This is a genomic window from Leptospira meyeri (genome assembly GCF_004368965.1).
Taxonomy (GTDB): domain Bacteria; phylum Spirochaetota; class Leptospiria; order Leptospirales; family Leptospiraceae; genus Leptospira_A; species Leptospira_A meyeri.
Genome location: NZ_SORO01000001.1, coordinates 346,029 through 807,401, shown reverse-complemented (window position 1 = coordinate 807,401; position 461,373 = coordinate 346,029). Strand labels below are relative to the sequence as shown.

The following is a 461,373-nucleotide window of genomic DNA, read 5'->3' as shown; positions in this document are numbered from 1 at the left end:
ACTGGGTGTTCTACCGGCTCCGGAGGGAACGGTAAGTGTAGTTCTCGTCAAAGGAAAGGAATACTCTCCTGCAAAAAATGGTGTTTTGATATATTTCAATCCTGGAGAGAATTTGCAGCCCGCTTTGGATAAGGTTGAAAAAAATGGTGGAAAAATCCTTCTGAATAAAACGTTGATTAGTCCTGAAATGGGTTATTATGCTTTCTTTTTGGATAGTGAAGGAAATAAGTTGGGATTACATTCTCAGAAGTAAATTTGTTTTTGTTAGGTGAATGGTTTGAGAGTTCGTTAATGTTTATTTTAGGAATTGTAGGATGAAAAATAGCCTACTGATTGTCTGTATTTTCTTTACGATCCTTCATTGCCAATCTGGGAAAGAGGAATGTTTAGATGAAAATCCAATTTCATTACAATGTCGCAATCCAATTCTCTATATGAGAGCTGTAGATGAAAGTTGTGGAAATACAAACCTATGCTTCGATTCCTTACAAAGGCAGAATTTATTTTTAATTTCATGTATGGCCTTGGATGCACAGAGAAAAAAATGTAAGGAAAGAATTAATATTTCATTCGAGTGAAGTTTTTCTCTGCCAGCGATTAATCCACAGCGACCATAGGAGCGAGGATACAAGCAAACCGAAGGTTTGACTTGGTGGACGAGTGTAACGAATCCAACTTAATTTAAGCGTTAATTAATTAAGAGATTAATTTCTGGGAAAAGTTTAAAAGGGATACAACCGTGTAAGGAAATCCTTTTGCATTAGCAAAAGATTGGAAGCGTAAAGCGCGATCGCTTGTCTGGTTTAATCAGGATATGCCAAAGGATGGCGAGGCGGCCATAATCAGCTTTTTTAATCTATTTGTTAGGTGAATGTAGTTCAGTATTTTAAGATTCTCTAAATTGTTAAAAAAAATATCTATTCCAAAGAGGAAACCATCTAAATTATTGACGGAAAGTTGTGGTTGTTGCTATTGAGGTAATACCTGATATGCGGAAACTAACAAAAAGTATATGGATTCATCTAACATTGATTTTGGCTGCCTGGGTTCTTGCCGCTTCCTGCGCCCCCCAGAGCGGACAGTCTAACTTAGCTTCTATACTTCTATTTCTTGGATTTGGTAACGCGAGCGGGACAACAAGAGAGTTTACCCCGGGAAAACCTGTCGATCTGGATGGAAATGGTGTCCCGGACGGCATCGTAATGGATGTAGATGGAAACGAAATTTCCGACGGAATTGATACAGATGGAAATGGTGCACCTGATATTCTCCTCTTAGATACAAACGGTGATGGAAAACCCGATGCCATAGATACAAATGGAGATGGGACTCCCGACTACTTTATAAATCCTACTGGAAATCCAGGCTTAACTACGGGACCGGATGGGGGTGGTTCTCCTGTAAATCTAGTGGATGTAAATAACGACGGATACCCGGATGGTTTTGATACCGATGGGGATGGAGTGATTAATGACAATCGTTTGTCAATCATTCATAATGATGTGACTCTTCCCACTATTTCTGTTAATATCCCTGGAGGAAATTTTGGTGGCAGTCAATCCGTTATAATTTCGTGTTCCGATTTGGTCGGAGTATCCCAGATTATTTATACTGTGAATAACACTCTTCCTTCTTTTTCTCCCCTCAATGGGACTGTGGCTCCTCCTCCAAACGTGACAGTCAATGTGGGTGGTGGGGGAGATGGAACCTACGTTTTGCGGTATCTCTGTCGAGATCTTGCCGGAAATTCCAGTGCGGCAGCAACATCGACATATGTCATCGATACAAACATTCCTAACATCACGATCGGATCGCAATCCTCTCAATATGTATCTACAGTGAGTGGAGCGATTGGTAGTGCCAATATCCAATGGCAAAGCAATCGTAATGGCAATTATACGGTCTTAGATGGGGGAACAGATTGTAATAATGGAAGTGCAGCCACAGGAACCAATGTTTCTGGGACAACAACGGCAGGGGGTAATATCACAACCACTTTGACTGCAGCGAATGCCTTTTCTGGACAATCAACAAAAACCTTTCGTATTTGTGTAACAGATAGCATCAGTACACTGAAAGGAAATGTTACCTTCCCTTTGACAAGAGACGATACGGCTCCCACTGTGAGTGCCTCGCCAGGTGCAGGATCTTATGGATCGGCAACATCTGTCACTTTATCTTGTTCCGATACAGGAGGTGGCTCTTGCGATAAAATTGTATATGCAACAAATATTGGTTCGGCACCAACGAACCCAGCAATCACTGGTTCCACGGGAGCGATTACATCAGGAACTTTGTATTCATCACCTTTGAGTATGACGGATGGAGCAGTCACTTATAATAAATGGATCGCCAGGGACTCGGCAGGAAATGTGAGTGGAGTTGTTGCGGCAAACTATACGGTAGATACCACAGTTGCTACCATCACCATCAATTCTTATACTCCCACAAGCCAATTTGTCAACGGCTCTGCCACCCAAACCATCGCTTGGCAATCTACTATCACTGGAAACTATCAAATCCGAATTGGTGGGACAGATTGCACCAATGGAACAACAGCCACAGGAACTAATGTAAATGGAACGGCCACTGCAGCATCAGCGATTAGTAGCACCATTGCCAATGCTAGTTTTGCATCTGGTGCCAATACGGTTCGTATCTGTGTAGGTCCTAATTTGATCGGCAATTATGGATCGACGACGACCACAATCACGAAAGATGGCTCGCCTCCAACGGTTTCCTCTTCCACACCTTCTGATACCGCTACAGGATACGCACCAAGACCAGGTAGAGTTACAGTCGTTTTTTCGGAGGCGATGGACACGAGCCTAACGCCAACGTTGACGACTGAAAATTGGGACGGAACTAGTTATGTGAACATTCCAAATACAGGCACTACGTTTAGTTGGGTCAATACCACAACCTTACAAATCAATTTAAGTTGGATTTACTTTCCCGAAAACTCGCAGATCCGCTGGACTCTTGGGTCAACTAACTTAAAAGATGTGGCAGGCAATACAATGGCTGCCAATGTGCAGAGATCCTTTACGACAGGGGTGCATACCCATGCAATCATACCTCTTCGCAAAACAGGCCTGATTCTTTGTTATAATGATACTAGTAATCAAGCTTGTAATAACTCGGGTTGGCCTTCGCAAGATGGAGAAATTCAATCGGGAGTTACTCGAAGTTTTACAGGACCAACTGCCTCAGGCAGTGATTACACAACAACGGATAATGTTGCTGGGCTTGTCTGGAAAACATGTACAGAAGGACAATCTGGTAATGGTTGCACTGGTTCTCCCTCTAATTTCACATTTTATAATGCAGTGAATGCTTGTGCTTATTTGAATTTACTAAATAGCGGGAGTGGTTATGCGGGGAGAACCAATTGGAGACTGCCGACTAGGCAGGAGATGGCAACTTTGATAGAATATGGTGAAGCGTATCTGTCTATTGAAAAAATAAACTCCAATGCCTTTCCTAACTCGGCAAATGTCTATCGGACTTCTTGTACCATAGGATCAAATCTTGCTAGTTCATATACTCTAGATTTTGCTTCTGGTTACATAATCGATGGCACTAAAAATAGCAGTAGTAACGTTCGTTGTGTCTCAAATTAACGAAAGAGGATAAATTAATCATTATGAAACCATATAAAATTGAAAACATTGTTGTATTTTTTTTGTTCGTCACATCACAAATCCTTGCCGCACCATTTTCAGACAACGGGAATGGCACAGTAACTGACCTTGCCACAGGGCTACTATGGCAAAAATGCAGTTGGGGCCAAACGAATTTGGATTGTTCAGGATCTTCTGCAGTTTACGAGTCCTGGCCTGTAGCACTGACACGTTGCCATGGTCTTACTTTAGCTTCTAGGACCTGGCGACTCCCCAATATCATCGAACTACAAAGTATTCTAGATGTAACAAAGTCTTCCGGGCCTTTGATCGATACAACGATTTTCCCGGCTACGGGAATTCTGTATTGGAGTTCAACTAATTCCAATTCCTTCGGACCCACTGCTGCATGGTTGGTAATTTTCAGTAATGGTTCCGTATTGGATGATCTTAAATTACAAGGAGGTAGTAATATACGCTGTGTTTCTGGACCTTAAGAGTAGAATCGAATTCCTTTGTAAAAATTGTAGATACAAATTGCAAAGGGTCTATAGCTTATATTGATTGGATTTTTTTATCAAACTATGAATAGGTGACAGTATGTATCCAATCAATCTGTCTTCTATTAGATAAAACCAAAATACTCTTTTGTTTTCACGACCATAGCCCACAAATAATTCTCTGCTTTCGTTTTCCACAACGCAATTGTATTTCCCAAAGAAGTTCCTGCAGGTGGCGTGAGTGTTTGGCTTGTCACTCCACCTCCATTTAAGTTTTGGTTTTTTGGAACACCACCTCGAATACTATGAAAGGTGTACAGTTGATTGGTGGTCAATGGTTCTGAGATGATGATATCTTGTAGGCCATCTGCATTGGTGTCTTGGAACTGTAGTCCTTGAGAGAAATTACGATTTGTAAGAGACCCAGAAAAAAGACTGTCAGCTGATCCTCCTGCACTTAAATCCATATTGCGAAATCCTGAAATTGGATCGTTTAACACTAAGTAAACGTCACCAATCCCGGCACTAGCACCGGTTGCTCCGATCAATAAGTCAGGCAATCCATCTCCATTTGTATCGCCAGAAGCTAAAGTTCCCCCAAAGAAACAATTGTTTGCATTACAACTTGTAGTGGGTGGTCCTACCAATGTGGCCACTGGTGGATTCGGATAAGGATTGATTGGATCACAATTGGAATGATACACAAAGACAATTCCTTGTCTTGTGTTGAACTGGGGTCCTCCTACTGCAAGATCAATGCAACGGTCTGAGTTGAAATAATCCATTACAAAACTGGTTCCAAATTGGCAGCCAAGACCAGTCGCACACCCAGGTGCTGACTCTAATGGGGCAACGAGGATTTGCTGAGGAGTTGTAGGTAAGGAACCTTGATTGGAAATAAAAATATACATTCGGCCGATTATCGTAGAATACGTAGCTGCACTGACAACGAGGTCTAAAAATCCATCTCCATTAACATCACCTGCATAGGCATAAGTTCCGAAATTATCGTCTGGATTCGGAGGAGAAGGATTTTTAAATACAAAATTAGCTTTATTCGTACTCTGAGAAGATATTGCATTTGGGCCCTGACTATGGAAAATAAATAATTCATTTTCCCATGGAGAAGCAAAGATAGCATCATCATAACCATCTGCATTTACATCAGCACCGATGATATTCGTACCAAATCTTCCTGAATCTGTTACTCCATCAAGAATTGCATCAGCAGTTCCACCCGTATTTAGGTTTTGGGATGGAATCCCTGATTGGCCTCTACTTAAAAATTCATAAGCCCTTCCAATTGCAGCATTATATGCTTGTGCTCCTATTAAAATATCTGCATACCCATCTCCATTAAAATCACCAGATCCAATGCGACTTCCAAAATAATAGGAAGTGAGTCCATTCGTAAGCACCGTGTTAGGTGTTGTATCGAGTTGTTTCGTATTTGGATTTGATTTGTAAACATATCCATAACCTTGGGTACTATTGTTTGGCGTTGCCGATACAATCAAATCCGGATAACCATCTCCATCCGTATCATGATTGGTTCCCATCCGGACTTGGATGGTATTGGATCTTTCGTAAGGCAAATGCGCATAGATAGTGTGAAGGGTACCATATGTCCAGAAGGTTCCAGTAATGGCTTTTGCTGGTAGACCATACCTCCAAGTTCCATTGATCACCGGTACTTGGGTAGGAGGAGCATCATCAATTCCCACATTTACAAAAGTTGGTCCTTGCGGGACGGTTCCTACAACAAACCCAGTTTCCACAATGGAGTGGTTGGTTAGGTTGGAGATGGTGACAGAAGACTCTGGGAGGAGGAGTAAATACTGTGCGGGGGCAAAACGTCGAAAAGGATCTTTGTCTGGGCAAAGAAAGTTGGATTGTTTCATCAAACATTCAATTGGCGGGTGAGTCAAAGGGTTGGCCCAACAATTGACAAGGAATAAAGAGATTCCTAGTGCCATTAACCGTAAGTTTAGAAATTGGGATATTTTAAATTTCATGACACGATACAGCTAACATTGGATTGATGTTTCGATTTGGGGAGTGGGAATGCAATAAATTATTGGAATCCCAAAAGAAAAATACAAAGATCTCAGAAACTTTAGTTTGTGGTTTTTAAAAATATCTTTCTTTTTTATATTTCTCAGAACAAAATCTAGCTTATGAGTTTTTTCGAAAGTTTGAAAGCCGTCGCAGCTCAGGCAGTGGAGCTAGTCCAAAACAATCCCCAAGTTGTATCCGGTATCCAGAAGATTATAGAAGATAATGGTGGGGTATCCGGAATTGTCCAAAAGTTCAAAGAGAAAGGGTTTGCAGAAGCTGCTACTTCTTGGGTTGGAACTGGAGAAAACGTAAACATTGGTGCTTCTGATGTAATGAAGGTTCTCGGAAGCGATTCTGTGCAGGAGCTTGCAAAAAAGGTAGGATTGGATTCGGAAGCTACGGCAGGCCTCATTGGAAACTTATTGCCAATGTTCATCGATAAACTTTCTCCTGATGGAAAGGAACCAAGCGGGGATATCACTTCTCAGTTATCTTCGTTGGCATCTTTATTTACCAAATAAAACCCAATTCGCATTTTCCACCTAGTTAAAATTAGGTGGAAATACTCTCTTTTTTTAACCATATTTTTTCTTGCCAAAATTTCTCTCAAAAACCAATCTCTCCTTCATGAAGAAATTGTTCCTTGTTTTCTTAACTTCTTTGGTTGTGTTCCAGTGTAAAAAAACACCGGCATTCGAGGTCGGCCAAACTGCATATATTTCTGCGACGGTTCTCAATGCACGAAAAACTCCCACATTGGATGGGGAGAAGGTGGGAAAATTAAAACTAGGCGATCAGGTGAAGGTTCTCGAGCGGTCCGATAAGGACACGGAAATAGACGGAATCACTTCTTATTGGTATCGTGTTCAATCAAATTTTGCATCCGGATGGGTGTTCGGTGGTTATCTTTCCATAGATAAAGTGGAATCCCGGGATGCTATGATTGCAGCCGTACAAGGGAATTTTGTTTTTTGTAAAATTCCAAATCGAGATGATTGTTCGAATACAATTGAATTCGACGGAATCAGATTTGTGTATCGAGAATTTAGTAAATATTCAGGTATTAGTGAAAAGTTAGAAGGTACATTCGATGTGTATTCGGACCATCTTGTTTTGGACACAAAGTCGAGGCTCATTCGTCCCTCTATTTTCATCCAATACCCACAAACAGAAGAAGAAAGAACTGCATATTATAATGCTTATTATGAGTATACAGAGTCGGATGAATATTTAGTTTCGTTAAGCACTTACCCGGTAGCGGGTAAAGAAGATTTGTATTTTTATATTTGTAACGACAAACTTTTGTTACTCAGAGAGAAAAAAGAAAAAGACTCTGCTTGTAAAAGCGAGTATGCTTTTACAAAATCTTCTTACTCTTCTCCTTAAAGGATTCATTTCGTAACATCGTATTTGTTCGATGTGTGTTTGGATTTTTCCAATCCAAAATTCTTTTTTTCGTATCGGCAGGAAGCTCTGTTAAAAATTCCTGCCATCGATTTTCTTCGATAACAGAATAGAAGCCGGGTAAATATTGTATCTTAACATCTTTTTTGAGATACTTTTCATATTCAGCTGCAGATACCCCGTAAACAATCCGATAGATTGGTCTATTTTTATGTTTCTCTTCCGGTAAAAAATGGAACGCATCCCCTGCCTTGTTGTAACAAATAAAATAATCAAAACCTTGGTGAACAATGATGAGAGTATTTTGGGGGAATTGTAACAAGGGTAGTAAAATCGAATAAAGTTTATAGTCTTGGTTGTTAAAATCTTTTTCTCGGTTCATTGTGAACCATTGGTAAAAAAATAATAACAAACATAAGATTCCAATGGTCAACTTCGATTTTATTTTTGAAAAAGCAGGGAGTAACAAAAGGATTGCTGGAATAAAAATCAAAAGGAATAATCGAAATGGAAAACTAAAAGCAGTGTAACTAAAGATGGGTAGTGAAAGAAGGAAAAATAATATAACCAGCCTGTCATAAAAAGCTTTTGATTCATTTGTTAGCTTTGGTCTTGTGATCCAATAAATTATTGGTGAGAAAAAGAAAAGAATCTGTTCGAAAAGAAATTCAGGAAAGATCTGTGAGTATTTATAAAACGGAGAAAGGAACTGAAATTCTAAATCTTCCAATAAAACTGTTTTTAGGTCTTTCCAGTGTAAAATATTGGGAAATATAAACCCAAGTCCAATCAAACAAAGAGGTAAACTCAAAAGGATTAGGATACGATGGATTTTAGAAAGCGGAACCTGTTTCCAAACAAAAGGTAACAAAAGGAAAAAAGAAATACCTGCAGTGATTTTATGGCTGAGAAAAACCAAAACAAAAAATAGAACCAATCGAAAATAAATGATTCGTCTCTCTTTGTGATTTTGATTCTCTAGAATCCAAAGTTCTGTTAAAAATAAGATAAAAAAAACAACTCCGCCTAGGTTTTTGATAAAGTTAAAACTAAAATGAGGGATAAAGGAAGAAGAGACTAGGATTAAGCCAAAAATGACGGATAGGAAAAAATCCTTAGTTAACGATATGGCCAACCGATAACCTGCTAAAAACAAAAATCCAACAAGGAAAGAAACAAAAACTTTGTTTGTGATGACGATATTTGTTCCCAGTTTTGAAAATAAAACCAGTCCATATAAAATGGGTGAGGAATCTGGACTAAAGAACCTTCCTTTGGTTATATAGGAATTGACTTGGGCTGCATAATAATATCCATCGGCTCCAAAGGCAAAAGGAGAACTCAACTGCACTGTTAGTTGTAAAGATATGGTCAAAAGAAAAATAAATAAAACAAAACTAGCTTTTTTATAATTTGTAATCATCGGAGGAATAAAGAATTGGTTTGCCATCTGTTTCTGAATCTACAAAAACTTGGACATTCGAAAATCCATTTTTTTGAGTTTGTTTAAAATATATTTTTTTACGTTTGATTGGTTTTTTTGATCGGATGTGGAAACATAGTTCCGACTCTTTTAGTTCCCAAGAAAAAAGCAGAGGTAAAGACAGAGAGTTCTTGATTCGTAAATCTTTTGTTGGGTAAACAATGGATGCATCTGTTCCGAGAGGTGTAAACCTTGTTTCATCGGTATATAAATCACGAGAGTGGGGGAACCGTTCTAAAATTTCTAAACCAAGCTCTAAAGATAAATAATAAATGATCCCTGACAATTGGCAAAGACCACCTGCAATTTCGGAACTTACTTGTCCTCCTCGGATCACCCGACCTTCTTTGTATCCTTTTTTGGTTGTGGGTTCTCCAATTTCATACCAAAAAGAAAAAATTTTTCCCGGATACAGAACTTTGTTGTTCATTTGTTCGATGGCAATCTGGAGGTTATGGAGTTTTCCTTCTTTGAACGGAGATGGGAATATGGGAAGTGTGAGATTAGATTCTTCGGTCCAGTTTGTACTGTTACCATTGGATGTTTTTAATCCAAATCGAAAAGATCCTCCCCTCAGGAGAATCCCAAACCATCTGAGCATCGCTTTGATTTTAATTTTTATGAATGGATTCAATGTTAGGTGCTATTCTTCCGAATTAAGGAATACTTCTGTGAAACTTCTATCTGGATTCATGATATAGGAGCCTTTGTAAGAATGTGGAGGTTGGTTTCCCCAATCTTTGGGAGAAAGGAGAGAAAAATAAGATCCATTTTCTTTTTCATATAAATGAATGGTTTGTCCTGGTTTTTTTTCGAATTGGCAACGTGCCTTGTGAAGCTCAATATCTTTTTCTGCACGTTTTAGGATGAGCTCCGCTTCTTCCTTTAGGCGACGGATTTGGCCTGCAATGATTTCCAGTTTTCCATGCAAATGAAGTTGGACAGATTCTTCTGCAAGTTCAATTTCTTTAGCACGGTCTACTAGACTGATTTTGGGTGCAAGCCTACTTGTCCCATAGGTAAGGCTATGATGGGGAGTTCCCTCTGTTTCCATTCTAAGGATTAGACAATTCCGAACTTATGAATTTGCAATTCATTTCTGATCCGAGGTTTGGGGTAGGGTAGAAAAAGGCTCTCCTAAAATCTTTAGGAAAGCCGAAGGCCAAGGTTTTTGACGATCTTTATTTTTATGATAACGGTTGGTAACTGACGACCATTGCCTTGGATTTAATTTCTTTTGGCATGGACGTTTTTGAGAGAATTTTGGAAAGAGATCCTTTGTCTTTGGATTTCCCCATTTGTACCACAAAGAAACCATTTTTTACAACGATAAAAGACTTAGTTGGCAACTTACCATGGTTATCTGCTTTTAGTTGTGATAAAAAAGTTTCTGCAGATTGTCTGCTGGTAAAAGCAGCTAGTTGGATTGTGAATTGTTTTCCTTCTGCTTTGTTTGTTACAGTTACTTGAGAAGGAAGTTTCTGTGATTTAGATGGCTTAGAAGTTGAGGCCAAATTTTTGAATCGTTCTTCTTGTTTTGTGCTAACTTGTTTTTCTTTGCGTTTTGTCAAATCAACAATTTGTTGTTTTTTCTCTTCTTCTTCATCTTTCGCTGTAGAAGTTTCTACGAAGTAGGGATGGTTTCCTACATCAGCCATAGGAATTTCTTGAGAAGCGATTGTTTGTTCTTTGGTTTTTGTTCCTTGGACTAAGGATGATGCCGCATTTGTTCCAAGATTTGTATCGACTCCGTTTGTTGTCACTGGTGCAGGGATTGTACTCTCTGTGAGTTCCTGTTTTGCCTGTGCTTCTTCGGTCTTTTTTTGAAGAGACTGGACTTCTTCTTGTTTCCCTCGTCCAACAGAAACCCCAAGGAAAAAAATAGAAAAGAAAAGTGCAAAAAGAAAAAGAGATAAAACTCCAATTCTTTGTTTGTCCAGGTTGATTACGTAAAATACTCTTTCTTTCATTTCTTTATCCTTTTTTTGATCTCTGAATTGATGATGGCAATTTGTTCTTTTAAGTTTTCCCTTTGATTATCGTTCGTTACGACAAAATCAGAGAGAGACTTTTTTTTCTCTAAATCCATTTGAGAGAGATTTCTTTTTTGGAAATCTTCATAGTCCATACCGCCGCGGTTTTGGACTCTTTCCCAGGCCACTTCGGGGCTCACTGCCACAGTCACTGTAAAATCGCAAATGGTATGAGCGTCGGTTTCGAATAGTAGCGGAACTTCCCAAGCAACAATACTTCCGTCTTTTCTTGAATTTAAAAATTCCAGAAAGGTTTTCCGAACCAAAGGGTGGAGGAGGTCGTTGAGGGCTTGAAGTTTTGTTTTGTCTGAGAAGGCAAGTTCTGCAATTTTGGCGCGGATTGGCGCTCCGTTTGTATCTAGGATAGAATTTCCAAAGATTTGTACGAGTTCCCCAATGACGGGACTTGTTGGTTCTGTGAAAGTCCGTGCGATGGCATCAGAACTAATGGTTTCTGCCCCTAACTCACCAAACATAGCAAGGACAGTGGACTTCCCTGACCCAATGGATCCGGTAATTCCTATTAATGTTCTGTTGTTATGTTTTGGAGTCACGGGTTTATAACATAAAAAACCCGTGAAAGTACAAGTATTTTTTTATCTTAATTTAGAAAAAAATACTAAAGTATTTTGTAAGTTATTTTGAGGACCGATTTAGGTTTAGTATCCAGTCTTGTACCAGTTTGGCGGACAATTTTGGGTCTTCAATCATAGGAGCATGTCCCATATTTTCCAAAAGAACCGTTTCCAATTTGGATTTCATTTTTTGTTTTAAAACATCCATCACGGTATAATGAATGACTTTGTCTTCCTTCCCCCATATGGCTAGAGTGGGTGCTTGGATCTGTGAAAGTTTTTTTTCTAAAAAATACCCTTCCTTTCTGATTTGATTTAGAATGAAAGCATTCCATTCTCTGTTCGCAAAAGATTTGTTAGCAAAATATGTTTTTAGAAAACCAGGAAGATAGGGTGGTTTGACAAAAGTAAAGGCAAGAAGCCTATCAAAGTCTTCGGGACTTGTGACAAGGAGAGGACTTGGTTTTCCAGACAACTCGATGGTTTGCATTTCGCTCGGGGTTGGACTTTTGATTCCGGCATTGTCGAAAAGAATAAGTGATTTAACTTTTTTCGGGTATTTGGCCGCAAAAATTCCAGCAATTCCACCACCCATTGAATTACCGATGATATGAAATTCATTCAATCCGAGTGTTTCTGTGAATTGGTAGAGTCTGTCTGCCTGCGCTTCTTGGGTGTAGTTAAGGCCTTCCGGTTTGTCTGATTCTCCAAAACCGGGAAGGTCGGGTGCAATGACATGGAATTCTTCAGTGAGGTGTCTTGAAAATCTTGTCCAATGGTCCTTATCTCCGCCAAATCCATGTACAGCGAGAATCGTTTCTTTTATGCCAGTTTTTTCTGTATACTTCCATTGTAATCCTTCCACCAAAACGGATTTGGTATCCAAATCGGATCTGTAGCGTTCTAAACTAATTCCTGTTTTGTGGAGGGTGGAGGCACAATGAATTTGTAAGAATAAAAAAAGGATTAAGGTGGTATTTGGTTTCCAATGGGTTTTCATAGTGTCCTCACAAAAAATATAAAGGTTCGTTGACAGAGGGATCAAAAAAAATACTTTGGTCGTAACCGAAGGCCCTGTAGCTCAGTCGGTAGAGCAGAGGACTGAAAATCCTCGTGTCGGCAGTTCGATTCTGTCCGGGGCCACGGTTGCCTAATTTCCAACCTTTCTCTCTTCTCCCATCGTCCAAAGTCCCAAAAATTCGTTTTCTTCTACTTTTTTACATAGTTCTGGCTTATAGAGTTTTTTTACCGGTGGTTTGGGATAAATATGGATCTCATCATTGTCTGGGATAAAGGTGAGCATTCTTAAAATTGTATCTTGGCCTTCAATTTCATACATCGTGTAAGACATCCCTTTGGAAGGAATGATCTGAGAAGTTTCCAAATACTTGCGTGTGTTTTCTGACATAGTATAGACCTTGTTTTCGATTCCTCTTCTGGCAACCAAAAACTTGAGAGTTAGTGCCTTCGTTTTTTTAAGAATAACTTGGAGAATAAAATGAGTTTTTCTCGAATTTTCGGTGAAACACCAACTGATACATTGATCCGAAAGTGTTTGTCCCAATGTTTAGAAAGCCCAAAAAGAGAACCTGGTGCAATGGCCATTCCAATTTTTTTGGCCTCATTTAATAGTTTGTCACCATCTAACGGTGATTTAATCCATAATACAAATCCTCCATCAGGTTTTTGGATCTCAAGAGTTTCGGCACTATGGAAGGATAAAAGTTTGGTATACTCATCTGTGAGTTTCTTATATTCCGAACGCAAAAATTTAAGATGTCTTTCATAAGTTTGTAGTTTTAAAAATTGTAAGACCGCCATCTGGGTGGGATTGTTTTCTGAGATTTTATAAGCTCTTGTTTGTTTGCTCAATTCACGAATTCCCGTTTTGGATGCCACCCAACCCATCCGAATTCCAGGAGCAATTGTTTTGGAAAACGACGAACATAGATATGACTTAGGACCTTGGGGTTCTTGAGGAAAATAACTCACTAAAGGTTTTGGCCTAGTTCCTGAAAAATATAAATCTCCATAAATATCATCTTCTACCAAATGAATTCCATACAAATAAGATATTTTTGCCAGGTTTTGTTTTGCTAAATCACTCAAAAGAATTCCATTCGGATTATTAAAGTTAGCTGAAAATAAAAAAACTTTTGGTTTGTGTCGTTTGATTAGTTTTTCATATTCATCAGTGGAGATCCCTTCCTCTTTTCTATAGGGAATTTCTACAACTTTGAGTCTCAATACTTCTAAAATTTGAAATAATCCAACATAAATCGGAGAAGGAACAATCACTGTATCCCCTGGTTCTGTTGTACTCAGTAGGGAAAAGGTAATGGCTTCCGTGCATCCACTTGTGATTTGGATTTGTTCCGTGTTGACTCTATATCCTTGGAGGGAACTGCGTTTGCTAATCCATTCTCTAAGCCCGGAGTTTCCTTGTAAGTCACCATAAGAAAAAATTTCTTTGTACCTAAGTGCTTTTTTAAAAGAAGCGGTAAGGGCTCCGAGTGGGAGATAAAAATCAGAAGGAATGGCCGCACCAAAAGAGATTAGTTTTGGATCCATCACCGTATTCATAATTTGTTGGATCCGGTCATCAGCTTCCACTGCTGGATAAAATTCATTTTGTGGTCCGGAGATGACTGTGCGAATGTTGGGATGCACGAAGTATCCTGACTGAGGGACAACAAAGATATAACCTTCTTCTTCTAAAATTCGATAGGCCTCTTTAGCAGTGGTGAGGCTACATGACTTTAAACTTTGGATTTCTCTAAGGGAAGGAATCCTTTCTCCTTCGGAATAATACCCTGACTTAATTTCAGTTTTAAGATGGGTGGCTAATTGTTTGTATTTTGTCATGAAACTGTATACTAATAGATTGAAATAACTGTATATGGACAGTTGTATCTATTTTTGATATTCTAATCTTATGAAAACGGAAATGCCAAGTATTTTTTCAGCCAAACGAACTTCTTTTGTTCGCACTTCGGTCATTCGTGAAATTCTAAAACTGACTGTTGAAAATTCGGATATTCTTTCTTTTGCAGGAGGACTTCCTAATCCTAACTTACTTCCTAAAGACGTTCTCAATACTGTGATGGAATCAGTGGTAAAAGAAAATATTGCAACTGCATTTCAGTATGGCGACTCCGCCGGGTATCTCGCACTTCGAACAGAAATTTCAAATAAATTAACTGATGTTCCTTTGTCTTCTCCCGAATCCATAATGATCACTCACGGCTCCCAACAGGGACTTGATATTTTAGGAAAAATGTTTATGGATTCTTGTTCCAATGTTCTATTGGAAGACCCGGTGTATTTAGGAGCTTTGCAGGCATTTTCTCCATACAATCCTATTTTTTTTAGTATACCCATTGAACCAGATGGACCAAACCTTTATAGGTTTGAAGAAATTGTATCACAAAACAAAATCCATGTTTTTTATGCAAATCCATCCTACCAAAATCCCTCCACATACACTTGGTCTTTGGAAAAAAGAAAACAAATCGCAAAGATCCTAGATGAAAAAGAAATCATTCTCATCGAAGATGAAGCGTATCGTTATTTGGATTTTAAGGGGACTATTTATCCTTCCGTCAGTTCCTTTCGAAAACGGAGTGACCTAACATTCGTTCTTGGGAGTTTTTCAAAAATTTTATCTCCTGGGTTTCGGTTGGGTTGGACGGTTGTGCCAGAAGTGTACCGACCTCTTTTTACTGCGATTAAACAAGGAAACGATTTGAATTCCAATCAATTTTCACAAGTTGTTGTTTCTAAACTTTTGAATGTTTTGGATTGGAAAGGTCACCTTCATTCGATTCAAAAATTTTATTCTCAAAAAAAAGAAATCCTGGTTTCTCTTTTGAATGAATACCTTCCTGAAGCTCGGTTTTCTATCCCCGAAGGTGGAATGTTCCTTTGGGTGGATTACCCGAAAGTGTCTTCCAAAGAATTTATGGATCGATGTTTAACTTCTGGTGTGGCAATGGTCCCAGGGTCTGAGTTTTCTCCTGCGGGTCGTTCTTCTTCTTATTTTCGAATGAACTTTAGTTTTTTGGATAAGGATGATTTGGAGCTTGGTGTAAAACGAATCACCAAAGTTTATCGAGACATAAATACGTGACGTATGTTTAGTGTTTTTTTCTTGACACTACTATTCGTTTGTTTACTTATTGGGTATGAAGCCTGCTATCACAAAAGCTTTGTATCCTAAATTTTCTGTTTTGAGTTTGGAAGAAAAACTAGAGGTCCTTAAAGAAGATCCTACGTTTCGTCTTCTCGTGGACCAAATCTATCAAAACTATAAGGAAAACAGGTCCACAGTCATTCTTTGATTTGCCTAGACTAAGGATTCCCGCTTCTATGGAAACAAAGTAGGTAATCATGAATTTAGAACTAAATCCCCAAGAAACAAAACACCTTTTGAATGCTCTTGCCGTATTCGAATGGGTGAGCAATTCTCCACATGAAGAAACAGACCCATCTGTGGACGAATTCATCCAATCCATTTTAAAAAAACTTTCTGCTACAAAGGAAAGCCCCATCGTTTCTGAAAACGGACTTTATACCATCTCAGAAGAATACTTTCAGGAAGTATTTGAGTCCTATATTGAACCATATAACGATGATATTTTTTGGACAGATCTTTCTACGGAACTTGCTCAAAGAGATTTGGAATTAAAAGTATCTGCAAAGGATTTGGAAGCACTGAGTCCCGAAGATTATGAAACGAAGGTCGCAAAAGAAGCAGAAAAATATGATACGGAATTTGAAAAGAATGGAGTAGACAATTTATTTTTAAAAAAATAAAGAAAGTATGGGAAACGTTTTTATGAAGTTTTTTCCCATTCAATAAGAACCATCGTTTGGTCATCCTCTTGTTCTTCTTTCCCTTGGAAGAGGAAAAGTTGGATGACAAGTTCGGCAAGCACTCTTTCCGATTCTTTCCCAGAATAATCAACAAGTATCTTTTGGATTCGTTCCATTCCAAACTCTTCTCTTGTTTCATTTTTTTGTTCCAACATCCCATCGGTAAAAAGTAAAATTCTATCTCCCATAGCCATTTGGAATTGTTTTTGTGTATAGGGTTGGTCTTTTTTGAGGCCGATGATATTTCCGGTTCGATCTAAAATGATTTGTTCTCCCAAAGATTGAAAGATTTGGTTGGGATGACCCGCTGACGAGTAATAGATGGTTTTTGTTTTTGTATCAATATCTAATAAAAATCCAGAAAATACAATTTTAAGTCCAGAGAATTTGTTTTGAATCTTTTGGTTGAGATGGTTCATTAAATCATCTGTTTTGGTAATAAAACGTTTGATGGCTTCGTATTCGGATTTAATGGCCATCGTATATAAGGCCGCTTGGATTCCGTGTCCTGTGGCATCGGCCACAAAAAAACGAACGGTCCCATTATCCAATTCAAAGATATCATAAAAATCTCCACCCACTTCCCCTTGCGGTTGGAAATAAAGATGGATTTTCAAATGTTCAAATTTGATTCCATCTTCCGGAAGGATCTTTTGTTGGATTTTTTTGGCAAGGAGGAGGTCTTTTTTGATGCGATTCAAAGAAGAATTTAATTGAAATGTTCTCTCTGAAACAATTTGTTCTAAATTTTCAGTCACAGCAAGAAGTGATTCATTGCTAATCTTTAAACTTTCCGCAAGCTCTTCTGCTCGGATAAAAGCATTGGCAATCCGACTAGAGAGAATCAGCGATTGGATAAAAATAAAACAGAGTAGAGCATAAGGTGTCAGACCAATCCCTCGGTTGTTCACACTGTGGCGCAAAATATCAAAGGCTACGGAAAACGCCAAAACAAGAAGCCCTAAAAAAAATAATTTGGAATTAGGTCTTTTGTTAAACACTGCCTTTAAGTTGATATGAATGACATAGCCAATGGTAAAAAATGCCAATACTTGGAATCCATACAATAAAATCGTAAATACAGATATCGGTAAAAATAGTGTAAAGGAAAAAGCGATACTGGCAATGAGTACAGAACGTACATATTTTGGGTTGGATTCTTTGGGAAAAAGGGAATAGATAAAAAGTAAAAAGGTAGGAACCGCAAAATAAAAAGAGGCAAACTCAATCCTAAATGCAGTGGGCCAATGAAGATATGGGAAAAGTTCTAAGATATACCGTTCGCCCGTAAAGGCAAGTCTGATCCCCAGTAAAAAACAAAAGACAGCAAAGTAAAAAATAGAAGTTTCTTTTCTTTTGTAAAAGTACAATCCAAAATGATAAAGACCAATGAGAACAAGTGCCCCGAGTAAAAAAAGTTCACGTGCATTGGCAAGCATCTTCTCCCGATCCAAAGCATTCTTATTTCCAATACTGGGAATGGCCCAAAACCCTCCAAAATTATTATCATAGTTGGCGATATGAAACACAAGTTCAATGACTTCATTGTCAGGAATTAGGGTATAATATTTGGATTTGATTCTTGGAGTATCATCGAATTGATTGATCCCAGGTTTCCCTTGTCCTCCAATCAAAATTCCATTGGCAAAAAATCGATAGGAGGAGGCAACATCAGGGATATAAATTCGTAATTCTTGTCCTACGGTTTGTTTGCTAACATAAATGAACGCCCGTAAGGTGACATGTCCTGTTCTTGGTAACTCTTCCCCACCGAATTCCTCATCTTGCCAGGAACTAGGGATGGCCAAATACCCTGTGAGTGGTTTTTCTCCGTGAAAAGGTGGGTAATGGAAATCACCGTAATACAATTCCCATTCCCCTTGTAAGTCTACAATAGTCTCTTCTTTGAAAGTAAGTTCCCTAATGTCTAGAACCCCTTGGCGGAACCGGTGTGGTTCTTCCTGTTCTGGGTTCAGACAGGCTAACTGGAAAATCAGGAGAGAAAAAACTCCCGTTAGTAGAATTTGTTTTCGCATAAACGGATTTTAGTTTTTTCTTTGTACAGGATAGAACTAATTTCGTCCAGAATATCCTATCACATCCATAAAAGCAGAAACAGAAAATACCGCCTTTCCTGGACCGGGTTCCCCGTATCCTGGAGGAGTGGGAAGACCATAGTGTTCAAAGGTTTCTTTCCAAGCCCTTAACAATTCACAAAAATACACAAGGGGTGGGCCTGCTTGTTGGCCAAGAGTGGTATAAGGTTCAGGACACCAAGCGGTGAACCTCGGAACAATTCCTTTCGACATAAAGAAATCTAAACCTTGTTTTGTGGAAGTGATGGCTTCGGCTACCGTTTTAAATCCCCAAGGTTCGGAAAGTTCGACTCCACCCACAAAGTTAGGAATTACATTTTCAGGACCAAATACTTCTGCAGAATCCACAACCCTTCTGATCCAATTTTCATAACCAATCCAACTAGACTTTCCAGGACAGATTTTTTCAAAGAGAGCTTTGTCCCAAACTTCGTAGTTCGGATGATAAATTTGAATTCCAGAATCCTTAAATTTTTGACAATCTTCCTTTTCAAATGCTTGGGCTACCAGTTTTCCCATCCAACGTTTGGGAAACCTTGCTTCAATGGCTTCAGGGTATTGGAGGTAAAAATCCACTTCTGATTTTTTCTTGAGGTTGGTAAGAACCGAACCACCAGTGATGGTGTAAACCTTTGCAATTTGGTCTTCTGCATCCACCCAAGAAAGCACTTCTAAAATATCATCTACATCCTTCACTCCCGTATAAGGACGTCCCGCCCCTTTTTGTTGGCGGTAGTTGTGGTTGATATCGCAATAGGCACACTCTTCCTCTTTTCCAAAGTATTGGCAGTTACGAAATACGGTTAAATATAAGAGGTAACCCCATTCAATGACAGGTGCCACTTCACCAGGTAATTTTCCCGATTTAGTTTTGTGTCTGTACCAAGAAGGGATAGGGGGATACTCTGCACTGCCAATCTCTGTTTCTTCTAAAAACAAAGTCGGGATTCCGTCCTTTGATTTCATTTTATAAGGAGAGTTCGGGTTGTTTCTTGTGGAGATCACTGTTTTTAAAAGACCAAAATGTCCTCCTGAGATTTTGATCTCTTCGGGAGCTTTGGTGTCTGCCCCGTCTTTTAGGTCAGCTAAGGGGATATGGTCGAAAGAAAAGATAAAATAGTCTTTGGATTTATAAGGATCTTTTACTTGAAAGGATTCGGGTAAAAAGTGTATGCCTTGTCTTAAGATGTCTTGTTTGACAATGGCTTCCATCGGTAGGTCTTTGTACAACCTTTCCATTTCTTCTAGGAGTTTGATGGAGGAGGCGGGTCTTTGGTTTAGTGTAGAGATTTCAGCCATAATGGGAGTTTTTTTCTTCCTACATCTTAGACAAAGCGATTTTCAGAGGAAAACCCCTGCTTTTCCCTTGAAAATGCTTAGATTCAGGGAAAAATACTGAATATTCGTTTACAAATCCGGTCACTAAATTATTTTTTTTCCGAACTAATGAAATTTTTTTCATTCTAGAAAAAAATACAAAAAAGCTGGGAATTTATAAACCCTCAGTTTGTTGATTAGAGTAACGAAAGTTGAATTTCACTAAGGGACAGGACGATATGAAAGCATCGAAACTAACCATAATGGGCCTTGCGCTTCTTTTCACTGGTCTTACTGTTTGTAAGAAACCAGACGCAGAAGTGTCTGAAGCACCAAAAAAACCAGCAGATTTATCTGCGGTAGTCGTATTTGCGGTCGGAGATTCAAAAATCCAACACGCAGACCAAACAGAAGAAAAAGCACAGCTTGGTGCCCTTCTGAAATCAGGGGATAACGTAGTCACAGGCGACAATGGAAAAGTAGACATCCAATTTGCGGATGGATCGAGCATTCGTATCTCTCCTAAGTCCGCGATTGACTTTGCGAAACTCTCCCAAGACAATTCTGGAACAACAGACACTCAAATTGCTCTCGTTTCAGGAAAGGTATTTGCGAAAGTCAACAAAGCTAAGAAAGAAGACAACTTTACTGTCGTAACACCGACTGCGATTGCGGGTGTGCGAGGAACGTCTTTTATCGTAGAAGCTGCAGAGGGAAAACCTGCGAAAGTAAAAGTAGTTGAAGGTGCGGTAGCATTTGCTCCACGTGTTCCTGCTTTAGAAAAACTTTCTACAGAAGAAATCTCTGGAAATGCTGACTTGAAAAAACTCCAAGAGTCTCTTGCAAAAGCAGAAGTCATCCTAGAGAAAGACCAAGCATCCACTCAATCTGCGAAATCTGCTGATCTTGCAAAGGCTGCTGACATCCAAACTTTGGATTTGAACAAAGCATTCAAAACTTCTGAAAAAGAAAAACTCGTTGTTGAAAGTGCAAAACTTACTAAGAACGAAGAGCAAGAAATCAAAACCATCGTAACAGTGGATAAAAAAACTGCAGAGGAAATTGCAAAGCTTAGTGAAACAGCTCAAACTGAAAAGTTAGATGAGTTGAAAAAACAAGAAATTGATGCTAAGAGACATGCAATTGAAGGTGAAGTTGCAAAACGCCAAGAAGAAGAGAAGAAAAAATTCGAAGATTCTTTGGCTAACCAACCAAAAGAGTTTAAATCTAAAAAAGACATCGTAAACTACTACGAAAGAATTGAAAAAATCGTTCTAGTAGACGGAAAAACAGTAATTGGAGCGATCATCAACCAAGAAAACGGACAGTTGATTGTTCATACTGAAAATGGTGTTAAGAGAATTGACATGGACAATGTAGAAGAAGTCATTTACGACCTTCAACAAAAATCCAAATTCTAAATAAACCAACCCTTACGTAGAAAAGAAGCCTGGAGAAAAAATCTTCAGGCTTTTTTTATGTAATTTTAGTTTTTCTAATTTTCTTTGGATTTGTATTCATTCCAGAGAATTCGAATGGCACTGATCAAAGGACTTGCTTCAATTAATAATAAGTTGGATTCATATTTTACAAGTAAGGTGCTATTCCCAAACCTGTCCATTTCTCCCCATTCTACTTGTAAATCAGGCAAATGAGATAATGCTTTTTGGATGAGGACTTTCACTTCAAAGTCAGTTACGGGTTCTCCAATTTCGCTTAGGTCTTTTAAAATTGAGAAAAAGAAAGTTTTGGTTAGTTCTTCCCTGAATGCCTCCAATTGTTTTTGGTCCATACTTTATGTTTCGGACCAATCAATTTGCTTTTTCGGAAAAATATTCCTCTGCATGATAGGAAGAACGAACGAGCGGACCTGAAGCAACCGTTTTGAATCCAATACGATAGGCAAATTCCTTCCAAAAATCAAAAGTTTCTGGTTTTACGAATTCCTGCACAGGGTAGTGGGTGGGTCCAGGTTGTAGATATTGTCCAATGGTGAGCATCCGAACACCATGAGTAAAAAGATCTTCCAAACATTGTTTTACATCTTCATCTGTTTCACCAAGTCCTAAAATGAGGCCACTTTTTGTGAGGAATCCATGTTTTGCGATATGGGAAAGAACCTCAAGTGAACGTTTGTAGTTTTTTTGTGGCGTGATAGTGGGAAAAAGTCGCTCCACAGTTTCAATGTTATGATTGATGATATTCGGTTTTGCTGCGTAGAGAATTTGTAAGGAATCCTCTTTGGCTTTAAAATCAGGGATAAGAACTTCGATCGAACAAGTAGGGCGATAGGTTTTGATTTTGGTTATGGTTTCTGCAAAATGGCCTGCTCCCCCATCTTTTAGATCGTCACGGTTGACAGCAGTAAGCACCACATGGCGTAATTCTAGTTCTGCCACTGACCGCGCCACGCGCTCAGGTTCTTCCAAATCAAGGGGATTTGGTTTTCCAAAGGCTACATCGCAGTATTGGCATCGCCTTGTACAAATGTCCCCAGACAACATATATGTGGCGGTCCTACGGTTCCAACAGTGGTTGAGGTTTGGGCAACTTGCGGATTCACAAACTGTATGCAGTTTTTTGGATTCGACCTCTTCTCGCACTTTGGATAGGGCATCCCCTTCCGTGGGAAAACTCACTCTCACTTTCATCCAGGAAGGAAGATCCACCCGAGGGCTAATATTTTTGGAGCGAGGTTTCTTTTTTAGCGGATTCATACCTTCTTTAGACTTTTTGAAATGAGGCCACTTTGTAAAATGGAAAATCATGAGGATCAACGCATTTCTAGCCAAATTAGGTCTCGGTTCCCGTAGGAAAGTAGAAGAGTTGGTTCTCTCAGGAAGAATCAAAGTCAATGGGAGTACCATCACTGACCTTTCGTTTCAGGTTTCGGAAGAGGATTCTGTAAGTTTTGATGGCAAAGCCGTACAAATGGAAGCGGAGTCTTTGAAACGACCCAAAATCATTGCTTTCAATAAACCTGCTGGTTACTTAACTTCTCACGAAGACAAATTCCACGAAAATACTATTTTTTCCCTTCTTCCTGAAGGTTTCCAAAAATACAATTATGCCGGTCGTTTGGATTTAGATTCCAGAGGACTTTTACTTTTATCCTTTGATGGTGATTTCATCCAAAAAGTAACTCATCCTAGAAACAAAATAGACAAAGAGTATATTATCAGTTTAAAACAGCCGGTGGCTTGGAAAGCCATTGCCGAAGAGTTTATGTTAGGTGTAAGAGAAGGTGGAGATACCCTTCGAGCTCTTTCTGTAAAGCCAGCAAATGTTGTTCCAGAAAAAACGGCCCCTGGTTTCACAAGTTACCTAAGCATCATCCTAAAAGAAGGGAAAAAGAGACAAATTCGCAGAATGTGCAAGGCGAAAGAAATGGTGGTTCTTGATCTCTATCGGATTCGGATCGGAAAATTGGATTTACGAGATTTCGTTCTGGACGAAGGGAAATATAAGGTGGTGACCGAAGAACAGGTTCTTGGAAAACCAACTGCTTAATTTAGTTGAAGAATCCAATCCGCTCTTAAAATTGTGAGGTTAGGGGATTTGTTTTTTTGAAATCAAAACCGTTTTTATTTTATCCAGTTGTTCTTTTTTTATTTATCTTTCTTATAGATAAAATTTTTCTTTTGCCTGTCTTTCATCATGATTTTCTTCAGGCGGGGAATTCTGTTTTTTATTACCAAAGAAAGGTTTTGGCAAATCGGCTTCTTGCAGATAAGGAAGCTTCTGAGAAAAATCTCGCACTCGTATTTGGTGACTCTCGGTCCTATCCTTTTTCTGAATTAGGAATTCCAGATTCCCATAAAAAAAATTGGACTCTCTATAACTTCAGTAGTCCCCAAGGAATTCCCATGAATTCCTATATCCAATTGAAAGATTTGTTAGCGAAGGGTGTCACTCCTGAGTTTGTCATTCTTTCTCTTAGCCCGGAGGCTTTTGATGATAACAAAGGATTCATCCTTTCTCCTTTCCTTCGAATGGGTTGTAACAGCGAATGTTTGGATATCGTATGGAAGGACATCCCTCTCAAAGAAAAATGGACGTATTTTTTGGATAAACTCTTTGTGATCCGCAGTATGGAGTTGAATTTATCTTTATTTAGTTCCCGTCTCAAACAAGGAAAATTAAAAGAATACAATCCACGATACAACCAAGAGTTCCAACTCATCAACTTCAGTAAAGGTGAGTATCTAATGTATGGGGTTCAGTCTAATCCAATTGAAAAAATCAAAAAAGATACACTCCGGATCGGAAGTTTGTATATGAGTTCTTATCATTTGGGGGAATCACAAAAACCTTATGTAGAAGCCTTTTTGGAACTCACTCGCAAAAATAAAATTAAAACCTTGGTTCTGTGGCCAAAGGTTTATAGTGATTACTATAAATATTATGAAAAGTTTCATATAAAAGAAGTTTGGTGGGAGCCAATTGAATTGCTTGCAAAATCTTACGGCGCCTACACTCTTAATTGGAATAAAGAAGGTACTTGTGATTTATTTAATGATGCCTCACACCAATCAGCTTTTTGTTTTATTGACCAAATGAAAGATATTTGGGTAAGCTACGCTGAAAAGTAGATTCAAGAACATTCCTTACAAAATTAAAGCCCCGCTTCGAATGGATCGTCCTAAACGATCGCTTCGATTTGCGGTTTGGAGTTTGATTAGTAGTACAGTATCCATCTGGTCCATTCTTGCAGTAACCAATTTATCAGGACATTCCCTGCTCATTGGTTCCTTTGGAGCTACGGCAGTCCTACTTTTTGCTGTTCCTGATGCGCCACTTTCCCAGCCAAGAAATTTAATCGGGGGTCATTTAATCTCAGCTTGCATTGCTGTAATCCTTGTGGCCACTCTCGGAACCAATTTTTTTACCATTGGATTTTCAGTCGGACTTTCTATTTTTGTGATGTATTTGACTCACACCTTACATCCGCCAGGTGGTGCGACGGCTATGATTGGAGTTCTTGGAGGAGTGGGCGTGGATTTTATTTTATTTCCCGTTTTCATCGGGGTGATGATCCTACTTGTGAATGCACTTGTAGTCAATAATTTGGTCCACCACCGAAAGTATCCGGTGGTGTGGTTTTAGTTTTTTACCAGTTAAGTTTTTTCGAATCTTCAACAAACTTTGCAAGTCCACTATCAGTGAGTGGGTGTTTGAAAAGCATTTCAAATACAGAATATGGTAGGGTGACACAATCTGCCCCACGAAGAGCTACTTCTTTGAAGTGGATGGGGTGACGCACCGATGCTGCAAGGATTTGTGTTTCGATTCCATAGTTGTCATAAATGTCTCGGATCTCAGAAATGAGTTCCAATCCATCGTAACCAACATCATCCAAACGACCCACAAAAGGGGAAATGAAACTTGCACCAGCTTTCGCAGCAAGTAAAGCCTGGTTGGCAGTAAAACATAAGGTTACATTTGTTTGGATTCCTTTTTCAGCGAATGCATTCACTGCTTTGATCCCTTCTGGAATCAACGGAACTTTTACGACTACGTTTTCTGCAATTTTAGAAAGTTCTAAACCTTCTTTGATCATTGTAGGGGCGTCAGTAGCAAGAACTTCTGCACTTACTGGTCCTTTTACAAAACTGCAAATTTCTTTGATGACTTCCGTGAACTTACGGCCGGATTTTGCGATGATGGATGGGTTTGTGGTGATACCATCTAGGAGACCAAGTTCATGGACCTTTTTGATTTCGTCTATGTTGGCTGTGTCTAAAAATAAATTCATTTTGCCTCGTATGGATGGCTTGGATTGCCAAGCCTCACGAGACAGGGTAACTACGGGATTAAATCCCGCAAGGTTTTTGTTTCTTGAACACTGAAGAAATCGACATAATCCTTAGCAATCACCTCTTTTAAGTTGGCGGAGAAGTAATCAATTCTGCGTGTGTAAGGAGCTTTTTTGTAACCTTCTCTCCATACTACGGCAAATCCACCTCGAGGAGGATTTTCTCTTCTTTCGACAAGTTCCCAGATAGCGGCACCAGAGACCTTATCGTCTCCAATGGATTCTTTTCTGGGTTTCCCGTATTTCTTTTCCATCTTCTCTTTGATTTTTTCGGAAGGGACCAAATTGAAAGTCACACCAACCGAGAAGAGAATTCCGTTTTCGCGAAATTCTGTTTGTCCATCGATGGAAGGGTCAGATTCTCTGCCACCTTCTCGTTTTGGACGGACTTCTTTGAGTAGTTCTGGTGTTTTATAAAAGCGATAAAGGTAGAAGATTCCATTTCGTTTGATGAGAAGGCTTTCCTCTTTTTTTTCATTTAAGAGTTCAATCTTTTCCTTTGATTCCGGATTCGTTGCCATAGACAAAAATTTTTCTCGGATGGATTCAAAGGTCATCCCCCAAGAAGCTTCTGCAAATCCGTCCAAACTATTGGGCATTTCTGTTTGGGCAGGGAGAAGTCCAGGGAGTAGAAAAAGAAGGAAAATCAGATATTTCTTCATAAGATTTCTATCGGTCAAAGTTCCAAAAAAGAGAACCTGTTTCTTACTTAAAATCATCGCGGAAAGGGTCGTCCCCCAATCCAAAATCGTCCGCCTCATTCGTAAAAGGTCCATCCTCCTCTTCTTCCCAAGTATTTTTTTCTCTGGGATTGGTGTCAGCAGAAGGCGCTCCCCAGTCATCTTCCGATTCATAGGAATCGAAAGAAGGGCTTTCTTCAAAACTCATACCAAAGATCGGTTCCCTGTTCCAGAGGAAAACCAGGACTGGGATTTGTAAAAAAACAAGGAGTAAGTAAAACAAAAAGAAAAGATCACGGTCGAGTCCGTAGTGAACTGCTCCTGCAGATAAATTTCCTAATGCCAAGCCGGAAAGGGCGGGTTTGGCAAGTGCCAAATACCGCTCACCCCGGTACGCCTCTTTTAAGAAGGGAAAGGAAAAGAAAACTGCCAAAAAGAAAATTGGCATATGAAAGATATGTTCAAAAGGCCCTGGCCCCTTTTCTCCAAGGACTGATCCAAGCAGAGACCAAAGCCAAACAAAAAGGGCACTTCCGAAAAATGCTCCAGAACCATAAATTAAATTTCCTCCTGATTCCAAAACATCCAAACAAATGCGGAATACATCCCCGCGAATCTCTGTTAGTTCTTCCCTACGGTAATTTGTTTTTTTTGAAAAGAATAAGATCTTTACGTAATAAACGATTACAGCAGTCACCAAACAAAAGAAGGTGAGAAATAGGAGGAAAAGAAAAAATTCCATTAGTGACGGAAATGCCTCATTCCAGTGAACACCATAATGAGACCATGTTCGTCTGCCGCTTGGATGACTTCCTCATCACGGATGGATCCACCAGGTTGGATGATGGCCTTCGCACCCACTTTTGCAATAGCATCTATTCCATCTCGGAAAGGAAAAAATGCGTCACTACCGACATAGGATCCCACAACAGAAAGTCCCACTTTTTGTGCTTTCATGGCACCAAGTTCCACCGAGTCCACACGAGACATTTGGCCAGCGCCAATTCCAAGAGTTGAGTTTTGGTCCGTGTAAACAATTGCATTGGATTTGATAAACTTCACACAGTTCCAAGCAAACATCAACCCTTCTAAATCATCAGCTGTTGGTTGTTTTTTCGAGACCACTTTTAGTTTGTCTTTGGTAATCAAATCATAGTCACGATTTTGAATGAGAAGTCCATGGTGGAGAGAACGTAAATCAAGTTCATCCAAGGCCTCGTCAAAATTTGTTATCGGGATCAAACGAATATTAGGTTTTTTGGAGAAGATCTCCAAGGCTTCCTCAGAAAAACTTTCTGCAATCACACCTTCAACAAAATTCTTTGTGATTTCTTCCGCTGCATCTTTTTCCACACGGCCATGAATTCCAATGATTCCCCCAAAAGCAGAAATAGGATCTGTTTTTCTTGCAAGTTCAAAGGATTCTAGAACGTTTTCGCCAAAGGCAATCCCACATGGGTTTAAGTGTTTTACGATGGAAACTGCATTTTTAGGAAGTAAACTTGCCACGTGAAATGCTGCATCAAAATCCAACATATTATTAAAAGAGAGTTCTTTTCCCTGTAAAGCTTCGAACTGAGATTTGATGAATAGTGGTTCGTAGAACGCAGCATCTTGGTGTGGGTTTTCACCATAACGCAGTTTTTGTTTTTTGTTAAAAGCAAAAGTGATTTTATCAGGATATTTGATATCTAACTTTTTATTAAAGAAGGTAGATATGGCTGAATCATAAGATGCAGTTTCCGAAAAAACTTTAGCTGCATATTGAAAGGCAGTTTCCCTTGATACTTTGCCTCTGTTTGCCGTGAACTCAGATTGGAAAGATTCGTAATCTTTTGGATCTGTCAAAACCACAACATTTTTGTGATTTTTTGCCGCCGAACGGAGCATAGACGGTCCACCAATATCGATATTTTCAATCGCATCTTCTAGTGTTACATCTGGTTTCATCACCGTTTTCACAAATGGGTAAAGATTCACAATCACAAGAGTGATGGGAACAATTCCATTACTTTCCATTTGTTTCACATGGTCGGGGTTTGTTGTGTCACCAAGAAGGCCACCATGAATTTTCGGATGCAGGGTTTTGACGCGGCCATGTAGGATTTCTGGAAAACCAGTAAACTCATCTACTTTTTTGACAGGGATTCCTGCTTTGGAGAGGGCATCATAGGTTCCACCTGTGGAAAGAATTTCCACTCCGTTTTTCGCAAGGAAGGAACATATCTCCGTGATTCCGGCTTTGTCGGAAACGGATACGAGTGCTCTTTTGATTTCGATCATTTTAGGATTTCTACCTTTCGTTCTTTGATTTTTAGTTTATCTTCACAAAACAGTTGTATAGCGAGCGGGAGAATTTTGTGTTCTTCCGCAAGGATTGCAAGGGATAGTTCTTTTTCAGTCCATTCGGGGGCAATGGCAATCGCTTTTTGCAATATGATAGGACCTGTATCCACACCTTCTTCCACAAAATGAACCGTACACCCTGCAACTTTTACCCCATAGTCCAATGCTTGTTTTTGGGAATCGAGTCCAGGGAAGGCGGGGAGTAGACTTGGATGGACATTGATGATCCTGTTTCGGAACCTACGAACAAATTCTGGTTTTAGGATTCTCATGTACCCACAAGCCACAATCAGGTCTGGGTCGAAAGTCTCTACTTCCTCCAGTAGATCTTTGTGGTAGTCAGCCTTTTGGGGATAGGACGTGTAGGGGACGACCTTGGTTGCGATTCCAAAGGATTTTGCAATACCGAGGGCCTTAGCTTCCGGGTTGTCTGTCACAAGGGCCACCAGGTCGAGCTTTAGCTTTTTTTTACGAATGTACTCGACGGAAGCGGTAAAATTGGACCCTCTGCCCGAGGCCAAAAAAACGACACGTTTTATTTTTCCCATGTGATATTCTAAGAATATTCACTTGGGTCATTAAGCAAGTATCCTTTTTGGTCGATGGGAATACTCAGGAGAAAAAAATGTCGCTTGCGAGAAAAACCGGTGCCTCTGCTTACAATGAATACAAAGCCAATGAGATATCTACCGTTAGCCAAATCAAACTGATCGTGATGCTTTTTGATGGAGCCATTCGATTCCTTGGTGTGGCCAAAGACAATATGACTCCCCGAAAATACGATGTTGTGAACAACAATATCATCAAAACCCAAGACATTATTACTGAACTTTTACTTTCGCTCAATATGGAAGAGGGGAAAGAGGTTGCTAACAACCTATTGTCCTTATACGTTTATTTGAAGAAAAGATTGTTAGAAGCCAATATGCGTAAGGATAAGGCCATCATTGAAGAGTGTATCAAAATCCTGATTGAGTTAAAAATCTCCTGGGAAGAGTTAGAAAAAAAAGACACTCCAAATCCAAACACAACTCCTGGAGCACGCCCTACTGGAATTTCCATCACTGGTTAATCTAAAAATATGATTTCTTCCAAACACTTGAGCAAACAACTTCTCGAAAAAAAGATCCAATACTTGGATTCACTCATCACCAATCTCAAACGAGAAGAAGAACTACTTTCTTATCGTGACGCAGATTCTGCTGTAAAGTTGGAATTCAAAAATGAAATTATTGTTCGTAAATTGGAAGCCATCGATCGGGAAATTTGGGAAGCAGGGGATAAGGAAATCCATACGGCAGAAGAAATTGCGATTTCTGAATCTGTATTCCAAAAGTTGGATGAAGCAAGAAATCTCCAACAAAAGGTGCAAGAATTGCTTGTTTTCGAAATGAATGAGAGTAAAAAAGAATATTGGGAATTCAGTATCAAAAGGCGATTAAAATCGCATTTGATTCAGTCCTCCGGTCTCTCATGGACAAAAAATTACTGTTAAATGATTCCCTTCATTTTTTAGGCCTTGGGCCAGGGTTTACAGAATCTGAACTCAAAGAATCATATCATAAACTAGCTAAAAAATACCATCCAGATTCCGGTGAATTTACCAGTGATGTGATGTTTTTAGAGCTAAACAAACATTACGAATCTTTAAAAGACCATCTCCTGATCCATCCAGAAGAGGAGTCTTCTTTTTCTAAAAGCGGTGACTTGTTTGTTTCCTCAGAAGTTCCTTCGAGTAGCAAACCGTCCAAAGATCCTGTATTCCAAGAATACAAATTGGCCAAGGAAAAAGAAACAGAAGCAATTTTAAATTATTATGAAAAACGAAACCTCCATCCCATTGAACTTTCGGAAAGTTTGAATAAGGAATTGGTTCAGTTACGTAAAGACTTAGAACCAGTTCTTTCCGTCTATGCAGAGATTTTAAAAAAACATCCGACAAGTCTTTGGGCAAAAGATGCCAAAGATTCGTTAGAACGACTTCGCGTTTGGTGGAGTTAAAACAAAAAAGCCGGAGTAGATCTCCGGCTTTTTTTTCTCTAAATTGATTCTTTTTAATCTTGAAATATCTATGTTTTAAATGTTCGAGCAAAAAGAATCTTTCAGATACTTTTGAAATTACGGTGTGGGTGCTGCTGCTTCTCCACCGACTAGACCAAGTGAAATCTCAGGAATCCAACTGATGAGGATAAGGCCAATGAGAAATAGTCCCACAATAGGAGCTACGGATTGGATCACCTTACCTAACGGCTGTTTGAAGATTCCTGAAGCCACAAATAAGTTTACACCAACTGGCGGGGTTAAGTAACCAATTTCCAAGTTCACAATCATGATGATTCCGAAGTGAACAGGATTGATCCCATAGTTGACAGCCATTGGTGCGAGTAGTGGAGCAAGAACCAAAATCGCGCTCATAATATCCATGAACATTCCCACGATGAGTAACAAAACGTTTACTCCAATGAGGAAAGTCACAGGACTTGAAATGAGTTCAGACATTGTCGCCACGAGATTTTGTGGAATCTCATTTTCGATCATGAACTTGTTCAAACTGACCGCAAGGATTAGGATGAGGAATAAAATCCCTAACATCTCTGCACTTTCAGCCATGATTTTTGGAATCTTAGGAAAACTTAGTTCTTTGTGGATGAATACTTCCACTAGGATGGCATAAAACACTGCAATTGCTGCAGATTCCGTTGCAGTGAAGAATCCTGAATAAATTCCTCCAAGAATCACCACTGGCATAAGAAGGGCAAGAACACCTTCCTTCCATGCAGTTCGGATTTCCGCCCAGTCCCATTTCCCGCGACCTACATTTCCCGCACGTAACACGGAGTAGATCATGAGGAGTGACATGAGCAAAATTCCAGGACCAATCCCTGCAATGAAAAGATCGGTTACAGAAACCCCCACCATAATCGCATATACGATCATTGGAATACTTGGTGGAATGATGATCCCCAGTGTTCCTCCCGAGGCAAGTAGACCCATCGAAAACTGAGTGGGGTAACCTGCTTTGGTAAGAGAAGGATACATGAGACCACCAATGGCAATGAGAGTCACTGGTGACGATCCGGAGATGGCGGCAAAGATCCCACAGGAAAATACACCGGCAATGGCAAGTCCTGCAGGGATGGGAGCGGTCATCGCTTGCGCGATCCGTATGAGCCTTCTTGCAATACTTCCATGAGTCATCAAATTCCCTGCAATGATGAAAAGAGGAATCGCAAGTAGGATTTCTTTATCACCAGCAAAGAACAAATCCCCGATGATGCTATTGAGTTCTTGTAAAGATTCAAGAGGAGGATCTGGTAAAAAGTAATAACAATAGACTGTGATGGCACCCATCAGTATAATGAGTGGTTGTCTGAGTAAAATTAAAGCGAGTAAGAGTAGGAGTATTCCCCAAGAACCCATTAGTGATTCCCCCGTGAATTAGATTCGGAAAGTTCTTTTTCCGCAAGTTCCAAAGCCTCAGTGGCTTCATTGATATCGGAAGGAATGAGTGCCGGAAAAATTCCATAACAAAGATGTCTAAAACCCATTGAGAGAAATATGTAAGGGAATATCATTTGGACTTTCCATAGATGAATTTCTGTGACAGGATTTACTTCATCTAAGCTGATACTTTCTAGAACATAAATGACTGATAAGTAAGCTAGAAATAAAAAGAATAATGCAATCACCCACTGTTCGATGATTTTTACGTAATGTAGAATCGCCTTTGGTAATACTTTATCCGCAATTTCTGGACGTAGGTGCGATCCTTTTGCACTTGCGAGTGCAGACCCGAAAAGCCCACCCCATAACATAAAATAGAGCGATAGTTTTTGTGCCCAAATAATTCCACCAAGGCCTAACCACTCTAAAAATCCTGAAGTCCCGCCATGGATGGATTCTGCAATGTAAACACTCCAATCGCCGACAAAACCGGCAACACTGGTATTGGGATAGGCTTCAGTGATATCCATTACCCAATTGAAAACTTTATCGATGACCTCTCTTTTGGAAACGTCAGCAATCATGAGAAGAGTGAGCAGAAGGAAACAAATTCCTCCCGCCCATTTCTCGCCGAAACTCAAAGTATTTAGAATTCGTTCGACGAATTTCATGTATCTATATCCTTCCTTAACTTATCCGCCACAAGCTGCTTTTGCTTTTTGGATTTTGTCGAAGATCATTTTTGACTGACCTCCAATTTTACCAACTACTTGGCCCGAAACGGCACTAGCGGCAGCTTTAAATCCCGCTAAATCAGCGTTAGAAGGTTCATAAACTTGTACATCCGCTTTTTTCAAAGTGGCGATCATATTCTTCTCAATGGAACGAACCGCTTGTCTTGCCCCTGGAGCAAGTTTGTTACCTTCGCCCATAAGAGTTTTCTTTTGTTCGTCGTTCAGAGTATCCCAAAACTTTTTGGAATAAAGGATGGCTGCTGGTTGGTAAATATGGCGAGTCAAAGTGAAATACTTAATCGCTGTTTGCCATTCTGCTGCCAAAGTGAAAAGAGGAGTGTTATCAAATCCTTCTACTACACCGGTTTGAAGGGAAGGGAGAACTTCTGGGATGGCAATGGGAATCCCACTCACACCCAATTGTTTCCAATAAGCAATATGAACTGGAGATTCTTGGATTCTGATTTTAATACCTTTTAGGTCATCAGGAGTTTTGACAGGTGCAGATTTGGTTCCAATCGAACGGTATCCATTTTCAGCCCAAGTAACAAAGATAAGGCCTTTTGCTTCAAATAGTTTTCGGAAGTCTTCTTGCAGGTGATCGTCAAGAACACAATCTGCTTGTGCATATGAGTTAAATAGGTAAGGAATCTCGAGTACGTTGAGTTCTTTGACCGTATTAGCAAGAGCACCAGCAGTAAGACCAGCACCTTGCAGTTTCCCGCGAATCACTTGTTGGAGGATTTCGTTTTCTCCACCCATTTGTCCACCAGGATAAATTTTAAACTTAATTTGGCCTTGTGATTCTGATTCAATTTTCTTTTTGATTTTCGCAAGTTCGTTTGCCCATGGAGATCCTTCCGGTGCAACGGTTGCTAATTTAACGGTTGTTTGAGCAAATAAACCCCCACTGATCGTGAGGGCAATACTTACACAAACTAAATACTTTAATTGTCTTAAAAACATCTAGTTCTCCTAGTAAACTTGATTATAGTTCGTCGAGTAATTTCTTAGCTTTACGTTGTTCTACAATTTGATCCGCTTCAATTTCTGGAAGAGAAGCTGCTTTGCCTTTGATTACAAATTCTAATTGTTTTTTGAATTTGTCTTCATTTCCTTTAAGGCGACTCTCTGCATACAATACTCGTACTGCAAAGTAGTTCGGGTGTTTTGCAATTGCTTCTTCGAACAATTTGTCCGCTAATTTTTTATCACCGGTTGGTGAAAGAGCGTTACTTGCTGCATCATATCGGAGTGTCGCTGAGTAAAAGTATTCTTTTCCCATTGCTTTTTCGATTTCTTTTGCACGGTTGATCATTGCTGAGAATTTAGAGCGGTTAGAAAGAAGAGTAGTAAATCCTACCATTCGTGACCACTTGGCAAGGGATGCATATCTCCAATAAAGAGCATCGATATCTTGAGGTCCAAGAACATCCAAAGCTTTTTCGATCTCAAGTTTTTCTTTGACTACCTTGTCTCTAAATTTTGGATTCAATGCAAGAGCCGCTTCACACCAAGTCACAGCAGCATCATAATACTGGATGGATTCTTCTTTTACTTTTTCATCTGTTTCAGAATCACCTGTAAGTTTTAGCCAAAGATGTCCGTCACTTAGTAGGTAGTTTCCTCGGCAGAGCAACACTTTTACGTCAGAGTATTGAGGGTTCTCGGCCGCAAATTTTTCTAAACCAACAAGGGCTTGTCTTAGGTCTTGTTCATTTTGACGGTTTTTCCAAAGTTTTTCCAGGTCAGCAGGAAGTTTTGCTGGGCTTGTGGCTCGCTCTACGTTCGAGTCAGAGATTTTGACAGACCTTGATTTTCCGCAGGCAACGACTGAAACGAGAACAAGAGTTGCAATTGCGATTTTTGACCAATGTTTTGTTTGGTACATTTTGTATCATCCTCCAAAGATATTTGGGATTAAACATCCCTTTCTATTTGTATCCTCATGTTAGGCCTTTGTTGGTAATATTTTAGAAAAATTCTAAAATTAGTACAAAGAATTCCCATGATTCCGGAAAAAAATACACGCATTTGACTTAAATGCAAGAAAGTTTTATTTTAAGGGACAATAAGAGCATTGGACGACATAGAAACCTTATACGAACTGGTGCTATTCTGCAAGTTGACGGAAAGGCCTAAGGTCCTCATTGCAATGTAAGTACCGGGTGTGAGGGTGGCAAAAATCCGACAAGATACCCCTGCGGTATTGGGGTTTGTGGAAGGATCGATTTCAAAGGTATAGTCGAGGGGTTGTACAATGGCAGCCTGAGCTAAAATGCAAGAGTCTCCCATATTGAGGTCTGTTGGGTTTTGGGCCAAATTTTCCGTGGCACCGGAGTAAATACGGTAACCTTGGAATATGAATTCCGGATTTTGGGCTCTTACCTTGATGGTAAAATTAGAATTTCCATTGTTTGTGATGGAAATCAGTGTGGGTGGGGCTTGCACTGAGGCCGTTGTGGAGTAATTTGTGCAACCAAACACGAATAGACCAGTGAGAACAAGGGCAAAAAAACGGAATAAAAAGAGAACTGCGTTCATCTACTTTTCTCCTCTCGATTCGCGGTGTTTCCTCCGCCACCAATAGAAGACCAGTGCGGCAATGCTGACACCGACGAGAACCAAAATGATGGTTTGTCCATTACGAACCCAGCCCATCAATTCATCAAAATTATGGGCCCCGTAATATCCCAAATAGACCCAAATGGGAACGGAGATAAGGGCTGCAAATCCATCAGTTAGGAAAAAACGAATGAAACTAATTTGTTTGGAAGTACCTGCAGTAAAGAAAATAGGCATTCGAAGTCCAGGCATAAAACGCCCGAAAAAGACCACCCAACGGCCATATTTTTTAAATTGCTCTCTGACTTTGTCAAATCGTTCGGGGTGCAGGACGGTTCTCAAGATGGGAAGAGTAAGAGCTTTTTCTCCGTAATAACTCCCCAACCAAAAAACAAATGCATCACCGAGGAGAACACCAGCCATCCCCACAAAGAACATGATATGTACATTGGCATAACCCAAACCGGAAATGACACCGCCAGCAGTCAGGGAAATGTCTTCTGGAACCGGAAGTCCAAACCCACAAAGGATCAGAATTCCAAAAACGGCAAAATAACCGTATTGCATAAAAATGGAAACTAGAGTTTGTAGAAAGTCCATGAGGGATTTATACTGATTTTATGGTTTCGTTGAAAAAGGAAAGAGATTTATGAAGAAAGGGAGAAACTGGCTCCTAGAAGAAGAAGAAAAAATCCTTGCCCCATACGCTGTTCGGAGTAAAAATCCGGGAGAAAGAGAGCACTTCGAACCGGAACATCCATACAGACTTCCCTTCCAAAGAGATAGAGATCGCATCATTCATTCTCATGCTTTCAAACGATTGGAATACAAAACTCAAGTTTTTGTATACTCGGAAGGGGATCATTTTCGCAATCGACTCACTCATACATTAGAGGTGGCAGGGATTTCAAAAACCATATCCAAAGTTCTTGGACTGAATGAAGACTTAAGTGAAACTATTGCCCTGGCTCATGATTTAGGCCATTCACCTTTTGGTCATGCTGGCCAAGAGGCACTTTCTGAACTCATGCGAGGGAAGGGTGGTTTTGAACACAATAAACAATCGTTACGTGTGGTTCAAAAATTAGAACGTCGGTATCCTGAATTTCCTGGTCTCAATCTTTGCGGTGAAACTTTGCTTGGGATTATGAAACACGGAGGAGATTACCAAACTTCTGAACTACTCGATGTTCGGCGAGATTTAGGCCCTTCTTTGGAAGCGATGGTTGTAGATAGTTCCGATGAAATTACATACAGTGCACACGATTTAGAAGATGGATTGGAGAGTGGACTATTAGAACTTGCCGATGTAAAGGAACTGCAGATTTGGAAACGAATGGAAGAAGCACTTCCTAAAATCAGTTCTTTTGATATTGATTCTTTTTCCCGATCAGCAGGAAGAGTTTTACTCAACTTAATGGTTTCTGATCTGATTGATAACATTGAAGAACGATTGCAGAAGTTTTCAATCTCTTCCAGAGAGGATGTTTCCATCGCCTTTCAAACACAAAAAAAATTGGTTCAATTTTCACCGGAGTTCCAAAACGAATTTAAAGAACTCAAGTCCTTTTTGTTTAGCAAACTTTATCGCCACCCAGAAGTTTCCCGAATGAGTGAAAGGGGAAAGGAAACTATTTTTTTGTTGTTTAAACATTTCGAAGCCCATCCTGAGTCCATCCCCGAATCCTATCGGAATCGAGAAGAAGAAGAGGGGCGAATGCGAGTCATCTGCGATTACATTGCAGGGATGACAGACCGATATGCGATCGAGAAGTTGAAACGAGAAGGGATTCTCTGGTTTCCTTATTAATAGATTAGAATCAACGATAAAATTCTCAATTTTACTTTTTGGAGAGATTTGAATGTATCAATTATATGCACACCCTCGTTCGACTTATAGTATGCGCATACATATCTATTTGCGATATAGAAACCTTCCTTATGAAACCATTCCAATTGCTTTGGATAAATTAGAAAATAGGAAGAGGCCATTTTTACAAATTAATCCCTATGGGAAAGTTCCTGTCTTAAAGGATGGCGATTTTTTACTGGCAGAATCATCGGCTATCATTCGTTATTTGGAAGAGAAACATTCGTTTGCTAATCCATTTTTCTCGGAAGACTTGAAGTCCAGAGCACTTCTGAACCAAGCCATCAATCGCTGTGAGTCTGAGTTTTGTTTTCCTGGAAGTGTTATTTATTTTTCTAAAAAATTTGTTCCACCTGAAAAATGGGACACAAATCGGATGAAAGATTCTTCCAAACGGATAGGTAGGCATTTGGGTATTTTAGAAGAAATTTTGGAAACAAACGAATATCTTCATGAAAACCAATTTGGATTTTTAGAGATACTTTATGCACCTTTTATTAAAAATATAGATATGATGGAAACAAAACTTCCACTTTCAGTGGAAAATTGGATCAAACGAGTGTTAGTAAATGAAAACGTCAGGGAAGTTCTGGAAAATTGAAAGGAGGTTTTTTGTAAATGATCAGATGGATTGAGATACGGGTAAACTTTTGTTTAAGTAGTTTCCTTATCCACTTTTAGAAACTTATTTTGTAAGGAGTGGGAGAGGGTTTTCCAGTTTTTGGCCCATTCACTTGATCCATTTGGCCCTACAAGATTGGTCACAACTAAATAGGCTGTGATCGTTACTGAAAATTTTTTTGCAACTTTAGTGATTCCAAATAATTCCAAATTTTCAATTTCTAGAATTTTCCAGGATTCCTCTGGAGGCTGTTTTAAATCGATTAAAGTAATTGTAGTGGGCGCATTGCATGTTGCGTTTTGTAAGGATTTATCTTGAATAGTTTCGTAATACTCGGGAGATTCTGGAATTTGTTTGGATATCTTCAGGGCATGGGAAATCTCTTTCGAATACACTCTGTTTGGTGATATGAAAGATCCTATAGAAATTCCGCTCCATTCGTAAGCCCCGCAGGATCCGAAAAAAATAATATGGCGGATGTTTCTGTTTTTAGAAAGATACTCTGAAAGTTGGACTGCTACTTCTAAATTCCCAATACCCATCGCTTCCAAATGAGGGAACTGTCCAGAAGCCTTTAGGAGATCAATTTCTCCGGTAAAAGCACCTGTCACAAGTGTATGGTTGAGGTTATAAGGTAACAAGTCCCTCTGTTTCAGGAAAACCGTACATCAAGTTTAGATTTTGTAAGGCTTGTCCTGCTGCTCCTTTGACTAAGTTGTCGAGTGCGGAGACGATGACGAGAGTGTTTCCTTTGATACGGAATCCTAAATCTAAAAAGTTTGTATTTTGAACCTTTCTTGTTTCAACTTCTTCTGGAGTTTGATACAACCTGACGAATGGTTCTTTCTCTGCTGCTTTTTGGAATTTTTCTCTGACTTGTTCTGCGTTGATTCCTTTTGGAAATGAAATGTAAATGGTAGAAAGAATTCCTCTGTAAATCGGAAGTAAGTGCGGTGTAAAATGAATTTCTTTTTCATCTGCGCCGACAAAACCATATTCTTCCATTTCTGGTTCATGTTGGTGGTTTAAGATTTTATACGCTCTGAAATTTTCATACACATTTGTATAAGCAAATTTGATTTCTTCTGTTCGACCACCGGCACCGCTGACTCCTGATTTTGCATCGACAATCACGGGTCCTTGGATTTCTTTTCGTAAGTTGCCAAGAAGGGCAATCGGTAAAATGGCAGAAGTCGCATAACAACCAGGATTCGAAACAAAGTTTGCATTTTTTAGTTTTTCTCTGAAAAGTTCTGGTAATCCGAAGACCACTTGGTCCATCAAAGCGAATTTTGTATGAGGGAATTGGTAAGCTTTTTCAAATTTACTTTGGTTGTGGAGTCGGAATGTTCCTGAAAGGTCAATTACCTTTCTTCCTTCCTCCAAAAACTCAGGAGCTTTTTCTAAAGAAACTTCATTGGGAGTGGCAAGGACTATACCCGCATCTTTAGGAACAGGTGCCTCATGTTTATGAAATTCCAAATCAGGCAAATGACTTAAGTCAGGAAAAACTTCGCGGATGTGTTTACCATTTACTTGGTTGGACGTGACATGCACTAACTCAAAACCCGGGTGGTGGGCTAACAGTTTAGTGAGTTCTTTTCCGGTAAGACCGCCGGCACCAATGATTGCAATTTTTGTTTGTTTCATAGAAGGAACCAAGGTCAAGATTTGAGGATTGGTACGTGCTGTCAAATGGCTCTTTTTAGAATTGGCTTGATTTTATAAAAACGTCGGATCTATTGATTTGTCCCTAGTTATGCTAACATCTGCAGCTCTTCTTTTGCAATTTTCGAACCAGATGAAGTCCAAGGGGCTTCTGATTCTGATTTCAATTCGGATGGTGATTGGCTGGATTGGAGTGATTGCTGCTTTTTTGAACTGGGGAAAACCTCCGTTTTGGGTTGCTTGTTTTGTAGGGTTTTACTTTTTATCTTCTTCTTTTTTTGCTAAGTATAAAATACGCAACAAACTTGTTTCTGAATTAGGAAACCTGTCAGTGATTACTTTTTTGATATTTGATTTTTTGATCATCCTCTCTGGGTTTTATTTAACTATTTTAAGTCATCCTCGAGATCTGGTTGCCACTCCCATACAAAATGCAATTTTTTTCTCTATTTTCTTTTTATACCAACTCTATATTAGCTTTTTCCTACATCGAAAATTCTCTGCTATGATGGGAATGTTTGTGACTTTTGGTTATGTTGGTGGACTCATTCTGGCAACTTTGAATGGTGCAGAATTTTTTACAGGATATCGGCTTGTTCCTCAAACACCCAATCGAATTGTTTTGCCCCTTGAGATATTGAAAGTAATTTTACTATTAAGTATTACAATTTGTATCATTCGTCTAGTTACTTTTTTATTAGACATATTAGAAAATAATAATAAATCGTTGGTTGAGGAATTAAATAAAAGAGAAACATTGTTATTAAAAAATGATCGTTTGGTAACACTTGGTACTCTGGCTTCCAATGTGGCGCATGAAATTAACAACCCGCTTGCCGGAATTAAATCAATGAGCGAATTTTTGTTTGAAGAGGAATTGTCTTTTCTGACAAGGAAGGAACCTCTTTGGCGTGAAAAAGAAAAACAAATATTTTGGAAACACCGAACAAGAACTGAAAAAAGAGAAGATTATGATTTGATAATGAATTTATTCTACTTCTTACCCAAAGAATATCTCATTTTTTTGGCAGATCGGTGCATAGACATCGGAGTGGACTATCGAAGTTTTGAAGGATTAACAGAAGATGATACAAAAGAATGGGACTTTGTTTTTTTATGGCTTAAATTTAAAACCATGGAAAAATCGAATTTGTTGGTTTCTAATGCCATCAGTAGAACAGAAAAAGTAATTTCTACCTTTCGCCAATTTTCCTTGCCACTTTTAGAACAAGATAAATCAAAAGTTTCAGTTGGAGAAGGAATTCGGGATATCCTATTCCTTTATCATCAATATTGGGAAAGGAGTCGTCGTTTGGTCACAGAGATCGATGACCAGATTAAGGTATTTGTTAGTGAACCCGCTATGAAACTTGTATGGTCCCATTTGTTATTCAATGCCATCCAAGCGACAAGTCCGCATTCGGGAGAAGTCAAAATACGAGCGAGTTTGAAACAAGATTCAGAAGTAGAAGTTGCCATTACCGACAATGGTCCAGGAATTCCGGATTCTCTCCAAAACCAAATTTTTCAGCCATTTTTTACAACGAAAGACCAAGGAGAGGGGATTGGACTTGGACTTTATATTTCGAAAGAAATCATTAAAAATCAAAATGGAAGGATCCAATTTGAATCTCTGCCAGGAAAAACAACTTTCACTGTGATTTTACCAGTTGCAGAATGAAATGCATAGATTAAAGTTCAGGTTGATATGATTACAATAAAATCCTTAAAGCTTCGGATCACCTCTTTAGCGGGAACTATCGTTTTTGGTATTAGTTGTCAAACTAGGACATTCGATTACGAAAACATTGCAATTGCCATTACAAGTGAAGCCAAAACCAATTTGGTACAAAAACTCACGACTGCGATTGCAGAAGGAGGCACAAAACAAGCCATCCCGTTTTGCAAATTGAATGCAGTCGGGTTTACAAACCAATTAGGTAAAAAACATGGAGTTGAGTTACGAAGGATTACAGACAAACCTAGAAATTTTTCTAATTCACTTTCTGCAGAAGAAAAAGGTATTTTTTTAGAAATAGAAAAATTAAAAACAAGTGAGGGTGTATTTCCAAAGAAAACCGTCACGTCGGATGTTTCTGTGACAGTTTACATACCCATTCCAGTCGGAGGTCTTTGCCTACAATGCCATGGGGAGCCAAACCAAGAGATTCAAAAAGATACCTTGGCTGTATTGGAAAAGGAATACCCTGGTGATCTCGCGAAGGGTTATCGTGTAGGGGATTTAAGAGGACTTTTTTCCGTGAAATTTCCTAAGTAAACGAATTCAATAAAAAATAGAATGAACCCAATTACCTTTATTGCCAGCAAGCAAGAGTTATGTGAACTTGTGTTGAAAAATGGTTTGCATGGATTTTTGGTTTGGGACAACTCAACAGGAATTGTATATCCAAGCCCAGTGGCTTCAAAGTCAATGGGTATGGAGGAAGGACAACCGTTTCCTGCCGAATGCATCCTGACTCATTCCGGATTCCGCTTGGACACAATTCTTGGGAAAAAGGAATCGGTCATTGGTCGTATTTGTTTTGATCCTAATAATAGTGCTGGTTTTCCTTTCCGAATTTATCCCAAGGAATTTACTGAATCAGGGAAAAAATACATCCTTCTTGTACTAGATACAACCTTGGAAGGAGCAAATAATCCGAATCCTTACATTTTACAGTCTGCTGAATTATCACGAGATTTATTTTCTTCTTCCTTTCGAAACTCAAGTATTGGAATGAAAATTGAAAATCCGCATGGTGAGCTGATTGAGGTGAATCCAATTTTTTGCCAGTGGCTTGGTTATCCTGCAGACGAACTAAAAACAAAGTCAATATCGGAGATTACACACCCAGAAGATTTAGAATTGGAACTTTCTTATTTAGAGAAACTCAATCGCGGATCTATTCAAAGTTTTCAAATTAAAAAACGTTATATTACCAAAGATAAACGTTTGATTTGGGCCGTTTTAAATAAATCGATCATTCGAGATCATTTAGGAAATCCAGTTTATTACCTTTCACAAATCTTAGATATATCCGAGTCATTACAGGCAGAAACAGATTTACAGAATGTATCAAGGTTACTCGACCAAGTGGCAGGACTTGCAAAAATTGGTGGTTGGGACTTGGATTTAAAAACCAATAAAGCGAGTTGGACTAACGTTACTAAAAAAATTCATGAAGTACCTGATGATTACAATCCTAGTGTAGAAGGTGGAATTCAATTTTTCCAATCGGAAGAAAGTAATCGAAAAATTTCGGAAGCTGTATCTTCTCTTTTGGCAGAAGGAAAAGAATATGATTTAGAACTTGAGATGGTGACCGCAAAAGGAAACCAAACTTGGATTCGAACCATTGGCCGCGCTGAATATGAAAATGGGAAAATCATAAAAATTTACGGAATCATCCAAGACATTAATGAACGAAAAAAATGGGAAATGGCTCTTGCTGCACAAACGGCAATTTTATGGTCTTTTGTGGAACATGCTCCGGCCGCTGTTGCCATGTTAGACCAGGAAATGCGTTATGTGGCTCTTAGCCAAAGGTGGATAGAAGATTATAAAATCCCACTGACAAAGGAAGAAATCATTGGAAAAAGCCATTATGAAATTTTTCCAAATATTAGCAAGGACTGGAAAGACATTCATTCACGCGGATTACGTGGAGAAATCTTAAAACGTGATGAGGATGTTTGGAGACCTCCAGGTTGGGGAAAAGACCAGGTGATCCAATGGGAGATTCGACCTTGGAAACAATTGGGAGGTGGCATAGGAGGGATCTTGATGTTCACTCGAGATATCACCGAAGCTTATGAAACCAAACTTGAGTTAAAGGCAGCTAAAGAATTTGCTGAAAAAGCCTATAGTGCCAAATCAGAATTTTTAGCAAATATGAGCCACGAAATTAGAACCCCACTCAACGGGATCATTGGTTATTCCGATTTACTTGCGGAAACATTAGAAAATTCATCCTATAATGAATACGCTCAAATTGTAAAACAGTCAGCAAATGCTTTACTAAATATTGTAAATGATATTTTGGATTTTTCAAAGGCAGAAGCTGGAAAGTTACAACTGGCGGAAGAACCGAATAATTTAAAGAAAATGGTCTTGGAAGCAATTAAAATTGTCAATATCCAAGCGATGATGAAAGCCTTAGACATTCAGTTCCATATAGATGAAAAAATTCCTCCTGTTTTGATGTTTGATTCCAATCGTTTGCGACAAGTAATTTTAAACTTACTTGGCAATGCGATCAAATTTACTGAAAGCGGATTTGTGGAATGTAACGTCAGAAGATTGGAAGAACCCAATTCCGATTTCGTGAAACTAAGAATTTCAGTGAAGGATACAGGGATTGGAATTGCTGAAGATAGCCAAGAAAAAATATTTGATTCTTTTACTCAGGAAGATTTTTCTACAACGCGAAAGTTTGGTGGGACAGGACTTGGCCTTGCTATCTGCAAACAATTGTTAGCTTTGATGCAGTCTGATTTAAAATTAAAAAGTAAACTGAACCAGGGAAGTGAATTTTATTTTGATATCACACTAAGAATACCTCAATTTGATCCACAACTTAGTACACTCCAAACGGAAGAGAAAGAATTGAACGAAGACGACATCGTTTCTTCTGGGACTGCTCGGATTTTGGTTGTAGAAGACAATCCTGTCAACCTGGGTTTGATGAAAAACTTTATCAAACGAATCCTTCCCGAGGTAATCATTTTGGAAGCGCAAAATGGGGAAGAAGCAATCCGAGTATTTCAGGAAGAAATGCCTTCTCTCATTCTGATGGACATTCAGATGCCAGTGATGAATGGATACGATGCAACAAAAGAAATAAGAAAACATTCCAAAGGAAAAACCTTACCTATCATTGCAGTGACAGCAGGGATCATTGCTGGTGAAAAAGATAAATGCCTTGAGGTTGGAATGAATGACTATATCAGCAAACCAGTCCAAAAGGAAAATTTAAAACAGACTTTGATGAGGTGGTTAGACCTTTAATCCAATCCTTTTCTAAAAAAAAACTGTCTATTTTTTTATTAAATTCCCAGATTTCGTATTTTTTCTCTGACCCAAATGGCAAGGGTTATACGGAACTTATTTTCCTAAGTTAAAAACGGAAGTGTCGAAATTTCATTTCCCCAATCAAAATCTGTTGTTTTTCCCGTGCCAGAAAAAAAACTGACCAGTTAGTCAACTTTTTTGTTTGTATTTTAAATTTTGGGAAATAACGAATGCAAAACATTGCTAAATTCATTACCGATAAAACACTTATCATTCAATTTATATTAGTCCTTTTCGTTTTGATTGGACTTTCACGTTTACTCTCTATGCACAGGGAAGCATTTCCGAACGTGGCACTAGACAAAATCGTTGTGGAGGCACCTCTTCCTGGTGCCACCCCAGAAGAAATTGAACGTTTAGTAGCAATTCCTATTGAAAAAAAATTACGCGCTGTAGCCAAGATAGATAAAATTAGAAGTTATAACTTGGAAAACGTAAGTGTGATAATGATCTTCATTGTAGAGGGAACAAAAAATACTAAAAAAGTTTTAGATGATGTTAAGGATGCTGTTGATTCAGTTCGATTGCCAGATAACGCACAAAAGCCAAAGGTGCGAGAAATTACTACAGAAAAACAAGAAGTTATCAGTTTAGCTCTTTCATTAAAAGATGAATCCAAAGATTCTACTTCCGATTATCGCAAGTTACGTGACACTGCTAAAGCTTTCGAGGATCGTTTTTTTCAAATTAAGGAAATTGCAGAGATAGAAAAGATTGGATACAGGAATCGCGAATTTCTTGTTGAAGTGAATCCCAAAGCTCTCAACGCAAAAGAGGTTGGATTAAATACCGTTTTAAATGCTTTGGGTTCACGAAACATCAATATCCCTTCTGGCAGATTGAAAGTAAATGGAACCGAATACCTTCTTCGAACTCGTGGTGATTTTGAAGAAGCAAAAGATATGCTTTCTGTGCCCATGTTAGGAAATGAATTTGGGTTTGCTACCGTTCTAAAAGATGTAGCAAAAGTTTTTGATGGATTTGAAGAAGAAAAAACCTATGAAAAGTTAAATGGTAAAAATAGTATTATTCTTCGTGTATGGAAAACTGACCAAGCAGATATCATTACAACTGCCGATACTGTAAAAACATTAGTATCATCTATGGAAGGAAACTTTCCTGAAATTGAAACAAAAATCTATGATGACAAAAGTAGGGACGTTCGTCGACAACTCGGAGATTTGATTTTAAATTTTGAGACAGGCTTAGTCCTAGTATTGTTATCGCTAATCTTTATTTTAGGTATGCGCTTAAGTATAATGATTAGCGTTGCAATTATATTTATTTTTCTCATTGCCTTTATCTTTTTGAAACAATTTGGTTTTACAATCAATACAATTACTATTTTCGGAATGGTTATGGTACTTGGTATGATGGTGGATAACTCAATAGTTGTCGCAGAAAATACATATCGATTGATGCAAGAAGGATTGGAAAGAAGGGATGCCATTTTACAAACCTTTAAAGATGTGTTAGTTCCACTTCTGGTTTCCTTTCTTGTGATTTCTGCTGCATTTTTCCCATTACTCTTTATGAGCGGTGTGATAGGGAAATTTATTTTAGGAATTCCTGCTGTTGTGCTTGTTACACTCGCAAGTTCACTTCTTTTTGCTCTTGTATTTTTACCAAACTGGTTGAATCAATTTTTGCCAAAAAACTTTAAAGGCCAAATTAAAAAGAATGAATCCATTGAAGAAAAGGAAGGTATCTTTGGTTATGTGATTTCCGGATATAAACGAACGATGACCTTCGCATTAAAACATAGGGTTTTTGTTTTATCCATATTTACATTTATCTTTTTCTTCACATTGTTTCTTGCGGGAAGGTTTTTACCTTTTGTTATGTTTCCTTCTGGAAGTGAAGAGGACATCGAAATTAAAATTTGGATGCCAATTGGTACAACTCTTCAAAAAAATCTAGAAACTATCGAAAAGATTGAACCTGTTGTTACAAAAATGGCCGGAAAAGATTTTGTTCATTTGCGGAGTCGAATTGGAATTCATGAAAATCCAATTACAGATCCGAAACCTGGTCAAGAAGTGCACCGATCTCACCTAACAATGAAACTTGTGACTGCTGCTGATAGAAAGGAATGGGAAGATGCAAGAGTCCTTGTTAAAAAAATTCGTGAATACATTCAGGAAAATAAGGTATCTGGATATTTTCCAAAGGATATGATTTACGATGTAAATGCAAAGATCAAAGGGCCTCCTGTTGGTAAACCAGTAAGTTTGGAAATCCGGGGAGCTGACTTTGCTGTCATTCAAGAGATTGCAGATTTATATATTAAAGAACTGAAACAAATGGATGGTGTTTCTGACATTCGAATCGATTTAGAATTAGGAAAGGAAGAGTATCGGTTTTTTGTAAAGGATGAAATTGCAGGCAGAACTGATGTAAGTGCAAGAGATATTGCAAGATCTGTTCGTACTGCGTTTAACGGTGAAGTTGCCTCTACGATTAGTAAAGGTGAAGATAAAATTAACATCCTTGTTCGTTTTCCAGAAGCAGAAAGACAATCGGTTGCGAGTTTGAATTTGGTGAAGGTTGAAAATAGGAACCGAAGACTAATTCCTTTGAATCAGGTTGCCTATTTTGAAAAAGACCGTGATTACTCCATGATCAATAGGCAAGACCTTCAACGCGTAGTGCGACTCGAAGCTTCGGTTGATACAGATAAAACAACCTCCTTGTTTGTCAACAGGCAACTTAAGAATTTAGTGAATGTTGATAAATATTCAAAAGATAGTTATTCCGTCATCTTTGGCGGTGAACAGGAAGATGCAGGTAAGTCTTTCCGAGATTTGGGTATTTCGATGTTACTTGCCGTTGCAGTCATTTTTGGAATCTTCATTGTCTATTTTAATTCCATAGGTACAACAACCGTCATCATTGGATCCATACCTTTTGGAATCGTTGGTGTTCTTTTTGCACTTATGACACATGGTATGCCCTTAAGTTTTATGAGTACTTTAGCAATAGTAGCTCTCAGTGGGTCAATTGTCGCCAATACTCTGATCCTTATTACCTTTATCGAAGAACTCCGTTTGCAAGGTATGTCGATTGAGGACGCTATTATCAACGGTGGTGCTATTCGTTTGCGACCTATCTTTTTAACAACGATTAGTACTGTGATTGGGCTTGTGCCAAGTGCTTACGGGATTCCTACTTTGGACCCCTTTGTGCAGCCCCTTTCACTTGCCTTCGGTTGGGGATTATTTTTTGCAACAGGGGTGACATTGGTTTTTGTTCCTGTTTTATACCGTATCAAAGAGGATTTTAAACATATCTTTTCCAAGGTATCTTTTTCCCGGTTTTTGGGAAAACGTTAGTTTGTTAAGAAGCAAAGGCTTTTAGTCTGATAAAGACTCATTTGCCTTTGCGTAATGTTCTGGTTTTAGTTGGGATTTAATTAAGAGAAGAGTGCTTGCGACCACCCCCGCATCATCAGTGTATCCTAAGGCTAGAATCACATCAGGGATCGCATCGATCGGAGAAATAAAATATAACAAAGCGAATGCGATGGAGGCTTTTGCTGTTAGCGATGTATTTTCATCCAATAAACAATAATACATGGCGATGACGTCTTTCACGAAAGGTATTTTTTTTCCTGTCTCTTTTATTTTTTTCCAGAAGTTCGTTTTGATAAATTCTATTTTTTCGTTTTCTTTCATATTGGTATTATTCGGCTGTTTTCCCATTTTTTAATAGGTATAGAACAAAGTAGTCAATCCTTCTTAATTCTTTGACTCTATATTCGCACCTGCTCGAACTAAAAGTTCAAGAAAAATAGTATTATCTTTTTTGCTCTAATTCTAAAGTTATTTAGGATTTGATACTAACGCAGTTACCTAGTCGCCGATGGGAGATTTATTGTAGAAGTGATTTTGATTATTGCGGTGGAGTTAGTGAAGAAGCAATTCGTGAATTTTTGCAGAAATTTCAGATCCTTAACTCGCAATTTACCACCTTACTCATTTTTGCGGAATAAATTACGCAATCTAAAATGATCGTATACCAAATGATTTTTTCAAAATTGGAGATTCTTAATTAACAGAAATCACCTAAACCATCTAGAAAAATAATTTTCACTGAATGGTCTTTAGAAGAATATGGAAAGGTAAAAATATTTTTCATAAATTGGAACAATCGAGGTAAATCATGTCCCGTCCCTTCAAAGTATTAGGAATCCAACAAGTCGCTATTGGCGGTGAGTCAAAAGAAAAATTATCCAAGTTTTGGGTTGATGTGATGGGACTTACAAAAGTGTCTGATTATAAAAGTGAAAAAGAAAATGTTGATGAAGATATTTTGTCCATGGGAAATGGACCTTTCAAAGTTGAGATCGACTTGATGCAACCTATTGATCCAAACAAAAGCCCGAAAGTTCACGATCCAAAACTCAATCATATAGGGCTTTGGATTGATAAATTGGAAGAATGTGTCGATTATTTGACGAAACAAGGAGTTCGATTCACTCCTGGTGGGATTCGGAAAGGGGCTGCTGGTTATAATGTTTGTTTCATTCATCCAAAGGGGAATGAAGAATTTCCTCTTTGTAGCGAAGGCGTACTTGTGGAACTTGTTCAAGCTCCAGAAGATGTGATCAAGGCATTAGGCTAATGAAAACGGCTCTGGAAATTGGTCGGTGAAAACATCGATGGTTGCCAGAGCAGAAAATGAATCCAATTAGTTTTGGATTTTTTTGTGAGTCCATCTCCAATACAAATATGCAACAAGAGCTAGACTTGTTGTGATGATAAATTGTGTTAGGTGAACAACTGTAGCATACACAAGTCCTTCTCCCGGATCTCTTCCTAAAATAATAAATCCCGATATAATAGCTGCATGAAATACTCCGATTCCTGACGGAGCCGAAGGAATGGCTACACCCATTCCTCCTAAAAACATAAAGAGTAAGGCTTCCGGGAAACTGAGAGGCATACCAATCAGTAAACCAGCAAGTAAATAGGAGACGGCATAACCCAATACCCAAGTGGGAATTGAGTAGAGCACCGGTTTTAATAATTTATCTCCTTGTAAAAAGGAGGAAAATTCAACTAAATGATGATCAAGTTTTTCTTCATATAGCCCGTGTTTACCTACAAATCCAAATATTTTTTTGATAAAAACACGAAGTGGATCTAAAAAATAACGAACAACTGTTAGTCCAACAATCATTCCAAAAATAACAAGTGCAGAAATCAAAAGAAGACTTAGGTTTTTGGATTGGCCAAGTCCCATATAAAATAGGGCAGCTGCACCTATCACAACGACCGAACCAAGATCCATCACTTTTTCTAAAAAGATACGACTGAAAAGATGGGTAAGTGGAAGTTCTGTATCACGTTTGTTCATAATGAGACGAACAAGATCTCCACCTCTTGCAGGAAGGACCATATTAAGACCCACACCGATGATGGCTGTTGTAAATGCTTTGGCAAAACTTATCTTTTTTTCTAAAAGATAATACCATCGAATTGAAAAGGGAACAAAGGCCCAAAGATTGGATAAAAAAAGCAAAGGAAAAATCCACCAGTTGATTTTCCCTTCTAAACGCTCAAATTCAGCAAGGTCAAAGTTCTTGGATAGAAAATAGACTGCAATGCCTGAAACTAAAATTCCAAATAATAATTTTCTCATATTGTCCTAATTAACCCGGTGGCCATTGCATATGACGACCACCTAACATATGGAAGTGGATATGGTGAACGGTCTGTCCGCCAAAATCACCACAGTTGTTTACTAAACGATATCCCTTTTCTGAAATTCCATTTTGTTTGGCTAGTTTGGGGATAGTTAGAAATATTTCTCTTGTGATTAGTGGATCCAAATCTTCAATTTGGTTCATACTGGAAATATGAACTTTGGGGATGATTAGGACATGGAAGGGGGCTTGCGGAGTGATATCGTGAAAAACTAAAATGTTTTCCGATTCATATTCTTTTTTGGCTGGGATTTCTCCACTAACAATTTTACAAAAAAGACAATTTTCCATACTATACTTTCTCCTTAGAAAACACTAACGAAGCTGCACCTAATGCACCGGATAAACTTCCACCGGAACCAATTTTGAGTCGATCGTTTAGCACGGGAAAGATATTGGATCTGATTTCGGATTCCAAAATTTTACCAAATAAATCATAGGATTTTGTGATTCCACCCACAAAGACCACTGCTTCAGGATTCAACAAATGAATGGCCCCACGAACTGCATGGGCCAGTGCCAATGTTCCAAAATGTAAAATCTCCTCGGCAATTGGATTTTTTTCTCGGACCAGCCTAAAAAATGTTTCTGCATTTTCCAATTGGCTTTTGGTTTTTTCCGTGTAACGATTTAAGAACCCGCGAGTAGAAAAATAACTTTCTACACATCCAGATACTCCGCAACCACAAAGAGCACCACCAATGACAGATGTCGTATGGCCTATTTCAATTCCATTTCCAAGATAACCGGAATAAAGAATTCCTTTGTCCACAAAACCACCGCCAACTCCGGTTCCGAGAGTAATGATGAGTTGTGATTCTGTATCTTTGTAAATACCAAAGTAAGCCTCGCCAAGTGCTGCACAGTTCGCATCATTTTCATACCAAACCGGCAGGGAAAATTCTTTTTTGAGTTCCTCTTTTATTGGTAAGTTTTTTAAACCTTGCATATTGGCACTGGATATCATAATCCCTTGTTCATTATTTAAGGGACCCGGAGAACCAACACCAATCCCAATCGCATTTGAGACAAGTGGACGAATGGTTTCTTTTAAAATTTCTAAAAAACTATGATTATCCAAGTGTTCCGGTGTGGGGGAAACACGGGTCTTAAGTTCCTTTCCCGTTTCATCGAAGAGGCTAACTTTGATGCTCCCTCCACCGATATCCACTCCGACGGCATTTCGCAAACTCATTCTCCCTTTATAACTTGGTCGAATTTTCCCTGTTTCATTTCGTAAACAGTTTGGGCATCGAAGGCAAGTTTCATATCATGTGTGACAAGGATAATGGAATGATTTCGTTTGTTGTATTCATTTAAAAGGAGTTGGACTAAGTAACTATTTTCTGGATCCAAATCTCCCGAAGGTTCGTCGGCAAAAAGGATGGCTGGATCGTTGATGAGCGACCGAGCAATGGCTGCTTTCTGGATTTGTCCTCCCGATAAAGTACGTGGAAGGGAATTTTGAATATCACCTAACTTTAAATGTTCGATCAAATAATCGCATTTACGAATATAATCATCATTTGAAAACTTACGGGTAAATAAAGCTGGCAAAAGTATGTTTTCCCTGATCGTAAGGTTTCCCACAAGTTCGGAAAATTGAAATACGAGTCCTAGGTCACGAGCACGGATTTCCGCCAGTTCTTGTTTGGAAATTTGTGAAAGTTTGATTTGGTCATAAAGGATATCACCTTCTGTAGGAGAAAGCATCCCGGTGAGCATTGAGAGCAAAGTGGTTTTTCCCGAACCGGATGGTCCAATGATGGCAACATAGTCACCTTGGTTCACATCGAAACTTACGGAACTGACTGCTTCTTCTTTGCCAAATCGTTTGGTCAAATTGTGAACACGGAGTAACATTATTTTTGTCTCCGAATGGATTTGTAAGGATCGATATAAGAGCTGATCCCAATTGTGGGAACAGAAACAAGAAGTCCTAGTGTTATAAAGAGAACCAAACAAGAAAAAACGGATTTGATTTCTTGAATGATTCCGAAGTCTGTTGGTGGATTTAAGTAAGCAAGATTTATCAGGATTGCCATTAAGAAACTTGGTAAAAATAGGAAAAATAAGGACAAAGAGTGGAGCCAAATACAACCCAATCGGTTCCCTCCAATGGCCATCATCACCCCAATGTCACCAAGACCATGAAGGTTATGAAAGAAAAAGAGGGCCATCAGAGCAAAACTCGTGGCATAAAAAAGAATCTGCGGAGATTGGTCAAAGGAAACGATACTAGTAAGGGACACTCCCGAATACAAATGGAAGTGAATCCGGATAGCGAGTAAAAAGAATGTAAAAACTAGGGCACCGACGAGGCCATAGGCCGCCGAGTAGAGTCGATCCCGGAAGAGAAGTCGAAGAGCGAACGAAATGTAGGTGAGTTGTATCACTTCCAGGACAGAATTGACGTAAGACTCTTTTTTACCAACTAAAATAGGAAAATAGGAAGTAAGCGAATTTGGCATTTTTTATCTTTGTGGGAGCAGCCGTGATTATGCTCGGGTTTCTTTTGACCTTCATTGTAGGGCAAAGAAGGGATAGTTATGCCAAGGCCCTTAGCCTTGCCACTCTCGGGAATTTTCTAGATGCTCGGGCTCTGGTTCGGGAAAAACTCGAAGAAGACCACCAAAACCCCTATGGCCACTATGTCATGGCAAAGATTTATGCCATGGAGAATGACCCCTTAAACGAAGCCAAACATCTTGAAATCATTAAAAAAAACAATCGGTATACAAAAGAAATTGATGCCGTAACGGTTTCGAACCGAATCGCAGACATTTACTATAACAAAGATTTTTTTGAAGAGGCCTTTTTTCATTATTTAGATACTCTCCAGTCCGACAGGTCAAATCCAATTGCTTGCCTTCGGTTGGGGTTTATGGCCCTCGGACAAAAGGAATTTAAAATTGCAGATCATTTTTTCTCACGAATTCCAGAAGAAAAAATCAATCTTTCCTCTTACTTCATTGCCCGCGGTGTGATCTCTGGTGTGACAGGTGGGGGAAAGGAAAGGGAATACTTTGAAAAAGCATACAAACTAGAGAAGTCTCCAGTATCGGGATTTTTATATGCCTTATCTCTATCTCGGGAGAATAAACACAAAGATGCGGTAAAAACGGCTGTAGCCATCAGCGAGCAGATCGAAGACGAGTTTGTTCGTTTTACTCTTTTTCAGTTTTTAATGACAGAAGCCATTCTCATGCAAAACTTTCCAGAGGCATTAAAGTATGGACGTTTGTGTTTGGAGATGGCAAGACTCAATGCCTGGCCAAGTGAAATAATAGAGACTAGCATCCATTTTGCGATGATCACTGTGTATATGGGAAGGCTCGACGATGCTTCCGAATATTTGATTGAAGCGGAAGCGGAACGGTTAGATGATCCCGATGTGGTAGCTCTTGCGAATTTAAAATATAGATTGGAGCGGGGTACCGGGACTGTTGAATCATTAACGCATGAATATGACCTTTCTCGAGAACTAAATTTATTATCTGTAAACTTATTTCCCAACTCAAGATACTTTGAATTGAGTGGAATGCGCTCTTCTAAACCCTTTAATATCAAAGGGATGGTGGATGATGCAGGAAAAAAACTAACATCCAAACTGGATATGTTGGGTTTGGATAAGTTTGAAAAGTTCATTAGCCTTCCTGGTACCAATTTTAAGAACCAAGCCACTCGTATGGTGATGAGTATGGGATATCGAGTCACAAAAGAAATGTCAAACCCAGAAGCAGATGGAGTGAATTTACTCGCCTCCTCCAAAGAAGATGTCAACAAAAGAGCTTTATTCCGAGTCCGTAAATGGAAAGATGCAAAAGTTTCCGATGTTTTTTTACGAGAGATGACAAACCAAATGGAAGAGTTAGGTGCAAGCAAAGGATATGTGATCGGTAATTTTGATGTCACGGAAGGTGGAAAAAAAATCATCGCAGCGAGTAATGGTGCCCTTGAGATGTATTCTGGGGATTTGTTTGAGGACCTTCTCAACAAAACAATGTAATGGGATTTCAAAAAATAAGAATTTGTTTTTTTGTTTTTTTCTTAGTGGTTTTACACCATTGCCAAATCGAAAGAAGTGATTCTGAATTGAGTGATGGCAAACTCCTATCTACAAACGAAACTAGAGATCTAAATTCTTCTACAAATCCAGAAAAGAAAGCACTACTTTGCCCCATTCCTATGGTGTTAGGAAAGGTTTATGGATCTTCGTTTTCCAAATTTGACCAAACTTTCATTCTTTCTGAATTAAAAATTTTACTTTCAGATCTCTGCGAACGGAAATTTCAAAACCTCACCTCACTCATTCATCCCGCCAAAGGTTTGTATGTCGATGCCAAAGGTTATTGGACGATCGAGGAAGTGAAAAATGATTTAATCGATCCTGATGGATACTTCCAGGTATATTATTTTGACTCAGAGAAGTTGGATAAAAAAAAGGGAAGTTTCGGAAATTTAACTGTTCGGGATGTATTTTCTTTAGCCAAACAAGTGACAGTTGATATTTATGTAGGTTCTAGTGAAGAGGTGGAGGTTAAATTTCGCTTTGAAGAAAATCCAAAACTTGAGCGGTATTTAATTAATCCAAGTTTCATCAAAATAGCGGGACGTTGGTATCTCCTTCGTATGTTTTGATTTACCTGGTCCCTGTAATCACTTGTTTGACTATCTCCGATGCAGTAGCCAATGGGTTTAGTTTTTTAGCATCAGACACTTGTTTTGTGGCCGTTTTTTCATCAAAACCGAGTTGGATGAGTGCCAGGGTTGCCAAATCTGTTTCTCTGTCTTCCGTATCTGTTTTTGCGGATTCATCACTTAAAAAGATTTCTAGTTTTTTTAAGTTTTGTTTGATTTCGAAAAGAATTTTTTCTGAGGTTTTTCCTTTCACTTTGGGAATTTTTTCCAAAGTTTTCCTATCGTCTTCTTTCGCTATTTTGTACAAATCGTCCGCTTGAAAAAAAGATAAAATTTTTAAGGCAGTTAGTTCTCCAATTCCATGGAGAGATTTGATGAGTTGGAAAAGTTCTCTGTCCTTTCTTGTAGAAAATCCAAAAAGACGTTCCCCTCTGTCAGTGATGGAATGAAAGATATGTAAAAAAATCTCCTCCTTCATTTTGTCCTTACATTCTAAATGTAAAGGAAAGGGAATATGGATTTCATATCCGACACCAGCAACATCAAGGACCAGGTGATCCATTTCTAATTGAATTAATTTCCCACGTAAACTTGCAATCATCGTATCGGTTCCGCTTCCAAATTCTAGGAATCCATCTCTCTGGCGACAACTCTTTTGTTTTCTTTCCCTGAACAAGGGACTAGCGAGGGATAGAGGTTCTCACTCGCCTGGTTTTACAAAGAAAAGGAGGTTGAATTTTTGTATCCATCTAGTAAAACCAATGAGGTGAAACGAATTCGGTTATCAAAAAATCCAACTCTGGCACAGTATCTCACTTTGGCAGACCTATTTAAAAATTTACCGCATACAGTTCTTCGAGAAATGAAGGATCATACCATTCGGGAATTTTTAGTAGGGGGGGAGATCTTATTCGAAGAAAACTCAGTAGGTAATGATTTATACATTTTGGCAGCTGGCAAACTTCGTTTTGAAAAACGAGGTGCTGACGGGTCCATTCGAGATGTAGGTGAATTCAAACGACTTGACATCATTGGAGAGCTGAGTCTGTTCACTGGAGAAAAAAGGTCTGCAACAGTGAAGGCAATTCGAGACTCCGAACTCCTTCGAGTTCCAAGAGATATCGCTTTGTCTATCTTACTCAAATATCCAGAGAGCCTTTTGCAAATTACTAAAATCATAGCCGAACGTTTGGCGAATGCCAAAAAAGAGAATCAGGAATTTGTTCCGCTATCTCGAACCTTTTCTATTTTAACGGCTCTTCCTAAAAATTCGGTTGATGAAATCATTCATAAAATTGGCCTCGTATTCCTTCGGTATGGCTCTTTTTGTGTCGTGGATGAAGCGGTTTTTTTAGATCGAACAAGCGAATTGCAGTCATTAGATGAAAAAGATAGAGAACCATGGATCATTCGTTTTTTTGCTCAAATGGAATCAGAATATGATTTTGTTTTTTATCTTTTGGAAGATAAAAAAGAATTCACTACTTGGTCAGAAAGAGCACTCCGCCAATCTGATTCCATTTTATTCATCAAAGAGGCTACGGCAGATCCCAACTGCATTCTGTTAGAATCTCTACTCGATAAAAAACAAATAAAGGAAAGGAACCAAATACTAGTTCTTCTACAGCCTAACGCTGTGGATGTGGTTCCGGGTACCATCAAACATTTACAAAAAAGAAAGTTCCATCGTCACTATCATGTACATTTTGATCGTCTGGATACTTGGGAAAGATTGGGAAGGGGATTACTTGGAAAATCGATTGGCTTAGCATTGGGTGGTGGTGGTGCCAAAGGGTTTGCCCATTTAGGTGTTTTGCGAGCCTTAGAAGAAAACAAAACTCCTATCGATATGGTTTCAGGGACCAGTGCTGGAGCTATTTTTTCTGCTCTCATTGCAATGGGTGAAACAAGTAAAGGGAGTGAAGAAAAAGCAAAGGCATTTTGGATCTCCAAAGACTTGTTAAATGAATATACTGTTCCTATTTTATCACTTACCACAGGTAAAAAATATACGGAAGCAATTCGGCAATTTTTTGGATCTATCAAAATCGAAGATTTATGGATTCCGTATTTTGCCATCGCAACGGATTTATCGCATTCAGAAATTCACGTTTTTGACAAAGGAGATTTATGGAAGGCAATTCGCGCGAGTACTTCTATACCTGGTGTGGTCCCACCGTTTATCGATGAGGGTGTTGTTTATGTAGATGGGGGAGTTCTTGATAACGTCCCGGGAATTGCACTAAAGGAACGAGGTGTCGGAAAGATTATTTCTGTTGATGTTTTTGGTGATATTTACCCTGACCAAGACCGGGAGTTATCTTCTTATTTTGATAAAACGAATCCTGGAGTGATGACAAATCCTCTGATCCAAATGACTAATTTAATCAACTTTAATGAAATTCTAAGACCAAAGTTTCCTCCGATTGGAGACATTATCATTCGATCGATTCTTGCTTCGAGTCGAGATCGGATTCGACAAACAGAAAAGATATCGGATTTGTTTTTGCAAATTCCGACAAATAACTTTGGGCTTTTGGATTGGTTTGCCTATGAACGACTCATTGAACTGGGATATGTTTCTTCTATTGATAAAATCATTCGTAATCGGGAGAAATTTATAAATCCTACTTTACAACCAAACCTTTAGGTTATCATACAAAGTATGTCTTTGTATCGTTTCGTTCTTTTGATTTTTTTACTTTGTTTTTTCACTTTTGGACAGCAAACTTCCCTTTGGGCCCAAAACTTAGATTCCCTGGTGGAATCTGTTTACAATAAACAAGAAGCTCTTTTGATTCGCAGTGAAATTCGCAAACGTTTGGGGGACCGTGCCAATGAACCTTCCATTAAAGAAATTGTAAAATCCTTACGTGTTTGGGCAGCATTTGAGTCTATGCCTGCTTCGGAATTTGCAGAAGAAGTCGAAAGGTTTGTTATTCTAAAGGATTATGGATTAACTTGGGAAGAAACAGAAGAGTTGATTCCTTATTTTATCACAGCCAAACCAAACAAAAAAGACATTCCTTACTTGGGAAAATTTTTTAAGGAGATGGTTCTTTCCAAAGTTTCGGATGATACAATTTTGGAAATCTTAAGGCTTGCGAAAGTCAAACAATGGAGTGGTGCCTCCGTTCTTGTGGTTGGACGTTTAGTTGTCTTATCACAAAAAAAAGAATCAAATTCTTTTCTCACTCTAAAAACTTTGGAAACAATTCTACCTAAACAATTTGAAAATTTAAGTGATGAGAAAAAAACAAAGTTTTTCAAAGACTGGTATTCTGCTTCTTCAGGTAAGATTGATGAAAAACACTGGGAGACCATCAAAACAGATACCATTCAATTAAGTACTAAACAGACGCCTAAAGAAAACTTCCAAACCTCAGAAAGACGAACAGAGATAATCTGGAATGAACAAGGAGAATGGGTAACAAAAGAACGTCCAAAACTTGATCCAAATCTTATTTTTTTAGAAGAACAAACAGCTTCTCCTCCTTCGGTTAGTAGCGGGGATAGGGATAAACGTAAGTTAGTGGATCCAGTGGGTCGGCAGTGGATTGGAACTCCTTATCTTTACGGTGGATATTCGAGGAGAGGAGTGGACTGTTCTGGATTGACAAAATCGATTCTTACCGATCCAAAAATTGGAATGAACGAGAAGATGATCCCACGATCCGCAAGAGACCAAGCGCAGATTGGAAAATCTGTCACAAGAGAGAGACAACAAATTGGGAATTTAGTCTTTTTCTCCGCATCACCTAATACAAGTAAAATTACTCATGTGGGAATGGTGTTGGAAAATGATAATTTTATTCATGCCTCGACTAGTCGGGGTGTGGTGGTTCAATCCTTAAATGAAAAATGGTGGAAGGAAAGATACGTGACAGGTCGAGATATTTTTACGGTAGGAAAATAGGATGGGAAAAAAAAGAGCACTCGTATTGTCTGGGGGAGGGGCCAGAGGTGCGTATCAAGCAGGTGTATTGCGATATTTAGAAGAAATTCACTGGAAACCAGATATCATTTGTGGCACTTCTGTGGGAGCTATCAACGCCTGTGCCATTGGTTCTGGAATGAATTCCAGCCGATTGTCCGAATTATGGCTTAGGCTCAATCAAAAAAATATCATGCGTTATTCGATTTGGAATATGTTAAAAGGTCTTTTCCGAAAAAAATATTATCCACTTGTGGAAACCTATCCTCTGAAAAAATTCATTCATGAAAATTTAGATTTTGCAAAACTGAATGAATCCAAAACAAAAGTAATTATTTCTGCGGTAAATATTCTTAGTTCAGAGTTGAAGTTTTTTGAAAATCCCAATTTGCAAATCGAACACATACTTGCTTCCTCTGCCATTCCAATGATTTTTCCATGGCAGATCATTGATGGAGAACCTTATTGGGATGGGGGAGTAATGGCAAATACTCCCATTCTTCCTGCTCTCACACATGAAGCTTCAGAAATCGTAGTGGTTTTACTCTCCCCAGTTGGTGGCATGCGAGTGATGGATGCGCCAAAAACAAAAGACGAAGCAATAGAAAGATTATTTGAATTGTATCTTCTTGGCTCTTACCGAAGTGTCGAACAAGGTTTAGAATATAGAAAGGCAGTGATGAAGGGACTTACACCTATCGAAAATTTTTTACTGGGTTTGCGAACAGAATTTAAAAATGCAAAAATTTCGGTAATAGCACCAAAACAAATGTTAGGTTTGGTGAGTATTTTGAATTTCAAAAAAGACCAGGCGGAACTTTTATTAAAACAAGGATACGATGATGCAAAAGATTTTTTTACGAAAAAATCTTAATTTAAATTTGTGTTTTTGGAAAATTGAGATAGAAAGTTGAACCATTTCCAAGTTCACTTTCTAATTCAATGGATCCATTCATAGCTTCAATTTGATGTTTGGAGAGGAAGAGGCCCATTCCTTTTCCTTCTATGTCTTGGCGCAATCGAAAGTTCATTTTGAATATTTTTTGACCATGTCTTATCATATCAATTCCAGGACCATTGTCATTAATTCCAATTCTTAAAAATTCTTTTGTCTCTTTTAAAGAAATTCTTATTTTACAAACTTTTTTTGGGTCTGCGTATTTGATTGCGTTGGTGAGAATGTTATTCACGATACTATCAAAATATGCTTGGAATCCAAGAAGTTGGATTTCTTCTGGAACTTGGTTTGTAATTTCGATTTCTCTGTTGGCTCCATTTTTTAAGAGAAAAACTTGTGCATCGATACTTTCTTTGATTAAAATTTTTGATTTAGGAAGTTCTTTTGTATCCCTTTCAATATTCAAAAGTTCATTGAGATTTCTTATGATTTGATCCAATTGGTATGATGAGGATTCGATAAATCCAAGTAATTCTGGGTTGGCAGGATTTTCCTTCAACATTTCTGTTAAACTGATAAGATTAGCGATCGGAGCACGTAAGTTATGTGATGTAATATAAGTATATTCTTTTAATCTTTCGTTTTGTTTTTTTGTAATTTGGACTAGGGATTCAAGTTCTCGGTTTTTAGTTAGAAGAAGGTTCTCCTTTTCAAAAAGTGAGTTTTGGATCAATTTTTGATCCTGGATGTTTTGGATGGCTCCATAAAATCCAATACAATTGTCCTCGATAAATTTTGGAGTAGCAATGATACGAATCCAAAATTCATTTCCCGATCCTGCTTCAACTAAACATTCTAAATCGAAGGTTTCCTTTGTTTTGATACAATGAATTTCTTTTTGTTTTAAAATTTTTTTAAATTCTTTTGTTCCAAAAAAACTTAAATCTACTTGATGCAAATGATTCGAAGTTTGGACTAAAATCTCGGTGGCAACTTTTGAGAGTTGTATCTGTTTATTGGTTAAATCATAATCAAAACTTCCTACTTTGGCAAGGCGATTGGTCCGAAGTAGTAATTCTTCCATCCTTTTCCGATCAGAGATATCTCTCGTTTGTATCACAATACCGTCATTCGTTGGAATCACCTGGTGAAAATAATATCCTGGTGCAGCATAGTTTCCTGGAATCTGGAATTCTTGTTCCATTGGTATTTTTGTTTTGACTACTTTTATATAATCTTCAAAGAATCCATTCTCTCGGTTTACTGGAAATAGTTGGCAAATTCCCTTGCCAATCAGTTCTTCTTTTTTCATTCCCACTTGTTCTTCCGCTTTTTGATTCACATCGGAAATGATAAAATCAATAATCTCACCTTCTTTGTTTTTTAAAGTTTCTAAAAAGTAAATGGCTTCCAATGCAGATTCCATTGCGGCTTGGTATCTTTGGCTACTGACTAAGTATTTTAATTCTGTTTCTTTTTCTGAAGTGATGTCCTTTGCTGCTCCAATGATTGAAGTGACTTTTCCCGACTCATCTCTGATGGGGCGAGTGTAATCGCGCAACCATTTGATTTTTCCGGATTTTGTGCGAATGCGGTATTCTACCACACCAGTTTCTCCCTTCAAAATTTTTGTCATCCGCTCTGCAATATTGGTTAAGTCTTCTTTGATGATGATATTGAACCAACCACCTAATTTGGAAATTTCTTCAATGGAATAACCAGAGGTTGTCCTTAGTTCTTTAGAACTCCACTCGGCCACAACTTCGCCATTTTCGATTTTTGCAGAATAAATATAGTCCGATGTAAGTTCCGTAACTAACTGTAAGCGATCTTCTAAAACTTGGGTTTCTGTAATGTCTCTTGATACACCGACAATTTCGTTGATGTTCCCTTTTGCATCAAGGATGGGGTTTTTAACGGTTTCCAGAATTCTTATGATACCGTTTTGCCCAACATTTGGTTCTCTTCTTACATAACTAGTGGTACCTGTTTCAAAAACTTTTTTGTCTTCTAGATGATATGCCTTTGTGTATTCTTTTTCGTTGTAGGCTACATCATTAATCCCGATTAAGTTTTGTTTTGTGACGCCGTAAAAATCGGCACAGGCTTGGTTTACATAAGTGACCGTAAAATTTTTATCCTTACAAAAAACTAAGTCAGAGATAGAATCTAAAATTTGTGAAAAATAAATTTCCCTCTCTTTTGCGTAACGTTCTAATTCCTTGGTTTTGGTTTGGTCCGAAAAACTAGCGAGTAAATGTGTTATATTTCCCTGTTTGTCTTTGGAACTATAGGCAGAGACAGAAATTTCAAAAGTAGATCCATCTTTTCTTTTGGCGCGTAATTCTCCTTTCCATTGGGATTGAGTAAGGATTTCGGATAAAATGAGTTCTGTTTTTTCTTTGTCGTCAGTGAACGTGAGGGCAGTTTTTCCGATGATTTCGTCTACATGGTCATAACCCCAGAGAGAAAGAAAGGCCTGGTTTACAAATTGAAGGTTTCCTTCCAAGTCGGAAATTACAATTGCATTGACCGACTGTTCTAAAATGGTATTGATTAGTCTTTGGTCTGTCAGTTCCAATCCCATCTACAGAAAGATAGGATATGGACAGATAAGGACAAGTAAAATATAAATTAATTTCTTGAACTAACCATAATGTAAACGGAATGAGCACTGTATTCAAATGATTGTGAAAGGGAATTCGGATCAATGCGGGAATTTCCATATCCAACTTCTCTGATGTAGGTGACAGATACTGATGATTTTGAAGTTACCCAAGAAAAACCCAAACTCAAACCTTTGTTTCTGGAATATTCGTTTCTTGGATTTGTTCCTGACCTAGCTACTTTATAAATAACACTTGCATCTCCAGAATTCATTTGCACTTGGTTCCCGAAAGTATTTTGAAGATAAAGATCAACTGCTGACTCTGTCCAAGAAATTGGTTTGGTATTTGGTTCGTTTGTATAAATACCAGCTAACACAGAAAATGTGTCGGCTATGTAGTATTCCATTCCCGCAGCGAAGTTAGTTGTGGATGCTCTTGTTAATTCACGAATTTCTGTATCGTTGATCGTATAGGTAACCCTTCTTCCAAAGGCGCTTATTTCATCTTGGTTTCTTCTGGATTTGTATCCGGTTGTGTAAATCATATCAAAGGAAGCCAAAAACCTAGAAGTTGGGAAGAAGGCGACTCCAAATCGTAACTCTGATGTTTGGGGGATTGATGTTGTGAGTTTAGGTTTTTGAGTGAGCACCCCTGCTTCTATGGAAGAGGCACCATCTCCTGTTCCTTCGATGAAATCAATTGCGGAAGATCCTGGCCTTCTTGTGGAGTCCGCATACACTTCGTTGTAGAGTCGATTCCCTCCCATAACAAAGATTCTTCGGTAACTTAGTCCCAAAGATACCTTTTGGATGGGTTGGTATTGGATTCCAAGGACCGGCATAATTCCAGAAGTCCTTCGATTGTCTACGTAAGAACGCATTACATAACTTAAATCGGAAAATTGTTGGAATTGGGTCCTCGAAATTTCTTTTGTATCATTCATGTAGTAGAGAGTGGCACCAATCGAGAGTTTGTCGGACAGTAGATAGGCGGCACTTGGTCCCACTAGGAGTTGGTTGTATTTTTCTTTTGTATAATTTCTGGTTGAGTTGATAGAAGGGGAAACAAGAGGATAATTCACTTGGTCCACTCGGTTATAAGAGTAGTTATAAGTATTCACAATAGAAAATGCAAATTTCCATCGATCAAAGTTTTTTAATAATCCAATAAAGTTGGGGTCAAATCCTTGGTGGGTCTGATTGTAAACTTGTCCCGGAGTATCAATGTTGATATAACTTCTTTTAACATCTTTAAAATTACTGGCTGAGATGGAAATTCCGTCATTGTAAGTAAATCCAAGTCCCGCTGGATTATAATAAGCACCAGAAGGATCATCCGCAATAGCAGTAAAGGCCCCTCCAAGTCCTGCAGCACGTTCTCCATAAAATCCTTGGATATTATGAAATGGCTCTGACCCAAAGACAAAACTTGGGAAAAGAATAAAAAGGAAAAGTGAGAGAAATGAGTTTCTATATAGTTTGATTTTTATCATGTTAGATTTTGATTTGTTTTTAAATTTGTACAACAGTATTTGCGACTAAGGTGTATTGTTCATTGCCACTAGCATCAATATAGTAACGCCAAACGTCCGCAGTAGGAATTTGGTCTGCCGTTCCATAAAAATCTACATAATACACTGGGCCACCGCTATTGACATTGTTGAAGAACTCTCCCCATCCAATGTATTCATCGGGATAAGTGTAAGGATTTACTCCGGCAGGCATAATTACATAAGCATCATACTCTGTAAAACCTGCATCCACTCCAATATTGCCACCAGGCAATGTTATGAAAAAATCGACATAGGCATCCCATTCAAACTGATAGGCATTGGCCCCTGTCTCATAAAATTGTCCATAGAGATCATAATCAAAGTAACCTAATTCTTCGTAATCATTATTGGCAGGGGTTACAATATCGTAATAATCGACTGCAAAGTAGGCAGTATCTCCATTAGCATCGTAGGTTTCTTCTAAGTAATATTCTTCTTGGTTTGCATTGTCGATGTATTCGGTGGTTACATAACCCCCGAAATCATTTGATTTTCCTTTGACTGTCGTTGTGATTTTATCACCGGAACTTGTATCATATACATTACTATAACTTAAGGTGACGCAATTGTTTGCATTGGCATTTGTATCTGAATCACATTCTTCAAAGGTGAATCTTGTGGTGGATTTATCTGTGTTACCAGAGCCGCTTGTCACTTGTTTGATATTGAGGATGGCTTTGTCTTTTTTCCCATCCAATGTGATATACGTAATGGATGCTTCCACACTAAGTGATATTCCAAAAACCTTCAAAGATCGAGTGATTGAACTAAAGATTTTTGATTTATTTGATTTAAATTTAATACTTTTTTGAAATCGATTGTTGGCCGGACAAGGTTGAGGAGTTCCAATGGAATCGGCAAATGAATATTCAACTTCCATATCATATTCGTTATTCGACAAGTTCCGGTAAACCATAGCAGGGCTAGGAACCGCTTGTCCAATAAAGGGAAGGATTCCTTCGTTTTGTAAGCTAACAAGTTCTCCCCGTGCTTCGTCAGCACTTAGTCCCAATCGTTCGATTCCAGATAAAAAATCCTCTTCCATTGATTGTGTGATTCTGATTGTAGATGCACCACCAGGAACACAAACACCCGGATTTGCTTTTGCTATCGAGTATGCACCGCTGATAAGAACTAAGTCCCTTTTGGAATCTCTTAAAATTTCAGAGACTATCGATGTACCTTCCGTAAGAAAGGCTTGGCCTGTAAATCCATAGTCAAAGGTATCTTGTGCGATACCTTTTGATAATGAAATAGAACGAATTGATTTTGGAACTTTTCGAAGGGAAGCCCCTAGGCCAGATGAAGGTTTGCGAATGGATCTTGGAACTGCTACACTTAAATTCGAAGGTAACTCCGAATTGATATTGGAACTTAGTAAGTTTCTAACAAGAAAACGAGACACCAAAGCTTCCAAAGAATTACTTTCATCTTTTTCTTTTTTACAACCAATCAAAGTAAAAAAAAGAAGAAAGAATATTAGAAATAGATGATTCATTACGCGTTCATTTCATGAGTGGGAAAGGAAATGTCAATTCTAAAGTCTTAAAATAAAAAAAGAGTTTTCAAAGGACTGAACCAAAATGATAATTTCTTGAATGAGAGCACTATCTCAAACCTTTTTGTTTCTTTTTCTAGCACAATCACTTGTCGCCAAGGGCAATGTATACGTACAAAGCACAAAGGCGAAACTTCTTTCCCAGCCAAAATTGAGTGCAGATGGTTCTGCATTGGCAATGGGAGAAGTACTATCTCCCATCAGTGAACAAGGACTATTTGTTCAAGTGCGGGCAAGGGACCAATTGGGTTGGGTTTCGAAATTATTTGTTTCACCACTCCCTCCAGGAAACCAAATCAAATTGGGAATTACTTCCAATTCTTCAGAGGCCGTGGTCGCAAGACAAAGAGCGTCTGACTTTACGAAGACGGCGGCTGCCAGAGGACTTTCTGAGACTCAGAAGATGAGAGTGCGTGGAGAAGGAGATCTCTACGACTTTGAATCGTTACGTTGGCTTGAATCGGTTCCTTTTGAATCTCCTACAACACAGCCTCCTCCGATCGAACCAAAAGTAGAAACAATTAGTGGGCCACTTCATCTATTCTTTGCTTCTGAATTAGAAGTGCCGAAAGAAACAAAGGCTGAGGTAAAACTAGGGCGTTCTCTTGCAGCAAGATTACTGAAAAAATATCCCTTAGTTCGGGATTCGGAATTAACGGGATACCTGAATGGGGTGGTCCAAAGATTGGCAACGGTTTCTTCTCGTAAGGATTTGAGTTTTCGCGTTGGGGTGATTGAATCCTCACAAATCAACGCCTATGCTTGTCCCGGGGGTTTTATTTTTATCACCACTGCTAGTTTAAAAAAAATCCAATCTGAATCGGAACTTGCGGGAATTATTGCTCATGAAATGGGACACATTGTACTCTTTCACAATGGAGAATTCAAACAATCTAACGTATTTTTGGATATTCTTTCTGGGCTTTTGTCTCCACCTGGTGGTGAGGTTGTGAATGCCGCAACTAGCCAGGTTTTGGATGAATTAGAAAAACAATTTTTTGAAACCGGACGAGATATGAAATTGGAATTAGAGGCGGATGAGGCCGCTGTGGGTCTAACGAGCCAATCTGGTTACTCAGCACTTGGACTATCCAATTATCTGAACACTTTGTCCAAGTCGGAAGGGACCGAATCATTTAAAAAAACACACCCTGATACCACGATTCGTATTGCAAAACTAGTTTTTTATGAATCCAGTATTGGGATTGAAAATGGACCGATTCCTAAAGACCGTTGGGGTGAATTTAAGTCCAAACTAAAACCATGAAACAAAAAAAATTCCTTTTACCTTTTTTTTTGATGGTGATTGTCCCTGCAATCATCATCGCCTTGCTATCGTTATTTGGCATTTCGCAAATTTTAGATAGAAAGTTATCTGATTCATTTTTTCATTTACTTCCTTCACACCATCGTTTTTCCAAAGACATTGTCATCATTGATATTGATGAACAGAGTATTGCCAAATATGCAGACCACCCAGAGTTAGGACAGTGGCCATGGAAGCGAAATATTTATCCAACACTCATTGGTTATACAAAACTGATCACACCACCAAAAGTTACAATTATCGATATCCTCTTTACCGAGAGGTCTGACTATGATGAATCTTTGGTTTCCGCAAACCTAAACTTAGGTGAAATTTCGCATGCTGCCAATTTTCGCGATGGAGGAATTGTAATTCCGAGGTTAGGTGAAGAAACGTTGGTTCAAAAATTCAATGTTCCTTTGCCAAATGATTCACCTTTTCCTCGTTACGAAAATGCATCTTTTCCTATAGGCCAAGTCGGTGAAACTTCACCAATGATTCATGTGGTGAATGTAATTCCAGATAGCGATGGAATCCTTCGTCGGTTTACGCCGTTCATTCGCTGGAAAAATTACCATTTCCCAACGCTCGCCTTGCAAGCATTTGCTTCATCTGAACCTTATCAAACTGAATGGAAAAATGGCAGGTTCTTTATCCAAAAAAAGGATACAATCCGAGAAGTTCCTTTAGGAAAAGATGGTTTGGTAAGAGCTTTTTTTTATACGGAAGAGGAACTCCGAAATATCCCTCGTTATTCCGCAGCTGGAATCATTGAATCATTAAACCAACTCAATGCAAGTGACGTAGAAGATCCGAACCAACTTCTTGTCCCTCCCACCGTTTTCGAAGATAAAATTGTTTTAATCGGAACGTCTGCGGCATCTACTCATGATGATGTTGTCACCCCTTATGGACTTTTTCCCGGTGTGATCGGGCAGGCAGTTTTTGCATCCAATCTAATCGAAGGTCATATGTTAGGTGAACTATCAGAGGTTTTCGGAATTGGATTCACATTGTTAGTGCTTTTGATTGGAGTTCTCGTACTTTTTATCAACCAATGGCATTTGTTGAAAAATATTTATCCAATTCTTGCTATTTCAATTTTCCTTACTTTGTTTTACTTTTTGTATAGAATGGATTTGGTTTTACCAATTTCCTCTTTTGTGATTGCATTTCCCATATCGTATTTGTTAGGTTTTGCCTACCTCACATACACAGAAGGAAAAGAAAAAAGAAAGTTTAACAGTATCCTTCGGAATTTAGTCGATCCAGGTGTTGTGAGCGAAGCATTGGAAAACATGGATTCTTTGAAAAAAGGGGGAGAGTGGGAGATCACTGCATTTTTTTCTGATGTCGCAGGGTTTTCTTCGATCAGTGAAGAGTTAAGTGCGAGTGATCTTGCAAGATTGCTCAATGAATATCTTTCTGCTATGACAAAAATCCTTAAATCCAACTCGGGTACTTTGGATAAATACATTGGTGATGCAATCGTTGGAATCTTCGGAGCACCCATTCAAAACAAGGAACACCCAAGACTTTCTTGTAAAACGGCTCTTGAGATGGTTTCTGAACTAGAGATTCTCCGAACAACTTGGAAACAAAAAATGGATTACACCGAAACAGCTCGAAATATGAATTTTCGAATCGGTCTGAACTGCGGTCCGGCTAAGGTTGGTTTTATGGGAACGGATAGCCTTGCCTCTTATACGATGATGGGTGATACCGTAAACCTTAGTGCTCGTTTAGAGGCAGCCGCAAAAGATTACGGAGTGTCCATTTTGGTTTCGGAAAACATCGAATCTATTTGTAATCAAGAATTCCACTTTCGATTTTTGGACTGGATTCGCGTAAAAGGAAAAGAAACACCGGTAAAAATTTATAGTTTAGTTTGTTTTCTCTCGGATCTTTCGTCCCAAATCATTGAAGCCGAGAGAAAATATGAAGAAGGTTTTCAGTTTTACCTAAATCGGAATTGGGAAAAGGCGATTCTCTCTTTTGAAGCAGCGTCTGAAATGTACGGAAAAAAAGATGTTGCAAGTGAGCTTCTCATTGCTCGGTGTCATTCTTTGTTTAAAAACCCGCCACCTGTCGACTGGGACGGTGTGTTTACTAGAACTTCGAAATAAATATTTTTTTACTTAAATACATAAATAAAAAACAAAGATTAGAACTAGATTTGAAAAGGAAAAAACAAAATGGGGAAAAAGGAAATCACTTCGATTTGTTGGAAATTGACATTGGGTTTGGAATTGTTAACCTCAATTTTGGCTGTTCCCATTGCAGTTTTGTTTATTGTTTCTGGAGGAGAGTATAACTTTGAAAAGGCGGTATATGTTGTGCTTGGTGCAACAATTTCGCTTACGATTTCCTATATTGTTCCCACCATTCGTTTTTTTCGTTTGAGAAATCTCATTACCCAAACCATCCCTGAAAATTTTTCGAAAAAGACAGTCGAAGAAAAACAAGAGATCAAAATTCGACTCTTAAAATTTCCGAAAAATAATTCGGGTTATTTTCTTATCCAGTGGTCTCTTGGAATTCCATTCGCAGCTCTCATCACGTTTCTTTTTTTTACACCAACTCTCGTTGAAATCATTCCTTATGCAGTTTTGCCTATCATCATTTATCCGGTATTAGGTGTTTCTCATTTTTTTCTTACTGAGTTAAGGTTGGCACCCGTTTTGTCGCAATCTGTTTTAAAAGAATTAAGTTTGCCATTGAAAGAGATCCCGAAAATCGGAATTTTCCCGAGAGTGTTTTTTACAATGTTTGCTGTTTTTAGCATGAGTGTGACAACTCTTGGATACTTACTTGGTACACAAGTAACGGGAATTATCCAATTACAAAATACGGGGATCACGATTGGTCTACTGGCATTGTTTATATGTATTGCTATTTATATTTTAACTTCTTTGTTTGTTCGGTCATTAAAGTTTAACACAGACCAAATGGTAAGACGTTATGAAGGCCTTGCCAATGGAGACCTTCGCAATACAGTTGCTATGATTTCCACCGATGAACTTGGGTTAGGAAGTTTATCCCTAAATTCTTTTATTGAGAGCATTCGAAAAATCACAGCAGGAGTCGTTAGCGAGGCGGAGCGTGTAAGTAAGGATTCAAAAGTGATAGCTTCTCAAACCCAAGGACTTGCACAGGCTATGATGGAACAAGCTTCCTCTACAGAACAGATGTCAGCGGGAGTTGAAGAAATGTCTGCAAGTATTCGCTCTACTGCAATAAGTGCAAAAACTCAAAATGAAATTACTCAGTCTTCGCTCCAGTCTTTGATCGAAATGGAATCAGTGTTAGTTGACGTTCATTCTTCTATGGAACGAACAGAAGCGGAAACTAAAAAAATGCAAGAGGAAATTCTTTCTGGCCAAAATGCATTACACTCCACACTTTCTGCGATGGAAGAAATTGAAACGAGTGTAGAACATACGGCTGATGTCATCCAAGTCATTAGCGATATTTCCGATAAAATTGGACTTTTATCTCTCAATGCATCTATAGAAGCCGCTCGCGCTGGAGAAGCGGGACGTGGTTTTGCTGTAGTTGCCAGCGAAATTTCAAAACTAGGTGAACAAACTCTTCAAAATACAAAAAGAATTTTAGAAGCTGTAGACAAAGCATATGAAGCTTCCAAGTCAGGTAGGTCTGCTGTATCCAATACAGAAAAAACATTTTCTCAAATTGGGACCGCAGTTACAACAACTGTCCAACTCATAAAAGTATCTTCTGAAATGACCAAAAAACAGATGTTTATTGCAAAAGATGTAAAGGAAGGTTTTGGAAATTTAACTCGTTCTGCTTTGGAAATAGAACAAAATACAGAAGAACAAGCACGTACGTCATTCGAATTGTCGCATAGCATTGCAACCATTTCGGAAGGAACTGAGTATCTGAATCAGTTTGTTGGTGAGATTGATAAACTTTGTTCGGCCCTTTCTGATCAAGCGAACAATCTGAAACGAGATGTTGCTTTTTTCCAAATTTAATTTTTGGGTGGGGCGCATCGCCTAACGGCGACCGCGCTTTACGCTCCAATCTTTTGCTTTGCAAAAGGATTTCCGCTGCAATCGCTTGCGCATTCCATTCTTAAATTGGAATTTTGATTTTACCTTGAAGATACAAAACGGCAGATCCACCTATGGACACTCGTTTCTTTTGAAGTTCGATAAAAAATTCAGCTCCTCTACTTGATTTCTGGTGCGATTTAAATTGGTTTTTACCTAACCTCTCTGCAACAAAGGGAGCCAAACTACAATGTGCTGAACCCGTGGCTGGATCTTCTGGAATCCCGAGTCCTGGTCCAAAAAATCGGAATTCATAGTCTGTATTTTCGGAGCCGAAACGATTGATCCATAGTGCAATATAACCTCTATTTGTACTTACTTTTGTTAGCTTTGTAAAATCTGGAACTAAAGCTTCTATATCTGTTTTTGATTGATAGACAAAAATGGTATCTTTTCCTTCCCAAATTTCATCTGGTTCCCTCCCCAATATGGAAACCATTTCTTTTGGATCGATAGTTTTGCTTTTACTGAATTCAGGATAGATCGGAAAATTGAGATAAATCAAATTTTCTTTGATCATTATGGGTAAAGGTCCTGATTTAGAAAAAAATTGAAACTCATTTCGACTTTCTTCATAATAATTTTTTAAAACATAAGCTGCTGCTAAAGTTGCATGACCACAAAGATCAACTTCTACACCAGGTGTGAACCAACGAATTCGATAATCATCTCCTTCTTTTACTAGAAAGGATGTTTCTGAAAGATTATTTTCTTTCGCGATATTCTGCATCCACTGGTCTTCGGGCCACTCCGAAAGCAATAACACTGCTGCTGGGTTTCCTGAAAATAAAGAATTCGTAAAAGCATCGACAATGAATAGGCTTTGGTTCATGATTCGATTCTATCCGAAAGAAGGATTTAGTAAAGTATACAGTTGTATAATTAAAAAGTATACAGTTAAGGATTGGCTTTTGGAAAACTTTGATACTTTTTATTGCGAGAGACTGATGGCAGTTTTTTTTACTATGCCACAAATTAAAGTATCTAGATCGGTAGCTGACTTTCGTAAGTGTGTATAAATTTCTTTTTTAGTTTCTTCTGGCATTCCCGATTCCAAAAGATTGACAAGGCCAAGGATATTCGAAAGTGGACTTCTAATCTCATGTGATTGGATTCTTGCGATTTCTTTTAATTCTTGGATTTGGTTTTTGATTTTTTGATCCGCCAATACTTTTTCTGTGATGTCCACGATGATTGCTGATACGTAACTTGTTTGGTTGACAACAAAACCATTCAAACTCACTTCCACAAAAATTTCGCTTCCATCTTTTTTTACCGCTGTCGTCACTTGGTCTTTTCCGATTCTCATAGGTCTCGGCGATTGGAAATAGCCTTCGATCATACGATCATGACCATTTCTGTGATGGAAGGGTACGAGGAGTTCTACTGATTGGTTGATGATTTCTTCTCTTGAAAATCCAAAGGTATTTTCTGTTTCTAAATTGCAGTGAATGATTTTTCCTCTAGAGTCTACGATCAGTATGGCGTTTGGTGCTGATTCTATTAGGTTACGAAATTTCTGTTCACTTTCGGAAAGAGCAATTTCCATTTTCTTTTTTGCATCGATATTCTTTGCACGTAAGCAGACTCCTAAAAGGTTTTTGTCCTTATCATAAGTGGGAGCCATTTTGTATTCATACCAAACGGAAATTTGGTTGAGACTGGCTAACCGTTCGATTGTAACACTTTCCCCACGAACTGCAGTTTGGAAGAGTTCAAAAAACACGTCTTTGTCGGCGGCAATGACAAAATCTCGATAGTCATCTCCTGTTTTTAGAATCTTTCCAGAGTATTCTTGGATGGTGGTATCTAAATTTTGATTGAAGGCTAGGACAGAATAATTGGTTCCCATCAGTACAATGGCGTCAGTGGAATTATCTAATACCATTTGCGCATAATTGACTGGATGATCAGGAATCATTTTTATTACAGACTTTCGGTTCTGTCGAGAACGTAAATCAGAAAATCAGTAGTGGACTTTGCTAATTTGTTATATAAAATACGGTTACAAATTTTTTAACTTGTGATTTATAAAAAAAAATCATGAGGAGAATGAGGTCCATGTCGGTGGATTCAAAGCATGTCTGGCTTGGTCTGCCTTTGACAGACGGTAGCGAAGTGGACCCCAAAGTGACCTGGTCCCGAAATTCAAAACGAGAAGCTACCGCCAAACGGAAGATAGGTTTCATTCTATATCCCATTTTCGGGACTCGCCCTAAAAACACATAGACACTGCACGAGTGTCAGGAATGTATTTCTTCCATCCAGACCATTTGGGTAGCATTACCATGATTACCGATGGAAATGGGAATGTGCTTGCGGGAGGGGAAAGAGGTGGTAAAAGTCATATCACATACAAACCATATGGGGAAATTCTAAGAACTGATTCCTATGGACCTGATATTACAAAATTCAAATATACGGGACAAGAAGAAGACCAGGAAAGTGGGTTGTATTATTACAAAGCTAGATATTATGATGCTAGTTTAGGAAGATTTGCGAGTAACGATGGTATGGTGTTTCCAGATAAAGAGCAAGGGATGAACCGGATGATGTATGTGGAAGGGAATCCGATTGCGTTTGTAGACAGTTCTGGAAATTTCCCTAGTTTATCAGGTATCATTCATATGTTCAATCGGATTGTTGGGCATGCCATGGGAAGAAATTTTGGTAGTAATGTGAATGGTAGATTTTCTATGCAGAGTATTTCTAAAAAAATTAATGCAATTGGCATTCGGCAAATTGTTGATCGCTTAGAAAATAAGGAATTAGGAAAACATGTTGGTTCCGAACAAACGAGAGAATACTTGTCTAAAAATCTATCATCTAGAAATATTATTCTAGGTATTAAAGATATGATTGCAAATTCTGGTGTTTGCCATTTTTCAAATCCAATTTGTAAAAGTGTGCAAACAAAACGAAATTGTAATACAAACAGAAAGGATGCAAAAGATTTCAGAAAAGAAGTTGGTTTTGGAGGTAGCACTGTAGTTGGAAGTGGTGGCGGATTAATGAGTATTGGGTTAAAAGATGGGACGTTACTAAAAGAAGTATTGGGTCCAGTTGGCATACTTTTGGCAGTTGCTGATATTTATACTAGTTTATCAGAAAGACAAAGTTGCCCTGGGGATGATGATTTGGTGCAGTTTTAATGGAAATTAAATTCATAAGTCTATTGCTATTTATTGAAATATTGTTAGTAACAGGATGCTTTAAGAAGGAAATTAATGAACGAAACCATAATTTACCCGAAGATCAAATTGGTAATTTAGAAATCACCTTTCATGAGTTTACGGATCACAATTTTCAAATATACTTAAACATGGAAAGAAAGGTTGCCGGTGTTGAGGAATGTAAAATTTCAGCATATAATGAAAAAAAAATTAATATTAATGAGGCTTCATATTTCTTATCTTTGGTTAAGGGTATTTATTGTGGTGAAATTACTATTCGAGAATATCATATACGTCCATTTCGAACTAGTGAGTATTCGGAAGTAACAATGCATTTTGGCTCAAATCAAAAGAATTTAGAATATAATATACTAAATTGCGAATTAAAGTCAGATTTAAATAAAGAATATTATGAATGTCCTGAATTAAATTTAAATGAATTTGATTTGTTTTTAAAAATAAAAAAAACTGAAAAACAAATTCGAAATGGGAGGATTGTGGCTTTAGTCTATTTATCTAGCTTGTCCGGAATATTGTCCACTAACCCTATTATCGGTTTATTGCCATTCGCTTCAGTAGGATTCGATGCAAAAAGAAATGTATTAAAAGCAGATTTTCAGATTAAATCTCGTAACGGAAATAAATAAATACGTTAGAGTCGATAAGCAAATAAGGAATTTAAATAAAATTGCATTAAAGTTAATGAAAACCTTTTTTTTACTGAACTAATTCGAAATAATTAACTCTATGGATCTTACACAAGCCTATTACACAATTTAGATTATTAAACTTCTTCCCTTTCTTATCCTCGGAACCTATCTCGGAAAACTGGATATGGAGTTCTGCCATTCAGTTTCCTTCCTAGTGAGAATTTTTTGTTGTTATAAAACTTGAGATAATCCTGATAATCTTTTTCCATTTCATCAATCGAATCATAAAAATAATGTCTCCCCCGCGAGAAGGATACGTCGGGCTTGGTCTGCCTTTGGCAGACGGGAGCGAAGCGGACCCCAAAGTAGCCTGGTCCCGAAATTCAAAACGAGAAGCGACCGCCAAACGGAAGATAGGTTTCATTCTATATCCCATTTTCGGGAATCGCCCTCTCTGCTGGTTCGCCGTCATGGCTCACCTGCGCTCCGAGGCACGGTTTAGTTCGTCGCCTCCCGTCCGGGTCGGCTTAACCAAATCATTGCTCCCTATGGGTCGCAACAATTTGGCTCACAAAACTGTTCGATTCCCAGCTTTGTTCTGTTAGATGGAATTGGTTGTTATTGATAAACTGGTGCCCCAGGAGGGAATCGCCCTCTCTGCTGGTTCGCCGTCATGGCTCACCTGCGCTCCGAGGCACGGTTTTGTTCGTCGCCTCCCGTCCGGGTCGGCTTAACCAAATCATTGCTCTCTATGGGTCGCAACAATTTGGCTCACAAAACTGTTCGATTCCCAGCTTTGTTCTGTTAGTTGGAATTGGTTGTTATTGATAAACTGGTGCCCCAGGAGGGAATCGAACCCCCACTGTCGGTTCCGAAGACCGATGTTCTATCCGTTGAACTACCAGGGCATGGTGACGGGATGTATTGTCAGGATAAGGGGGCCCTGTGTTCGGGCAAATGATTTTTTGGATGCGAAAGGCTCATCCGAATGATGTAACTTGCGAGGAGGAGGGTCCAACCAATTAGGAACAACCTTAGGAATAAAAATACATAGTAAATGGGTTTTGGTTCGCCGGGAACGATAAAGATGGTCAGGTCATTGGCAGTAATGATTTGTGAACCAGGGAATTTTTTTCGAATGGAATCGAAGGCCTTTCGAAAATCGCCAAGCCTTTCTGACGGATCTAAATGGAAATCATTGGTGTAACGTAAGGAACCTTCATCACCAAAAGCATAGAAGTGTGATTCCCAACCTAAAAATCCAAATTCGGCGGGAAGGGAGCCGGGAGGGTTTTTGACAAAAAAATAAACAGAGCCACGGTCGTAAACAAAGGAAGGGATCTGGCCTTCCAGTCGGAGTTTGTCTTTTGAGAATCCATCTTCATAAAAATCCGACCAATCTCCCCATTGGTATACAGTCCCTGTTTCGTCTTTCCAAAGAAAACCTCCTAAGCTGGAAAGACCTTCTAAGGAAGTCACAAAAGATTCTAAGTTTTTGTTTTTTTCTTTTGCATCGGTTTTCGTGAGAGATCCAGAACGAAGTAGGTTTTTTAATTGGATGCGAAGCTCTCTCACCTCAGAAGCATTGGCTTCCGAAATTCGTTTTCGAATTTCTGTTTCCTCTTTTCGAAATGGGTTTGAGAAAACAACTTCAGAAAGAGAATAAATCAAATCTGTCAAAGGTTCTTGTGAATCTCCCTTCGTTTGAGCAAAAGTGGGTCCAACACACATGGTTATGAAGACAAGGAAGATAAAAAAATGGATTCTCATCTCTTAACCTATCGGCCAATTTGGGAAGAATGATGAACTGTCCCATCTGCGAAGCACATAAAAATGAAAGCCAAATTCTTTTTCAAAATGAAGATTGGATCCTCAGAAAAGCTGACCAAAACCTAGAAGGGTATTTGTACATGGAACATCGCAAACATCTAGAATCGTGGTTTGGATTGTCTTTGGCGGAGTTTGAAAATTATGGAAGGGCTCTTTACAAAGCCACAGAGATATTAAAAAAACAAGAACCAGAAAAAATGTACATTGTAGCCATTGCGGAAAAAGTTCCTCACTTGCACGTTCATTTGATCCCTCGGTATGAAAACCAAGAGAAGGGAATCGAACATATTGCAAGAGCCACTGGCCCTGGTTTTCCTCGGCCCATGTAAGAGACATTCCAAAAAAAGGATAGGTTTTTTCCAAATCTTACTTACAATCCTTGGTTGTGGTTTTAGAAAGACATCCAACCAACCAAGTTCCCAAATATTCGATTAGCGACCTGACCGATTTACAAGAACGATTTTTTCTTTTACAAAGAGAGAGTTCTAAACAAAAAATTGCTCATATCTTTTTAATCGAAGGTTTTGCTTCCACAGGCAAAGGTTCGATTTTGCAATCTTTGACCATACGTCTGGATCCAAGAAAGTTTAAGGTATACTCTCCTTATGTAGACCAGTCCGAGGACAGGGGATATCCTTTTCTTTGGAATTTTTGGCGAGTGGTGCCTCGGTATGGTGAGTTTTTATTTTATCTCAATACATACTACAGTCGATTGGCATACCTTCGCTCTGAAAAAAAAATAAACCTAGCTGAATACGATCATCGACTGTTATCCATTTTGAATACGGAAAGAATCCTTTCGAAAGATAAAATCATTGTTCACAAATTCTTTTTGCATATTTCCAAAAAGGATCAAAAGAAACGATTAGAGGATTCCAAAAAGAAAAAAAAAGAATGGGAATTGTCTCGTTTTGACAAAGACCAAGGAGAACATTACAATCGTTACTTTGAAATTTTTGATTCTATTTTGAGTTCTTCCAGAACCATTGATTCTCCTTGGCAAATCATTTCCTGTGATAAAAAAGACGATACAAAACTTCTTGTTTTTGAGGCCATCTTGGAACGTTTGGAAAGAATCTTACAATTTGATTCTAGAAGTGCCTTACAGTCAATCAATCATGGTATGGAGCTTATTCCATGAAATCAAATTCAATCCAAAATCGTATCCTCCATTTACAACAATTAGATATGAAACAAGTTCTATCACCTGACGAATACCAAGTGAAGATGAAAATTTTGAAAACAAAAATTCGGGAACTCACTTTTCTTTCTAAAGCAAAAGACAGACCCATTCTATTTGTTTTTGAGGGTTGGGATGCAGCAGGAAAGGGTGGCTCCATTCGAAGGCTCACACAAGAAATAGATCCACGTTTATTTGAAGTTCATAATATTTCAGCACCTAACGCAGAAGAGATCCAACACCATTATCTTTGGAGGTTTTGGAACCGAATTCCCAAAAAAGGCCATGTTGGAATTTTTGATCGCTCTTATTATGGTCGAGTCCTTGTCGAACGAGTGGAAGGATTTGCTACGGAATCTGAGTGGTCTCGTGCTTATGAAGAAATTTTACTCTTTGAAGAACAACTGGTGAGTTTTGGAACCATTGTCATTAAATTTTGGTTACACATTGATCCAGAAGAACAATTACTTCGATTTGAAACCAGAAAAAATGATCCACTCAAACGTTGGAAACTTACAGACGAAGATTGGCGTAACCGTGACAAATGGCCCCTCTATGAAGAAGCCGCTAATCAAATGTTTCAAAAAACGGATGCTCCTAAATCACCTTGGTTTTTAATCCCAGCCAATGATAAATACTTTGCCAGAACCACAATTTTAGAAACCACTGTGGCTAGATTGCAAGAAGAATTGAAATGAATGGCAAAAGATGCACTGGTCTATCTTTGAATCACCACCAATTTATTTTTTATATATGTAATCACATAAAGTAATATGTTCTGCAGTGGTTAACTGTCTTAATGAAGAGGGATCTGGGATGGACGGATTTTGTTCCGATACGATAGCCGTAAATAAACATAATCGTAAATCTTTCTCCGGCTTACCTTGGTCTGTCTTGGAACCACAAAACAAACATCATAACTGTTTGGCGAGCGATTTGTATCAATTTTCGGGACCGGGCTACTCTGGGGTGCGCGTTCGCTCCCGTCTGACATGCGTCAGACCAAGCCCGTCGTATCCCTCTCGCATGGAGATGGTTTATAAATTTTGAAAATATTCCCTTCCTTCTCGATTCGCCTTCTGAATTTATTATAAAAATTTTCTAGACCGTAATCATTTTGCAAATTAATTTCCTTGACAATGGTTTCCTAGGAAACTATTGTCAACCTGTGCGTAAAAAACAAAATTTAGAACCAAGCCACTTGAAATCCCATCTGAAATCCCATCTGGGATACCATTTGCGGGTTGTTTCCAATGCTGTTTCTCATTCTTTTGCGGGAAAACTTGCGACTTTGGATGTGACAGTAGCCGAATGGGTGATCCTTCGGGAAATGTATTCTTATGACACTAACACTTCGCCTAGTGTTGTGGCAGAAATCACAGGACTCAGTCGCGGAGCTGTATCCAAACTCATAGACAGGCTACTAAACAAAGGCCTAGTGAGTCGCCAAGAAGCAAGTGAAGACCGGCGTTACCAAGAAATCAAACTCACAAAAGAGGGGCTCCGACTTGTTCCGAAACTTTCATTGATTGCAGATGAAAACGATTTCGCATTTTTTTCTTTGCTTTCCAAATCGGAGAAAGACGAACTTCGGAAGATTCTCGTGAAACTAGCAGAAACACATAAACTAAACTTAAACCCAATTGAATGAGGAGAACACAATGACCAACCTAACAACAAAACTAACCGAAGCGCAAAAATTTGCGATGTCCATTCGCCCGAAAGTAGGAGGATTCCCTGTACTTGCGGAGGTCCTACGAAATGCAGGAGTGGTGACGAACCGTTGGTCTCTGCCTTCCTGCCAATCAGTATACTATATGAAAGATGGCTCAGTTTTACAGCAAGGAACTCCCCTTGTAAACGGGGTTCATGAGATTCCTCCCTTCAATAGGGACGCACTCATCACCGCACTTCGCACCGATCAGGAAGGCCGAAGCAGTTTCCCTGAATTTCTGAACGCAGCTTGGGAAGCAGGAGTGATTGGATACGATGTTGATTTCCTAGGTCGTAAGGTTGTTTACTACGGTGTGAACGGAGAAAGTTATATGGAAGAATACCCTGCGGTAGTGGTGAACCAATAACAATGGTTAAAAATAGATATGGAACTTAGAACAATACTGATCGGCGGGGTTTTTCCCGCTTTGCTTCTCGGAATGGAAACTGTCATCATGAAATTAAGTCTACGTGCGGGAATTAGTTTGCCAATCTACTTGGTCTTTGTTGGGTTTTCCATTTTCTGTTATGGAGTTGTTTTTGCTTTCCAAAGTGGAATGAAAGATGTAACTCTCAATGGTGGACTCTTTGCTTTTCTTATGGGACTTTCCTGGTCTACTGCGATATATTGTATGAGTTATGGTATTTCGGTTTTAAAATTACCGGTATCAGTTATAGCCCCTCTCACAAATTCCAATGCCATCGTTGCTGTCATCCTGGGAGCTATTGTTTTTTCAGAGTGGAGAGATTTGAACTTTGTTAAAGTTTTGATCGGCACGGTTTTGATCGTGGTCGGGGGAGTCGTTGTATCGAGCTCCTTGCAGCCCAATGGTCGGTAACCTTCGCTAGTAGAAATCGAAATGAAAGTTGGGCAAATCTTTGCCCAACGCATCTTACTTGTATGGCCTTTGTTTGATTTGAAACGTATACGTTCTGTCTTCTGAATGGACAAGCACTTGAGAATAAAATCCTAAATCCAAAGAACGAAACTTGGAGCGAAAGACAGAAGCTTCTTCATCAAAAATTTCTTTTCGGCAATCTGCGACCAAGGACTTCCATTTTTCTTTGGAAACAGAATGGTATAAAAATCCATTTGCATTCGGGGGAATGACTCTGGTTTCCCAAAGGATATCCTCCTGGAAACACAAAACTCCTTGTCTTGTTTTGATTCGAAACTCGGACTTCCACTTCGGGTTTGGGACTTGAATTTGGTTTTTTGTATTATTTTCTATAAATAAAAAATAACCTTGGAACTTTTCATCTTCCTCTCTGGATAAACTTAAATAAGTAGGGTATCCGTCTACGATCTGTTTGTCGGACTGGGTTCTGTTTTGGAAACTCCCAGGATTCAAAGCTCGAAACCCAATGTAAAAAATGAGAACAACCAAAACCAAATCGATGAGGAGAACAATTTGTCTCCATCTTGTTTTTTTGTTTTTATCACCGATTTGTTTTAGGTAATCGCGAAATTCTTCTGGTGAACGTGAGTGGTATCCTTTTCCCATCACACTAACTCCACAAGAGACTTTAGGATTTGGTGGGCAGAAGGATAGGGTTCTTCCAATTGTTTGGAGTGGTCGAGTAATGATAAAGCCAACTGTACAGATTCAGGGATTGTTAAATCCAAACTTAAGTAACGTGCCAAAATTCCTGATAATAAATCTCCCGTTCCCATAGTCGCTAGTTTGGGATTGGGTGATTCCCAAACATAAGAAGAACCATCTGGACAAACGAGTAAACTCACAAAGGATTTGAGTAGCACATAAACATTGTTTTGTGAGCAGTATTCGATTAATGTATCGTAGGCGGACTGCACAGAGTTATGAGTTTTTCCCGTCATTCGATTCAGTTCTCCGACATGGGGAGTGAGTAGGATTTGGTTTCCCTTTGGAAGGGGACTTCCTTTTGTTGGAATGGCACCTGCATCTAAAATCAAACGTAAATTTTCCGGAACAGTCCATCCACCTAGATCATTTGGGTATTGGGTAAGGCCTGGACCCACAACGACGGTCTTTGTTTTTTTTAAAAACGGATCTTCGAAAGTTTCTGTGAGAGAACTTGTTTTGGTCATTTTGGAAAGATCTTCTTTTAAAACAAAGGAACTGATTTTTAAAGATGGGGAGAAAATTTTACTAATCCCTCCACCAAGTCTAGAGAAGGCCTGTTCCGAAAGGAGGATGGCTCCTTCCATTCCATCAGAACCTCCATAAAATAAAGCAGAACCTGCACTGTATTTATGGTCTTTATTTTTTCTTTTAAGGGTTTGGATGGCAGACTCGGGATCTGCTTCAAAATAATATCGTTTTGAAAATGTAATATCACTTAGGTGGGTGTGGATGGGAAACCCGATCGATTCATAGTATCTTGGAATGATGGAATCTTTTTCATAGATAAACCCTACGTTTTCCCATTTCCTTGTTCCGAGTTCTTCAATGGAATCAGCAAAAACAAAACTATTGGCCTTGGAGTCTGGATCGCCGAGTAGATACGGATTCCAACCACTGGGACTGTCCAGTGACAACCGGTAAAAAAAGACATCGGATTCATTGATGGTTTCTATCAGCTCTGTGAGTTCTTCCGAAAGTTCGTTTTGGAATCCGGTTCCCAGAAGGGCATCTACAAGTAAAACCGAGTCTTCTTTTGCTTCTTCCCATTCCTCATAAAAATCATCAATCGTTCCAATCGCACCCAGAGTTTTAGAAACCAAGGATTCATAAAACTTTCCCGCCTCTGACTTGTTTGGTGCTGTCGAAAACGAACGAACCTTATATCCTTCTTGGTGAAGAATATGAGCAAGGGCATAACCATCCCCTCCGTTTCCTCCCGTTCCAGAAAGGATCCAAATGGATTCTGCGGTTTTCCATAAATCTTCATTGGCATGAAATACAGAAAGGGCGGCCATTCCCATTAGGGTTTCTTCCCGAAACCCAAGTTCTTTTATCGTGAGAGCATCTAGTGCTTTGGATTCTTTATTGGTAAAAAGAGGATTTTGTTTCATTTAAATCCAACGATAGACTTCCAAGGCCCCTGCGCGAATGCGAACCGAATAAATATTATCAAAAGCATCTGTATAGGTTTCTCGCCATTGGCCACGGGGACTGGAAAAAGGAATCCTTTTGTTATTGATATGGTTTCCCTCTTTGTCATGGACTTGGAGCCTTGCTGCATTCCCACCGTCTTCTGTTTCCCAAATATAAAATTCCCCGTTGTTACGAATGGAAAATAAAATTTCAGAAGGGTCCTGGATTTCTTTTAACATTTGCGAACTTTTGGAATCAAAAACAAAACGAAAGATCCTTCGGAACTTAAACCGTTTGTCTTTTTTCGAATAATAACTAAACGATCCGAGAACATACTCACCTTCTGGATGTGGGAGGAGTTTGTCTAGGGTGATGTCATATTCTTTGGCATCATTACTGGCAAATACATCAAGGCCTGATTCTTTTAGGTTCCCTTTGAGTTCTCCTTCTTCAAAATAAGAAAGTCGCATTTCTTCTGCAATGCGATGGTAGACAAATAACTTTTCGCCTTCCCCGGGGAGAATGAATTCAATGTAACGAAATGGTTCGGAGTTTTTTCCAGAAGCCCCTAACATAAATTTCACGACACCTTTTTGTGAAATTTGTACAAGAAAGGAAGGAAGAACCGTAGTTCCTTGGGTAGAAAAGGAACCACTGTACGTTTTGTATAGGTTTTCTTGGCCTTGGGGTAGTTCCATTCCCTTGGAAGAAATTCTATTTTGTACAATCAGGTCTCCATCTTCGTTCATGGCCACGATTCCAATCCCACCAAATCGAAATGGGTAATGCGGAATTCCGGAAACTGATTTGAAATCAGGGTTCCCGAGTGTGGCATCAAGCCTTCCATTTCTGTCAAAAAGTTTGATTACGGCTTGTTTATTATCCGCCATTGCGCTAATATTGGAGGAGTTGGGGATGGTCAATGGAACGTTGGTGAGTACTTGGTTCACCACAACACCCTCAAAACTCTCATTTGTTTGTCCCAGTGGGATCCGGAAAAGGATTTCTTCTTTTAAGTTTTCCACTCGAAAACGAAGGCAGGATACGGAAAAGATGAGGGTGAGGAAAAGGTAAAGGGTTCGCATGGTGCAACATCCATTCCCTAATTTTTTATTTACAGGACAACTCGCTTTTCCTAGCTTGACAGTAGACATGTTAAATTTTAGCATGAGCTGGGTCTCTTATACGGATTCCTTTTGGAATCTTTTGGAAATGGTTTGGTATATACCGAGGAAAACATCAGAGAACTTATTTTACGTGTTCTCGCTCCACCTCTAGCGCTTTTTTCGCTCCAAGTACAGAATCGGAAAAACCACGCCCTCATTGAGATAGAACTGGATCATCTCACAGACAAAACTGGCTCCGCTAGTTTGGAAGACTGTGAGACTGTGTCTAGGAGACTCAAAGAGGAGCTGGATTTATGGGGAGAGGAATTTGATTTCACTCTCCAAGTCTCCTCCGCAGGAGCAGAACGTGTTTTGCGTCTGCCGGAGGATTTAAGTCGTTTCCAAGGACTTTTAGTCAAACTAGAAGTGCCGCTGGAAGCAGGGAAATGGGACAAACGATTGTATCGTTTGGGACCGGTTTCGGGGGATTCAGTTGAGCTTACGCTTTACGATCGTAAAACTCGACACAAAAAGAACCAAAAATCGGTATCTATGCCCATCGCAGAAATACGAAAGGGAAATTTGTATTTAGAAATTTAAGACTATGGCGACAAAACAAGCAACGAAAGAAACTGGGCTATTCGAAGCCATCCAACAATTCTGTCAGGATAAATCTCTTGATAGAGAACTCGTACTCGGTGTCATCCGTGACTCACTTCTCGCCGCCTATCGCAAAAAGGTTGGTTTGGAAGCAGAAACAGATGATCGTTGCCAAGTAGACTTCGGTTCCGACAACAAAAACGAAATCATCATCTCTGTCCTTCGTGACGTGGTAGAAGATAAAACAACAAACCCTCTAGAGATTTCTCTGGAAGAGGCAACCAAATTGGATCCTTCTGCACAAGTGGGAACCCAAATACGTGTGTTTGAAAAACCCCAAGACCTATCTCGGGTTCTTTCTAGCCAAGCCAAACAAATGGTTTTCCAACGTCTCCGCGATATGGAAAAAGAATTACTCTACCAAGAGTATAAATCAAAAGAAGGCGAACTCACTCACGGTTATTTCCAACGTTGGAAAAAAGACATCATGTCCATCGACCTCGGTAAGGTAGAAGGGATCATGCTGAAAAAGGACCAAAACCCTGGTGAAAAATACCGCCAAGGGGATCGTCTCAAAGCCATCATTTCTCGTGTGGAACTCAGGCCTCGCGAACCAATGCCTGTCATCACGCTCTCTCGTGCGTCTGGTGATTTTGTTAAAAAACTCTTCGAGATGGAAATTCCCGAAGTGTATGATGGCATTGTGGAAATCAGAGACGTAGCCCGCATTCCATCTTACAGAACAAAGGTGGTAGTCACCACTAGTAAGTCTGATGTAGATCCTGTGGGTGCCTGTGTGGGAATGAAAGGGGTTCGAATCCAAGCGATCGTTCGCGAACTTGGAAACGAAAGAATCGACATCGTCCTTCACTCAGATGAACCAAGTGTATTCATTGCCAATGCAATTTCACCGGCAAAACCAGTAGAAGTGCATGTGGATAGAAAAAGAGGAGATGCTCTTGTCATCGTTCCAGATGAATCTCTCTCTCTTGCCATCGGAATCAACGGATCCAACGTAAAATTGGTATCTCAACTTTCCGGTTTCAAAATCGATATCAAAACTGTATCCCAATACAACCAAGAACTGGCTTCGCCGGAAGCTCGTGAAAAACTGGATCGACTCTTTAATGCCCAACAAGAGGCAATGGAAGAATCGGAAGACCAATATAATGAAAGTGCAGAAGAGGAAGAAGAGGATTCCGGATACACTCCGTTATCCGAGGTACCTGGACTCACTCCAAGGATCGTTGGTCTTCTCGAAGCCGGCGGGATCAAAAACGTGGAAACCCTTCTCGAGTTCAGCCAAGAGGAACTTTCGAAAATTTCCGGAATCGGGAAAACAACAGCAGAACAAATTTTGCGTTTGCTTCGTGAATCTATCGAATGGGTAGAAGAGGGTTAAGTTTTAAGGCATACTATGGAAGAGCAAAAATCGATAAAAGAAACCCTCCAGCAGGGAGCCAGTGGTGACAAAACAAAGAAAAAACTTGTCATCAAGAAAAAAGCGGCACCTGCAGATGAGAAAAAAGAATCCAGTGCGAGTCCTCAAAGCGCAGCGCCTGAAGTAAAACCTTCTGCATCCGCTTCGGATAAAAAAAAGGATTTGAATGAACTCATTCGTGAGGAAGCCAAAAGACAGGGACTAGGTTCCGGTCCGCAAGCTCCTTCCCAAGCGTCACCCATTGTGTCCCGGCCAGAAAGAAAACCGGAACCACAACCAGAACGAGAAAGACCCCCGATGGACAGAAAACCCGAGTCTATTCTTTCTGGTGACACTTCTTCTCCTAACTACCGTTCCGGTGGTGGCCAAGGCCAAGGAGGAGGAAACCAAGGTTATTTTAGAAAAGAAGATAGAAACCCAATTGTGTCTCGACCAACCACTCCACGGCCACAAAGGCAAGATGGACAAGGCGGTGGCGGTTACCAAGGGAACCGTGGACCTGGACAAGGCGGTGGCGGTTACCAAGGGAATCGCGGACCTGGACAAGGCGGTGGCGGTTACCAAGGGAATCGTGGACCTGGACAAGGCGGCGGCGGTTACCAAGGGAATCGTGGACCTGGACAAGGCGGCGGCGGTTACCAAGGGAATCGTGGACCTGGACAAGGCGGCCCTGGTGGTTACCAAGGGAATCGCGGACCTGGACAAGGTGGCCCTGGTGGTTACCAAGGAAACCGTGGGGCAAGACCCATTGGACAAGGTGGTCCTGGTAGTGGAAGACCTCCAGGAGATGCTCCGTTCGGTGCACCCGGTGGCATTCCGGGAGCCGGTGCCGGTGGAGCAAGTGGCGCCAAAAAGAAAGTATTTGATAAAGAAAAGGGCGGAAGGGAAGAAAACGAAAACACAAAGTTCTTCAAACAATCCTTCCGCAAACAAAAAGCGCAGGCCGCAGCTCTTGCTGCTGTACCTAAAGAAATCTCCATTTTGGAAAATATCCAGGTGGGAGAGATCGCTAAAAAACTGAATTTAAAACCTGGTGAAGTCATCAGCAAACTCATGAAAATGGGGATGATGGTCACCATCAATAATGTGATCGATGCAGAAACTGCATCCATTCTCGCAGATGATTACGGTTGTAAGGTGAAGATTGTTTCCCTCTACGATGAAACTGTGATCGAAGAAGAAAAGGATGCACCGGAAGACTATATCACTCGTCCTCCTGTCGTAACCATCATGGGTCACGTTGACCATGGTAAAACAAAACTTTTGGATACCATTCGTTCTTCAAGGGTTGCAGAAGGGGAATCGGGTGGAATTACGCAGCACATTGGTGCCTACCAAGTAGAAACCAACCGTGGTAAAATTGCCTTCCTCGATACTCCTGGTCACGAAGCCTTTACTTCTATGAGAGCACGTGGTGCTTCCGTAACTGACATTGTTGTGTTAGTGGTTGCTGCAGACGATGGGGTGATGCCTCAAACGATTGAAGCCATTAACCACGCAAAAGAAGCAGAAGTTCCCATCATTGTTGCGGTAAACAAAATTGATTTACCAGCAGCGAATCCAGAAAAGGTGAGACAAGAACTTTCTAACTATGGATTACAACCAGAAGAGTGGGGCGGAACAACCATCTATTGTGATATTTCTGCAAAAAATAACATTGGAATTGATAAACTTCTCGAGATGCTTCTCATTCAAGCAGAACTTCTCGATCACAAAGCCAATCCAAAACGTAAAGCAAAAGGAACCATTGTGGAAGCAAAACTCGATCCAGGTCGTGGTGCTGTGGCAACGGTTCTCATCCAAAACGGAACACTTCGTGTAGGAGATGCTTTTGTTGCGGGAGTTCATGCCGGTCGTGTGCGAGCCATGTATGATGACCTTGGTCATTCCATCCGTGAAGCTGGTCCATCTTTCCCTGCCCTTGTGACAGGACTTGATGGAGTTCCTGATGCAGGAGCACCATTTGATGTGGTGATTGATGACAAAGAAGCAAGAACTATCTCTCATAGCCGTCAAGATTATGAAAGACTTGGCCAATCGAAAAATGCGGCCACACGTGTCACACTCGATAACATGAGTGAGATCATTAAACAAGGTGCTCTCAAAGAACTCAAAGTCATCATCAAAGCAGACGTTCGTGGATCTACAGAGGCCGTTAAAGAAGCGTTGGAAAAACTTTCTACTGCTGATGTTCGTCTCAACGTAATCCATGCGGGAACAGGAGCCATAGTAGATTCCGATATCATTTTGGCATCGGCATCCAATGCAATTGTGATTGGTTTCCACACACGTGCGAATCCAAAAACGGTATCTCTTGCTGAGAAAGAAAAAGTAGAAATCAAATACTATAGTATCATCTACGATGTGGTCAACGAAGTGAAAGCATCCATGGAAGGAATGCTCGAACCTGAAAAAGTAGAAAACGTAATCGGTAAGGTAGAAATCCGAGACGTATTCAAAATTTCTAAAGTTGGTAACATTGCAGGTTGTATGGTGAAATCTGGTAAGGTCACGAAACAAGCTTACGTTCGAGTCATCTCGAGCGAGTCTGGTGAAATCACTTGGGAAGGTAAGATCAAAAACCTCAAACGTATGAAAGACGATGTGGCAGATGTTCTCACTGGATTTGAGTGCGGTATCTTACTTGATGGGTTCAACGACTTTTCTGTAGGTGATGAAATCGAAGCATACGAGATCCGCGAGATTGCTCGTAAACTGTAAGGCGGCTTAAATGAATCCCATTCGAATGAAAAAACTCGAATCGGAGATCATTCGCCTTATCTCCACAGCGATTTTGGAAGGTAAGGTAAAGGACCCCAGAGTCTTTTTACCTAGTTTCCATCGGATTGAGATCAGTGAAGACCTTCAATATGCGAAGGTCTATTTCACGGCTCTTTGTAATAACAATGAAAGAAAAAAACTCACACAAGGACTTGTTTCTTGTGCTGGTTTTCTTTCCTCTCTTGTGGGAAAAAATCTTCACCTCCATACCAATCCAAAATTTACTTTTGTCTGGGATAACAATTACATCAAAAGTTTGGAAGTGAATCGTCTCATTGATGAATCTGCTCCCAAAACTTTATTTGAAGAACTTCACCCAGAAGAATCCGAAACCGAAGAAGCAGGTGATGACTCCGATACGGATTCTCCATCCCAAACGAAAGCAGTTAGTAATACTGAGGACGAAGAGTAAAATATTGAAAACGAAGGAATTTATTCCTTCGAGTGGTAATATGTTCATCACAACTCACTTTGATTAGGTGATTCTATCCTATGTCTAAACCCTATCATTCTGGTTTTTTATTTGTCTACAAAACACCGGGAATCACAAGTTCCGATTTGGTTCTAAAAACCAAACGGATCTTAGGTCAGAAATCGGTGGGCCATACTGGTACCTTGGACAGGTTTGCCGAAGGCCTTCTCATTTTGCCTTGTGGGGATTATACTGCCTTTTCCCAAGTGTTTTTAGGAAAAGATAAGTCTTACTTTGCGGAAGTTGTGGTCGGCCTAAAAACCGATTCTGGGGATCCCGACGGGGTAGTGGAAGTTGACGATCGGGAAATCTTCTTTCCTCGTTTTGTCTCCGAATTTCCAAGAGAACGATTGCTCGCAGAACTAACACAACTCACAACACTTACTTCCCAAAAAGCACCCAAAATTTCGGCTCTAAAAGTGGGTGGGAAACGCCAGTCGGATCTGGTTCGAGAGGGACTCGTAGTAGAGGAAAAAGAAAGACCCATTTCAATCTACAAAGTGGAAGATGTTTTGCAGACAGAACTTGGATTTTCGTTTCGGATTCATGTGAGTTCTGGGACGTACATTCGAAAAATCATTTTAGATCTTTCTGAAAAATGGGGAATCCCTCTTTCCCTTGGCAGGCTTGTGCGGGAATCCATTGGCGAATTCCATTTGAACGGAGTGAAAACCCTAGACCAAATTTCCCCGAAAGACCTAAAAAATTGGAAAGAGGTGTTCCCACTTCCTGTAAGGATCGTGGATGCGGAGGAAAAAAAGGCTGTCATCCACGGGGGATATATTTGGAATAAACTCCCGATTCCTGTAGAAAACGGGTTTTATATCGTGGACGCTGACGAAACTACCATTCTTGCCTGGTGTGATTATGAAGGGAAACCGGAGCACATTCCCTACCGGTACAGAAAAGTATTTTTTGACCCTGCCGCAAAAATTATGTTTTCTAAATGAGTCCTTCTTAAAATCTGGACACTAATATGATCACAAAAGAACAAAAACAGCAGATCATTGCTACATTCGGTAGCAAACCAAACGACACAGGTTCTGCAGAAGTACAAATTGCTCTTCTCGACTCTCGCATCAAAGACCTTACTGAGCATTTCAAAGCGAACAAGAAGGACTTTCACTCTCGCCGCGGTCTAATCGCATTGGTGAACCAGAGAAAGAGTTTGTTGGAATATTTGAAAAGATCCAACGTAGAAAGTTATAAAAAGCTGATTGAAAAACTCGGCCTTAGGAAGTAATTCCTATGGCTACAGAGTTTACTGGTTCTTGGGGTAGAGACTCTATCACCATTGAGACCGGCAAGTGGGCGAAACAAGCTCACGGGTCGGTTGTATACAAAACCGGAAATTTGGTTCTCCTTGCCACTGTTTGTGCTGCTGACGAACCAAAAGAAGGACAAGATTTTTTCCCACTTACTTGTGAATACACGGAGAAAGCCTATTCCGTAGGACGTTTTCCTGGTGGTTACTTCAAACGTGAAGCAAAACCAGCAGAACACGAAGTATTACTTTCCCGAATTCTGGATCGTCCCATTCGCCCTATGTTCCCAGAAGGATACTTCTCGGAAGTACAACTCCTCGTTCAAGTTCTATCAGCAGACAAACAAGTATCTGTCCAAGGCCATGCGATTAACGCAGCTTCGGCGGCTCTTTCTGTTTCTTCCATTCCTTTCGCTGGCCCGATTGCAGGTGCTCGTATCGGTCGTATTGGTGGAGAATTTGTTCTTAACCCTACGAACGAAGAAATTACAAAATCAGATTTGGATTTGGTAGTAGCGGGAACGAAAGATGCAATCGTTATGATCGAAGGGGAAGCAAATGAAATCTCCAAAGAAGATATGATGGCGGCTCTGCGTTTTGCACAAGAACAACTGAAAATCGCTGTAGCGATGCAAGAAGAATTAGCTAAGAAAAACGGAACCGTAAAAAAGGAAGTAGTCTTAAAAGCTCCTGACAAAGAACTTCATGCAAAAATTCGTGAGTTCGCTTTTGACCGTTTAACTGCTGCTAACAAAAATGCAGACAAAGCAAAACGTAACGATGACATAAAAGCGATTAATAAAGAAACAGTAGAACATTTTAAAACTCTACTCGCTCCAGAAGACAAATCGAAAGATATCAAACATTTCCTACATGAATTAGAATATGAAGTGGTTCGCGAACTAGTGCTTGGCGAAGGAATTCGTTTTGATGGTCGTAAAACAAACGAAATTCGTCAAATTTCTTGCGAAATTGATGTACTTCCTGGACCACATGGATCGGCAGTTTTCACTAGAGGGCAAACTCAGTCCCTTGGGGTGATGACTCTTGGAACCACTTCCGACAACCAAAGATATGAAACTTTGGAAGGTTCGAAAGAGAAGAACTTTATGTTGCACTATAATTTCCCAGCTTTTTCTGTTGGGGAAGTTCGTCGTAACTCAGGTCCTGGAAGACGTGAAATTGGTCACGGAAATCTCGCAGAACGTGCGATTAAAAAAGTCCTTCCATCGCAAACTGACTTTCCTTATGTGATTAGGCTTGTTTCTGAAATTTTAGAATCCAATGGATCTTCTTCGATGGCCTCTGTTTGTTCGGGAACCTTGGCCCTTATGGCTGGGGGAGTTCCGATTTCTGGTCCAGTTTCCGGAATTGCGATGGGACTATTTAGTGATGAAAAAGGCCGTTTTGCGGTACTTTCTGACATCGCAGGAATCGAAGATCATTTTGGGGATATGGATTTCAAACTCGCAGGAACCAAAAAAGGGATCACTGCTTTCCAAATGGATTTAAAGGTCAATGGACTTGGTTTGGAAGTTTTACAAAAAGCGATCGAACAAGCAGAAGTGGGTCGTGACCACATCCTTGGCGAAATGAACAAAGCCATTTCTTCTGTGAAAGGTAATTTGAGCCTAAATGCACCTCGCATCACTCAGAAACAAATTCCAAAAGATCGTATTGGCGAACTCATTGGCCCTGGTGGGAAAATGATCCGTGCGATCATCGAACAGTCCGGTTCTGAAATTTCTGTCGATGACACAGGTAAAGTAACCATTGCTTCTCCAAGTGAAGAGTCTAAGGCAAAAGCCATCGCAATGATCGATGGGATCTTTGAAGAAATCGAAGTAGGAAAAATCTACGATGGTGTCATCAAACGAATTGCTGACTTTGGTGCTTTTGTAGAAATCCTTCCTGGTAAAGAGGGACTCTGCCATATCTCTAAACTAGATGTGAAACGAGTACAATCGGTTCGTGATATTGTTTCTGAAGGGGACAAAATCCAAGTTAAGGTGATTTCCGTTGATAAAATGGGAAAAATCGACCTTTCCCGTAAGGATGTTCTTTTAGACAACTAAACAGTCCCCAAACGGCTGTTTGGGGGGAGTAAAACCAATGGCATCCGTCATCGAATGCAAACGAACTGTTTTACCCAATGGGTTAACGGTTCTCTTTCAACCTATGAAACACGCATCCTCTATGGGGGTGGGTGTTTTTTTGAAACAGGGCAGTCTTGCCGAAACTAATGCTGAACACGGATACTTTCACTTTTTAGAGCATATGCTCTTTAAGGATACAGAGCGTAGAACGAGTAAAGAAATTGCTGAATCGATTGAACGAGTCGGAGGAATCTTAAATGGTTCTACTGGTCGTGAGTACACTCAGTATTATGTAGTTGCAATCAAAGACCAAGCGGAACTTGCGTTCGATATTCTTTCCGACATGTTATTTCGTCCTCTTTTTCGAAAAGAAGACATCCAAACGGAAAAAGGTGTCATTATGGAAGAGATGCGTTCTTATGAGGACGCACCCGATGATTTTGTTTATGATTATTACTTTCGTAATATCTTTGGGAAGTCACCTTACGGTCGTGATATTATTGGAACTAAAAAATCAGTCACAGGGGTCAGTGAAAAATCCATCCGAACATTTTTTGAAAAACATTATTTCCCCAAAAATATGGTGATTTCCGTTTCCGGAAATTTCACCTGGGAAAAAATTTTAGACCTAACCAATAAATATTTTTATTTTGAAAATCCTAAAGGCAAAAATCCCACTGAGCTTATCATTCCAGCACCTAAAAAAAGTTATTCGAAGCATTTAGAACGCCGTAAAATCGAGCAGTTTCATATTATGCTTGGTGTGAATGGAAACAAAAGAGATTACCGAACAGTGACTGTCACCCAACTTATCTCCACAATTCTTGGGGGAGGTATGGCTTCGCGGCTTTTTCAAAACATCAGAGAAAAAGAAGGGTTATGTTATAGCATTTATAGTTTTCCTTCTTATTACAAAACAACAGGACTTTTTTCTATCTCCTCTGCGACTTCCAAAGAAAAAGCAGCACGCTGTGTGGAACTCATTCTAAAAGAATTGGAAAGTATTTCTAAAAATGGTTTTTCTAAATCGGAACTGGCTGATGCAAAATCCAACCAAATGGGTTCCATTGCCATCGGGTACGAACTTCCCGAAAACCGAATGAATAATATTGGCCTTCAAGAAATTTATTATGGTAAGTATTTTTCATTGGAAGACCGAATGAAATCGATCAAATCAGTTACCTTGGATGAAATTAATGAAACTGCAAAACAATTGTTTGATTTAAAGAAAGTTCACTTATCTTGCGTGGGAGATATGTCAGAGAGTCAATTTGCCAAAATCCCGGTCCAGTTTGGTTTTTGAAGAGATTAATTGCCGCATAGAATTTGTTTTTAAGGATAAAAATGAACCAACCGAATTTGCACATTCAAATTTTAAGAGAGGGAGCGGTTCTCCCTGAATACAAAACCTCTGGTTCGGCGGGGATGGATTTGTCTGCTTGCCTCACCGAAAACCTAATCCTGCCAAATGGAAAAGTGGTATTTGTTCCCACAGGTCTTGCGATGAGTATTCCCGAAGGGTATGAAGGCCAAATTCGACCAAGAAGCGGATTTTCTACAAAGAATTCCATCATTATGCCAAATACCCCTGGCACCATCGACTCGGATTACAGAGGAGAAATTCTTATCCCACTTCTAAACATAAGTGGTGTGGATTTTGTTTTGGAGCCCGGGACAAGGGTTGCCCAAATGGTCCTTCACTCGGTTTCGCAGCTGCCGATACAGGTTGTTTCGGAACTTATCCCCACGGAACGAGGAGCGGGAGGATTTGGGAGCACTGGAAAATAAGACATAATTAGAAAAAAAGACACTTAGCTTTTTTCGGGCTTTACCGATAGAAAGCTGTAGAGGTGCCTTTTTATGATGCGATCCCTTTGGACCGGTGCTACCGGGATGATTGCCCAACAATTCCATATTGATACGGTTGCCAATAACCTTGCGAACGTAAACACCACTGGTTTTAAAAAGAACCGTGTGGACTTTGAAGATTTAGTTTACCAACACCAAGTGCTTGCGGGAACTCCAGCCACCTCTGTTTCCGAAATTCCTACTGGCGTGAATGTGGGTCATGGCGTAAAAGTTGCCGCCACACAAAAGTTATTCGAAATTGGGTCTTTCCAAGCTACTGGAAACAAACTAGACCTTGCCCTTACCGGTGAGATGGCATTTTTCAAAATCCAAATGCCCGACGGAACCTTCTCTTATTCACGAGACGGATCCTATAAAATTGATTCCAACCAACAAGTGGTTACTTCTAACGGTTATTTACTCGAACCGCCTATCATCTTACCAGAGAATGCCATCCTCAATACTTTAATGGTTTCTGAAGAGGGAGAAGTAACAGTAAAAATCGGAAACGATATCCGTCCAACCACCATTGGACAATTGGAACTTTACCGATTTGTGAACCCAGCGGGTCTCCAAGCCGTTGGTAAAAACTTATTTCGAGAAACGGTCGCATCTGGTCCTGAAATTCCAGGGATGCCTTCGCAAGAAGGATACGGAAGTGTCTTACAAGGGTTTTTAGAAATGAGTAACGTTAAAATCGTAGAAGAGATGGTGAATATGATTGTGGCACAAAGAGCTTACGAATCCAATTCCAAAACCATCCAAACATCGGATAACATGCTTTCAACGGCAATTGGTTTGAAACGTTAATGAGAGTTTGGTTCCTTATCTTTTTTAGTTTGGTTCTATCTTTGCCTGTTTTGGCAAAGGAAAAAGATTTTCGGCTTTACCTAAAACCCAAAACCATTGTGGGTGGAGGGGAAGTTCGTTTGTCAGATTTTACCAACTGGAAAGGAAATTGGAACCCGGTACTATTTCATAATTTACAATCACCCAAAGTTTTGACACCGGAACAATTGGTGGATGTTTTAAATTCTCGTTATGCGAAAGAAATAACAGAGACGGGAGAATCTGTTTCTTTTGAAGTAATGGGAAAAGAGGGGATTTTGCTTCCTAAAACCACTCTCATTTCAAAGAAAGATTTAGAACGTTCTCTTTGGCAAAACTTAAAAGAATCTGTGGAACAAACAATCGGTGAAGACGGAGATTTGTTTCGGTTGAGTTCTGAAAAAGATTCTTTACTCACTATCTTAGGAACCAAACTTGTTTGGCGTAACACTGGTCGTACCCTCCATGCGGGGAAACGCCTTTTTCCCTTGGATTATTATTTTGATGGAAAGTTGGTTCATTCGGAATCTGTTCCTTTCTTAATTGAAGAAAAGAAAAACGCTTATTTTACTACGAGAGAAATCCCGGCAAAAACAGTGTTAACTGAGAAAGATGTAGAAATCCGTTCTTTTTTTACAGCAGACCATAACCGCGAGTATGTGGAAGAAAGTCCTGTTGGGAAAACTGCTCTGAATGCTTTTCTTAGTGACATGACCATTGAAAAAAAACAAGTCCGTACCCTTCACACCATTGAAAGGGGACAAGAGGTTCAGCTTGTGTATACGACAGGAAATCTTTTATTAAAAATTAAAACAAGAGCACTTGCCTCAGGAAATCGTGGCGATGAAATCCCTGTCCTCAATCTGATTTCTCAAAAAATCATAAGAGCTAGAGTCCAAAATGAAGGGATCTGCCTTTTTGCAGAAATTTAGGGTCGATACACGATGATGAAGAATCAAAATTCCATACAAAATAATCATTCCAGTTTGATTCGACAAGAGTGTTTGCATTTGGATTTGGAATCCATTGGTGCGTCGGAAGATACAGTAAAAAATATTCTGTCGATTTCCCTCTCTTATCTCTTGGTATTTGTCGTATCTATTTTCTTTTCCGATTTTTCTCTTTTGGCTGCGGATTCTCTTTGGAAAGACAAAGATCCTTATTCTTATCCCAAAACCATACAACCAGGAACTGTGGTAAAGGTGGTTTTAAAAAACGGACTTCGTGTGGAATATGAGTCTGAATACAAAGCTACTTTTGATAATGATATCAAAACCGTTCCCGATAAAAAGTTAGTTCCTGACCTTCCTGCTTATAACTCGAATTCCACATATATGAGATCGAAAGTAGGAAAATCGAAATCCCAAGGAAAAGTTGTGGGAGTCATGGCAGTTCTTGTTACTGGCATCGATCCTGGAACAGGAAACTTGGAACTGGAAGGAAGTAAGGTTTTTAATTTATCAGAAGAAAGAATTAACCTTCGTTTGTCCGGTACAATTTCTCCAGAAGATTTGGACAAAAATCGTTTTATTTCGAGTGATTTGATTGCAAACCTAAGAGTGGAATACCAAGGAACTCTAAATCCAAAAGAACTAACGAATCCCAATGTCCAAATGAAAAGAATCACAAATCCCGATGGAACTGTAACTGAAAAAGCAGAACTATCTGAACAAGAAAAACAAGAAATCATTTTAAAGAATATCAAACGACTCTTAGGTGAAAGTGAGTAAGTGGCAATGACTGTTTTGAATCGAAATATATCAAACCTAGAGTTCAAAGAAGAAGATTTTCGATTTTTAGGAAATCTCTTTTTCGCACTTATAATTTTCCTTTTTGCCACTCTCCCCAGTTTTGCAGTAGAAACGAGACTAAAAGATTTGGTGCGCATTGATGCGGTTCGTGAAAACCAACTCACTGGATTTGGTCTGGTGGTGGGTCTGAATGGCACAGGGGATACAAAAAACCCACTCACCGAAGAGGCTTTACAAAATTATTTAGCTGGTCTTGGTGTAAATACCAAAAAGAACCTAAGAGATGCCAAAAATACAGCTTCCGTTCTCATCACTGCCAATGTTCCTGTCAACCTAAAGGAGGGGGATAAAATTGATGTTTTGGTTTCTTCCCTCGGTGATGCACGTTCTCTTGAAGGAGGAGTGCTTTTACAATCTCCTTTAAAAGCAGGGAATGGAGAAACGATTGCCGTTGCTTCCGGCGTACTTGCGTTTGGTGGAAAAGAGAAAAAACGAGGTGGGGCTGATAAAAAATCAGGATCCAATACAGCGCTTGTTCCTATGGGTGCCATTTTAGAAAAATCGGTTCCCAATGCCCCTGTGACTAAATCGGTGAAACTCACACTTCTAGAAAAAGATTATACCACGATGGGTGCGATAGTGGATGCCATTACTGCGGAACTTGCTGTGGTTCCAGAAGTGGTTTCTCCGACCGAAGTCCTTGTTCCCTTGCCACTAAAAAATTCCGGCCAAAATCCTAGTGGGGAAATGGCAGCAGGAGAACCCAAACTCGATTTGGCCTTTCTTGCTAAGTTAGAAAACCTAACAGTAAATTCTTCACCGGTGGCTCGCGTGGTGATCAACGAAAGAACGGGAACCATTGTGATGGGGGCCAATATCGCTATCGATGAAGTGGCCATATCCCAACAAGGACTCTCCATTCAAATTGCTAGTAGAGACAAGGCTCGGTATTTTTTTCCCATCCAAGAGGAAGGCAAAGGAGAATCTGTTTTTGTTTTAAAAGAAACTACACAAGTTTCGGATGTGGTGGGTGCTCTGAACAAGGTGGGAGCTTCCACCCGGGACATTATCTCCATTTTGGAGGCCTTAAAGAAACAAGGGGCCTTAAAAGCGGAACTTGTGATTCAGTAATTTGGTAATCTGCCGATAGATTTAGTAGACATAATATGGACATTCATAAAATCCAAGACTATTCGAATCGCCTGAGCCGTTCCCTGGACGAATCTATCCTAAGCCGGGTGAAATCCTATTCGGATGAAATGAAACCACCTAAAAAAGACGGTGTGTCGGATTTTCAAAACTTACTCGAAACTCATGAAGAAATTATGGGAAAGGTGAGTTCCTCATCCCTCCGAGTTCCGCAAAACATTCGTGAGGAGATCAAAGAAGATCCTTATCGCAAAAAACTTTATGACGCATCCGTGGAATTTGAATCTGTTTTTGTGAAGATGATGCTCAAAGAAATGAAAAACACAATTCACAAAGAGAAAATGATCGATGGTGGTTATGCAGAAGAGATTTTTGAAGATATGCTTTATGATGAGTATGCTAAAAATATTTCTCAAAACGAATCGATGGGACTTGCGGAAGAGATTTACAAACAAATGTCTGCCTCTCTTCCACCGGTGAAAAAAAATCCCTATTTCTAAATTAAATCGCTCTGCGAATATCACTAAATCAAACAAAACCAACCAATTGTTTTGTTTGATTTAGTTTCGTTTAAACCAAATCTTTAAACGAAATCTTTTTAAGCTCTTCTTTTAGTTTCTCTTCTAACAGACTGAGGTTTTCATTTAGTTTTGGAGAAATTTTATTTAGTTCTTTCGGTGCCCCAATTTTAAAACTAGAAGTTTGTTCGTATAAAGCTACTAAATCAATCTGCTCTTTTAATTTTACAGGAGCAACTCGTTTGTCTTCCGTCATTTCTATCAGCTTGGCATCGTTTAACTTTTCTAAAATTGTAGTTAAATCTTTTTCTGGCATCAGAAGTGTTTTTCGTAAGCTTGAAAGTTTGATGAGTTCTCCTTGTTTCATTTGGTGGACATAGGTGAGGGCCAACACCTGGATGGTTTTGTAAAACTCATATGACAGATTACTATCAATATCTTCGAACGGATGTTTGGGAAGGATGTATCTGTCGGGGAATTGTAAAGTGGCGGTGACTTCCGCTCCGTATAAAATGATGAGTGAGATGGAGTAAATGGCAAGTAAAGCAATGGGGATTGCTGCAAGAGCCTTATACACAATCATCGTTTTTTCCGTGAATGAGGTTAGATAGATATTGATAAACCCCCAAAAGAAAATGATGAGAATGATCCCGGTCACTGCGGCTCCAATTGAAGATGCTTTGATCGGCACTTTTGTATTGGGGATGATGTTAAAAATTAACAAAAAGAAAAGCCAAAGAGCGAGTAGTGGTAAGAGAATTTGGAATATGGAATAAAGAGAAAAGAATCTTTTCCCCCCTTGGTATTTTTTCCAAATGGTTTGGCCTTTTGAATCTTCTTCGACTCGAATGATTTTATTGAATTCCCCAACACCCACTAAACCTAACATACTTTCGCTTTGGGAATTCGCTTCTGCTTCTTCTTCTGTTTCAATTTCCACAGTTTCTTCTACCAGAGGTTCCGATCCATCTGTTAGGACTTCCGCAGTTTCTTTTGATTTTTTGGAAAGGAGGACCATATCTAAGATCATCCCGGCTTTTCCTTTATACGCTGTGGACCAATTTTCCCCCTCATCTTCAGACAAAAGAATGTCACCAAGTGATGTGAGGATATAAACATCATAATCTTGTTTTTTGGGAGATGCAAAAACCCAAACACGTTCGTAGGAATACTTTCTATGACTTAAGTCTGTCCAAGTATAACCTCCATCGACGGTCTTGAACACAGCACCACTGTCACCTACTAAAAACCCAACATTACGATTGAGAAACGCAATGTCATTTAATGGTTTAGGAGAGATTTCCTGTGGGAAAAAAGTGATCCCTCCATCGCTAGTTTTCCACAACCTTCCTTCACGATCTAAAATGAATCCATCTTTGTCTGAAAAAAAACGAATCCGAATGGGAGTGATGGCAGGATCGGTGAATCTTTTGATTTCTTTTAGGGTTTTTCCAATTTCGTAACGAAGAGTTCGTGTATCCTTTGTTAGGATAAACAAAGTGTCATAATCAATCGCACCAAAATCTGAAACAGCAATTCCTTTGAGTGAATGAAGTTTCCAAGATTTTCCTAAATCATTGGAATAAAGAAAACTTCCTTCTTCTGAGATGGAAAAAAGAGTATTTCCAACGCTACGAATTCGGAAAAAATTTTCTTTTGAGATCTCTGGTTTTTTGCAGGTCCCTGTTTCTACTGTATCAAAGTCAACACAAAGCATGTTTTCAAAATCAATACTAGAATTAGGGATAAAAGATACAGATTGATTAAGTTCTTTGATACTACCAATATTTCCTTTTTCACCTGCTACCCATAGTTCTCCATGTTTGGTGGAAACAATCGACTTCAAATGTGGAGGTCGAACCGAATCTGATATTTTATCAGTGATATTTTTACCGACAACAAAGAGAAGAGGGCCAAATGAGATGAGAAAGAAATAAAATACAAACTTATTGATAAAGTTTCTGTGAAGGTCAATTTTCCATATGATATGGAAAGCTTTTTCTAAAGATCTTAATACAGCTGTTGCGGAAAAAATAAAAACAACAAATCCAACCGCTCCAATTTGAGAAGCAGTCGAAATGATATCTGTCAAAGTTTCCAAATATGGTGTGATATCAAATTGGATATTATTACGAAGTAGGTAAGCATTGATTTCATCCACCATTTCCCCCTGCCTGGTTTGGATTCCCGAAGCCACCGTGATGAGGGCGAGGGCCACTGTGAGAGTGGGGATGAGGGTAACAATGGTTGTATATGCCAAACTTGATCCAATGATGAGGCAATCATCTTTCATAAACCGGTGAATCGAGACAAGGAGAACTCGGATCCCTAAAATGAGTTTTCGTTTCCAACCTTTTTCTTCTGGAATCGTTGTGAGTCGTACAAGCAAAGGTGGTTGGGTGAAGTCATTCATTGGGGTTACCTATTTTTTAAAAGCGTACAAAACGTAACTTGAAGTAATCGGAAATCCATTTCGTTTCCATTTGGATTTAAAATGGTAATACGAAATACGAAACCATTGGAGGTAATCCCTCCAGTTTTGAAAGGAACCTCTTGATTTTTGTAGTTTCGCATATAATGGAAAATCCACTCCGAAGTACGATACAAAACGATTAAAACCAAGGTTCGTCAATATTTTTTTTAGGATGGTATCGGAGTAATAAAATACATGGCCAGGCATATAGTAGTGGTAGTTCGGACCTTCTGTTTTGGCTTGCCATCCGTCAAAATTGGCGGTTTGTAAAAGAAGTAAGCCACCAGGTTTTAGAATACGAGTGAGCTCTTTAAAAAATAAATTTGGATTTTCGATATGTTCAATCACTTCCACCATCGTGATCACATTGAAATGTCCATTTGGAAATCTTGCTTCGATCAAATTACCATTAAAAGTAGGAATTCCGTTTTCATTCGCATAACTGGAAGCATACTCTGAAATCTCAACACCTTGAACAGAAAATCCTTCTTCTTTTGCTGATTCTAAAAAACCCCCGAACGAGGATCCTATGTCCAAAAAGTTCCCAGTTTTAATGAACTTTTTGATATTACGAATTCTTGCTTTCCAAACATACTGAAAAAATTTTTTATGTTCTCTTTCGTCTATGTAAGTGTAATCCGCCTTGCCTTGGTAGTAATCTTTGGTATAAAGTTCTTTTTGGTTTGAGCGAGGAAAGAGAGTTTGGAGTTTGCAATGTTTGCATTCAACAATGGACAAACCTGAATATTTTCCAGTCGTAGTATAAAGCGGTTCCCAGTCGCAGGTTTGGTCTAGTGGGCATTCTTCAGACAAAGAAAATTTTTCATTCATTATTTTTCAGCAAGGAAAAACCAGTGGCAAATCCGCTCTTCTAGTTTTCCCAGTGGAGTTCTTTCGGAATATCCAATCGATGTTTTTGAAAAAATTGATAAAAAAGATTTTAAATCCTCGAGAGAATAGGTTTCCGCATAACCACCGCTTAAGTCCTTTAGGTTCATTTTTCCTTGCGTTAAGCCAAGATGAGTATCTCCATCGGCTCGGATCGAACCCAAAAGATAACCCCCGTCTTCAAGTGATTCATATAAGGAGAGAAGGAGTTTTTTTGCCTCTTCTCGTTTGTTGTAATGAAACACTCCCCAACTCACAATCAGTCCAAATTCTTTTGGAAAAAAAGGTAGGTTGGAATCTGGAGTGTGTAAAAAACGAATGGAAGAAGGTTCCCCGTTTAACAGATCAATGGTGGTTTTGGCTGTATCACAACCAGTGACCACATAACCTTCATTTTGAAGTAAATAAGAATGCCTTCCCGATCCACATCCAAAGTCGAGAGCATTCCGGTTCTTTGGTTGGATCCTAGATAAAAGACGAACTAAATTTTCATCAGGAAAGGCCAATTTTGATTTTGGTCTTTCATAGTGTTCATCCCAGACATTTTTCATGAATTGATTCTTTCAAAAATGGAGTTTAACCAATCTTTGGTGGAAATGGGGAGTTTAGTAGAGATTCCAAACACTTGGGTTCTTTTGTGATTGCCTTCTAATTTATCTAAAGTCGCACCACTTGCGACTAATTGTTTTTGGAAAAAAATCGTTTCTCCAGTATTTGCCACCAAGGAAACGGGTTCCCCCATTTTTTTTTGTCGTTCCGGGGGTAGGGTGAAGACTAAAGCTGATTTGGTGATCCCATCTTTCGCTTTTTTTAGAAAACCTGGCCTAGTTTTTTCACCAATGGTGACAGAAAGTAAATCATTAAAGTAATTGTATCCGTAATGCTCTGGGATGAGAACATCTGCTAAAAATTCTCCACCCACTTCTGGAGCTGATTCGATGAGGAGGCATTCTTTATTTTTAGTAATTTTGAATTCGGCAACAAAAGGTCCCGTTTTTAGTTTAGTTGCAGTGACAACGGCCTGGCAAATCATTTTGATTTCCCCTGCCATATCGATATGTTGGGATGGAGTCAGATGTGCCACCTCAATAAAGTTAGGTTTTTCGGTAGTGATCTTGTCTGTTAAGGAGATCAAATAAAATCGTCTGGCGATCACAAAACCAAGGACCGTAACCTCATCCCCTGAAACCAATGGCTCTAAAAGATAACCTTCACTTGTTTTCAAACGTGTGAATTTTTTGAATTCTGACTCGGACTCCAAAACAGTGATTCCTTTTTTTCCAGAACCTTCTTTTGGTTTAGCGATAAGTGGATACGTGAGTTCTACTTTTTTTTCTTTGGCTTTGGGTTGTAAATTCGTTTGTAAGGAAGGAGGGAGGGGAATTCCATATTTCCCAACGGAGTTTTTGAACCTTTCTTTGTCCAAAAACAAATTCACAGTCTCCCTGGGATTCCCCCGGAGTTTTAATTTTTCTGCTAAATAAGAAACTGTATAAACTGCTTTTCCGAATGACCTGGATCCTACTCCCATCAGTTTGAAGGGAAGGGGTACCCGACTCATGGCATGGAGGATTTTTCGATATTCATGAGTGGATTCTAATATACGAATATCTGATTCCACAAGTCCTGGTGCTTCCGGGTTTGTGTCTACGGAGATGACTTTGAGTCCCCTAGCTTTTGCAGCCCGAATGAGAGGGATTTGGTTCTCTCCAGCTCCAATGGAGAGGTAACTGCCGGTCAGTTGTCTCATTTACGAACCGCGAGACCCGCCTCTCCTCTGGACTCCTGTATTCCCACCACCAGAAGTTTGGTTTCTGCCAAAAGTAGGTTTGGAAACAGCAGGACTTCCTTTCTTTTTTGCAGCTTCGTTTTGCGACTTGGTAAGTTCTTCCTGATTGACTAGGACAATTGCCTTTCCTTCGATTTCTTTTCCGTTGAGAGCAGAAATTGCTTTGGCTGCATCAGCATCCGCCATATCCGCCGTTCCATATCCCAAGGATACCTTGGTGATTTTGTCCCGTTTGATTTGGAGGTGTTCCACTTTTCCATGAGCAGAAAGAAGTTTTTCGAGGGCTTCTTCGGTAAGCGACTGGGGGAGGTTTCCAATGGATAACTTCATGTCCTTCATTTCTCTCGAATTTTCTCGAAAACTTCAACTCTTTTTTGACTATGTCGCATTTTCTCTTGTGGAATCGACAGATCTTGTCGAAAGAAATGATAGGTAGGAAAGTTATGTTACGAGGACTCTATACTGGTGCCAATGGGATGATTTCCCAACAAGTGAGAATGGACGTGGTCGCCAACAATTTGGCCAATGTGGATAAAACTGCATTTAAAAAAGATACCACGGTCTTCAAAACCTTTCCCGAAATGTTACTCCATCGTTATTCAGAAGATGGGATTGGAAAAACTCCTATGGGTTCTTTTGATACTTCCCCAGTTGTCGGTAAACTGGGGTTTGGTGCCGAAGTGAACGAGGTTTACACTCGCTTTGAACAAGGCGCTGTGAAAAAAACGGATAATATTTTTGATTTGATGGTCCAAGACCAACCCGGTATGGAAAAACCTGCCTTTTTTTCTGTCCTCACCAATCGCGGGGAACGCCTCACTCGGAGTGGGAGTTTTGTTTTGGATAAAAATGGATTTGTTGTGACCCCGCAAGGTTTTCCTCTTCTCGGAGAAAAAGGCCCCATCCAAGTGAACCAAGGAAATTTCCTTGTGAAAGAAAATGGAGAAATCTATATCAACGCCAAACTCGGTACTGCTCCAAAAGATGGAACCAACTTTAGCGAAAACAGGTTCGAAGATCCGGTTCTACTCGACAAATTAAAGATTCGCACTGTAGAAAACCCACGCCACCTAGACAAAGAAGGGGACTCATTTTATTCCGACACCCCAGAATCCGGTGAACCCACAGCTTTCCCTGATCTTCTCGCCCCACAAGTGTTACAAGGTTATCTGGAAGCTTCCAATGTTTCTGTGGTGACAGAGATGGTGGATATGATTGAAGTGAACCGCGCCTATGAAGCCAATTCCAAAACCATGCAAACTCAAGACAGTTTACTTGGTCGTTTATTCGAAATAATGCGGTAGGAAAAAAATTACGGCAAAAACCAGATAATTTGGAAAAGATCGTTCATTCTAATACTAAATTATTTTGATTTGGTCTTGCCATTTTCTTGTTTATGAATATAAACCACCATTCCGATGAAACGAATTTGTCGTTTTCGAAAGAAAGAGAAAACCCTATACCAAAAAAAGGGTAAGTGCTTAAATTATTTTTACAACAACTTTCCCTTTCGCGCGGCCACTTTCTACGTATGCCAAAGCCTCGTTCAATTGATAAAAAGGGAATACTTTGTCCACTACCGGACGAATGGATCCTTCATTGATGAGAGAAGTGATTTCATTTAATTGAATTCCATTTGCTCTCATAAATAGGAAAGTATAACTTATCTTTAGCCTTTTGGCTTCCTTTCTCACTTTATGACTAAGCATATGAATCACAAATTTTAAAAACCAAGATAAGTTTGTTTCTTCTGCAAATTTCGGATCCGGTGGCCCTGAAATGGAAATGAGTTTTCCGCCGGGTTTTAAGATCCGCAACGATTTATGGAGTGTGAGTCCATCCTGGCTGTTTAATACCACATCATAATCTTTGAGTATGGTTTCAAAGTTGTTTTTTTTATAATCGATTAAGATATCCGCTCCAAGACTTTTTACTAGTTCAAAATTTGATTCACTGGTTGTGGAGGCAATAGTGGCACCCAAATATTTTGCCAATTGAATCGCAAATGTGCCAACACCACCAGAACCCGCTTGAATCAATACTTTCTGTCCTTTTTTGAGATTGGCTTTTTCGATTAATGCCTGCCAAACAGTCAGTCCCACCAAAGGAAGGGAAGCCGCTTCTTCCATCGTCAAGTGAGTTGGCTTGATTGCAACGTCACTTTCATCAATGGCTATCCGTTCTGCGAAAGTGCCGATTCTAAAATCCTTAGGCCTTGCATATATTTCGTCTCCTACTTTGAATTTCTGAACCTTCGAACCAACTTGAATAATTCTACCTGCTACATCATGACCCAAAATTAGGGGCAATTTGTACGGCAATATCAGTTTGAATTCCCCCGATTTGATTTTAGAATCCAATAAGTTGATTCCTGCTGAATGAACCTGAACCAATACATCATTTTCTTTTAAGATTGGTTCAGGTACATCCGTTAGATTCAATTTGCCTTTTTTACTATAGCGATTGATCGTATATGCTTTCATATAAACTACCTATTTGTGAACGAATATCATTTAGCATTACGCAATTTTTTTAAGATAGAACCTTCGAATAATTTATATGCATAATGTTGCATGGTAAGTATAAAGGACGCACTTGGACCCACAGGATAATTAAACTTTGGATCCTTCTCATCAATGATACTAACAACAGTTTTCACAACAGGTTCAGGTGTTGGCGAATTACTGAAGGCATTTTTAGAAAAAGCCGCCGTTTGTTTACGGAGTACATCGTAATCTTCAATTTGCAAATCAGAACGAACTGCATTATTCCCAATATTGGTTTGGAAACTCATTGGTTCTACCATACTTACATTAATGTTAAAGTCTCTTAATTCGAAACGTAGAACCTTAAAGTAACCTTCCAATGCATGTTTGGAAGCGGCATAGTAGGCGACTGTTGGTAGTCCAATGAGTCCTAAAAAAGATCCAACAGTAATGATTTTTCCAGATCTTTGTTTTCTAAAATAAGGTAACAGCTGATTGGAGATTTTCACAGTCCCCCAAAAATTGGTTTCAAATTGTTGTTTCCCTAATTCAATCGAAGTTTCTTCTGCAAGACCGGAAACTAAAAATCCAGCGTTATTGATTAAAACATCTAGTTTTGGAATTTCGTTAAATAATCGTTTTCCAAAGGATTCGATGGAACTATCCGAGGTAATGTCTAATTCGATCATTTTAAAAGGGAGCTTTGAGGAATGGTTTTTGGGATTCCGGCTTGTACCTATCACGGTGTGGCCATCCTTATGGAGTTTGTTAGCAATCTGAAGTCCGATTCCGGAAGAAGCACCTGTAACGAGAATTGTCTGTTTCATATTTTATCCTTGCCTTTTATCCTAAAAATTGCGAACTATGTATTATTCACTTGCAATTTACAAGTATAGCGAACGAAAACTGCTTTTATTTTGCAAGTGAATTTTTTGAAAAATATGCCAACAAATCAAAAAAGATCCGATTGTCCCATTAGTTGTTCCCTTGATATCTGGGGGGATAAGTGGTCACTTCTCATTATCCGAGACCTCATGAATCATAAAAAATCCACCTATGGTGATTTTTTGAAATCAGGAGAAGGTATTGCGACAAATATTCTGGCGTCCAGGCTTCAGTCGCTTGAGGAAAATGGTCTGATCGAAAAATTAGATCATCCTGAAAGTAAAGCAAAAGTTTTATATCGACTAACACATAAAGGTATCGATTTGTTACCTATCTTAGTGGAAATTCATCTATGGGCTGAAAAGTATTTTGATATTCCAAAAGAGCTAAAAGATAGAATGAGAGCGGTCAAAAAAGATAAAGAAACGACTATTCGCACGCTGATGAAAGACTTAAAAAAAGAACTGACCCCTTCTACATAGACGAAATCAAAAGATACTATCTGATTGAATCATGAATCCGATTTCCTGATTGCGAAAGACGGGCCTTTCTTGTGTGAAACCCCGAAAGACATTGTAGTCAATTAATATAATATTCTTTTTAATAAGACATTAATTCTACCCACTTTCGGGGCCCGGGCTGGTCCGGGGTGCGCTCACGCTCCCGTCTGACATTCGTCAGACCAAGCCCTTCCCATCCCTTTCACGGGGGTGGTTAAATTCATAAAACCCTTAACTCCTTGTTCCTCCATCCACACGGTATACTGATCCTGTAATGAAACTTGATTCTTCTGATGCTAGAAATCCAATAAGGTTTGCCACCTCCGATGGTTTGCCAAGCCTAGCCATAGGAATATTTTTTTCCATAGCCTCTTTTCCCCGTTCTCCTGCTACATCGAGGATTGCTGTTTCTGTCCAACCAGGGCAAACTGCATTGATCCGAACACCAAATCGTGCCACTTCCAAGGCTCCTGTGGTTGTCAGTTCAATCACGCCTGCTTTGGCTACACAATAAGGCCCAAGAGAAGGGGACGCACCAAGTCCTGCGATTGAGGCAACATTGATAATGGACCCACCGATACGGTCACCAAGCATAAGTTTTGTGGCATATTTTTGACACCAGAAGACACTTGTTAAATCCATTAAAATCAAACGGTTCCATACATCTGTTGTCACCTTATGCATAAATGTAGGTTTGTTGGCAATACCTGCATTGTTTACCATAATGTCCAATCGTTGGTTTCTAAATTTGAATGTTTCGACAAGTGTTATGATTTCCTCTTCAACGGTGACATCACATTTGATAAATTCAGCTGAGCCACCTAAATGTTCTATATCAGCGACAACCTTCTTTCCTTCTGTAAGATTGATATCAGATACAATGACATGAGCCCCTTTCTTGGCGAGTAATAGGGATGTTTCTCTTCCGATTCCAAGAGCACCGCCGGTAACAATAGCGTTTTTATTTTTTAGAATTTGATCCATGGCCAAAACATATTCAGGTTAGCGGCATAAGCAATAAAAATATAAATCATTGTTAGATGAATTTGATTAAAGGTGGACTGATTGGTATATTTATCGTTTTTGAAAAATATTGATGACCTGGATCTTTTGAATGGTTTTAGGACCAACTGAAAAGTAAAAGTCAAATAGAATCGTAATATTTGCTCTAATTTGTTCTATAAAAAAATGAATAAATGTATCTCTTTATATTGGTTATTTAGTAAATTCGTATATTCGAATCAATTTCTATCCATTTCTTTGATGTTATGGCATAGCAATCTATAGTTTTGAACAATAGTAAAAACCACGACAACTTTCACCATTGTTTAAGGTTATTTCCCTTTCCTTTAGTGATAGTACTGAAAAAAAACCTTTGTTTTAGAATCTATCTAATTTACCTGGTATCCAAAGAATCCTTAAATAAATGATAGGATTTAGGCGGAGTAGGGAGACGGGGATGGGGATCGAATTTCTAAAACATTTTTTTATCTTAAATGCAGACCAATTCTTCTTTGTCGAAGGTACGTATAATTATTGGTTGGTTTCTCTTTCTATTTTTATTTCTATTTTTGCTTCTTGGATTTCTCTTTATATGCTCAGTCGTTTTTCAAACGTTGAGAATCGACTTTCTCGTTTAGCCATTTTATTCACTTCTAGTTTATCAATGGGTGGAGCGGTTTGGTCCATGCACTTTATTGGGATGATGTCTTTTGATTTATGTACAAAAGTCACTTACCATAAATCAGTAACTATACTTTCGATTCTTCCTAGTTTTTTTGCTTCTTACTTCGCATTGCAAACATTAAACAAAAAGAAGATCACACGTAAAGAATTAATATCTGTGGGGATTATTGTTGGGGCAGGGATTGGATTTATGCATTATATGGGAATGGCAGCAATGGAAATGCGGCCAAGACTCATGTATGATCCTTATTTATTTTTGATATCTCTCGTTGTTGCGATCTCACTTGCGATTCTTTCTATTTTGATTCAATTCCGTTTAAAAGATTCAAAATTAAAAATAAAAACAAAATATTTAACTTTGATTAGTGGAATTGTAATGGGTAGCGCAATTTCAGGAATGCATTATACAGGAATGGCCGCAGCACGATTTGTTTTAGAACCTGGTCAGGTTTTGGATAAAACAAGTTCAGATCAGCTGTTTTTGGCTGCCCTTGTCGGATTTGGTAGTATTTTTGTCATTGGTTCAGCAGTCGTGACAATTGCTTTCATTAGTTATAAAGATCTATTTCAAAACCTATTAAAAAGCGAATCCAGATTGCGTGCCATTATTGAAACTGCAGCTGATGCCATCGTAATGATCAATACCAAAGGAATTATCCAAGAATTTAATATGACTGCGGAACGAATGTTTGGTTGGAAAGCAAAAGAGATTATTGGTAAAAATGTAAAGATACTCATGCCGGATCCTTTTCAAAGAGAACACGATCATTATCTTTCCAATTATTTAAAAACCGGGGAAGCCAAAATCATTGGTGTCGGAAGGGAAACCATTGCCGTTCGAAAAAATGGAACAACGTTTCCGATCCGGTTGGCAATTGGACATACCAAACTTCCTCAAGATGATGTCTTTGTCGGTTTGATTAGTGACATTTCTGAACGTATCATTATTGAAAACGCTCTAAAAGAAAATGAAGAACAATTAAAGTCTTTCATTCAAAATATTCCAGGGGTTGTTTATCGGTGTTTAGTCGATGAACATTGGACTTCAGTTTTTATGAGCGATGCTATACTTACACTATCTGGATATCCAGCAGAGGATTTTTTGGAACCGAATCGAAAACTTAGTTTTTCAGAAATCATTCATCCTGAAGATAGAAATCATGTTTCCAATCTGATTCAAAACGCAATCGATACCTCTGATACATTTGTTTTAAACTATCGTATCATTCAGAAGTCTGGTGATATTCGTTGGGTTTTGGAATATGGTGGTCCCGTATTCGATGAAGAAAAAAAAGTCAAATTTTTGGATGGTGTAATTTTAGACAACACTGATCGAAGGATGATCGAAGAAGCTCTGATCGAATCCAAAGAAAAAGCTGAAATGGCTGCAATTACCAAAACTACTTTTTTGGCGAATATGAGTCATGAAATCCGAACTCCTATGAATGCCATCATCGGTTTTACTGAAATTTTACTTGCTGGTGATTTGTTAGGAAATCAAAAAAATCATTTAGAGACTGTCAAAAATTCTGCAAAATCCTTATTACGTCTGTTAAATGATGTTTTGAATTCAGCAAAATTGGATCGAGGAGCAGTCGAACTAGAAACTATTGATTTTTCTCTATATTCGCTTGTTGATCAAGTTTGTTCGGCTATGGGTATGGAAGCTAAAAAGAAAGGTTTGGAATTCCAAACTCACCTGGATTCCAACCTAGAAGATTATTATAAAGGCGATAGTTTACGAATACGTCAAATTTTAACAAACTTACTTGGCAATGCGATTAAGTTTACTAAAGAAGGTTTGATTAAACTAGAAATTATTAAAAAAGACTCGGGAGTATTGTTCCACATCCAGGATACAGGTATTGGTATCGCAGAGGATCGAATGGAAAAAATTTTTGATCCTTTCACGCAGGCCGATGTTTCCATGAGTCGAAAATTTGGCGGGACGGGGCTTGGAACAACAATCTCCAAACAATTAGTTGAATTGATGAAAGGTAAAATTTGGGTCGAAAGTAAACTTGGAGTTGGGACTGATTTTTATTTTTCACTTCCTTTGGAAAAGGGAGTTCCAGTTCTAGAGTTAAATGAAAAGATCCAATTGGATTTACCAAGTTCAAAAATTCTCATTGTTGATGATGTAAAACAAAATGTAGAACTAATTCAACTTCTAATGACATCGAACGGTCATGAGGTGGAGATTGCTAGAAACGGAAAAGAAGCTTTAGATCTATTTTTATCCAAACCTTTTGATTTAATATTAATGGACATCCAAATGCCAGAAATGGATGGATTGGAAGCGACAAGACAAATTCGCAAGTATGAGGAAAAAGGTTCTTCACGTATTCCTATCATTGCACTATCGGCAAGTGTATTCGAAGAAGATAAGATTTCGGCTAAAAATGCGGGGATGGATGGGTTTGTTTCGAAGCCTATTGATCTTCAAGATTTGTTTTCTGAAATAGAGAAAGTTTTTGGGAACAAAAATACCTTCAAAACTAATACGATCTCAGATCTAAAAGAATTAGATTTCTTTCAAACAAAGAGGGGAAGTCTCCTTTTTGGTTCTTTGGAAAAATATATTTTGATGTTAGATGGATTCTTTTCTGATTTTCGAAGCGAGTTTGCTGAAAAAAATGAATTCCCTGGTGCACTAGGCGACAAAAGAGCATTTCTTCATCGAATCAAAGGTGTTTCATCGAATTTAGGGATCAATTCCATAGCTGAATTGGCACTTGGATTGGAAATAAAGTTACATAGCGAAACATTGACAAAAAAAGATTTTGAATACTTAAAACAAATTTTTGAAGAATCTTACCAAAAGTTTTTAACAGAGTTTGAGGTGGAATTGAAGAAAAAGAGAGATTCACCGCTACTCACCAAAAAGATACCATTGGATTCAAAAGATGGTTTGGATTCTGCAATAGAAAATTTAATCGAATCTTTTTCGAAAGGTTCAGTCGACCAAACAGAATGGAAGTATTTATACAATTTGTTAATTGATACAAAATTTTCTGACTCTATTTCAGAAATTGAATCATTTATTCAACAATTTGATTTTGAAAATACAATCCAAAAACTAAAAAACTTAAAACTTCGAATCACGGGAGAAGCGTAAAGTGGAAAAAAAACATAAACCGAAGGTTTTGATCATTGATGATGAAGCGACAAATTTACAAATACTCAATGAAATTTTACAGAATGACTACCACCTTTTGTTTGCAAAAGATGGAAACAAAGGAATAGAACTGACCATATCTGAAGAACCGGAACTCATTTTGCTTGATGTGATGATGCCTCTGATGACTGGACATGATGTCTGTAGAATTCTAAAATCGAATGAAAAAACTAAATATATTCCCGTGATTTTTGTGACAGCTCTCAATGACATTGAAGATGAAGAAAAAGGATTTCAGTTAGGTGCTGTTGACTATATCACAAAGCCGGTAAGTCCTCCGATCGTAAAAGTTCGGATCAAAAACCATCTTTCACTCGTCAATGTAAACGAAGTAAAAACAACCAGACTGCAGATTGTGCAACGTTTAGGTATGGCATCTGAATATAAAGATAATGAAACAGGAATGCACGTGATTCGTATGAGCCATTATTCTCAAACTTTAGCTCTTGCTTTTGGTTACAGTTCTGAGCAAGCTGAAGAAATTCTCAATGCAGCCCCGATGCACGATGTCGGAAAAATTGGAATTCCGGATCACATCATTCAAAAGCCTGGAAAACTAAGTCCAGAAGAATGGGAAATTATGAAACGCCATCCAGAGATCGGTGCAGAAATCATCGGGGATCATCATTCAAGTCTTTTAAAATTAGCTAGGTCCATTGCCATTACTCATCATGAAAAATTTGACGGGACGGGATATCCATACCAATTGAAAGGAGAAAAAATTCCATTGGAAGGAAGGATCATTGCGATTGCCGATGTATTTGATGCTTTAACGACGGTAAGGCCTTATAAAAAAGCTTGGGAAGTTGATGCTGCCATTGATTTTCTAAAACAAGAATCAGGAAAACATTTTGATCCTGTTTTAGTCCAAAAATTCATTACGGTTTTACCGAAAATTCTTGAGATCAAAAACCAATGGCCTGAAGAAATAGAAATCCAGAAAAAAGAGGATTTGAAATGATGTAAAATCAAATGGATTATTATGACCATATCAAACAAGCGATTGAATTTATCGAAAAAAATCTAAGAGAAGATATTAGTGCTGAAGATGTATCCAAAAATGCCTTTCAGTCCAGATGGCATTTCCAAAGGATCTTTCGGTATGTTACTGGTTATTCTGTTTATACCTATATAAAAAAAAGACGTCTTACTGAAGCAGGGAATGATTTAATTTTAGGAAAAGATAAGATCATTGATATTGCATTAAAATACCATTACACAACTCCAGAATCTTTTCTTCGTGCCTTTCGATCCGAATATGGATACAATCCTTCTGAATATAGAAACCAGTTAGAACATAAAAATTTTTCTAAGTTGGAGGTAGATTTGTTACGTGATGGGATTCGGATTGATGGTTCTAAAATCAAAACTCATATTGTGACAAAAAATGAAATCACATTTATTGGAAAAACTTACAGAACCACCATGCAAAAATGCCAAAATGAAATCGATATTCCTAAATTCTGGGGGGAATTTATCGGTGGCGGATTTATGGAACCTATCAAGAACCGACTCAATCAATCGTTAATCGGTATTTATACTAACTGGGACTATGCGGAAAATTTTGATGTTTTGATTGGGGCACAAGTAACAAAGGAGACAAAGATTCCTTCCGGATTCGTAACACATAAGTTGAAACCAGCAAAGTATATGGTTTTTACTGTTCCTGGAAATACGAACGTGGACATCCTCAGTGGCTGGAAGTACATTTATGGAACCTGGATGCCAAATACTGGATACGAAAGAGAATTTAGTGATGATTTTGATTTATTCGATGACAGGTTCCAATCGAATACGAATCCAGAATCGGAAATTTACATTCCAATTAAGTAAATTCTTTTTTCCCAGTCTCTTTAGCAAAAAGCACAAATAGTCAAGAACCCAAATCCAGTTTGGGTTAGGATCTATTTATGGAACAAACTTCAACACAGAAAATTCATTTAGAATCAATGGTCCTTGTTGGGATAACAGCACGAACTTCCAATGCCAAAGAAATGACTGGAAATGGAAAAATTGCCACACTTTGGCAAAGGTTTTGGGAAGAAGGGATTCTTTCCCAGATTCCAGACCCCTTGGTACCTTCCGAAATTGTTGTGGCTTATACAGAATTTGAAACGGACCAAAACGGAGAATACACCATCTTAATTGGAGCGAAGGTTGGCTCTGCCAAATCCCTCCCATCTCACTTAACAGCCATAAGTGTTTCTGAATCTGATTATATACAAGTTCCCACAGAGTGGGGCCCAATTTCAAAAATAGGAATCAATACCTGGAAAAAAATTTGGTCGGAAGAAAAATACCGCAAAAATCGATCTTACAAAACTGATTTGGAAATTTACGGTGCCAACGCAAAAGACCCCAACCATTGCCAGTTTGATATTTACTTAGGAATTCGTTCGTAAATATTATACACTAAACTAGTGTTAGTAAGCTTTAAAGCCCGTTGGCCTTTCACCGCGGGCATAAGCCGCGCTTGCTTTTTTTTCATCTTTGATCAGTCTACTTTTGGCGATGAAACGTACCCACCAAGGTATGTTTCGGATCGGACTTCCTGTGGAATGTGCTAAAAGATAGGCTTTCGAACATTTTTCAATCAACTCACAGTTGTATATGGCTTTCTCCCGTGTGACACTGGTGATGACCACTGCGTCTTCATCCAAAAATGCATTGGCACCGCTGAGGACAATGGAACTTGTTTCTACGGTTCCATCAATTCGTTTGGGAATAGGAAAAACTGGTGCACCAAGTTGGCGACACTGTTCATCGAATACCAATGGGAGAGGATGGTTTAATGTCTTTAGTAAAGAACTCCACTCTGGCTGAAAGGAAACTATGGCTCCTAGATCAGACCTTAAAGAATACAAACTTGCATGGAAACGAATTTGGTTGAGAGTGGTTTCGTCTTTTGATTGGATTTTTAAGGAAGAGGTTGGATTTTGAATCGGGAATTCTCCTATTTCTACTTTTGATTTTTTTCCTTCTCCTCTATGGATGAGAAGAAAACTTCCTTTGCCCGGAAGACGAAAGGAAAGATCGGCTTTATGAGTTTGTAATAAACCTTTTGATTCTAAGCGGTGCCATAATTGATTTATTTCTTCTGCATCAGTTTGTGTTTCTGATTTTGGATTTTGTTTTTTAGTAGTAGTCGATTTCATTTTTTTCCTTAGGTTGAATTCGCAAATTTATTTTAGAGAGCTTCGATTAACTGGGCTTTCATTTCTTGTGGCATATGGGATAAATTTGGATTTTTCTCAATTCTTGTTTTTAGAAAATGAGCAGCTTCTTTTTCTAATAACTTTACACTTGCGATTGCTTGTTCCAAAGTCAAAGCTCCGCAAACCAAACCATGGTTACGCAAAAGATATGCATTGGTTTCTTTGATAATTCTTTTTCGAAATGCTTTGACAAGAAAGGAAGTGCCAGAAGGAGCATAGGATACAATTCGTACAAAATTTCCTATGTGTTTTTTTCCTTCCCTAGATTCAATGTCTAAGTCCAAACCCAGTAAAGAAACCGCACTGGCAAGTGGTTGGTGCGTGTGTAAGCTCACTTGGATTTCTGGTCTCAGACTAAAAAAAGAAGCATGAATTCCACTTTCGGTTGTTGGTTGTTTCGTTCCATCCACCATTTTTAAGTCTTTGATTTGTAAAATACAAAGGTCCTCTGGTTTCATTGTATAATAATCTGTTGCCGAAGGAGTGACTGCCATCAGTTCCGAATCGATCCTAACAGCTAAATTTCCACCGACCCCTGCTAAAAAACCAAGATCAGCTAACTTGATACAGGCGGAAAGCATTGCCTTTCTTACGGTTTCTATTTTTGAATCTTTCATCGCTTTCGTCTCCTGTCTCGGGCGAAATCATTACCCGACATCTGTCGATTAGAATTTTCTGCGATTTGGGCATTTGTCGACTATTTTTTGGTTTTTTATTCTTTTTTTGCTTGAATTTGGTTAAAAACTCGGCACTTGTCGGTAAGAATGCAAAAACAATTCAAAACTCACCGGGAAAAAGCAGATGACCTGGGACGCCCTGCGGTCCTTGTCCAAGCTTTGCGAGAGCTCTTGCGAACGGAATCACCGGAATCCATTACCTATGCCAAGGTTTGTGAAAGAGCTCGCATTCCACGCGCATCTGCGTATCATTTTTTTCCCAATATGGGAGCATTGTATCTTGGTCTTCGTTTGGTGCATTCTGAACTTGTCTCCGAGAGATTGGCCAAGGTAGACACTTCGGTCTTTGAGACTTGGCAGGACTATGTACATTTTCTGGCAAAAGAAGCGGCTGCTGTAGTTCGAGAAGACCCGGCCTTGGTTCGTGTTGTTTATGGAGTTCGAAACGAAGAAACCATGTACATTGGAAAGGCTTTGGATGAAAGAATCGCTGGACTTGCTTTGTCACAAGTGTCAGAACGATTTGTACTTCCTGATTGGCCGGAGGCAGCACGTAAGGTTGGGATTGCTGTCTCGATCATCGATTCCGTCTTTCGGTTTTCCTTTCGCGAAGGGGGGGAGATTACAGAAGAAATGGTGAGCGAAGCCGGAAGGGCAGCAGTCGCCTATTTACGATCCTACTTACCTGAATATCTAAAAGACAGGAAATAAATTTTTTTCATCAAACTCTGATTTTTACAAATCAAATATAGTGGTGGGATTGTCAGTGCCAATGTGATGTTACTTGCTCCGATCCTTGTATTGAATATGCTCATCCTTGGAAAGAAGTTTGATTGGATGGCAATTGTATTTTTTGTCGGATCTCTCTTTGGAGTGAATTACATCCAAGCTGTTCATCCTGAATGGTTTTTTGATTATTCTTCGGAGAAAGCTCGCAGCGAAGATTTTCTGATCACCGGTGTCTCCATTTTATTTTTACTTGGACTGATGTTACGAACTCTCAATCGTTCTTACGAAGATGCCATCGGAGAAGTGAGTCGTTTGAAATACCAACAAGATGGCGATTATTATCTCACCTCTTTACTCACTCGTCCGCTTTCTGGGATTCGCATTCGTTCGAAAACAGTTCAGATCCAAACATATATCAAACAAAAGAAATCATTCCAATTCAAAAATAGAGAATATGAACTCGGCGGAGATATCTGCGTTGCAGATCAAATTGTTCTTCGTGGCCGCAGTTACCTTGTTTTTGCGAATGGGGATGCGATGGGTAAGTCTATGCAAGGTGCAGGCGGAGTCCTTGTGTTTGAGACTGCCTTTCGGGCTTTAGTCGAACGAACCCACAGAGAAGGAATTCTTTCCGGATATTATCCCGAACGGTGGTTACATACAGCTCTCAACGATTTGAATGATGTTTTTGAGGGATTCGAAGGTTCGATGTCCATGTCGCTCCTACTTGGTTTAGTGGATGAAGAAAATGGGTTTTTGTATTATCTCAATGCGGAACATCCCTTTCCGATACGATTGAGAGACGGAAAGGCTAGTTTTTTATCTGAAGAAGCTACCAATTTTAAATTGGGAATGCTAAAAGACAGAGCAAGAATAGAAACCTGTTGGATTCGTCCGGGGGATACCATCATCATTGGATCGGATGGGCGAGATGATCTAAGTATGGGAAATACAACAGATACCAACCGTGTGATCAATATGGACCATACATCGATTTTGTTACATGCCGAAGTTAGTCTTGGGAATATTGAAACTTTGGGAGAACGTCTCCAAAAAATCGGAGAATTAACAGATGATCTTTCTTTACTGAGCATAAGGTTCCATCCTCAAACTCCAGTAGATTCCAGGGAGAGAAATGATCATTTAGAAGAGCCGATCCGACTTCATAAGAAAAACCAAGATAAGGAGGCTCTCCCATTGCTCACTCAGTATGCTGACCGCCATCCCTCTGACCCAGCAGTATGGAAATTACTGCACCGAGTGTATCGTAAATTGGAGAAACCGGCTGAAGCTGGCCGTGCCGCTGAGAATTTTTCAAATCTCCACCCATCCGGGCTACAAACGATCTTTGATGGTGCCATACAATATGCAAAAGCTAGTTTGATTGATGATGCCATTGACATGGCGGAAAGGATCTACAGCAGGAAACCGGAGGTAATTCCCGTGATTAAGATTCTCAGTCGACTGTATCAAAAGTCGAAACGGCTAGATAAAGCAGAAGAATACAAAAAAGAAATCCTACGTTTGCAAAATCACAGAACCACTTGAGTCAAAGTTTGGAGCCAATTCGTATCTTAGGGGTTAGGTGAATTTGACTCGGTAACTTTATGGGTATGTAGTTGAATTTTTACAAACATTCTCACTAAAATAGAATCATTTTTAAATAAATTAGTTTTGTGTGATTCTTCATCACAAAAATGAATTTACTTTTAATAATCCAAGCTTTGTTATCGTTTCCAGAAGGAAGATTTGATACTATCTTCATAAGGTTACATGTATGGAAGAAAACGAAACAATAGAAATACCACAAATCCAAGAAGAACCTGCTCCGGAAGTAGCAGTTGTGGTTAAAAAAGCAGCTCCTAAGAAGAAAAAAGCCGCAAAAAAGAAAGCAGCGAAGAAAAAAGCTAAGAAACCGGCAAAAAAGAAAAAGGCAGCTAAGAAAAAGCCTGCAAAGAAGAAAAAAGCAGCGAAGAAAAAAGTAAAAAAATCAGTTTCTAAAAAGAGACCGGCTAAGAAGAAAAGAGCTGCTAAGAAAAAAGTAGCAAGAAAGAAAAAAAGACGTTAATTACATAAGATTGGGATAATAGAGCCACCGAATTGTTTGATTTGGTTTTGGAACTATTATCCCATTCATTTACTTACTTTCGACAACCTTATTTAACGTACCATTCACCAACATTTCATGACAAATGACTATTTCTAAGTATTTTTGCTATCTGGAATAGGCAAATCATCAGTTGATTATTTGATTGATCCCTTTTGACTTTAACCACCTTTGTTTCTGAATTTCCCCGTACCATTTGAGAACAGGAGATGATTTCCCCATAAGCCAAGGGAAAATAGCTACGAGTCTTGAAACGATCCCATCAGAATATGGTACGTAGATTTCCACAGTTCCCTTTTTTATCCCTTGGAGAACTGCTTTTGCAACGGCATCAGGAGGTTGCACTGCATTGATCCAATTGAGAACGGTTCCACCGTTCAATGCTTCATGTAAAAGCATAGGTGTGTCTACAGCAGCAGGATAAACTCCAGAAACTTTTATATTGGAATTTTTTAGTTCTTCATACAGTGCCGTTAAAAAACCTCTTAGGCCAAATTTGCCCGCAGAATAGATAGATGAATCGGCTAAAGCGACGATACCACCGATTGACACCACCGATACTATTGACCCTCTGCCTTGTTTTAGCATGAGTGGCAAAATTCCATGAATGATTTGAATCGGGCTTAGTAAATTAATCCAAATTTGCCTATTTACATCCTTCAATGATTGGTTTGTAAATGGCCCTTCTTTTGTATACCCAGCATTGTTAATCAATACATCAAGTTGTGGACAGTCTCTTTGGATATTTTGAACTAAATTTTGGATATCATCAGGATTCGTTTGGTCACAGACATAAAACTTTGGATTTCCTTTCAAAAGCCCTTTGATTCTTGTCATTTTCTCTAAATTAATATCAGAAAGAAGCAGTTGGTATCCTTCATTTTCTAATCTAAGGGCAATTGCTTCCGCGATGGCACCGCCCCCTCCCGTGATCAAAGCGTATTTATGATTCGGCTTCACTTTGATTCGCCTCTTGTGGTAATTGAATCTGGTTTGATACCCAATGGATTTGTTATTTTTAAGGAATTAAATTGACCGAGTTTGAGTTCTTTCCATCCCATTTTTTTTTGAATTTTTGCTCTGTAATTTTTATATGCGACTTGGTTCACATAAACGGAATGTCTGCCAGTATTTAGATAGTGAATGTTTCCGTTTAACTTAGGCGCATCAGATTTTATATATTTGGAAAATCGAACGGCTGATGGATTCGATTTCCGCTTTGAATCAATGTAAGATGCAATTAAGTTTGCCATTTCATCAAACATTTTGTAGGCACCACCATCTGTTTCCATATATCCTAGAGCATACAAATTTTCGTAATTTCTGTTAAACAAAGTTAGGTATAGATCTGGCCTTCCATTTTTCCATTCAAAGTATTTTAAATCCATGTACGGGATCGACCAGTTGTAACCCGTGGCAAGGATGATCAAATCGATTTTTTCTTTTGAGGCATCTTTAAATAGAACATAATCACCATCCAATTTTTGAATATCGGGTTTTGCAATTACGTCACCGTGTCTCAGATTGTGCAGGAGTTGGTCATTGATGATGGGATGGGTTTCGAAAATTTTATGATCAGGGGCAGGTAAACCAAGTTTTGTTAAATCACCGACGATCAGCTTCAACAATTTACCAAATATCAATTGGGATATCCAATTTGGTATCCAATGAGCACCATCTCCAAACACATCTGCAGGTTGTCCGAATATATGTTTCGGAATGAAATGGTAACCTCTTCTAACACTAATATATGCTTGGTTGGCATTTGCACCGGCGTCACAAGCGATATCGCAACCAGAGTTTCCAGCACCAACGATTAAAACATTTTTCCCTTTAAATAAATTTGGAGATTTATAGTTTACACTATGTAGAATTTCTCCCGAAAAACTATCAGCTCCCTCTAAGGTTGGCTTATTAGGTGACCAAGTGATACCACTTGCACAAATAATGGCACCGAATAAATACGTTTCATTCGAGCTCGTTTCTACAAGCCATAACTCCTTATGTTTTTCAATGTTTTTGATAGTGGTATTGAATTGGATATTAGGATAGAGGTTAAAGGTTTTGGCAAAGTCTCGATGGTAGTTCAAAATTTGTCTATTGGACGGATAGTCCGGATATTCTTTGGGCATTGGAAAGTCAAAATAACTGGATAAATACTTTGAAGAGATAAAGTGTGCACTTTCATACATTGGTGAACCTGGATTTTGTATATCCCAAATACCGCCAACATCGTTATGTTTTTCAAATACTAGGAATGGAATTCCTTTATATAACAACGATCTCGCCATTGCAAGCCCAGCTGGACCTGCACCTACAATACATATTGTATCTGACTTATCGATCCAATTTGAAGAATCGGATTTACCATGATTTTTACTTTCCATACATACCCTCTGAAAAGTGAGCAATGCTCATGATTTAGAATTGGTCAAGTTCAAATTGGGTGATAATGGAAAAAAAGAAGTGCAAATTAAGGGATGAAGAATTCTTCTTTTCGTATGGGTCTAGAGTTGAAAATCCCAGTCCAAAGCAGAAGTCGAGATAGAGTAGAACTCATTCTGAAAACGGCAAAAAATTTGATTGGTGAACATGGAATTGATGCGATAAGTATGAGGGAAATTGCAAATACTGCAGGAATACAAATTGGATCCTTGTACCAATATTTCCCAGGGAAAAGCGCATTGTTATTAACAATCATGAATCAATATTATGATTCCTTGTATGACGAAACTAAAAGAATTTTAGAACCTGTTCGAACCATCGAAGAATTAGAAGTCGCTGCTGAAAAAGCATTCAAACAATTCATTTCTATTTTTCAAAAGGATCCGGCGCTTGCCAATCTTTGGGCTGGGGCCAGGGCAATCCCAGAATTAGTAACCGAAGACAATCGTGATACCTTTAGAAGTGCCGATCTCATTGTCAAAACTACGGTTCGTTGTTTGCCAAATCTTAAAGAAACTGAAGTTCGACCATTTGCTCTCTACTTTAGTCATACGATCGGAATGATACTTAGGTTTGTGCAAGAAATTGATGCAGAAAATGGTAAATCTGTCTTAAAAGAAGCTTTGGAAATTTTAAAATTAAAACTGAAAGAATTTGAAAAAATATCAAAGTTAAAATCGAAAAAGAAAAGTTCTTAATCGGATTTGCGATTTGAATTGTATACAATTGGTTCGATTTTTTTTGTTAGGTTTTTAAAATTTAATTCTTGTTTAATTGTTTTTTGTTATATGATAAAACAATGAAAAAACTCCTACCGTTAATTCTTTTTGGGGCACTTGTCTCTTGTTCCAGTTTGCCCTACACCATTGAAGATCGTAAATTCGACAAAGCCAAACAAATGATCGAAGATGGCGCTGATGTAAACCAAGGTTCCGACTGTTTTCACCCGCTTACTATTGCTGCAATGGAAGGTGATGAAGGTCTTGTGAAACTTCTTCTGGATAAAGGTGCCAAAGTTGACAATCGATCCAAAGAATGTGATTACACAGACCGAATTGGACCATTCCGAATGAAATTTCGTTGGGGTGCACGGACTGCTCTTGATCGAGTGGCCAATGCTAAAATTGCAAAATTACTTTTAGCAAAAGGAGCCAATCCCAATATAGCAGGATATCGAGAATATACTTTTGCACCAGACTTTGACGTGGCTTTATGGAATGCAGTTCGTATCGCTGATTTTGAATTGGTAAAGGTACTTGTTGAAGCAGGGGCCAATGTAAACGTTTATAATAATTCTGGAAAAAATGCCATTTGGGAAATGGCCGAGGCTAGAAAATCCCAAAAAAAACCTGAATTTCTTTCTTACCTACAATCCAAAGGTATGAAAAAACTTGAAATTACTGATGCAAAAGCCAAAACAACGGATGGAAAAATACTCACTAAATACAAACACATTGCCACAGGAGCCATAACAGAAATGCCGGCTGATATTGCAAAGGGTGTATATGAGAATCCAAAAAATTATTCAGCGCTAACAATAAACGCAGCTGATGGTGCTTACTACCATTATGCGGAATTTGTTTGGGCAGAAACTGGTCAAAATTTGTATGAGTGGTATTTACTTCGCAGAAAGAGAACTGGAACTTTGAAATAAATAGACTAATAACAAACTATTAACAATTTTGATTTCTACTTTTGGTTTTTTGTTTTTAACTTTTAATGTTTTAACAATTGAAATCTTAAGTAGAAATCAAATTAGATTTTTTGGTATTTTTTTGCCTGTTTTTTATTTTCTGGATCTAACTCAATGGCCTCTGGATGAAAAACAATATTCCAATACCGAAGGATATAAGCGACAACACCTGCGCTGAGTACAAAGAGTAAAACATAAGCCGAGATCACAGGATGGAGTAAAAAAGAATAAGGAGCACCAAATTTTAAAAAGTAAGGTAACGACATATACCAAATCACAGAAACGGCCACAATACCTACACCAAATTTTCCCCACCAGTTAGGCCGGCCTTGCAAACCTCGTTTTAAATACAAATACCCACCAAGCCATACTCCGAGGATCTCTCTGATAAAATATACAATGAGAATCCAACTGGGAAAATCAAAATGAATGGTCACCACAAACAGTCCACCGAGGGTTACAAGTTTATCACAAACTGGATCTAAGTATCTACCTAGAGTCGTTTCTTGATGGAGGAGACGAGCAAAGAGTCCATCGAGGTAATCACTGATAACTGCGGCAAGTGCATAAAAGATTGATGCAGAAAATGCACTTAAGTTAGCCGGATCATGTGCATAGGCATATGTACTTTGGAAAAAAAAAGGGAGTAACAACACCCGAAACACAGATAAAAAATTGGAAAGGGTAAAGATACGATCCTGGAAAAGGTCTTTGGCTTTTTTTTCTTCGATTTGCATAGAACCAATGCCAGATTCTAAAAATTCTAACGAAAGGCAAGAAAACAAATGAAAACTGTGTTGACTCTCGGAGTCGATTCTATAGTTTGGTTTTTATTCCGATGGAGTTGTAGCTCAGTTGGTTAGAGTGCCTGCCTGTCACGCAGGATGTCGCGGGTTCGAGCCCCGTCAACTCCGCCATCGGTTTTTCCCTTCACTCAATATATTCTTCTTTTTCTTTCTTAAATAGAATCTGATTTTCTTCTTCTAATACTCTTGCCACTTGTACAATCTTACTTCTCGCTTCGTTTATTTCTCGTAAGGTGACTCGCGGTTTCATATCCAAAGCATCTAAAATATCTTCTGACCTATTTTGGCTCATATTGTTTAGGAATTTTTTCCTGATTTCATCTCCTGCACCACGGATGGCAAGTGAGATCGCCGTATCATCAGCCAAACGATTGATGAGAATTCGCATTTCTTTGTTATCGAGAGAAAGGATGTCTTCAAAGGTATAGAGTTTTTCACGGACTTGGTCGGCAACATCTGGAGAAGATTCTTCTAGTTCCGAAAGAATGGTTTCTTCAGCACCTTTTTCCATAAAGTTCAAAATGTTCGCAAGAACATGGGCACCGCCAGCTTCTGAATATTCTTGTTTGTCTCTTTCTTCGTATCGTTTCTTTAAAATTCGTGCAATGTTTTGGATCACATCAGGATGGGTTTTGGATGTGGTGGCAAGTCTTACGGCAATTTTTGCCTGTTCTGGTTTGGGAAAAAGTTTCAAAACATCAGCGGCCTTTTTGGGATCCAGATGGGAGAGGGTGACCGCAATGATTTGAGGAGATTCGGTTCCGAGCATCCCTTGCAAAACACCTGGTTCCACTTGGTTTAGAAATTCAAAATCGTTTTTGGTTTCTTCTTTGTGGATCTTCTTTAGGATCACATTGGCTTTTTCTGCACCCACGGTATGTTCCAAAAGCGATTTGGCAGTGGAGAGGCCACCAGATGTGGTTTCGTTCAAATCTTCAATGGTATTATGAAATTCTTTTAAGATGACTTCTCTTTCTTCTTTGGAAATGGATCTTATTTTTGACATTTCCAAAATCACAGCTTCGAGCATGGAGTCGTCTAGGTGTTTCAGAACATCGGCAGCTCTTTCTTTGCCAAGGGATAAAAGGAGGAGGGCGGCTTTCCGTACGCCAGGTGTGGCGGATGTACTGTTCTCAGGCTTCATGTGACATAATTCTCCCGGTTTCCTGATACTGTCAAAAAAAACTTACGTAATGAGACAAAATTTTCTAAAGGTCTCATAAATTCGTACGATACCCTTTGTAAGTTACAAAGATAAGGGAAACAAAACCAGATGGACAAAGCTCACAAATTTAAAAGTACACTCGAAAGATACATCCACTACCGAGGAATCGATATCGTTCTTCACCTCAAAGACGGACAAAGCATTGAACTCGATAAAAACCGCCAAATGATGGACGATGTAGTGATCGGGAATTTAGCGAGTGGTGTTGTGCGCATTCCCGTCGCTGACATCCAAAGTGCCGATTTTTTCGCTGCTTAAAACTCACCTCACCTACTAAAGAATCAAATCACAGCCGCCAAAAGGTTTGGCTGTTCTAAAAGACTTTTTAGGGTTCTTAGGAATTCGGCCCCGACGGCACCATCGATCACTCGGTGGTCGCAAGAAAGGGTCAGAGACAAAACCCGGCCTGCTACCACGGCCCCGTTTTCCACAACCGGTTTGTCTTCCACAGATCCAACTGCTAGGATTCCACTTTCTGGTTCATTGATGATGGCTGTGAACCGACTGATCCCATACATTCCCAAATTGGAAATGGTAAAGGTCCCATTGGAAAATTCTTCGGGTTTCAGTTTTCGTTCGCGAGCTCGTTTGGCTAGTTCCTTTACCTCACGAGAAATTTCTAAAATGGATTTCCCATCTGCATTACGGATAACAGGTGTTAATAATCCTCCATCCAAAGAAACGGCAATCCCTACATCCACTCGACCAAATTGTAAAATAGAGTCCCCTTGGAAACTGGCGTTTACTTTAGGATGAAGCTTTAGGGCAGTGGCAGTGGCTTTCACTATGATATCGTTTAGGCTGACCTTCACTTGTAATTCTTGGTCCAAATGTTTTTGGAATTCCGAGAGTTCTAAACGAAAGGATTCCATTGCTTTTGCATTCACATCCACATTCAAATAGAAGTGGGGGAGATTTTGTTTGGATTCGGTCAAACGTTTGGCAATGGTTTTACGCATTCCGTTTAAGGTGACCACTTCATCGGCACGAGAAGGTCCGACCGAGGATGACCGGGAACTCTTACCTTTGTTTAATGTATCCAGTACATCATTTTTGGTGATCCGACCTTCGGGTCCTGTTCCAATGACAGTGTGTAAATCGATTCCGTTTTCAATGGCAATGGACTTAGCCAAAGGAGAAGCAAGGACACGGAGTCCTCCTCGGTTTGGAGAAACTCCCACACTAGTTCCATTTTCTTTAGGAGTTTGTGTTTGGGGTAGCACGCTTGTGGAAGGGCTCTCTTTTGTTGGAGATCCTACGGCAACCGGTTCTACCTTGGCAGCGGTAGGCGTTAGATTTAGATTTTCCTTCGAAGCCACTGCTTGTGTGGATGGGCTTGGTGCCGATGCACTTTTTTGTGGAATTCCTGCGAGGAGAGTTGATACATCTTCGCCGGGTTTTCCTATCACAGCCAAGGCTTCACCTACTTTGAGTTTGGCGCCTTCGGTATGTAGGATTTTCAAAATCACTCCTGTTTCAAAGGCTTCCATTTCCATCACCGCTTTGTCTGTTTCTACTTCAGCAATGATGTCACCGGGAGAAACAGAATCTCCTTCTTTTTTCAACCATTTCACAATGGTACCTTCTTCCATCGTAGGAGAAAGTTGGGTCATTTCTTGAATTTTTGCCATTGTTTGTTCTCCTACTGTAACATCTCTCGGATGGTATCGGCAACTCTTGTTGCATTGGGCAAACTCATTCGTTCTAAGTTGGCAGCGTAAGGCATGGGTACATCCATTTGTGTGACTCGTTCTACTGGATGGTCAAGGTAAGCAAATGCATTTTTTTGGATGAGGTAAGCAATCTGGGCTCCAAATCCGGCGACTGGCCATCCTTCTTCCACAACCACAGCGCGGTTTGTTTTTTTGACCGATTCGTAGATGAGATTTTCATCTAACGGGCGTAAACTGCGTAGGTCCACAATCTCCACAGAGATTCCTTCTTTTTCTAAGATGGCTGCGGCTTCTTCTGCAAAACCAAGGGCTCTTGACCAAGTCACAAGTGTGATGTCTGTTCCTTTTCTTTTGATTTCACCAAGACCTAAAGGAATTGTGTATTCTTGTTCCGGGACTTCTCCTTTGGAACCGTATAACACTTCCGATTCGATAAAAATTGTGGGGTTATTGTCTCTGATGGATGACTTGAGCAGGCCATAGGCATCCTTCGGTGTGGCAGGACAAACGACTTTAAGTCCAGGACAATGTGCATACCACGATTCAAATGCTTGCGAGTGTTGGGCACCGAGCCTTCCTCCCGCACCACCGGCACCACGAAAAACAATCGGCATGGGAAATTGTCCCCCACTCATATAATTCATCTTAGCTGCTGAATTGATGATTTGGTCAATGGCTACAAGAGAAAAGTTCCAAGTCATAAACTCAATGATGGGACGTAGGCCGACCATTGCCGAACCCACTCCAATCCCGGCAAATCCATTTTCGGAAATAGGGGTGTCGATCACACGTTCCTCTCCGAACTTATCAAGCATTCCTTGGGAAACTTTATAAGCTCCTTGGTAATGTCCAACTTCTTCTCCCATCAGGTAAATCAATGGATCTTTTTCCATCTCTTCCACCATGGCTCGGTTGAGTGCTTCTCTATATGTTAGGATGGCCATTTATTTATCCTCGGCATACACATACTTGTGTAATTGGGAAAGGGGAGGTTCTGGTGAAGTCTCTGCATACTGATAAGCTTCATCAATTTGTGTTTGGATGTCTAAATCCATTTTATCTAATTCTTCTGTTTTGATCCCACCTAATTCTAGTTCATGTCTTGCACGCATGAGAGGGTCTTTCTTTTTATAAGCATCCAATTCTTCTTTGGTTCTGTATTTGGCAGGGTCGGACATCGAATGCCCTCGAAAACGATATGTAGAAACTTCGATAAGAGTTGGTCCTTCACCGCGCCTTGCTCGTTCTACAGCCACTTGGACATGGTCTCTTACCTTTCTCACTTCATCCCCTTCGATATGATCCCGAGCCATGTCATAAGCATAAGCTCTCACGGAAACATCTTTGACTGCAAGAGCACGGTATTCGGGGGTTCCCATCGCATAATGGTTGTTTTCGCAAATAAACACAACCGGGAGTTTCCAAATGGCAGCAAGGTTTAAACCTTCATGAAAGGAACCAATATTGGCAGCACCTTCTCCGAAAAAACAAATGGTAACCGAATCTTCTTTTTTAAATTTGGAAGCAAAAGCAATCCCAGCGGCAAGAGAGATATGGCCACCCACAATTCCATGCCCACCCATAAAATGAGCGTTACGATCGAAAAAGTGCATCGAACCGCCGTTACCTTTTGATATACCCGTTCCTTTTCCAAATAACTCTGCCATCAGAGGTTTGGGACTTAGTCCCCTTGCCAATGCATGGCCGTGGTCTCTATATGTGGAAACAATATAGTCATTCGGTGTAAGGGCCGCAATGGAACCAACACCCACAGCCTCTTGGCCGATGTACAAATGTAAAAAACCGCCAATCTTTCCTACACTATAGGCTTTGGCAGCGGCTTCCTCAAACTTTCGTATAAGTACCATTTGTCTGTAGAACTCTTTCAACTCGCTCACTGATTGTGAGTCTTTTGGGATAGAAGAAACCAACGAGAACCTCCAAAACGACTAAAAAACTACACTATTTAGACGCAGAAGGAAAGCAAAAATCTTGCTCTCAGAAGGATCGTAGAAGACAGTTTCCTTAGGACATTTATGAAAATTACGAATGCGGGAATTGAATTCTTAGAATTCAATGAATTTAAAAATTTTGCTGTTGATTATGATTTGTTAGGTTCTGTATCTCTTAGTGAACCAGTCGTCGACAAAAACGGTAGTATTCTGATCAAAGAAAAAGTGGCGATCAAGGAAAACGTTTTAAAGAAACTAGAAGGTATGGAGGGAAACTACATTCCTTCCTTTAAGTTAGCAATGTCCAAAGACTTGATGCGGATGCTTCGAATGGTCCTTTCGAAAGCAATCTTAAGTCGAATTGAAGACAGGTCCAACGAGTTTATTTTTCACCTTTATGAGCAGAATGCAGAACGAATGGCAAGTCTCAAGGGGATCATACAAAATTCATTTTATTCCAAGTCACTGGCTTTATCTTTTTTTCGTGTCCTCCTCAATCACAAAGAGTTTTTTAATCATCTTGCTGACTTTGGTCTTTTGAGTTTAGGTTCGGTCATCCAAAAACAATATGGATTTAAGATGGTCAACCGGTTCAGCTTCTTAGCTGGCCTTTGCGCTGACATTGCAGTATCGAAGGAAGGTTTGTATAAACAAAGTTTTTTTGGTTCTTCTTTAACTTCTGCGGTAAATCTTTCACTGGAAATTGCTAGAAAACTTAACCTACCAGAAGAAGTGATCAGTGCGATCAACAACCATGGTTCCAATGGATTTGAAATTCCAGGAGTGGTTCCTGCCACAGTAAACATAGATGACCTTCGCAAACACCAATTGAATCAAGATTTATTGGCTGGTAGTGGGATGGAAGATGATGCCAGCGACGATGAAGAGGAGGCCGGTGAGTATGCTGATGACACTGCCGAAGTCACGCTGGATGCATTGAAAATTGCTCGTTATATCATGGAGAATTTAAAGGTTACTTCTGATAAGGAACATGTGTCGGAAAAACTTCTCGTGATGTTTACCTACAATGCAGAGAAGGGACTTTTCCGAAAGGATCTTGCGGATCCAATGATCGATCGATTCAAAGAATTTGACCAAGCAATCAAACGCATTCGTACCATTGCAGAAATCGAAAACAAATGTAAGTTCCAAACTTCGGCCTGGGCCTATCCCAAACCAAAGGCAGCACAAATTTTATGCCGAGACAAAAATTACCAATGCCCTTGGATTGTGAATGGTTGGGACTTAAGAATCATTTCACCACAGGACCCTTTTGGTCATATTGGGACTTCGCTCGACGTAGGAACTTATCCGAAATGTGCTTTAGAGGAAGAACTGCATGCTAAGATTAAGTATACGGATAGTTAGAAAATAAAAAACCAACCGAAACTTCGGTTGGTTTTCTTTTACAGAAAAAGATGATTAGAAACCTGCTGGTTTTTTAATGTCTTTTGTTGCGTCTTTGATCGCGCCTGCTGCTGCTTTTTTAGCTTCTGCTTCTGCAGTTTTTACTGCTGCATCTACTTTTTTCTCTACTTCAGTAGTTACTTTTTTCGCTGCATCTTCAACAGATTCCATTTTTTCTTCAACAACTGGCTCTTCTTTTTTGCAGAATGCAAGTCCAGAAGCCATAGTCACACCAAGAATTAAAACGAGTAGTTTTTTATTCATTGAAAGTTCTCTCCTAAAATCTTTTAATTCAGCCAAAACTAATAGAATATCATTTCCATTGAAAGAAATTTCTGTATTGGTTTTGAAAATTATGGCTTAGGAACAAATGTAAGGAATTCTTCTACTTCCTTTTTGCTACCAATAATGAGCGTTGTTCTTTCATGGAGATCTTTCGGAGTCAGATCAAGGATTCTCTCTCCCTTCACCGTTACCGCCATACCGCCTGCCTGTTCTGCGATATAGGCCATGGGGGCTGCTTCGTACAACAAACGGAGTTTTCCATTGGGATACTTGGAAGACTTTGTATCATTTGGATAAAGGAAAATTCCTCCTTTTAGAAGGTTTCTATGGAAATCCGCCACGAGAGAACCGATATAACGGGCTGTTTTTGGTTTTTTTCCTCCTTCGATGGATTTGATCTTTTGGAGGTAGGCTTGTACTTCCGGAGACCAATAGGAGGCATTTCCTTCATTGGCAGAATAAATGTCCCCAGATTCGGGCATTTGCATATTGGGATGTGAGAGTAAAAATTCGCCTACGCTTGGATCTAAGGTAAATCCGGAAACACCCTTTCCTGTGGAAAGGACAAGCATTGTGGAAGAACCATAAATAATATAACCGGCACAGCGTTGTAAGTGGCCCTGTTGTAATAAATCTTTTTCGTTTCCAGGTTCTTTGGAATTAGGTTCTAACCTTTGGTGGATAGAGAAAATGGTCCCAATCGATACATTTGTGTCGATGTTAGAGGATCCGTCCAAAGGATCGATTGCCATCGTGTATTTTCCAATATTGTATCCACCAGGAATGGGGATGATGTGTTCGTGTTCTTCGCTGGCAAGGACACAAAGATGACCACAAATTTTTAGGGACTGGTTAAAGGCATTGTCTGCATATTGGTCCAGTTTCATTTGGGTTTCTCCCTGAACGTTCGTATCGTCCGTGGCTCCGAGAATATCATCTAAAAGCCCCGCTTTTCTGACTTCTCGACCAACAATTTTGGCGGCGTAGACGAGGTGGCTAAGAAGGGCAGTAAATTCTCCCGAAGCATGAGGGATTTTGAGTTGCTCTTCTAGAATGAATTGCGATAGAGAGATAAGTTTTTTTTGTTTCGGTGTTGCGTTCACAGGTTCCCCGAGTTGTTTTTACTCCATTTTGGGGGCATAACGCCAGGGGCAATCCTTTCTCCTTTTGATTGGCAAGGCCTGCGCCGATACTAAAACTAGATTCCGATGATAGATCCAACTCATGTAAGTCCATCTCCCTCCATGCAAATGACAGAATACCATTCCCGTAGGCTTGGCATTAGTTTTGCCAGTGTCGGTGCGCATTTGGGTTGGGTATATCTCTCCACTGAAATTGTTTATGAATTTGGCAGGACAGAAAAAGAGGAATGGCTAAGAAACCTTGTTTCCGGTCAAATGAGCGCTCTCGTTCGGGATCTGGATTTTATGGAACCTAAAGTACTTGGTAGTTTTTCGGAAGGGGGAAGGGATTTAAAAATCAATATCATGCGTCTTCCAGAAGGAGAAGTTCCAGTTTTTGTTCTTGTCGTTCAGGAAATTGAACCAGAACTTTCAAAACGAAATTGGGAAGACCTATCAAACCAAGTTTTGACTTTTTGTGCCACAGGGATCTCTCTTCGAGAAAAGAACCTTCTTGATTTTCCAACCATCATAGAGCCAATCCGGAAAAAAATTGACCGTTCTCTCAATCCGGATGTACCAGCGGGAGTGATTGCTTTTTTTCACCTCCAGGATCTCTCTCCATTTTTTAAACCTTTGGGAGTCGTCAAGAGCCAAGAGATCTTAAGGGAAGTGACGGCAACCCTGCATAAAGAAACAAAAGAAAATGAATTCAATTTCCAGTTGAACCCAAGGTCTTATTTCCTATTTTGCCCGGGAGAAACTCTCGATGGGGCAAACCACAGGTTCGGATCCCTTTACTTTCCTTCCAAACATTTGATTTTGGATTACAAATTGAAGATTTTTCCCATAGACCGGGAAATTTTAGCGGATGATTCGCAGTTTTCTTCCATTTTCATCGAAAATTTCTGATTTGTTTTTCGGCTGAATTGACAAATCAGGGCGGTTTCCGATACCGTCAAAACTAGACCATTTTTACAAAAGGACAGTTGTTTGTCTATGACCCCACAAGTAGGGATTTATTTAAAAGAAGGGGAATCCATCGAGGCTGCGCTTCGTAGGTTCAAAAGAGATTGTGCGAATGCAGGTATCATGAGCGAAATCAAACGTCGTGAATACTTCGAAAAGCCGAGTGTTGTCAAAAAAAAGGCAGTCGAGGCAGCGAAACGCAAACGAGACAAAAAGAAAAGACTATTTGCTAAAAAAGATAAACTGTAATCTTTAAGCCGGTTATCCAATGACCCTGCAAGAGACGATCAATACCGATCTAAAAACGGCATTAAAGGCCAAGGATGAAACAGTCCTCGGCACTTTGCGTCTCATCAAAGCAGAAATTCAATACGAATTAACCAAAACCGGTGCTTCCGAACTGACGGATACTGCTGTGATGCAGATCCTTAAATCCAATTTCAAACGAAGAAAGGACACGGCAGTCGAATACGACAAAGCCAATCGTCCCGATTTGTCAGTGAAAGAAATTCAGGAAGCAGAAGTCATCTTACGTTATATTCCGAAAGAAGTCTCCGAAGAAGAAATCTCAAAGGCTGTGAACGAGGCCATTGTGGAGTTGAATGCAAACGGGGCCCAGGATATGGGAAAGGTGATGGGTAAAGTAATGGCAAAATTTAAAGGACAAAATATAGACGGCTCCAAGGTATCCTCCCTCGCAAAACAAGCACTTAGCGCCAGTTAATACTGTTATACTGTGAATCCTTACCAAAGTTTTAAAGAAAGAGTTCGCAGAGAAGTCTCCATTGATTCTTATATCAACCGGTTTGTTCCTTTGCGTCGTATGGGTAGAAATCTTGTCGGAATTTGCCCGTTCCATAATGAAAAAACTCCATCTTTCAATGTAAACGCAGAAGGTGGATTCTACCATTGTTTTGGATGCAAAGCATCCGGTGATTTGTTTCGATTTGTAATGGACTACCAAAAGGTAGATTTTCTCAAATCTTTAGAAATCCTTTCTGACTATTCTGGAATTCCTCTTGTGGAAAGAACAAAGGAAGAAGAGGAATCGGAGCGAAAAAAAGAAGCCCTTTACCAAGTTTCCCAAAAAGCATTGGAATACTTTCAACGAAATTTAAATACCAGTGCTGGCGAAGTGGCTCTCAAATATTTAGAATCGCGTGGGATGTATACTGAAGATCTAAAGGTTTTTAAAATTGGATTTGGACTTCCTGGATTTGGAAATTTACGGCAAGATTTGTTTAAAACAGAAGCTGAAGTGAAATTAGGGGAACAGTTGGGACTCCTCAAAAGACAAGACCAAAATAGAGATCCTTATGACTTTTTTAGAAATCGCATTATGTTTCCGGTCATTGATACTCGTGGGCGAGTGATTGCCTTTTCGGGACGGATTCTTGGTGAATCAGAAGAAGCAAAATACATAAATAGTCCGAACTCCCTCATTTACGACAAAAGTCGTACGTTTTATAATTTGAATTTAGCCCAAGACAGCATTCGTAAAACTAGAGAGGCTGTCATCGTTGAAGGGGTGTTCGATGCCATTGGACTTTTTCGTAAAGGAATAGAGTTTGTGGTAGCACCGCTCGGAACTGGATTTACGGAAGGCCATGTGCGAATTCTCAAGAATATGGCGGACAAAGTGTACTTAATGATGGATTCTGATAAAGCAGGAACCAAAGGTGCTTTTCGTGCTGTAAATCTCCTTTCGAAGGAAGGTGTTGCGGTAAAAGTCTGTCATATCCCGGAAGGAAAAGATCCTTTTGATTATTCCCTTCATCATAACAAACAGGAAATTCGGGATCTACTCGAAGCAGCAGCTCCAGCTTCCCAATTTATGATTCGTGAAATCCTTGGTGGTGCTGGTCCTTCTTCTTTGGCAGAGGAAAAACAGGCCGGTGTCAAAAAACTTTTTGAATTCCTGAAACCCATGGAAAAGGAAACAGACAAACAAGTCTATTTAGAAGAGGGTGCACGCCAACTCGGGCTTTCATTTTCTTCGCTTTTTCAGGATTTTCGTGGTAAGCCAGGTGTAACTTCGACCCCCTCTGCGGTCGATACTAAAAAAGAACGGACACCTGCCAAACCTGGGAAAGTTTCTCCAGTTTTGGTTTGTGAACGTAAGATGATCGCAATGCTCATTCAGAATTTGGAACTGTTTAGTTTCGCTGATGATTTGTTGTCACTGGAGTTTCGAGATGAAGTATCTGCTTTTCTTTGGGACTATTTATATACGAAATACTTGCAGAATGAGAACTTAACAGCTGCAGAAATTCTTTCGAGGGAAGAGATTCCTTCGGAATACCTGGGAATGATTGCCGAACATTTTACGGCCGATGATTCGACAAGCCCAGGAACGTTTAAAGGGATGTTTCTTTACCATGCGGATTTGTTGGATGACGCAAGGATGGAAGAACTTGTCAAAGAGATGGCCAAACCTGATTTAACGATTGAAGAAAAGAACAATCTTTTGTCAGAACTTTCACTTTTAAAAAGTGAAAAAAATAAGAGATCCGTGTATCTCCGAACGATCCAAACGTTAGAAGTATAAAGAGGATAGAGGTAGAATGGAAAATCTAGCAAGCCTACCAGAAGTACAAAAGATCATCTCGATCGGAAAAGCAAATCGAGAGGTATCTTATGATGAAATTAATGAAATACTTCCGGATAAAATCTTAAATTCCGAAAAAATTGATGATGTCTTTACTTTGTTACACGAGATGGGGATTGAAATTGTAGAAGAGTATTCCAAAAAGTCTTTGGAAGAATCTAGTTCCCTCACGACAACAAAAGAAGAAACTACTAAGGAAACAAAAGAGAAACCTGCCCGTAAAAAAAGAGAGTCTAGTGTTTCTTCTAGTTCCGAAGATCCGATTCGCCTTTATTTAAAAGAAATTGGTAAAGTATCCCTTATCTCTGGGGAGACCGAAGTGTTCCTTGCAAAACGGATTGAGAAAGGTGAAAAGATCATCGAAGAAACAATCCTTAGTTCTTCCATATTACGCCAAAACTTTGCAAAACTAATCCCAAAAATAAAGTCCAAAAAAATCAAAGTTTATGACTTGGTAAAAGTGGACAAAATGTACGCTCTCAACCAAGAGCAAGCGGACAAATTAGAGAAAGTATTTTTTGAAAACATGGAACTCATCCAACAGGATGAAAAAGTTCTAAACGAATCTCAAAATCGTATTCGTAAATATTCTGAAAATTCAAAGAAGTTCAAAGAACTCAAAGAAAAAATTGATTTATCAACTGGTAAAATTGACGAAGCCATTCGCAAAATTGGTGTTTCTCAGAAAGAAATCCAAAAGATCTCTCAAAAGATCAAATCGATGGTATTCCGAGTTAAGGAAATTGAAAAACATTTCCTTAAAATCAAAGCCAAATACGGACATGATGTTCGTGAAATCAAAGCCCTCAACCGCTTCATCGAAAAAAATGAAAACCTAGATGAAATCGAAAAGATGATGGGATGTGACATTGATGAAGTTAGAGAAGTCATCAAAGACATTCGCAACAATGAAAGAAAACTCCGCCGTATGGAACAAGAAGCGGGTTCTCCTGTTGGCGAAATCAAAGACTGGGGCGAAAAAATCATCAAAGGGGAAAGAGAAATTGCACAAGCAAAACGAGAACTTGTGCGAGCAAACCTTCGTTTGGTGGTTTCCATTGCAAAACGATACGCCAATCGCGGAATGCATTTTTTTGATTTGATCCAAGAAGGAAACATTGGTCTCATTCGTGCTGTTGATAAGTTCGAATACAAAAAAGGTTATAAGTTTTCTACTTACGCCACTTGGTGGATCAGACAAGCCATCACACGTGCGATCTCTGACCAGGCACGAACCATCCGTGTTCCAGTTCACATGATCGAACAAGTGAATAAAGTGATCCGCGAAACACGTCTTTTCGTACAAGAATTTGGTCGTGATCCTTCCAATGATGAAATCGCTGAACGACTTGGTTGGCCTGTGCAAAAAGTAAAAGCAGTGAAGAACGTAGCAAGAGAGCCAATCTCTCTCGAGATTCCTGTGGGATCAGAAGAAGATTCTGAACTAGGTGATTTTATTGAAGACAAGGAAGTAATCTCTCCCCTGAACTCAGCGGCCTCTTCCATTCTTTCGGAACAAATCCGCCAGGTTTTGCAAACACTTCCAGCTCGGGAACAGAAGGTCATTCGGATGCGGTTTGGATTGGATGATGGGTATGCACAAACTCTCGAAGAAGTTGGATACCAATTTAAGGTAACTCGAGAGCGGATTCGTCAAATTGAAGCAAAAGCTCTTCGTCGTCTTCGTCACCCAAGTCGTTCGAAAAAACTCAAAGACTATATCGATTAAACAAATTTGTTTTTCGCTTGATTGGTCTTTCGAAGAGATTCATGGTTTTTAAATTCCATGGATCTCTTTTTTTTTCGTAAGACTCGAGTGTCACATCATGTTTTTTTTTCTGGTATGAATTTGATTCAGCTTGGATTTCTTTTATTCCTGTTTTCTCTTTTTTTTAGTTGCCATACCTCCGAAAAACAATTGGATTTTGGCCATACCCAAAGTGTTGGACAAATGAATCCTGAAGAACCATGGCGATTCAGTCCCGAGTTTGCTTTGGATGATAAAATTTCCACCGCATTTTGTGCGAACGCTAAAGAGTTCGGTTCTGGATTTACTCTCTATCTAAATTCCTATTCTCAATTTTCCGCCTTACGGATACTAAATGGATATCATAAATCGGCTAATGAATTAAAAACAAATGATTCCATTAAAAAACTTCGCCTCTCATCCTTTACGATGGAAACCAATGACCAAAAATCAAAGATGAAAATTGGTTCTACAATGGATTTAGAAATCGGAAAACCCAAGTTTGGAAAATCTGGATTTCAAGTTTTGGATTTGGATTCCAAATTCCAAGGGAATGTGATTCGTTTGGAAATTTTGGAAACCTATGGTTTGGGATCCACAGGACGTGTTTGTATTTCCGAGGTTCAGTTTGGAGAAATCCAAAATGACAAATTTTTATTCTATCCGTGGGTCTCCTTTGACAAAATCAAAAGAACCATTGAACAATTTGGTAAGGCTGAAAGGCATTTTGCTGGATTCAAACAATTGGTTTTGGCCAATGAAAAAGGAACCATTTCTTTTTATGACCAAGGTACCATCCTCCCTGTTTTTTTTAAGGCCGACCAAACCTTTAGTTTTTCAGAGATGTATGGGGAAGGTGACCCTTTAGGATTTTTACCTTCCATTGTGGGAACTTATACCATCCTTCAGTCTTCGGAAGAGGGACTAGAATTAAATCTAAGTTACTTCGATGGGGGTGGTATCGAACGAAACATATCTTGGATTTTCAAACGTGCTGAGGTGGGGGATGAAGATTATGAAAATTTCAAAACCAAACTAGGAACTCGATTCTCTGAAGTGTTTAATCCCAAAACGCATTTTCTGTTAGTGCTAAAAGAAAAGGAATCAGGAAGAACTTTTTATCACTACGAATTACCTAAACCAAAGTAGATTGGATGAATCATTCATCCAATCATGTTTTTTTTGTTAGGCGATTGTTTTCTTTAAGTCTTTGATATGACCGAGAAGTTCATTCAAAGAAGATTTTTTTTCTGTATCCTTCCAACCAAGTTCTTTTGCAAGAGCGTTCGCCACTGGAACGGCCAATGATTCTGCAAGTTTTAAATTCAAAAATACAACTCGCCACCTTCTGGAAAGGACATCGGTAACAGATAGTGCAAATTCCTTTTTTACAAAATGTTTGATTTCTTCGACAAAGTATCCGGTTCCTTTTTTGATCTCTTTTGGATTTTTACCTAAAATCAAAGGCACTTCGCCTCCAAAGGCATCCACCAAACGAACGGCAGTTTCGTACGAAAGATCATACATGGTTTGGATTTTTGCCACCAAATGTTTGGAATATCCATCTGCACCGGGAAAAGCGAAACTAGCGGTAACACAATTCATCTTAGCCGGAAGGTTTCCGACAGAGATAAGTTTATCAGTGAGGTCCTCCGCCATTTTCCGAAAGGTAGACCATTTTCCACCTGACATAGTGACAAGGCCAGAATCAGAAACGAGAATGGCTTCTTCACGCGAGATTGACTTTGTATCTTTTTTATCTCCTGTGGAAATGAGAGGACGGAGACCTGAAAATACGGATTCAATATCTGCTTTCGTTAGTTTGGTATCTAAATAATCATTTCCGGTCTTTAATAAAAATTCCACTTCGGATTGAAGAGGGAGAGGTTCTTCATCAATTTTTTGAATTGGGGTGTCTGTCGTTCCGAGAAGGACTTTTCCTTCCCAAGGAATTACAAAAACCACTCTACCATCGGCAGTTTTTGGAATGATCATTGCTGTGCGGCAAGGCAACTTTCCTTTATCGAAGACGAGATGGATTCCTTGGCTGGGAGCTAATACATTTTCTACTTTTGGATCATCCAGTTTGCGAAGAGAATCAATCCAAACTCCAGTGGTATTGGCAACAACCTTTGCTTTGATATTAATTTTCTTTTTGGTGATTAAGTCTTTGGCTGTGACACCTATGATTTTTCCATTATTATCTTTTAAGAAGGAAATGACTTCAATTCGTGAAAGGACGTCAGCACCATTTTCTTTGGCCGCTCTTACCGTTGTGACATTGAGTCTAGAATCATTGAACTGGGCATCGTAGTAAGAAATTCCACCTTTCAGTTTTTCTTTTTTGATGGAGGCAAAATAATCAATCGCAGTTGCTTTTGAAATCCTTTCATGTCCGGGAACTATGGATCTTCCTGCAAGGAGATCATACATCGTGAGTCCGATGGAATAAAATGGTTTTTCCCACCAAACATAGGTAGGCAAAACAAACTGAAGTGGTTTCACCAGATGAGGTGCATTGAAAAGAAGCCTTTTTCTTTCTGACAATGCTTCGTAGATGAGTTTAAAATGGAATTGGGCTAAGTAACGTACTCCCCCGTGTATGAGTTTTGTTGAACGAGAACTGGTTCCTGCTGAAAAATCTTGTTTTTCTAAAAGGGCTACCTTGTAGCCGCGTAAGGTAGCGTCGAGTGCTGTCCCGGATCCAGTGGCTCCTCCACCCAATACTAAGACATCGTAGTCCGTTGCTTCTAATTGTTTTAGTGTTTGTTTTCTTTCATCTAAATGATTCATAAGGGTTTTTACGTACTTTGGTGGTTGCCTATAGAGATTCTACGGTTAGTATTGTCAAAAGTCACCATTTCGACCATCGAAAATTTTTGAATTTGTTATGAAAACTGAAAGAGAATTGAACCAAGAATTAGATACCATACGCCGCGGAACTGTTGAGATTATCAGTGAGGCAGAGCTTTTAGAAAAGATCAAATCCAAACCTTCCCTTACCATCAAAGCGGGGTTTGATCCCACAGCTCCCGATTTACATTTGGGACATTTTGTTTTATTACGGAAATTGAAGCATTTTCAAGATCTAGGACATGAAGTTTGTTTTATGCTCGGTGATTTTACCGCTATGATTGGTGACCCAACTGGAAAATCAGAAACAAGAAAACGTCTTTCGAAAGAAGAGGTATTGGAAAATTCGAAGACCTACCAAAACCAAGTTTTTAAAGTTTTAGATCCCAAAAAAACGAAAATCGTTTATAATTCTCATTGGTGTTCGGAAATGAAGTTTGAAGATGTTTTGGTTTTAACATCGAAATATACTGTTTCTAGAATGTTAGAAAGAGACGATTTCACCAAACGTCACAAAGCAGGAACTCCTATCTCTATGATTGAATTTTTATACCCGCTTGTCCAAGGGTATGACTCGGTTGCGATGAGAGCAGATGTGGAACTTGGTGGAACGGATCAAAAGTTTAATATGTTAGTCGGTCGCGACTTACAAAGAGAATACGGACAAAAACCACAATCTGTCATTACCCTACCTCTACTTGTAGGACTTGATGGAGTAAAAAAAATGTCCAAGTCTCTCGGAAACTATGTTGGTGTCACAGAGAAACCCATTGACATGTATGGGAAAATCATGTCGATCTCCGATGACCTCATGTGGAATTATTTTGAGTTACTGACTGACCTTCCTGTTACGGAAATGGAAAAAAGAAAGGAAGGAATTCGTTCGAAAACCCTCCATCCGAAAGAAGTCAAAACGGAACTGGCTCTCCTTGTGATGGACCAACTCCATCCAGAAGAGGAAAACCGAAAAGCAGTGGAAGAGTGGACCGCCATTCACAATACAAAAAATAGAGCCTTACCTGATGAGATTCCCACAGAAACTTTGGATGCCAGTTATTTTTCTGAAAAACCACCACTTCTTGTTTATGTACTTTCGCAATTGAAATTCATTCCCAGTGTTTCGGAAGGGCGGAGACTCGTTCAGGCCGGCGGGTTGTATTTGGATGAAGAAAAAATCACTGATCCATCCCTTGTTTTAGAAAAGGGAAAAGAATATTTGATCCGCCAGGGAAAGAAAGGAAAATTTTTGAAGATAAAGACTTAAGGAATTCCTGTCTGTTTTAGAACGACAGGTCAAAATCCGATATTAGAGAATAAGGAAAACTAAGCACCCTCATGTCCCTCGATCCGACAAACGAAGAAAAGGAAATTCAAGATATTGTTCATGAACTTTCCCAGGACATCGAGAAAGACAGGCTGTTTGCAAAAAAACTCCGAAAGTTTGCCCTTATCTCTGCTCTGGCTTTTGTCGGAGTCACTGTCCTTGTTCTTTGTGGGTATTTACTGTATTTAAGCCTCAGTGTTACCAAACTTGAAACGGAAGTAAAAGAAAAAGAAAAGAATCTAAGGGAACTGGAACAATCTCTATTTTCTCTTATGTACCAAGAGCAGCTTCGTGAAGAATATGCGCTGGCGGGGGACACGGAACCGGATACGGAACTTGCAAAACAAGTCGAGGAGAACATTCAGTTTTTAAAAGAAGTAAGCCAAAATTCGAAAGGCCGAAATATCCTACGGGGGAATGAATCTCAAAAAGAAATTGCTCTTACCTTTGATTTAGCAACTGGAGAGGAACTTCCCGTTTTATACAATTATATCAAAGATCATAAAATCAAAGTGACTCTCTTTCTTTCGAATGAAAGACCATCTGACATCAATGGTTCTTTTTTTATTCGGAATAATCTGGATTATATTAAAAAAATGGCAAAAACAGGATCGGTGGAATTTGGAAACCACACTTGGTCCCATTTTAATTACCAAAGATCTGTAACAGAAACCTCATTAAAAAAGAGATTGGTTCTTGAGTATTTATCCAAATCAGTTTTGGATCTCCCTCGTATGGCAGAAGAGTTAAAACGCGTGGAAGATACTTTCTATTCACTCACCAAACAGGATTTAAAGAAATACTATCGTCTTCCTTATGGAGCCCTTAGCCAATTGATTTTGGATGCTCATGCAAGTCTTGGTTATACCGACCATATTATGTGGTCCAATAATTCAAAAGGTTCTTTGGATTTACCAGATTATATCAGCAAACAATTTCTATATAAAAAAACAACCAAAGGGAAAAAGGAAGTGGTTCGTAATCCTCATTACAAAACAGGTGAGGAAACCTTAACTTTTTTAGACAACTGGGAAAAAGCAGATCCGAATGGTATGAACGGTGCCATCATCCTTATGCATTTAGGTGGGCCAAGAAAATTTGATAAATTGATTTATATCCTTCCTACCTTCATTGAACGAATGAAGGAAAAAGGATATAAGTTTGTGACTCTTTCTGAAGTTTTAAATGATAAGAAGGATTAAATTCTAAGAAAGTATTTTCCTAAAGCACAGTTAGTTTCTAAATTTTGCAGTTTTCAAATTAGTTTTTCATAAACTAGATTCTTCGGTTTACTGCTGAGAATTCAATCAAATTGCAGTAAACCATTGAATAGTCTTTCTCTTAAGCCAATCCTTTCTTTCTCGATTGTCTTGATTGGAATTTTGCCACGGCCCAATCCTTAAACGTATAAAGGTTGAGATAAAATACCGGCACCATAATGAGTGTGATAAAGGTAGCAAAAGCAAGTCCCCATCCAAATGCCAAAGCCATAGGAACAAGGAATGGGTCTTTTCCTCCGATTCCATAAGCTGTAGGGAGAAGACCGAGAACTGTTGTAACTGTTGTTAGCATAACTGCCCTTAGTCGAATGCTGCCTGCTTCCACTAATAACTCAAAAGTGGATTTGTTTGGGTTTTCCAATCGTAATTGGTTTGCGCAATCCACAAGGACAATGGAGTCATTGACGACCACCCCCGCAAGTCCAATGATTCCAAGAAAGGCGAGGAAGGAAAATGGTTGCCCATGGAGTAAAAAAGCAAAAATCACCCCAATGACGGCAAAAGGAATGGCACTCATAACGATGAGTGGTTGGGCCAAGGACCGGAAAAGTGAGGCAAGGATCATATAGATGATGAGAAGACCCACAAGGAAAGCTCTCCCGAGAGATGCCATTGATTCTTCTGTATCCTTGTTTTCTCCTGAAAATCGAACTGAATATCCGGGGTATTTTGTTATGATTCCTTCAGTCAGTTTTTTTGCCTCTAAATTGACCTGTCTTGATGTAGAAATAGTCTCATCAATATTGGATGTTACGGTTAACAGTCGTTTGCCGTCTAAATGGTTGATGGAAGCACGTCCCGGATTTCTGTCATAACTTGTCAGCCTTGAGACTGGAATTAAGTTGCCTGTTAGGTTATTGACATAGACTTTGTTTAGGTGTGTAAGGGAAGAACGGTATTCTTCCGGAAAACGAACTCGAACATCTACTTCTTCATCAGCACGTTTGATTTTTGTGGAAACTGTCCCTTGTAAGGCAGTATTAATAGCAAGTGAAACCGATTGAACACTCACACCAGCAAAGGAAGCTAGTGTTTCATCTACCGATACTCGGATTTCATCTTTCCCTTCGTTAAAATCATCCCCAATATCTGTGACTCCATTGATTTTTGCAAGGGCTGCTTTGTATTCAGCACCAATTTTGAGTAAAGTAGCAAAGTCATCTCCTTTGATTTCAATGGCAACAGGTTTTCCCACAGGAGGTCCACCAGCTAGTTTTTCAAATTCTAGGTTAACAAGTTTTCCTTTTAATGGAAGAAATTCTTTTGGGGTTTCTGAAATTTGAATTGGTTCTTCATCTTTTTTGCCTAGATTTTCTTTTGCTAGTTTTTCTTCTAATAGCTGTAGGGCCTTCTCATTTAACATGAATTTGGTGTTTTGGCGAACGACTTCGATGATCTTTTCAGTTGATCTTTCTCTTTTGTCATCTGGGGTTAAATACACCATCACTTGCGCATAATTTTTTCCCCGTTTGGTGAAAGGATCATTGGGATCTTTTTGGATGATACCCACTCTTGAAATATAATTTTCTACTTCTCCTTCCGGTAGTTTCCCTACTGCATCTTCAATGACACGAATGAATCTGTCTGTTTCTTCTAGTTTTAATCCAGTTTCTGCAGTGACTCTGACTTGGAAGGTTTCAATTGCTCCAGGAAACAATTTGAATTTTCCGAATTTTACTTGGATCGCAATCGAAAAAACAAATAACCCCATAAGGAGTCCTACCATCTTCCAACGGTTTTTTAGTGCAAAACTTAAGAGAGGTAAATAGGTTCTTTCTTTGAACTTCACAAACCAGTGGGATTCTTCTTTGACTTCTCCTTTCATATCACTTGCTTTACTAACATCGTATAAGTGAGAAGGCAACATAAAGAAGGCTTCAAAAAGGGAACTACATAGAGATAAAATCACAACTAGGGGAATGGAGTGGATAAACTTTCCAAAAATCCCCGTCATGAATAACATTGGTCCGAATGCTGCAATCGTTGTTGTGACTGTGGCAGTAACGGGTGCGAGTACTTCGCTTGTTCCGCGCATCGCTGCTTCAAATGGTTCTTCTCCCATTTCCAAATGGCGGTAAACGTTCTCACAAATGATGATGGCATCATCCACCAAAATCCCCACAACAATGATAAGACCCATCATCGAGATTAAATTTAAAGTTAATCCCATATAATTCATAGCAACAAAGGTCATTGCGATGGAGATAGGAATTCCGAGCGCAGTCATCAGAGCCATTCTCCAACCGAGAAAGACAAATAAAGATGCTGTCACGAGAAATAGTCCAGATACGGCGTTAGAAGTTAAAACCCCAAGGCGTCTTCGAATGTATTTAGATAAATCATTTACAAAGGCATGTTTGACGGTTCCGCCTGTGGACTTTATGAATTCTTCTACAACTTGTTTTGAGTCGTCAACAACTGTGATGGCATCTGCTTTTTCTCTTTTGATAACGGTAAGAGCAATGGCAATATCACCATTGGATTTGTCCAAATATTCCGAGTCTTCAAAACCTTCAGTGACACGAGCGACATCACGAATTCGTACAGAACGTCCGGCATCGTTTGAGCGAACAAATACATTTTCAATTTCTTCGGCTGTATCAAATTCTCCTACAGTGCGAACGATGATTTCTCTTGTTCTTTCGTTGATATTACCGCCGGGGAAGTTGATGTTTCGTAGTCGGAGGGCATTGATTACATGAGTGGATGAAAGAGACAGAGCTCTCAGTTTGTCTGGATCTAGGTCCACTTTCATTTCCCGTTCTCGCCAACCTCGTTTGGTTATCCTTGCAACAGAAGGGAGGTCTTTTAATTTTTCTTCTAAAATTTTTGCCTGGTCTCTAAGTTCCTTTGCATTTAACAGAGGTTTACCGTTTTTTGATGTAGAAGATAAATGGATTTCGATTACAGGTTGTCTTGCTGTTGTAATTTCTGTGACGATGGGATCATCCACATCTTCCGGTAGATCTTGGATTCGATCAATGGCAGACTTTAAATCATCGACTACCTTTTGTGTGTTTTTTGTATTTGGGTCAATGGTAATGATGATTCCAGATCTGTTTTCTAAAGAAGCTGAGCGGAATTCTTTGATTCCATCTACTTCTTTGATCGCATCTTCTAATGGTTTTGTGACTAATTTTTCTACATCGGCTGGTGCTGCACCAGGATAAACCGTTGTAACACTAACAATATCAAAGTTGATATTGGGAAATGCTTCGCGATTCATTGTGGCAGCTGTAAATCCACCGACAAGAATAATCAAAAAGGTAAGTAGGTTTACGAATAAACTCTTTGAAAGAAAATACTGAACGATGGATGTGCCCATAAAACTCCTTTAGGAGAAACAAACTAATTAATCTAACAATTTACCTGCAGTATCAATGTCTTCGTTATAACCGAATAACTTCGTACTTTTGAGGCGATCTACATAAAGAACTCCGAACAAGTGATCGCACTCATGTTGTAATACGATGGCTCGATAACCAGTAATGATTTCTTCGTGTTCTACAAAATTTTCATCACGCCATTTCATTCGAATTTTATCTGGTCTTTCTACAAACCCACGCATTCCAGGAACAGATAAACAACCTTCCCAAAAACCTTCCCCTGGTGGAGAGAGTGGAGTGATCTCTGGATTTAAAATGATTTGGTTAGGAACTTCTGGAGTACCAGGATACCTTCCATTGTCATCATCCTGGCCTACAACAACCAACTTTTTCATGACACCAATTTGGGGGGCAGCAAGGCCTACACCTTCTGCATGACGCATCGTTTCAAACATATCTCGAATCAGTTTTTTAAAATCCTTGGTTTGGATTTCTGATTCAGTTACGTCTTCGCTCGTTTGACGGAGTAAGGGATTGCCAATCTTGAGGATTTTTCTAACAGCCATAATCTAATATGGAATAGATTGAAAAAGGTCACTGATTGATCAAGTGATCTCCTATCCAAATGAAAAAGAATTTGACAGGGGAGGCTTTGAACAGTGAAATTCCGGGAGGGATTTTGGAGACGAGGGGAATCGAACCCCCGACCTTTTGAATGCCATTCAAACGCTCTCCCAACTGAGCTACGTCCCCTTGTGCTAATCCAAGGTGGGTGACTGCGTTTGTCTGTCAACAGAATCCTAAAATGGCTAAGGAACCAGAGATGCTATGGGACAAGATACGGTAGAAGAACTGACTAAAAAATTGAAAATCCAATCGGATATCATCAAAGGCTACGAAAAAGTTCTCAGATTAAACGAACAAGAATTAGCCAATGCCGATGAAATCATTCGTATGTACGAACAAATCATCGATTATTCTCGGATGGAGCTTAGAGAGGCAAAGGAAACGGTGCAGGCCAGTTCGATGGTTTCCAATCTCAGTCGGGACGAACTAATGTCTGCCTTTGACAAAATTAAGTCTTTGGAAGATGCCAATCGAAAATTAAGAGAAGAATCATTAAAATTTAACAAAGATTAAACAATTGAAACCAAGCTCTCTTCCGCCGATCATCCGAAAAAATGAAGAAGGCGGATTCTATCTCTCCTCCTCTACCGAACTGGATGACCTGTATCATTTTATTCTGGGTCAAGCGAAACGACTCGTCTCGGCGAAATCAGCAGCATTTTATTTTAAAAACCAAAGGGGAAACCTCAGTCGGTTTGGAGTGGTTAGTGATAAATCTAGTGCGGGTTCCATTGCAAAACATGTTTTTAAAACCAAAAAAAGTATTCTGGTTAAAAAAGGATCTCACTTAAAAGATTCGGACGGCCCCGTTGCGGATTCATATATTGCCTGTTATGTGGGGGATGAGATAGGGGACTTAGCACTAGGAGTTTTGGTGCTAGAGGGAATCAAACATTTCCAAAATTTTTCCGAACAAGATTTGGACTTAATCAACTATTTTAGCGCCAATTTAAATGCGCTTTTAAAAGATACAGTCCTTTCGGAAGCAGAACCAGAGTTTTTTAATTCTCTTACTACTTCCATTCTTCTTTTGATCGATAACGCCAATATTCATAACAATAACAATCGCCTTCAATATTTTTTAGAAGAGATCATTCGTGTTTCTGTTCTTATTAATACCAGCGTGGATTTGGAACAAGTTCTTGTGATGGTGATGGAATCCGCAAAATTAGTATTTCGAACGGAAGCCAGCTCCTTGTTATTATTAGATGATAAAAAGGAATATCTTGTTTTTCATACAGTAACTGGTGAAAAAAGAGAAGAGGTATCGAAAATCAAGGTACCGGTGGGTCAAGGGATAGCGGGAACGGTTGCTGTTACCAAACAACCCATGATCATTAATGATGCACAAAATGACAACCGTGTCTTTCGGGATGTAGACAAAGCCTCTAATTTTATTACCAGAAATATTTTAGCAAGTCCACTCATTGTGGGAGACGAAGTGATCGGAGTCATTGAAGCGATCAATACTATTGACAGAAATAATTTTAGTCAGGATGATATTGATACATTTTTGTCTTTTTCCAGTGCTTGTGCCGTTGCCATCCAAAAAACAAGACTTCTCGATAACCTGAATGTCACAAACCTCGAACTCAAACAAAAATTAAGCACACTTGAATCCATTTTCGATTTGGGACAAGCCGTACTAGAATCGCATGATGAACTTGGACTTATGTCCAAAACTCTGAGTATTCTCACCAAAGAATTGTCATGCGAAGATGCGGGTATGGTCATCATTGAGGAAAAAAATAAAAACCGAATCCAAGTGTATGCTAGACAACTTGGCATTGTCCGGGAGTCTTTTTTCCCGATGCAGGAAAGCCGCCTTTTCCTTAGCCTTATGGAATCAGGAAATCCTCGAATGGCTGTGGTATCTCCACAATTAGAGGAATCATTTTTAGAATTAGAATTTTATACCTTAAAGAAAAACTTTTTGATTTTGCCAATTGCCCCACGAGGGGGAAACTTACGTGCGGCACTTTATGTCAGTGGAAAACAATCGGCTCATTCCTTTAACGAAACAGACCTTCGGATGTTAAAAACACTGTCTTCTCCTTTGGCAAAGGCCTATGAAAACCTTCGTTTGAATCAGGAAATCATTACCAAAAAATCGATCGAAAAAGAAATCGAAATTACAAGAAAAATTCAAAATAACATTCTTCCCAATTCACTCATTCAATCCCCACTTTTTGATTTGGGAGTGATGTCTGTTGCCGCCAAAGAAGTGTCAGGTGATTTTTATGATTTCCATTCTTTTGGAGATGACCAGTTTTCATTTTTAGTTGCTGACGTTTCAGGAAAAAGTTTACCTGCCGCTATTTTTATGGCTATGTCTAGTTCCATCATTCGAACACTTTCCCGGACCACGGATCTTTCTCCTTCTGAACTTTTGTTTCGCGCAAACCAATTAATTTATGAGGATTCCCAGTCGGGCATGTTTGTGACTTTATTTTTAGTCAATTACCAAAGACGCACTCGAACATTGAAATTTGCCTCAGCCGGACACAATGATCAAATTTGGATTCGTAGTGATGGAAGTTTTGAACTTCTAAAAGGAAAGGGTGCACCTCTCGGTGTGGTCCCTCAAACCAATTACCAGGGAGGCGAGATCCAAATTGAACCGGGTGATATTTTGGTTTTTTATACCGATGGTGCCATTGAGGAGAAAAACCCCGATGAAGAAGAATATGGTTTGGATCGATTTGTAGAATTTATCATCCAACGAAGGCACGATTCGTCTCAAGATATCGTTGAGGCTGTTTACGGTGACATTCGAAAGTTTTCGCGGTCGGAAGAACAATACGATGACTTTACTGTGATGATCTTAAAATTTGCAGAAGTGTCTAGCTTCGAAATTTCGAAAGTTTTTCCTGCCCATCCAGATGAAATCCCTCACTTACGAGATTTTATTTCTGAACATTTAGAGGGTAAAATCACAAAACCTTTTGCTTTCGACGATATTCTGATATCTTTGGATGAAGCAGCGACCAATATAGTCATGCATAGTTACAAGAATACGGAACTAACTCATCCTAGTTTCGAATGTAAGTTGGAACTCCTTGGCGACAATCTAAAAGTTGTACTCATTGACGAAGGAAAACCCTTCGATAGAAAAAAAGTTCCTAAACCATCCGTGGAAGCCAATTTAAAAGGCGAACGGAAGGGTGGATTTGGCGTTTATCTGATGGAGACTCTGATGGACAAAGTGTCCTATGACTTTAACGGGAAACAAAACATAACCTATTTGGAGAAAACGATCGTATGAACGAAGATAAAATTGGAATCCATTCGGAAGAAGTGGGAGACAAGGTAGTTGTTCACGTCCAAGGCAATTTGGATGTACACAACACACATAAAATTGAAAAGGATTTGATGGCTCTCGTGAGTGCCGCAAGAAAACCAGTTGTTTTCAATTTGAGTGACGTTCCCTTTATCTCTTCTGCGGGACTTCGGTTGCTCGTCACAACACTTCGCCTTTGCCAAGAACAAAAAATCAGTATTTCTATCTGTGGTCTTCAACCCGCAGTTGAAAAAGTATTCGATATCATCGGAATGCAGCAGCTATTTACAATTTATCCTGATTTAGACTCTGCTCTGAAGTAAAAATCACTTTTCTAAGTGATCCTAAACAAAACATTGGAAAAAAACTTATGGAAACCAAGCAGTATTCCCTAAACAACCCGTTCAAAGAAGCCAAGGCTCCGGAAACCCAAACCGGAATTTATGATGATGCTCTCAAACTAGGAAAGGAACTCATTGAGAAACCCATCCTTGGGGGCGGAGAAGATCGAATCCGCGTCCAACACTCCAAAAACCGTATGACGGTTTGGGAGAGAATCAAAGTCCTTACTGACGAAGAACCAAATATCACCTACCAAAACTGGGGCCCCAACTTAGATGGAGCTTCAATTGTTACCGGAATTTTAAATATCAAAGGTCGGGATGTGGCGGTCTACGGACACGATTTCACCCTTCGTGCTGGTTCTATGGATGCCACGAACGGGAGCAAACTCGCTCGTCTCATCCAAATGGCGGGAACCCATGGGATCCCCCTCATCGGGATGAACGATTCTGCAGGTGCATACGTGCCTGCAGGAGTGGGTGGACTAGATGGTTATTCGGAAGCCTTTACCGCCCTCCGGAAGATCAGCGGTGTAGTTCCTTCCGTTATGTTAATGTTTGGTTTCAATGCCGGTGGTGGAGCATACCTCCCACGCCAAGGATCTTTTATGATCCAATGTGATGGAACCTTCTTTGGTCTAACAGGACCTGGTGTGGTTAAGTCCGTGTTGGGTGAAGATATTTCCGCTGAGGATTTGGGTGGACCAAAAGTTCATGGCCAATCAGGAGTAGTTGATCTTGTTACAGGTGATGAATTAGGTTCGCTACGAACTGCCATTCGTCTTCTTTCCTATTTACCAGACAATAACCATAGTTTTGCGCCGTTTTATCCAACTTCGGATCCTGTAGACAGGTTCATTTACGAAGAAGACATTCTATTCAGAAAAACTTTTAATTCCCCAACAGGGATGAACACTCCGTTTGATATCACACTTTATTTACAACAAATCTGTGATCATGGTGAGTTCTTTGAATTACAACCACAAAGAGCAAGAAACATTGTAACAGCTTTCGGTCGTATCGGCGGTCATGTGGTTGGTTTTCTTGCCAATAACTCAGCTGTATCATCGGGACAGATTGATATTGGAGCCTCTCGCAAAGGAACTCGTTTCGTAAGATTCTGTAACTTATACAACATCCCCATGGTGTTTGTGGAAGATACAACAGGTTTTTTACCAGGACGCGACCAAGAACACAATGGGATTGTTTTAGAAGGTAGAAAACTACTCGATTCTATCATCGATCTTAGAACTCCAAGACTTACCCTCATCATTCGTAATGCTTTTGGTGGAGCGTATGCAACATTTAACTCTTATTTTACGGGAGCTTCGATGGTGTTTGCACTTCCGACTGCAAGGATTGCGGTTATGGGTCCTGCAGGAAAAGAGTATGTTTACAAAGATGAAATCACAGGAATTCAAAAAGAATTTTTGGCGAATGTGAAAAAGGGAATGAGTGAAAAAGAAGCCGCCGCGGCTCGCGATGCTAAACTTTTCGAAATCGGACAACGATACGAAAAAGAACTCATGAACCCCAAAGAAGCTCTTTCTCTGGGTTCGGTTTCCTCCATCATCTTACCAGGTTATACAAGAAACGTATTATCGAAAAACTTGAATTTCCTAATGTCAAAATACAAACCGGCGGAAATGTCCGGTCCTCAAAGGGAGTTTGAATAATTTCCATGTTAGATAAGAATTTAAAACGCATTCAGTTCCAAGAATCCGAATCTGCATGGATTCGTTCCTTTACTGTAGAATCGATCAAATGCCTCATCGTTTGCCGTGGACCCGTTCGAAAAGAAACTATGGATGTTTTTGATGCAATCGGTGTGAAAGAATACGGGATTTTACTTTCTGAAAAGGATTCCATCGTTTATCCAAAGGCACTGGCACCTGAGCTTCGTAACTTTCGATTCCCAGAAAACATTCACCGCGTTCCTGATTATATGGGAGCGGGTAAAGAAGAGAAAGAACAACGCATTCGCCAAATCATTGGAATCACAAAAGACAATGGATACACTCATATCTTTGCTGGTTACGGATTTATGGCAGAGGATGCCGAATTCATTGAGGCCATTGAAAAAGCAGGGATCACGTTTATGGGACCAAGCTCCCATGTGGCAAAAGGTGCCGGTGCGAAAGACGAAGCAAAGAAACTTGCAAGAAGTTTGAATGTTTCTGTCACTCCAGGTGTTGATAACATAACTGCCCTCGCTTTACTTCGTAAAACTGGAAATTCCAAAGATGGACTTTTGAAAGTCGCAAAGGAAAATAACTTAAACTTTTCTTATAATGACTCCAAAGCATTGGAAGACAATGCGGAAGACTTACTCCAACTTTCTTATGAAAAAACCATAGACATCACTTCCATCCCAGACTTACAAAAAGAGTCTTCCATCCTTTGTGAAGACATTTGGAAAAAGTATCCTGGCAAACGAATCCGATTCAAATACATCGGCGGTGGTGGTGGAAAGGGACAACGTGTCATCAGCGAAAAATCTGAAATTGATGCGGCTGTGATGGAAATTCTTGCGGAATCTAAAGTTACGGCCGTTGGTTCCAACAGAAACTTTCTAATTGAACTTAATATTGAAAACACTCGCCACAACGAAATCCAACTCATAGGAAACGGGGAATGGTCTTTGTCCCTTGGAGGTCGTGATTGTTCTTTGCAGATGCATGAACAAAAACTTTTGGAAATTTCTCAAACAGTTGAGTTATTACAAAAAGAAGCAGATTTAGTTCGTTCCTCCAATGCTAAAAAAGCTGCCATTCTTGACAAAGATGTACAAACTTTAAAAGATATGGAACACCAGGCAGAAGTGTTTGGAAAAGCCATTCGTTTGAATTCTGTTTCCACTTTTGAGTGTATCGTGGAAGGAAATAGTTTCTTCTTTATGGAAGTAAACACAAGGATTCAGGTGGAACACCGTGTCACAGAGATGGTGTATAAAATGAAGTTCACCAATCCAAACGATCCAAATGATTTTTTCTACATTGACTCTCTTGTGGAAGCAATGGCGGTTCTTTCGATCCATGGTCCAAGGGTTCCGAAACCGGAACGAATCGTTAGGAACGTATCTGGTGCAGAAGTTCGGATCAATGCGACAAACCGTGCTCTCCAACCTCACGCAGGTGGGATCATCCAAAATTGGTCAAATGCGCTTCCAGAAGAAATTCGTGATGATCAAGGAATTTGTACTCGTAACCCGGACACTGGTGCGTTTGTTCATTACAACCTAGCAGGAGCATATGATTCGAACGTGGCTCTACTTGTTTCTTATGGTAACTCAAGAACAGAAAACCTTGAAATTTTAGGAAACATTCTTCGTAAAACAGAGCTTAGAGGACAGAATCTCGAAACCAACTTACTTGTTCATTATGGACTCATCCAATGGATTTTGGGTAAGGATGCAATGTTCAAACCATCCACTGCGTTTATGATTTCTTATTTGGCCGGAATTGGTGCTTTGCAATCGGTCATTAACGATTTGGATTTGGAATATCTTTGGTCAGAAAAAACTAAAGCTGCTGATGCTGATCTAAAGAAAATTCTAAACAAAAAGATGACTCTTGTCATTCGCCCTCTAGAACGACTTCTTGCAAATCCACACCTTCTCGGAGGATTTCTTGGATACTTTGATGGAAAACTTTGGACTCGCAGCGGTAACAATGTAACCTTCAATGAAAACCCAATTCAATTTTTGGATTCATTGTATTACTATTTGAATTTAGATACATCTGAACAAAAACCAAGTTCTGAAAAGATTTGGGATCATGATGCAAGTTTACTCAATGAAGCAAAAGCTTTCTATTCCGAACTATCGAATCGAACGGGGCTTAGTTCTTGGAAAGAGTTATCTGAAGCACTTGCAAAAGGTAAAAATCCATCTAAGTCTTTATCGGAAGATCTTTGGAATGCTTCAGTGGCAAGCCATAACGGATTTCAAGCTGGTCTAGAAACACTTCTTCTCCTTCCAAAAATCGGAATCAAATCCAATTTCTTTGGTTTGGATGTGAATGCGGATTTGGATGGGGTAGTGCCAGATGAATTCAAAAACAAAGATACAAGGGATGCGTTTATCAAAACACTAAACCCTCCGCCAAAAATGTCTGGGGATGAAATTGTGGCTCCAATGGGTGGAATGTTCTACTCAAAAGAAGCTCCTAATCTTCCTATGCTGATTAATGAAGGGGATCATTTCCAAGCCGGACAACCTCTCTTTATCATTGAAGTGATGAAGATGTTTAACAAGATTTTGGCACCTGTAAGTGGAACCATTGTGAAAAACTTAATGGTGGATTCAGACGGAAAGATTGTGACAAAAGCACAACCCATCTTTAAAATCAAACCGGATGAAATTCTAAAGGAAGAATCTCCTGAAGAAATTCGGTCTAGAAAAGTAAAAGTAACAAAGGAATTAGGCCTCGGTTAACTAGCCGTAACCCAAAATTGTTTTGTAAATTTCAGTGAGGGGGAGGATGTGATTCACTCCTCCTCTCTTGATTGCCTCTTTTGGCATACCAAATACAACAGATGTTTCTTCATTTTGAGCTATCGTATCGGCGCCAGCTTCTTTCATCTCAAGAAGTCCCGAGGCTCCATCATCACCCATTCCTGTCATGATGATACCTTTGGAATTTTGTCCCGCTTGTCTTGCGACAGAACGAAATAATACATCCACCGATGGTTTGTGTCGATTCACTAGAGGTCCATCTGCCACTTCTACAAAGTATTGAGCTCCAGATCGCCGAACTGTCATATGGCGGTTCCCTGGTGCTATGAGTGCAAGTCCTCTCACAACTCGATCTCCATCTTTTGCTTCTCGAACACTAATATCACAAATAGAATCCAATCGTTTGGCAAAAGTTTCTGTGAACTTTTCCGGCATATGTTGGACAACCACAATACCCGGTGTTTTGTCTCTTGCGAGTTTGGTGAGAACTTCTTCCAGCGCTATCGTACCTCCAGTGGAAGTTCCTATGGCGACGATTTTTTCCGTGGCTTGCAATTGAGAGATATCTTGTTTTTTTTCCGTTTTGATAGAAAATTCCTTTCTATCGGCTGGATTGGGTAGAGCTTTTAACGATACGGAAGCGGCTGCAATTACTGCATCGGTTAGTTCGATTGTTGATTCATGTAAAAAATCTTTTAATCCAATTTTGGGTTTTGTGATGATTTCGCAGGCACCGAGGGTCATGGCAATCATAGCTGTATCGGAACCTTCTGTCGTTAAAGTGGAACAAATGACAACGGGAGTGGGCCTTTCTGTCATAATTTTTTTTAGAAATGACAGACCATCCATTCTTGGCATTTCGATGTCTAACACGATTACATCGGGCCAGTGATTGTTCATTTTGTCTAATGCGAAAATAGGATCGGACGCACTTCCCAGAAATTCGAAGGTTGGATCCGATTTAAAAATTTCGGTTAATACTTGTCTTACGACCGCTGAATCATCGACTACAAACACCTTGATTTTTTTCATAAACTTATTTTTTCTCTACCCAAACCTCCCCATCCCAGACTGTAAAATATATTTTTCTGGATAAGGTTCCACCGGTGTCTTCGGAAATGATTTTAATTTCATTTTCCTTTAAAACCTTTTTTGCGAATTCCGCATTTCGTGCTCCTACATTTGAAGCTGAATTGTCTTTCAGTATTTCCTTTTCTTCATGTAAAAACATATTGGATCCTCCGAAGATTTTCGCAAAGAATTCATTCGGTTTTGATTGGTGTTTTTTTATTTCTGTCAAAAAAAATAAAATAGCATCCGTTCCATATTTATGAGTTCTCTCTAAGTGATGGTCTGTTGGGCTTGGAAGCAGGTAATGACACATTCCTCCGATGTGTTTGTCGGGATGCCATAAGACGATAGAAACACAAGAGCCAAGTAAGGTTCTCACTCGAAAGTCTGGTCCACCGAAGAAAATTTCTCCAGGGTTTAAGAACCGATCAGTTACTGCATTCGGAGAATCCATCACGCAACATTTGACGATGATTCTTGGATGGATTGTAACTCAGAAAGCTCCAGAATTTGGTTTACTTTTAGAATAATGACAAATTTATTTTCTAATTTTCCTAGGCCTTGGATAAAATCCAAACGGATTTTTGAACCGAAACTAGGTGGCTCTTCAATGGATTCTGGGGTGATATCAACCACTTCGTTGACAGCATCCACGAGTAAACCAACATCAATGATTTCATTTTCCAATTTGATTTCCGTAATGATAATGCAAGTTTTACGGTTGGTTTCTGTTTTTCTTCTGTAAAACCTCATATTGAGATCTATCACGGGAACCACGTTGCCCCTCAGGTTAATCACACCAGGTATATATTCTGGCATCATCGGTACATGGGTCACTGATTCGAATTCAATGATCTCTTTGATATATAAAATTCCCAGTCCAAAGAGTTCTTCCGAAATTAAAAAAGTTAGGTATTGAAGTTCCTGCATATCGATATCCTACTTTAATCTTTTAGTATTTTTGGAACTTGTCATGGTCACCAGACGAGTCCACCTTTCTTGTGTTTGGTGTTTGTAATCGAGTGGCAGTTTTTGAAACTGGTTTGGAGTGTTTTGAATCTAAAGCAGATTGGAGGGTCGATTGTTTTCCCAATTTGAAAAAACTAATTGAAGAAAGCAGTTTCTCTGCTTGGGCTTGCAATTCTTCCGCAATGGCTGCTAATTCTTCCGAAGCACTTGCCGATTGTTGGGAAACTTGGTCTAGTTGGCCCATTGCCTTGTTGACTTCATTGACCCCTGATGATTGTTCCTGGCTTGCTGCGGTAATTTCTTGAACTAAGTCTGCTGTTTTATTGATGGCTGGAACAATCTCTTCGATTAGTTTTCCGGCTGATTCAGCAATTTGTACAGAACTTCCGGCTAAACTTCCAATTTCATTTGCTGATTTTTGGGAGCGCTCAGCAAGTTTTCTTACTTCTGATGCTACAACAGCAAAGCCTTTTCCATGTTCTCCTGCTCTTGCGGCTTCGATTGCGGCATTTAATGCGAGTAAGTTGGTTTGATATGCAATATCTTCAATGATAGAAATTTTGTCTGCAATCTCTTTCATTGCCGAAACAGTATTTCTTACAGCTTCTCCACCTTGTTTTGCGTCTCTAGCGGATTTTGTCGCAATGGTATCCGTCTGTTTTGCATTTTCAGCATTTTGATCAATGGAGGCACCCATCTCTTCTAATGAGGCAGATGTTTCTTCTACAGAGGCTGCCTGTTCACTTGCACCTTGGGAGAGTGTACTTGCGGTAGAAGCCACTTCGTCTGCAGCGTTGACAAGAGCATCTGTGTTTGTTCTTACATCGTTGATGATATCAACTAACTTTTTAGAGGTATTATTGAATGAATCTCTAAGTTTCGCAAATCCTCCTTCATATTCGCTAGTGATCAGTTGAGTGAGATCACCTTTTTCTAATGCTGAGAGTCCAACGACAAGATCATCTACAATGCGTGCGGTTTCGATCGCAAGATTTTTCTGGTCCGTGATATCTGTCGCAAACTTGATAACCTTATATGGTTTTCCGTTTAAATCGAGAATTGGATTATAGGTAGCTTGCAACCAAACACTTTTTCCTTCTTTTCCAATCCTTCTGTATTCTGCCGTTTGGTATTCACCTCGATTGAGGGTTGCCCAAAACTGTCTATATTCTTCTGAGTTGGCAAGGGATGGTTCCACAAACATTCGGTGGTGTTTGCCAACAATTTCCTGTAATCCATATCCCATTGTTTTTAAAAAGATATCATTGGCAGTAATGATTGTGCCATCCATATTAAATTCAATAGTCGCCTGAGCTTTGTTAATTGCTTCAATCTGACCAATAAACTCTCTGACTTGTTTTTTATTTTCTGTAATATCAGTGGCAAATTTTATGACTTTATATGGTTTGCCGTTGGCATCAAGAATGGGTGTGTATGTGGCTTGCAACCAGACTTCTTTTCCATTTTTTCCAATCCGCTTGTATTCTGCGGTTTGAAATTCACCACGATTGAGGGCTGCCCAAAATTGGCGATAGGACTCAGAGTTTGCCTCTTGAGATTCAAGAAAAATTCTATGATGTTGTCCTTTGATTTCACTCAAACTGTAATTCATTAAGTTTAGGAAATTATCATTTGCCGCAACGATGTTTCCATCCATATTGAATTCAATAGTTGCTTGTGACCTTTCGATGGCTTTTGCATTCGCATTAGCCTCTGTGACATCCGCCCATTCCACCACACTTCCCAATCGTTCTCCTGAATCTGTAATGATGGGATTGGCAATTAAATTAAACTCTCTGTTTCCTATTTTGATGCTTGTTTTGTGTTCTGATGTAAACGCACCGAGTAGTCGACGCTGGTGGCTTGGATCCTTATGGTAACTGTCAATATTACTTCCCATCAGACCTTTGAGTGAAAAATTACGAATTTGTGATTTAATGTCAGATTCCGATTTATCAAACATATTGTGAATTGATTTGTTCATGTAGACCACATTCAAATCTAAATCCGCGATCATTACATTTGTGGATACTCGATCTAGTGCAGTTTTGATTTGAATTGCATCCTTTAGTGGTTTTCCTACCTGTTTGAGTAATAGGAAAAGTAGGCTAGCGGTGATGAGAATAAAGATAACGCCTGAGATATAAATCGGGAATAGTTTTTCCTTTGGCGTCAGCATTCCTTTTGAAATGTCAGAAATACTTTCCTTTGTGAGTTGGGAATTCCATTTGGATATGGAACTAGAGTAAGGCTTCCAATACTCCGAAAGATTTGATTTTAAATTTTCCTTTTTTGTAAGATCGTCTGGTTCATTTACGTATGACTTGATTATGTTTAAATAATCATCCTTTTGGGCAATTGTAGTTTTTATGATGTTTGATTCTTCTGAGGAGGCAGGAAGAGAAACAATTTGCTCCCATGCTGAGTTTAGTTTTTCTAAGTCGTATTTAATTTTAGCAACATAGGTTTTATCCACTTCTTGCGACTGGAGGACTGAGAAGAGATCGGATTGAATCGATTGACTTAGGTTCCAAATGGATGTTAGGTTTTCTGTTTTTTGCAGATGAATCCGGGTTGTTTCTTCCGAATGGCTTACATCTGTCAGCAATCCCCAAGAATAAACTGAAGTCCAAATTACAAAAATTAGACCTGTAAGAAAAAAGCCGATTAGCTTAGTGCTTATTTTTATGTTTTTCATATCATCCTCTTCATTTATATAATCTTTCGTTTTCGACGGCAATAGTTCTTTCAAATAGTGAAGGAATGTCAATGATCAAAGCCACATTTCCATCCCCGAGAATACTTGACCCACTAACACCTTTTACATGGCGGAATACTGAACCCATTGGTTTGATTACCGTTTGGTATTCTCCCAGAAGTCGTTCTACAACGATTCCTGCTTTTTTTTCACCATTTCTAACAATGACGATGTTTTCTCTTGAGTTTTCCCCACTCGATTCACATGGGTAATAATCTTTAAGACGAAGAAATGGAATTAGATTTCCTCGTAGTGCAAAGAATTGATTGGAATCAATTTTGTTGTCATCGGTAAAATGTAGGCATTCTAAAACCATATCCATCGGAATGATGAATTGGTTTTTACCAACCTCAACTAAAAATCCATCGATGATGGCAAGTGTGAGTGGGAGCCGAATGATAAAACGACTTCCTTGGCTGGGAGTGGATTTGACGGTTATGGAACCACGTAGTGATTCAATATTTTGTAAAACAACATCAAGCCCGACACCTCTGCCTGAGACATTGGTGATCTGAGCGGCAGTCGAGAGGCCTGGATGGAAAAGAAGTTTGAAAATTTCTTCTTCCGATTCGGGTAGTGGTCCGGACACAAGGCCTTTATCAATTCCTTTTTGCCAAACCTTTTCTTTTTGAATTCCATTTCCATCATCTGTGATTTCGATTACTACACTTCCTGCTTCATGGAAGGCATTTAGTTTAATCGTACCTTGTTTCGGTTTTCCCTTCTTTTCCCTTTCTTCGGAAGTTTCTAACCCATGGTCACAGGCGTTTCTGACTAAGTGTGTGAGCGGGTCACCTAACTTCTCAACGATATTGCGGTCGAGTTCCGTTTCGTTTCCTTCGGTGATGAGTTTAATATCCTTTCCTAGTTCTTTTCCCAAGTCACGAACCGTTCTTGCATATTTTTGGAAAGTATCCCCAATTGGAACCATTCTTAGTTTTAAAGAAATTTCTCTTACTTCATTTAAAAGACGCATGGCAAGCATAGATGACTCTTGTAAGTTGGAATCTTCCATAGAACTAATGAGTTGGTTCATGTTGGCACAAGAGACAACTAGTTCACCAACACGATTGATCAATTTATCTATGCGTTTCGAATCTACTTTAATGGTTGCTGATTTGTTTTGGTCTTGTTTTTGATTTGAGATGGTTTTATCTTCATGTAATTCTTCAGTAGGGGGGGGGAAGGGGAGGAAGACGGATTTTTCAGGGAATTGGTATTGATCCCCGTTTTTCTTTTTTTTAGTTCTTCGAAATAATTGATTAGACTAATATCTGTTAGTATCTGGACTTCTCTCCAAACATTTCCAAGTAAGATTTCTTCTTCCGGGAGTTGGAAGGAAAGATCAACTAAATCTTCAATGTTTGCACCTGGTGGGAGAATGTGTAAAAATGAATCAGCTTCGATAAAGTTAAAAACTTTTTTTACCGCATCTAAACCAGCATCAGAATCCAAATGAATTTCAAAACCTAAATAACAAGATTCTGGATCAAAATCAAATGCATTCGGAATTGTATCTGCAATGGTTTTTACCGATTGTATTTTCCCTATTTTCTTTAAATAACCAATGAAGGAGATTGGGTCTAATCCCTGTGAAAAAACATTCCGATTGGGACGAAAAGAAATTAGATAACCAGGAATTGAATCCATAACATTTTGGTTTGTTAGTGTTTGGTTTTCAAAAGAAGCCGAATCGTTCCTTTTTTTTTCTAGAACAGTTTCATTTTCGCTCTGGTTTTGTTTTTTTTCAGATGAGTCAATGTCAGAACCTTGGTAGGGTTTCATTAAATCTAAAATTGAATTACCGTGATTGATTTTTGACTCAGGGATTTTTCCTTTTGTTTCTTCTGCGACTAAATATGCTAGGTGGTCCTTTGCTTTGAGTAAAATTTCTGTTAATTCAGTTTGGAATTTGATTTCATGAGAACGTAACCGATCTAATAGATTTTCCACAACATGGGTAAACTTGACAGTGGATTCAAATCCAAACATCCCTGCTGTTCCTTTGATGGTATGAACGGCACGAAAGATTGCATTCAAATCTTCTTCACTAGGGGTAGAGGTTTCTGTACGTAATAGGATTGCCTCCATTTCCCGAAGGAATTCGTCGGATTCAACTAAATAGGCATCGATAACCTCTGTTAAATCCATTAGTTGGTTTTCCTCGTTCCATATCTAAATTCTACTTCGTTCGAGTGCTCTTTTTTTACCTTCACCCGATCACCGAAAAAACTAACTAGTCCCAGTAGGTCTAAAACTTTTAAAACTGGGAGTGAGTGATTTTGTAGTTTTAAGGAAAAATGATTTTTGTAACTCAAAGTTTTAAGATACATTAAAAACTGAATTCCAGCAGAGTCCACTCGTTGGATTCCATTTAAATCCAAAATAAAAACTTGCCCTTTCGAACTTGTCCAAACCTCTGATAGTGTCTTCCATTCCTTGACAAAGGGAACTGTCATATACCCTTCCCAAGAGATATCAAAACCTATGTCTGTTTTTTTTAAGTTTTGGACTGGTTCCATATTATGTTACTAGTTTGGAGATGGTATCTAACAATTCTTCAGGAGAAAATGGTTTGGTTAACCATGCTTTGGCTCCAGCATCCATACCTTGTTGTTTTTTTTCTGGTTGGGATTCTGTTGTTAACATAATGATGGGAGTGAATTTGTATTTAGGATTTTCTTTCACTTTTTTGATAAAGCTAATTCCATCCATGTTTGGCATATTCATATCTGAAACGATCAAGTCCACTTCGTTCGTTTCTAATTGTTTTAAACCTTCTAATCCATCGCCTGCTTCGACGAGATCAAAATTGGCATTTTTTAGGTGTACTGAGATAATCTTTCTGAATACTGCTGAGTCATCGATGATCAATATCTTTCTGTTCATAGTTTGTTTCCTTATTTTTCGTTTTGGATTGGTAAAAATACTTCAGCAATGATGCAGTCTGCTTTGACTTCCGTAGTATGGTCGATGGCATTTCGAATAAAAAACATTCCATTATGTCTATGCAGAATAAAGTCAACCATCGTTAACCCCAATCCCAAACTGAACTTTTCTTTTGAATAAAAACTTTCAACGGGTGGGTGGATTCTATAAAAAGGTTCGATCAGTTTTTTTTCAGACTGAGCCAATTGTTTGGCATATTCATCATCGATGATGTTGTTTTTTGCTGAGAGGCAAAAGTAACCATCCACAAAGGTAACAAACACATCAAAATGAGATTTTCTTTTGGAATATTTAAGTCCATTCGTAAATATTTCATGAATGGCTACTTTCATTGATTCTATATCAAGGTCAAGGAAAACAGATTGTTTTACAACAGGCAAGTTTACCTTTAATTCACGTTCAGTAATTTCATCACGAAATGATTCAACAAGGGAAGGAAGTAAACCGAGTAGGTCTTCACTCTTGGTTCTAACTAAATTTGTATTGTTTTGGATTAGATCTACGGCTAGATCTAATCCACTCATCATCGCAATATTATGTTCGTGATTTTCATACAAAAGATCCCAAAATTCTTTGTTGATTGAATACTCTTTTCCAAGGTCAACTTTCATTTGTTGGATGGAATCGATGATAGTCGACATTGCACCAAGGCCCGAACCTTGCATTAATGTTGTTTTTAAATTAAGAATTGAGTGGAGTTCTGAATTGATCTCATTGGTTTTTCTATGTGATTCTTTGTAATTTAGCCATTCCAATTGGCTCTTTAATTCTTTTGATTCCTCATAAACGAGAAGCGATTCCATTCTCTTCAAGTAGACGTATTCTAATGCTTTTTCAATACGATCTGCAACAATTTCGACATGGAGAGGCTTTAAAAGATAATCATACACCCCCATTTTCATGATTTCGATGATTTCATCGATTTGGTCGATGGCAGTTTGAATGATAAAAACAGCGTTTGGTTCTATTTTTTTTTGTTCACGGATGAAAGATTTTCCATCTAGAACGGGCATCATTAAATCCACCAAATAGAGACTATATGGACGTTTGGCAGCCATTTCAAGGGCTACCTTTCCATCTTCGGCTACGTCTGCATCCATACCAATTCTCTTACAGATTGCTTCGAGCAGGACCTGATTTTCTTTTTTATCCTCAATGATCAGGACCGGTTCTTTAGGACGCCTGAGGTGTTCCTTGGTCCGAACTTGAGAAGACTGACTTTGGTTTACGTTCGATTCCACCATATAGATTATCGGAAATACTACGAGAGAATTCTACAGGGTTCAATTCCTTTATTTTATTATTTCAGGTAACTTGAGTATAAAAATAGAACCTTGGCCTAATTGGGATTTGAGTATGAGTGAACCTCCTAGTCGGTTCGCCAAACCTTGAGAAATCGAAAGGCCAAGCCCTGTTCCTTCGATCTTCCCATCATCGTTTAACCGGGTAAAGGTATGGAAAATCCGATTTTGGTCTTCTTCTGAGATTCCGGGTCCAAAATCCCTGACAGAAATCTCTAAATTTCCTTCGTTCCATTCGCAATCCATTTCGATATAGGGATGATTTGCATATTTGATCGCATTCGAAAGTAGGTTGAGTAGAATTTGTTGGATTTTTCCTCCGTCAGAGTAAACCTCTTTTGACTGTATGGGAGGGCGAAATCTAATTTCTAAACCCTTTGCATTGGCTTGCGGTTGGATTAAATCCAATGTTTGGCGACATATGTCTTCTGGTTTAAACGATGTTATTTGGATTTGAATTTGTCCCGATTCGATTTTCATTAAATTTAGAATTTCGTTAATCATATTTAGGAGCCTTGTCCCACCGGTATAAATATAATTTAGGTATTCCTTTCCAGTTTCATCTGAATCGGGTAACTGAATGAGTTTTGAAAATCCAATGATAGAATTCAAGGGTGTTCTGAGTTCGTGGCTCATATGAGCTAAAAATTCGGTTTTTGCTCGGTAGGCGCGCTCTAATTCCTCTTTCGTTTGGGTAAGAGCTACCGTCCTTTCTAAAACCAAAGATTCTAATGTCGATTTGTATCGATTCAGTTCGGTAAGGTCCAAATCCCTTTGGACAAAAAGTCCCATCCAACGACTAACAGTCTGGTAAATTAAAAGATTTTCATGTTCAATCGGCGAATTCTGTTTGTATTTGAAAAATCCCATAACTCCTAAAAAGCGATTTTCAAAACGAACGGGAATGAGAAGGATCGTTTCGGCTTTGGTTTGTTCGAAGAACCATTTCTCTCTTGGTAAGGCTTTGTTTGGGATTAAATAAATGGTTTTCCCTTTCTTTAGTTTATGAACCCAACGACCAAGACCTAATTCATACCAATCTTCGTTTTGGCATTGTTCTGGCAATAGTGGATATTTAGTTGTCTTTCGCTCGTTGGCCCAAGTTTTAAAAAAATCTTTATTTTCTACCGGTTCATATTTAAGAAAAAAAACTGAATCCATTTCAGTAAAATATAACAACTGATAGATTGCATGAGGTAGGCCTTCTCGAATGGAAGGTTGTTGAATTAAAATTTGAATTGAGGAGGCTACTCCTAATTCAAATCGAAGCCTCCAAGCAATTTCTTCTTCCTGTCTTTGTTTGGTGGTGATATCCTTTATAAAGAATTTTGTGTATTCTTTATTTTTTCTTCCTTCAGGAAATTGAAACTTACCAAAGGAAGCCTCTAATATGGTTCCATTTGTGATATAAATTAGTTCTGTGGAAAAGTCAGAGTTTTCAATCTTTTTGCAAAGAAAGGTATTTAATTCAAATTCTGATTCTAAAGATTCAAATAAATGATTTTTAATCAGGATCTCAAATTTCTTTGATGACCTGTCAATGGAAAGAATTGCGGTTCCCGAGTCATCCCCCTCTAAAGAGGCCTTTAGTAATGACCAAGGATCCAGATCCATACTAATACTGTTTGAGCAACTCTTTCGGTAGTTTAAAACTCATGGTGTCTTCTCGGCTTTCTGGAAAGAGAGATACCTTGGCATCCGGAAAATGTTTTAATATTTCTCCCACAATTTCGTCAACAAGGACTTGGGGACTTGAAGCGCCAGCAGTAATGCCGAGGGTTTTTATCCCCGATGTTTTGATATGATTTGGATCCACATCTTCCTTTTTGGAGATTTGGAAACTGGCAGGCCTTGTTTTTTTAGCCAATTGGCATAACCTAACAGAATTAGAAGAATTTTCAGCCCCAATGACAAGCATAGCATCCACTGATTCTAACATTGATCTGACAGCTTCTTGACGCTCTGTTGTCGCATAACAGATATCATCCTTTTGCGGATGTTCTACGTAAGGAAATACTTCTTCAATTTTTTTGACAATGTTCTTTGTATCAGCCACGGAAAGGGTGGTTTGCATGAGATAGGTGAGGGGTTTGTCTTTTGTGATTTTGTCTTTGAGATTTTCCACATCTTCTGGAGATTCCACGAGAAACATTTGAGCTTCTCCCATCGTTCCAATCGCCTCATCATGGCCTCTATGACCAATATAGATGATTTGGTGAGAATCTTTGATATTACGTGCCTTTTTATGGACCCTTGTGACAAGGGGACAGGTGGCATCGCCAATTTTCATTTTACGTTCTGTGGCTTCTTTTACCACCTCTGGGGAAACCCCATGGGCAGAAAACACAACGGTAGCACCATCGGGAACTTCTTTGAGCTCGTTGATGAACCGGATACCTTTTTTCTTCATTTCCTCAACAACCCTTTGGTTGTGGACGATCTCTTTGCGAACATAAAGAGGGGTTTCTGGGTTTTCTTGAAATGCTGTCTCCACATAGGAAATAGCATACTTCACTCCTGCACAAAATCCACGGGGGTTCGCTAAATAAATTGTCTCTAACACGGAACTAGGCCTGCCTTTTTCTTTGAATCCAACTCCATAGAATTCCTAGGACATATTTTAGAAAAGGGGAAGTTCTATTTTTATTCAATTTTTATTTCATTTTCCCTATTATCCTCCCTACCAGAATGACCGATCCTTATCTTGAAAAGGCCAAGGATGGCCTCTTCGAAAATTCATCAATTTCTCGGACTTTCGGTGAAAACCAAAAGTGGCGAGGGAACGGATTCAAGGAGGAACCCGGATGATTATCAACCACAACGTAAGTGCGATCTTTGCACACAGAACTTTGAAGTCTAACGACGCGAACCTGAGCAAAGATATCGAAAAGTTGTCTTCTGGTATGCGTATTAACAAAGCCGGAGATGACGCATCTGGACTTGCAGTGTCTGAGAAAATGAGAACTCAGATTGCTGGTCTTCGACGTGCAGAACAGAATACTGAAGATGGTATGTCCCTCATTCAAACGGCGGAAGGATATCTTCAAGAAACACACGAAATCGTTCAACGTGTTCGTGTACTCGCGGTGCAAGCTGCGAACGGTATCTACTCGGAAGAAGATAGACAACAGATCCAAGTCGAGGTTTCACAGCTAGTGGACGAGATCGATCGTATTGCTTCTCAAGCAGAATTCAACAAAATGAAACTGCTTACAGGAGCTTTTGCTCGCCTCAACCCAACTGCTAGTATGTGGTTCCATATTGGAGCTAACATGCACCAAAGAGAGCGCGTGTACATTGAAACAATGAATACTGCGGCATTGGGATTAAGAAACCCTACGGTTCTTACTTTCATCTCTCTTTCGACTGCAGGTAAAGCAAACTCCGTGATCGGACTTTGTGATGATGCCCTAAGAGTGATCTCTAAACAAAGAGCTGACCTTGGTGCTTATTACAACCGTATGGAGCATGCTGCGAAAGGACTTATGAATGCTTATGAAAACACACAAGCTTCTGAGTCTCGTATCCGTGATACTGACATGGCTGAACAAATGACCAGCTTCACGAGATACCAAATCTTAACTCAGGCCGCTACTTCAATGCTTGCACAAGCAAACATGAAGTCTCAGTCAGTGATGAGATTGCTCCAGTAATAGGATAAGAGAAACTAAAGGCCTGGGCAGGGTGGTTGGGGCCTGGTCTTTAGTTTCTCGATTTTCTAACGTAATTTTTTCTATTCTAACCTAAGAGCCTTTCGACAAATTTCCTACCTTGTCTCCCTGCTAAATCTTAATTTAATCCTTATAAATCAACATTATCAATTTAGTTTGACAAGGTAAAAGATCCGCTTTTTTTTATATCGATTAAGAACGATCAACCTTATGTATAAATATATGACATTACAAGGGACTCAACATATTCTACTGTAGTGGACTTTCAAACAGTAACAAAAAATTGGCTTCCGCGATTAAAAGAGTTATTTAAAACTGGAATGATCAATAAAGATACTTAGACAATTCTATAATGAATACTAATCCGAAAATTTTAAATAGCGATTCTGCTTATCAAATATTAGAGCCCATCATTAACAAAACCCCCTTGCAATTCGACTCTAGGTTGTCAGAGCAGTATGGATCTAAGATTTATATCAAACGTGAAGACTTACAGGTTGTAAGGTCTTACAAGATACGGGGGGCATATCATCTGATTCAGAGTTTGAGTTTGGAAGAACGAAAGAATGGTGTGGTTTGTGCAAGTGCAGGAAATCATGCACAAGGTGTGGCATACTCATGTAAGTTACTCCAGATTTTTGGAGTCATTTATATGCCAGAAGTCACACCAAAACAAAAAATCAACCAAGTGCGAATGTTTGGTGGTAATTTTGTGGAAATCAAACTGGTTGGAGATAACTTTGATGAATGTCAAACGGAAGCAATTAAGTTCGCAATACAAAATTCAATATCCTTTATCCCTCCTTTTGACCATATCAAAATTATGGAAGGTCAAGGTACTGTTGCCAAAGAAATTTTAGATGAAGAGTCTGACATCGATTATGTGTTCGTTCCCATTGGTGGAGGTGGGCTTTGCGCTGGAGTTGGCAGTTATTTTAAAGAAAAATCTCCTAACACCAAAATAATAGGAGTGGAACCATTCGGTGCTCCTTCCATGACGGAAGCTCTCAAACAAGGGAAACCAGTTTTACTTGAAAAAATCGACAAATTTGTGGACGGAGCGGCAGTGAAAAAAGTAGGAGATCTCACGTTTCCTATTTGTAAGGATATTCTTTCTGATATGTTACTCGTCAAAGAAGGAAAAGTTTGTTCCACCTTATTGAAATTATACAATGAAGACGCCATTGTTGCAGAACCTGCAGGGGCCTTAAGTATTTCTGCATTGGACCAGTATACGGATCAAATTCGTGGGAAAAAAGTTGTTTGTATTTTAAGCGGCGGAAATAACGACATTGATCGAATGCAAGAAATCAAGGAAAGATCACTCCTTTACGAAGGTTTAAAACACTATTTTATAGTTCGTTTTGCACAAAGACCTGGTGCCTTAAAACAATTTGTAAATGAGATACTAGGTCCAAACGATGATATTGTTCGATTTGAATTCATCCAAAAGAATAATAAAGAATCTGGTCCTGCCCTCATCGGAATTGAGTTAAAGTCGAGAGATGATTTTCAATCATTGTTAGAAAGAATGGATGCATTTCATTTGAATTTCACTTTGGTCAATCAAGATGAGAATTTATTTGAATACTTAATTTAACGAATAGGTCGATAATCTTCGTTAAATGGTGTTTTTTTGACGGAAATTCATAATCGATTTTTAACGTATTCGTTCGGAATCTCTTGTTTTGTCCTGCTAAATTTTTCAGGAAATCCCTAAAGGTTTTTTTCTATGTTTCGATATCTATAAAGATTGAATGATCGTCGTACGGCTAAAAGCCCGGAGTGATTGCCGGGCTTTTGTGTTATTATGAACTTTTTTTGATAAAAAATAATGGTTTTCTGTTTTGAATTTCCTTTTTGGAACGATTATGGTAAACAGGCGTTATTGGGTGGCGGGTGGATTACCCCACCCAGTTCGATCAGGGCGGGGAAAGTATACCGTTGGCTCTCCACGCTATCCTTCTCTATCCCATAAACTCTTCCTACTTTAAAAACTATCATTGAAATTTAATCTTTCATTTATAGAATTGGCAATCGGTGCGAATCTCATTGTTTTTAAACTTCCCAATGACCAAGGTTTTGTTAATTACTTTAGGGATTTTCCTTTTTGCAATTGGTTGCAACTCGGATTGGAAAAAAAATGCGGGTGATCCCTTCACGAAAGAATTTTGGGAAACTCGTCTAATTGATGAATGGATTGTTGCTTATCCACGTTTGTTTACAATCAAGGGTACCGTTACAGGTTTAAATAGTTCTTCGGTAATCATTCGATCTCCATCTGATGGAAGTTACTCGACTGTTTCAACGAATGGAAGTTTTCAAATGACTGTTTTTGCTTCACCAAAATATATCCAACTTGATTTCCCAATACAACCAAATGATGTTCATTGTATGGTTTGGGATATTGGAACTTGGACAGGGGATGGTTATATCAATACGAAGATTACATGTCCCTTTGTGCGAACTCTGGTGAATGGAAAAACTCTTCTGTGGGACAGGTGCACATTTGGATCCACTTGGAATCCTGATGGTAATAGTAACGGAATCGGAAATGGTGACTGCTCCATTGGTTCTCCTCAAGCGCTTAGCTTTTGCACTGTGGCGGAAGGATATGATGCATCAACAAATCCGAATGCATGTAACGGTGGTGACAATACACAGCTTGTAAATATAGGAGCTGTCTATCAAGCTTGTGTCTCACGTAATCTTGGAAGCTCATATGCACGAAAGAACTGGAGGCTTCCATTTTACCAGGAAATGTTCTCAGTAATTCGTTGCAGTGCTACAAATACTGGAGAAATTACAGGAGAAGATGGGTGTTCCGCAGTAGGGGATGCCACCAAGTATGCTGGAGCTACCGCCGACCCAATTTTATTTCCCAATGCACAAGCTGCGAGATATTGGAGCCCACAAACCTTTCAAGCCTTAGGTGATCAACAGACGTATATGGTTGACTTCAACATAGGAAACCAATCATATGAATTTAAAGATGCGACTGGTTTTGTTCGGTGTGTTTCCGAATTATAACTATAGAATACGGCTTATTGAATCCAATATATTTTCTGCCCAGTCAAATTTGAATTAGATATGAGCGATAACGATTTAGGCTCTGATGACAAACAAAGCTAATGTTGCAAATAAATTGGGAAACAATTTGATTTGTCTTGTTCGGTTAAAAAAAGCTCTGTGTAATACTTTGATCCTTTCAAAGTCACAAAAATCCTCAAAATCCTTTCCTGATAAATAATGTAAGTTCGGTGTGTCATACCAGTGGAAAGGCATAAGTTCTGTCACAGGCGTTTTACCGCTTAGAAGGATGGAAGATCGAATTTGCCAATGAGAAAAGTTGGGAAATACAATGATTACTTGTTTCCCAATTCGTAAACATTCTTTAATGATTTCACCAGGATTTAACGTCTGTTGTATGGTCTGGTTGAGAATGACAAAATCAAAACTATGATCCAAATGGTGTTTCAGTCCATCATCAATATCTCCATGATGTACATATAAACTTTTTTTTACGCATTGGATGATACATTTATCATCTTTTTCAATCCCTTGGACACGAACCCCTTTGTTCTTTAGGATCAACATAAGTTCACCATACCCACAACCAAGATCCAAAACCCTTTCCCCAGGTTTAATTAGGTTTGCAATGTATGAGATATCAGGTCTATTTTTTAAATCCAAACCTAAGGCTTCATTCGTATGGATGTTCAAAGGAAAACTCCTTCGTCCGTAGAACTTAAAAAATCTCTTAGGATCGAGTCTTGTTGCTCACTTGGTAACAAAAAACTATCATGTCCTGCTGGATTGTTGAGTTCTACAAAACTAACGGGAACAGCATTCACTTCCAAAGATTTCACAATTTCTTCAGATTGATACGGTGGATACAACCAATCGGAAGTATAAGCCACTACCAAAAACCGGCATCTCACTTTTGCCAATACCTTTGTAAGTTCTTTTCCTGTACCTAAACTAAAATGATCCAATGCTTTTGTAACATAAATATATGAGTTTGCATCAAACCGATCGACAAAGGATTCGCCTTGGTAGATTAGATAACTTCCTACCGCAAAGTCTGTGGATTGGATATTTCCTTTGGGTGGTTTACGACCAAATTTTTCTCTCATCATTTCATCACTTAAGTAAGTGATGTGACCCATCATTCGAGCAAGAGCAAGTCCCTTTGACGGTCTGTTTTCCTGGGTGTACAAACCTTGGTTCCAATTGGGATCAGAAAGAATGGCTTGTCTTCCCACTTCATTAAAGGCAATTTGTTGTGCAGAATGTTCGGAAGAAGATGCCATCACGATACAATTTTTGAGCCGATCTGGGTATGCGACTGACCATTGTAAGGCTTGCATTCCACCCATCGAACCACCGGCAACAGCAAATAGTTTATGAATTCCAAAATGGCTGATTAATTTTTCTTGAGCATTCACCATATCTCCTATGGAGACAAAGGGAAAAGTGGATTGGAATGGTTTTCCATTTTTCCCATTGATGGTAAGTGGTCCACTGGAACCCTTACAACCACCAATTACGTTGGAAGAAATGATAAAGTAACGATTGGTATCAAAGGATTTGCCCGGTCCAATATAATAATCCCACCAGCCAGGACGTTTGTCTCCTTCATGGAAACCTGCTGCATGAGCATCTCCCGAAAGCGCATGGCAAACTAGAATGGCATTGTCTTTTTTTTCATTGAGAGTGCCATACGTTTCGTAGGCAATTTCAAGAGGAGTGATGGTTTCACCCCCCTCTAGAGTCAAAGACTCAAATCGAATGCTCTGAGTATATACGACACCTACGGATCCGTGGGAAAACTCGTTCTGTTCGGAGGTAGGCATAGTCTTTATCAGATATTTTTTAATGCCTCTTCCAAGTCTACCAGAATGTCATCAATGTTTTCAAGACCGACACTCAAACGAACAAATCCAGGGGTAACTCCCGCAGAAATTTGTTCCGGACCAGTCAGCTGTTGGTGAGTTGTGGAAGCCGGGTGAATGGCAAGAGACTTCGCATCACCAATGTTAGCAAGAAGACTAAAAAGTTCCAATCCATCAATAAATTTTTTGGCTTTTTCTACGCCACCTTTGATTTCAAATCCTACGATTGCACCAAAAAGTCCACGTTCATGGTATTTTTTGGCTGTGGCATAGTTTTTGTCAGTTGAAAGGCCTGGGTAATTGACCCATTCAATCTTTGGATGTTTTTGTAAAAACTCGGCAACTTTGAGAGCATTACTTGAGTGTCGTTCCATACGAAGTGGAAGAGTTTCCACACCTTGTAAAATTTGCCAAGCATTGAAAGGAGAAATCGCTGGGCCAAGATCGCGAAGACCTTGTACTCGAGCTTTCAAAATAAAAGCAATGTTCACCCCGCCGAAAGGTTCGAACTTTCCAAAGACTTCCCAAAACTTTAGTCCATGGTATGACGGATCTGGCTCTGTGAAATTCTTAAATTTTCCATTCCCCCAATTGAAACTTCCACCATCGATGATGATTCCACCAATGGAAGTTCCATGACCGCCTAAAAATTTAGTGAGAGAGTGGACCACTATGTCTGCACCATGTTTGAGTGGGTTCACTAAATAAGGAGAAGGCATTGTGTTATCAATCACAAGCGGAACACCTACTTCCTTAGCTACTTTGCTAACCGCTGCAATGTCTAAGGTATCTAATTTTGGATTTCCTAACGTTTCTGCATAAAATGCTCTCGTTTTATCATTCGATGCTTTACGAAAGTTTTCAGGATCTGACTGGTCTACAAAGTGCACTTTGATTCCGAGTTTAGGGAATGTATAATGGAGTAGGTTGTAGGTTCCACCATATAAAGAAGAAGACGCAACAATTTCTTGTCCTGCTTCCACGATGTTGAGGAGAGCTAACATTTCAGCGCTTTGTCCAGATGCAGTTGCAAGCGCAGCGACACCACCTTCTAAAGCAGCCACACGTTTTTCTAAAACATCTGTGGTTGGATTCATAAGCCTTGTATAGATATTTCCAAACTCTTGCAGACCGAAAAGTCGGGCAGCATGGTCTGTATCTTTAAATACATAGGATGTGGTTTGGTACAGTGGCACAGCTCTCGATGTGGTGGTCGGATCCGGTTCCTGTCCTCCGTGGAGTGCGATGGTTTCTGGTTTAAAATTACGTGGCATAGATTCCCCCGATGGTCCTACCATCCTTGTCTCTGCTCTCTTATTTGTCAAGAAAAAATCCAATAAAGCAGATCATTGGTTCGTTTTATTGGATCAAGCGGAAAGAGATTATTTCTTATTTTCAGGCTAAAATCTTACGATAATCATCGTATTGTGATGAAGTTTCTTCGGACCCAAGGATTATTTCTGCTTTTTCTTCCTAGTTTTCTCGTTTTGGAAGCGCAGGTTTGGGTTCCCACGGGGACAGAATCGCGTAGAGCTTCCGCCTTACAATTCGATGCCGGTGGGTCTAGTTTTCAAAAAGACTACTATGGCTATATTTCACCTAATTTTACTTATAATCACGGAAACAATTTCGGGTATTCCTTTTCTCTTCCTATCAATGCCCTAGCGGTTGATAAAGAACCTCTCCAATTAGATAGTAAGGCGGGGAAAATTCGAGAAATGGATTATAACAGTAAAAATGACTATTCCCGTGTTTTGAATTATATTTCCTACGGGACTTACAACCAACAAATTCCAGGTAAAGTAACTTATTCAGCTTATACTGGTAAGATGGTGGATGGATATATAGGTCATGGAACTATTGTAAATAAATACCAAAGTTCTTCTCGCTTCGATTCTTATAATCCCGGAGTGATGGCAGATTTAAATACTGATTACGTAGGTGTTCAGTATTTTGCCAATTCAGTTGTTAATTTTGAAGTGAACGCAGCAAGAGTATATATTAAACCTCTAGCCATTGGAAAATCTTTATTTTCATTATTTGATAAATCATCTGATTTAGTATACCTCATGAACTTAAGAGGAAATGTACTAGATGAATCAGGACGATTGAGTGTAGAGGAAGAAGCTGGTTCTGAAGAGTCCAAAGCCCAAAAAAAGGAAGAAACTAGAAAAAAGGATATTCGCCCTTATAACAAAGATTCCCGGATGGAGCTTGTGGATAATGATCCATGGTACAATCGTTTAACGATAGGTTATACCAGAGCCTGGGACCGAGCAGCACCAGTCCAGATGTCTTATAATACCAACGGATCTCCAGTCACAGAAAAGAATTTGGACAATCCCAAAACAACTCAAGTCACTCGAGCTTCAGTGGAAGGAATGGATATCGAATACCGACTCTTAAACCTTCCTTTTGTGGAATTCACTCCTTATTTGGATTTTAACAAAATCAAGGGATTAGATGGGGCTCAGGGAACTCATTACGGAAGTATCTTTCGTTTAGGAACCAAAGATTTAAACATCATCCTAAAACCAGAGTTTCGTCAGATGACGGCAAACTATGCACCTATGTATTTTGATAGTTTTTATGAAGTGGAGCGGTTCCAGAAATTTCCGATTTCAGCACCTCTTCGTCCTAAGTATGATTACTTAGAAAACCAATCGAATGCCAAAGTCACTGGTTATTATCATACAATTTACGTTAACTTTTACCATCTCGGATTTGAGTTCGCTGTAGAAGACTATGGCTTAAAGGGAAATAAACGAGTATTCGCTGCCGCTTATATTCCTTTAGGATCTTCATTTTTAATGTCCTTTTATTATACAAAAAAAGGATATGAGTCGCAAGGAAAAGCGTTTGAATTAGACAATAACACACAAGCAGCAGCAGAGATTTCCAAATCTTTCGGTCCTATCGTATTACGATTACAGAACTATCGAAAATATTATTTAGATAGTAGTGAAAAGTCTTTTATCAGCATTGATGAAATTCGTTTTCTAGTGTCCGGAGGAATTAGTTTCTAATCAAAAACAATTGGTGTAAAAGAGCTGAGAATGCAAATTCGGTTCTCAAATTTATTTTTCCAAGACTCAACAACATAAAACCAGATTCTTTGAAGAACATAAGATCATCTGGTTTCCAGCCTGATTCTGGTCCAAAGACAAAAAGAATCTCTTCGAATGATTTTTTAATTTCATCTATACCTTCTGCTAAATTTTCTCCTTCGCGATCCAAAATGATAACCTTTCCCTTCCATGATTTTAGAAACGGTTTCCATGCCACTGATTGAGCCAAATGCAAATTTGTTAGTTTGTAATTTCCTGTTTGGCTTAGGCCTGTTTCCAGATAAGAAATTGTATCTTTTGTATAAACGGGAGAGGTCCAATATTCTTTATTCTTAGACTCTGTTGTATGAAAATATACAGAGTTTACCCCGTATGCTCCACATAGGTGTAAAATTTTTTTCCCCGTTTGAGGTCTTGGTAAAGAAAAGAAAATATGAATAGGAAGTGGTTTTAAAATATCAGGTAGTGAATTCGATTTCTCTAATGTAGTCGATGTTTCGTTAGTCGATTGGATTTTAAAAATAAAATTTCCAGAAAAAGGAATGACCACTTGAATGGTGTCTTCCTTGTCTTTTTTTAAAATGGTTTGGATATGAATATGTCTTTCGCCAGTTAAAGTTACTAGGTGGTTTTGGATTAATTCCTTTTCGTAAACAAGAATCCAATTCAAAGTTTAAATCTCAAAACTTGGTTTCGTATCTGGTTGTGATTCTTCTCTCGGATCTTCAGGTTCTGGATTCAGCTCCATATTAGGGTTTTGGAATTGTTCTTCTATTACTGAATCAGGTTTTTGTGTTTCTGAAGCTGAGGACCATTTCCAAAAATACAAAAGTAGAATCGCAAAAAGTAAAATCGGGATCAAACGAAATTCTTTTTTTGGGGGTCCTTGTTTTGATTTTAAATAATCAATGGGTGCATAAAGCAAATCAATGATTAGGTCTTTATAACTTTGAAACGAAGGTTTGAATTGAAAAGAGGGGATAGGTTCCGATGTAGCAAAATCTTCAGGAGAATCTAAATCGGGAACAAAAGTGAAACGATGGGAACAAACGGGACATTGAACCAAAATGGTTCCCTGCGTGGCAGGGAACCGTAACATCGTGGAACAATTCGGACATTGTTTAACGAGATTCAATTAAGAACCTGTTGTTCTTAGTATTTTAAAGAACTCTTCAATGCTTCAACGTTCTTCTTATAATGTTTATTAGAATCACGATCGTTATAATCGAAAAGTTTAGTAAACAATTTGTCGAAGTAGTCCAAATTTTTGAAGTAGAATTGTTTTTTGAAATTGTTTCTGATTGGGTTTGTTTTTGTATTCTCTACGTTTGCAAGAATGTATTTACCAACACCTTTTTCCGAAGGAGTTTCTGGAGTTCCCCAAACAGGATAGTCATCATGTTGGTAGAAGAGTTCAATTTTATCATTATGTGCCGGTGCTCCGTTTGGTGCAACGTCAGCAATTACAGAGATGATTTTGTCTTCTAAAACAAAATTGTTTTGGTAAATATAGGTTCTAACTTTTGTAAGGTTACGAGGTTGTTCTTTTCTTGGGTCTGGGTCTGCATTGTTTGTGCCTTCAAAAAAGAGTTCCATCTTTTTGAATTTTGCACCTAAATTTCTTCCAGAACGTCCGTCTTCACTTCCAACAAAGTCAAAAACTTCCAAATGCAAACAAGTGTTATCTTGTGCCTCTTGTTTATCAGCGGCTTCACATCTTTCTCCGTCAGCACTTGGTTTTCCTTTGTAAAGGACAGTGCGGTGAGGAAGAGTTCTCACTTTCATTTTAAATAAAACTGTGTGCAAACGAAGTCTTTTGTTTACTTCAGAAATATTATCATCTAGTTCTTTCTCTGTCTCAGTGATGGACTTACCGGATTGGGTTGGGTCAATTCCTGCAGAAGTGGAACCTGTTTCCGAGCTACCAGTTTGAGCGAAAACCCCAAAGTTGAGCAAAAGGATGGGGAGAATTAATTTTATTTTCATGTCCGAATCTTCCTAAAAGGTTAATTTGAAGGATACCAAAGAACGACCAATGGTCGTAAACAACTATCCTGTAAAAATTATCGGTATTTCACCTAGAAGATTGAAGCCGAAACTCTTACTTTTTAGCGTTTCCAACCAAAATCTGGAAAGGAGTCTAAATAAAAAGAAATTTCGGGGGCGGACAAAAAGTCCTCTTTTTCCCAGTTTTGGGTGATCCAACGCCTTTCAACGTAATCGCAATAATCCTTTAGATTTCGACCAGAGGCTCCATCCAGAACTTCAGCCAGCTTTTGGCGTTCACTTGGTTTGAGTTGTTTGGCATATCCTTCCAAAATTTTACTGCGTTCTTCTTTGTTTGGTAAAGGAAAGTAGATCTTTCGGTCAAATCGAGACAAAAGGGCCGAATCTAGGTCAGACTTTCGGTTGGTTGCCCCAATGGTAATGGTTCCAGTTTTTTCGGCAAATCCATCCAGCTTTCGTAAGAGGACACTCAATAGATTTCTTGTGGCTTCAAACAGACCGTCTTCCCGAGATGTGGCAAGGGAATCTATCTCATCTAAAAAGAGCATACATTTGGGAAATAAGGCAGCTGCATCAAAAACCATGGCAAGGTTCTGGGAAGACTCACCGTAGTATTTGCTTAAGATCGATTCGATCGGCACATAAACCATCGGAACCCCACAAAGGTGGGAGACAATTTTTGCCATGCTCGTTTTCCCCACTCCAGGCTCACCTTCAAATAGGACAGCTCGGGGGAGGTTCTGACTCGGTTTTTTGCGTGTTAGTTTAGTGATTTCGAAAAACGGTTCAGGTTTCAAAACGGGAAAGACCAAACTCTCTAAAATCTGTGCCTTCACCCCGTCGTAGCCAAAAACAGAATCAAACCCTAAATCGTTTCCTTTGGCTTTTTCTAAGTGAGGGTCATAAACTTCGGCCCCTAGTTGGTGGAGGAGAATCCTTGGGTCTCTTGCTTCCAGGTTATCTGCTTTTAAAAATTGGAAGAGACTGACACAAGTTTGGATTTCTTTGGTGGAAAAATCTCCATGTTTGGAACATTCCAGTTTTAAATCTGATTTGAAAGAAAATCGGATTCGGAATTTTCCAGAAAGGTTCTTTTGTGGTTCAAAGAGATTTTCGTTTAGTGTTTGGATGCTGATATATCCTTCTTCAAAATTATAAATGCGAAAGTTTTCGATATAATTTCTCACGATTCCCAAACAGTCCAGAATTCGATCTTTACTGGCATTTTCTGTCCGAAACCGAAACAAGGTTTCTTCTTTTTCCTGAACAAATTGATAGTTGGCATTTTTTAGTTCAGAAGCAAAGAGTTCTTTCGCTTTGAAATAATCCAGATGGGACTGAGAATTGGACATAAGGAACAAAATACGGAACTTTCCCTTTTTTTTCAAGGAAGGATTTTGATTTCCACCGACGAATAGATTGGAGAGGTTGCAAAGATATGGGTGAAGGTTCACTATCACAAGAAGACATAGACGCTCTGCTCGGCGGTTTTAGTGGAGGAGGGAATGCTCCTGCTGCTGGAGGTTCCGGAGGTGGTGGTGGCGGTCTTGATGATTTGGATGCCCTTGTCGGAGGTAGCGGTGGAGATGATAACGGTCCATCCTTTGCTGACATTGCCGCAGCCTTAGGTCCGAGCGCCACACCTAGTCCAACAAGGTCTGCTGCCAAATCGCAAGGCAGTACTGGAAATAATACTGCCAATCTTAACTTACTTTTAGATGTTACCCTCCAGCTAACGATTGAATTAGGCCGAACCACGATGTTCATCAAGGATGTCCTCCAACTCACGGAAGGGACTGTTGTTGAATTAGACAAAAATATTGGGGAAGAACTCGATATCTTAGCAAATGGAAAACTTGTCGGAAGAGGAAAACTCATCATTCTGGATGATTACTACGGAGTGCAAATCACACAAATTGTAGATCCAATGGAAAGACTGGGTGGACCAGCGTTTTTATAGATTTACACTTTGCCTAAACATATAAATCAATATACTTATGGAATTTGAATCTCCTTATTCATTTGAGAGGATTGCAAATCCATCTGAGGATTTGCAATCGGACCTTTGGAACCTGCTTCACACATACAGTATGTCCAAGTTAGGTGATCCTAACCTTGAAAATAAAGAATTTTTTGCCATCCTTGTGAAAGAAGGAGAGACGCTTGTTGCGGCCTCCCTTTGTTATTTGTTTTTTAAAGGACTAAACCTCCAACTCCTTTGGGTGGCTGAAGAAAAACGAGGATTGGATTTAGGAACAAAACTACTCAATCATATTGAAAAAGAAGCTAAAAATCTCGGTGCTACTCTCGTATTTGGATATTCTTTTGGGTTCCAGGCTCCCAAGTTTTATACAAAACTGGGATATGAAGAAGTAGGGATAATTCCAAATTATCCAGAAGGACAGAATTGTTATTTCCTCTGCAAAATATTGACATCTGATTCTCCTTGACAAAAAATCCAGATTTACCATTTTGAAGTCTATGTTACTTCTAGCCATTGTGTAGACCGCCAAAACGGTGAACTTGTTTTGGATACCCCGCCTAAATTCAATTAGGAGGCGGCTATCTTCGCACAGGCGGTCTATTCCTCTCATCCACTGTTTTGGTTCCTCTTTTTGTTTTGCCGCAAAAACTGGATATGGTACGTGAAACCGAACAATCAAAGTTTCAAAAGTTTTCAAAGAAAAAACGTTTTGATGATGGAGACGAAGACTTTTCATCTCTCAAATCAAAAACAAAATCCCACCGTTTTCGTTCAGATGAAGAAGAATTTCGCTGTGTGGAATGCAAACAAATGGTTTTTCCCCCTGGGTTTGGAACGGACCAGAGAAACCATTGTCCGAATTGTTTGACGAGTTTGCATTTAGACAATTCTCCTGGTGACCGCGCAGCCACATGTGGAAGTAAGATGGAAGCGATCTCTATTTGGGTCAGAAAAGGGGAATGGGTGATTTTACACCGTTGCAAAGGATGTGGAGTGATCCACGCCAATCGAATTGGACCAGATGATAACGAGGCACTTCTTGTTTCTATTGCTTCTCAGGCGATGGCCAAACCTAGTTTTCGATTGTTTAGAGAAAGTCCGGTGGAAGATCCACCGGATGACAAATGTTAAGCTATTGATTTTGCATACTAGGACTATCCTACTATGCTTTTGGTTTTTTCCCTTCCGTGAGGTTGGCAATGAGTGTTGGTAAGTTCATTACATCGGCTGGGATGAGGATTTCTGTATTCTCTTTGGCAACATTTAGAAAGTTGTGGATAAATGCTTTTGTGATTTGGAGTTTGATCGCAGAGGCACCACCTTGTTCAGAGATGGAACCAGCAATGGCTTCAATCCCTTTTGCTGTTGCTACGGCAAGGGCTTCTATTTCAGTTGCCTTTCCTTCAGCTGAATTAATCCTTCTTTGTTTTTCTCCTTCTGATTTGTTAACTGCTTCTTCCTTAAAACCAAGGGAACGGTTGATTCTCGAATCTCTTTCCCCTTCGGAAAGAAGAACTTGCGAACGTTTGGCGATCTGTGCCTTCTTTTCTTTTTCCATGGCATCAAGGACAGACTTCGGTGGCACAATATTCAAGATTTCATAACGATTGACTTTGATTCCCCATGGTTCAGAGGCTTGGTCAATGGCTGCTACAATCGTAGAATTGATTAGATCTTTTTCTCCAATCGTTTTGTCTAGTTCCATGGTTCCGATCACAGAACGCATTGTGGTTTGTGCGAGTTGGATCGCAGCAAATTGGAAATCTTCAATTCCATAAGATGCCCGAACAGGATCGATGATTTTTAAATAAATCACTCCATCAACCTTCACCTGTACGTTGTCATGCGTGATACAAATTTGAGGTTGTACATCAATCGATTGTTCTTTGAGAGTATGGTAATAAGCATCTCGATCAATGAATGGAATGAGGATATGAAATCCAGCTCTTAAACTGCGAGAGTATTTTCCGAGTCTCTCTACAATGAGAACATCTTGTGCCGGGATGATACGGATGCAGCGAAAGATTTTATAAATCAAATAAATAGCGATAATGGACCAAAAGGCTAAGTAAACAAATTCCATACTATTCTCCTACCTGAGGGATTTTGGTTGTGATTTTTGAAAGGCCTTCAAACACTCCACCGATGTTAGCGAGTGTTTCGGGAACCACTGTGGTTTTCGAAGTCTTCAGAATTTGACCGAGAGCATCCAAATATTCCTGGGTGATTTGTAAACTGACTGCTTCTTTCCCACCTTTTTTACTAATGGCTTCGGAGATGAGTTGTAAACCTTTTGCTGTGGCATTGGAAATCAGAGTGATTTCTTGTGCTCTTCCATCCGCTTCATTGACCAATCGGATTTTTTCCCCTTCGGAAATATTAATCGATTCTTGTCTTTCTCCCACAGAATGATTCACCCGGGCTTCCTTTTCTCCTTGGGAGATAGTGATTTCAGCTCGTCTTTCCCTTTCGGATTTCATTTGGTTTTCCATCTCGAGGAGGATTTGTTTGGGTGGAGTGATATTTCGAATTTCGTATCTTGTGACTTTGATTCCCCAAGGATCAGTCGCTCGATCAATGTTGGATACCACTCGTCCATTGATTTCATCTCTTTCCGAAAGTAAGTTATCAAAAATTAATTTTCCAATTTCAGAACGAAGTGTGGTTTGAGCAAGCTGAGTCGTTGCTAACATAAAGTTATCGATTCCATAAGATGCTTTTTCCCCATCGATGACTTTTAAATACAAAACTCCATCCACTTCTACGGATACGTTATCCCTTGTGATACAAACTTGCGGATCAATATCGATGGTTTGTTCTTTTAGATTTTGGCGATAACGTATTTGGTCTACAAACGGAATCATAAAATAAAATCCCGATTTTAAAACCCCATTCAATACACCTAATCTTTCTTTAACATAAACACTTTGTTCTGGAACAATGATGATTGTCTTTTTGATGATATAAACAATGACCAAAAATACAACAATGACGGTCGCGCCCATAGTTTCTCCTTTGTGACGTTTGACCATATGAGATGAGGAAAAAGAGAAAAGGGTTTTTTGAATCTTTTGAAAAAAAAATGAAATCTTTTGTTTATGAATCCACTCTTTCGACAGTAAAAGTCAGATTTTCCCGAGACAAAATTCGAACATAGTTCCCTTTCGTGATTTTGGAGTCATTCGAAACAGCATCCCAAAGGGTACCTTGGAATCGAATTTTTCCTCCATGCCTCTGCACTAAAATATCCATTTCCACAGGCACAATTTGGTTTAAAAAATCATCTTTGACAAAGGGATCTACAGAAGATTCTGATTTAAAAAATCGTTTTACAAAAGTCCCTCCCACAAGGATGGAAACTAAACTCGATAGCACCCATACAATCACTTGGGTATAAAATTCCATTGGCATAAGTCGTGCCAGAATTCCCGTAAAAATGGCTCCGATTCCTAAAAACATCACAAAAGTTCCGGGCAAAAGGAATTCCGAAAATAATAGTGTGAGCCCAAGAAAAATCCAGACGTAGGGTGAGTTTGCGAAAATAAAATCCAAAAGAAACCTCTAAAGATTAGGATCAATGGATTCTAAGCAAAGGCAAGAAAAATAATACTTTGATTTCGGAGGAAGGGTTAGAACCTGTCTTGTGTGAAACGAATTTTCCTCATCTTAGTCGGAGTCTTTCTCATCCTCCAATTTTTTCCCATCAACCGCTCAAATCCTCCAGTCACAGCGGAGATTCAAACAAGTGCTGAGACCAAAGAAATCCTGAGGCGTAGTTGTTACGATTGTCACTCTAATGAAACAGTTTGGCCCCCATACTCTTATATTTTTCCGGCATCCTTACTCATTTCTCATCATGTCGAAGAAGGGAGAGATGAATTGAATTTTTCTGAGTTTGGACTTCTTGCTGAAAAAAAACAAAATAAAAAAATCTATGAAATTTGGGAACAAGTCGATGAAGGGGAGATGCCTCCCAAAGACTATCTTCTGTTACACCCAAGTGCCAGATTAACTGAAAAAGATAAAGAAGTCTTAAAACAATGGTCGGATCGTTTTAGTGAGGATTCGGAATGAAAGAGAAAAAATTATGGGGTGGACGATTTGACGCACCACCTTCCTCTCTTATGATTCGAATTGGTGAGTCGATTAGTTTTGATAAAGAACTATATGCGCATGATATCGAAGGTTCTATCTCTCATTCCAGAATGCTAAAACGGATTGGTATCCTTACGGAATCCGAACAACGAAAAATTGAAACGGGACTTGGGCAGATCAAAAAAGAAATCGATTCTGGAAAATTTGAATTCAAAATTGAAAACGAAGACATTCATATGTCCGTTGAATCTCGCCTAACAGAGCTTTTGGGAGATTTGGGAAAAAAACTCCATACTGGACGCAGTCGCAATGACCAAGTTTCACAGGATGTACGTTTGTATATCAAGGCAGAAGTAGAATCGATTTTGGTTTTACTGTTGGACTTACTTACTGCATGGATTGGAAAAGCAGAGGCCCATACAAAAACAATTATTCCAGGTTATACTCATCTCCAGATTGCCCAACCCATTCGCGCTTCTCATTATTTTTTATCTCATTTTTGGGCCAATGTTCGGGACTTCGAAGATTTTTTAGATGCGTATGAAAGGGCAGATGAATTGGTTTTAGGTTCTGGTGCACTTGCGGGTGTTAATTATGCCACGGATCGGGACTTTATGAGAAAGGATTTGTCTCTTTCTCGGATTTCTGAAAATTCAATGGACGCAGTCAGCCAAAGGGACCATATCTTTAAGTTCCTTTTTGCAGCTTCCCAATTTATGATCCATGTCTCTCGTTTTTGTGAAGAGATCATTTTATACACGTCTCAAGAATTTAGTTATTTCAAACTGCCTGACCACTTGACCACAGGTTCATCCATAATGCCTCAAAAGAAAAATCCAGATGTGGCCGAGCTCATCCGAGGAAAAGCAGGTCGCGTGGTGGGAAGCCTCACTCATTTACTAGTGATGGTAAAGGGAACACCTTTATCGTATAACAGAGATTTCCAAGAAGACAAACTGCCGTTATTTGATACTGTCAAACAGGTTAAACTGAGTATCGAAGGAGTACGAGATATGGTTCTTGGGATACAGGTTTTTCCAGAGAATGCTACCCGTAGCCTTCGTTCTGGATTTTCCACGGCAACTGACCTTGCGGATTGGCTTGTCAGTGCGAAGGGTATTCCATTCCGTTCTGCCCATGAAATTGTGGGGGAGCTCGTAAAACATTGCTCGTCGAAAGGGTATGATTTGTTTACGATTCCTAGTGGCGAACGGGGTCAAATCCATGCGGTACTCACTGATCCTGGGTATGCGGCGGCCATTTCTCTAGAAACCTCTTGTGACAAAAAAGATGTGATGGGAGGAACCGCTCTTCCTCGTCAAAAAGAACAAATCAAACGAGCCAAAGCAAAGGTAAACGAATTGACCAAAAGGCTAAAATCGATAGAATCCAAAGGTAAAAAATAAATATGAAATCGAGTGTAATGAACAAACTTTCTTTTTTTGCCTTTTCCTTTTTGGCTTTAACCCAAACCGTTTTCTGTAGTGACCAAACGTTTAAAAAAATCACTTATGAACCAGTATCTTATTCACCATCCAAAGTGATTGTCAAACGTCAGGATGTCACTTCGGTCAAGTTGCCAGATAAACCGGCCATTTATGCAGTGTTTACAACCACGGCTGGGGATTTGGTTTTAGAACTTTATGATACAGCTGCACCCAAAACGGTGCAAAACTTTATCGACTTGGCACAAGGCGAAAAAGAATTCAAAACAGACAAAGGCTCAGAAAGAAGGCCATATTATGATGGCCTCAAATTCCATCGTGTTATCGAAAATTTTATGGCGCAAGGTGGTTGTCCCAGGGGAGACGGAACTGGTGGGCCAGGGTTTCAGATAGAAGATGAAATCAACGGAAAGGCTCTTGGACTTGATAAGGTCAAAATCAAAGACGCACCACAATACCAATCCCAACTCCAACGAGCGGTCCTTGCAGAATTCAAAATCCAATCGAGAGCAGAATTCGAAGAAAAACGAACTGAGGTAGAAAAAGCCTACCAAGAAGCGATGGAATTACCTGTTCTGGAAGTGTTACACCGAGTGGGTTACCGATACAACGAAGTCCTACCAAGTAAAAGAGCCGTTCGCGGTGCCTTGGCCATGGCGAATGCCGGTCCGAATACCAATGGGTCCCAGTTTTTTATCAATCAAGTGGACACTCCCCATCTCGATGGACTCCACACTGTCTTTGGATTTTTAGTTTCCGGATACGATGTACTTGACCGAATCATTGAAAAAGGGAATCTACAGACAACCATCCGTAAGGTTGTCATCATCGACAAACGCCAATGAACTACTTAGAAGGCATCGAAGTCATTCAAAAATACACATCCGGATCCTCCGTGGAGCCGGTGTTAAAATTCATTATGACCATACCGCATAATGAAGAAGCCTTTGCGAATGCACTCGATGAAATCGGGGGAATCAATCGTTACCCCGATACCTTTGTGGGACTCCTTAGTTTTATCAGTTTCATTTTGGGTCAAAAATCAAAAATGAGCCAACTGTATGAAACAGCACTCGAAAGATACGAATCCTTAAACCAAGTGACTTCCAAACGTCGGCCCACTGAAGAAGAATCTAAGATCAAACGAACATTAACTGACTTTATCTTAAAAATTGAAAAGGTATTCGAAATCCAAGATCTTACGGATGAAAGTTTGGTGAAGGAATTAAATCGTTTTGTTTCTGAAGCCAACCTTTATGGTGTCACTGAAAACGAGATCAAAAACCTTAAAGTTTCTTCCAAAACGGTAGCCCTTGTAGAACCCCATTTAGACAAACAAAGGGAAAACTATTACCAGTATAAAAAACTCGGTGGAGTGATGACAAGGCTCATCCGCATTGCTGATTACATTTTGGAAGAAGCCAAAATGGGTGCTGGTTAGTCACTTTTATGTCCTAAAAATTCTTTCGAAAAAACCAAATCTTGCCGAAATCTTAAACTGTATGCGGTCTCTCCGAAATTTGGTGATTTTAGGAATTCTCTTGGTAGATTCTCTTTATGCATTTCCTGACCGAGATGCCAGGGGAGAACGAATTGATAATTTTGTCTCTCTGCAGTCTAAAATCAGCCTTTCCCTAACGAAACGAAGTTACCAAGCGGGAGAAAGAGTTCCGCTTACCTTCACTGTGACCAATACGGGAAAAGAAGTGGTTCGAATTTTTCCTTCCTTTGATTTTCGTTATTCATTCCAAATCATTGTGAAAGATGAAAATGATCGTATCCTCACTCCTATCGAAGACCCCGAGTTTCCTGATCCGATTCTCAAACGAAGAACCACCATTGTCAATTTGGTGGGTGATGAAAATAAAGAAGTGAGCCTCCACCGGAACGAATCCTTTTCCAAAACTATTTATCTGGATGAACATTATAGCTTTCTACCAGATCAAAAATTCTATGTAACTGGTTACTTTTATCCCAATTATACGGAAGATAAATCAGCTTTCCTTCGTTCGCAAAACACAGTGGGGTTCTTATTTCAAAATTCCAAAGCGGAAAGAAGGGAAACCGTTACCCGCCAAATTACGGAAAATGGTGGTCTTTCTCCAGAAGAGACCATTTTCCTTTTTCTGGGAGCGGAAATGAAGAAACGTTGGGAATACCATTTTAAGTGGATCGATTTTTCTGAATATATTCTGGCATATGATCGTTATAGCAGTGCCTATACCGAAGCAGGTCTCGGGGAACGCGAAACAATCATTGAAGATTTCAAAGAGTATTTGACGGAGACACCCTCCGGTGTTTTAAAATACTTTAAAGTGATGAATGTGGATTATCCTTCCAAACGGGATGCAAGAGTCCAGGTCTATGTAGAAAGAATGATGGGTCGGTTCAAAACAAGGTACGAATATATATACACCTTGCGACAAGAAGAAGGAAGCCGAGTTGGATTTTGGCAGATTAAAAACTTACTCGTAAAGGTAAAAAAATGACGGAAATCCTTTCCCAAGACGAAATTGATGCCCTGTTAAATGCCATCTCCTCGGGCGAAGTGTCAGAGGATGAATACTCATCAGTTGGGGAACAAAAGAAAGTCAAAATCTACGACTTCAAACGTCCTGATAAATTTTCAAAAGACCAAATTCGTACACTCCAGATGATGCACGAGACCTTTGCTCGTCTGGCAACCACTGGTTTATCTGCTCAGTTACGAGCTCTTGTTGTGGTGCACGTGGCTTCAGTAGACCAGTTGACCTACGAAGAATTCATTCGTTCCATACCCAATCCCACAACTCTTGCTGTGATCAATATGGACCCTCTTCGCGGGTCTGCCATTTTAGAAATTGACCCGTCTATTTCCTTCACCATCATCGATCGTCTGTTTGGTGGTAAGGGGGAGTCTTCCAAAGTCAATAGGGAACTTTCTGATATTGAGTTGTCTGTAATGGAAGGGATTATCGTCAGAATTCTTGGAAACTTACGAGAATCCTGGTCTACGGTAATTGATTTACGTCCAAGACTTGGAAACATTGAAACGAACCCACAATTCGCCCAAGTAGTTCCCCCTAATGACATGGTGGTATTAATTACCCTCGAAACCAAAGTGGGAGAAGTGGAAGGGATGACGAACCTTTGTATTCCCTACATCACCATTGAACCAATCATCAATAAACTTTCTGCGCAGTACTGGTATTCCTCGATTCGTAAAGGGGAAGTGGACGAAAACCGTGCCGTCATCCAAGAGCGACTCGACCAAGTGAAAATCCCTCTGATTTCCGAAGTGGGAAGTGTGGACATCTCTCTGAATGATCTGATGAATTTACATGTAGGCGATGTGATCAAATTAGAAAACACTCCGATCAAAACCGACCTTATGGTAAAGGTGGGAGATCGTAGTAAGTTTAAGGCCACACCGGGTCGTGTAGGGAACCGCCTTGCCATCCAAATTGGTGATAGCATTGAAGACATTCCAGACGAACTCCTTGCTCCACTAGATCGGAACAAGAATACTAAATTGATTCGCTAAACAGGATTTATGCGAATAAAAAGTCCTCGGGAAGTGTTGTTGTCCACTTTTGGAAAATCCTCAGTTTATGTAAGCAGGTGTTTCCATAACTGCCCGGACAAAAACTTTTTCAATGGAAGAACGATTGTAGGTATTTCTAATTCTCAACAAATCAGGAAATATCCATTTTTGACTTTTGGATTCCTTTTGCTTCTATTTGTTTTTCAGTCTTTAGATGCAAAATCCACTAAACCATGGAAAAAAAATGCGAGCCAACCCAAAAAAATTCGCCAAACCATTGTTCTTTCTATCGATGGATTTCCTGCTTACTACGTATCTGATCCCAAATACCATTCCTATTTTCCCCATCTAAGTGAAATCTTCCAAAAGTATGGAGTTTCTGAAATTGCCACAGTGAATCCTTCGGTAACGTATCCGGCACATACCTCTATGGTGACGGGTAAAGATCCGGCAGAACATGGAATTTTTAACAATACCTTGTCCGATCCTTTTGAGAAAAATGATGGGGGATGGATGTGGTATACCGAAGACATCGTTAGTCCAACACTTTGGGATTTGGCAAGGGAGAATCGCAAAACCACTGCTAATGTGTTTTGGCCTGTCACTGTGGGCGCAAATATTGATTGGAATCTTCCCCAATATTGGAGAAAAAAAATCCCAGAGGATGACAAACTCCTTCGTGTGCTTTCCACAAAGAATCTCCATAAAGAAGCGGAACTTGCGGTAGGAGCTCCGTTAAATGACGTCTCAAAAGATGAAGTGAAATTAAAAACAGCCACTTGGCTCTTTCAAAATAAAAAACCGGATCTGATGTTTGTATACACTACGGATTTGGATACCAACCACCATGGGTTTGGGCCAGGATCGGAAAAAGCCCTTTCCCGACTTTTGGAATTGGACAAAGCCATTTTTGATTTTTTACAGTCTGTGGGAGCATTTTCACCCAAAGGTCCGGGACTTGTGATTGTATCTGATCACGGGTTTCATTCTGCCGATGTTGTTTGCGCACCGAATGTGGTTTTAAAACAAAAAGGATACATTCGGGATGAAGAGGGAAGTTTTCATCTCACCTTTAAAAGTTCCGGAGGAACCGCCATCCTTTTACCCGGTGCGAATGCAAAATTTACTGACTCGGAAATCCAATCCCTTGTTTCGGAAATTCTTTTGGCCTGTCCAGGAGCGGAGTGGGTTTCTGCCACTAGTGTTTTGTTAGGCGAAGAAATAAAGCAAACCTCAGAAGACGAGGAGAATTGTTGCCTTCAAAAGAAAATCCATCCTAGTGCCCTGGGACTTTTACGGACTTCGCAATCTATGTTTTTTAGTGGAACCAGAAAAGGGGAAGTGTTTACAAAGTCACAAACAAAGATTCATGGACATGGGTATTGGAATGCGAACCCTGAGATGAAAACCATTGGATTTGTGTATGACCCAACGGGAAAAAAACACCGGTTCCAATCGGTAAAAGATGTATTTGGAATTGCCAAAGATATGTTAGGTCTTAAGGAGAAAAAAAACAAAGGGCCTCGTGTTTCCACAAAACCCTGATTAAAAAAACAAATTCTTGCGAAACGGTGGTTCTTATTTTTTTAATAAACTAAGAATGACCTCCCCAACAGCTTTTGCCGATTGCGGATTTTGTCCTGTCACAAGCCTTTCGTCTACTTCTACATGAGAGTTCCAAGGTGCTGATTTGGAATACTGACCACCGGCAGCGATCAGTTTGTCTTCCAAAAGAAAAGGAACCACTCCTTCAAGTTTCACGATTTCTTCTTCTTCGTTGGAAAATCCATTCACTCGTTTTCCCGCAATCAGTTTGGAACCATTGGACAAAGTGACATTGACGAGGGCCGAGGGACCGTGACAAACGGCTCCCACAATCCCACCTGATTCATAGATGGATCTTGTGAGGCCTTGCAGTTCTGCGTTGTCTGGAAAGTCCCACATGGTCCCGTGTCCGCCAGCAAAATAAATGGCAGAGTAGTCACTTGCCTTAATTTCTTTTGGAGACTTGGTATGAATTCGTTTTTCCCGGTAAAGGGGATGGTTCCAAAATTCTTTGTTGGCAGCATCTTCCAAATCAAATCCATCCACAGGAGGTTCACCCCCTTTCGGGCTGACCAAATCCATTTCCACACCGGCATCGTGTAAGACCTTCCATGGGTGAGCTACTTCTCCCAAATGGTAACCAGTGGAACCGGCGTTCCCTTTTTCTCCGTGGCTTGTTAATACAAATAATACTTTTTTCATTGGGTCCTCGCTTTGTTTGCAGGTTCTAAATACCTGTGATTGGGAAAAATTTTCCCTACCTGATTTTTTAGACAAGGGAAACAAGTTATTAGAATAATGATGGTGCTTATTGTTAGGTATTATAAAATTAATATCAAATCAAAATGAATCCGATCGAATTGTACCAAAGTTTTTATTGTATCTATCGTGAGAGGAATTTGACCAAAGCAGGAAAAATCCTTGGTTTGTCCCAACCGGCACTCAGTTTGCATTTACAGTCTTTGGAAAGGCATAGAAAAGAAGTTCTATTTCGCCGTACATCTAGGGATTTAATTCCCACTGATGCCGCCAAACGGTTGTATGTTCAAATCGCAGGCCCAATCGAAGAATTAGAAAAAATGGAGGGGCAATGGAAACCGAAAGAAAATATTCGTAAGTTTAGGATTGGATCCGCCAAAGAGATTTTTTTAGAGAAAATTTTGCCGAATCTTTCTGCATCGAGGGAAAGATTTCATGTTCAATATGGTCATCCTCCCGAACTTTTGGATTCTTTGGAAAAAAAGGAAATCGATCTAGTCATCACCAATCAAAAGTTAAATGTTCCGGGAATTTTGTTAGAAGAATTATACAGTGAAAAATTTGTTTTTGTTGCGTCAAAACCCATCAGTTCTGAGGCGAATTTTCCATTTCGGGGAGAAAACAAACCCAAAATCGAAATGATCAAAACTTGGATGGAAAACCAACACTGGTTTGTGTATAGCGAAGACTTTGCGATTGTTCGAAGGTTTTGGAAGGTGAATTTTGATTCTCGGCCGAAATTAAAAGAGTATTCCGTTTTACCGAATCTTCATGATATCCGGACTGCTTTGGAACTCGGGTGCGGTGTTTCTGTTTTGCCTACGTATTTACTTGAAAAAAAAACATCATTGTATACGAATCAAAAGGATTGTCGGAGTTTCGAGAATCAACTTTACCTTGTTAGTCGAGAAGAGGACGTCGATTATTTAGAAGAAAAATTCCCAAAACTGTATGATTGGATGAATGTTTAAAGGTTTAAATTAATTTTTTTTCCAGTGGATACATTCCCCTGGGCATTCATCCATTTCCTTTTGCACCTTTTTTTCATCTTCATCTGGGATCATTGCATCGTTAATTGACTCACCCCCGATATGAGTTTGGGAAACATCATCCTCGTCCATCATAAAGTATTTCGGCATATTATCTGCACATTGGTTACAAGAAGTACAATTGTCTTTGTCTACATAAGCTTTTCTCATATGTTTTCCTCTGTTTTGAGTTTATAATATAAAATGATCGATACAAAAAATATGGTGACCGAATTTGCGAGAATGATGGGAAAATCAGATTTTAAAACTCCATATACAAACCACAAAAGTACACCCACAAAAAACATGATGTACATATTGCGGCTGATGTCTCGGGTTTGTTTGGTCATGACAACTCGTAACACTTGCGGAAGAAATGAAACAGTAGTTAAAAAGGCAGCAATGTAGCCAATCAGGTTTTCCATTTATGCTTTATACTCTCGCCTAACGATTGTTTTGACTCCACCCCGAACATTGTAATCTCCCACCACCTTTACATATAGGGGATCCACTGCTTGAACAAAATCTTCGAGGATTTTGTTCACCACATTTTCATGGAAAATTCCCACATTTCGGTAGGACATCATGTATTCTTTCAGCGATTTGAGTTCTACGCAGCGATCCCGAGGAATGTATTCGATAAAAATAGAACCAAAGTCGGGTAGACCTGTTTTGGGACAAACGGCAGTAAATTCTGGGATAGTAAATTCAATATTGTATTCTTTTCCGGCATAAACATTGGCAAACCACTCGATTTCCGGGGTTTTCCAGGACGGGATATGGTCTTGTTTGTCCTCGTAAGAAGATTCTGATTTTTTTTCCGACATTTGTTTACCCCGACAATTGCAAAATTATTTTGGAATCATCCCATGAAAAGTGATAAAAAAATTGCAGTCGTCGATTTCGGCGGTCAATACGCTCACCTCATCGCATCCCGAATTCGTAGGCTTGGTGCCTATACGGAAATTCTTTCCAACGAAGAACCTTTATCTGTCTATGAGTCCTATGCTGGAATCATTCTATCAGGTGGCCCCAGTAGCGTGTATGAGAAGGGTGCCCCACTTCTACCAGATGGATTTTTTAAAACTTCTGTTCCCATTCTAGGAATCTGTTATGGTCACCAACTTTTAATGAAGGCTCTCGGTGGTGAGGTGGTTTCTTCCAATTCAAAAGAATACGGCCCTGCTATTTTAGAAATTCAAAATCCAGATTCTCTACTTTCAAAATCCCTTTCTTCTAAAACAAAAGTTTGGATGAGTCACGGTGATGAAGTGGTTCGGATGCCAGATGGTTTCAAAATTGTCGCTTCTTCGGATAATTGTCGTTATGCGTTTGTTTCAAATGAGTCTAAAAAACAATTTGGAATCCAATTCCATCCGGAAGTCACTCATTCCGAAGAAGGGGAAGTTTTACTTCGAAATTTTGTGAATCTTTGTAATGCAGGTGCCAGTTGGAGTATTTCTCAGTTTCTGGAAGAACAAATCTCTGAGTTACAAAAGAAAGTCCCCCCAGGTAAAAATGTGTTTTTGCTCGTATCAGGTGGAGTGGATTCTTCTGTTGCTTATTTACTTCTAGCAAAAGCTCTTGGGAAAGATCGGGTCAAAGGACTCCTCGTCGATACGGGCTTTATGCGTAAAAATGAAGTGAAAGATCTTATGGACAACCTCCACCAAGTTGGTTTTGATCTCACCATTTGGGATGAAAGTCAGATCTTTTACAAACACTTAGAATCCGAATTTGAACCAGAAAAAAAACGCCGAATCGTTGGAGATCTATTCTTAGAAGCACAAAGTAAAGCCACTGATTCTTTAGGATTGGATTCGGAACATTGGCTTCTAGGCCAAGGAACCATTTACCCCGACACCATCGAATCAGGGGGAACCAAACATTCTCATAAAATCAAAACCCATCACAACCGTGTCCCACAGATTGAAAAACTCATCCAAGAAGGGAAAATCATCGAACCCATTGCCGATTTGTACAAGGATGAAGTGAGAGAACTCGGAAGGCTTCTTGGCCTACCGGAACGTTGGATCGAAAGGCATCCTTTCCCTGGTCCGGGCCTTGTGGTAAGAATGATTGCAAGTCCTGAGACTAAACCACCAATCCTCGATTTTTCTGATTTGGCCCTTGCTGGAAAAAAAGCAGAGGTTAAAATTTTACCGATTCTTTCTGTCGGGGTCCAAGGGGACCAAAGAAGTTATGCCCACTGTGCCGTGTTAAATGATTTTACAACAAACTGGAAGGAATTGGATGAGTGTGCAGTAGAGATTACCAATTTCAAAAAGGAAATCAATCGTGTGGTTTTTGCACCGGGGATTCCTAGTTTCTCGGGAGTATTTCATTATACCAAACTGACCCTAGACAAAGAGCACTCGGATATCTTAAGAGAGGCGGATGCGATTGTGAACCGAATCCTCTATGAAGAGTCCATTCATACTTCTATCTGGCAAATGCCAGTGGTCCTTGTTCCTGTGGGTTTACGTGAAAATTCTTATGGGGTAGTGTTACGACCAGTGGAATCAACAGAAGCAATGACTGCTAATTTTTACGAGATGGACAGAAAGATTTTGGAAAGTATCACCAAAGAATTGTTAGCATTGCCACAAATTTCTTTGGTATTATACGATCTTACCCACAAACCACCGGGGACCATTGAGTGGGAATAAGTTAGGTTCTTTCTAAAAAAAAATTTAGAAGAAAGTTTAAGGAAGTATAAACCAAAGGAGAACCATTCCGCCCATTGCCAATTCTGGAAGTTTTCTTTTGAAAAAACTTTGGTTTTCAGGGTTTTCTTTTGGTTCTTCAGGATTTGGCGATTCTGTTTTTGTTTCTTCTTTGGTATCTTTGGAAGCAAATAGGGACCCAAAAAATCCAGGTTTTTCTTCCTCTTTAGGAGTTCCCCATTCTACGGGGAGAGAGACAACATCTACAGCAGTCTTCTTAAACGCTTGTTTGGTGCCGTCTTTTGATTCTACCAAAACATAATTGGCGGTCGGAGAAGATGTTTTTACATTCTCCAGCACCTCTTTGGTTGCTTTCACTTTCACCGTGTCTGCATAAGAATTGAGAGAAACAATCAAAAGAATGGATACAGTGAGAAAAGTCATTCGGTTCATATTTACAGCCCATCCTTTCCAAAAGCTTATGCAATTTGAATTTTTAGAGAAATGTTACAATCCGATGAAAAGTGAATTTTAGTTTCCATTTGACACCAGGCCTTCGTATTTTAGCCTATCCAAAGTCACGATTGGCGTCGTGGCCAAGTGGTAAGGCATGGCTCTGCAAAAGCTTGACCGCCGGTTCGAATCCGGCCGACGCCTTTTCACGATAGATTCGCCTGGATGGTGGAATTGGTAGACACACAGGACTTAAAATCCTGTGGGAGTAATCCCGTGCGGGTTCGATTCCCGCTCCAGGTATAGAAATCGAATGACTACGAGCGAAAAAATGGGTAGCTACTCCGCAAAGGCATCATAAAAGCCTGAGGCGAAGTTGGCCGTAAGGCCAAGGGTGGACGAGTTGCGAAGCCATTTTTCTGAGGACAGGATGTCTGGAGTCGCGAGTAGGACAGGCTTAAGATCGAAAGGCCAGGAAGGCAGATGCGCTTCCCTCAGGACTTTCTAATCAAACCAAACTAGATTCAATACATCTTTTCTTTTAAGCAGGGCGACCCCCCACAGATCTAATCACAGTTCCCTGAAATTTCGATTCTGGGAAGAATCGGTTTTCCTTCCTTCCAAGTATACTTAAATCCAAAATCAATAAACTCTAGTCCCTCTCCCAAATATTCCTTAGGATAGACTTGGATCTTTTGGATTTGTTTTGTATTTCGATAACTTTCTATTTTTACAATTCGTTCCGATTGGACCTTGTATTCTTTGTCTTGGTCGAAGCTTTCTCGTTTCCGAATTTCTAGAGTAAGAGTATCGGGTAGATTTCCCTTTTGATTTTCTTCCCAATGGATTTTGAAAAAAATTGGTGCCACTCTGACTTGGTGCGTTTCATTAAAGTTAGAATTGTGATCCAAACATCCTGCGAGTTTGAAGTATCGTTCCTTGGTTCCATCTGGCAAAGCGACCTGTAATTTCCCGTTGATTGACGATTGTGCCTTTGGATCGGGGAAGTTATGTTCTGTGCGAGTTCGGTGTAAAAAAAGATCTTTATTAGGAGTTTTTGTTAAATAGAAAGCCCCTAAACAGGAAAGTAGAATCCAAAAAGGAATCATTCCAAAAATTTTGGTCTGCTTTCTAACTGTTAAAGAATCTTGGATATTTTTTTTATTTTTGGAGAAAGGAAGTAAACATAAAATCCCCAAAAAAGGCAACAAAACTTCATCATCTAACAGAAAACATTGGAAACTACCGGCAAATACAATGGCAAAAAAACCTAAAAAGAAAACAGTATGTTTACCTGCATTTAAAATGAGTTTTGTTTCTCGATATAAAAAATAGAGGAAAGAAAAACCAGAGAGAAACCCTCCCAAAATCCAAAAATGTAAAAAGTCGAAATGGGCATGTGACTTTGGTGTGATATACAAATCATAATACAATTCGGGTAGATTGTTTACTAATGTTTTCGCTTGTCTGATAAATTCATTTGTATAATTCCCTGATCCAATTCCAAAAAAATAAGAATCTTTTAGAATTGCAAAATTCATTTTATGAATCCATATCCTTTGGTTCTCTAACGATCGTTTAGCGAATAAATCATCGATGGCTCTCTGAAAAAGCCAATTGTATTGATAAACCAAATAGAGGATGCTGGCACCTGCCAAAACTCCCAAAACAAGAGTCGGTAAGTATTTTTTAATAGAAATCCTTTTCTGGAAGGAAACCAGAAAGATTCCAAAAAAGAGTCCAAACCAAATCGAACGACTTTGGTTGAGAAAAAGTAAAAGGATTCCAGCTAAAGACAAAATGATAAATCCAATAAGAAAAAAACGAAACTTTGAAGTTTGTTTATTTATTTTTAAAATACGAAAAGACCTTTCTAAAACAGACGGGAGATAAAGAGCAAGTAACCCGCCATACGTTAGATGAGTGCTTTGGAAACCAATAGGCAAATAGAGAGGGAATTTTCCCATATAATTGGCGAGCAGGTGAGGCAGTCGTCTTCCTTCGGTATATTGAAATCCATCCATCACAAAAGGAGCAAGTCTGTAGGGAGAAAGTAATGATACCAAACCGGATAAAATGAGAAACAGAGCACCAATCATTAACGCTTTTTTTAGTTTCGTTTTTTCGAAATTGGATAAATTTGAATGGTGTAATAACAAAAATCCCATCCACACATCACCAAACTCAGATTTTAAGATAGTTAGTTTCCAATTGGTTTCTTCCCAATGCAGAGTCGGTGTGACGAGAAAACTTAAATAGAGAAGGATCCAAAAAAGGATTTGGGATTCGAAATGGGGAAATTTCCGTTTTATAATTTTGTCCAAAAATAAAAAGAAAAGGGAGACGCCAGCAAAAATCTGGCAAAGGCTAATCGAAAAGGGGGAGAGTGTAAAAAAAAGGTATAGAAAAACGACAGAAATCTTATGAAATGTTTCTTTCCCAATCATATTTGGTTCTCAGAATAGGTTTTAACTCCTATGGAAGGCAAGAGAAAAAGAAAATTGTCGGTGGCCATCATCACCTTCAATGAAGAAAAAAATATCGGGGATTGTATCCGATCCGTACAGTCAGTTGCCGATGAAATCATTGTTTTGGATTCATTGAGTACTGACCGTACTAAAGAAATTGCAACTTCCTTTTCCAAAGTAAAATTCTTTGAATCTCCATTTCCCGGCCATGTGGAACAAAAGAACAAAGCCATTGGCCTTTGTTCCAATGATTGGATTCTATCGCTTGATGCAGATGAACGTGCTAATAAAACTCTAATCCAGTCTATCGAGTTATTTTTAGAATCCGAGTCAGTCAATGCCGACGGGTTTAAAATTGCAAGGCTCACTTTTCATTTGGGTCGGTGGATTCGATTTAGTGGTTGGTATCCGCTACGTAGATTTCGTCTTTTTCAGAAAAATGCCGCCACTTGGGTCGGTGAAAACCCACATGACTATATAGAATTAAAACCGGGTTCAATTGGGAAAGTCATGAAGGGAGATATCCTTCATTATAGTTTTACTGATTTTAGTCACCAAATCACAACTATCAATCAGTTCTCGAGTATTGTTGCTTATACTCGTTATGCGAAAGGAGAAAGGTTTTCTCTTTTCAAAACTATTTTCAAACCCTTCGGAAAATTTATCGAAATTTATATTTTTAAATTTGGGTTTTTGGATGGAATTCCTGGACTTTGGATTGCCATTGCTTCCTCCTTTTCAACCTTTTTAAAATATGCAAAATTATATGAACTAGACCGAAAACAGATCGAAAGACCGTCCAATATTAGAAAAGAATATGGCAAAAACTAAAAAACCATCTAAGAAGGGTTTCTTTGGCTGGTTTTTGAACCTTTTTCGATCCAGTGGAAAATTAGAAGAACAAGATCCGTCCAAAAGGAAAAAGGAACCAAAATCGTTTCCCATGGAATGGGCCGTAGCCATTGAAAATTGGAAAAAAAAACTTCGTACCAAACAAATTACAACGGGTATTGTTTTAGAATCACCAAAGTTTCGCTTAACAAAAACTAACGATAAATTGTTTCGAGCGGAAGGGGAAGACTACTCTTTGATTCTCGTAACGGGTAACCACTTATATAAAAATAAAGAAGATAAATGGGCCGGTGTTTTGTTTGTGGATGAAGGGGAATTAAACAAAAGTTTGTCCAAAGATCTCTCTCGTGTGGATGGATTGTTACAAGCTCTTTCTGTTCCCAAAACAGATTTATTTTTGGAGACTGATGCACCTCAGGAAGACTGGAGAGTTGTTTTCTCCTTTGAACGATTTTGGAAAGAACAATTAATTTTACTTATGAAACCAAATGCAATGGCACTTGCGATGCTTGCCATAGGAGAAGAATGTCGGATTTTTTTTGAGTCCGTGGCTACGGAAAGACAAAAGAAACTAGTAAGAGACGAATTATTCTATCTGAATCTTGGGAACACAGACCAAAATAATCCCTATTCAAAAGCCAAAAACTTTTATGGATTTGGGTCTGCACTGATCGAGTTCGGAAATGCAGTGAATGCCATCAAAGAAAGAAGGGACAAAGAACAAAAACATGGATCATAAATCGCTCATCCAAACACAAATCGAAGATTCAATTGCCGTAAAACAAAGTTTATTACCTGGACTTTTGCCTTCTATTGAAACTGCGGGTAAACTCCTGACAGAGTCACTCAGACAAAATGGATTATTGTATTTCTGTGGAAATGGGGGCTCGAGTTGTGATGCCTCTCATATTGCAGCAGAACTTGTGGTTCGTTATAAGTCGGGTAATGAGAGAAAAGCCATTCCCGCCCTTGCTCTCAACAGTGACCAAGCTGTTCTTACCGCTTGTTCTAATGATTATGGTTATGAATATGTATTCCAAAGACAAGTCCAGGCATTTGGAAAACCGTCAGATGTTTTTGTGGGCCTAACCACTTCTGGAAATTCGCAAAACATTGTTTTGGCGGTAGAAGAAGCTAGAAAAATCGGAATGAAGGTCGTTTTATTATTAGGTGGAGATGGCGGAAAACTAAAAGGAAAAGGGGATGTGGAAATCATTGTGCCATCTAAGGTTACTGCTAGAATCCAAGAATGTCATATCCTGATTGGCCATATTCTTTGCAGTATCATAGAAAAGGAACTCTTTGGGCTCGACTGAATTTTCTGCTGTCCAAATCAAAAATGCGACCATTGAAACTAAGAATGGGCAAAAGATTTGGAATGGAATTTCTTTGGAAATTCCAAAAGGCATTGTGTATGGAGTGATCGGAGAGTCGGGGTCAGGAAAATCAACCTTAGGTTTTTCGCTTTTTGGCATGGTTCCAGATGGTTGCCAGTTGAGTTATCAGACCTTTTCTGTATTAGGCGAAGATGTGCGTACTGTTAATTTTGGTTCTAATTTGTTTATGGTGCCACAAAATCCTAATTGGGCCTTTCATCCTTTCCGGTCCATCGAAGCACAAATTAGGGATTTTTTTAAATTATCAAAATTGAATGCGGTCCATTTTGAATCTCTGTTTCAAATTTGGGATCGTTTGTCTATTCCCAGAAGTCATTGGAAAAAATACGCAAAAACCTTATCTGGAGGAGAGAAACAAAGGATTCTCCTTTCCCTTGCTTTTTTACGTAAACCAGAGATCCTCGTTTTGGATGAGCCTACTACGGGCCTTGATGCTTTTTCTGAAAAAATTGTTCTAGAAACCGTCCGAAACCTTGCAAAAATGGGGATGACGGTTGTTTTTATTACACATGAGCTACGGATCGTCGAAAGTCTGACCTCTCAAGTTACGATAATGAAACAAGGGGAAGTTGTTGAAACCGTTCCGGTTTTAAACGGTAACCTGGAGCCAAAAACTGAATATGGAAAACAACTTAAGGAAGCATCTCTACTCTTTCAGTAATTGGTTTTTTCTATCTATACTTTTTCCGGCAGTACTTTCTGCTGACCCAGGGTTCAAACTTCGATCGATTGACATTCGTTCCTATCCAGAAGTAAAAATTCGATTCCATTCTAATGGAATTTTGGATCCAAATGGCTTTGTTCTCTCTGAACAATTGGAATTAAACAGAAGGCTTACTGAATCCTTTCGATTCGAAAAAACAGAATCAAAAAATCCCATTCACTTATACCTTTCAATTCCGAGTTACACGGATGCTCAGGACAGACGTTGGATCATCCAATTGGCCAATCAATTGGTAAAACTATCGGAACAAAGTGGTGGTTCCACTCAGTTGCAAATCCAGTCCGATACAAACAAACATTCCTTTGAAAGAATTCGTTCGAATGTTTTGGACATTTCTTTTCCATTTCCGAAAGAACCGGCTCCTGTTTATCCCATTCGGAACTGGGAAAATTTTTTAGAAAGTATAAAGGAAAACCAATCTTCTGAAGATCATATTTTGGTTTTTGTCAGTTTTGCCTCTGAATGGCAGGACCGTTTTGAAATTCCGGAACTTGCCAAACGCATTCGAGAAAAGAATTTGCAACTCATTGTTCTGGCTCCCAGTTCTTTGGAGGCAACCAAACTTGCAAGTTATGCGAATGGAAAACATTATTCGATCACCAAATCAGACAGTTATGCGGATCTTTTTTCTTATTTGAGAGGTTTGGGTCAGCCAGATTTTGAATTGGTATATGAATCACCTTGGAAACTTTCTCAGTGGAAAACAAATTTAGTTTTTGGAAATTTGGTTTCTGTCGACCAGGGCATTCGATTTGAATTTCAATATGAACTTTCTTTGTTTCGTTCGTTGTATCTAAAACTCTCCGACCCTTTATTTTTTTTTCCTGCTAGTTTATTCCTCATTTTTCTTTGTTTGGCTGCCTTGTATTATTTACGGGGGTTTGAAGAAACAAACCAAAAAGAGAACCAAAATCTACCTTCCGCTAATCATTCTCTTGTTTCTGAATTTTCTGAACGTAAAGAAGAATTGCAAGTATACGATCGGATGTATGGGGAAACTTTGGAGAGGGCAGCTCGCGACAGAGAAATTGCCGTTGCCATTGCAGAGAAGGTATCAATTCCGGGAACTGCGTACTCCTATGCTGTTCTGATGCGAAGGGAAGGAAACCAAAATACAGATCCATTCCAACTCCAGTTTGATGAAGTGACCATTGGAAGTTGGGAATCAAATCATTTGGTAATTTCAGATCCCACTGTAGCCGGGCTTCATGCAAAAATAAAAAACAAAAAAGGAAAGTATATATTGTTTGATTGCGTATCGGAAACCGGTGTATACTTAAACGGAAAGAAATTACTTCGTCCAAAAGTTCTCCATAATTTGGATGAAATCCAAATTGGAAAAACAATCCTGTCGTTTCGAGGAAGGTAAAGGTATGTTGCAACTAGCAAAAAAGAAAGTTTTCGTAATTCTTTTGGTTCTCTTTTTATTTTTGGTTCAATGTTCTGGTGAGTCTTCCAAAAACGATGCGACCACATCACTCCTTCTTGCAAAAGAATCAGGAGCCAATGGATGTACTGTCGCAGGTCTTGGGACCCAGATCAAAGCAGGTTATACGGGAATCACAACAACTTCACAATCTGTTTCTTTTGCTCTGGCTGGTGATACATATTATGCAGTCATGCAAATCGCTGGTGCTCAAATTGGTACACGAGTCGTACTTTCTCGTTATGCGAAAGTTTCTCTTTATGTATCTACAAGTTGTCCTCTGGATTTGTCTTCTGCCACACTGGCAAAAGAAGGAACAGAATATTCGAAAGTAGATTCCCCAGCCACAGTGATCACTTTTACTAAGGCTGGTAGTTATTTGATTTACTTATACCAAAAAGAAAGTGGAACTGCCAATCCTTTGACTGTGTTAACCGATGGTACTCCTGTGCAAACCATCTCTGATTCTGACTTATCCGATCTATTGAATGGTGGTTCCACCAAAACTTTTAAATTTGCTTGCGACTTGGGATCAGGTGTTTGCCAGAATTATTATGGGTATTTAACAAGTTGTCTTTCTGGAACCAAACAGTCTGCCAAATGTACAGAGACTAGTGCCGTTGGTTCTTGCAAAGTGACTCAGTCTGGAGTTGGTTATATCATAGGAGTTTATACTGCTCCCAAAACTGGTGGCGGTGGGGGGACTGCGGCAACTCATTGCAGCGGACTTTCTGGAACCTACGTTGACGGAGCCACGATCCAAACCCCTTAGAACTCCTCTATTTTTTCAAATTCCCTGGACACACTACCCCATGTCCGAGTTATGACTGGAAGTGGGGAGTCTAGTTATGAAAACCATGTTTGAGAAGATTTGGAATGACCATTTGGTCCACGAGGAAGATGGAACCTGCCTTATTTATATTGATAGACACCTTGTCCATGAGGTGACAAGCCCGCAGGCATTCGAAAGTTTAAAATTAACAAATAGAAAAGTGCGCCGTCCAGATGCAACCTTTGCAACGATGGACCACAACGTATCAACACGAACTCGTGATTGGAAATCTGTGGATCCAATCTCTGTCCTTCAAATGCAAACGCTGATGGACAATTGTAAAGAAAATGGAATTACATTATTTGATATCAACCATCCTGACAATGGAATTGTCCATGTGGTGGCACCGGAATTAGGTCTCACCCATCCAGGGATGACCATTGTATGTGGGGATTCTCACACAGCCACTCATGGTGCTTTTGGTGCATTGGCATTTGGGATCGGAACGTCCGAAGTAGAGCATGTTCTTGCGACTCAAACCCTGGTGCAAAAAAAACCAAAAACCTTAGAAATCCGCGTGGATGGGAAACTGTCTCCTCTTGTTTCTGCAAAAGACATTGTTCTTGCTATCATCGGTAAAATTGGAACGGATGGAGCAACCGGTTACGTGATTGAGTTTACTGGAGAGGCCATTCGTTCTCTTAGTATGGAAGGACGTATGACCATTTGTAACATGGCAATTGAAGCGGGAGCTCGTGCAGGACTCATTTCACCTGATGATACAACGATTAATTATATCAAGGGAAGAGACTTTGCCCCCAAAGGGGATGCTTTTGATGTAGCAGCTGCTAAGTGGAGAGCTTATGCCACAGATGCAGGTGCAACCTTTGATAAAACAGTAGTACTCAACGCAAATGAAATTGCTCCCATGGTTTCTTAGGGAACTTCTCCTGGCCAAGTGATTCCTGTCACAGCAACTGTTCCTGCACCAACAGATTTTAATGATCCAGTGCAGAAAAAATCTGCAGAATCTGCTCTTGCCTATATGGATTTAAAGCCAGGCCAAAAACTATCTGATGTCAAAGTGAATAAAGTGTTTATCGGTTCATGCACCAATTCTCGGATCGAAGACTTACGTGTTGTGGCCGAAACCATCAAAGGAAAAAAAGTTAGTAAAGAAGTGGAAGCCATCATTGTTCCTGGATCTGGTCGTGTAAAACGTCAGGCAGAACAAGAAGGACTCGACAAAATCTTTTTAGAAGCTGGCTTTCAATGGAGAAACCCAGGTTGTTCCATGTGCCTTGCTATGAACGATGATGTTCTTTCGCCGGGTGATCGTTGCGCCTCTACTTCCAACAGAAATTTTGAAGGAAGACAAGGGAAGGGTGGAAGAACTCATTTGGTTGGTCCAGCAATGGCGGCAGCCGTAGCAGTGGAAGGTCATTTCGTAGACATTCGGGAGTGGAAATAAGATGAAAGCATTTACAAAATTAAAAGGAATCGCTGCCCTTTTGGATAAGGCAAACGTAGACACTGACCAAATCATTCCGAAACAGTTCCTTCGCAAAATTGAAAGATCAGGGTTCGGGCAACATCTATTCCATGACTGGAGATTTTTGGATGATGCGGGGAAAAAACCAAATCCTGAATTTGTTCTCAATGCGGAGAGGTACAAAGGTGCCAATATCCTGGTCACAAGAGATAACTTTGGTTGCGGATCTTCCAGAGAACATGCTCCTTGGGCCTTAGAAGACTATGGATTTCGTTCGATCATTTCTCCTTCTTATGCAGATATTTTTTACAATAACTGTTTTAAAAATGGAATGTTGCCTATTGTATTATCTGAAAGCCAAGTGGAAGAAATCTTTTTGGCCATTGATAAAAAACCGGGTGCAAACTTAGAAATTGATTTAGAAAACCAAGTGGTGGTGACGGAAGAGGGAAAAAAATACCCATTTGAAGTCGATGCCTTTCGCAAACATTGCCTTCTGAATGGACTTGATGATATCGGGCTGACTCTGCAAAAGGCCGATTTTATCCAAAAATTTGAGGAAAAGAACCAAAAAGAAGTTCCCTGGTTGTATGCAAAAACAGTATAATCGCACTATGAAACGGTTTTCAATTTTACTCGGATTTTTATTTTTATCAGCCAGTCTTTTCGCAGACGAACTTCTCATTCAAGACACCAAACAGGGGTTAGGGCGAGAGGCCATTCGCGGAACAACTGTTGTGGTTCATTACACAGGAAAATTAACAAATGGAAAAGTTTTTGATTCTTCTGTGGATCGTGGTGAACCATTTAGTTTTCAATTAGGCCAAGGCCAAGTCATCCAAGGTTGGGAACGAGGCATTGTGGGAATGAAAGAAGGTGGAAAACGAAAACTTACCATCCCTCCACAATATGGGTATGGAGCCCGTGCCATCGGTCCAATTCCTGCGAATTCCACTTTGATTTTTGATGTCGAACTGATTAAAGTAAAATAATGATAGATCCAATTTCCAAAGGCATCGATGACCTAGGCAATAGCCTTTTACAGGCACTGAATAACGTACAAGGTATCTTTGGAAAGGAACTTTCCGTTGCCAAACCCATTCATGACAATATCCTACAGTTGATTGGAAACACTCCTCTCATTCGATTGAATCGAATTGGATCGGAGTATTCTGGAGTTCAATTTTACTTAAAAGCTGAATTTTTAAATCCGACTGGTTCTGCCAAAGATCGTACTGCCATAGCGATGTACATCGATGCGGAAAGAAGAGGAAAACTAAAAAAGGGAATGAGCGTGGTTCTTGTTGGTGCTGGTTCATCATCAATCAGTTTCACTTGGATTGGCAAGGTAAAAGGATATCCCGTTTATTGTTTGGTTCCCCTTCATACGGCACCGGAAAGAATTCAATTGCTCCGAAGTTACGGCGCAGATGTGACTGTTACCGGTGAAGGAGACCTGAGTCGTTTGTATGACCTTGCTGAAGAAAAGGCTAAAAAACTCGGTGGGTGGATTCCTGACGAAGCATCTAATCCGGCAAATCCCAATTTTCATTTCAAAACTACTGGGCCTGAAATTTGGCGAGATTTGCAAGGTAAGGTGGGGGCTGTGATTTCTGCTCCTGGTTCTGGTGGGGCCATTACAGGAATTGGTCGGTATTTAAAATCCCAAGACCGCCGGGTCAAAGTCATCATAGCTGGAAAACAAAACTCACCGTTTATGGAATATGGAAAAACAGATAATCCAAAAGAAAGGGAAAGAATCCAACTTCCAGCTGTTTATGATCCAAAACTCATCGATCACTACTTTCATGTGACCCAAGATGAGGCACTACACCTACAAGCAGATCTTTACGAAAAGGAAGGAATTTTTGCGGGGCTTACAACGGGCACTGTGATTACAGGAGCACTTAGGTTTTCTGAATCCCTTTCTGAATCAGAAAAGAATGAAAGAAATCCTTATAACATAGTAATCCTATCTCCAGATAGAGATTAGTTTTTTTCGCTAAACAACTGTTTGATTTCATCTAGGGAACTTTTTGCCACGGTTTCCCCTAGTTGGATGAACTCCGCACTCCGCCAGAATTCAAACCAATTGGAGTTTGGTAAGATTGGATTTAGATACACATCAGCTTCCTGAGCACTATACTTTCCAATACGGTATTGCAAAGAATACAAACTATTCACAATGATATCCAATACATTCAAATTCAAAAGTTTGTTTGTTTTCATTTCATCTTTCGAACTAGGCATTGAATTGATAGCGATGATCTTCCCCACACCTTCATGGGTTAAGGCAGAAACGGGAAGTGGATTGACGATCCCTCCATCCACATACGTTTTTCCATTTTCCTGGGGTTGGGGTACAAATACGCCAGGGATCGAAATACTCGACATCACTGCATCCAAAACCTTACCTTCAGAAAGAACAATTTCTTGTCTTGTCGAAATATCGCAACTGATGAGCCTGAGTTTGATCGGTAAATCTTCAAAATAAAGATCTCCCAAATACTTTTCAAGAAGGGAACGGACATGTTTTCCATGAAGAAGGCCTTGTCCAGGAAAAGACAAATCTACCAATTTGAACATTTTAAAAATACTATCAATCTCACCAAGCAGCGGTAAGATTCCTTTGTAACCAAGACCGCTGGCGAAGAAAGCACCAATGATAGCACCGATACTGGTTCCTGCTATCATGTCCGGAATGATTCCTTCCTCCTCCAACACTTTCATGATCCCAACCTGCGCAAGACCCAAGGCAGCACCTCCGCCAAGGGCCACACCCATTTCTACGCCAGAAAGTTCTCTGGCTTTTCTTCGAATAAAAATTTCCCATTTCCCGTGGTCTAAAATATCTTTGATATTTGTTTCGTGATAAAGGATTTCGTTTTCTTTCGACTCTTTCGTTATTGAATCGCAGAGATTTATTTTTTTTTCTAAAGATACAAAGTTTTCAATATGGTCGGCTTCATCAATTAACAGACGTTTTAGCTCTTCATCTGTTTCCGGAAAAACTTCTAAAAAAATAAAGGAATGACTCGCATAATGTTTTCCAAGTGTCTCTTTGATTGAATCTGAATCTTTAAATTTATATGATTTCACATAAAGGTTCTCCGCTTGGCCATTTTGTTGGAAATGCAGGATAACCGATTTTTTTCCAGATTCTTTTTCAATGGTTTGCACAAGTTCCTTCGCTATTCGATCTTTAGCAATTGGATCCGAATGAACAAGGCAAACCACTGAGTTACGAAAGAATTCTCGTCCTCCGAGAAGTTCACTTCGCAACGATTTTGTTAACATTTTTGAAAACGTAATAGAAAGATAAGGGATTTTTTGGATTAACTTTTGGAAACCTGATTGGGATAGAACAAGAAATCTTGATTCACTAACGGTAACGGCTGTATGGCTGTGTTTTTCTCCTGTTAGTAAGGATTGGATTCCAAAATACTCTCCTTTTTTGAGGTATTGAACCTCCTCCTCTCTTTTCACTTCCCCTTTTTTGGGGAGGAAAAGTTTGATCCCACCAGAAAGAATCAAAAATAAACTTCGGTCCGAGTCACCCGCCGTAAATAGTGTTTCTTCTCTTTCTGCTTCGACAATATGAACGGATTCTGCCACCCAAACCTTTTCTTTTCGTGAAAGGCCTCGGAACAAGGGAAGGCTAGAAACTAGGTGAATTTTTCCTTCTAAATCTTTCATATAGTGTCCTTTCCACCAGAGTTTCAGATTGGAAAAAGAGAGAAATTTCGTTTTTTGCCCAATTCTAAAAAATTTCATTGACTATATTTTTGTTAAGTAGTAACTGTATGTATAGCAAACAGGAGTCTATATGATTACACATTTGAAAATTAAAGATTTTGCCCTCTTCGAATCCCTGGAACTTTCTCTTGCGGATGGTCTCTCTGTCTTCACTGGCGAATCTGGTGCCGGAAAATCCTTAATTTTCGATGCGTTGGCGTCTTTGTTTGGTGGCCGTTGTTCTACAGCCAATATCCGGCAAGGAAAGGATCGGTATTCTTTGCAGGCTGTTCTTTCTTTGACCGGACAAAACTTAGCAAAAGACTATTTGATGGAGCAAGGTTTCCGTTATACGGGAGATGAGATTATCATTACAAAGGAACTGATGAAGGATGGAAAGGCACGAGTAAAAATCGGCGAGAGCCTCGCTTCCACCACTCATTTACGAGAACTTGGAAAAACCATGGCGGAGATCCATTCCCAAAATGAACAACTCTTCTTATTGGAAAAATCAAACCAATTGGAGTTTCTTGACCGTTTTGGCAATTTGGAGTCTCTTAAATTTAAATTCAAATCCGCTTTACAACAATACCGCCATTGGAAACAAAAACTCACCGATTTCGAAGAAACAAGGCGTTCCATGATCAAACGAAAAGAAATTTTGGAATATGAAATTGAAGAGATTGAATCCATTTCTCCAAAAGAAGGTGAGGATGAAAGTTTAACAACAGAAGAATCTCTTTTGGCAAATGGTGAAAAACTTGCAGAAAACTACCGTTTGGTGTTAGAGGAATTGACTGAAAAAGAGAATTCGATTTTAAAAGTTTTCCCCACCCTCATTCATGCCATTCAAAAAATTTCCATTTTAATTCCTGAAAAAAAGGAAATGTTAGAAGAATGGGAAGAAGTCTATGACAGATTAAAATCGCTTAAGTCTGTCATTCGTGAAGAAGAAGAAGAGTTATTTTTTAGTCCCGAAAGATTGGATATGGTGCAGTCCAGACTACAAGATATTAAAAAATTGAAGAAAAAATACAATGTTAGTTTAGCGGAAATCAATCTTCTTCTCGAAGAAAAAAAATCAGAACTCGAACGTTGGAATGAACAGGCTGGCGACGAAGATTTTTTACGAATCAAAAAGGACCAATGTTTAAACGAGATGAAGGAACTTGGATTTCAATTGTCTAAGTTACGTCGTAATGTCATTTCCCAGTTTGAAGAAGAAGTCCAAAAGGAAATGGTGGATTTAGGACTGGAAGGTGGAAAACTCCAAGTCGTCCTTCGTTGGGAAGAGAATCCTGAGGGAGAAGTGGAAGAGGGCTCTAAGTCTTATTTCCTTTCAGAGTCAGGACTTGACCAAATTGAGTTTTACTTTAGTGCCAATCCAGGCGAAAAGCCAAGACCCCTACGAAAAGTGGCTTCTGGGGGAGAATTGTCTCGGGTCATGCTGGCCCTTCGGAGTGTTCTCGGAAAACAGGCACCTTCGCCCCAGATGTTGGTACTTGACGAGGTTGACACTGGTCTTGGTGGGGAAGCGGCAGAAGCAATGGCAGTAAAGCTCAAAAAACTAGCAAAGAACTCTCAAATTCTTCTGATTACGCACACCCAACAGGTAGCAGCTTCAGGGGACCACCAAATTAAGATCGAAAAACGTCAAGAAGGTGGTCGAACGGTCTCTTCTGCTTCTGTTTTGGATTTTGAAGAACGAAAAAGGGAGCTCGCACGTATGATTGGCGGCAAACAAGTGACATCAGCAGTCTTGAAAGCGGCTACAGATCTTTTGATGAAAAAAGCAGGTTAGCCGTCTAAAAATAGTATTTGGCGAAAAAGGGAAGACTGAAAACTCTATTCGTAATCCTTCAATGGGGTCTCATTCATGTTTTTTCCTTTCGCTAAATCAGATTCAATCATTTCCTCGGTTCCACCACAGACCATACCCATTTTAATCATCTTCGTTTCTATTGTCGGTTTCACCATCATCGTGGAACGACTTGTTTACTATTGGAGATTAAAAGCGATCCCACAAGACCATTTCCGACGTGTTAGGGAATTGGCTCGTGAACAAAAATGGGACGAAGCAAAGGATGTTTTGGGCCAAGATGTTCAATCACCGGCTGCAGTTCTCTTGCGTATGGCATTTGATCTTAAACGTCGAGGGGTTCAGTTCTGGGAAGAAGACATTCGCCAAGAAGGTTTCAGACAAATTTATTTGATGGAACGTTATTTAACTGGTCTTGGAACCATTGCCACCATTGCACCATTACTCGGAGTTCTTGGAACGGTCATTGGAATTGTTCGGTCCTTTGCCGAAGGAGCTGGAACCCAAGGTGCAGAAGTTGGTATTTCTGAAGCTTTGATTACGACGGCGATGGGACTTGGAATTGCGATTCCTGCTTACATTTTTTATAATCTTTTCTCTCGAATGAAAGAGGAAAGAATCACAGAAATGGAAAACGTAACAGATTTGGTGTTACCTCACCTAAACAAACGATAAACCTAAATGAAATTTCGCAAAACGCAAAAATCATTTAATAACATCGAACTTGCACCGCTTATCGATGTTATTTCCTTTATAGTGATTTACTTTTTGATGAATGCAACTTTAGAAAAAAACACTGCATTGAAAGTAGAATTACCTCGTTCATCCAGTGTGGCTAAAGAAAAACAAAAAGATGAACTTGTCATCACTGTAGACAAACAAGGGAAAATTTATTTGGATCAAAATTCGGAACCAGTTCCACTTGAGGGACTAACTGAAAAAATCAATGGTTTCCTAGGTCCTGAAAAGGAAAGAGACCCTAAAAAAAATAAAGTCATTATTCGTGGAGATGGTGGTGCGTCTTACCAGGTTGTGGTTAAGGTAATCGATGCAGTGAATGCTGCGGGTGTTAGTCGCTTTAATCTTGCTATGGTAAAAGGCACATCTAAGTGATTTTTTGAATATTCGAAAGAAAATAAAATTTATTAGTTTTTTTGTTTTATCTCTCCTTTTACTAGTTTCGGCAGAGTGGGTTTCCCTTTGGTCGAACCGCTCAGTATTTATAGATAAAGTCATCACCAAGATTGAGTTTAAGGGGAATATCAATACTTCTTCCGATGACATTTTGGATTTAATGGACATGCGCCCTGGGATGCAATTGTCGCAAGGTCTTTTAAACGCAGACATGCGTGCTCTTTTTGTTTCCGGGTTCTTTTATCATATCGACATCCAAGGTGAGGCTGACGGAGAAGGAGTTAAAATCCTTGTTGTTGTAAAAGAACGACCTCGTGTAAAGGACATTGACTTTATCGGTGCTGATGAAGTATTTCCTTCTGATTTACGTGATAAAATTCCGCTAAAAGAAAACGAGGTGATCACTCCGAAAAAAGTGACTCTATCCAAAGAGGTAATTTTGAAAAAATACCGGGATGAAGGTTTCTTTTTAGCATATGTACGTTTTGAAACAGAACCAGTAAATCCTGAAACAAACACGGTAAAGGTGAAATTCATTATTGATGAAGGTGAAGAAATCCCGGTCAGTAAAATTAATATCTTTGGAAATAGCGAAATTGATACCTACGATATCCAAGGTATCATGGATTTGAAAGAAAGTGGGATAATTGAATCAGGTGTATTTAAAGAATCAGCCTTTGAATCTGATAAACAGAAAATTTCTGCTTATCTAAAATCAAGAGGTTATGTTGATGCGGAACTTAGTAACGAAGGAACCAACTGGGAAATTCGTTGGGAAAATCCTCAGAAAAAAGACAAACGTGTAGTGATTGTTAACTTTAAGATAATTGAAGGAGAACAATACTTCTATAACGGGTATTCCACAAGTCATGATATGACAATTGCTCCCAATGGAATGCCCCAATTTTTAAACAAAGAGAATAATCCGATTGGAACTCCAAAAGAAGAATGGGCTCCAGTATACCCTGTGAAGTATTTAGAAGACCAATTTGAATTTGCGCCAGCTGATGTGGGTGAAGTTTTTGATGAAACAAAGTTCCAAAAAGATAGGGCTTCCATTAATGAAGCCTATTCGGCTAAAGGGTATTTATTTGCGCAGGTAATACCTCGGAGAAAGGTAATTGAGTTAAGCGATGGGTCTTTGTCAAGATATGAAAACTGTGATAAACGTGGAAGTTCAGATGCAGCACTTGATTGTAATGAGGAATACAGTCGCCTAAATGTAGCGAAATTAAGAAAAATCTATGAAGATGAGCCAAAGTTACGAGGCAAAAAGTTCATCCATGTCGACTTTACGATTCGTGAAAACAACTTAGCTTTCATTGAAAACATCATTATCAAAGGAAATAAAAAAACACAGGATCGCGTGGTTCGCAGAGAACTTCTTTTTAAACCTGGTGACCTTTTTAACTCCACCCTTGTCAATCGTTCCAGAGAACGTATCTTTAACTTAGGTTATTTTAAAGAAGTTAACTTTAACATGAGACCGGGTTCCGATGAAACTAAAATGAACCTCATTATTGAACTTGTGGAACAACCCACAGGAACAGTTTCAATGGGAGGAGGATACGGAACGATTACTGGATTCTCTATCTTTACTCAATTAGGTGAAAATAACTTAAATGGTTCAGGACAACAAATCACTGGTCGGGTAGAGTTTGGTCCAATTCGACGTTATTTGCAAATATCTTGGACGGAACCTTGGTTTATGGACAAACCTTGGTCGCTGACTCTTTCTGCTTTTTATTCATCTAGAACTTTATATGTGGGAGCGACTTCCATTACAGAAAACAACAACCAAGGGATTAAAGAAGTTGCTTCCTATGAACGTTCTGGTGTGGGAGTGAGTGCGGGACTTGGGCATAGGTTTCTCATTAACTGGACTCACTTCCATCGTTATTCCCCGTCTTTTTTTGCATCAACTAGGCCAACCTCACTTGTATCGGATCAAGTTTTAGCAGAAGTGGATCGTGGTTGGCAATTTCGATCTCAGTTAACCAACGGTATTGCCTATGATAGTCGCGATAACGTTTTTAACTCCACACAAGGTTTTAACTTAATTTTTTCCGTGGATAATGTTGGTCAATTCCTCGGGGGAGAAAGTCATTTCGATCAGTTCAGTCCAATTTTAGAATATTATCATACTTGGTTTGATTATACTTTTTTTGGCCTCATTCGCAAAAATGCACTTAGGCGATGGCGGGTGGTCCAACAATTTAGAACCTCTTCTGTGTTTACATTTGAAAGAACTCCAAAGTATAAAAATCAAGATAAAGAACGGATCCCATATATACAGGTCCAAGACCGATTGTTTCTTGGAGGGTATGAATCACTTCGTGGTTGGTTTTTTGATGATAAATATTATCCTGATGAATGGAAGGATGGTGCTTCCAGTCGGGTTTTATTTACTTCTGAAATGCGATTCCCGATCGAACCTTCGTTACTTTGGTTTGTTGTTTTCTTTGATGCTGGTGCAATGTATGAACAAATTAATCGTGCTGTGGGAGAAAGAAAAGAGTTCTTCAAAAACTATGATTCATTAGTTCAGGCACAACGCTCAAAAGAACCTGTTGAAACGTACCTGTATGAAAATTATAATTCCTATGGACAAAAACTTCCGGACTCACCTCTTGTTGTCAACGATCCTGGTAATTTGGTTCTTTCTAGTAAAAACCTTTCCATGTCAAACTTCCGATTTTCATGGGGATTCGGATTAAGGATTCAAATTCCTGTATTGCCACTTCGTTTGTATTTTGCGCAAAGAATTCGTTATACTGGTGTGGAAGATAGGCCGTTTGGTCTATATCCGGACAATAATAGTTTTCAGTTCGTTTTTGGTATTGGAGATATGCGATTCTAAGTGGAGTTAGTTGGGCTTAATTCCGAACAGAAAAAAGCTGTTGAAACAGTTGATGGACCTCTCCTGATTCTTGCGGGTGCAGGTTCAGGTAAAACCAGGGTAATTACTTACCGAATAGCCAACCTCATTCTCAATCATAAGGTTTATCCGAATCAAATTCTTGCCGTTACTTTTACAAATAAGGCTGCTGAGGAAATGCGCAGTCGTTGCCGAAGTTTATTACCTGAAGGGAATGCAGAACCATTCGTTCGTACCTTCCATTCTCTTTGTTTGTATTTGCTACGTCGGGAAGGAAAAGTTTTGGGACTTGGGAACAATTTTACTGTTTATGACAGTGATATGCAAGAGTCTCTCATTAAAGAAATCTTAAAGTCAAAAGATATGGACACTAAGGAGTTTCGTCCTTCTAGTCTTGCTAATATTTTTTCATCGGCAAAAGATTCTTTTATGACAGCAGAAGAGTATGCCAAAAAAAAAGCAGATGATTCTTATACTAAAACAATTGCCTCTGTCTTTTTAGAATATGAAAAAAGAAAAAATTTACGGAATGCTTTGGATTTTGGTGATTTGATCTTAAAAACAGTCATTTTATTTCGTGATTTCCCCGTTATTTTGGAAAAATACCAAAGGTTATGGAAATACATCATGGTTGATGAATACCAAGATACCAATAAAATTCAGTATCATTTGGTACAGTCTCTTTCCTCTTTTCACAAAAACCTCTGTGTAGTAGGCGATGATGACCAATCAATCTATTCTTGGCGTGGTGCAGATATTTCGAATATTCTAAATTTCAAGAAGGATTACCCGGAAGCAGTTGTTGTTAAATTAGAAGAAAACTATCGTTCTACAAAAACGATTATTGAAACGGCTGCAGCTTTAATTTCTAATAATAAACAAAGAACAAATAAAACGTTAAGAACGGAAAATCCCTCAGGAGATAAAATCAAACTTACTTCCTACCAGAACGAGATTGAAGAAGCAGAAGGGATCGTACAAAAAATTCAGGCAAATGCTAGACGGGGACAAAAATATTCGAACTTTGCAGTGTTTTATCGAACCAATTCGCAATCTCGTTATTTTGAAGAAGCATTGAGAAAAAAAGCAATCCCATATAAAATTTTTGGTGGGTTTCGTTTTTTTGACAGAAAAGAAGTAAAGGATTTGATCGCATATCTTTCTGTAGTTGTAAATCCAGTAGATTCCACCTCCCTTCTTCGAATCATCAACTCGCCACCGCGCGGTATCGGTGATACAACAGTGAATCGTTTATTATCCTATTCCGTGAGTGAAGGTCTTTCTTTATTTGAGTGTTTGGGGAAACCTGTACCTGAAATCAAAAAAGGAACTTCGCAAAAGTTATCTTCCTTATATAGGATGTTTGATTCTGCGATGGAAGATTTAGGGAAAAAAACTCCTTCTGAAATTGCTTATGATGTTTTAGAACATTCAGGTTATCGTGAGTTTTTAGAAAATGAAGGTACTGAAGATTCCTTTTCTAGGTTATCAAATTTAAACGAATTTGTGAATGCATTGAAGGAATTTGAAGAAAATAATCCTGAAGCAACACTTGAAGAATATCTTGGAAATATATCTCTCATAACCAGTGAAGAGAACACAAAAGATTTGCCTGACTATGTCATCTTAATGACTGTTCATAATGCAAAAGGTCTGGAATTTCAACATGTATTTATGGCAGGGATGGAAGAGGGAACTTTTCCACATTTTCTATCCATTGACTCAGCAGATGGTTTGGAGGAAGAAAGAAGACTTGCTTATGTAGCAATTACTCGGGCACGTAAAAATTTAGAAATTAGTTTTTCTCGGTTCACTCGAAAGTTTGGTGAAGTAGAAGCACGATTGCCTTCTCAATTTTTGGAAGAACTACCAAACCAATTCATTGAGGGAGAATTCACTGAAAATCGTTTCGGTGTCAGGAGACCAGAGTTTTCACCCAAAGCCGAAAGATTTCAGAAGTCAGAAGAGAAATTTGAAACTGTACTAGCAAAGTCTGGCGATGGTGATTTTCAGGTTGGAACCAAAGTGCGGCATAAAGTTTATGGAGAAGGTCGTATTTTAACCATCTCGGGGTCGGGGGACAATCGAAAAGTAGAAGTTCGATTTGGATCTCATTTGGATAAAAAATTCTTATTGGCATACACACCATTAGAGATAATTTCATGAACTAGAAGAGGAATGGCTATGAACCGATTTTTGGCTTTAAGTATAATTGTATTGTTTCCATTAGCATTAGTAAATGCACAGCAGAACTCTGGTTTGGCGGAAGAGTTTACTAAGTTAGAAGATTTCCTTCGGAATCCAAAATTAACAGACGAACAAAAAAGAAAGAATTTTGAATCCAATATGGTGAGTTCAGTTCGAAGTACTCTTTCTAAACGTCTTGCAAATCCAAAAAAGGAGTTAAAAGACCTTAAGTTTCAGGATTTACAAACGGAAAGACCGGATGGAACAAATACTTTTTTTGTTAAATATAAAAACTATTATTTCCAATACCAATTCCCGGTTGATCCAGAAACTTATGTTACTTCTCCTTCGGAAGAGATTGTGCTTGAAAAACCGGAAGGTTTGGATTTAGGTTCAAACGCTCATAAAGAAGAAAAAAAGAATTAAGATTAATTATCAGGACGGAATGGAAGAAAAAGATTTTCAGGAAGTTTGGCGGTGGGTATTATCTGTTGGAGATTCCATTTTATCCATTTATAAATCTGATTTCCAAATTCGCGATAAAGGTGGCAACGACCCTGTCACCGAGGCTGATTTGTTTGCAAGTGAGTTTCTTTTTGAACGAATCTCTTTACGTTTTCCTAACCACGGATTTTTATCCGAAGAAAAAACAGATACAAACAGACGTTTGGATAAGGAATGGGTTTGGATTTTAGATCCTATCGACGGCACTCGTGAATTTGTAAAAAAAAATGATCAGTTTGCTTTGAGTTTGGGCCTTGTCCGTAACGGAGAAGCGGTTTGGGGAGTGATTTTTAATCCAGCAACCGGAGAATTTTTTTCCAAAATAAGAAATACTTTTTTTGCAAAATTACAACACCCATTTTCTACAGAAGAAAATTTCAGAACCCTTGTAGTGGAGAGTGGGTCCGTATTGCATCCGTTAGAAGAATTGAAACCTGTATCTAGTAAACCAGTATTACTTGTGTCGTTATCAGAAATGAAGGAAGGACTGTTTTCCGATTCTTTTTGGAATGAAGACTTTGAAATCCGATCTATGGGAAGCATCGCTTACAAATTGGGACTTTTATCTGCTGGTTTTATAGACTTAATTGTTTCCTTAAAACCTAAAAATGAATGGGACATTTGCGGGGGCATTGCTCTTTTGGATGAAGAGAATTTCACTTCATTTCCTCTAAAAGATAAAGGATATCATTTTAACCAGTCCAATACCCTATCTTACGGATTGGTTGCCGGTAAAAAAACTGCTGTGCAATATTTAGAATCCAAAATTGATATCCACCAATTGTCTCTCAAGGTAAAAGAACGATGGTAAAAACCAAACGAATTGGCCTTGATGCGAGGCCTCTTTCTACTCGAGTTTCTGGAGTGGGAAGACTAATTGCGGAGACATTAAAAGCCTTCCCACACAAAGAAGAATACGACTTTTTTTTATTCTCTCATTTACCCATCCATGAAGACCACAAAGCAGTATTGGCTTTGCCAAATATTACTTGGGTGAATGGTGGAGGTTTTTTGAAATGGAAAGGTGGTTTGTATTATAATCTATACATTCCGTTTTATTTGTTGAAACATCGATTAGATCTTTTTTGGGGATCACAACAAGTTTTACCGCCATTTCTGCCAAGTTCATTAAAAGCGGTTCTTACATATTGTGATTTGGTTTTGTATTTGTATCCCGAAACTATGCGTTGGATAGCAAAAGTCCAACAAAGATTGTTTCAACGATACTCTGTTAAGCGATCAAGTTTTATCCTGTCTATTTCTAAACAAACAAGCAATGATATGTGTCGGAAATTTGGTTATCCCCTGGACCAAACAGGTGTTTCCTATCCAGGTGTGAATCCGACTGAGATGACAAAACATTTAGAAACGAAAATTTCCAACCGAGTAAAAGATTTGGGAACGGATTATCTATTATCAGTTTCCACAATCGAACCAAGAAAAAACTATCCATTTTTACTTGAGGTGTTTCGAGAATATCGTAAGGCAGAACCACATCATTACAGGCCATGGGTGATTGTGGGAAAAATTGGATGGGAAACACCAGAGTTTATCGAAGAATTATTACAAGAACGAAGTTTGTACAAAGACATTCATATTTTGGATTCTGTTTCTGATTCTGAATTACAGCATTTATACAAAAGAGCCGGTTTATTTGCTTTTGCCAGCAAATACGAAGGGTTCGGGATTCCCATGGTAGAAGCTATATTTCACGGGTTAAATTGTGTGGTTTCTGATATTCCCACCTTTCATGAAATTGGGAAGGATGGGGTTACCTATCTTCCATACCAGACCAAAGAAGACGCAAAACTTTGGGCCGAAACTATCAAAAGGTATTTTGAAAATCCGAAATTACAAGAAGTATCTATTTCTGAATTTACTTGGGAAAACGCGGCCAAGATTACAGAGGAAGTTTTTAGAAAGGTTTTAGAAGAAGGAGAATAAGCCTGTCTTTTTTGTGACTACTCCAGAATAAAGAATTTTAGATTTGTCTGATTGGGGGAGGACGTGCAAATGAAACCGATCTTTCGTCATGGCTTGGATTTCACACTCCCAGTCTGCATCTTTTGCAACCAACTTGACTCGGTCACAAAGCACTTCCGATTCTAGAATCCAAACAAACGAAAATTCAGATTTTCCACGTTTGAAATGAGCTCTGATTTCTTTGGAATTTGCTTTCCAAGTAACGGTTGTTTCATCTCCAGTTTCATAGGGTTGAACGGTTGAAGGAATCATAGAAATTCCTTTCCCAGTCCAGTTTCCCTTTACGTAATCATTCCATTCGTCTAAGTTGGAGAAGTAATTGTAAATCAATGAATTCAAATAGTATGACCCAAACTTTGCGACACGTTAAATCCAGTTTTTATCTAATGATTCTTCTTTCTCTTCTTTTTTGTAAACCACAAGGAGAACCGAGCGATTTTTATCCTGAGTCACTGCTCGGAGTCCAAGGTGGATCTGAACGAATGGAGGATTGGAAAGGGAAGGTTGTTGTCTTAGATTTTTGGGCGACTTGGTGTGAGCCTTGTGCTAAGGCAGTGCCAACAATCAACAAGTGGAAATCTTCTGTTTCGGAAAAGGACTTTGTCTTTCGCGGAATTAACACTGATACGACAGAGCCTGTTGAAAAAATTAAAAAAGACATGGAACGATTGAAGATGAGTTACCCCACCTTACTCGATAAAGACTGGAAAATGACAGATTTTTATCATGTAGATGGGATTCCTTGCCTCCTTGTCTTTGATCGGTCAGGAAAAATCGTGTATCGGCAGTATGGATTGGTTGGGTCTGACCTTTCTGGACTTGTCATTCGCTCGCATGTTTGGGCAAACTCTGATCTGCCATAATTGTGCAATGCGAAACAACATTTTGATTTTCCCTTGAATTCAATGACAAGATTGAAAATGTCTTGACTCATGTTCGTTAAAAAAGTCCCTTAAAGATACCTTTTTACGTTTTCTTTTGAGAAAGGAGTCAGAATAATGCCAGCCAATTTGCCCGAACTCTTCCAGCAGAGTGCTGAAAAATTTGGGAACCGCCCCGCGTTCGTTAGTAAGGACGAATCGAAGTCCTATCAACCCGTCACTTTTAAAGAAGTATATGATCTTGGTATCAACTTAGCAGAAGCTCTCATTGATTTGGGTGTCGCTGCTAAGGAAAATGTTGCCTTGCTTGCCGATAACCGATTGGAGTGGATTGTTTCCGATTATGGGATACTCATGGCCGGTGCAGCAGATGTTCCTCGCGGAACAGACATTACCGATTCAGAAATTGCTTATATTCTAAATCATTGTGAAGCAAAGGTAATTTTTCTTGAGAATGATAAAATGCTCGAGAAATTCCAAAAGAACCGCTCTCAATTAGAATTTGCAAAAACACTCATCGTTATGGATAAAAAATCCACAGCCACAGGTGTTTTAAAACTTTATGATCTAATTGAAAAGGGAAAAGAACTTCGTGCAAAAGGTTCTAAAAAAGCAGAAGAGCGAATGAAAGCTATTGCTCCTGATGATCTCTTTACAATCATTTACACTTCTGGAACGACAGGGATGCCAAAAGGTGTTATGTTGAAACATAGCAACATGATCCACCAAACATCTGTCATTTTAGGAAGTATGATCGAAATCAAACAAGATGAAAGAATGTTGTCTATCCTCCCTGTATGGCACGTATTTGAAAGAGTTTTTGAATACTTAGCCATTGCCGCCGGTTGTGCCACATACTACACCAATGTTCGTGACTTACGTGATGACATGAAAAAGGCTAAACCTACTTTTATGGCATCTGCCCCTAGACTTTGGGAAAGTATCTACAACGGAATTTACACTAGAATCAATGATCCAAAACAAACACCAGCTCTCCGCCGTGGTTTGTTCAACTTGGCTTATTTTTTCTCGAAACATTTTAATGCAGCGACAAGGTTTTTAAAAGGAAACCAGGTGGATTACGTGGGAAGAAATCCCATTGTTTCTCTTTTCAAAGGTTTCTACTATTTAACTGTTGCTATCATTTTGGCCGTTCCATACTTCCTATTGGATTTAGTGGTTCTTTCAAAAATCCGTGAGGCGACTGGTGGGGAACTCAAGGCTTCCGTTTCTGGTGGTGGAGCTCTCCAAAGACATGTGGATGCATTTTTCAACGATATTGGAATCAATGTTTTGGAAGGATACGGAATGACGGAAACGTCTCCGGTCATCTCTGTTCGAACTTTTAAAAAGTTAGTCCAAGGTTCTGTTGGAGTCATCACTCCTGAGACTTCGGTCCAAATTCGTGATGATTTAGGAAAGGTTCTCACACATGTGGATGCCAACCAAAAACTCATTTCTGGTAAATATGGGGCACGTGGGGTCATCCACATCCGCGGACCACAAGTGATGAAAGGTTATTATAAAAATCCAGAAACGACTGCTAAGGTTCTTAAAGATGGCTGGATGGATACGGGAGATATTGGAATGTTTAATTTCAAGAAGACCCTCACCATTACTGGTCGTGCGAAAGATACTGTCGTTCTCCTCGGTGGGGAAAACGTAGAGCCGGTTCCAATCGAAGATAAATTGACGGAGTCTCCTTATATTGCACAAGTTATGGTAATTGGGCAGGACCAAAAGAATTTGGGAGCGCTTGTCGTTCCTGATTTTGATAAGTTAACTGAGTGGGCAAAAGAAAACGGAATTTCTGAGACTGACAAACAGAAACTCATTGAAAATCCAAAGGTTCTCGATTTCTACAAAAAAGAAATCAAAGCCCTTAACAATACCAAAACTGGATTTAAATCCTTTGAACAGGTTACCCCTTTTATTCTCATTACCAAATCCTTTGAGGTGGGTGATGAATTAACAAACCTATTCAAAATGAAACGACATCTGATTACAGAAAAATACAAAGATAAAATCGCTGCTTTGTATGCTGGTGATTAAGACGATTTAAATTTATACCGCCCGCGAGATTCCGGGCGGTTTTTCCTCTTCCCTTTTTCTCTTCCCGTCGATACTCTAATTGTGAATCGATCGGACGGCTCTTTAGTTTCCTCTTCTACAGGCGTTTTTTACCCCTACCAACACCAGGACTTTTATGCGATGGATTCTCTGTTTTTATCTCCGCTGAAACAGGAAGAAGTTTGGGACTTTCAATCTGTGACCCAAGTCCATTTGGGATTTTTAGGATTTTTGACCTTACGAGGTTTTTTACGGGAAAGTTTGTCCTTACCTAAACTCCAGGTCAGAGGGTTTTCCAAACATTGGAAAACATACTTAGCCAAAGTAAATTTTTTGGGAAAAGGGGTCCCTTGGGAATCGCAAGAATTTATTCCTAACCTGGTTTCTGATTTAATCATTCCTACCACTGAGTTTACCGGAAAAGGGCACTGGACTCGAGAATTTCATTGGGAGAGGCAAGAAAAAGATACAACATCTGTTTTCTTTTCTGCAACCAACAAACAAAGCGAAGGTGACATCGCAATTAGTGATCTGATGAAAGATTTTTTACAATATTCTCAAACTCACCATTATTTAGAGCGGGCATATATCCGCAAAGAAAACTCGAGTTATTTGTATTTGAATTCAAAAGAAACGAACCCAAGGGTGTTTTTTCGTGAAAACCCGACAGATTTGCCGGAATTTTTATTTTTAGTCGCAGAGTTGAAAATCAAACCTTCTACTCACTCAAATTAAGACCAAGTAAAACTGTTTTCAGAAGGTCAGCTTTGGTTTCTAAATGAGTGGTTTCTAAAATGGTTTGTTTGGTTTTAAAATCGAAGTAAATGAGTGAGGCGATAAAATCGACTGGAAAAGGATGAACCAAAATTTGATTCATTTTAAGGATTAGGTCTTCTTCGGCACCTTCGGCAAGTAAGATTCGTTTGGTGAGAACAAGTAATTCTTCGATTTTTTCTTTTAAAGTATCGGAAACATTTTTGTTTCTTTGGTGTTCCCGACGCACAATTTGTGCGATATAAAATGGTTCTGTTGAATCCAAACTTACAATCTCAGCAGTGCCGATTCCTTCTAAAATGATATTGGATCTCCCATCCGGTAAGGATTCTTTTTGGATGATATGCCCGTAACCCACAACTTCTGGGATGGGCGGAAGTCCAGCACCAATCCAATTTTGGGGATAGGGTGCCATTCCGAGTTCTCCACCGTTTTCCATACAAAAATCGAGCATCATCCGATACCTAGGTTCAAAGATATGGAGAGGCAAAAACATTCCCGGAAACAGAAATACATCTGGTAGGGGGAAGAGAGGTAAGGGGAAGGTTGACACAGAGAAAGGTTTTAGATTCTCTGTTTAGTTGTAAACCAATTCAAGGATCTGGCTTTGTTGAAAATAAAGAAAACTTCACTTCGTAAATCTTTCGAGGATTTAGGCAAAATCAAAGTGCTTGTGATCGGAGATTTGATTTTGGATGAATATTTGATTGGCACAGTCGAACGAATTTCTCCTGAAGCACCAGTTCCAGTGGTTTGGGTTCGAAACGAAAAACAATCCTTAGGTGGATCGGGAAACGTAGTACAGAATTTATTTTCTCTCGGCGTTGCAGGTTCTGTTTTTGGCCGGATTGGAAACGATAAAGCGGGTGATTCATTAGAAGGGTTACTCCTTGCCAGTTCGGTTTCAAAAGAAGATTTGGTACTATTAAAATCCAATACTCTCCCTACCATTTTAAAAACAAGGATCATCGCTACCCACCAACAGATTTGTCGGGTGGACAGAGAGGAAGTAGTTCCTCTTTCCCGGGAAGAAGAAGATTTGATCCTAAAACAATTTGAATCGAAATTAAAAGAATGTTCCGCTGTGATATTATCGGATTATGATAAAGGATACCTGACTCCATCACTGATTCAGTCGGTGATCGCCATTTGTAATCGAGAGAAAAAAATTGTGACGGTGGATCCGCAAGTCAGTCATTTTTTCTTATATAAAAATATACATATCATGACCCCGAACCACCATGAAGCGGGAAAAGCATTGTCGAGAAAACTAATGACTGATTCTGAAATCGAAAGGGCTTGTCGGGAGATCTCGGAAAAACTCACACCCGATGCGATGATGATCACTCGGGGTGAAAAAGGAATGTCTATTTATGAAAGAAAAACAGATTCCTTTTACCATATCCCGACTGTTGCCAAAGAGGTATTTGATGTGACGGGTGCTGGAGATACCGTGATAACCACATACACTGCCTTTGTCGCTACAGGAATGTCAATTGCGGATGCAGCTCTTATTTCTAATGTCAGTGCCGGTATCGTTGTGGGTAAGTTAGGTGCCGCTACTGTCACACAAACAGAGATTGAGGAAGCTTTAGATACATTGGGATATTTGGAGGGATAACATGAGTTTCTACGAAAATTTAAATTCAAAAATCATTCCCTCCGACCAGATTGAATCCAAAAGAAAAACTTTGGAGGGAAAACGCATTGTATTTACAAATGGATGTTTTGATATTTTACACCCGGGTCATGTGAGTTATTTAGCGCAGGCTCGTGATTTAGGAGATTTACTCTGGATTGGAGTCAATGAAGATGCCAGTGTTAGGCGACTAAAAGGGGAGACTCGCCCCATCAATTCTTGCGAAGACAGAATGATTGTCCTTGCCGCTCTTTCCTCAGTGGATTTTGTTTCCTCGTTTGCCGAGGATACTCCTCTCGAAATCCTAAAAAAGGTAAAACCTTCCGTCCATTCCAAAGGTGGAGACTACCAAGTGGAAACCCTGCCGGAATACCAAATTTTAAAAGAGATGGGAGCGGATATTCAAATTTTACCCTTTGTCTCAGGAAAATCGACAACCAAGATTTTAGAAAAAGCCAAATCTCCTTCCTAAACGTATTGATTTTGGACCCAAATCCCACCACTCTGTAAAAAACATTCTTTTTTGAGGTCCATTTTGTCCAAGACCAGATATATTTTTATTACCGGTGGCGTTTCCTCTTCTTTGGGAAAAGGCGTTACCGTTGCAGCTCTAGGTTGTTTGTTAGAAGCCAGGGGTTATACCGTCTCTTTACAAAAAATGGATCCCTATATCAACATTGACCCAGGTACAATGAGTCCGTACCAACATGGGGAAGTGTATGTAACCGAAGACGGAGCTGAAACCGATTTAGATTTAGGATATTACGAACGGTTTACAAAATCTAAATTTTCTAGAAAAAATTCCGTATCCACGGGACAAATTTATCACGCGGTAATTGAAAGAGAAAGAAAAGGCGATTATTTAGGAAGAACCGTTCAGGTTGTACCACATATCACCAATGAAATTCGTAATCGAATTTATAACCTAACCCGTGACCAAGAAACAGACTTTGTGATTGTGGAAATTGGTGGGACGGTAGGAGACATTGAGTCTGTTCCCTTTCTCGAAGCCATTAGACAAATGCGTTACGAACATGGTGCAAACCAAGTGTTGTTTTTGCATCTAACTCTTGTCCCAACCATTACAGCAGCCGGCGAAGCCAAAACCAAACCGACTCAACACTCGGTGAAAGAATTACTAGCTCTTGGAATCCAACCAGATATTTTAATTTGTCGAATCAACAAACCAATGTCCAAAGAGATGAAAAATAAAATTTCTCTCTTTTGTAACGTAAAAGAACAAAACGTAATCTCTGCTGTTGATATTGATACTTCAATCTACGAAATTCCTCTCATGTACCGGGAAGACAAATTAGATGAAGTGGTTTTGAATGCCCTTGGTATGGACCTTCGAAAACTCAATTTTTCCCAGTGGGAAAATATGGTTAAAAAAATTCGTAATACGAAAAAGACCGTAAAAGTTGCGTTAATTGGAAAGTATATTTCTTTGCAAGATGCTTATCGTTCGGTTTATGAATCACTCGCTCATGGTGGCATTGCCAACGATGTTGAAGTGAATGTGATCAAGATCAATCCGGAAGATATTGATTCTAAAAATATCAAAGAACACTTAAAAGGTGTGCACGGAGTTTTGGTTCCGGGTGGATTTGGTGAACGTGGGATAGAAGGAAAAATTGCGGCGATTCATTATGCAAGAACCAAACAAATTCCGTTTTTTGGAATTTGTCTCGGGATGCAATGTGCTGTCATAGAATTTGCAAGAAATGTACTGGGTTTCAAAGATGCGAACTCTACAGAATTTAAACCCAATGTAGAATACCCTGTGATTTCTATGATAGAAGAACAAAAAGAAATCGAACGTATGGGCGGAACCATGCGCCTTGGAGCTTATCCTTGTATCGTGAAAAAGGGAAGTCTTGCTTATTCGGAATACAAGGCAGAACGAATTTCTGAAAGACATAGACATAGATTTGAATTCACTTTGCGTTATAAAGATGACTTTGAGAAAAAAGGAATGAATTTGACTGGATTTTCGCCTGACGGGAGTTTGGCGGAAATTGTCGAAGTGGCAAATCATCCATGGTTTGTAGGAGTTCAGTTCCATCCAGAATTTCAATCCAAACCAACAGACCCACATCCACTGTTTGCTGGATTCATTCGAGCAGCATCAAAACTAGCTAAAAAAACGGAGGATTAAGATGTACGATTTAATTGAAGAAAGAGAATTTTTCGGTAAAAAAATCGGGGGTCGAAATCCCTTCTTTTTAATTTCCGGACCATGTGTGATGGAAAACAAAGATTTACTCGACCGAGTTTGTGGAGAGATGAAAGCCATTTGTGATGACTTGGGGATTGTTTATATTTTTAAATCTTCCTTTGATAAAGCCAATCGCTCTTCTATTAATTCTTACAGGGGTCCGGGTCTAGAAGAAGGAAGAAAACTTCTAGATTTTATCAAAAACAAATACAATGTTCCAGTGCTTACCGACATCCATGAAACCATCCAAGTAGATCCTTTAAAAGACACAGTTGATATCTTTCAGATTCCAGCTTTCCTTAGCCGCCAAACCGATCTCATTGCGAAAGCGGCGGAAACCGGAAAATGGGTGAATGTAAAAAAGGGCCAATTTATGGCACCAGATGACACTCGTCATATTAAAACAAAAATTCAAGAATCTGGTTCAGAGAAGTACATGGTAACCGAAAGGGGAGCCAGTTTCGGTTATGGAAACTTGGTGTTTGACCTACGTGGGATTCCTATGATGCATAAACATGGGATTCCGATTGTTTTTGATGCAACCCATTCCGCACAACTTCCGGGAGCAGCAGGAAATATTACTGGTGGGGTTCGTGAATTCATTCCTCACATGGTGCGTGGGGCAGTTTCTGTTGGTGTGGAAGGACTTTTTATGGAAGTTCACCCCGATCCAGAAAAAGCACTATCGGACGCCACCACACAGTTTCCATTAGCTAAGGCAAAAAATCTTTTAACACAACTTCTCGAACTTGATCGTTTGGTTAAAACCAAATTTTTAGAGGCCTAGAGTATCTTTTATGATACGAAGGGTGATGATTCCGATTTTTCTTTTGGCAATGATCAATTGCAAAGATAAGGAATACCTTCGCATTGATGTGGAAAAAGAATCTGGTTCCATGGTTTCAATGCGTCATTTTTCTCGTTCTTCTTATAAAGATTCGGGAGAATTGGAATGGAAACTCAAAGGCGAAGAATCTTATATTTTCCCAAAGGAAAATAAAACCATCATCTACGGATTCGAATTCAAACAATATGAAAAGGGAAATGCCACTTCTGCAATGACTGGAGATCGCGGTGAGATCAATCACTCGACAAAAACGGTTATCTTAAGTGGAAAGGTGAGACTCAAAACCAATGATGGGAAATTCATAGAATCAGAATCCTTAACTTACAATTTGGATGAAAAAACTTTATCTTCAGAAGAAGACGTCTTGGTATATTCTGATGGTACAACCATTAGAGGAAAGGGACTTCGCGCAGACAAAGGATTGAATAAATTTACCATCATTCAACCCAAAGCTGTAACTGTTGGTGGAAGTAATCCGCTTAAGGAAAAACAATGAAAAAGGTAATCGTATTTTTCAGTTTTTCATTTTCTTTACTTTCTGCGAATTCTTCACCAATACCGGTGTTATACGGTTCGGAGGATCTTCTGAAAAAAGAAGATTCATTCTTTTCGACAGATAAGAAAAAAGATAAAAAGGATAAAATCCCAGTACTTTGGGGAGGGAGCAGTCTTACTCAGGAAGAACGAACCATCAACGGAATCCCTATGAAGGTCTTTATTTTAGGTGGAGGTGCTTATATTATGCATAAAACCATCAAGCTGAGTGCACGTGAAATCGAAATCATTGGAGAAGATGCTCTCATCGGAAATTTAAAAGGTCAGGTGGTTGTGGAAGACTTTCAAAATGGAGTTACCTTGACGGCTACCAAAGGGATTTATAATAAAATAGGTGGAACGGTAAGTTTGGAAAATAATCCAGTTCTTTTGCAGAAAAAAGACGGTAAAGTCGTCAAAATCCAATGCCAATCCATTGTTCGGTATTTAGAAGAAGCAAAAACGAATTTAGCTGGTAAGGTTGTAGTGACCTCCGACGAATTCCAAGTGTTTGGTGAAGATGCTGTTTTTTCTGAAAAAGAGGATCGAATTGATTTAGCTGGGGAACCATTTTTGTTTTCAGAAAATAGATTTCTAATTGGCCAAACCCTTTCTTATTTTGTAAAGGAAGGAAGCATTCAATTGGATGGAGACGCTACCATCTACCAAGTGTCTTATGAAAACAAAAAAGATAAAGAGAAAGATACTACAACAAAAGAACGCGTTGTGACTTTGTTTACGGGAAAGACCTTAACTCATAAAAACAAAGGAAAGGAAACAATGACATCCATGAGTGGGGATGCCTTTATGTATCGTAAGAATTCTGAGTTTAAAGCCAATCTTTTAGAAAGCCGTCGAAATAATAAAGATATTAAAGCAACAGGAAACGTAAGTTATTTAGACAGAGAAAACGCTTACCGAATGGAAGGTGGATTCTTGTCTTATGATAAAGAGAAAGGATATTCGTATCTGACAGAAAATCCTCAAATTCTTTTTTTGGACAAAAAAGAATTCAATGAACGGGGGAAGTTAACCGCCGTCTTTTTGGAAAGGTTTGATGAGCGTTTTGAAACAGTGGCAAGAGGCAATGTGGAAGTAGAAACACAAACAGCTACTGCGACTGGAGAATTCGCAACATATTTTGAAAAACGAGATGAATTAGTTTTAGAAGGAAATCCGACTCTTGTAAAAGACAATACAAAGGTCTCTGCTGGGAAGATCATTCTCTTTCCTAAATCGGACAAAGCGTATCTAACAGATGGGCTTAAGGTAATACCGAATGGCGAAAAAAAGTAAAACTCAAACACAAACGCAGAAACTAGGAATAGATCCAAATGTAAAAACATTTCGGATGGAAAATTTAGTTAAAATATATAATAAACGAAAGGTTGTTGATGGCGTTAGTTTTTATATTCGAAAAGGAGAAATTGTGGGACTTCTCGGTCCCAATGGTGCCGGCAAAACTACCAGCTTTTACATGAGTGTTGGATTTGTGACTCCCGATGAAGGCCATGTTTTTATTGATAATGAAGATCTCACAAAAGCTCCCATGCATATACGGGCTAGGATGGGTGTTGGTTATTTGGCACAGGAAGCAAGTATTTTCCGTAAACTGACAGTTGCTGAAAATTTAGAAGCTATTTTGGAAACTATGAATCTTCCAGGGGATGAAATCATTCGTCGTCGGGACGAACTCCTAATGGAGTTACAGATCATGCGAGTGGCCAACCAAAAAGGATACACATTGTCTGGTGGTGAAAGACGGCGTTGTGAAATTGCACGTGCACTTGTGACAAATCCAGATTTTATTCTTTTGGATGAACCATTCGCTGGAGTGGATCCAATTGCTGTGAAAGACATTCAAAATGTCATTCAATCTTTAAAAGAACGTGGTCTTGGAATTTTAATTACTGACCATAACGTTAGAGAAACATTAAAAATTACTGACAGAGCCTACATCATGTATAGTGGTCGAATTCTCATCTCTGGAACAGCAGATGACTTAATTAGTGATCCAGAAACCAGACGGATTTATTTGGGTGAGGATTTTAAGCTATAAATGAAACTCGGGGCTTCACTTTCACAACGCCAAACGCAGAAATTGGTGATGACCCAGGACTTACGTCAGTCCATTGAATTATTATCTTTATCCACGTTAGAACTCTCTGATAAAATCCAAAATGAACTTTTGGAAAATCCATTGTTGGATGAAGTTGGGGTTGATGAAAAAACAAAAATGCCTGAACTGTTTTCCATCGACGAAGTAAAACGATTAGAAAAATTGAATCATGAAAAAAGTACTGATGTCAATTGGCAAGATTCTTATTCTTTAGAGGGGCCACGTTCTTATGATACGGAAGCAAGCGATAGAAATCAAAAATACATCGAATCCTCAACTCGTGGAGAAACATTAGAAGAGCATCTGTTAAATCAATTAAGACTAATCAAACTCACAAAATTAGAGTTTGAAATTGGCGAAGTCCTGATCAGTATGATTGACGAAAAGGGATTTATCACCGACGATTTGACCATCGTTTCTAAAGAAATGGGTTATTCCGAAACAAAGGTGCGGCGTGTATTACAAGTTATCAACGAACTTGATCCCATTGGTATTGGTGCAAGAGATATGCAAGAGACACTTCTCATCCAAGGGAAGATTCTTTTTCCTGATAATGTTCTTTTGCATCAATTGATTGGAGAGTTTTTATCGGATCTAGAAAAAGTAGATTATAAAAAAATTGCAAAAAATCTTAAAATCACAGAAGAAGAGATCCTAGTTTTAGCAAGGTTAATCAAAAAATTAGAACCATACCCTGCCACAACATACCAAGGAAGAAAAATTGATTATGTAGTTGCTGATGTGGTTGTCAAAGCAGTTGGAAATGAATTTAATATATTCATTAACGACGAATGGTTACCCAAACTTTCTATCCAAGAAGAATACAGAGAACTTTTGAATCAAAAACTCCCACCAAAAGAAAAAGAATATTTCCAAACAAAATATAGTTCGGCTCAGTGGCTCATTCGTTCCATCCAACAAAGAAGACAGACCTTACAACGCGTAGTAAGTTGTATAATTGACTTTCAAGTGGATTTTTTTCGGGGTGGGATCGGGTTTATAAAGCCACTTACTTTAAAGGAAGTAGCGGAAAAACTTAATTTACATGAATCTACAATCTCTCGTATAACAACAAATAAATATATCCAAACCACTTGGGGAATTTTCGAACTCAAATGGTTTTTTTCCTCCGGAGTGAAGTCAGCAGAAGGTGGAAAGGAGAGCTCCAAAAAAATTCACGAGATCATTCGTAATTTGGTAAAAGATGAAGATGAAAACAATCCTTTGTCTGATCAAGATATAGTTGAACTCATGGAGAAAAAAGGAATTGAAATTGCACGTCGAACAGTTGCAAAGTATAGAAAGGTCTTGAGAATCCTTCCTTCCAACGAAAGAAAAAGGATCAGTTCTTTAAAGGGGTAATCCAATGCCAGTTCCAGGGATCACGGTTGATACAATTCTAAGGGACCACGAAGACCTTCAATTGGTTTTAGTGACTGGTGAAGCCGGGCTTTCCAATCGGATCAATAATGCAGAAATCAATCGCCCAGGACTATCGCCTACTGGTTTTTTTGATTTTTTTGCCAACGATCGCATTCAGATTTTAGGCAAAGGAGAATGGGCCTATCTGAACTCTCTTGCAGAAGATAAACTGCATGAAATTACAGAAAAGTTTTTTGAATTTCATTTGAATTGTATCATCTATACACATGGGAATGAACCACAACTTCCGTTTGTAGAAAGAGCAAAGGCCAAAGGGATTCCTCTTTTTAAAACGGAAATTGCCACACACAGGTTCATTACTCTTATCTCACAAATTTTAGATCGTGCTCTTGCACCACGTACGATGCGTCATGGTGTTCTCATTGAAGTATTTGGAATCGGAACTTTACTTACTGGTCGCTCCGGAGTGGGAAAAAGTGAAACTGCACTTGAGTTGATTGAACGAGGTCACAGACTCGTAGCAGATGATATGGTAGAGATTCGCCGCCTAAGCGAAAGTTATTTGATAGGATCTTGTTCCGACTTACTTCGTCATCACATGGAAATTAGAGGGTTGGGAATTTTAAACATCAAAGATCTATTTGGTGTCGGATCAGTAAGAGATCACAAACTCATTGAACTCATCATTAACTTAAAAGAATGGGAAGAACAGACTTCAGGTGAATATGAAAGGACTGGAATCGAACAAAGTATGGAAGAAATCCTAGGTGTTTCTGTCCCTTACATTGAAATACCAGTCAAACCAGGTAGAAACATTCCCATCATCGTAGAAACGGCAGCAATGAACCAGAGATTACGCAAAATGGGGAAAAATAGCGCTAAAGAATTTTCTAATAAACTAAATACTTATATTCAACAGAGTTCCATTGAAACAAATCCAATTAAAGATTAGAGAAGATAGTTCTGGACTTCATGCAAGGCCCGCATCTTTGTTCGTAAAGATGGCAGCCAGTTTCCCTTGTGAAATTTTTGTCATTAAAGATGACATTGAAGTCAATGGGAAATCCATCATGGGTCTTATGATGTTAGCTCTCGGTCCAGGGTCTATTTTTTTTGTCAAAGCGGATGGAAAAGGAGAAGAGGAGGCACTTCGTGCTTTAGAAGCTTTGGTTGGTCGAAATTTTGAAACCAATGCCACTTAGATTCTTTAAAATACTTCCAAGGTTATCGGATGAAAACCGGTATTATCTACGCGATATATTTATCTTTTTTTTGACCATAGTCGTTTCCGTGGTTTTTTCTGAGTTTGTTTTTTTTCGTCAGGAAGAAGACATTTCTTTTTTCTCGAAACTGGATACTTATGTATTCATCTTAATTCCATTTTTTGTGCTTTCTCTAATCCTTAGTTACGTTTATCGCAATAGACGTAACCGAGAGACCGGGAAAATCAGAAGTTCAATTCGCTACCGCCTAACGCTTGCCTTCCTATTTGTTGCCCTTATTCCATCATTGCCTATTTTTATTCTTTCTTCTAACTTAACGGGAAGGTTGATTGAAGGTTTTTACCGAGTGGATATTTCCAATGCGCTCCGTTCTGCCAATTTGATCATCCAAAATGAGGAAAAAGAAATTGAATCAGAGTTTATCAACAGAGTCAGTATTTTGCGTTCTAAATTAAAAGGGATAAAACCAGACGGATACTCTGTTTTCCAAAAAAGTGTTCAAAACGGTTTATTCGAGAAAAACGAATACTATTTGGGTTTTGTCGAATCTGGAAACTTAAGTTTTGAATCTCGTGGATTGTTTCGTAATTTTAAAGGATTAGAATTTTCAGAATCGAAACAAAACGGAATCTTTGTGAGTCGTTTGTATTTAAATGATCGGTCCTATATCCTTTGTAAATTTTTTCTTGGACAGGGGATGGAAATTTATGTTGGACAAAGAATTCACAAGGGTTTGGAATCTGATGTTCAGAATATTGTGAATGCAACCTCTACCTATGAAAAGGTAAGTTTATGGAAGGAAAAAATTCCATTCAGTGTTCGTATCACCATTGCTTCTTTTTCCTTTGCGATGTTTCTGATCGCCATATTGTTTTCTTTTTTATTTGCAAGAAGGATATCTCGGCCCATTATTAATTTAGCTAACGCAACAAAAAAAGTTTCGTTAGGTGAATCTGATATTCGTTTGGAAAAAACAGAAGAGGGGGAGATGGGGATTTTGATTGATAGTTTCAATCAAATGGTCAGTGACTTAAATGCAAAATCCGAAGAACTAATGCACACACAAAGGATTGCGGCTTGGAAAGAAGTTGCACAGCGAATGGCTCATGAAATTAAAAACCCACTCACCCCCATTCAACTTTCTGCACAAAGAATCCAAAGAAAATTTCAAAATCCTAAATCTGAAAATCTAGAATCAGTTATTTTCGATGCTACAGATACGATCATTGGTCAAGTGCGCGTTCTTGAACATCTTGTTAAAGAATTTAGCGAATTTGCGAGAATGCCGGTTCCCGTTCTCATTAACCAAAAACTAAATCCCATTTTGGAAGAGGCTGTTGCCCTTTTTAAAGACACTACTGATATTGAGTTTGAATTAAAACTTTCTGAAAATCTTCCCGAAGTATTTCTTGATAAACGATTGTTTCTTGGTGTTGTAAATAATTTAATTAAAAATGCTGTTGAAGCTATCCAGTCTGTAGATAATTCCAAAGATGAAATGGATATTTTAAGCCTTAAACGTAAAAAAATTCGAATCATGTCTAAATTACAAAAGAAAGCACTGCGCAAATCGATCGTGATTGAAATTGATGATTCGGGACCAGGTTTGAAACAAGAATGGAAGGAAAAAATATTTGAACCTTACTTTTCCACAAAGGAAAACCATGGTTCAGGAATTGGTTTAGCCATTGTTCAAAAGACCATTATTGATCACCACGGACACATTGTTGTCGAAGATTCTAAGTTAGGTGGTTGTAAGTTTAGAATCGAACTTCCTTTGGATAGTCACTGATGCAAAAATTGATATATATACTTGATGATGAAAAAGAAATTAGAAAATCCCTGCGGGTAATTTTGGAAGATGAGGATTATGCAGTTGAAGATTTTGCCAATGGAAAGTCTTTGCTAAAAGCTTTATCCAAAGAAAGGCCTTCGCTAGTTCTTCTGGATGTCTGGGTTGGAAAGGAAGATGGTCTTTCTATTTTAGATGAATGCAAAAAACTATATTCCAGTTTGCCGATTGTGATGATTTCGGGACATGGAACCATCGAACTTGCAGTGAATGCCACCAAAAAAGGAGCCGTTGATTTTTTAGAGAAGCCACTTTCTATCGAAAAGGTCATCCAAACCATTGAGTCTGCTTTAGAGAAAACCAAGGATCATGAGATTCCTGAGTTCCAACTCGAGGTAGATGAAATTTTAGGGGAATCAACTCCCATCAAACGTGTAAAGTTTGCTATCTTTCAAGCAGCACAAACAAATGCACGTGTTTTTATATCTGGTGAAAATGGAACAGGAAAAGAACTGACAGCAAGGGCTATCCACCAAAATTCAAAAAGAAAAAATGAACCATATATTGAATTCAATTGTGCCTCCGTTCCCGAAGAAATTTTAGAACAAGAGTTATTTGGAACGGAATTACAAGGAAGCCAATCTGTTTTAGAAATCAAAATTGGAAAATGGGAAGCGGCACAAAATGGAACTTTGTTTTTGGATGAGGTTTGCGATTTACCGCTATCCATTCAATCCAAGGTATTAAAGGTAATCTTAGAACAAAAACTGGAACGTGTTGGGGGAAAAGATACAATATCTGTTGATGTCCGCATCATTGCCGCCACCAACTCCAATGTGGAAGAAGCCATCAGAGAAGGACGGTTTCGTGAAGATTTATATTATGCTTTGAGTGTCATTCCATTGGAGTTACCTCCATTGCGAGAAAGAAATTTGGATATTCCCTTACTTGCGGAATACTATCTGAATAAATCAATTTCAGAAAATAAACTTTCCCCTAAGAACATCGATCGAGATGGACTTGATGCGCTTACTACTCATTTTTGGCCGGGAAATGTAAGGGAGCTTGGAAATATTTTGGAACGATTGAGTATTCTTGTTCCAGGGGATACCATCCGAGCCAAAGATGTAAAGGAAGCCCTCCATGGTTTTAAAAAAGCAAATGAAATGGTGGCTCGTGGGGATTTAAAACATGCCAAAGAAGAGTTCGAACGCCAATACATCATCAAAACCTTGCAAATTTGCGAAGGAAATGTGACAAGAACGTCTAAGGCTTTAGGAATTGAAAGAACGCATTTGTATCGGAAATTACGTTCCTTAAATATATCTGTGGAACAGTTGAACGAAGGTTAGTATGGATCAAAAATCAATTTTAGAACGTTTTACGGACATTCTTAAAGAAACTAAATTTTTAATCCAAAACAAATCGGTTTCAGTTTACCGGTTCCAAGAAGAACAAGATCCGAATGATTTTGTTTTCCCTTGGAAATCGAAGGTTCCCGAATCCATTGAAATCCAAAAAAAACAACAAAAGGAAAACCAAAGAAAAAACAAAGACCTTGTCAATTTTTCTTGTACCCTTTGCCAAGGAAAACTAAGTGGGGTACGGCAGTTTCTCCATAAAGGAAGAAAACCTGTCCTTGTACTCCATTATTCTGGAGCGACCACTCCTAAAGAAAAACCATTTACCAAAACAAAACCCAATCAGATTTTCAAAGATAAGCTAACGGAAAGTAGTTGGGGAGAACTCATCCAAAAGGTATTTGGATTTTCTTTTGAGGAGTTTTATTATCAAGAATACCCCGCATGTAATTTTTCCAATATAGACTCTAAAGAAACAGATTGGCAAACTAGAGTGGAAAACTGTAAATTTCACGTAAAAGATACAGTGGAAGAGTATGGGATCAAATCGATTGTGATTTTAGGCTCATCCGCGAAACTTCTATTTGGTGCCGATAAAGCAAAAGAATTTCTTGGTAAAGAAACAAAATGGGATTTGTCTGGACTTTCCATTCCCATCGTCACAACAAGATCTCCCGAAGCTCTTGTTTTCCTCGGTGAAAAGGCCAAAAAAACGGATTCAGAAAGTAACCTTTTTCAATATGGGAAAGAAAAACAAGAATTGGAAGAAAGTTTTATTTCCCATTTATCTCTCTTAAAACCTTATCTTTAGTATGATCCAATATGCGGAAGTGGCCCTCAATCTATCTTGGGAAAGTCGAACCCTCACTTATGAAATTCCACAAGAAATAAAAAATTTGTCAAGGGGAGTCCGCGTCCATGTTCCCTTAAATGGAAAAGAATGGGAAGGTGTGGTCATTGAGATTCACTCGAATGAACCAAATTATGAAACTCTTTCCATTTTAAAACAAATTGATTCGGATCCTGTTCTTACGGAAGAACAACTCGAACTGGCTCATTGGATGGCGGATACCTACTTGTCCTCGCTTGGGGAAGCCCTGTTTTTAATGGTTCCTAAAGGGAAAAAAAGAAAACAGGAAAAACCTACCCAAGTCCAAATCCAATTCGATCTATTGCATCCGTTAAATGTTTCCCAGAAAAAAGCCTTGGATGAGATTAACGCAAATGTTAATTCCAATACACATTTGTTATACGGAATTACGGGAAGTGGAAAAACAGAAGTGTATCTGCATCTGATGGCCGAGGTTTTGCGAAAACCAAAAGGATCGGTGATTTTTCTTGTTCCAGAAATTTCGCTTACTTATCCTACCATCACAAGGATTGAAAGGATTTTTCCTGGCCAAGTCGCAGTATTACATTCGCATTTAAGAACTTCCGAAAAATTTCAAAATTATTTAGACTTAAAAGAAGGAAGAAAACGAATTTGTATCGGAACTCGTTCTGCTGTATTTGCGCCTTTGTCTGACATAAGTTTGATCATATTAGATGAAGAACATGATGGTTCTTACAAAGAACATGGCTCTCCTCGTTACCACGCAAGGCAGGTCGCCTTGCAAAGAATACTAAAATCAAGCGGTAAGTTATTGTTAGGTTCTGCAACTCCGAGCCTAGAAATTTATTATTTAGCCAAAGTAGGTCAGATAGGATATTCCGAACTAAAGGATCGTGCCAATCCTCTAGCGACTCTGCCTACAGTGGAAATTACAGAAAAAAAAGAAGATAACGAACTTCTATCAGGTGATTTACAATTTAAAGTGGCTGACCGGTTGAAAAAAGAAGAGCAAACCATTATCCTTCTCAATCGCAGGGGTTATAATCCCTTTATTTATTCCACCGCCACCAAAGAATTCATCCATTGTCCGAAATGTACAGCAACCCTCTGTTACCATTCGGACAAAACCGTTCGTTGCCATCTTTGTGGGTACAAATCTACCTTACAAAACTTAAAACAAATTCATGGTGAGGAGCTTGATTTGTTTGGTGCTGGGACTCAAAAATTAGAAGAGTATTTACTTTCTCATTTTCCCAAAGCAAGGATCGAACGTTTGGACCAAGACAGTTCTAAAAATAAAGAAGTCACACGCGATGTACTCGAAAAGTTAGGGGAAGGAAATTTAGACATTCTTACCGGAACCCAAATGATTGCCAAAGGGCTTGATTATGCGAATGTCACTCTTGTCGGAATTTTAAATGCCAATCATGGTCTAGGAGTTCCCGATTTTCGCAGTAGCGAAAGAACCTATTCTCTCATTTCGCAGGTGGCGGGAAGGGCAGGAAGGGGTGAAAAAAAAGGCGAAGTTCTCATCCAATCCAATGATCCCGAACACCCTGTTCTCAAGATGGCAATGGAACAAAACTATCCTGCTTTTTTTGAATGGGAACTAAATTTTAGAAGGGATTTATTCTACCCACCTTTTTCTCGTTTGGCGAGACTTGTCTTTCGGTCCAAATACGAAGAAATTGCAAACAAACAATCTGTAGTGTATTCTGAACTTTTAAAAGAAAGTATGGATGCGTCCATCACCCTTCTTGGACCGAGCCAATGTCCATTTTATAAGATAGATAATAACTTTCGGTATCATATCTTATTAAAATCAAAATCCATCACCACACTTCGTAAACTTTTACGTGAAGCCAAAACCAAATTTAAAACAGATTCCAAATGTTATATTGAATATGATTTGGATCCTCTGGAACTTGTTTAATAGGAAAAATATATGAAACTTTCAATTGGATACTTTGGATCCCCTGAACATTCCAAGGAATTACTTTCTATCTTAATCGATGCTGGAGTCACAGTCGATTTTGTTGTGACCAATATCGACAAACCTGTCGGTAGAAAACAAATCATCACACCAACTCCCGTAAAGGAACTTGCAATCGCAAATGGCATCCCTGTCATCCAATCACCGAAACTCCGAACTGATGAAGAAGCCCAAAAACAAATTTTATCTTACGGTTCTCCTGTTCATATTGTTTATGCTTATGGATCGATTGTTCCCGAAAATGTGTTCCAAGATCCGAAATTCGGAAGTATCAATCTACATGGAAGTTTGCTCCCGAAATACCGCGGTGCTTCACCGGTTCAAAGTTTTCTTTTGAGTGGAGAGGAGAGTTCTGGATTTACGATTCAATTTTTAGCAAAGGAAGTAGACTCAGGGGATATCATTTCTCAAAAATCTTGGAAGGTGGAAAGTAATGAAACCACAGCCTCTCTTTTGCAGTCGATTACAAAGGAAGGGGGAGCTGAACTCATTCGGCTTTTGCGAGAATTAGAATCTAAAGGATCCCCTTGGGTAGCAAAACCGCAAAATGCAGCCGAAGCGACCCACTGTAAAAAAATCACTGCGAGTGACCGCCCCATAACGTGGTCGGAACCGGCAAAAAACATCCACAACCGAATCCGAGCTCTGTATCCAGATCCTTTGGCTGTGACCGAATTTCGGGGGAAAAAACTGATTCTCATTACCTCCTTTCTCCTAGAAGAGGATGAAGAACCGGTTCCAATTCCACCGGGCCTCAGTCCTGGTTCCTTTTTCCTATACCAGAAAAAAAGGCTTTTCTGTCTCTGTGGAGACGGAAACCTGCTTGGTATAGATACCTTACAACCCGAAGGGAAAAAACCCATGAAAGGATTTGAGTTTTTTAATGGGGCGCGGGTTTTAGCCGGAGAATCATTTACGTGAAAGAAAAGTTTCTAAAAATCCTACCTTACAGTGGTTATGTTCTATTTGTTGGTTTAGGGCTCCTAGTTTTTTTTGTGGCTGCTTTTATGGTCGTTGTTGTACGAACCAAGGAAGAACAAAAGGTGATGATGCCTTATGTGATTGGTAAAAACTACATTGAGGTCCATAACGAATTACAAAGACTCCAACTCAAAGTCCGATTGGAAACCCAAAGAATTCCAGAAAAAACCGATGGGATCATCCTTGCCCAATCCATTGATCCCGGTAAGGAAGTGGAAGCCGGATCCAAACTCTATCTCACTGTGAATATTGGATTTGATCGAGTTACGATTCCTGATGTCAAAGGCCAGGATCTGAAAAGAGCCAAAGCCATTTTAGAAAAAGTACTTTCTGGTGAAGTGTATGTACCTCTACAAATTGGTGGGATCACTTATGTGCCAGCTGTGGGTGATGAACCTGCCGACACCATCGTTGATCAAATTCCAGGGCCAGGCAAAGAAACACATTCCGGTGAAAAAATCTATTTACTTGTAACTGAACCAAATACTGAAAAAAAATCCAACCAGTCGGTAAATGATCCATTGGATTCCACAAAGTTTGTGGGAACTCCTGTTCCCTTTGTTGTCGATTTTTTACAAAGAAAAAAGATCCCATACCGTTTGAAAGAAACCACCAAACCAGAGTTTCGTGACTCACATGGTCTTACTTCTTCGTTTGAATTAAAACAGACCGGTGCAGAAGTAGGTGCTTTCTTTTTAAAACCTTCCGAATCTCTCGTTCAGGATTACGAGTTTTTGGAATACGAAGTAGACGATGATGATCTTTACTCGGCAAAAATCAGTTATACAAAACCTGGGGAAGATACAGAAATCGAAAAAGAAATTCTAACCAACCAAAAACTAAAAGAAGATGAACCGGTTCGTTTTCTCATCCATAGAGCTGGCAATGTAAAAGTCACTTTAATCGGAAAAGAAACCGGTGTTGCCAAGGTTTGGAAATTAAAGGGAACTTATTAATATGAAAATTTCTGCATCCATCCTCGCAGCAAAACTTACGGGACTCTCACAGGAGCTTCCCACTTACAAAAAAGAAAATATCGACCTCATCCATATCGATGTAATGGATGGAAACTTTGTCCCACAAATTTCTTTCGGAGAGGCTTTTACTAAGGAAGTCAAATCCCATACGGATATTCCTCTCGATGTACACCTTATGGTGAGTAATCCAGAACTTCACGCTACCAAATACTTTGACCTCAATCCTTATTGTATTACTTTCCATATTGAAACTACGAATTTCTCGGTAAGACTTGCGGAAGAGATCCGAAAGGCCGGAATCAAAGTGGGAGTTTCTCTCAATCCCCAAACTCCGCCTGAATCCATCTCCCAAATCCTTCCGTATTTGGATCTTGTGCTCCTTATGACTGTGGATCCTGGATTTTATGGGCAATCCTTTGTGAAATCGGGATTCGAAAAAATTGCTGCCGTTCGGAAACTTACCAAACCTTACAATATTGAATTGGAAGTGGACGGGGGTGTGAACGAATCAAATATGGAGGAGCTTGCAAAACTTGGTGTGGATATCACGGTTGTGGGTTCTGGACTCTATAAAACAGGGGATCCAAATGCACAGGGCAAAAAATTAAAGGATCTCGCTGCAAGTGCTCGAACTCGCTCTTGACATATCGTCCCTATTCAAAAAACTCGCTATAAAAGGGGTATTTTTCCTTGGTTAAATTAAGATTACAAAGAACGGGAACAAAAGCAGACCCGCACTATCGCATCGTAGCAGCTGATATCCGTGCTCCGCGTGACGGAAAGTTCATTGAAGCGATTGGGCATTTTCACCCATCCACTTCCTCTGTTAAAAAAGCAACTTTCAATGAAGAAAAAACTCTTTCTTGGCTTAAAAAAGGTGCTCAACCTACTGATACAGTTCTTGCTCTTTTGAAAAAAGACGACGTTTGGTCAAAGTTCAAAGGTTAATTGATACATGGAATCCTTAGTTCGTTATATCGTTACATCTCTCGTTGACCAACCAGAACAAGTGGCTGTCAACCAAGTCCCCGGAGAGGAAGAAACAGTGATCGAACTTCGGGTAGCAGCAAAAGACCTAGGTAAGGTGATCGGGAAAAACGGAAGGATTGCAAAATCTTTACGAACTGTATTACAAGCAGCCGGAACCAAACAAGGCAAAAACTATACTTTAGAAATTGTCGACTAAACCAAGTTTAGTGAAAGTGGGGGTCATCGGATCCTCACATGGAATCAAAGGGTTCATCAAAGTATTCACAGAAGGTGACACCCTAAGTTCTGCAAAACCACCGCTTACCTGCACTGTTGAAGACCCTCGTGGGAACCAGTCCACGATCCAAATCGATGAGATTCGGCCCAACGGAAACCATTTCCTTTTAAAACTAAAAGGTTTTGAAACACCAGAAACCGTGATCAAATACCGTGGATTTTCTTTGCTCTGGAAAAGGGACGAACTACCCAAACCAAACTCGGATGAAATTTACACAGAAGATTTAGTGGGACTCCTTGCCATCTCTAAAGAAACCAATACATCTCTGGAATACGTCATCACACAGGTGATTGATAACCCCGCTCATCCCATTTTGGAACTAAAACCAAAAAACGGCGAAGGAGAAACTGTCCTCATTCCTTTCCTCCATCAGTTTGTGGGAGATTGGAACTTAGAATCCAAAACGTTAGAAATCATAGGCTGGGAGCAGTGGTTTGAAGTTTAATTTCATCACTCTTTTCCCAGAAAAAATTACTTCCTATTTTGATACCGGAATCCCTGGAAAAGCGGTAAAACAAGGGGTGGTGGAAATCAACACTGTCCATCTCAGGGACTTTGCCGACAACAAACACCAAAAGGTAGACGATACCATTTATGGGGGTGGGCCGGGCATGCTTTTGCAAGTGGGCCCGATTTACCGTGCCCTTGAATCTCTTGGTGAAAACAAAGGGAAGGTCATCCTTCTCAGCCCCTCGGGGGAACTTTTCAACCAAACGCTGGCTCGTGAGATTTATGAGTCCTCTGAGACTCTAACCTTCATCTCAGGCTACTACGAAGGGGTCGACCATCGTGTCACGGAGCATTTAATTGACAGGGAAGTGGCCATTGGAAACTATGTTATTTCATCGGGGGATTTAGCTGCTCTCGTTGTTGCCGATTGCATATCTCGGTTTGTTCCGGGATTTTTGGGAAAAGAAGAAAGCCTTCTAGAAGAATCGCACAACGAAACGGAAGAATTAGAATACCCCCAATATACAAAACCCTATGATTTTATGGGTTGGACTGTTCCAGATGTGCTCCTTGGTGGACATCATGAAGAGATCCGGAAATGGCGGCAAAAAAACCGCAAAACAAGAAATCATTCTTAGAGGAAGCCATGAATCAGATTCTAGAAACAGCACTCGCAGACGAAGCAAAGAACGAACTTAATTTCGAAATTGGTGATACTGTAAAAGTTCACTACAAAATCGTTGAATCTGGAAAGGAACGTGTTCAGGTTTACGAAGGTATTGTGATCTCCATTGCAAACAAATCACAAAGTAAAACCTTTACTGTAAGACGAGTTTCTTATGATATCGGAGTGGAAAGAATTTTCCCACTTCATAGCCCAAGAATTGCAAAGATTGAACTCGTTCGTAAAGGATCTGTTCGTCGTGCAAAACTTTTCTATCTCCGTGATAAAAAAGGAAAGGCCGGACGTATCAAAGAAAGAAAAGGCGGACAAGCGATCGTTGCCAAAGACAAAAAGAGACAGGACGAGGCTTCTAAAGCCGCTCTTGCACAAGCAAAAGCAGCAGAAGCACCTAGCGCATAATTTCTTTTGAAACGGTCGTCACTCGACCGTTTTTTCCTGAATTTCAAATCCCTCACCTGACCTGTTATTCGCTTGATGAAGCAGGTCGTGGTACACTTGCCGGCCCAGTTTCTGTGGGTTGTGTTTCCTTTGACCTCCAAACCTTAGAAAAAATCCAAAACGGTGAAATCCTAAAAGGGCTTCGCGATTCCAAAAAAATTCCTGAACCCAAACGACTGGAATTACGCACTGAAATTCTAAAGTATGTTTATTATTTTCGTGTGACTTTTGTTAGCGCAAAATTCATTGACCAGTTTAATATCAATCAGGCCATTTTTTATGGTATGAACCGGTGTTTGCCGACTCAATTCTCACCACTTGCATCCAAGACAAAGGAGAATGAAAATTCGAATGCGACCACTTCTTTTGGCAAAGAAAAGGAAAGTCTAGTCGTAAACCAATTGTTAGGTGCTAGGCCATTTCTTCTCGCTGATGGAAATTATAAACTAAAGATCACAAAACCCATTGAAGGATATTTTTCTCTTCCCAAAGGAGATGACTTGATTCCTTCCATTTCAGCCGCTTCTATCCTTGCGAAAACATACCGAGACGAATATATGGAAAAAATGGATTTAAAATATCCGGGGTATGGGTTTGCTAAACACAAAGGGTATGGAACCGAAGAACATAGAGATGCCCTTATGAAACTTGGAATTTCTCCCATCCATCGGTTGAGTTTTTGTAAATTTCTCCGAAAGGAAGGGAGTGAGCCCACTCTTTTCTAATCTTAGCACTCTGCCTCTGATTTTCTCTATTGGAAAACTGACCCACCAGAGAAAAGATCAGTTTTTCTCAAAAGAAACTAGCACGTCACAACAAGGACTCCTTCAATTGGAAAGCATTCGTTCTAAGACCAAGACGGGTGCTCTGAAAGAAAATGATTCTAACCTTTCCATTTCTCTCCGAACAAAAGGTTTAGATCAGGAAGTCCAAACCAATCCAGGGAAAGTAGTGAATCGTTTGCGTTGGGCTCAGTGGATGGCGGTCCAAGCAGATTCGAAAACGATTGAGGTTTCGGATCTAAAAACCCTTTGGAATTATTTACTGGGAGAAACCGGATTTTCTGACTTTCTTTCTTACATTGATCCTGATGCGAAAGAATCATTACAAATGGTTGTCGAACCGAAAAACAAAGGTTTGGTTCTCTATGTGTTTTGGGAATCAAAAGAAACCGGTGCGATGGGAATCCAGTTCCATTATGATCCTGAAAGAGAAAAACCAATCCTCGTGCAACTCACGACAGAAAGGTCATTCCAAGGTGAGGACTTCACAAAGTCTTTTGTGGGTCTGGTTCGGGACTTTCCCCAAATTCGTTCGGTGCAAATGGAAACTTGGAAGGATGGATCCTTTAACGGTGATTATAGATGAAACAAAAAATGGCAGCCCTTGCTTATGATCCGGTTCGCCATAAGGCACCGAAACTCGTTGCAAAGGCAGAAGGACGACTTGCTGAGAATTTGATTCGTATCGCACGTAAGTCAGGTGTTCTTATCATTCAAGATGAAGTGATGATTCAAACCTTAGATCACCTCCCCAATGGGAAAGAAATTCCAAGGGATTTATATGAAGCAGTGGCAGCAGTGTTTCGAATTCTTGTTTTGGAGAGACAAAAGAAAAACAATTGAAGTTTCTACGCTTCTTACTAGGATTTACGCAATTATGCGGAAAATCTCCATTCGAGACTTAGAACCTGGCTCGAAGTTTACTAAGTCAATTTATTTAGATAAAGACACAGTTTTTGTTGGTGCAGACCAACCCATTACACAACAAGACTTAGACCGCTTGGTTCAATTTGGCATCAGCTTTGTCCTAACGGATGGAGAAAAGGTAATGGCGGAAGCAGGTGAAAAAGCTACTGCAGGAGGAGGTCCTGGGTATTTTGATACCAACCTTCCTTTTTACCAAGATGATGAAAATTCTACACGTTTTAAGTATCTATTAGAAAAAACCAATACCACAAAGGTTGAGTTCAACGCTGTTTTTAAAGACTGTTTTGATTTGGTGCAAAAAACTTATAAATCAGCTTCGGAAGGTCGTTATACGGAGATTCGAGAGTTTCGTGAGATCGCCGAGCGCATTGCAGACCATACAAAAGCCAACGCTCAAATTCCCATTTTACTTTTGTCCCATTCTCATTCAGGGTATTATTTATATACTCACATCTGTTATGCGACGTTTTTCTCAGTGATGCTCGGAAACTTTTTAGAATTTTCCAGACCCAAACTTATTGATTTGGCCTTAGCTTCTCTTTTTGCCGACATCGGAATGGTCACAGTTCCAGAAGAAGTTTCCGAAAAAAAAGGAAATCTCTCTGAATTAGATTTAAAAACCATCAAACGACATCCGGTCACTGGTTACCAAATCCTTACCCAAAGATTAAAATTAAAAAACTCTCTTGCGATTGTTGCATTACAACACCATGAGGCTGTGGATGGATCTGGATATCCTCAGAAAATACTCGCAAACCAAATCGAGGAACTCACAAAAGTGTTTATGATTGCTGACCAATTTGCTGCCATGATCCACCCACGACCATACAGACAAGCGATCCTTCCTTACGAAGCAATGAAGATTATGATCAGCGAAAACGTGAACCGTTTTGATTTAAAAATGGTAAGATTGTTTTTAAATAAACTTTCTATGTTTCCTGTGGGGTCAGGCGTAGTCCTTTCTGACCTAAGAATGGGTATGGTCATTGAATCCAATAAAGATAAACCTCTTCGCCCCGTCATTCGAGTCACAAAAGATGCAGAAGGCAAACGCCTTAAACATTTAGAATTTGTGGACCTAATGAAAGACCTCAATCTCTACATACAAAAAGCCATTCCGTTTTCGCAAATTTACTGATCTTTTAAGGAGATCTGAGAAATGTCCAAAAAAACCGAGCTGGGACGACTGGGAGAAGGTTTGGCCGTTGTTTTTTTGGAATCTTTAGGGCATACCGTAATCTTTCAGAATTACAGAAAGTCTATTGGCGAATTAGACATAATTAGCATCCAGAACCATTCTCTTCACTGTTCAGAAGTCAAAACTTGGGACGAACGCAGTGGTTTTCATCCTTTGGAATGTTTTCATGAGACAAAACGCAAGCGAATGCGGAAGGTATATTACTATTTACTGAAAGAGATTCCTGCTTTTTATCACCTAACACCTTCGTTTAATTTGATCCATATAACTGAAAAAAAGGAAGTGCGTTTTTATTCTTCAATCTTTTAAATACTTCATCAAGGGATTTTTGTACTGGGCCGATTGTTCATGTATCCCATAAGGGAAAACGCTCTCAAGGATGAGAGTTTGATTGTTACAAGGAAGTAACCACATGAGTCAATTTAGTATTTTTGGGAATTTAGCAGAAACCGATGAATTTGGTCCAGATCCGGTATTACTCCGGAAACGGGGGATGGCTTCTACCATCCAGAAAAAATTCGAAAATTACAAAAAGAAAATCGATGATCCAGCTTATATGGATTATGCGATCAATAAAATTGCGATGGAAATTTCGCATTTTATTTCTAAGTAATTAGCCCAAACTATAAATCCATTGGTATCCGATACAATAATCCACGGCCTCCCAAATATGTACTTCCTTGGTTCGGGAGGATAGATTCCAATCCGCAATGGTTCTTGCTAAAGAAATGATTTGTTTTTTCTTTCGTAAGGACAGTTGTTTGGTTTGGTTTTCTGTATCCAAAATTTTTTGAATTTTATTCTCTTCTTCTTCTGTAATGAGATTTGTCTTTCGAAATTCAAATCTTTCTAATAGAATTTGTCTCATTTTAAATTCTTCTAATTTGATACATCGATCATTTGTTGTTTCGAATAACGTTTGAAAGATGGTGATTCTGTCTAAAAAAGCACCGCTGATTTTTTGTAAATACAAACGAATCCTTTGTAGCGAACAATGACAAGTCTGCCTACTGTGATAGTTTCCACAAGGGCAGGGGTTTGCTGATAACATCAGAGTAAAATCAGTATTAAGTTTCGTTTTTTCGTTCATCCTAACAATTTCCAAATAGGAATCTTCCATGGGCATTCTGAGGCTTTCTAAAATCCTGTCTTTGAATTCCAATGCTTCATCTAAGTATAGAATCCCTCCGAATGCTTTTGAGATTTCACCTGGTTGGAAAGGAAGTCCACCTCCCACGAGCCCCACTTCTGTTGCGGAATGGTGAGGAGAACGAAAAGGACGTTTGTTAGAAGGAATTTCAAATTCTCCTTCTAAAGTCCAAATCCCTTGGTTCTTTTGGTCTCTTGTTTCTTTAGAAGGCAATAGGGACTCCAACATTCTATGGAGCATTGTTTTTCCGGAACCTGGGCTACCCAAAAGAAGGCTATGGTGTTTTCCAAGGATAGAATACAAAAGCCCTTGGAAGACTTTCATTTGGTAAGGATCTAAAAGTACTTCATTCCAAGTGAGAGGCTCTGAAGGAGGAGAGGGAAGATCCCTCGTGTCGGGTAAAGAGAGTTTTAGTTTGCGAAGATCATCCAGGTGTTCGAGGAAGTAATACTGCCCTTCGGGTAGGGTCTCTTTTTCTAAAGAACGAGGGAGGCAGAGGCTAGCACCCTTTGGGCTCTGGTTTTGCCAAAGGTAGGGCAAAAGCTCCTTTCCTCCGAGAATCGAACCGTCCAGTCCCAACCCGCCTAAAAATAGAACCTGCCCTTCGGGAATTTGGATTTGGTCTGTTGCTAGGAGGATTCCAACAGAAATGGCCAGGTCTAAACAAACCATCCTTTTGGGGATATGAGCAGGTTTTAAATTGATGATGATGGTTTCGAGTGGGAACTGGTATCCGGTAGCCTCCAGAGCCAAGCGGATACGATCTTTAGATTCTTTGGTGGATAGGGTGGCAGAACCCAAGATTTGGAAATGAGGAAGTCCTCGCCGGATTCCTACCTCTACTTGGATTTCTTTTGTCCCATTCCATTCGTATAACAGGCTACCAACTTCTGCGCGTTTGGGGATCACGACGAAGAGGGGTGGTCTCTTACCTCTTTTGGGCCAAAAAATAAAAAAGACTTTTCATAAATGAGGCATCATGGTGACTTTTCCTGAGAGTTTGCTTTGAATTGTAGTATCATTCGTGTAGTTCCCTTCGTTCTTCTCCTTGTGTTCAGTCATTGTTCTCAAAGGTTGATTAAAAAAGAAAGATTAAGGGAAATCAATGAGTACTATGATGGGAAAACATATGCCTTACAAGAGGAGATTAAATTCTCCCAAACGGAAGTTTGGAAGAAAGGGACTCTTGTTAAGATTTATATCGAATCCACACCTTCACTTTTGAAATTAAAGGTGTATCCCGTAGCGGAGTCTAGAGAGTCTTCTTTGGGAAAATTGGCAGCCTATATCATCAATGATGATATAAAAAAGAAGCAGTATGACTTGGAAGATGTAGAGGAGTGGGTTTCGAAAAAATTTACTCTTGTCGAGCCCAGTGTCAAAAAAACAAAGAAATAAAGGTTTGGGAAGTTTCCATTGTCGCAAGTATTTCGTTTTCATTCTTTCTTTGTTTCTTGTTCAAGATTCTTCCCCTCTAATCCCGATATTTTAATAGTGAAAGTCCTCCGGTTGGTAACATTTTCTCTTTTGGTTCTTTCTGGTTCCGGGCTTTTAGCTAACCCTTTCCAAAAAATCCATTCTGAAATCAATGAGTCTCTCCCCGGCGGAGAATCTGGGATGTTTCGTCTTTTTGGCTCCCAATCACAAGAAACAGAAGTTCATAAACTCTTTTCTGCTGGTGTCAACGTTTCCTCTGATGAAGAAGAAATGGAACTTGCCTCTCTTGATTTACCCAAATACATTGACGTGTCTCCGGTTGTGAGTAACACAGTGGTCCACGAATCTGGGATCATTGTAAAAAAATATTCAGTACAAAAAAAAGACAACCTATCAAAGATTGCTCGTTCCTTTTCCATTGAATTATCCAAATTAAAGAAACACAATGGGCTTACAAGTGACCAGTTGAAAATTGGCCAAGTTTTGGAAGTTCCTGTCCAAGTGAAAAATGCTTCTTCTTCTCGTGTGGTTCTCAAAAAAATCTTCATTATGCCTGTACCGCAAAGTCGAGTGACGTCCCGGTTTGGACGACGTGTGGATCCATTTAATAAATACAATCGAGTGTATCATACGGGCCTTGACCTTGCAGCCAAAGTAGGAGCTCCCGTTTTATCTGCAGCCGATGGGGAAGTGGTTTTTACTGGTCGCAACGGTGGGTATGGAAATTCGGTTACCATCCAACATAAAAATGGGTATAAAACGGTTTACGCCCATTGTTCACAGATTTTAGTTGAGGTTGGGGAAACGGTGAAGATGGGTCGTGTTGTTGCCCTTGTCGGAAGGACGGGAACTGCAACAGGAGCACATTTGCATTTTGAAGTGTTTCGAAACGGGAAAATTATGAATCCTGAATCAGCTCTAAGCATCACGGAAAAACAAGTCACAAGGCTCCCTAAATCTGAAGTAGCCGGAATGTAATCGGAGTTTTTCTCCGGTTTGTGGGGAGCATGAATCTAATCCTTCAAAGAATCCAGTCGAGTCAGTTTTTGACATTGATTCCGGCGGTTTTACTCTTTTCCTTTTCTCTTGCATACTTATTGAAGTTAGTCCTTCTCCTTTTGTTTTCCACAGAAACCGGGATTAGTGCCGCAAGCAACACTCGTCCCAAACAGATGCGCCAAGAAGTTATATTGGCCGTGAGTACTTACGAAGACATCGTCACTGGAAATTTGATTCGTGGCCAAGTTTATGATCCAAATGATACCACCAAACGTGGGGCAGATGGTACACCACTTGATCCTGAAATTGCTCAAGACAATGGAGAGGATGACCAGATGCTTGTCACCGGGACTCTTTCTGGGCATTGGTCATTTGCAAGGGTGACGATCCGTGAAAAACAAAACAACGATTCAGAAGAATATGGAACAGGTGAAATGGTGGGCGGATACAAAGTCCAGACCATTGAACAACATTATGTGGTCTTAAAAAAAGGTGGGCTTAGTCTCCGGGTGAATATTGGAGAAACTCCGGCCCAAGCCAAAGAACGAATCCGTCCTAAAGATGCCGCAGCCGTTTCGAATTTAGGGCCATCCAGCCAAACGGTTCAAAAAGTTCTTTCCCGAGAAGACGTAAACAGGAAATTGAAGGACCCGAATACTATTTATAAAAATGCAAGGTTTGGCCCTCATTTGGTAGACGGAAAGATCGAGGGTTACAAGATCTATCAGGTGGCGAAAGACCATGTATTTTATTCCCTCGGTGCTCGTGGTGGGGATATCATCAAACGTGTCAATGGAATGCCACTGAACGAAACAGAGAAAATGTTGGAAATTTGGGGTTCGATCAAACAAGCTCCGAAAATTACAGTGGATTTAGAGAGACAAGGCAAAATAATCACATATGAATTTATCATTCGGAATTAAAATGAGAAATCGTCTTCCTTTAGTAGTACTTAGCATTTGCCTTTATGTATTTGTGACACCAGGCTTTTCTCAAGAAAAGGGAAAACCCAAAGCGAAATCTTCTCCTGAGCCTGCAAGTTTTACTGCCGATTGGAGAGATACTGAACTCAAAGATTTCCTAATGGGTATGAGTGCGATCATCAAAAGAAACATCCTGATTGATGATGCTGTCAAAGGAAAAAAAGTAACCATCATTTCTCAGAAACGAGTGAAAATCGAAGATGCCTACGGATTTATGAAGTCCGTTTTAGAAACACAAGGTTTTGGTCTGATCGAAGAAAATGACCTTATCAAAGTAGTCAAGATCAAAGATGCACTTGCTAAGTCTCCAATTGTTCGGATTGGAAAAGATCCTGTTTCTGAATCAGAAGTTTCACTGAATAAAACCATCACACAAATTGTTCCCTTAGAATTCTCAAATGCTGTGGAATTGGAACCCATCCTCAAAAGGGTTACTTCTCCCGATACAGATATCATCATTCCGAAAAACCAAAACACATTGATTTTTTCCGGTTCTACCTCTGATATCAATAAGTTACTGAAGTTAGTGGACAACTTGGATATCAGAGTGGATGGGCCAGGTTCCATTTCTTCTGCAGGTGATATTCATATTTACACTTTGGAATACAACGAAGCAGAAAAACTTGCCGCCATACTCGTCAAGTTGGATATGCCAGATGCACCAACGGCTCCGGCACCAAGTGGACAACCAGGTGAAACCGGACCTGACGGAAAACCGAATCCACCTCCACAACCTGTCGCACAGCAAGCCAAAGTCCCAGGCAAACAAGATAAAATCAAAGCTGTGGCTCATAAAGAGTCCAACTCACTGATTGTGACGGCAACACCTCAAGAATGGGAAGAAATTAAAAAAATTATAAAAATTCTCGATACTCCCAGAAAACAAGTGTTACTTGAGGTCCTGATCGTAGAGCTTACGTCTACTGATCTTAATGACTTCGGTATTGATTGGCGTTACCAAGAGTTGGCCTATGGACAGTTTAACACTGGTCTTGCGGCTACGGGTGGGGTCATCGATAAAAACGGCCGACCGACAAACGTAAACACTCTATCAGGATTTTCACTTGGTTTTATTCGTCGTGGTGGTCAACAAATCATCGGTATCTTAAACGCAAACTCCACTAATGAAAATTTCAATGTATTGTCTGCTCCTCAGATTTTAACTTTGGACAACCAAGAGGCAGAGATCAATGTGGGGCAAGATGTTCCCGTGAGAACACAAAACCGTAATGCCGGTCTTGGCGGGGACAATGCTGTCACGGTTGCCAACTTTGAATATCGCCCAACAGGGATTAAACTTAAATTCACTCCACATATTAATAAAAATAACCGCATCACTTTAGATCTTTACCAAGAGATTAAAAACGTAGCGGGGATATCTTCCGAAGCGACGGGTGGAAACCCGACCTTCAACAAACGAGATATCAAAACAACCATTGTTGTGGACAATATCCAAACCATTGTGATTGGGGGATTACTCTCCAATGACAAACAAAAGAAAGTGCAAAAGATCCCCATTTTAGGAGAGATTCCACTTCTTGGAACACTCTTTCGTAGGACTACAAATCAAAACCGTAAAACCAATTTAATGGTATTTTTAACTCCGCATATCCTCGACGATCGCGATAAATCGGATCGTATGACCATCCAAAAGAAAAATGAACAAGAAAGGATGGTCGACGAACGAGAAAAGAAATTACGATGAGAAAGAGTTTAGGCCAAATTCTATTAGAAGATGGGATCCTGACGATAAAGGATCTTGAAGATATTTCCAAACAACAGGAAAAAACAAATCTTCCCATCACTCATATCATTCAAAAAAAAGGTCTCGCTTCTGAAACTGACATTCTAAAAGCATTAGCAAAACTCCATCGTATGGAGTTTATCGACAAACTTGAGTTTGTTGGAAATGATGATGTATTCGGAAAAATTCCCTTAAAACTCGTCCAACGTTCTAAAATTGTTCCTGTTTCTGTCAAAGGCAAAAAAGTAATCGTTGCCACTTGTGATCCAACGGACCTCCATCCTATGGATGATATGAGGTCCTTCTTAAAAGGATACGAAATCCAGTTCGTTCTCGCCACAGAAAACGAAATTATGAGAATCATCCATTCTCAGTTTGACAAAACCACCGCCGAAGCGAAAGAGATGATGGATGAAATGGATGGAAGTTTCGGAGATCTCTCCGATGCTTTTGAATCCGATGCCTTGGATTTATCCAATGAGGCTCCCATCATTAAGATGGTGAATGTGATTTTATCCCAAGCTGTTTCTGAAAGAGCTTCTGATATCCACGTAGAACCATTTGAAAAATCGGTCGTGGTTCGGTATCGTGTGGATGGGGTTTTACAAAAAGTTCTTACGCCACCTAAATCCTATTTGGCGGGGATATCCACTCGTATCAAAATCATGTCGAATTTGAATATTGCGGAAAACCGATTGCCTCAAGACGGTAGAATCAAACTTAGGTTAGCGGGAAAGGACGTGGATGTCCGGGTTTCCATCATTCCATGTCAATTTGGGGAACGTATCGTAATGCGTATCCTAAACAAAACAGATCAAAAGTATTCGATCGAAACAATGGGTTTTAATAAAGAAATTTTAAATGATTTTAAAAATTTAATTTATAAACCCTATGGAATTATTTTAGTCACGGGTCCTACTGGATCTGGTAAATCAACAACTCTCTACTCTGCGCTTTCTGAAATCAATACAGAAGAACGAAACATCATCACTTGCGAAGATCCAGTGGAATACCAAATGGATGGAATTTCGCAAATGCAAATGAACGAAAAAATAGGTTTAACTTTTGCGGCGGGCCTTCGTTCCATCCTTCGTCAAGATCCGGATGTGGTAATGGTAGGGGAAATCCGCGACGAGGAAACAGCAAGGATTGCCATCCAAGCATCCCTCACTGGTCACTTAGTATTTTCAACTCTCCATACCAATGATGCGTCCTCAGCTGTGACTAGGCTTGTGGATATGGGAATCGAACCTTACCTTATCACAAGTTCGGTGTTAGGTTTTATGGCCCAACGTCTTGTTCGTGTTATTTGTAAGGATTGTAAAACAAGTTACAAACCTACTGATAAAGATTTAGCTGGTCTTGGAATCCAAAGAAAAGAACTAAAAAATGGTGTTTTGTATCGTGGGAAAGGTTGTTCCTCCTGTCTAAATTCTGGATACAAGGGGCGAACTGGTTTGTATGAACTTCTTACCATGAATGATGAAATCAAACGTGCCATTTTACAAGGTGCCGACTCCAATAGAATCAAGGAACTCGCTCTTAAAAATGGTCTTTCTACCTTGCAAGATTACGGCAAATATAAAGTCATCGAGGGTGTAACTACCCCAGAAGAAGTTCTTCGGGTATCTTAAATTTTATGCCACTATTTACTTACGTTGCATTCAATAGAAAGGGCAAAGAAGAAAAAAATATTATCGACGCCCCGAACCTTCAGGCTGCACGTAACAAACTAAAGGCGAAAGGTCTATACGTTCGCTCCATCCAGGAAGATCGCGAAAAGGAAGAAAGAGAACTTTTTCCTTTTTTATCAAAATTATTATACCGAATTCCCAGAAAAGAAGTGGGATTATTTTGTAAACAGTTAGGGACACTACTTGGTGCAGGTATTCCACTCGATAAGTGTTTACTTTCCATCATTGACCAAGTGGAAAATATCTACTTCAAAAAAGTTTTGATTGAGATGCGAGCAGACATCACGGAAGGAATGAGCCTTTCCGAATCCATGAAAAAACACAAAACAGTCTTTCCTGACCAATATCCTAGTTTGATTTCAGTTGGTGAGTCTACCGGAAATTACGAGAATACCTTGCACCGGTTAGCCGAATTGGAGGAAAAATCTTCTGAATTAAAATCAAAAGTCCAAGTGGCAATGATTTATCCCATGATCATGGGATTACTTTCGTTAGGTGTTTCGATCTTCTTACTTGTTGTGGTCATTCCTCAAATTGAACAGTTGTTTGCTTCCTTTGATGCCAAACTTCCACTCCTGACAAGAAGTGTGATCTTTTTGTCCTATGTTCTCACCAATTATTGGTTTATAATTTTAGGAGCCATTGCAGGTGGGTTTCTCAGTTTTATGAAATGGAAAAGTTCAGGCGAAGGAAAAAAAACTTGGGACAAATTTTTATTAAGGTTACCGGTGATTGGAACCTTACTTCGAAAAATTTTGGTTTCGAATTTCGCTAGAAATTTATCAATTTTACTTCTGAACCGAGTGCCTCTCATCGTTTCTTTGAACATTGTTTCTGATGTCGTAGGACATACGGTATTTAAGGAAGAAATTGAATCGGCCATAGTCAAAATAAAAGAAGGTGGAAAACTTTCTGATTCTTTACAAGGATCACAAGTCCTCCCCCAAATGGTTCTTGGGATGCTCAGTGCGGGGGAAGCCTCTGACAAAGTCCCCGAAATGATGAATAAACTTTCGGAAATCTATGAATCCGAGGTGGATACGGCAATAAAATCTTTGACCCAATCATTAGAACCAATGATGATCATTGTAATGGGTGGAATTATTTTTACAATCATGGCAGCTATTATGACGCCAATGTACAAACTAACTCAAGAAATCCAGGGGATGTAGAGTTTATGAAAACTAAAGGGAAACACAGAAAGATACGTGAGGGACTAACTCTAATCGAGATTACCGTGGTAATGCTCATTTTAGGATCTCTTATGGCGATTCTTTACTCCAGTATCGGAAACCGGGGTGAAGGCGAAAAAAAATTGAAGCTTAAAAATGATAGTGCTGTTCTGAAAACAGCACTGGAACGTTATTTAGAAGTGTATGATAAATATCCTTCGGAAGAACAAGGTTTGCAGGCTCTCATCGAAAAACCAGATGACGATAAAATCGGTGATGATTACGAACCCATTGTTCGTGAAAAAGCAGTTCTAAAAGATCCGTGGAAAACGCCTTATGTTTTAAAATTTGAAGGAGCTGTTCCTCAAATTCTGACTTTAGGTGAAGACAAAAAAGAAGGTGGAGAAGGAAAAAATAAAGATTTCAATATCCTTTCACCGGATGATTACCCGGCCGCTTTCCGATAAAATTTCGGTTTTGAAAACCAAAAGGAAATTACGAGTTGGTCTCACACTGATTGAGATCGCCGTTGTAATTTCCATTCTTGGTCTAATTATGGTGATTGTCGGAGGTACCCTCCGCAATCTCATCATTCCTTCTACAGAAGATATTGCTGTTAAGTTACAAGAATCTTTTAAATTCGGATACAACAAAGCCCAACTTACCAACCAAGCCGTTTTATTCCAATACGACTTTGAAAAAAGAGAATATCAGTTTTTCCTTTTAAAAAGAGAGGAAGGTGGACTTGAAGAAGAAGCGATTCTAAAAAAAGTAACGTTACCATTTTATTCAAAAATTGTCAGCGTACGAGACTTAGGTGGTAAGCCAAAATCAGAAGGAAAAATTCGAATTGTATTTACTCCTCAAGGTACCACTACCGATTTGTTTTTATACGTAGGTTCCGATACGGAAATTAAAAGAACCATTCAAGTCTACCGTTACGGCGGAAAAGTCAAAATCCACAAAACAGAATACTTTCCTGAACCAGAAACAAATCAGATCCAAAAAATTTCCTACGGGCTCGACGAAAGAGATGAACAGGTAGACTCAAATGCAAAAACCCCTCCTAAATAGTTCTCTTCGTCCTGCTTTTACTCTTTTTGAAGTCACAATTGCAATGGCAATGGCAGCTATGGTCATGACTTATACATATTCTCTTATCGCAGAAGGAATTTCGTATCAGAAAAAAGCCGTATTACTTGCCAATGCAGTCCATTTGGCAAAGATTAAAATGGCACAAGTGGATTCATCCACTACCATGCAAACGGATACTTCTCGCGGTTCCATTGATGCCTTTCCTGGATACACTTTCGAAACCGAAATCAAAGAAGAAGAAATGGATCTTCTCAAACTTGCTGGTGGTCCGAATGCGGAAGCTTTGCGAAACAAAGCACCGAAAGATATGTTGGGTGATAAGGATGTTGGACTTAGCGACCTGATGAAAAAAAGGGGGCAGAAAAAAAGTTTTGAAACTGGTGGGGTTTTAAAAGTATTTCGAGTTAAGGTTTCTATTTTTTATATGGATGGAAACAAAAAAGAAACTTATAGCGTAGAAACATTTAGGAGTACAAAATACTAATGTTTGTTTATCGCCAGAAACGTGGATTCACACTGGTAGAAATTTCCATTGTTGTGATGATTATGGCGGTTATTTTTACAGGAATTTTTTCTGTATTTTATACAGCGAATAAGATTTCCAAAAAAGGAGCTTCGAACAAAGGAGCAAATCGTAAAGACATTTTGTATGCAATGGAAAATATACGTGGTACACTCGCACGAACTTATTTTATCGATAACCAAAAACGAATTTTGTTTGTAGGCAAACAAGATGGGGTGACTGGTACAAGAAATGACCGGATTGTATTTGCAACATCCAATCCTAATTCCGAAGAAGAAGGACAGGCTTCTGTCAGAGAAGTTTCTTTTTATTTACGAAAGATGCCTAATCCCAAAATGGATGGATTGTCTTATCTCATTCGCAGGGAAGATGAAATGATTGATACATTTCCGACTCAGGGTGGAGTCGAACATGTATTGTTAGAAAATGTAAAGAGTTTTCAAATGAAGTTTTCGGAACGTGGAGACAAATGGGTTGATGATTGGAATTCCCGTACGACCAAAAAAATTCCAAGACTGATTCGGTTTGAAATAATATCACTTGTGGGGAATGCATTTGTTAAATATGAATCGCTGGCGCATCCGGTTATCCTCTACAAATAAAAAAGCCAAAAAAGGATTTATGGTCTATCTCCTTGTGATGGCCATAGGTACGGCATCATTATTCACAGCTTCAAAATTCTTTGAAGATGCTGCGACGGAATATCGGGTCGCTCGTTCGCAGGCGGACGGATTTCGTGCACATATGCTCGCTAAAGCTGGGTTTATGGGGGCAGTCGGAGCACTTAAAAAAATTCCAGAAGAGGTTTTATACCAATCTGGTCTTGCAATGGATCCTCCTCCGATCCCACTTGGTGGCGGTGTCATTTATTACACCATGAGTCCTGAAGATGGGAAAATCAATATCAACTCTCTCGTGAAGATATATGATGACCAACCCAACCAAAGAACGATTGAAATGGTGACCCGTCTTTTTTACCAGTTTGGGTTAAAACGAGAGATGATTTTCCCGATTTTGGACTGGATTGATGAAAATCACCAGGAAACAGGAGGAGGGGCCGAGCAGTACTATTACAATAGACTCTCTCCACCGAGAAAAATCAAAAATGCTCCTCTCTATTCACTTTCAGAGCTTTTGAGTGTGAAAGGATTTGATCGTTCTGTTGTGTATGAAAGTTTAAAGCCAAAAGATTATGATAAAAATAACTCCAAAGACTTTATGACGGAGGAGGAAAGAGCTCTTCGTTCCGATAAAGATTATGTGCTCTCCAATAATATCACTGCTTATTTACCTGCGGGCGATTCTTACGATGATCGGATCAATATCAATACAGCCCCCTATTTTGTCCTTATTTCGCTTTCTGATTTTATGACCAAACAGGCAGCCATGAAAATTTTGAAACTCAAGTTGCAGAAAGGAGGCTATATTAAAGAATTGAAAGATCTGGAGACCGAACCAGAATTCCAAGTCAAAACAACAGGGGACCTCACTCTGTATAAGGAACTGGCGGGAGAGGGTACTGATGTCTCTGGTGGGCGTATCAAAACCAAAGGCGAAGTTTATAAAATCACAGGGGTTGGGATTATCAAGGATAAAGTGGTTCGGAAAGTTTCGGGTCTTTTTGACCTTACCAACAACCAAATGTTATACTATACAGAAGATTAATTATGTTATCATTTGACCAATACCTAGCAATCGATTATGGTTCCACGTTTCTCAAAGGAGTCCTTTTTAAAAAGGTTCTTGGAAAAGTTGTGATCCTTCGAACGGAAAGCCTTCCTGTTGTGGAACTAGACGAATCAGAAGGGGATCCCTTCGAATACAATATCATCCGTTTCATTCAAAGTTTTTTTCCTGAAGAGAACCGCTTTCTTCTTAATTTAGGAATCCATAATCTTTTTGTACGTGACCTCACAGTTCCTTTGGTTTCAGAAAAAGCCATCCAAGAAGTTTTGCCTTTTGAAGTGGAAAACCTGGTTCCGTATCCCATGGAGGAATTGGAAGTCATTGGTAAAACATGGAGATCCAATAAAGAAAACTCAGAGGTTATTTCATTCAATGTCCATCATTCTGAATTACTTCGGGCGTTAAAACCCTTTGCCAAGGGAGATCTTTCTTTATCTTGTTTGTCTCTTGATTCTTTTGCTTTGTCATCGTTAGTTACAAAAAATTATCCGTTGTTACTTGCCGACCAAACCATCTTACAACTTGATTTAGGCGGAAGGTATAGCATTCTCAATGTCCTGTTTGAAGGAAAACTTCGACATACCCGCCAAATTTATATTGGTGGTGAAGATGTAAGCCTAGAGATTGCAAATTTGTTAAAGATTGAACTGGAAGATGCTCGAATCATTAAAGAATCTCTTCCTGTTGGTTTTCTTTTTGAAACGGTTGAAAAAACAGAGGAAACAAGTTTTCTTTCACGGTTCCATATGACTTCAGTTCAATGGAAATCTCTTCGAAAATTTATTTTAGCAAAACTAGACCAACTCATTCATGAAGTGGAGAATAGTGTATTTTCCCTACCTGAAACTGAAAGACCAAGTCTCATTCTTTTATCTGGGGGTGCGAGTTTATACCCCGGCCTTACTGCTTATCTAGAAGAAAAATTAGGAATTAAAACGGGAAGATATGAATTCTTAGGAATTGAAGATCCGAGTTTTGTGACAGCAGTAGCTACCGGAACCCATTTTGAATCCAGAAACCGGGTAAATTTTTTAGAAACAGGGTTTGCAAAACGAATTCACACAAATCGATTTAAATTATCCGCCTTTAAACCTCATTTAATTTTAGTTAGTATATCTCTTGTCCTGTTATTCGGAGTTTTTATTATCGGAATTATTTTAGATAAACGAAAAATTTCTGCAAATAAACAAGTGTTACTTGAAAAATATAAAAACGGGATTGGTGGAGAACTGGGAGAAGACGAAGATCCGCTTGATGCAGCTAGTAAAAAATTAAAAGCAGAACGTAAAAAAACAGAAATCTATCGGCTTTTTCTTTCTCAAGAAAGTGTTTTGGATGTTTTAAATGAAGTCACGGAACAATTTCCATCTCCGGATGTTTTGCCGTTTATTTTAGATCAGTTTAATTTCGAAGAAAAGGAAATTCAAATTTATGGTCGGGTAAATGAATTTGGAGAAATTGGAACTATCCAATCAGCTTTAGAAAAATCTGAAAAATTTACGAATATTCAAATCCAAAACAAAAGACTCATTACTGGTGTAAACAAATTCAAAGTCAGTTTTAAAATCAAAATGGATGTTGTGACTCCAAAGGATGAACCTTAATGTTTGATCGGCTCAACGATAGAGAACGTGTTTTAGTCACAGGACTCATTAGTTTTGTTGCTTTACTTGGAATTTATACAATCATCACACTTTTTTCTGACTTAAGAAATAGCTTAACGGAAGAAATTTTTGAAACTAGATCGCAGGCTACGGAGCTCGATCGGGTGATTCGGGAATACAATTATTTACGTGGTTTGCAGTCTGGTGGAAGCGAAGAAGATGTGAGTGTCATGTATTCGAAACTGGACCAAATTCTGATACGTTATAATCTCAAAGATAAAGTCCAAACGATGAAGGATACAAGTAACGTCATTCAAAAAGATTATAACAAAATTACCATCGATGTATCCTTTCGGTCAGTGCTTTTGCAAGATATTATTAAACTAGTTTATGATATAGAAAAGAATAAACAAATCCAAGCAAAGGTAGATTTACTTAGTTTTCGAAAACCATTTGCTGAAAAAGAAATTTATGATGTAAACTTAAAAGTTTCATCCTATAGTCGTTTGTCCAAAGGGAAATAATATGCCAAAAGAAAATGAGTTGGAAGAAGATTTCCTAGACAATGAAGACCAAGAAATCCAGGAAAGTCTCTTGGAAGATGACGGTGATTTGTTTGATGAAGATGGGGATGAAGAACATTCCAAAGTCAACCGCAAACAAATACTTACTTTAATAGCGATTGCTTTTGTTTCCTTTTTCATATTCACTTTATTTATTTTTCCTTTAAATGAAATTGTTCGTTCACTGCTGATTAAAACTGGAAAAGAAACCGGTGTCTTTATGGATGCCAAAGAAATTCACTTTCCTATGATTGGAAGAAAGTCGTTCGATAGTTTTGTCGCTAGTTTTCCAACTGGGACTTCTATTAAGGCAGAAGAAATTAGTTTAGGTGTATCTCTTTTTGGACTTCTGCAATCTCGATTAGAAGGTGATGCCAACATCGGGTATTTTAGTTTTGAAGGTAGCGAATGGGCCATGAGCATTCAAACTCTAGACATTCCTCTTCGTTTATCATCGATAGATGACAAAATTACAAAATGGAATGGTGAAGGGGAGATTGACCTTTCTGGAGGAAAAATCAAGGAATCTGCAGAGATTCCATTCCTTGGAAGTTTGAAAGGAACTGATATCCGTAAGGCGAACATTGTATTTAAAATTCGTTCGGGTAAATTACTTTTGGAGCGAGGAAGTTTGGAATCTTCTCTTGCCAAGTTTCAATTCCAAGGTGTGATTCGTCTTTCAGACACTTTTTCTTTTTCGCAATTGGATCTTAAGGTTTGTTTTACTTTAACTGAGAAATTTGCCCAGGAACGCCAAGATTTAGTGGGTATGGTTGCCTTACTTCCGCAGGAAGGGGGCAAAACTTGTATCCCGATTCGTGGTACATTTTCTTCACCAAAAGTGGATCTTCCCAACTTGAATCAATTAGGTGGAACGGCACCGAAAGCGGAAGAAGGTTCTATTGAACCAGCTCCCGTTCCTTAAGTATAACTTCGTTTGATCAAATTGATTTTATTTGGCGAAAATACCATTCTGATACTTTCGATAAGGGATTAATCTCTATTTATACTTGAATTTTTTCCTGATTTCTCCTGACATCTTTATGCAGTTGATAAATTGGATTAAAGATACCTTTGGGATTTTTTGCCTAGTAGTATTGATAGACGACTTTTGAATTATCTGGATTAGTCAAGATTCAACTGTAGGTGATTTAAGAGAAAAAAAAAGATCTCAAGGATGATTCCAAGAGATCTTTTTTTTTATTAATTCTGAACTCTAACCTTAAAGAGCAGAGTTCAGTCTTTAATTTGTTTGTTTTTACGAACAACCAGTAGTGGACCCACAAGAGATACACTTGAGACAAGCCCCGTTACGAACCATTTGGAAGGAACCGCATTCTGTACAGGAATCTCCTGTATAACCTTTGGTTCTTGCTTCTGCAATGATTTTGAGAGTGGCCGCTGCTGATTGTGCTGCTGTTGGTGGCGTCGCACCTGCGACTGCAACTGCTTCTGGTTTTTCTTCCAACACGGACTTCATAGAAATGGGAGCTACCTGTATCGGAACTCTTAACCCGCTACTTTCTTGCTTTCCCCCGAGGTCCTTTGCCGGTTCAGTCGCCTTTCTACCCACTTCGTCTGTTCTTAAATCTTCTGGAGATACTTGTGCCAAGTCGTATCTACCAAGGTAAGTGATGGCAAGTTCTCTAAAGATGTAATCGATCACAGAAGTTGACATCTTGATATGAGGGTTGCCAGAAACCATACCGTTTGGCTCAAATTTGAAGAAAGTAAATGCTTCTACAAATTCTTCTAACGGAACACCATGTTGGAGACCCAGTGAAACTGCGATTGCAAATGCGTTCATTAGAGAACGGAAAGCCGCTCCCTCTTTATGCATGTCGATAAAGATTTCACCAAGTTGGCCATCTTCATATTCTCCAGTGCGAAGATATACTTTGTGACCACCCACCATTGCTTTTTGTGTATAACCTGCACGGCGGTGTGGAAGTTTTCTCCTTTCCGCAATGTATTTATACACTAGTTTTTCAGCCACTTCCGTTACCGTTTTAGGAGCAGAAGAAGTTTGAAGTTCTTCCTCTTCTTCACCTACAGCACTTAACAACTGGAATACGGAGTTAAGTGGTTGTGAAAGTTTGGAGCCATCACGGTAAAGAGCGTTTGCTTTGATCATCACTTTCCAAGACATGAGGTATGCATTTTTTACATCCTCAATGGTTGCCTCCTCGGGAAGGTTGATCGTTTTGGAGATCGCACCCGAAATGAATGGTTGTGCCGCAGCCATAATTCGGATATGTGATTGATAAGATAAGAATCGTTTTCCGTATTTTCCACATTTGTTTGCACAGTCAAAAACAGCGAGATCCTTCTCCTTGATAAAAGGTGCGTTTTCGATCGTCATCGTTCCACAAACATAATCATTTGCTTGAGTGATTTCATCCGCAGAAAATCCAAGTGTCTCCAAAAGGTTAAAACCCATGGAGTTATAAACTGCGGGATCAATTCCCAATGTTTTGGATAGGAAATCTTCACCTAATGTGAACTTGTTGAATGCAAATTGGATATCAAAAACAAATGGAAGTTGTTTTTCCAGTTTTTCCAAAACATCTTCTGTAAATCCTTTTTCTTTCAAACGGGCAGTGTTTACACCTGGTGCTCCGTTAAAAGTAGCATGGCCTTTACAGTAGTTTACAATGGCATCTTGTTCTGCTTGGCTATATCCAAGTTTTTTGAGTGCCGCTGGTACGGATTGGTTGATGATTTTGAAGTATCCACCACCGGCTAATTTTTTGTATTTCACTAGAGCAAAGTCTGGTTCGATTCCTGTTGTATCACAGTCCATCACAAGACCAATGGTTCCTGTCGGTGCAATTACAGTGACTTGTGCATTACGGTATCCATACTGTTCACCAAGCTCCAAGGCTCTGTCAGAATCTTCTTTTGCTGCTTCCAGTAAGTAAGATGGAAGATAAGAAGGATTAATTCCCACCGGAGTGATGGTAAGTCCTTCGTATTCTTCTTTTGGTGCATTGTAAGCCGCACGTCTGTGGTTACGAATGACACGGAGCATATGGTCTTTGTTTTTTTCGTATCCAGCAAATGGTCCAAGTTCCTTTGCCATCTCTGCTGAAGTAGCATAAGCTGTCATATGCATGATGGAAGAAATCGCACCAGTCACAGCCATCGCTTCTTGTGAATCATAAGGAATTCCCATGATCATAAGAAGAGAACCAAGGTTGGCATATCCAAGTCCTAGGGTTCTAAACTTGTAAGAAAGTTCCGCAATTTCTTTGGAAGGGAACTGAGCCATAAGGACAGATACTTCTAAGATGATGGTCCAAATTTTGTTTAAATAACGGTATCCCGCGACATCAAAACTTCCATCTTCTTTTAAGAACTTAACAAGGTTTGCAGAAGCCAAGTTACAAGCAGTATTGTCGAGGAACATATACTCGGAACATGGATTGGATGCATTGATGGCACCATCTTCTGGGCAAGTATGCCACTCGTTAATGGTACTATGATACTGCGTTCCAGGGTCTGCGGAATTCCAAGCGGCATTCGCAATTCTCTCCCAGAGGTCACGTGCCCGAAGAGTTTTTGCAGGTTTTGCTTCTCTGTTTTGTGACTTCGCTTTTTCTTTTTCGGTTCTGTTGTAAAGATGGAAGGGGAGGTCTTTTTCGACTGCTTCCATAAACTCATTTGTGATTCGTACAGAGTTATTGGAGTTTTGTCCAGAAACAGTATTATAAGCTTCCGATTGCCAGTCAGTGGTCAACTCTTCAAAGAGTAAATCTTTGTAACCTTGTTTAGAAAGGTCGATCACTCGTTTGATGTAGTTGTCTGGAACAAATGCTTTTCTTGCTTTTTGAATCGCTTTTTTGAGATCAACATTGGCAGTAGGGTCGTAGGCATCTTCACCAAGGGTTTGTTTGGCGGAAGAACAAGCACTCATAATATCATTGAGGAGACGGTTGTTGAGAATGGATCCCGTAACAAGGGATGCCACTTTTTTCTCTTCTTGCACTTTCCAATCAATGAATTCTTCGATGTCAGGGTGGTCCATATCAAGACAAACCATCTTCGCCGCACGACGAGTGGTCCCTCCTGATTTGATGGCTCCTGCGGCTCTATCTCCAATTTTCAGGAAGGACATAAGCCCGGAACTTTTTCCACCACCAGAAAGAGATTCATTGGCAGCACGTAAGTTAGAAAAGTTTGTTCCTGTTCCTGAACCGTATTTAAAAAGACGAGCTTCACGAACCCAAAGATCCATGATTCCGCCTTCATTCACTAAATCATCATCCACAGATTGGATAAAACATGCATGGGGTTGTGGATGTTCGTAAGAAGAGGCTGACCTTACTAGTTTCCCTGACTTAGGATCTACATAGTAATGTCCTTGTGATTTTCCATCAATTCCATAGGCCCAGTGGAGTCCTGTATTGAACCACTGTGGGGAATTGGGTGCAGCCATTTGGCTTGCGAGCATAAAAATAACTTCTTCATAGAAGACTCGGGCACTGTCTTCATCTGTAAAATAACCGTATTTATAACCCCAATAGGTCCAACATCCCGCAAGGCGATGGAACACTTGTTTGGAATCTGATTCTCCGACAAATCTATCTTCGGGATTGAGGGCGGAAAGTTTTTCATCATCAGGAACAGAACGTTGTAACCATTCTGGAATTCCTTTTTCCGCCACTTTCTTTAAATATTTGGGAACACCTTTCCTTCGAAAGTATTTCTGCGCGAGGATATCCGTTGCTACCTGTGACCAAAAATCCGGAACTTCCACTCCGTTAGCCTCAAATACAACTGACCCGTCAGTATTCGTAATTTTAGAATCCTTACGGACCCAAGTTAAATTCGGGTAAAGACCCTTATTCCCTTTGGTAAAATGCCTCTCAATTTTCATGCAGACCCCATCTACAACAACATATACAATTTCTATTTTTTTCCCCTTCCAGGAGCGGAGAGGATTATGTCACAATGAAGGTATCTTTAGTTGGAAACATCCATTTTTTAAGCTTAGGTCCCCTGAATTTTTAGAAAATTTTCAAAATTTCCTTTGGCTCTTAATCTTTTTTTTCGTTGACCTAGCGACCTTCCTACGTAGCATGGTCACAGATTCGAGATTCCCCTTTAGCTCAGTCGGTAGAGCAAATGACTGTTAATCATTGGGTCGCTGGTTCGAGCCCAGCAGGGGGAGCCATTCGAGTCATCTTAAGAGTTTTGAAATCCATCGACTCTCTGAAATCCATCGACTCTCTGAAATCCCTAGCATTCTGGCTCCATCTTCTCGGTTTCTCCCTAAAATCCAAGCAATTTCAATGCCAGAAAATCAAATATATCACTGTTCTCTTTTGTTTTCTTTATTTTTCTGGCCTCCTTCCACTTTCCGGCAAAGGAAATTCCAAGCGAGATTTTCCTCTCCTGGACTCAGAACAGATCCTTTTCATAACCGCAAAGCCTGGTGAAACCTATGGATTTTTAGATTTTTACACCTTAACTGAAGGGGAATGGGCCCCAGTCTTTGAAAAAATACCTGTGCGTCTTGGGCGAAATGGGCTCATCAGAGAAGAGGAAAAAAGAGAAGGGGATGGACACACTCCAGCAGGGATTTTTCCTCTCCAAAGGATTGTTGGCAAAAAAAAGCGAGAAATTCGAAATTTAGAATACAATGAAATTCGAAAGAATTCTCATTGGAGTGATTCTCCCATTTCTAAAAATTACAACCAAATGATTCCCTATCCTGAGAAAGGGGCAGTTTCTCTTTGGGATCCTTATATTTATGAATTATTTTTTGTCATTGAACACAATACAAAACCAGCTCTACCTGGGTTTGGGAGTATGATTTTTTTACATCCATGGAATGAGGACAAACCCACATCTGGTTGTGTGGGAGTTTCTAAAGAAATTTTAGATACCATCATTTCTAAGTTAGATGGCAATAAACATCCAAGTTTTTTCATTCAAATTCTGGATTAAACAAAGAACCCGATCGCAGTGGAAATCCTTTGCGAATGCAAAGATTGGAACGGAGAGCGGGATCGCATATTCTTTCAAATTTTGTGATTGGATGGAATCGCGAGGCACAAGAGAAAAAATATCGAATTTTTAGTATGAGATTGATTAATTTTGCAAAAAGACCGGCATTGATTTGCAATACCGGCAAAAATGTTGTTTAGGATTTTAAAAAAAGTTAAAAGGATTGCAAAACAAAGTCTTTGTACTCAGGAGTTTTCATTTCCTTTTCCCAACGACTCCAGGTATAAGGCCACATGGCAGGGTCACCATCTGGATCCAAATACCAACTTTGACAACCACCGAGCCAAACTGTATTCTTCATTCCAGCTTTGAGGTAAGCGGCAAATTGTTTTAAGGCATCTTCTGTGGTCTCAATGGAATCAAATTTCTTTTTTCTCCAATCTTGGATGATCTTCATCAGATATTTGGTTTGCACTTCACTCATCGCAATGACAGAGAAATTTCCAATGGGTGTATTGGGTCCTAACATCAATACAAAATTAGGGAAGTGAGGAATGAAGAGAGACCGATAGGCTTGGACTTTCTTTTTCCAAACAGTTTCAATTGAAATGCCATCTTTCCCTGTTAAATTCATTGGTCTCATGAAGTTGAATGGATGAAATCCTGTCGCTAGAATCAAAACATCCAGTTCATGGAGTTTTCCATCTTTTGTGATCACCCCTTTTTCTGTGATTTTTTCAATCCCTTCTGTCACCAAATCGGCATTTGGTTTTTGAATTGCATCATAGAAGGTAGAATTTACAATCACACGTTTGCAACCTACTCGATAGTTAGGCGTTAGTTTTTTTCGTAATACAGGATCTTTTACAGAATTCTTGAGATTCCGTTTACAAAGAAAACTCATTAGCATATGAGGGAGTTTTTTACCTATGACAGCTTTAGAAAACGTTTGTTCTACGGCAAAGGTATACCATTTATGAAATCGTTTCAGAATGTTGCGGTCTTTTCTCCAACGTTCTTTATCCTTTTCTGTATAATTGGCATCGGGAACACGAACAATCCACTGTGGAGTTCTTTGGAAAACGGAAACTTTTTTTCCCACTTTCATAATTTCTGGAATCACTTGAGCGGCGGTCGAACCTGTTCCAATGATCCCAATTCGTTTTCCATCCAAACTAACGGAATGATCCCACTCAGCCGTATGAAAACATTTTCCTTGGAAGGAATCTAATCCTGGAATGTTCGGGCGAGCTGGGTGGTGTAAAATCCCTGTTGCCGAAATGAGAAAATCGGATACATAAGTTTTTCCCTGATTTGTTTTGGTGGTCCACTTTCCATTTTGATAGGATGCTTCTGAAACGGCTTCATTGAAATGGATTTTGGGTGTGACTTTGTATTTTTCACTGACTCGTTTGAAGTAGGCTTGGATTTCGTCGCCGTGGGCAAAACGGTGACTCCATTCCGGATTGGGTTCAAAACTGTAAGTATACATATGAGCTGGGATGTCACAAGCAACACCGGGATAGGTGTTTTCTCTCCAAGTTCCTCCTAGGTCGTTTTTTTTCTCTAATATGGTAACGTCTGTGATCCCTGCTTTTTCTAGTTCAATCGCAAGTAAGATGCCGGTCATTCCTGCACCGATCACCACAACAGATGGATTTCTAAGAAGTGATGTTGTCATTTAATTTCCTCATTTGATATTTTCCGATCTATGGTCTGTTATGAGAACACGGTTCTGTAGTTCACAACTGAAAGAAAATGACATCGGATTATAGAACGTTTGCAATAAAAAAAACATAAATATCATAAAAAAGGTAAAGTTGATTTTAAATTGGAATTATACTGATTCTTAAAATTTTCAATTGAACAAAGTTGCTATTGGTTCAGATATGATCCGGAAAACGTTTGTTAGGTTATTATTCGAATGGACTTTGAAGGCAAACGTGGATAAAATCAATCATCAAAAAGGAATGAATATCAGATTTAAAATTGTTTGTTATTTTTTTAATTAAGTATTGACTTAATTAAGTGAATTCTTAATTAATATCCTTATGAACGCTTTTGCAGTTTTGGCGGATGAGACAAGAAGGGATATTGTGCGACTTGTAGCCAAAAATGGAGAACTCACCTCTTCAGAGATTAGTCAAAATTTTCAAATAAGTCCTCCTGCTGTCTCACAACATCTAAAATTACTGAAAGATGCAAAAATCCTTCATGTAAAAAAGGAAGCTCAGAAACGTATTTATAGCTTAAACCAACAAGGAATGAAGGAAATGGAAGATTGGATTTTAGAGGTTAAGAATCTTTGGACGAAGCGTTTGGATAAGTTAGATCGTTATGTAATAAAATTAAAAATGGAGAGAGCAAATGATAAAAAATAACTTAGAAACAATAGTTGAAGAAAACAAGGTTACTTATAAAAAATATTTCGATGTGTCAGTTGATCTTCTTTTTGAGGTTTGGTCGACACCGGAACATTTAACAGAATGGTGGGGTCCAGATGGATTTACATTAACAATCAAAAGATTAGATTTTTCTAATGGTGGGATTTGGGAATTTATTATGCATGGACCAGATGGACATGATTATAAAAATAAAATTCAATTTATTGATATTAATAAACCAAATTCAATTACTTACAAACATATCGGTGATGGAGAAGGGGACGAAGATGTAGACTTCCAATCACGAATCGTCTTTGAGAGAGAAGGGCAAGGAACCAATCTCATTATGGAACAACTATTCTCAAGCAAAGCAGAATTAGAGCGTGTGAATGAAAAGTATGGAGCCATTGAAGGTGGGAAACAACACTTGGAAAATCTTGCAAATTATTTGGAGAAGATTAAATAACGATGGAATGATACATCGTTTATTTTCCTTTTATCAAATTGGTTGAACATAAACAAAGAATTTTCTTTTCCAATCCTTGCTTGATGGTTTTCAAAAACAAGGATTGGGGGAGATGCCCTATTTGTCTATTCCCACCTTCCTCCAATGAATACAACCTACACTTAAGCATAGTCAATGATGTCTTATACAAGTGAATAGTGCCACGGTATTCGATCATTGGAATTTGCGCTTAATGTTAGTTAAATTTTTATTTCTCCGCGCCAAGTTTTTAATCGACTTTACAGAGTTAAAGTTCTAAACTACCTAAAATATTACAATTCTTAGGGAAATTCCTAGGGTATGGTGTGATTGGTACCAGGTTTTTCCTGAAACCAGCCCACCGCTTTTGTGGCATTCATGGAGTATAAAAAATCGAGTATGTTTCCGAAATCGAGAACATTCTTTTGCATTAGTACCTTGCTAGTCTTTTTTAGTTCGAGCAAGTGTTCTGGTAATGAATGGGGAAATCCTTGTGACCCCAAAGGCAAAACTTATTGGGAAACCCTACTACTGATTGGGAGTATCGGAAAAAGTGCGCCAAATTGCGGATTTCAGATTTCATCCACGAGAGGCTTGGTTAACTTCTCTAATTTCCAGAATGCGGACATCGTGATTGGTCAGCCAGATTTTGTAACGAAAACTTTAGCTCCTGTGTCGGGAGCAAGTTTGAACCAACCGGGGCCAGTAACCGTCAGTGGTAATAAATTATATATATCGGATTCAAGAAATCATCGTATTCTAGGATATCTACAAATTCCTAATATGAATGGTGTCGCTGCCGATTTTGTGATCGGCCAACTTGATTTTGTTTCTTCTAGTTTGGCAAACCCTCCAACTGCCAACTCTTATTCTTCTTTATGGAGCATAGCATCTTCTAGTAATCGACTATTTGTATCTGACACAGTGAACAACAGGCAATTGATTTATAACACCTTACCCACGTCAAATGTAGCTGCTGATGTTGTATTAGGAGTTTCCAATTTTACTACAGCCGGTCCTGGAACCTGCTCTAACGTGGATTTGTCTTCAAGTGAGGGAGTTTCGACAGCCAATGGTAAATTATTCGTCGCTGATGAAGGCCATCACCGTGTTTTGATTTGGAATACAATTCCTACTTCGAATTATACTCCACCTGACATTGTTTTAGGCCAAGCTGATTTCAATTCCTGTAATTCAAACCGAGGAGGTCCTACGCCAACGGCAAGTTCTCTAGCAACTCCCGGAGGGGTTTGGTCTGATGGCACTCGGTTGTTTGTTGCGGATTCATCGAATGGAAGGGTGTTGGTCTGGAATACAATACCAACGACGAACGGACAACCTGCGGATCTTGTTTTGGGTCAGGCCAACATGGAGAGTAATGTCTCGGCAACCACTGCTAGTGGATTTTCTGTAGGAGGCGTTTATAATCTATTTTCTAACGGGGTGCAGTTATTCATTGGCGATGGATACAACAACCGGGTTTTAATCTGGGATTCGATGCCAACTGTAAATGGACAACCAGCAGACAAAGTATTGGGACAAAGTAATTTTACAAATAATATGTCAAATGACGATGGGCAGACAGGAGTTACTGGACTTAACCCAACCGCTAGAACACTTTCTTATCCATACGGAGTCTACTTGTCAGGAAAACAATTGTTCGTAAGTGATTTTGATAACAATCGAGTTCTTATATTCAATGGGAAATAATTCCCATTTTACCAATCGTTTATCTCCGCTGATTTTTGAGAAACGCTAAGGACGGAGGACGGATCATTATTTTGATTTCAGATACTATCTATTTTGAAGCAATATGCAACTTCCCATAATTAGTATTATGTCGCATTACGGGAGCGGTGTTTTGTATGGAAAGGCACATCGGTAACACATTAGATCACTCACATGGGTTACACTTAATTGAATCTTGTAATGCAACTCAAACGAGATGGTCAACTCTAGTGCGAAAATCTTTTTTGTTAAAGACTGAATCTCATCGTTGAAAAATATTTTGGGTCTGGAAAAAAGAGGAAAAATCTTTCATTGAAACGATCTTCCTTAAGCCTTCTTCAATTGCAGACTGAATGCTCGTTGCAATTTTGTCTTTTGACTCAGTGTCTTCGGCACTAAAAGGAATGGTTCTGGATATGATTTGTCCAGAATGTCCCAAGATGCGTTGTTGTTCTCCTTGTGGACTCACCACTAAAAATTCCACGATGGAGGCGAAAGTTGCCTGACGGAATTTGGTGGTCCCTTCTTCAAACTCCAGAGACCGATCCACTTGTACCTTTTTCAATACGATCACTCCGGGTTCAGGAGGTTCATTGGATTTTAGAGGAGACAAAGAACTGACGGAGAAATAACGAGGACTTGTGTTTGATAGTGATTGGAGTGCAAATTGTCCGATCGAAATTTCCTGTGATGGGCCAACTTTTAAAACTTTTGTTTCCAGTTCCTGCGCATATTGGAGTCGTAGCGATTTTTCTGATTGATCCGTTTGAGGAAAATCTGTACGTGAAGTCGCTACACAATGAGCCAACAAACAGATCATAGTTGAAGCAAGCCGAAATCCAAATTTCATAAGTTTGACCTACCAGTTAATGCCACCAAACAACGAGTTTATTGCAGATTCATCCTGAAAAAACACGGAAAGTTTTCTTTTATTTTGGTATTTGAAATTTAGAATCCTTTGAAAACATAGTGACTTTCTATTTGTTTTGTTCAGAATTCGGAAAACTAGGATGTTTTTTGGAAAGTCCTGGTTTGGAAATAAGAACATTCAAAGGAAAATGGTATGAAAATTGCTTATATAATTGTTAGGGTACTGCTTGGTGCATTATTCCTTTTTTCTTCCGTGGTAATTCTCTTTAATTTGGTCCAACAGCCAGAAACAACGGGAGATTTAAAAGTTTTTAATGATGGTATCAAAGCTTCTGGTTATTTAATGACCCTCATTAAGGTAACGGAGCTTATCTGTGCGATCGCTTTTTTATCAGGTCGATTTGTTCCGTTGGCTTCGATTGTCATTGCTCCCATAGTTGTGAACATTTTCTTTGTTCATATAATGATCGCCCCTGAAGGAATCCCTGTTGGGATTTTTGTTGTTGTTGCCAATGCGTTTATTGCTTACGTTAATCGGAATGCTTACAAACCACTATTTGTTCCCGTTTATAAATAAACAATAGACCACTTCCCAGACAATGTGATTGATTAGTTGTCTGGGATTTACTATATTATTTTAAGTTCAATTTTTTCCTTTTAAATTCATACGATAGATTCAAAAAACTGCACTTCACCTGAAGATGTATCATAAAATCCAGAGACAATTTTAATTTCTTTGGAATTCACTTTTCCTAATAAAAATGGGCTTTTAGTTAAAATCTCTTGGATGGAATTTTTTACATTTGCTTTTACGACATGATTGAAAATATGTTCGTTTTCTTTTTGGATGGGGTGGATGATTTTTTCAGACTCATCAATGGCTTTTTGGATTTTGTTTGTGATGCTTGCAATGTTTCCTTCTCGAAGCGCATAAAGAGCACTCGAAACTGCCCCACAATTAGAATGACCAAGAACAACAATTAGTTTTGTCCCAATCTTGTCGCAGGACAACTCTAAACTTCCAAGTATTTCTTCGTTAACGATATTACCTGCAATTCGAATCGAAATGATATCACCGAGACCTGCGTCAAAAATAATTTCGGGACTTGTTCTGGAATCAATACAAGATAAAACTACAGCAATGGGATTTTGTCCAAAGGCCGTGGCATTCACTTGGTGTTTGAAGTATTTTTCTGACCATTTCCCTTTTACAAACCTTTCGTTTCCTCGTTTCAAAAAATCCAAAATTTCATCAGGAGTTAATTTCTGTTGTGCTTCTTTATCTAAAATATTCACAAACTGAACTTGATCACTCAGTTCGTAGGAGTCTTTTAACCCAATCAGATTCAGTTGGATCTTTTTCTCTACAGAAACGACCGTTTTGAACTCTTCCAAAACTTCTAAGATATCATGATCGATAAAATTACAGTTAGATGCATCTACTATCAATTTAGAATTTTCTGGCAAGGCCCAAAGTGTATCTTTAATGGAAGCTTTGTTCAGAAAAGAAACTTGGTTTGGAAGTTCAATTCTAATGGTTTCACCAATATTAAGAGTTTCGGTTTCAACTGAAAATGGATTTTTGTAATTGTTTTTGAGAATAAATATAAAACTTATGGAAAGCCCAATTAATACACCAGTTAGAAGGTCGGTAAAGATGATTGCTATAATAGTAGCTATGAATGGGAGGAATTGGTAAATTCCTTTGTTGTAAATTGATCTGTATAAATTTAAGTTTGTTAGTTTAAAGCCCGTGACAATTAAAATCACAGCTAATGAGGATAGTGGAATTAGGTTTAAAAAAGATCCAAAAAAAACAACACTAATGGATAAAAGTATACCGTGGAATATTGTTGATAGTTTTGATTCTGCTCCTGCATATATATTCACTGAACTTCTAACGATCACAGAAGTTATTGGTAGGCCACCAATCAAACCAGAGAGTGAGTTCCCCACTCCTTGAGCCACAAGTTCTCTGTTTGGTGAGGCCAACCTTTTATGTGGGTCAATCCTTTCAACTGCATCTAAATTAAGTAAAGTTTCAAGAGTGGCAAAAGCTGCGATCGTAAAAGCAAAATACCAAACTTTGGTATCCGTGATGGCAGAAAAATTGGGAAAGAAAAAAACTGATTCCCAATTTTTGATATTCGGTATTGAAACTAAATGTTTTTCAGAAAGATAAAGTCCAGGGAAGTAGATTTGAAAAATACCATTTAGAAATACTCCCAAAAGAATGACAAGGACGGGTGAAGGTAAAAACTGTAACGGTTTCCATTTCGCCTTTTCGTAAGTAAAGATAACCGCCAGAGAAGAGACGGCAATGATAACGGCTCCCCAAGAAAAAAAATTGATGATATTAAAAAGTTCAGAAAATGTGTTTTCCCCATCTTTTTGAAAAAAGATAAAGTCTTCTTCTGGGTCGACATCGAATCCGACAGCATGAGGAATTTGTTTTAAGATGAGGATGATTCCGATAGATGCGAGTAAACCTTGGATCACATTTGACGGGATGTAATTTGCAATGAATCCACCTCTTAAAAAACCAATGGTGATTTGAATCAATCCGGCAAGAAAAACAGCGAGAAGAAAGGTATGATAATCACCTAGGCTTGCAATCGCTGCCAACACCAAAGTAACAAGCCCTGCTGCTGGACCACTCACACTTGTGTTCGAGTGACTGAGGATACCAACAATCACTCCGCCAATTACACCAGAAATGACCCCGGAAAGCAAAGGGGCTCCGCTTGCTAATGCAACACCCAAACAAAGTGGGAGTGCAACTAAGAATACAACTAAGCCTGAAGGGAGATCATTTTTGATTTTTGAAAACATAACGGTCTGGGAATATTAAAATTTTATGAATTGGATGTCAACACCATTGGATTCTTTTCTGTTTTTAATTTCAGCCTAATTTTTTTCACAATAAAATGACTAAAAATTATAACCAAACAGTAACGTCATCTAAGTCCTCTTCGCTGATGACATGTCGTATCTGATCTTCAGTGGTAAATGAAATAGATTGAATTTGGATCGATGACCAAAGATTAGTATAAACATAAGGTCCTACATGGCATTTGAGAATCACATTTGGTTGGATTTTTTTTTCAATCGAACAGATTAACTCTGGAGTTTTTTTGTCTTCAGGAATTAAAATTTGTTTCTGTGTGTCGAGAGCAAAAAATAAAATCTGAAATTTTGAAATACTAATATTTGTTAGGTTTTCTGTTTTAACAAACAACTGTAATTCTTTCATATTAATCTTGTGACGTGGACGAATGGTGACAAGGATGGGCAAACCTACTTCACGTAAATACGCCCTTCTATTTTCAGGAAAGTTCCCACTGGGTTTGGAACATTGAATCGAAAGGAAGAAAAAACAAAAAAAAATGAGCCTATTGGACCAGGAATGATGAATCTGATTGTTCCCTTTTTGTTCTCTTCGCAAGATTTTGCTACAATCAATGATCTTGGGGCGCAACTCAACCCCTTTTCAAACATAACTTTTTCCCAATTCTTATTGAGAAACAAACTCAAATTCGCAAGTTTCTTTCGGTGAAGATTTATGAATTTACGGGAAGTGGAATCTGTCTGAAATTGGACGTAATAGAAAAATTTACACCTACACTCTACAGGAGCTCTTCAATGACGTTGAGTCTAGACTTCTTTCGATCCTCAATTGGAAAGAAGATCATAATGGCCATTACCGGATTTATCTGGTTTGGGTTCGTGATCCTTCACATGGTCGGAAACCTTCAAGTTTTCCAAGGACCAGAAAAATTAAACACCTACGCAAAGTTTCTCAAAGATTTAGGACCCCTATTGTGGGTAGCAAGGATCGGACTGATTGTGGCCTTTTTTGGTCACGTGTGTACGGCCATCCTTCTAAAAATTGAAAACTCTAAAGCAAGGCCAGTGTCTTACGCAAAGGGTTCTACCATCCAAGCTTCAGTTGCCTCTCGTACGATGGCATATAGTGGACTCCTTTTACTCACGTTCCTTGTATACCACTTGGCACATTTTACTTTAGGGATCACGAATCCGGAACACTACACTTACGAATACATCCTCAAAAATGGCGATGTAGTACATGATGTATATGCAATGGTGATTCTTGGGTTTCAAGATCCCATCATTTCCGGAACTTATATCGTTTTTATGGTTTTCCTTGCTCTTCATTTTTCTCATGCATTGGGATCTATGTTACAAACACTGGGAATCCTCGCACCAAAACACAACCCAAGCATTCAGAAAATTTCCACAGGACTTGGTCTTATTGTCTTCCTTGGAAATTGTTCCATGCCAATCTCGATTTTACTCGGGTACATTCGTTAAGGGTTTTTAGGAGAAGTTATGAAATTAGATGCAAAAATTCCGTCGGGTCCATTAGAACAAAAATGGGACAAACACAAACAAGACATCAAACTTGTAAACCCGGCAAACAAACGTAAGTATAAGGTCATCATTGTAGGAACTGGTCTTGCGGGAGCTTCTGCTGCTGCTACACTCTCTGAACTTGGATACCAAGTTTCAGTTTTTTGTTTCCAAGACAGTCCTAGACGAGCCCACTCCATTGCTGCCCAAGGTGGGATCAACGCTGCAAAAAATTATCAAAACGATGGCGACTCCGTTTACAGGTTGTTTTACGACACAATCAAAGGTGGGGATTTTCGGGCTCGTGAAGCAAACGTTTACCGTTTAGCTCATGAATCTACAAATATCATTGACCAGTGTGTAGCGCAAGGTGTTCCTTTTGCTCGTGAGTATGGTGGAACCCTTTCCAACCGGTCTTTTGGTGGAGCACAAGTTTCTCGAACTTTTTACGCCAAAGGACAAACTGGACAACAGTTGTTACTCGGTGCTTACTCGGCTTTAGAAAAACAAATCTCTCGTGGTGCCGTAAAAATGTATCCAAGAACAGAGATGTTAGAACTCGTTCTTGTGGATGGTCATGCAAAAGGGATCGTCGTTCGTGATCTAGTCACTGGAGAAATTTCTTCTCATGCAGGGGATGCTGTGATTCTCGCATCAGGTGGATACGGAAACGTATTTTATCTTTCCACCAACGCAAAAGGATCGAACGTAACTGCTACTTATCGTGCCTACAAAAAAGGTGCTGGATTTGCAAACCCTTGTTATACGCAAATTCACCCCACTTGTATCCCACAAGCTGGAGATTACCAATCAAAACTAACTCTAATGTCTGAATCTCTCCGTAACGACGGACGGGTTTGGGTTCCAAAGAAAAAAGATGATCTTCGTGCTCCTCATGAAATTCCAGAAGACGAAAGAGATTATTACCTCGAAAGAAAATACCCATCTTACGGAAACTTAGCACCTCGTGACATTTCATCACGTTCTGCAAAAGAAGCTTGTGACAATGGGCTTGGAGTTGGTCCTAAAGTTGGTGACAAACGACTTGGTGTTTACCTAGACTTTTCTGATTCCATCAAACGATTGGGAGAACCAGTAGTGGCTGACCGCTATGACAACCTCTTCCAGATGTATGAACGCATCACTGGAGAAAACCCTTACAAGGTTCCAATGCGTATATACCCTGCAGTCCACTATACAATGGGTGGTCTTTGGGTGGATTACAACCTTATGTCCAATGTCCCAGGTCTTCACGTTTTGGGTGAAGCAAACTTCTCTGACCACGGTGCAAACCGACTCGGAGCTTCTGCTCTGATGCAAGGTCTTGCCGACGGATACTTTGTGATTCCTTATACAATTGGTGATTACTTTGCAAAGGAAGGTCATAAAAATATCTCTACTGATAGACCAGAGTTCAAAGAAGCAGAAGCCCGAGTTCGTGAGATGACAAATAAATTGTTATCTATCAACGGTAAAAAGACTCCAGACGATTTCCATAGAGCCCTTGGTAAGATCATGTGGGATCAGTGTGGTATGGCTCGTAACGAAAAAGGTCTCAAAGATGCCTTGAAAAAAATTCCTGAACTTAGAGAGGAATTTTGGAATAACGTAAAAGTTGCCGGATCTGGATCGGAGCTCAACCAAGAGTTGGAAAAAGCCGGTCGCGTTGCCGATTACTTAGAGTTTGGTGAACTGCTCTGTTTAGATGCACTAACAAGAGAAGAATCTTGTGGTGGTCATTTCCGAGAGGAACACCAAACTGAAGATGGTGAAGCAAAACGTAATGACGATAAATTCTGTCACGTAACGGCTTGGGAGTATAAAGGTGAAGGAAAAACTCCTGTAGAACACCGCGAAAAACTCGAGTACGAAAACATCCACCTAGCCGTAAGGAGCTACAAATAATGGATACAATGAAGTTACACCTTAAAGTTTGGCGACAAAAAAATAAAAACGATAAAGGTCGTATGGTGAGTTATGAAGCGAACAACATCAGCGAACATATGTCTTTCCTTGAAATGTTGGATGTTGTTAACGATGACCTAATCAAAAAAGGTGATGAACCGATTGCCTTTGACCATGACTGCCGCGAAGGTATTTGTGGGGCCTGTTCGATGGTGATCAACGGCGTTCCGCATGGTCCAGAAAAAGGAACTACTACTTGCCAATTGCACATGCGTAAGTTCAAAGATGGTGATACAATTTTTATCGAACCGTGGCGAGCAAAGGCTTTTCCTGTAGTAAAAGATCTATTGGTAGATCGTTCTGCCTTTGATCGTATCATCCAAGCGGGTGGTTATGTATCCATCAATACGGGTGGGGCGCCAGATGGAAATGCACTACCAATTCCAAAAGTAGATGCTGATCTTGCGATGGATGCAGCTACTTGTATTGGATGTGGTGCTTGTGTGGCTGCTTGTAAAAATGCATCAGCAATGCTCTTTGTTTCTGCAAAAGTATCTCACTTAGCCCTCCTTCCACAAGGTGCAGTTGAAAAGAAAGAACGAGTTCGTAAAATGGTAAGCGCAATGGACAAAGAAGGATTTGGAAATTGTACAAATCAATACGAATGTGAAGCAGCTTGTCCGAAAGAAATTTCGGTAAACTTTATCACACGTTTGAACAGAGAATTTATTTCTAGCTAAGTAAATAAACTTTAAATAGAAATCTCTGTATAAGGTTTGCTTCAAAATTCCTATTTTGTGGCAAACGATAAAAAAACCCGATTGGAAACAGTCGGGTTTTTTTGTTTTCTGGAGGGTTTTAAGTTCTTTCAGATCAAAATAGAGAATCAACTAACAACAGTTTTAAATTCTCTTTCGAAATTGGTTTTTTTGATACAAAATCGGAAAGTAAATTTTCGATCCATTCTGTATTCTTCCCTCGTTTGATTCGGCCTTGGAGGATGGTGTCCAGACGAGACTTGATGGCATATTGAAAAAGAGATTTTGTTAGTGGTTCTAACAAATCCCATTTTCCATTTTCATTCAATTCTTCTTTCGTCAAAAACAGTGAATACAATCGAAATCTCTCGAGTGCCTGATACTGGTTTGAGAGTTGGTCTTCATGACCACCGTAACGAACCATTAGATTTTCTTCGAGTAAACCTATGGGAAATCCAGATAAAAGGATCCGGTTCCACAAATCATAATCTTCGCATACGGATAGTTCGGTGCGAAATTCCCCTATTTGTGCCAATGTTGGCTTATGCGCCAAAAAACTGGAAGAGGTTACCATACAAAGTTCTAAGGATTCTTTTAAAAACCATCCAGAACGTTTTTGGTATTTGCCTTTGGGTTCCATTAAATTTCCTTTTTTGTTCCAAACCTCTTTGGTTTGAGAAAAGAAAAATTCTGGGTTTGATTTATGAAAATCCATTTGTTTGGAAAGTTTCTCTGGATACCATTCGTCATCGGAATCTAAAAATGCGATCCACTCCGCATTTGCTTTTTGAATTCCAAAGTTCCTTGCCCCACTCACTCCCCTATGTTCTATTTGGTGGACTTGGATGGATTTCTGATTTCTGCCAAAGGAAGAAAGATTTCCTTTCCAATTGGTGAGTTTTGAAAGTAGGTCTTTCCAGGTCTCATCGGTCGACCCATCATCCACAATATGGAGTTCCCAGTGGGGGTAAGTTTGTTTGATCACAGATGTGATAGCTCTATCCACAATGTTTTTACGATTAAAACTGGGAAGGATGATGGAAACGAGTGGTTTTTCCAAAGGATTCATTTCGATTCTTTTTCCAAAATCAAATCTAGATGTTGGATCTGCCCCCCTTGGTGGAGATAAAAAATAGGAGGTGGAAATGTTCCCATTGCAATAGACGGAGATAATTGCATTTCATATATTTCCCTGAGTAAGGGTTTCATCGTCATTCCACTATATATGGGTTCTAAGAGAATATCTGTATTTAGATAAAAATGGTAAATCCACTGTTTTGGGGACTTTGTTTGTTTTCCAAAGGATATCAAATTCTTGGCCTTATTCTTTTCTGATTCTACTTGAGATTTGTCTTTTCTCTCGGTTTCCAAAATCTGCTCATCTTTTGCGGCAATGGATCTAAGTCCTAATTGTTTTTGTAAATCTTCCCTTTTGGATATCCAGGTGTCCTTTTTTTCCCCTACCATCACTCCTTGGACAAGAATCGATGTTTCGTGAAAATAATCTAAGGCAGAAAGAAAGGTAGCACCAGAACCAATTTCCATTCGAAGAATGGCTTTGATTCTTTGATCTCTTTGTGAATTCGGATCCTTTTGACTGTAGGAGATATTTAGAGACTGAATTATTTTTGTCTCCACCTCCCGCCAGAAGGATCGAAGTCCAATGTTTTGTCCCGGATGGATTCCAAATTCAGGTAAAGATAAACCTCTGTAATTTTTTTTCTTTTCTAACCAAACCGCAAGAGCTTCTTTTCGATTCGCATAACATCTTAAAGTATGGGAATGCCCACGAACCAATCTTTCATTATACGACCGGAGCTCTGGATCTCGGGTATAAGCGATCGTATCCACGCAAAAACCACTTCTACGTAAAATATAAGTAAAACTGGCCAAATAGTTTCCATGAATGGCTCCCCAAAGAAGGACTTGGTGAATCCCATTCTTTTGCAAATCCAACACAATGCCCAGGGCTTTCCGCCATTTGGTTCCAAAACCGAAAGGGAGTAAGTCATCTCGAATGAAATAAAGACTAGGAATGGAACCATTTGCGGAAACTTTGTGGAGCAAAACTTCAGGATTTAGATGGGCTTTTGTTTCGTGGTCAGTATGAAATACTTCTAAGGTCGTAGGTGGAACTACGTCGATTTGGATCGGGAGGAGAGGAAAAGTTTTGGGCTGATTGGTAAAAACCAAAGGAAAAGATTCCATTTTTATACCACCTTGGTTTTTGAAGCTCTCGGGCTTTGTATGGCAGAAACAATAGAAAGTCTGGTTTTCATTTTGTACGAAGCGGGAACTAGGCACAAAATGATATGAATCTCCTTATCTTCTAGTCCCCTGTTTTGAGAATGGATAAGAAGGCTTCCTGTGGAATTTCTACGTTTCCAATTTGTTTCATCCGCTTTTTACCTTCTTTCTGTTTCTCAAGAAGTTTTTTCTTACGAGAAATATCCCCGCCGTAACACTTTGCCGTAACGTTTTTACGAAGAGCAGAAATACTTTCCCGAGCTACCACCTTCGAACCGATCGCAGCTTGCAAAGGAATCATAAATTGGTGACGAGGAATCAGGTCTTTCAATTTTTCGATGATGACTCGCCCACGTTCTTCCGCTTTAGATTTATGGACAATGGAAGAGAGTGCATCAACCGGCTCTCCATTCACAAGGATATCCATTCGAACCAGTTTGGAATCTCTATAACCTACTTCTTCATAATCCAAGGAAGCATAACCTTTGGTATAAGATTTGAGTTTATCATAGAATTCAAAAATAAGTTCAGCCAAAGGCAGTTCATACGTGAGTTGGAGTTTGTCTTTAGAAAGATAAACCGTATCCATATGGATCCCTCGTTTTTCTATCACAAGGGACATGATATTTCCCACATAGTTTTCGGGAGCAATGATGGTAGCTTTGACAAATGGTTCTTCCGACTTTCCAATTAAAATGGGATCAGGCCATTTGCTTGGGTTGTCCACTTCAATGACTTCATCTTTTGTGGTTGTGATTCGGAATTTTACAGACGGCGCTGTGGTGATAAGGGCTAAATTGAATTCCCTTTCTAATCTTTCTTGGACAATTTCCATATGAAGGAGTCCAAGGTAACCTACCCGAAATCCAAATCCTAATGCAGCGGAATTTTCTCTTTCAAAGGTAAGTGCCGAATCATTTAACTTAAGTTTTTCAATGGCGTCTACAAGAGCATCAAAGTCTTCTCCGTTAATGGGAAAAAGACCAGCGAACACCATTGGTTTTGCATCCTTAAATCCTTTCACATCTTCTGCGGTTTGTCTATTGGCATGGGTGATGGTATCTCCCGTTTTGGCATCTCCCATCTTTTTCATCCCAGCCACTACATACCCTACATCTCCGGCTTGTAACTCTTCACAAGCAACCATGGAGAGACGGTTGATCCCAACCTCAGTGACCGTAAACTGACGGCCAATGTTCATCATATGGATCATTTCGCCTTTACGAAGTTTGCCATCATACAAACGCACTTTAGCAACCACACCCATATAGGTGTCAAAGAAGGAATCATAAATCAGTGCTTTCAAAGGAGCATCCACATCCCCAACCGGCGGTGGAAGTAAATAACAAATTGCCTCTAGGACGTCTTGTACATTCAGACCTGTTTTTGCAGAAATGGGAATGGCTTCATCGGGATTGAGGCCGAGTGACTCTTCAATCATCAATTTACATTTATCAATATCTGCAGAAGGAAGATCGATTTTGTTAATAACGGGAATTATGCGAAGATCAAGGTCCATTGCCAAATATAAATTGGCCAAAGTTTGGGCTTCTACCCCCTGGCTTGCATCTACAATGAGTAAAACCCCTTCGCAGGCCGCAAGGGAACGAGACACTTCGTACGTAAAGTCAACGTGACCCGGAGTATCAATTAAATTGAGGTGATAAATATTTCCATCTTTGGCATGGTAATCAAAGGATGCATTGTTCGCCTTGATTGTGATCCCACGCTCTCTTTCAATGTCCATGGAATCGAGGATTTGGTCTTTTTTTGTCCTTTGGTCTGTGACAAGACCAATCTCAAGCAAACGATCCGCCAGAGTGGATTTTCCATGGTCGACATGGGCGATGATGGAAAAATTACGGGTGAATTTTTGGCGTTCGTTCACGGTTCCCTCTTCTTTTTAAGTCATTTTCCTGGAACTAGGCTCTTTGTCGAAAAAGTTTATTGTCAGAGGCTTAAATTTCCTAAGACTGGGAGGAAATTATCCCTTAGGAGAAACAATTCCCGATGTCCCAAAAAGATAGCATTCGTTCCGTCAAAGCCCGTGAAATCATGGATTCCAGAGGAAATCCAACCGTTGAAGTGGATGTCACACTAGAAGACGGTTCCTTTGGTCGTGCGGCGGTTCCTTCTGGTGCGTCAACTGGTGAACACGAAGCCGTAGAACTTCGTGACGGTGATAAAAAAAGATACTCCGGAAAAGGTGTACTCAAAGCCGTAGAAAATGTAAATTCTAAAATCTCTAAATCCATCTTAGGCCTTTCGGCAACAAACCAACTTCTCATTGATGGAACAATGATCTCACTCGACGGAACAGCCAATAAATCAAAGTTAGGTGCCAATGCACTTTTGGGTGTTTCTATGGCTGTGGCAAAAGCGGCGGCGGCACATGCTGGTCTTCCTTTATACCGTTATATTGGTGGAACTTTTGCTCGTGAACTTCCTGTTCCCATGATGAATATCATCAATGGTGGGGCTCATGCGGACAACAATATCGACTTCCAAGAATTTATGATCCTTCCCGTATCGGCTCCCAACTTCCGCGAAGCCCTTCGTATGGGTGCCGAAGTTTTCCATAGCCTAAAGTCTGTTCTAAAAGGCAAAGGTCTGAATACCGCTGTGGGTGATGAAGGTGGATTTGCACCCAACCTAACAAGTAATAGCGAAGCCATCGAAGTGATCCTTACTGCAATTGAAAAGGCTGGATACAAACCAGACCTAGACATTAAAATTGGTTTGGACTGCGCTGCTTCTGAGTTCTACGACGAGAAGAAAAAGAAATACGTTCTCAAAGCAGAGAAAAAACCGGAAAAGACTGCCGAAGAACTCGTAGAATACTACTCAAATTTAGTGTCCAAGTATCCGATCATTACCATGGAAGACGGTCTGGATGAAAACGATTGGACAGGCTGGAAAAAACTTTCCGAAAAACTGGGGAAAAAGATCCAACTTGTGGGGGATGATTTGTTCGTAACCAATATCAAAAAACTCGCACAAGGGATCGATAAAGGGATTGGTAATTCCATTCTCATCAAAGTGAACCAAATTGGAACTCTCACAGAAACCCTCAGTGCAATCGAAATGGCGAAAAAAGCCCAGTATACGGCTGTTGTATCTCATAGATCTGGGGAAACAGAAGATGCGACCATTTCCCATATCGCCGTGGCAACAAACTCGGGTCAGATCAAAACGGGATCGCTCAGCCGAACTGACAGGATCGCCAAATACAACGAACTCCTTCGTATCGAAGAAGAACTTGGTAAAAATGCAAGCTTCAGCGGAGTAAACACTTTTTACAACTTAAGGTAATATGACACCAACGAAAGCCTCCCTACTTGTAATGTATATTTGTGCTGGTATCTATCTTGGACTTTTGTCCGAGTCTGGGATTGCCGAACGTATGCGCCTCGAGAAGGAATTACAAAATCTCAATGCGGAAGTAGAGAGGCTTGTGGTCGAAAACCAAGGGTTGGAAGAAAAGGAACGCCGCCTAAAAAATGATGCTTATGCCTTAGAACAGGAAGCAAGGAAGTACTATTTACTTTCTGAAACTGCTCATGTATTGAAATTCGAAGAAATGCCTTCGCCTTTGACGCAAAAAACAAAAGCCCTTCCGGCTTCCCTGCATACGGCAGGGCTTGGCGGGGAATGGAAAGAGCCTCCGCTCTTTTTGTTACGTTTCTTTTTTATTTCTTTCAGTGTTTTCCTGATTCTAGGCGTTTACTTCAAGCTGAAACGCTTGCAACCTATGTCTAATCACAAAAGACTGAATTAATATGCCAGAAGAAGAAACACCAGAAAAAGAAATCACCGAAACCATCCAAGATCTCATTAGCGACAAAAACATGGGTAAGAAATTCCTGGAAAAACGGAAAATCTTTCTCTGGGGTCCAGTCACTGACGAATCTTCCAAGGAACTCACTGCCAAACTGATGTATTTGGAAATGGTAGATCCTGGAAAACCAATTACGTTTTATATCAATAGCCCCGGTGGTGTTGTCACCTCTGGACTTGTCGTTTATGACACCATGCAAATGATTTCCTCACCAGTACATACAGTCTGTATGGGAATGGCTGCCTCAATGGGTTCTATCCTTCTCATTGGTGGAAAAAAAGGAAATCGTTACATTTGGCCGAATGGTCGAGTGATGATCCACCAACCATCCATTGGTGGACAAATCCAAGCACCTGCTACGGATTTACTCATCCATGCACAGGACATTGTCAAAACCAAAGAAAAACTCAACCAAATGTTAGCGGATGCTTGTGGCAAAACTTACGAACAGTTGGTAGAAGACACAGACCGCGATTATTATATGGATGCCGACCAAGCTTTGGCTTACGGGATTGTAGATAAGATCGTAAACACAATTGACGTCGTCTAACAGAGAATTCAAACCTAGAAGATTTTTAGAAGGTAGGCATTTACAAACTGTCTACAACGTACTCTTTCCTCCAGACAATTCTTTGGAGGATGAGTATTATTCAGAGAGTATCCTCATTCCCACAAACGATGGGTCTGGGGATTTGCTTTGGTTAGAACACAACCCCCCTCTTTCTTTAGTTCGAAAAAATGCCTCCAAATGGAACGGATACTATTTACTTCTCATTCATGGGATGGAAGGAAGTTCTGAATCCCATTATATGGTCAGTGCTGGAAAAGAAGCGCTTAATCGTGGTTATGGGGTGGTTCGTATGAATTTACGGAACTGTGGTCGCGGGTTCGGTATTGCCAAAAAACCTTATAATGCCGGCCAATCGGAAGATTTAGAAGCCGTATTAAAATACATTTATAAACATTTTACTAAATCCATATTTGTTTCTGGATTTTCCTTATCTGCCAATATGGTGATCAAATTTTTTGGAGAAAAAAGGGAACATTATTCGAAGGCATTTTCGGCCACCTCCCCTCCATTAGATTTAAAACGGAGTTGTGACTTTATTGATTCGAGGGCAGGTAATTTTTACCGCGATCATTTTTTGGATACCATGAAAGAAAAGGTAACCTCAGGGGTTTATGAAATCTCTGATAAAATGAAAGAAAGAGTATTGCGAAGTAAATCATTTTTTGATTTTGATGATTTCTTTACAGCACCAATTTCTGGTTATGCGAATGTATTGGAATATTACAATATTTGTTCCAGTGTCAAATATCTCGGTGGAATCAAAGTTCCTGGACTCATTGTCCATGCGGATGATGATCCAGTGGTTCCTTCTGAAGTTTGGCACGAAATTCGTTGGAAGTCCTTTCCCCTATTACAAACCGTTCTTACGGAAAAAGGCGGACATGTTGGATTCATCAGTGATCCCTCTCCGGACAATCCAGAAGGAAGATGGCTTCCACGGATTCTACTCGAATTTTTTGATTCGCAAATCAAACCATAATTATCGTCATTAAAATATAAGGAAGGGAAGTTATGCGAAACCTATTAAAAGAATGTTTGGCCGAAGAGTCCGGATTTGTCGAACTAAGATACCACCATAAAGAAAGTCGTTCCTTCTTTGCCGAAAGGGGACGAGTGGAATCTACGGCACTTCGCAAAAGAACGGGAATTGGGGTTCGGGTTTTGGAAGCCGGAACTTGGGGTTTTGCATCCACCAGCGAAATTTCAAAGTCTTCCATTCAAAATGCCATCCAAGTGGCTAAAAAAGCGGCTCGCCTATCCTCTGCTCTGCGAAAGGACAAAATCCCAAACTTACCAAAAGCAAACTTTGCCATTGGCGATTTTATTGGGAAAGGGATTGAAGACTTTCGTAATCGAACCGTAGAAGAAAAATTAAAACTCGTTCTCGACATCCAAAATGCTGCCGCCAAACAATCGGCAAAACTCCAATCGGTTGGTTGTGGTTATTCCGAAATTTACGAAGAAAAAGCCATCGTCACGACCGATGGAGCGGATAGTTTTTTCAGTATGGTACGACCAGAATTTCGAGTTTCTGCCGTTGCCAAAGAAGATGGAAAGATGGAATCCGGTTCCCATTCTATCGGAGTGACTGGTGGTTGGGACTGCCTCTTTCGGTCCCAGTCACCCACAGAGATTTCTGATGAAGCTTGTAAAACTGCTGTGGATTTACTTTCAAGTTCTCTCCCCGACGGCGGCCTTTCCACAGTCATTTTATCCCCTTCGATTGTGGGTCTCCTTGTTCACGAAGCCATTGGTCATACCGTAGAGGCAGACTTTGTTTTGTCCGGATCCGTGGCGCAAGGAAAAATTGGTCATAGAGTTGGTTCTGACCTCGTTACGTTATGCGACTCTGGGTATTCTGAATATTATGAAGGTGCTGGTGGTTCCATCCCTGTGGATGATGAAGGGGTCATTCCCACAAACACAGTCATTATTAAAAATGGAATTCTTTCTTCTTATCTTCACAATCGGGAAACCGCGGAACGATTTGGAGTGGCACCAACGGGATCTGCAAGGGCTTGGGAGTATGGAGATGTTCCCCTCATCCGCATGCGTAACACTTTCCTTATGCCTGGAGATTCCAGTTTGGAAGAAATGATCGCAAATACAAAAGATGGATACTATTTGGATGGAGCCAAAAACGGCCAAGCAGATGCTACAGGTGAATTTATGTTTGCCGTCCAAAAAGCTTACCGCATCCAAAATGGAAAGATCACTGATCTTTTGAAAGGTGTGACTGTTTCGGGTCTTGCCTTTGATGTTTTACAAAATGTAGATATGGTATCCAAAGAATTCAAATGGGATTTGGGTTCGGGACATTGTGGAAAGGGACAACCAGCCAAAGTGGATGCCGGTGGGCCTTATGTTCGCACGAAAGTATTACTCGGTGGTAAATAATGGATCGTAATTCGATTGAAATACGTTTGAACGACCAAAAAGATTTACTTTCTAATTTAGTCAAAAAAGCAAAAACCAACGGGATCGACCAAGTTGAGATTTATTCCAGTTACGGATATTCGGAAGACGTCAGTTTAGAAAAAAATGACTTAAACAACTGTACGGCGACTGAAGAAAATATGTTCGGAATCCGTGTGATCCATGAGGGTAACCAAGGTTTTATCATCTCCAATCATATCCCAAGCCTTTATCAGTCGATTGAAGAAGCTTATAGTTTAGCAAAAAGTCAATCCACTCCAGATTTTGATTTGGGACTTCCAGAACCAGAATCCATTCAGAATCATTTCAACCAATATGATGATTCTTTAGATACAATGGGAATTGAGGATTTGGTAGGTTCTGCGAAAGAGGCTCTTGGTTGGAGAAATGATTTGTATTCCAAGGTCAATATTGACTCGGGAGATTTTTCGCTTAGCAAGGGTTACAAACTCATCGTTTCTTCCAAGGGAGTGATGGCCCATGAACTGGGTGCAGAACTTTCTGCTTCGGTGATGGGAATGGGTGTGGATGGGGATTTAGTCGGAAGTTTTGATTATGATTCTGCCAGTGGGTTTGACAAAAGCCAATTCCAAACTCTGTGGAAAAAGGCCTTTATGAATTTTGGAGACAAATGTATGGGAGCACTTTATGCCAAACCCATCTCTGGATTCAAAGGAAAGGTTTTACTTCCCCCCGATGCTGTGTTTTCATTTTTTCTCGGACTTTTTATTGGTTCTTTAAATGGAACAAGTCTCCGCAAAGGAAAATCAAAAATGGCAGGTAAACTCGGCAAAAAAGTTGCCTCCTCTTTACTTTCCATTTGGGATGATCCAACAAACAAAAGTTTAATGGGATCAACTGGATTTGATAGAGAGGGACTCCCTACTACAAAAAAATCAGTCCTAACAGAGGGAGTCTTAAATACCTACTTCTACAATACATATGAGGCTAAAAAAGCAGGCCTTCCAAAATCCAATGGATCTGCGAGCGGTGGAGCCCAAAGTCTCCCTGGTTGTGGCCCAAAACAACTCCAGATTGCACCAGGCACCTCTACCAAAGATGAGTTTTTCAAACTCCCTGGAAAAACTCTATTTGTGAACCGAATTTCGGGAACTAAAGATGGAGCCTCGGGTGATTTTTCGGGAGTGATCAAAGGGGGATACCTTTTGGAAAATGGAGAGAAAGTCCCCGTCCGAGAGGTACAAATTGTAGGGAACGCATTTGAAGCATTAAACCAAATCGAAGCAATCTCCAAAGAAGGAGAACTTCTGGGTGAATCATCTTTTGTTCCTTATATGTTACTCGATGGATTTACCATTACGGGAGTGACAGAAGATTAATCATGCCACAAGAGATTTTAGAAAGACCGCCTGGTGCTTCGTTTTTTGTCATTCTTTCCTACCAAGAGGAAGGCACTCTTTTTGAACTGAAGGCGATGGCAGAGAAACGGTTTTCTAAAATCCTCTATGAATCTGTTTTACTTCCCAAATGGACTCCTGATGAAACAGAAAGGGAATTTGCTTATCCGGGACGATTTACAAAAGTTCTTTCCTTTAAACAAAGAATCCACAGAGAAGAACTTGTTGAAAAAAAGAAGGAATGTCTAGAATTCCAAAATCTATTACAAAAAAAAGACCAAAGTGTACTTCTTATTCCGGGATACGTTACTTCGCATAACATCATTATCGCGAAATCGAAAGATGATTTCCATCGTACTTATTTGTTTCAAGGTGTTTACGGAGAAACGATTTATCATTTTTCCAGAAGCCAATTAGTAGTGGCTGAATCAGCGCAAAACTACTTTCGAGAAAGAGAAGTAAGTTATTTTTTTAATACTCTTAGGGAATCCTATGAATTCAATAAATTCAAATCTTGATTCAATGTTGCCAATTTCTCAAATTTTAATCAAAAGAAAAAATGGATTTTTTAAAATGATATTCTGCTTTTTGATTTTTGGTTGTGGCGGGATAGAAACGAACTCATTTCAATTCTGTGATAATTTTAATGAACCCTTAGATTGTACAGAACCAAAAACCGAGAAAGACGTTGTTTATCTGGATAAACAATTGTTTAAAAAGGAAAATCCGAATTATGAAGATTTTGGAAATTTTTTGTATTTCATTGCAAGAGAGACTCCTGGGTTCCGACTCCTATTGCCAAAACCATACAACGGAATGGGAAAAGAATCCTTTCGTGCGCAATATGTTGCTTATTTGAAGTATGGAAATTCTTTAGAACGGATGGAGGGGAATTTATTTCAAAATAATGTGGTTGTCTCCTTTCATTATTTAGGAGCTCTCTTAAAAGAAGAGTTCCGTCATAATGGAAAGGCTAAGTCCCCTTTTCGGTTAGAGGACTTAGGAGTCATCTCATTGGAATATAAAGTTATGGTTCCGGGGATGGAACAAATCACCAAACAGAGAAAAGTCGAACTTCGTTGGAAGTAATACTAAAGTTTGCCTTTATTTTTGAATGTAAAGAGCCTTTGGGTCGAAGAAAAAATCCATCGGTGTATAATCCAAATACAACAAAGACAATATAGAAAGAACAACGGCTCCTACAATTGGGATAAGAAGGTTGTCATCCACAAGTCCCTTGGCCGTTGTATTTGCAAAAAACTCAGTCACACAAGCCGAGACTACAGAAAAGAACACAAGATAAATCGGCGTCCAGAAAATGGCTCCTTGGTTGTCAAGGATCGCAAGGAAACTACCTGGTTGGGATTTAGTAATGAGAAAAAGTGCTAGAATAGAAAACAAAAATGCGGGAACTAAAAACCCTATGATTCCTTCGAGAGATTTTCCGTTATAGAATCTATGTTTTCCATACTTACTTCCGACATAAGCCGCAAAGGGATCCCCAATCACTAAAAACAAAATGGCAAGAATGGCTACTTCAGCGGGAAAAAACAAAACCACAAGGAAGTTGGCAAAAAAATACGGGACCGTTCCATTGAATCTTTTTCTTTCAGACTCTTTCATTAAGAACCCAAAATATTTGTAAAAGAAATTTTCAAAACCGGAATGATTGAGTCTGACAAATTCCAAAATTAATAAACTAACAAGGAGGATTCCGAGTAAGGAAACTAGGATTGCCCGAGTTGCAAAGACAAGTCCGAAGGCATTTTGAAAGGGATCAAAAAAAAGAGTCACGGGAATGACGAGCCCAAGTACATGCCAAATTTTACGAAAAAAATTAAATCCTGAATTCACTGTTTACCTGCTGGGTCTTGAGGCCATTTTAAATGCTGCCTCTTCATTGTTTGCTATGGGAAATAAATTACGAACTCCGGCCATCAAAAATGCTTGTCTAACACTTAACGGCAGATTGATTAAGATGATTTTATGTTTGTGAAGGAAGGCTTCTTCGCTGAGTGTTTTAAAAGCAATGATTCCTTGGGTTGTGACCATATTCAATTCTTCCAAATCCAAAATGACAGACCCGTGTTTTAAGGAATTGATTACCGATTTGATGCATTTTTCAGCAGTGAAGTTATTTAGGTTTCCCTGCAATTTGGTTACATATACAGTATCTATTTTTTCAGTGGAAACTACTAAATCGTCTAAGCTCATAAAAAATTCTATTTTTCTTATTTCATTCTTGCACTCTATTGCAAGTAAATAAAACTTTTGGAAGGAGTGGAGTTTGAAGGTAACGGTTGCCCATTTATACAAAAAACTGGAAGAACTGGATCGTGATGTCGTCGAATTGAAAAAATTGACGGACCGCCTAGCTTCCGATAGGGAATATTCCCCCATTCTTAAAGAAACTTTTTTATCGGAAATGAACAAATTAGAGGATCAAAAATCGGAGATTCTCAAATTAAATGTTTCTCGTTCCGAATCTTTGGTCAAAAAACCTGCTGTCATTGTAGAAAAGCCGGTAATTCCTGGTCCACCGGTGACGGATTCCAAAAAACCCGAAAAACCTGTTCGCAAATATTAAAGAATACTGAAAATAGACAAGGATATCCAATGAATCTAAACAAACTTTTCACTCTGGGTCCCGTACTCGGTTTGATCTTCGTATCACTTCTCAATTGCTCCAAGGATTCAGAAATCCTAGCGACATTTGATGGTGGAACTGTAACGCGCAAAGAAATGAACTTTGTGATAGAGGCTTCTAAAAGAGGAAACACTGAACCTCAGCCCATTAGTGCTGACATCCAAGCCAAAATCTTAGAAAGTATCGCTTTAGAAAAAATCTTACTAAAAGATGCGATCTCTTCCAAAAAAGTTGCTGAAGCAGATGTTCAAAAAATTGAATCATTAGTGAACCAGTTTTTGAAATTAAACGTTTATATGCGAGAGTATGTGAAAAATGGTCTAAAAGAAAAACCATTAGAATTTGTAAATCTTCAGCTAGCACTTGTTCGTGGTGAAGATGAAGCAACAAATTTGAAAAACGCTGAAGCTTTAGCTGCAAAGCTGAATTCACTTTCCGATAAAGAAATTTCAGAAGAAATTTCCAAAGTAACGGAAGATATGACAAGAAAACCGATTGCAGGAAAGTTAGAGCCTTTTTGCACAAATTGTGCGGAAACTCCTTTGGAAGACATTCTAACAGAAGTAAAAAAAGCTAAAAAGGGAACTTTTATTTCTTATGCGAAAGCCGGTGAAGGAAGAATTGCTTATGTCGTTCGTTCCACAGGAACTGAAAAAGTTCATCCAGAAAGACTAAAGAAATATTTCACATCTATTTTTGAAGATTTCAAAAAAGAGGCAACTGAATACGGAAAAACCCATGAAGATGCAGAAACAAAGGCATCTGTTGCTTACTTTACAGAAGGCGAATCCGCTGACAAAGCAAACCAGTTTGCTTCTCATACAATGAAAGAATATGAGCAGGGATTGTATCAAAAAGAATTAAAACGGATCACAGAAGAAAGCGGTATCACAGTTGCGAACCTTCCTCGTTTTTCTGGTCCAAATGATATTGATCCCAAAATTTTTACTCCTGAATACTCTTTATATTCTGCACGTGATGGAAAAAGCTACACTTGGAAAGATTTGAATGCTGACTTTGAAGCCATTCCCGACGTGCTAAAACAAGAATACAAAGATGAAAAATCCAAAACTTGGGATATGTTAAATTTATTTCAGTCTACCATCCTTCAGGGAAAAATTGCCGAAACTTCTGACCGTGTACAAGATGTTGGTTCGGAAATTGGATATATCATGCAAATGGACAAGATGAAAGTTTCTTTGGCGTTAAAATCGCTACAAGATGAAATCAAAGCCATTCCTGTGAACGTGACGGAAACACAAATGCGAGATGCTTATGAAGCTGGAAAAATGTACGCTTATGCAGATCCAGATCCTAAAAACCCGCAGAACCGCATTCCTAAGCCTTATCCCGCAGTCCGTGAAAGAATCAAATCGGAAATGGAAGGTGCACAAAGGAATTCATTTATTGAACAAAAAGTCGCAGGTTTGAAGACCACTTACAACTTAGTCATTGCTTCTGATCGTTTAAAAGAAGTTACATTATAGCCCTTGTAAGATTTGGAATATGGCAAAATTTTTTTATTGAATTTTGCCATATTTGACATATTCTGACTGTTAGGGGGGATAAATGAACAATCACATTTACATGCTTCGAAAGAAGAGAGGTATCAAACAGTACGATATGGCAAGGGCGCTGGGAGTTTCTCCGAGTTACCTATCCAAAATTGAGACTGGAGCCCAAGATCCGACTGAAAAATTCAAGTCATCTTGTGCAAAGTATCTCAAAACCTCTGTTGATAAGCTTTTCAACGAAAGCGCTGTGGAAGACATCTACCCTGAGTTTTCCAATGGATTGAAAAATAAACTTTGGGCAGTCCGACGTGAGTTAGGAATCAAACAATACGATTTCGCAAAGAAATTGAAGGTTTCCACTCCGTTTTTGTCAAAAGTAGAACTGGGACTATTGGAACCACCGGAAGATTTTAAGAATCTGGTCTCCAAAGTTCTAAAAATGGAAAAAAACGAGCTATTTCTCGGCTAATTTGAAAATCACCAAAGCAAGGTGTCAAAGCCTTGCTTTTTCTCAATCTTCTACAAAAAGATTTTGTCACATAATTCCTAATACATTCAATAGTCCCTGATGAAAGAGAGACAAGTGGAACACCACGATGGCTGGGCCAGTCGTATCGGTTTGATTTTGGCTGTAGCAAGTGGTGCAATTGGACTTGGAAATTTTTTACGATTTCCTGGGCAAGCCGTACAAAATGGCGGTGGTGCCTTTATGGTTCCTTATATCACAAGTTTCCTCATTTTGGGAATTCCTGTTTGTTTAGCAGAATGGACCATGGGCAGGATGGGTGGCAAACACGGTCATAGCACCCCATTTATCTTTCGTGAGTATCTCAAAGGATTTCCACTCAAACTTTCTGGAACCATCGGCGTGATGATTCCTGTAATGATTTATGTATATTATGTTTTCATTGAATCTTGGTGTTTGGCTTACGCTTATTATTTTTTAACCGGACAAATGTCTCTCGATGGTTCTACGCAAAGTGAAATGACCCAACAGGCTTCAACTTTCTTTATGCATTTAACTGGTGCTTGGGCAAATGGATCTAGTTTTCAGTCCCCTATTATTGTCTTTTTTTTAATCTGTGTTTTGTTTAATTTTTTACTTGTTTATCGAGGCCTTTCCAAAGGACTCGAAGCCTTTGCAAAAATTGCGATGCCAATGATGGGAATTTGTGCTACCATTATTCTCATTCGTGTTTTAACAATTCCTGGAATTGAGTCAGGTCTTGCCGTTATGTGGAACCCAGATTGGTCAAAATTGACCCAACCTAAAGTATGGATCAGTGCTGCCGGTCAAATTTTCTTTTCCCTATCGACTGGTTTTGGGATCGCACTCGTGTTTTCTAGTTTTTTAAAGAAAAAAGACGACGTGGTTTTATCGAGTCTCTCCTCCGCATCTTTGAATGAATTCGCAGAAGTTGTGTTTGGTGGTATGATCACAATCCCTGTGGCATTTCTATTTTTGGGAATGCAGGCAACTTCTTTTGGAACTTTTGGGATGGGATTTATTGCTTTGCCTTCCGTGTTTGGAATGATGCCAGGAGGCGCATTTTTTGGTGGACTGTGGTTTTTGGTTTTGTTCTTAGCTGCGATTACCTCTTCCGTCACTATGTTGCAACCTGGTATTTTATTTTTAGAAGAAGGATTTCATCTTGGTCGTAGAAAATCCTCTTTAATTTTATTTCTTTTTACTTTATGTCTCTGCCTACCCATCATCTACTTTAACAAAGACTTTGCAGCTCTTGATATCGCCGATTTTTATATTGGAACGATTATGATTTACGTCTTAGCCTCCATTCAAATTTTTATCTTTGTTTTTAAGATTGGTGTGGAAAAAGGTGTCAAAGATGCCAGTGAAGGTAGTCTTATTCCCTTCCCTAAATCAATTCAGTTTGTTTTGAAATACATCACTCCATGGTTTTTACTTTTTATCTTTGTTTCTTTTTGTTACATGAACTTACCCGAATATTTAGATAAAATGAATCCTGAGGTCATGGGTTCTCTAGCAGAAATCAAAGGGGAAAGTGTCGAAGATGCAAAAACTAAAGCAATCATCGCTCGTTCAGTTGTGATTGGTTTAGTTTTGATTTATGGTTTTATCTATGTATTAGTTTCAAAAGCCTTGGATCACAGAAAAGAAAAGGTGGTCACATGATTTCGTCTGGCGAACTTAATTGGCAAGGAATTCTGATCATGACAATTTCTCTTGTCTCTGTGATCAGTTTAACTGTTGTTTGTATCATTCTTCTTTTTCGCAATAGGCATTAATTGGACGTACAATCTGTTTTTACAAAAAAACTTCCAAATCTTTGGAAGGATTATGAAGTCAGAAAAGAACAAATGGAAATGGCAACTTCCATTGAATCTGCTTTTAACACCGGATCAAATTGGGTCATCGAAGCAGGAACTGGTGTAGGAAAATCGTTAGCGTATTTGATTCCAAGTGCCCTATTTTCATTGGAAAATGATTGTACAGTGGTCGTTTCCACTGAAACAAAATCCTTACAAGATCAATTATTGTATAAAGATATCCCGCTCGTTGCAGAAGCTCTTGGCGTTTCAGTCAATGCAATGGTTGCCCTTGGTGCAAACAATTACCTTTGCAAACGGAAATACAACCGTGTGATGGAGCGAGGTGACTTTGGTCCAGAAATGGAATCTTCCATTCAATATTTTGTGAATTGGGAAAAACAAACAAATGCTGGAATCCGGGCCGAATATGATGGGTATCTATCAAATTCCTTTTGGAGTTCTGTAGCAAGAGAATCTGACAATTGTTTGGGGAGAAATTGCCCTAACTTTAGTTCTTCTTACTACTTTTTAGAAAAGGAAAAATGGAAAAAAGCCAATATCCTAATTGTAAATCATCACCTACTAGCAAGTCATTTAGCAGGGGATTTTAAACTCCTTCCTCAGTTTTCACAACTGGTTATTGATGAAGCACATGCTTTCCCTGAAATAGTTGGAAAGGCTTTTGGATCTGAAATTCGTTATGATCTTCTAATGAATCTCCTCCATTATCTTTATTTTCCTGAAAAACGTACCGGGCTTGTTTTAAAGTTGAAAAACGGCGAAAAAATCATGAAGTCGGTAGAAGCTTCTATTGGTTATGCGAATGATTTTTTTCGGATGTTACTTTCAGTCATCCCTCTACAATTCAATCAGTTTTCTACTCGCCATACAGAACGGATCAAACTCGATAATGGAGCCTTAGAAGATACCTTAGCTGATTTGGCATCACAGTTGGAAAGTTTGCTTTCTAAATACAAAAAAGACAGCGAGGATATGGAAGAAAAAGAAATGGCATTGGGGTTAGAGATGGTTTCTGGGAATCTGAAAAAAGTCTCTTCCTTTCTCAATGACTTTCGTCTGAAATCTAATCCTAATTTGGTCTTTTGGATTGAACCACCCCCACAGTCGGCAAAGGATCCATTTTATTATTTATTCTCCCAACCGAAAAATACAGATGAAATTTTGGCAAATACACTTTTTCCCAATATGGATTCTGTTGTGATGACCTCGGCTACACTTTCTCCTACTGCGGGAAACTTTCAGTATTTTTTAAAGGAAGTGGGAACAACGGAAGTTAAAACCAAAACACTCGCCTCTCCTTTTGCCTACAACACACACTCTCTACTATTTGTACCGAGACAGGTGGCAGATCCCGTCCAGGATCCGAGACGGAATAAAGCGGATCTTTCTTATTGGATCGCACGTCTTCTTAAACTTTCCGAAGGGGATGCTTTTGTTCTTTTTACATCCAACAAACTATTGTCAGAACTTTATGAAGAACTAAGGGACCAAGTTCCCTATCCGATTTTTTCCCAAACAGAAATGGGTCCAATTGCCGCCAAACGAGAGTTTCTTGCCAATGAGAAAAGTGTACTTTTCGGAGTGTCTAGTTTCTGGCAAGGGGTGGACATTAAGGGCGATAAACTTCGCAATGTGATTGTGACCAAACTTCCTTTCCAAGTCCCCACGGAACCGGTGCTACAAGCAAAGATGGAAGATATGGAAAAAAAAGGAAAAAGCCCCTTTTGGGAAATGCAAGTCCCTAAAACTTGTCTGCTTTTGCGACAAGGATTTGGACGCCTCATTAGATCACAGTCAGACACAGGAATGGTTAGTATCCTTGATCCTCGTGTACATACAAAGTCCTACGGAAAAAACGTCTTGCAAAGTCTTCCAAAGGGAGTTCCTCTCATTACAGAATTTAACGATTTGGAAAGAAAATTCCATCTTTTGCCGAAGTCTTAATTATGAAACGAATCTATTTTTTGTTGGCATTACTCCTTTCTGTTTCTCTAGGATCAAAACCCATTCAGGATCAGGATATCTATTCCTCCGTTGTCAATTGGACAGAACTTGTTGTGACTTCTTCGGTAAAGGAAACCATTCCGAAAATTGTATTTGATGAGGATGATCCTGAATTTTCCGGAAAAAACACTGCCACAAGCCAAGGGAAAGCCCATTCTATGGCGAGGAAAAAAGCCCGAGAAAAACTTCGCGTGCGACTCAGCCAAAGATTAGAGTCTATTTTTTTTAATGCTGATTATACAGTTTATGAGTACACACAAGTGAACCAACAAGCAAGACTCCGCCTCAATTCATATATTGGTTCAGAAAAAGAAGAATATGATTTTCAATTTGTCAAAAATGTTTTGGAAGCAAAGGCTAGTTTGCCACTGAGAGGAAAGGATGGAATCCTTGCTCATATTCCTTTCGAATACGGAACAGAATCTGTTCCTGAGTTTAGTGAAGAAGTTGTACCGGTGGAGTTTTCAGGGCTTGTGGTTGATGCACGTCATCTCAATCTAAAACATGCACTCTTCCCTAAGATCCAAACAGACCGAGGTTTAGACATTTACTCTCCTCTCTATGTTAAAGAAGCCTATGCTATGGAAACTGGATACATTGTATACAGAGAAGAACAATTAGGGAAAGGAATTGAATCTAAAGTTGGGAAAAATCCATATTTTGTCTTAGCACTTGCTACTGCTGGAAAAAATCAAACCGATCTAGTGATTCCCACTGACGAGGCGGCCAAGTTATTAAGCCACCCCGAAACTCGTAAAAATCTTACACGTTGCAGAGTTTTGATTTTAGTTTCTCAGTAAGAGATAAAAACATTTTTTCTGCTTTTACATAGTCTCCGTGAAAGAGATAAGCAAAACCCATGTCTTCTAAATCCTTATGTGCCAACGAGTTAGTTTTTGTTTCTAACTCAGCAATTTTTTTGTAAACGGAATCATACATTTTACGTTTTTCTTCAAAACTAGGTAGATTCAATTTACCAGGAATATTTTCAAAAATTAGATTTGCTTCTTTATGACGATCCAAAAAGAGAAGCGCCATACCCACAAGTTTATGGATATCGGAGTCGTTTAACAATTTCATGTGGTCACGAAAAACTTTAATCACTTCATCGTATCGTTTCAAATAATACGTTGAAATTAGTTCCTCTTTGACAAAGGAGTTATCATTCCACTGCTTTTTGTATCTTCCAATGACGGACTTTGCATCTTCATAAGCTTCTGCTCGGAAGTAGATTTTGATCGCAGTTTGTATAATAGAAAAACAAAGGGGATTTGTTTGTGTGGAAAAATAAAGGTTCAGGTTATTGCATGCTTCTGCCGTTTTTCCAAGTTCATGATTTTGGATTGCATCTACAAGAGGTGCAAGGCTTGAGATTCCTTTTGGTGCAGAGATAGTCGCTCTTCCAGTCAATTCATACAAAGCCAAATAACCAAGATGTTGTATGTAAAAGTTTTCAGGATGACGTTTTGCAAGAACTACGACATCTTCGTTTGATCCTACCTCATATAGATCCCAAGCTTCCTTCTCAATGGATGTATTTAAAACTTGGGTTGCTTGTTGTGCCATAAGGTTCCTCTCTTTCTATAAAAAGATCGGTTAATGGACAAAATTTCCTTTAAGAAAAATTATGGACTCAGCCTGTAAATCATCCGTGGGAATGGAATGCATTCTCGAATATGGGACAAACCACAAATCCATGCGATTACACGTTCTAGACCCATTCCAAATCCTGAATGTGGTACAGAACCATATTTGCGTAGGTCCAAATACCAAGAATAATCTTCTGGAGGAAGGCCTTCTTTTTGTAACCGTTCCACGATTTTTTCGTAGGATTCTTCCCTTTCGGAACCACCAATGATTTCCCCAATTCCATCGGGAGCAATTAGGTCAGCAGAAAGGACCGTTCTCTGGTCCTCTGGATTTTGTTTCATATAAAAGGCTTTGATCGCACGAGGAAAATTCTGGATGAAGATGGCATTCCCATAATGGTAAGTTAGGATTTGTTCTCTTTCCGAATTGATGTCTTCACCCCAGGAAATCTCTTCTCCTGCAGTCTGTAAGACCTGGATTGCTTCCCCGTAGTCCACTCGTGGGAAAGGTCTTTTTAATTGCTCTAAAAGTGGGGCCGGATCCCGGTCCAAAGTCTTTAGGTCTTCCAAAGTTCGTTCAATGGTAGTTTGGAGAACCGTTTTGACAAATCGCTCTTGTAAGTCCAAGTTTCCGTCTTGGCCAAGGAAAGCCGTTTCCGCTTCCAGCATCCAAAACTCAGTTAAATGCCTTCTTGTTTTGCTTTTTTCGGCACGAAACGTTGGGCCAAAACAATACACTTTAGAATGGGCAAAGGCTGCAGTTTCTAGATAAAGTTGTCCCGTTTGTGCCAGGTAAGCTTGTCCCAGGTCAAAGTATTCTGTTGAAAACAAAGTGCCTGCTGACTCACCGATAGATCCAGTGAGGATGGGAGTGTCAATGAGTGTATATCCGTCGTTACGAAAGAATTCGCGGATGGCGAAAGACAATTCGGAGCGGACCCGTTGGATGGCGAGTTGTCTTTTGGAGCGTAACCATAAATGTCTATGGTTATGTAAAAAATCTGGCCCATGTTCTTTGGGAGTGATGGGATATTGGTGTGATTCACCGACAATGGCAAAGGAATGTAGGAATAGTTCGCTACCACCTGGGGCTTTTTCGTTCTTTTGTATCACTCCATTGACCACAAGGGATGTTTCTTGTGGGAGTGCCTTGACTTTTTTAAAAATATCTTCGCCTAAAAAATCTTTCTCTGCTACGACCTGGAAAATCCTACCGTCCATACGGAGTTGAAGGAATTGGACATGGTTGTTTCCTCTGAGTCCTTGGACCCAACCTTGGAAACGGACAGTGGCGGAGGAATGGGAGGGATTGGATTGTGATGGATCTAAACTTGGAGTCATGGATGGTTTTTTCTGTTTGCCAGTTCAATTTTCTCTGAAATTTTGAACTTACAGAATGAAATCTAGCATCCTATTAGACGGTAAAGCGATTTCCGAAAAAATTCGAAATCGAATCGCAGAAACACTAGCAAAAGCTAAATCCGAAGGCAAAGGTGTCCCGACTCTTGCTACCATCCTTGTTGGGGATAACCCCGCGTCCGAAACCTATGTGAACATGAAGGTGAAGGCCTGTGAAAAGGTGGGAATGGGTTCTCGTTATGTTCGGATGAAAGAAGAAACAACCACAGAAGAGTTGTTAGCTGAAATTAGAAAACTGAATGCAGATGATTCAGTGAATGGAATTCTTTTACAACATCCAGTTCCGCATCAAATTGATGAACGGCTGTGTTTTGATGAAATTGCACTAGAAAAGGATGTTGATGGAGTGACTACCATATCCTTCGGTAAACTATCAATGAATAGCGAGGCATATTTTCCCTGCACTCCGTATGGGATGGTACTTTTGCTTCAGGAATATGGAATCGATGTATCCGGTAAACATGCTGTTGTTGTTGGAAGGTCCCCTATTCTTGGAAAACCAATGGCTATCATGCTTACAAACCTAAATGCCACTGTTACCTTATGTCATTCGAAAACCAAAAATTTACCAGAGCTAGTAAAACAAGCGGACATAGTGGTCGGTGCGGTTGGAAAACCTGAGTTCATTCAAGCCGATTGGATCAAAGAAGGCGCAGTTCTTTTAGATGCTGGTTATAATGTAGGAAATGTGGGAGACATTGAAATCTCTAAAGCCAAGGACAAATCTTCTTATTATACTCCCGTACCTGGTGGAGTTGGTCCCATGACGATATCAGTTTTATTGCTGCAAACCATGTATAGTTTTTTAAATCAATTTTCTCCTAAGTTGGATTCTCATGCCACAAACCGTTAGTTTTGATGAATGTTTCCAAACGGTTCCAAAACTAGACCCACCTTCTGACTTGGATAGTTTTTGGAAGGCAGGGATAGCAGAATTAAAAAAAGTTCCAATCAAAGCGACATACAAAACCGTTTTGAAAGGATCTTTTATTTGGGAATCTCTCAATGATATTAGTTTTCAAAGTATCGACAATCATGTGTTACATGGAAAACTAGCAATCCCAAGAAAAAGAGGGAACCGGCCTGTAGTTGTTTATTTCCATGACTATTTAGCCGTTCCAGAAGAAATCCAAAAAGGTTATTCAGATTTGGGTGTAGCTCAGCTTCATATCACCTTGCGTGGGCATGGTGAGGAAATGGTTCATGCCCCAGTCGACCCAACCACGGGAAAGGTACCCATCGGTTGGACACCCAATTATTTTGCTCATGGGCTTGATCAAAAAGAAGATTTTTATATGCGTAAACTCTACTTAGACGTAATTCGTACAATTGAGTTTTTGCGTTTGACCGACGGGATTGACGGAGACCAAATCATTTTACATGGAAAATCATTGGGTTCCGCTTTATCGGTGTTTGGTGCAGCCTATTCCGATCGAATCAAAGGTTTGATATTAGAAACACCGTCTTTTTGTTATATTGATAAGGACCAAATTTCTTTAAAGGGGAATCCGTGGATTCGCGAACTCACTCCTTTTTTAGAAAAAAGGGCCACTAAAAAAATAGATTATAAAAAAGAACTGGCTTATTTCGATGCTTTGAACTTTTCCAAAAAGATCAAAATCCCGGCTCTCTTCTCATGCGGAATGGAAGATGTTATCTCTCATCCAAAATCAACCTTTGCTTTGTTTAACCATATGAATTGTGATAAACGTATGCAGTTGTATCCAACGGAAGGAAATGAAGCGGGAAAAGATAAACAACCACAAGCCAATCTGGAATTTGTAAAAGAAATTTTTGCTTTATGACAGTCATTCCATTTGTATTTCAGAATTCCAAATCAGGAAAAAAAGAACCTTTTTCTCCCAAAGATCCTTCGAATGTAAGCATATATTCGTGTGGGCCAACCGTATATAATTTCGCTCATATAGGAAATATTCGTTCGTTTTTGTTTGTTGATGTACTTCGCCGTGCACTTTTGTTAGGTGGATATAAGCTAAACCAATCAATGAACATTACTGATATTGATGACAAAATAATAAACGAATCGATCAAAAGAAAAATTAGTGTAGAAGAGTTTACTAAACCGTGGACGGAAGCATTTTTTAAAGATTTAGAAACCCTTCATGTTCAAAAACTAGAACATTATCCGAAAGCAACCGAATCCATAGATGATATGGTAGGACTAGTGGAAACATTAAAGGCCAATGGCCTTGTTTATGAAAAGGATGGGAGTTTGTACTTTTCCATTCAAAAATTTAGTCGTTATGGGGAACTATCAAAAATTGATGTTTCTGGAATGAAGTCTGGTGTTCGATACGACGCAGATGAGTATGAAAAGGATGATGTCAGAGATTTTGTCCTTTGGAAAAACCAAAAAAACGAAGAAGAAAAATGTTGGCATACTAGGATTGGAACAGGACGACCTGGTTGGCATTTAGAATGTTCTGCAATGATTCGCAAAGTATATGGCTCTGGGGTGGACATTCATACAGGAGGAATTGACCTACTCTTTCCTCATCATGAAAATGAAGTGGCTCAAAGTTTAGGTGCTTATCCTGACGAAGAATTTGTTGGTACTTGGCTTCATTGTGAACATCTACTTGTGGATGGAGAAAAAATGTCTAAAAGTAAGGGTAATTTTTATACCTTACGAGATATTTTAGAGAAAGGATATGATCCAAATGCCATACGTTACCATTTGATTTCTGCACATTACAGAAGTAAGTTGAATTTTTCTTTGAGTAAATTGGATGAATCTAAAACAGCGATGGAGAGGATTCAAAATACCATCTATCGGGTATTAGAAGAAGGAAAATTATGGGACAAAGTCCCAAATTCATTAAAAGATTATGTTTTTATTGTTCCTGAAATACAAAAACTAAATTTGGAATTTTTAAATTCATTAGCCGATGATTTAAATGTTCCCAAAGCACTTGCTTCTGTTTTTGAACTTGTAAGGATTGTGAATCATTTTTTGGATTCTAATACAGAACTTTTTGATTCTTTATTTTTAAAAGAGTCCCTCTTATTATTTTATAAAGTAAATGACCTCTTCGCTGTATTTTCCTTTGAGAAACAAGTCCAGTCTTTGGATGGAATTTCCGAAGACTGGATTTTGGAACAAATCGAAGCAAGAAAAGCTGCCAAACAAAATAAAGATTTCTCTACTGCCGACAAAATTCGTAAAGAGTTGGAAGAAAAAGGAATCCTTCTCGCTGATACAAAAGAAGGAAATACCACATGGAAAAAAGCCCAGTAGAAATACTTTTCGGTAAAAGAAATTTTTATGAATTTTTGGAATCTTTGGAACAGATGGCTCCGGAACGTGGTGTTAAAACCATTCGAGAAGTCATCGTTAAAGACTCGATGGGAAATGAAGAAAAACAAAGAATACGAGGTTATATTCCAAATTCAGTAAAGTTTACGACTGTATCCTCGAGAGAATTGGATCGTATTGCATCTGATAAAAACCACCAAGGTTATGTGATCATTCGTACAAAGCAAAAATCGTTTTCCTCCCTTGGATTTGAACAATTCAAACAGAATGTAGAAGCAGGCGAAGGTCCCATCTTAATTTTGGATCGGATCCAAGATCCTGGCAATCTCGGAAATATTTTGAGAACTGCTGAATGTATGGGAGTGAAACACGTGTTAATGTCTGATCGAGACACCTCACCAATCACTCCGGTTGTGGAAAAGGTTTCTGCGGGAGCAGTCCATCATTTGCAAATCTACCGAGTCGCAAATCTGATGCATGGGATGGAATTTCTCAAAAAAAATGAATATTGGGTTCTTGCCACTGATGAAGAAGGTGAAGAAACCATTTGGGAAACTTTACCAGATGCATCTCAAATAGCGGTGATCATGGGGAACGAAGGTGAAGGCGTTAAACGATTGTTATTGGAGGAGGCAGATTATGTAGCAAGGATTCCACTTTTTGGCTCTGTAACATCGTTAAATGTTGTGGTTGCTTGCGGAATCACTTTGGATCGGGTACAAAATGTTTCGCGTTAGGCGAAATATATTTCTTTTTGTTTTAAATCTTTTTATTGGGATTTTTATATTCCCTTCTTGTATTTACGACTTTTATAGAAAGGAATTTGTATCCGAAGAGAAAAAAAACGACGAAGCACTGTTACTTGCTTTTCTTGGCCTCCTTCCCAATCCTAACCAAAAGTTATATGGTTTTTTCCCCGGTTTTTCTCAGAATTTATCGGATTCTCAATTTATTTCTTCTGAGTTCTTTCCCAAATCTGGAAAAAAGAAAATTGTTTTGATTCATGGTTGGAATCCAGCGGAAAGAGATTCTGATCCCATCACAAATGATGAGAAAAAAATTCAAAATATAAAAAATACATTTTCCAATGGACTGATTCACTTTCAGGAAGGAAGGGCTTCTGCTAATAGCGATTTTGATTTCTATGTATATACCTACCGAACTTCCAATAGCATTTTAATCAATGGAAAACAATTTCAAAACACTTTACGTTTGAATTTTACTGACTCAGATCAAGTTTATATTGTGGCTCATTCGATGGGAGGTCTTGTAACTCGTGTGGCTTTGTCACCAGATACTGGAAACCTTCCCTTCGTTCGGTTAGTTGTTACTTTGGCTAGTCCACAGTTTGGATCTCCATTCGCGACACCCAGTTTTTTAGCAAGTAACCCATTTTTAAATGATTTAGGAAATTACTTGGTGGGAACCCAAGGTGGATCCGAGTTGGGATATACCAACCAAGGTGTGGGCCAAACGAATTTGAATGGAGCAGAAAATCTTGTTCTGGATGTGATCAACCAATCATACCTGAACAATAATCTGAATGGAAAGTTTGTTAGTTTTGCTGGAGTAATGAGCGGCTGTAATGATGGAGAAACATTCTACTATAATACAGGTTGTACGATTTTATCGAATGCAGGGTTTACACAATCTGATGGAATCGTACCACGAAATAGCGCAAGGCTTGGAAACTTAACCTACAAACAAATTGATATAGCAGATTGTGATCATTCCATGATGGCTTTTCAAACCATTGACCCAAATGATCCCAAAAGTCTAAATCTGTTTACACAGGTGATCACAGAAATTCGAAATTCACCTTATTAAGGTGGAGGAATCTGAATGTTTTATCTTTGGTTCTGTTGTAAAGTTTGGAGAGATAGATATAATCCAATGAGTCCTATAAGAAAAACCACGAGACCAATGATCAATAAACCTTCATTCCATAATAAACATTGGACTGTATAAAGACCACCAAAGACAAAAAAGAGACCAGAAATGGTTCCTGCCAGCGAAACGAACAATTGATTTGGGTAAATGGTTTGTTTTTGATTCTTATCCGTTAAAAATAGTCCCTTCCAAAAAAAATAAGGAGGCTTGGTTCGATCATAGAACTGAATCAGTACATTTCGATCTGTATTTGGTAAAAAATACGTTGATACAATGAGCAATATAGCGGATGAACCTGCCGTGTATAATATGGAATAAGGAAATCCGATTTTCAGGTACAAGGAAAAGATTAAGTATAAAATAGGAGAAAGTATGAATGCGAAAATTTCTGTCCAAGCGGAAATTCTCCAGAAAAACCACCGTGCAATTAAAATAAATCCAATGCCGGAAGAAGCTTCTAATAAAAATACCCAGGCACCTTTGATCGTATCCATTCCATAAACTGCCAAAAAGTAGGAACAAATGGCTGTTATGATTTGAATTCCGTAGGAAATCTTTAAATAATAAGAATCCGACCTTCCTTTTTGTAACATTGGTTTCCAAAGATCATTAACTAAATAAGAGGCTCCCCAATTCAAATGGGTGGCGAGTGTGGAAAGATATGCAGCAAGGAAAGCACTTAGCATTAGTCCCATCATGCCATTAGGCATACCCTCTTTTAAAACCATAAGAAAACCTTTCCCACTTTCTACTTCCGTAAGATTGGGATATAAAACAATGGATACTAGAGCTACGAGAATCCAAGGCCAAGGGCGGATAAAATAATGTGCAACAACAAACCAAAGGGAACCTTTTAACGCTGCATTTTCATCTTTAGTAGCCAAAATTCGCTGAGCAATATATCCCCCTCCACCAGGTTCCGAACCTGGATACCAACTAGACCACCAAAGAACTGTTAAAAGAATAAGGAAATGATCCCAAGGCAAACTCCCTTCTAATCCATTGGGAAAAAAAAGAATTTTGTTTCCATTTAGTTTAGATTTTAATCCTTCCAACCCGCCAATGGTTGGTAAATTTATCGCATAATAAGCAAAAAGAATACAACCAATCCAAGCTAAAAAAAACTGAAAAACATCGATGTAGGAAATTCCCCTGAGGCCGGCAATCGAAGTATAAAAAACTCCAAATAACAATAAATAGATGAGAATATGAGATGAAGTCATCGTTGGGAAAAATACAGGAATGATTTTAAGCATGGCCAAATTTACCCAACCAAGGATGACTAAGTTAAGCAAAAAACCGATGACAAATGCTTTAAACCCTCTTAAAAAATCTGCTTCTTTTCCGCTATATCTCAGTCCGATAAGTTCTAAATCGGTAGATGCTCCTGACCTTTTCCATAATTTAGAAAAAAAGAATACGGTAATAAATCCGCCGACTGCCATATACCACCAAATCCAGTTTCCGGCAATACCTTGTCCTCGAATAATTTCTGTTACAGCAAGGGGAGTGTCTGCAGCAAAGGTGGTAGCAACCATAGCTGTTCCAGCGACAAACCAAGATAAACTTCCTTCTGCTTGAAAATATTCTTTTGTGGATTTTTGTTTGGATCTAAAACGAAAAAGAAGAAGGAGAATGACTACAAAAGGAAAAAGAAAAAAAACAAAATCAAGTATATGGAAAGAAATCATAATCTCACTTTGATTCCCATCTCTTTCATTGTTTGTTTTGTATCTTGGATCGAAAATTCTCCAAAATGAAAAATTGAAGCAGCAAGTACAGCGTCTGCTCCCCCTCGGAGAATGACTTCAGCCATATGTTCTGGATTTCCTGCACCGCCGGATGCAATGATTGGGATGGAAAGATTGGATGTAAAAGATTTCATGAGAGTGATATCAAATCCATCTTTGGTACCATCTTTATCCATTGAAGTCAGCAAAATTTCGCCAGCCCCCATTTCGAACGCTTCCCTACCCCAATCCAATGCTTCTCTACCAGTTTCTAGGCGTCCACCATTGAGGTACACTTCGTACCGTTTTCGTTCAGGATGGAATTTTACATCGATGGCACAGACAATACATTGGGATCCATAAATTTCGCTTGAATCTTTAAGTAACTTTGGATTTTGAAAAGCGCTCGTATTAATTGAAACTTTGTCGGCTCCTTTGTTTAAGACAGCTTTCACATCTTCTATCGTGCGAATTCCCCCCCCTACCGTGAAAGGAATAAAGAGTCGGTTGGCAACCTGTTCCACTAAGTGGAGGAGGATATCTCGTTTGTCAGAGGAGGCCGTAATGTCCAAAAAACAAAGTTCGTCGGCTTTATTTTCTTCGTATGCAACTGCGCAGGAGACTGGATCACCTGCATCAATTAGGTTAACAAATTGAACACCTTTTACTACCCTTCCTCCTTTGATATCCAAACAAGGAATGACTCTTTTGGTAAGCTCATCCATGTTAGCTGATCTCTATAGGAAGTGGGAGTTTGCAGATTTCTAATTCCGAAATAGATTTTGCGTAACTTAGAAGTTTTGTTTCATCAAAGTGTGATGATGTAATTTGTAAACCAATTGGGAGGTTTCCAGAATCCAATCCAGCAGGACAACTGATTGCTGGGACTCCCGCTAAGTTAACTGAAGTTGTCAGGATATCTGCTTGGTACATTTGGATTGGATCCTTTGTTTTTTCGCCAACTTTAAAGGCTGTCGTCGGTGATGTTGGTTGAAAAATAATATCTACTGACTTAAAGAATTCAGCATATTGTTTGCGAATGAGAACTCTTGCTTTCTGGGCCTTTCCATAATAAGCATCATAATAACCAGAACTTAAAGAAAATGTACCGAGTAAAATTCTACGTTTAACTTCTGGACCAAATCCTTGAGTTCTAGATTCAGAATATAAATCGTCCAATTTACCAGTGCCTTCTTTTCTTAATCCATACCGAATTCCATCAAAACGGCTTAAGTTGGAAGAACATTCTGCAGTCGCGATTAAATAGTAAACTGGAATAGCATACTTTAATAGAGAAAAATCTAGTGGGACAAGAGTTGCCCCTTTCGATTCTACTTCTTTTAAAATGTCCATATAACGTTTGTTTACATCTGGAGAAAAATTGAACTCATCCGTTTTCATCACACCAATTCGTTTCCCTTTCCAATCAATGGAAGAAACAGAATTTGTTTCAAAGGCATTTACTTTTGCAGTGGTTTGGTCTTTGTGATCCAAACCTGATATAATCTCTAACAGGTCGGAGATTCCTTGTAAATCATTAGAAAAAGGTCCAATTTGGTCAAGGCTCGATGCATAGGCTACAAGTCCGTATCTGGAAACACGACCGTACGTAGGTTTTAAACCCCAAATTCCACAGAGTGCCGCCGGTTGACGAATGGAACCTCCTGTATCGGAGCCGAGAGAAACAGGTAACATAGAGGCTGCTACAGCCGCTGCTGAACCGCCACTAGAGCCTCCTGGAATTCTGTTTGTATCAAAAGGATTTCTAGTGGTTTGGAAAGCACTGTTTTCTGTAGAAGAACCCATCGCAAACTCATCCATATTGAGCCTAGGAAATAAAACAAATCCTTTGTCTTTTAGTTTTTGAATGACTGATGCATCGTATGGTGAACGAAAGTTTTCTAAAATATGTGAAGAACAAGAAGTGATTTCTCCAGAGATACAGATATTATCTTTGATTCCGATGGGAATTCCATCAAATTCAGAAAGTAACTTTCCTGCTTTTCTCCGGTTATCGCTTTCTTCTGCTTGGCTTAAAATACGATCCTTATTGAACTCTAAAAAAGCTTTTACTTTTGTATCTGCTTCCTCAATTCGTTTGATATAAGCTAATACTAATTCTTTCGAGCTCAAACTTCCTTCATTTAGTTTCGTTTTGATCTCAGAATAAGTTAGAAAAATTAAATCTTTCATGTTTCAATCACCTTTGGAACGACAACATATCCATTTTCATAAGCCGGAGCAATTTTTGCTAAATCGTCCCTTTTTAAACCGTTTTCAGCTAAATCCTTTCGTAATTCATAAAAGATTTGTTCATAAATTTCATCATCGCCTACACTGGATGTGTCCAAGTTTTTGATTTCGTCCACGTATTGTACAATCCGAGAAAAGTCTCCTAACATGGAGGATACTTCCGCATCATCAATGTTTAGTTTTGCCAAATTGGCAATATTTTTTAATTCTTTTTCATCCATAAGTTTTCCTCAGTATGCATTCCTATCAATAATTGTTTTAAGGGGGGTGAGTAGTATGATTTTGATATCAAGTAATAAAGACCAGTTCTCAATATAAAAGATATCTGCTTCAATTCGTTTTTCAATTGAAGTGTCTCCGCGAAATCCTTGAACCTGCGCCCAACCGGTAATACCAGCTTTTGCAGCATGACGCCTCATATACTGTAAATGTTCGTTTCTGAATTTTTCAACATAAAATGGACGTTCAGGCCTTGGCCCTACAACCGACATGTCACCAAGTAATACATTAAAAAATTGTGGTGTTTCATCTAATGATAACTTTCTAAGGACTGCACCAACGGCAGTCACTCGAGGGTCGTCCTTGATCGTCCATAGAGTATCTGATTTTTCTTTGGTTTGTACTACCATCGATCGAAACTTGATCATACCAAAAACTTTATTATCAAGACCAACTCGTTCTTGTTTATAAAAGATTGGACCTTTGCTTGTTAGTTTTACAAGTAAGGCGATGACCAAATAAAATGGACTGAACATTAAGATAAAAAATAACGAAAATAAGATATCGAATATGCGTTTTAAAACTAAATTATAACCCAGTCGCAATGGTATATTTCTGATAGAAATAATTGGAATCCCATCCAGAACTTCTACTCTACCTTTTGCTGTCACAATTTCTTCGTAACTAGGAATCACTTTCAAGTCGATGCCATGAAAATCTGCAATGTCGATGACTTCTTTGAGGGAATCCCCTTCTTCGTGAGATAAGGCATATACAATTAAATCAATGTTATTTTCTTCTACGTAAGATTCCAATTTGTTTGTTGTTGTGACCGTTTGTAGTTTTTTAGGAGCTAAGTTTTTTTTCCCTGCAACAAATCCTTTCACCATATATCCGTAAATGGAATGTTTTTTAATGGTTTCAGAAAAGTTGATAGCTGATCTTCCCGTTCCGATGATAAGAACTGATTTTAAATTGAATCCTTTGCTTCGTAGGTATTGCATAAAGGTACGCAATATAAAATGAGAAAAGGAAGTGAGGATGATTGTACAAATAGCAAAATAACCAATGACTAATCTTGAAAAACTTTCTCCTCGAAAAAAAAACAAAAGAGAGAGGACCACAAGTAAATTTAAAATGACACCAGCAATGATAGCAAAAAGTTCATCAGAAAAAGATAAACCTCGTCTTGGGTGGTATAAGTCGATGGAAAGAAACGATAAAACTTGAGAAAATCCTAATACGATTCCTAAAATAAGATAATTTACGGGATCTATTGTTTGGATTTGAAAACTTGAATCAGGGGAAAGGTAATATCGAATCACATAAGCACAAACAAAACTTGTGAGTGCAATAAAGAAATCTGTTACAATGAACAGGAGTTTGAAGGATTGGCTTCTTTCTTTTAACATGATAAACTCGAAAATTATTCCGTTAGGTCTGTGGTCGTTCCGTCAAGAGGACGTTTGCGGAATCGATACAAACGAACTCGAGTGGCTTGTGCCGATGACGATTCACCAAAACTAAAATTGGTTAAGTTAACAGAAAAGTATACTGATTGGTCGTAAAAAGTCAATTGGTTGTTCATTGCAAGACCTCCCGGTAATGCTCTTAGGTTCATACTGTAACCTAAACGGTACTCCCAGTTATGTAAATCCAACTTCAAGGTCATCATGAACCGGTTGATATTAAAAACAGTTTTTTGTCTTTGTGTTTGGCCTTGGGCACCCGTTCCCGCCGCTAAATCTTCCCAAATGGTCGTTTGGTCATAATTGGTCCCAGTTTGTGAAGTATATAATTCTGGACTAGTATTCATTGCATAGAATTGTCCCTGTGCAAGTGCAGTCAAACGCCATGGTTCTGTTACTCGAGAATCAAGTTCTAATTCAAGGCCAGAGTATCTCGTTACTTTTACGTCAGTTTTAAAGAAAAATCGGTAACTGTCTAAATAACTATCTTTATAAACATGATACCATGTAGATCCAATTTCTAAACTTCGAAATGCACGAATGATGGGCCATGAAAACCCGCCCATTTTATAAGAAACAGTTAAGTTATTTGATAAGGATCTGTTTTGTGGGGTATGGTGCACATAATCATTGTTAATGAATATACCGGAGTAGAAATTGCGTTTTCTTTCCAAAAGACTCGGTCTACGTGTTGTAAATCCATCCACAAAATCAAAGAATCCACCAACTCGAACAACGGTATAATACCAACGTTGCATATTCGTAAGGCCAGGATTGTATGATGAAGAAAATTGACGTAAATCACGAATGGTTCTAACAGAAATATCCCAATCATTAAGAGCATAACTTTCTAATGAAAACTCTGCTTCATGTTGTCTTAAATTTCCAAGAATAGGATCTTTTGCTTCTGCTTTGTCAGCATCCAAACGACGATAGGTGGTCGATAAAAATATTTCTGGAATCCCCATACGAACTGTATGAGATTGTCGAACATATTGATAAGATTGTTGTTTTAGAAGTGTTGCGTATGCTTTGTTCACATCCCGGTCAGGGCTGTTTAAATCATTACCGGAGCCAGGAAATTCAACCGTTTGTTTTGTTGCTCCCATATAAACCGAAGGTGTAAAAGACATATATGCACCCATCGCAATTGGAGAACGAAATCCTGTTTCTCCGATTACATTGGTTTGTGACCGCAATACAAAATCTTGGTATTGGCTTCTCGGATCAACAACGCCAGTTGTCGGATTCGTTTTTTGTTGAGGAACTCCGTAAATCCGATTGATGTTGGTTTGGAATAATAAATCCCAATAAATTGGACTTGTTGTACCTGGCACCAAACCAATATTACTTGAGTTTCTGATCGTTACTGCTGGTAATGTGTCTTGTGCAGCAAAGTATTGGTTTGCTTGGATTTGATACACAAGTGTTCGGCTCATGGAAATACCAACGCTTAAATCCCCGCGGTTTTCCGTATAATTTAAGTTCCAATTGAGTAAGTTACGAATGAGTCCAAAACGAACATCTCTATAAGTGTATAAGGACTGTAACGAATTGGAAGGTTGGTATCTATTTCCAAATTCATAATCGAACTGACGATTACTATAATTTTCATATTGTAATTGAACGTTTCTTGTGTAGTCACGAGAAAAATCATTGAACTTAGCGTTCAATCGGATGTCTGTTTTCCACCACGGGTCATAGTTAACGCCCGTATTGCGGTAGGGTAACCCTGTATTGGGAAACATTTCCCCTCGATCAACGTTGTTTGTAACGGCGACGTTACCTACTCCGCCATTTTTAAATCGATCCTCATAAACTGGTGTAATAGCAGTATTCTTATAATTTGCATAACCTAGGTTGATATTGTAATTCAAAAAGGGAGATAGTTTCCACATCTCTAACTGAGCAGCCTGGCCAGTTTTTTCATACATATCAAATCTGAATTTATATCCGTTGGCAAGAAAGATACTATTTGGATAAGAGTCAGACCATTGGTAAGAGTTTTGCCAAAACCAACCTTGGGTATTGTTTTTACCAATTTGTGTTGTAACTCCGTTACCTGATTCGGAGTTATACAATACAGGAAGCCAGAATAAGGATGTTCCTCCGACTTTATAGGAAACACTATAAGCTACTACGGATTTATCATCATGAATAAAGATTTTTTTTGCCTGGAAAGATTCATGCGGAAGTTCTGCATTACAAGCAGTAAAATATCCCATTTCCAAAAGGTAACGCTTTTCATCTAAACGTTTTATTTTTTGCCCAATGAAATGAGAAGGGAACATACTCAATTTTGAATTGTAAACAACACCTTGGTTGATTTTTAAATCATAGATCATTCGGTCGCCATTAACTTTGGCAGTACCGTCTTTGTATTCCACTCCCCCTTCTGCATAAATTTCTTGTCGATTGGCATCAATCGAAACTGAATCGGCAACAAGTTCGCCAGATCTAATTTTTAATCGAACCTTACCACGAAGCACAAGAACTCCACCTTTCGTTTTATCAATGTTTAAAAGTTGTCCCTCTGCTGCGTTTTGAATTTGGATCGGAGGTCCTTTTTTGGTTTGAGAACTAAGAAGAGATTCAGGAGTTAAGTTTTGTTCTTCTTCTGGGACAAGAGCCTCGCGGAGTCTTTCCCTTTTTGTGTAAATGGTACCGGATGGATTGAGTCCTAAATTGCGGAGGTTGTCTTCCACTTCGCGATCCGACATGGAATCAACAGATTTTCTAACAAGACCTCTTTGGACTTGTGCCGTTGTTTGTTTTCTTTCTTCTTCCTGCGCATTTTTTGTCTGTCCCTGTTGTTCTGGAAACAGAAGTTTTAGCCCGTTGATATCCTGCGCCAGAATTTCCATTCCGAAGAGAAAACCATAAAATAATATGAGGAAACGAATGGATTTTTGCACAGCGGGCTTTGAAAGTATAGAACGAGAGTTTTACACCGGGCGAAAAAATCAATGGAAAACCAGGCAGAATTTTGGACTCAGGTTCCGTATTTTATCGGAAAAAGAAGTTGCAGAACGATTCATGTAATGGACATAATCAAAAGGCTCAAACATTGAGCATCCGGGAGTTTTGAATGGCAAAAACCTACTCTGGAGAGCGTATTCCTGGAACTTTGCGGTACAATCTCAAAGTTAGAGAAGGATCTACGGAACATTGTTTTATGGTTCCCGAACCAACCATCCAAATCCCCATGGAGGGTTTTGGTCCAGATGAGAGTGCCAATCGTTTGGCTCTTGCCATCCTCCTTGACTTCACCAAAAATCCACAGATTTCATTTCTGTATTACAAAGACTTTAATTTTTTCCTGGCGGGTTTGTTTTTAGAGGACAACTGGATGTTACACTCCAGCCGAATTCAGTTATTTTTTAAATTATTAGAAGAAACCCCTCAATTTCCGAAACCACTTGTTTTGGAAAATCGTTAAACAAATGTTATAGCGGTTTTATGATTGGTAGGGTGAAATACCATGCAGATTCTTCTTCATCCCGATACATTTTACCTTTATGTTCTGTTACAATGCTTTTCGTTACTTCTAAGGAATTCATTTGTGCAATTCCCTTCATCAAATCCTCTGCTCCATTATCCTTAATTTGAATGAGGATAAGGCTAGTGCCATCTTCTTCCACTTGTTTGAGTGTGACTATGATCTTTCTACCAATGGAATCTTCTCTTGTATTGACACGAACACGTGCGTCTTGCATTAAATTGAGGAGTACTTGTTTAATCTTTTGCGGTTGGCAATAAGCAAGTGGGACGTCTCCAAATTCAATTTCACACTGAATTCCTTCTTTTAAGAAATATTGGTGGAGAAAAGACCGAGTGTCATTGAGGATAGTTCCTAAATTGGAATAAGTCCACTGAGAAGATGTCGATTGCGAATAAGAGACTAGGTTTTTGATAATTTTTGCAATTCGATCTGATTCTTCCGCAATTTTGGAAGCCTTTTCTTCTAAAGAAAGATTACCTAATTTTTTGGCTTCCAAAGAAATCAAATCAGCCAAATTCAAGATCGAGGTAAGGGGGTTGTTGACTTCATGCGAGATTCCAGAGGCGACAAGGGCGATGGTTTCCCATTTTTGATTTTCTGCGAGTCTACTTTCTACATTGCGGATGTGTTTTTGGACTTGAGATTTGTATATTGCCATCTCCACAGAAATATATAAATCACGACTGTTAAATGGTTTGATTAAATAACCAAAAGGTTCTGTCGCTTTTGCACGGTTGATAGTGGCCTCGTCAGAATAGGCAGTCAAATAAATGACAGGAATTTCCTTTGTCTTTTTGATAATCGTTGCGATTTCAATCCCATCCATGGGACCGTTTAACATAATATCCATTAACACAAGATCAAAATGTTCGTTTTCGATATGTTCGATTGCATCATTGGCATCAGAAACGTATTTAGCGTTGTATCCGTATTGTTTCAATGTAGAACAAATATTGATGGCAATGATTCTTTCGTCTTCTACGACCAGGATTCTTTTAACGTCTGTTTCTTTCTCTGTTCCCACAACTGCTGTCATATCATTAAAACCGGATTCATCTATCAAATACAATAATTAGCGTTTGTCAACAGAATCCATACAACAAATCTCTGTATTGTGAATGAGGATTTAAACGAGGCTCAAAATTCTGTCATTTTATCCCCCCCGGGTCCCATCCTGGTTGTGGCGGGTGCTGGTACTGGAAAAACTAACACTCTTGTCAATAAATTGGCATCCCTTGTTCAGAATGGATTTGACCCAAGTTCCCTATTGCTTTTAACTTTTACAAGGCGGGCAGCCAAAGAGATGTTAAATCGTGCGGCTACGAAACTCGATTCGCGCATGTTGTCTGTACAAGGTGGGACTTTTCATTCCTTTTGCCATCACTTCCTTCGGAAATATTCCTTAGTTGTTTCCCTCAATTCAAATTTTACGATTTTGGATGAAGATGATGCCACAAGTCTTGTGGGGATGGCTCGGGATCAGATTGTCACCAAACAAGTTCGGTTTCCCAAAAAAGAAACTTTAGTAGAGATCTTTTCTAGTTGTTTCAACTTACAAATATCTTTAGAAAAACTCCTACAAAAAGAATACCCTATGTTTCTTGGGCTTACCCAAGAAATCCAAGAGATTAAATCAAAGTATATAGATCTCAAACTTAAACACAATTCATTGGATTTTGATGACTTACTTGATTTCACAAGAAAAATCTTAATGGAAGACGAATCCATCCGGGAACGTGTTGGATTACAATATCAATATATCTTGGTTGACGAATACCAAGATACCAATCGAATCCAGGCACATATTGCTTGTTTGTTGGCAAGTAAACACCAGAATATATTAGTTGTGGGTGATGACGCCCAATGTATTTATGGATTTCGCGGTGCCAATGTTAACAATATGTTGGATTTTCCTAAAATTTTTCCCAACACTAAAATAATTCATCTAACGGAAAACTATCGAAGCACTCAGCCGATTTTGGAATTAGCAAATTCTGTTTTAGACCAAAGTAAAGAAAATTATAAAAAACATTTAGTTTCAAACAAACAATCTAGTTCAAACAAACCAAAACATGTAAAATTTGAATCTTCAGAGGAAGAGGCAAATTGGATCACGGAAGAAATTTTGGCATTGTATGAAGATAGAACTCCCCTTTCTGAAATTGTTGTTCTTTTTCGAGCCGGTTATATCTCCAATCTGTTAGAAGTGAAACTCACTGCAAAACAAATCCCATTTCGAAAGTATGGGGGGAAACGATTTTTGGATTTAGCTCACGTAAAGGATTTACTTGCTTACCTTCGTATCATCGATAATCCCAAAGACATACTTTCATGGAATCGAGTTTTACTATTAGAGAAACATATCGGTAAAAAATATGCTCAGGTTCTTTATAAGAATTTAGAAACAAATGGGTTTCAATGGGACCTTGTGTTCAATTCGCCAACATTCTTTTTAGGGATCCCTGAACAGGCAAAAACATCCTTTCAAAAACTAATCAAAGTTTTTCAGTCTCAAAGTTTAAATTTGCGAAATAGTATGGCGATTGTCGAAGCGATCCTAACTCATTATTTTCCTATTTTGGAAGATGAGTATGATGATTTTGATAAAAGAAAATTGGATTTGGAGTCGTTTAAAATTTTAAGTAAATCCTCTCCGAATCTATCTGATTATTTGGCTAATTTGACCTTGGATCCAACGGAACGAATGGATACAAGTCCCCTAGATTCCAAAGAAGATGATTTTTTGACCTTATCCACCATTCATTCAGCAAAGGGTCTAGAGTGGAAATATGTTTTTACTATGCAAGTGGTAGAAGGAAGTTTGCCTAGTTCTCGAATTAAAACAACACAAGAATTGGAAGAAGAAAGACGTTTGTTTTATGTAGCAATCACCAGAGCCAAACAAGGTCTGTATTTAACATCACCAGTGTTTACTGATAAAAATCGTTTAACAACAATCAGTCGTTTTTTGGTTGATTTGCCCAATTTATCAGAACTTGTCGAAGAAGAAAATCCGGTGACAACAGAAAATCAACAAGAGATTCCAAAATCTAAGTTGGAAAACGACCGCTTCCTAGACATTCAACGATACTTTTTGAATTGATTTCTATAAAATCTTCTCTTACTATGGGTTTCATATTTGGGGGACGTATGAATTTATCCTTTCGCCACTTTGTTTGTGGAATGTTTCTTTTACCAATCTATTTGGCCTGTGCTTCTCCTGATTCTAAGGATGAACAAACCAACCAAGATCCTAAATCCACTGCAAGAAATGCCAACATTGAAGATCCTGAAAAGGGTGGAAAAAAATTTGGCTGTATCGAAGGGAATTGTGTCAACGGGATCGGTAAATATGTATATGACAACGGCGATGTTTATACAGGATCATTTAAAAACGACCTGCGAGAAGGTGCAGGAAGTTTTCTCTATGCTGACGGTGAAAAATTTAGCGGAACTTATTTAGAAGATAAAAAACAAGGTCCGGGTGAGTATCATTTCAAAAATGGGGATAAATACGTCGGAGAATTCCAAAACGGACAAATCAATGGCAAAGGTACATACAGTTTCAAAGATGGAAAATCTGTTTCCGGTGACTTTACATCCGATGGTCAAGAAGGAATTGGTGTTCTGACTGACGAAGGTAAAGCACGAAATTGTAAAATCACAGGAAGAAAACTACTCTGCGAATGATGGTCAATTTATAGTTGGCAGTTGGGACGTTTCCCTTCTGCCTTTGCCTTTTCCCAAAGAGCCAAAGCTTTCGGCATAGCTGAATTCAGCTGTTTCATCCTAGTTGCATCAGACGGGTGCGTTGATAACAATTCATTCGGTTTGTTTCCACCGAGAGCACTCATATTTTTCCAAAGTTCTACACTTTGTCTTGGGTCAAATCCGGCTTTCGCCATCAGCTCCAATCCAATCAAATCAGCTTCTGATTCGTGTTCCCTTGAAAATGGTAGTAGGATTCCAAATTTAGCACCCAACCCGAGTGCACCAGCAACCGTCGGTTTTCCTAAACTCTCTAAAATTTTAACAGACCCACCAGCAAGTTGGTTTTGGGAAACTCGTTCATTTCCGTGCCGAGCAATCACATGACCAATTTCATGTCCAATCACAGCTGCTAGTTGGTCTTTGTTTTTAGAAACAGAAAACATACCTGTGTGAACACCAATTTTACCACCAGGCAATGCAAACGCATTAGGTGTATTGTCTTTGAATACAACTACTTCCCAAGAATCCACACCCGTTGTATCGGTGGTCACTGCTAACTCTGCCGAAACAATACAATTGACATAAGTATTTGCTATGGTAGAGGAATCGATAGGAGTTTTAGTTTTCATTTCTGAAAATGCGGTTCCACCCATTTCATTCATTTCTGCATCTTTGACTAACAAAATCTGTCTTCTTCCAGTTGGAGATGTACTGCAATGAATGAGAATGGGGATTATAAAAACTAAATTTAAAATTCGAATCATTTCTTTTCCTGTTTTGAATAAAATTCATGAATAAAAGGGACAACTTCGTCGTTTCCAATGGGTTTAGACAGCCAATACCCCTGGATTTTATCACATTCATAAGACTTAAGAAGTTCTAGTTGCTCAAATTCCTCAACGCCTTCTGCTACTACCGAATATCCTAGGTCATGTGCCATGTTAATGATAGAAATTAATAAAAAACTTTCCTTGGATCCTTCCTCTACATTATTCAAAAAAGATTTATCAATTTTGACGATGGAGAGCGGAAGTTTCTCTAAGTAAGATAGTGAGGAAAAACCGGGTTCCGAAATCATCCAAAGCAACCTTTACCCCGATATCGATTAGATTGGAAAGGATAGGAACTGTCTCGGAAAGGTTTTTCATCGCCAAACTCTCTGTAATTTCAACCTGTAAGGATGTATAAGGAATCCCTCGACGATTGTGTAAATCCACAATCCAATGGAAAATATTTTGATCAAAGAATACTTGTGGGCTTAGATTCACAGCGATAGAAATCGGAAGCCCTTGTTTGAGTTGTACTTCTTCGATGACATTGGCTGCTTGTTCTAAAACAAATTTTGTTATGGGGACAATCAAACCTGAATCCTCTGCCAAAGGAATGAACTCTCCAGGGGATACCATTCCCCTTTGCGGGTGACGCCAACGAACGAGCGCTTCCCAATGACCGATTCTGTTTTCTTTGATATCCAATATCGGTTGATAAAAAACAAATATTTCGTTATGCGTTAACGCTTTTTTCAGATCGTTTTGAATTTCCAATTGGAAATGGATTTTTTCCTGCATGGCTTGGTTAAAAACCGATACAGTTCCTACCTTCTGCGATTTTGCATGAAACATTGCAATTTCTGCATTTCGTAAAAGTACATCTGCATCTTTACCTCCAAGTCCAAATGCGGATATTCCACAAGATGCTGTCAGATAAATTTCATATCCACCAAGGGGAATAGGATCACCCAATCGTTCAAGTAATCTCATCGCATAATTGATTCCTTCATCAATGGAAAGGAGATGAGTGATTAAAATAGAAAAGTTATCTGCTCCGAGCCTTGTGATGATGGCATCCGAATCTGAGAACTGTTTTAGTCGTTCCGAAAAAATAACAAGAATTTGGTCCCCCGCTTCGTTTCCAAGAGAATGATTGATTCGTTTGAAATTATCAATATTAATACAGAATAAAATTGGGTATCCAGTACTCTTAGTATTATAAGCAAAGATTTTTTGTTCTATTCTTGCAAGAAATAGTGCTCTGTTCGGAAGTCCTGTTAGGCTATCATAAAATGCATCATGAGTTAATTGTTGTTCGGCAAGTTTTCTGTCAGAGATATCATGATGGATGGCAATGTACTGAAATACGGATCCATCTGGCCTTGTGAAGGGAACAATGGTTGTATCTGCCCAATAATCACTTCCATCTTTTCTGATGTTACGAATTTCCCCTCTCCAAACATTTCCCTTTTGAATACTTTCCCAAATTTTTGCCCAATCTTCTTTTGTTTTGTCCGTGGATTTCATAATCCTATGGTTTTGACCAATCAGTTCTGATTTACCATAACCTGTTACCTTGGAAAATGCATCGTTTACATAAGTGATAATACCGTTGGCATCGGTAATAGAAACGATATTGGCTTGATCAAGGGCAAATTTCTGAAGTTGGATTTCTTGTAGTGATTGGTATAAAAAAGTTTCTGTAGTGTTTTTTTCTTTTCGGTATACGAGCTCCCTTCTTTCCCTTTCTAAAACTTCTGTTAGTCTTAATAAGTTTTTCCGATCAATGAGATCATTTACTCCAGATTTCATATAACTTAAGTTTTTTGAGAATTCTTCGCTATCACTCAGGAGGATCACTGGAATATCGATTTTTTTGTCGTTTAAGTATTGTAAGTAAACTGGAATTTCGGAATGAAAAGGTTCTCTTGTACTGCAGATGATTGCGTCCCAGTCTTCTTCATGAACGGTAGCCTCCCAAGCATGGAAAGTTTCGACCACTCGGTAAAGAGGACTGAGGCCGTTGGCTTTCATCTCTCGCACAAGATCAAATACACTATTAGAATCGTTTTCGAGTATTAGAACGCTGATTGGACTGCCCATTGTAGTTGCCGGTATGGCTATCTCTCCCACTAAGAATTCGTATTTTTCCTAAAATCTCAACCTAAAAAAGATTCGAAAAAACTAGGTTTTTTCGTCTGATATGGACAGTGCATCCGAAAACTTTTGAAACGAATTATATTAAAAAAGAATCTTTAGAGCATGAACTTAGGAAATTACTCTTGGACATGAGTGATTTGGATTATAAGGGACTCAATGATTATGACAAGGGTGGTTACGATGGTTTCAACCAAGCGATTACCTTAGTTTTAAAAAAGTTACAAACCTAGGGTTTTTTCTAATCAAAATGGCTAGTGCTGCAAGTGAAACAAGTTTCCACAAAAATTCTTTACAAAATTGGCAAGTAAACAGATAGTATACGTGCCAGTAGGAAGTTCAATGAATTTCACAACAAAACAAGTTAAAAATCATACAGTTGTTACTCTAGAGGGTTCCCTCGATATATATTCTGCACCCGCATTAAAAAAAGAACTCCATAAAATCATCGATGACGGAGCCGAGTCGGTAGCAATTGACATGGTCAACATCAAACTTTTGGATTCCTCTGGAATTGCCTTACTAGCCAATCTCCAAAAGAAGCTTAAGTCGGAAGAAGGTCAGTTCTTTTTACTCAATGTCAGCCAAGATGTTATGGTGATTTTGAAACTTTCGAGTTTGGATAAGTTTTTTACTATTTTAGGTGGAGAGGCAGAACTTCCTTAAGACCTACTTTCTCCTTTTTTCATTTTAGAGCCGAAAAGATTTTACATCTCCCCTAACTACCGGCTCTTCATTTGATTTTGGTTTAGTCCAATCTCCGGAACTATTTTGAATCCAGCGATAGGATTCCCCTTGGGTTCCGGATTCAGTTACTAACTTAACGGGAATTCCTCGATCTACCGAAACTTGGACAGAAACCACTAGATCATAAGGGAGGTTAAGCCCAAATGAACCAAGTTGGAGTGTGGCAAGGTTCCCTTCAATTTTCACTTCTTCGCAAATCACTTCCCTTCCATCCCTTAACTTTACTTTGAGTTTTAAGGGAGATTTTGGAATGTTTTTTTTCACTTCTACGAGGTTCGATGTATCTTCGATCTTTTGGGGTTTTGATTCATCAATTTCGGGAACGAGAGGAATTTTTTCCTCCGAGACAACCGCAGCTAGTTTGGTAGTTTCGCCTTTGGAATCTTCCAAAGATTCGCGGATATTCTCTTTGATTTGGTTGAGTTCTTTTGATTCTTCTTCTGAGAGATTCGATACCGTATCCGCTTTGAGAACTTTTTCAATGATAACAGGTTTTAAAACTAAACTCTTTCCTTCCTCAATATTCTCAGCAGCTTTTGCGTCACCAAGCCTTGTCGCTTCTTCTTTGGAAAAAGCGACAAGGGATTTGTTTTCCTGGTAAAAGTTACCAATTAACAACAAACGTCTATTTGCTCTGATGGCAACTTCCTTATTTTCTTTTTGTTTCACTAGTTGTATGTATTCTTTTACTGCATTTGATGTTTTTCCAAGTTCTTCCATTGCTCGAGCTTTGACATAAGATTGGTCTTTGGTTAACACAGGCAGAGTTTCTAAAGTTTTTAGAGTTTCTTCGTAATCTCCACTTTGGAAAAGAGAATATGCCAATTCCTCAGGAGATTTTTTTTTGTTTTTGAGTTCTTCTTTTTTCTTTTCACCCTCTTCTAAAAAACTAATGAGAAGGCTTGCATTTTCTGCATAGTGTGTTCCTGGAAATAAGTCAATGGCTTTGGTGAGTTTGACAAATGCTTTTTCTCTTTCACCCATCATTACCAAACAGTATCCATGGTGTAGGAGTGTGAATGCCATTTCATCAGATAAAGAAGAAGTAACGGAATCCTCTAGTTCTTGGTATTTTTTTGAAGCAATGGGATACTTTCTTGTCCTTTCCATATAGAAAGCAAATTGCAATCGAATGATTGTTTTTTGTTGTTCCTCTAATTCCAGAGCTGGTTTAAAATTCAAAAATCGCACGGAATTGATGACATAAAGACCAAATTGATCTTGCCAACTCATCTTTAGATCTAAACCTTCTGTTTCCGAATTCATAATTCCCGATTCCAAGATATTGACTTTTACTTCGGTCATATAATCATCTTTGGAAAGAAACATTTGTTTTAGTCTTTCTCGTAAGGTTTGAGAAGAGAGTTCGTAGTTCATCAGTTGGTCCCGAAGAATTCCGAAACGTAATTCTTGTAGTTTGACACTGACTATGGACTGGGAAGCCAATGCAAAAAAGAAAAACAGAACAAAGAAAAGTGAGAAAAAGAAAAACTTTTTCATTCCGGTACATCAAGGACAATCATTGTCACATCATCCTTATATTCCTCATGTTTTTCTTCGAGAAGTGCCATTGCCTTTTCCACAATTTCTGAGTTTGGTAAATGGATATTTTCTAAAACAACTTCCGTAAATCTTTCCAATCCAAAAAGTCCACCTTCCTTGATCGGTGTTTCTACAACACCATCTGTATAGAGAATGATTTTATCTCCAGGAAGAACGGGAAAAGATTCTAAAGAATACTGAATATCGTCACCCATACCGAGAGGTGGACCGGAACTATCAACATAAGTGATTTCTTTTGTTGATGGTCGAATGATAAACGGAGCATTATGACCTGCATTCACAAATTTTACAACTCCAGGTTCTTCGAAAACAACAAAGACTCCTGTTGCAAAAAAGGAGGCTTGGAGTCGATTGGCAATAACTTCTCCTAATTGGTTGATTGCTTGGATCGCTGAATGATTTTCTTTCATTATGGCTTGTAAGGACATCGCCATTACAACTGTTACAAGTGCTGCGGAAACCCCGTGTCCAGAAGCATCTGCCAAAAAGAATCCATAGTAATTGTTTTCAGGAAATTGAAAGTATTGGTATAAATCTCCAGATACTTCTCGCATTGGCCTATATAATTTACCAATATTGAATTTTTTGAATTTTTTTACGGAAGGTAAAAATAACTCTTGTACCTCTTTTCCGATTTGTAGTTCTTGATTGATCTCTTCATTTAACCGTGTAATAGTCGTTACTTTATTTTGGATCTCTTCAGCCATTAAGTTAAATGACTTACCTAAACTATCTAATTCGTCATTACTTCTAAAATCCCAAGTGACTCGAGATTTTAGGTTGCCAGTTGCCATTTCTTTGAAGGCAACTTCTAAAGAGCCAACTCGTTTGAAAATGGCTCGGTAGACAAGAATAGCAAAAATAATATGAAATACGATTCCCCAAAGAACCGCATAACCCACTTGGATGTAGAGTTGTTTTAATCGATCCTGGATGGTTGAAATATTGAAATGGGTAAAAAGAAAGACCTCTTTCGAATCGGAAAGTCTAATTGGTAAAAGAAAGTTCACTGTAAAATCCGATTCATTTAGATCTAAACTATATCGAGCTTTGAATAGATTACCTTCTTTATCGGAGGAAACTTCTTTGGTCTTTTTTAAAACATCGTCGCCAATCTCTTTGTTTCCCGGTCCCGAATCTGGTTCGGAGAGAATGATTTTTCCATCTGGATCAAAGATAGAAAATTTTGTAATTTCGTACAATTTTAAGGTTTTACGAAAAACTTCAAAACTTTCGTCTTTTGCACCAGAAAGTCCAATGGATTGGATGTCTGCAAGAATTGTGTTGGCTAGGTTTTCCGACTGGAATTGAAAGTTCTTTAGAAGTAAATCCGATTGATTTTCAAAAATCATCACCGTAAAAAAGATGATATTGAGTAAGGCAAGAAGGGAATAAAAGAGTCCAATCTTAAATCGTAAGGAATTCGTCGTTTTGATTTTGCTTTTGTTCACGGCAATTACTTGTATTGTCGATAATTAAGTGATAGAAATCTATCACAAAATTGAGATTTTCCCATTGGTTTTAGGCACCTACATATCCTCCTTGCGAAACTTTCGGACAGCATTTCTAACCATACTGCTGTTTTTGAGTCTCCCTTCCCTTTTGGCGGATAAGATTCGTTTGAAATCAGGAGAAATACTGAACGGAAAGGTTGTCAACGTGACAGCCACGCATGTGGAATGGCAAGACCAAGGCAAACGGTATAAATTTCAGAATACGGACGTTCTTGGAATTGATGTGGGCTATGACGGACTTCCGGCTTGTGCCGATTACAAAACATTTGGTGTAGAAGATTGCGATTTGATCCTCACCAGATTGACAAAAACAAATGCCAGTTTTTCCAAAAAAAGTAGCCCTTTGGAATTAGAGATCATCCCCATTAAAAAAATCTCCTCATTGAAAGTTAAGGCTGAATCGGGGCTTCCCATGGAACGATACATCGAACCTGGTGCCAAAGGGAAATGGGTATTTGCAGAGAAAGAAATCACCGGGAACTTCAAAACCTTAGAACGAGGTCGAATCGTCATTGAAACAGATACTAAGACTCTGGAGTCGGTTGATATTTTGGATTTCCAATCTTTTGAAATTCAAAATAAGTCGGTGATTGTAAAAGTCATCAAAGAAGAAACTCCCAAAGTCATTCCTGGTTATTCACCCATCACAGAAAGGAGATATGGGAAAGCTGCTTTTATTTTTGGAGGAGCATTTCTTTCCGGATTAGGAATGATATATGAATACAATGCATCTGTCAATGCGATCAACAAAGACATCGAATATATTCCTACAAGTGACGGTAGAGTCTTAATATTTGCTAATGCCTTGAGTACAGATCACTATGATTTTCATAGACAACGTTTTTTGATTTATTCTGTTGTCTTTACTTCCATTATTTCTTATAGTTTGATTGATAGTTTTTATTTAGGTAGAATGGAATCAAAAAAAGAAAATACCACTGGTGTGTATTTAAAACCTATATTGGATATGAAGCCCAATGCCAATACATCTTATTTAGGTATTGGATATCAATTCAAACCCAATGATAGTTTGTTTTATGGATTGAGTTTTGAATCCAAGTTTTAATTTTGTTTAAGATAAAGTTTTTCTCAAAAATAAATTTTTAAAATTCTGCTTTAAACGAAGGAAATGCCATTTAAAGAGAAAAGGAAAGGGAATTTTATCTAGTTGGCACATCGCCCCACAATTCCCCTCTTCATTCTCTCTGCACCATAGAATAGTTCCAGATAAACCAACAAAACAATCTAACCCAATCCAAAGGTCAAATTTGACTTTGGTATTTTCCGGAAACATCTGCGATGTTGGAAGGTAAAACATATTTGTTTGGATGTGGAAAATAGCAGAATTCTCTTCTAAATCTGCTACGTGTAAATCAACAGAACTAAATAAAGGCACCTCAAGCATTCGGTCTCGAAAAAAGTATGGGTTAATGATTCCGGCAAAGAAAAACATAAGTGATAATATAAAAGGATACATCACAAACAAAGCAAAGTAATCTTGTATTGGTAGGTCTGGAAATTTAAAAGAAATCCATTCAGGTGATTCAAATAATAGATAAATCGATAAAATTCCAGGTAAAAGAAAAAACGCAGTGAGAATCGAATGACGTAAATTTGGGTATCTCAAAAGTTTGATCCCTGAAGTGGAAATGTGTTTTTGTACATTTTGAATCCAACCTTCATGGCGATTGTGACGACTAAGAATTTCATACTCTTCCATATTCATATTCATTAATTTAAGAATATGACCGGGTAGAAGGATTCTTGATTTAGCAATCGTTAATTCTAAAATAAAAAACAAGGAAAGAATACAAAAAGGGAGAATCAAAAGTAAATCAATTTCTTGAAAAATAGAAAGATTATACAATCCATGAATTCCCACACAGAGGGAAAAGCCAAAACCTAATTTTCCTCATTTAAAAATTGGATTTTTATGAAATAGAAACATCATAAGGTAAGCACCTACAAGTCCCCCATTCATCATGTGTACGGGAAGAGCTGTAATCGATCGGAGCACTTGCGACCAAAGACCCGTATTTATAAAATATAAAATATTTTCCACGAGGCCAAAGCCACCACCTAACACTAATCCGTAGAAAATTCCATCAGTGACAGTAAACTCATCCTGGTTTTTCCTAAAAAATAAATAAATTCCAAGTAGTTTGGAAAGTTCTTCTACAAAAGAAGATAAGATAAAGGAATTCCAATATGGTCCCCCGTTGGGAAGCCAATTTAATAAAAAGGCTTGTAAGCCAAGCGCAATCCCTGCACTAAAAATTGAAAAAGCAAAGGCAGTGTATTGTAAAAAGGACTCTGTAAACCTGTAAAAATGAAATCGGTAAAAAGAATAATAAAAACCTAGAGTCACCAAATTGATAAGGCAAATGACCAAACTCGGATTGGAAAATTGGTTGATCATTTGGTAAAATTAACGGCAGAAAAACGCTGAAAATCAATGAGAATTGTAATCAAAAAGGGATTAAACCAATCTTTTTACAGCCTTCCGTAAACCCTCAATGGTTAGAGGAAACATTGGCACTACATCTTCAATGGCTTCAATGGTAGGAGCGCCCCAAAAACGTTTGGGTTCGGGATTAAGCCAAACCGATTCTGGGAAATAACCAATAAGTTCTCTTAAAGATTCTAGCCCACTTTTTGCTTTTCTTTGTTTTTCTTCTGTATTTGCTGAATGATACGCATAAGGGTTGTAAGGTGTCCCCATCAACTCGTAAGGAGCCATATAAGCATCACCTACAAATATCAGTTTTGTGTTTTTTCTAAACTTCTCCTCAAAATGTTTGAGAGAGATTCTTGATTGGAATTCATGGTTTTCATATAAAAATTCGTGAAAGATATTATGGAAAAAATAATTATGAACTTCTTTAAAATGATAAAGCCCTCGACTGGCACTAAAAAGTTTGCTCACTCGATCTGAATGCGGGGTCATGCTGCCCCCAATGTCCATTATGAGTACGAGCCGAAGCGAGTTTTTACGTTCTCTTTCTTCGACAAGTTCAATCTCTCCCCCATTCTCACAGGTTCTATCAATCGTTTTCTCAACATGCAATTCTCTCCTTCCTTCTTTTTTTAAAAAGCGGAGTTCTTTTAAAGCCAGTTGGATGGAACGTGTATCTAAAATTTCATCTTCACGGTAAGCTTTGTATTTTCTTTCATTCCACAAACTAACACCGGATCGATTTCCTTCTCCTTCCGTATTTCCCCCTATGGAAATTCCATTGGGATTAAATCCGGAATTGCCAAAGGGAGAAGTTCCCGAAGTTCCTACCCATTTATTTCCGCCATCGTGTCTTTCTTTTTGTTCTGCTAACCTTTTTTTTAGCTCTTCAATGACTTCTTCCATGCTCATATGAGGCGCATTTTGTTTTTCTTCATCAGTCAGATGTTTGGGAATATTTTCTTCTAACCATTCAAACAAAGTCTCTCGAAACTGAATTCTTTGTTCTTTCCAAGAGCCAAAGGTTTGGGAAAATGCTAAATCATAACTGTCAAAGTATTTTAAGTCTTTGACAAAATTAAGACGACCAACTCGGTACAGTTGGTCCAAACTCATATAACCGGAAGGATCTGTTAGTTTTCTTAAAGTTTCCAGAAAAGCAATGAGCTCTCCCGTAGAACAAGGAACAGATTCCCGGCGCAGATTGTAAAAAAAATCCAAAAACATATCAGTTTAAGTAAACTCGGTAATCCTCTTCCGATTTGAATAAAGTTCCTGCAAAGGGAATTTTGCTCGATTCCAAAGTTTCTCCTGAAACAAGGAGGACTTGAATCCAATCAAGGAGTTCACTTGTAGAAGGTTTTTTTCGAAGGCTTTCAATTTTTCTGATCGAATAAAACATTGCCAAAGCTTTTTCCATAAATTCGGTTTCAATCGAAGGATAATGTGCTCTGATAATTTCTTTCATTGCTTCCCTTTTTGGAAATTCAATATAATGAAAAATACACCTTCGTAAAAAAGCATCCGGTAGTTCCTTTTCATTATTTGAAGTGATGATGACAATTGGCCTTTCTTTTGCGATGATATGTTCCTTGGTCTCCGGGATAAAAAATTCCATTTTGTCTAATTCCAAAAGTAAATCGTTCGGAAACTCAATGTCTGCTTTATCAATTTCATCAATGAGAACTACCGCTTTGTGGGATTGAGAAAAAGCTTCCCCCAAAGCGCCAAGACGAATGTAGTTTTTGACTTCCCGAACTCGGAGCATGGCCTCTTCTTCTGGAAATCGTGAATCATTGAGTCTCGAGACAGCATCATAGAAATAAAGTCCTTCCTTCGCAAGACTTGTGGATTTGACATGCCAACGATAGAAAGGAAGTTTTTTGGTCTCGGCAAGGAAGCTGGCAAGGAGTGTCTTTCCAGTCCCGGGTTCTCCTTTGAGTAGGAGTGGTCGCTTTGTAATTTCCGCAACTTGGACCGCTTCTTTTAGATCTTCGGACAGGATATATTCAGCCATGGTGTACCTTTTGGACTCCAATCTTTTCCGAAAAACAGGGGAATCCACTAAAAATTGCTTTTTGTAAGAAATTGAATTCCCATATTGAGGAATTGGAACGATAGTAAATTATGGGCGATTTTGATAATACGAAACGGGCAATTGGCGTAGGGAAACTGGATGATTCTGCAAGAAAGGATATGTTCAATAAGTTTGTCAGCGCCGGCGGGGAGATCATAAAAGAAAAACAACCGCCAAAGGAAGACGACACGAAAAAAAGTCGCCCGGAACCTAAGGTGCGCCAAAGCACAGTTTCTCGAGGTGGAGATGACAGCCGTTCGGGAAGTCGTGGGAATAACCAAAACAAATCCGATTCAGGGAATACAAAGTCCCAAGCAGATTCTAAAGCGCAATATGAAAAAGAGATTAGTAGTTTCTCTGCTCGGTTTGGAATCAAACTGAAATGTTGGCTTGCTCGGGTTACTTCCTTTGGTTCAAGTGATCTCACTCCCAAGTTTATGCACGACTTCAGTATGCGCGCAAAACAAGCATTAATTGAGTTGCAATATAGTGGAAATGAACTTTTAGCAAACCAACAATATTCTCCACAATTGAGTAAGGCTCTAGACAAAATCAATCCTCTACTTGTGGAATTACTTGCGATGGGTCAAAAACTTTACAATGGACCTGAATTAACAGACATTACTGACCCAATTATGGTTGCTCCAGAATCTCCTGTCGCCATTGAGCGCGTAAAAAATCCTATATATGCCCTTTTTAAAAGGATGTATATCCTCTACCCCTACCAAGAGACTTTGAAAAAATCTTTTGTACAGGCGTATGATGAATTACAAAAATTAGAAGGGAAACCTGCTCTCATTTACGCAAATAAAAAACGCAAAGTAACACAAGAAATAGACAACTTATTTGAAGGTTTTTTCGACAGACTGTATCTAGTAGTTCTTCGTGCTGAAAATAAAAATATTCCACTCATTTCTCGTTATATGGAAAATCTTCTTGGTATTAATCCTGAAGATCGCCCTGGACAAAGAAAGTCAGGTGAAAACGTTCCTGGTGGAAAAGAATTAGAATCCAAAGATGCAAAAAAGGAAGAAGAGAGTAAGGATGAGGATAAAAAAGAAGAAGAAATCCCTCTCTCCAAAGAACAGGCATATGGCCTGCGATTGATGCAGATGTATTCCATCCCCAAACTTCGTAAAAAGTTTGATCCGAAAAATGAATACGCAAATATTCCAGATTCAGACAAAGCTCTACTTGCTTTGTTTTACTTTTATGAATTTGATGATGAATATTCATTTGTGATGACCACAAAAAAAATTGATATCAAACCTGGCTCTGTCAATGGAGTGAAGGTTGACTATCGTCAGAAAATGTTGGATATCTACGAAGGAACAAGAACCATCATTGATCAATTCCGGATTTATAACGACATTCTTAGAGAATTAGAGAAACACAAAGCAAATCCGGGGGCAAATTACATTGAAGCCTCAAAGAAATTAACGGGAATTGAACAAAAACGTACCGGACAATCAAGGACTGTTCGTTTGGCGATTAAAGAATTTAGTTTAAAATCTAGAGATTCCCTCCTTGTGCTCATCAAAGATATGAAAGGCAAAAAGGAAATCGTCGCTAACATGAATGATGTTTTAACTTTGGATTCAATGGAGTCTCGTAAAAGACTAAATAAAAAACCAGTGAAACAATGTATCATGGAATCCTATTGTTATTTAATGGCCTTGTATGATCGATTGGAAACCGGAGATTTGTTTGGTGGACTTGTGGAACTCACACCTGAACAGATGAAATCTTCTTTCGGTGTAGACATTGGAAACGGAAACGTAGAATCCAGTGGAACAGAACTGGCCGATTTGGACAAAGATACAAATGAAACTGATTCTATGAACCAAACTTCGAATGATACAGAAAGTACGGGAACAAATGCAGTTTCAACAGATGAAGAAAATGACAGTTCTGATGATCCTTTAGATGATGACATATTACCATCGGGGAATCCTTTTTAATGGCAGTCATAAAAATCGCAATTTATCAGAAGAACTTACACAAACGGATTAGCCCAGAGGAAATTGCCAAAATCCAACAAACTAAGGCACATTTTTTAATTTTACCGGAAGGATTTCCTCACTTATTTCAAAGTGAATCTCCTGAGAATGCGTCAAAACACGAGAAAGAATACCAAGACCATTTATTGGAAATTTCAGAAAGTTTTTCAGGAGTCATTTTAGGTGGAACACATTACCGCAAAAATGAAGATGGAATTTTGGTTTCGGCTCTTCCCATTCTCCAATCTTTAGTCCTTGTCGATTTTTATGAAAAAAAATCTCCTTCTTCCTCGAAAGAACCTGGAGTGAACGCAGGAAAAACAGAATCCATTTTCATTATGGGTGGTCTCAGGTTTGGTCTTCTTGTAGGGGAAGATCTGGAAAACAAAGCCATTTGGGATGAATTTAAAAAAGAAGACATCGAAATTATTTTTTACCTGTCTTCGGCAGAACAAAACCGCTCTTATGAAGAAGATCTAACTTATTTTGAAGCACTTGCAAAAGAAAAATCTGTTCATTTCATCCGAGTTTGCGGTCCATCAGAAGGAAAGCCAGCAAGAAGTTTGTACGCCTCGCCTTCAGGAATCAATTGGAAAGTGGGAAAAGTGGAAGAAGACAAAGATGTATTAAAAACTTTGTCCGTAAATGTAATGAGAAGTTATTTGTTATAAACTTTTCCATTTGGGACAAAATAAAAAACAGTTTGTCCCAAATCTTTTTTCATATCTCTGTTAGAAAATTTATTTTTTGTCTAACTCTTTCCAATCCATCGTGAGAAGTAGAATCACAATCCCAATTGAAACACAGGAGTCTGCAACATTGAACGCAGGCCAACGGTCAAAAAGTAAAAAGTTTGGCCACTCAAAGTCTAAAAAGTCAACGACTCCAATGTATTCAATTCCTGGTTTTTCAGGTGTGAATCCAAATCGAAACCCTTCACCCGGAATTTTTACAAAAAATTTATCTAAAAAGTTTCCAAATGCCCCTGCCATAACAAAGTTCCAACCCCAGGCGTTTCCCAAATCGGCATTTTGCCAACGATAGAAAATCAAAAAAACAATGGCAAATCCTGTAGCAAATAAGGAAGGAAGAGCATTATCTTGGAAAAGGCCAAACACAAAACCTGTATTAAATGTTAAAGACAGTTTAAAAAATTCACCTAACACGGGGATACTCTCATGAGCTAACATTTTTGTAATGATGATGTATTTTGTGATAAGATCTAAAAAAAGACCAAATAGAACAAAAGCCAAGTATCCAGGTTTAAAGACAGAAAAAAAAGGAGTTTTAGGTAGATTCATAAATTAGAGAGAGTCCGTTTTTATTTTTGTTTCCAATAACTTAGACTCGCTTTGGCTAAAGACCAAAAACTAAGTCCTGATAGTATATAAAATAATATGCTTGGTTCTTTCCAGAATTTTTCAGAATAATACATTCCGAAAAAGAAAAATATCGATCCTAATGCTCCGAAGGTGAATATTTCCTTCAGTCTTAGCTCCTCTTTTCTTGAAGAATCAGGGGTTTGGAATTCACCTCTGTTCCATTTATATAAAAACTCGTTTAATTCCTTCGGTAAAGAAAAAAGGCTCGTAATGAACTCCTCTCCCTCGTCCTTCCAAAGTTTTTTTAAGGAACTTCCTTTCAGAACTATTTGAGAAAATGGCTTTTCCGCATAGTCAATCATAGAACGGGTTGGATCCAAATAAGAAGAATTTCCGAGTAAAAGGGCAAGGACCCGGTGGAGGCTTAGGAAATTCGGTGGGAGTTTTAGACTGGAAAGCAAACGTTTCAAGCTGACTTGGATTTCTTTTAGAAAACGGAGATCCTCGGCTGGCTTTAGTGTCTCGAAGCTGATATTACGAAAATGATCCGTCGATTCCAGAATACGATTTAGTTTTTCAAGTGAGTATTTGACAATTTGGATGAGTTCTTCTTTTGATAAGGACTCAGTTACAGCACCTAACTCAAACAAGGATTCTGTGATCAAATGATAATCTTTTCGCATTGCACCGATTAATATTCTTTCCAAAATTCTTGTTTCTTCTTCCGAGATGGACTGAACGGCTCCAAAATCAATAAAACAAAGTTCCCCTGTATCCATAAAAATCAAATTTCCAGGATGTGGATCCGCATGGAAGAAACGATACTCAAAGATCATTAGTATATAAGCACGAATCAACTTTTCTAAATTGGGATTCTTTTTTGTATGAGATTCAAAAGGGTCAATATCATAGATTTTTTTACCCTCCACAAACTCTGTAACTAATGTATGTTTGTTACATAATTCGTCGATGGGATTTGGGAAATAAAAATCTTTCTCCAAAGCAAATAATTGTTTAGTATATTTTAAGTTTTTTAACTCACCGCGAAGATCAAGCTCCGAACGTATCATTTTGTTTAATTGTTCGTTCACTTCTTTGGCTGAAACTTTAAATACAAACCGATCAATAAGCCAAATTACCCGAGAAATAGTTTTTAAATCACGAACGGCATCTTCTTCTATTTTTGGATAAAGAGTTTTGATTGCGACTTTTTTTCCGTTATAGTAACCGATATGGACCTGGGCAGTTGATGCGCTTGCATATGAAGATTTGTCTAAATTCGTAAAGATTATTTCCATCGATTTTCCATAGTCATGTAACCAACGTTCATCGATTTCTTTAAATTCTCTCGGTGGAATTTTGTCCTGTAAATCTTGGAGCTCCCATAAAAATTCTTCAGGTAGTATATGGAATAAATTGCTTATAAATTGGCCAATTTTGATGTAAACACCTCCCATAACAAAAAAGAGATTCTTCGTTTCTTTTCCTTTTTGTTTCAAAAATTGAATTCGGAGGGTTTCATACTTGGGTTCTGAATTGAATTTCTTCTTAAATTTTGTTAAAATGAGATATTCAATCCAGGTTTTGATAACATATATATAAATAGAAGCGGATCGTTTTTTTTTTGAGTTCATTATTTTCGCCTGTAAATTGATTCTATCAAGTTTAGAATCTCGATATTATCTGCAAGATTACCTTCCATTCTTTGTTTTTTTCCTTGGATCACCTGAACAATTTCTTCGTAAATTCCAATGAATGCGTTGGCTGTTTCTGGTTTTGGGAATTGTTTGGGGACAAATGGAACTAAACTCCGAAACCCTTGGTATAACTGGGAAGGTTCCGATTGATAGAAGGAAAATCCGTCATTAGAACAAATGATTCGATTTGTAGTTGTATGAATGTCTAGTTCAAACTGAAAGTAGTCTCGCCCACCCGAAACATCTAAAAATACCTCCACCCCAGCTTGGTTCTGAAACCAGGCAACAGCGCGTGTTTCCACAGAATTTTTTATTGGCCTTTCTAGTTTAGAATGGAGTAACGTTGGTTTTCCGATCAGCCAGTGAATCAAATCGACAGCATGTGTTCCGTCATGCAATAAGGGACCACCTCCTAACTTAGAAAAAGCAAGTCCCGGATTTTTTGCCGAAGTGAAAACAGAAGCTCGGATTGATTTGAGTTCGCCAAACACACCCTTGGTGAGTCGGTCTTTAACAAATCGGTAGCTAGGATGATACCGTCTTTCATGGTTGATCCAGATCCGGGTATTGTGTTTTTTTGCCAACTTTTGAATTCTTTTTGCGCCGTTTTCAGTAAGGGCCACTGGTTTTTCAATGAGTAAGTTGGGAATTCCTGATTGGATACATTGGATGGCCCAATCTTCATGGTAGGAGCTGGGGGTAGAAATCACCGCCAAATCGATGGAAGATCCGAAGGACGTTTTCCTTGGGTCATTTGAAACAAGTTTTGATTCCTGGTTCCATTGTGATTGGAATGATTCGCATTTTTTTTGGTCCGAATCATATCCGAGAAGAACCGAAAACCGTTTTTTTCCCCAATCTGATTGCAGGACACCCATATGGGTACAAGGTTTTTTGCGAAAAGGATCCCTTTCCAAACCGGAACAAATCCTTCCTAGACCGATCAGGATGGTTTTGATTTTGGATCGTTTCATTTATCTTTTTCTTCCAAATCTTTCTTTCTGAAAGAAACTGGCGTAGAAGCTATGATCGCACCATTTGAATATTCCCTGTCAACTATTCTAAGTTTGTTTTCCAAAGACTGGCACTGGGACCAAAAAGAGAATCCTACCTTCCAATGGATCACCACCTCTTCAGTTGAGTCAAAAGACCACACATTATTTGTTCCATTGCGGGGAACAAGAGATGGACATGAGTTTATCTCTGATGCCTTAGCCAAAGGTGCTTCGGCATTCCTCTGTGAAAAGAACCATCCAATTTTGAATACTCTTTCTGAATCCGAAAGGAATTTGGCCATCTTGGTTCCCGATTGTTTGGTGGCGCTGGGAAAACTAGCAAATTATCATCGCAATCGATTCCAACCTACCCTTCTTGCAATTACAGGTTCTTCTGGAAAAACAACGACTAAGGATTTGTTAGGTGGTTTATTCGGTTTTTTAAATCCTAAAACACTGGTTGTAACGGAAAAAAATTATAATAATGAAATTGGATTACCTTTTACATTATTTCGGATCACTGAAAAAACTCGTGTTGTCATTTGTGAGCTTGGAATGAACCATAGGGGAGAAATTGCCAGACTATCTCACATTGCAGAACCCACACATGCGCTCATAACCAATATTGGTTCGGCTCACATTGAAAATCTAAAATCGAGGGAAACAATCGCAGAGGAAAAAATAGATATCATCCAGGGTATGCGCCCCCAATCCGTTTTATTTGTACCGGACGATTTAGAATTCTTACAAAGAGCAAAACAAAGAGCGAAACAAAGAAAAACCAAACTAATTGTTTGGAGCCATAAAAAGAAACCGAACTTAAAAACAATCCAGGTAAAACCCAATGGATTTCTATTGGAATGGAAAGGTAAAAAAGTGGATTGGAAACTTCCAGGTGAAAAACTTTTAAGCAATGTACGTGGAATGGTTGCAGTCGGTACGCATTTCCAAATAGATCCTAATCAAATCTTAAAAACAATTCAGAATTACAAAAGTCCAGACAAACGTTTGAATATCAATCGAGGATATTATACGATCATTGATGATTGTTACAATGCAAACCCCGAATCAATGTTGTCAAGCATCGGGGCAGCCAACCAGTTCTCTGGTACCAAAAATGTAGTCTGGATTCTTGGTTCGATGAAAGAATTAGGAAAATTTTCGAAATATTACCATGAAGAAGTCGGTAAAGAAATCCAAAGAATCGGAAAGGGAATCTTACTTGGGTTTGGTGAAGAAACAAAGCCTATGGTAAAAAAAGTACCGAATGCTCAGTGTTTTCTCAATGTGGACGAACTCATTCAGTTTGTAAAATCAAATGTTCCTAAAAAATCAATTTTACTAGTGAAAGGTTCTCGATCGATGAAAATGGAAAGAATTGTTATGGCCTTGGAAACATTTAAGGGTTGATCCAGAATTGGCTTTTCCTAGATTACACGTATGCCTACAAATCTACCCAAAGTAGCCGTGATCATGGGGTCTCATTCCGATTGGGAAACTATGAAAGAAGCTTGTGATATTTTGTCAGAGTTTGGAGTTCCTTTTGAAAAGGAAATTGTATCCGCTCATCGTTCTCCAGAGCGAATGGTAGAATTTGCAAAAACGGCAAAACAAAATGGTTTTGGTGTCATCATCGCGGGCGCTGGTGGTGCCGCTCATTTACCTGGAATGACAGCCTCCCTTACCACCTTGCCGGTATTAGGTGTTCCAGTTCAATCCAAAGCATTAAATGGAATGGATAGTCTTCTCTCCATAGTGCAGATGCCGAAAGGTGTTCCTGTAGCAACTCTTGCCATTGGGACTAGTGGTGCCGCAAATGCAGGTTTACTGGCAGTTCGGATTCTTTCTCTTTTGGACAAAACATTACATTCAAAGTTAGAATCTTATGCAGAAACAAATCGTAAGTTAGCTCTTTCAAAAAATGACCAACTTATCTAAAGAGAATCATATATGAAAATTGGTGTTTTAGGATCGGGACAGTTGGGCCAAATGATGTGTTTAGAAGCACTCCCCCTTGGTTATGATTTTTTTTGTTATTCTCCTGATAAAGAATCCCCTTCTAAACGTGTGGGAGCTGAATCGACAGTAGCATCTTATGATTCACTTTCAGATTTAAAAGAATTTCTTGCAAAAGTAAATGTTCTTAGTTTTGAATTTGAAAACATTCCCAAATCAACATTAGAGTTTTTGGAATCAGAAGCAAAACAAACCCCTATTTATCCGCCACCGAGGGCTCTGATCATTGCCCAAGACAGATTTTTGGAAAAAACCCATTTTAGAAAATTAGGATTTCGAACTGCTGAGTTTTTTCATCTAACAAAGGATAGTGCAGATCAAAAAATTCCGATTGGTTTTCCATGGATCATTAAAACTTTAAGATTTGGGTACGATGGAAAAGGACAGGTGAAAATCCAGGAGGAAAGCCAATTCCGAAAGTTTTTAGAAACGGCATTTCGAAATCAAAACGAAGAATACTTAATTGAAGAGGTAATTTCATTTCAAAAAGAAATCAGCATCATCCTCACTCGGTTCCAAAATGGAGAAATTGTCTGTTATGGTGCTATTGAAAACGAACACAAAAATCATATTTTGGATCTCTCCATTTATCCCGCAAGAATTCCTGCAGGGCTTAATTTAGAAGCAATCGAAATGGCTTCGAGACTTTCCGAATCCATTGGTTATATTGGTACCATTGGTGTGGAATTTTTTCTCAAAGACAATCATTTGTACTTAAATGAATTTGCACCTAGACCGCATAACACGGGACATTTTACTCAAGATTGCCAAAGTTTTTCCCAATTTCATTTGCATGTTTCGGCCATCACTGGTAATCTTCCGCCAACGGATGTTAGGCCAAAACCCACTTTAATGAAAAATATTTTAGGGAACCAATATGAGGAAAGCCTAGGGATTGCCCGTACACTTTTAAAAGATGATCGATACCAGTTGCATTTATATGGTAAAAAAGAAGCGAAAATTGGAAGAAAAATGGGTCATATGAACTTTAAAGGAAATTTAGAGGAAGTAAATCCCCTTTTCCACGATTTATAAATCATTTATTATTTTAGTAAACTAAGACCCCAGTCTCGAACATTGCCAGCACCTAAACAGAGAAGAATATCTCCTTTGTTTAATTTTCTTCTGATAATGTTTAAATCGGATTCGATTTCTCCACTTAAGAATTCTGTATTCTTTGGATTTAAATATGGTATAAACGATTGGTGTGTGATTCCAGGAATTGGTGTTTCCCCAGCGGAATAAATTGGGAGCAAAAAAAGAAAATCTGCCAAAGTCAATGACTCTGCTAAATCCTCTAACAACAATTGTGTCCGAGTATATCGATGTGGTTGGAAAATTACCACGAGTTTACTGTTCGATTTTAATTGGTTCTTTAAGGAACGAATGACCATTGCAATTTCTGTTGGATGGTGTCCGTAATCATCCATAATCGTTACTTCATTCCGAGTTCCCAATGTTTCTTGTCTTCGTTTCACTCCAATGTAACGAGATAGGATTTCCACTGAAACTTCAGGTGAAACACCTGTTATATAAGCACCTGTTAAGGCAACGAGGCCATTTGTCAGATAATGGACACCTGGAAATGGTAGGTGTAAAAAATGACTTTGAGACCCGGGAAATTGAAATTCCAAAACACCGTCTTTGATTTCATAGACAATTGGAACCAATTGATCTCCAAGTTTTGAAACAAGTGTTCGAAACCAATCTGCTTTGACTTCACTTTTTTCCATACAAAGAAAAAGATGGAAATCGGGGTGAAAGGAAATTTCTTTCGTTTTATGAGATAATACATCCCGAATCCCGGGGTCATTGGCAAATAAAACAAGGTCCCCTGCAATACCAAATGCCATGTAATCAAAAAATGCATTTTCTAAACGATCTCTTGTTTTGTAATAATCCAAGTGGTCGTTATCAATATTTGTCAATAAACGAATTGAGGCTTTGTGTTTCAAAAAACTTCCATCAGATTCGTCTGATTCGTAAACAGCAAAATTTCCTTTTCCTACTTTACCGCCCCTTTTTTCAAGGAGACTTGTATCTCCGCCAATCATAATGGTAGGATCCATTCCCTGTTCGGAAAGAATTTGTGAAACCATCGTTGTTGTTGAAGTTTTGCCGTGGCTACCTGCAACAGAGATTGATCTCTGTTTAGAAACAAGCAGGTGCATAAATTCAGATCTATGTTTTAGAGAGATTTTTTTTTGTTTAATTTCATCAAACACTTGTTTGTGTTTATCATTGATAGCTGAGCTATAAACAACCATTTCTATTCCTTCTAACGGAATTTTAGAAATATCATTTTGAATGAAAGCCCCTCGTTTTTCTAAGTAAGCTGTGGTATCGGTATTTTTCTGATCATATCCCAATACAGGTAGCTTTAAATCGAGAGCCATATGAGCAAGACTCGACATCCCACTCCCACCAATTCCTAAAAATAAAATCGGACCTTTCATTTTTGAGATACTTCAATTATGATCAGTAAAAAAATATAAAACAGTTTGGTATGCTGCATTGACATTGGATAATGCCAAGGATACATGTCCCATCTCACGAAGGATTTCTGAATGGTCTTTCCATCCAAGCAAAATTTGTACAAGCCTTGTTGGATCATCTGAAGTGGAATGAATGGTCACTCCAGCGCCTTGCGATTCTATATAATTTGCATTTTCCTTTTGGTGGTTATCTGCAGCGTAGGGATAAGGAATGAGGATCATTGGCAATCCAAACACCAAACATTCAGCAAGAACACCAGCACCTGATCTTGCTACAACAATGTTTGCCCACTCATAGTTTGGTTTCATATCATTGGCATATGAGATGATTTCGGCATCACCCAATGATTTTGATTTCGTTTCCTCATACAGAGAAGTTCCTGTGAGTAATCTGAATTTATATTTTGATGAAATTTCCGGATTCTCCATGGTTTTGAGAATCATTTGGTTGAGTTGTCTTGCACCTTGGGATCCTCCAAGCACCAAAACATTTACCGTATTCTTTTTTCCTTCATGAAGATTTTCATTTTGTCTTATATTGAGGTGTTCCGGAATCACTCTTCTTCTAACGGGATTACCAATGGTTTTACCGCTTATCGCATAACCTTCCGCTAATGGAAAACTAAATGCAATTTTTTTTGAGAATTTAGCAAAGATTCGTGTAATTTTTCCCGGGACACAATTTTGTTCGCAAAGATATAATTGTTTTCGAAATAGGATTGCATATAGGATAGAAGGAAGACTTGAATAACCTCCCATCCCGATCACGGCTTTCACTTTTAATCGATTGAATAAAAAAATAGTTTTTAAGAAGGGAAATATAAATAAAAAAGGATAAAATATTGTTCTTAAACCACCTAACTGTGGTACATTGTGCCAAATTACCTCGCAAGGGGGACTCAGTAAGTCTGGGTTGTCTTTGTTTCGGACAAGGGAATGCAGATACACTGCATCAAATCCAAAGGAAGAAAGTTTTTCAGCCAAAACTTCTGCCAGTGCTACACCTGGAGAAATATGACCACCGGTCCCACCGGCAGCAATTAGAACAGATCCACTCATAAGACCAGGTTCTCTTTACTTGTGATGTTGGCAAGAATTCCGAATAGGATGAATATTGTGATCAGAGACGATCCCCCATAACTGAGAAATGGGAGTGAGATCCCAGTCACTGGTACAATACCTGTAACAACAAATAAGTTCAATATGGTTTGGAAACCAAAGAGGATCAGAATCCCCGAACCCAAAAAAAAGCCAAGTTTGTCATTTGTCCGAAGAAGCAAAAAATAGACTCGAACAAGAAGAAAGATAATGAGAGAAAGAAAAAACAAAAATCCTAAAAACCCAAAGTCTTCAACAAAAGAGGCCATGACAAAATCGGTATGACTATAAGCTAAATAGCGATGGGCATAACCTGATCCAACAGGTCTACCCAAACTTCCTCCGTCAAAAAAGGCACGAAAACTAGTCACAAGCTGGTGCCCTTCATCAAATCGAAATTTATAAGGATCAAGCCAAATTTCTAAACGTTTTTTACGGTACCCAACTTGCGTCACAAGGACCACAAGTAGAGGCAAAACGGAAGCACCCAAAATAAAAAGTCGTTTCATGGGAAAACCAGCAAGAAGGACGAAAAAGAATAAAACAAGAAGAAGTTCGACTGTGGTTCCGAATGCAGGTTCAATGACAATGAGAACCAAAGTTACAAAAATCAAAAAAACCGATGTAATTTTTTTTCGATCCCATTTTACTTTTTTGAAATCAAAATTATAAAAGAAATAAGAGGAAAATAGCAAAATACTGATTTTGGAAAATTCAGATGGTTGGATTTGTATTCCACCGATCTGAATCCAACGATTAAAACTTCTTCCATAACTAGTCCCAACGGATTTACCGAGTCCAGGAATAAAGACTGAAATCAGAAGTAATAAACTTATCACTGAAAATAAAAAAGACCACCGAACAAGAAACTGATAAGGAATTTGACTGAATACCAAAAAAGAAAAAATCCCGATTGCTCCCCATAACAACTGTTTGTTTAGATAATAGTTGGGATCTGAAAACTCACGTTCGGCTGGAATTACGGAGGCACTGTACATAACTACAACCCCCATTCCAAACAAAAGAAAAATCCCATACAATACCGGACCATCAAACCTCGAAGTCCCAAACCGAAAGAGGTTTTGTAAGTTCCGGAAAATTTGCATTATTGGATTTTCAATGTGGATAAGGTAATGATCGCAAGGATGATTCCAATGATCCAAAATCGAATCACAACCTTCTCTTCCGACCAACCGGACAATTCAAAATGATGATGCAATGGTGCCATTTTGAAGATACGTTTCCCAGTCAGTTTAAAAGAACCCACTTGTAAAATGACACTTACTGCCTCAGCCACAAATATTCCTCCAAGAATCACAAGAAGGATTTCTTTTTTGAGCATAATGGCAACAAGTCCAAGTGTGGATCCAAGAAATAGAGATCCAGTATCTCCCATAAAGACTTGGGCTGGATGGCAATTAAACCATAAAAATCCAAGCAAAGCACCAGAAAGACCCGCAAGAAAAACAGAGTATTCATGAGATCCAGGAAGATACGGAATGTGAAGGTAGTTGGCAGCGGAAGGAGTTCCCGATACGTAAGAAATCAATGCAAATGTTGCGGTGGCGATGACAACGGTGCCAGAAGCTAATCCATCCAAACCATCCGTTAAGTTGACGGCATGAGAACTTCCAATGAGAACTATGATGGCAAAGGGAACAGCTAAAATTCCTAAATTCCATACGGGTCCTTTTACAAAGGGCAAAAATAAATCTGTTATCGTAAATATAGTTCCTTTGGTTGCAACAGTATTTGATTTTCCTGTAAAGTAAAAGTAGAGAGTTGTGATGGATACAGCAAAGAAGATAGTAACTAGAAACTTTGTTCTAGCTCGCATTCCCCCTTTGATTTTTTTTACCGATTTCATATAATCATCAGTAAATCCAAGCCCTGCAAATAGAATGGCTGAGACAAGAAGTAACAAAACGTTGAGATTGGAAAGATTCCCCCATAACAGAGTGGAGATGGTAAGGGATAATATCATAATCAACCCTCCCATTGTAGGAGTACCGGATTTGGCAGCATGAGATTGCGGACCATCGTTACGAACCGATTCGCGAAACTTCAAAGAGAGAAGAAACGAAATCAATGACTTTCCAAAAAGAAAAGTAATAAACATAGAAGTAAGACCCGCCATCATCGCACGGAGTGTTACATAACTAAAAACTCTAAGGAAACCATAATCGTTTCCAAACGATTCATAAATCCACTGGAACATTCTATTTCCCCTATCGACCTAATTCTAAGTTTTGAAAAGCATTCTCTATCTCTTCAAAATCGATAAATTTTGATTTTTCTTTTCCGATGATTTGGTAAGTTTCATGACCTTTTCCTGCAACGACCAAAATTCCATCCCGTTCGAGTAAACTCACGGCTCGTTTGATTGCCATTCTTCGATCTACAATTTTTTCATATCTTTGGAAACCACGGGAGAATCCAGATTCAATTTCATCTAAAATTGCCTCTGGCGACTCTGTCCGGGGATTGTCGGAAGTGAGAATGACAAGATCAGCTAGGTTCTCCGCAATTTTTGCCATTTGCGGACGTTTGGTGCGGTCTCTGTCCCCCCCACATCCAAATAAACAAATGATTTGTTTGGGAGCAATTTCCACACAGCTTTTTAGAATGTTTTCTAAAGCATCGGGAGTATGGGCATAATCCACAACAGCAATTCTTGACCTATCAGGAAATGGAACAACATGAAACCGTCCAGGAACAGTTGGAATTTTTTCCAGACAAGAAATCACTTCTTCCCATGGAAAACCTAACTCGTATGCCACTGCCAAGGCAAATGAAGTATTGAATACATTGAAATTTCCAAGTAGGTTCGTTCGAATTTTACGGACTTCAATAAAAGGAAGGTTTTTTGCTTTTTTATGAAAGCGGTATTCACTTCCAAGTAATGATAGTTTCGTATTTGAATAGTTGAATTCCCCTGATTTTCCAAGTAAATAAATTGGTGATTTAAACTTTGCATCCGCAATTCTTTTGACCATCTTATCGCCAAAGGAAACATCAGAAGCAACAAGACCAAATTTATTTTTCACGGAGGATTGTTCTAAAAGTTGAAAGATTTTAAACTTACTTTCAAAATAATCTTCCATCGAAGTATGAAAATCCAAATGGTCTTGGGTTAAATTTGTAAAACCAGCGCATGTAATTTCAAGACCCGCAACTCGTCCGAGTTTTAATCCATGGCTACTCATTTCCATAAATACATATTCTATCCCTTCTTCTAACATCTGTTTGAGCAGCAAGTTTAACGAAGAAGCATCTGGAGTTGTATATCCCGATTCTAAAACTCGATCCATAATTTGGATTTGAACGGTCCCAATTAATGCAGCATTTTTCCCAACTTTTCTTGCTAGGTGGAAAAGGATGAATGTTAAAGAAGTTTTTCCATTTGTTCCAGTGATGGCCACAATTTTCATTTTTTTTGCTGGATTACCTGCAAGCAAACATGCAGTTTTCCCATGAACTTCTCCCACGAGTTCATCCGTTTCGAGAATCACAGGAAAGAAATCTAAGGTTTTTAATTTTAAATCGCGTTTAGAAATAATAACAACTTCCGATCCATGTTCGAGAGCCATTTTTAAATAGGTCTCTTGTTTTTCTGAGTTTTCTTCCGGCAAAACAAAGATATCCTGGGCTTTTAATTTTCGACTATCAGCCCAAATATAACCTACTTCTGTAGAACCTTCTCCTTTGATTAATTTTATGTCAGGGATTCGTTTGATAATTTCTGATACTTTCATTATTTTTGAGTGTTAACCTCATCAGGAATCGGAGGAAGTTCGATGGTCACCGTACGATTTCCTAAACTGATTGGAAGAAACTGATAAGTTCTTCTGTAAAGGGTTTCGATCCGTTCTGCGGAAGTATAAGAAACTATTCCGATTTTTAATTCATCGTTTTTGCGTTTTAATTCTTCTTTGGTGGTAGTTCGTTCATGGATTTGACGGGTGAGTCTTGCCTTTTCTAAACCTTGCCAAACATTGGAATAAAAAAACAATAGAAATGGAATCAGAAGAACAAATGGTTTGAGCGGAGAAATAAAATCGATACAGAATTTCGGAATGTTTTTTAATTTTCCAGTCATCGTTCCCATCTCTGATTTATTATCGGATTTATCCTTTGAAGACCTCTTAATTTTGCCGATCTTGATGCGCGATTTTCTTTGATTTCTGTATCAGTGGGTAAAATTGGTTTTTTGGTTAGGATTTCAAAATGTTCGGTTGTCTTTAAGTCCCGGAAAGTCCATTTGACAATTCTGTCTTCTAAAGAGTGGAAGGAAATACAAGCGAGTACACCACCCAGTTTCAAACACTCGGCAATGTTACGGATTCCTTTTTCTGCATGTAACAGTTCTTCGTTGACTTCGATCCGTAATGCCTGAAATATTTTTGTTGCTGGATGTGATTCTTTTGGCCAGAACTTTCTTGGAATGGATGCCTCCACAAGTTTTACTAGATCGGTATTGGTTTCGAATTTTTTTTTGTGTCTCGACTGTACAATGTTATTGGCTACTTTTAAAGCCCAACGTTCTTCCCCATATTCCCAAAATACCTTTTTTAAGTGTAAAACGGTGCTATAATTGACTATATCGGCGGCAGTTTTTCTACCTACCTGTGGTTCGAGTCTCATATCCAAAGGTTCTTCATTTTTAAACGTAAATCCACGACCTGAATGTAGAAAATGAAAAAGTGAAACACCTAAGTCAACCAAGGCACCGTCAAGACCCGGGCAACCTAAAGATTCCAACAATTCCTTGTCCACTTCAGAAAAATTCATTTGGAAGGAATGAACACGGTCAAGTGAACCAATGACAGATTGGATTTCTTTTTTTGCCCTTTCCAACATGACGGCATCTCGATCGATAAGAATCAACTTTGCCTTAGGAAAGGTTTGGAGGATGAGTTTGGAATGACCACCTTCACCAGCAGTTCCATCTAAAAACCACTGAGGTTCGGTGACTTCCGATTTTTGTAGCAAATCAATGACTTCTCTTGGAAGTACGGGAATATGAGGCGATTCTGACACTGTTACTTTCTTACTGTATACCTGTCAAAATCCTTGCAATCCTTTAATCCTTTGGGGAGATTGAAAGTACAAATGAGTTCCTATGAAGAACATTCACTTAGAAAAAACCTGTTCAGCATCGGGAAATTGGGTTATGCCAAAGGGGATAGACCCAATGTGGACTGCATCCTTTGTGGGGTTCGTGACAAAAACGAAATTGTTCCTAACCTGACCATTGCAGAAACAGAACTTTCGATTGTTTCAGTGAATCTTTTTCCTTATAATCCAGGTCATATTATCATCTTTCCGAAACGTCATATCATCCACTACTTAGAACTCACTGAAGCAGAAGCTTTGGACATCCACCGATTGACGCAAAAAACGATGCGAATTTTGGAGAAACAATGGAAGGTGCAAGGGTTTAATATTGGTTATAATTTGGGAAAAAATAGTGGAGGATCCATCCCTCATATCCACGAACACATTGTGCCAAGGTTTCCCAATGAGGCAGGATTTTTAGATGTACTTTCCAATACTCGAATTGTCATCTATGAACCCTACCAGATGTGGGAAGACTTAAAAAAGATTTGGACCAATGAACCAGAGATTGTTTAGTCTTTCTTCTGGTAAATCGTATGTCCTAAAAACTTGAAACTATCTGAAATTCCAAACATAGTTTCTGAATGACCAAGAATCAAATAGCCTTTTGGTTTCAGACTCACTTCAAAGTTTTGGAACAAAGTTTTTTGTGTCTGTTTGTCGAAATAAATGACTACATTCCGACAAAAGATTAAATCCAATTTCTCTGTGATAGGAAATGGAAAATGCAAAAGATTAATTTGTCTAAAATCAATCAAAGCCTTTAGATGAGGTTTTGCTTCATAATAGACATGATCTTTTTCAATGGTTTTATTGAAGTGTTTTGCTTTCACTGCTTCTGAAACTGGTTCGAGACGGTCATCCCGATACACTCCTTTTTTTGCAGTAGCTATCACTTGAGTATCAATATCGGATGCGTAAATTTTGCAATTCCAACCAGGTTTTGTATGGAAGTAGTCATACACAGTGATGGCAATGGAATAAGGCTCCTCTCCAGTGGAAGAAGCTGAACACCAAATCCGAAGAGATTTGGGACCACCAGTGGCAACAGCTTGTTCTAAAGCAGGAAAGTATTGGTTTTTTAAAAATTCAAAATGATGGTTTTCACGAAAAAAATCAGTTTTGTTTGTCGTAATGCGGTTGATGAGCTCCTGCATTTCTTCTGTAGCAAACTTAGGATCTAATTTTAGTTTTGCTACATAGTTTTCAAAACTAGTAATTCCTAATGTACGAAGCCTTGCATTGAGTCTGGACTGTACCATGATTTTTTTATGTGGAGCTAAAAAAATCCCAGCTTGTTTGTACACCAAATTTTTAATGAATTCAAATTCGGCATCACCGATTGTGTTTAAAGATGTTCGAAAGTCCAATTTGCCCTCGTAAGTGATTCGACACGTTTTTCTCGTTCTGACAAGTTGTTTTTTAGAAGGGAAATTAGATAATGAAAATTGGCATTGTAAAACACCTGAATGCCCGCCCCCTAACCCTGTATTTTGAGAGAACTTCCGGATATTTACCAGTATATGAGAATCCAAGTGTTCTCATTGAACTTCTGAAACAAGGAGAACTGGATTGTGCCCTCGTCTCTTCAATCGAATGTGAAAGAAACCATGATACCCTAGATTATACAAAAGTTGTAGGTGTTTGCGCAAGAGATGTCGTTCGTTCCGTTCTCTTCTTCCGGCACGAAAATGATACAGAAATGCCCCAGGTAGTTTATACGGACAAGGGGTCAAGATCGAGTGTGGCCTTATTGCAATGTTTACTCTATCGTGAGTTTGGGAAAATTGTGGAAGTGGTTCCCACCCCTGCCTCAGAAATTTCCCAAATGATGTTAGATGGGATTGGGTCTCATCTTCTGTTTGGTGACCATGCCTTATTGCAAACCCCAGTTCCAGGATACCAAGTTGTGGATCTTGCGGAATGGTGGAACCAATCAACCGGACTTTATTTTTGTTTTGCTTTCTGGGCTTTCCCCAAAGGAAAGGTTTGGGATGACCGGCTTTTTTTAACCGCTTTAGAATATGGACTCAAAGAATTGGATTCAATCATAAAAGAAGAGAAACGGTTGCCAATTGCTGTGACAGATCGTTATCTAAAACAAGAATTACACTATATTCCAGAACAGAAAAATTTAGATGGTTTTGATTTGTTTATCAAAACGGCAAAAGAATTAAAACTCGTTTAGAAAAAACGTATTTTATACTCCCAAGTTTTGGATTCTGGATTTTCCAAAGTTTCTTGCAAAGGGATTTGGTAAGTTAAATTCCCAAGGCCAATAAAACCACGGTTTGAGCTGCACTCTGAATCCTTTGGAAATAAAACCTTAAACTGGATACGTCCTTCCTTGAGTAATCTAGATGTCTCCGAAATGATTTTTTTCTCACCTGCACTGCTATCAAGAATCGCGTTATCTGTTAGGTTGGGGAAGTCCCTTTTAACAGTCAATGACCTTGGTTTTGACTTAATCGAGAAAGTGCCAATCAAAACCCCTTCTAAATGCAAAGGATCTTCAAAGTCGAGTTTGTATGAAACCTTTCCTTTTCGTTTGAAATACATATCTGTGGTTTCTGATTTTTCCAATTCCCGAAAGGTAAAGTCTCTCACCTGTAGGTTGTTATTCGATTTCTTTTTTACAGAATTAATGATTTCATCTTTGGAAGTGGGTAAAAATTTGATAAGGGAATCATTTGAATCCCTTTTTAAAGGAACTGTATAAGCAATTTCCACAGTACCAGAACTAAGTTTTCGAAAGAGGATGGTCTCTTCGTATTCAAAACAACCAACTAAAAATAAAATGAACAATAAAGGAAAACGAAACACACCCTAGGCATCCCATACAGAATGCCTAGGGTCAAGGACTATTTGGAAACGGGATAAGCTTCGTTTCCGTGTTCTAAAATATCCAAACCTAATAATTCTTCTTCTTCCGAAACCCGAAGTCCAATGGTCTTTTTGATCAAATAGAACATAAGGAAACTGGTTGGGAAAGCCCAAAGAAAGGCAGTGGCTACACCTATTGCTTGAGCAGCAAATTGGGCAAATCCAGCGCCAGAAAATAATCCGGTTTCTATGCTAAAAAGACCAACCGCTAGTGTCCCCCAAGCGCCGCAAACCCCGTGGACTGAAACGGCTCCCACTGGATCATCAATTTTAATTTTATCTAAGAAAAGGACAGAGACAATCACAAGAACCCCAGCGACTGCACCAATACAAATGGCACCAGTGATACTCACTACATCACAAGGAGCCGTGATGGCCACAAGCCCTGCCAGTCCTCCATTTAAGGTTAAACCAATTTCTGGTTTTTTAAATAGAAGCCAAGTAAGAACCATGGCAGCGATGGCACCTGCGCAGGCAGCCATATGAGTCACAACAGCAATCCTTGCGAAACTACCTCCTTCAATGGAAGTGGTAGAACCAGGGTTAAATCCAAACCAACCAAACCAAAGAATGAACACACCGAGGGCAGCCATGGACATATTATGACCCAAAATTGGATACACTCTTCCATCGGTTTGGAATTTTCCCATCCTAGGTCCGACTACAATCGCACCAGCAAGCCCTGCCCAAGCACCTACACTATGCACAACAGTGGATCCGGCAAAGTCATGAAATCCCACTCCGTCTCCACCGCCAAGTCCAAGGGATTCTAAAAATCCTGTGGAAATTCCGAGTAGACTTCCCCAAGCAAAAGAGCCGAAAATAGGATAAATAAAAGCAGTGATGATGATAGAGAAAACCAAATAGGCTGAGAACTTAGTCCTTTCTGCCATCGCTCCCGAAACTATGGTTGCTGCAGTGGCCGCAAAAACAATTTGGAAGATAAAGAAAGTATATTTGGAAGGGTCCATACTACCATCTTCTGCATTGATTAAACTTTCTGCAAAAGAAGGTACTCCCACCCCAAATCCCGTTAATACTTGAGGCCCAAACATAATGGAAAAACCAATCACCCAATAGGCAATCGCTCCAACTGTTAAGTCAGAGAAGTTTTTCATAAGAATGTTTACTGCATTTTTTGCTCTTGTGAATCCTGCTTCCACATAAGCAAAACCAGCTTGCATAAAAAATACAAGAAAGGCTGCAATACAGGTCCAGACCCAATTGGCTTCTTGTTTTGTTGTTTCTAAAGCAAGTTTTGTTTCAGCAAGAGAAGACTTGATACTTGCCATTTCTTTTGCCAAAGATTCCAGACTTTCTTGACTATTTGTTACTTCTTCTGCTCCAAGTGTGGAGCAAAAAAGAAGAATCATTAAAAATAAAAATATGCTAACTTGTTTCATAAAACTTTCCTTAACCGACTTTTTGCGAGTGTGATTCTAACCTCAGAAGAGAAGTTTTTAGTTCCAAACTTTGAGGTGTGTTCTTTACGCCTTGTTGCAATACTTTGATTGCTTTTGGTTTCGCATTTTCTTTCAAATAACATTGTGCAAGTAGTATACTTGCTTTTGCAAAACTATGGTCACTAGAGAGTGCCATCTTTAGCGCTCGTTTTGCTTCCGATATCATTCCAGCTTTGTAATAAGCTCTTCCCATCATAAAATGCGAGGCTGCCGTATTATCACCAGATGTTCTCAAGTATTCTTCTAGATACCGAATGGCCTCTTTATATTTGCCATCACGGTAATACATTTTTCCCAAAAACACCAATATCTCTTTTAAAGAAGAATCAATGCTAAAAGCTTTTAAAGCTTGCGCATAAGCTTCTTCCATTTTCATTTTTGAATTTGATTGTTTTGCCATTTGGATGTAATGCGAAGCTTCAGGAATGGAGTCTCCACAATAAAGAAAAAGAAAACTTAGGTCATCCCCGTTAGGAACATCACCTTGATAGGCTCTAAACCTTTCAACAAAGGCTGCAGAAAGTTTTTTTAAATCAACCTTTCCACGTCCTTCCATCACTAGTTTTTCTCGTTCATCATGTAACCAAGATTGAATTCTTTCGACACCAACCTCATCTTTTAAATGATTTCTTTGTTCACTGAATCCATCGGAGATCAGAAGTAAAAAATCTCCAGGTTCCAAACGTCCTTGTTTTTCTTCATAATCAATTTTTCTTACAGGAAGAATCCCGAGGGGTACCCCCTTGGTATCGTACTGAATGAAAGTGTCATCAGCTGCTTTGTAATGAAGCATTCGTTGGTGGCCCGCATTTACATAGCCAAATGTATAATCACTAAAGATTCGAACCATAAAGGCAGTGAAATAGGTAGATTCTGGTAATTGTTCTCTTAGTTTTTCACCAAGTTCTTCCATAATTTCTGTGAGTCCAAGTCCTGCCATCACGGATCTACGGAATTGGTGGTGAATTGCCATAGTCACAAGGGCTGCAGGAATTCCATGTCCCGACACATCAATGTTAATTGCAGTTAAAGAATGACCTTGTCTAACAATATCCACTAAATCACCACTGACTTCTGCCATAGGTTCATAGTGACTTGCAAAATAGATTCCATTCCAAGCACTTAAGTCTTGTGGCAGAATTTGGCTTTGGACATTTCGTCCCATTTTCAAATCCCACTCCAACTGATTTAAAATAGCAGCTTCTCTTGCTCTTGCGGTAACTAGTCCTTCAATGAGTCTGACCCCGTAAAGTGCTAAAGCCAGTTGTGATGTTAATGCCTCTAAAATTTCTAAATCATCGGTAATATAAAAATTTTCACGTTCACTTTCAACCGCAAGGGTTCCAAGAATTTCTTCTTTCTGCATGATCGGAACACACATCACCGATTTTGTGGTTTCGCCTTCGTCAAAAAAATGAGCCGAACGGGTGAGGTCGTTCACAAGGACAGGTTCTTTAGTTTCAAAAACTGCTCCCGAATAACCTTCTCCCATTACTAAGTTTCGGCGAGGGGGTTCTGTCTCTTTGACAAACTTGACTGGGACAAGATATTCTCCATCCCAGAGCCGGAGTGTCGTATTGTCCGACTCAAAAATTTCCTGACAGATCAGGATGACTTTGGAAAAGAGTTGGTCTTCTCTATCTAAATTGGCAAATTCTTTGGAAATGTAGAGAAGGATCGCAATTTTATCTTTATCTGTTAATCCTCCCACGACCTTGTTTTGTCCGCGGAAGTTGACGAGCATTCGTTTGGAAACTTTGAAATCAACCATATAGGATACCTTTCTGATTTAGATGCAAGTATCGTACCGACAGTGCATCTCGCCTAAAGAAGTCAGATTATCCTATATTTCTCTACAATTTGCATTCTATTAGGGCAAAACGGAGAAGGTGTGTTTATGGAAACCAACCAATTTGCGCAAAATTTAAGCAAATGGTGTTCTTCATTGAAACTGGATTTGGATTTGGGCAGAGGCACGGGTCTCCGCCCCTTCTCTTTCGGGGACACTTAAACCCGATCTTTGCAAAGATAGAGAATACAAATACCCAGGACCAAGTTCTCCGGGAAAAATGGAACCAGCAATTCCAATAGATCCTGTATAAAATCCTCTTAAACTAGAATCAGCCCGAAACTCTCTACCAATTCCAGTTAAAATTTGGAAGGATTCTATTTTACCTATCGCTATACCAATGTTACCAGCATACATGGTTCGAATTGGATAAGAAAATGAATTATTCCCTCCGTTCAATGAGATATGGGACTTTTCAAAAAAAGTACGATTCCCTTCGACTTGTAAATCAATGAGTTCTGTAATTTTGTAACCTACCCCTACTAACAAACGTTCAGGGAGGCGTTCTTTTAAATTTTCCGATCCTAAATATTTATCAAACCTGTAATTACCTGGAGACTCTAAAATTACTCCGAATCGAAAATCTCCATATTGAATTGCTGTGGAGGCAGAAACGTTCCAAGAATAAGAACTATATCCACCCATCCTTCCTGATACACCAGGACCCAAGTGAAGTGCAAACGATAGATACTCGTTCCATCTCCAAGTAACAAAACCTTGAAAGGCATAATTTGAGTATCTTTCGTCTACCGGGAAAGATCTTAAAAAAATTGGTTTACCTCGGAACCCAAATCCAATCGATTCAGAATAAGAAAAATATGTGGCGCCAGATAGATATAAAGGAGACGTTTTTGGATTCGCATAACTTACGTTTACCCCGCCATCCACAAGATGTTTGTTTTGAAAGGAGAGGAAAGCTGAATTCCCGTAAACAGTTCCCATTGAATTTGGGCTAACCACCCCAGAAGAAGATAATCCCAACAAGTAGGCAGAGGGATAAGCTGATTCATAACCAGAGACTTGTGCAGTTACAGTTCCCAAAAAACTACTGACGAAATAAAGAGCAATGACAGGGAAATACCATTTTCTTTTGAAAATCATTTACTGCCATTACTCCAAAGATTTATTGGAAAGAAAAGGGAATTCTTATGACAAAACCACTCTATAAACAATTTCGATCCCCGCAAGGTTGGTATTCCTTTCTATTCCCTGCCACTTGGGAACATATGGTGGTAGAAGAAATTCCAGCCTTTTTCCACCCCGATGGTGGAGGTGCCTTGCAAGTTTACGCCTTCGAATCAAAATTAGAAGATTTCAATGTTGACCAAGAATTAGAGAACTACTTAAAAATACATGAAATCGATTATGATGCGGAAAATGTCGCAGTTTTTGAAAACAATGAAGGTTCCTCCATTCGAGCCTGCGAATTTTTAAAGGAAGATCGTGTGTGGATGGTATATATGGTGGCCAACAAATCTAGAATGCTTCTCGTTACCTACAACTCCGATGAAGAAGTGGGTGATGAACTTTTCCAACAGTTAACTAACATTATCAGTTCGGTTAGGTTTTTGAATTAATTTCCTTCCCTTTTTTACTTTACAGAAATAAAATTTATCCTAGTCTCTATTCCACTCGTTAGTGTCGGAATTAGGAGACCATATGAAAAAAATAGGTTACGGAATTGGTGCGGTCATCGCAGGCATTCTCCTCATCGTAATCATCGCGTTAGTTTTTGCCGGAAGTTTGATCACTCCAAGTTTTTTAGTCAAACAGATTGAATCATCCATCAATGTGCGAGCCCATGTCGAATCAGTCAACATCAGTCTATTCAATGTTCTCTCTGGGATAGAAATTGAAGGAATTATTCTTGCCCCAAGAGATGAAGTAGCAAACAAAGGCATTCCTCTCGACGAAAGAAAATCAAAACCCAAAGGTCTCATTCAGCTTGGAAAAGCAGAAGTTAAGATTTCCTTTTTAGCACTTTTGACAAAAACCTTAAAGGTAAATAAAATCCTCCTCAAACAACCAGAAATCTCTCTAACCATGAATGAAGATGGAGGCAACAATCTTACTTCTCTTTTCAAAACACCGAAAATTGTAGATGGAGAAAAAAATCCCGCCCTTTCTGCAGAAGCTCTGGCGGAGAAGAAAAAGGAAGCAGAAGAAGAGGCTAAAGAAAAAGCGAGTGCCCCACCGTCCGGTCCATTCTCTATCAAAGATATTCCGATTGCTATCAAAATGGGTCTTGTTGGCATTCAAGAGGGAAACATCCGAGTGAATATGCGTAAAACCGGTCAACAAATTCAAATTCAAAAATTGGATTTAGAATTAAAGGACATTGATATAGATGGAAGTGATCTTGAGTCACATAACAATGTGAATGTGAATTTTGATGCTGATATCACGATTATTGGAAGAAACAAAAAAGAAGCGGCCAAATTTTTATTAGAAACAGAGGGAAAAGTAACACCTTTCGTTGCCAAAACAGGACTCGTGAATCCCAAAGTTAATTATGAAGTTACCATGAAAGAAGATTCGTTTGTTTCGGGATTTGCTGCTTTCGATGCGATTGCAGGGGAACTGCCTGCTTTAAACCAAGCTGGCTTAAAATTGGACAAACTAAAAGAAAAAGCAGAACTAAAAAAAGACGTTTCCTTTCATGTTGAATACAGCAATGGGAAAGTAACCTTTCTAGACGAACCAACCTTTCCTACTAAAAACTATGACTTACAGATCACCAAAGGATCTTACATTGTCACCACAACAAACTACCATGAAATGAAAATGGGTATGTTGTATGATGAAGAAGAATCCAAAAAATCTTTGGCATCTGTAGATGAAAAAATCAAACAAGCCACCAAAGGCCAAGGAGATCCAAAAGCCTTTCGTAATAAAATTGTTGGCAATCTCATCAAAGATGAAAGGCTTTTTATTCCCTTTCGAACTTATGGAGACATCCGTAATCCAAATGTAGAGTTAGGAGTCGGACTTGGTACTCTCACCGATCTCATCGGTGGTGCTGTCAAAGAAGTAATCAAAGGAAAAGCAAGTGATGCTTTGAAAAAAATTCCAGGCGCTGGAAATGCTCTCAAAGGTTTAGGTTTCTAAATTCTATTTGTACATAAAAAAGGGACTAAATCCTTAGTCCCTTTTTCTTTTTGATGAGAGATTAGTTAGAATATTAAATTCTGTTTATCTCCCACCGCCAGATCTTTTTCTCATACTTGCATCCAAAACTTTTTTACGAAGACGCAAACTTTGTGGAGTTACTTCCAAAAGTTCATCATCATCTAAAAATTCAATGGATTGTTCCAAAGTCAGTTTCTTCGGTGGAACCAAACGAATCGCTTCATCCGATCCAGAAGCACGAACGTTGGTTAACTTTTTCTCACGAACAGGGTTTACTTCCAAATCGGAATCCCTGCTATTCATACCAAGGATCATCCCTGGATAAACGGCCACTTGTGGCTCAATGAATAGTTCACCACGTTCTTGCACTTTCCATAATGCATATGCAGTGGATTCACCAGAATCCATAGAAATGAGCGCTCCGTTTTTACGACCAGGAATTTCACCTTTGTATTTATCAAAACGTAGGAAGCGGCTAGACATTACCCCTTCTCCACGAGTTTCAGAAATAAAATGGCCTCTGAATCCAATGAGTCCTCTTGTCGGAATGACATATTCTACACGAGTGATTCCGGAAGTATGAGCATCCATTCCTGTTAACTCACCTTTACGTCGGTTTAGTTCTTGGATACAAGCGCCCGAGTATTGGTCTGGTAGATCCATTACGAGTGTTTCGTAAGGTTCAATTTTTTCACCAACTTCGTTTTGTTTGATAATTACTTCTGGGCGAGATACTTGGAGTTCGTATCCTTCTCTTCTCATGTTTTCAATGAGGATGGATAAGTGGAGTTCCCCACGTCCTAAAATTTTAAAACGATCTTTGTCTTCCGTTTCTTCTAAACGAAGTGCCACGTTTGTTTCAAGTTCTCTGTCCAAACGTTCCCGAAGATTTCTTGTAGTCACAAACTTTCCTTCTTTACCAGCAAACGGTGAGTTGTTGACCATAAAGAACATGGAAACAGTAGGTTCTTCTACTTGGATGGCAGGGAGTGGAAGCGGATTTCCAAGATCACAAACAGTATCCCCGATGAACACATCTGGAATCCCAGCCATCGCTACGATATCCCCAGATCCGGCTTCATCAATCTCGTAACGAGTGAGTCCTTCGTAACCATAAAGTTTTGTGATTTTATAATTAGCAGTAGTTCCGTTTGTTTTTGCGAGTGTTACGTCAGCACCTTTTTTCATAGTACCTTGGTAGATTTTACCAATGGCAATACGACCAACATATTCATTGTAATCAAGTGCTGTTACTTGGAATTGTAGAGCTTTATCACTTTCGCTTTTTACGGCAGCGACATGTTCCAAAACTTTATCAAGGAGTGGTTCGATGTTGGTTCCCGGCACTTCGGAAAGTTGGTTTACGGCCCAACCTTGTTTTGCTGATGCATAAATGATAGGAAAATCTAACTGTTCTTCGGTGGCACCGAGATCACTGAATAAATCAAATACTTTGTCTACTGAGTAACCAGGTCTTGCACCTTCACGGTCAACTTTGTTCACAACTACGATTGGTTTGTGACCGAGTTGGAGTGATTTTCCAAGCACAAACCGAGTTTGTGGCATTGGTCCGTCGAAAGCATCGACAAGTAATAGTGTACAGTCTGTCATGGACAGAACTCGTTCCACTTCTCCTCCGAAGTCAGCGTGGCCTGGAGTGTCTACGATATTAATGCGAGTGCCTTTGTATTTTACCGAAGTGTTCTTGGCAAGGATGGTAATCCCTTTTTCCTGTTCCAATGCGTTGGAATCCATGAGTCTTTCTCGGTCTTCTTTTGCGGTTACGGCGCCCGTATGGCGAAGGATACAATCTGTTAGTGTCGTCTTACCGTGGTCGACGTGTGCGATGATGGCGATGTTGCGAATTTCCATTGTTTTTACCAGAAATTCTAATCCAGTTAGGCTGTAAATGGGGATTTCAGTTTGACAAGAGGTGCCCATCAGAAATCCTGGTAAGAACTACATTCGAGAAAGAGATTAGGATAGTTATATGTTCGCCATTATTGAACTTGGAGCCAAACAATTTAAAGTTTCTCCTGACCAGGTATTCGTCGCAGAAAAAACAGGAAACACGGTTGGAAGCACAGTAGAAACGAAAGTCCTACTCCTTTCCGATAACAACAAAGTGAACATTGGTTCACCAGCACTTTCCGGTGCAAAAGTGACTTTGAAAGTATTAGAAGACTGCAAAGGTGACAAAATCCACGGTTTCAAATACAAAAAAAGAAAAAACTACAAGAAGTCTTGGGGACACAGACAACAACTCCAAAAACTCCAAGTAGTATCCATCAACGGATAATTGATTTATAGTAAGATTTTAAAAGATTTAGGAGGGAAAATCGCAGGAATCCAACTGGAAGGACATTCTCCCAAGGACTTAGGTTCAAAAGGCGAAAATCTTTTGTGTGCAGGAGTCTCCACTCTGGTTCAGAGTGCTCACTCTTACTTAGCATCACAAGGCAGTTTGGAATCGGAAACAAAACGAGACGGGTATTTAGAATTTTTAGTCATGAAGGACCAAAGAGAGGGTTACCAAAACCTACTTTCGATGGTTGAATTTGGATTAAAAAGTTTAGCGACCACTCATTCCCAAGCGATCTCCATCCAAGACGAAATAATAAAGGGGTAAACAATGGCTACAAAGAAAGGTGGTGGATCCACAAAGAACGGTCGTGATTCGGTATCGAAAAGACTTGGTGTAAAAGTATATGGTGGCCAACAAGCAATTGCTGGAAACATTATTGTTCGCCAAAGAGGAACTGAATACAAAGCCGGAAAAAATGTAGGGATTGGTCGTGACCATACTCTTTACGCACTCGTTGATGGAGTTGTGACTTTCGAACACGTAACGAAAGAAAGACAACAAATCTCCGTTTACCCGAAAGTGTAATCCTCTCATACATTTGAGAGGCGAAACCCGTTTTAGGATCTCCCTTGAACGGGTTTTTTTTTGACTAAAGGAAACTATGAGCGGATTTATTGACGAAGTACCCATTCAAATTCGAGCCGGACACGGAGGGGCAGGTTCTGTCCATTTCCATAAAGAGAAGTTTGTCGAATTTGGTGGCCCGGATGGTGGTGACGGAGGCAAAGGGGGTGACGTGATCTTTGTTGCCGAAGGTCGGATGATGACTCTAGAAAATTACCTTCCGGACCGTATGTATGCGGCACAGGACGGAGAACCAGGTCTTGGGCAAAACAGAAATGGAAAAAATGGCGAAGATTTAATCCTGAAAGTCCCCGTGGGAACCCAAATCATTGATTCCGTTACGATGGAACTCATCTATGATTTCAGCCACGACGGAGAAAGTTTTATCATTGCTACGGGTGGGCGTGGTGGAAAGGGAAATACATTTTTCAAAACTTCTGTACAACAAGCTCCTCGCTATAGCCAACCCGGAGAAGATGGTGGCGCATTATCCTTATTATTAGAATTAAAATTACTAGCAGATATTGGGATCGTTGGACTTCCTAATGCTGGTAAGTCGACCCTACTCGCAAAAATTACCCATGCCCATCCCAAAATTGCTGGTTATGCCTTTACTACCCTCTCCCCTAACCTTGGTGTGGTGCATAGACATGAAGACTTATTTCGTTATACAGTAGCCGATATCCCAGGAATCATCGAAGGGGCATCTCGTGGTGTTGGACTTGGCATTAGTTTTCTTAAACATATCGAACGAGTCCAAGGGATTCTTTTTCTTTTTGACGGTGGAAATTTACAACTCGAAGAAGAATTGGAAATGTTACGAAGTGAACTTGGGAATTACAACCAAACTCTTCTAAACAAAAAATTTCTTATCGTCATCAACAAGATGGATATTTGGGACAATGACCCCACGTTTACGGAAGAAATCCAAAAGAACTACTCTCATTTAGGGGAAATCATTTGTATTTCTGCCGACAAGGAATCCAATTTGGATTACTTACTAGAACGCATTGACAAAGTATTTTTCGAAGAAAAAACAAAGTTAGTTTATGAAAACACGTAAGGATTTTTTAGACTCCATAAAGAAGGCAAAACTCATTGTGATCAAAATCGGAAGCGCACGTGTTTCTGGTGAAGAATCCAAAATTAATGATTTTTTATATGATTTAGTCGGTGACATTCGAATGTTACGTGACCAAGGAAAAGAAGTAATCCTTGTTTCTTCTGGTGCCATTGCCCAGGGAAAAAAACTTCTAGTGGACCAAAGTGGATCTACTTCCTTACCCAATGGGAAAACCACGCTTGCCGAAAAACAGGCGTTTGCTGCTATGGGTCAAAACAAACTTCTCAATCTTTATGAAAGTTTTTTTAGTCGTGTGAACGTTCCGATTGCCCAAATCCTTTTTGGAAGAAAAGATCTAAACGAGGAAAAAAGTTTTACCAACCTAAAACAAACCTTCCGCCAATTACTGGGCTGGGGAATCCTTCCCATAGTAAACGAAAACGATTCTGTTTCCACGGAAGAAATCAATTTGGGAGATAACGACATCCTTTCAGCCATAGTCGCATCCATTGTGGGAGCAGACCTTCTTCTCATCCTAACAGGTGTGGATGGATTTTTGAAAGATAATTCTAAAATTGATTTATTTACCGAAATCACAGAAGATATAGAAAAACTGGCAACAGGTCCAACAGGACCTGGAACTGGTGGTATGTTTACCAAAATCAATGCCGCCAAACTTTTGTTACCCTATGGTATCAAAACAGGAATTGTGAATGGTGAGAAAAAACATGCGATTTCTCAATTTTTTGAAGTGGAAAACTTCGGTACCTTGGTTGCGGACCAATCTTCCGCCCATCGTACTCCCACTGCTTCCGAAATCCAATCCCATTTCTTTTCTTTCCCTATGGAGTAAACTATGGCAGACGAGAACACAAACTATGCAAAATCATTGGCCACCAAAGCCAAGTTAGCCAGTAGAGGCCTAAAAGGTTTAACCACTTTAGAAAAAAACTCGGTTCTGAAACGTGTGGAAGAACTCCTTCTGGAAAATGAATCTGCCATTATAGAAATAAATCAAATCGATATGAAAAATGGTCAGGAGAAAGGTTTATCCTCTTCGATGATGGACCGCCTCCTTCTTGATTCCAAACGAATTCAGTCAATGGTAAAAAGTATCGAAGAAATTCGTAATCTTCCGGATCCTGTGGGGGAAGTGGTTCGCGGAACCATCCTTCCCAATGGACTCGAACTTCTCACGAAACGTGTTCCCATTGGTGTGGTCATGACCATTTTCGAATCTAGGCCCAATGTGATCATTGATATTGCCTCACTGTCCTTTAAATCAGGAAATGCTTGTATCTTGCGAGGTGGGTCAGAGGCCTTCCACTCCAATTTGATCCTTTCTTCTTTATTCCACAGGGCAATCGAAGAAAAGAAGTTACCTGGCGTGACAAAGGATGTGGTTACATTTGTAGAGAATACAAATAGAGAAGCTATGGTTCCTTTTTTTCAATTGGATGATCTCATTGATGTAATTGTTCCTCGTGGCGGCGAGGCTCTCATTCGTTTTGTTTCGGAAAATAGTAAAATTCCTGTCATCAAACATGACAAAGGTGTGACCAATCTTTATCTTTCGAACCAAGCAAATCCAGAGATAGTATTTCCCATTCTTGTGAATTCCAAAGTACAACGACCTGGAGTTTGTAATGCTTTGGAAAACCTACTAATTCATAAAGACTATCCGAATCTAAAGAAACTACTGGAAGATTTAGAATCTGCGGGAATCCAAATTCTTGGAGATGAGTCGATTATCAAAATTTTTCCAGCAGCAAAACTAGCGTCAGAGGAAGATTTTTACACAGAATTTTTGGACACAAGACTGAGTGTAAAACTAGTGGGTTCTGTTTTGGAGGCCATGGAAAACATTCGAAAATACAGCTCGGGGCATACAGAATGTATTTTGTCTGAAGATGTAACCGAGATCCAAACGTTCCAAAAGGAACTGGATAGTGCTGCGATATTTGTAAACTGTTCCACTCGGTTTCACGATGGTGGTGAGTATGGACTCGGGGCGGAAGTGGGAATTTCCACAGGCAAACTCCATGTCCGTGGACCAATGGGTCTTATCCACCTAACAACAACGACAACTTATGTTACGGGAAGTGGACAAGTCCGCGGCTAAAAATGGAAGTTTTGTTTTTTGGAGGAAGTTTCAATCCACCCCATTTGGGTCATCGGCATGTGATTGAAACCATTTCCAAATCCTACCCCAAAGCTCTGCTTTACATTTGCCCTAATTTCGTTTCTCCCTTTAAGGAAGGTGGGAAGGAATTTCGGTCCAATGAAATTTGGGAACTTTGTCTCACGGAATTTGAAGGTTTCCTTTCAGAGAACGTGATCCTTTGGGATGAGGAAATTAAAAAACCGAATACAAGTTTTACAATTGATAGCTTAAAAACGCTTCGCACTCTCCATCCAAATTCAGAAATTTCACTCGTGATCGGCGAAGACAATTTAGATTCTTTTGAGAAATGGAAATCCTATTTAGAAATTCTCGACATTATCAAACAAATCATTGTTGTGCGTAGAGTGACTCCTTACCCAAAAGAAATTTTTATCCCAAGTTATATCCCGAAATCAAAGGTAAACCTATTACCAAACCCAATATTACCCATCAGTAGCACGGAAATTCGAGAGATTTTTCATGGAAACTTAGTCACTGAATTTCTTCTACCCAAGACCAAGGAACTTGCTTTGAGGTTTTTAAATGACAAAAATAAGGGTGGTTTCGAATGAAACAAATACCAAAGTCCCATGCTTCATTAGATGATTGGATTTTATTTTTTATGGAAGAAGTTCCAAATCATGTCACAGAAACTAGGTTTCAACATATCCTTCGAGTGGCAAAATATGCGGAATCACTAGCGAATATTCACAACCACCCCATTCCCAAAAAAGCCTATCTAGCTGGACTTTGTCATGATATCACCAAACAGAAAAAATCGGAAATCCATACGGAGCTTTTCTATGAATATTCTTTGGATGTAACTGGAATTCCCGCACAGGCTCTCCATGCTTTCTCCGCTCCATTATGGCTTGAAAAGGAATATGGATTTAGTGATCTAGAGATCACAAAAGCAATCTCCTCCCATACCTTAGGAAATAATTCTCCAAAACTCTTGGACCAAATTCTTTATGCGGCAGATTTTTTAGGGTCCGATTATGCGTTCCGGCAACCGAACCTTTCCCTATGGGTACAGAAAACAGAGGAAAATTTATTATACGGAGTTTTTATGAAAGCCTCTCAAACCATTTCCTTTCTAATGGAAAAAAAGGAAGTCATCCACCCCTTTACGTTTTATACGTACAATCAATCAGCTAGTTTAATCAAGGAAATCAAATAGATGTTACGCGAAGCTCCGAAAAAACAACCGATCCCGGCAAAAAGTCTTCTCATTTTAGCTGGTTCCTTCTTTTTGATTGCTCTCCTTTTTTTAGTTTTTCGTTCAAAAGGAGGCTTTTCTCTAGATCAAAAATTTTCCCAAAGCAAACGACTTCCTATTTTATTCTCTGTCTTAGGTGAAAAGGATGAATACCTATTTTCTCTTTATGCGGAGTTTTATCCAAATGAAAAGAAAGCTGCGCTATTTTTTGTAAATCCCAAAACCAGTTTCGATGATGGAGAAAAATCTCTCAAAGAAAAAGGAAGTTCTGCCCCTTCTTATGTGGAATCTGTTTTGGAAGACACTTTAGATTCTAGTATCCCATTCAAGATTGTTTGGACCAAAACACAATTTCAAAATTGGATCAATTTGCTTGGTGGCTTGAATTTATTTTTTGAACCAAAATCACTGCATATAACCAAAAACTACGCTCGTAATAAACAAACATATATTTTGGATGGTGAAGATTGTTTTGATTGGATGAGTTCACTCACCGATGAATCTATGATTTCCTATATCAGAAGGCTCGAAATCCAAGAAACAATCTTTTTGACGATCCTTGAATCCATCCATGATAAAAAAGACCTACTTGGAAAACAAAGAGTAGCTTTCCTTCATAACCAAATGACCACAAATCTTTCTGCCAAAGAATGGGAAACATTGATTGATTTTTTAAAAAAAGAGAAAATCCATTTTGGCGTTTCAGAAGTCCCGGGTGAGCCAATGGGTCGCCCTAAATTCAAAGATGAAGTTTTAAAAGCAAATGAAGAAACGGTAAAAGTTGCTTTTCATAAATTCTCTAGTGAAATAAAGTCTTTATCCTTTAGCGAAGGGGAAAGAGCAAGGATCGAAGTCTTAAATGGAACTCCCAAAAATGGGCTTGCCAGATACGGTAAGGTACTTCTGAATGATAAGGGTCTGAAAGTTCTCTCCGTTGACAATGCCTGGGATTCTAGTTTTAAATCCAGTATCATCCTAAACCGCTCCGGAAACACACAGTACACAGATCTTATCTCCGATACTTTTCAAGGACGCAAGGTTTACTTTGCACTGAGAAAGGATTTGGGGCTTGATGCTACTGTGATCCTCGGGGAAGATTTTCAAAATTCCAAGGACTAAAATGCCGAATATCAGTGCCGAGACATTAGAACATCTAAAAAAGATCAAACAAACGTTAATTGACAAAAAGTGCGAAAACATTCAATTTTTGGATCTAAAAGACGTACATAGTTATTTATCCTTATTTGTTATTGCAACGGTCAAAACCGAAACACAAGGTAGGTCTTGTGCGAAGGACATTGATAAGTATATGAAACCTTTGAAACTCGCGGTCAAAAGGCAAAACCTTACTGACCTACCGAAGGACGCCACCGGTTGGATCCTTCTGGATTACGGTGAAATTTGTGTTCATATTATGACTGACGAAATGAGAACCTACTACTCGTTAGATCGTCTTTGGGGCGATGCCACTCCTATTGTTGTATAAGAGTGAGTGTTTCTTCCCAGTTGTCTTTTGGTAATTCACAAGAAAAATTACGGCATACATAATATAGAATTCCAGAACCAGCACTTCTGCCCGTAAGCAGTTCCAGCTCCGGAGCTAATGCCTTCGCATTCGATTCTTCCAAAACAAGCCAAACCAAATTTGGATCTTTTAATTCACTTAACTTTTTCCGAATTTCTTTGATTTCAGCCGCATCATAGCCTTTATAAACCACAAGGACTTCCTTGGACGGGTATTGGAATTTTTGGAACGCAGAAATCATCGAAGGATAACTTAAGGAATTTTGTGTGAGTTCGGGAAGGAAGTATGCGAAGATGGAATTTGCTTTTTTCTGAAGATCTACTTTTTTATACCCAATGGAAAACAAAAGGTAAAACAAATGTAAGATAGTAGAATTTCCAGAAGGTTCTACTCCATCATATCCTTCGATGGTTCTAACAATTAAATCTTCGTTTCCATGATAAGATTCATAAAATGGCCCCACCTTGGATTCGAAATTGGCAAAAACATAATCCAATGATTTTTTCCCAATTTCATATGCTTCTATATCCTCATCCAACTGGAAAAGTTTCATAGACACCCAAATAAATTCCGTATAATCGGGAAGAGTACCAAAATATTTTGCTTCCCCTTCTCGGAATCGTCTTAAGATAGAACCATCGTCACCTACTAGTTGTTTTGTGATAAATCGATAGATTTTTTTGGCATCGTTTAGATATTCAGTGTCTCCGGAAACTTCATAAGCAGACAAAAGAGCACGGATCCAAAGACAATTCCATGAAGTGAGGACTTTGTCATCCCGAAGGGGACGAATCCTTTGGCTACGATGGGCCAATAATTTTTCCTTTGTTTTTTCTATTTTGTTTATAAACTCTGGTTTAAATTGGATTCCATCCACAAATGGGTTTTTTCCCTTCCAATAAACATGTAAGATGTTCTGATGTTCAAAATTTCCTTCTTCAGTAACATTCCAAAATCCTTGGATTTCTTCTTCAGGAACGATTTGATTGAATTCGGAATGGTTCCAAATGTAAAACTTTCCTTCTTCTCCTTCGGAATCTGCATCTTCCGCACTGGCGATTCCGCCTGATCCTAAGGTCATATCACGTCTGATATACGTGACAATCTCTCGAATTACCTCCAAAAAGAAAGGTTCTTCCGTGGCCTTGTATAACAAAGCAAGTGCTTCAACATAAAGGGAGTTGTCATACAACATCTTTTCAAAATGAGGAACAAGCCATTCATGATCGGTCGCATAACGGCAAATTCCACCACCGACTTGGTCATATATCCCGCCAGATTTCATTGCATATGCCGTGTTAAAAGCCATCTCGAGAGCCCTCGGATCCTTTTTTAATAAGTAAAATTCCGTAAGGAAACTGAGGGCCATACTGGGGGGAAATTTATTTACGGAGTTGGTTTTGAATCCAAAAAATTCTTTATCGTACACTTGCACGTATCGTTCAAAATTTTTTTCGATGATTTCTTTAGCGGGAACTTTTCCTTCATTTGGCCTAGTTTCATTGTCTCGTAAATACTGTGTCAAATCCGTAGCAGCAGTGATCAGTTCTTCTCTTTGGTTCTTCCATGCATCCGAGACCAACCGAAGGACTTCTTTAAAACTTCGTTTTCCGTAGCGATTTTCCGGAGGAAAGTAAGTTCCGCCAAGGATTGGTTCCTTTGTTGGGGTGAGAAACATATTGAGTGGCCACCCCCCTTGGGTTCCCATGGCATGCAAAGCATCCATATAAATTTTATCTATGTCTGGACGTTCTTCCCTGTCTAACTTGATGCATACGAAATCACGGTTTAAGACTTCCGCTGTGGAATCATCCTCAAAGGATTCCCGTTCCATCACATGGCACCAGTGACAAGTCGAATACCCAATGGACAAAAGGATGATTTTATCCTCTTTTTGGGCGTTTTCGAAGGCTTCCGCTCCCCAGGGAAACCAATCTACGGGATTGTGTGCATGTTGTAACAGGTAAGGACTTTTTTCATGAACCAAACGATTCGGTTTTTTCGACAGATTTGCCACAATGTTCCCCCAGAAACTAAGGTTTCTCCACGTAGCTTTTTACATTTTAGGTTGATTGACAACATTGATTTTTTCATCTTGTCTGTGTAAGGGGTTTAAGAAGTTTCCATTGAACAGTCACAATATTTCTACCCCGTATTTTTTTATAAGTCCTCGAAAGTTGACCAGCTGGTTAATATCTTTTAGTCTTTTAAGTTTCCCAATTTTTGCTGAAACTGACTTTGAAGAGGATGTCAAACGGATGCAGCTTTCCCAGTGGGAAAACGGGAACACCATTCCTGAACCCCTCCAAACGGGGGTTGGTCCGAAAAAACTACGACTCACGATCTCCCAAGCCATTGAACAGGTCATTGAAAACAACACCATTGTTCAAAATGCCAAATTGGAAATAGTCAAAGCAGACAGTCCCGAATGGAAAAATGAATCCAAATACACTTGGAAGGCTTTGGCAAGTATCCAGTCTTCCAAACAACTTTTTCCGAATAATAGAAACAACATCTTTGCCGGAACGATTCGTTCCCAAGATAAAATTTCAGCCGGCATTGAAAAACAGTTCAAAACAGGAACATATTTCAAAACTGAAATCAGTACCATTCGTTATGACGTAAATGCTTTTGAAGACCCCAATTCACAAAGTGGATTTGGAAGTTTGCTCGCAGCACCACCTATGTATACTGGTGCCCTTTCTGTTACTTTGTCTCAAGAGTTACTCAAATATGGGTTTGGCAAAAACGAAGAAGATAAAGAAAAACTTTTAAAAAACCAAACCCTGCTTGTTCGTGAAAATTACATCAATATCTTAACTCAACTTGTGGTTAAAATCCTGGTAGATTATTGGTCTCTTAGCATTGTTGATTCTCGGATTGCCACTTATGAAAAAGTTTCAAAAAACACAGAAGAAATTCGACGCCTAACCTTACGAAAAACAGGACTTGGACTTTCGGAAGGATTTGAAGTCAACCAATGGAACCAGGCTTTTTTAAGAACACAATCCCTTTTAGAAAAAGCAAAAGTAGATCGAATTGAAGCCGAAAGAAATTTAGTTCGTATTCTAAATGTGGACACTGGCTCTTCCATTGAAGGTGTAACTGATTTAAGTGAAACATTACCAACAGGAATTAACCTAAAGGCAGACAAAGAATATGCACTTTCCAGAAGAACTGACTATCTAATCTTAAAACGGGAAAGAGAAATTGCAAAACTTGCTTTAAACACTGCTCTTGCTGAAGATGATCCTTCATTACTTGCAACCTTTTCCTATAGTTCGATTGGACAGAATTTTATTTCTCCTCAGGACAACTTCATTGCGCGCCAAAGGGGAATAACATCTTTCAATTACCCACAGATTGTTGCAGAATTAAAAATGTCTTATCCTCTTTGGGATTTAGGAATCAAAGCAGGAATTCGAGATGCGGAAACAAATCTCAAAGTCAACGAAATGAAAATCCAAAATTTGGAACAAGAAATTTCTCAAGAAATTGATAACCGTTACGAAGCGGTTTTAGCAAGTCATGCTCTCCTAAAAGATTTAACAAAAACCAGGAAAGAAACAGAAATTTTCTATAATGGATTGATTGAACGTTTTCGCCAAGGACGTTATACAGCCGTTAACGTTAAAAATGCATTGGATAGTTTAGCGAATGTAGAACTTGCCGTGACACAGGCAAAAATTAATTTTAATATCAATTTAGTTCGTTATGAATTGGCAAAAAATTCTCTTTTTGAGAAATATGGACTCGATCTTTACTCAATCTTAGAGGAAGTCGAAAAAAGGGCCAAACAAGAAACTGACAAGTTATGAAAGTCTATCCTTCTCATCGAAAAGAGGAAATGGTTCGTTATAGACGTACCTTCCATCAGTTCCCTGAACTCAAGTATGAGGAAAGGGAAACTGCTTCTTTTGTGAAGGCGCATTTAGAATCTTTAGGTTTCCAAGTGGAATCAGGAATTGCGGAAACTGGCCTTGTCGCTTTATTCGATTCCGGAATTCCAGGAAAAACCATCCTCGTCCGAGCTGATATGGATGCTCTTCCCATCCACGAAGAAAATAACCACGAGTACAAAAGCAAAAACCCAGGTAAGATGCATGCATGCGGACATGATGGGCACACGAGCATCCTCATGGCCCTTTCTTCCGAACTTAAATCATCTTTTTCAGAATTTGTTCCCAAGGGTAGAGTTCTCCTTTGTTTTCAACCAGCCGAAGAAGGTGGTTCAGGGGCGGATAAAATGATCGCCTCTGGAATTTTGGATCGCTACAAGGTAGATTCGGTTTTTGCCCTTCATGTCTGGAATCATATTGATTTAGGGAAAGTGGGGGTAGTCAACGGAACTATGATGGCTTCTGTTGATGAATTTAAAATTACGATAAAAGGAACCTCTGGCCACGGAGCCATCCCCCAGCACACCGTAGACCCGATTGTAGTTGGCTCCCACATAGTAACCGCTTTACAAACATTAGTTTCTAGAAACGTCGACCCTTTGGAACCATGCGTTGTGACAGTGGGATCTTTTCATTCAGGAAATGCTTTCAATGTCATCCCAGAAACGGCAACCCTTCATGGAACTGTTCGTACCTATTCGAAATCCGTTTATGAATTGATCCCCAAACGAATGGAATCCCTAGTGAACCAAGTAGCAGCAGGTTTTGGAGCCAGTATCGACTTCGAATACAACCGAATCGACAAACCAACAATCAATGACCAGGCAATGGCTGACATCGTGCGAGTTGCAGCAAAGAATATTCTGGGTGAAGATTGTCTCACCGAAGAAAATACAAGGACCATGGGAGGGGAAGACTTTTCTGCCTTTCTTATGGAAAGACCTGGTTGTTATTTTTTTATTGGTTCTCGGAACGAGGCGAAAGGATTTATTCACTCCCACCATAGTTCTTTTTTTGATTTTGACGAGGATGCACTTCCCATCGGACTTTCAGTGATGAAAGAAGTCATCAAAACGTATCTTTTAAATTCAATTTAAACAAAAAATAAACTTGTCTGTTTTTCGCCCCATTTTATTAGTTAGACATCTAACCATTTTTCCGAGGATTCCAATGATTTCATTTGAACAAATAGACGGAATCGGATTTATCCGATTGGGCATTAACGACAAGAACAGTTTTTCTAACGAATCGTTTTTGGAATTGAAAAAGACAATTCAAATTGCTAAGGAATCAAATTCCAAAGCCATCGTATTAAAAAGTGATTCTCCCGGTACCTTTTCTTTAGGACTTGATCTTACTACTGTCAGTACAATGGATCTTTCCAAAGACCTGGCGCCATTTTTAAATTTATTCTATGACAACTTAAAAGCTTTATTTACCCTTCCCGTTCCAACAATCGCAGAGATTTCTGGCCATGCTTTAGGATATGGAGCAATGCTTGCACTTGTTTGTGACTATCGTTATGCGACTGAGGACATACGATTTGGTTTACCAGAGGTCAAAATTGGAATCCAAGTTCCTTCCTTTATTTATGCCTTACTTGGAGAAGCAGTTGGATACGATGCGGCAAAACGTCATGTACTATTAGGTGATGCATTCAAAGCAAAAGAAATGCCAAGTTTGTTTGAAGAAATTGCAGGAACAGAAGAAGACTTGAAAAAAAAATCAAAATCTCTCCAAACAAAACTCAAAAAAAATTCTCTGTCCGCAATGAAAGATACAAAATTAGGAATTTTGAATGTACAAAAAACAATTTTGTCTTTAATTGAGACGGATATTCAAGCCACCATCCAAAGCATTCAATCAAAAGATGCTCAGGAAGGTATTTCTGCTTCCGTTCAAGTCAGAAGACCTGTTTTTACTTCCTAAGATAAAAACAAAAGATTTAATTTTCTCTTTTATTTCGAATGTGTTTGTATATTTCTTCGAGGATAGGATACAAAATATCCTCGTTTTCTTTTGAGATACCCCAAGTTTGTAACGAAAGAAGTTTTGCGGAGATAGTCACAATTTTCTTTCGTATTTTTTTCCCATCCGTTGATAATAGTAAAGCCCATTCCCTTCCGTCGTTTGGAGAAGGATTTCGTTCCACAAGACCTTCTTTCACCAATCGATTCACAAGAACCGTGCAAGTCGGTTTCGTCTTCTCAATGGTTTTAGCAATTTGAGTCATATTGATCGGAACCTTACTTCTCAATAGAAAGGTCAAAATTTCGAAATGAGAGGTTGTGAGACCGGGGTAACCCAATTTTTCCATTTCGAAACGAACAATATCAGCAATTTCAGAACTGATTCGATCAAAATACCGAACAGATCGAAAGCGTTTGGGAAGTTCTCTACTCATACATAACCGAATAACAAAGACAAATCGAAAATCTTAAGCTTTCAAGGCTTCAATTTCAGATATTTCTTTGGGAATGGATTCAGTTAAGTTGATGGGTGTTTTTCCATGGATTACAATATCATCTTCAATTCGAATTCCAATCCCTCGAAAATCTTTCGGAATCGATTCATCCGTTGGATCAAAATATAATCCAGGTTCCACTGTCACCACCTGGCCATCCTTCAGAGGTCTAGACTTTCCATCCAAAAAGTATCTTCCCACATCGTGAACATCCATTCCCAAGTAATGTCCAGTCCGGTGCATATAAAATTTTCGATAAGTTCCTTTCTCGAGAATTTCTTCTAAACTCCCCTTTAAAAAACCCATTTCCCTTAAACAATCACTGAGGAAACGAACCGTTTTTTCATGTACTTCATTGAAAGGAGTTCCAGAAGTAGAATTGTGAATCGCATTTTTCTGTGCATACAATACAATTTCATAGATTGTTTTTTGAGCCTCGGTGAACTTTTTTCCGGCAGGAAACACACGTGTGACATCCGCTGTATAATAATTCCACTCTGCCCCTGAATCGACTAGAACCAAATCCCCTTCTTTTAGAACGTCATCATTACTAACGTAATGAAGGATACAGGCGTTTTTTCCTGTGGCAACAATATGACCATACCCACCGCCGATCGATCCGTATTTTAAATACTCCTGGTCAAGAAGTGCTTCCAATTCATATTCATACATCCCCGGTTTACTCTCTCGCATAATGCGCATATGGCCAAGTTTTGTGACTTCTGCTGCATTTTTTAAAAGTGCAATTTCTTCCTTGGATTTATTTAGTCTTTCTTCATGTAAAAAATGAGGATGTTCAATCCTATGCGGGCCAAATTTTCCTTCCCGACCTCTTTCCGATAGATTCCTACATTCGGAAATCAGTTCCCGGTCGCGGTCTGGATTTTCTCCAAAAAAATAATACAAAGTATGATTCCCTATCAGGATGGCAGATCTTTCTTTTTCCCAATCACTTAAGTCATAAGAAAAATCCAAACCTAACATGGATTTGATTTTTTCTTTTCCAAGTCGAATACCCGTCCAAATTTCTTTTTCTTTGTCTTTGGGCAGACAAAACATCCCTGAAACATCTTGAGTAATGACAAGGATGGAGTCTTCTTCTGTTATTCCAGTAAGGTAGTAAAAATCGGAGTTTTGGCGAAACTTATATTCCACATCCCGGTTTCTAATCTTATGATTTGCGGCAAAGAGTAAAAAGATTTCCCCTTTTTTCAACTTTTTCTGAATGTTGATGATCCGACTACGGTATAACTTAGAGTTGTATTCTCTTGTTTTTTTATCAGGTAATTTCATGAGTGATGATTTCCTCTAAGGCTTCAAAAATTCTCACAGGATTTTGGTCCATCATACAACGAAAATGTCCCTCTGGACAAATTCGTCCTCCGTGAATCCCGCAAGGTCTACAATTTAGACCCTGTACTTCCAAAATTTTATGTTTATCGGAAAGGCTTCCATACCCAAATGCCGGGACGGTCGCACCATACAACATAACTGTCGGAGTATTAAAAGCAGAAGCAAAATGAATAGGACTGGAATCGTTGGAAATAATCGCACTGGCATTTCGAATCCAAACCATTAGCTCTTTTAGGTTTGTTTTTCCTACAAGTGAAAGCAAACGATCCCTTTCTTTTAATTCCAATGGTTCTGTTTTCATCAAACGAACAATAGTATTTTCAATTTCCAAATCTGCTTTGCTACCAATCAAAATAACCGTTTCTTTTCGTTTCCTCAGGATCTGCGTGATGACACTCACAAATTTTTCTTCTGGCATCCGTTTTGTTTCCCAAAGAGAAGAAGGAGCAATCAGAATGTATCCCTCATCATTATTGATAATTTCCTTTTTCTTTATTAAAAAAGAATCTTCCTCCAATTTCCCTGGGAATAAATACGGCCTTCTTTCTCTTCCTTTCGGAAAATCATATTCTTCAAATAAAAGGGAAAATAGTTTTTCTACTTCGTGAGGACCTTGTTTGGGTCTTTGTACCGTCTTTGTATGCAAAAAAGAAAAGCCAGATTCTTTATAACCAATACGAATCGGTGCCCTTGTTAGGTATGATAACAAACTCGAACGAAATGAAAAGTGCGCTGAATACACCTTGTTAAAGGTTTCTTTTTTTAATAAACCAGCAAAATGCATAAAGGCAAACGGATTCTTTTTGATTCGTTTTTTATCAAGTGACCAAACTTTTGTTAAATCTGGATTGTTATCCAAAACAGATTCCGTACCGGCATTCACTAATACATGAATTTCAGCTCCTGGATGTTCCATTTTGACCGCATGGAAAAACGAAGTGGATAGGATCAGGTCACCTAAAAAAGCCGTTTGGATGATGAGTATTTTTTCTGGCATCAGTCTCTTTCTAGTATCGACACAAAGTTGTTTGTAGCAAGTCCACCTATACTTTGTGCTATTGCCAACCGCTTTTCGGGCCATTCCTCAAAGAACCGACAAAGTTCAACAATTTGTGCTAGGCCCGAAGCTCCCACCGGATGGCCTCGGGATTTGAGTCCTCCAGAGGAATTGATCGGAATTTTGCCCTTGGGATGAGTAAGACCTGCTTTTACCTGAAATAAGGCCTCTCCACGGTTGAAAAAACCAGCATCTTCGGCACCGACAAGTTCGAAAGGAGTAAATGCGTCATGTAATTCCGCAAAATCAATATCACTTGGTTCCACACCAGCTTCTGCATAAGCCTTCTCAAAGGCAATGCGGTTGGCAAGAAAACTTGGATCCGCTGAGGAAAGGAAAGGAGCAGTACCCGAGCCCATACCTTTGACTGAAATGGAACTTGGATTTTTGGAAAGGATGAGAGCTGCCGACCCGTCAGAAAGTGGAGAAATATCATACAAACCTAATGGACTTGCGATCTTTGTTTGGTTTTGGTATTCTTCTAAGGTTAAATTCTTTTTGATATGTGCTTTCGGATTTTTAAGACCGTTGTCATGTAATTTCTTTGCGATGGCAAAAAGGTCTTCTTCTTTGTATCCATAATCATTTAAATACTTTCGGGTGATCATAGCACCACCTTGTGCCATAGACATTCCGAGTGCCCTTTGTGAATCAGAAAGAACAGAACCTAACAAAAGATTACTCTCTTCACGGTTGAGTTGGCTCATTACTTCCGTTGCCAAAACAAGTCCATGATCAAACCTTCCACTGAGAATTAAATTCACCCCCAATTGAAAAGCCGCAGCCCCTGACGAAGATGCAGTTTCCATTCGTATGGAATAAACATCGCGAATTCCTAATAAACCAGGGAGTTTTGCAGATAAATGGTATTCTTTATTATAGGAATCAGGTGAAAAACTTGCGTAGATGATGAACTGAATTTTGTGAGATTGAAACTCATGTACAGATTGTTTTGCGGTCACAAAGGATAAATCAAGTTGTGATCCTTTGTGTTTTCCGAATACACTCAATGATGGATTGTGAATGTAAACTTTCTTCATTAGAATATACTTTACGCTTGCCTATTCTATGAAAACCAATTATCTTTCCATTTGAAGAGAGAAAATGAGGCTACCCATATGAAGGGAAAAAAAGAAGTAATCGACATTTTAGCGGAAGTTCTAGCGGCAGAACTCACAGCCATCAATCAGTATTTTATTCATGCAAAAGTCTGTAAAAATTGGGGGTATTTGGAACTTGCTGAATACCTCAGAAAAGAGTCCATTGAAGAGATGAAACATGCAGATGAAATCATCGAAAGGATTCTATTTTTTGATGGAACTCCTGACCTACAAAAGTATCTAAAAATCAATGTTGGCCAAACGGTTCCCGAGATGTTGGATCATGACTTACAGCTAGAATACAATGCGGTAGAAAGACTTAACCGTGGCATTGATATCTGTGTAGCAGCCAAAGACAATGGAACAAGAGAACTTTTCGAAAAAATCCTAGTTTCTGAAGAAGAACATATTGATTGGATTGAAACACAAAAATCCATTATCGATTCGATAAGCCTCCCTAACTACTTGGCTCAAAAATTAGGAGACTCGGAATAAAACCTACTCACCCCACTTACCATGCCATTTGCGGAGAGGGACTCTCTCCGCTTTTGGAATCCGAATTAAAATCGTTTCATCTTAAAATCACTAGTTCTAACAGAGGTGGCGTTTTTTTTTCCGGCAAAAAAGAAGATGTCATAAAGTTTGCGGTTCATACCAAGTTTGCTTCACGAATCAACTTACAGTTGCTACATGATAATGCAGAAACTTACGATGAATTTTATGCCAAAGCAAACGAACTCCCTTGGGAAAAATACATTGGCCCGGATGTTAGTTTTCGAATTGATGCTGAGACCAAAGATAAATTAAAGAATTCTGAATTCACCATGCATCGAACAAAAGATGCAGTCCTCGATCGTTTGCGGAGTAAAAAAGTCCCTCTCCCCGAAATTGAAAAACGAATGGCAGACATTACCATCGTTGTGAGATCTCATACAGACCGCTTTAGCATTGAAATTTCCCTTTCGGGAGATCCCGTGGGAAGGCGCGGATATAGGCTCTTTGCAGGAAATGCTCCCGTGAGGGAACCCATTGCACAAGCAATGCTCGAAGTCTCCGGTTGGAAAGAAGGAAATACCTTAGTAGATCCCATGTGCGGTTCAGGAACCATCCTTATCGAAGCCGCATTAAGAGAACGTTTGTATGGCGAAATCAATCGTTTCCTTTTTGCGGAATCTCCTGTATTCCAAATTCTATTTCCGACGTATGTGTTTTCCGAAAGAAAAATGGAAAAACCAAATTCCCCTCATCTTTTTGGATTTGATCTAGACCCGGAAGCAGTTCGCATCGCAAAAGAAAATGCTTATGAGGCGGGTGTTGAAGACTTTGTTACGTTTGAAGTCGGAAACTGTTTGGATCTCAAAAACAAATTTGGAGACAAAGGTCACGTGGTTACCAATCCACCTTATGGGGATCGGATTGGAAAACCAATGGAAGACCTAAAGGAAATGTACTTTCAATTTGGAAAGGTCATTAAAAACGAGTTTGGCGGTTGGAAGTTTACCGTTCTTTCGGGGGATTTTTCTCTGCTTGGAAAATTTGGACTCAAAGAAAACACACATTTAAGTTTGAAACATGCCAACCTAAAAGCAAAGATTGTTGATTATGAGATCAGAGGGGGGAAATGAATTCCAAAGACGTACTCAGTCGGGTCTTTGAAATCACAAGAGATCCAAGAGATGGACTTCTTTTCTTAAAAGAATTCCAATCTTTATCTCCGGAATCGTTTGCGATTCTTTATGCGGATTCGGAAACCATTTTTGATAGTTCGGAAGCCTTATTTTCAGACCTAAAACTACTCTACCAACTGGATCTTTTTCCCTTTGTCATTTTGGAAATAGATAGTTTCCAATACTTAAAAGTTTTTTTCCCACTGGAACAAGTGAATGCAGATGGCGAAAGAAGTCTTGGTTTCTCCTACCAAGTGGTGGATCGAAACCAACCTCTAAAAGAAGAAGTCACAAAAAGTATCGGTCAGAAAAAAATCCCGATTTTACTTTGGGATGATGAAAAGGAAAAACTTTCCGCACTTATTGACCGTTGTCGTTCTATCCTCCATTCTTCAAAGGTCATTTATGTTTCGATAGATGGTCCACTAAAAGACCCAAATACGAGTAAGGTAAAATCAATCTTACAAAGTGATTCACATTTGTCTCTTCCGGAAGGGATGACACTTTCTCGGTCACAGGAGGAGTTCATCCAACTTTCGGAAGACTTATTGGCAAAAATAGAAGATCCAAAATTTAGCATTGTTCTCACTTCCCCATTCACTCTACTCACCGAACTTTTTACCGTAAAAGGAAGTGGAACTCTTGTTAAGCGAAAAAACAAAATCAAGGTTTGTCATTCTACTGAGGACGTCGATATGCCAAGAGTATTCCAACTCATTGAAGAATCTTTTGGCAAACCATTAAAACCAGAATTTTACAAAACTAAATTTGATGTTTTATTTTTAGAAGAGTCGTACAGAGCCTGCGCTTGGATGCAAAAAACTGAACATGGGTATTTACTTTCTAAATTTGCAGTGAACGGTGTGGCAAGAGGTGCAGGTGTAGGTCGCGATATTTGGGACCAAATCTTAGAACACTGCCGACCACTGTTTTGGCGAAGCAAACCAGACAATAATATCAACAAATGGTATATGTCTGTCGCACAAGGGATTGAAAAGGATGAAAGTTGGTATTATTATTGGTTGGGACTCAGCCAATCACTCATTCCTGCTACTATCCAAATATTAAAGTCACAACCGGAAGATTTTTATCCGAAGTAATCCAATACCTATGTTATCTAAAAATTCAGTCTTAGTCTATGATGGAAACTGTGAATTTTGTACCCGCTTGGCAAAATCCATTCGAGAAAAAACAAAAGATCAAGTTGCCATTATTTCCTTTCATAAGCTCACAGACGAAGAACTTCAGTCCCTTCACAAACAACTAAACAAAACCTTATGTGCGGGGGAAGTGCAACTCATCGAATCTGGAAATCGGTATCCAGGGTTCTTTGCTGTAAGGCAACTTTTTTGGAAAATGGACAAATACAAATACTTCAGTTTCCTTTTGTATTTGCCCCTAGTCCCATTTTTCGGAATGGGGATAATGCTTTTTTTGAAACGTTTTCGAACTAAACTTTCGTAAGGTGTTCCTCATCCAAACGAGAGAGTCCTTTGTAAAAATCTTCCCTTGCCATCAGAGCAAGTAAATTTCCTTCGATCACTTGGTTCTTTGCTTCGTCTGTGATTGCAGTTTCTTCAATCAGTTCAAACATACGTTGGCTATGGCCTTCATCCGCTTCCAAATTTACTTGGAAAAATTTACCTTCTGGAAGTGCCATTTCTGTTTTCAGTTTTTTATATGCTTCAGAGATCTGCGAGTATTCTAATTTCAAAAGGTATTCATTTGCCGGCCCGAGTGCCCCAAGCCCATAAAAAAATCCTTTTGCAATGATGGACTCCATTTTTTCCAAATAGGTTTTTGTTTCTGGCAAAATTTTATGATTTGTAAAATCAAAGTTTAGTTTTGTTAAAAACTCAATGAGAATCGAAACATGAGTGTCTGCAATTTTTCCTTCTCCGAGTTCTCCCCAAATATTTTCCACAAGAACAATTTTTGCCTTTTGATCTCTTGTTTTGGCAGCTACTAACAAAAACCAGTCCACAAAGCCAATCGATACAAAGTATTCTTGGCTTAACCATAAAATTAAGTCGTTAAAACTCATTGAGGCACTTCGTTCCAACAACCATTTTGATCTAAGGATGGGATGAGATTCTACATCCTTTTTTAAAGTTTCCACGATGTTCATAGGTTTTTATCCTTTGCATATTGATAACGATGATGGTGTTTGTATTCCTGAAACCCTAAATCCAAAACATAACTTAACAATTCAGAGTAAGACCTTCCACTTATTTCCCATAACAATGGCAAGGTGGAATATATAGAAGAAAAACCCGGTGTTGCGTTCACTTCCAAAAGATAGGGTAATTCTTTTTCCAATTTAAAATCGATCCTAATATAACCGGAACTTCCCAGGAGACTCGCAATTTTCACTGCATAGGTTTGCAGGGACTCAGACAAGTCTTTGGGCACAGAAAAATCCAATGATTCAACAAAGTTTTCTTTGGATTTAACAAGATCACTGTAAACAAGTCCCGGATAGTCAACAAAGGCAGGGTCTGTGGCAGTATACTCACCCTTGTTTCCAAGTACTGCGATCGTCAGCTCCCTACCCGAGAGGTAGGATTCCGCAATGACGGAATGGAATTTTTCAACCAATGCGGGCAAAACATTCCCCCAATCGGTATCATTCTGAATTAGATTTTTTTCGTTAATACCTAGACTCGAACCCTCTCCATTTGGTTTGATGAATAAGGGAAGGTTTCCCGGCGGTGTTTGGTTTTTATCTTCGACAAGCCAAGAATCAGCTACGGGAATTCCAAAAGATTTTAAAAAGAGATTTGTTTTGTATTTATCCAACGTTAAGGTTTGGACAGTCGCAGAACTTCCCGTATGGGGAACGGCCAAATATTCGCATAACGCCGGTATATAGGCTTCTCTGTTTGGGGACCGGTATCCTTCCACAAGATTCCAAACGATCCAGTGTTTTCTCTCTTCAAAAGGAATGGTACTGAGAACGGAAGTTATCTCTGATGGATTTGATAAAACCGCTACATCATAACCTAAATCCAGGATGGTTTGTTCCATCTTTTGTATGGTTTCTTCCGATTCCCATTCCTGAGAAAATTCGGGAATATTCGGATCATAAACATCACAAGCGAGGATCACAGTGCCTTTCATAATCCCAGTTTCTCCAAATCAGCTTCACTGAGAACAGGGTAATAGGATTCTTTGGTGGAATCTACAGGTTCGAAGGATAGATGGATTTTTTTGGTGACTGCCGATCGAAATACATGTTGGCGGGTTTTCGGAATATACCCCAAATACCAGTTAGGTGCAATGGTAATTTTACCGCCTCCACCAGGAAGGTCATTTACAAATTGGGGAATCCCCATCCCTCCAATTTTACCTCTCATGTATTCTACAATTTCTATCCCACGGGCAAGTGGAGTTCGAAAACCCCTAGAACCTGGGATCAGTTCCGGGTCATATAGATAATAAGCACGAACACGCATTTCCAGAAGTTTTTTATGAAGGCTAAGCATAGTCTCTTCATCATCATTGATGTCCTTTAAAAGTACTGACTGATTCCCGACAGAAACACCTGCTTTTAGTAACCGAAGGATTGCTTCTTTGGATTCTTTGGTGCATTCTTTGGGATGATTGAACTGCGTATTACAAAATATGGAAAGTTTGTCATTATTATAAGTTTCTATGATTTTGCACAAGGCCTCTGTGATCCGAAATGGCAAAGTAACAGGGTTTCTTGTACCCAAACGACAAATTTTTACGTGAGGGATGGAGTTTAACTCAGAAAGAATCCACTCGATTCTGGCATCGGCTAAGTTAAGAGGATCTCCACCGCTGATGACTACATCTTCTATTTCAGGATGGTTTCGTATGTATTCAAATGCCTTTTCCAAATCCCCTTTTTCCATTCTTTCTTCATTGGAAGATACTTTTCGACCCCGCATACAATGACGGCAGTACACACTACAAGAATGATTGGAAAATAAAAGTACCCGATTGGGATACATATGGGTCAGCCCACGAACAGGGCTTAGCCTTTCTTCATCCAGAGGATCGGAACTTTCTTCTGACGAAAGGACCGCCTCTTCTGATCTGGGAACAATCATCTTTCGAATGGGACAATTCGGATCATCGGGACTTGACAAAGAAAGGTAATACGGAGTGGTAGAGACATGCAAACGGATGGTCTCTTTAATTCCTATGATTTCAGATTCGGTCAGGACAAAATACAGAGATAAGTCTTCCCCTTTCACTCGATTTTGTAACTGCGAGGTGTGATCCGTCCAATTTGTCCGAGAATACAATTCTTCGCGCGCCTTAAGAACTTCTGATAAACTGCTTTGCACGAGCATAACTTCCAATTCCTTACTTGCCAAGAGACCGCCAAATTCTTTTCTGGTGGTAATGCAAGAAAACCGCCTGGGGGAAATCCGCATGGTCGCCTTCGATGTCGATGGGACCTTATTTTCCTCAGAATCCATAATCTTTAAGACCTACGTGCAGGCAATCGAAGAGTTTGCACAGAAGACGGGAAAAATCACGTCCTTGCCGAGTCATGACCAGATTATGAATGAAATTGGGAAACCGGTTCGTACCATCTTTAAAAACCTATTACCAAACCTTCCTGAATCCGAACGAGATATTATTTCTGGAAGGGTTCTAGACCTTCTCTGCGACGCTATTAGGAGTGGCGGTGGAGATTTTTATGCAGGTGTCGGCTCTACCATCCATTATCTCAAAGAAAAGGGATATACCATCACTTGTGCCTCCAACGGAAGAAAAGCTTATATCGAAACCGTTTTGGATACAGCAGGAGTCTTACAATACTTCGAACCAATTGTCGTGATCAACCAAGACACCATCCATAGCAAAGGTGAGATCCTTGCGGAGTATGTTCGCAAATACAATTTAGAACCAAGTGCCATTGCGATGATTGGAGACAGATATAGTGACTGGGAAGCGGCAAGAGAGAATGGATGCCCCTTTGGCTTCTGCACCTTTGGTCATGGCCTTCCCGGAGAAATTCCCGATTTCGATTGGAAATTCGATGATTTACCTACTTTGAAAGATTTTTTTTAAATTCCAAATTCTCGACTTTTCCGACATTGATAGTGTGGCGGTACATCCCCAAATCCAAGAAGACAAATGGAAATCTTTACGCTATCTAATAGGCGGGATTTTTCTTGTACTAGTCCTCATTGAAAAGTCAATGGGCTTTGATCCGAAAGCCACTGGAAGTTTTCTTCCCAAACAAGGATTCCGCAATATCGGTAAGTCGCAAGATAAGGCAAAATTTGCAGAACCCTCTGATCCATTTACCAAAGAAAATTGGGAAGATGATTTGAATTGGGAGGAAGAAGTTTTGATACAAACCTTTCCTGATTCCGAATCAAAACAAAAACCTCAGACAAAATTAGTGGATGAAACTATTCCAGAAATCACCCTTCCCGAAGATAGGTTTCCTGGCACCGGCAAACGCCTGCAAGTGGATGCAGGTTACTTACCGGTTTACTTTCTAAAATTTTATGGAACCGGCAAAAATAGCCAATCCCAACTAGTTAAACTCACCCGGGAATTTCCGGGTGGAGATCCGATTCCTTTTTTATTCCAAGAATTAACCAAAGGACCAAATCCAGAAGAAAAAGGAAAAGGGGTTCTTTCTGCTTTGTCCAAAAGAGTCAGAATGGATCCCAACTACCGTTTGGAAAATGGAATCCTCCACCTCTCGATTTCGGAAGATATTCATTATGGAGGGAGTATGGAAATCTTAAAAGACAGACTCGACCAAATTTCATTCACTATGATCGGAAATTTTGGAATCAAAGGAGTTGTCCTTTATTCCAATGGAGAAAGAATACGGTCTTTGGGAAGTGATGGACTGACCATTCCAGAAGTTCTTGCCAAATCCCAAAGAAAGGTAATCATTTTCTAACCAAGGAAATGGTTTACAGATCTTAGATTTTCGGTATCGTTAGTTCTGGTTCTTACATGCGTAGGCATACATTCAAAAGATATTTTTTTGTTTTTCGTAAAATGTTTTTACGAACCTACCATCCTAGTTTCACTGCTACAAATATTTCGGATATAGGATCTTCCCTTCAGATTTTTAGCGTGATGACGGCCTTTACTTCGATCATCTCTCTTCTGTTTGTCGATTCTCTCGTGCGAACCAAAGAAGCAAGTTTCTGGATTGCCTTTTTTAGAATCTCTTCTCTTGCCATTTGTTTTTTTGTCTATCTCTTTGGAAAAAAAAGGGTTAAACTTTACCAACGACATATCTACGGAATTACAAGTCTTGTCCTCATTGGTCTCATTTTACTCTATATACCCATGATGGTGTATGACAAACCAAACCATGCCTATTATCTGTTTGGCTCTGCCATTGTCATCGCCAGTGCTTCGATTCTTCTTTGGATTGAACCTTTCCGGATTCTACTTCTTTCCACTCTTTACATTGCTGTATTCATTCCCTTACATTTAAACTTTTCGCGAATCCAGGGTTTTGATCGTTTTGTCTTTTATCAAGATGTGCTGATTGTTTCCTTTTTACTCGCTTTTGGATTTGTTGCAAACCTCCTCATCAACTACTGGCGATTTGAAGAATATAGAGTAAAGGCAAGATTACGGATCACTGTAGGAAAACTACTTCGGATCAATCAAAAAATAGAAGATCTCTCTCGGGTGGATTCGATGACTGAACTATTTAACAGACGCCATCTGTTAGAGCAGTTCGATCTCTATAAAAAAAGATCCAACCGAGAAGGGTTTATCATTGGGCTTGTGATTTTGGATTTGGACCGGTTAAAGGCAATCAATGATAAATACGGTCACAAACAAGGCGACCTTGCCATCCAGGCTTTTGCGAAAACGGTAAAGTCCAGAACAAGGATCACAGACATTGCGGCGCGAATTGGTGGAGATGAATTTTGTTTGCTTGTCTCTCCCATTGACAGAGAAGGTTTGCAGGTTCTTGCCGAATCCATCCGCGAGAAATTGGAACGTTTGCAAATTCCCATTCATAACCAACCTGGCGAATCCCTTACCCTAACGGTATCCATTGGGGCCACACTCTTTCGCCCAGAAGACGATCCTAGTTTTGATGAACTCTACCACAAAATTGACACGGCTCTCTATACCTCAAAAAATGAGGGAAGAAACCGAATCACACTCATCGAATCATAAAAAAATGATCGACAAGGATTGCAGAAATCATAACCATTGATATTGAGACTGATTCTCAGTTTATGTCCATAACGGATAAGGTGTAAAACTTCCAAGATGGGTGAAAGCCCGTCTTTTTTTTTACTCGCTGATCTTTGGTGAGAACCTTAACCGAAAAAAACTTCGATACAAACTTGGATAAAAAAATTCACTCCACTTCTGCTCGATTGCCTTCGTATTCTTCTTCGTACAGTAAATTCCTTCGGATGGGTTGGAATCCCCCTTCTCTTAAAAACTTACGAGCTTCCTTTTCTGTTTTTAGTCCAAAGGAACGAAGTACATTTTCTTCAATGACAACAGAAGAAATATCATCTGCCCCGGAATAGAGAGCCAATTGTCCCACACCTTTTCCAAGAACCATAACGGATGTTTCAATGTGTTTGATATTGTCGAGGAAGATCCGGGAAATCCCAAGAACCTTCAAGTATTCATGAGTAGGAACGGGTCTTACTTTGCACCTTTTGGTTTGTGGTTGGAAGGTCCAAGGAATAAAAGATAAAAAACCACCGGTCCTGTCCTGGAGGTCTCGAACCACAGATAAGTGTTCGATCACCTCTTCTTCTGTTTCTTCCGATCCAAAAACGACATTTGCCGATCCAAGAAGCCCTACTTCGTGACAGGTTTCCATTGCTCTTACCCATTCCGATACAGTGGCTTTTTTAGGAGAAATGATTTGGCGCATTCTCTCTGTGAGAATTTCTGCCCCAGCCCCTGGAACCGAATCAAGACCGGCTTCTTTTAAAATGAGTAATACTTCGCGGAGTGGTTTGCCCGTGATGGTTTCTAAATTGATCACTTCCACTGGTGAAAAAGCGCGGATATGCATCTTGGGGTATTTTGTTTTTACCGTCCGAATCACATCTAAATAATAATCAAAAGGCAAATCGGGATAAACCCCACCTTGGAGGAACATTTGGTCAGCCCCTTCTTCCACCGCGTAATCCATTTTTTGCAGGATTTCTTCTTTGGAGAGAACATAACCTTTTCCGTTCCCAATCTCGTCCATAAAGGAACAAAAACTGCATTCCACATTGCAATAATTGGTATAGTTCACCACTCGGAACATTGTGTAACTGGCTTCTGTATGCGGGCGAATTTTTTCGCGGAGAAACCGTGCCGCCATTTGGATTTTTAGAAAGTCCCCACTCTTGTAAAGGAGGAGAGCCTCTGCGGGAGAGATCCGTTTGCCTTGGACAGCGTTCAAAAGGACAGTATCTGCGGGGTCATTTGGGCTAAATGAAAACGAGTCTAAGTTCATAATCTCTACCTACTTGGACAGGAAATCTGCTGACAGATCCCTGTAAAAACCGAATTTTCCTGGACATTCATTTTTCTATACAAATCCTAGGAAATACCAAACACCTTAAGGGCATAAACATAAATGGATATCGGAAGAATACTCTTTCACCTATTATTCACAGCATTTTTCGTCGTGGCAAACATAGTCTTTGTCCGCGCCATCCTTTACAGGCTAGGACTGATCTTCAATGGTCGTCCTGCTTTCTTCAATGAAGATGCGAAAAAGAACCTAAATATTGGATTTCGTCTCAAAAGTTTTTTAATAAACGTTGTCCTACAAAAGAAAAATTTCCGGGAACCAGTGCGTGGAATTATGCATGCCTTTGTTTTCTACGGATTTCTTGTGTATACCATCCATACAACTAGCCAAATGGTTGCTGGTGTATTTGGATATGTCATGGAAGATCCTTATAAATTTGCTCTTCCTGAATTTCTTTTGGGCGAATCCGCAAATCATATCTATGAACAAGCTGTAAACTATGTTTCCATTCTTGTACTCACTGGTCTTGGTTTCTTTGCTTGGAGACGTTGGATCAAAAAAGCAAAAGGTCTTGATGTTCACTCTCCTGCTTCTGCGATTGTGATCAGTATGATTGCAACCCTTATGGTTACCACCTTACTTGGTAATGGTGCTAAAACGGTTGCGGCAACTTACTTTACACATGCAGGTCTCATAGATGGAGGTATCGGATCCGTTTGGGAATCGATTGGCGTTGCTAATTCTTCAGCTGATACAGTATTCCAAATCATGTGGTGGGGTCATATCCTTACCGTGTTTGCTTTTATGTTGTATGTTCCTACATCCAAACATGCCCACTTAATTTTTGCTCCGTTTAACTATTTCCTTGCGACAGACACTCCGAAAGGACAACTTTCTAAACTCAATTTAGATGATGAAAATGCAGTTTGGGGATCCAATCGTGTAGAAGACTTTCCTTGGCCAAACCTACTTGATGGTATGTCTTGTATCGAATGTGGACGTTGCCAGGTAGAATGTCCTGCCAATCGCACAGGAAAAGTTCTAAACCCGAAAGCAATCATTGTAGAACTCAAACACCAAATGTTAGAGAAAATGCCAGAAGTAGCAGCTGCACGTGCTGGTAAAACTCCTGAAGAAGCAGCGGAAGCAGTAGCTGCTTTAGAAACAGGGGTCATTAACTCACACGAAGGTTTAAGTGAAGAAGCACTTTGGGGCTGTACAACTTGTTATGCGTGTGTGGAAGCCTGCCCTGTAGGCAACAACCAAGTAAATGCCATCATTGAAATGCGTCGTCACTTAGTTCTTGCCGAATCAAAAATGAGTCCAGAACTTCAAAAGGCCTTCACTAATATGGAAAACAATTCCAATCCTTGGGGTGTGGGAGCACATACAAGAGCTGATTGGGCAGAAGGTCTTGGTGTTAAAGTTCTTTCTGAAGCAGAAGACAAAAACGTGGACGTACTCTATTGGGTAGGATGTGCGGGTGCTTTTGATGAAAGAAACAAAAAGATCTCTCGTGATTTCGTAAAAATCATGCAAAAGGCTGAAGTAAACTTTGGTATCCTTGGAACCGAAGAAGGATGTTCGGGAGACTCGGCTCGCCGCGGTGGTAACGAATATCTCTACCAAACATTAGCACAAACCAACGTAGACACAATCAATGGTTACGGAATTAAAAAAATCGTAACCGCTTGTCCACATTGTTACAATACAATCAAAAACGAATACCCACAATTTGGTGGAAACTTCGAAGTCATCCACCACTCGGAGTACATCAACCAACTTTCAAAAGATGGTAAAATTGATGTGAAAGTGGCTGATGATGCCAACACAGGAAAGTATACTTACCACGACTCTTGTTATATCGGTCGTTATAACAACAATTACGATAACCCGCGAGATGTTGTGAAAAAAGTATCCGGTGGTAAAATCGAAGAAGCCGTAGACCATCACTCCAAAGGGCTTTGTTGTGGTGCAGGTGGAGCACAGTACTGGATGGAAGAACATGTGGATGAATCCAACCCAGAAAGTACACGTGTGAATAGCAAACGTACTGGACAACTTTTGGATACCGGTGCAACTACTATCGCAACTGCTTGCCCATTCTGTATCACAATGATTACAGACGGTGTAAAAGCCGCTGAAAAAATTGATTCTGTAAAAGTTAAAGACATTGCGGAATTAGTTGCCGAAAACATCGACTAACAAGTCTAATGATGAGGATTGTATGAATTTTCAAAATTTCCTCATCATTAATAATTTATATCGAAGGAAAAGGTGGAGGGAAACTTCCACCTTTTTTATTTGTAAACTGAACCAGTTCATTCTCGCTAATTTTTTATTTGTATTCATTATCCTATCGAATTTAACTTCAAGTTCACTTACGTCTGAACCCAAACAAATCACCCAACCTCCAGAAGGTGACGGAATCACCATCATCGTAGAAAAAGGACAGACACTGAGTATCATTTCCAAAACTTATTTGGATGATCCAAGAAAATGGAAAGAACTACTGAAATCCAATCAAATTGATAATCCCAATCTTATTATTCCCGGAATGAAATTATGGATTCCCCAAAGTTTAGGAAAAAAACCTTTAGCAGACCTCCAAAGATATACAGGAAAAACAGAAGTTTTAAAAGTTTCTAGGAAAAGCTCCGACTGGACTGGAGCAACATTGGGTGAGGGATTGTATGCAAAAGATGAAGTACGAACCTTTAAAGATTCAGAAGCACAATTTCTTTTGTTATCAGGGTCTAAGTTTGAAATCACAGAAAACAGCCATGTGATTATGGAAAAAGGTAAATCAGATACAGAACCTGATGAACTTTATCTTCGCAAAGGAAGAATGAGATCGATCATTCAGAAAAAACCATCAACAAACCAAAGGATGTTTTTATTAAAAACTGATTCTGCAGTTTCGGAAGTTCGAGGAACTGATTTTCTAACTGAGGTAGATCCTTCTGGAAATACAACTTTGAGTTGTTATGAAGGACTTGTGGCAGTCACCGCACAAAATGTAACAGTAAACGTTCCTTCTGGATTTGCTACCTTTGTCGAAAAAGGCAAAGCTCCGCTAAAACCGTTCAGTCTCCCGGACCCTCCCGAACCAAAAGAAGAATGAATTTTTTCAGCCGTTTCAAGTCTTTCCTATTTTGGTTCGTTTTTTTTAGTATAGGATTCTTTTTTCCTATTTTTTCAGAATCAAAAACAATCAAGTTCACTCTCGAACCAGAAAGAGAGGATATCATCCAGTATGAATTTGAATTATGGAAAGCACCTAACTTCGATTTAGAGATCCCCTTTCGAGTGCTTGCAAATCCGGGCAAAATTCAACTTCATATCCCAAATGGTTATGAATACTTTCGAATTCGCGCCGTGGCAAAACGCCAAGTGCGTGGATTTTGGACGGAATTGTATGCAGTGAATTCGTTTGGAAAACCAAAACCCAAAGAGCCTACGAAAATCATAGTCACAAAACCAACGACAACAAATGTTTTGGTTCCCATTCAAAAAGGAAAGGGAAACAATCAATTTTATCTAACAGAAAATAAAATCCAAGTAAAGCCAATCTTAAGCCAACCGATGAAAACCTTTGTTCGTTATCGAGTCAATGGAGGACCCTGGGTGGTTACAAAACAACCAGAACTGACATTCTCTAGTGATGGGAACTATAAACTAGAATACCAAGTCACCAATGAACTAGGAGTTTCAGATTCTATGCAAGTCTGGGAATTTAGTGTGGACAAAACACCTCCAAAGACAGAATTTCATTGGTCATCCCTTCCTTTCAGAAAATCAACTCACTATTTCGTAGGACCCAAATCCAATTTAGAACTCCTATCTACCGATACAGGTTCAGGATTGGACTCCATTCGATTTCGTAGCGTTTGTGGAAAAAAATCTCCCACTGAATGGTATCTCTGGGAAAATCAAACTTCTTGGGCAAATGTGATTCATTCTTGTTTAGAGGATTTGGATTTAGAAATTTCCGCCATAGACAAGTTGGGAAACGAAGAAGTTCCGCAAAAAATCAAAATCATACACACGAAAAAGGGAAACTAACCCGTGTTTTCTGTAAATAGAGTCCGGGAACTTTATGAACATTTTTTATATGTAATCAAAACAAAATCTTTTCTTAAATTATTTATTTCAATCATCGCTTTTTTAATTTTACCCTATTTTATTCTCGTGTCTTCGATGGTTCATTCCAGATACAAAGAAGCTTTGGATTGGAACCAAAGATTCCAACTCATCCGAATTCAACTCCTGGCAATTGATTTAGAAAACCAAATCAGAGAACAAATTAATCGAGATATCTCTGAAAAAAAAAACATGGGCATGATTTCAATCGCAGAACTTCCAGAAATTATAAGCCACTGTAATCCTACTCCTAGAGACATTTTTCATTTAGAAGAAATTACGTTGTTACAATGTGATTGGGGATCTGAAAAAAAATCCTATCTTTTCGTTTTAGATGGTACAAAAGTTTCTGTCCACTCTGCCGAGTTTTTAGAAGAAGCATTACTCGATTCACCCTTTAGTGATCCGAATGAGGGTTTGTTTTTACTCGGTTCACAAGGAGATTTTGGAATTTCAGGATTTATCGAAGATGAATTTTTAGTTTCTGATTTTTGGAAATCAGATGTAAAATCTTCTCTTCAAACTGATTCCAATCTGCCTTCCCTTCGGGAAACGAAAAAAGATAACTTAGATTATTTTGTGGTTAGTTATCCAATGTACGGGCTTCCAATTCATTTATTCATTGTTAGTCCAAAAGACTTAGTCTTAATTCCGATTAAAGATTCTCTAAAAAGGAATATAGCCATATTAATTTCCTTACTTTTTTTATCCTTTGTTTTTTCTATAGCAATTTCTCTTAGAGAAATTGAATCAAAACAAAAATTAAAACTACTTTTACAAGAGTATCCTCATGCAGCTATTCTGTACGATGCAAAAGGAAAAATTTTATTAGAGAATCAAGAAATTGAATCGAAGCTTTCGGTTACGAATTTATTTCGAGATCAACTGTCCGTCAAAGAATGGATTGAAAAAGAAGTTAATTTATTTTTAAAAGATGAGTCCAATTTGCATTTGGATCAGAACAAACTTAGAAAAGAAGAATCTGATTTTTATTCGGAAGATGGTTCTGTATATTTATTAGAGTTTACATACCAACTTTGGTTTTTAGAACAAAAGTATCGATTTGCAAGTGGAGCCTTAGTCCTTGTCCAGAATGTAACGAAAAAACGTTTAGAGTTCGAAAAGGAAATGGAATATGCTAAAGATTTACAAAAAAAATATCTTCCCAATCGAATTATCATTTTACCCAATTTAGACTACGAAGTATTATACAAACCGCTGATTCAAGTAGGTGGTGACTATTATGACTATATTGATTTGGGGAACAACCGGTCGATCTTTGCTCTTGGTGATGTGATTGGACATGGTGTTAAAGCGGCTATGATGATGACAGTTTTACGTGTCCTCTTTCATCAAATTGTCAAAACAGAATCGGACCCGAAACAAATTCTAAAAAAAATGAACGAAGGCGTATCCAATAATTTTCCAGACCCGTATGCTTTTGTACCTTTTTTGTTCTTATTATTTGATTTTAATCAAAACACAGTTTTGTATGGAAACGCAGGCCATCCTGGGATGTTATACTTCTCTGGAAATAAGATAAGTTGTCCCGAAAAATTAAATCCCATGTTTGGAATGCTCCCAAAGATGGAGCCCAAAATATTAGAATTCTCCATACAAAAAGGGGATCGTTTTTATCTTTTCACAGATGGACTAAAAGATGTCGAAAATTCTAAACAAGAGAAACTGGGGGAAAAAGAATTAAAAGATTTTTTTTCTTCAGTGAGGGACAAACATATGTCCCTCGTAAAACAAGAATTAGAACTAAAAATACGATCCTATTCAGAAGGAATCCCATTCCTAGATGATATCACCTGGATTGGAATAGAAGTGATTTAGATCATTCTTCGAGCGGAGGATTCTCTAAGAGCTCAATCCCTTCGTTATTTTTGTGAAAATAATTCATATCCCATTCTGTATCAAAAAGAAGAGCCATATTCCCAAATAAATCTTCCACGAGTCCTGCATTCGATGGGATCTTTGGTCTATCTTCTTTTTTTACCCAACGGGAAATTCCGTAAGGCAAGATATGAATGGAAGTATCGGCTCCATATTCATCTTTTAATCGTCGTTGGAATACTTCAAATTGGAGTTTACCCATAGCACCAATGATCGGGACTCCACCACCAATGGTTCGTGAGGTGAAGAGATGGAGGATTCCTTCCTCTGCTAACTGGTCAAGACCCTTCTTAAAGGATTTGAGTTGTAATGTGTCCTTACAAGAAATGGTGGCAAATAGTTCAGGCGCAAAACTTGGGAGTGGACGAAGCGGTGGAGTATTCCCTGTTGATAATACATCTCCAATTTTATACGTCCCTGGATTCACAAGTCCGATGATGTCCCCTGGATAAGCAGTATCAACCGTGTTTCTATCTTGTCCAAAAAATGCAAAACTCGAAGAAAGTTTAACTGGTTTATCCAGTCGGTTGTGATTTACGTTGAGTCCTCGTTCAAAAACTCCAGAACAAATTCGTAAAAAGGCAATTCTATCTCTGTGTGCCTTATTCATGTTTGCCTGCACCTTAAATACAAAGGCACTAAAAGGAGCATTGATTGGATCTAAATAATTTCCATCCCTAAGCGGGATATGATCAGGCCCTGGGGCTAATTCTAAAAATTTATTTAAAAAGAGTTCTATCCCAAAGTTATTGACAGCCGAACCAAAGTATACGGGTGTTTCCTTCCCCAGTAAAAATGAATTTTTATCAACCTTTCCAATGCCATTTTCTACAAGATCAATTTGCTCGCGAAACGCAGTTACAATTTCGGAATCAAATTGTTCATCCAAACTTGGATCATTAGGACCAGCCATACGAAATACAGCCTTTTGTTTTCCACCAGGAGTCCGGTCAAAAAGATACAACTGTTGATCCCTTAAGTCATAAACCCCTTTGAAATCAAAACCGGTTCCAAGAGGCCAAACATCAGGGACTGCCTTGATTCCAAGAACTTTTTCAATTTCATCCAGGAGCGCATAAAGATCCTTAGTCGGACGATCCATCTTGTTGATGAAAGTGATGATGGGAATTCCTCGGTCTCGACAAACCCGGAAAAGTTTAATGGTTTGGGGTTCTACCCCCTTACCCGCATCAAGAACCATCACGGCGGTATCGGCAGCCATCAGGGTGCGGTATGTATCCTCAGAAAAATCTTCGTGACCGGGAGTGTCTAAGAGATTTAAAATATTGTCTTTGTATTCAAACTGAAGTGCGGCAGAAGTGATGGAGATCCCTCTTTCCTTTTCCATCGCCATCCAATCAGAAGTGGCAGACTTTCCTTCCTTTTTGGCTTTCACTGCTCCGGCAAGCTGGATCGCACCTCCGTAAAGAAGGAGCTTTTCCGTAAGCGTTGTTTTCCCCGCATCAGGGTGAGCAATGATGGCAAAAGTCTTTCGGCGACGGACTTCACGTTCTATGAGATCAGGAGACATAACTTGGATTCCATACTGGCTAAATTTAAGATTCTGTCGAGAATAAAGAGAAAACTAAAGGTCCAAATCCTAGGGAAGGGGTTGACTTGAAAATTATGTCCCATTAGATTGGGGCTGGAGGGACTGTCTTTGAGAAAGTTATTATCTTTTTTCTTTCTATTGGTGAGCACACAAATTTTCCCTCTGGACTTTCCCAACTTTTCCTTGGGGGAAGAGAATGCCAAGGAAGAATTCAAACGAGGACTGACTTATAAAAATTTAAGAGAGTATTCTGCTGCCAAAGAACGATTCCAGAAGGCTGTCAATTTAAAAAAGGATTTTCATTTGGCCAGACTGGAACTTGCCAACAACTACTATCTGCTAGGTGAATGGGAAGAAGCACTTGATGAATTAGAAATTTTGACGACAAAAGCAAAAACTGATCTTCTCATTATAAATAAAATCGAAGCTTTACGTTTGGCCATTGCTGGTGGAGTCACTGACAAAGAGAAAGTTTATTTTAAAACGATCGAGGGAGATTCAATTCGAGGTTATCGATTTCGTAATCCTGTGGACATCACCTTCGATGAAGATGGCAATTTCTATGTTGCTGGATTCGATACATCCAATATCATCAAATTCAATGCAGCAGGAACTCCTCTCTCAAATTGGCGAGGTGGGATAACAAGAAAACTAGACCGGCCAGTTTCTCTCGCCTACCATAACCAAAAAATTTATGTGGCTGATTTTGCTCGAGATGAAGTTTTACTTTTTGATTTATCCGGAAGTTTTATCTCTTCATTTGGTGGATCAGGAAAAGGCCAAGGACAGTTTCGTGGCCCCTCTTCTATTTATATTGATTCAAATGGAAATATCTTTGTAGCAGATTCTGGAAATGCAAGAATTCAAAAATTTAATTCTAATGGGAAATTTCTTTTGGAATTCCAAGGATCTGGTAATTCAAAACTGGGAAATCCATCAGGGATTACTATTCACGATGGAAAGATCTATGTAGTTGATAAAGAGAACATTCGTGTATTAGTTTTAGATGGTGATGGCAATACATTAAACATCATTCAAAAACCAGAATGGAAAAAACCTAGAAGCATTCGTATTTTAGATAACCAAATATTTCTTACCGATGAGTTGACCGGCATCTGGACCTACTCATTGTTACATGGTGAATGGAAACAATTAAGTAAGTTTAGAGATAAAAAAGGAGTGTATCGAGTTTTATTTCGCCCATTTGCTACCAATATGGATTCCACAGGGAGTCTTTATTTTGTTGATTTCGGAAAACACAGAATCGATATTTTTTCACAAAAAAACAATCTTCTCTCTAACTTAGATTTAAAAATTGAATCGATAGATACATCTGGTTTTCCCGATATTCACATATATACACGTGTCCGCAATCGTGCTGGCAAAGAGATTGTAGGAATTGACCGATTGAGTTTTCGGATTTTCGAAAACGATAATATGACCCCTTTGTTCTCCTTGGCCAACAAAAACAAGTTAAACGACAAATTAAGCGTAGCCATGGTCTATGAAAATAGCGAAGTTTTGAAGAAAGGAAAACTCGCGCTAGAAGATGGTCTTTTCCCCTTCTTTCGTTCCTTACATGATACAGATAAAATTGCTTTGTATCGAGCGGGAAAAGACAGCAATTTAATTTTACCAGAAACTGTATCTCTCCGTGATATCCTAGCAAAAATCAGAGACAGCGTCCCAGAAGAAAAATACAATTTCGGGAAGGCCAGTATCGCTGCCCTGCAAAAACTTTCTCTTGAAACTGGCCCGAAAGCGTTAGTTTACCTGGTTTCTGGAGAAAGTAGAGAAGATAGTTTCCTTCAATACCAAAAATCTAGAATTGTGGCCTTTTCGAAAGCACATTCTATTCCAATTTATGTTTTGACAGTAAATCCAAACAATACTTTCGAAGATTCATGGTCGGATATGACAGGACCAACGAACGGTCGCTACATTGTACTTGATGGAGAGGGCGAAGAGCGGGAATTATACAAAAAACTGAAGTCACATATAGATTACCGATATATATTGTCTTACAAAACAGACACAAATCCTGAACTCATCAATCGATATATCAAATTAGCCATTGGTGTGGAACATCGAGGAGTCAAAGGTCGAGATGAAGGAGGATACTTTGTTCCAGAACCTCGTTAAATACTTTTACAGATACAGCCTCAAGTTTGGCGTTTTAATTTTTGCTTCGGTTCTATTTGCGGAATCAACCACTCTTGAAGATATTGCAGAAGGAAACAGGTATCAAAACGAACATAACTGCCGCAAGGCGATTCAATTTTATCAATCTGCATTACAAAAAAATCGCAACTCAATTGATGCAAAACTCGGTGTGGCTAATTGTAGTTTTCAATTGGGAGCTTTTCGCGAAAGTAAAAAATTCTATCTGGAAATTTTGGATAGAGAACCAAAACATATTCCGGCAGTCACAGGTCTTTGCGAAATATACCTTCTTGATTCCGATTTTTTGGGGATATCAAAGTTAATTGATCCATTGCTTGTTGAATTCCCAAATAATACAACATTACGAATTACAGAAGCAAAATCTCTCCAAAAACAAGGGAAACTTGATTCGGCAATTTACAAAATTAACACTTTGTCTAAACGATTAGAAGAGCCTTCCGACTTGGTACGTATGTTAGCTGAATTGTATTTTACAAAGCAGAATTATACAGACTCTTACAATGCAATCGATGCCTATTCCAAAAAGGAACCAAATGATCCAGAGGGTTTTGCTTTCAAAGCAAAAGTTCTTTTGTATCAAAACTACTTTTATCCTAACCAATTAAAGGCGGTTTTGTCCTCAGTTCAAGACTCATTGCAGAATTCCTTAAACCTAGATCCAAAAGGAGAAGATGCTCGTTTTTATTCGGTTTACCACGATATCATTTTATCCAATCTAAATGGTGATAAGGAAGTCAAAAGAAAAGCATTTAGAACCATCTATGAATTAGCGAGAGAATTTCCAGAAAACCAACTTTACCATAGCATTGAAGCCAATTTGGCCTGGGAGTTAGGAGAAACGAAATTTGCTACATATCATTATCGAAGAGCTCTACAATTAGATGATTTGGATGAAATCCTAAGATTTGAAGCGGAGGAATATACAATTTCGAATGAAAAGGAAGAGTCAAAACTAAGAAGAGAATTAGGTGATTACAGGAGAGACCGTTTTTACTCCGAAAAACATTCGTTATACCATAAAAGTTCTTTGTTCCATCTAAAACGTGCTAGAGATCTGAGCCCACAAACTCCTGTGATTAGAAAAGAACTTTTGGAATTTTATAACCAGACAGGGGAATCAGTCAAATATACAAACTTATTATTAAGACTTAGAGAAGAAGATCCGAACTCCTTCAAACTTCAAAACAAATTGGAATTTTCTATTAAAAATCTAAAAGAATCATTAGAGTTTCGCGAAGGTTATCTGCAAATCGATCCGAATGCAGTTTTAGATAATACCGTACGTTACAGTCCAGAGGTGTATGTTTTTGATATGGAATCAAGTTTGCCATTTCCATATCATTTACAGGCGGGAAGATTGTTGTCAGAAGCGTTGCGTTACAATTTAAAACAAATGCAAATGGTACGAGTTGTAGATGGAGATGAATTCAAACATATTCGGGGATTACTCAAAGAAATGAGTTACCATCCCTTTTCCCAAACATTACCCTTTGCGATTGACAATTTACATCTGCTAGACTCAAGAAGAAAAAATGCGACCAAAATACGTTATATAGTTCACGGAAAGTATAAAATCAATGACGGAGATATTCGCATTGATGTCTCTGTCTATGATAGAAACAGTTTACGTGATATTGTTACTTGGTCCACAAACCAAAGAGGGAGAGATAGTTTGCCAACCGTCATTCATAGGATTGGTGAACGTATCAGAGACTTACTTCCCAAAGAAGGGAAAATACTAAAGGTCAAAAAAGATGAGGTCATTGTATCTCTTGGAAAAGATGACGGATTAAAAAAAGACTCAAAGTTAGAATTCCAGAGAAAGGGAAACCCAATCTTCCAAGGTGAAATCACGGAACTTGGAAAATCCATTTCATCAGTGAAACCAAGTGTTCGCGGGTGGGAAAAAGAATTGGCAACTGGAGACAGTGTCATTCTTTCCACGGACTCAAATAAAGAGAAGAAAGATAAGTAAGAAGATCCTCTGAAATTTGTTCCTCTTTTTCTTTGGTAAAATTTGGAATTTCTAACTGGCAAAGATTCCCTTTGAAATAAAGAGATTGAACCCCTTCTCTATGAAAACATTCGTGCAAAATTGGCCGCAAACGAAAGAAATCCTTTGCTTCTAAATAAATTGGTTCCTTAGAAAACTCATAATTAGCAACTAATTTATGTATGTTGGGGCGAGTTGTATTTTTCCATTCTAAATCGATATTCGGATAAAAATAAAATTTTCCAGATTCAAACTTCAGTTCTCCATGAGACAAGAGAGTTTCATCTTCTTTGTTGACAAAACGGACTTCTCCTGTTTCAGAGGAATTTTTAGCATTAAACCCGACAAATACAGAGCCAAGACCTTCTTGATTCCTTTTAATTTCTATTAATAAAATTTGCGGTTTTCCCAACTGATTTGATTCCTCAAAAATTCTTTTTCGGGCATCGTCGGAAATTATTAATTTCCCTTTCTTTTTTTTAAAGGAAAACCAGATCATTTAACTTTTGATCCCATTCTAATTACCATGAATACATTTATCTATCGTTCAAAGTTTCCAATCAATAAAGAAAAACTCTTTCGATTCCACGAAGAACCAATTGGTTTTCAATCCTTAGTCGGTGGTATAAAAGGAATAGAAGTCCTTCAAGCTCCAAAATCTTTAGCCATTGGCGAAGAAGTAATTCTTAATATTAGCATCTTACCTTTTTGGAAAACGATTTGGATTGCGAGACATACAGCATATGAAAAGAACCACTTTTTTGTAGATAACCAAGAGAAAGGTCCATTCTTAAAATTCCAACATACCCATCTGTTTTTAGATGGAACAGATGGAGAAAACTCATGTATCCTATCAGAAGAAATCAAAATTAATTTTTACCTTTGGCCTTTATCTCGAATTTTTATTTTCCCCTTTCTTTATTTGATGTTTCGGAAACGACATGAACTAACTGCAAAACACTTTGGAGTGAAATCCAAACTAATTTTTTGCAGGTATTCTTGATCCGTAATCAATCAATTGGCGACTGTATTCTCTTTCCATTAAAGGAGAAGAGATCAAAAAATCAGCGCTGGACCTGTTACAAGCCATTGGAATATTATACAATACTGCAATTCGAAGTAAGGCCTTTACATCCGGGTCATGTGGTTGGGCGGAGAGTGGATCCCAGAAAAAAACCATAAAATCAATTCCGTCTTCAACAATTTTTGATCCGATTTGTTGGTCACCACCAAGTGGTCCAGAAATGAATCGAAATACAGGAAGACCAATTTGTTCATGAATTAATTTTCCTGTGGTTCCTGTAGCTGATAGATGGTGTTTGCTTAATGTGCCTTTATTGTATTTTACCCAATCCAATAAATCTTCTTTTCGATTGTCATGAGCAATGAGGACGATCTTTTTTGTGATCTCCATTTTTCTTTGAATTAGTACCATAGAATGATAGTTCTTGCCAATATCTAGGATTCAAGGAAAGTTTCCCTGTAAATGAAATTTCCTATCCTATTTTTATGGATTTCTTTGATTTTCCTAGGAACCTTTCCTGTTAGTTCCAAAGAACCAAATCAGTCATCTTCTACTGAAAATCGGGTGGAGTCCATTCTTCCCACCACTCCCGAATCTGGTTCCCCTTGGGGAGAAAATTCCGAACGATTGGAAACAATTCCCGTCTTAAACTTAGTCGATGAAAAAAATTCCCAAAAACGCTGGCAAGACGCGAACAAGGAATATTCATCCGCCATTGAATCTTTTGAGTCTGGCAGAAAAAATATCGATAAACGCAGAGAAGATTTCAAAAAAGAGGTCTATTATGAAGACAGATATGAATGGCAAAAACAGATTAGAAAGGAAAACAAAGAAAAAGAATTTCAGAAACAAATCTTTGATTTACGATCACAAACGGTGAGCCGACTTGTGAAAGCCATGAATCTATTGGATAAAATTGAAAATCCAAAAGTAAAAGAAAGTGCGTCTTATTTAGATTTAAAATCTGGAATTTATAGAGAATATATCAAACACCAAGAAGCTTTTAAAAATTATCTACAGGTAATTGATTTTGCACATCGCTATATGGAGCTTTCTTCCAAAAACGAAGCTGAGGCTGAGCCACACCGTTTGCTTTCACTCGCTTATGAAAAAATGGAACAAACTGCCTTACGATCTAAAAACCAAGAACTCTACTATGAGTTTAAAGAACTAAAGAAAAAACATTTATTACGATTTGCAGAAATCCACTACGGTCGCGATTCAAAAGAATACGCAACCATAGAGGAAAAAGTTGGAAGGGATTTTTAAGACATTCCTAATTTCTTTTTTAAAGCTCTATTTTCTTCGACAAGTTCTTTAATTTCTTGTTCTGTATATTCAAAAAGCCTATCTTGTGCCCTAAGTATTTTGTCCAGGTTCATCTCTTCAATTCGAGAATAGTTTAACACTTGTTCTGTTGCTTTTTGTAATTCAAGAGCCTGTTTCAACTCTTTTTTTCTAAGTTCATCCAACTGTTGGCTTGCCTTCACACGCGCATGAAGCTCAATCAATTCTTGATTTTTCATGTCGTTCACTTTATCCAATGCCGTATTAATTCCTGCTTGGGAACGTTTGACAAGTTCTTCATATTTCAGGATGGAACGAAGTGCCTCATTTTCTTTTTTAGATTCTTCATATTCCTGGTGAGCTAAAGAAAACACTCCTTCAAAAAAACCAACATTTTCTAAACATGAATTTCCAATGTCTAAGGCGGCAGCTTTGTACGATTCTGATTGGATGGTTCGATCCAAAATCATTCTCAGTTCTCTCACATGAAGTGGATTTTCTAAAACTAAATACTTTGAATGACCTTCTACCATTTCCTGAATCTGAGTTACCCCATCTTCCGTAGAAATCAAAATTAAACAAACAAACGGATTGGCTTCAAAGGAGGACGAAACAGTAGATTGGATTTGTTTCCATTCCGCAAGAGAAACTTGAAGGAATAAAATATGAATATCATTCGGACCAATCGTAATTCGATCCAATTCGTCCAACTGCATTTGGTTGACTTGAACTTTGATCTTTGAATGTTTCCAAAGCTCTACCGGAAAAGGTCGTCCTTTAGAAATATTCCAAATGTAAGAAGTTTTCAAATCAGATCTCCTGTGCACAACTACTGATTCTATAGGACCGTAGTAAGGGGAATTTTCTAGCAAATTTTGTCTTATTTGGGTTTTCGGAATCGATTTTTTACAAGTTCTATCCTCTCATCCAAAAGGTCCCGAAATCGGAAATAAAAACCCAATCGGCTACGGATTGACTCAGGCAATTTGGCGTCGGTCCGCGAAATCATAATGTAGATGGAAAGTGTGGCAATCACAATATTAGCCGACCAAGGTCCAACCCAGTCGGGGACATTTTCCTTGTAAGAAATTCCCGATCCAAAAATAAAAAACGTATAATAAATTAATAGAAAGATAACGGCAAGGGTAAAACTCATTCCCTTTCCCGAACGTTTGACAACTAAACCTAATGGAAAAGACAAAAAGAAAAAAATCTGGCAGGAAAGCGGGGTAGCAAATCGTTTATGGATTTCTACATTAAAACCAGTGAGTGTTTTCTTTGATTCATTGAGCAATTCCGAAAGTTGAGTAAATAAGGCAAATTTTTGAGCCATCTCTTCTTGGTTACCACTGGTTGCCCCCATGAGTAATTCATACTTAAACTGCTCCACCATTTGTTTTAAGCCACCGACACCTTTGATCGATAAACCATATTCTTTCAAAATTTCCAAACCAGGAATGTTTTCTAAACCTTCTGATTCGATTGCATTTCGTATTTCAATCAGCATAGGTAAGGAAAAGGTGTCTGGCTTTACGTTGATACTCAAAGTTTTTGTATCCTTTTTAGCTGGAGTATTGTAGTCCATTTCTCCATCCATAAAATTGGTTACTCCAATGGCATTCGTTTCTGGATCCCATTCGATTACATAACCTTTTCGCAGACGAACAGACTTTTCATACTCCCCACTTAAGTTCTTTTTCTCAACTAACAAACCTTCTTTGGCATTGATGATTTGTAACATACGAGATCCACCCATCGGAACAGCTAAATTATTTACCATAATAAAGTCTGTTCCATCAGCAGAGATTGCCCATTCCCGGATTTGAACGTTACTTAAATTTCCATCGGCATCAATTCCACCAGAATACATAGTTCTACCTTTTTCTGAAAAAAAGTCCTGGGTTTTGTCTCCGGAAAATTGGCCAGGTTGGATTGCAAGTAGAGGATTGTATGTAGCAATCCAGTTATCAAAATCCTTCATCTTACGAGTGTTTTCTGGTCCGAGATAAAAATTTAGATAACCAACAATCAAAGTCATGAGAAACCCAAAAACAAGAAAGTTAGAATAAATATAAGGGAAAGAAACACCGGAAGCCCGCATGGCTGTAATTTCAGAATCTCCTGACAAACGACCCGCAGCCATGATCCCTGACATCAAACACGCCATAGGAATCGTCATTGGAAGTGTGTTACCAAAAACATATCCCATATAGTCCAAAAGACGAAAAAAATCGACACCCTTTCCCACAAAGAGTCCAATCATTTTCTGAATGGCCACTGCCATATAAATCATCGTAAAAAAAGAAAGTGCGACAAGAAAAGGACTTAGGATTTCTTTAAGAATATAAATTCTTAGAATGGATGGTTTAAACCGCTTCCATTTTCCCAAACGGTCTGTATCCACCATAAAATCCGGTGGTAGGTCATCTTTCGAGAAGACTCTTACAGTGCGAAGGTCAACTTGTTTAGCCAACGAGTTTTCCTTTCAATGTTGCACTGGTAGCTGATTCAATCAAAACCTGGACAGTTTTTCCGATCCAATTTTCTGGATCTGTGGAAGAACCTTCCGGAACTGGGAATACAATCATTCTTCCGCAATGAGAACGACCACAAAATTCTAGTTTTGATTTTTTAGATGTATTTTCAACTAACACGGAGAAAGTTGCACCAATCTTAGATTGGTTTTTTTCTAAAGAAATTTTTGTTTGTAGTTCAACAAGTTCAATGAGTCGTTTGCTCTTTACTTCTTCAGGTACATCATCAATAAACTTTCGTTTTGCAATCGTACCTTCCCTTTCCGAGTATTTAAACATATAAGACATATCAAATTTAACTTTTTTGACAACTTCCAGGGTTTCCTGAAATTCTTCTTCCGTCTCACCAGGAAAACCAACAATGATGTCAGAGGTAATCCCAATATCTGGAATTCTACTTTGGATGCTAGCAACCAAATCTAAATACTCTTCTTTTGTATAACTACGTTTCATATCCCTAAGCACTTTGGAACTTCCAGCTTGTAACGGCATATGAATTTGAGAAGAGAACCTCTCTTCCTTTGCCATAAGGGAAATTAAATGATCAGGGAAGTCCTTAGGATGTGGACTTGTAAAACGAACTCTTTCCACAGTAGTCTCCGCGAGAATTTTTTCAACAAGGCTACAGAAATCTGTACTTTCAAAAGAATAACTATTTACGTTCTGTCCAAGTAATGTAATTTGTTTTACACCCATTGCTTCTAGTTGTTGAATTTCAGTTATGATTGAGCCTGGTTCCCGACTTCTTTCCCTACCTCTTGTATAAGGGACAACGCAAAAAGTACAAAAATTATTACAACCTCTCATAATCGTGACAAAGGCTTGGATTCCATTCACTACCTTCGGTTCCAATTCATCATAAGTCTCGGTTCGTGAAAGTCGTGTGAGTTGAACATCACGCTCTCCTCCTCGAATTTTCTGAATGAGCTCAGGTAAGGTTCGGTAATTATCGGGACCTACAATGAGATCGAGAGGTAGTTCCTGGTGAAACAAATCTTCCCCCAAATTCTGGGCCATACACCCAAGAACTCCGATCACTAAGTTTGGATTTTTTTTCTTCAAATAACCCAATGACTGCAATCTTCCGTAGATCTTTGCATGGGCATTTTCACGAACCGCACAGGTGTTTAAAAAAATGATATCGCTGTCTTCTACGGATTCCGTAGTCTCATATTTTTCCTTTCGAAAGAGCTCCTTGACGATCCCGGTATCGTATTCATTCATTTGGCACCCGTAGGTCTCCACATAGACCTTTCCAAGTTGGATTAAGTCAGTGGTTGGGGTTTCAGTCAAGGATGGGTTCATAATGATATGTTTTTCCAGAAAATCTCCTTGTAAAGCAAAGAAGATGAGTATGAAAAGGTGTATATGGCTCGGACGAAAAGAGAAACTTTTTATGAAATTTTGGGGGTGAGCAAAGAATCCACAAAAGAAACCATCGAAGCCACATACCAAAAGGAGTTGGAGTTCTGGGAACGTTTACAAGCACCAGGGAGTCCCGAAGCTAGAGAGAAAATCCTCGAATTAACGAAGGCATTTTTGACCCTGAGTGATCCAAAAAAAAGAAAGGAATACGATTCTCAACTCGACTTTGAATTTGTGCTTTTGGATGGAAAGGCAAAGGATCCCGAAATAGAAGAAGCGTACGACCAATATAGACTAAACCACAACAAAACCTATCAAGAAATTCTCGGAGAATTTACGAAGTTCCGTGAGGAAATGGGCGATACACTTTGGATTCTAAAAAAAACCACGATCTATATGGTCTTGAATTTACTAATATATTCGGGATTTGTTCTTTCCCATTCCCTCTTAATGGATTCCCATGAAACCGAAAAGTTGTGGTTAGATTCGTTTTCCGGTTGGGGCTCTGGAATTTTTCTTATACTCAGTGCCCTCGGATATCTTTTTTTCCGTTTCCGGTTCCTCAGGAAGGAATTAGAAAAAAGGAAAGAAAAAAGAAACTAACGAACTTCTTTCGGAAAAAGAATTGGCAATAAATTTGGGAAACAAGCTCCACTCAAATGGAGAGAATCCACAAAGTCTTTACAAACCCAACGTGGATCTACATTGGGATCGACCACCTTAAATTTCGAATTGGGAACTTCTTTGGACTTTTCCACTGCCTTTAGAATCTCAGAATTAAAATTTTCTAAAAGCCCATCCTGAGACATACGTTTTCTCAGGGCATCCGAGACAGCAGGAAAATATATGATGACAGGAATCCCCGTACCTTCTAAAAGATGAAGCATCTTCTTAAAAAAATATATCTGTGTGGGAGCTAGGGACTGTCCTCTTAAATACTGATTGTACATGGCTTCTGCGTCTCGTTCTAAAAACACATCCATATTTGCAAACTTGATTTCGTTCGGTAAGGCACCAAACTTAACCCGATTCACCATTTTAATTTTGTCGATATAGTTCCGCTTGTGATCTTTACCTGTGATTCCAACCGACATACCCGGAAAAAAGCCAACTTCTATCTCTTTGTTGTTTGCTTTAATTGCTGTAGGATCAAGTGGGTATTTATACAAAGCAAAAAGTTTCTTTAAAAAATAAACTTCTACTTCGTCAGTTGAAAATCCATTCGCATTGATAGCCCAAGGGTTTTTATTTTTTGCTCTGTATAAATCGATCTGACTTAAAACATAACCATTGTCATACGATCCATTTAAAGAATACTCAATGGCCGACTGTGAAAATAAAAGAGGATCAACCTCAATGAGAACATATCGTAATGGCAATTTTGCACTAAGAGTTCGTTCTAACCAATATGCTTGAAAACTGGGAGGGCCAAACGGCGCTGCAAAATTAAAAGAATTTGTATTAGGGAAAAATGATTCCAGCATATCAGAATCAAATTCACCCGACCGAGAACTACCTAAAATCAGACCAATTTGTTTAGAAGGATTCTTTTGTTGTTCCGCAACCATCACCTCATAAAGATCTTCTTTTAATTCATAAAACTTTCTTTCAATTTTTTTCCAACTATACGTGTTCTCAACGATTACTGGCAGAAAAAATATTTTATCCAAAAGGAATAATGCCAAAGCCAAAAGGATAGGATATAAAACGACTGGAAATTTAAATTTAGAATTCATATTAAAATTGGAAGTAGATAAATTCCGTTCCTCCTGGTGCTAAATAACCCAATAAGATGGTAACAACCAACGAAAATAACAAAAGAAAACTGAGAGATGTTTTGGTTGGCCAATTCTCTCTAGGAAAACTTGGTTTTGTTTGCAAATAGTTCAGTAAAAATGTAAGAACTAAACAATAAACTATCAGCTCCAATTTATTTGTTCGTTCTCCCGAAGCTCCAGTGATCACACGTCCATACATTGACAAAGCATTATGAACACTCGGGGCATTAAAAAATGGAATGGTAAAAACAAAAAAGCAGAAACCATAAAGAATTCCTAAGAATCTTTTCCAATAAGGTGAATTTAGATTTTTGTCGGGTTTTCGGATCAGTTCCCATTTCCTTTCTACACTTAACATCAAACCGTGTAAAAATCCCCATATAATAAAAGTAAAATTTGCACCGTGCCAAAATCCTGCTAAGGTAAAGGTAACGATTAAATTCAAGTAACCACGATATTCGGATACTCTAGAACCACCTAACGGAAAGTAAATATAATCCTTGATCCAAGTAGCAAGTGTCATGTGCCAACGAGTCCAAAGTTCTCGGACGGAACGAGAAAGATAAGGAGCATGGAAATTTTCCGGTAAATTAATTCCCAATAGTTTTCCAAGTCCCCTTGCTAAATCCGTGTAACCGCTGAAATCACAGAAAACTCTTGCCACATATCCAAACCATGCGATAAAATTTGTCAAACCATCATATTGGTCCGGGTTCTGAAAGATCGGTTCGATTACCGGTGAAAGATTGTCGGCAATGACAACTTTTTTGAATAACCCAAGAAAGACCAAATAATAACCTTCAAATAGTTGTTCTTTCTTTGCATTCCAAACTTCTAACTGGTAAAAAAATTCTCCGTGACGAACGATTGGGCCCGCCACCAACTGTGGAAAGAAAAAGATAAAAAGAGCAAATTGAAAAAAGTTTGGATTCTCTTCAGCTGTTCCTCTTTTGATATCGATGGTATAGGCAACCATTTGAAAGGTATAAAAACTAATGGCAAGTGGTAGTGTGATGGAATCAACACCGAACTGAGCATTTAAAAAACTTTGGATGGATTCGGGAGCAAAAAACAAACTTCCAGTGAGTTGGAAAAATAAAGCCCAAAGAAAGTAAAAATACTTAAATAAAAATAAATTTCCAAAGTTAACGAATAAAGAAACCGGATACCAGTAGGAGGATTTATTTTTCAGAATTTGTTTATTAAAAAAATGATTTAACAAAACAATCGAAAGAAAATGAAACGCAAATGGAATTGACCAGGCTGCATAAAATGCAAAAGAAGCTAAAAACAAAAACCCTAAGCGGAATTTGCCGCGAAAAACCCAGTGTAAACAATACACGACAAGAAAAAACAAAAGAAAACTAAGGGATGTAAATTTCATTTTAAGATTTCACCAATGTAATAGATCATATATCCCCATCAACCTGAATCACAAGGCCTTTTAGGTATTCTCCTTCCGGATGAAAGACAGAATAAGCATGGTCCGGGCTTTGGGTAAGATGGTGCAAAATTCTAACTCTCTTTTTGGCATCCTTTGCGGCTCCGAAAACAATTTTTTTAAAAAGATCAAAGGAAATATGTTGGGAACATGAAAAAGTAAAAATGAGCCCTCCGACCTTTATTTTGGACATGGCCCTCATATTGATGTCCTTGTAACCTCGGCTAGCCTGGTTTACGGTGGCGATACTTTTCGTAAACGCAGGTGGATCCAAAATAATTAAATCATAAAAATAGGAATCCATAGTCTTTAGGTAATCAAAACTATCCAAAACCAAACTTTTGTGTTTGTCGGGCTCATTTCCCAAATTTATTCCATTTAGTTTCAAATTTCTTTCGCAAAGTTCAATTGCTTGTTTAGAAATATCTAAACTATGAACCGATTTTGCTCCAGCTAACAATGCATAAACAGAAAATGCACCTGAATAGGCAAAGGTATTTAAAACCATACGGTCCTTTGCATAATTAGATACCAAAGCTCGATTGTCTCTCTGATCTAAAAAAAATCCTGTTTTTTGGCCCTTTGTAATGTCTGCAATGAACTTAATTCCGTGTTCTGTAAATTGCGGTTCTTTTTCTGCTCCTTTATGGAATATTGTATCTCCAGTAACTTTATCATCAGACTTATCATTTCTTTCTAAAATCGTTTTGAAACCTTTTTGAGATAAAAATGAAACCAAAGGTTCACATAAACTCATAGCCCCGGGTGTTTTTAATTGCATAACGGCTGTTTCATGATAGCAATCGACAACAATTCCAGGGACACCATCACCTTCTGAATGGAATAGACGAAATCCTGTTGTTTCTTTTGGGAGAAGAGCTAGTTTAGATTCATAAATTGCGTTCCATTTCTCAGTCCAAAATGTTCCTTCACTTCCATTTTTTGATTCGTCAAAAGAGAACAAACGAATTCGAATTTGACTTTTGGGATCATAATGTCCCCAAGCTAAAAAACCACCAGATGATGATTCCACTCGCACAATGGATCCAGAGGGCAATCCATTTTCTCCTGAAGCTATGGCTCCCGAAAAAATCCAAGGATGAAAATTTAATACAGCTTTTTCTTTATTCTTTTTTAATCGAATGACCATTTTGAATCCATTTGGAAACATTACAGAGTTATGAACGTTCAAGTTCGTTTATATATGATAAAATCGATTCTCATTTTTCTTGTCTTTTCTTTTTCCCTACTCCATTCCCAAACATTACCAAATTCTACTACAAAACCCAATGAAAATGATATTGTTTCACTCGACACCAATGAAATCGATCCCGATTCTTTTTGGTTTATGATTGAAGAGGATTTAAGTGAAGTTGAGATCCAATCCATAACGGAATCAAATTTTAAAACCAAAAATTGGAAACAAATCGCGGTTCCTGGAAATCTCTATAAAAATAAAGAAAACTATGCTGCCAAAAAAATTGTTACACTTGCAAAATGGATTCAGTTTCATAAAGATCCTTCTATACAATTAAGCTTTCGACTGGGGGTAATCAATGACCGAGACCGAACATACTTAAATGGGCAATTGATAGGACAAACGGGAGAATGGAATGCAACGACCCCACAAGCATATGACAAATTACGTTTTTACAATATTCCCTCTCAACTCATTCAGCCTGGAAAAAATAATCTATTACTAATTAAAATCCAACCTTATTTTGGAAACTCCGGGGGAATCGAGCAAGATGAGACTCTACTTGGACCCACAGATAAAGTCAATGCACGATTTTACAAAGATGAATTTATTAAGTTACTATTTTTGACTATTTACTCTACAGTTGGAGGATACTTTCTATTTTTATTTATTCGAAGAAGAAAAGATAGAGAAAACTTGTTTTTTGCCTTATTCTCCTTCTCTTTCGTCATTTATAATTTCCTAAGAAACCAACTAAAATACGAATTTGGTTTTTCATTTTTAGAAATGAAAAAGTTAGAATACATGACGATTCTATTATTAATACCTTTTATGTATCATTTTCTTCGTACATTATTTGAAGAAAGATATCATATTTTAGGTAAAATTTTGGACGGCATTCAACTTGTTTGTTTTCTCTTTTTTGCACTAACTCAAAACATAGAAACTTTTAGTTTTTTACTAACTAACTTTGTCCAACCAACTTGGGTTTTATATGTAGTATTAATTTTTACGATTCTTTTCAAAAACCTAAGAAAAAAAGAAAGGAGAGCATTTTATATTACCATTGGCCTCACGATCGTTCTTTTTGCTGCCGTGGTAGATACAGCAACCAATCGCAATTATTGGGTGTTTCCACGGATTATGGGATATACATTTCTTGTATTCAACATCTCTCTTGCCATCATTCTCGCAAATTCCTTTGTCAAACTAAATGAGGAAGTAGAAGATCTAAATAAAAACTTAGAAAAAAAAGTAGAGGAAAGAACTGACGCTTTAAATGAATCACTCAACCAATTACAAATTCTGAAAGAAAAACAAGATGGTGATTACTTTTTAACCTCCCTTCTCATTCATCCACTTGCTCGCATCGATAACCAAATCCCTGAGATTCATATTGAAACCTATGTGAACCAAAAGAAAAAATTTCACTTTCGAGGCAAAGACGGAGAAATTGGTGGAGACATTTGTATTGTCGGTACAGTAAATTTAGAGTTGGGAGAATACACGGTTTTTGCAAATGGAGATGCTATGGGAAAATCTATCCAAGGTGCAGGCGGTGCTTTGGTTTTAGGTGTTGTTTTTCAAGCAGTACTTTCGCGAGCTAAATCTAGTTACACCAAATCAAGACCACCGGAACTTTGGCTAAAAGATTTATACATAGAACTACAATCCGTCTTTGTTAGTTTTGATGGTTCTATGTTGTCCAGTGTTGTTCTTGGGATGGTTGCAAAAGATGGATTGGTGTATTATATTAATGCAGAACATCCTTGGAGCATTCTATATCGAGATGGCGTTGCCTCATTCATTGAAACAGAACTCTCCATGAGAAAACTTGGTTTCCCGAAAAATGATCAGTATTTTCAAATCAAAACGTTTTCACTAGAACCAGGAGATACCTTACTTATCGGTTCGGATGGAAGAGATGACATTGGTTTTATCCAAGAAGATAATACCACAAGAATCATCAATGAAGATGAAACATTGATTTTACGTTTTGTGGAACGTTCGCAGTCAGAACTTTCCAAATTGGTTTATGAAATCGAAACAAGTGGAGAAATCACTGACGACCTTTCGTTTCTTAAAATAGAATACAATCCTAAAAATACAAGGATGTCCCTCCCTGAGTTTGTCAAAAAAGAATACATAGAAATCAAAACGAAATCAAAACAAGGACATTATAAATTTGCATTAGAACAAATAGAGACTTTGATGAAAAAATTCCCTCATCCAAATTTCTATGCATTTGCTGGTAAATTGCAATACCAGTTAAAAAACTGGGGAGAAGCCATTCAAAATTTCAAATTAGCGACAAATGCAAACCCTAGTAGAGAAGACTATCTTTATATGACAGCAAAGACCTTATTCAAAAATAACCAAATGCAAGAGGCTGTGATTTGGAGCGAGCGACTTTTTTTACGAAATAAGGATCACAAGCAGAATACAAAATTGTTCCTGTATCTGCTTGATTTAACAAAGAATATAGACAAAAAAGAGTTTTATTTAGAGTTCTTAACCACGAACAAAGTATAGAATGACGAGGATTCCAAGTAAAATTCGGTAGATTCCAAAAGATAAAAAACTCCTTCTGCGGATAAAGGCCATAAACAAACGAATGATAAAGTAACAGATTACAAAAGAAACAATACTACCAAAGAGTAAAAGGCCTATTGTTTCCGAATTCAAAATGGCTCTGTGCTTATATAGTTTATAAAGACCGGCTAGAGTTAATACCGGAATTGCAAGAAAAAAAGAAAACTCCGCAGAGTCTTTTTTAGAAACACCAAGAGTCCTTGCGGTGATGATGGTAGCAGCTGATCTGGAAACACCAGGAATCAAAGCAAAACACTGAAAAAGTCCAATGAAAACAGACTCCTTAATCCCAATAACCCGACCATCACTTTCATCGTAATGTTTTAGTTCTACAAACACCATCACGAGACCGCCAACAAACCAAGAAAGTCCTAGGATCAAAAGAAGATCAGGCCTCATTTTAATTTGGTCCAATATGTTTTTGAACACAAAGCCGAGGACGATAATTGGAAGGATACCGACAATTAAATTGCGATAGAATTGAAACCCAGATTTATCATCAGAAGTTTTGGTTACAAATTGAACGGCAGTCTTAGTATGTATCCATAAAACTTTGAAATACAATGCCACAACAGAAAGTATGGCACCTGTTTGGATGAATATATCAAACAAATCTTCAAAGGCTTCATGATCGATGTTTAGGTTTTCAAAAGGGAAAAAGTAACTAAAAAGAAAAAGATGTCCAGTCGAGGAAACGGGAAGGAATTCCGTGGCAGCTTCAATGATGCCACGGAGAAACGCATTTAAAGTATTGTCCATTCCGACTTATTATTTTTTGTCAGCTGGTTCTTCCACTTTTTTCTTTGGTGCAAGGTATGCATCCAAATCAAATTTATCATTACGTTTGATGGTTACTTCTTCTTTGATTCTTTCGACTACAAGAGGAAGTTGCTCTCTCGTCTGTAATTGTTTGATTTGGGCTTTTGCAAAAGTAAGGCATTTATCAATCGTTAGATTGGCAATGTTTCGGTCTAAACCACGTAGTCTTTCACATTCAGCTTTAGCTTGTTCGTCAGTGATTTGGATTTTTTTCTCTACTTGTTCAGAAACATACATTTGCGCAATGGTTTGCATTTCCACTTGTTTGATCACTTCAGCTACATCTGGACGAGAAATATAACCGTTTTTTTCAGCAACAAGTCGAGTCATGATCATTTGGCGGTAAGTTTGATAGAAGTTTTTCTTTTGAAGTTGGTAGTTCAAATCTTGAAAGTTTTGCGGAACCTCATTGATGTCTTTTTCAATGAATTCCAAAAGAGTTTTTTTCTCGATATTTTGTAAGCGACTGATCGAATCGAGAGCGGTATCGTAAGCGGCCTCAAAGTCTTTTACGGTAATTTTATGGTTATCCAAAGTTTCGATGACCGGAGAGGAGTCCGAACACTGAACGAGGAAAAGAGATGCCAAAAAAACAAACAAAGGAAGGATTTTAGTCATATTATTTTAGTGCCTGAAAGGATTTGGGATGATGGTTTCGTGAATTCCCGCAATGTCCATCCTTTTTTAAGTCGATAAGATTGAATCTAATGCCTAAAATTTAAGCGGCTAAAAATTCCAAAAGAGAAAGCAGTTTTTTGATTTTTTGGAGATCTTCCCGTTCCGGAATCGTATAACGCAATACAGATGGCTCTTGAGGGGAAATGAGCAATCCTTTGAACTTGGCCATGGCTTGGATCACACGATCAGGATTTCCCCGAAAATAAGTTCCGCATTTGAATAAAATCTCGTCTGGTTTTTCTGTCACAAATTCAAAACCCAAATTGGATGCCAAAGTGCGAATTTTTTCTAATTCCACAAAGGTCTTGGCAATTTGAGGTAGTTCCCCAAATCTGTCTTCCATTTCAAGGGAAAGCTCCTCGATTTCATCCAAATTTGCCGAACCTTCAAAACGCTTATAAAATTCTATTTTCTGTTTTGTATCCGGTATATAATCATCAGGAAGATAAAAGTTAGTTTTCAAATTCACCGCAGTACGAACTTCCACTCTCACTTCTTCACCTTTGATTCGAGAAATCGCCTCTTCTAACATTTTTACATATAGATCAAAGCCAACTTCCATGATGTCACCGGATTGTTCTTTCCCCAAAAGATTCCCTGCACCACGAATTTCTAAATCACGCATAGCCACTTTAAAACCAGAACCTAACTCTTGGTATTCGAAAATTGTATTGAGTCTTTTTTCTGCCAGTTCAGTCATTAGTTTTTTGGATGGATAAAACATATATGCATAGGCTTTTCTATCGGAGCGACCCACTCGACCACGAATTTGGTATAACTGGGAAAGTCCAAACATATCTGCACGTTTAACAATCAAAGTATTAACGTTCGGCATATCAATTCCCGATTCAATGATAGTCGTTGTGACTAAAATATCATATTTTTTTTCGTAAAAATCGACCAAAGTTTCTTCAATTTCATCTTCCGTCAATTGTCCATGAAGGATCCCGACGGAAACTTCAGGAACCAAGGAACGAATATAAGCTGCTTCCTCTTCAATCGATTCCACTCGATTGTAAAGGTAAAATACTTGCCCTCCTCTTTCTATTTCTTTCCGTATTGCTTCCTGAATGAGAGTATCATCTTCTTCCAGAACATAAGTTTCGACACTCTGTCTATTTTTGGGAGCCGTTGAAATAATTGAAAGTTCCCGAATTCCTGTGAGAGCCATATGCAAAGTTCGAGGAATTGGGGTAGCCGTTAAGGTCAGTACATCCACAAGGTTTTTAAACTTTTTAATTGCCTCTTTATGAGTTACACCAAACTTTTGTTCTTCGTCGATTATAAGTAAACCTAAGTTTTTAGGTTTAACCTTTGAAGATAAAATTGCATGTGTTCCAATGAGCATGTCAATTTTGCCTTCAGAAAAGTTCTTTAGGTCTTCTCGAATTTCTGCTGCAGAACGAAACCGCGATACAAAGGCAATTTTTATTGGATAGTTCTCATATCGTAGTTTGAAAGTATTAAAATGTTGTAAGGAAAGTATTGTTGTGGGAGTGAGAAGCATTACTTGTTTCCCAGCCATAATCACCTTGAATGCTGCACGAATGGCAACTTCTGTTTTCCCGTAACCAACGTCACCGCAGACCAAACGGTCCATAGGCCTTGCAGATTCTAAGTCTTGTTTTACAGATTCAATCGCAGAAATTTGATCTGGAGTTTCTTCAAATTCAAAAGCAGCTTCAAACTCCTCCTGCCAAATGGTATCGGGTGGAAATGCAAAACCATTCAATTTCATCCGATTCGAATAAAGTAACACTAATTCTTCAGCAAGTTTATCTACAGATTCCTGAACTCGATCCTTAGCTTTTTTCCAAGAATTTTTGCCGAGAGTGTCGAGTTTTGGTGTATCTGTTCCACCTATATATTTTTGAACTAAAGAGATTTGATCGAGTGGAACAAATAAACTATCGCCACCCGCATATTCTAATTTAAGGAAGTCTCTTTCTTTTCCATCTGCTTTTGTTCTTTCAATTTTAACAAATCGACCCACACCATGGTTGACATGCACCACATAGTCGCCTTCTTTCAAATCGATGAAAGATTCAATCATTTGGGAAGCTTGTTTTTTATAACGTGTTTTTCTTTTGTACTGACGACCGAATAAATCATTATCAGTAAAAATATAAACATGATCATCTAAAACATGGAACCCTCGTTTTAGATCCGAGATCACTAAATGAATTCCTGGTTTGACTGAACCAAGCGGAAGAGGTTTTGGCTCTTCCGAATCCGAATGAACTGTTTCTATTTCGTTCTCAGAAAACAATCCTTTCAAGCGCATCATCTGCGCAGAAAAAGAAGAAGTGATGAAAATTTTATTTTTCGGATCTTCGTTTAATAACTCTAAGAAGTATTCTTTTGCCTCACGGATCTTTCCACGAAACCCCCTAACCTCGGTAATTGGTTCATAGGAAAAATTTTTCTGGTGATCGGGTAAAAGTGAAAAACGAATTCCTGGTGTTTCCTCGGAAGTAAGCGTATTCCATTCTTCACCAAAGGAAACTAAGTCTTCTGGTTTTAAACAGAGTGCTTCTTCTTTCTTTTTTTCATAAAGAGTATTGTATTCTCTTTCCATTCCATAAGCACGCTCTTTGGTATCAAAGAATCTAGGAAAGATTACAATTGGTTTCTTATGAAAGAAGTTTAAAAAACCTTCATGATTTCGAATCAAAGGAAGGTGTTCTTCTATGATTTCCAATTCCGAATCAATAGGGAGTCGTCTATCCTTATGGGAAATCAGAATTTCTTGGTATTTTGCTTTCTCTTCACGACTCACAATGGTTTCGTTTGCAGCAGTAATGACAATTTCTTGAATTTTTGCAATGGACTTTTGTGTATTGGGATCGAAGGTTCGAATTTCATCAACCGTATCACCAAAAAAATCAATCCGCACGGGGTTAGCCAAATAAGGAGTGTAAATATCTAAAATTCCACCCTTCAAACTAAAATGACCAAACTGTTCGCAGACCTCTTCCCTATGGTATCCTAAATTAACCAAATCGGACAATAAAAGTTCCAAAGGAAAATCCTTTCCTAATGTTAATGTTATGGATTTTCCTTTTAAACTTTCTTTAACGGGAAGTTTTCGAAGAAGAGCTGAAACAGAAGTTATCACCAAACAACGATTTCCTGACAAAATACGATTGATCGTTAGGATTCTATCTCGTTTCCATTCCATTTGCCATTTTGTATATTCGTAAGGAATATTTTCGGGACCAGGAAAATAGAAAATTTCCTCTTGCGGTAAAAAACTCAGAAGTTCTCTGGAAAAACTTTCCGCATCTTGGTTGGTCGGCAACACAACTAAAAAAGGAGAATCAGAATTGAGAGTTTCGTACAATGAACCGGTTACAAAAGAATGAGCCGATTCTGGAATCCCACTCAAATTGACTAAGGTTGTCTTTATTTCAGATAAAACAAGTTTTGGATTATATTTTCGGTCTTCGATTTCTTTGGACATTTAGGTTTAATTTGGAATTTTAATAATCTGATTATCAATGAGACGAACCCCACCAACAAACATAGCCAATGCGAGAAGAATATCTCCTTCCATTTTTTCAATCGGTTGGAGATTCACTGGATCTACAACTTCTAAGTAATCAATCTGAACGGAACTTCCAGTGAGCAAAAAATCTCTCAGAATTTCTTTCCAGAGAGGAAGGTTTCTTTCACCACCAAGAACTGTTTTTTCGGCTAATGCAAACATTCTCGGAATGAGACTTGCAGTTTCCCTATCTTTTGGGTTCAAACGAATGTTTCGTGAACTCATGGCTAGGCCATCTGACTCTCTGCGAGTGGGAACCCCAACCACTTCCAAAGGAAAATTAAGATTTTCAACCATGGTAGAAATGATTCGAAATTGTTGGTAGTCCTTCAGACCAAAAAAAGCAATCGTAGGCTCAGTTAAATGGAAAAGTTTCGAAACAATCTGTAAAACACCTTCAAAATGTCCAGGTCTTGTACGTCCACAAAGGTGTTTTTGTAATTCTGGAATACTCATTTGGATAGGAGTTTTGGTTTTTGGATAAATGGTTTTGACATCAGGTAAAAAAACCAAATCCGCTCCCTTTTCTTCGCATAACTTCAAATCGGTTTCTGTATTAACTGGGTAATTCTCAAAATCCTTTGGATCATTAAACTGAGTGGGATTAACAAAAATTGAAACAATGGTTTTATCCGTTTTTTTCTTCGAAGTTTCGACTAAGTCCATATGACCTGCATGCAAACTTCCCATTGTAGGACAAAAGCCGATGGAAACCCCTTCCCTTTTCCATATACCTACTTGTTTTTTTAGTTCTGCAATGTTAGATATAACGATCACAACGATTCCTCTGTACGAACCTTAACACTCGTTCCATGCTCTTCATCAAGTCCCTCTAATTCTGACATTAATTTTACAAATGGATAGAGAGTTACCAAAGATTCTTTTGTTACTTCTTGGAAAGTCACTCGTTTCAAAAATGTATCCACTCCAAGAGAAGAATAGATTCGACTACCTCTGGCAGTGGGAAGAATATGATTAGTACCACTAATATAATCCCCCATAGCGACTGGAGAATATGGCCCAATAAAAACACTGCCGGCATGTTCAATTTTTGAAAAAACTGATTCGTTTTCTTTTGTTTGAATTTCTAAATGTTCAGGTGCCAACTCATTCGAAAACCAAATACAATCCTCTAAACTTGGAAAAACTAAAATCGCTGAATTTTTATAAATGGAATTTTGTTTCATCGCCAAACGTTTGGGACGTTCCACAAATGCTTTTTCCAATTCTTCACTAACTTTTTTGGCAAAATTTTCCTCTGTTGTGAGTAGAATGGCTGAAGAATCTTCACCATGTTCTGCTTGCGATAACATATCACAAGCGATCCATTTTGGATTTGCAGAAGAATCAGCAATAATACAAACCTCACTCGGACCGGCAGGACTATCAATACCAATGATTCCCTGCCCAGCTAAATAAGATTTGGCGGCGGCTACATAAGCATTTCCCGGGCCCACGATGAATTCAGATTTTGGAATGGATTCTGTTCCGTAGGCAGCGGCAGCAATTCCCTGTGCACCACCGACAGTAACAATACGATTTACTTCTAGAATCTGGCAAAGCCAAACAAGAATTTCAGGAAGACCATCTTTTTGTGGTGGAGTGATGAGTTGGATATTTTTGACTCCAGCAATTTTGGCAGGGATCACTCCCATAAGTACACTGGATGGATACAAAGCCTTTCCGCCAGGTGCATAGACAGAAAGTGATGGGATGGGAGTGTATTTGACACCCAATCGGTTACCGTCAATGGTTCTCGACCACGACTCTCTTTTTTGTGCTTCGTGGAAAGATTCAATATTAGATTTCGCCCGCAGGAAGGCCTCTTTTATATTCGGGTTTAGATTTGTTTGTATGGAATGGGGATCGATAGTAACCGAATTTAACAGAATCCCATCAAATTTTTCAGTGTATTCGATAAGAGCTTTGTCTCCCCTCGTTCGCACTGCCTCTAAAATCGGTAGGATTTTTGCAGTAGCGGAACTTAGGTCTTCTTTCGCTCCCGAAAGAAAACGATCCAATTCTTTTTTTGAATTTCTGTTGGAACGTAAAATGGGAATCGGCATAAAATCAGCATGAGGGGAAGACCTTCCCTAAACAAGCTTTTTGTCAGAAACGGGAAGAGAATTCGATTTGGTATCGTGAGCCATATTCATAGGCAAATTTTGATTGGTTCCAACCAAGATCGGTACTTACGGAAGCTTGCACACGTTTGTTCGTTTCACCCAGCGGAAATCCAGGTCCATCACTTGCAACATTTCGTTTTGCGGAAAAGTAGGAATCTACAATATTATAGAGTAAAAAAACACCCAAAATCCCTGCCCCAGCCTGGATTACACCTAACTCAGACTTGGCGGAATTAAATTTTGCCTCGGCATTCGTTCGATTGATCAACCATAAAACTTGTGCATCCTGTCTTTCCACAAGTAATGCTCCCAAAAGAACTGCTGATTGGTAATCGGACCGAGCACTTAAAAAACGGTTATAGGAATTAGCATACAATCCAACAGCCGAAAGCGCAACGACTGGAAATACATAGAGTTTCCAATTGTTTCCATCAATGTATTTTTGACCCCAACCCGGCAGAATGGTAGATCTCCAAAGTGTTGAAAAGTATGGAGTTTCGTAATAGTCTTCAGGGATTTCTTTTCGAACGATCCTCTCCTGTCTTTGGGCAAACCGATTCGCCTTTTCTTTTGAGTCAGATAAAACAACTCTTTGTTTGGCGGTTAACACTTTATTTCTTGGATTTTCTAAAACCAAATCATATATTCCCGTATCTGTATCTGCATCCACTGCGAATGTTGCTTTCGCAACCGAATCGGATTCGATGACTACTTTTTTAGCAAGAATTCTTTTACCGCCAGTCACCATATACACTTTCATAGGACTGATAAAATCTTTACCCTCTAGTAAAAATACTTTTTCTTTTTCTTCCTTGGATACAGAATATACAGAATCTTTTGTTAGCGTAGGAACCCTAGAAACAACAACTTCAAATTTTACCCATTCCGAATAACTTCCTACTTTGCCTAGTTTATTGATCACAGCAACTCTGTGTTCATAAATCCCAGAAGTATAGTTTACCAAGTCGTAACTTGTTCCATTTACTCTTTCTGAAAGAACAAGATAACCACTGGAATTTTTAATTTCAAGAACATAACCCGTAGCACCTTCTACATCTAACCAACGTAATTGGTATTGAGTTCCCTCTTCATTATTTGATTGTGCCACAAGGGAAGAGAGAGAAATAAAAAATATAATCAAATAAGAATGAAATTTATTCCACATAAATCTTTCCTGGTGTTAGGATTTTTGGAACCTTTAGCTCTGGAACTGAAATAAAAAAGTCCTGTTTATTATAAGCAGATTCACGTTCGCTTCCATCAGCTTGTTTGTAGAGGGCAGCAACTTCCCAACGAAACCTACCAACATTCAATTTTTGAATATCGTTAAATTGAAATCTTGTAGAGTTAATTCTTTCATTCAAAACTTGTTTCTCTCGAATCCCTGAAATATCAATCAAACGAATTCGATAACTAGAAACTTTCTCAACTGATTTCCAAACAAACAAAATCGAACTTCTAGAAAACAAATCGACCGTTTCATTTCGACTTGGACTCACCAAACCAGGAGGTTCCATATTGGAAATCATTTGAAAACTACGTGCTACGCTAGTATCAGATGGATCGGAACCAACTGGACGAACTCGCCAAAAAAATCGACCTAAGTCTTTGGACTTAAATTCAAAATAATTGCCAGAAACAGTTTCTTTTGTGTAAAGAGGTTGGAAATCTGAACCTTTTGCAATTTCTAATTCATAATTAGATTTCCCTGTTAGTTTTTTCCATTTTAGAATGACAACAGAGCGTTCATCCACTTCCACCTCAGATCCGTTCGCTGGAGCAATTAACTCCATTTCTTCTTTTGCAATCACCGTAAAAGTATTGGATTTTGATTCTAAAGAAGTTCCATTCGAACCAATTCCTTTCACTCTCCAAAAATATGTTCCTATACCAAGACCACTAGGTAATTTTAGAAAATTATTCTTAATCGACTCAGTTTTTAGTATTGATGAAAAATTAGAATCAGAACTAAGTTCCCATTCATATTGTATGAAGTCTTTATCATCCTTCCAAGAAAAGAAAAGTTGGGACTTTGTTTGTTCCTCCGCAAAACTTTTCCCTTTGCTCGGCTCCAAAAGTTCTGGCGGAGTTAGATTTGTTTTTTTTGTGACCTGAAAACTAATCACAGATGATAGTTTCTCTGAGATCCCTGGGAGATTGGATTTGGCTTGGATCTTTGCAAAATAATTTCCTTCCTTTAGAGAATCAAAGGCTAAGGATTGATTTTGAGTTTGTTTTGAAACAACGATATCTGAAAAATTTGAATCCTTGGCAATCAAAACAGTATAAGAAGAATAAAGATCCAGTGGGTTCCAAACAAAACGAACTACAGGAACTTCTTGAGTATAAGAAAACACTTCATTTGGTTTAGGACTTAAAATTTTTAATGAAGGATCACTTAAGATCCTAAACTGAAACACCTCTGTGGTTTGTTTGGATTTTGAGTTCGGGTCTTCATACGAAACTCTCCAATAGTATGAACCTGGATTTAATTTTTTGGATAGGTTTGATGAACTTAACTTTTCTTTGATTAAAGATTTAGAAAAGTCAGGGAATAGGGAAATTTCGATCGTTGGACTTGTTTGTTTGACCTGCTCCTGTTTCCAACCAGATATCACAAATTGAATTTTTTCTGATCCCGATTCTGAAAGAATATTTTTTCTATCCTCTGGTCCAACCAAACGATACACAGGTTTTCCCACTTTCACACCAGACTCAGTAACATTTGCCACTTGGTCTTTGGCTATCGTTTCTTCCTTTCCGTTGGTTGTGAGTTTTGCTTCCCCTTGGTCAACTTTGATATTTAACTCAGATTTTGTTTTATCAAGTTTTACATCACCGCTAGCTACTTGTACTGTTTTATCGCCTGCGGTGATGTTCATTTTCATATCACCAGAAACAGTTCCCTCACGGGCAGCTTCAAATGAACCATAAGCAAAATTTATATTAATATTCCGATCCGAAATATCCAAAAGAATCATCGAATTTTCGGATATATTTATTTTTGTTCCATCATTCAATGTGAGTACGGCATCCGAAAGTCCTTCCGTACGGATCGTATCCCTATTTTTTACTTCTGTTTTGGATTCAATTAAATCCCAAACCACAGCATCATTATATTTCCGTAGAACAGTTTTATTCTTAAAAGTGATCACCCCAATCGTAGGACTTGAAGAGTCAATGAAACGGTCGTTTAAATTCCGATAGAGAAAGTATGAGAATATAAGAATTAGTAAAACTAAAGCAGATACTACAAATCTTGTATCGTTCAACCATCTCATAAAACTTATTTATGTGTCCTGGTAAATACACCATCCCAATCAGGATCAGGTGGGTTAATTTTATATTCTTCACAACGTTCGATGATCATATGGCAGGATTTATCTTTTTTTCCTTTTGCCTTTTCAGATTCTTTAAAATATTGAATCGCAGAAACCCAGTTTTTTTCTAAATAAGCTTTAAATCCCGCTTCATAAATCTCCGCTGCTTCGATTTGATTCGGTAAAACCAAGGATCGATAACCAATTAGCTCGTGGATTCTGACAGGCTCATTTTTACCTTTCACACGAACCAAATCCATATAACGAGTTACCATTTCTTCCTGTATGGCCACTTGAATCGGATCCGTAATTAGAATGTTCACCCCATAATCCTTGCCTGCAGCTTCTAACCTGGCTGCAAGGTTGACAGTATCACCCATCATCGTGTAAGAAGCCAGGGCATCTGTTCCCATAAAACCAACCTTAGCTGGTCCAGAATTTAGCCCAATTCGAGCATCCATCACTTGAGCTTCTTTGGAATAAAGATTGTTTTTTGTCCAATATTCCCTAAGTTCAGCAAGTTTCATCACCATATCGACACTCGCACGAGCCGCTTTTAGTTCATGGTCGATCACAGGAACAGGAGCATTAAAAATTCCTACAATGGCATCCCCAATGTATTTGTCCAAAACACCTTCGTGTTTTTTCAGAAGAAGGGTCATTGCAGATAAATATTCATTTAATAAAGCGGCAAGGTCTGCTGACTTCAACTGTTCTGAGATCGTTGAAAAACTTGCAACATCAGAAAAAAATGCAGTGATGTGGGTTTCTGATCCGCGTTTCAAAGCAGCAAGATCCACCATGGCTTCTTGAACCACAACTGGATCGATCATACTTCCCAGAATGTTTTTTACCTTCTCCCTTTCTTCTAAACCTTGTCCCATATCAATAAAGTATTTCGTAAGAAGTCCAACCTCATCTTGAGTGGTTGGTTTGATTCCTATTTTAAAATTACCTTTCGCAATTTCTAAAGTGGCTGAAAGAAGTTGTAATACAGGTCTTGTAATTGTCTTAGAAAAGAAAAATACAAAGATCAATGCCGCACAAAGACCAATTCCTGCAATGTAAAGATTTGTTTTTTGGCTTTTATAAACATCAGCAAATGCTTTTTCTTCCGAAACAATAGTGATCACACCAGCATCAGCAAATCCAATCTTTTGGAAGGATCCTAAATAAGAACCACCCAATTCTTCATCTATATAACTCATTTGCCCTGTATTAGGCGCACTTGTTAACATCGATTTTACGATTGGCATAGAAGCAAGATCAGTGGCCGCAAGAATTAAGTCTTCTTTAGGATGAGCAAGGGCAGTCCCATTCCCATTAACCATAAAAGTGGTTTCGATTCCTTTTTTGGAAAATGCTCCGATGATTTTGTTTAATTTAACAATCATCACAAGAGCATTGTCTAATTCACCATTTTCAGAAGTGGGAATGGCAATGGCAAACGATGGTTCTTGAAACCCAGGACTTGAGTTTAATAACACAGCTTGTCCATTGAAGGCTTCCGCCAACGCATCTCGATTTCGATTTACTACATTATGAAAATCTTCTTCTGTAACAGAACTTTTTTTCAGTTCTTCTTCATTAAATACCTCTCGTTTCATAATGAGAGTATTTTCTTTTTTTTCGAAAATCCCTAGGTATATAAATTCTTTATCATTTTGAAAAAAGGTTTTGATCAAAAGTCTTCGTTCTGCCTCAGGAAGGCCTTGGGTCGTAAGGGTAATGGCAATTTGGCGACCTTTTTCTACAACTCCCAAAATATCAGATTTAACTTTTGAACCTATAATTTCTGCGATACGAATGTTGTTGTCCCTTAACTGAAGTTCAATGGATCTTTTAAAATAAAAAGAAGCAAAAAAGATGATAACTCCTACGGACAATGCAAAAAGAAAACTTATAACACCCATCATTTTTAACTGAAGGGAAAACTTTGTATTTGAGGATCCATCTAATGTATGTAAATCGGGAGATTCACTTATTTCAGGTTCCGTAGATTCCGGCTTCGAAGCGGTTTCCACTGATTCAGGTTCTTTCGTCACAACTTCTTCCGCAAAAGAAGATTCAATTAAATCGTAAGGATGATTGGGGGATTCATCTTCAAAAGTAGAAACCACAGTTGGATTTTCAGAAATTAGTTCAGAATTTGTTTCTACATAAGAACCATTTAGGTTTCCTCCTGCAGCAACCAATTCCTCTTCTCTAATTTTTTTTCTTCCTGACTTCCCGATAAATTCTAAAGGAGGATAAGTGAACTGATTTTTTTTTGCATTTGTTTCTTTCGAAACTTGGGATTCTGAAACAGAACTTGTTTTTCCCGTAAGGCCAAATTTATGAGAGATTCGATCAGGAGAAATTTTGTCATCCCAAAGGTATTCTAATCTTGCAAAAACAGATCGAGCCTCCAATTCCATTCGTTTTGGGATCAGAACAAAAAAAGTCTTTCCCTCACCTAACCTTGACAATTCGGTTGCTAGGTATTTATTCGTTGGAATGTTATGAATGGATACAAAAGGAAACTCAATACGATTGGTTTCTGCTGGAATGCCCCAAAGTGGGGGTCCAAATCGAAATTCCAATTCCCCGGCACGCCGAGTTTGAAAGAATATAGTAAGCCCCTCACTCCAATCCCAGGTTTCTAGACTTCCTGGGGATTCGTCCCAGAAGAGAAACGTTAGTTTGGACGTTCGGAGGAACGGAATTTCTGCGGAAATTTCTATCATGCCAATTTTAGTATCGACTGATTTGGCTATACAATCGATCTCAATTCTAGATGAAAATCATCACGTTAAATTGCAACGGAATTCGCTCCAGTTTGAGCAAAGGTTTACTAGATTTTATACGTCAGGAAAATCCTGACATTATTTGTTTCCAAGAAACAAAGGCCCCTGTCTCAGAGATAGACCGATCGGAATTTCGAAGTTTGGGCTATGATGTCCACACATGCATTGCAGAGAAACCTGGATACAGTGGCACTGCTGTTCTTACCAAACTCAAACCAAAATCAGTAGTAGTAGGATTTGGTGAAGGAATCTATCGAAGTGAAGGCAGGTCCCTCTTTTTAGAATACCCAGATTTTTTTCTCTGGAATCTGTATTTTCCCTCCGGTACAAGCGGAGAAGAAAGGCAAAAAGTAAAATATACATTTTTAGATTCCTTTTTTGACCTAGCAAAACCCTATACAAAAAAGAAAAAACCACTGATTGTTTGTGGCGATGTCAATATCGCTCATACAGAGATGGATATCCACAATGCAAAAGGAAACCAAAAGAGTTCAGGATTTCTTCCAGAAGAAAGAGCATGGGTTTCCAAGTTTTTAGATTCTGGATTTTTAGATTGTTATCGGGTCTTACAACCGGAAACCAGAGATGACTATTCCTGGTGGACCTACCGCTTCCAAGCTCGGAAGAATAATAAGGGTTGGAGGATTGATTACTTTTTTATTACAAAATCATCTTTATACAAACTGGAATCTGTATCCATAGCCAAAGAACCGATTCTCTCCGACCATGCTCCTGTCGTTATGAAAATCCAATTCACTTGACAAAGTGGTTTTTTAGGAGATAGTTCTGGGATGAAATTGGCCATCCCTATTCTTTTCTCTATCTTCACTCTCCAATGTTCTGTTCTCGGTGTCATTCAGGATAAAATTCCTTTGCCCGAATTTGAGTTCGATTCCTTATCCATTAAAAATATAACTTTAACAGATATCACACTTTCTGTTTTGACATCGGTAAAAAATCCCTATCCGGTTTCCCTTCCCAGTTCCTTACTGGATATGGATATCAAAATCGAAGGATTAAAACTTTCTCAAATTAAAACAGATTTAGGTGCCATCGAAGGAAAAAAAACCAAACAACTTCCCTTAGAAGTAAAACTAAAATATACTGATTTACTGAATTTATACAAAAAATTCCCAACCAAACCAATGTTAGAAGTGAGTGCAGAGGGAAATATGAAAGTTCCTATCCCAAAACAATGGCAACTTCTAGGAAAAGATTCCCTTAGTTTTCCGTTTGTCAAAAAACGAGAAATCCCTGCCATCCTCCCCAATGTTGAAATTAAAAACTTTAAAATCCTAATGCCTTCAGAAGCAGAGATTCTTAGTGCCTCGAATACGGATACTTTGGCAAACACTGCCACAGGGTTTTTGAAAGGGTTACTGGGAGGATCGAAACAACCAGCATCTTCAGCCGCAAAAGCTGGGTTGTCGAATTTAAAATTAGACCTAAATACAGAATTTGATTTTATATTTTCTAACGAGGCAGCTTCCAATTTAAATCTAACAGGACTTAACTATGACTTAAATCTTGCTGGTGAAACTTTTTTAAACGGAACGCCAAAAGAAATCATCAACTCGGGAAAAACTTCTACTGTTAAGATTGCCACAAAGTTTCCCATAACTTCAATTAGTTCCTCTTTATATAAAACCATCCAAAGTAGATCGGCTCTATTTAATTTAAAAGGGGAATCTGGACTAAAGGTTCCTTCTGTATCCGAACCCATTCCCTTCCAATATGAAAAACAAGGGAATTTTAAATGGTAAACTTATAAAGGTTTGCAGAAAAAGTAAGCCGAAACGGTTTACTTTTTCTTTTGTAACATCTGTTTGATTTCGTCTCTGGTTTTTCCAGGATACAAACGAATCTGATAACTAATTAAAAACTTAGTGATGATGGGAGTTCCATCTTTAGAGGCATGTTCATAGTTAAAACGGGAAGCATCGTTTTGGATGATCTTTGCTACGTCATTGATCCTTGGAACTCGGCGATCAAAAGCAATAGATTCCAATTTACCAGTCACCGTATTGAGACCAATCACAATCATCCCATCATCGACAAAACTAAGTAAGTCAAACTTCTTCATTTCTTCTTTGGAAAGTTCATCCCCACCTGCATCCGGTTTTCTGCGAATTTTATCAGTATGACGGATTTGACGGACCATGTAAGAATCAGAAGCAATGTAGACTCGAAAAAGTTCTGTGGGAAGGTCGCTCTTTTTTTGGAAAAAAGGAATTTCGCCGGAATGGTTTTGAACCTCTTCGCCTTTTTCGTTTAGAATGATTTCACCTTCACCGCCCGGAGGTGGGAGTACATCCTTTGTTTGGTGCACTTCCTGATTGGTTTCAGAGTTGGCGTTTGTATTGGTTGGGGGAGAGGATTGGCAACCAAGGATCAAAGAAAGTGAAACAACCGGTAAAAACAAAGGCAAAAATTTCATTTTGTCATCAGTATTTGGCCCTTTCTTTCACTGGCAAGAATTTAAAATCCAAAGGACAATTCCTAAATTAAATATTTTGCAAACACTGTGGCAAGTCCGAGGAAAAAGAAAAATCCGCAAACATCTGTCGTTGCTGTGACAAAGATCGATGAAGCAATTGCCGGATCCACTCTCATGGCTTTTAAAACAATGGGAACTAGGGACCCAGTGAGAGACGCTACAATCATATTCACAAGCATAGCAGTTCCTACCACAAGTCCAAGTACAAGGTTTCCTTTCACAAAAAAAATCATAAGACCCGTAACTGTTCCAAGTACAAGTCCATTCAAAACACCAATGGTAAATTCTTTTCTTACCGCTTCCCACCAATTGGAAAAAGAAAGGTCTCCTGTAGCAATATTACGAATAACAACAGTTACGGATTGTGTTCCAGCATTACCCCCAAGTCCTGCCACAATTGGCATTAGTGTCGCAAGTACTACAATCTGTGAAATGGTATCTTCAAAAAAAGCAACAACAGTAGAACTCACAAAGGCAGTGAGCAAGTTTACATTGAGCCAAACAATCCTACGTTTTACAGATTGCAAAATGGGTGTGGATAACCTTTCGTCTTCAGAAACCCCAGCCATGAGGAGGATATCTTCCGAAGCTTCTTCTTCCACAATTTCTAAGACATCGTCAACGGTGATCCGACCAATGATTCTTCCCAAGTCATCTGTTACAGCAGCGCTGAATAAATCGTATTTTTTAAATGTATTGGCAACCTCTTCCTGATCCACATCATAATGAAATGCAAACACAGAAAAATTGGTGATCTTTGCAACTTTGGTATTGATTGGGGTAAGAAATAGATCTTTTAAAGGAATGAATCCTTCTAATACACCATCTTCATCTGTCACATATACTTGGTAGATATCTTCAATTTCTTTGGCTTTTTTTCGAACATTAATGATCCCTTTACGCACATTGTCAGTGATGGAAACAGTGGCAAAGTCTTTGGACATAAGTCGTCCCGCAGAAGATTCACGAAATCCAAGTTGGGAGCGAATTTCAAAACTATCGGCTTTACTTAAATTTGCTAAAACTAATTCTCGTTTGCCGCTAGGTAGATAAGAAAGAAGATATGTTGTTTCATCCGTTTCAATATGATTCAGTGTATTGGAAATTTCATCGACAGAAAGTTCTTCTAAAAAAGACTCTAAAGTCTCTTCTTCCATTTTAACCAAGGCGTAGGCTTGGTCTTCTTTAGGCAGGATTCTGAAAAGATATAATTCCTCTTCTCTTTCTAAATCACGAAATAAAGTAACGATGTCAGCAGGGTGAGCCCCATCTATCATCTCTTTTAATTGTTTTGAATTCTCTTCGGATACAAGAGTTTTGATCTGCTCGACAAATCCATCATAGGAATCGCTGTCTCTGTCGATTTTGATACGGAATTCGGACTCTTTCTTTCTTTCTTCTTCCATAAATCAGCGGATTTCCTGAAATTTACAATTGACGGTTATGTCACGTGGAGCATAGGCTATATCCTATGTCGGCACGAGTTCGAATTTTGAAAACGAATCTTTTTCTTATCCTAGTTTTTTCCCAATGTGTTCTTTTCGAACCCAAAATTAATAAGGTTCCCGATGCCTATGTTCGGGATGAAGTGATGAACGCCGAACAAAAGAACGCAACAAGAGTTCTGACGGACAGGATCATCAAATTAAATAACGAAGTATCAGCCCAGAGAAAGGCCAATACGCTCACAGCCCAAGCCATCAAAATTTCGCAAACAAAAGTCGCAAAACACAGTGCCCAACGTGATTTGGCCAGAAGTAAAGAAACTTATTTTGTTTTGAAGGAAGATTCTGCCACTTCCAAAAGGTATCTAGAAGAAAGCCAAGGACATGAATTGGAGCGTGCCAAAGAAGAAACAAGATACAAAACCTGGGTACAAAAGGAAAAAGAAGACAAGGCATATTTGGAAATGAAAGAAGCGGCTCTCGGCGAACTGATCGCAGAACTGGAATTAGTTCGTTCTGAAATTGCCGTTAAGTTCCAAGAATCCCAAGGGAAAACTCCTGCGGATCCAGAATACATCAAAAAAGAAATTTATGAAACCCAATATGCGGAGAAAAAATCAGACGCTCGCCGTCGTGTGTCCGATTGGGAGCGAGTAAAGGCGGAAGCACCGAGTTTGCCAAAAGTCAATTTAGAGGATAGTTTTGATGATGCGAAATAAAATCCAAACCTTTCGTATCCTCATCCTATTCGGATTTGTCTCCGTATCAAACCTCTCTGCTGATTGGGTATATTTCCCCTATGAATACAACCAAATCTATAAAGAAAAATATGCTTTGGAGTTGGAATTAACGGATATACGCAAACAACACCAAAACGAACTGAACCGTCTGGAAGAAGAAAAAAAAGAACTCCAAACTCAAAATAGAAATCTTCTAGAAGATTTGGAATTAGAAAAACGCAATCGTGCAAAAGAACAAGACGAGTATTCCGACAAAATGCGTGATTATGACATGCGCCTTCGCAGTCTGGAAAAAAAAGGAACAGATAAAGAACGCCTCCTTGCGGAAGAGAATCGAAAACGAGAAGAAAAGGACCGTGCTGATTTAGATGCGTATAAGAAAAAACTCGAAGACAAGGAGAGAGAATGCCTCCAAAAAGAACAAAAACTTCGAGATACTTATGAATCAAAAATTGATGAACTCAAAGAAAGGATTCGGAATTTAGAAGAAGAGCTGGCAAACCTTCGCAAACTCACAAAAGAACAAAAAAGAGAATTGGAACGCCTTGCCGAACAAACAAAAGAATTTGAAGAAAAATTAGCAAAAGAAATTACCTCTGGCCAAATTCGACTCAAACGATTTCACAACAAACTCATTATCAATATTGATGATAAAATTTCCTTTGATAGTGGTTCCTCAGAATTGAAACCGGCTATCCTTCCTGCTATTGATAAAATCAGAGAAATCCTCGCCTCTTATCCAGAGAACTATATTGTTGTCGAAGGGCATACTGACAATGTTCCTATCAAAACTAAATTTCGAAACAATTGGCATCTTTCCAGCGAACGAGCATTATCTGTATTGGAATATATGTTACAAAATAAAAACCTAAACCCAAAAAACTTTTCTAGTGCCGGTTATGGTGAGTTCCAACCGATTGTTCCCAATACTTCCAAGGAAAACAAGGCGCTAAATCGTCGCGTGGACATTGTTGTGGTACCTAGAGCCACTGGGTCACTAAACACAAACAATGACTAAACCAAGACCCAAACGTTCCCGATTGGTATTTTTTTTAAGTCTTTCAGGTATTTTATCCATAGTCATATTTTTTATTGAATGGATTGGTTCTAGAGAGAGCGGAAGCCTTGCACTTTTTGCCGATGCAGGCCATATCTTCACAGATGTTTTTGCCCACCTCATCTCTCTATTTGCTTTACTCATTGCTTCTAAAAAACCCACAACAAGATATCCCTTTGGATTTCATCGTTTTGAGGTACTAGCTGCTTTACTCAATGGCTTTCTCCTTATTGGTATTGCTATTTTCATTTTGTATGAAAGTTACTTACGTTTTTCAGGGACAGCACAAGTAGAACCCGACTCAATGTTGGCATATGCTGTCATTGGCTTTGGAATCAACTTAGTATCAGCAGGCCTCCTTGTTGGGGTGAGTAAAACCAGTCTCAACTTAAAGTCAGCCTATTTACATGTTCTCAGCGATCTATTAGGAACTTTAGCCGTAGTTCTAGGAGCTCTTATCATTCGTTTTACTGGATTTAAAGAAGTGGATCATTTTTTAAGTGTCATTCTCGGAATTTTCATCCTAAAAACTTCCTACGGAATTGTGAAAGAGTCTGTCGAAATTTTAATTGAAGCAGACACAAGCGATTTTGACAAAGAACATTTATTAGAGCATATCAAAGTTTTAAAAGGGATTGAGGCAGTTCCTCAAATTACGGTTCGAAAACTCACATCAGGAGTTTTTTCTGTCGAGATCCAAATTTTAGTAAACCAAGGAACAGATAGAGATAAAATTGTATTAGAAATTCATAAAGTTCTCAAAGGTGAATTTGGAGTACCTTTTGTATCTGTAGAAATTCTTTCCTCATCATTCAAAGAAAAACTGGAAGAAATTTCTGTTAGAGAAACGGAACGTGAGTTTGGCCACCATGGGCATAGCCATGGACATGCGCATGACCATCACTAAACTACAATTGTTTTCTGTTTTTCTTTTGGATTAAAACTTTAGTAAACTGATCTTCCCAAACAAAAAGTTGATAATCAGGATCTACATTCTTTAGATCTTTTGGGGAAGATAAATTCCAGTGAGAACTAAGTGCTTGGAGAAGCCCTTCTGTCGGATAAGGAAATCCAGAAAGTAAAAACTCTGAATTTGGATTTCCATCGCACGAGATAAGAAAGTATTCTCTCCACAAAACCAATTTTTCTCGTTCCTCAGCAACTCGTTCATTTTCCAAAGAAACCTTTTTTGATTTTCCGATTAGTAAAGACACAAGAGAAAGGAGTTCTTTGAGTCGAAGTTCTATTCCTAATTTTCCATAGTTATCTAAAAGTAAATCTTCCATTGAAATTGGATATTCGCATAACGTTAGTTTAAGGTGAGTGACAAATGGTGTGAAGTCGGTATGAAACAATTCTTCTGAAATCGGGTTTTCGAGACCCGTTTCGTTACCACCTGACTTTTTGTTATTTTTGAATCGGTGCACTAAATACACGGGATTTATATCTTCATTTTTGGTTACCCAAAAAATGGTATCTGCTTCCGCTCCATTGGTGATAAAGGATTTAGTTCCGGATAATTTTCCATTTTCAACCTTGGAACTTAACTTACGAAGTTTTGTTTCCCAGCCCGGTTCACTCACACCCACAGCATAAATTTTTGTAGGTCCGCCTTCCCGAAATCCGTCCCAAAGAGAATCTAACATCTTTACAGTAGATTCATCTTGCATTGGGGTATGGTTCTCCCAATGATTTTGTTTTGCATGGTAGAGAATCCCTCCAGCCACATTTACTTCCACCATACAAGAAAGAGCCAAAGAAACTCCCACTGGTTCTTCTGCCAAAAGTGAAAGTTTCCTTTGGAATTCTAAATAAGACTTGAGACCAAGAAGAAAATTGTAAAAACCTTCCTTAATTAAGATTGGTTTCCAACTTCGGTAGAATCCAATCTTCGGACTATCGATGTCCTTAGGATATGGTGAACCGGGATTTCCATATTTTAAAATCAGATTTTCAGGAAACAAACTTAACAAAATTACTTTGATTTCTTTTTAGAAAATTTGGCATCAAGTGCCTTTTCTTCGTCCAAAACTTTTTTCAAATACTGACCAGTAAACGAACGTTTTACGGTCACAATTTCTTCAGGTGTACCAGTTGCGATCACTTCACCACCTCCGTCACCGCCCTCTGGACCAATATCAATGATATAATCAGCAGCTTTGATCACATCTAAGTTGTGTTCGATGATGACCATCGAGTTTCCTTTATCCACGAGCACCTGCAAAACAGAAAGAAGTTTTTCGATGTCTTCAAAATGTAGGCCCGTTGTCGGTTCATCTAAAATATAAAGGGTTTTGCCTGTCGGTCTTTTGGAAAGTTCTGTAGAAAGTTTGATCCTTTGTGCTTCTCCACCCGAAAAAGTAGTGGCTGCTTGTCCGAGTTTGATATACCCAAGACCCACATCCATCAGAGTGTCTAATTTTCGTTTGAGGTTCGGGATATTCTCGAAAAAGACAACGGCTTCTTCTACTGTCATATCCAAAATATCAGAAATATGTTTTCCCTTGTATTTCACTTCCAAGGTTTCTCTGTTGTATCTTTTCCCTTTACAAACTTCACATTCCACATAAATATCAGGAAGGAAATGCATTTCAATTTTTAAGATTCCGTCCCCTTCACATTTTTCACAGCGTCCGCCAGCTACGTTAAAACTAAATCGTCCAGGGCCATAACCTCTAACTTTTGCCTCCTCTAATCCGCTGAATAAATCTCTTACAAAGGTAAACAAACCTGTGTAAGTTGCCGGGTTGGAACGAGGAGTTCTTCCTATCGCCGATTGGTCAATATTGATGACCTTATCTATTTGGTCTTTACCCAGAATTTTTTTATGTTTTCCTGGAACTAGTTTCATTCCCATAACAGAACTTGCGAGTTCCTTATATAGAATCTCATTGATGAGAGTAGATTTTCCAGAACCGGATACCCCAGTAACCACGGTTAAAGTACCAAGAGGAATAGAGACATCCACATTCTTTAGGTTGTTATGTGTGGCTCCCGTGATCTTTAAAAACTTTCCGTTTCCGACACGGCGGGTCTCTGGCATGGAGATTCTTTTTTCACCGGATAAAAACTTCCCCGTGACAGAATGTTTGTCCTTTTTGATTTGTTCTGGAGTTCCAAAGGAAACAATTTCTCCACCGTGGACTCCAGCCCCAGGGCCCATATCCACAATAAAATCAGCCTCTTCCATAGTTTCCTTGTCATGTTCCACGACAAGAACGGTATTTCCTAAGTTACGAAGGCCTTTTAAGGTTTGGACGAGTTTGGTATTGTCTCTTTGGTGGAGTCCAATGGATGGTTCATCTAAAATATATAAAACACCCATTAGGCGAGAGCCAATTTGGGTCGCAAGGCGAATCCTTTGCATTTCACCTCCAGAAAGAGTTCCGGCAGCACGACTTAAATTCAGGTATCCAACTCCCACATCATTTAGAAAATGAAGTCGTTGTAAAATTTCCTTTAAGATGGGTTTTGAGATAGTATCTTCTGCACCTTTGTAATCAGAGGACTTAGTAAAGTCTAAGGCCTTTTCTATGGAAAATCCAGTATAAGCATCAATTCCAATCCCTTGCACTTTGACCGCAAGTGCTTCCGGACGAAGGCGCTTTCCATTACACACATCGCAATCATGATTGGTCATAAAGGATTCAAACCACTGACGCATAGAATCTGATTTGGTTTCTTTGTATCTCCGTTTGAGATTGGGGATCACACCTTCATAGTTTTTGGAAAATTCATAATGAGAATTGGCCCCACGGAAATCATAATCAATATGAATGGATGAATCTCCATGTAAAATGGTATTCCGCACTTTCTCAGGTAAATCTTTCCAAGCGGTATTTAAATTGAATTTCAACTTCTTGGATAATGCTTGTATGGTGGCCATATACCAATAGGAATTGGATTTGGATCCACCCCAAGCTTCAATACAACCTTCTGCAAGAGAAGCTTCGCGATCGGTCACGAGAAGAGATTCATCAAATTCCAGGAGTGCTCCAAGGCCATCACAATTAGAACAAGCCCCAAAGGGAGAGTTAAAAGAAAATAATCTTGGAGTGAGTTCAGGAATGCTGACATCATCACATTTCGGACAGGATAATTTTTGGGAAAAGAGATGGTCCTTTTCTCCATCTTCTACAACCACAATCCCTTCTGCTGTTTTTAAGGCAGTTTCCACAGAATCAGAGAGTCTAGATTGGATTCCTGGTTTCATGACAATCCTATCCACGACGATATCGATATCAGCTTTGAAGTTTTTCTTTAATGGAATCTCATCTTCTAGAGAATATACTTCCCCATTCACTCGTACCCGATTGAATCCTTCTTTTTTATAACGTTCAAGAACCTCTTTGTGTTCGCCTTTTTTTCCCTGAATGACCGGAGCCATAATTTGTAATTTGGTTCCTTCTGGAAATAAATTGATTCGGTCGGTGATTTGGTCCACAGAAAGGCTAGAAATGGGTGTCCCACATTTTGGACAATGTGGTTTTCCTACCCTCGCATATAACAGCCGTAAATAATCATAAATTTCAGTAACTGTACCCACCGTAGAGCGCGGGTTTCTATGTGTAGTTTTCTGTTCGATGGAGATGGCGGGGCTTAGGCCCTCAATTTGGTCCACCTCTGGTTTTTCCATTTGCCCAAGGAATTGACGGGCGTAACTGGAAAGGGATTCCACATACCTTCTTTGCCCCTCAGCATAGATGGTATCAAAGGCCAAAGAGGACTTGCCTGATCCAGAAAGTCCAGTAATGACCACAAGTTTATCCCTTGGGATATCAAGATTTACGTTTTTTAGGTTATGTTCACGAGCGCCACGAATACGAATAAAGGAATCCACATCGGATAGCTTGTTTTCCTCTTTCATTCTGGAAAGAATTTTAAGAAATGACGGAAGAGGATCTTACGTGTTTCGAATTCTTTTTTTAGCTATTTTCCTTCCCTTCCGGCTTCTGTACCTGATTTACCTACGTCTAAGCCTTATTTTTCAACGGGGTCGCGAAGTTTTTGAACTAGAATTCCCTGCTATATTTGAAGATTCTTACAAATCGTATTTTGTCAAAAAATTGCAAGGGAAGGAAGAAACCGTAACAAGACTAGAACTCCTCATCCTCTTAAAACTCATCCAAAAAAATGACAAAATCAAAACCCTCGATATTTCCTTACCGCCACTCGAATGGACACTCTCTGAATTTTATGAAATCAGAGACCAAATTTTAGCAATAAAAGAATCAGGGAAAAACGTTAGAATCTTCGCAAAGGAAGGTGGAGTGGGAACCTTACTTCTACTCACTGCCGCAACAGAAATATTTTTGGCCCCTGAATCCGAATTTATGGTTTTACTTCCAAGCGCCGAACCTATGTTTTTTGGCAAATTTCTAAAAACTTGGGGCATTGAAGTACAAGCGTTTGCCTCTGGCCCATATAAATCCTTTGCCGAAAGTTTCACAAGAGGGGAATTTTCCAAAGAAGCTAAAAAGAATTTAGAAACTTTGATTTTAGATTTAAGGAAAGTTCTACTTACAGCTCTTACCAATGGACAAAAGTCTTTAGAATCTTTGTTTTACAAACCCATGCTTTCTGCCGATAAACTTATGTCAGCTGGAGTCATAACGGGAATTAAAACAGAAAATGAATTTTTCTCTGAAGACAGAAAGGTGTTTTCCGGAAACTATCCTTCTCTCCATCATGCGATCAAAGAATTCCGTTTTTTTCCCAAAAGAAAGGCTGAAGTGGTCGTTCTTCCTTTAGACGGGGGAATTACCGGTGGAGATTACCTACATAAAAATAGAGAAAACGGAAAAATCGAAGCCTTCTCTCTCATCCCGAATTTGCAGGCACTCGCAGATGATAAAAAAATAAAAGCTGTCATTTTAGAAATTTCCTCTCCAGGTGGGTCCGCATTTTACTCCGAACAAATCCACCAAGAGATTATGGAGCTTAAAAAAACAAAAATTGTTACTGCATACTTTAAAGATACTGTCGCAAGTGGTGGGTATTACATTGGTTCGGCGGTGGATCATATCACAGCTTCCCCCGTTTGTATTACAGGTTCCATTGGAGCGGTTAGTATTCGTGCCAACTTACAAAAGTTATACAAAAAATTCCAATTAAATAAAGAAGCAGTAGGATTTTATCCATTTCGAGACATCCATTCCGAATTCCAACCTCTCTCCAAGCAAAGTATTCAGTATTTGGAATCCCAAATCAAAAAGACTGAAGGTTTGTTTTACAGGCGAGTATCTGAAGGCCGAAAGATTCCTTTGGAAGATATGCCAAAGATTGGAATGGGCCGGGTGTATTTACCTACGATAGAAAACAAAATTGTAGATTCCCTTGGGGGACTTTTGGATGCTGTTCACGAAGTAAAAGAACGGTTAGGTGGAAAACCCATCATCGTGACCGAGGAACTCCCTGCTTATAATTTAAAAAATAAAATTCCTCTTCTTGGTGGGCTTATGGCGGAACTAAAATTTTTGGAATCTATAAACGAAGTTTCTCTCCTCAGCCCTGTTCGTCTTGGATGGAAAAACAGAAAATAAACTAGAATCTTATTTTCTACGGGAGGCTTTTTCGAGCCGGTTCCTTATGCCCTCCGAACCATGACCTGGTTTGGGAGCTTCGCAGATAATGGTTTGAATTTTTTTAAGATCACAAACTTCAAAAAAAGCATAAAGTTTGGACGCATATTCTTCGTTTGTCGACACAAGAGAGAAATTGTCAAATTCTTTGAACCTGCCTTCTCCTTCTTTAGTGACGGCTTCGTTTGTCTCTGGCAAAACATTTCCTGTACTGACTTTTTTCGGTAAGGAAAAACCAATCCAAGCAGTCTCCTTAGGATCAAACCCTTTTTCTAATGAATGAATGAATTCTTCCGTAGAAGCGAGGATCACTTGAGCTGTTGGTGCATAGTGTTTGTATTTGGTTCCTGGACTGAGTGGGACATTGGCCAAAGAGAGGACGGGGGAAGTTTCGAAAGGATTCGGAAAAACAAGGTCAGGAAGAAAAATTTTTAACTCTTCTGATTCAATGGAACCTGGCCGAAGTAAAGCCGGATGCTCCCCCACAAGGCTTACCACTGTGGACTCAATTCCATAACTTGGTTCTTCTGCTATGAGAATCCCATCCACCTTTCCCTCAAAGTATCGCACAACATCAGTTAGTTTTGTTAGCGAGGGTCTACCGGATAAATTGGCCGAAGGTGCAGAAACGGGTCCACCTGTCAGCCGAATCCATTCCCGGACCAAAGGGTTTTTAGGAATTCGAACAGCAAGCGTATCTAGTTCTTTGGGAAATAAGGATTTATCTTTTTTTTTAAGGATAAGAGTGAGAGGACCCGGTGAAAACTTTTCTAATAACTTTCGCCCCAAATCACCTAACACACATACTTTTTCGATTTCTTCGATCGATGGGAAATGGGCAATAAGGGGATTGTCTTTGGGTCTACCTTTGATCTCATAAACTCGGAGACAGGCCTCTTCCGATCTGGTTGAGGCCCCAATCCCATAAACCGTTTCTGTTGGAAAGATCACAACCTTTCCCTCCTGGATGAGGTTCGCAAGCAAACGAACATCCGAAGAGATTAAGGTTTTCATTTTAAAACTTTTTTGTTTTGGTTTTGGATTTGGAATCAGAAATCTTTAAAGTTTCTTTGGAATCATTATCAGGAAGTGTGGTTTCTTCTTTAGGTTCTTCTTCCTCTTTTGCTTTTTCAACAGGAGGAAGTTGGCCTTGGACCAGTTTACTTAAATACACATTGATTTCTGGATCATTGTCTGTCACAAGTTGCCAAAAAGAAAAACCACCTAAATCGTATTTACGAAGGAGAGTCATTTTCTCTTCAAAAGCCCTACGGTTCATATAAAACGCAACACGATCACATCCACCACTGGTATACCAAAGAGAAGGATCTTCATACGCACGGTTTTTATGGATGTCAGAAAACTTTGATAAGTTTTTCCAATTTGCCACTTTGTTCTCTTCGTTTAAGATACGATTGATATCTGTCGGTTGACGATTCTTATGAGTTCCCGCTTTGATTCTTTGTGCATCGGAATGATAGATAGCTTTGGCAGAGGCCTTACAATTGAGAGCCCAGTCATATCCGTATGTTGGAATCGCCATATAAAGTTTATGGGTTGGCACTCTTTTTTTGGCATAAGTAATGATGTCTTTTAACCATACATTGGGAGCTTGGGGACCAGGCCCTGGGTTGTGGTATTTTCTTGGATGCAGTTCATAAGCCATAATTTTGACGCGGTCTGCATGTTTGGCAAGAAAAGCATAGTCATGAGTGGTTGGTCCTCTCCAATTTTCTCGGAAATCAAGAGCGATTGGTTTGGAAAGACCACGGCAATTCAGTTCTTTCTTTTTGCTCTTTTCGGCGGGAGTTTTAGGATGAACGGCTACTGAAATGAGTTTTCCTTTTTTATGAACTTCACGAGCCAAAAGAACAAAGAACTCTTCGAACTTTTCTTTTTTATCACAAGACATTCCTTCGTAATCGATATCAATCCCATCATAACCATAAGTCATAATCTCGTTGACGATGACCTGGATGTGGTGGTCACGAATATCGTTTCTTCCGCCCATTCCAATGTTTTCTTGGATTTTTTCTTTTGGATTTTCCCAACGAAAGATGGTGGGAATGATTTTCACTTTAGGATTGAGTGCACGAAGTTCTGCCACTCTCTCTTTCCTGGAAGAACTCGACCAACTAGAAATCAGTTCCCCATTATTGGAAAGCCCACCTTTCATGGTATAAATAAACGGATGGATTTCATTGTAAAGATGGACCGTTTTTTTCATGGCGGTCCAATCTGTTGACCAAGCAGAGGATCGGAAACTTACATTCTCATCTGGAACAAACCCCGGAAGTTCCACTGACTCACTTGAGTCCTTAGGAGCCATTTGGTTTTCTCCAGTTTCTTTGGTTTCCATCTCAGAGGGGGTTCCGAGAGAAGGGGTGGATGCTTCCACAACACTGGGATTGGCATTTCCCACTTTCGCAGTGTCTTTTAAGACCAGAGCTGATCCATCATTTTGGATCAAATTCATTCCTAAATAAAAGGAGATTGCAGAAAGAAATACCCAAGAGGCAAATAAGAGCGTATATTTAGCTGCATTGGACAGCGGATGTTTCTGTGTGGATGGGTTTTCTTTTTCGGACATAAATTACTTCTAGTATGATTATCGATCGTATGATAAAAAAAGAGTAGAGAATATTGGGATCATTCACTACCTATTTCTCATCCCATAATTTTTTAGGCAGGAATCTCTCCTAGTCGAAATTAAAAAGAAAGGAAAAAGATACGATGCATCTTCTCAAACAAAAACCGGTGATTCTTTATACGGTACTTCTCAGTTTTTTTCTCACCTTTCTCCTTCTTGCCGAACTGACTGGTAGTAAATTATTTTTTGCCTTCGGATTTACGATGACAATGGGGGTAATCCCTTTTCCTGTCACCTTTATCATCACAGATTTACTCAATGAATATTATGGTCGCAAAGTCGTACGGGCCACAACCTTTCTTGGGATGGTGATGATTGGTTTTGCTTACCTCCTCATTGTGATCGATATCCAAATACCAGCAAGCCCCGAGTCACCGATTGATGATGCATCCTTCGAACGCGTGTTTGCCAATTCGGGTCTTGTGATCCTTGGTTCCATCATTGCTTATGTGATTGGTCAGATGATTGACCTCCATACTTTTCATTTCCTTCGTAAAAAAACAGGTGGAAAACATATTTGGCTAAGGGCCACAGGTTCCACCGTGATCTCCCAACTCATCGACTCCTACGTGGTCATCTTCATTGCTCTCGGGAAATACCATCCTGTTTCCAAACTCATCGCCATTGCCAATACCAACTTTCTTTATAAATTGGGAGTGGCCATCGCCATCACACCACTTCTCTATGCCATCCATATCTACATTGATCGTTACTTAGGAGAAACATTGAAAAGCCAAATGTTCCGTTCAGCTATGGAAGAAGAAGGGTTGGAATCGACCATCCAACCAGGGTAAGGAAAAAATGTTCCAACCAAGAATCGAAAGACTAAAATCCATTTTAGGGAATGGGCCAGCCAATATTGGACATAGGGGTGCTCGTGGCCTTGCTCCGGAAAACACACTTGTTTCCTTTCTAGTGGGAGCAGAATCTACAAGTTTTTTTGAATTGGATACCATGCTTTGTGCTTCGGGTGAACTTGTTGTCATCCATGATTTTACAGTGGATCGTACGACGGACGGTGAGGGAAAAGTCTCAGAATATAAATACCGCGATTTGGCAGAACTCGATGCGGGAAGTTTTTTTGACGAAGCTTTTGAAGGCGAACAAATCCCCACACTCTCCCAAATCATCCAAACCCTTCCCGAAACCACTGTCTTTGATATTGAAATGAAAAGCGAAGGAAATCCTGAAGAAAGGAAGGCTCTTGCCTTAGCCCTTGTAAAACTGATTCGAAAATGGAAACTAACCAATCGAATTTGGGTGAGTAGCTTTGACTGGGATCTTGTGGATCTCATTCGTAAGGAGGAACCGGAAGTGTTACGAGGGCTTCTTGTCGAAAAAGGAAATTCGCTAAACAAGAATTATTTGGACTATGAGCCGGATCTCATCCTCCCACACTTGTCTGCTTGTTCCAAAGAATTTGTAGAAGGCTTAAAAGAAAAATCTCTTCTAGTAATTCCTTATACAACCAATACAGAAGAAGAATGGAACCAGTTACTTGCTGCAGGCGTAGCTGGACTCATCACTGACTTTCCAGACCAGTTGGCAATTTATTTAGAATCCAAAACATAAATCCAAACCCAATTTCCCCAAGGGTCTTCATATAAGGAATAATTTTTCAGAGGGATTGATTTGACGAGTTTCAAAGTGGAAACTTTAGGATGGTTAGTTATAGATTGATCACAGCTGATGGTGATGGTTCCAGGGCGCACCGGACAATGTTCCGTGTTTTTAGAAAAAACGATGATTTCGCCAGACTTCAGCTGTAATTCCGAATGGCCAAAACTTTCTTTTAGAAGAGTCCCACCTAAAAACGATTGGTAAAACCGTGCGGGAATCGAAGTATTTTCTCCACCGAATAAATTCACAGAGAAAAACTGAGGGAGGACTAAATCCATGTTTTTATTATCTTTCACAATCAAAGGAACACTCCCTTAAGTTTGAGAATTTTATTTAAGAATCCTATGTCGATCCATTCCCCATCTTCGTTTTCCTTTTTTGTATTTTTTTTTATTTCATCTATCATTAATTTTTTGTTATGCGAAACTATCTATTTTGAATCCATTCATTCTGCCGACCATTTATACCTTCCTTTATTGTTAAAGGACATAGTTTCAGGGAAAGGTATTGGGCATTGGTATTTCCCACCCTCTCCTTATTTTTTTCCTGACCTTTTGATTGATTTAGTTCTTTCGCCCTTTATACCTCTTTTATACCTTCCTAGTCTTTATGGAACAGTCCAAATGTTTTTTGTTCTCCTTGGAATTTCCATTTTTATATCTCAATATTCAACAAAGTCAAAATCATTAGATTTTTTATACTGCTTTGAATTTCTTTTACTCCTATTTTCTCTGATCGGATATGGATTAGAAGATAAACCACTACCATTCAGTTATTTTTTTTCTGGGGCTCATCACAGTACGGGATTTTTTTTCTCTCTATTTCTAACAATCTATCTATACTCTCTGTTAAATGATAAAGAAAAAAAGAAATCTAAATCCTCTCAACTTTTGCCTATCTCCTTAGTTTTCTTTTTTTTTATTGGTTTTTCACTTCTTTATCTCTCTGATCGGTTTTCCTTTGCAGTAGGAGCGATTAGCTTTTTTGTCGTTCGGATTTGGAATTTGGAAATTCCCCTTGGTGAGAGAATTTCTTATTTTAAAGAAAAACGATTTTGGATTTTGGCAATTCTTTTCCTTTTCTTGAATGAACTCCTTTTCTTAGCACTAAAAACGACTCTTTCCATTCCCAGCAGTTTCCAAACTTTATTTACTTACCTTGCAAAACAGAATCTAACAGAAGTTTTAGCACTTTCGGGAGCCTATCTATTTGATTTTTCGAAACATATATTTTACCAAGGAAGGTCGATTCTCATTTTGTTCGGACTTGTATCCATTAGTTTTACCAGGTTTCCCAAACTCAACCAACACCTACTCATTGTTTTTTTTCCGGTACTACTTCTGCTCCTACTTCTTGTGGGAAGGTTTACGTATCTCCACCCTTATCCCATTCGGTATTTATTCCCTCTCCTCTTCTTCGCTCTTCTGGGGCTCACTTGGGTTTTGTTTCCCTTCTTGCAAAAGATGAATCCCAAGATCTCCCTTTTGGCTCTTTTGAGTCTTTCTGGGATCCTTTTCCTTTTTCCCTTTCCCAGAGAAAAGACCAAGTCCAAGTTTTCCGAAATCACCGAAACACAAGTCCCTTACGATTTAGAAAAACCCATCCGATTTTGGAGTGAAGGAAGAAAAACCCCCATTCCTGTCGACAAGGAAGGGAAACCCTACCACTGGATCACAGGTGCATTCCATACGCACTTGACAGAGTGAAGCGAACGTATGATCTGGAAGTAGATGGAAGATTACGTACGCATATTTGATACCACACTAAGGGATGGGGAACAATGCCCCGGGGCTGCTATGAGCGAAGATGAAAAGGTGGAAATTGCCCAACACCTAGCCCGTATGAAAGTGGATATCATCGAAGCTGGATTCCCAGTTTCTTCCCCAGTACAATTCAAAGCTGTAGAACGGATTTCTCGTGAAATTGAAGGTCCCGTCATTTGCGGACTGGCCCGTGCCCTTCGCCCTGATTTGGAAGCAGCACGTGATGCACTAAAACCAGCCAAACAAAAACGAATTCATACCTTTATTGCTTCCTCTCCCATCCACATGAAACACAAGTTAGGTAAGTCCCCATCAGAAGTGTTAGAGATGGCAAGACTTGCAGTCAAAATGGCAAGGGACTTTGTGACTGATGTAGAATTTTCACCGGAAGATGCCACTCGCTCTGAATGGGAATTCTTACGAGAGTTAGTCGAAGCTGTGATCGAAGAAGGTGCTACCACCATCAACATTCCAGATACAGTAGGATATACCACTCCACAAGAATATATGGATCTATTTCGTTTCTTAAAAAAGGAAGTAAAAGGGGCCGACAAAGTCATTTTTTCTGCACACTGCCATAACGATCTAGGGCTTGCAGTTGCGAATTCACTTGCCACTGTCCTTGCGGGCGGTCGTCAGATTGAATGTACAATCAACGGCATCGGGGAACGAGCTGGAAACACTGCCATGGAAGAAGTGGTCATGGCTCTCAAAACAAGAAAGGATGCTTTCTGTGTGGAAACAAAAATTGATTCCACTCTCATCACTCGTGGTTCTCATTTGGTAAAAACCATCACAGGAATGGTTGTCCAACCTAACAAAGCCATTGTGGGTGCCAATGCCTTTGCTCATGAATCAGGAATCCACCAAGATGGTGTGATCAAAAACAGGCAAACCTATGAAATTATGACTCCCGAATCTGTGGGTCTTAAATCCAATCGTATGGTTCTTGGGCGCCACTCCGGTCGTGCGGGTTTTAAAGACCGAGTCATTCGTATGGGTTTTGATCCCAAACCAGAAGAGATCGATAATGCATACAACAGGTTCCTTGAGATTGCTGATAAAAAAAAGGAAGTTTTTGATGAGGACATCGCAGCCCTTTTCCAAGCAGAAATCAGTAGATCCCAAGTGGATGAAAAATACCGTCTCCTTTCTTTTGAACAAAATACAGGATCCAACCAAACTCCGAGTTCCAAAATCTCTCTCCAAATCAAGGGAGAAGTGAAACAAGGAGAAGCGCATGGTGATGGCCCAGTGGACAGTATTTTTAAAGCCATAGGCCAAGTCACAGGTCTTTCCCCACTTCTCTCTAGGCTTGTGATTTCACCGGTAACCGAAGGAACGGATGCAATGGCAGAAGCTTCTGTTACCTTAGAAGAGGGAGAACGCCGAGTGGTTGGGAAAGGTGATTCCACAGATATCATTGAAGCCTGTGCCAAAGCCTACATCAATGCTTTGAACCGGTTGTAACATTATGAGCTATCAAACCAAACAATTTTCGATGGAAGCACTGGTACGTAAGGAACTACTCACTTACAAACCATATACCCCGGGAGAACAACCCGGGCTTTCTACCTCCACCATCAAACTCAATACCAACGAAAACCCCTACCCACCTTCCCCTAAAATTAAAGAAGCCGTAGAGAAAGTTTTAGAAACAGGTGTTTTGCGAAAGTATCCCAACTACCACGGAAGGAAATTACAAGAACTCATTGCAAAGGATTACAATTTAGATCCAGACCAAATTTTGGTGACAAACGGGTCTGATGAAGCCTTACGTTTGTTATTCCAAGCTCTTGTTGGTCCAAACGATGTGGTGGTCGCTCCTGACCCGACATACTCCTTCTATCCAGTTTTAACAGAACAAATGATGGTAGGTGCTACATACAAAGCAGTTCCACTTTTGTCCGACTTACATTTTGATTTTGAGTCTTTAGAAAAAGAACAAGGGAAGTTACTTTGTTTTGCTCATCCCAATGCTCCGACAGGTGTGGAAGAACCAAAGGAAAAACTGATTCACTTGGTTCATAATTTTGAAGGAATTGTTTTATCTGACGAAGCCTATATTGATTTCACAGAACATAACTCTAGTCTGATGTCCGAAATCAAAAACCATCCAAACCTAGTGGTCTCTCGCACTTTTTCTAAATCCTATGCGTTGGCAGGACTCCGAGTGGGTTATCTTGTAGGATCTCTTGAAGTGATCTCTTGGATTCGCAAACTAAAGGATTCTTATAACGTAGGTATTTTGGAACAAGTGGTGGCAGAAGCTTCTTATGCAGACAAAGAATACTTTTTGGAAAAACGTTCCCTTGTCATTGCGGAAAGAACAAAACTCAAAAAAGAATTGGAATCTCTTGGTTTTACCATTCCAGACTCCTCTACCAATTTTTTATTTTGCAAACCAAAGTTAGGTGTTTCACCAGAAAGTTTGTATTTGCAATTGAAAGATAAAAACATTTTAATTCGTTATTTTTCAAACGGAATTTCCAAAGATTATGTGCGTATCACAATTGGAACCCCAGAAGAAAATAAAAAACTACTCGCAACCATTCGCGAACTTCTATAAAAAAACCCGGCGCACCTTTTTAAGGTACCCGGGTTCGAAATTAAGTTCACTTTAGATTTACCAAACACAAAAGAGACTTATTTCTGAATTTCGATTTTTGTTTTTTTAGGTTCCATTTTTGGAATGGTTAATTCCAAAATTCCATTTTTCATTTTTGCAGTGGCCTTATCTGAATGAATTGCCTTGCCAATTGTAAACTTACGGTAATAGTTTCCTTCTCTATATTCCGCAAGTCTTACCTGACCACGAGATTCTTCAGAAGAAACAAATTTACCTTCCAAAATCAATTGGTCTTTTTCGATGGATATGTCTACTGAAGTTTGATCCACTCCAGGCATCTCTACAAAGAACTGAATGGTCTCTTCTGTTTCCAACACATCTACATTAGGGGAATAAACTCGAGTGGTTAACTTTTGATCTTTTCCCTCTACGGTTTCTGAAACGTTTCCGTGATTTTCTTTTGTCAGTGTATTCATAACTTATCTCCTTACCCTAGTGTGATGGATACTTTTTTAGGTTTATCTTCTTCTCTACGAGGAAGATGGATGTTTAAAATTCCATTGGTAAATTTTGCTAGGACATGTTCCGAATCGACTCGAAACGGTAATTCCAAAGTTCGATGGAATTCCCCATTAAAGATCTCACGACGAAGAACTTCGGTTCCTTCTGCTAGTTCTTCGGTCTTTTTCTTTCCATGGATCGAAAGAAGATTGTCCTTTACATTGATTTCGATTTGGTCTGGTTCGAGTCCAGGAAGTAAACAGGTTACAAGGGCCTCGTCTTCCTTTGTGTAAACATTCACTGGAGGGAAATTGGATGAGGATCCAAATTGGCTGTCCAAAATGGAACGAGTCAACTCATCGTTCAGCCTGTCAAAATCTCTCCAGAATTGATTTGCTTTGGTTTGTGGGTCTAGAATTCGGAACAACATGCTCATTCTCCTCTTTAGCACTCAAATGGTACGACTGCTATTTCGATTAGCAATCTATATCTTTGACTGCCAAATGTCAAGAATGTTTTCTATTTTAATCGTTTTTGAAAAAAAAATTTTGTCTCTTACGGAGGGCCTTGTTAGCCTGGAATCCAATGTCTATCCAAGATACCTTGAAACAGCTGGGTTTAGAAATCCCCCCAGTTCCCGCTGCACTAGCTGCCTATATTCCTTCCAAAAGGTCAGGAAACCTGATTTTTACCTCCGGACAACTTCCGCTTGTGGCAGGGAAACTACGAAAAACAGGAAAGGTTGGACGTGAGGTTAGTCTTGAGGAAGCCAAAGAAGAAGCCAAACAATGTGTTCTCAATGCCCTTGCGACAACTTTACTTCACATTGAATCTTTAGACAAAATCAAATCCATCGTCAAACTTGGAGTTTTTGTTGCAGGAACACCGGAATTCACCGAACAACACTTAGTTGCAAATGGTGCTTCAGAACTTCTTGGTGCCATTTTTGGAGACAAAGGGAAACATGCGCGTTTTGCCATTGGTGTGAGTTCTCTTCCTCTAGATGCTAGTGTGGAATTGGAAATGGTCGCAGAAGTAGAATGACAAATTCCCTTTTTTCCAAATGTTTTGATTTGATTCTGTTTTTAAAAGAAGCTTTGTTGTTTGTCCCTGACTTAATTTTAGCTTGGTGGCATTTAACAAAGAAAATATTTTTAACACTCTACAGGTATTGGAATCATAAGATATTCTTTGATAAGATATTTTTTATCTTTTTATTCCTACAACTTCTCTTTTCTGTCCTTCCATGGTTTTCCTACCATATTCGATTTTTTGAATTAGAAGAATCGATTTCCCTTGGACCTAAGTTAAATTCAGTGTTTATTCTTCTCGCTCTTCTCAATTTTTTCTTTTTGGGATTTTGGAAATCATCTTGGACAAGGATATGGTTTTTTGCGAGCCAAATGATATCGATTGTATTTGTGATTTGGGGATACTTAGACCCTAAACGTTATTTTTACGACTTTGTCAAACCAGAGGAAGTTGGTCTGGGACTGCCCTTTTACTTATTTTTAGGATCGGTATTCGGTGCCTTTGTATTCGGATACCTTACCTTTAAAAGAGAAGATGAAGTTCTAGTAAGGTTTTAAATAGCTTAAAGAACGAAAGAAATAGGCTTATACCCAATGGTAATTCAAGAAACTTCTTCTCATTTTGAGCTTACTCATTCGCTTCCAGAATTTCCAAAACGGCCTTTCCTTGTTTTTCTATCACATCCACAAGGTAACGAGTTCCCTTATCTTTTTGGAAAAGGATTTTTTTAGAAAGAGGTTTTCCTATTTCTGTATTGAGTAATCTTTGGATGGGTCTTGCACCCATTGCTTTGTCATAACCGGTTTCAGCCAAATGGCGTACCGCTTTCCCTGACAATTCTAAATGAATTCCTTTTTCATTTGCCTTTGCTTGCAAAGTACGGAACATACGTTTTACCACGAGCTCTACTACCGGAATGGAGAGCGCCCCAAATTCCACAACGGCAGTGAGTCGGTTCCGAAACTCGGGTGTAAATGTCCTTTCTATTGCCTTCAGTGAACGATCATCATACTGATCGGTTTCAAATCCAAGTAGAGGTTTCGCACTTTCCTGGGCACCAGTATTTGTGGTTAAGATGAGGATCACATTCCGAAAATCTGCCTTTTTGCCAGTGCTATCGGTCAGTGTAGCATGGTCCATCACCTGTAATAAAATATTATAAATATCTTCATGTGCCTTTTCAATTTCATCGAATAACAAAACACAGTGGGGATTTTTGGTTATAGCATCTGTGAGTTGACCACCTTGGTCATAACCTACATATCCCGGCGGACTTCCAATCAGACGCGATACTGAATGTTTTTCCATGTATTCGCTCATATCAAAACGAAGAAACTCCACTCCCATTTTTTCGGCCAAAGTTTTTGCCACTTCGGTTTTACCCACACCCGTCGGGCCAACAAAAAGAAAACTACCGATTGGTTTTCCTTCATCACTGAGGCCTGACCTTGAATAATGGATGGCATCTACCACCTGTTCGATGGCATGGTCTTGACCAAACACTATGGACTTTATTTCCGAATCCAGATGTTCTAATTTCTTTTTATCGTCAGCTTTTACTGTTTTTTCGGGGATTTTTGCAATTTTTGCAACTAGAGATTCAATTTCTAAAATCCCCACCTGTTTTTTGACCTTTTCTTTTTTCTCATCGCGTAACTTCACAAAGGCGCCAGATTCATCCATCAAATCAATGGCTTTGTCTGGTAAAAAACGATCCCTAAGATGTAAACTGGATAAGTCAACACAAGCCTCGATGGCTTTGGCACTGTAGGTGACTCCGTGAAAGGATTCGTACTTTGGTTTGAGGCCTTTTAGAATTTCGATCGCATCTTCTCTGGAAGGTTCCGTAACTTCAATTTTTTGAAACCTTCTGGAAAGGGCATGGTCCTTTTCAAAAATTGATTTATATTCTTTGTATGTGGTAGTTCCAATGCATTTGAGTTCACCGTTGGCAAGGGCCGGTTTCATCAAATTGGAAGCGTCTAAACTTCCGCCTGAAACAGCTCCGGCACCGACAATCGTATGGATTTCATCTACAAAGATAATTCGTTCTGGTTTCCCGACTACTTCTTGTAAGATGGCTTTCAAACGTTCCTCAAATTCTCCACGGAATTTGGTTCCTGCCATCACAAGTCCCATATCCAAAGAATAAATTTCCAAACCTCGTAAACTTTTTGGAACAAGACCCTTGACAACTCGTTCGGCGATACCTTCCACAATGGACGTTTTTCCCACTCCAGCCTCTCCCACAAAAATTGGGTTATTTTTTCTTCTACGAGATAAAATATGAATGGTCCTTTCGATTTCAATTTCCCGACCAATACAAGGGTCTAATTTTCCTAACCTTGCTCTTTCTGTTAGATTGACACAAAACTTTTCCAATGCGGATTTACGGGAACCAGTCTCTCCTTCTTCTGGTTCGATTTCTTCCGTAAAATTTAGTTCTTCTGGTTCGGATTCTTTTTTGATTCCATGCGAGATATATTTAATCACATCAAGGCGGTTGACTTCTTGTTTGGCCAAAAGGTAGAAGGCTTGGCTGTCTTCTTCTCTGAAAAGTGCCACGAGTACATTGTTTCCATCCACTTCCTCTTTACCAGAATTTTGGACATGAAAAGCGGCAAACTGAATCACAAACTGCACACCGACAGTGTATCTTGGTTGGATTTTTAAATCGGGAACGGCGATAGTGGAAAGATCTTCCTCAAAGTATTCGGTGAGATCCTTACGAAGAAGGTCCAAATCACATCCGACATGGATCAAAACTTCTTTTGTTTTTTCATTGAAAGTCAGACCATATAACAAGTGCTCCAATGTAATAAATTCGTGATGGTATTTACTTGCTTCTTTACCCGCAAGCTCTAAGGTTTTTTCTAAGTCTAAGGAAAGGTTCATTCGTCCTCCTCTTTTGCCAATTGGCATTGTAATGGATGTCCCGCATCGTCCGCAAGTTTATGCACTTCCGCAACCTTTGTTCTTGCTATGTCCAAAGAATACACCCCACAAACGGCAGAGCCCGAAGTATGAGCTTTCCACATAATTTGACGAGATTCTTCCATCGATTTCCGAAATACATTGGCTAGTACATAGACTACAAATTCCTGGGGTGTGTAGTCATCGTTGATGAGAATCACCTTATACCGGTCAGGTTTTTTTAATTTTTTTTTCTGTTTCTCTCTTTCGAGAAGTTCAACGTTCATATCGGTATAAGATTTACGTTTTGGATCTGACATTAGGTTCCCTCCCGAAGCGATTTAATGGGAGATTGAGAATTATAAGCGGAAATATTTTCCCGCTCCATCACAATCTCTCGTTCCAAATAGGATTCGATGGCCGCTCTGCCCTGTTCATTGTAAATATGATGTAAACTATACATAGGGACCGCTTCATAACCTCTGAGAAATTTATGTTCCCCTTGAGCACCGGCCTCCACTCGTTCCATTTTATGTTCAATTGCAAAATCAATCAATCGGTAATAACAACACTCAAAATGTAAATTGGGAATATGCTCCAAAGCTCCCCAATACCTTCCGAATAAAAACCCGTCTCGAAAAACATTCCAACTTCCACCCACTGGTTTCCCAGACGGATCCGTTGCCAAAACAAGAACTAAACGATGCCGAAAGTTTCGATGCATTTCCAAAAAGAACTTTCGGTTTAAATATGCCTGACCCCATTTTTTAGAATGTGTGTCTTGATAAAACGTAAAAAATATATGAGCATGGTCCTCGGTAATCTGGTCACCGGTAAGGGTTTGGATGATAAGACCCGATTCAGAAATTTTCCTTCGTTCTTGGCGGATGGTTTTTCTACGGTCTTTTACAAGAGTGGATAAAAAATCATCAAAATTCGCAAAACCTTTATTAAACCAGTGGTATTGGTGAGAAAGTCTTGGCGCAAAGGAATTTTGAATTCCTAACATTTGTTCATTTTCTTTACAAAACAAAATATGAACAGAAGATGTTTCTTTTTCCTTTCCAAATTCCAAAAGCCTTTGCAAAAGAAGAGAACCTAAAGAATTTCTTTCAGTGTCGTTTAGAACTGCGGAAAATAAAATTCGATTCCCTGTCACTGGTGTGAAAGGAACGGCTACCGTCAATTTTGGATAATAGGGAATTCCTGCTCGGTGAAAAGCATTGGCCCACTGGAAATCAAAAATATATTCGCCATAGGAATCATTCCGAAGGTAGGCAGGAAGAACTCCCAACAAAACCTCATTTCTTCTTGCGAAAACAATTATCGGGTTCCAATCTCCATTCCCAATACAACCGGCATTTTCTAACCCAGATAGAAATTCATATTCTTGAAAAACGGAATCTGGTGGTACAAGAAGATTCCACTCTTCTCGCGTAAAGTCCCGAAAACTTTGGGAAATTTTTATCTCAAACGATTCACTCAATGTAGATCTTAGACTCTAATTGACCGCATCTTGTTTGTTTTGTTTTTTCCGAATATGGTCAAGAAGCCTTTGTAAACTTGGATTTTCAGGATCCAATTCCAAAGCAGAACTTAAAATATTTTCTGCACGAGAAAAGTTCTTATCTGCCAAGTAAGTCTGCCCCAGGTTGATCAAATTTTTGACATGATTGGGATCACGAAGGCGAACCCTTTCTCCAAAATCAATTGCTGTTTTGATATCGGCTACCTTACGGGCACAAAAAGCCGTGATGTACATTATCTCCGTATCCATTGGTTTTAGCAGACTATAGTCTTTGGCCATTTTTTTGGCATTTCCATAGTCTTTGAGTTTTAAATAAAGTTGGATGAATTTCTTTTTGATCTCGGGAATGTTTTCCTCCAAAGAATTTGCTTTTTCTAAATACGAGACTGCCTCTTGCAGATCTGAAGATTCACTCGCCTCTTTTGCTTTGTGTAAAAGCGATTGAATTTCCTTTAGCCTTTCTTTCTCGATTTTGAAACGTTCTTTTTCTTCGATAAAAGAAACTCTTAAAAGTGATAAGTCGTCCGTAAGGCTTCCGTACTTACGCAGTTCTTCATAAATCCGATCCAAATCTCCTTTTCCCGATTCCACAACTCTAAGAAAAAGTCTTTCGTCTTCATTGATGACTCGTTTTCCGTCTTCGGTATGTGAAATGAGCAAATCATCTCTTCCATCCGATCCAGCCAGTAGAACATCTCCTGCTTCCAGTTGAAATGTTTTGATATATAAATTTCCTTGTACTCCTGAAGTTCCAAGTTTACGAAACATAAGTTCGTTTTCGATAAAACTTGCAATTCCGTCTCGATACAAAACCATCCAAGGGTGCTCTGCATTAATAAAATACAAAAGACCTGTTTCATTATCAATGAGCCCAAGCACTAATGAAACAAGCATCGAACCATCAAAACCTTCAAAGATTTTATGAAGTTCTAAAAAGGTGTTTTTGATCCAACGTTCAGGATATGTATTTCGAGCTTCACTTAAAAGCTGAGTGCGAGTGATGATCGATTCAAAAACAGAACCAAGGACAAGCGCTCCTCCAGCACCTTGCATGGATTTACCCATTGCGTCTGCATTTAAAAACACTGTATAAGAACGATTGTTTAAAAAAATCTGATTGGCAATATTCAAATCCCCACCAATTTCTTTTTCATACTGACGAAAGGTAAATTTTTTCTTTTGTTCCAAGAGAAAGTCCACTTGTACATTGTCGTGATTGGCATGATTGGCATGGAAGGGTTGCAAAAGAAGAGATGTTAAAAAATAATCCCCGTCTTGTTGGTGTTTAAGAGATTGCACTTCTTTTAAAGAATTTTCCAATTCCTTGGTTCTCTCTTGAACTTTTAATTCTAATTGGTCCGCATACTGTTGCAGTTTTTTTCTGGCAGCTTGGATGGAACGAACCATTCGATTGAAGGACCTCGCCATAAATCCAATATCATCTTCCACGTGTACGGTAAGGCGATATTCTAAATTTCCTGAATTTACTTCGGTTAAACCTTCGATAATTTGTTCAATCGGACGAAGAAGAGCAATTAAGAAGAATAAACGATATCCAAAAATCACAAGGAAAGCCAGAGACAAAACACCGATGATCCAAGGAAGTGTGACTTCTTCTTGGAATTCCCGGTAATCCAAATAAGGATAACCCACTTCATGGATTAGGCCTTTTTCTTTATCTACTACCAAATAACTTACGTAAAACGAATATTGAGGATTGTTTTCGGAAAATTTAACGCGACCTCTGTAATTTCTATCTCCATGGTTTGGCATAGGGGAAAACATTTGATCGAGGACTTCGGACTTTTTGTCTTCAGGAATGTCCGTCGCAAGAACTGCACGCGCAGCTCCATAAAAACCAGAAAGGGGTCCATCTTTTTTTCTAACCAATGACTCTGCCCCTTCGGAAAAATTTTTCACGGGGATTTCTCTTAATTTATTTCTCGTATAGAGGATTTTACGTTTTTCAGATTCCAGTTCTTGGATTAGAAGTTCCGGGCTAGCCACTTGATCCACTGTCAAAAGTCGCTTGATCTCAGCCGCATAACCTTTGCTAGACTCTGGTAACTTCAAAAACAGACGATTTGTTTTTTCTTTCCAATCGGAACTTTGTTTGTAGGAAAGGATGGTTTCCAAAGCCCAGGAATTCCAATATTCGGATTGGTAACCTTCTGGATCCACAGATGTTTCTTCAATTCCGTTTTTACGGACAAACTCTTTCTCGTTAATATCATAGGTAAAATGGAAACTTGGAACTTGGTCTGTTTCGAGTCCTGCAATATAATTTTTTGCTCTCGCCGTATGTAACATATCATAATTTGATTCAGACTGCTGGATGACAGAATAGGCAACGAGCTGGAGAACAAGCAAAAAGGAAGCGAGAGATATTCCAATGATCCGAGAAATGATCGTAGTTTTGTCTTTTGTATTATTGATATAAACAACATTCGCCACAAAAAGCCCAACAACAAGAACAAGGTCTGTAATCGTTTGATAGATACCTCTACCGATAGCACCATCTCTCGATTGTGCATTCATAATTCCTGGAATGATCGTCACAAGGATAAAGGCAATGAGAATGCTAGCTGTTGCAAACCTCGACTCTTTTGGCATTTTGAATATCTGCAAGATTCCAACTAGGGAAAAGGTCACAAAAAAAATCAAAACTATGAGTGCATAGGTTTTGTAAAAAACCGGAACAGGAAAATCCCAATAATGACCACTAAAGAAAAACAACCTACCGGCTGTTAAACTAATATAAACAAAATATCCTGTGACAGTAACAACAATTAAGTTCATGAACCAAAAAAGGTATTTTTTTAATCGGGGAAAATATACTTCTGGGTAACTTAAAAAGAAGCTCGTTAAATAGGAAGCTCCTGCCATGGCCCCGATGATGACAAACCAACGCATATATGCGGAGGCTGGTCCCATAAAGGAAAAGTTAATCATATAACCAAAATGGAATAAACCAAGCCACAGAGTTCCCATTCCCAATCGGTAGGTGGCCTCTGATTTTTCTTTTACCGTCAAAAAAAATTGTGCATTGTAAAATGTAAAAATAACACCGACAAGAGAGCCGAATGTATAAAAATCAAACGCTATATTTCCCCAAGAGTTCATGGGTGAAAACCCTAACAGAAAATCATATCATGTCAACTTTGTATTTCTTTTCTTCCTAATTTGGTATAGAAAGTATAAAAATAAACAAATCACAAGAATTCCGATGGTTTGATTGTAGTATGATAACATAACAACGATTTGGTTCCAATTGGATCCTAACATGGAACCTCCTGAAAGTAGAAGCCCACACCAAATCGAGATCGCCAAGGAGTATAAAAGGACAAATTTAATGACGTTCATTTTGGACATACCCGCAACAATGGAGACAAAAAACCGAATCCCTGCCGAAAACCGAGATAAAAGGACCACAATCACTTCGTGCCTTCGGAACCAAACCAGAGTCTTATGCAAATTCTCTTCTTGGTAAACTGCGGACAAAAAAGGAAACTTGGATCGTTTTAGAAATTCTAAGATCCTTTCCCCAAAAAAATACATGGCCAGAGCCCCAAGAAGGTTTCCCAGGTAGGTTGCCCAGATGATCGAAGATAAGGAAAGAGAAGCACCTGGACTCGATGATAAAAACCCAGAAAAGACTGTGACCGTATCTCCAGGCCAAGGAGGGAAAATATTTTCGAGAAAGTTAGAAAAACAAAAAAAGGCCCAAAGTACAGCAGGGGGCAATGCAAGGATCTGATTCAAAAACGCGTTAAATTCTAAGAAATCCAGCACAAAAGAAAAGGATATGTTTCCAAACCAGATGGCAACAAAGATTTAAAAAAATGAATGGAAGGAATCACTAGTTTCACATTTGCTTTCCCTAATGCTTCGATTTTTGCCTATTTTACTTCTTGTTCTCTGGGAATGTCGCCCGGTTCCTCAAACCGAGATCTATCGATTTGATCAAATTATTGTGACGAAATACCCGACAAATGCTCCACCAGCTTTTCCTCAGTCCTTTTTTCCTGATAAGGCACAATTACTCCAATCAAGCGAATACAAAACAAGTCACATCCATACAAAAGAAGCAACGTTACTGATGGAATCAGAAGAAAGTTTAGAGATGATTCAAAAAAGAATCGAGACAAGAGCCGCACAAGGCGATTGGAAATTGATCGAAAAAAGTGAAAAAAATGGTGAGATTTCTTACTTACTAGAAGGTTTCATTAAAAAATCACTTTCCATCATTGTCTCCACAACTGGAACAAATACAAATTACATTCGATTCTATTTTAGAAAACATTCTAGTTATTAAAAATGAATTGGATTAAAAATAAAAACGAAACGATCGTATACCTACTACTCGGTGCGATTTTTTTAGGAACCTGTCTTACTTTATTCTTTGTTTTCAAGCCCTTCCTTTGGGCGAGTTTCCTTGCTTTACTATTTTACCTCACCACAAGGAAAACTCATAAAAAACTAAAGAATCTTTTAGGTGTCAAGTTTCATGGATTATCACCCTATATCATGGTCATTCTGATGCTTGCGGGAGTATTTATCCCGTCCTATCTCATTCTATCTACTTTGATAAGAGAATCATTAAACTTAGTTAGCTATATTAGAAACCAACTCACCGAAGAATCTATTGTGGCATTATTACTCAACAGTCCAATGTTGACAGATTTTTTTACTGAAAATGAATTCTTTTGGATCAAACTTCCGCTGATGTACCGAGAATACGTCGGCCAACATATGGATATTCTTAATTTAGATTCCATTTATAGTTTATTAAAAAACTCATCAGGTTTTTTACTTGGTTCATTTGAAGTTCCTGGTGCCATCATCTTCAATGCATTTTTTACGTTTATTTTACTTTTCTTTTTATATAAAGAGGGAAGCCGGATGGAACACGGGCTTTTTGTTTTGTTACCATTCCCAACAGAAATAGAAGAGAGATTAGGAAGGAGAATTGAGGAAGCCATTCGTACGGTAATGATGGGAAACCTTTTTATTTCCTTATTACAAGGGGCCCTTATCTATGTTTTGTTACTTTTTACTTCGGTTTCGAATAAGTTTTTACTTTCTAGCATTGCTACAATTTTTTCATTAATCCCTGTGGTGGGAACATCTGTTGTATGGTTACCGATTGGACTTTATATAGGTCTAGTCCAAGAAAATTGGACCGGTAGTATTCTTTTTATGATAGCAGGTGGGGCAAGTTATTTGATTCTAGAAAACTTAGTAAAACCAAAAATTTTAGACAAAAAACTAAAAACTCATCCATTTTTAATTTTTCTCTCTCTTATTGGCGGATTACAAGAGTTTGGTGTTGCAGGGATCATCATTGGACCTATGGCTTTAACCCTTGTCATCATCTTATGGGACTTTTGGAAAATCTTTAGAGAAACTCGTTTTCAGACTACTTAAATGGAAACAGTTGATTCATCCCTCAGTGTCAGTGAAGTCAATCGGCTGATCAAAGCCAAACTTCAAGATTCACCTGAATTCAAGAATATTTGGATTCGGGGAGAAATCTCAAACCATTCCCAAACTAATAGTTCGGGGCATATGTATTTCTCTCTGAAAGATACGGCAAGTGTTATCAAGTGTGCCTTCTTTTCCTTCCAAGCCAAAAACTATAAAGGGACTCCCCTTCGCAATGGAATGGAGATTTTAGTTTATGGCTCTGTCTCTGTGTATGAACCTGGTGGTTATTATAGCATAACCGTTCAAAAGATTGAAGAAATTGGTGAAGGAGACATCCTTTTAAAAATTGAGAAACTGAAAAAGAGCCTACATGAAAAGGGAATTTTTGATTTGAACCACAAACGCCCTCTTCCAAAATTTCCGAAACGTCTCGGCATTGTCACTTCTCCTAAGGGTGCAGCCGTTGAAGACATCATTCGGATTGCCACAGACCTCAATCCTTCCATTCAAATTTTAGTTTCACCATGCCTTGTCCAAGGGGATGGTGCTGAGAGTTCAATCATAGAAGCCATCAGAGAAATCAATGATCCGAAATGGGAAGTGGATGTGATCATTGCGGGTCGGGGCGGTGGGTCATTTGAAGATCTAATGGCATTTAACCAAGAAGCAGTGGTTATGGCATATTACAATTCTCGAATACCGATTATCTCCGCAGTGGGTCATGAAATAGACCGAGTACTCACAGACCTAGCAGCCGATGCCACAACGCCTACTCCAACCGCTGCCGCAAAACTTGCCATCCCCAATGTATCGGATACCCTTATCCGTTTGGATGAAATGGAAGAGAGACTTAAAGCAGCACTGAACGGTGTCGTACGTCTGGGAAAGGAAAAATGGGCCGGAATTGTTGGAAGGCCTGTATTTCAAAATCCTAAAACTCTCTTAGAGGTAAGATCCACAGCTCTCGACGAACTGATGACAAAGATCTCTCTCCTAGGAAAAAACTATTTGGTACGCAAACAAAGTGAATTCCAAAAGTTTGATACCTTATCGCAGAACTGGAAATCTTATTTAGAACGAATTCAAAATAAATTTACGCTCGCAGAACAACGATTAATTCATTTTTCTCCTCTTGGAACTTTACAAAGGGGATATTCTGTGGTTCGAAACCAAGACAAACAAGTTATTTCCTCCATTCATAAAATCAAAGAAAATGAAAATTTGGAAGTTTTTCTTTCTGATGGAAAACTTCTCGTAGAAGTAAAAGAAAAAATATAGGAATCCCCATGGTAGAGAAAAAGACAATTAGTTTTGAAGAAGCACTTCGTGAATTAGAAGACATTGCAGAAAAATTAGAACGAGGGACTCTTTCTTTAGAAGAATCCATCAAAGCCTACGAAAGAGGAATGGAACTAAAAAAGGTTTGTTCGGAAAGATTGGTAGATGCAGAGGCAAAAATTGAATTTTTATCGAAGGCTCCCAGTGGTGAAATTGTAAAAGCATCAGTGAAAAAAAAGAAAGATGAAAGTCCTTCGAAACCAGTGGAAGAAGATCTATTTTAAAGAATGAATTTCCAAGCTGCATTTATCATTGGTTACCTTTTTATTACGATTGCGATTGGAGTTTATGCGGCAAAAAAAGTAAAAAATTCCAAAGACTTTATTTTAGCCGGCAGAAGTTTACCCCTTCCCATTTCCACTGCTGCTTTATTTGCCACTTGGTTTGGAAGTGAAACCATTCTTGGTTCATCCGTAGAATTTGCAAAAGGAGGATTTTTAGCAGTCATCCAAGATCCGTTTGGTGGAGCTCTTTGTCTTTTTCTGCTTGGACTCGTTTTTGCAAAGTATCTCTATCGAATGCAAATCCTTACCTTCGGTGACTTCTATCGAAACCGATATGGAAAAAAAATGGAGTTTATCGCTGGGATCTGCCTGATTTTTTCCTATTTCGGTTGGGTCGCAGCGCAATTTGTGGCCCTCGGCATTATGGTACAAATTTTATTTGGGATCAACCAATTCACTGCCATTGTGATTGGAGCCTGTCTTGTTGTTTTTTATACATATTTAGGCGGTATGTGGTCTGTTTCTTTGACCGATTTTTTCCAATCGATCTCGATCATCATAGGTCTAGTTTTTGTCTTATATGAGTTAAATGGTGTAAAATCCATTTGGTCAAGCATCCAAGAAAAACCAGATGGGTTCTTTCGTTTTTTTCCAGAATCCAATTACCATGCTTGGACTTTGTATTTATCTGCTTGGATGGTAGTTGGGTTTGGATCATTACCGCAACAGGATATTTTTCAAAGGGTGATGTCTGCTAAATCCGAAAAAGTGGCCATTCGAGCATCTTACTTATCTTCCTTTTTTTATTTACTCTTCGCACTCATCCCCCTTTTTTTAGGTCTTCATGCCAAAAGTTTAATCCCAAATTTTGATTTAAATTCGGAAACAGGACAACTTCTCATTCCAACTATGATTTCCAAGTTTTCCAGTCCATGGATTCAGGTGTTATTTTTTTCTGCACTCATTTCTGCCATCCTTTCCACTGCATCAGGAGCCATTCTTGCACCTTCTTCTATATTATCTGAGAATATTCTAAAATACGCATTCAAAGATATGAATGATAAAAAGTTACTCCTGCTTTCTAGAACTTCCGTTCTCATCATTGCAGGCATTTCCTTTTTACTTGCCGTGGGAAAACCTTCCATTTATGCTCTTGTGGAAGACTCAGGAGGAATCTCTCTTGTGACTCTGTTTATTCCAATGGTATTTGGACTGATGAGCCAAAAGGCAGATGAAAGATCTGCGCTTTTTTCTTTACTCGTGGGGATTGTTACCTGGCTTATTTTGGAAGTTTATGGTGACGATATGACTAGCCATTTTTATGGAACGATTGCAAGCCTTATCGCCATCCTAATTGGAATGTATATTTTTCCTAAGAAAGAGCAAGTCGCAGAAGCCAAGTAAAAACTTCTTTCATCTCAATCCCGAGTGCCTTTGCTTGTTGGGGGATGAGACTTGTCCCCGTCATTCCAGGAAGTGTATTGGTTTCCAAAACATAAGGCACTCCATCGCTAATGATAAAATCAGTTCGTGAGTAACCTTTGCAACCAAGCACCTCATGGCATTTCAAAGTATACTCTTGTAGTTTTTTTGTGATCGTATCCCCTACTGGTGCTGGGGTAATTTCTTCACTTCCACCTTTGGTATATTTGGCTTCAAAATCAAAAAATTCAGATTTGGGACGAATCTCAGTTGGAACGAGAGCAAATGGAATTCTTTTTTCTCCTTCCTTTTTTTCAAGAACTCCAATAGAGACTTCCGTTCCCGAAATTAGTTTTTGGATGAGGACTCTATCTTCCGAAACAAAAATTTTATCAATGAGAAGCATCGCTTCCTCGGGAGTTTTTGCCATTCCCGTATTGACACTCGAACCACCAAGCGTTGGTTTGATGAAGACTGGGAATTCAAAAGGTAAGTTTAAAACAATTTTCCTAGCATCCGATTTTCCTTTTTCTAAATCCACAAAAGGTGCCACGGGTATTCCGATCGTTTGGAATAAAAGATTGGCCCTGTATTTATCCATAGCAAGAGCAGAAGCCAAAACCCCTGATCCAGTATGCGGAATTTCTAATACATCCAAAAATCCTTGGATTCTACCATCTTCGCCAGCACCACCATGTAACCCCAAAAAGGCGGCCTGAAATCCATGTCCTAGTAAACCCGCACCAGAAGATGGATTGGTAATCCCGTTTACTGAAGAAAATTCATTCAGAAATTCTATTTCTGATATGCCTGAAGGATCTGGATACACTGGATCCTTCCCATCCGGTATCCAAAATTTTCCTGATTGGTCAATATAAACCGGACAAACTTGGTATTTTTCCCGATCAATTGTATTGAAAATGAAATAAGAAGAACGAATGGAGATAATATGTTCCCCGGAGATACCCCCGAAAAGCAGTGCGATTTTGGTTTGGATCATGAAATCACTTGATTCCTTTTATAGAAACTTGAAGATATTGAAATTACGTGGATTCCCGCTTTAAAATTCAATTCGGAATTGTTTTTTGTCTCTTCTTTCTCAGTTCCTCAGTTTTTGCCAAACTACCCAATTCCTTCACGGAGGATATCAAGTCTGATTACCACCAATTTTGGTTTTTATATGAATCAGAAAAACGGGGCCGACAAAGTTATTTAGCATTCCGTCCATTTTACTTGGGTTTCCAAGATAAAACTTATGCCTTTCGCTTTAAAAGTTATCTCTCCCCATTTTATTACAAAGAAGAAACCAACTACTGGTATACCTGGTCCTCCTTGTTTTTCTTTAGTGGGACAGGATTCAAACATGAAGAAGGTGACGAAGATGAGGATATCCTCTTCACTCCCCTTTTCATTTGGGGGAAAGGTGAGTCACAAAGGGAAAACTATTTCAGTGTTTTTCCCATCTATGGAAAAATCAGAAACAAACTCTCTTACCAGGAACTAAGTTATGTTCTATTTCCAGTATATTCTGAATGGAAATACAAAACCTACGATGCAAAGTCCATCCTTTGGCCGTTGGTAATGTGGGGAGGTTCGGAAACAAGAAGTGACTTTCGTATTTTCCCAATTTATTCAAAAAAAGAAAATGAAGGGAAGTACAAACGACAGTCCTTTCTTTGGCCTTTTTTCCAATGGGGGGAAGAAAGATTGGATAAAAAGGAACCAACTTCGTATTCTATTTTTTTCCCTCTCTATAATAGTAAGGATTCTAGAGATGGGAATATGAAAAGTAGAGCCTACCTTTGGTTTCCCATTTTGAATTCTTTATTCTCTTATGGGTATGACAAAAAAACAGGACAAACCAACTACACTGCTCTTTTTATTTTTTTCCAATATACAACTTCCGAAAAAAAAGATACGGAAAAACTTGTATTTTTCCCATTTTACGGATATTCTTACTTTGCTAATAAAGAAGCAGAGTTTGTAACTCCATTTTACATTCGTTTGTCGCAAAATACCTCACACTTAAAAGCCACCTCTCATTTTTTATTACCTTTTTATTCCCATATGAAAAGTGAATATGTCCAAACAGGTAGAGAAGATTATTACTTAAAACTGTGGCCACTATTTCGTTATCATAAAGATGCCGATGGAAATTTTGGATGGAATACCCTTGCCATTATCCCAGTTCGCTTTGAAGTGATGGAAGATGTTTGGGAACCGATCTTTTCTATTGTAGAATACAAAAGATCTTCCAATGGAGAAAAACGTTTGCATTTAATTACAAGACTTTACTCGCATCGTTGGACAGAGGAAGAAACACATATCCACATTCCCTTACTCGTAGAGTATTCCAAATCTCCAACTGGATTTCGGTATGATTTCCTTTACGGATTTTTTGGAATTGATACCCGAGATACAAAAAATAAATTCAAACTCCTCTGGTGGGAACTATGAAACGTATTTATTCCAAAACCTTGGAACCTTTTCTCTACGCCGTTGGTTACACTGTCCTTCTTCTATTTCGCGCTGCAGGACAATCTCACCACCTATATTTCAAGAGAAAAGAGATCTTAGAACAAATGTTTATCGCAGGTGTTGGTTCTTTGTTTGTTGTCTCCATTGTTTCTGTTTTCACTGGAATGATCCTTGGACTCAACACCGGCCTTGGACTCCGCGACTTTGGAGCAGAAGGCCAGATCGGACTTTTACTTACCATCACACTCACTCGTGAGATGTCTCCTTTTATGACTTCTCTCATCTTGGCCGCTTCTGTTGGTTCGGCAATGGCTGCTGAGATCGGAACGATGAAAGTTTCGGAGGAAATCGATGCTTTGGAAGTGATGTCAATCAGTCCGATTAGATATCTTGTTCTACCAAGAATTGTTGGCTTTTCAATTATGGTTCCTGTCCTATGTGTATATTCCGCCGCATTAGGAATCTTAGGTGGCGGAATTGTAGGACATTTCCAACTGGGAATTGATATGATCAGTTATTTTCAAGATGTTTATTA

Annotated in this window: 426 protein-coding genes, 7 tRNA genes and 6 pseudogenes (2 of these 439 running past the window's edge); 255 read left to right on the top strand and 184 right to left on the bottom strand. The window is 39.0% G+C overall.

Translation table 11 applies throughout. From position 1 onward, the window contains the following. The 4 genes from CLV96_RS03850 to CLV96_RS03835 form a co-directional block, all read left to right on the top strand. A protein-coding gene (locus CLV96_RS03850; protein ID WP_040917730.1) for a VOC family protein crosses the window boundary here: on the top strand, positions 1–253 show its 3' portion. Its footprint begins 245 nt before the window's first position; 253 of the gene's 498 nt are visible here — the last part of the coding sequence; the start codon falls outside the window, past its left edge; its stop codon occupies positions 251–253. Positions 254–314: 61 nt separating this feature from the next. Beyond that, a complete protein-coding gene (locus CLV96_RS03845) occupies positions 315–578 on the top strand; it encodes a hypothetical protein (protein WP_004789085.1) in 264 nt (87 codons plus the stop codon). Positions 579–989: 411 nt separating this feature from the next. After that, complete coding sequence (locus CLV96_RS03840) at positions 990–3,623, top strand: Lcl domain-containing protein (RefSeq protein WP_004788795.1); 2,634 nt, start codon at positions 990–992, stop codon at positions 3,621–3,623. A 23-nt stretch (positions 3,624–3,646) separates the two neighbouring features. Then, a complete protein-coding gene (locus tag CLV96_RS03835) occupies positions 3,647–4,120 on the top strand; it encodes an Lcl C-terminal domain-containing protein (protein ID WP_004789234.1) in 474 nt (157 codons plus the stop codon). Positions 4,121–4,248: 128 nt separating this feature from the next. Here the strand turns inward: CLV96_RS03835 and CLV96_RS03830 are convergent, their stop codons facing one another. Beyond that, positions 4,249–6,099: an FG-GAP-like repeat-containing protein gene (locus CLV96_RS03830; protein ID WP_004789036.1), complete on the bottom strand. Its 1,851-nt coding sequence runs from the start codon at positions 6,097–6,099 to the stop codon at positions 4,249–4,251. Positions 6,100–6,300: 201 nt separating this feature from the next. Between CLV96_RS03830 and CLV96_RS03825 the strand changes: the two genes are divergently transcribed. Together CLV96_RS03825 and CLV96_RS03820 are read left to right on the top strand one after the other, a co-directional pair. After that, positions 6,301–6,702: a YidB family protein gene (locus CLV96_RS03825; protein ID WP_004788343.1), complete on the top strand. Its 402-nt coding sequence runs from the start codon at positions 6,301–6,303 to the stop codon at positions 6,700–6,702. A 106-nt stretch (positions 6,703–6,808) separates the two neighbouring features. Next, positions 6,809–7,567, top strand: coding sequence for an SH3 domain-containing protein (locus CLV96_RS03820; RefSeq protein WP_004788383.1), 759 nt, complete (start codon positions 6,809–6,811; stop codon positions 7,565–7,567). Here the strand turns inward: CLV96_RS03820 and CLV96_RS03815 are convergent. From CLV96_RS03815 to CLV96_RS03790, 6 genes are all read right to left on the bottom strand, one after another. Beyond that, positions 7,539–9,035: a hypothetical protein gene (locus tag CLV96_RS03815; RefSeq protein ID WP_004788655.1), complete on the bottom strand. Its 1,497-nt coding sequence runs from the start codon at positions 9,033–9,035 to the stop codon at positions 7,539–7,541. The two genes, CLV96_RS03820 and CLV96_RS03815, sit on opposite strands and share 29 nt — an antisense overlap. Further along, positions 8,992–9,702, bottom strand: a complete 711-nt coding sequence (locus CLV96_RS03810; RefSeq protein ID WP_004788699.1) for a VanW family protein — start codon at positions 9,700–9,702, stop codon at positions 8,992–8,994. Before CLV96_RS03810 ends, CLV96_RS03815 begins: the two co-directional genes overlap by 44 nt. A 9-nt stretch (positions 9,703–9,711) precedes the next feature. Next, positions 9,712–10,122 (bottom strand): DUF2452 domain-containing protein, encoded by a 411-nt coding sequence (locus CLV96_RS03805; protein WP_004788603.1) that lies wholly within the window; start codon positions 10,120–10,122, stop codon positions 9,712–9,714. A 133-nt stretch (positions 10,123–10,255) separates the two neighbouring features. Continuing rightward, positions 10,256–11,038: an SPOR domain-containing protein gene (locus CLV96_RS03800; protein ID WP_004788900.1), complete on the bottom strand. Its 783-nt coding sequence runs from the start codon at positions 11,036–11,038 to the stop codon at positions 10,256–10,258. Further along, on the bottom strand, positions 11,035–11,655 hold the full coding sequence (gene coaE, locus CLV96_RS03795; protein WP_004788824.1) for a dephospho-CoA kinase: 621 nt from the start codon (positions 11,653–11,655) through the stop codon (positions 11,035–11,037). The genes CLV96_RS03800 and coaE overlap by 4 nt, the downstream gene beginning before the upstream one ends. 82 nt (positions 11,656–11,737) lie before the next feature. Continuing rightward, positions 11,738–12,676, bottom strand: coding sequence for an alpha/beta fold hydrolase (locus CLV96_RS03790; RefSeq protein ID WP_004788598.1), 939 nt, complete (start codon positions 12,674–12,676; stop codon positions 11,738–11,740). 70 nt (positions 12,677–12,746) lie between these two features. On the opposite strand from CLV96_RS03790, the gene CLV96_RS03785 reads away from it, so the two are divergent. Continuing rightward, positions 12,747–12,819: transfer RNA gene (locus CLV96_RS03785), tRNA-Phe, on the top strand. A gap of 7 nt (positions 12,820–12,826) precedes the next feature. Here CLV96_RS03785 and CLV96_RS03780 read toward each other — a convergent pair. Continuing rightward, positions 12,827–13,084, bottom strand: a complete 258-nt coding sequence (locus CLV96_RS03780) for a hypothetical protein (RefSeq protein WP_004788896.1) — start codon at positions 13,082–13,084, stop codon at positions 12,827–12,829. A gap of 50 nt (positions 13,085–13,134) precedes the next feature. Next, positions 13,135–14,541 (bottom strand): aminotransferase-like domain-containing protein, encoded by a 1,407-nt coding sequence (locus CLV96_RS03775; RefSeq protein WP_004788292.1) that lies wholly within the window; start codon positions 14,539–14,541, stop codon positions 13,135–13,137. A 70-nt stretch (positions 14,542–14,611) separates the two neighbouring features. On the opposite strand from CLV96_RS03775, the gene CLV96_RS03770 reads away from it, so the two are divergent. Genes CLV96_RS03770 through CLV96_RS03765 form a run of 3 tightly spaced genes read left to right on the top strand, consistent with a single transcriptional unit; the run spans position 14,612 to position 16,491 of the window. Further along, entirely contained in the window at positions 14,612–15,805 is a 1,194-nt protein-coding gene (locus CLV96_RS03770) for an aminotransferase-like domain-containing protein (protein WP_004788697.1), read from the top strand. Between the two features lie 55 nt (positions 15,806–15,860). Then, on the top strand, positions 15,861–16,016 hold the full coding sequence (locus CLV96_RS19785; protein ID WP_004788568.1) for a hypothetical protein: 156 nt from the start codon (positions 15,861–15,863) through the stop codon (positions 16,014–16,016). Positions 16,017–16,065: 49 nt separating this feature from the next. Beyond that, positions 16,066–16,491, top strand: a complete 426-nt coding sequence (locus tag CLV96_RS03765) for a hypothetical protein (RefSeq protein ID WP_004788632.1) — start codon at positions 16,066–16,068, stop codon at positions 16,489–16,491. Positions 16,492–16,511: 20 nt separating this feature from the next. Here CLV96_RS03765 and CLV96_RS03760 read toward each other — a convergent pair whose 3' ends face one another. Together CLV96_RS03760 and CLV96_RS03755 are read right to left on the bottom strand one after the other, a co-directional pair. Next, positions 16,512–18,587 (bottom strand): PP2C family protein-serine/threonine phosphatase, encoded by a 2,076-nt coding sequence (locus CLV96_RS03760; protein ID WP_134151850.1) that lies wholly within the window; start codon positions 18,585–18,587, stop codon positions 16,512–16,514. 36 nt (positions 18,588–18,623) lie between these two features. Further along, the gene (locus tag CLV96_RS03755) at positions 18,624–19,946 is read right to left on the bottom strand and encodes a radical SAM protein (RefSeq protein ID WP_004788921.1); all 1,323 of its coding nucleotides are present in this window, start codon (positions 19,944–19,946) and stop codon (positions 18,624–18,626) included. Positions 19,947–20,203: 257 nt separating this feature from the next. Here CLV96_RS03755 and CLV96_RS03750 point away from each other — a divergent pair, with 257 nt between their 5' ends. Next, positions 20,204–21,385 (top strand): lipoprotein LipL45, encoded by a 1,182-nt coding sequence (locus CLV96_RS03750; protein ID WP_035983750.1) that lies wholly within the window; start codon positions 20,204–20,206, stop codon positions 21,383–21,385. A gap of 74 nt (positions 21,386–21,459) precedes the next feature. Here CLV96_RS03750 and CLV96_RS03745 read toward each other — a convergent pair whose 3' ends face one another. Both CLV96_RS03745 and lipA read right to left on the bottom strand, forming a co-directional pair. Beyond that, on the bottom strand, positions 21,460–21,756 hold the full coding sequence (locus CLV96_RS03745) for a hypothetical protein (RefSeq protein WP_004788833.1): 297 nt from the start codon (positions 21,754–21,756) through the stop codon (positions 21,460–21,462). A 19-nt stretch (positions 21,757–21,775) separates the two neighbouring features. Beyond that, positions 21,776–22,681: a lipoyl synthase gene (lipA, locus tag CLV96_RS03740; RefSeq protein WP_040917731.1), complete on the bottom strand. Its 906-nt coding sequence runs from the start codon at positions 22,679–22,681 to the stop codon at positions 21,776–21,778. Positions 22,682–22,730: 49 nt separating this feature from the next. On the opposite strand from lipA, the gene CLV96_RS03735 reads away from it, so the two are divergent. Genes CLV96_RS03735 through CLV96_RS03725 form a run of 3 tightly spaced genes read left to right on the top strand, consistent with a single transcriptional unit; the run spans position 22,731 to position 25,070 of the window. Continuing rightward, a complete protein-coding gene (locus CLV96_RS03735; protein WP_004788540.1) occupies positions 22,731–23,474 on the top strand; it encodes a pseudouridine synthase in 744 nt (247 codons plus the stop codon). Positions 23,475–23,530: 56 nt separating this feature from the next. Further along, positions 23,531–24,556, top strand: coding sequence for a DUF1574 domain-containing protein (locus CLV96_RS03730; protein WP_004788611.1), 1,026 nt, complete (start codon positions 23,531–23,533; stop codon positions 24,554–24,556). 40 nt (positions 24,557–24,596) lie between these two features. Then, positions 24,597–25,070, top strand: coding sequence for an HPP family protein (locus CLV96_RS03725; protein WP_243836399.1), 474 nt, complete (start codon positions 24,597–24,599; stop codon positions 25,068–25,070). A 4-nt stretch (positions 25,071–25,074) separates the two neighbouring features. Here the strand turns inward: CLV96_RS03725 and fsa are convergent, their stop codons facing one another. Genes fsa through purN form a run of 5 tightly spaced genes read right to left on the bottom strand, consistent with a single transcriptional unit; the run spans position 25,075 to position 29,353 of the window. Next, a complete protein-coding gene (fsa, locus tag CLV96_RS03720) occupies positions 25,075–25,719 on the bottom strand; it encodes a fructose-6-phosphate aldolase (RefSeq protein ID WP_004788650.1) in 645 nt (214 codons plus the stop codon). A gap of 50 nt (positions 25,720–25,769) precedes the next feature. Then, a complete protein-coding gene (locus CLV96_RS03715; protein ID WP_040917735.1) occupies positions 25,770–26,441 on the bottom strand; it encodes a hypothetical protein in 672 nt (223 codons plus the stop codon). A gap of 43 nt (positions 26,442–26,484) precedes the next feature. Then, positions 26,485–27,201: a hypothetical protein gene (locus CLV96_RS03710; RefSeq protein ID WP_004788706.1), complete on the bottom strand. Its 717-nt coding sequence runs from the start codon at positions 27,199–27,201 to the stop codon at positions 26,485–26,487. After that, positions 27,201–28,742: a bifunctional phosphoribosylaminoimidazolecarboxamide formyltransferase/IMP cyclohydrolase gene (gene purH, locus CLV96_RS03705; protein WP_004788701.1), complete on the bottom strand. Its 1,542-nt coding sequence runs from the start codon at positions 28,740–28,742 to the stop codon at positions 27,201–27,203. Before purH ends, CLV96_RS03710 begins: the two co-directional genes overlap by 1 nt. Then, the gene (purN, locus tag CLV96_RS03700; RefSeq protein WP_004788347.1) at positions 28,739–29,353 is read right to left on the bottom strand and encodes a phosphoribosylglycinamide formyltransferase; all 615 of its coding nucleotides are present in this window, start codon (positions 29,351–29,353) and stop codon (positions 28,739–28,741) included. The genes purH and purN overlap by 4 nt, the downstream gene beginning before the upstream one ends. Before the next feature lie 77 nt (positions 29,354–29,430). On the opposite strand from purN, the gene fliS reads away from it, so the two are divergent. Genes fliS through CLV96_RS03685 form a run of 3 tightly spaced genes read left to right on the top strand, consistent with a single transcriptional unit; the run spans position 29,431 to position 30,806 of the window. Beyond that, positions 29,431–29,877 carry a flagellar export chaperone FliS gene (gene fliS / locus CLV96_RS03695; protein ID WP_004788455.1) on the top strand — a complete coding sequence of 149 codons (447 nt, stop codon included), beginning with the start codon at positions 29,431–29,433 and terminating at the stop codon, positions 29,875–29,877. Positions 29,878–29,886: 9 nt separating this feature from the next. Further along, positions 29,887–30,300 carry a hypothetical protein gene (locus CLV96_RS03690; protein ID WP_004788971.1) on the top strand — a complete coding sequence of 138 codons (414 nt, stop codon included), beginning with the start codon at positions 29,887–29,889 and terminating at the stop codon, positions 30,298–30,300. After that, entirely contained in the window at positions 30,279–30,806 is a 528-nt protein-coding gene (locus CLV96_RS03685; RefSeq protein WP_004788957.1) for a DnaJ domain-containing protein, read from the top strand. Before CLV96_RS03690 ends, CLV96_RS03685 begins: the two co-directional genes overlap by 22 nt. A gap of 117 nt (positions 30,807–30,923) precedes the next feature. Here CLV96_RS03685 and CLV96_RS03680 read toward each other — a convergent pair whose 3' ends face one another. The 6 genes from CLV96_RS03680 to CLV96_RS03655 all read right to left on the bottom strand — a co-directional run bounded on the left by CLV96_RS03680 (position 30,924) and on the right by CLV96_RS03655 (position 36,148). Beyond that, positions 30,924–32,225, bottom strand: coding sequence for a TRAP transporter large permease (locus CLV96_RS03680; protein ID WP_004789244.1), 1,302 nt, complete (start codon positions 32,223–32,225; stop codon positions 30,924–30,926). Then, on the bottom strand, positions 32,225–32,920 hold the full coding sequence (locus CLV96_RS03675; RefSeq protein ID WP_004788800.1) for a TRAP transporter small permease: 696 nt from the start codon (positions 32,918–32,920) through the stop codon (positions 32,225–32,227). Before CLV96_RS03675 ends, CLV96_RS03680 begins: the two co-directional genes overlap by 1 nt. Before the next feature lie 21 nt (positions 32,921–32,941). Beyond that, positions 32,942–33,949 (bottom strand): TRAP transporter substrate-binding protein DctP, encoded by a 1,008-nt coding sequence (gene dctP, locus CLV96_RS03670; protein ID WP_004788907.1) that lies wholly within the window; start codon positions 33,947–33,949, stop codon positions 32,942–32,944. Between the two features lie 22 nt (positions 33,950–33,971). Continuing rightward, entirely contained in the window at positions 33,972–34,874 is a 903-nt protein-coding gene (locus CLV96_RS03665) for a TRAP transporter TatT component family protein (protein ID WP_004788565.1), read from the bottom strand. Positions 34,875–35,044: 170 nt separating this feature from the next. Continuing rightward, entirely contained in the window at positions 35,045–35,527 is a 483-nt protein-coding gene (locus tag CLV96_RS03660; RefSeq protein ID WP_004788712.1) for an LIC11661 family lipoprotein, read from the bottom strand. Continuing rightward, positions 35,528–36,148: a DedA family protein gene (locus CLV96_RS03655; protein ID WP_004788390.1), complete on the bottom strand. Its 621-nt coding sequence runs from the start codon at positions 36,146–36,148 to the stop codon at positions 35,528–35,530. Between the two features lie 49 nt (positions 36,149–36,197). Here CLV96_RS03655 and CLV96_RS03650 point away from each other — a divergent pair, with 49 nt between their 5' ends. Together CLV96_RS03650 and CLV96_RS03645 are read left to right on the top strand one after the other, a co-directional pair. Next, positions 36,198–37,358 (top strand): deoxyguanosinetriphosphate triphosphohydrolase, encoded by a 1,161-nt coding sequence (locus tag CLV96_RS03650; RefSeq protein ID WP_004788991.1) that lies wholly within the window; start codon positions 36,198–36,200, stop codon positions 37,356–37,358. A gap of 52 nt (positions 37,359–37,410) precedes the next feature. Continuing rightward, a complete protein-coding gene (locus CLV96_RS03645; protein ID WP_040917630.1) occupies positions 37,411–38,019 on the top strand; it encodes a glutathione S-transferase family protein in 609 nt (202 codons plus the stop codon). 53 nt (positions 38,020–38,072) lie between these two features. On the opposite strand, the gene CLV96_RS03640 is transcribed toward CLV96_RS03645, so the two are convergent. After that, complete coding sequence (locus CLV96_RS03640; RefSeq protein WP_004789257.1) at positions 38,073–38,681, bottom strand: nucleoside phosphorylase-I family protein; 609 nt, start codon at positions 38,679–38,681, stop codon at positions 38,073–38,075. Next, a complete protein-coding gene (gene argC, locus CLV96_RS03635) occupies positions 38,668–39,690 on the bottom strand; it encodes an N-acetyl-gamma-glutamyl-phosphate reductase (protein ID WP_004788874.1) in 1,023 nt (340 codons plus the stop codon). Before argC ends, CLV96_RS03640 begins: the two co-directional genes overlap by 14 nt. 109 nt (positions 39,691–39,799) lie before the next feature. On the opposite strand from argC, the gene CLV96_RS20070 reads away from it, so the two are divergent. The 4 genes from CLV96_RS20070 to CLV96_RS03615 all read left to right on the top strand — a co-directional run bounded on the left by CLV96_RS20070 (position 39,800) and on the right by CLV96_RS03615 (position 48,111). Next, complete coding sequence (locus tag CLV96_RS20070) at positions 39,800–41,389, top strand: sensor histidine kinase (RefSeq protein WP_004788574.1); 1,590 nt, start codon at positions 39,800–39,802, stop codon at positions 41,387–41,389. A gap of 27 nt (positions 41,390–41,416) precedes the next feature. Beyond that, on the top strand, positions 41,417–41,986 hold the full coding sequence (locus tag CLV96_RS03625) for a Tll0287-like domain-containing protein (protein ID WP_004788662.1): 570 nt from the start codon (positions 41,417–41,419) through the stop codon (positions 41,984–41,986). A 21-nt stretch (positions 41,987–42,007) separates the two neighbouring features. Beyond that, on the top strand, positions 42,008–44,716 hold the full coding sequence (locus tag CLV96_RS03620) for a PAS domain S-box protein (protein WP_040917631.1): 2,709 nt from the start codon (positions 42,008–42,010) through the stop codon (positions 44,714–44,716). Between the two features lie 233 nt (positions 44,717–44,949). Further along, positions 44,950–48,111, top strand: a complete 3,162-nt coding sequence (locus tag CLV96_RS03615; protein WP_004788841.1) for an efflux RND transporter permease subunit — start codon at positions 44,950–44,952, stop codon at positions 48,109–48,111. A gap of 21 nt (positions 48,112–48,132) precedes the next feature. Here the strand turns inward: CLV96_RS03615 and CLV96_RS03610 are convergent, their stop codons facing one another. Next, positions 48,133–48,453: a YkvA family protein gene (locus tag CLV96_RS03610; protein WP_004788338.1), complete on the bottom strand. Its 321-nt coding sequence runs from the start codon at positions 48,451–48,453 to the stop codon at positions 48,133–48,135. Between the two features lie 487 nt (positions 48,454–48,940). Between CLV96_RS03610 and CLV96_RS03600 the strand changes: the two genes are divergently transcribed. After that, positions 48,941–49,402: a VOC family protein gene (locus CLV96_RS03600; RefSeq protein WP_004788496.1), complete on the top strand. Its 462-nt coding sequence runs from the start codon at positions 48,941–48,943 to the stop codon at positions 49,400–49,402. Positions 49,403–49,468: 66 nt separating this feature from the next. Here CLV96_RS03600 and CLV96_RS03595 read toward each other — a convergent pair whose 3' ends face one another. Genes CLV96_RS03595 through CLV96_RS03575 form a run of 5 tightly spaced genes read right to left on the bottom strand, consistent with a single transcriptional unit; the run spans position 49,469 to position 52,957 of the window. Next, entirely contained in the window at positions 49,469–50,422 is a 954-nt protein-coding gene (locus tag CLV96_RS03595; RefSeq protein WP_004788996.1) for a lysylphosphatidylglycerol synthase transmembrane domain-containing protein, read from the bottom strand. A 10-nt stretch (positions 50,423–50,432) separates the two neighbouring features. Further along, complete coding sequence (locus CLV96_RS03590) at positions 50,433–50,777, bottom strand: histidine triad nucleotide-binding protein (RefSeq protein WP_004788897.1); 345 nt, start codon at positions 50,775–50,777, stop codon at positions 50,433–50,435. 1 nt (position 50,778) lies between these two features. Beyond that, positions 50,779–51,675, bottom strand: a complete 897-nt coding sequence (locus CLV96_RS03585) for an ROK family protein (RefSeq protein ID WP_004788315.1) — start codon at positions 51,673–51,675, stop codon at positions 50,779–50,781. A gap of 2 nt (positions 51,676–51,677) precedes the next feature. Next, a complete protein-coding gene (locus CLV96_RS03580; protein ID WP_004789028.1) occupies positions 51,678–52,349 on the bottom strand; it encodes an ABC transporter ATP-binding protein in 672 nt (223 codons plus the stop codon). Next, positions 52,349–52,957, bottom strand: a complete 609-nt coding sequence (locus CLV96_RS03575) for a hypothetical protein (RefSeq protein WP_004788578.1) — start codon at positions 52,955–52,957, stop codon at positions 52,349–52,351. The genes CLV96_RS03580 and CLV96_RS03575 overlap by 1 nt, the downstream gene beginning before the upstream one ends. Between CLV96_RS03575 and CLV96_RS03570 the strand changes: the two genes are divergently transcribed. Continuing rightward, a complete protein-coding gene (locus CLV96_RS03570) occupies positions 52,951–54,495 on the top strand; it encodes a tetratricopeptide repeat protein (RefSeq protein ID WP_004788291.1) in 1,545 nt (514 codons plus the stop codon). The genes CLV96_RS03575 and CLV96_RS03570 overlap by 7 nt on opposite strands. Beyond that, entirely contained in the window at positions 54,495–55,127 is a 633-nt protein-coding gene (locus CLV96_RS03565; RefSeq protein ID WP_004788920.1) for a hypothetical protein, read from the top strand. Before CLV96_RS03570 ends, CLV96_RS03565 begins: the two co-directional genes overlap by 1 nt. A 1-nt stretch (position 55,128) precedes the next feature. On the opposite strand, the gene ruvA is transcribed toward CLV96_RS03565, so the two are convergent. After that, entirely contained in the window at positions 55,129–55,728 is a 600-nt protein-coding gene (gene ruvA / locus CLV96_RS03560) for a Holliday junction branch migration protein RuvA (RefSeq protein WP_004788637.1), read from the bottom strand. Between the two features lie 138 nt (positions 55,729–55,866). On the opposite strand from ruvA, the gene CLV96_RS03555 reads away from it, so the two are divergent. The 3 genes from CLV96_RS03555 to CLV96_RS03545 are packed head-to-tail and all read left to right on the top strand — an operon-like array spanning position 55,867 to position 59,935. Beyond that, positions 55,867–57,777, top strand: a complete 1,911-nt coding sequence (locus tag CLV96_RS03555) for a patatin-like phospholipase family protein (protein ID WP_004788768.1) — start codon at positions 55,867–55,869, stop codon at positions 57,775–57,777. Between the two features lie 15 nt (positions 57,778–57,792). Next, on the top strand, positions 57,793–59,043 hold the full coding sequence (locus CLV96_RS03550; protein ID WP_004788922.1) for a C40 family peptidase: 1,251 nt from the start codon (positions 57,793–57,795) through the stop codon (positions 59,041–59,043). Position 59,044: 1 nt separating this feature from the next. Beyond that, a complete protein-coding gene (locus tag CLV96_RS03545; RefSeq protein WP_004788858.1) occupies positions 59,045–59,935 on the top strand; it encodes a patatin-like phospholipase family protein in 891 nt (296 codons plus the stop codon). Position 59,936: 1 nt separating this feature from the next. Here CLV96_RS03545 and CLV96_RS03540 read toward each other — a convergent pair whose 3' ends face one another. Genes CLV96_RS03540 through CLV96_RS03530 form a run of 3 tightly spaced genes read right to left on the bottom strand, consistent with a single transcriptional unit; the run spans position 59,937 to position 65,618 of the window. Then, entirely contained in the window at positions 59,937–62,546 is a 2,610-nt protein-coding gene (locus tag CLV96_RS03540) for a PAS domain-containing sensor histidine kinase (protein ID WP_004788976.1), read from the bottom strand. A 47-nt stretch (positions 62,547–62,593) separates the two neighbouring features. Beyond that, positions 62,594–64,060 (bottom strand): OmpP1/FadL family transporter, encoded by a 1,467-nt coding sequence (locus CLV96_RS03535; protein ID WP_004788593.1) that lies wholly within the window; start codon positions 64,058–64,060, stop codon positions 62,594–62,596. A gap of 19 nt (positions 64,061–64,079) precedes the next feature. Further along, the gene (locus CLV96_RS03530; protein WP_004788692.1) at positions 64,080–65,618 is read right to left on the bottom strand and encodes a hypothetical protein; all 1,539 of its coding nucleotides are present in this window, start codon (positions 65,616–65,618) and stop codon (positions 64,080–64,082) included. A gap of 100 nt (positions 65,619–65,718) precedes the next feature. On the opposite strand from CLV96_RS03530, the gene CLV96_RS03525 reads away from it, so the two are divergent. The 3 genes from CLV96_RS03525 (at position 65,719) to CLV96_RS03515 (ending at position 70,982) form a co-directional block, all read left to right on the top strand. Beyond that, a complete protein-coding gene (locus tag CLV96_RS03525) occupies positions 65,719–66,945 on the top strand; it encodes a M48 family metalloprotease (RefSeq protein ID WP_004788474.1) in 1,227 nt (408 codons plus the stop codon). After that, positions 66,942–69,110: an adenylate/guanylate cyclase domain-containing protein gene (locus CLV96_RS03520; protein WP_004788765.1), complete on the top strand. Its 2,169-nt coding sequence runs from the start codon at positions 66,942–66,944 to the stop codon at positions 69,108–69,110. Before CLV96_RS03525 ends, CLV96_RS03520 begins: the two co-directional genes overlap by 4 nt. 69 nt (positions 69,111–69,179) lie before the next feature. After that, positions 69,180–70,982, top strand: coding sequence for a methyl-accepting chemotaxis protein (locus CLV96_RS03515; protein WP_004788847.1), 1,803 nt, complete (start codon positions 69,180–69,182; stop codon positions 70,980–70,982). Between the two features lie 100 nt (positions 70,983–71,082). Here the strand turns inward: CLV96_RS03515 and CLV96_RS03510 are convergent, their stop codons facing one another. From CLV96_RS03510 to CLV96_RS03500, 3 genes are all read right to left on the bottom strand, one after another. Further along, positions 71,083–71,892 carry a PhzF family phenazine biosynthesis protein gene (locus CLV96_RS03510; RefSeq protein WP_004788607.1) on the bottom strand — a complete coding sequence of 270 codons (810 nt, stop codon included), beginning with the start codon at positions 71,890–71,892 and terminating at the stop codon, positions 71,083–71,085. A gap of 99 nt (positions 71,893–71,991) precedes the next feature. Then, on the bottom strand, positions 71,992–72,981 hold the full coding sequence (locus CLV96_RS03505; RefSeq protein WP_004788661.1) for a PAS domain S-box protein: 990 nt from the start codon (positions 72,979–72,981) through the stop codon (positions 71,992–71,994). A 61-nt stretch (positions 72,982–73,042) separates the two neighbouring features. After that, positions 73,043–73,249, bottom strand: coding sequence for a hypothetical protein (locus tag CLV96_RS03500; RefSeq protein WP_004788286.1), 207 nt, complete (start codon positions 73,247–73,249; stop codon positions 73,043–73,045). Between the two features lie 60 nt (positions 73,250–73,309). On the opposite strand from CLV96_RS03500, the gene CLV96_RS03495 reads away from it, so the two are divergent. Together CLV96_RS03495 and CLV96_RS03490 are read left to right on the top strand one after the other, a co-directional pair. Further along, positions 73,310–74,212, top strand: a complete 903-nt coding sequence (locus CLV96_RS03495) for an RHS repeat domain-containing protein (RefSeq protein ID WP_004788411.1) — start codon at positions 73,310–73,312, stop codon at positions 74,210–74,212. Further along, positions 74,212–74,880 (top strand): hypothetical protein, encoded by a 669-nt coding sequence (locus CLV96_RS03490; RefSeq protein ID WP_004788988.1) that lies wholly within the window; start codon positions 74,212–74,214, stop codon positions 74,878–74,880. The genes CLV96_RS03495 and CLV96_RS03490 overlap by 1 nt, the downstream gene beginning before the upstream one ends. A 214-nt stretch (positions 74,881–75,094) precedes the next feature. Here CLV96_RS03490 and CLV96_RS03485 read toward each other — a convergent pair whose 3' ends face one another. From CLV96_RS03485 to CLV96_RS03475, 3 genes are all read right to left on the bottom strand, one after another. After that, complete coding sequence (locus tag CLV96_RS03485; protein WP_004789123.1) at positions 75,095–75,307, bottom strand: hypothetical protein; 213 nt, start codon at positions 75,305–75,307, stop codon at positions 75,095–75,097. A gap of 409 nt (positions 75,308–75,716) precedes the next feature. After that, a tRNA-Arg gene (locus tag CLV96_RS03480) sits at positions 75,717–75,791 on the bottom strand. Between the two features lie 19 nt (positions 75,792–75,810). Continuing rightward, a complete protein-coding gene (locus tag CLV96_RS03475; RefSeq protein WP_004788934.1) occupies positions 75,811–76,653 on the bottom strand; it encodes a hypothetical protein in 843 nt (280 codons plus the stop codon). Between the two features lie 32 nt (positions 76,654–76,685). On the opposite strand from CLV96_RS03475, the gene CLV96_RS03470 reads away from it, so the two are divergent. From CLV96_RS03470 to CLV96_RS03445, 6 genes are all read left to right on the top strand, one after another. Then, the gene (locus CLV96_RS03470; protein WP_004788997.1) at positions 76,686–77,042 is read left to right on the top strand and encodes an HIT family protein; all 357 of its coding nucleotides are present in this window, start codon (positions 76,686–76,688) and stop codon (positions 77,040–77,042) included. 50 nt (positions 77,043–77,092) lie between these two features. Then, positions 77,093–77,854, top strand: coding sequence for a polyphosphate kinase 2 family protein (locus tag CLV96_RS03465; RefSeq protein WP_004789254.1), 762 nt, complete (start codon positions 77,093–77,095; stop codon positions 77,852–77,854). After that, positions 77,851–78,591, top strand: coding sequence for a UDP-galactose-lipid carrier transferase (locus CLV96_RS03460; RefSeq protein ID WP_004788905.1), 741 nt, complete (start codon positions 77,851–77,853; stop codon positions 78,589–78,591). The genes CLV96_RS03465 and CLV96_RS03460 overlap by 4 nt, the downstream gene beginning before the upstream one ends. 470 nt (positions 78,592–79,061) lie before the next feature. Next, positions 79,062–79,544 (top strand): MarR family winged helix-turn-helix transcriptional regulator, encoded by a 483-nt coding sequence (locus tag CLV96_RS03455; protein ID WP_004788510.1) that lies wholly within the window; start codon positions 79,062–79,064, stop codon positions 79,542–79,544. 10 nt (positions 79,545–79,554) lie between these two features. After that, entirely contained in the window at positions 79,555–79,974 is a 420-nt protein-coding gene (locus CLV96_RS03450) for a DUF1398 domain-containing protein (RefSeq protein WP_004788647.1), read from the top strand. A gap of 18 nt (positions 79,975–79,992) precedes the next feature. Next, a complete protein-coding gene (locus CLV96_RS03445; RefSeq protein WP_004788295.1) occupies positions 79,993–80,445 on the top strand; it encodes a hypothetical protein in 453 nt (150 codons plus the stop codon). Positions 80,446–80,499: 54 nt separating this feature from the next. Here CLV96_RS03445 and CLV96_RS03440 read toward each other — a convergent pair whose 3' ends face one another. From CLV96_RS03440 to CLV96_RS03430, 3 genes are read right to left on the bottom strand one after another with little or no spacing between them, the layout of a single operon-like run. Then, positions 80,500–81,111 carry a hypothetical protein gene (locus tag CLV96_RS03440; RefSeq protein WP_004788450.1) on the bottom strand — a complete coding sequence of 204 codons (612 nt, stop codon included), beginning with the start codon at positions 81,109–81,111 and terminating at the stop codon, positions 80,500–80,502. After that, on the bottom strand, positions 81,111–82,604 hold the full coding sequence (locus CLV96_RS03435; protein ID WP_004789029.1) for a bifunctional ADP-dependent NAD(P)H-hydrate dehydratase/NAD(P)H-hydrate epimerase: 1,494 nt from the start codon (positions 82,602–82,604) through the stop codon (positions 81,111–81,113). The genes CLV96_RS03440 and CLV96_RS03435 overlap by 1 nt, the downstream gene beginning before the upstream one ends. Further along, positions 82,605–83,711 (bottom strand): LIC_12708 family protein, encoded by a 1,107-nt coding sequence (locus CLV96_RS03430; RefSeq protein ID WP_004789218.1) that lies wholly within the window; start codon positions 83,709–83,711, stop codon positions 82,605–82,607. Positions 83,712–83,822: 111 nt separating this feature from the next. Here CLV96_RS03430 and rimP point away from each other — a divergent pair, with 111 nt between their 5' ends. From rimP to CLV96_RS03360, 14 genes are all read left to right on the top strand, one after another. Beyond that, entirely contained in the window at positions 83,823–84,332 is a 510-nt protein-coding gene (gene rimP, locus CLV96_RS03425; RefSeq protein ID WP_004788649.1) for a ribosome maturation factor RimP, read from the top strand. Between the two features lie 4 nt (positions 84,333–84,336). Further along, complete coding sequence (nusA, locus tag CLV96_RS03420) at positions 84,337–85,734, top strand: transcription termination factor NusA (RefSeq protein WP_004788843.1); 1,398 nt, start codon at positions 84,337–84,339, stop codon at positions 85,732–85,734. 15 nt (positions 85,735–85,749) lie between these two features. Then, complete coding sequence (gene infB / locus CLV96_RS03415; protein ID WP_004789277.1) at positions 85,750–88,494, top strand: translation initiation factor IF-2; 2,745 nt, start codon at positions 85,750–85,752, stop codon at positions 88,492–88,494. A 10-nt stretch (positions 88,495–88,504) separates the two neighbouring features. Further along, entirely contained in the window at positions 88,505–88,966 is a 462-nt protein-coding gene (gene rbfA, locus CLV96_RS03410) for a 30S ribosome-binding factor RbfA (protein ID WP_004788953.1), read from the top strand. An 80-nt stretch (positions 88,967–89,046) separates the two neighbouring features. Further along, positions 89,047–89,976, top strand: coding sequence for a tRNA pseudouridine(55) synthase TruB (truB, locus tag CLV96_RS03405; protein ID WP_004788436.1), 930 nt, complete (start codon positions 89,047–89,049; stop codon positions 89,974–89,976). A 26-nt stretch (positions 89,977–90,002) separates the two neighbouring features. Next, a complete protein-coding gene (gene rpsO, locus CLV96_RS03400) occupies positions 90,003–90,269 on the top strand; it encodes a 30S ribosomal protein S15 (protein ID WP_004788297.1) in 267 nt (88 codons plus the stop codon). A 5-nt stretch (positions 90,270–90,274) separates the two neighbouring features. After that, positions 90,275–92,365 (top strand): polyribonucleotide nucleotidyltransferase, encoded by a 2,091-nt coding sequence (gene pnp / locus CLV96_RS03395; protein WP_004788753.1) that lies wholly within the window; start codon positions 90,275–90,277, stop codon positions 92,363–92,365. A gap of 37 nt (positions 92,366–92,402) precedes the next feature. Beyond that, on the top strand, positions 92,403–93,689 hold the full coding sequence (locus CLV96_RS03390) for a M16 family metallopeptidase (RefSeq protein ID WP_004788883.1): 1,287 nt from the start codon (positions 92,403–92,405) through the stop codon (positions 93,687–93,689). A gap of 41 nt (positions 93,690–93,730) precedes the next feature. After that, positions 93,731–94,174 (top strand): dUTP diphosphatase, encoded by a 444-nt coding sequence (dut, locus tag CLV96_RS03385; protein WP_004788686.1) that lies wholly within the window; start codon positions 93,731–93,733, stop codon positions 94,172–94,174. Between the two features lie 72 nt (positions 94,175–94,246). Beyond that, the gene (flgG, locus tag CLV96_RS03380) at positions 94,247–95,044 is read left to right on the top strand and encodes a flagellar basal-body rod protein FlgG (protein ID WP_004788667.1); all 798 of its coding nucleotides are present in this window, start codon (positions 94,247–94,249) and stop codon (positions 95,042–95,044) included. After that, complete coding sequence (gene flgA, locus CLV96_RS03375) at positions 95,044–95,994, top strand: flagellar basal body P-ring formation chaperone FlgA (protein ID WP_004788517.1); 951 nt, start codon at positions 95,044–95,046, stop codon at positions 95,992–95,994. Before flgG ends, flgA begins: the two co-directional genes overlap by 1 nt. Before the next feature lie 12 nt (positions 95,995–96,006). Then, positions 96,007–96,792 (top strand): flagellar basal body L-ring protein FlgH, encoded by a 786-nt coding sequence (locus CLV96_RS03370; RefSeq protein WP_004789228.1) that lies wholly within the window; start codon positions 96,007–96,009, stop codon positions 96,790–96,792. Further along, on the top strand, positions 96,793–97,944 hold the full coding sequence (locus CLV96_RS03365) for a flagellar basal body P-ring protein FlgI (RefSeq protein ID WP_004789055.1): 1,152 nt from the start codon (positions 96,793–96,795) through the stop codon (positions 97,942–97,944). A gap of 35 nt (positions 97,945–97,979) precedes the next feature. Further along, complete coding sequence (locus CLV96_RS03360) at positions 97,980–98,462, top strand: rod-binding protein (RefSeq protein ID WP_004788305.1); 483 nt, start codon at positions 97,980–97,982, stop codon at positions 98,460–98,462. A gap of 70 nt (positions 98,463–98,532) precedes the next feature. On the opposite strand, the gene CLV96_RS03355 is transcribed toward CLV96_RS03360, so the two are convergent. Genes CLV96_RS03355 through CLV96_RS03335 form a run of 5 tightly spaced genes read right to left on the bottom strand, consistent with a single transcriptional unit; the run spans position 98,533 to position 103,960 of the window. Next, positions 98,533–100,893, bottom strand: coding sequence for a YhjD/YihY/BrkB family envelope integrity protein (locus CLV96_RS03355; RefSeq protein ID WP_004788364.1), 2,361 nt, complete (start codon positions 100,891–100,893; stop codon positions 98,533–98,535). 9 nt (positions 100,894–100,902) lie between these two features. After that, entirely contained in the window at positions 100,903–101,784 is an 882-nt protein-coding gene (locus CLV96_RS03350) for a class I SAM-dependent methyltransferase (RefSeq protein ID WP_004788705.1), read from the bottom strand. Further along, positions 101,784–102,392 (bottom strand): class I SAM-dependent methyltransferase, encoded by a 609-nt coding sequence (locus CLV96_RS03345; RefSeq protein ID WP_004788458.1) that lies wholly within the window; start codon positions 102,390–102,392, stop codon positions 101,784–101,786. The genes CLV96_RS03350 and CLV96_RS03345 overlap by 1 nt, the downstream gene beginning before the upstream one ends. After that, a complete protein-coding gene (locus CLV96_RS03340) occupies positions 102,389–103,591 on the bottom strand; it encodes an ATP-grasp domain-containing protein (RefSeq protein WP_004788287.1) in 1,203 nt (400 codons plus the stop codon). Before CLV96_RS03340 ends, CLV96_RS03345 begins: the two co-directional genes overlap by 4 nt. Next, a complete protein-coding gene (locus tag CLV96_RS03335) occupies positions 103,592–103,960 on the bottom strand; it encodes an RNA-binding protein (protein WP_004788891.1) in 369 nt (122 codons plus the stop codon). Between the two features lie 113 nt (positions 103,961–104,073). Here CLV96_RS03335 and CLV96_RS03330 point away from each other — a divergent pair, with 113 nt between their 5' ends. Further along, positions 104,074–104,934: a flagellar hook-basal body protein gene (locus CLV96_RS03330; RefSeq protein WP_004789282.1), complete on the top strand. Its 861-nt coding sequence runs from the start codon at positions 104,074–104,076 to the stop codon at positions 104,932–104,934. 177 nt (positions 104,935–105,111) lie between these two features. On the opposite strand, the gene CLV96_RS03325 is transcribed toward CLV96_RS03330, so the two are convergent. Both CLV96_RS03325 and CLV96_RS03320 read right to left on the bottom strand, forming a co-directional pair. After that, entirely contained in the window at positions 105,112–106,113 is a 1,002-nt protein-coding gene (locus tag CLV96_RS03325; protein WP_004788835.1) for an NADP-dependent oxidoreductase, read from the bottom strand. A 26-nt stretch (positions 106,114–106,139) separates the two neighbouring features. Then, entirely contained in the window at positions 106,140–106,943 is an 804-nt protein-coding gene (locus tag CLV96_RS03320) for an SDR family NAD(P)-dependent oxidoreductase (protein WP_004789259.1), read from the bottom strand. Between the two features lie 114 nt (positions 106,944–107,057). Here CLV96_RS03320 and CLV96_RS03315 point away from each other — a divergent pair, with 114 nt between their 5' ends. Continuing rightward, on the top strand, positions 107,058–107,483 hold the full coding sequence (locus CLV96_RS03315) for a winged helix-turn-helix transcriptional regulator (RefSeq protein WP_040917750.1): 426 nt from the start codon (positions 107,058–107,060) through the stop codon (positions 107,481–107,483). Between the two features lie 249 nt (positions 107,484–107,732). Here the strand turns inward: CLV96_RS03315 and CLV96_RS03310 are convergent, their stop codons facing one another. After that, the gene (locus CLV96_RS03310; protein WP_004788572.1) at positions 107,733–108,485 is read right to left on the bottom strand and encodes an SDR family NAD(P)-dependent oxidoreductase; all 753 of its coding nucleotides are present in this window, start codon (positions 108,483–108,485) and stop codon (positions 107,733–107,735) included. A gap of 475 nt (positions 108,486–108,960) precedes the next feature. Between CLV96_RS03310 and CLV96_RS03305 the strand changes: the two genes are divergently transcribed. The 4 genes from CLV96_RS03305 (at position 108,961) to CLV96_RS03290 (ending at position 114,767) form a co-directional block, all read left to right on the top strand. After that, a complete protein-coding gene (locus tag CLV96_RS03305) occupies positions 108,961–112,305 on the top strand; it encodes a PAS domain S-box protein (protein ID WP_004788424.1) in 3,345 nt (1,114 codons plus the stop codon). 1 nt (position 112,306) lies between these two features. Continuing rightward, positions 112,307–113,326, top strand: coding sequence for an HD domain-containing phosphohydrolase (locus CLV96_RS03300; RefSeq protein ID WP_004788301.1), 1,020 nt, complete (start codon positions 112,307–112,309; stop codon positions 113,324–113,326). Between the two features lie 11 nt (positions 113,327–113,337). Beyond that, the gene (locus tag CLV96_RS03295; RefSeq protein ID WP_004789182.1) at positions 113,338–114,198 is read left to right on the top strand and encodes an AraC family transcriptional regulator; all 861 of its coding nucleotides are present in this window, start codon (positions 113,338–113,340) and stop codon (positions 114,196–114,198) included. A gap of 77 nt (positions 114,199–114,275) precedes the next feature. After that, the gene (locus CLV96_RS03290) at positions 114,276–114,767 is read left to right on the top strand and encodes a GyrI-like domain-containing protein (protein WP_004789027.1); all 492 of its coding nucleotides are present in this window, start codon (positions 114,276–114,278) and stop codon (positions 114,765–114,767) included. 21 nt (positions 114,768–114,788) lie between these two features. Here the strand turns inward: CLV96_RS03290 and CLV96_RS03285 are convergent, their stop codons facing one another. Both CLV96_RS03285 and CLV96_RS03280 read right to left on the bottom strand, forming a co-directional pair. Further along, positions 114,789–115,520: a class II aldolase/adducin family protein gene (locus CLV96_RS03285; RefSeq protein ID WP_004788629.1), complete on the bottom strand. Its 732-nt coding sequence runs from the start codon at positions 115,518–115,520 to the stop codon at positions 114,789–114,791. Between the two features lie 32 nt (positions 115,521–115,552). Then, the gene (locus tag CLV96_RS03280; RefSeq protein ID WP_004788559.1) at positions 115,553–116,197 is read right to left on the bottom strand and encodes a class II aldolase/adducin family protein; all 645 of its coding nucleotides are present in this window, start codon (positions 116,195–116,197) and stop codon (positions 115,553–115,555) included. A gap of 147 nt (positions 116,198–116,344) precedes the next feature. Between CLV96_RS03280 and CLV96_RS03275 the strand changes: the two genes are divergently transcribed. The 3 genes from CLV96_RS03275 (at position 116,345) to CLV96_RS03265 (ending at position 119,054) form a co-directional block, all read left to right on the top strand. Next, positions 116,345–116,968, top strand: coding sequence for a TetR/AcrR family transcriptional regulator (locus CLV96_RS03275; protein ID WP_004788860.1), 624 nt, complete (start codon positions 116,345–116,347; stop codon positions 116,966–116,968). A gap of 66 nt (positions 116,969–117,034) precedes the next feature. Beyond that, on the top strand, positions 117,035–118,534 hold the full coding sequence (locus CLV96_RS03270; RefSeq protein ID WP_243836397.1) for a PP2C family protein-serine/threonine phosphatase: 1,500 nt from the start codon (positions 117,035–117,037) through the stop codon (positions 118,532–118,534). 229 nt (positions 118,535–118,763) lie between these two features. Next, entirely contained in the window at positions 118,764–119,054 is a 291-nt protein-coding gene (locus tag CLV96_RS03265; protein ID WP_020777494.1) for a hypothetical protein, read from the top strand. A gap of 168 nt (positions 119,055–119,222) precedes the next feature. Here the strand turns inward: CLV96_RS03265 and CLV96_RS03260 are convergent, their stop codons facing one another. Together CLV96_RS03260 and CLV96_RS03255 are read right to left on the bottom strand one after the other, a co-directional pair. Beyond that, positions 119,223–120,053, bottom strand: coding sequence for an SDR family NAD(P)-dependent oxidoreductase (locus CLV96_RS03260; RefSeq protein WP_243836396.1), 831 nt, complete (start codon positions 120,051–120,053; stop codon positions 119,223–119,225). Beyond that, positions 120,050–121,480, bottom strand: a complete 1,431-nt coding sequence (locus tag CLV96_RS03255) for a flavin-containing monooxygenase (RefSeq protein ID WP_004788426.1) — start codon at positions 121,478–121,480, stop codon at positions 120,050–120,052. The genes CLV96_RS03260 and CLV96_RS03255 overlap by 4 nt, the downstream gene beginning before the upstream one ends. A 93-nt stretch (positions 121,481–121,573) precedes the next feature. Here CLV96_RS03255 and CLV96_RS03250 point away from each other — a divergent pair, with 93 nt between their 5' ends. After that, positions 121,574–122,236, top strand: a complete 663-nt coding sequence (locus CLV96_RS03250) for a TetR/AcrR family transcriptional regulator (protein ID WP_004788505.1) — start codon at positions 121,574–121,576, stop codon at positions 122,234–122,236. A 101-nt stretch (positions 122,237–122,337) separates the two neighbouring features. Next, positions 122,338–123,192, top strand: coding sequence for an ankyrin repeat domain-containing protein (locus tag CLV96_RS03245; RefSeq protein ID WP_196795761.1), 855 nt, complete (start codon positions 122,338–122,340; stop codon positions 123,190–123,192). 101 nt (positions 123,193–123,293) lie between these two features. Here the strand turns inward: CLV96_RS03245 and CLV96_RS03240 are convergent, their stop codons facing one another. Further along, positions 123,294–123,968: a CDP-alcohol phosphatidyltransferase family protein gene (locus CLV96_RS03240; RefSeq protein WP_040917752.1), complete on the bottom strand. Its 675-nt coding sequence runs from the start codon at positions 123,966–123,968 to the stop codon at positions 123,294–123,296. A gap of 103 nt (positions 123,969–124,071) precedes the next feature. Here CLV96_RS03240 and CLV96_RS03235 point away from each other — a divergent pair. After that, positions 124,072–124,148, top strand: a tRNA-Asp gene (locus CLV96_RS03235). Between the two features lie 13 nt (positions 124,149–124,161). Here CLV96_RS03235 and fliG read toward each other — a convergent pair. Further along, positions 124,162–125,181, bottom strand: coding sequence for a flagellar motor switch protein FliG (gene fliG, locus CLV96_RS03230; RefSeq protein ID WP_004788610.1), 1,020 nt, complete (start codon positions 125,179–125,181; stop codon positions 124,162–124,164). 129 nt (positions 125,182–125,310) lie between these two features. Between fliG and CLV96_RS03225 the strand changes: the two genes are divergently transcribed. Continuing rightward, positions 125,311–125,520: a hypothetical protein gene (locus tag CLV96_RS03225; protein WP_004788926.1), complete on the top strand. Its 210-nt coding sequence runs from the start codon at positions 125,311–125,313 to the stop codon at positions 125,518–125,520. Between the two features lie 23 nt (positions 125,521–125,543). Here CLV96_RS03225 and CLV96_RS03220 read toward each other — a convergent pair whose 3' ends face one another. The 3 genes from CLV96_RS03220 to pdhA are packed head-to-tail and all read right to left on the bottom strand — an operon-like array spanning position 125,544 to position 128,866. Further along, a complete protein-coding gene (locus CLV96_RS03220; protein ID WP_004788942.1) occupies positions 125,544–126,893 on the bottom strand; it encodes a pyruvate dehydrogenase complex dihydrolipoamide acetyltransferase in 1,350 nt (449 codons plus the stop codon). Positions 126,894–126,904: 11 nt separating this feature from the next. Next, the gene (locus CLV96_RS03215; protein ID WP_004789122.1) at positions 126,905–127,879 is read right to left on the bottom strand and encodes a pyruvate dehydrogenase complex E1 component subunit beta; all 975 of its coding nucleotides are present in this window, start codon (positions 127,877–127,879) and stop codon (positions 126,905–126,907) included. Continuing rightward, on the bottom strand, positions 127,880–128,866 hold the full coding sequence (gene pdhA / locus CLV96_RS03210; RefSeq protein ID WP_004789007.1) for a pyruvate dehydrogenase (acetyl-transferring) E1 component subunit alpha: 987 nt from the start codon (positions 128,864–128,866) through the stop codon (positions 127,880–127,882). Between the two features lie 105 nt (positions 128,867–128,971). Between pdhA and CLV96_RS03205 the strand changes: the two genes are divergently transcribed. After that, on the top strand, positions 128,972–130,255 hold the full coding sequence (locus CLV96_RS03205) for a hypothetical protein (RefSeq protein WP_004788421.1): 1,284 nt from the start codon (positions 128,972–128,974) through the stop codon (positions 130,253–130,255). Between the two features lie 54 nt (positions 130,256–130,309). Here the strand turns inward: CLV96_RS03205 and CLV96_RS03200 are convergent, their stop codons facing one another. Together CLV96_RS03200 and fbp are read right to left on the bottom strand one after the other, a co-directional pair. Then, positions 130,310–130,558, bottom strand: a complete 249-nt coding sequence (locus CLV96_RS03200) for a hypothetical protein (protein WP_004788645.1) — start codon at positions 130,556–130,558, stop codon at positions 130,310–130,312. Positions 130,559–130,647: 89 nt separating this feature from the next. Further along, the gene (fbp, locus tag CLV96_RS03195) at positions 130,648–131,682 is read right to left on the bottom strand and encodes a class 1 fructose-bisphosphatase (protein WP_004789088.1); all 1,035 of its coding nucleotides are present in this window, start codon (positions 131,680–131,682) and stop codon (positions 130,648–130,650) included. 105 nt (positions 131,683–131,787) lie between these two features. On the opposite strand from fbp, the gene CLV96_RS03190 reads away from it, so the two are divergent. The 6 genes from CLV96_RS03190 (at position 131,788) to CLV96_RS03165 (ending at position 138,173) form a co-directional block, all read left to right on the top strand. Then, the gene (locus CLV96_RS03190) at positions 131,788–132,612 is read left to right on the top strand and encodes a hypothetical protein (protein ID WP_004789291.1); all 825 of its coding nucleotides are present in this window, start codon (positions 131,788–131,790) and stop codon (positions 132,610–132,612) included. An 87-nt stretch (positions 132,613–132,699) separates the two neighbouring features. Beyond that, a complete protein-coding gene (gene rpsU, locus CLV96_RS03185) occupies positions 132,700–132,918 on the top strand; it encodes a 30S ribosomal protein S21 (RefSeq protein WP_002973784.1) in 219 nt (72 codons plus the stop codon). A gap of 19 nt (positions 132,919–132,937) precedes the next feature. Next, positions 132,938–133,393, top strand: coding sequence for a GatB/YqeY domain-containing protein (locus CLV96_RS03180; RefSeq protein WP_004788774.1), 456 nt, complete (start codon positions 132,938–132,940; stop codon positions 133,391–133,393). 12 nt (positions 133,394–133,405) lie between these two features. Continuing rightward, positions 133,406–135,217, top strand: coding sequence for a DNA primase (gene dnaG / locus CLV96_RS03175; RefSeq protein WP_004788467.1), 1,812 nt, complete (start codon positions 133,406–133,408; stop codon positions 135,215–135,217). A gap of 16 nt (positions 135,218–135,233) precedes the next feature. Then, the gene (gene rpoD, locus CLV96_RS03170; protein ID WP_004788359.1) at positions 135,234–137,006 is read left to right on the top strand and encodes an RNA polymerase sigma factor RpoD; all 1,773 of its coding nucleotides are present in this window, start codon (positions 135,234–135,236) and stop codon (positions 137,004–137,006) included. A gap of 114 nt (positions 137,007–137,120) precedes the next feature. Next, positions 137,121–138,173, top strand: a complete 1,053-nt coding sequence (locus CLV96_RS03165; RefSeq protein WP_085985992.1) for an NADase-type glycan-binding domain-containing protein — start codon at positions 137,121–137,123, stop codon at positions 138,171–138,173. Positions 138,174–138,209: 36 nt separating this feature from the next. Here CLV96_RS03165 and CLV96_RS03160 read toward each other — a convergent pair whose 3' ends face one another. Further along, positions 138,210–139,817: a glycerol-3-phosphate dehydrogenase/oxidase gene (locus CLV96_RS03160; protein WP_004788933.1), complete on the bottom strand. Its 1,608-nt coding sequence runs from the start codon at positions 139,815–139,817 to the stop codon at positions 138,210–138,212. A 97-nt stretch (positions 139,818–139,914) separates the two neighbouring features. Here CLV96_RS03160 and tyrS point away from each other — a divergent pair, with 97 nt between their 5' ends. Further along, positions 139,915–141,141 carry a tyrosine--tRNA ligase gene (gene tyrS, locus CLV96_RS03155; protein WP_004788962.1) on the top strand — a complete coding sequence of 409 codons (1,227 nt, stop codon included), beginning with the start codon at positions 139,915–139,917 and terminating at the stop codon, positions 141,139–141,141. Positions 141,142–141,212: 71 nt separating this feature from the next. Then, entirely contained in the window at positions 141,213–142,403 is a 1,191-nt protein-coding gene (locus tag CLV96_RS03150; protein ID WP_004788696.1) for a polysaccharide deacetylase family protein, read from the top strand. A 139-nt stretch (positions 142,404–142,542) separates the two neighbouring features. Here the strand turns inward: CLV96_RS03150 and CLV96_RS03145 are convergent, their stop codons facing one another. The 3 genes from CLV96_RS03145 to CLV96_RS03135 form a co-directional block, all read right to left on the bottom strand. Continuing rightward, positions 142,543–145,806 carry an efflux RND transporter permease subunit gene (locus CLV96_RS03145; RefSeq protein ID WP_004788844.1) on the bottom strand — a complete coding sequence of 1,088 codons (3,264 nt, stop codon included), beginning with the start codon at positions 145,804–145,806 and terminating at the stop codon, positions 142,543–142,545. Positions 145,807–145,833: 27 nt separating this feature from the next. Next, a complete protein-coding gene (gene def, locus CLV96_RS03140) occupies positions 145,834–146,373 on the bottom strand; it encodes a peptide deformylase (RefSeq protein ID WP_004788577.1) in 540 nt (179 codons plus the stop codon). A 114-nt stretch (positions 146,374–146,487) separates the two neighbouring features. Further along, a tRNA-Ala gene (locus CLV96_RS03135) sits at positions 146,488–146,560 on the bottom strand. A 75-nt stretch (positions 146,561–146,635) separates the two neighbouring features. Here CLV96_RS03135 and CLV96_RS03130 point away from each other — a divergent pair. From CLV96_RS03130 to CLV96_RS03110, 5 genes are read left to right on the top strand one after another with little or no spacing between them, the layout of a single operon-like run. After that, a complete protein-coding gene (locus CLV96_RS03130; RefSeq protein ID WP_004788640.1) occupies positions 146,636–146,947 on the top strand; it encodes a hypothetical protein in 312 nt (103 codons plus the stop codon). A 4-nt stretch (positions 146,948–146,951) separates the two neighbouring features. Beyond that, the gene (locus CLV96_RS03125; protein ID WP_004789210.1) at positions 146,952–149,699 is read left to right on the top strand and encodes a SpoIIE family protein phosphatase; all 2,748 of its coding nucleotides are present in this window, start codon (positions 146,952–146,954) and stop codon (positions 149,697–149,699) included. Beyond that, the gene (locus CLV96_RS03120; protein WP_004788898.1) at positions 149,696–150,037 is read left to right on the top strand and encodes an STAS domain-containing protein; all 342 of its coding nucleotides are present in this window, start codon (positions 149,696–149,698) and stop codon (positions 150,035–150,037) included. Before CLV96_RS03125 ends, CLV96_RS03120 begins: the two co-directional genes overlap by 4 nt. Positions 150,038–150,084: 47 nt before the next feature. Then, a complete protein-coding gene (locus CLV96_RS03115) occupies positions 150,085–151,731 on the top strand; it encodes an acyl-CoA carboxylase subunit beta (RefSeq protein WP_004788304.1) in 1,647 nt (548 codons plus the stop codon). Between the two features lie 5 nt (positions 151,732–151,736). Further along, a complete protein-coding gene (locus CLV96_RS03110) occupies positions 151,737–154,490 on the top strand; it encodes an ATP-binding protein (protein ID WP_004788449.1) in 2,754 nt (917 codons plus the stop codon). Here the strand turns inward: CLV96_RS03110 and CLV96_RS03105 are convergent, their stop codons facing one another. From CLV96_RS03105 to ispH, 12 genes and pseudogenes are all read right to left on the bottom strand, one after another. After that, a complete protein-coding gene (locus CLV96_RS03105; protein ID WP_004788969.1) occupies positions 154,491–155,543 on the bottom strand; it encodes a protein-glutamate methylesterase/protein-glutamine glutaminase in 1,053 nt (350 codons plus the stop codon). A 4-nt stretch (positions 155,544–155,547) separates the two neighbouring features. Then, on the bottom strand, positions 155,548–156,036 hold the full coding sequence (locus CLV96_RS03100) for a chemotaxis protein CheD (RefSeq protein ID WP_004788371.1): 489 nt from the start codon (positions 156,034–156,036) through the stop codon (positions 155,548–155,550). Beyond that, positions 156,036–156,512, bottom strand: a complete 477-nt coding sequence (locus CLV96_RS03095; RefSeq protein WP_004788627.1) for a chemotaxis protein CheW — start codon at positions 156,510–156,512, stop codon at positions 156,036–156,038. The genes CLV96_RS03100 and CLV96_RS03095 overlap by 1 nt, the downstream gene beginning before the upstream one ends. A 22-nt stretch (positions 156,513–156,534) precedes the next feature. Then, a complete protein-coding gene (locus CLV96_RS20140; protein ID WP_476737634.1) occupies positions 156,535–157,854 on the bottom strand; it encodes a methyl-accepting chemotaxis protein in 1,320 nt (439 codons plus the stop codon). Between the two features lie 54 nt (positions 157,855–157,908). Beyond that, a pseudogene (locus CLV96_RS20175) lies at positions 157,909–158,451 on the bottom strand (PAS domain-containing protein); the annotation flags it as partial. A gap of 808 nt (positions 158,452–159,259) precedes the next feature. Further along, positions 159,260–160,959, bottom strand: a pseudogene (locus tag CLV96_RS19930) (chemotaxis protein CheA). A 306-nt stretch (positions 160,960–161,265) separates the two neighbouring features. After that, positions 161,266–161,400: pseudogene (locus CLV96_RS20130) on the bottom strand (Hpt domain-containing protein); the annotation flags it as partial. A 59-nt stretch (positions 161,401–161,459) separates the two neighbouring features. Then, positions 161,460–161,831 (bottom strand): STAS domain-containing protein, encoded by a 372-nt coding sequence (locus CLV96_RS03080; protein ID WP_004788376.1) that lies wholly within the window; start codon positions 161,829–161,831, stop codon positions 161,460–161,462. A 1-nt stretch (position 161,832) separates the two neighbouring features. After that, a complete protein-coding gene (locus tag CLV96_RS03075) occupies positions 161,833–162,198 on the bottom strand; it encodes a response regulator (protein ID WP_004788868.1) in 366 nt (121 codons plus the stop codon). A gap of 11 nt (positions 162,199–162,209) precedes the next feature. Then, positions 162,210–163,502 (bottom strand): response regulator, encoded by a 1,293-nt coding sequence (locus tag CLV96_RS03070; RefSeq protein WP_004788791.1) that lies wholly within the window; start codon positions 163,500–163,502, stop codon positions 162,210–162,212. A 48-nt stretch (positions 163,503–163,550) separates the two neighbouring features. After that, positions 163,551–165,173, bottom strand: coding sequence for a sensor histidine kinase (locus tag CLV96_RS03065; RefSeq protein ID WP_004789213.1), 1,623 nt, complete (start codon positions 165,171–165,173; stop codon positions 163,551–163,553). A 1-nt stretch (position 165,174) separates the two neighbouring features. Further along, on the bottom strand, positions 165,175–166,122 hold the full coding sequence (gene ispH / locus CLV96_RS03060; protein ID WP_040917637.1) for a 4-hydroxy-3-methylbut-2-enyl diphosphate reductase: 948 nt from the start codon (positions 166,120–166,122) through the stop codon (positions 165,175–165,177). 241 nt (positions 166,123–166,363) lie between these two features. On the opposite strand from ispH, the gene CLV96_RS03055 reads away from it, so the two are divergent. From CLV96_RS03055 to CLV96_RS03045, 3 genes are all read left to right on the top strand, one after another. Further along, on the top strand, positions 166,364–167,212 hold the full coding sequence (locus CLV96_RS03055; RefSeq protein ID WP_002974229.1) for a flagellin N-terminal helical domain-containing protein: 849 nt from the start codon (positions 166,364–166,366) through the stop codon (positions 167,210–167,212). Between the two features lie 370 nt (positions 167,213–167,582). Further along, positions 167,583–168,830 (top strand): threonine ammonia-lyase, encoded by a 1,248-nt coding sequence (ilvA, locus tag CLV96_RS03050; RefSeq protein ID WP_040917638.1) that lies wholly within the window; start codon positions 167,583–167,585, stop codon positions 168,828–168,830. Positions 168,831–169,312: 482 nt separating this feature from the next. Beyond that, complete coding sequence (locus CLV96_RS03045; protein WP_243836395.1) at positions 169,313–170,260, top strand: Lcl domain-containing protein; 948 nt, start codon at positions 169,313–169,315, stop codon at positions 170,258–170,260. A gap of 75 nt (positions 170,261–170,335) precedes the next feature. On the opposite strand, the gene metW is transcribed toward CLV96_RS03045, so the two are convergent. Genes metW through CLV96_RS03030 form a run of 3 tightly spaced genes read right to left on the bottom strand, consistent with a single transcriptional unit; the run spans position 170,336 to position 173,399 of the window. Then, a complete protein-coding gene (metW, locus tag CLV96_RS03040) occupies positions 170,336–170,953 on the bottom strand; it encodes a methionine biosynthesis protein MetW (RefSeq protein WP_004788834.1) in 618 nt (205 codons plus the stop codon). After that, complete coding sequence (metX, locus tag CLV96_RS03035) at positions 170,950–172,086, bottom strand: homoserine O-acetyltransferase MetX (RefSeq protein WP_020778036.1); 1,137 nt, start codon at positions 172,084–172,086, stop codon at positions 170,950–170,952. Before metX ends, metW begins: the two co-directional genes overlap by 4 nt. 8 nt (positions 172,087–172,094) lie before the next feature. Beyond that, positions 172,095–173,399, bottom strand: coding sequence for an O-acetylhomoserine aminocarboxypropyltransferase/cysteine synthase family protein (locus CLV96_RS03030; protein WP_004788299.1), 1,305 nt, complete (start codon positions 173,397–173,399; stop codon positions 172,095–172,097). 156 nt (positions 173,400–173,555) lie between these two features. Between CLV96_RS03030 and CLV96_RS03025 the strand changes: the two genes are divergently transcribed. After that, positions 173,556–175,151, top strand: coding sequence for a hypothetical protein (locus CLV96_RS03025; RefSeq protein ID WP_004788884.1), 1,596 nt, complete (start codon positions 173,556–173,558; stop codon positions 175,149–175,151). On the opposite strand, the gene CLV96_RS03020 is transcribed toward CLV96_RS03025, so the two are convergent. The 4 genes from CLV96_RS03020 to CLV96_RS03005 form a co-directional block, all read right to left on the bottom strand. Next, positions 175,141–175,863 (bottom strand): RsmE family RNA methyltransferase, encoded by a 723-nt coding sequence (locus CLV96_RS03020; protein ID WP_004789190.1) that lies wholly within the window; start codon positions 175,861–175,863, stop codon positions 175,141–175,143. The genes CLV96_RS03025 and CLV96_RS03020 overlap by 11 nt on opposite strands. Before the next feature lie 3 nt (positions 175,864–175,866). After that, positions 175,867–176,292, bottom strand: coding sequence for a hypothetical protein (locus CLV96_RS03015; protein ID WP_004788788.1), 426 nt, complete (start codon positions 176,290–176,292; stop codon positions 175,867–175,869). 53 nt (positions 176,293–176,345) lie between these two features. Beyond that, on the bottom strand, positions 176,346–177,179 hold the full coding sequence (fcpB, locus tag CLV96_RS03010; protein ID WP_004788895.1) for a flagellar-coiling protein FcpB: 834 nt from the start codon (positions 177,177–177,179) through the stop codon (positions 176,346–176,348). Between the two features lie 122 nt (positions 177,180–177,301). Beyond that, a complete protein-coding gene (locus CLV96_RS03005; protein ID WP_208325382.1) occupies positions 177,302–178,552 on the bottom strand; it encodes an AAA family ATPase in 1,251 nt (416 codons plus the stop codon). Positions 178,553–178,638: 86 nt separating this feature from the next. Between CLV96_RS03005 and fliN the strand changes: the two genes are divergently transcribed. The 3 genes from fliN to CLV96_RS02990 all read left to right on the top strand — a co-directional run bounded on the left by fliN (position 178,639) and on the right by CLV96_RS02990 (position 180,315). After that, complete coding sequence (fliN, locus tag CLV96_RS03000; protein WP_004788698.1) at positions 178,639–179,160, top strand: flagellar motor switch protein FliN; 522 nt, start codon at positions 178,639–178,641, stop codon at positions 179,158–179,160. A 37-nt stretch (positions 179,161–179,197) separates the two neighbouring features. After that, the gene (locus tag CLV96_RS02995; RefSeq protein ID WP_004788335.1) at positions 179,198–179,650 is read left to right on the top strand and encodes a GNAT family N-acetyltransferase; all 453 of its coding nucleotides are present in this window, start codon (positions 179,198–179,200) and stop codon (positions 179,648–179,650) included. Between the two features lie 188 nt (positions 179,651–179,838). Then, on the top strand, positions 179,839–180,315 hold the full coding sequence (locus tag CLV96_RS02990; RefSeq protein WP_004788454.1) for an RNHCP domain-containing protein: 477 nt from the start codon (positions 179,839–179,841) through the stop codon (positions 180,313–180,315). Positions 180,316–180,346: 31 nt separating this feature from the next. On the opposite strand, the gene CLV96_RS02985 is transcribed toward CLV96_RS02990, so the two are convergent. From CLV96_RS02985 to CLV96_RS02975, 3 genes are all read right to left on the bottom strand, one after another. Next, positions 180,347–181,267, bottom strand: coding sequence for an SPFH domain-containing protein (locus CLV96_RS02985; protein WP_004788394.1), 921 nt, complete (start codon positions 181,265–181,267; stop codon positions 180,347–180,349). A gap of 1 nt (position 181,268) precedes the next feature. Continuing rightward, a complete protein-coding gene (locus CLV96_RS02980) occupies positions 181,269–182,189 on the bottom strand; it encodes an SPFH domain-containing protein (protein WP_004789303.1) in 921 nt (306 codons plus the stop codon). A gap of 91 nt (positions 182,190–182,280) precedes the next feature. Further along, positions 182,281–182,736: an NfeD family protein gene (locus CLV96_RS02975; RefSeq protein ID WP_004789060.1), complete on the bottom strand. Its 456-nt coding sequence runs from the start codon at positions 182,734–182,736 to the stop codon at positions 182,281–182,283. A gap of 93 nt (positions 182,737–182,829) precedes the next feature. Between CLV96_RS02975 and CLV96_RS02970 the strand changes: the two genes are divergently transcribed. From CLV96_RS02970 to CLV96_RS02940, 7 genes and pseudogenes are all read left to right on the top strand, one after another. After that, complete coding sequence (locus tag CLV96_RS02970) at positions 182,830–183,258, top strand: heme-binding domain-containing protein (RefSeq protein WP_004788925.1); 429 nt, start codon at positions 182,830–182,832, stop codon at positions 183,256–183,258. Continuing rightward, on the top strand, positions 183,255–184,685 hold the full coding sequence (gene argH, locus CLV96_RS02965; protein ID WP_004788811.1) for an argininosuccinate lyase: 1,431 nt from the start codon (positions 183,255–183,257) through the stop codon (positions 184,683–184,685). Before CLV96_RS02970 ends, argH begins: the two co-directional genes overlap by 4 nt. Before the next feature lie 17 nt (positions 184,686–184,702). Beyond that, positions 184,703–185,569 carry a peptidylprolyl isomerase gene (locus CLV96_RS02960; protein ID WP_051012820.1) on the top strand — a complete coding sequence of 289 codons (867 nt, stop codon included), beginning with the start codon at positions 184,703–184,705 and terminating at the stop codon, positions 185,567–185,569. Beyond that, positions 185,566–186,165 (top strand): hypothetical protein, encoded by a 600-nt coding sequence (locus CLV96_RS02955; RefSeq protein ID WP_020777614.1) that lies wholly within the window; start codon positions 185,566–185,568, stop codon positions 186,163–186,165. The genes CLV96_RS02960 and CLV96_RS02955 overlap by 4 nt, the downstream gene beginning before the upstream one ends. Positions 186,166–186,226: 61 nt before the next feature. Further along, positions 186,227–187,213: a hypothetical protein gene (locus tag CLV96_RS02950; RefSeq protein WP_004788469.1), complete on the top strand. Its 987-nt coding sequence runs from the start codon at positions 186,227–186,229 to the stop codon at positions 187,211–187,213. Then, positions 187,210–188,234 (top strand): annotated as a pseudogene (gene fliM, locus CLV96_RS02945) (flagellar motor switch protein FliM). The gene CLV96_RS02950 and the pseudogene fliM overlap by 4 nt, the downstream one beginning before the upstream one ends. Before the next feature lie 181 nt (positions 188,235–188,415). Then, entirely contained in the window at positions 188,416–189,792 is a 1,377-nt protein-coding gene (locus tag CLV96_RS02940; protein WP_004788492.1) for an alkaline phosphatase family protein, read from the top strand. A 33-nt stretch (positions 189,793–189,825) separates the two neighbouring features. Here the strand turns inward: CLV96_RS02940 and CLV96_RS02935 are convergent, their stop codons facing one another. Beyond that, entirely contained in the window at positions 189,826–190,494 is a 669-nt protein-coding gene (locus tag CLV96_RS02935) for a type 1 glutamine amidotransferase domain-containing protein (protein WP_004788704.1), read from the bottom strand. Positions 190,495–190,637: 143 nt separating this feature from the next. Here CLV96_RS02935 and CLV96_RS02930 point away from each other — a divergent pair, with 143 nt between their 5' ends. After that, a complete protein-coding gene (locus CLV96_RS02930; protein WP_004788441.1) occupies positions 190,638–191,522 on the top strand; it encodes a LysR family transcriptional regulator in 885 nt (294 codons plus the stop codon). A 9-nt stretch (positions 191,523–191,531) separates the two neighbouring features. On the opposite strand, the gene CLV96_RS02925 is transcribed toward CLV96_RS02930, so the two are convergent. Genes CLV96_RS02925 through queF form a run of 3 tightly spaced genes read right to left on the bottom strand, consistent with a single transcriptional unit; the run spans position 191,532 to position 192,406 of the window. After that, complete coding sequence (locus CLV96_RS02925) at positions 191,532–191,750, bottom strand: ferredoxin (RefSeq protein WP_004788939.1); 219 nt, start codon at positions 191,748–191,750, stop codon at positions 191,532–191,534. Next, the gene (locus tag CLV96_RS02920) at positions 191,747–192,004 is read right to left on the bottom strand and encodes a SemiSWEET transporter (protein ID WP_004788618.1); all 258 of its coding nucleotides are present in this window, start codon (positions 192,002–192,004) and stop codon (positions 191,747–191,749) included. Before CLV96_RS02920 ends, CLV96_RS02925 begins: the two co-directional genes overlap by 4 nt. Then, a complete protein-coding gene (queF, locus tag CLV96_RS02915; RefSeq protein ID WP_004789052.1) occupies positions 192,005–192,406 on the bottom strand; it encodes a preQ(1) synthase in 402 nt (133 codons plus the stop codon). A 42-nt stretch (positions 192,407–192,448) separates the two neighbouring features. Here queF and guaA point away from each other — a divergent pair, with 42 nt between their 5' ends. After that, entirely contained in the window at positions 192,449–194,248 is a 1,800-nt protein-coding gene (gene guaA / locus CLV96_RS02910; RefSeq protein WP_004789239.1) for a glutamine-hydrolyzing GMP synthase, read from the top strand. Between the two features lie 36 nt (positions 194,249–194,284). On the opposite strand, the gene CLV96_RS02905 is transcribed toward guaA, so the two are convergent. Then, positions 194,285–194,698: an LIMLP_04285 family protein gene (locus CLV96_RS02905; RefSeq protein WP_004788379.1), complete on the bottom strand. Its 414-nt coding sequence runs from the start codon at positions 194,696–194,698 to the stop codon at positions 194,285–194,287. A 133-nt stretch (positions 194,699–194,831) separates the two neighbouring features. Between CLV96_RS02905 and CLV96_RS02900 the strand changes: the two genes are divergently transcribed. Continuing rightward, positions 194,832–194,902, top strand: a tRNA-Cys gene (locus CLV96_RS02900). A 15-nt stretch (positions 194,903–194,917) separates the two neighbouring features. After that, a tRNA-Leu gene (locus CLV96_RS02895) sits at positions 194,918–195,001 on the top strand. 263 nt (positions 195,002–195,264) lie between these two features. On the opposite strand, the gene CLV96_RS02890 is transcribed toward CLV96_RS02895, so the two are convergent. Beyond that, a complete protein-coding gene (locus tag CLV96_RS02890; protein ID WP_004788728.1) occupies positions 195,265–197,145 on the bottom strand; it encodes an O-antigen ligase family protein in 1,881 nt (626 codons plus the stop codon). A 30-nt stretch (positions 197,146–197,175) separates the two neighbouring features. Between CLV96_RS02890 and CLV96_RS02885 the strand changes: the two genes are divergently transcribed. The 10 genes and pseudogenes from CLV96_RS02885 to CLV96_RS02840 all read left to right on the top strand — a co-directional run bounded on the left by CLV96_RS02885 (position 197,176) and on the right by CLV96_RS02840 (position 205,822). Next, positions 197,176–197,997, top strand: a complete 822-nt coding sequence (locus tag CLV96_RS02885; protein WP_004788308.1) for a glycosyltransferase family 2 protein — start codon at positions 197,176–197,178, stop codon at positions 197,995–197,997. After that, a complete protein-coding gene (locus CLV96_RS02880; RefSeq protein ID WP_004788780.1) occupies positions 197,984–198,757 on the top strand; it encodes an LBBP_01157 family protein in 774 nt (257 codons plus the stop codon). Before CLV96_RS02885 ends, CLV96_RS02880 begins: the two co-directional genes overlap by 14 nt. Beyond that, the gene (locus CLV96_RS02875) at positions 198,747–199,334 is read left to right on the top strand and encodes an SIS domain-containing protein (RefSeq protein WP_004788859.1); all 588 of its coding nucleotides are present in this window, start codon (positions 198,747–198,749) and stop codon (positions 199,332–199,334) included. The genes CLV96_RS02880 and CLV96_RS02875 overlap by 11 nt, the downstream gene beginning before the upstream one ends. Then, on the top strand, positions 199,321–200,076 hold the full coding sequence (locus tag CLV96_RS02870) for an ATP-binding cassette domain-containing protein (RefSeq protein ID WP_004789037.1): 756 nt from the start codon (positions 199,321–199,323) through the stop codon (positions 200,074–200,076). Before CLV96_RS02875 ends, CLV96_RS02870 begins: the two co-directional genes overlap by 14 nt. Then, entirely contained in the window at positions 200,036–201,508 is a 1,473-nt protein-coding gene (locus CLV96_RS02865) for an FHA domain-containing protein (RefSeq protein WP_004789274.1), read from the top strand. Before CLV96_RS02870 ends, CLV96_RS02865 begins: the two co-directional genes overlap by 41 nt. A 4-nt stretch (positions 201,509–201,512) precedes the next feature. Continuing rightward, complete coding sequence (locus tag CLV96_RS02860; protein WP_004788356.1) at positions 201,513–202,337, top strand: hypothetical protein; 825 nt, start codon at positions 201,513–201,515, stop codon at positions 202,335–202,337. Positions 202,338–202,413: 76 nt separating this feature from the next. Continuing rightward, positions 202,414–203,808, top strand: a pseudogene (gene leuC / locus CLV96_RS02855) (3-isopropylmalate dehydratase large subunit). Between the two features lies 1 nt (position 203,809). Beyond that, positions 203,810–204,436 (top strand): 3-isopropylmalate dehydratase small subunit, encoded by a 627-nt coding sequence (leuD, locus tag CLV96_RS02850; protein ID WP_004788606.1) that lies wholly within the window; start codon positions 203,810–203,812, stop codon positions 204,434–204,436. 7 nt (positions 204,437–204,443) lie between these two features. Further along, complete coding sequence (locus CLV96_RS02845; protein WP_004788445.1) at positions 204,444–204,821, top strand: FKBP-type peptidyl-prolyl cis-trans isomerase; 378 nt, start codon at positions 204,444–204,446, stop codon at positions 204,819–204,821. Next, the gene (locus tag CLV96_RS02840; protein WP_004788932.1) at positions 204,821–205,822 is read left to right on the top strand and encodes a PLP-dependent cysteine synthase family protein; all 1,002 of its coding nucleotides are present in this window, start codon (positions 204,821–204,823) and stop codon (positions 205,820–205,822) included. Before CLV96_RS02845 ends, CLV96_RS02840 begins: the two co-directional genes overlap by 1 nt. On the opposite strand, the gene CLV96_RS02835 is transcribed toward CLV96_RS02840, so the two are convergent. Beyond that, entirely contained in the window at positions 205,819–207,525 is a 1,707-nt protein-coding gene (locus tag CLV96_RS02835) for a cyclic nucleotide-binding and patatin-like phospholipase domain-containing protein (protein WP_004789005.1), read from the bottom strand. The two genes, CLV96_RS02840 and CLV96_RS02835, sit on opposite strands and share 4 nt — an antisense overlap. Before the next feature lie 130 nt (positions 207,526–207,655). Between CLV96_RS02835 and recN the strand changes: the two genes are divergently transcribed. From recN to CLV96_RS02795, 8 genes are all read left to right on the top strand, one after another. Next, positions 207,656–209,365, top strand: a complete 1,710-nt coding sequence (recN, locus tag CLV96_RS02830) for a DNA repair protein RecN (protein ID WP_004788589.1) — start codon at positions 207,656–207,658, stop codon at positions 209,363–209,365. 75 nt (positions 209,366–209,440) lie between these two features. Then, entirely contained in the window at positions 209,441–210,058 is a 618-nt protein-coding gene (locus CLV96_RS02825; RefSeq protein WP_040917642.1) for a MotA/TolQ/ExbB proton channel family protein, read from the top strand. A 6-nt stretch (positions 210,059–210,064) separates the two neighbouring features. Further along, on the top strand, positions 210,065–210,496 hold the full coding sequence (locus tag CLV96_RS02820; RefSeq protein WP_004788434.1) for an ExbD/TolR family protein: 432 nt from the start codon (positions 210,065–210,067) through the stop codon (positions 210,494–210,496). A gap of 4 nt (positions 210,497–210,500) precedes the next feature. Then, positions 210,501–213,377, top strand: coding sequence for a BamA/OMP85 family outer membrane protein (locus tag CLV96_RS02815; protein WP_004789040.1), 2,877 nt, complete (start codon positions 210,501–210,503; stop codon positions 213,375–213,377). Continuing rightward, positions 213,378–215,561, top strand: coding sequence for an ATP-dependent helicase (locus CLV96_RS02810; protein ID WP_004789126.1), 2,184 nt, complete (start codon positions 213,378–213,380; stop codon positions 215,559–215,561). 18 nt (positions 215,562–215,579) lie between these two features. Beyond that, positions 215,580–216,008, top strand: a complete 429-nt coding sequence (locus CLV96_RS02805; RefSeq protein ID WP_004788582.1) for an LIC11625 family surface-exposed protein — start codon at positions 215,580–215,582, stop codon at positions 216,006–216,008. A gap of 19 nt (positions 216,009–216,027) precedes the next feature. Further along, positions 216,028–216,897, top strand: coding sequence for a 3'(2'),5'-bisphosphate nucleotidase CysQ (locus CLV96_RS02800; protein WP_004788714.1), 870 nt, complete (start codon positions 216,028–216,030; stop codon positions 216,895–216,897). After that, positions 216,891–218,030, top strand: a complete 1,140-nt coding sequence (locus CLV96_RS02795) for a glycosyltransferase family 4 protein (protein ID WP_004788748.1) — start codon at positions 216,891–216,893, stop codon at positions 218,028–218,030. The genes CLV96_RS02800 and CLV96_RS02795 overlap by 7 nt, the downstream gene beginning before the upstream one ends. On the opposite strand, the gene CLV96_RS02790 is transcribed toward CLV96_RS02795, so the two are convergent. Then, the gene (locus CLV96_RS02790) at positions 218,013–218,321 is read right to left on the bottom strand and encodes a hypothetical protein (RefSeq protein WP_004788792.1); all 309 of its coding nucleotides are present in this window, start codon (positions 218,319–218,321) and stop codon (positions 218,013–218,015) included. The two genes, CLV96_RS02795 and CLV96_RS02790, sit on opposite strands and share 18 nt — an antisense overlap. A gap of 77 nt (positions 218,322–218,398) precedes the next feature. On the opposite strand from CLV96_RS02790, the gene CLV96_RS02785 reads away from it, so the two are divergent. From CLV96_RS02785 to CLV96_RS02775, 3 genes are all read left to right on the top strand, one after another. Beyond that, positions 218,399–218,932 carry a TlpA family protein disulfide reductase gene (locus CLV96_RS02785; protein ID WP_004789276.1) on the top strand — a complete coding sequence of 178 codons (534 nt, stop codon included), beginning with the start codon at positions 218,399–218,401 and terminating at the stop codon, positions 218,930–218,932. Positions 218,933–219,067: 135 nt separating this feature from the next. Next, a complete protein-coding gene (locus CLV96_RS02780) occupies positions 219,068–221,002 on the top strand; it encodes an AMP-dependent synthetase/ligase (protein ID WP_004788983.1) in 1,935 nt (644 codons plus the stop codon). A gap of 81 nt (positions 221,003–221,083) precedes the next feature. After that, positions 221,084–221,755 (top strand): LIC11631 family protein, encoded by a 672-nt coding sequence (locus CLV96_RS02775; protein WP_004788415.1) that lies wholly within the window; start codon positions 221,084–221,086, stop codon positions 221,753–221,755. Here CLV96_RS02775 and CLV96_RS02770 read toward each other — a convergent pair. After that, entirely contained in the window at positions 221,739–222,290 is a 552-nt protein-coding gene (locus CLV96_RS02770) for an LON peptidase substrate-binding domain-containing protein (protein ID WP_243836495.1), read from the bottom strand. The two genes, CLV96_RS02775 and CLV96_RS02770, sit on opposite strands and share 17 nt — an antisense overlap. A 111-nt stretch (positions 222,291–222,401) precedes the next feature. Between CLV96_RS02770 and rfaE1 the strand changes: the two genes are divergently transcribed. The 28 genes from rfaE1 (at position 222,402) to CLV96_RS02630 (ending at position 246,053) form a co-directional block, all read left to right on the top strand. Further along, positions 222,402–223,415 carry a D-glycero-beta-D-manno-heptose-7-phosphate kinase gene (gene rfaE1, locus CLV96_RS02765; RefSeq protein ID WP_420813651.1) on the top strand — a complete coding sequence of 338 codons (1,014 nt, stop codon included), beginning with the start codon at positions 222,402–222,404 and terminating at the stop codon, positions 223,413–223,415. A gap of 1 nt (position 223,416) precedes the next feature. After that, positions 223,417–223,905 (top strand): D-glycero-beta-D-manno-heptose 1-phosphate adenylyltransferase, encoded by a 489-nt coding sequence (gene rfaE2, locus CLV96_RS02760; protein ID WP_004788552.1) that lies wholly within the window; start codon positions 223,417–223,419, stop codon positions 223,903–223,905. A 63-nt stretch (positions 223,906–223,968) separates the two neighbouring features. Then, complete coding sequence (locus tag CLV96_RS02755) at positions 223,969–225,591, top strand: CTP synthase (RefSeq protein WP_004789023.1); 1,623 nt, start codon at positions 223,969–223,971, stop codon at positions 225,589–225,591. 1 nt (position 225,592) lies between these two features. Next, positions 225,593–226,438 carry a 3-deoxy-8-phosphooctulonate synthase gene (gene kdsA / locus CLV96_RS02750; protein WP_004789216.1) on the top strand — a complete coding sequence of 282 codons (846 nt, stop codon included), beginning with the start codon at positions 225,593–225,595 and terminating at the stop codon, positions 226,436–226,438. A 10-nt stretch (positions 226,439–226,448) separates the two neighbouring features. Beyond that, positions 226,449–226,994, top strand: a complete 546-nt coding sequence (gene lptC / locus CLV96_RS02745) for an LPS export ABC transporter periplasmic protein LptC (protein ID WP_040917645.1) — start codon at positions 226,449–226,451, stop codon at positions 226,992–226,994. Further along, entirely contained in the window at positions 226,991–228,328 is a 1,338-nt protein-coding gene (locus CLV96_RS02740; RefSeq protein WP_004788703.1) for an LptA/OstA family protein, read from the top strand. The genes lptC and CLV96_RS02740 overlap by 4 nt, the downstream gene beginning before the upstream one ends. 55 nt (positions 228,329–228,383) lie before the next feature. Then, on the top strand, positions 228,384–229,091 hold the full coding sequence (gene lptB / locus CLV96_RS02735; protein ID WP_035983849.1) for an LPS export ABC transporter ATP-binding protein: 708 nt from the start codon (positions 228,384–228,386) through the stop codon (positions 229,089–229,091). Continuing rightward, entirely contained in the window at positions 229,092–230,513 is a 1,422-nt protein-coding gene (gene rpoN, locus CLV96_RS02730) for an RNA polymerase factor sigma-54 (RefSeq protein WP_004788472.1), read from the top strand. It begins immediately after the preceding gene. 4 nt (positions 230,514–230,517) lie between these two features. Continuing rightward, a complete protein-coding gene (gene hprK, locus CLV96_RS02725; protein ID WP_134151843.1) occupies positions 230,518–231,486 on the top strand; it encodes an HPr(Ser) kinase/phosphatase in 969 nt (322 codons plus the stop codon). Beyond that, positions 231,461–231,736: an HPr family phosphocarrier protein gene (locus tag CLV96_RS02720; RefSeq protein ID WP_040917647.1), complete on the top strand. Its 276-nt coding sequence runs from the start codon at positions 231,461–231,463 to the stop codon at positions 231,734–231,736. The genes hprK and CLV96_RS02720 overlap by 26 nt, the downstream gene beginning before the upstream one ends. Further along, complete coding sequence (locus tag CLV96_RS02715; RefSeq protein WP_004789104.1) at positions 231,726–233,549, top strand: LIC_11548 family sensor histidine kinase; 1,824 nt, start codon at positions 231,726–231,728, stop codon at positions 233,547–233,549. The genes CLV96_RS02720 and CLV96_RS02715 overlap by 11 nt, the downstream gene beginning before the upstream one ends. Beyond that, complete coding sequence (locus CLV96_RS02710; protein ID WP_004788511.1) at positions 233,549–234,901, top strand: sigma-54-dependent transcriptional regulator; 1,353 nt, start codon at positions 233,549–233,551, stop codon at positions 234,899–234,901. The genes CLV96_RS02715 and CLV96_RS02710 overlap by 1 nt, the downstream gene beginning before the upstream one ends. 1 nt (position 234,902) lies before the next feature. After that, positions 234,903–235,721, top strand: coding sequence for a hypothetical protein (locus CLV96_RS02705; RefSeq protein WP_004788947.1), 819 nt, complete (start codon positions 234,903–234,905; stop codon positions 235,719–235,721). 1 nt (position 235,722) lies between these two features. Continuing rightward, positions 235,723–237,675, top strand: a complete 1,953-nt coding sequence (priA, locus tag CLV96_RS02700) for a replication restart helicase PriA (RefSeq protein WP_004788777.1) — start codon at positions 235,723–235,725, stop codon at positions 237,673–237,675. A gap of 12 nt (positions 237,676–237,687) precedes the next feature. Further along, on the top strand, positions 237,688–238,656 hold the full coding sequence (fmt, locus tag CLV96_RS02695; RefSeq protein ID WP_004788671.1) for a methionyl-tRNA formyltransferase: 969 nt from the start codon (positions 237,688–237,690) through the stop codon (positions 238,654–238,656). Continuing rightward, positions 238,653–239,672 (top strand): PASTA domain-containing protein, encoded by a 1,020-nt coding sequence (locus CLV96_RS02690; RefSeq protein WP_004789043.1) that lies wholly within the window; start codon positions 238,653–238,655, stop codon positions 239,670–239,672. The genes fmt and CLV96_RS02690 overlap by 4 nt, the downstream gene beginning before the upstream one ends. Before the next feature lies 1 nt (position 239,673). Beyond that, entirely contained in the window at positions 239,674–240,336 is a 663-nt protein-coding gene (gene rpe, locus CLV96_RS02685; protein WP_004788569.1) for a ribulose-phosphate 3-epimerase, read from the top strand. 47 nt (positions 240,337–240,383) lie between these two features. Next, positions 240,384–240,641 carry a 30S ribosomal protein S16 gene (rpsP, locus tag CLV96_RS02680; RefSeq protein WP_002973959.1) on the top strand — a complete coding sequence of 86 codons (258 nt, stop codon included), beginning with the start codon at positions 240,384–240,386 and terminating at the stop codon, positions 240,639–240,641. Between the two features lie 7 nt (positions 240,642–240,648). Beyond that, entirely contained in the window at positions 240,649–240,879 is a 231-nt protein-coding gene (locus CLV96_RS02675; RefSeq protein WP_002974362.1) for a KH domain-containing protein, read from the top strand. Continuing rightward, positions 240,869–241,405 carry a ribosome maturation factor RimM gene (gene rimM / locus CLV96_RS02670; RefSeq protein WP_004788370.1) on the top strand — a complete coding sequence of 179 codons (537 nt, stop codon included), beginning with the start codon at positions 240,869–240,871 and terminating at the stop codon, positions 241,403–241,405. Before CLV96_RS02675 ends, rimM begins: the two co-directional genes overlap by 11 nt. Then, positions 241,395–242,048: a tRNA (guanosine(37)-N1)-methyltransferase TrmD gene (gene trmD, locus CLV96_RS02665; RefSeq protein WP_004788737.1), complete on the top strand. Its 654-nt coding sequence runs from the start codon at positions 241,395–241,397 to the stop codon at positions 242,046–242,048. The genes rimM and trmD overlap by 11 nt, the downstream gene beginning before the upstream one ends. 8 nt (positions 242,049–242,056) lie before the next feature. Then, complete coding sequence (rplS, locus tag CLV96_RS02660; RefSeq protein ID WP_035983844.1) at positions 242,057–242,494, top strand: 50S ribosomal protein L19; 438 nt, start codon at positions 242,057–242,059, stop codon at positions 242,492–242,494. 113 nt (positions 242,495–242,607) lie between these two features. Continuing rightward, the gene (locus tag CLV96_RS02655; RefSeq protein WP_004788555.1) at positions 242,608–243,258 is read left to right on the top strand and encodes a ribonuclease HII; all 651 of its coding nucleotides are present in this window, start codon (positions 242,608–242,610) and stop codon (positions 243,256–243,258) included. Further along, positions 243,239–243,901, top strand: coding sequence for a hypothetical protein (locus CLV96_RS02650; protein WP_004788689.1), 663 nt, complete (start codon positions 243,239–243,241; stop codon positions 243,899–243,901). Before CLV96_RS02655 ends, CLV96_RS02650 begins: the two co-directional genes overlap by 20 nt. Beyond that, positions 243,898–244,158: an EscU/YscU/HrcU family type III secretion system export apparatus switch protein gene (locus CLV96_RS02645; protein WP_004788294.1), complete on the top strand. Its 261-nt coding sequence runs from the start codon at positions 243,898–243,900 to the stop codon at positions 244,156–244,158. Before CLV96_RS02650 ends, CLV96_RS02645 begins: the two co-directional genes overlap by 4 nt. Positions 244,159–244,192: 34 nt before the next feature. Next, entirely contained in the window at positions 244,193–245,380 is a 1,188-nt protein-coding gene (locus CLV96_RS02640; protein WP_004788917.1) for an HD-GYP domain-containing protein, read from the top strand. 21 nt (positions 245,381–245,401) lie between these two features. Then, positions 245,402–245,749, top strand: coding sequence for a YraN family protein (locus tag CLV96_RS02635; RefSeq protein ID WP_004788794.1), 348 nt, complete (start codon positions 245,402–245,404; stop codon positions 245,747–245,749). Positions 245,750–245,852: 103 nt separating this feature from the next. Next, positions 245,853–246,053: a hypothetical protein gene (locus CLV96_RS02630; protein WP_004788727.1), complete on the top strand. Its 201-nt coding sequence runs from the start codon at positions 245,853–245,855 to the stop codon at positions 246,051–246,053. Here CLV96_RS02630 and CLV96_RS02625 read toward each other — a convergent pair whose 3' ends face one another. Then, complete coding sequence (locus CLV96_RS02625) at positions 246,054–247,499, bottom strand: ATP-binding protein (RefSeq protein WP_004789209.1); 1,446 nt, start codon at positions 247,497–247,499, stop codon at positions 246,054–246,056. 111 nt (positions 247,500–247,610) lie between these two features. Here CLV96_RS02625 and CLV96_RS02620 point away from each other — a divergent pair, with 111 nt between their 5' ends. From CLV96_RS02620 to gspN, 14 genes are all read left to right on the top strand, one after another. Continuing rightward, a complete protein-coding gene (locus CLV96_RS02620) occupies positions 247,611–247,988 on the top strand; it encodes a type II secretion system-associated lipoprotein (RefSeq protein WP_081581582.1) in 378 nt (125 codons plus the stop codon). A gap of 111 nt (positions 247,989–248,099) precedes the next feature. Beyond that, positions 248,100–249,005: a peptidoglycan DD-metalloendopeptidase family protein gene (locus CLV96_RS02615; protein WP_231292588.1), complete on the top strand. Its 906-nt coding sequence runs from the start codon at positions 248,100–248,102 to the stop codon at positions 249,003–249,005. Positions 249,006–249,034: 29 nt separating this feature from the next. Continuing rightward, entirely contained in the window at positions 249,035–249,949 is a 915-nt protein-coding gene (locus CLV96_RS02610) for a hypothetical protein (RefSeq protein WP_004788349.1), read from the top strand. Position 249,950: 1 nt separating this feature from the next. Next, entirely contained in the window at positions 249,951–251,714 is a 1,764-nt protein-coding gene (gene gspD / locus CLV96_RS02605) for a type II secretion system secretin GspD (RefSeq protein WP_004788597.1), read from the top strand. After that, positions 251,711–253,387 (top strand): type II secretion system ATPase GspE, encoded by a 1,677-nt coding sequence (gene gspE, locus CLV96_RS02600; RefSeq protein ID WP_004788730.1) that lies wholly within the window; start codon positions 251,711–251,713, stop codon positions 253,385–253,387. Before gspD ends, gspE begins: the two co-directional genes overlap by 4 nt. 5 nt (positions 253,388–253,392) lie before the next feature. Further along, complete coding sequence (locus tag CLV96_RS02595) at positions 253,393–254,619, top strand: type II secretion system F family protein (RefSeq protein ID WP_004789159.1); 1,227 nt, start codon at positions 253,393–253,395, stop codon at positions 254,617–254,619. Between the two features lie 5 nt (positions 254,620–254,624). Further along, positions 254,625–255,086, top strand: coding sequence for a type II secretion system protein GspG (locus CLV96_RS02590; RefSeq protein ID WP_035983713.1), 462 nt, complete (start codon positions 254,625–254,627; stop codon positions 255,084–255,086). A gap of 88 nt (positions 255,087–255,174) precedes the next feature. Beyond that, complete coding sequence (locus tag CLV96_RS02585; protein ID WP_004788941.1) at positions 255,175–255,693, top strand: hypothetical protein; 519 nt, start codon at positions 255,175–255,177, stop codon at positions 255,691–255,693. Continuing rightward, a complete protein-coding gene (locus CLV96_RS02580) occupies positions 255,671–256,198 on the top strand; it encodes a hypothetical protein (protein ID WP_004788817.1) in 528 nt (175 codons plus the stop codon). Before CLV96_RS02585 ends, CLV96_RS02580 begins: the two co-directional genes overlap by 23 nt. Then, the gene (locus CLV96_RS02575) at positions 256,198–256,839 is read left to right on the top strand and encodes a type II secretion system protein GspJ (protein ID WP_004788790.1); all 642 of its coding nucleotides are present in this window, start codon (positions 256,198–256,200) and stop codon (positions 256,837–256,839) included. The genes CLV96_RS02580 and CLV96_RS02575 overlap by 1 nt, the downstream gene beginning before the upstream one ends. Continuing rightward, a complete protein-coding gene (locus CLV96_RS02570; RefSeq protein ID WP_004788923.1) occupies positions 256,802–257,902 on the top strand; it encodes a type II secretion system minor pseudopilin in 1,101 nt (366 codons plus the stop codon). The genes CLV96_RS02575 and CLV96_RS02570 overlap by 38 nt, the downstream gene beginning before the upstream one ends. 2 nt (positions 257,903–257,904) lie before the next feature. Then, the gene (gene pilM / locus CLV96_RS02565; protein WP_004788992.1) at positions 257,905–259,527 is read left to right on the top strand and encodes a cell division protein FtsA; all 1,623 of its coding nucleotides are present in this window, start codon (positions 257,905–257,907) and stop codon (positions 259,525–259,527) included. Then, on the top strand, positions 259,527–260,051 hold the full coding sequence (locus CLV96_RS02560) for a hypothetical protein (RefSeq protein ID WP_004789222.1): 525 nt from the start codon (positions 259,527–259,529) through the stop codon (positions 260,049–260,051). The genes pilM and CLV96_RS02560 overlap by 1 nt, the downstream gene beginning before the upstream one ends. A 1-nt stretch (position 260,052) precedes the next feature. Continuing rightward, on the top strand, positions 260,053–261,015 hold the full coding sequence (gene gspN, locus CLV96_RS02555) for a type II secretion system protein GspN (protein ID WP_004788747.1): 963 nt from the start codon (positions 260,053–260,055) through the stop codon (positions 261,013–261,015). A gap of 333 nt (positions 261,016–261,348) precedes the next feature. Here gspN and CLV96_RS02550 read toward each other — a convergent pair whose 3' ends face one another. After that, positions 261,349–264,969: a vitamin B12-dependent ribonucleotide reductase gene (locus CLV96_RS02550; protein WP_004788861.1), complete on the bottom strand. Its 3,621-nt coding sequence runs from the start codon at positions 264,967–264,969 to the stop codon at positions 261,349–261,351. A gap of 221 nt (positions 264,970–265,190) precedes the next feature. Here CLV96_RS02550 and CLV96_RS02545 point away from each other — a divergent pair. Next, a tRNA-Asn gene (locus CLV96_RS02545) sits at positions 265,191–265,266 on the top strand. Between the two features lie 20 nt (positions 265,267–265,286). Continuing rightward, a complete protein-coding gene (locus tag CLV96_RS02540) occupies positions 265,287–266,042 on the top strand; it encodes a L,D-transpeptidase family protein (RefSeq protein ID WP_004788659.1) in 756 nt (251 codons plus the stop codon). A 214-nt stretch (positions 266,043–266,256) separates the two neighbouring features. Here CLV96_RS02540 and CLV96_RS02535 read toward each other — a convergent pair whose 3' ends face one another. Next, on the bottom strand, positions 266,257–267,723 hold the full coding sequence (locus tag CLV96_RS02535; protein ID WP_004788715.1) for a flavin-containing monooxygenase: 1,467 nt from the start codon (positions 267,721–267,723) through the stop codon (positions 266,257–266,259). A gap of 370 nt (positions 267,724–268,093) precedes the next feature. On the opposite strand from CLV96_RS02535, the gene CLV96_RS02530 reads away from it, so the two are divergent. From CLV96_RS02530 to CLV96_RS02520, 3 genes are all read left to right on the top strand, one after another. Next, positions 268,094–268,423, top strand: a complete 330-nt coding sequence (locus CLV96_RS02530) for an ArsR/SmtB family transcription factor (RefSeq protein WP_004788513.1) — start codon at positions 268,094–268,096, stop codon at positions 268,421–268,423. After that, positions 268,410–268,892 (top strand): SRPBCC family protein, encoded by a 483-nt coding sequence (locus CLV96_RS02525; RefSeq protein WP_004788447.1) that lies wholly within the window; start codon positions 268,410–268,412, stop codon positions 268,890–268,892. Before CLV96_RS02530 ends, CLV96_RS02525 begins: the two co-directional genes overlap by 14 nt. A gap of 648 nt (positions 268,893–269,540) precedes the next feature. Continuing rightward, positions 269,541–270,620 (top strand): NHL repeat-containing protein, encoded by a 1,080-nt coding sequence (locus CLV96_RS02520; RefSeq protein ID WP_040917761.1) that lies wholly within the window; start codon positions 269,541–269,543, stop codon positions 270,618–270,620. A gap of 280 nt (positions 270,621–270,900) precedes the next feature. Here CLV96_RS02520 and CLV96_RS02515 read toward each other — a convergent pair whose 3' ends face one another. After that, on the bottom strand, positions 270,901–271,488 hold the full coding sequence (locus CLV96_RS02515; protein ID WP_004788755.1) for a hypothetical protein: 588 nt from the start codon (positions 271,486–271,488) through the stop codon (positions 270,901–270,903). Between the two features lie 213 nt (positions 271,489–271,701). Here CLV96_RS02515 and CLV96_RS02510 point away from each other — a divergent pair, with 213 nt between their 5' ends. Continuing rightward, complete coding sequence (locus CLV96_RS02510; protein ID WP_004788600.1) at positions 271,702–272,085, top strand: DoxX family membrane protein; 384 nt, start codon at positions 271,702–271,704, stop codon at positions 272,083–272,085. Between the two features lie 86 nt (positions 272,086–272,171). On the opposite strand, the gene CLV96_RS02505 is transcribed toward CLV96_RS02510, so the two are convergent. After that, positions 272,172–274,340, bottom strand: coding sequence for a SulP family inorganic anion transporter (locus tag CLV96_RS02505; RefSeq protein WP_134151841.1), 2,169 nt, complete (start codon positions 274,338–274,340; stop codon positions 272,172–272,174). Between the two features lie 106 nt (positions 274,341–274,446). After that, positions 274,447–274,986: a hypothetical protein gene (locus CLV96_RS02500; protein ID WP_243836392.1), complete on the bottom strand. Its 540-nt coding sequence runs from the start codon at positions 274,984–274,986 to the stop codon at positions 274,447–274,449. 164 nt (positions 274,987–275,150) lie between these two features. Between CLV96_RS02500 and CLV96_RS02495 the strand changes: the two genes are divergently transcribed. The 3 genes from CLV96_RS02495 to CLV96_RS02485 are packed head-to-tail and all read left to right on the top strand — an operon-like array spanning position 275,151 to position 278,524. Further along, positions 275,151–275,840 (top strand): succinate dehydrogenase cytochrome b subunit, encoded by a 690-nt coding sequence (locus CLV96_RS02495; protein WP_035983703.1) that lies wholly within the window; start codon positions 275,151–275,153, stop codon positions 275,838–275,840. 18 nt (positions 275,841–275,858) lie between these two features. Further along, the gene (locus CLV96_RS02490; RefSeq protein WP_004788832.1) at positions 275,859–277,784 is read left to right on the top strand and encodes a fumarate reductase/succinate dehydrogenase flavoprotein subunit; all 1,926 of its coding nucleotides are present in this window, start codon (positions 275,859–275,861) and stop codon (positions 277,782–277,784) included. An 8-nt stretch (positions 277,785–277,792) separates the two neighbouring features. Continuing rightward, positions 277,793–278,524, top strand: a complete 732-nt coding sequence (locus CLV96_RS02485) for a succinate dehydrogenase/fumarate reductase iron-sulfur subunit (protein WP_035983836.1) — start codon at positions 277,793–277,795, stop codon at positions 278,522–278,524. Between the two features lie 133 nt (positions 278,525–278,657). Here the strand turns inward: CLV96_RS02485 and CLV96_RS02480 are convergent, their stop codons facing one another. The 3 genes from CLV96_RS02480 to lepA form a co-directional block, all read right to left on the bottom strand. Then, positions 278,658–279,611, bottom strand: coding sequence for a glycosyltransferase family 2 protein (locus CLV96_RS02480; RefSeq protein ID WP_004789012.1), 954 nt, complete (start codon positions 279,609–279,611; stop codon positions 278,658–278,660). After that, on the bottom strand, positions 279,608–280,750 hold the full coding sequence (locus tag CLV96_RS02475; protein WP_004788328.1) for a hypothetical protein: 1,143 nt from the start codon (positions 280,748–280,750) through the stop codon (positions 279,608–279,610). The genes CLV96_RS02480 and CLV96_RS02475 overlap by 4 nt, the downstream gene beginning before the upstream one ends. A gap of 121 nt (positions 280,751–280,871) precedes the next feature. Continuing rightward, a complete protein-coding gene (gene lepA, locus CLV96_RS02470; RefSeq protein WP_004788345.1) occupies positions 280,872–282,677 on the bottom strand; it encodes a translation elongation factor 4 in 1,806 nt (601 codons plus the stop codon). Between the two features lie 122 nt (positions 282,678–282,799). Between lepA and eno the strand changes: the two genes are divergently transcribed. From eno to CLV96_RS02430, 8 genes are read left to right on the top strand one after another with little or no spacing between them, the layout of a single operon-like run. After that, positions 282,800–284,101: a phosphopyruvate hydratase gene (gene eno / locus CLV96_RS02465; protein WP_004788586.1), complete on the top strand. Its 1,302-nt coding sequence runs from the start codon at positions 282,800–282,802 to the stop codon at positions 284,099–284,101. A 1-nt stretch (position 284,102) separates the two neighbouring features. Continuing rightward, the gene (locus tag CLV96_RS02460) at positions 284,103–284,567 is read left to right on the top strand and encodes an FtsB family cell division protein (protein WP_004788476.1); all 465 of its coding nucleotides are present in this window, start codon (positions 284,103–284,105) and stop codon (positions 284,565–284,567) included. 1 nt (position 284,568) lies between these two features. Next, positions 284,569–285,177: a ClpP family protease gene (locus CLV96_RS02455; RefSeq protein WP_004788639.1), complete on the top strand. Its 609-nt coding sequence runs from the start codon at positions 284,569–284,571 to the stop codon at positions 285,175–285,177. Then, a complete protein-coding gene (locus CLV96_RS02450) occupies positions 285,164–286,177 on the top strand; it encodes a YheT family hydrolase (RefSeq protein ID WP_004788348.1) in 1,014 nt (337 codons plus the stop codon). The genes CLV96_RS02455 and CLV96_RS02450 overlap by 14 nt, the downstream gene beginning before the upstream one ends. 32 nt (positions 286,178–286,209) lie before the next feature. Beyond that, positions 286,210–287,595, top strand: a complete 1,386-nt coding sequence (locus CLV96_RS02445) for a TldD/PmbA family protein (RefSeq protein WP_004789118.1) — start codon at positions 286,210–286,212, stop codon at positions 287,593–287,595. Then, positions 287,595–288,974, top strand: coding sequence for a TldD/PmbA family protein (locus CLV96_RS02440; protein ID WP_004788580.1), 1,380 nt, complete (start codon positions 287,595–287,597; stop codon positions 288,972–288,974). Before CLV96_RS02445 ends, CLV96_RS02440 begins: the two co-directional genes overlap by 1 nt. A gap of 2 nt (positions 288,975–288,976) precedes the next feature. After that, the gene (locus tag CLV96_RS02435) at positions 288,977–289,510 is read left to right on the top strand and encodes a DUF4416 family protein (protein ID WP_004789057.1); all 534 of its coding nucleotides are present in this window, start codon (positions 288,977–288,979) and stop codon (positions 289,508–289,510) included. After that, positions 289,485–290,081 (top strand): hypothetical protein, encoded by a 597-nt coding sequence (locus tag CLV96_RS02430; RefSeq protein ID WP_004788871.1) that lies wholly within the window; start codon positions 289,485–289,487, stop codon positions 290,079–290,081. Before CLV96_RS02435 ends, CLV96_RS02430 begins: the two co-directional genes overlap by 26 nt. Positions 290,082–290,096: 15 nt before the next feature. Here CLV96_RS02430 and CLV96_RS02425 read toward each other — a convergent pair whose 3' ends face one another. Next, positions 290,097–290,846: a diacylglycerol/polyprenol kinase family protein gene (locus CLV96_RS02425; RefSeq protein ID WP_004789056.1), complete on the bottom strand. Its 750-nt coding sequence runs from the start codon at positions 290,844–290,846 to the stop codon at positions 290,097–290,099. 3 nt (positions 290,847–290,849) lie between these two features. After that, a complete protein-coding gene (locus tag CLV96_RS02420; RefSeq protein WP_002973885.1) occupies positions 290,850–291,206 on the bottom strand; it encodes an STAS domain-containing protein in 357 nt (118 codons plus the stop codon). A gap of 73 nt (positions 291,207–291,279) precedes the next feature. Here CLV96_RS02420 and CLV96_RS02415 point away from each other — a divergent pair, with 73 nt between their 5' ends. The 6 genes from CLV96_RS02415 (at position 291,280) to CLV96_RS02390 (ending at position 298,270) form a co-directional block, all read left to right on the top strand. Next, positions 291,280–291,579 (top strand): hypothetical protein, encoded by a 300-nt coding sequence (locus tag CLV96_RS02415; protein WP_004788839.1) that lies wholly within the window; start codon positions 291,280–291,282, stop codon positions 291,577–291,579. Positions 291,580–291,608: 29 nt separating this feature from the next. Continuing rightward, positions 291,609–293,126, top strand: a complete 1,518-nt coding sequence (locus CLV96_RS02410; RefSeq protein ID WP_004788395.1) for an LIC12015 family putative lipoprotein — start codon at positions 291,609–291,611, stop codon at positions 293,124–293,126. A gap of 100 nt (positions 293,127–293,226) precedes the next feature. After that, a complete protein-coding gene (locus tag CLV96_RS02405; protein ID WP_015678327.1) occupies positions 293,227–293,622 on the top strand; it encodes a helix-turn-helix domain-containing protein in 396 nt (131 codons plus the stop codon). Between the two features lie 99 nt (positions 293,623–293,721). After that, positions 293,722–295,308 carry a sodium:neurotransmitter symporter family protein gene (locus CLV96_RS02400; protein ID WP_004788673.1) on the top strand — a complete coding sequence of 529 codons (1,587 nt, stop codon included), beginning with the start codon at positions 293,722–293,724 and terminating at the stop codon, positions 295,306–295,308. Between the two features lie 113 nt (positions 295,309–295,421). Next, positions 295,422–297,410: an ATP-dependent DNA helicase gene (locus CLV96_RS02395; protein WP_004788657.1), complete on the top strand. Its 1,989-nt coding sequence runs from the start codon at positions 295,422–295,424 to the stop codon at positions 297,408–297,410. A gap of 2 nt (positions 297,411–297,412) precedes the next feature. Continuing rightward, complete coding sequence (locus CLV96_RS02390) at positions 297,413–298,270, top strand: hypothetical protein (protein ID WP_004788393.1); 858 nt, start codon at positions 297,413–297,415, stop codon at positions 298,268–298,270. Here the strand turns inward: CLV96_RS02390 and CLV96_RS02385 are convergent. Next, positions 298,233–299,036: a hypothetical protein gene (locus CLV96_RS02385; RefSeq protein WP_004788799.1), complete on the bottom strand. Its 804-nt coding sequence runs from the start codon at positions 299,034–299,036 to the stop codon at positions 298,233–298,235. The genes CLV96_RS02390 and CLV96_RS02385 overlap by 38 nt on opposite strands. 59 nt (positions 299,037–299,095) lie before the next feature. After that, entirely contained in the window at positions 299,096–300,400 is a 1,305-nt protein-coding gene (asnS, locus tag CLV96_RS02380) for an asparagine--tRNA ligase (protein ID WP_040917655.1), read from the bottom strand. Between the two features lie 55 nt (positions 300,401–300,455). Here asnS and folD point away from each other — a divergent pair, with 55 nt between their 5' ends. The 5 genes from folD to CLV96_RS02355 are packed head-to-tail and all read left to right on the top strand — an operon-like array spanning position 300,456 to position 305,582. Next, positions 300,456–301,331: a bifunctional methylenetetrahydrofolate dehydrogenase/methenyltetrahydrofolate cyclohydrolase FolD gene (gene folD, locus CLV96_RS02375; RefSeq protein WP_004788958.1), complete on the top strand. Its 876-nt coding sequence runs from the start codon at positions 300,456–300,458 to the stop codon at positions 301,329–301,331. Continuing rightward, complete coding sequence (locus tag CLV96_RS02370) at positions 301,315–302,283, top strand: acetylxylan esterase (protein ID WP_004789139.1); 969 nt, start codon at positions 301,315–301,317, stop codon at positions 302,281–302,283. The genes folD and CLV96_RS02370 overlap by 17 nt, the downstream gene beginning before the upstream one ends. Beyond that, entirely contained in the window at positions 302,280–303,737 is a 1,458-nt protein-coding gene (cysS, locus tag CLV96_RS02365; RefSeq protein ID WP_004788303.1) for a cysteine--tRNA ligase, read from the top strand. The genes CLV96_RS02370 and cysS overlap by 4 nt, the downstream gene beginning before the upstream one ends. Continuing rightward, the gene (gene rlmB, locus CLV96_RS02360; RefSeq protein ID WP_004788311.1) at positions 303,719–304,492 is read left to right on the top strand and encodes a 23S rRNA (guanosine(2251)-2'-O)-methyltransferase RlmB; all 774 of its coding nucleotides are present in this window, start codon (positions 303,719–303,721) and stop codon (positions 304,490–304,492) included. The genes cysS and rlmB overlap by 19 nt, the downstream gene beginning before the upstream one ends. Continuing rightward, positions 304,479–305,582, top strand: coding sequence for an alpha/beta hydrolase (locus CLV96_RS02355; protein ID WP_004788425.1), 1,104 nt, complete (start codon positions 304,479–304,481; stop codon positions 305,580–305,582). Before rlmB ends, CLV96_RS02355 begins: the two co-directional genes overlap by 14 nt. Positions 305,583–305,602: 20 nt before the next feature. On the opposite strand, the gene CLV96_RS02350 is transcribed toward CLV96_RS02355, so the two are convergent. From CLV96_RS02350 to CLV96_RS02325, 6 genes are read right to left on the bottom strand one after another with little or no spacing between them, the layout of a single operon-like run. Then, positions 305,603–307,336: a sodium:solute symporter family protein gene (locus CLV96_RS02350; RefSeq protein ID WP_004788599.1), complete on the bottom strand. Its 1,734-nt coding sequence runs from the start codon at positions 307,334–307,336 to the stop codon at positions 305,603–305,605. Beyond that, on the bottom strand, positions 307,333–308,100 hold the full coding sequence (gene hisF, locus CLV96_RS02345) for an imidazole glycerol phosphate synthase subunit HisF (protein WP_004788685.1): 768 nt from the start codon (positions 308,098–308,100) through the stop codon (positions 307,333–307,335). The genes CLV96_RS02350 and hisF overlap by 4 nt, the downstream gene beginning before the upstream one ends. Before the next feature lies 1 nt (position 308,101). Next, positions 308,102–309,568, bottom strand: coding sequence for an Asp-tRNA(Asn)/Glu-tRNA(Gln) amidotransferase subunit GatA (gatA, locus tag CLV96_RS02340; RefSeq protein WP_004788616.1), 1,467 nt, complete (start codon positions 309,566–309,568; stop codon positions 308,102–308,104). After that, on the bottom strand, positions 309,565–309,849 hold the full coding sequence (gene gatC / locus CLV96_RS02335) for an Asp-tRNA(Asn)/Glu-tRNA(Gln) amidotransferase subunit GatC (protein ID WP_004788751.1): 285 nt from the start codon (positions 309,847–309,849) through the stop codon (positions 309,565–309,567). The genes gatA and gatC overlap by 4 nt, the downstream gene beginning before the upstream one ends. 9 nt (positions 309,850–309,858) lie before the next feature. Next, positions 309,859–311,259: an undecaprenyl-phosphate glucose phosphotransferase gene (locus CLV96_RS02330; RefSeq protein WP_004788855.1), complete on the bottom strand. Its 1,401-nt coding sequence runs from the start codon at positions 311,257–311,259 to the stop codon at positions 309,859–309,861. Between the two features lie 14 nt (positions 311,260–311,273). Continuing rightward, the gene (locus CLV96_RS02325; RefSeq protein ID WP_004788974.1) at positions 311,274–314,180 is read right to left on the bottom strand and encodes an LPS-assembly protein LptD; all 2,907 of its coding nucleotides are present in this window, start codon (positions 314,178–314,180) and stop codon (positions 311,274–311,276) included. Positions 314,181–314,404: 224 nt separating this feature from the next. On the opposite strand from CLV96_RS02325, the gene CLV96_RS02320 reads away from it, so the two are divergent. Next, positions 314,405–314,755, top strand: a complete 351-nt coding sequence (locus CLV96_RS02320; RefSeq protein WP_004789298.1) for a hypothetical protein — start codon at positions 314,405–314,407, stop codon at positions 314,753–314,755. A gap of 7 nt (positions 314,756–314,762) precedes the next feature. Here the strand turns inward: CLV96_RS02320 and CLV96_RS02315 are convergent, their stop codons facing one another. Then, entirely contained in the window at positions 314,763–315,854 is a 1,092-nt protein-coding gene (locus CLV96_RS02315; RefSeq protein WP_004789003.1) for a response regulator, read from the bottom strand. Positions 315,855–315,932: 78 nt separating this feature from the next. On the opposite strand from CLV96_RS02315, the gene CLV96_RS02310 reads away from it, so the two are divergent. Together CLV96_RS02310 and CLV96_RS02305 are read left to right on the top strand one after the other, a co-directional pair. Further along, on the top strand, positions 315,933–317,921 hold the full coding sequence (locus tag CLV96_RS02310) for an ATP-dependent helicase (protein WP_004789184.1): 1,989 nt from the start codon (positions 315,933–315,935) through the stop codon (positions 317,919–317,921). 47 nt (positions 317,922–317,968) lie between these two features. After that, positions 317,969–318,508 carry an MORN repeat-containing protein gene (locus CLV96_RS02305; RefSeq protein ID WP_004788644.1) on the top strand — a complete coding sequence of 180 codons (540 nt, stop codon included), beginning with the start codon at positions 317,969–317,971 and terminating at the stop codon, positions 318,506–318,508. An 8-nt stretch (positions 318,509–318,516) separates the two neighbouring features. On the opposite strand, the gene CLV96_RS02300 is transcribed toward CLV96_RS02305, so the two are convergent. Both CLV96_RS02300 and CLV96_RS02295 read right to left on the bottom strand, forming a co-directional pair. After that, positions 318,517–319,293 carry a M48 family metallopeptidase gene (locus CLV96_RS02300; protein WP_004788786.1) on the bottom strand — a complete coding sequence of 259 codons (777 nt, stop codon included), beginning with the start codon at positions 319,291–319,293 and terminating at the stop codon, positions 318,517–318,519. Next, a pseudogene (locus CLV96_RS02295) lies at positions 319,290–321,402 on the bottom strand (EAL domain-containing protein). The gene CLV96_RS02300 and the pseudogene CLV96_RS02295 overlap by 4 nt, the downstream one beginning before the upstream one ends. Before the next feature lie 107 nt (positions 321,403–321,509). Here CLV96_RS02295 and CLV96_RS02290 point away from each other — a divergent pair. Both CLV96_RS02290 and CLV96_RS02285 read left to right on the top strand, forming a co-directional pair. Next, entirely contained in the window at positions 321,510–321,689 is a 180-nt protein-coding gene (locus tag CLV96_RS02290; protein ID WP_004788378.1) for a hypothetical protein, read from the top strand. Between the two features lie 109 nt (positions 321,690–321,798). Further along, a complete protein-coding gene (locus tag CLV96_RS02285) occupies positions 321,799–322,122 on the top strand; it encodes an STAS domain-containing protein (protein WP_020777405.1) in 324 nt (107 codons plus the stop codon). A 24-nt stretch (positions 322,123–322,146) separates the two neighbouring features. Here the strand turns inward: CLV96_RS02285 and CLV96_RS02280 are convergent, their stop codons facing one another. Both CLV96_RS02280 and CLV96_RS02275 read right to left on the bottom strand, forming a co-directional pair. Then, positions 322,147–323,703, bottom strand: coding sequence for a tetratricopeptide repeat protein (locus CLV96_RS02280; protein WP_004788461.1), 1,557 nt, complete (start codon positions 323,701–323,703; stop codon positions 322,147–322,149). Beyond that, the gene (locus CLV96_RS02275; RefSeq protein WP_134151839.1) at positions 323,700–325,217 is read right to left on the bottom strand and encodes a SpoIIE family protein phosphatase; all 1,518 of its coding nucleotides are present in this window, start codon (positions 325,215–325,217) and stop codon (positions 323,700–323,702) included. Before CLV96_RS02275 ends, CLV96_RS02280 begins: the two co-directional genes overlap by 4 nt. A 28-nt stretch (positions 325,218–325,245) precedes the next feature. On the opposite strand from CLV96_RS02275, the gene CLV96_RS02270 reads away from it, so the two are divergent. Further along, positions 325,246–326,346: an LB_137 family protein gene (locus CLV96_RS02270; RefSeq protein ID WP_420813647.1), complete on the top strand. Its 1,101-nt coding sequence runs from the start codon at positions 325,246–325,248 to the stop codon at positions 326,344–326,346. Between the two features lie 6 nt (positions 326,347–326,352). Here CLV96_RS02270 and CLV96_RS19920 read toward each other — a convergent pair whose 3' ends face one another. The 4 genes from CLV96_RS19920 to CLV96_RS02255 are packed head-to-tail and all read right to left on the bottom strand — an operon-like array spanning position 326,353 to position 329,752. After that, positions 326,353–327,162 (bottom strand): hypothetical protein, encoded by an 810-nt coding sequence (locus CLV96_RS19920; protein WP_243836388.1) that lies wholly within the window; start codon positions 327,160–327,162, stop codon positions 326,353–326,355. 30 nt (positions 327,163–327,192) lie between these two features. Beyond that, positions 327,193–327,699, bottom strand: coding sequence for a PrsW family glutamic-type intramembrane protease (locus CLV96_RS19915; RefSeq protein WP_243836387.1), 507 nt, complete (start codon positions 327,697–327,699; stop codon positions 327,193–327,195). A gap of 60 nt (positions 327,700–327,759) precedes the next feature. Further along, positions 327,760–328,962: a VWA domain-containing protein gene (locus CLV96_RS02260; protein ID WP_004788956.1), complete on the bottom strand. Its 1,203-nt coding sequence runs from the start codon at positions 328,960–328,962 to the stop codon at positions 327,760–327,762. Between the two features lies 1 nt (position 328,963). Continuing rightward, positions 328,964–329,752 carry an AAA family ATPase gene (locus CLV96_RS02255; RefSeq protein ID WP_004788550.1) on the bottom strand — a complete coding sequence of 263 codons (789 nt, stop codon included), beginning with the start codon at positions 329,750–329,752 and terminating at the stop codon, positions 328,964–328,966. A 110-nt stretch (positions 329,753–329,862) separates the two neighbouring features. Here CLV96_RS02255 and CLV96_RS02250 point away from each other — a divergent pair, with 110 nt between their 5' ends. Both CLV96_RS02250 and CLV96_RS02245 read left to right on the top strand, forming a co-directional pair. After that, on the top strand, positions 329,863–331,773 hold the full coding sequence (locus CLV96_RS02250; protein ID WP_040917657.1) for a hypothetical protein: 1,911 nt from the start codon (positions 329,863–329,865) through the stop codon (positions 331,771–331,773). Next, positions 331,773–332,483: a carbon-nitrogen hydrolase family protein gene (locus CLV96_RS02245; RefSeq protein WP_004788609.1), complete on the top strand. Its 711-nt coding sequence runs from the start codon at positions 331,773–331,775 to the stop codon at positions 332,481–332,483. The genes CLV96_RS02250 and CLV96_RS02245 overlap by 1 nt, the downstream gene beginning before the upstream one ends. A gap of 69 nt (positions 332,484–332,552) precedes the next feature. On the opposite strand, the gene CLV96_RS02240 is transcribed toward CLV96_RS02245, so the two are convergent. From CLV96_RS02240 to CLV96_RS02230, 3 genes are read right to left on the bottom strand one after another with little or no spacing between them, the layout of a single operon-like run. Beyond that, positions 332,553–333,113: a lipoprotein signal peptidase gene (locus tag CLV96_RS02240; RefSeq protein ID WP_004788882.1), complete on the bottom strand. Its 561-nt coding sequence runs from the start codon at positions 333,111–333,113 to the stop codon at positions 332,553–332,555. Positions 333,114–333,133: 20 nt separating this feature from the next. Then, the gene (locus CLV96_RS02235; protein WP_004789030.1) at positions 333,134–334,768 is read right to left on the bottom strand and encodes an ABC1 kinase family protein; all 1,635 of its coding nucleotides are present in this window, start codon (positions 334,766–334,768) and stop codon (positions 333,134–333,136) included. Continuing rightward, the gene (locus CLV96_RS02230; protein ID WP_004788750.1) at positions 334,768–335,805 is read right to left on the bottom strand and encodes a Gfo/Idh/MocA family protein; all 1,038 of its coding nucleotides are present in this window, start codon (positions 335,803–335,805) and stop codon (positions 334,768–334,770) included. Before CLV96_RS02230 ends, CLV96_RS02235 begins: the two co-directional genes overlap by 1 nt. A gap of 51 nt (positions 335,806–335,856) precedes the next feature. On the opposite strand from CLV96_RS02230, the gene CLV96_RS02225 reads away from it, so the two are divergent. The 3 genes from CLV96_RS02225 to CLV96_RS02215 are packed head-to-tail and all read left to right on the top strand — an operon-like array spanning position 335,857 to position 338,877. Then, positions 335,857–337,236, top strand: coding sequence for a UDP-N-acetylmuramoyl-tripeptide--D-alanyl-D-alanine ligase (locus CLV96_RS02225; RefSeq protein ID WP_004788621.1), 1,380 nt, complete (start codon positions 335,857–335,859; stop codon positions 337,234–337,236). Between the two features lie 30 nt (positions 337,237–337,266). Beyond that, positions 337,267–337,764: a 5-(carboxyamino)imidazole ribonucleotide mutase gene (purE, locus tag CLV96_RS02220; protein WP_020777514.1), complete on the top strand. Its 498-nt coding sequence runs from the start codon at positions 337,267–337,269 to the stop codon at positions 337,762–337,764. 12 nt (positions 337,765–337,776) lie between these two features. Beyond that, positions 337,777–338,877, top strand: a complete 1,101-nt coding sequence (locus CLV96_RS02215) for a 5-(carboxyamino)imidazole ribonucleotide synthase (protein WP_004788384.1) — start codon at positions 337,777–337,779, stop codon at positions 338,875–338,877. 8 nt (positions 338,878–338,885) lie between these two features. On the opposite strand, the gene murC is transcribed toward CLV96_RS02215, so the two are convergent. From murC to rsmH, 7 genes are read right to left on the bottom strand one after another with little or no spacing between them, the layout of a single operon-like run. Further along, on the bottom strand, positions 338,886–340,298 hold the full coding sequence (gene murC / locus CLV96_RS02210; RefSeq protein ID WP_004788375.1) for a UDP-N-acetylmuramate--L-alanine ligase: 1,413 nt from the start codon (positions 340,296–340,298) through the stop codon (positions 338,886–338,888). Between the two features lie 12 nt (positions 340,299–340,310). Beyond that, positions 340,311–341,396, bottom strand: coding sequence for a UDP-N-acetylglucosamine--N-acetylmuramyl-(pentapeptide) pyrophosphoryl-undecaprenol N-acetylglucosamine transferase (locus tag CLV96_RS02205; RefSeq protein WP_004789296.1), 1,086 nt, complete (start codon positions 341,394–341,396; stop codon positions 340,311–340,313). Next, the gene (locus CLV96_RS02200; RefSeq protein WP_004789044.1) at positions 341,393–342,541 is read right to left on the bottom strand and encodes an FtsW/RodA/SpoVE family cell cycle protein; all 1,149 of its coding nucleotides are present in this window, start codon (positions 342,539–342,541) and stop codon (positions 341,393–341,395) included. The genes CLV96_RS02205 and CLV96_RS02200 overlap by 4 nt, the downstream gene beginning before the upstream one ends. Further along, positions 342,541–343,653, bottom strand: a complete 1,113-nt coding sequence (gene mraY / locus CLV96_RS02195) for a phospho-N-acetylmuramoyl-pentapeptide-transferase (RefSeq protein ID WP_004788842.1) — start codon at positions 343,651–343,653, stop codon at positions 342,541–342,543. Before mraY ends, CLV96_RS02200 begins: the two co-directional genes overlap by 1 nt. 10 nt (positions 343,654–343,663) lie before the next feature. Continuing rightward, entirely contained in the window at positions 343,664–345,190 is a 1,527-nt protein-coding gene (locus tag CLV96_RS02190; RefSeq protein ID WP_004788805.1) for a UDP-N-acetylmuramoyl-L-alanyl-D-glutamate--2,6-diaminopimelate ligase, read from the bottom strand. Further along, positions 345,190–345,543, bottom strand: coding sequence for a hypothetical protein (locus CLV96_RS02185; RefSeq protein WP_004788570.1), 354 nt, complete (start codon positions 345,541–345,543; stop codon positions 345,190–345,192). The genes CLV96_RS02190 and CLV96_RS02185 overlap by 1 nt, the downstream gene beginning before the upstream one ends. Further along, positions 345,531–346,475 carry a 16S rRNA (cytosine(1402)-N(4))-methyltransferase RsmH gene (gene rsmH / locus CLV96_RS02180; protein WP_004788812.1) on the bottom strand — a complete coding sequence of 315 codons (945 nt, stop codon included), beginning with the start codon at positions 346,473–346,475 and terminating at the stop codon, positions 345,531–345,533. The genes CLV96_RS02185 and rsmH overlap by 13 nt, the downstream gene beginning before the upstream one ends. A gap of 72 nt (positions 346,476–346,547) precedes the next feature. On the opposite strand from rsmH, the gene CLV96_RS02175 reads away from it, so the two are divergent. Then, complete coding sequence (locus CLV96_RS02175) at positions 346,548–347,069, top strand: HIT family protein (protein ID WP_004789096.1); 522 nt, start codon at positions 346,548–346,550, stop codon at positions 347,067–347,069. Here the strand turns inward: CLV96_RS02175 and CLV96_RS02170 are convergent. After that, positions 347,066–347,923, bottom strand: coding sequence for a CheR family methyltransferase (locus CLV96_RS02170; RefSeq protein WP_004788943.1), 858 nt, complete (start codon positions 347,921–347,923; stop codon positions 347,066–347,068). The genes CLV96_RS02175 and CLV96_RS02170 overlap by 4 nt on opposite strands. Before the next feature lie 71 nt (positions 347,924–347,994). On the opposite strand from CLV96_RS02170, the gene CLV96_RS02165 reads away from it, so the two are divergent. Beyond that, the gene (locus CLV96_RS02165; RefSeq protein ID WP_004789050.1) at positions 347,995–348,741 is read left to right on the top strand and encodes a menaquinone biosynthetic enzyme MqnA/MqnD family protein; all 747 of its coding nucleotides are present in this window, start codon (positions 347,995–347,997) and stop codon (positions 348,739–348,741) included. On the opposite strand, the gene CLV96_RS02160 is transcribed toward CLV96_RS02165, so the two are convergent. The 4 genes from CLV96_RS02160 to CLV96_RS02145 all read right to left on the bottom strand — a co-directional run bounded on the left by CLV96_RS02160 (position 348,738) and on the right by CLV96_RS02145 (position 353,849). Continuing rightward, positions 348,738–349,376: an LIC11874 family lipoprotein gene (locus tag CLV96_RS02160; protein ID WP_004789119.1), complete on the bottom strand. Its 639-nt coding sequence runs from the start codon at positions 349,374–349,376 to the stop codon at positions 348,738–348,740. The two genes, CLV96_RS02165 and CLV96_RS02160, sit on opposite strands and share 4 nt — an antisense overlap. A 38-nt stretch (positions 349,377–349,414) precedes the next feature. After that, complete coding sequence (locus CLV96_RS02155; RefSeq protein ID WP_004788289.1) at positions 349,415–350,839, bottom strand: ammonium transporter; 1,425 nt, start codon at positions 350,837–350,839, stop codon at positions 349,415–349,417. Between the two features lie 10 nt (positions 350,840–350,849). Then, positions 350,850–352,670 (bottom strand): GAF domain-containing SpoIIE family protein phosphatase, encoded by a 1,821-nt coding sequence (locus CLV96_RS02150; RefSeq protein WP_004788440.1) that lies wholly within the window; start codon positions 352,668–352,670, stop codon positions 350,850–350,852. A gap of 171 nt (positions 352,671–352,841) precedes the next feature. Then, positions 352,842–353,849 (bottom strand): hypothetical protein, encoded by a 1,008-nt coding sequence (locus CLV96_RS02145; RefSeq protein WP_004788573.1) that lies wholly within the window; start codon positions 353,847–353,849, stop codon positions 352,842–352,844. A 47-nt stretch (positions 353,850–353,896) separates the two neighbouring features. Between CLV96_RS02145 and CLV96_RS02140 the strand changes: the two genes are divergently transcribed. Both CLV96_RS02140 and CLV96_RS02135 read left to right on the top strand, forming a co-directional pair. Continuing rightward, positions 353,897–354,325, top strand: a complete 429-nt coding sequence (locus CLV96_RS02140) for a hypothetical protein (protein ID WP_004789295.1) — start codon at positions 353,897–353,899, stop codon at positions 354,323–354,325. Between the two features lie 82 nt (positions 354,326–354,407). Further along, entirely contained in the window at positions 354,408–355,856 is a 1,449-nt protein-coding gene (locus CLV96_RS02135) for an AsmA family protein (protein WP_004789016.1), read from the top strand. An 84-nt stretch (positions 355,857–355,940) separates the two neighbouring features. Here CLV96_RS02135 and typA read toward each other — a convergent pair whose 3' ends face one another. Next, positions 355,941–357,749: a translational GTPase TypA gene (gene typA, locus CLV96_RS02130; RefSeq protein WP_035983828.1), complete on the bottom strand. Its 1,809-nt coding sequence runs from the start codon at positions 357,747–357,749 to the stop codon at positions 355,941–355,943. Positions 357,750–357,867: 118 nt separating this feature from the next. Here typA and rplU point away from each other — a divergent pair, with 118 nt between their 5' ends. From rplU to rsfS, 10 genes are all read left to right on the top strand, one after another. Beyond that, positions 357,868–358,176, top strand: a complete 309-nt coding sequence (rplU, locus tag CLV96_RS02125; RefSeq protein ID WP_004788901.1) for a 50S ribosomal protein L21 — start codon at positions 357,868–357,870, stop codon at positions 358,174–358,176. Beyond that, positions 358,177–358,506, top strand: coding sequence for a ribosomal-processing cysteine protease Prp (locus tag CLV96_RS02120; RefSeq protein WP_004788588.1), 330 nt, complete (start codon positions 358,177–358,179; stop codon positions 358,504–358,506). 3 nt (positions 358,507–358,509) lie between these two features. Continuing rightward, a complete protein-coding gene (rpmA, locus tag CLV96_RS02115; protein ID WP_004788663.1) occupies positions 358,510–358,767 on the top strand; it encodes a 50S ribosomal protein L27 in 258 nt (85 codons plus the stop codon). Positions 358,768–358,843: 76 nt separating this feature from the next. Beyond that, entirely contained in the window at positions 358,844–359,869 is a 1,026-nt protein-coding gene (gene obgE, locus CLV96_RS02110; protein WP_004788373.1) for a GTPase ObgE, read from the top strand. Further along, complete coding sequence (gene proB / locus CLV96_RS02105; protein ID WP_004789039.1) at positions 359,856–360,722, top strand: glutamate 5-kinase; 867 nt, start codon at positions 359,856–359,858, stop codon at positions 360,720–360,722. The genes obgE and proB overlap by 14 nt, the downstream gene beginning before the upstream one ends. Positions 360,723–360,725: 3 nt before the next feature. After that, entirely contained in the window at positions 360,726–361,991 is a 1,266-nt protein-coding gene (locus CLV96_RS02100) for a glutamate-5-semialdehyde dehydrogenase (RefSeq protein WP_004788758.1), read from the top strand. A gap of 2 nt (positions 361,992–361,993) precedes the next feature. Then, positions 361,994–362,605, top strand: coding sequence for a nicotinate-nicotinamide nucleotide adenylyltransferase (locus CLV96_RS02095; RefSeq protein ID WP_004788828.1), 612 nt, complete (start codon positions 361,994–361,996; stop codon positions 362,603–362,605). Beyond that, on the top strand, positions 362,602–363,213 hold the full coding sequence (gene yqeK / locus CLV96_RS02090; protein WP_004788915.1) for a bis(5'-nucleosyl)-tetraphosphatase (symmetrical) YqeK: 612 nt from the start codon (positions 362,602–362,604) through the stop codon (positions 363,211–363,213). Before CLV96_RS02095 ends, yqeK begins: the two co-directional genes overlap by 4 nt. Beyond that, complete coding sequence (locus tag CLV96_RS02085) at positions 363,214–364,371, top strand: LytR C-terminal domain-containing protein (protein WP_004788625.1); 1,158 nt, start codon at positions 363,214–363,216, stop codon at positions 364,369–364,371. Between the two features lies 1 nt (position 364,372). Then, entirely contained in the window at positions 364,373–364,738 is a 366-nt protein-coding gene (gene rsfS, locus CLV96_RS02080) for a ribosome silencing factor (RefSeq protein ID WP_004788822.1), read from the top strand. Here rsfS and CLV96_RS02075 read toward each other — a convergent pair. Further along, complete coding sequence (locus CLV96_RS02075) at positions 364,725–366,794, bottom strand: thioredoxin domain-containing protein (protein ID WP_004789263.1); 2,070 nt, start codon at positions 366,792–366,794, stop codon at positions 364,725–364,727. The genes rsfS and CLV96_RS02075 overlap by 14 nt on opposite strands. Before the next feature lie 241 nt (positions 366,795–367,035). Here CLV96_RS02075 and CLV96_RS02070 point away from each other — a divergent pair, with 241 nt between their 5' ends. The 3 genes from CLV96_RS02070 to CLV96_RS02060 all read left to right on the top strand — a co-directional run bounded on the left by CLV96_RS02070 (position 367,036) and on the right by CLV96_RS02060 (position 370,605). Then, on the top strand, positions 367,036–368,595 hold the full coding sequence (locus CLV96_RS02070; protein ID WP_004788290.1) for a TolC family protein: 1,560 nt from the start codon (positions 367,036–367,038) through the stop codon (positions 368,593–368,595). Then, a complete protein-coding gene (locus tag CLV96_RS02065; protein ID WP_004788408.1) occupies positions 368,592–369,773 on the top strand; it encodes a M20 metallopeptidase family protein in 1,182 nt (393 codons plus the stop codon). Before CLV96_RS02070 ends, CLV96_RS02065 begins: the two co-directional genes overlap by 4 nt. Positions 369,774–369,846: 73 nt before the next feature. After that, positions 369,847–370,605 (top strand): enoyl-CoA hydratase/isomerase family protein, encoded by a 759-nt coding sequence (locus CLV96_RS02060; protein ID WP_004788372.1) that lies wholly within the window; start codon positions 369,847–369,849, stop codon positions 370,603–370,605. Between the two features lie 16 nt (positions 370,606–370,621). On the opposite strand, the gene CLV96_RS02055 is transcribed toward CLV96_RS02060, so the two are convergent. The 4 genes from CLV96_RS02055 to CLV96_RS02040 are packed head-to-tail and all read right to left on the bottom strand — an operon-like array spanning position 370,622 to position 374,590. After that, the gene (locus tag CLV96_RS02055) at positions 370,622–371,080 is read right to left on the bottom strand and encodes a MarR family winged helix-turn-helix transcriptional regulator (protein ID WP_004788478.1); all 459 of its coding nucleotides are present in this window, start codon (positions 371,078–371,080) and stop codon (positions 370,622–370,624) included. Between the two features lie 33 nt (positions 371,081–371,113). Beyond that, positions 371,114–372,433, bottom strand: a complete 1,320-nt coding sequence (locus tag CLV96_RS02050; protein ID WP_004788937.1) for an aminopeptidase P N-terminal domain-containing protein — start codon at positions 372,431–372,433, stop codon at positions 371,114–371,116. After that, positions 372,420–373,490, bottom strand: coding sequence for a lipopolysaccharide heptosyltransferase II (gene waaF / locus CLV96_RS02045; RefSeq protein ID WP_004788613.1), 1,071 nt, complete (start codon positions 373,488–373,490; stop codon positions 372,420–372,422). Before waaF ends, CLV96_RS02050 begins: the two co-directional genes overlap by 14 nt. Continuing rightward, positions 373,490–374,590, bottom strand: coding sequence for a thiolase family protein (locus CLV96_RS02040; protein WP_004788475.1), 1,101 nt, complete (start codon positions 374,588–374,590; stop codon positions 373,490–373,492). The genes waaF and CLV96_RS02040 overlap by 1 nt, the downstream gene beginning before the upstream one ends. Positions 374,591–374,668: 78 nt before the next feature. Between CLV96_RS02040 and bfr the strand changes: the two genes are divergently transcribed. Genes bfr through CLV96_RS02020 form a run of 4 tightly spaced genes read left to right on the top strand, consistent with a single transcriptional unit; the run spans position 374,669 to position 377,781 of the window. Then, on the top strand, positions 374,669–375,145 hold the full coding sequence (gene bfr, locus CLV96_RS02035) for a bacterioferritin (RefSeq protein WP_004789070.1): 477 nt from the start codon (positions 374,669–374,671) through the stop codon (positions 375,143–375,145). Next, positions 375,127–376,275 (top strand): THUMP domain-containing class I SAM-dependent RNA methyltransferase, encoded by a 1,149-nt coding sequence (locus tag CLV96_RS02030; RefSeq protein WP_414534292.1) that lies wholly within the window; start codon positions 375,127–375,129, stop codon positions 376,273–376,275. The genes bfr and CLV96_RS02030 overlap by 19 nt, the downstream gene beginning before the upstream one ends. Beyond that, on the top strand, positions 376,272–377,417 hold the full coding sequence (locus tag CLV96_RS02025; RefSeq protein WP_004788713.1) for an acetylglutamate kinase: 1,146 nt from the start codon (positions 376,272–376,274) through the stop codon (positions 377,415–377,417). Before CLV96_RS02030 ends, CLV96_RS02025 begins: the two co-directional genes overlap by 4 nt. Positions 377,418–377,427: 10 nt before the next feature. Continuing rightward, positions 377,428–377,781, top strand: coding sequence for a DCC1-like thiol-disulfide oxidoreductase family protein (locus tag CLV96_RS02020; protein WP_020777577.1), 354 nt, complete (start codon positions 377,428–377,430; stop codon positions 377,779–377,781). Here CLV96_RS02020 and CLV96_RS02015 read toward each other — a convergent pair. The 3 genes from CLV96_RS02015 to CLV96_RS02005 are packed head-to-tail and all read right to left on the bottom strand — an operon-like array spanning position 377,768 to position 380,639. Further along, on the bottom strand, positions 377,768–378,445 hold the full coding sequence (locus tag CLV96_RS02015) for an iron-containing redox enzyme family protein (protein WP_004788798.1): 678 nt from the start codon (positions 378,443–378,445) through the stop codon (positions 377,768–377,770). The two genes, CLV96_RS02020 and CLV96_RS02015, sit on opposite strands and share 14 nt — an antisense overlap. Further along, entirely contained in the window at positions 378,442–379,437 is a 996-nt protein-coding gene (locus tag CLV96_RS02010; RefSeq protein ID WP_004789136.1) for a D-alanine--D-alanine ligase family protein, read from the bottom strand. The genes CLV96_RS02015 and CLV96_RS02010 overlap by 4 nt, the downstream gene beginning before the upstream one ends. Next, complete coding sequence (locus CLV96_RS02005) at positions 379,434–380,639, bottom strand: KamA family radical SAM protein (protein ID WP_004788773.1); 1,206 nt, start codon at positions 380,637–380,639, stop codon at positions 379,434–379,436. The genes CLV96_RS02010 and CLV96_RS02005 overlap by 4 nt, the downstream gene beginning before the upstream one ends. An 82-nt stretch (positions 380,640–380,721) precedes the next feature. Here CLV96_RS02005 and CLV96_RS02000 point away from each other — a divergent pair, with 82 nt between their 5' ends. The 3 genes from CLV96_RS02000 to CLV96_RS01990 all read left to right on the top strand — a co-directional run bounded on the left by CLV96_RS02000 (position 380,722) and on the right by CLV96_RS01990 (position 383,469). Then, complete coding sequence (locus CLV96_RS02000) at positions 380,722–381,366, top strand: HAD family hydrolase (RefSeq protein WP_004788500.1); 645 nt, start codon at positions 380,722–380,724, stop codon at positions 381,364–381,366. Between the two features lie 34 nt (positions 381,367–381,400). After that, positions 381,401–382,219 carry a GerMN domain-containing protein gene (locus tag CLV96_RS01995; RefSeq protein ID WP_004788967.1) on the top strand — a complete coding sequence of 273 codons (819 nt, stop codon included), beginning with the start codon at positions 381,401–381,403 and terminating at the stop codon, positions 382,217–382,219. 101 nt (positions 382,220–382,320) lie between these two features. Continuing rightward, positions 382,321–383,469, top strand: coding sequence for a GGDEF domain-containing protein (locus tag CLV96_RS01990; protein WP_231292583.1), 1,149 nt, complete (start codon positions 382,321–382,323; stop codon positions 383,467–383,469). Positions 383,470–383,656: 187 nt separating this feature from the next. Here CLV96_RS01990 and mqnC read toward each other — a convergent pair whose 3' ends face one another. After that, complete coding sequence (gene mqnC / locus CLV96_RS01985; protein ID WP_004788970.1) at positions 383,657–384,766, bottom strand: cyclic dehypoxanthinyl futalosine synthase; 1,110 nt, start codon at positions 384,764–384,766, stop codon at positions 383,657–383,659. Between the two features lie 123 nt (positions 384,767–384,889). On the opposite strand from mqnC, the gene CLV96_RS01980 reads away from it, so the two are divergent. From CLV96_RS01980 to CLV96_RS01965, 4 genes are read left to right on the top strand one after another with little or no spacing between them, the layout of a single operon-like run. After that, positions 384,890–386,992, top strand: a complete 2,103-nt coding sequence (locus tag CLV96_RS01980; protein WP_040917666.1) for a (Fe-S)-binding protein — start codon at positions 384,890–384,892, stop codon at positions 386,990–386,992. Between the two features lie 22 nt (positions 386,993–387,014). Further along, entirely contained in the window at positions 387,015–387,911 is an 897-nt protein-coding gene (locus CLV96_RS01975; RefSeq protein ID WP_004789163.1) for a FecR family protein, read from the top strand. Then, positions 387,908–388,852 (top strand): LBF_2017 N-terminal domain-containing protein, encoded by a 945-nt coding sequence (locus CLV96_RS01970; RefSeq protein WP_004788499.1) that lies wholly within the window; start codon positions 387,908–387,910, stop codon positions 388,850–388,852. The genes CLV96_RS01975 and CLV96_RS01970 overlap by 4 nt, the downstream gene beginning before the upstream one ends. Before the next feature lie 3 nt (positions 388,853–388,855). Then, on the top strand, positions 388,856–390,769 hold the full coding sequence (locus CLV96_RS01965; RefSeq protein WP_004788623.1) for a PP2C family protein-serine/threonine phosphatase: 1,914 nt from the start codon (positions 388,856–388,858) through the stop codon (positions 390,767–390,769). A gap of 1 nt (position 390,770) precedes the next feature. On the opposite strand, the gene CLV96_RS01960 is transcribed toward CLV96_RS01965, so the two are convergent. Next, the gene (locus CLV96_RS01960) at positions 390,771–392,360 is read right to left on the bottom strand and encodes a peptide chain release factor 3 (protein ID WP_004788710.1); all 1,590 of its coding nucleotides are present in this window, start codon (positions 392,358–392,360) and stop codon (positions 390,771–390,773) included. 129 nt (positions 392,361–392,489) lie between these two features. Between CLV96_RS01960 and CLV96_RS01955 the strand changes: the two genes are divergently transcribed. Next, on the top strand, positions 392,490–394,523 hold the full coding sequence (locus tag CLV96_RS01955; RefSeq protein ID WP_004788931.1) for a 6-bladed beta-propeller: 2,034 nt from the start codon (positions 392,490–392,492) through the stop codon (positions 394,521–394,523). Then, entirely contained in the window at positions 394,504–396,540 is a 2,037-nt protein-coding gene (locus CLV96_RS01950; protein WP_004789143.1) for a tetratricopeptide repeat protein, read from the top strand. Before CLV96_RS01955 ends, CLV96_RS01950 begins: the two co-directional genes overlap by 20 nt. Here CLV96_RS01950 and CLV96_RS01945 read toward each other — a convergent pair. Next, complete coding sequence (locus tag CLV96_RS01945) at positions 396,497–396,970, bottom strand: hypothetical protein (protein WP_243836386.1); 474 nt, start codon at positions 396,968–396,970, stop codon at positions 396,497–396,499. The two genes, CLV96_RS01950 and CLV96_RS01945, sit on opposite strands and share 44 nt — an antisense overlap. 114 nt (positions 396,971–397,084) lie before the next feature. On the opposite strand from CLV96_RS01945, the gene CLV96_RS01940 reads away from it, so the two are divergent. After that, the gene (locus CLV96_RS01940) at positions 397,085–397,561 is read left to right on the top strand and encodes an SRPBCC family protein (RefSeq protein WP_004788760.1); all 477 of its coding nucleotides are present in this window, start codon (positions 397,085–397,087) and stop codon (positions 397,559–397,561) included. On the opposite strand, the gene CLV96_RS01935 is transcribed toward CLV96_RS01940, so the two are convergent. Continuing rightward, the gene (locus tag CLV96_RS01935) at positions 397,538–397,993 is read right to left on the bottom strand and encodes a methylglyoxal synthase (protein WP_231292582.1); all 456 of its coding nucleotides are present in this window, start codon (positions 397,991–397,993) and stop codon (positions 397,538–397,540) included. The genes CLV96_RS01940 and CLV96_RS01935 overlap by 24 nt on opposite strands. A 51-nt stretch (positions 397,994–398,044) precedes the next feature. Here CLV96_RS01935 and CLV96_RS01930 point away from each other — a divergent pair, with 51 nt between their 5' ends. After that, a complete protein-coding gene (locus tag CLV96_RS01930; protein WP_004788670.1) occupies positions 398,045–398,851 on the top strand; it encodes an FcpA-related putative periplasmic flagellar protein in 807 nt (268 codons plus the stop codon). Here the strand turns inward: CLV96_RS01930 and CLV96_RS01925 are convergent. The 3 genes from CLV96_RS01925 to miaB form a co-directional block, all read right to left on the bottom strand. Beyond that, complete coding sequence (locus CLV96_RS01925) at positions 398,848–399,678, bottom strand: hypothetical protein (protein ID WP_134151837.1); 831 nt, start codon at positions 399,676–399,678, stop codon at positions 398,848–398,850. The two genes, CLV96_RS01930 and CLV96_RS01925, sit on opposite strands and share 4 nt — an antisense overlap. Before the next feature lie 71 nt (positions 399,679–399,749). After that, entirely contained in the window at positions 399,750–401,342 is a 1,593-nt protein-coding gene (locus tag CLV96_RS01920; protein WP_004788316.1) for an LptF/LptG family permease, read from the bottom strand. After that, positions 401,335–402,708, bottom strand: a complete 1,374-nt coding sequence (miaB, locus tag CLV96_RS01915) for a tRNA (N6-isopentenyl adenosine(37)-C2)-methylthiotransferase MiaB (RefSeq protein WP_004788354.1) — start codon at positions 402,706–402,708, stop codon at positions 401,335–401,337. Before miaB ends, CLV96_RS01920 begins: the two co-directional genes overlap by 8 nt. A gap of 63 nt (positions 402,709–402,771) precedes the next feature. Between miaB and CLV96_RS01910 the strand changes: the two genes are divergently transcribed. Then, positions 402,772–403,371, top strand: a complete 600-nt coding sequence (locus CLV96_RS01910; RefSeq protein WP_004789189.1) for a J domain-containing protein — start codon at positions 402,772–402,774, stop codon at positions 403,369–403,371. On the opposite strand, the gene CLV96_RS01905 is transcribed toward CLV96_RS01910, so the two are convergent. Genes CLV96_RS01905 through CLV96_RS01895 form a run of 3 tightly spaced genes read right to left on the bottom strand, consistent with a single transcriptional unit; the run spans position 403,368 to position 407,137 of the window. Beyond that, positions 403,368–404,504, bottom strand: coding sequence for a DUF1574 domain-containing protein (locus CLV96_RS01905; RefSeq protein ID WP_004788456.1), 1,137 nt, complete (start codon positions 404,502–404,504; stop codon positions 403,368–403,370). The two genes, CLV96_RS01910 and CLV96_RS01905, sit on opposite strands and share 4 nt — an antisense overlap. 1 nt (position 404,505) lies before the next feature. After that, a complete protein-coding gene (locus tag CLV96_RS01900; RefSeq protein WP_004788782.1) occupies positions 404,506–405,930 on the bottom strand; it encodes an MBOAT family O-acyltransferase in 1,425 nt (474 codons plus the stop codon). 25 nt (positions 405,931–405,955) lie between these two features. Further along, entirely contained in the window at positions 405,956–407,137 is a 1,182-nt protein-coding gene (locus CLV96_RS01895) for a class I SAM-dependent rRNA methyltransferase (protein WP_004788463.1), read from the bottom strand. A 30-nt stretch (positions 407,138–407,167) separates the two neighbouring features. Between CLV96_RS01895 and CLV96_RS01890 the strand changes: the two genes are divergently transcribed. Further along, a complete protein-coding gene (locus CLV96_RS01890) occupies positions 407,168–409,717 on the top strand; it encodes a SpoIIE family protein phosphatase (RefSeq protein WP_004788709.1) in 2,550 nt (849 codons plus the stop codon). Here the strand turns inward: CLV96_RS01890 and CLV96_RS01885 are convergent. The 8 genes from CLV96_RS01885 to CLV96_RS01850 all read right to left on the bottom strand — a co-directional run bounded on the left by CLV96_RS01885 (position 409,697) and on the right by CLV96_RS01850 (position 422,993). Then, on the bottom strand, positions 409,697–410,536 hold the full coding sequence (locus CLV96_RS01885) for an undecaprenyl-diphosphate phosphatase (RefSeq protein ID WP_004788553.1): 840 nt from the start codon (positions 410,534–410,536) through the stop codon (positions 409,697–409,699). The genes CLV96_RS01890 and CLV96_RS01885 overlap by 21 nt on opposite strands. Before the next feature lie 9 nt (positions 410,537–410,545). Continuing rightward, the gene (locus CLV96_RS01880) at positions 410,546–411,214 is read right to left on the bottom strand and encodes a lipoprotein LipL31 (protein ID WP_004788544.1); all 669 of its coding nucleotides are present in this window, start codon (positions 411,212–411,214) and stop codon (positions 410,546–410,548) included. 100 nt (positions 411,215–411,314) lie between these two features. Beyond that, positions 411,315–414,737 carry a transcription-repair coupling factor gene (gene mfd, locus CLV96_RS01875; protein WP_004788652.1) on the bottom strand — a complete coding sequence of 1,141 codons (3,423 nt, stop codon included), beginning with the start codon at positions 414,735–414,737 and terminating at the stop codon, positions 411,315–411,317. A 6-nt stretch (positions 414,738–414,743) separates the two neighbouring features. Next, positions 414,744–415,598, bottom strand: a complete 855-nt coding sequence (gene panC / locus CLV96_RS01870) for a pantoate--beta-alanine ligase (RefSeq protein ID WP_004788757.1) — start codon at positions 415,596–415,598, stop codon at positions 414,744–414,746. Next, positions 415,595–416,887, bottom strand: coding sequence for a histidinol dehydrogenase (hisD, locus tag CLV96_RS01865; RefSeq protein WP_004788851.1), 1,293 nt, complete (start codon positions 416,885–416,887; stop codon positions 415,595–415,597). The genes panC and hisD overlap by 4 nt, the downstream gene beginning before the upstream one ends. A gap of 43 nt (positions 416,888–416,930) precedes the next feature. Further along, complete coding sequence (locus CLV96_RS01860) at positions 416,931–418,112, bottom strand: LIC11435 family protein (protein ID WP_004789000.1); 1,182 nt, start codon at positions 418,110–418,112, stop codon at positions 416,931–416,933. Further along, on the bottom strand, positions 418,102–420,228 hold the full coding sequence (locus CLV96_RS01855) for a FecR family protein (RefSeq protein WP_243836384.1): 2,127 nt from the start codon (positions 420,226–420,228) through the stop codon (positions 418,102–418,104). Before CLV96_RS01855 ends, CLV96_RS01860 begins: the two co-directional genes overlap by 11 nt. A 5-nt stretch (positions 420,229–420,233) precedes the next feature. After that, positions 420,234–422,993 carry an adenylate/guanylate cyclase domain-containing protein gene (locus CLV96_RS01850; protein WP_004788362.1) on the bottom strand — a complete coding sequence of 920 codons (2,760 nt, stop codon included), beginning with the start codon at positions 422,991–422,993 and terminating at the stop codon, positions 420,234–420,236. 50 nt (positions 422,994–423,043) lie between these two features. Between CLV96_RS01850 and CLV96_RS01845 the strand changes: the two genes are divergently transcribed. Further along, complete coding sequence (locus CLV96_RS01845; protein ID WP_040917668.1) at positions 423,044–423,814, top strand: exodeoxyribonuclease III; 771 nt, start codon at positions 423,044–423,046, stop codon at positions 423,812–423,814. A gap of 30 nt (positions 423,815–423,844) precedes the next feature. Further along, on the top strand, positions 423,845–424,816 hold the full coding sequence (locus tag CLV96_RS01840) for an LEA/WHy family protein (protein ID WP_004788307.1): 972 nt from the start codon (positions 423,845–423,847) through the stop codon (positions 424,814–424,816). Between the two features lie 38 nt (positions 424,817–424,854). On the opposite strand, the gene CLV96_RS01835 is transcribed toward CLV96_RS01840, so the two are convergent. Both CLV96_RS01835 and mgtE read right to left on the bottom strand, forming a co-directional pair. Further along, positions 424,855–425,490 (bottom strand): LA_2219 family laminin/E-cadherin/plasminogen-binding protein, encoded by a 636-nt coding sequence (locus CLV96_RS01835; RefSeq protein WP_004788412.1) that lies wholly within the window; start codon positions 425,488–425,490, stop codon positions 424,855–424,857. 62 nt (positions 425,491–425,552) lie between these two features. Further along, on the bottom strand, positions 425,553–426,956 hold the full coding sequence (gene mgtE, locus CLV96_RS01830) for a magnesium transporter (protein ID WP_004788819.1): 1,404 nt from the start codon (positions 426,954–426,956) through the stop codon (positions 425,553–425,555). A gap of 65 nt (positions 426,957–427,021) precedes the next feature. On the opposite strand from mgtE, the gene CLV96_RS01825 reads away from it, so the two are divergent. From CLV96_RS01825 to CLV96_RS01815, 3 genes are read left to right on the top strand one after another with little or no spacing between them, the layout of a single operon-like run. After that, entirely contained in the window at positions 427,022–427,714 is a 693-nt protein-coding gene (locus CLV96_RS01825; RefSeq protein ID WP_004788914.1) for a hypothetical protein, read from the top strand. Between the two features lies 1 nt (position 427,715). After that, positions 427,716–428,753, top strand: a complete 1,038-nt coding sequence (locus CLV96_RS01820) for an OmpA family protein (protein ID WP_420813691.1) — start codon at positions 427,716–427,718, stop codon at positions 428,751–428,753. Then, a complete protein-coding gene (locus CLV96_RS01815; RefSeq protein WP_004789145.1) occupies positions 428,746–429,699 on the top strand; it encodes a cation diffusion facilitator family transporter in 954 nt (317 codons plus the stop codon). The genes CLV96_RS01820 and CLV96_RS01815 overlap by 8 nt, the downstream gene beginning before the upstream one ends. Before the next feature lies 1 nt (position 429,700). Here the strand turns inward: CLV96_RS01815 and CLV96_RS01810 are convergent, their stop codons facing one another. Both CLV96_RS01810 and uvrA read right to left on the bottom strand, forming a co-directional pair. After that, positions 429,701–430,765: an acyl-CoA dehydrogenase middle domain-containing protein gene (locus CLV96_RS01810; RefSeq protein ID WP_004788401.1), complete on the bottom strand. Its 1,065-nt coding sequence runs from the start codon at positions 430,763–430,765 to the stop codon at positions 429,701–429,703. A gap of 2 nt (positions 430,766–430,767) precedes the next feature. Continuing rightward, the gene (gene uvrA, locus CLV96_RS01805) at positions 430,768–433,659 is read right to left on the bottom strand and encodes an excinuclease ABC subunit UvrA (RefSeq protein ID WP_004788985.1); all 2,892 of its coding nucleotides are present in this window, start codon (positions 433,657–433,659) and stop codon (positions 430,768–430,770) included. A 40-nt stretch (positions 433,660–433,699) separates the two neighbouring features. Between uvrA and CLV96_RS01800 the strand changes: the two genes are divergently transcribed. Beyond that, positions 433,700–435,334 carry a S49 family peptidase gene (locus tag CLV96_RS01800; RefSeq protein ID WP_004788612.1) on the top strand — a complete coding sequence of 545 codons (1,635 nt, stop codon included), beginning with the start codon at positions 433,700–433,702 and terminating at the stop codon, positions 435,332–435,334. 9 nt (positions 435,335–435,343) lie between these two features. On the opposite strand, the gene CLV96_RS01795 is transcribed toward CLV96_RS01800, so the two are convergent. After that, positions 435,344–436,387: an L-threonylcarbamoyladenylate synthase gene (locus CLV96_RS01795; protein WP_004788666.1), complete on the bottom strand. Its 1,044-nt coding sequence runs from the start codon at positions 436,385–436,387 to the stop codon at positions 435,344–435,346. A 1-nt stretch (position 436,388) separates the two neighbouring features. After that, positions 436,389–437,963, bottom strand: a complete 1,575-nt coding sequence (locus tag CLV96_RS01790) for a glycosyl hydrolase family 18 protein (RefSeq protein ID WP_004788413.1) — start codon at positions 437,961–437,963, stop codon at positions 436,389–436,391. Between the two features lie 143 nt (positions 437,964–438,106). Here CLV96_RS01790 and CLV96_RS01785 point away from each other — a divergent pair, with 143 nt between their 5' ends. Then, entirely contained in the window at positions 438,107–438,817 is a 711-nt protein-coding gene (locus CLV96_RS01785; protein WP_004789034.1) for a queuosine precursor transporter, read from the top strand. Positions 438,818–438,824: 7 nt separating this feature from the next. Then, positions 438,825–439,595 carry a glycerophosphodiester phosphodiesterase gene (locus tag CLV96_RS01780; RefSeq protein WP_004788906.1) on the top strand — a complete coding sequence of 257 codons (771 nt, stop codon included), beginning with the start codon at positions 438,825–438,827 and terminating at the stop codon, positions 439,593–439,595. Here CLV96_RS01780 and CLV96_RS01775 read toward each other — a convergent pair. Further along, entirely contained in the window at positions 439,574–439,942 is a 369-nt protein-coding gene (locus CLV96_RS01775) for a hypothetical protein (protein WP_040917771.1), read from the bottom strand. The two genes, CLV96_RS01780 and CLV96_RS01775, sit on opposite strands and share 22 nt — an antisense overlap. A 45-nt stretch (positions 439,943–439,987) precedes the next feature. On the opposite strand from CLV96_RS01775, the gene CLV96_RS01770 reads away from it, so the two are divergent. Genes CLV96_RS01770 through hisC form a run of 3 tightly spaced genes read left to right on the top strand, consistent with a single transcriptional unit; the run spans position 439,988 to position 443,975 of the window. After that, positions 439,988–441,349 (top strand): hypothetical protein, encoded by a 1,362-nt coding sequence (locus tag CLV96_RS01770; protein WP_004788904.1) that lies wholly within the window; start codon positions 439,988–439,990, stop codon positions 441,347–441,349. A gap of 24 nt (positions 441,350–441,373) precedes the next feature. Beyond that, complete coding sequence (locus CLV96_RS01765) at positions 441,374–442,876, top strand: 2-isopropylmalate synthase (RefSeq protein WP_004788695.1); 1,503 nt, start codon at positions 441,374–441,376, stop codon at positions 442,874–442,876. A 4-nt stretch (positions 442,877–442,880) separates the two neighbouring features. Continuing rightward, entirely contained in the window at positions 442,881–443,975 is a 1,095-nt protein-coding gene (gene hisC / locus CLV96_RS01760) for a histidinol-phosphate transaminase (protein WP_004788391.1), read from the top strand. Between the two features lie 77 nt (positions 443,976–444,052). Here hisC and CLV96_RS01755 read toward each other — a convergent pair whose 3' ends face one another. Then, positions 444,053–444,451 carry an Hsp20/alpha crystallin family protein gene (locus CLV96_RS01755; RefSeq protein WP_004788479.1) on the bottom strand — a complete coding sequence of 133 codons (399 nt, stop codon included), beginning with the start codon at positions 444,449–444,451 and terminating at the stop codon, positions 444,053–444,055. Between the two features lie 11 nt (positions 444,452–444,462). Then, positions 444,463–444,906, bottom strand: coding sequence for an Hsp20/alpha crystallin family protein (locus CLV96_RS01750; protein WP_004789285.1), 444 nt, complete (start codon positions 444,904–444,906; stop codon positions 444,463–444,465). Between the two features lie 155 nt (positions 444,907–445,061). Between CLV96_RS01750 and CLV96_RS01745 the strand changes: the two genes are divergently transcribed. Together CLV96_RS01745 and CLV96_RS01740 are read left to right on the top strand one after the other, a co-directional pair. Then, a complete protein-coding gene (locus CLV96_RS01745) occupies positions 445,062–445,520 on the top strand; it encodes a RidA family protein (protein ID WP_004788407.1) in 459 nt (152 codons plus the stop codon). Beyond that, positions 445,517–446,065 (top strand): hypothetical protein, encoded by a 549-nt coding sequence (locus CLV96_RS01740; RefSeq protein ID WP_004788392.1) that lies wholly within the window; start codon positions 445,517–445,519, stop codon positions 446,063–446,065. The genes CLV96_RS01745 and CLV96_RS01740 overlap by 4 nt, the downstream gene beginning before the upstream one ends. A gap of 70 nt (positions 446,066–446,135) precedes the next feature. On the opposite strand, the gene clpA is transcribed toward CLV96_RS01740, so the two are convergent. From clpA to CLV96_RS01715, 5 genes are read right to left on the bottom strand one after another with little or no spacing between them, the layout of a single operon-like run. Continuing rightward, a complete protein-coding gene (gene clpA, locus CLV96_RS01735) occupies positions 446,136–448,403 on the bottom strand; it encodes an ATP-dependent Clp protease ATP-binding subunit ClpA (RefSeq protein ID WP_004788711.1) in 2,268 nt (755 codons plus the stop codon). Next, positions 448,400–448,741: an ATP-dependent Clp protease adapter ClpS gene (clpS, locus tag CLV96_RS01730; protein ID WP_004788539.1), complete on the bottom strand. Its 342-nt coding sequence runs from the start codon at positions 448,739–448,741 to the stop codon at positions 448,400–448,402. The genes clpA and clpS overlap by 4 nt, the downstream gene beginning before the upstream one ends. Continuing rightward, on the bottom strand, positions 448,741–449,907 hold the full coding sequence (locus CLV96_RS01725; RefSeq protein WP_004788930.1) for a GNAT family N-acetyltransferase: 1,167 nt from the start codon (positions 449,905–449,907) through the stop codon (positions 448,741–448,743). The genes clpS and CLV96_RS01725 overlap by 1 nt, the downstream gene beginning before the upstream one ends. Positions 449,908–449,922: 15 nt before the next feature. Next, the gene (locus CLV96_RS01720) at positions 449,923–453,072 is read right to left on the bottom strand and encodes a PP2C family protein-serine/threonine phosphatase (protein WP_134151833.1); all 3,150 of its coding nucleotides are present in this window, start codon (positions 453,070–453,072) and stop codon (positions 449,923–449,925) included. A 27-nt stretch (positions 453,073–453,099) separates the two neighbouring features. Beyond that, the gene (locus CLV96_RS01715) at positions 453,100–453,711 is read right to left on the bottom strand and encodes a DedA family protein (RefSeq protein ID WP_243836383.1); all 612 of its coding nucleotides are present in this window, start codon (positions 453,709–453,711) and stop codon (positions 453,100–453,102) included. 121 nt (positions 453,712–453,832) lie between these two features. Between CLV96_RS01715 and CLV96_RS01710 the strand changes: the two genes are divergently transcribed. The 5 genes from CLV96_RS01710 to CLV96_RS01690 are packed head-to-tail and all read left to right on the top strand — an operon-like array spanning position 453,833 to position 458,342. After that, complete coding sequence (locus CLV96_RS01710) at positions 453,833–454,264, top strand: hypothetical protein (protein WP_004788503.1); 432 nt, start codon at positions 453,833–453,835, stop codon at positions 454,262–454,264. A gap of 2 nt (positions 454,265–454,266) precedes the next feature. Continuing rightward, positions 454,267–455,376, top strand: a complete 1,110-nt coding sequence (locus tag CLV96_RS01705) for an AI-2E family transporter (RefSeq protein ID WP_004788646.1) — start codon at positions 454,267–454,269, stop codon at positions 455,374–455,376. Then, positions 455,377–456,654, top strand: coding sequence for an exodeoxyribonuclease VII large subunit (gene xseA / locus CLV96_RS01700; protein ID WP_004788560.1), 1,278 nt, complete (start codon positions 455,377–455,379; stop codon positions 456,652–456,654). It begins immediately after the preceding gene. Between the two features lie 8 nt (positions 456,655–456,662). Further along, a complete protein-coding gene (locus CLV96_RS01695) occupies positions 456,663–456,938 on the top strand; it encodes an exodeoxyribonuclease VII small subunit (protein ID WP_004789279.1) in 276 nt (91 codons plus the stop codon). Between the two features lie 3 nt (positions 456,939–456,941). Further along, positions 456,942–458,342 (top strand): high affinity choline transporter 1, encoded by a 1,401-nt coding sequence (locus CLV96_RS01690; protein WP_004788420.1) that lies wholly within the window; start codon positions 456,942–456,944, stop codon positions 458,340–458,342. Here CLV96_RS01690 and CLV96_RS01685 read toward each other — a convergent pair. Then, on the bottom strand, positions 458,311–459,360 hold the full coding sequence (locus CLV96_RS01685) for a D-alanine--D-alanine ligase (RefSeq protein ID WP_004788741.1): 1,050 nt from the start codon (positions 459,358–459,360) through the stop codon (positions 458,311–458,313). The two genes, CLV96_RS01690 and CLV96_RS01685, sit on opposite strands and share 32 nt — an antisense overlap. 47 nt (positions 459,361–459,407) lie before the next feature. On the opposite strand from CLV96_RS01685, the gene CLV96_RS01680 reads away from it, so the two are divergent. Both CLV96_RS01680 and CLV96_RS01675 read left to right on the top strand, forming a co-directional pair. Next, positions 459,408–460,817 (top strand): hypothetical protein, encoded by a 1,410-nt coding sequence (locus CLV96_RS01680; protein ID WP_004788955.1) that lies wholly within the window; start codon positions 459,408–459,410, stop codon positions 460,815–460,817. Then, positions 460,814–461,373, top strand: partial view of an MlaE family ABC transporter permease gene (locus CLV96_RS01675; protein ID WP_004788601.1) — the 5' portion only. Its footprint extends 217 nt past the window's final position; the window shows 560 of its 777 coding nt (coding positions 1–560); the start codon lies at positions 460,814–460,816; its stop codon lies off the right edge, out of view. Before CLV96_RS01680 ends, CLV96_RS01675 begins: the two co-directional genes overlap by 4 nt.

Bases quoted from the DNA above. Each gene is read 5' to 3' on its own strand.
- CLV96_RS03845 (WP_004789085.1), top strand. From the start codon at position 315: ATGAAAAATAGCCTACTGATTGTCTGTATTTTCTTTACGATCCTTCAT.
- CLV96_RS03840 (WP_004788795.1), top strand. From the start codon at position 990: ATGCGGAAACTAACAAAAAGTATATGGATTCATCTAACATTGATTTTG.
- CLV96_RS03835 (WP_004789234.1), top strand. From the start codon at position 3,647: ATGAAACCATATAAAATTGAAAACATTGTTGTATTTTTTTTGTTCGTC.
- CLV96_RS03830 (WP_004789036.1), bottom strand. From the start codon at position 6,099: ATGGCACTAGGAATCTCTTTATTCCTTGTCAATTGTTGGGCCAACCCT.
- CLV96_RS03825 (WP_004788343.1), top strand. From the start codon at position 6,301: ATGAGTTTTTTCGAAAGTTTGAAAGCCGTCGCAGCTCAGGCAGTGGAG.
- CLV96_RS03820 (WP_004788383.1), top strand. From the start codon at position 6,809: ATGAAGAAATTGTTCCTTGTTTTCTTAACTTCTTTGGTTGTGTTCCAG.
- CLV96_RS03815 (WP_004788655.1), bottom strand. From the start codon at position 9,035: ATGGCAAACCAATTCTTTATTCCTCCGATGATTACAAATTATAAAAAA.
- CLV96_RS03805 (WP_004788603.1), bottom strand. From the start codon at position 10,122: ATGGAAACAGAGGGAACTCCCCATCATAGCCTTACCTATGGGACAAGT.
- CLV96_RS03800 (WP_004788900.1), bottom strand. From the start codon at position 11,038: ATGAAAGAAAGAGTATTTTACGTAATCAACCTGGACAAACAAAGAATT.
- CLV96_RS03790 (WP_004788598.1), bottom strand. From the start codon at position 12,676: ATGAAAACCCATTGGAAACCAAATACCACCTTAATCCTTTTTTTATTC.
- CLV96_RS03780 (WP_004788896.1), bottom strand. From the start codon at position 13,084: ATGTCAGAAAACACACGCAAGTATTTGGAAACTTCTCAGATCATTCCT.
- CLV96_RS03775 (WP_004788292.1), bottom strand. From the start codon at position 14,541: ATGACAAAATACAAACAATTAGCCACCCATCTTAAAACTGAAATTAAG.
- CLV96_RS03770 (WP_004788697.1), top strand. From the start codon at position 14,612: ATGAAAACGGAAATGCCAAGTATTTTTTCAGCCAAACGAACTTCTTTT.
- CLV96_RS19785 (WP_004788568.1), top strand. From the start codon at position 15,861: ATGAAGCCTGCTATCACAAAAGCTTTGTATCCTAAATTTTCTGTTTTG.
- CLV96_RS03765 (WP_004788632.1), top strand. From the start codon at position 16,066: ATGAATTTAGAACTAAATCCCCAAGAAACAAAACACCTTTTGAATGCT.
- CLV96_RS03760 (WP_134151850.1), bottom strand. From the start codon at position 18,587: ATGCGAAAACAAATTCTACTAACGGGAGTTTTTTCTCTCCTGATTTTC.
- CLV96_RS03755 (WP_004788921.1), bottom strand. From the start codon at position 19,946: ATGGCTGAAATCTCTACACTAAACCAAAGACCCGCCTCCTCCATCAAA.
- CLV96_RS03750 (WP_035983750.1), top strand. From the start codon at position 20,204: ATGAAAGCATCGAAACTAACCATAATGGGCCTTGCGCTTCTTTTCACT.
- CLV96_RS03745 (WP_004788833.1), bottom strand. From the start codon at position 21,756: ATGGACCAAAAACAATTGGAGGCATTCAGGGAAGAACTAACCAAAACT.
- lipA (WP_040917731.1), bottom strand. From the start codon at position 22,681: ATGAATCCGCTAAAAAAGAAACCTCGCTCCAAAAATATTAGCCCTCGG.
- CLV96_RS03735 (WP_004788540.1), top strand. From the start codon at position 22,731: ATGAGGATCAACGCATTTCTAGCCAAATTAGGTCTCGGTTCCCGTAGG.
- CLV96_RS03725 (WP_243836399.1), top strand. From the start codon at position 24,597: ATGGATCGTCCTAAACGATCGCTTCGATTTGCGGTTTGGAGTTTGATT.
- fsa (WP_004788650.1), bottom strand. From the start codon at position 25,719: ATGAATTTATTTTTAGACACAGCCAACATAGACGAAATCAAAAAGGTC.
- CLV96_RS03715 (WP_040917735.1), bottom strand. From the start codon at position 26,441: ATGAAGAAATATCTGATTTTCCTTCTTTTTCTACTCCCTGGACTTCTC.
- CLV96_RS03710 (WP_004788706.1), bottom strand. From the start codon at position 27,201: ATGGAATTTTTTCTTTTCCTCCTATTTCTCACCTTCTTTTGTTTGGTG.
- purH (WP_004788701.1), bottom strand. From the start codon at position 28,742: ATGATCGAAATCAAAAGAGCACTCGTATCCGTTTCCGACAAAGCCGGA.
- purN (WP_004788347.1), bottom strand. From the start codon at position 29,353: ATGGGAAAAATAAAACGTGTCGTTTTTTTGGCCTCGGGCAGAGGGTCC.
- fliS (WP_004788455.1), top strand. From the start codon at position 29,431: ATGTCGCTTGCGAGAAAAACCGGTGCCTCTGCTTACAATGAATACAAA.
- CLV96_RS03690 (WP_004788971.1), top strand. From the start codon at position 29,887: ATGATTTCTTCCAAACACTTGAGCAAACAACTTCTCGAAAAAAAGATC.
- CLV96_RS03685 (WP_004788957.1), top strand. From the start codon at position 30,279: ATGGACAAAAAATTACTGTTAAATGATTCCCTTCATTTTTTAGGCCTT.
- CLV96_RS03680 (WP_004789244.1), bottom strand. From the start codon at position 32,225: ATGGGTTCTTGGGGAATACTCCTACTCTTACTCGCTTTAATTTTACTC.
- CLV96_RS03675 (WP_004788800.1), bottom strand. From the start codon at position 32,920: ATGAAATTCGTCGAACGAATTCTAAATACTTTGAGTTTCGGCGAGAAA.
- dctP (WP_004788907.1), bottom strand. From the start codon at position 33,949: ATGTTTTTAAGACAATTAAAGTATTTAGTTTGTGTAAGTATTGCCCTC.
- CLV96_RS03665 (WP_004788565.1), bottom strand. From the start codon at position 34,874: ATGTACCAAACAAAACATTGGTCAAAAATCGCAATTGCAACTCTTGTT.
- CLV96_RS03660 (WP_004788712.1), bottom strand. From the start codon at position 35,527: ATGAACGCAGTTCTCTTTTTATTCCGTTTTTTTGCCCTTGTTCTCACT.
- CLV96_RS03655 (WP_004788390.1), bottom strand. From the start codon at position 36,148: ATGGACTTTCTACAAACTCTAGTTTCCATTTTTATGCAATACGGTTAT.
- CLV96_RS03650 (WP_004788991.1), top strand. From the start codon at position 36,198: ATGAAGAAAGGGAGAAACTGGCTCCTAGAAGAAGAAGAAAAAATCCTT.
- CLV96_RS03645 (WP_040917630.1), top strand. From the start codon at position 37,411: ATGTATCAATTATATGCACACCCTCGTTCGACTTATAGTATGCGCATA.
- argC (WP_004788874.1), bottom strand. From the start codon at position 39,690: ATGAAACAAACAAAAATTGCAATCATTGGTGCCGGCGGTCTTACCGGA.
- CLV96_RS20070 (WP_004788574.1), top strand. From the start codon at position 39,800: ATGCTAACATCTGCAGCTCTTCTTTTGCAATTTTCGAACCAGATGAAG.
- CLV96_RS03625 (WP_004788662.1), top strand. From the start codon at position 41,417: ATGATTACAATAAAATCCTTAAAGCTTCGGATCACCTCTTTAGCGGGA.
- CLV96_RS03620 (WP_040917631.1), top strand. From the start codon at position 42,008: ATGAACCCAATTACCTTTATTGCCAGCAAGCAAGAGTTATGTGAACTT.
- CLV96_RS03615 (WP_004788841.1), top strand. From the start codon at position 44,950: ATGCAAAACATTGCTAAATTCATTACCGATAAAACACTTATCATTCAA.
- CLV96_RS03610 (WP_004788338.1), bottom strand. From the start codon at position 48,453: ATGAAAGAAAACGAAAAAATAGAATTTATCAAAACGAACTTCTGGAAA.
- CLV96_RS03600 (WP_004788496.1), top strand. From the start codon at position 48,941: ATGTCCCGTCCCTTCAAAGTATTAGGAATCCAACAAGTCGCTATTGGC.
- CLV96_RS03595 (WP_004788996.1), bottom strand. From the start codon at position 50,422: ATGAGAAAATTATTATTTGGAATTTTAGTTTCAGGCATTGCAGTCTAT.
- CLV96_RS03590 (WP_004788897.1), bottom strand. From the start codon at position 50,777: ATGGAAAATTGTCTTTTTTGTAAAATTGTTAGTGGAGAAATCCCAGCC.
- CLV96_RS03580 (WP_004789028.1), bottom strand. From the start codon at position 52,349: ATGTTACTCCGTGTTCACAATTTGACCAAACGATTTGGCAAAGAAGAA.
- CLV96_RS03575 (WP_004788578.1), bottom strand. From the start codon at position 52,957: ATGCCAAATTCGCTTACTTCCTATTTTCCTATTTTAGTTGGTAAAAAA.
- CLV96_RS03565 (WP_004788920.1), top strand. From the start codon at position 54,495: ATGGGATTTCAAAAAATAAGAATTTGTTTTTTTGTTTTTTTCTTAGTG.
- ruvA (WP_004788637.1), bottom strand. From the start codon at position 55,728: ATGATTGCAAGTTTACGTGGGAAATTAATTCAATTAGAAATGGATCAC.
- CLV96_RS03550 (WP_004788922.1), top strand. From the start codon at position 57,793: ATGTCTTTGTATCGTTTCGTTCTTTTGATTTTTTTACTTTGTTTTTTC.
- CLV96_RS03545 (WP_004788858.1), top strand. From the start codon at position 59,045: ATGGGAAAAAAAAGAGCACTCGTATTGTCTGGGGGAGGGGCCAGAGGT.
- CLV96_RS03540 (WP_004788976.1), bottom strand. From the start codon at position 62,546: ATGGGATTGGAACTGACAGACCAAAGACTAATCAATACCATTTTAGAA.
- CLV96_RS03535 (WP_004788593.1), bottom strand. From the start codon at position 64,060: ATGATAAAAATCAAACTATATAGAAACTCATTTCTCTCACTTTTCCTT.
- CLV96_RS03530 (WP_004788692.1), bottom strand. From the start codon at position 65,618: ATGAATCATCTATTTCTAATATTCTTTCTTCTTTTTTTTACTTTGATT.
- CLV96_RS03525 (WP_004788474.1), top strand. From the start codon at position 65,719: ATGAGAGCACTATCTCAAACCTTTTTGTTTCTTTTTCTAGCACAATCA.
- CLV96_RS03520 (WP_004788765.1), top strand. From the start codon at position 66,942: ATGAAACAAAAAAAATTCCTTTTACCTTTTTTTTTGATGGTGATTGTC.
- CLV96_RS03515 (WP_004788847.1), top strand. From the start codon at position 69,180: ATGGGGAAAAAGGAAATCACTTCGATTTGTTGGAAATTGACATTGGGT.
- CLV96_RS03510 (WP_004788607.1), bottom strand. From the start codon at position 71,892: ATGAACCAAAGCCTATTCATTGTCGATGCTTTTACGAATTCTTTATTT.
- CLV96_RS03505 (WP_004788661.1), bottom strand. From the start codon at position 72,981: ATGATTCCTGATCATCCAGTCAATTATGCGCAAATGGTATTAGATAAT.
- CLV96_RS03500 (WP_004788286.1), bottom strand. From the start codon at position 73,249: ATGAAACCTATCTTCCGTTTGGCGGTAGCTTCTCGTTTTGAATTTCGG.
- CLV96_RS03495 (WP_004788411.1), top strand. From the start codon at position 73,310: ATGTATTTCTTCCATCCAGACCATTTGGGTAGCATTACCATGATTACC.
- CLV96_RS03490 (WP_004788988.1), top strand. From the start codon at position 74,212: ATGGAAATTAAATTCATAAGTCTATTGCTATTTATTGAAATATTGTTA.
- CLV96_RS03485 (WP_004789123.1), bottom strand. From the start codon at position 75,307: ATGAAACCTATCTTCCGTTTGGCGGTCGCTTCTCGTTTTGAATTTCGG.
- CLV96_RS03475 (WP_004788934.1), bottom strand. From the start codon at position 76,653: ATGAGAATCCATTTTTTTATCTTCCTTGTCTTCATAACCATGTGTGTT.
- CLV96_RS03470 (WP_004788997.1), top strand. From the start codon at position 76,686: ATGAACTGTCCCATCTGCGAAGCACATAAAAATGAAAGCCAAATTCTT.
- CLV96_RS03460 (WP_004788905.1), top strand. From the start codon at position 77,851: ATGAAATCAAATTCAATCCAAAATCGTATCCTCCATTTACAACAATTA.
- CLV96_RS03450 (WP_004788647.1), top strand. From the start codon at position 79,555: ATGACCAACCTAACAACAAAACTAACCGAAGCGCAAAAATTTGCGATG.
- CLV96_RS03445 (WP_004788295.1), top strand. From the start codon at position 79,993: ATGGAACTTAGAACAATACTGATCGGCGGGGTTTTTCCCGCTTTGCTT.
- CLV96_RS03440 (WP_004788450.1), bottom strand. From the start codon at position 81,111: ATGGGAAAAGGATACCACTCACGTTCACCAGAAGAATTTCGCGATTAC.
- CLV96_RS03435 (WP_004789029.1), bottom strand. From the start codon at position 82,604: ATGAAACAAAATCCTCTTTTTACCAATAAAGAATCCAAAGCACTAGAT.
- CLV96_RS03430 (WP_004789218.1), bottom strand. From the start codon at position 83,711: ATGCGAACCCTTTACCTTTTCCTCACCCTCATCTTTTCCGTATCCTGC.
- nusA (WP_004788843.1), top strand. From the start codon at position 84,337: ATGGCGACAAAACAAGCAACGAAAGAAACTGGGCTATTCGAAGCCATC.
- infB (WP_004789277.1), top strand. From the start codon at position 85,750: ATGGAAGAGCAAAAATCGATAAAAGAAACCCTCCAGCAGGGAGCCAGT.
- rbfA (WP_004788953.1), top strand. From the start codon at position 88,505: ATGAATCCCATTCGAATGAAAAAACTCGAATCGGAGATCATTCGCCTT.
- truB (WP_004788436.1), top strand. From the start codon at position 89,047: ATGTCTAAACCCTATCATTCTGGTTTTTTATTTGTCTACAAAACACCG.
- rpsO (WP_004788297.1), top strand. From the start codon at position 90,003: ATGATCACAAAAGAACAAAAACAGCAGATCATTGCTACATTCGGTAGC.
- pnp (WP_004788753.1), top strand. From the start codon at position 90,275: ATGGCTACAGAGTTTACTGGTTCTTGGGGTAGAGACTCTATCACCATT.
- CLV96_RS03390 (WP_004788883.1), top strand. From the start codon at position 92,403: ATGGCATCCGTCATCGAATGCAAACGAACTGTTTTACCCAATGGGTTA.
- dut (WP_004788686.1), top strand. From the start codon at position 93,731: ATGAACCAACCGAATTTGCACATTCAAATTTTAAGAGAGGGAGCGGTT.
- flgG (WP_004788667.1), top strand. From the start codon at position 94,247: ATGATGCGATCCCTTTGGACCGGTGCTACCGGGATGATTGCCCAACAA.
- flgA (WP_004788517.1), top strand. From the start codon at position 95,044: ATGAGAGTTTGGTTCCTTATCTTTTTTAGTTTGGTTCTATCTTTGCCT.
- CLV96_RS03370 (WP_004789228.1), top strand. From the start codon at position 96,007: ATGATGAAGAATCAAAATTCCATACAAAATAATCATTCCAGTTTGATT.
- CLV96_RS03360 (WP_004788305.1), top strand. From the start codon at position 97,980: ATGGACATTCATAAAATCCAAGACTATTCGAATCGCCTGAGCCGTTCC.
- CLV96_RS03355 (WP_004788364.1), bottom strand. From the start codon at position 100,893: ATGAATGACTTCACCCAACCACCTTTGCTTGTACGACTCACAACGATT.
- CLV96_RS03350 (WP_004788705.1), bottom strand. From the start codon at position 101,784: ATGAATGAAAAATTTTCTTTGTCTGAAGAATGCCCACTAGACCAAACC.
- CLV96_RS03345 (WP_004788458.1), bottom strand. From the start codon at position 102,392: ATGAAAAATGTCTGGGATGAACACTATGAAAGACCAAAATCAAAATTG.
- CLV96_RS03340 (WP_004788287.1), bottom strand. From the start codon at position 103,591: ATGAGACAACTGACCGGCAGTTACCTCTCCATTGGAGCTGGAGAGAAC.
- CLV96_RS03335 (WP_004788891.1), bottom strand. From the start codon at position 103,960: ATGAAGTTATCCATTGGAAACCTCCCCCAGTCGCTTACCGAAGAAGCC.
- CLV96_RS03330 (WP_004789282.1), top strand. From the start codon at position 104,074: ATGTTACGAGGACTCTATACTGGTGCCAATGGGATGATTTCCCAACAA.
- CLV96_RS03325 (WP_004788835.1), bottom strand. From the start codon at position 106,113: ATGAAAGCATATACGATCAATCGCTATAGTAAAAAAGGCAAATTGAAT.
- CLV96_RS03320 (WP_004789259.1), bottom strand. From the start codon at position 106,943: ATGAAACAGACAATTCTCGTTACAGGTGCTTCTTCCGGAATCGGACTT.
- CLV96_RS03315 (WP_040917750.1), top strand. From the start codon at position 107,058: ATGCCAACAAATCAAAAAAGATCCGATTGTCCCATTAGTTGTTCCCTT.
- CLV96_RS03310 (WP_004788572.1), bottom strand. From the start codon at position 108,485: ATGGATCAAATTCTAAAAAATAAAAACGCTATTGTTACCGGCGGTGCT.
- CLV96_RS03305 (WP_004788424.1), top strand. From the start codon at position 108,961: ATGGGGATCGAATTTCTAAAACATTTTTTTATCTTAAATGCAGACCAA.
- CLV96_RS03295 (WP_004789182.1), top strand. From the start codon at position 113,338: ATGGATTATTATGACCATATCAAACAAGCGATTGAATTTATCGAAAAA.
- CLV96_RS03290 (WP_004789027.1), top strand. From the start codon at position 114,276: ATGGAACAAACTTCAACACAGAAAATTCATTTAGAATCAATGGTCCTT.
- CLV96_RS03285 (WP_004788629.1), bottom strand. From the start codon at position 115,520: ATGAAATCGACTACTACTAAAAAACAAAATCCAAAATCAGAAACACAA.
- CLV96_RS03280 (WP_004788559.1), bottom strand. From the start codon at position 116,197: ATGAAAGATTCAAAAATAGAAACCGTAAGAAAGGCAATGCTTTCCGCC.
- CLV96_RS03275 (WP_004788860.1), top strand. From the start codon at position 116,345: ATGCAAAAACAATTCAAAACTCACCGGGAAAAAGCAGATGACCTGGGA.
- CLV96_RS03270 (WP_243836397.1), top strand. From the start codon at position 117,035: ATGTTACTTGCTCCGATCCTTGTATTGAATATGCTCATCCTTGGAAAG.
- CLV96_RS03265 (WP_020777494.1), top strand. From the start codon at position 118,764: ATGGAAGAAAACGAAACAATAGAAATACCACAAATCCAAGAAGAACCT.
- CLV96_RS03255 (WP_004788426.1), bottom strand. From the start codon at position 121,480: ATGGAAAGTAAAAATCATGGTAAATCCGATTCTTCAAATTGGATCGAT.
- CLV96_RS03250 (WP_004788505.1), top strand. From the start codon at position 121,574: ATGAAGAATTCTTCTTTTCGTATGGGTCTAGAGTTGAAAATCCCAGTC.
- CLV96_RS03245 (WP_196795761.1), top strand. From the start codon at position 122,338: ATGAAAAAACTCCTACCGTTAATTCTTTTTGGGGCACTTGTCTCTTGT.
- CLV96_RS03240 (WP_040917752.1), bottom strand. From the start codon at position 123,968: ATGCAAATCGAAGAAAAAAAAGCCAAAGACCTTTTCCAGGATCGTATC.
- fliG (WP_004788610.1), bottom strand. From the start codon at position 125,181: ATGAAGCCTGAGAACAGTACATCCGCCACACCTGGCGTACGGAAAGCC.
- CLV96_RS03225 (WP_004788926.1), top strand. From the start codon at position 125,311: ATGGACAAAGCTCACAAATTTAAAAGTACACTCGAAAGATACATCCAC.
- CLV96_RS03220 (WP_004788942.1), bottom strand. From the start codon at position 126,893: ATGGCAAAAATTCAAGAAATGACCCAACTTTCTCCTACGATGGAAGAA.
- CLV96_RS03215 (WP_004789122.1), bottom strand. From the start codon at position 127,879: ATGGCCATCCTAACATATAGAGAAGCACTCAACCGAGCCATGGTGGAA.
- CLV96_RS03205 (WP_004788421.1), top strand. From the start codon at position 128,972: ATGAAAATTACGAATGCGGGAATTGAATTCTTAGAATTCAATGAATTT.
- CLV96_RS03200 (WP_004788645.1), bottom strand. From the start codon at position 130,558: ATGAATAAAAAACTACTCGTTTTAATTCTTGGTGTGACTATGGCTTCT.
- CLV96_RS03190 (WP_004789291.1), top strand. From the start codon at position 131,788: ATGATAGATCCAACTCATGTAAGTCCATCTCCCTCCATGCAAATGACA.
- rpsU (WP_002973784.1), top strand. From the start codon at position 132,700: ATGACCCCACAAGTAGGGATTTATTTAAAAGAAGGGGAATCCATCGAG.
- CLV96_RS03180 (WP_004788774.1), top strand. From the start codon at position 132,938: ATGACCCTGCAAGAGACGATCAATACCGATCTAAAAACGGCATTAAAG.
- rpoD (WP_004788359.1), top strand. From the start codon at position 135,234: ATGGAAAATCTAGCAAGCCTACCAGAAGTACAAAAGATCATCTCGATC.
- CLV96_RS03165 (WP_085985992.1), top strand. From the start codon at position 137,121: ATGAATTTGATTCAGCTTGGATTTCTTTTATTCCTGTTTTCTCTTTTT.
- CLV96_RS03160 (WP_004788933.1), bottom strand. From the start codon at position 139,817: ATGAATCATTTAGATGAAAGAAAACAAACACTAAAACAATTAGAAGCA.
- tyrS (WP_004788962.1), top strand. From the start codon at position 139,915: ATGAAAACTGAAAGAGAATTGAACCAAGAATTAGATACCATACGCCGC.
- CLV96_RS03150 (WP_004788696.1), top strand. From the start codon at position 141,213: ATGTCCCTCGATCCGACAAACGAAGAAAAGGAAATTCAAGATATTGTT.
- CLV96_RS03145 (WP_004788844.1), bottom strand. From the start codon at position 145,806: ATGGGCACATCCATCGTTCAGTATTTTCTTTCAAAGAGTTTATTCGTA.
- def (WP_004788577.1), bottom strand. From the start codon at position 146,373: ATGGCTGTTAGAAAAATCCTCAAGATTGGCAATCCCTTACTCCGTCAA.
- CLV96_RS03130 (WP_004788640.1), top strand. From the start codon at position 146,636: ATGGGACAAGATACGGTAGAAGAACTGACTAAAAAATTGAAAATCCAA.
- CLV96_RS03120 (WP_004788898.1), top strand. From the start codon at position 149,696: ATGAACGAAGATAAAATTGGAATCCATTCGGAAGAAGTGGGAGACAAG.
- CLV96_RS03115 (WP_004788304.1), top strand. From the start codon at position 150,085: ATGGAAACCAAGCAGTATTCCCTAAACAACCCGTTCAAAGAAGCCAAG.
- CLV96_RS03110 (WP_004788449.1), top strand. From the start codon at position 151,737: ATGTTAGATAAGAATTTAAAACGCATTCAGTTCCAAGAATCCGAATCT.
- CLV96_RS03105 (WP_004788969.1), bottom strand. From the start codon at position 155,543: ATGAAAAAAATCAAGGTGTTTGTAGTCGATGATTCAGCGGTCGTAAGA.
- CLV96_RS03100 (WP_004788371.1), bottom strand. From the start codon at position 156,036: ATGGATTCTCCGAATGCAGTAACTGATCGGTTCTTAAACCCTGGAGAA.
- CLV96_RS03095 (WP_004788627.1), bottom strand. From the start codon at position 156,512: ATGCAGGAACTTCAATACCTAACTTTTTTAATTTCGGAAGAACTCTTT.
- CLV96_RS03080 (WP_004788376.1), bottom strand. From the start codon at position 161,831: ATGGAACCAGTCCAAAACTTAAAAAAAACAGACATAGGTTTTGATATC.
- CLV96_RS03075 (WP_004788868.1), bottom strand. From the start codon at position 162,198: ATGAACAGAAAGATATTGATCATCGATGACTCAGCAGTATTCAGAAAG.
- CLV96_RS03070 (WP_004788791.1), bottom strand. From the start codon at position 163,502: ATGGTGGAATCGAACGTAAACCAAAGTCAGTCTTCTCAAGTTCGGACC.
- CLV96_RS03065 (WP_004789213.1), bottom strand. From the start codon at position 165,173: ATGGATCTGGATCCTTGGTCATTACTAAAGGCCTCTTTAGAGGGGGAT.
- CLV96_RS03055 (WP_002974229.1), top strand. From the start codon at position 166,364: ATGATTATCAACCACAACGTAAGTGCGATCTTTGCACACAGAACTTTG.
- ilvA (WP_040917638.1), top strand. From the start codon at position 167,583: ATGAATACTAATCCGAAAATTTTAAATAGCGATTCTGCTTATCAAATA.
- metX (WP_020778036.1), bottom strand. From the start codon at position 172,086: ATGCCTACCTCCGAACAGAACGAGTTTTCCCACGGATCCGTAGGTGTC.
- CLV96_RS03030 (WP_004788299.1), bottom strand. From the start codon at position 173,399: ATGCCACGTAATTTTAAACCAGAAACCATCGCACTCCACGGAGGACAG.
- CLV96_RS03025 (WP_004788884.1), top strand. From the start codon at position 173,556: ATGAAGTTTCTTCGGACCCAAGGATTATTTCTGCTTTTTCTTCCTAGT.
- CLV96_RS03015 (WP_004788788.1), bottom strand. From the start codon at position 176,292: ATGTTACGGTTCCCTGCCACGCAGGGAACCATTTTGGTTCAATGTCCC.
- fcpB (WP_004788895.1), bottom strand. From the start codon at position 177,179: ATGAAAATAAAATTAATTCTCCCCATCCTTTTGCTCAACTTTGGGGTT.
- CLV96_RS03005 (WP_208325382.1), bottom strand. From the start codon at position 178,552: ATGTCCAATTCTCAGTCCCATCTGGATTATTTCAAAGCGAAAGAACTC.
- fliN (WP_004788698.1), top strand. From the start codon at position 178,639: ATGGGTGAAGGTTCACTATCACAAGAAGACATAGACGCTCTGCTCGGC.
- CLV96_RS02995 (WP_004788335.1), top strand. From the start codon at position 179,198: ATGGAATTTGAATCTCCTTATTCATTTGAGAGGATTGCAAATCCATCT.
- CLV96_RS02990 (WP_004788454.1), top strand. From the start codon at position 179,839: ATGGTACGTGAAACCGAACAATCAAAGTTTCAAAAGTTTTCAAAGAAA.
- CLV96_RS02985 (WP_004788394.1), bottom strand. From the start codon at position 181,267: ATGGAATTTGTTTACTTAGCCTTTTGGTCCATTATCGCTATTTATTTG.
- CLV96_RS02980 (WP_004789303.1), bottom strand. From the start codon at position 182,189: ATGGGCGCGACCGTCATTGTTGTATTTTTGGTCATTGTTTATATCATC.
- argH (WP_004788811.1), top strand. From the start codon at position 183,255: ATGAAAGAGAAAAAATTATGGGGTGGACGATTTGACGCACCACCTTCC.
- CLV96_RS02960 (WP_051012820.1), top strand. From the start codon at position 184,703: ATGAACAAACTTTCTTTTTTTGCCTTTTCCTTTTTGGCTTTAACCCAA.
- CLV96_RS02955 (WP_020777614.1), top strand. From the start codon at position 185,566: ATGAACTACTTAGAAGGCATCGAAGTCATTCAAAAATACACATCCGGA.
- CLV96_RS02950 (WP_004788469.1), top strand. From the start codon at position 186,227: ATGCGGTCTCTCCGAAATTTGGTGATTTTAGGAATTCTCTTGGTAGAT.
- CLV96_RS02935 (WP_004788704.1), bottom strand. From the start codon at position 190,494: ATGAAAAAAGTATTATTTGTATTAACAAGCCACGGAGAAAAAGGGAAC.
- CLV96_RS02930 (WP_004788441.1), top strand. From the start codon at position 190,638: ATGAATCCGATCGAATTGTACCAAAGTTTTTATTGTATCTATCGTGAG.
- CLV96_RS02925 (WP_004788939.1), bottom strand. From the start codon at position 191,750: ATGAGAAAAGCTTATGTAGACAAAGACAATTGTACTTCTTGTAACCAA.
- CLV96_RS02920 (WP_004788618.1), bottom strand. From the start codon at position 192,004: ATGGAAAACCTGATTGGCTACATTGCTGCCTTTTTAACTACTGTTTCA.
- queF (WP_004789052.1), bottom strand. From the start codon at position 192,406: ATGTCGGAAAAAAAATCAGAATCTTCTTACGAGGACAAACAAGACCAT.
- guaA (WP_004789239.1), top strand. From the start codon at position 192,449: ATGAAAAGTGATAAAAAAATTGCAGTCGTCGATTTCGGCGGTCAATAC.
- CLV96_RS02905 (WP_004788379.1), bottom strand. From the start codon at position 194,698: ATGAACCGAATGACTTTTCTCACTGTATCCATTCTTTTGATTGTTTCT.
- CLV96_RS02890 (WP_004788728.1), bottom strand. From the start codon at position 197,145: ATGATTGGGAAAGAAACATTTCATAAGATTTCTGTCGTTTTTCTATAC.
- CLV96_RS02885 (WP_004788308.1), top strand. From the start codon at position 197,176: ATGGAAGGCAAGAGAAAAAGAAAATTGTCGGTGGCCATCATCACCTTC.
- CLV96_RS02880 (WP_004788780.1), top strand. From the start codon at position 197,984: ATGGCAAAAACTAAAAAACCATCTAAGAAGGGTTTCTTTGGCTGGTTT.
- CLV96_RS02875 (WP_004788859.1), top strand. From the start codon at position 198,747: ATGGATCATAAATCGCTCATCCAAACACAAATCGAAGATTCAATTGCC.
- CLV96_RS02865 (WP_004789274.1), top strand. From the start codon at position 200,036: ATGGAAAACAACTTAAGGAAGCATCTCTACTCTTTCAGTAATTGGTTT.
- CLV96_RS02860 (WP_004788356.1), top strand. From the start codon at position 201,513: ATGTTGCAACTAGCAAAAAAGAAAGTTTTCGTAATTCTTTTGGTTCTC.
- leuD (WP_004788606.1), top strand. From the start codon at position 203,810: ATGAAAGCATTTACAAAATTAAAAGGAATCGCTGCCCTTTTGGATAAG.
- CLV96_RS02845 (WP_004788445.1), top strand. From the start codon at position 204,444: ATGAAACGGTTTTCAATTTTACTCGGATTTTTATTTTTATCAGCCAGT.
- CLV96_RS02840 (WP_004788932.1), top strand. From the start codon at position 204,821: ATGATAGATCCAATTTCCAAAGGCATCGATGACCTAGGCAATAGCCTT.
- CLV96_RS02835 (WP_004789005.1), bottom strand. From the start codon at position 207,525: ATGAAAGATTTAGAAGGAAAAATTCACCTAGTTTCTAGCCTTCCCTTG.
- recN (WP_004788589.1), top strand. From the start codon at position 207,656: ATGATTACACATTTGAAAATTAAAGATTTTGCCCTCTTCGAATCCCTG.
- CLV96_RS02825 (WP_040917642.1), top strand. From the start codon at position 209,441: ATGTTTTTTCCTTTCGCTAAATCAGATTCAATCATTTCCTCGGTTCCA.
- CLV96_RS02820 (WP_004788434.1), top strand. From the start codon at position 210,065: ATGAAATTTCGCAAAACGCAAAAATCATTTAATAACATCGAACTTGCA.
- CLV96_RS02805 (WP_004788582.1), top strand. From the start codon at position 215,580: ATGAACCGATTTTTGGCTTTAAGTATAATTGTATTGTTTCCATTAGCA.
- CLV96_RS02800 (WP_004788714.1), top strand. From the start codon at position 216,028: ATGGAAGAAAAAGATTTTCAGGAAGTTTGGCGGTGGGTATTATCTGTT.
- CLV96_RS02795 (WP_004788748.1), top strand. From the start codon at position 216,891: ATGGTAAAAACCAAACGAATTGGCCTTGATGCGAGGCCTCTTTCTACT.
- CLV96_RS02790 (WP_004788792.1), bottom strand. From the start codon at position 218,321: ATGATTCCTTCAACCGTTCAACCCTATGAAACTGGAGATGAAACAACC.
- CLV96_RS02785 (WP_004789276.1), top strand. From the start codon at position 218,399: ATGAATTCAAATAGTATGACCCAAACTTTGCGACACGTTAAATCCAGT.
- CLV96_RS02780 (WP_004788983.1), top strand. From the start codon at position 219,068: ATGCCAGCCAATTTGCCCGAACTCTTCCAGCAGAGTGCTGAAAAATTT.
- CLV96_RS02770 (WP_243836495.1), bottom strand. From the start codon at position 222,290: ATGTTTTTGCCTCTCCATATCTTTGAACCTAGGTATCGGATGATGCTC.
- rfaE2 (WP_004788552.1), top strand. From the start codon at position 223,417: ATGAGTTTCTACGAAAATTTAAATTCAAAAATCATTCCCTCCGACCAG.
- kdsA (WP_004789216.1), top strand. From the start codon at position 225,593: ATGTACGATTTAATTGAAGAAAGAGAATTTTTCGGTAAAAAAATCGGG.
- lptC (WP_040917645.1), top strand. From the start codon at position 226,449: ATGATACGAAGGGTGATGATTCCGATTTTTCTTTTGGCAATGATCAAT.
- CLV96_RS02740 (WP_004788703.1), top strand. From the start codon at position 226,991: ATGAAAAAGGTAATCGTATTTTTCAGTTTTTCATTTTCTTTACTTTCT.
- lptB (WP_035983849.1), top strand. From the start codon at position 228,384: ATGGAAAATTTAGTTAAAATATATAATAAACGAAAGGTTGTTGATGGC.
- rpoN (WP_004788472.1), top strand. From the start codon at position 229,092: ATGAAACTCGGGGCTTCACTTTCACAACGCCAAACGCAGAAATTGGTG.
- hprK (WP_134151843.1), top strand. From the start codon at position 230,518: ATGCCAGTTCCAGGGATCACGGTTGATACAATTCTAAGGGACCACGAA.
- CLV96_RS02715 (WP_004789104.1), top strand. From the start codon at position 231,726: ATGCCACTTAGATTCTTTAAAATACTTCCAAGGTTATCGGATGAAAAC.
- CLV96_RS02710 (WP_004788511.1), top strand. From the start codon at position 233,549: ATGCAAAAATTGATATATATACTTGATGATGAAAAAGAAATTAGAAAA.
- CLV96_RS02705 (WP_004788947.1), top strand. From the start codon at position 234,903: ATGGATCAAAAATCAATTTTAGAACGTTTTACGGACATTCTTAAAGAA.
- priA (WP_004788777.1), top strand. From the start codon at position 235,723: ATGATCCAATATGCGGAAGTGGCCCTCAATCTATCTTGGGAAAGTCGA.
- fmt (WP_004788671.1), top strand. From the start codon at position 237,688: ATGAAACTTTCAATTGGATACTTTGGATCCCCTGAACATTCCAAGGAA.
- rpe (WP_004788569.1), top strand. From the start codon at position 239,674: ATGAAAATTTCTGCATCCATCCTCGCAGCAAAACTTACGGGACTCTCA.
- CLV96_RS02675 (WP_002974362.1), top strand. From the start codon at position 240,649: ATGGAATCCTTAGTTCGTTATATCGTTACATCTCTCGTTGACCAACCA.
- rplS (WP_035983844.1), top strand. From the start codon at position 242,057: ATGAATCAGATTCTAGAAACAGCACTCGCAGACGAAGCAAAGAACGAA.
- CLV96_RS02645 (WP_004788294.1), top strand. From the start codon at position 243,898: ATGAAACAAAAAATGGCAGCCCTTGCTTATGATCCGGTTCGCCATAAG.
- CLV96_RS02640 (WP_004788917.1), top strand. From the start codon at position 244,193: ATGCGGAAAATCTCCATTCGAGACTTAGAACCTGGCTCGAAGTTTACT.
- CLV96_RS02635 (WP_004788794.1), top strand. From the start codon at position 245,402: ATGTCCAAAAAAACCGAGCTGGGACGACTGGGAGAAGGTTTGGCCGTT.
- CLV96_RS02630 (WP_004788727.1), top strand. From the start codon at position 245,853: ATGAGTCAATTTAGTATTTTTGGGAATTTAGCAGAAACCGATGAATTT.
- CLV96_RS02610 (WP_004788349.1), top strand. From the start codon at position 249,035: ATGAATCTAATCCTTCAAAGAATCCAGTCGAGTCAGTTTTTGACATTG.
- gspD (WP_004788597.1), top strand. From the start codon at position 249,951: ATGAGAAATCGTCTTCCTTTAGTAGTACTTAGCATTTGCCTTTATGTA.
- gspE (WP_004788730.1), top strand. From the start codon at position 251,711: ATGAGAAAGAGTTTAGGCCAAATTCTATTAGAAGATGGGATCCTGACG.
- CLV96_RS02595 (WP_004789159.1), top strand. From the start codon at position 253,393: ATGCCACTATTTACTTACGTTGCATTCAATAGAAAGGGCAAAGAAGAA.
- CLV96_RS02590 (WP_035983713.1), top strand. From the start codon at position 254,625: ATGAAAACTAAAGGGAAACACAGAAAGATACGTGAGGGACTAACTCTA.
- CLV96_RS02585 (WP_004788941.1), top strand. From the start codon at position 255,175: ATGGTGATTGTCGGAGGTACCCTCCGCAATCTCATCATTCCTTCTACA.
- CLV96_RS02580 (WP_004788817.1), top strand. From the start codon at position 255,671: ATGCAAAAACCCCTCCTAAATAGTTCTCTTCGTCCTGCTTTTACTCTT.
- CLV96_RS02575 (WP_004788790.1), top strand. From the start codon at position 256,198: ATGTTTGTTTATCGCCAGAAACGTGGATTCACACTGGTAGAAATTTCC.
- CLV96_RS02570 (WP_004788923.1), top strand. From the start codon at position 256,802: ATGAATCGCTGGCGCATCCGGTTATCCTCTACAAATAAAAAAGCCAAA.
- pilM (WP_004788992.1), top strand. From the start codon at position 257,905: ATGTTATCATTTGACCAATACCTAGCAATCGATTATGGTTCCACGTTT.
- CLV96_RS02560 (WP_004789222.1), top strand. From the start codon at position 259,527: ATGTTTGATCGGCTCAACGATAGAGAACGTGTTTTAGTCACAGGACTC.
- gspN (WP_004788747.1), top strand. From the start codon at position 260,053: ATGCCAAAAGAAAATGAGTTGGAAGAAGATTTCCTAGACAATGAAGAC.
- CLV96_RS02550 (WP_004788861.1), bottom strand. From the start codon at position 264,969: ATGAAAATTGAGAGGCATTTTACCAAAGGGAATAAGGGTCTTTACCCG.
- CLV96_RS02535 (WP_004788715.1), bottom strand. From the start codon at position 267,723: ATGACAACATCACTTCTTAGAAATCCATCTGTTGTGGTGATCGGTGCA.
- CLV96_RS02530 (WP_004788513.1), top strand. From the start codon at position 268,094: ATGAACGCTTTTGCAGTTTTGGCGGATGAGACAAGAAGGGATATTGTG.
- CLV96_RS02525 (WP_004788447.1), top strand. From the start codon at position 268,410: ATGATAAAAAATAACTTAGAAACAATAGTTGAAGAAAACAAGGTTACT.
- CLV96_RS02515 (WP_004788755.1), bottom strand. From the start codon at position 271,488: ATGAAATTTGGATTTCGGCTTGCTTCAACTATGATCTGTTTGTTGGCT.
- CLV96_RS02510 (WP_004788600.1), top strand. From the start codon at position 271,702: ATGAAAATTGCTTATATAATTGTTAGGGTACTGCTTGGTGCATTATTC.
- CLV96_RS02505 (WP_134151841.1), bottom strand. From the start codon at position 274,340: ATGTTTTCAAAAATCAAAAATGATCTCCCTTCAGGCTTAGTTGTATTC.
- CLV96_RS02495 (WP_035983703.1), top strand. From the start codon at position 275,151: ATGACGTTGAGTCTAGACTTCTTTCGATCCTCAATTGGAAAGAAGATC.
- CLV96_RS02490 (WP_004788832.1), top strand. From the start codon at position 275,859: ATGAAATTAGATGCAAAAATTCCGTCGGGTCCATTAGAACAAAAATGG.
- CLV96_RS02485 (WP_035983836.1), top strand. From the start codon at position 277,793: ATGAAGTTACACCTTAAAGTTTGGCGACAAAAAAATAAAAACGATAAA.
- CLV96_RS02480 (WP_004789012.1), bottom strand. From the start codon at position 279,611: ATGAATCCTTTGGAAAAACCACTCGTTTCCATCATCCTTCCCAGTTTT.
- CLV96_RS02475 (WP_004788328.1), bottom strand. From the start codon at position 280,750: ATGGAATCTTTTCCTTTGGTTTTTACCAATCAGCCCAAAACTTTTCCT.
- eno (WP_004788586.1), top strand. From the start codon at position 282,800: ATGTCCCAAAAAGATAGCATTCGTTCCGTCAAAGCCCGTGAAATCATG.
- CLV96_RS02460 (WP_004788476.1), top strand. From the start codon at position 284,103: ATGACACCAACGAAAGCCTCCCTACTTGTAATGTATATTTGTGCTGGT.
- CLV96_RS02455 (WP_004788639.1), top strand. From the start codon at position 284,569: ATGCCAGAAGAAGAAACACCAGAAAAAGAAATCACCGAAACCATCCAA.
- CLV96_RS02445 (WP_004789118.1), top strand. From the start codon at position 286,210: ATGCGAAACCTATTAAAAGAATGTTTGGCCGAAGAGTCCGGATTTGTC.
- CLV96_RS02440 (WP_004788580.1), top strand. From the start codon at position 287,595: ATGGATCGTAATTCGATTGAAATACGTTTGAACGACCAAAAAGATTTA.
- CLV96_RS02435 (WP_004789057.1), top strand. From the start codon at position 288,977: ATGCCACAAGAGATTTTAGAAAGACCGCCTGGTGCTTCGTTTTTTGTC.
- CLV96_RS02430 (WP_004788871.1), top strand. From the start codon at position 289,485: ATGAATTCAATAAATTCAAATCTTGATTCAATGTTGCCAATTTCTCAA.
- CLV96_RS02420 (WP_002973885.1), bottom strand. From the start codon at position 291,206: ATGAGCTTAGACGATTTAGTAGTTTCCACTGAAAAAATAGATACTGTA.
- CLV96_RS02410 (WP_004788395.1), top strand. From the start codon at position 291,609: ATGAATCTAAACAAACTTTTCACTCTGGGTCCCGTACTCGGTTTGATC.
- CLV96_RS02405 (WP_015678327.1), top strand. From the start codon at position 293,227: ATGCTTCGAAAGAAGAGAGGTATCAAACAGTACGATATGGCAAGGGCG.
- CLV96_RS02400 (WP_004788673.1), top strand. From the start codon at position 293,722: ATGAAAGAGAGACAAGTGGAACACCACGATGGCTGGGCCAGTCGTATC.
- CLV96_RS02390 (WP_004788393.1), top strand. From the start codon at position 297,413: ATGAAACGAATCTATTTTTTGTTGGCATTACTCCTTTCTGTTTCTCTA.
- CLV96_RS02385 (WP_004788799.1), bottom strand. From the start codon at position 299,036: ATGGCACAACAAGCAACCCAAGTTTTAAATACATCCATTGAGAAGGAA.
- asnS (WP_040917655.1), bottom strand. From the start codon at position 300,400: ATGACTCCAAGTTTAGATCCATCACAATCCAATCCCTCCCATTCCTCC.
- folD (WP_004788958.1), top strand. From the start codon at position 300,456: ATGAAATCTAGCATCCTATTAGACGGTAAAGCGATTTCCGAAAAAATT.
- CLV96_RS02370 (WP_004789139.1), top strand. From the start codon at position 301,315: ATGCCACAAACCGTTAGTTTTGATGAATGTTTCCAAACGGTTCCAAAA.
- cysS (WP_004788303.1), top strand. From the start codon at position 302,280: ATGACAGTCATTCCATTTGTATTTCAGAATTCCAAATCAGGAAAAAAA.
- rlmB (WP_004788311.1), top strand. From the start codon at position 303,719: ATGGAAAAAAGCCCAGTAGAAATACTTTTCGGTAAAAGAAATTTTTAT.
- CLV96_RS02355 (WP_004788425.1), top strand. From the start codon at position 304,479: ATGTTTCGCGTTAGGCGAAATATATTTCTTTTTGTTTTAAATCTTTTT.
- CLV96_RS02350 (WP_004788599.1), bottom strand. From the start codon at position 307,336: ATGATTTCTTTCCATATACTTGATTTTGTTTTTTTTCTTTTTCCTTTT.
- hisF (WP_004788685.1), bottom strand. From the start codon at position 308,100: ATGGATGAGCTTACCAAAAGAGTCATTCCTTGTTTGGATATCAAAGGA.
- gatA (WP_004788616.1), bottom strand. From the start codon at position 309,568: ATGAAAGATTTAATTTTTCTAACTTATTCTGAGATCAAAACGAAACTA.
- gatC (WP_004788751.1), bottom strand. From the start codon at position 309,849: ATGGATGAAAAAGAATTAAAAAATATTGCCAATTTGGCAAAACTAAAC.
- CLV96_RS02330 (WP_004788855.1), bottom strand. From the start codon at position 311,259: ATGTTAAAAGAAAGAAGCCAATCCTTCAAACTCCTGTTCATTGTAACA.
- CLV96_RS02325 (WP_004788974.1), bottom strand. From the start codon at position 314,180: ATGGAAATTCTGGCGCAGGATATCAACGGGCTAAAACTTCTGTTTCCA.
- CLV96_RS02320 (WP_004789298.1), top strand. From the start codon at position 314,405: ATGGCAAAAACCTACTCTGGAGAGCGTATTCCTGGAACTTTGCGGTAC.
- CLV96_RS02315 (WP_004789003.1), bottom strand. From the start codon at position 315,854: ATGACAGCAGTTGTGGGAACAGAGAAAGAAACAGACGTTAAAAGAATC.
- CLV96_RS02305 (WP_004788644.1), top strand. From the start codon at position 317,969: ATGAATTTATCCTTTCGCCACTTTGTTTGTGGAATGTTTCTTTTACCA.
- CLV96_RS02300 (WP_004788786.1), bottom strand. From the start codon at position 319,293: ATGATTCGAATTTTAAATTTAGTTTTTATAATCCCCATTCTCATTCAT.
- CLV96_RS02285 (WP_020777405.1), top strand. From the start codon at position 321,799: ATGAATTTCACAACAAAACAAGTTAAAAATCATACAGTTGTTACTCTA.
- CLV96_RS02280 (WP_004788461.1), bottom strand. From the start codon at position 323,703: ATGAAAAAGTTTTTCTTTTTCTCACTTTTCTTTGTTCTGTTTTTCTTT.
- CLV96_RS19915 (WP_243836387.1), bottom strand. From the start codon at position 327,699: ATGATCAACCAATTTTCCAATCCGAGTTTGGTCATTTGCCTTATCAAT.
- CLV96_RS02260 (WP_004788956.1), bottom strand. From the start codon at position 328,962: ATGTTTTTGGATTTTTTTTACAATCTGCGCCGGGAATCTGTTCCTTGT.
- CLV96_RS02255 (WP_004788550.1), bottom strand. From the start codon at position 329,752: ATGGCTGAATATATCCTGTCCGAAGATCTAAAAGAAGCGGTCCAAGTT.
- CLV96_RS02250 (WP_040917657.1), top strand. From the start codon at position 329,863: ATGGGCGATTTTGATAATACGAAACGGGCAATTGGCGTAGGGAAACTG.
- CLV96_RS02245 (WP_004788609.1), top strand. From the start codon at position 331,773: ATGGCAGTCATAAAAATCGCAATTTATCAGAAGAACTTACACAAACGG.
- CLV96_RS02240 (WP_004788882.1), bottom strand. From the start codon at position 333,113: ATGAATCTACCTAAAACTCCTTTTTTTTCTGTCTTTAAACCTGGATAC.
- CLV96_RS02235 (WP_004789030.1), bottom strand. From the start codon at position 334,768: ATGAACTCAAAAAAAAAACGATCCGCTTCTATTTATATATATGTTATC.
- CLV96_RS02230 (WP_004788750.1), bottom strand. From the start codon at position 335,805: ATGAAACGATCCAAAATCAAAACCATCCTGATCGGTCTAGGAAGGATT.
- CLV96_RS02225 (WP_004788621.1), top strand. From the start codon at position 335,857: ATGATCGCACCATTTGAATATTCCCTGTCAACTATTCTAAGTTTGTTT.
- purE (WP_020777514.1), top strand. From the start codon at position 337,267: ATGCCTACAAATCTACCCAAAGTAGCCGTGATCATGGGGTCTCATTCC.
- CLV96_RS02215 (WP_004788384.1), top strand. From the start codon at position 337,777: ATGAAAATTGGTGTTTTAGGATCGGGACAGTTGGGCCAAATGATGTGT.
- murC (WP_004788375.1), bottom strand. From the start codon at position 340,298: ATGAAAGGTCCGATTTTATTTTTAGGAATTGGTGGGAGTGGGATGTCG.
- CLV96_RS02205 (WP_004789296.1), bottom strand. From the start codon at position 341,396: ATGAGTGGATCTGTTCTAATTGCTGCCGGTGGGACCGGTGGTCATATT.
- CLV96_RS02200 (WP_004789044.1), bottom strand. From the start codon at position 342,541: ATGCAAATTTTCCGGAACTTACAAAACCTCTTTCGGTTTGGGACTTCG.
- mraY (WP_004788842.1), bottom strand. From the start codon at position 343,653: ATGTTCCAGTGGATTTATGAATCGTTTGGAAACGATTATGGTTTCCTT.
- CLV96_RS02190 (WP_004788805.1), bottom strand. From the start codon at position 345,190: ATGAAAGTATCAGAAATTATCAAACGAATCCCTGACATAAAATTAATC.
- CLV96_RS02185 (WP_004788570.1), bottom strand. From the start codon at position 345,543: ATGGGAACGATGACTGGAAAATTAAAAAACATTCCGAAATTCTGTATC.
- CLV96_RS02175 (WP_004789096.1), top strand. From the start codon at position 346,548: ATGAGTTCCTATGAAGAACATTCACTTAGAAAAAACCTGTTCAGCATC.
- CLV96_RS02165 (WP_004789050.1), top strand. From the start codon at position 347,995: ATGAAAATTGGCATTGTAAAACACCTGAATGCCCGCCCCCTAACCCTG.
- CLV96_RS02155 (WP_004788289.1), bottom strand. From the start codon at position 350,839: ATGAAACAAGTTAGCATATTTTTATTTTTAATGATTCTTCTTTTTTGC.
- CLV96_RS02150 (WP_004788440.1), bottom strand. From the start codon at position 352,670: ATGGTTGATTTCAAAGTTTCCAAACGAATGCTCGTCAACTTCCGCGGA.
- CLV96_RS02145 (WP_004788573.1), bottom strand. From the start codon at position 353,849: ATGATTTTCAAAAGAAAATGGTATTTCCCTGTCATTGCTCTTTATTTC.
- CLV96_RS02140 (WP_004789295.1), top strand. From the start codon at position 353,897: ATGACAAAACCACTCTATAAACAATTTCGATCCCCGCAAGGTTGGTAT.
- CLV96_RS02135 (WP_004789016.1), top strand. From the start codon at position 354,408: ATGAAAAAAATAGGTTACGGAATTGGTGCGGTCATCGCAGGCATTCTC.
- typA (WP_035983828.1), bottom strand. From the start codon at position 357,749: ATGGAAATTCGCAACATCGCCATCATCGCACACGTCGACCACGGTAAG.
- rplU (WP_004788901.1), top strand. From the start codon at position 357,868: ATGTTCGCCATTATTGAACTTGGAGCCAAACAATTTAAAGTTTCTCCT.
- rpmA (WP_004788663.1), top strand. From the start codon at position 358,510: ATGGCTACAAAGAAAGGTGGTGGATCCACAAAGAACGGTCGTGATTCG.
- obgE (WP_004788373.1), top strand. From the start codon at position 358,844: ATGAGCGGATTTATTGACGAAGTACCCATTCAAATTCGAGCCGGACAC.
- proB (WP_004789039.1), top strand. From the start codon at position 359,856: ATGAAAACACGTAAGGATTTTTTAGACTCCATAAAGAAGGCAAAACTC.
- CLV96_RS02100 (WP_004788758.1), top strand. From the start codon at position 360,726: ATGGCAGACGAGAACACAAACTATGCAAAATCATTGGCCACCAAAGCC.
- CLV96_RS02095 (WP_004788828.1), top strand. From the start codon at position 361,994: ATGGAAGTTTTGTTTTTTGGAGGAAGTTTCAATCCACCCCATTTGGGT.
- yqeK (WP_004788915.1), top strand. From the start codon at position 362,602: ATGAAACAAATACCAAAGTCCCATGCTTCATTAGATGATTGGATTTTA.
- CLV96_RS02085 (WP_004788625.1), top strand. From the start codon at position 363,214: ATGTTACGCGAAGCTCCGAAAAAACAACCGATCCCGGCAAAAAGTCTT.
- rsfS (WP_004788822.1), top strand. From the start codon at position 364,373: ATGCCGAATATCAGTGCCGAGACATTAGAACATCTAAAAAAGATCAAA.
- CLV96_RS02070 (WP_004788290.1), top strand. From the start codon at position 367,036: ATGCAGCTTTCCCAGTGGGAAAACGGGAACACCATTCCTGAACCCCTC.
- CLV96_RS02065 (WP_004788408.1), top strand. From the start codon at position 368,592: ATGAAAGTCTATCCTTCTCATCGAAAAGAGGAAATGGTTCGTTATAGA.
- CLV96_RS02060 (WP_004788372.1), top strand. From the start codon at position 369,847: ATGATTTCATTTGAACAAATAGACGGAATCGGATTTATCCGATTGGGC.
- CLV96_RS02055 (WP_004788478.1), bottom strand. From the start codon at position 371,080: ATGAGTAGAGAACTTCCCAAACGCTTTCGATCTGTTCGGTATTTTGAT.
- CLV96_RS02050 (WP_004788937.1), bottom strand. From the start codon at position 372,433: ATGAAATTACCTGATAAAAAAACAAGAGAATACAACTCTAAGTTATAC.
- waaF (WP_004788613.1), bottom strand. From the start codon at position 373,490: ATGCCAGAAAAAATACTCATCATCCAAACGGCTTTTTTAGGTGACCTG.
- CLV96_RS02040 (WP_004788475.1), bottom strand. From the start codon at position 374,590: ATGAAGAAAGTTTACATTCACAATCCATCATTGAGTGTATTCGGAAAA.
- bfr (WP_004789070.1), top strand. From the start codon at position 374,669: ATGAAGGGAAAAAAAGAAGTAATCGACATTTTAGCGGAAGTTCTAGCG.
- CLV96_RS02025 (WP_004788713.1), top strand. From the start codon at position 376,272: ATGAATTCCAAAGACGTACTCAGTCGGGTCTTTGAAATCACAAGAGAT.
- CLV96_RS02020 (WP_020777577.1), top strand. From the start codon at position 377,428: ATGTTATCTAAAAATTCAGTCTTAGTCTATGATGGAAACTGTGAATTT.
- CLV96_RS02015 (WP_004788798.1), bottom strand. From the start codon at position 378,445: ATGAACATCGTGGAAACTTTAAAAAAGGATGTAGAATCTCATCCCATC.
- CLV96_RS02010 (WP_004789136.1), bottom strand. From the start codon at position 379,437: ATGAAAGGCACTGTGATCCTCGCTTGTGATGTTTATGATCCGAATATT.
- CLV96_RS02005 (WP_004788773.1), bottom strand. From the start codon at position 380,639: ATGCTCGTGCAAAGCAGTTTATCAGAAGTTCTTAAGGCGCGCGAAGAA.
- CLV96_RS02000 (WP_004788500.1), top strand. From the start codon at position 380,722: ATGGTCGCCTTCGATGTCGATGGGACCTTATTTTCCTCAGAATCCATA.
- CLV96_RS01990 (WP_231292583.1), top strand. From the start codon at position 382,321: ATGTTTTTACGAACCTACCATCCTAGTTTCACTGCTACAAATATTTCG.
- mqnC (WP_004788970.1), bottom strand. From the start codon at position 384,766: ATGAACTTAGACTCGTTTTCATTTAGCCCAAATGACCCCGCAGATACT.
- CLV96_RS01980 (WP_040917666.1), top strand. From the start codon at position 384,890: ATGGATATCGGAAGAATACTCTTTCACCTATTATTCACAGCATTTTTC.
- CLV96_RS01975 (WP_004789163.1), top strand. From the start codon at position 387,015: ATGAATTTTCAAAATTTCCTCATCATTAATAATTTATATCGAAGGAAA.
- CLV96_RS01970 (WP_004788499.1), top strand. From the start codon at position 387,908: ATGAATTTTTTCAGCCGTTTCAAGTCTTTCCTATTTTGGTTCGTTTTT.
- CLV96_RS01960 (WP_004788710.1), bottom strand. From the start codon at position 392,360: ATGTCTCCTGATCTCATAGAACGTGAAGTCCGTCGCCGAAAGACTTTT.
- CLV96_RS01940 (WP_004788760.1), top strand. From the start codon at position 397,085: ATGAATACATTTATCTATCGTTCAAAGTTTCCAATCAATAAAGAAAAA.
- CLV96_RS01935 (WP_231292582.1), bottom strand. From the start codon at position 397,993: ATGGTACTAATTCAAAGAAAAATGGAGATCACAAAAAAGATCGTCCTC.
- CLV96_RS01930 (WP_004788670.1), top strand. From the start codon at position 398,045: ATGAAATTTCCTATCCTATTTTTATGGATTTCTTTGATTTTCCTAGGA.
- miaB (WP_004788354.1), bottom strand. From the start codon at position 402,708: ATGAACCCATCCTTGACTGAAACCCCAACCACTGACTTAATCCAACTT.
- CLV96_RS01910 (WP_004789189.1), top strand. From the start codon at position 402,772: ATGGCTCGGACGAAAAGAGAAACTTTTTATGAAATTTTGGGGGTGAGC.
- CLV96_RS01905 (WP_004788456.1), bottom strand. From the start codon at position 404,504: ATGAATTCTAAATTTAAATTTCCAGTCGTTTTATATCCTATCCTTTTG.
- CLV96_RS01900 (WP_004788782.1), bottom strand. From the start codon at position 405,930: ATGAAATTTACATCCCTTAGTTTTCTTTTGTTTTTTCTTGTCGTGTAT.
- CLV96_RS01895 (WP_004788463.1), bottom strand. From the start codon at position 407,137: ATGGTCATTCGATTAAAAAAGAATAAAGAAAAAGCTGTATTAAATTTT.
- CLV96_RS01890 (WP_004788709.1), top strand. From the start codon at position 407,168: ATGAACGTTCAAGTTCGTTTATATATGATAAAATCGATTCTCATTTTT.
- CLV96_RS01885 (WP_004788553.1), bottom strand. From the start codon at position 410,536: ATGGACAATACTTTAAATGCGTTTCTCCGTGGCATCATTGAAGCTGCC.
- CLV96_RS01880 (WP_004788544.1), bottom strand. From the start codon at position 411,214: ATGACTAAAATCCTTCCTTTGTTTGTTTTTTTGGCATCTCTTTTCCTC.
- mfd (WP_004788652.1), bottom strand. From the start codon at position 414,737: ATGTCCAAAGAAATCGAAGACCGAAAATATAATCCAAAACTTGTTTTA.
- hisD (WP_004788851.1), bottom strand. From the start codon at position 416,887: ATGCCGATTCCCATTTTACGTTCCAACAGAAATTCAAAAAAAGAATTG.
- CLV96_RS01860 (WP_004789000.1), bottom strand. From the start codon at position 418,112: ATGTGGAATAAATTTCATTCTTATTTGATTATATTTTTTATTTCTCTC.
- CLV96_RS01855 (WP_243836384.1), bottom strand. From the start codon at position 420,228: ATGAGATGGTTGAACGATACAAGATTTGTAGTATCTGCTTTAGTTTTA.
- CLV96_RS01850 (WP_004788362.1), bottom strand. From the start codon at position 422,993: ATGATAGAAATTTCCGCAGAAATTCCGTTCCTCCGAACGTCCAAACTA.
- CLV96_RS01845 (WP_040917668.1), top strand. From the start codon at position 423,044: ATGAAAATCATCACGTTAAATTGCAACGGAATTCGCTCCAGTTTGAGC.
- CLV96_RS01840 (WP_004788307.1), top strand. From the start codon at position 423,845: ATGAAATTGGCCATCCCTATTCTTTTCTCTATCTTCACTCTCCAATGT.
- CLV96_RS01835 (WP_004788412.1), bottom strand. From the start codon at position 425,490: ATGAAATTTTTGCCTTTGTTTTTACCGGTTGTTTCACTTTCTTTGATC.
- mgtE (WP_004788819.1), bottom strand. From the start codon at position 426,956: ATGGAAGAAGAAAGAAAGAAAGAGTCCGAATTCCGTATCAAAATCGAC.
- CLV96_RS01825 (WP_004788914.1), top strand. From the start codon at position 427,022: ATGTCGGCACGAGTTCGAATTTTGAAAACGAATCTTTTTCTTATCCTA.
- CLV96_RS01815 (WP_004789145.1), top strand. From the start codon at position 428,746: ATGACTAAACCAAGACCCAAACGTTCCCGATTGGTATTTTTTTTAAGT.
- uvrA (WP_004788985.1), bottom strand. From the start codon at position 433,659: ATGAAAGAGGAAAACAAGCTATCCGATGTGGATTCCTTTATTCGTATT.
- CLV96_RS01795 (WP_004788666.1), bottom strand. From the start codon at position 436,387: ATGAAAACCTTAATCTCTTCGGATGTTCGTTTGCTTGCGAACCTCATC.
- CLV96_RS01790 (WP_004788413.1), bottom strand. From the start codon at position 437,963: ATGTCCGAAAAAGAAAACCCATCCACACAGAAACATCCGCTGTCCAAT.
- CLV96_RS01785 (WP_004789034.1), top strand. From the start codon at position 438,107: ATGCATCTTCTCAAACAAAAACCGGTGATTCTTTATACGGTACTTCTC.
- CLV96_RS01780 (WP_004788906.1), top strand. From the start codon at position 438,825: ATGTTCCAACCAAGAATCGAAAGACTAAAATCCATTTTAGGGAATGGG.
- CLV96_RS01770 (WP_004788904.1), top strand. From the start codon at position 439,988: ATGTCGATCCATTCCCCATCTTCGTTTTCCTTTTTTGTATTTTTTTTT.
- CLV96_RS01765 (WP_004788695.1), top strand. From the start codon at position 441,374: ATGGAAGATTACGTACGCATATTTGATACCACACTAAGGGATGGGGAA.
- hisC (WP_004788391.1), top strand. From the start codon at position 442,881: ATGAGCTATCAAACCAAACAATTTTCGATGGAAGCACTGGTACGTAAG.
- CLV96_RS01755 (WP_004788479.1), bottom strand. From the start codon at position 444,451: ATGAATACACTGACAAAAGAAAATCACGGAAACGTTTCAGAAACCGTA.
- CLV96_RS01750 (WP_004789285.1), bottom strand. From the start codon at position 444,906: ATGTTGTTCCGAATTCTAGACCCACAAACCAAAGCAAATCAATTCTGG.
- CLV96_RS01745 (WP_004788407.1), top strand. From the start codon at position 445,062: ATGTCTATCCAAGATACCTTGAAACAGCTGGGTTTAGAAATCCCCCCA.
- CLV96_RS01740 (WP_004788392.1), top strand. From the start codon at position 445,517: ATGACAAATTCCCTTTTTTCCAAATGTTTTGATTTGATTCTGTTTTTA.
- clpA (WP_004788711.1), bottom strand. From the start codon at position 448,403: ATGAACCTTTCCTTAGACTTAGAAAAAACCTTAGAGCTTGCGGGTAAA.
- clpS (WP_004788539.1), bottom strand. From the start codon at position 448,741: ATGTCAGATCCAAAACGTAAATCTTATACCGATATGAACGTTGAACTT.
- CLV96_RS01720 (WP_134151833.1), bottom strand. From the start codon at position 453,072: ATGAACTCTTGGGGAAATATAGCGTTTGATTTTTATACATTCGGCTCT.
- CLV96_RS01710 (WP_004788503.1), top strand. From the start codon at position 453,833: ATGCTTCGATTTTTGCCTATTTTACTTCTTGTTCTCTGGGAATGTCGC.
- CLV96_RS01705 (WP_004788646.1), top strand. From the start codon at position 454,267: ATGAATTGGATTAAAAATAAAAACGAAACGATCGTATACCTACTACTC.
- xseA (WP_004788560.1), top strand. From the start codon at position 455,377: ATGGAAACAGTTGATTCATCCCTCAGTGTCAGTGAAGTCAATCGGCTG.
- CLV96_RS01695 (WP_004789279.1), top strand. From the start codon at position 456,663: ATGGTAGAGAAAAAGACAATTAGTTTTGAAGAAGCACTTCGTGAATTA.
- CLV96_RS01690 (WP_004788420.1), top strand. From the start codon at position 456,942: ATGAATTTCCAAGCTGCATTTATCATTGGTTACCTTTTTATTACGATT.
- CLV96_RS01685 (WP_004788741.1), bottom strand. From the start codon at position 459,360: ATGATCCAAACCAAAATCGCACTGCTTTTCGGGGGTATCTCCGGGGAA.